Source organism: Saccharibacillus sacchari DSM 19268 (assembly GCF_000585395.1).
In the GTDB taxonomy this organism is placed as follows: Bacteria; Bacillota; Bacilli; order Paenibacillales; family Paenibacillaceae; genus Saccharibacillus; species Saccharibacillus sacchari.
In genome coordinates, this window is the sequence record NZ_KK073875.1 from 3,376,650 (window position 1) to 3,838,022 (window position 461,373).

The window sequence follows — 461,373 nt, forward strand, 5'->3', positions numbered from 1 at the left end:
GTGAGCTGCCTGAATAAAGTGCCGTATTGCCAGCGGCCGACGCCCGAACGGCGAATCAACTCGCTGACCGTTACAGGTTCCCGAAAACGGCGATGTAATTCATCCACAGTACCGCGAACGGCTGCTTCCGCGTTTGTATCGGCGGCAACAACCGGATGCGATTCTATCAGGACCAACAAGAGTTGTTGGGAAGCAATCTGCCTTCTTAGCGTTTCAGCGGCGCTTACCGAAGCAGTAGCACGAAGCTGCGCCATCAGGGGAGCGGCAATATCGGGATTCAGCTCGATTTCTGCGCCATAGATCAGGCCGGCTATAGGGACGGAAGTCGGTTCGATCTGCTCGTTCCCATAAACCAAAAATGCAAAACGTTCGCCGGATTTCTGGGTTTGTCCGGAATGCTCGCGGATAGTTGGGCGCGGTGTTTCCAGCAGAAACGTATACGGCTTTCCAACCCGCACTTCGAGCGTATGGGCATGCTCAGCTAACGAGGACGAAACCTGCAAGGATCGCCCCAGCCATCGTATATGAAAGCCGTTGTCCGGTTTAAGGCGCGGGTCGTCTGTCATCAACTTGCTCTCCTTTGCTTCGAAGATTTTGATCCGGTCTTATTTGACGGCAAAGCATAAAAGTAAAAAATCCTGCTCGGCCGATAATGGCCGAACAGGCGGATTAAAGCGGCGCATTAAAGTCATAAGCTCATGTTACGGCAACAGCGAACGCAAGTCCATGTGCCCGGTAGCCTAACCTATGTACGCTATACCGGCTTTCAAATCAGTTCGTTCCGTTGATCGTCTTGACCAGCTCGTCTAACAACCGTTCGCTCGTTACGGGATCATCGAAATTCCATTTGCTATCCATAATATGCACGCGGCCTTGTTGAACGGCAGGAATCGTTTTCCATACCGAACTGTTCAACAGGGCGTTTTGCGTAGCGACCGTTTCGGTATCGGTACTGGTCAGCAGGAAGATTTCCGTTCCGACATAATCGGGAACCAACTCGTTGGAGACGTCGATAAAGCGTTCGTCTTGATCGATCAGCTTTTGCACGTTGTCGGTCGGTGCCAGGTCGAGACGTCCGTAGAGGGTTTGGTTGAAGCCTTGATTGCCCATGATATACATCGTTTCTCCGAGCAGCAGCAACGAAGAAGCCGTCGGGTTGTCGGGCAGGTTGAGCGCGACTTTGGCTGTTTCAACTTTTTGCTCGTAGGCAGCCATCCATTTTTCGGCAGCCTCCTTTTGATTGGCGAGATCGGCTACGATTTTTAGACGCTCCGGCATGTCGATGGGGTCATCGGCACCGATCACTGCGGTCGGCGCGATTTTTTCTAACGTTTCGAATTCTTCCACATTCCAATCGTCGAACAGGATCAGATCCGGAGACAATGCCGTAATTTTTTCGAGCGAGTAGGGGTAACCCACGTCTTCGATGCCTTCCAGCAGATCGGGATAAGCGACCTGGGAGGCGATTACGCTAAGCGAAGCACCGATCGGTTTGACGCCGATTGCCAGCAGATCGCCTGGATTGCTTCCAATATATACGATTCGTTCGGGAGTCACCGGAATTTCGACTTCGCGGCCCGCTTGGTCAGTATACGTCCGCATTGACGGTTCGGAAGGGCTGTTTGAGGCAATGTCTGCTTGATTTTGCGCAGAAGTTTGAGGCGTCGCCTTTTCTGTGTTCGATGCGGCCGGAGTGCCTGCACATCCCGATAGCAGTACAGTCAGCAAGGAAAGCAGCATAAGCGGCCTGAAAAGCGTGTTTGATTTGAACATGCGAGAATCCCCTTTTTGTCTAAAGTTCGAATAATGATAATCATTATCACTAAAAAGTATCATAATCGTTCCGTGAACCGCGGGCAATGGACAAAATGCAGAATTAAATTTGGATAAATTGCAGATTGCATGCATGATGCAACCTGCCTCTTTTAACGTTTTCCGTCCAATAACCCCGGCAAGGCCGTCAATAAACGGCTGCGGCTGTAGGCGTCGATAAAGTTCCATTGGGCGGACTCGATGACATGAACACCGCGCAGAGCCGATTCTTGCAACTGCTCCCAGTAAGGACCCCGCATGAATTCACCCGTCAATTTTCGTTCTTCCGCTGTAGGAGGCAATAGCAAGAAAATGCGATCCGCAGCATAATGAACCGCTTTTTCCGGCGAAATCTCGACATATCCTTCTCCGCGACGCAGCGAATCAAGCAACGATTCGGCAGGCCGAAAGCCGTCAGGATGATACAGCAGGGCTGACAGGCCGACGCGGCCCATGACGAACAGCCGATTGCGTTCGAACGTGAACACCGAAGCCGTTTCTCTTTTAACTCCGTGACCTAGACCTTTCCACATCCCGCGTTCCTGCTCGAAATAATGCTCCAGCCAGCGCTCGCTTTCCTTTTCGCGGCCGAACCAGTTCCCGAGCAGCAGCATGCGTTCATCCAGCGCTCCCCAGGAGTTGTGAGCCAGCACAGGGGCCACCTTCGACCATCTGCGGCAATATTCTTCGTCCATTCGGGTGCAGATAATGAGGTCCGGACGTACGGCGCTCGCGCCGCGCATATCGGAATCGGAGGCCAGCTCGGTAAACCGATCCAACTGCTCACCGCAGAATCCCAGGCGAGAAGGAGCCGAACGTCCGCCGATCGGAGAGATACCTAGGGCCAACAGGTCACCGACCGATTCCCCCAAATACAAAATGCGCTTGGGTTCTGCGGGCACAAACACGCGGCGATGCAGCGAATCTCGCACCGCAATTGTTCCGCCGCTCTGGCGCGCATATCGTCCCGGCGAGCTTCCGGTAGCGGCGCGGAAGCGTCGGCTAAAGTAGTATTCATCGCGAAACCCGGTTCTCGACGCGACTTCGCGAAGCGGGCCGTCTCCGCGTCTGAGCAGCCGCCCCGCATGTTCAATGCGTAATTCATTGAGATACTCAAGCGGGGAAAGGCCCGTAATAGACCGGAAAACAGACGCATATTGACGCGATGTTAATCCGGAGGCTTCGGCCAGACGCGCTACCGTCCAATCCTCCGCCAATCGATGCTCCAGTCCGGATAGGCTATCTGCTACCGCCCGTGCGGCATTGATAGGAATCGGCGCCGATTCTTCATTGCCCGCGAGCAGCGTCATGATCCGGGTGAAAAGGGGCTGGCGACGGTTTCGGACGGAGGCCGTGCGCGCAAAGCGAAGGCTATGTAATTCCTCGGCCAGTTCAAGTACCTGCGCAGAAGCCTCGGCGAATCCGTCAGGGAAGCCGGGCAGCAGACCGAAAGACCGGAGCGGCTTGGGTTCGGATAAATCGGCAGCGGTAAAATCGAATCGGAAACAGACAGGTAAATGTTCATCTTCATGCCTATTCAGCTCCAACTCGGCAAACGCATCGGCAGGCAACAGCATGGCCATCCCGGCTTCAACTTGAAGACATTTTCCGTCAGTATGAATACGAACCGATCCGCCGGCAACCAATAGGAGTCGATAAACAGGCGAAGCGGCCAGCATGATTCGATGTTCGCTATTCAGTCGTTCTTGATTCAGCAGATGAACAAGCAAGGCGGCAGACTTCTCGAAGGGTGCAGGGAGCGGAGGCACGCCGATTTTCAAAGAAGCCAGCGAATCTGTTTTAAGGGACATGCAGAAGCTCCTCCGATCTAATTGATAATTGTTATCATTATAACGCATAAAAAGAGGCTTTCCAATGAAGATCGGAAAGCCTCTTTTTGATAACCAGTTAAACTCTTCAATTACGATTGCACGCCGATCAATTCGGGAATCGTCTTCAGCAACGCTTCGAGAGTGTACGCGTCGCTGCTTGCTTTCAGAATATCGATCCGGTAGACGTTGCCCGCTTGAACGGCAGGCACGTTTTTCCAAATTTCGGTCTTCATCAGATCTTCCGTCGATTCTTGCGCTTCTTCAGCTACGGCATTCAAAATGAAGATCCGGTCCCCCGCGTATTCTTCCAGCAGTTCCGGCGAAATCTCCAGGAAGCCCGTGCCTTCATCAATCAATTTCTGCGTTGCCGCAGGAGCTTTGAATCCGTTCTCCTGATACAGGGCTTGCGGCAAGCCTGTACCCGCCATAACGAAGAGTCGGTTGCCCGGGTAGAACGTGAATACGGAAGCCGTCTCGTCTTCGCCTACGCCGTTCTCGTGCAGCGTCTTCCACATTTCGGCCGAAGCTGCGTTGTATTGTTCCATCCATGCCGCCGCTTCGTCTTTTTTATTCAAAATAACGCCCAGATCCTTCATCCGGTCCTCAAGCGTTGCAAACGTATTGAAGGTGATGGTCGGTGCGACTTTAGACAGCGATTCAAGCAGCTTTTCATCCGTGTTGCCCGTGATGATCAGATCCGGAGAAAGAGAGAGCGATTTTTCCGGATCGGGAGGCGAACCGACGTCTTCGATACCCGGAACTTCGCTGCTGAACAAACGGTCTTCCAGTTCTGCCGTAGAAGTTGCAATCGGGGTTACGCCCAGTTCAAGCAAATCGCCGAGTGTCTCGCCGTAGTAGATCACGCGCTGCGGATTCACTGGAATCTCTACGGTGTGGCCGGTGTAATCCGTATAGCTTACCGTTCCGTTTTCTTCGACTGCAGGTTGCGTTGTTGTCTCGGTCGTCGTGGCTGGCGCTGTCGTTTCAGCCGAAGCGGCCGTATCCGTTGTTTCAGCCGGAGAAGAGCAGCCAACTGCGGCGCCGAGCAGGCCGACAGTGAAGAGACCCATGATTTTTCGGGTCGTAATGGATTGAAATTCAAACTTGCGCATCTGATGAATCCCCCTGTTTATGTAGGTAGTTATTGATAATCGTTATCAATGTTAATAAGCATAAAAGAAACCGGCAGCTTGCTCAATGCACAAATCAGCGGGATCAGAACGTCATTTTGTGCAAAAAGTCCGAAGATGAACGTCGCGTTGCCGGAATGAGATTCATATCGCGTGGACATAGCCTGACAAAATAGCCGTCGACGTTTACAATAGAGTATACATATAACCATATCTGTAGAGACGAAAGAGAGGTTTCCCATGCACAATCTTAATCCGCAAGAGCTGGACAGTAAGCTCGTGTACAAATTGATGACGGGTACAATCGTGCCGCGTCCGATCGCGTGGGTGACTTCATTTTCACGCGAACATGATGTCGTCAATGCGGCTCCGTTCAGCTATTTTAATATGGTCAGTTCGGACCCGCCTTTGGTGGCGATATCCGTGGTTCGTCGCCCGGACTGGCAGATGAAGGATACCGCGCGTAACGTGACGGAACATGGCGAACTGGTCGTGCATATCTGCGACGAGTCGTTAGTTGAAGAGATGAACCGGACAGCCGCGATGCTGCCGCCGGGCGAAAGCGAGATCAACCTGACAAAACTGACGCTGATCGACAGCGATGCGGTAAGCGTGCCAAGCATTGCCGAAGCGAAGGTGCGATTGGAATGCCGACTGGAATCGCATCTGCCAATTAAGTCGGATGATGGACGTGTGACGCACGATCTGCTGATTGCCCGTATTCTAAGATTTCAATTGGATGAATCGATCTACAATGCCGAACGCGGCTATGTGTTGACGGAAAAATTGCGCCCGGTCGCAAGGCTTGCGGGTAACGAGTACGCGGAGCTGGGACGGTTGTTCAAGATCGAGCGGCCTACTCAGCCGGGTGGCGGCGTCTAAACGCTCAGTCGAATAGTAAAGTCATTACAATCCAATCGAACGTACGCGCTTGACGGGGAGTGACGGTCGCTTGGTCGGAACGCCTCCGATTTCCGCCTCCATACGCCAAAAAATCCGCTTTGGGCGCCGTATAGGCGCGTCCGAGCGGATTTTTTACCGGATATGAAGGGGGTTACAGAATCGGCGAGAGCAGGCGGGTGAACGATTCGAGCAGTTTACGCAGCAGCGGACGCAGCTTGTACTGTTCGAGGGTCAGGATTTCGCTGTCTTCCATGTCTTTGCGGAACAGGGCTTCCAGCTCGCCGGCTTTTTGCGAATCGTAGACGATGGCGTTGACTTCGAAGTTCAGCTTGTAGCTGCGGATGTCCATATTGGCGGTTCCGACCGAGGCGAGACGCCCGTCGACGACCATCGTTTTGGCATGCAGGAAGCCTTTTTTGTACAAATAACAGTTGACGCCGAGATCGAGCAGTTCGCCGAGGTACGAATACGAAGCCCAGTACACCATTTTGTGATCGGGAACCTTCGGAATCATCAGATGGACTTCGACGCCGGACAGGATTGCCATTTTCAGCGCGGTCATCATGCTCTCGTCCGGAATGAAGTACGGCGTCTGGATCATGATGCAGTCGCGCGCTTCGTCCATCATTTTGATATAAGCCAGCTTGATCGTCTCGCGGCTCTGATCCGGACCGCTGGAGATGATCTGCGCGCCGACGCTGCCGGTGAACGGGCGGCTCACGCTCAGGAACAAGTTCTCCGGAAGCCTCTGCTTCACGGATAGGCTCCAGTCATGCAGGAAGATCGCGTGCATCTGGATCAGCGCCGTGCCTTCGATCCGCAGATGCGTGTCGCGCCAATAGCCGAACTTTTTGACCTCGCCGAGGTATTCGTCACCGACGTTGAATCCGCCGATATACCCGCACGAGCCGTCGATGATGACCAGCTTGCGGTGATTGCGGTAATTCATTTTGAAGTTGATGAACGGAATCCGGGACGGGAAAAAGGGAGCGGCTACGCCGCCGGCTTCGCGGAACTTTTGCAGGAAGCGCCGATTAACCTTTTTGCTTCCCCAAGCATCGTACAAGACGCGGACTTCGAGACCTTGTTTCGCTTTTTCGGTCAAGGCGTCGATCAGACGCCGGCCCAGGTTGTCGTTTTGCCAAATATAATACTGCACATGGATGTACTTCTGCGCGCGGCTGATATCGGCAAGCAGGGCATCGAATTTCTCCTTGCCGTCCGAATAGACGATCACGTCGTTGTCCTGCGTGTACAGCGAGAAATCGCCGACCATGTTCATATGCAGCAGCTCGCGGTAACGGGCCGTGCGGGGATCGTTGAATTCCAGTTTCTCGTCGAGCAGCTGTTGACGCTGGACGGAGATGCCGGGCAGCAGAATCTTCTCCTGTTCACGGAATTGGTACCGCTTGACGCGGCTGAGATTTTGTCCGAAAAACAGATACAGGATGAATCCGATGATCGGCAGGAAAAAAAGAACCATCAACCAAGCCCAGGTGACCCCGATATCGCGCCGCTCCAAAAAGACGACAGTCATTGCCAGAAGAAGGTTCAAGACAAGCAAAAACCACGGAGCATGGTTAAACCAATATAATTCCAAATGCCGCGACCTCAGCTTTCTATAATGAAGTTTTAAAACAATCATACGCGTAACCAAGATATTAGTCTCTTATCAGAGTTAAAGTAAGTTTAAGCCCGTCTGAAACTCACCTAAAGCGTGTGCGTTTCAGACGAGCTTAAACCTCCGATTAAGATCTGACAAGATATTAGTTTACCTGATTGTGATCAATAAGTGAACAATTCCGGACATCAATCACATGAAAAAGTCAAAAAAGCGTCAAACGTAGCCCGAAAGGGCCATTTGTCGCGTTCGTTTTTTGGTTAAAATTTAATGGAAAGCTCGCGTGGTGAGTCAGGAAGGCTGGAAAATCATGAACTATACGCAAATCAAATGGCTGATTTTGTTTCTGCCCACTGTGGTCGTCGGCGTCTGGGAATACGTGCGGCACCAATTTCTGATGCCTGTGCTGTCGATGGACGCGGGCAACGTGCTGACGCCGGTGTTAGTCTTTCTTGTGAGCGTCACGCTGCTGCGTCGTTTGTTCGCCATGCTCGAACGCATGCAGCGGGAACTGGAGCAGGCGCGGACGGTCAAGGCGAATCTCGAAGCGCGCGAGGAATTGGCACGGGAATTGCATGACGGTATTGCCCAGTCGCTATTTCTTTTATCGGTCAAGCTGGATCGGATGGAGAGAGGGGCGGTCGAAGCAGGTCTGGGCAGCGAGCTGGAGACTGTCAGACGAACGGTGCACGAAGTGGATCGTTATGTCAGGCAGGCTCTGGCGAATCTGCGCGAGCCTGCCCGAAGCGGACTTGCCGTCGAAGCAGCAGCGGCAGTGTCGAATCTTCAAGGATCGGCTGCGTCCTCGCGCGGATCGAATTTGTCGGGCAGTCCCGGAAAGTCGCCAGTTAGCGAGAAGAACATGCAGCCTGAAGAGCCACGGAGAAAAACGTTGGCGACGTCGGACGCGGGAGTTTCCGATAATTCCGCTCCTGTGCATGATGTGACGGAAGAGTCCATGGTTGCGCGCGTCAGTCGATTGGCGGAGGAAGCGATGATCGACGTCAAAGTGGATTGGCATCTTCCGGATGATCAACTATCCAGCCGTGAAAAAGCCGAACTGCTTGCCTGCATCCGCGAAGCGGTGATTAACGTACGCAAGCATGCTCACGCGGCACATGCCGAGGTGATTGGACGCAGTGAGGGAAGCGGATGGACAGTCGAAATTGTGGATGACGGTCGTGGATTCGATGGTAATCCGTTAGCTGCCTCCGGTCGGTATGGGCTTAAAATCATGGCGGACCGGGCGCAGGAGATGGGTTGGAGTTTTGAGCTGGATTCGAAGCCGGGACGAACTTCGGTCAAGCTCGGACGAGAGGAGGAAGCGCGATGAACCGCTGCCGCGTACTGGTGGTCGATGATCATAAGCATGCACAGGAAGCAATCTGCGATATTTTGTCATTGGATGCTGCCTTCGAAGTGATCGGCGTCGTGTCGGACGGGGCGGAAGCGATATCTTTTACCGAACAATGGATGCCGGATCTGATTCTGATGGATATTCGGATGAGCGGAATGGGCGGTTTGGAGGCTACGGGGCGGATCAAGGTCTCTTATCCCTACGTGAAGATCGTGATTATCACGGTATCGGACGATATTGCCTACCTGCTCGAAGCGTTGAAGCAAGGCGCGCAAGGCTATCTGCTGAAAAATCTGGCCCCGTCGACCTGGATCGAATATCTGAAGGCCATCGTCAGCGAGGAAGCGCCGCTTAGTCGGGAACTCGCTTTTCAAATCCTCAAGGAATTCTCCGCGCCTGCAACCGAGCCGGAAAGCGATACGCTAACGGCGAGAGAACGGGAAATATTGCGCCAGGTTGCTTCCGGGTTGACGAATCGCGAAGCGGCGGAAGTGCTGGGGATTTCGGAGCATACGGTCAAAAACCATTTGAAGAATATTTTGCAGAAGCTCCAATTACAGAACCGCGTGCAATTAACCCGTTATGCCATGGAAAAAGGCTGGGTCGGACGCGGCGGATTCGGCGGCGAACGATGAGGGATGAAAGGAAGAATCACATGAAGGCAAGAAACGCAAGGTGGAGACGATTGATTCTGCTTCCGCTGCTATCGGCTATTCTGATCGCGACGCTGGCTTTGCCGGGATTGGCGTGGGCGCATGCGACGCTGACCTCGTCCACCCCGGCGGATCAGACCTCGATGGCGGAAATGCCGGAATCGATAGAACTAACATTCAACGAGACGATTCAGGGTGAATTTCTGTCGATCAAGGTGACCAATACGGCGGGAGAGGAAATGCCTGTCGGCCAGGCCGAAGTGTCGGCGAGCGATTCGCACCTCGTCACCGCTCCTGTGGAGGGCGAGTTTCCGGACGGCATCTATACGATGAACTGGCGCGTCGTCTCGGCAGACGGTCATCCGATACGCGGCACGGTTCGTTTCGGCATCGGATCGGACGGCGTATTGACCGATGCGGGCGTGGCCGGCGGCGCAGCGGATTACACGCCGGGAGCGGATACGGTGGCGCACCGGGCTGCTTTGTACACGCTGCTTTCGCTGGTAGCCGGAGCGATCTTGTATCTGGGCTTCTTACTGCCTGCGGAACTGCGTACGGTGAAAAAGCTGACGCGTCCGGCCCGAATCGTATTTTGGGCGGCCATGGCGCTATTGCTGCTTGTGATTTTGATCGGACTACCGCTTCAGGCAAAACTGTTCGCGGACGTGCCGTGGAGCGAAGCGTTCGGCAAAGAAATTTTAAACCAGACACTCGAAGGCACGTCCTCGGGACGGATGTTCCTGCTGCAAGTTCTCGTATGGCTGATGATCGCGGGCGCGGTCGTCGTCAATGACGTAATGGGCTGGGGCAAGCGCGGCGGACATTGGACGATCGTGATTATCGGGTTCGTATTGCTGCTGGTGACTAAGGCACTGACGGGACACGCGGCGGGCTCGGAGCATGTTTTCGGACAGGTGATGGCGGATACGCTGCATATGCTGGGCGCGACGGTCTGGATCGGCGGGCTGCTCATGCTGCTTATCAGCCTATCGGCGACGTCGGGTGACGGTCCGGCCTTTTGGAAAACGACATTCCGTCGATTCGCGCCTTGGGCATTCGGATCGGTCGTGGCTCTGGTGTTCAGCGGCGTGGTCATGAGCGTGACGCATGTGCCTGCCTGGTCGGACCTGTTCACCAGCCGTTACGGACAGCTGATCGTAGCCAAATCGGTGCTGCTGCTGGTGATGGCGGTGCTCGGATTTCTTCACTTCCGGCGTGCGCGCCGCAAAGGGGAAGAACGCCGAACGTGGTCTTTGGTTACGGAGCTTGCGGCAGGGATCATCGTATTGGTTCTGGCAGGTCTGTTGACCAATGTGCCGACGCCTCAGCCTGCAGCCGCGGCACCGGAAGCGTTCTCGGATGTTCAACCGGCCGAAGACGCGGAAAACGTGCGAATCTCGCTGGATGTACGTCCGCTGCAAGTGACGACTTCGACCTTTACCGTTCGGTTCACGGATGCGGAAGGCGCGGCTCGAACCGATTGGCAGCAGGTAACGCTTCGGATCGCGCCTCAGGCCGCGTCGAGCGATTACACCGAGGTTCGCGCCGAAGCGCAGGAAGACGGCAGTTATGTCGCATCCGGCTTGTACTTCGGCAGTGCGGGAATTTGGAATGTCGAAGTACATGGATTGTCCGAGAAATTCGAACAAGCAGATCGAACCTTTACGATGGAAGTCAGCGAATAATTGTTTACCAATATAAATAAAGGCGGGATTAACTCTAATGAAAACAACAAACATGAATCGAACGTTCAAAAAATTGATGGCTCTTGCAGCTCCGGCATCGGCGGCTTTGCTGCTGTTCGCAACCGTAGCCAGCGCTCACGTTACCGTGCTTCCGAAAGAATCCAGCACGGGCGCTTGGGAAACGTACACGATGAAGGTCCCGGTGGAGAAGGACGTCAACACGAATAAAGTCGTTCTGAAAATGCCGGAAGGCGTTGAATTCCAGCAGTACGAGCCGATTCCGGGTTGGACCACGACTGTCGATGAATCTGCCGGCACCGTGACATGGGAAGCGGAAGGCGACGGAATCGCCGCCGGCGAATTTCAACGCTTTACCTTTGTAGCGAAGAACCCGGCAACAGAAGGCGAAGCGGCCTGGGATGCATTCCAATACTACACGGACGGCAGCATCGTGGAATGGACGGGCGACGAGAACGCGGATACGCCGCATTCGATCACGACGATCGGCGCAGCAGCGGGCGATACGGCTGCTAACGCGCACGGCCAGACGGTAAGCACGGACGACGCGGCAGCTGCGGCAGTCAGCGAACCGACCGAAGTTGCTGCGGACGCGCCTTCCGATGCGCCTGCGCAGACAAACAACGTGCTGCTGTACGTGACGCTGGCTCTGTCGATCGTGGCGATCGGCTTGTCGGGAGCGGCGTTGGCGACTCGCAAGCGCAAGTAAGACATCGATTGAAAATAAGCCCGCTAACGGACATGAATTTCCGTCGGCGGGCTTATGACTTTTTTCGGCGTGGAATAATCCTGTGGATAATTCAGTAGAATCTTTACTCTATCCTTACACATCTCTCGAATCCCCCTGATGCTGACGGCGTACGATAAACGGATAAATACGCCAAGCGTAGGGCCGATATGAGGCAGGAAGCGGATTTTAAAACCAGCGGCCTCTACGTATCGGAACGAGAGGAGCTTTATCGAATGACAGCAATCCAGCAACATACGATTCGCCAATTCGGCGTGAATAGCAGTGAAGAGATGGAACCTTTGATGATGGGCATTGGCTTATCTGCCGCTCCGGCGTTGGTTCTGCCGGATACGGCAACATGCGGAGAGACGCAGCGCTTGCTGCTTGAACAGCCGCAAGCTGCATGCATTGTGGTATGTGACCGCAAGCAGCGCCCGGTCGGGTTGGTGATGAGCGATGCGTTTTACATCCAAATGAATGCCGAGTACGAGCCGGAGCATCTGTACGAGCTTCCGATCAGCCGACTCATGAATCTGCATCCGTTAAAAGTCGATTTTGCCACACCGCCGGGCATCGTGCGCGAACGCGCCGAGTCCCGGCCATCCCGCACGCGCAAAGATGCAATCGTAGTGACGCGTGAAGGCGAATTCTTCGGCGTTGTTCTGCCCGAGAACCTGTAAGTGAGAGCAGCGTACTTATCGTGCAAGTTGTGCGAAATGGAATAAAGGACCTCAACCCCGTAACCGCGGGAATTGAGGTCCTTTTTGCGTAGTGAAGCCAAAACAATCAGGTGCGGTCCAGCCAGTCGAACATATTGCTTAATACTTTCATGCGAATAGGATGCGGCATGTGATGACCCAATCCGTCCAGCGTCATCAGTTCGGTCGTTTTGCCCAGCCTTTGCAACTCTTCATGCATCCGTTCGCCGTGTCCGTATTCCACCTGCGCGTCTTCCGTTCCGTGCATAATAAGAACCGGGCATGACAGGCGCGGGGCCATATGGATCGGGGAACGTTCCATGTAGGCTTCGGGGATTTTGTAAACGGAGCCGTTCATGACCCGTTTGAGCATTTTTCGCAGATCGATCCGTTCTTCATAGGTTCGTCCCAGATCGGACAGTCCGCCCCAGAGTACGAGCTGGGCGGCATGCTCCTCGATCGCGGCATCCGTGGCATTGATCGAACCGCGCGAGAAGCCGAGTACGGCAATTCGCGTGGGATCGGATTGAGGGAACGACCGGGCGATCCGCATCGCTACGCGCGAATCTTCCAGGTCTTCGCCTCCGAACCGGTCGTGTCCGACGCCGCTTTCGCCGCCGCGGTAACAGGGGGCGACGACGATTCGGCCGAACGACGCGAACTCGGCCAGCCAATCCAGCCGTACCTTGCCCACTCGCCCGATCCCGCCGCGGCAATACACGAGTACCGGATAAGGCTCTTTGCGCGGCGGCTTAGTCATCGCTGACGGCAAGACGCAGGCGACAAGCTTCGCGCTCAATTCCTCGTCATCGAACTCGCGCCTCAGCCATCGGGTGAATTCTTCTTCCGTGAAACTCAATTCCGGCGGAAGGGCTGCATAACCGGCGACCCGCAGTCCTCCGGACAAATAAGTGAATCGATAGATCATGACAGCCTCCTTTCGCGCATATGCGCATTGTGTATGATAGGGATAGCATAGTACCATGACCGCTTAAGAGGTTAGATTACGCCCATCGAAAATCCGCTTGAACCTTGCGTGTTTCAGACGAACATAAACCTGCAATCAATATGAGACAAGCTACTGGAATCCTTCTATTTTAACCTGTATGGCTTTTAATTTCGAACTTTAAAACTTTTTTTCGTAAATAGAGATACAAAATTCGGGAGGTCCCCGTCTTCTCAGTGTATATACGGCAAGGAAGAGCGGCCGCACTTCACAAGGAGGTTCACCGATGGACAATTTGAATACGGAATCCGACGCGTTTCGCGCGGTATTTCTCGAATATTATCCCGGCGTACGCCGGAAGCTGATCGCGATGGTCAAAGACGAGGCGACCGCGGAGGATTTGGCGCAGGAAGTATTTTTGCGGCTGTACCGCAATCCGCCCGACGATCCGAGGGTCATCGGAGCCTGGCTGCATCGGGTGCTGACCCGGATCGCTTACGACAACACGGATCGCCTGGTCAGGCAGCGAAAGCTTCAGGAGAAGCAGGAACAATATTTTGATCGGGAAAAGACGTGGGAAAGCGGCGAAGAGGTCTTGATGCGAAGTGAAAGCCGCGAACAGATCAACGAGCTGCTCGGCGAACTGCCGGAACGCGATCGGCAGGCGCTGATGCTGCGATACTCCGGTTACAGCTATGCGGAGATCGCCGAAGAAATTCGCGTCAGCCCGCCGAGGGTAGGATCGCTGCTCAATCGAGCCGCCGAGAAGCTGCGCAAACGCGCCTCGGGCAAGCGTAACGGATTGGAACTATAATCAATGAATACGAATTTTCGGGAGGAACGAGCGATGGCAACGAATAGAAACAGCGAGCATGAACAGGCGCTTGCGAACGAGGCTTGGGAAAAGATGCAGGCACGTTTGCGGGAAGAACCGGTTAATCCGGCGTGGGCAACGTGGGAAGAACCCCAAGCAACTTTACAAGGAACGAACAAGGAGGAAGAAAACAGCATGAATAACGACAAACCGCGCGTTTCCGCCGCGGAGGATCAGCCGTCCGTTTTGAACGGTCAACCTAGCGTGCCTTTTGCGCCTCAAGCTTCGAACAAGAAACGCAAACGCGCCGTCCGTTTCGCGGTCGCGGCGGCAGCTGCGGCAGTGATCGTCACGGCAGTAACTCCGGCCGGCAACAACGCCCTGGCGAGCATCTTGAACACATTCACGATGCAGGATACCGTAGTCGTGCAAGAAGGCGAAATGAGCAACATGATGAATATGGTCTACGGCGCCGACGATCGTTACGAATCGATCAACACGTACGGCAGCTTCACCAGCAAGGCGGAAGGGCATTTCGATCCCGAAATGACGGCGGAACAGATTCGGGACGAACTCGGATTCAAGCCGATCTCCGGTCCGGAAGGCGAAACGGGCAGACTGAGCGCTTCCATCGGCAGCACGACCGAAATGAAGCTTAACGTGCAGGAAATAAACGCAGCGCTCAAAAAGCTCGGAGCGGATCACCTGTTCCCGGCGGAGGCCGACGGCAAAGCCATCACGATGACGCATCCGGCCTCGACCATCTATAATTTCGGCGATGACGAAGCAGAGTGGGCGGTCCTGAACCAATCGGAGATGCCTACCGTGGAATTCGATCCGTCTTTCCCGGTCGAAGAAACGATGAATGCGGTCATCAATTTCCCTTACCTGCCGCAAGATCTGCGCACGAGCCTTCAGCAGGCCGCCGTATCGAGCGGACGCCTGCCGCTGCCGATGTACGCGAACGGCAAAGCGCAAAGTTTCGAAGTCGACGGCGTGAACGTCACCTATACGTTTAACGATAGCTATTCGCGCAACGCGTTCTGGATCAAAAACGGTCAGCTGTTCGAATTCAATGCGGGCGAAAATTTCAAAGGCGGCGAAACCGGATTCCTCGATTTCGTGAAAGGACTGGCTGCCCAGTGAATACCGTGATTCCTGCGATTCATACTCAAGCACTCAGCAAAATCTACGATAACGGACGCGGTTGCAGGAATATCACGTTGACCGTCGGACAAGGGGAAGCCTTCGGCTTCCTCGGTCCCAACGGCGCGGGTAAAAGCACCTTCGTCAAAACACTTGTCGGGCTTGTCCGCGCGAGCGGCGGAAACGGCGCGCTGTTCGGACATGCGATCGATTCGCTCGAAGCGCGCAAACAGATCGGCTATCTGCCGGAACTGTATCGTTATCCCGAATGGCTGAGCGGCGAAGAAGTGATGAAATTCCATGCCGGGCTGCTCGGGATCAAAGGCGGCGAAGCCAAGCGTCGGATTCGCGAACGTCTCGACGAAGTCGGGATCGGCAAGCGGGGCTCCGACCGGGTCAAGCAGTATTCCAAAGGGATGCAGCAGCGGCTCGGCCTGGCTTGCGCGCTGCTCGGCGACCCGAAGCTTTTGTTTCTCGACGAGCCGTCGTCGGCGATGGACCCGGTCGGCAGACGGGAAGTGCGCGAACTGCTGCTGGAGCTGAAAAAAAGAGGCACGACCCTTTTCCTCAACTCGCATCTGATGGAAGACGTGGAGACGGTCTGCGACCGCATGGCGCTGATGTTGAACGGCGACATGATCCGCAGCGGCCTCGTCGAAGACGTATTGCAAACGAAAGTCCGCTGGCGCTTCAAAGTCGGCGGCTTTTCGCCGCTTATTCTGGATTGGCTGCGCGAGGAGAGCGGGTTGAGCATCGCGTTGGCGGACCCGGTCCATGATGCGGAAGCCGACTGGGACATGCCGGTATGGCTGGAAGCGGATGTGTCGGACGAAAATCAGGCAGGTTTGTTGAACATGCTGCTGATCGAGCAGGGCATGACGCTGTACGAGTCGTCCATGCAAAAAGAAAAACTCGAGGATTGGTTCGTGGAAACCGTATCCGGACGCGACCAAAGGGGGGAACGGGGATGAATACGATTATTGCCTCGACGTGGCAGGAAATGCTGCGTCGCAAAATGCTGCTGATCACCTTCGTGCTGACCGCGCTGTTTTTGGCCGTGTTTTGGTTTATCGCCGATACGGTCGGAGCGGATTTCGCAAACGGCGGTGACCTGCTGATGCAATATGCGCGGCGCAGTGCCATTTTGTCGCTCGGCTTCTTTTTCGGCGGCTTCGTGGTGGCGTTTTTGGCGATCTTCAGCTCGTTTTCGGTTATTTCGGGCGAAGCCGAACAGGGCGTGCTTCAATCCGTGTTGACCCGTCCCATTCCGCGCTGGAAATGGTACGTCGGCCGCTGGATCGGATACGTTTCGCTGATCGGCACGTATGCGCTGGTGCTGTTTGCGGCGATTTTGCTGATTACCAACGTTCATGCCGGGATGACTCGGGATTACAGCGACATCGCCGTATCACTGCTGCTGTTTCTGGGCGCGGTTCCGGTACTCGTCGGGACTTCGATGGTCGGTTCGACGGTATTCTCGGGTATCGGAAACGGCGTGTTCATGACGATGCTGTACGGAGCGGGCTGGCTCGGCGGCATGGTGGAAAAAGTGCGCGGCGCGCTGCCGGTCGAATCGGAAGTGGAAGCGACGCTCAGCCGGATCGGGGCGCTGCTGTCTTTGATCATGCCGGCCGACGGACTCAACCGCCGCATGCAGTACGTATTGACGCAGGGAGCCGGAGAAACGATTCCTTTTCTGACCGGAGGAAATCCGCCTTCGAACGCGTTCGTCTGGTATGCGGGCGTTTTCGCGATTTTTGCTTTCGGCCTCGGATTGTGGTTATTTAGAAGAAAGGATTTCTAAAATATCGCGAGTTTTTACCGGGAAGGGGCAATGGCTCATGGGCCGACAAACGTATCGCGTTCCGTTCGGAGTCGAACCTGCGAAACGCACAACGAAAGGAACCCTGATCTTCTACGATTCGTTCGAGCATATTTCGGATGAACAGCTGGAGCGCGCAGCCGAGCTGGCCGTCGCCCGTTCGTTCTCGCAGTTGGTGCTGTATCCGCTGCATGAAGCGACGGTGAAGCGGCTGACGGGAGAGACTGCGAGTGCTTTTTACAAACGGGACGATCGGGTGCATGAATGGCGGCGCGATCAACAGATCATGCGCAATGTGACCGTGGAGAACTGGGACGGCAAGCGGAAAAAGTATACCCCGCTCGAAGCGGCATTGCGGTTTATGGACGAAAAGTATCCGTCGCCGCTGTTCCTGTACCTGACCGCCGATAACGCGAACCGTTTCTCATCTTTCGCTACGTTCGAAGAATGGATCGTGAAGATTCGGTTGGTTCTGGACGAGTTGCCGCAGCGCCTGCACCCGCGATTAACGAAGTTCCGCCATCGTTGGGATACGGTTGGGGAACTGCTGGCGAAGGAGAAGCCGGAGGATCAGCCGGACACGCGTCCGCGCAAGCATTAAGCAGGATTCACAATCGTTTCACACGTGCATCAGCCGGACCCGAGCCGTTTCCTTTACACTGGAGGAGACGGTTTTTTATATGCGAAAAGAGGAAAAGCGATGCCTATTATTTTACGAAAAAGTTTCCCTTTGCTGGCAGCCCTGGCGATCTCGGCGCTGGCTCTGTCCGGTTGTGAAAGTAGAGCGGGTTCCGTTTCGGCACAGCCTGCATCGATCGGGCGCGGCGAAGACGTTACGCTGGCTGTAGCGACGGATGTGCATTATCTGAGCGGAAGGCTGACGGATCACGGAAAAGCTTTTGATACCTATGTCTATGCGGGCGACGGCAAGCAGCTCAATTATAGCGAAGAACTGCTTGATGCGTTTACGGAGCAGATGGCGGAAGAGCATCCGAATGTGCTGATTTTAAGCGGCGATCTGACCAATAACGGGGAGCTGGAAAGCCATGAGGATCTAGCCGAGAAGCTGCAAAAGGTCGAACAGGCCGGAACCCGCGTCTATGTCATTCCGGGCAATCATGATCTGCTAAACCCTTGGGCGCGCAGCTTTAAGGGAGAGGATCAGTATAAGGCTGCCTCCGTCACGGAAGAGCAGTTTGCCGAAATTTATGGAGCGTACGGGTACGACGAAGCCGTATCCCGCGATTCGTCCTCGCTCAGCTATCTGGTTAAGCCTTCCGACGACCTGTGGCTGCTCATGCTGGATACGAGCAAATACGCAAACAACGCCAAGCTGGGCTATCCGGAGACAGGCGGCGAGTTGAAAGCTGGAACATTGAAGTGGGTCAGAGACTGCGGTGAACAAGCGGAAAAAGCCGGTGCGCGAATCATTCCGGTCATGCACCATAATCTGACGGATCACAGCGATGTGGTAAAGGAGGGCTTCACGCTCGACAACGCGGGCGAGGTGCAGGAAGTGTTTGCCCGATATAAGATGACGCCGTCGCTCAGCGGGCATATCCATATTCAGAACATTGCGTCGGTTGAAAACGGTGGAGGCAAGTTGACTGATATCGTGACCGGGGCACAGTCGGTTTCGCCGAATCGGTACGGGCTGCTCACTTACGACGCCTCCGCCCATGAACTGCATTACGAAGCACGCATGACGGATGTCGAAGGATGGGCGAAGAAGAGCGGCAGCACCGATGAGAATCTGCTGAGTTTCCGCGAGTATTCCCGAGACTTTTTTGCCGGATTCGGGTATGACATGGCCTTCAAGCGTCTGATTGTAGATGAAACGTACACCTCCGAAGAAGTCGAAGCGATGGCTCAGACGATGGCGGATGTGAACGTGAGCTACTTTGCAGGCACGCAGCAGCAGGATCGTGAGGCGATCATGGCGTCCGAAGGCTATCGGTTATGGGCAGAGTCGGGAGGGAACTTTACGAAAAACTATGTGGAGAGCATCGTGGGGACAGAAGGAGCGGCGAATAATCTGTCGTTGACGACGGAGTTTTCATTACCGGAAAAATAAGGTTTTGAACGGAATGGGTTTGTATTCATGTTCCCTGCGTATTAACATGGAAGCGAATACAAAAGGCGAACGTTGCGGATTGCGCTGCGGTCATTCGCCATACCTAGGAGGAACTCATGTTAAAAGGACTGACGCGTGCCGGATTGGGTGCGATCGAAAACGATGAGCAATTCTTGAAGTTGGCGTCCGACGCCGGATTTGACAGCGTGGATCTGAATGCAAAGGCGTTGATCGAGCAATACGGGCAAGAGGGAGCGATCGAGCTTTTTCAAAGGTATAATCTTCAACTCGGTTCGATCGATCTGCCCATCGAATGGCGTGCGGATGAAGAAGCATTTCTGGCTGGCCTCCCGGCGCTGACCGAAGCGGCTGCGGCCGCGCGCAAGCTGGGCTGCACGCGCTGCTGCACCTATGTGCTACCTTCAACCGACCAAATGCCCGCTCACTTTATGGCTTTGGCAACCCGTCGACTGCGCATCTGCGCACAGGTTCTGGGCGCTTACCGCATCCGGCTCGGCTTGGAATTCGTCGGCCCGCATCATCTCCGTACCGCCTGGAAACACCCATTCATCTGGACGATGCAAGACACGCTGGATTGGATAGACGCTATCGGCGAGCCCAACGTCGGCTTATTGCTGGACGCCTACCACTGGCATACCAACAGCCTGACCGTCACGGATCTCGAACGACTACAGCCTCACCAGATCGTCCACGTTCATCTGAACGACGCCAAAGACCTGCCTGTTGATCAGATCCTGGACAACGACCGCATCTACCCCGGCGAAGGCATCATCGACCTTCCCGGCTTCCTTCATGCTCTGAACAAAATCGGCTACACCGATTTCGTGACCCAAGAAATCTTGACGCCGTCCGCGCCGACGGAAAGTCCCGAAGAACTGGTGCAGCGCTCCAAAAAAGGTTACGCTCAAGTATTTTCCGCCGCAGGCTTGTAGCTAAAAAATAAAGCAACACCTTTCCGACAGCCCGTTCGATATGCTTTTTCCTCCTCTGAATGTCTTGTCTGTCTTTCTATTTTGTCTTTGCATCTTACTCTTTTAAAAAGAAACCCATCCCTTTCTCGGGAAAGGAATGTTCCCCGGAAGCAACAGGCGGAGGGAGAAATTCGATTGAAGAAGCCTTTGAACTCGGAAAAAACAAATAAAAACTTCAATCTATTTTCCGAGTGAGACAGCGCCCGAAACGAATTTCTCCCGCAGCCGTCTAAGCTTCCCCAAACATAACTCCCCCGATTTTCGCGGATAGGTTTCTTTTCCCTCTCGCCAAAATGACGGTTTCCGGTTATAATGACGGGTGGCCCGATTGGCAACCGTTTGACAATCCCGCCAAATCCGCAAGATCAATGGAGGCTATCACCGCTTTGACGACTACTTATCCATTTACGTTCGACCCCGCGGCCCCTTTTCTGGACCAGGCTTCCGACTGGATCGCGGACGTCTTTTACGATATTTTGCCCGAAGCCGGCTTCGAGACCCGTGACGAACAGATCTTCATGGCGTTTCAATTGGAGCGCGCTTATAAAGAAAAGAAAACCATCTTTGCCGAAGCCGGAGTGGGAACGGGCAAGACGCTCGTATACCTGCTGTACGCTTCATTATATGCACGTTATACACGCAAACCGGCCGTTATCGCCTGCGCCGACGAGTCGCTGATCGAGCAGCTGGTTAAGCCGGAAGGCGACATTGCCAAGATTGCCCGCCATTTGAATTTGAACATCGACGTACGGCTCGGCAAATCCCAGGATCAATATTTGTGTTTGAACAAACTTGAAGAAGTCCGCGGACCGGGCAGCGAAAACGAAGTGTTCCAAAACATCTACGAAGAACTGCCGCCGTTCGTGCATTTTCCGGATACCCTTCAATCGTTCTATCCGTACGGTAGCCGTAAAGATTACCCGGAATTGGACGACAAGCAGTGGGATCAAGTCGGCTGGGACGTGTTCCAAGATTGTCTGATCTGTCCGCGCCGTCATCGCTGCGGTCAGACGCTGTCGCGCGATCATTACCGCAAAGCAACGGACTTGATCGTTTGCTCGCACGACTTTTACATGGAGCACGTCTGGACTTACGAAGCGCGCAAGCGCGAAGGCCAGCTTCCGCTGCTGCCCGAGCACAGCTCGGTCGTCTTCGACGAAGGCCACCTGCTGGAGACTGCCGCGCAAAGCGCATTGACTTACAAACTCAAACATTCGGCTTTCGAATCGATCGTGACGCGCCTTCTTGAAGGCGAAGTTCGCGAATCGCTCGCGCTGGCGGTCGAACATGCCATCGAACGCAGCGACGATCTGTTCGAGCTGGTCCATCGCTACAGCACGCCGGTTCCGGCATCGCAGCGTAACGAACTTGAACTTTCTGCCGAGTTGATGAAGGGCGTGAACGCTTTCCGCGCGGCGGTCGATGCGATCGAGGAAGAAATCGTGTTCGAGAGCGGAATGTTCAGTCTTGACGAGTATCAACTGCGCATCGTGGAAGAGCACTTGGAAATGATGCAGACCGCGCTCGCTTTGTTCGCCAACCCGCGCGAGCTGATCTGTTGGACGCAGGACGATCAAGGCGACATGACGCTGGTATTGATGCCGAAGAAGGTAAAAGAGATCCTGAACGAACGCGTCTTTTCCAAAAAGATGCCGATCATCTTCTCCTCCGCGACATTGTCGGCCGACGAATCGTTCGATTACATCGCGGACAGCCTCGGAGTCAGCGAATACCAGTCGTTCTCGGTGGCTTCGCCGTATGACTACGAAGAAAGCATGCAAGCCCGCCTGAGCACGGAAACAACCGTCGCGATCAAAACGGATCATGTGCTTCGCGCTTTGGAGCGCCGAGAAGGCGGCATGCTGCTGCTGTTCCCGTCCCGCGAATCGATGGAAGCTTTCCGTTTCGAAGCCGACTCGCGTCTTGAGTTCGCAGACTTCCCGATCCTATATGAAGGCGATGCCGAAATCAGCCGCCTGATCTCGGAATTCCAGAACGGCAAGCTGGTGAATCTCTGTGCGGTTACGCTATGGGAAGGTCTGGACGTTCCGGGCGATTCGCTGAATCATGTCGTGATCTGGGAATTGCCGTTCCCGCCGAACGATCCGGTCTTCGCCGCGAAGCGTCGCGAGTCTGCCGATCCGTTCGGCGAAGTGGATATGCCGCACATGCTGCTGAGATTGCGTCAAGGCATCGGGCGCTTGATCCGCACGAGCGGGGATCGCGGACGCGTCGATATCTTCGGCGAAGCATTAAACCAACAGGGCGTGCGCGAACGAGTGAGCAGTCTACTGCCGGCCAGCGCCGCAAAGGAGAATGAATAATGGAATTTACAGAGTATACAGTAGAGAAAATTCGCGACGCATTCGGCATCGTGCAGGGAGAACGCTACGAATTCGTGCTTGAATTCGAAGTGGATGAAGAAGACGAGCTTTACACGCCGCAAGGGCTGCTGCTGCGCGTCATCTACAGCGTGAACGGGGAAGAAAAGAAGATCGTGAAGCACGAGATTATCGAACGCGGTACGCAAAAAGTACTCGAGTTTGATCTCGAAGACGACGAACTGGAAGAAACCGAAGCTTTTTGCGCGGCGCACTATAACGAAGGCGAAGAATCGTAAGCCGGAATCCCGATCCGCTTGCATTGCCCATACGTATCAAAACAGCCGATGTTCTTTATAAAGAACATCGGCTGTTTTGCATGCGGTGTTGGCGTTTTAATGAAAATAGTACCCGTTATCCGGCTTCAGAATCATTTTCCGTAAAGTCCAACGTCAGCAAGCTGAGGTCGTCTTCGAAAGCCCAATCCAAATAAGCGGCATTCAGCTTGCGATTCAGCAGCTCTTGGAGAGGGAGTTCTTCCAGAAATCGGTCCAGTTCCAACTCGCGCTTGGCTACCCGAAGCTGGCTGTTAAAGCCTTTTTTGACGAGCTTTTTTTCCAAATTGATCAATAATCCGCTTCGAATGATTAACAACAGATCATTCTGCAACCAGAATGATTCGATGCTTACCGGCGATTTTTGGACCTGTTCGGTAACGGATTCCACAACGTGATGCAATTCGGCTTTGCCTGCATACAGATCTTCGGCATAAGGTTCGTTATCAGGCTTCAGCAATACGGCGATCAGCGCGGTATCGGATTCGATCTTCCAGTCGATGTACGCGTAATCCGTTTTTCTGCCCGTTAACTTTTCAATCTTGGGACGAATGGAAGGGAAAATAAATTGTTCGAGTAAAATATAAATGTGCGTGTAACATTCGTCTGGATCTTTGGGCAGGCGTTCGTCCCGGACATCGGTCAAACCTCGGTAAAAAAACAGAATCGAGCGTTCGTTCGAACGAATGTCGACGGACTCCGGAGATTTGCCGAATTGGCTTTTGCATAAAAGTTTGGAATAGTCTTGAAGAGTTTGAAGCGTCTCGTTGTCCATCTGGATCGAACTCCTTTCCATATGCCTATCCATTACCCGCAATCAAGATCGAGAACATCTTATCCACAACAATTTTTTTGAAGGATTATAGTTATCAAATAAACGTTTGCTTCCGATAATGAAAACAAGAGAGCGATTTTGCATTGTGCAAGGAGAGGGACAACCATGATTCGCGACTTATTTATTAACTTCTGCTTGTTGTCTACTTTCCTTTTTTTCGGAGACATGGCGCATAATATGCTGCGTGTGCGGTTCAAGCTCAGTCCCTGGATCCTCAACGGGGTATCCGGAGTCGGCCTGGGTTTATTCGGCATTTTGCAGTTAGTGTTCACTTTTGAACTTTCCAACGGGCTTTTGCTTGATTTTCGCCAGCTTTCGATCATGGTAGCAGCAGGCATCGGCGGACCCTGGGCAGCCTTGATCGCGACTCTGTTGATCGGAGCGGGGCGGATTGCGATCGCCGGAGGGTTCACGCCCGCATCCGTGCTCGGATTGATCGCGACGCTGCTTACATTCGTGTTCGTGCTGCCGGCTTTTCTGGTCAAAGGCTCGCTTCGAAGACAGTGGACGTTGGCTGCTTTGTCCACCACTTTTCTCGCGCTCGGCTTATTGTTATACCGTCTCGGCGAATCGGGCATTCCGCTGATTTTGTTTCTGGCCGTCCTTCAAGCGGCGGGCTGCACGTTTACGTATCATATGATGCGTTATCTGCGCGCGACCCGCGAGATTCAGGACGCGTTGAAGCAGGACATCGAGCATGATTTCTTGACGGGGCTTTACAATTCGCGAGGCTTTGAATCCAGGTACCGTCTCGCGATCGCATCGGGCAGTCCGTTCGCTTTGTTGCTGCTGGATATCGACCATTTCAAAAAGGTTAACGATACGTACGGCCATCCGGCAGGCGACGCCGTACTGGAACAGCTCGGCAAGCTTATCCGGGAATACGTCCGCAAAATCGGCTGCGCTTCGCGTAAAGGCGGCGAGGAATTCGCGGTAATCCTGAGGCCGTGCGATTCGAAACGCGCGATCGAAAATGCGGATAAACTGCGCGCGCAAATCGAACAGACGCCGTTTCTTTTGCCGGACGGCCAAATCATTCATATCACGATCTCGGTCGGAATCGGAATGTATCCGCGTTTCTCCGAAAGCAAACTCGTCGAAGAAACCGACCGCGCCCTTTACCGCGCCAAGCAGGAGGGCCGCAACCGCGGCGTTTTGGCAGTTTGAATAACCTTTGCAAAAGCGAAAAATTCCCGCTGGGGCATATCCGGCGGGAATTTTTCGTTTATTGGGCCGCGGGAACGAAAGAACGGTCGGAATCGGCGGCGTTGCCGTTTTTTTCGATCCAATCTTCCAACAATTCGGTTATGATTTCGCGGCAAGGTTTGATCTCGTCGATAAACTGAATACCGCTGGAAACCGTGTTGATTCCTTGTTCCAATTGTCCGTCGAGCATGGCGGTTTTCAAGTTTCCGAGCTGCGCGAACGAAGCGTTGATTTCCGTGTCGCTCAGCGCTTTGGCCGTCTGCGCAAGCTCATGGGGAGTCGCCCGCCAAAATCCGCCGCGTCCGGTACGCACCAGAATCAAATCTTCGGCTCCGTGTCGCAGAATATCTTGCTTGGCTTGCGAATGGGCTGGGGATTCATCGGAGGCGATAAAACGCGTCCCCAGATAAACGCCTTCGGCTCCCAGCGCGAACGCTGCATTGACGCCGCGTTTGTCCGCGATTCCTCCGGTTGCCATCACGGGGATTTTTACCGCGTCGACGATCATCGGCACGACGGTCATCGTTCCGAGCGGAATCTCCGGCGTCGATCCGCCTTCGTCGAAGCCCGTAGCCACGATAATGTCGGCGCCTGCCTGCTCTGCCGCCTGTGCGCCGGAAACGGTGGGATGAAGTTCCCGGAAAACGACCGTGAACCCGAGGGATTTCAATCTGCGGATCTCTGCCGTATTCACGGCTCCGACGACAACTAGAATATCGACTTTTTCTTCAAGCGCGACTTGTAACGTATGTTCGCTGAACGGGCTTGTTTCGCTGCCTTCCGGGCCGGTGAAGTAATTCAGTCCGAACGGTTGATCCGTGAGCTGCCTGGTTTTGACGATCTCTTGCTTCAACCGAAGAGCATGCTCCGATAAATCTTTCGGCGCGCTCTGCTGTCCCGCATTCGGTCCGAGCGTGCCCATCCCGCCGGCATTCGAAACGGCGGCGACCAGTTCCGCGGACGTGACCCAAGACATCGGGGCTTGAATGATCGGATATCGGACACCCAAAATTTCGGTGATTCTGTTCATTTGATGATTCTCTCCTGTCTGATTGTCGATTGAACGTCACTTCTTTGTAAGCAACAAGTGTTGTATAGTTGATTGTGAAGCAGGAGCGACCGCGATACAACCGTCAAAGTCGCCGAAATATCGCTTAGACGACACTCTTTGGATTTTGTTGCTTAATTAAGGAGAGAACCACGATGCCGACTTCTTCGGACAAGATCGATCCGCGCATTTTGCGTACGCAAAAACTGATTATTCAAGCCTTTCACAAACTCACCCTGGCCAAAGATTTTAAAGATATTACCGTCAAAGACATTACCGACGAAGCCACGATTAACCGGGCGACTTTCTATGCTCATTTCGCCGATAAGTACGAACTGATGGAAGAATCCATCCTGCGCATGATTTCCGAACGGGTAGGCGGGGAATTGAAGCGTTTCGAACACTTGGGCAAAGAAACGGTGGCTGATATTTTCCTGTTGATCGTCAAATTTCAGGCTGATTACGATAGCAGACTTACTTCCCAGTGCAAAAGAAGCAGCCAATCGTTCGCTTACGTATTCGAATCCGCGATCAAATCGGAGCTGGAAAAGCTTTTTCGACGTCTTTTTCAAAGCAAAGATCCGGAATTGAGCCCGAGTTCGATCCGAATCGGAGCCGCCCTGCTAAGTTCGAGCCTGTACGGAGCGACACTGGATTGGAAAAACGAAAACTTGTCCGCAGAACAGTATATCGATTACGCGATTCCTTATTTGTCGGGCGAATATTTTTCGTGAATCAGTCATAAAAAGCCGGCGCTGCGCCGGGGAAGGATGATGACATGCTGCAACTCCAACACATCTCCAAAAAGTACACGACCGGGGACTTCATGCAGACCGCGCTGGACGGCGTCAGTTTATCGTTTCGCCAAAGCGAATTCGTTGCCATACTCGGTCCGAGCGGTTCGGGGAAAACGACCTGCCTGAATCTGATCGGGGGTTTGGACCGTTACGACGAAGGCGATCTGTTCATCAACGGACAATCGACCAAGCGCTTCAAAGACCGTGATTGGGATGCGTATCGCAACAACAGCGTCGGGTTTGTTTTCCAAAGCTATAATCTGATCTCGCATATGAGCATCGTCGGCAATGTCGAGATGGGGATGACGCTCAGCGGCGTAAGCGCATCGGTACGTCGCCGCAAGGCGGAGGAGGTCCTGGAGCGCGTCGGCTTGAAAGATCATATGCACAAAAAGCCGGGTCAGCTCTCGGGCGGGCAGATGCAGCGCGTTGCCATCGCCCGTGCCCTCGCCAATGATCCGGACATTATTCTCGCCGACGAGCCGACAGGTGCGCTGGATACGGGGACGAGTGCCCAGATCATGGACCTGATTCGCGAGATTGCAGGAGACAAGCTGGTCGTTATGGTTACGCATAATCCGGAATTGGCCGAACGTTACGCGGACCGGATCGTGCAATTCCGCGATGGTCAGGTCGTCTCGGACAGCAATCCGCCGGAGCAGGTCGAAGCCTCGCCGGAATATCGGTTGAAAAAGACCGCGATGAGCTATATGACGGCACTCAAACTCTCGGGACGGAACATCGCAACGAAAAAATGGCGCACGGCGTTGACCGCTTTTGCGTCCAGTATCGGAATTATCGGCATCGCTTTGATCTTGTCGCTCTCCAACGGCTTCGACAAGCAAATCAGCAAATACGAATCCGGTGCTTTGTCGAACTTCCCGGTTACGATCAGCCGCACGGCCGCGAATATCGACTTTACCGAGCCGCCGCCGGGCACGCCGGGCGGGGCAGAAGTCGAGCTTCCGGAGTTCCCGCAGGAATCCGAGGTCTATCCTTACGATCCGACGCTGAACACGGTGCTGCATGCCAATAACATCACCGAAGCTTACCTGGATTATTTAAATGAGATTGATCCGTCTTTGCTTGACGGTATTTCTTATGCGCGCGAAGCTAATCTAAATGTACTCAAGCAGACAGCGGGCGGAAGCGTAACCGATGTCGACTTGGCCGAAGCAGGGTTTACCGCCTATCCGTCCAAGCCTGCGAGCGTATCGGGGAGTTACTTGGAGCAGGTCTATGATTTGCTGCAAGGCGAATTCCCTTCCGGGCCTACGGACCTGGTTATGGTCGTGGACGAATACAATCGGATCGATACCTCGGCGTTGGAAGCGCTTGGCTTCGATTATGAAGCGGAGTCCGTTGACTTCAGCGATATCGTCGGCAAGACGTTCAAGCTGATTCCCAATGATCTTTTTTACCAAAGCAGGGGAGACGGTCTGTTCGACCGCGCGAGCGCATCGGATTTGAAAAGCATCTACGACGATTCGCAGGCATTGACGCTAACCGTGTCGGGCATCATCCGGGAAAAACAGGATTCGCCGATGTCCACCATGAATGCCGGGATCGCGTATTCGGATGAATTGACCGAGCAGTTCATTGCGGGAGCGCAAGCTTCCGAAGTCGTTCAAGCCCAGCAATCCAGCCCGACCTTGAACGTAGTAAGCGGACAAGCGTTCAGCCGAACCAGTTTGTTTTCCGCATTCGGCGGCATGAATTTCGGACCCCCGGGGATGGGCGGATCTTCGACGAGCAGCACGATCGATCCGGCGGATGCAACCACGCAGCAGCAAGCATTATCCGCTCTCGGAGCTTCGGCTCAACCTGCATCGATCTCCTTATATCCCAAAGACTTTAATGCCAAAGAGAAACTGAACGCTTACCTTGATGCCTGGAACGCAGGAAAAGAAACGGAGGATCAAGTCGTCTACACCGATCTTGCCGCAACGGTAACCAGCTTATCCAGCGGCATCATGAACGGTATCACGATCGTCCTGATTGCTTTCGCATCGATCTCTTTATTCGTTTCCCTCATCATGATCGGCATTATCACCTATATTTCCGTGTTGGAGCGGACCAAGGAAATCGGCGTGCTTCGAGCATTGGGCGCACGCAAAAAAGACATTACCCGCGTCTTCAACGCCGAGACTTTCATCATCGGCGCCGCATCCGGCCTGCTCGGCATCACCATTGCGTATCTATTGACGCTCCCGATCAACGCCGTCCTCAAGTCGATGACCGACCTGTCCGGCGTAGCCGTGCTCAATCCGCTGCATGCTTTGGCACTCGTGGTGCTCAGCGTGGCCCTGACGATGCTCGGCGGATTCATCCCGGCCAAATTTGCTTCCCGCAAAGATCCGGTAGCTGCGCTGCGCAGTGAATAAAAGCTTATTCGCGCTATACCGATCCAACGTTTCACCTGTTCGTCCTTTGGGGAAATGGCAGTATAGCAAGTCGGCTTAGCCGCTGCCATTTCCCGAAACAGGAGGCCAAACACCATGAGAAAAATCATGCGCACCATCGGAACTATCGCCGCCGTAGTCACTACAGCCAAACAAGTCATCAACCTCGTCCAAAGTCTGCGCAAAAGACGTTAACATTTTTCGAGAAAGTTACGTATGCGCGGGGAAGCGAGAAGACTGCGAGATAAATTCGTTCAAGACGCTGTCTCACTTGGAAAAGTCGATTGAAATTTTGAGTTGAAGTTTTCCAAGTTCAAAGGCGTCTTTCACTGAATTTCTCTCTCCGTCTTCTCGCTTCCAGCTACGTTTGATTTTCTCGAAACGTTATGTCTTTTCTTTTTAAAAGTTGTAGTTTATTAAATTTTTCTATATACATTTTCGCTTTCCGTTGCGTTAGAACTTCTTGTAAACGTAGAGTTTTCTTTGAAAGTTCATGATGTATTGGCACTTGTACTTTCGGCGAGAGACCCAAGCGGAGGGAGGAATTCAGTGTAGGTGAAGCATTTCGAAGAAATGCACTTCGGAAGCCTATGCTATAAGCGATCGCCTTTGTATTTAAGAAGCTTCCTATAAAAATTCCAATCCAGCTTCCCAAATGCAACACGCGACCTGAAGCCTTTCGGAGAAAGGCACATCGAAAGCATAAGCTAACGAATTCCTCCCGCAGCGCCTGCCCTCGGATTCTAAAAGAACATGATCTCAAGCCCTTGTCGAAAGGGCTTTTTCCATTCTAAAAAAGAAAGCGAAGAACGCTTGACATCATCATTAAAATGATTTATCTTTAATTCAAGAGATTTAAATTAAAAGATAATCACATCAAGGAGGTGAGTTCAAATGACGGAACATGAAGACCAACAACGGGCTGCTCAACATCCCGTATCAACGACCGAAGAAGCGGCTTCGCTCAAGCTTTTCGTCGTCCTTTCCAAAGCCTACAAAAACATCATGGATCGCGCAGTCAAAGACATGAAACGGCACGGCTTGTCGCCGTCCGAATTCACCATCCTTGAAGTGCTGTATAATAAAGGACGTTTCCCGCTTCAACAGATCGGCGAGAAAATCCTGATCACAAGCGGCAGCGTCACCTACAACATCGACAAGCTGGAGAAGCGCGAGCTGCTGCGGCGGGTACCGAGTCCAAGCGATCGGCGCGTGATCTACGCAGAGATCACGGATCAAGGACGCGAGTTATTTGACACAATCTTCCCCGAGCATGCGGCAGAGGTTCATCGGATTATGAGCGGCTTAAGCGCAGAGGAGACCGAGACGGCTTCCGCGCTGCTGAAAAAGCTCGGTAAAGGAGTAGCGGAACGCGGGTAGCGTTTCGCTTTACCAAAAAGAAACGCGTTTGCTCAGGTCTAATATCTTTAAGTTAAGAAATTTAAAAATAAATCATACGAATCAAAAGGAGAGATTATCATGAGTTTGCAAACCGCAGGTATTCACCACATCACCGCTTTCGCGGGAGACCCGCAAGCCAACGTCGATTTTTACGCGGGAGTTCTCGGACTTCGCATGGTAAAAAAGACGATCAACTTCGACGCTCCCGACGTCTATCATCTGTATTTCGGTAACGAAGAAGGCGCACCGGGCACCGTGATCACGTTCTTCCCGTTCCCTGGAGCGCGCAGAGGCCGGATCGGCGGCGGGCAGGTTGGATTCACGACTTACGTGATTCCGCAAGGTTCTTCGGCTTTTTGGAAAGAACGCCTGCACAGCTTCGGAATCTCCGTCGTTGAAGCGGATCGCTTCGGCGAACATTATCTGCAATTCAAAGACAACGAAGGTTTGCAGCTGGAGTTGGTTGAGCGTGCGGAAGGCGCGGCATCGACCTGGTCGTTTGCAGGCGTTCCGGCCGAAATGGCGATCAAAGGCTTCGGCGGTGCCGTATTGTACAGCGTGAATCCGCAGCGTACGGCTTTCGTATTGGAATCGGTTATGGGCATGGAAAAAATCGGCGAATTCGCAGGCTTTACTCGCTTCCGCGCAACAGGCGACTTGGGCAACCTGATCGATTTGCCAATGACAGCCGTTCCTCACGGAGCAGGCGGCGCGGGAACGGTGCATCATATCGCGTGGCGTGCCAAAGACTTTGAAGAGCACGAAATGTGGCGCAGCGCGGTAAACGGCGGCGGTTTCCAACCGACTCCGGTCATCGACCGTCAGTATTTCCATGCGGTATACTTCCGGGAGGAAGGCGGAATCCTGTTCGAGATTGCAACCGATCCTCCGGGCTTCGCCGTGGATGAGGAAATGGACGCCTTGGGCGAACAATTAATGCTGCCTGCTTGGTACGAAGAACGCCGTCCGCAGATCGAACAAGGCCTGCTGCCGATTACCGTAAGAGACCCGAAAAACGTATAAACCTACAATCGAGAGGAGACGATGGTCATGAAACATATTTTCCAAAAAGGAACGAACGAAGCCCTTCCGACGGTGGTGGTCTTTCACGGAACGGGCGGTACCGAAAACGACTTGATCCCATTGGCCGAAATGGTTGCGCCGGGAGCTTCGATCCTGTCGCTCCGCGGCAACGTATCCGAGAACGGAATGTCGCGCTTCTTCCGCCGACTGGCGGAAGGCGTATTCGACGAAGAAGATTTGGTCTTCCGCACAAACGAGATTCGCGATTTTCTGAACGAAGCGGCGGAGCAATACGGTTTTGATGCTTCGAATCTGGTGGCGCTCGGCTATTCTAACGGAGCGAATATCGCGGCGAGTCTGATGTTCCATTTCGAAGGTGCTTTCAAAGGCGCAATGCTGCATCATCCGATGGTGCCGATGCGCGGGCTGAAACTGCCGGACATGAACGGCGTGCAGGTGTTTGTGGGTGCGGGACGCAACGACGGGATGGTACCGGCGGCAAATACGGAGGAACTGATCGGGCTGTTGGAAGGCGCAGGAGCTGCGGTAAAAGCGAACTGGGAGCATTTCGGGCACCAGTTGACGCGGACGGAAGCCGAAGGGGCGCGCCGATGGTTTGGGGAACACTTCCTGGGCTGAGGTGTGTTGGACGAAGTTCCTATTCAGGAGGGCGAAGCAGGGGCGGCTGCGGGAGAAATTCGGTAAAGTCGCTGTCTCACTCGGAAAAACTGATTAGAATTTTTAGTGGAGGTTTTCCGAGTTCAAAGGCGTCTTGACCTGAATTTCTCCCTCCGTCTACGCTTCGCCGGAATAGGAACATGCAACACGAACTCATCTTCGGATGGGTTCTTTTTTGTAGGGAGAGAAAGTCATCAGAATCTTGCTGCTGGGGGGAGTGGGCGGTAAAGTAGTAGGAAAAGGTGCGAAGGATTGCGGAAGGAGGGGGACCGGGTGGATTATACGGAGGTATCGGAGTGGGAACAACTTGGGAATGTGCAGAAAGAAGAGACGATGCGGCGGCTTCTGGAGAAGCTTCCGGGCGGTTTCGTGTTCGAAGGGGTCAAAACGTTCGGACGATGGGGGCAAAGTTTGGAAACGGGGGTATTCGTGTTTGAAGGGCGTTCCTTTGTTTTCGTTCCGGGTCGGATCGTGAATTTAGGCTGGGCCGGAGGGGAGAAGAGGCTGGATGCCGTTTTGAAAAAGGAGCTGCTCGAAAGCCTGGAAATGCACGAAATCACGGATGCGGAAGCTTTTTTGCATGACATGTCGTCTCCGGCGAGAACGGTTCGGATCGGCGCGTTGTTGGTCGAATGCCAGACGCGGCAGGCGGGTTGGAGAGAACTCGGCGCGGAGGAGATCCGCAGCGATCCGAAGTTGATTGAAGATATCGGGCAGTTCGAACGGTCCGGCTATTCCGGGGTGACGTTGAATCAAAGTTTGAAAATGGAGCGCGAAGAAGGGCGGGTTCGCGTTTACCGTTTTGTTCCAGGCGGGTTAAACGAATGGGCGAAAGAGTGGATGTTCGAGGGTTTTCGACTGCCGAACGAAGACGAGTGGGAGTATCTGTACGGCGGAGGAAGCGAATCGATTTTTCCGTGGGGAGACCGATTCGATTACGGGATGAAGCTGCGTCATTTGGAAAAAACGGACGAAGCATCGGCGGTCAAACCGTATGACTTGGAGCAAGAGAACGCGTTCGGTTTGTTTTTTGCCGGCGATCCTTACGTGTACGAATTGACGTCGGAGACGTCCGTTGACGGCGCTCTGCTGCGCGGAAAAGGCGGAGACGGCGGCAGCCTGATTTGCGGAGGGGAAGAGGCGCTGCTCGGTTATCTGCCCGCAACGATGATCGCTTATCGCGACTCCTTGGTAAGCGATCCGCCGAAGTCTTGGAAAGAGCTGGCGCCGTATTCCGTTTACCGGCGAATACTGGACGTATCCGGATACCTAACAAATGAAGCGAAAAAGGAGCAGAACAATGGATAACGCCTCGCTAGAATCTATCTTTTTCGAATATGACGATCTGAAAAGATATAGCTTGCCGGACGTTGTTCTGGCGCGCCTTCGGAGAGGTTTGCCGCAGCCTTCCGAGCTTGAGCATAACGCGGGCGTGCGCTTCGCGAACGATCTGGCGTTCGAAGCCGGAGCCGATAAACGCAATGCGAAACGTCTTCCTATCGCTTACGTCTGGGACAGGGAAGCGGAGTATCTGGTCGTCGAATCGGACAGCGGCCAGATCCAAGCTTGCGGGCCGGAAGGAGGCAACAGCGCATTCGTCAATTCTGATCTGGACGCGTTGCTCGATTGTCTGGAGGCGTACCGGCAATTTCAACATCGTCGCCCGCCAGAGCCGGCGCCGCTAACATTGAATGAAGAAGAAATGCGGCTGAAGCTGGAAGCTTTTCGACGCGGGGAAATCAAACCGAAAAGAACGGCTGCCGAAGCGGCTAAAGCAGAAGCGGAAGATCGGCGGGAGCGCAAAGCATTGACCGATTTTTTGCGGCAAAGAGATCCCGAATGTCTGAAACGCCGCGGCGCTTGGTGGAAAACCGTGATGGAGCAAGTAGACGACGGCTTGATTTAGTATGTTCGGCTGAAACGCGCATCGTTAACGTGCAATTCTGCCGCGTTCGCATACGGAAACGGAGGAGAAGTTTTGACTACATACGACTTTACGGAGATTGACGACGCGATTGAGCAAGGCAAAGCCGAGTTTATCGAAATGCTGCAAAAGCTGCTCCGCCAAAAAAGCATCAGCCATACCGGGGAAGGCATGGAGGAATGCGCAGAAGCGGTGCGTCTGCTGCTCCAGCAGGAAGGGTTTCATACAACGGTGTATCGTCCAGGCGCGTATCCGATCGTGTACGGAGAGATTACGGCTCTGGAGCAAACGGCGGACACGCCAACAGTGCTGTTGTACGGACATTACGACGTGATGCCGCCCGATCCGCTGAACGAATGGGTATCCGATCCGTTCGAGCCGGAGATCCGGGACGGCAAAATTTATGCACGCGGAGCAGGGGATAACAAAGGGCAATTTTTGGCGCACATTCTGGCTGTTCGGAATTATGTGAAGCTGCACGGCGGCCTACCGATTAACCTCAAAATCCTGATCGAAGGCGAGGAAGAAACAGGAAGTCCGTCGCTTGCGGATTTTGTGGCGGACCACCGCGAGCTGCTGAAGGCCGATCTGGTATATACGTCGGACGGACCTAAGCATGCAAGCGGCGCGCCGGTGGTTTTGCTGGGCGTTCGCGGAGCTTTGTCGGTGCGTTTGACGTCGAAAGGCGCGGCTTGGGACAACCATTCCGGCAATAAAGGCAATATCGTTCCCAATCCGGTCTGGCCTCTGATCTCTTTGCTGCACGGCATTCGATCCGGCGACGGTACCGTGCAGGTTGAAGGATTTTACGACGGTATTCCCGAAGTGAGCGAAGCCGATGCAGAAGCACTGCGGCGTTTGCCGTTCGATCTGGATGATTTGAAAAGACAGGTGGGGCACGACGGCATCGATCTGGACGGGGAAACGTATTATCGGCGCTTGTCGCTGGAACCTACGTTCAACGTCTTCGGTCTGCATGCGGGAGGCCGGGACAAAGGGATCATTCCGGCGGTAGCCGAAGCTTATCTGGATGTTCGGTTGGTGTCCGGTCAAGATCCGCTCGATATGTACGCAAAGTTGGAACGCCATGTGAAAAAGCATGCGCCGGGCATCGGCATCGAGCGCATCATGTCCGTGCCGCCGTCGAAAACGCCGATTGATCTGCCGATCATTCGCACCGTGATCGAGACCGTTACGGAAGCCTGCGCGCTGGAACCGGTCGTGCAGCCCGCAATGGGCGGAACGCTGCCGGACTACGTCTGGACCTCGGTATTGGGCGCGCCGTCCGTCATCGTGCCTTACGCGCCGTATGACGAAGCCAACCATTCGCCGAACGAAAATACCGGCATTGCCGACTTTTTGGAAGGAATTCGCTGCACGTATCATTTGATTCGCCGTTTGGCAGACTCCGGGGACGGGGAATGAGAGTAAACGTAACTTTACTATTTTAGCGATACAGGAAAGGATTGTTTATGGAAATTATTATTTTGATTGCCGTAGGGATGCTGGCCTCGTTATGCGGCGCGATCGCGGGTCTCGGCGGGGGCTTCATCATGGTCCCTATTCTGGCTCTGATGTACGTTATTCCGGTATCCGATATCTCCGGCACGTCGATGGCGGTGTTGTTCGTCAGCGCAATCTCCAGCACAATCGCTTACGCGGGTCAAAAGCGCATCGATTACCGCAGCGGATTGACGTTCGCCGTCGCCATGATTCCGGGTTCGATTCTCGGAGCTTGGACGACGGGAGTCATCGAAAATCGGGTATTCTTCGTATCGCTCGGCATCTTTCTGGTGCTGATGGCGATCTCGATCAATTTCAAGCCGAAAAAGAGCCGCGACGGCTTTTTGAAACCGAACGTCAGCCGCAGCCTGCTCGATGCTTCGGGTCAGAGGCATGAATATTCGTTCAACATGACATTCGCCGCCGTAGTCGCCTTTTTCGTCGGCTTTCTGTCCAGTCTGTTCGGGATCGGCGGCGGTTCGGTCATGGTGCCGACGATGATTCTGTTCCTGGCTTTCCCGCCGCATATCGCAACCGCCACCTCTATGTTCTCCATCCTGCTGTCCGCATTCGTCGGAACCGTCTCCCATGCCGTACTGGGACACGTGATGTGGGACAAGTTCATTTGGTTGGCGATCGGCGCTCTTGCAGGCGGACAGATCGGTGCCCGCATCGCATCCAAAATCCCCGCAATCGCCGTCGTCCGCGTCCTATCGGTATGTTTGCTGATCGCCGCCGTCAGACTGATGTTCAAGGGTTAAGATTCAGTTTCCAAATAAATGAAGCGATTAGCGAATTTCTCCTGCAACGCCTAACGCTTCTCCGCCCAAAAAATCAGGAACCGGACAACCTGCTGTCCGGTTTTTCCCGATAGAATAGAAGGATCAAACTATGTAAGGAAAGGGGCAAACCGATGGCACGGCAAGCGATTGCGTTGACCGTTGAACAGACCAGACGCTTTTTATTCGATTATCACGGATTGTCGCATAGGTTCGATTCGGCAGGCAAAGCAGGCATTTTAGCGTATATCCGCCGAGTCGGCTGTATTCAATTTGATCCGTTGAACGTCGTAGGCACGAATCCCGAACTGGTGCTTCAATCGAGAATATTGGATTTTGATCGCAAAATGCTATGGGAATTGCTGTATGAAGAACGGAGCCTGGTCGATTACTGGGACAAAAACATGGCGATCTTCCCGATGGAAGACTGGCCGTATTTCGAGCGTCACCGCCGCAAACATCAAGCCTGGTTCCAGTCCAATCCGGCGGCAGCGACTGCGGCATTGGACGAGATTGCGCAGCGCGGCCCTTTATGTTCGGCGGATCTGCAATATAACGAAAAGATCGATTGGGCGTGGGGACCGACGAGACTGTCTCGCGCCGCTTTGGAAGGCTCGTACTTTGCGGGCCGGTTGGTGGTGCATCACAAAACGTCCGGTCGCAAATATTACGAGTTGGCCGAGCGGATCGTGCCGAAGGAACTGTATGATTTGGACGATCCTTTTTCCGATGATGCCGCTTATTATGAATGGTATCTTTTGCGCCGGATCGGCAGCGTAGGGCTGCTCTGGAATCGTCCGAGCGACGCGCTGTTGATGACGGGGATCAAAGCTCCGCAGCGACTGGCCGCATTTGCTGCCCTGATCGACCGAGGCGAAATTACGGAAGTATCGGTAGAGGGGCTGGTCTATCCGTTGTATATTCGCTCCAACGATATCCCGCTGTTGGAAGCATCATTGTCGGCCGGACCGCTAGAAGGGGAAACCGTAGAATCGGGGCGTCCGATGCGGGCTTGCGTGTTGGCGCCGCTGGACAATCTGTTATGGGATCGCAAGCTGATTCGGGAAATGTTTGGCTTCGATTATCTATGGGAAGTGTATAAGCCGGTAACCGAACGCAGGTATGGCTATTATGTGCTTCCGGTTGCCGTCGACGGTCGATTCGTTGCCCGGTTCGAGCCGGAGAAGCAGCGAGGAACCGAACCGCTTGCGATCAAGCAGTGGTGGTGGGAAGACGGGGAAGGGCTTGACGCGGAGATTCGCGCAAGCGTGGAGCGGGCGCTGCATCGTTTTGCGACTTCGCTGGGGACGACATTTAACGGAGAATTGCCGCAACCGGAGTAAAGCTTATTTTCGTTCCCCATATTGACATTCGTTCCTCCAGCATCTACACTTCTTTTGGATATGATAACGATTATCACTACTACCAATGAAAAAAGCGACCGTAAAACCTTGATTTATAAGGGTTTATGGTCGCTTAATTTGTTTTTGCATCACGTTTTTATCACATTTTCTGCAAAATCGCCCTTAAATGGAATGTCCAAAAGATCAGCGTACATTTCACTAATCTTCTGATCAGCGTCAATCTGCATTTTGGAAGTTACGTGCGTATAGATTTTTAAAGTGGTTTTTGCATCGTCGTGTCCGACACGCTTCATGATCATTGGCAATGGCACACTAGCTTCAGCTAAGAGCGAAATAAAGGTATGTCGGAAGATGTGAGGGGTGGCGTTTTTCTTGATTGTGGTTTGTTTTAAAATACTGCGCATTTTTTGTATGAACCTTTTTGAAGAAAGAGGATAACCATCACTTTTAGAGAAAATAAATCCTCCATCATGTAGAGGTTTATTTTTTGACGAATTGTCAATCCAAGTGCAACACTTCGTCCTGAAACGATTCGTGTGTAGACTTCCAACCTAAACATTTGCGAGGCCGGTTGTTAATGAGGTGAAGCGCCTGTTCGAGTTCGGCATCGGTCACTTGGGCAAAATCGTGGCCTTTGGGGAAAAACTCCCGAAGCAGGCCGTTCGCGTTCTCATTGGAACCCCGCTGCCAAGAGGAGTACGGATCGGCGAAATAGACATCTACGCCATGCCGTCGCTCTAGCGCTTCATGACACGCGAATTCCTTTCCTCGGTCTACAGTCGCGGTTTGAATGACCGACTTGGGGTACTGACCGGCCAGCACGCCAAACGCAATTTCCATCGATAAAGCCGTTCGATTCGGCATCTTAATCGCTTGGTAAAACCGTGTTTTTCGCTCCACAAAGGTCGCGACGCACGCTTTACTTTTCCCCCGGCTAGAGACGACGGTGTCTAGTTCCCAGTGTCCAAATGTTTCCCGGTCACGAATGGTTTTCGGACGCTGCCGAATCGATTTGCCAACGGTAAAACGTCCACGTTTCTCAGGTGGCTTTTGGCGCTTGCCTTTGTGCCTTAGAATTTGGAGATTCCCTCGGCCCAGCAGACCCGCGTAGAGCCAGTTGTACAGTGTTTTAAAAGCAACGGTAGGAAGTCCTTTGGCTTTGCGGCTGTGTTGGATTTGTTCGGGTGAATACGTCTTTTCGAAGTCGGCCTCGATCTCACCCGTCAACTCTGGATTCCACTTGCCGTGTGGCTTCGAATTTCCCCTTCTGGAAACGTAGGCGTTTTGTGCCTCTTGGGCCTTGTATTCTCGGTCGGTTCCATTACGTGTAAGCTCTCGGCTGACGGCTCCAGCCGAACGTCCGAGTGCCCGGCCAATGGCTCGTACCCCGGCTCCCTGACTGCGCAGCAACTCTAGTTTACTACGCTCGATTATGCTAAAATGCGTATAGTCCATGGTCGGATTCTCCTTGTAGAGGGTGTTGTGGTGACTTCATTCTACACGAATCCGGCCATGGGCCCTTTTTATATTCAGTTTGAGGTGTTGCACTTCATTTTACAATCCGTCATATGTTTATATATCATAATGTAATTTGAAATGGGAAGAGGGATAGAAAAACAAAAAAACATTTGCAATTTGCACATAATAAGAGTGTAATTATAACAAGAGGTGAGGTAATTGGAAAACAACGTAAGAGAGATGTTTCAGATCATGACACGGCGTTTTGGATTATTGGATAAAAACTGTTGTACCGCGGGAGGGTTGGATATTTCACTTGTTCAAAGTCATATTATTTATGAAATTGATCGTAAACATAATCCATCCATTCAGCAGGTGGCAGATGCACTCTCCATTGACATCACAACGTTTAGCCGCCAGGTTCAAAGTCTTGTAAAGTTGAGATTGGTTCAAAAAACGCCCTTACCTGAAGATCGGCGGATTAACATATTATCCTTGACTACACAAGGTAAATTTGTTGCTACGGTCATTGATGAGCAGATGAATGATTATTTAAAAGAAGTCTTTTCGCATATGTCCGAGTTTGAACGGGATATGGTCATCAACGCCGTCAAACTGCTCAACGAAAGTATGGCGAAATCCAGCGTATGCTGTACACCACTGGGATAATAAATAATTATCTCATTCATTTAACAAAATACTTGCAAAATGCAAATAATAATGAGGAGGAAACTAAAATGATTAAAAATATTTCTGTGAACAAAATGAGCTGCTGCGAAACGCCTGTACAAGAGAAGGGCAACTTACCTGTTGCGATTATTGGAGCTGGACCGGTTGGTCTTGCGGCAGCGGCACAACTCATTTCAAAAGGTGAGCCGTTTATGTTATTTGAAGCTGGAGATGAAGTGGGGGCAAACATTAGAAAATGGGAACATGTACGACTGTTCTCGCCATGGCAATATAACATCGATAAAGCTGCTAAAGAGTTACTGCTATCGGCGAATTGGGTTGCTCCACAAAACGAAAAGATCCCAACGGGTAAGGAGATTGTTGAGCATTATCTAAAACCTTTGGCTGCGCTGCCTGAATTAAGTGCCAATGTACATTTGAATACGAAAGTTACTGCGATCAGCCGCAAAGGGTTAAGTAAAGTGAAAACAAGTGGGCGTGAGAAACTGCCGTTTGTGATCCATGTTGAACAAAACGGATCTTCGTTTATTTATGAAGCGAGGGCTGTCATCGATGCCTCTGGGACATGGTCCAATCCCAATCCACTTCGTTCAGACGGAATATTTACAGAAGAGGAAAAAGCGCTTAATAGTCACATTTCATATGGTATTCCTGCTGTATTAAGTAAAGAGAGAAATCGATATAGCGGCAAGAAGGTACTTGTTGTAGGCAGCGGACATTCTGCGATTAACACGTTGCTTGAACTTGCCCAGCTTCAAAAAGAGGAGTCGGGAACTGAAATCGTTTGGGCTATTCGCAAAGCAAATATTGAGGATGTTTATGGAGGACGAGAACTAGATGGGCTTCAGGCAAGGGGGGAACTGGGTACTCGCATTCAAAAAGTGGTTGAATCCGGTACCGTAAAGGTCCTGACAGGATTCCATATTGAAGAACTTCGAAAACAAGGTGAACAGATCCAAGTTTCCGGAAGCATTCAAAATGAACGAGTGGTTATTGATCACATCGATGAAATTGTAGGTAACACAGGCTCTCGTCCTGACTTATCGATCGTGCAGGAAGTACGGATATTAACGGACCCGAGCTTAGACTGTGTTTATGAGCTTGCGCCATTGATTGATCCCAATGTCCACAGCTGCGGTACAGTTCGACCGCATGGTGAAAAAGAACTGCGTCAACCTGAAAAGGACTTTTATATCGTAGGTGCCAAAAGTTATGGAAGAGCGCCAACCTTCTTAATGGCAACGGGATATGAGCAAGTCAGATCCATTGTAGCGGCTTTGGTGGGAGATATGGAGTCAGCTCAAAAAGTAGAACTGGAACTGCCGGAGACAGGTGTTTGCAGTTTAGGTGCTAGTAGCACGGACAGCTGCTGTGAACCAGTTCAAATGAAGGAAACATCTTTGGATTGTTGCTCACCTTCAAAAACGGAAAAGGCCGGATCAGATTCTTGCTGCGAATAAATCAAGAATTCAGAGCTACTGCATCCGAATCGTGATGCAGTAGGTTTTCTAGAAGGAGGGAGAAAAATGAAAAATATGATTTATGATTGCATCGTTATTGGTGGTGGTCAATCCGGTTTGGCAGCAGCATATTACTTACAAGAAGCTAAACGGAACTTTATCATCCTTGAAAAAAGTGAAGAGCATTTAGGATCATGGGCAAATTACTATGATAGCTTAACATTGTTCTCGCCTGCACCGTATTCTTCATTGCCAGGACTCCCATTTCCAGGCGGAGCAAATGTTTATCCGCGTAGAGATGAGGTTGTTCAATACTTAAAGTCTTATGCGGCTACATACAATTTTCCAATACACACAGGGCAAGAAGTAATCAAAGTGGATAAGGAAAGTAATATCTATACAGTCCATACCTCAAGCGGAGAACAGTTTCGTACAGAGTCCATCATTTGTGCAAGCGGGGCATTCGTAAATCCTCATATTCCAAACATTCCTGGCATGCATGAATTTAAGGGAGAAATACTTCATGCCAAGGACTACCGAAATGAGAAAGAGTTTAAAAACAAACGGATCATTGTTGTGGGAGGAGGAAATTCGGCGGTACAAATAGCGGTTGAACTGGCTAGGACGGCGCATGTAACGATTGCGTCCAGAAGCTCCATCAAATTTAAGCCGCAGGTCATTGCGGGGAAAGATATTCACTTTTGGCTAACCATACTTAGGCTTGATCAATCCAATTGGGGCAAACGATTATTGCAAAAAAGCAGTGACGGTGTCCTTGATACCGGTATATATAAAAGTGCTATCGATCAAGGTAAGCCAGATGCCAAACTGATGTTCAAAGCTTTTACGGAAAATGGAATAGTGTGGGCAGATGAGACTCGTGAAAATGTGGATACCGTTATTTTTGCCACAGGTTATATTCCGAATTTCGAATATCTTAGTGGATTAAACGTTCTGGATTCATCAGGTGTACCTTTAAAACAAAGTGATGAAAGTATCCATTTCGTAGGTATACCGTGGCAGACCTCATTTGCGTCTGCGACGATTCGAGGTTCTGGGAATGACGCGAAAAAAGTTGTACAATCGCTTGAGAAAAGATTGTGAGCTATGGAATTTCAGGTGGATGTTATAATTGATGATTATAACTATTCTCGAGGTGACTTAATGAAGGGCACAATTTTGTATACCGCAACACAACTTAATGATGCAATCTTAAAACAATGGCACGTAGAGGTAATCAGCATGATGAATTATTAGATCAAGGTGGAGTCATTGAGTATCAAACGAAAGATATAGTTAAGATGAAAGACAGTCATTATTTTATTAAGTCAAAATGTGAATTTTTTAGTTCAGAGTAAAGTCGGCAATCTTTTTCGCCGACTTTTTTGGTGTATTAAAACCCCTTATATTCGTCATTGCTTATATAAGTGATTTATTATATGATTATATCATTAAATGAAGCCGACAAGACTAATCACAGGGAGGGTACATATGGAACAAAAAATTCAGGAGATGGCTGAGGCGTATAAGTTATTAGCTGATAAAACACGGTTGACCATCGTTGCATTACTTAAAGAACAGGAACTTTGTGTATGTGACATCACAGACATTATTGGCATGTCTCAACCAAACGCCAGTCAGCATCTTCGAAAACTAAAGGCAGCCGGTCTACTTAATGAAAAGAAAAGAGGACAGTGGGTGTACTATTCTCTTAATCCAGATGCAGAAGCATATGTTCAGTGTGTGTATCCGTATCTGCCATCCATGAAAGCTAAAATAGCAGGATTGAAAAACTGCTGCGGTCCTCAGGAGGAAGCATGACCATTATCGCGATTTTAATCTTTTTACTTACACTGACTTTTGTGATTTGGCAACCTAAGGGGCTTAATATTGGATGGTCAGCGTCAGCTGGAGCTGTCCTTGCTCTTCTTTTTGGAGTTGTGAGTCTATCCGATGTAGGTACGGTCACAGGAATCGTATGGAACGCTACGCTTGCTTTCGTAGCTATTATCTTAATTTCGCTAATCTTAGATGAAATCGGTTTTTTTGAATGGGCTGCACTGCACATGGCAAGGCTCGCAAGAGGTAATGGCAAGCTGATGTTCGTTTATGTTGTGCTGCTTGGAGCAGCGGTGGCAGCGTTCTTTGCAAATGACGGTGCCGCACTGATATTAACACCCATTGTGCTTGCCATGGTCCGAGCGCTCAAATTTGATCAAAAGATGATTTTACCTTTTATCATCGCAAGTGGTTTTATTGCAGATACAACTTCACTTCCGCTCGTCGTTAGTAACCTCGTCAATATCGTTTCTGCGGATTACTTCGGTATTGGTTTTGTGGAGTATGCAAGTCGTATGATTGTTCCGAATTTCTTTTCAATTTTAGCGAGTCTTCTGGTCTTATTCTTGTTCTTTAGAAAGAGTATTCCAGGCAACTATGAAGTCAGTCAGCTCAAAAAACCAGCTGAAGCGATTAAGGACAAGAAACTGTTCAGAATATCTTGGATGATATTAGCCGTGCTACTGGTTGCGTACTTGATGAGCGAGTTCATTCAAGTTCCGGTGTCAGTTATCGCTGGGGTTATTGCAATCTTGTTTATTTTAGCTGCACGACGGAGTCACGCTATTCAAACATGGAAGCTCATCAAAGGGGCTCCATGGGCAGTAGTGATTTTCTCAATTGGTATGTACGTCGTCGTCTATGGACTACGAAATGTGGGATTGACAGATGAACTTGGGAAGGTCATTCAAGCTATTGCCGACAAAGGACTCTACATCTCCACACTTGGTATGGGCTTTCTAGCTGCGGTATTGTCTTCGGTTATGAACAATATGCCGACAGTAATGATTGATGCGCTTGCAATTGAAGGAACGAATACGCAAGGTGTCATTCGGGAATCGCTGATTTATGCCAATATTATCGGCAGTGACTTGGGTCCTAAAATTACACCGATTGGCTCACTCGCAACACTTTTGTGGCTACATGTACTGTCCCGTAAGGATGTAAAAATCACGTGGGGAAGTTATTTCAAAATTGGGATTGTACTCACCATCCCAACGCTCTTTATCACGTTAACAGGACTGTATTTGTGGCTACACTTGATCCATTCAACAAACATAAACGTTTGGTTAATGATTGCCGTAATCACAGCCATATTGGTTGTTATCGCTTGGATCATCAAAGCGTTGATTAATCCAAAAATGGGCGAAGCGAAAATACAAGTAAGCCAAACCGAAGATAAAGGAGATCAATAATCATGAACAACAAACCACTTGTTTACTTTTTGTGTACAGGAAACTCTTGCAGAAGCCAAATCGCTGATGGATTTTTGAAGGCACTTGGTAGTGATAAATACGAGGTGAGAAGTGCAGGGTTAGAGGCACATGGCTTAAATCCTCGCGCTGTACAAACGATGAAAGAAGCTGGGATCGATATTTCCAATCATACATCAGATGTGATTGATCCTGAGATTTTAAAACAAGCAGACTATATTATCACGCTTTGTGGTCATGCCAACGATAATTGTCCAATTGTACGTAATGACAAAGCGGAAAGATGGCACTGGGGCTTCGATGATCCAGCCAAGGCGACAGGTACAGAGGAAGAAATCACAGCTACATTCGCGGAGGTCCGCGATTCAATTAAAGCTCGAATCGAGCAGTTCTTGAAAGAAGGTAAGTAACATGGATCATGCCGAAAAGAAATACCATGCACTTATTGCTAATAAAGTTTTTATGGGCGGAGCTGCCGACGTAGAGGCAATGGTTCTTAACGAAGGCATTGAGGTCGTGGTGGATCTTCGGGAGGAAGCAACAGAGTGCGCCTATCCAACAGATCATGTGAAGTGGGTAAAGGTTCCGCTTAATGACGATACGAAAGAACATGAAGCCGAGCTTTTCAAACAAGCAATTGATGAGGTTGTTGGAGCGTATAACGTCGGCAAGAAAGTTGCCTTTCACTGTGGAGGAGGCAAGGGTAGAACGGGGACCGTTGCAGCTGGGATATTATTAGAACTAGGGTTGGCAAATACGTTTGAGGATGCTGAAATAAAAGCAAAAAGCATTAGAAGTATCATCAATATTAAACCGATGCAAAAGGAATTATTAAAGGAAATATACTAAAAAAGGATCTTAACCGTTAAACTAACGGGAAACGTTAGCTCAATAAAACTAAGAAGGTATCAACGTGATCAGCCGCTGTTTTCAACTAGCGGACTCGTTGCAGAAATGCTGACGATCCTTTTTTGTATGCTTTTACAGACAGCATAATTTGCCTCTTAAAGCTGTTCGTAAATGTAGTATTACGACTTTAGTGATGTTAGTAAAGTAGAGCGTGGAGTTTTTAAATATAGTGAAGGAGAGACGAGACTTGAACTTAGGATATTCTCGCGTTTCGAGTAAAGACCAAAATTCAGAACGTTAGAGATTAAAGTTTTTAAATCTTAAGGTAGAAGAACGCTTTATCTTTATAGACAAAGCAAGTGGTAAAGGTTTCGAGCGCCCGGCCTATCAAGCAATGCGTTATCTCCTGTCTCTTTACTGATTCGACTTTTGCTTACTGAACTATTATTCTGGAAATAGAACAATCGAAGGGAGGATAATCGTTTGGTAAAATACTTTCGTGGCGTCGCTTTAGGACTTGCTGCTGCGTTTCTTCTATGGGCCTTCCCATACTTAATCAATCTTGGTATGGAGAGCGCGACAACCTTCAAGCCGATCTTACCGTAAGGAAAAGGCGAGAAGAGGAACGCCCCAGTCATCCGCTGCCTTTGCAGCTGTGCGTTTCATTCTCGCCCGATTTCCACGTTAACAATGTAACACGAAGAAAGCGTCATATGGCGCTCAAGTTACGGTCAACCTACAGCCATGTTACCGTCACTTTTGTTTCAAAAATCTTAACGCATCAACTCGTCGAGTTCTTGTTTCTTCTTATCGATATACTCGTCCACACTGTTAAAGTAAGTAAATCCACCTTGACCTTTCAGCCAATCGATTTCTTCGAGTTGCAGTTGAGGGCCGAACATGCAATTTCGCATCATTTTTAACTGCTGTTCATCTCGTATGCGGATTAAATCGAAGTCCTGTTCGTTAATGATATAAATTTCTGGTTCCTTTCTTTCTTGAAAAGTCGATTCGCTTACATAAATCATATTGGTACCACCTCCGAACCAATTTCCACGATGCTCTTCTCTATATCCTTCAAATGCCATACTGTATCCTCCCAACATATGTTCTTATATTGGTAGTATAACATGACTGGGGGTCTATCAGAATGTTACATTATTCATTTAAAAACTAATGAGTTTCAAAGTTAAGTTAGTGTTCATGATGCCTCTCATGTGATTATTTACGAATCATGTTTTCCCAAATTGAGCTTTCACTCCTTTTTGCTTTAATCTAATCTACTGGTTTACAAATCGAATGATATTCTCAGAATTTTTTTAAAAGGAGAAGTGGATTTTAATACTTTTTCCAGAATAAAGCTTACCAAAGCGAGTGGAATAAGCAAGCGTATATGAAACGTGAACAGCCCGCTCAGGATAGATCCTACAGCGGGCTTTTTTTAATCGACGGATTGTAAAATGAAGTGCAACACCTCGAACTGAATATAAAAAGGCCCAAGGCCGGACTCGTGTAGAATGAAGTCACCATAACACCCTCTACAAGGAGAATCCGACCATGGACTATACGCATTTTAGCATAATCGAGCGTAGTAAACTAGAGTTGTTGCGTAGTCAGGGAGTCGGGGTACGAGCCATTGGCCGGGCACTCGGACGTGCGGCTGGGGCCGTCAGCCGAGAGCTTAAACGTAATGGAACCGACCGGAAATACAAGGCCCAAGAGGCACAAAACGCCTACGTTTCCAGAAGGGGAAATTCGAAGCCACACGGCAAGTGGAATCCGGCATTGGCGAGCGAGATCGAGGCTGACTTCGAAAAGACGTATTCACCCGAACAAATCCAGCACAGCCGTAAAGCCAAAGGACTTCCTACGGTTGCTTTCAAAACGCTGTACAACTGGCTCTATGCCGGTCTGCTGAGCCGGGGGAATCTCCAAGTTCTACGGCACAAAGGCAAGCGCCAGAAACCGCCGGAGACGCGTGGACGTTTTCAGATTGGGAAATCTATTTGGCAGCGCCCCAAAGCTATCCGTGACCGGGAAACATTCGGTCACTGGGAACTAGACACGGTCGTTTCCAGCCGGGGAAAAAGCAAAGCTTGCGTCGCGACATTCGTCGAACGAAAAACACGTTTTTACCAAGCCATTAAGATGCCGAATCGGACCGCGTTGTCGATGGAAATCGCGTTTGGCGTGCTGGCCGCACCGATGCCCAAATCAGCGATTCAAACCGCAACGGTAGACCGGGGCAAAGAGTTTGCCTGTTACAAATCGTTAGAGCGTCTGCACGGCGTAGACGTGTATTTCGCCGATCCGTATTGCTCTTGGCAGCGTGGCTCCAACTAGAACGCGAACGGCTTGCTTCGGGAATTTTTCCCTAAAGGTCACGACTTTGCTCAGGTGACAGATGCCGAACTTGAACAGGCGCTTCACCTCATCAACAACCGGCCTCGCAAATGTTTAGGTTGGAAATCCACACACGAATCCTTTCAGAATGAAGTGTTGCACTTGGGTTGACAATTCGTCATATATTATTTAGTACTACACATACAAAGATCAAAGATATCTTTAAAAACAGACTGACAACATTTTGATAATATTGTCAGTCTGTTTTCGTTGTCTCTTATCAAAAGCAGTATGCGAGTTAAATATTCTTTGTTAAGAGTCTTTGCTGATTTTATAGACGAATATTTTTTTGCCTGCTATACTGTTGATAACCAATCTCATTTAGGTTTTAAAAATGTCACACCAAAAATCACAAAATATCTGAAGATGTACGATTAGTGACGTTGATCTTAAATCATAAATGTACGATTTAGGCGTATTGAAGGCATAAGTTGATGGTCGTTAATCGTATACGAAACGCAATCGCCGATAACGATTATCACTATCCATAAACACAACATAGACTCCGGGGGGACGTTAGAGTAATGAAAAAAAACACATGCTGGATAGCGGCACTTATGCTGCTGTTCGTACTTGTGCTGAGCGCTTGCGGCAATGCGCAGACAGAGCAAGTAGCCACGACGGAAACAAACACAGAGGCTGCAACGTCGGAACCTGCGGCTGCGGAAGAAACGGCATCGGGAACGGTTACTTACGAATCGGAGACGGGTCCCGTGGAAATCCCGGCCAATCCGACCCGCATCGTCGCGTTAACGAATGCGCCGAACGTGCTTTCATTGGACGTCACGCCGATCGGCGTCGATCAATGGACGGGCGAAAATCCGTTGTTCACCGATAAGCTGAAGGACGTTGCGGTCGTATCGGAAGAACAACCGGAAACGGTAGCCGCTTTGGCTCCGGATCTGATTATCGCCGGATCGCATATGAAGAACCTGGATCAATTGAGCAAAATCGCGCCGACGGTCGCATACACGTGGGGCAAGCTGAACTATCTGGACCAACAGGTCGAGATCGGCAAGCTGCTGGGCAAAGAAGCGGAAGCGCAAGCCTGGGCAGACGATTTCACGAAAAGAGCGGCTGATGCAGGCGAAAAGATTAAAGCCAAATACGGCGACGACGTTACGGTATCCGTGATCGAAATCGACGGCAAAAGCGCATTCGTCATGGGCGACAGTTGGGCGCGCGGCACGGAAATCGTGTACCAAGCGATGGGGCTGAGCATGCCGGAGAAAGTTAAAGAAGCGGTATCGACGGATGGGTATTATTCGTTGTCGCTTGAAGTACTGCCGGAATATCTGGGCGACTTCGTGCTGGTCAGCCACAGATTGGACGCCAGCAACGAGATCATCGGTTCCGAAGTTTGGAATCAGATTCCGGCTGTAAAAGAAGGACATGTGATCGAGTTCGAATCCAGAGCTTCTTCGTATAGCGATCCGACGACGCTGGAGAACCTGCTCGGTATTTTCGAAAAAGGATTCCTTGAAGATTCGAATTAATTCGAAGATGCAGCAGGTTGACCGCGTTAAATGTCAGGTCTACCCCTATCACTATTAAAAATGCCCGGAACGCAGCGATTCGATCAAGTCGAATCGCTGCGCTCTCGGGCATTTTTGATGTGCGTCGAGCTTACGGTAGCGATACCTGAATGTATGCGAAAAAGCGAAAGAATCTGCGCAGGTTTACCGCGATACGGTCGCCGTTTCCCGCATCGCTGCCGGATTGTCCGGTTGAGGAGGATTGACATCGTCCGGAATCGGACAGACATAAGGTTCTCCCGCCAGTTGAAGAACCAAATCCTGCTTCGCGGTTGCGATCAGCTGCGGATTAAGCAGGGCTTCGATCGCGGTAGCCGCCATTGCTTTTCCGGCATACAGCATCGCTTTGTGCGCATGAGGAGATTGTCCCTGAGAGACGGCTTGCCAGGAATGCCCGGGCGTCGCAAAAGCCCAAGTCGCGGTTGTGCATTGGATCGTCGGAACGAGCCAACTCACATCGCCGACATCCGTGGAAGCGGACATCGGCATGCTGCCTTCGATCAGAGGAGCCAATTCCGGCAAAAGAGGATTCTCCCGTAGAGCCGCAGCTTTTTCCCGACTCATTCGACTGGCCGCAGACTGTTTATCCGGTTCCGGGATCGAAGCGAAAATGCGCTGCGCGAACGCAATTTCTTCGGCAGAAGGCACGGGCGGAGTGATTTGCTCCATATGACGGTGCATCACGCGTTCCAGCGTCGGATTCGGAATCAGATCGGATGTCGCGCCGGTAACGAAAAACTCCATCCGCGTCCCGCTCATCAGCGCTGCGCCTCGGGCTACATCCTTCACGCGTTCAAACAATTCGCGAACCTGGGCCGACTTGGGTGCGCGGATCGAATACAGCACTTCCGCTTCGGACTGCACCACGTTCGGCGCGCTGCCGCCCGTATTCAGCACCGCATAGTGGATACGAGCCTGATCGATCATATGCTCCCGCATATAGTTCACGCCGACGCTCATCAGCTCGACCGCATCCAGCGAGCTTCGACCCAAATGCGGCTCGGCCGCGGCATGCGTGCTTTTCCCCAAGAAACGAAAGCGTACGGTCGTCGTGGCCAGCGAAGTAACCTGCATAATCGCGTTGCTCGTACCCGGATGCCAGGTGATCGCCGTATCCACATCATCAAACAATCCTTTTCGCGCCATAAACGTCTTACCCGCGCCGCTCTCCTCGGCCGGACAGCCGTAAAAACGCACCGTTCCCGCCACCTTATTCGCCACCATATAATCTTTGACCGCTACAGCCGCCGCCAAAGCTCCCGTCCCAAGCAGATTATGCCCGCATCCATGCCCGTGCCCGCCTGCCGCAACCGGATCGAAGCTATCCAATCCTGCCTGCTGGCTCAACCCGGCCAACGCGTCATATTCGCCGAGCAGCGCGATCACCGGTTTGCCGCTGCCGTAGCTGGCAACAAACGCCGTCTGAATCCCCGCCGCCTGCCGCTCTACCGAAAAGCCCTCCTGCTCCAATACCCGACTGAGCAACTCCGCGGACTGAAATTCTTCATACCGAATCTCCGCAAACTCCCACACCCGGTCACTGGCATCCGTGAACATTTTCTTTTTCCGTTCCACCAATTCCGATACTGTTTCTGCAAGACGCATATCAAGCACCTACTTTCTTGGAATAAGGGCGAAGCCCGGTTGAATGTCAAAAATCAAATGGAGCGAAGCGTTGGGCGGAGGGAGAAATTCAGTGAAAGACGCCTTTGAACCGGGAAACATTCCACTAAACATCTAATCGACTTTTCCCGGTGAGACAGTGTCTTGAACGAATTTCTCCCGCAGCCCTAAGCCTTTAGCGAACAGGATTTTCGCAGCAACCCGAAGGGCTGAGACCCTTATTCCGTCTTCTCCCACAGATACACGTTGTTCAACATATCCGGACCGACTTTGCCTTTCAGGCTGTTCGACTGCGCGGACATCAAGTTATCGACATACATCGCGAACTGAGGGATATTTTCGTGGAAATACTGTTGGACTTCGTTATAGGCTTCTTTGCGTGCCGCCGTGTCGGTTTCTTTGGCGCCCTGCTCGATTAGAGCTGTCAGCTCGGGATCATCGATTCCGGTGAAGTTCATTGCGCTGGTCGGCGTGAAGTAGTTGAAGACGGAGCTTGGATCGGCGGTGTACGGGATCGTGACGACGCCGACTTCGTAATCGTTGGACACCAGCTTTTGCAGCAAGGTCGGGAAGTCGAACTTTTGAATTTCAACTTGCAAGCCGATTGCTTTCCAGTCGGCGGCGACCAGCTCGGAGGCTTGCTCGCGGACCTTGTTGCCGACCGGGATCGAGAAGTGGATCACTTGGCTGAAGTCCCATCCGGCTTCTTGCAGCATTTTTTTCGCGGCATCCGGGTCAAAAGCGTACGGTTCGATGCTGCTGTCGTAGAACGGGTGAGTGCTCGGCAGCATGTTATCGACGATCTCGCCGTTGCCTTTTAGCAGCTTGTCGACGATTTGAGGGCGATTAACCGCCATTTCGAGGGCTTGGCGCACCTTTGGATCGGTCATTTTCTGCACGTTGAACATGACGGAGACCGGCGTGCTGATCGGCGAGAAGGAAGAGGTTACGTTGGTCATATTCGATACTTTTTCAAAGTCTTCGACCGGAATAAGGCCTGTGCGGTCCATATTCGCGTCCACTTCTCCGGTTTGCAGCTGCGCGACCAGATTCGGAGCGGTCAGGATTTTGACGTAGAGCTCAGCAAGCTTCGGCGCGCCCAAGTAATAGCTTTCGTTGGCTTTGTATTGTACGTATTGGTCTTTGGCGAATTTCACGAAGCTGAACTGCCCGATCGAGACGGTCGGGTTTTGCATGTAGGGGCTTTTGTCCAGATCCGCCGGAGCGGTATCTTTCAGCACGTGCTGAGGGAGAAAACGGACTTTACCGCTGAAGTTATCATTGAAATAGGTGATCTCGACCGGATATTTGGTTGTGATCGTAAATGTCTTATCGTCGACCGCCGCAAAGCCTGAGATCGCGGTCTGACCTTCGTCGAGTTTGCCGGAATCGTTCAAGCCTTCGATAAAGGACAAGTTGATATTGGTCGTCACGGCCGGAGCGGCGATCATGCCCAGCGTGTATTCGACGTCTTTGGACGTGAAGTCGGTACCGTCGTTCCAAACGGCTTTGTCTTGCAGATGGATCGTGAACGTCTGATTGTCTTCCGTCTCGATCGATTCCGCCAGGCGAGGTTCGAATTCCAGCTTGTCGTTCACCACCATCAGGCTGTCGTTCATGATCGAAGTGGCTTGGGTCGAAGCGGTGTCGTTGGGGTTGATCGGATTGAACGTCGTCGGCGGATTGACAATGCCGATCACTGCCGTGCCGCTGCCCGACGAGGCAGAGGAAGCTTCCGTCGCGGCGGCTTCGTTCGTGGTCGTATATCCGCTGCCTCCGCAGGCCGACAGGGTCAAAGCAAAGGCTGCGGCGAGCAGCAGTCCCGTAAATCTTTTTTTAGTGTTTGTCATGAAGTTGACCCCCTGTAAAAGTTCGGATGTAAAACGCGTTGCGAAGCTTTTCGATACGGTGAATCTTTACGGACAGTCCGGCTTATTGCTTCGGGTCGAGCGCGTCGCGCAAACCGTCGCCGACGAAGTTGATCGCCAGCACCGTCAGCAAAATCGCCATGCCGGCAGGCAGCCACAGCCACGGTTGACCGCTCAGCACGGAGATGGACTGGGCTTCGCTGAGCATGTTGCCCCAGCTTGCGGTCGGCGGCTGAACGCCCATGCCGAGAAAACTGAGTCCGGATTCGGTCAAGATCGCGGAAGCGACGCCGAATGTGGCATTGACGATGATCGGAGCCAATGCGCCGGGGAAGATATGCTGCCGGATGATGCGCGGCGTCTTCAGTCCGAGCGAGACGGCGGCCCGTACATGGTCAGCTTGCTTGAGCGAGAGTACGCTGCCGCGTACCAATCTCGCGATGCTCGGCCAAGAGAATAACGCCAACACCGCAATGATGGTGAAAAGACTCGGCCCGACGACGCTGACTACGACGAGAATGACCATCATGAACGGAAAAGCCATGAACATGTCCGTGATCCGCATGACCAGCGTATCGATCCAGCCGCCGTAATAAGCGGACAACAATCCGACCACGGTGCCGAAAGCGACGTAAATCGCGACCGTAGCGAAGCCGACGAGGAGAGAGACTTGCGCTGCCGAAATCAATCGGCTGAGCACGTCGCGTCCGATCTGATCCGTACCGAGCCAATGGGCCGAGCTCGGCGGCGCGGAGAAGTCGCCCGCAACCTGATCCGGCGGATACGGCTGCAGCAGCGGGGCAAACAATCCGACGGCGAACAGCAGGATACAGAAGAACAATCCGATCACGGCCATCTTGTTTTTCGAAAAACGGCGAGAGACTTGGCGGAATCGGCTTTCCAACTGTTCGACCTGTGCGTTGGCAGGATTCTGTACTCCCGCAGAAGCCAATGCCTGAAGCTTGGTTGAAGACATGAACGTCACCTCCTGAAAGTGGGCGATAGACTTTGCATAGACGAATGCGAACAACGACATTGAAGAAGCGATTATCCCACCTTGATCCGGGGATCGGCCGCGGAATACAGAATATCCGTCAACAAGTTGGCGCCGAGTACGGCGACGGCCGCGATCAGATTCAGCGCCATGATCGTCGGATAATCGCGCGACATCATCGACTGGAGCGTCAACTGGCCGATGCCCGGCCATTGGAAGATCTGCTCCGTGATGATGGCGCCGCCGAGCAGAATCGGAATTTCCAGGCCGACGACGGTGATGACCGGCAGCAGGGCGTTGCGCAGCGCGTGCTTGTTCGTCACCCAAAATTCATGCACGCCTTTGGAACGGGCGGTGCGCAGATAATCCTGCTTCAGCACGTCCAGCATGCTGGCGCGAACATAGCGGACTTTGCGTCCGGCGATTCCGGTTGCCAGCACGATCGCGGGCAGGATCATATGCAGCATCCGGTCTCCGAATCCGCCGTCGCCGCCGAGCTTCTGCATGCCGCCTGTCGGCAAAATGCCCAGATTGACCGCGAAAATATAAATCAGCGCCAGACCGAGGAAAAAGTTCGGAATCGAAGTGCCGATAAACGAAAGTCCGGTAACCAGATAATCGATCTTCGTATTTTGCTTCAGTGCGCTAAGAATGCCCAAGGGCACGGCGATCAATAGCGCAAGCACCAGAGCGGCGAGCCCGAGCGTTACGGTCGGCATGATCCGTTCCCCCACGAGCTGGGCCACAGGCGCATACGAACTCATCGAGTAGCCGAGATCCCCGGTGAGCAGCGTTCCGAGCCACTTGACGTACTGAACGAACAGCGGATCATTCAGACCCAGTGCTTCCTTTTTGGCTTCGGCGATCTCCGGCGACATATTCGGGTCGATGTACATGTCGACCGGGTTGCCGGGAGCCATGTTGACGATAATAAAATTAATGATCGTGATCCCGAGCAGCACCGGAATAAAGATCAGCAGCCGCCGCGCAATATAAGTCACCATGCGAAATCCCTCCTTTTATTTGGCGTCAAGCAGTACCGATGCCGGCGAAATGTTCTTGTCTAAAACGTGAAATGGCACGCTGCCGCATGCCCGTCGGACGCTGCGGCAAGCGGCGGTTCTTCTTGGCGGCAAAGCTCCTGCGCAAACGGACATCGGGTATGGAAACGACACCCGGACGGCGGATTGGCCGGGGAAGGAACATCCCCTTGCACCACGATCTTTTCCCTTCCGCGCAAGTGGGGGTTCGGAACCGGATAAGCATTCAACAACACTTTGGTGTAGGGGTGCTTCGGATTGCGGAAAATGTCTTCTTTCGTCCCGATCTCGACGACTTTGCCGAGATACATGACCGCGATTCGCGTACTGATGTATTTGACTGCACCCAGTCCGTGAGCGATGAACAAATAGGTCAGGCCCAGATCCTTTTGCAGTTGTTTGAGCAGGTTGAGAACCTGAGCCTGAATCGATACGTCCAGCGCGGAGACCGGTTCGTCGCAGACGATAAACTTGGGGTTCAACGACAACGCGCGCGCAATGCCGATCCGCTGCCGCTGTCCGCCGGAAAATTCATGCGCGTAGCGGTCTTTGTAGGAGCGGGGAATCCCTACGGCGTCCAGCAAGCGATCCACCTCGGCTTCCGCCGTGGCGGCGGTCGCTTTGCCATGCGCGAGCATCGGTTCTTTCAAAATATCCCGAACCCGCATCCACGGATTAAGCGAGGAAAAAGGGTCCTGGAAAATCATTTGCATCTCCGTTCGCAGCGGTCGCATTTTCGAGATCGAGTAGCGGGTGATGTCTTCGCCCCGGTAGGTGATCTGTCCGCCCGTCGATTGCTCCAGCCGCAAAATCGTGCGTCCGATCGTGGATTTTCCGCAACCGGATTCGCCGACAAGCCCCAATGTTTCGCCTTCGCGAATATCCAGGCTGACGCCGTCGACGGCTTTCACATGGCCTTTGACGCGACCGAGCAATCCTTTGCGAATCGGATAATAGGTAGTCAGTCCGTCCAAGCGCAACAGCGTGTCGGCCGTATCCGGTCGAACGGCGGCCATGGGCATTTCTTCAAATTCAATCATGTCGTCACTCCTTTCGCGGACGAAACCGGAATTGGGCTTGCTGCTTCCGAATCGCCTTGAGCGACCCAGCAGCGAACGCGATGCCCTTCGGCCAATTCGAGCAGCGGCGGCGCTTCGGCGGAGCATTTCTCGGTCGCGAGCGGGCAGCGGGTATGGAACCGGCAACCCGAAGGCATGTTTTGCAGCGGAGGCACGGTACCCGGAATCGAGGCCAACGTCTCTTCGTCGTCTCCGTCGAGGTGAGGGATCGAGCCCATCAGGCCCGTCGTGTACGGATGCAGCGGCTTATCGAACAAGGTGAATACGTCTGCTTCTTCCACGACCTGTCCCGCATACATGACGATCACTCGATCCGCCATCTCCGCCACGACGCCCAGGTCGTGGGTGATCAGCATGATCGCCGTACCGGTTTCTTCCCGCAACTTTTTCATCAGATCCAGAATTTGTGCCTGAATGGTCACGTCGAGCGCGGTAGTCGGTTCGTCGGCAATCAACAGCTTAGGTTCGCAGGATAGGGCAATCGCGATCATGACCCGTTGGCGCATGCCGCCCGACAGCTTATGCGGATACTCGTCCATGATCTCTTCCGGACGCGAAATGCCGACTTTGCGCAGCATGTCGACCGCATGGTTGCGTGCCGCTTTGCCTTTTACGTTCAGATGCAGCATGATCGATTCGACCAGTTGACTGCCTATGGTGAACACCGGGTTAAGCGACGTCATCGGGTCTTGAAAGATCATCGATACTTCGCTGCCTCGGATCTGACGCATGGCCGATTCGGCCAACCCCGTGATATTGCGTCCGTTCAGTCGAATCTCGCCTTTGCGGATCGAGCCGGTCTTGCCAAGCAGCCGCATAATGGAGAGCGAGGTGACGCTTTTGCCGCAGCCCGATTCGCCGACGATGCCGAGCGTCTCGCCTGCTTTCAGTCGGAAGCTGACGCCGTCGACCGAAGTCACTTCCCCGCGTTCCGTGCGAAACACCGTTTCAATTCCGTCTACTTCGAGCAAATCGTTCATCGCATCTGGCTCCTCTCTTATGTCAGGATAGCTTTCGTTGATGTCCTCATTGTAAGGAGAAGCTCTGTTTTCTGAAAGTAACTTGGATTGGTTTTTGGGTCTTGGTTTGCAGAGAAAGTAGGGTTTAAACCGGAAAAAGTGTCATTACTTGCACAAGGGGTGTTTTTTTTATGCTTTAACGTTGCAGCGCGAGCGGCTATAATCGACGTAAAGCGTCATAGAACGACAAAAGAAGGGGAGAGTAGTGTGAAGAAAGTTTACAGAGCCTTTTTTATTCGCAACCTTTCATCCTTCATGCTGCCTGTCCTCATTCCGCTGGTCATGCTGGGCGGCTTATCGATCGCGATCATTCAGCGTTATGTGGGAATCGAGGCGCAAGCGGCTAACCAAAACGTGCTGGAACGCATGCAGGGGAACGTGGAGCTGCTGTTCGAGGAACTCGATACGCTGCATATGCATGCGGTCTCCAGTGCGCTTGAATTCGATCGACTGCGAAATATGCTGAATGAGCCGCTGCCGAGCGCCGAAGATTATCGGGAATTGGCTTCATTCAAAAACTTCATCGATTCTCCGGCCATTGCCAGACCTTATATCGAATCGATCTATGTTTACGTGGAAAATGATCGCGGCCGCTTTATCTCTTCCACGACCGGAGGGACTATGGCGTTCGACGACACCTATGACGCGGATTGGTACGGCAGTTATGCGGCTCATCGCGAGGCGGGAACGGACAAGCAATGGAGCGAACCGCGTTCCTTCGACAAATATGGGTTGGCCACGTTTCGCACGGATGTCATTTCGCTGTATCAAATGCTCGATATCGAAGGGAAAAATGACGCCGTGATCGTTTTGAACGTGCGACTCGACTATTTGAAGGAACAGCTTGCGTGGATGCCGACTTCCTCCGACCAGCATCTGCTGATCACGGATTTGCAGCGTCAGGTAATCGTTCGCGGCGACGAGCCGAATCCGTCTTCCTTTACGCCTCGAACCTTGTTCGATCCGCTGCGTCCCGAACGTTTGTACGGAGAAGCCGCGCTGGGATATGAAGTGTTGGAACTGCAATCGCCCGAGTACGGTCTGCATTTCGCGTCGGTCACGCCGAAGGCGGCTTTGTACGAACTGCCGATTCGGCTTGCGTTATATACGGGGATCGCCGCTCTGCTATCCATCTTGGCTGCGGTCGCGGTGAGTTTGCTTTTTGCCCGGCGCAACGTTCGCAATATTCGGCATATCGTGGATATGCTGCACGATGCCGAACAAGGAACCGAGCCGGCCGCGCGAGCGGGGAAGAACGACGTCAACGCTTATATCGTGCAGCAGATTCTGGCGAATTTTTTGGAGAAAAAGTATTTGAAAACGCAGCTTGCCCGACGTAAAGCAGTCAATGAGCTGATGGAGCTGAGCGCTCTGCAATCGCAGTTGAATCCGCATTTTCTGCTCAATACGCTGGAGACCGTGAAATGGAAAGCGGCAGCGTTGGCAGGCGGCATGGATAATGAACTGACACAGATGATCGAGCAGCTCGGCGAGATTTTGAAAGGCGCGTTGGATCTGGAAGAAAAAGAAGTCGCGATCGAGGAGGAAATTCGTTATACCGAATCTTATCTGGCCATTCAGCGCATGCGAAGCGGCGAAGCTTTTGACGTGGTTTGGGACTGCCGCGCGCAAGGGAAAGATATTCGGATCTTGAAGCTGCTGTTACAGCCTTTGGTCGAAAACAGTCTGCTCCACGGTCTTCGCGGACAGCAAGGCGGCGTTATTAAAATCAAACTTTACGAGAGTAGGGGGATGCTGCGTTTATCCGTGTTCGATAACGGCCGCGGAATGACGCCTCGACGGCTTCGGGAACTGCAAGGCAAACTTGAAGGTCCTTTCGGGCAGTCTGCGCATATCGGCGTATCCAATACGCATAAGAGATTAAGGCTTGCTTACGGAAAAAAATACGGACTCCGGATCTATAGCCGCGAAGGAAAAGGAACGCTGGTGCAAATCGTGATCCCTCTGGCACTGGTTAAAAAAGCAGGAGGAATTACTGAAGATTCAAATCATAATGAAAGAGTTGTGTGATATTTTCTGTAATTTTCTTGGTTGTCGAATCGTTAACAGTGTTATATAATCGAACAAAAAAAGGAGGTTGGTGCATGTATAAGCTGCTGATTGCGGACGACGAAGCGGAAATCAGACATGGGTTGGGAAATTACTTCCCTTGGAGCGAACTGGGATTCGAAGTGGACGGATTTGCGCAAAACGGACTTGAAGCGCTGGAATATATCGGTTGCCATTCCGTCGATGTCCTGCTGTGCGACGTGATGATGCCGGTCATGACCGGTATTGAGGTGGCCGAATACTTGCATAGACAAAAGACCTCTCCGCGCATCGTGTTTCTTAGCGCGCATCGGGATTTCGACGCGGCCTGCCGCGCCATGGAATTCGGAGTGCGCAGTTACATTCTGAAGCCGACGCGCTATCAGGAATTGAAAGATACGTTTACGGCGCTGAAAGAAGCGATGGATCAGGAAGCGCAAACCGCCTTGGTGTCGGAACCCGGGGAAACGAGCAGACCCTTGTTCCCGTTGCAAGAAGGGGCTTCCGATCCGATCATCCTGCGCATCATGAGGTACATCGAGGACGATTGCTCGGAAGCGACGCTGGAAGGATCGGCGTTGGCCGTACGGATGAATCCCACTTATGTGAGCAAATATTTCAAACAGAAAACGGGTATTAATTTCTCGGAATACTTGAACGACGTGCGGATGTTCAAAGCGGCGGGAATGTTGGAAGCAAGCGGCTGCCGGACATATGAGGTTAGCGAAGCGGTAGGGTATCAGAACCCGAAAAACTTCACCCGTTCGTTTAAGCGCCGATTCGGCAAAACGCCAAGGGAATTCAGGCAAGGGCTGGGGCTGTAGAGGGATAAGATCGACAACAACGTTCAAAAGAAAAATTCGGAGCTGCCGAGAACTTCTCGGCAGCTTTTTTTGTATAGGGATTTTGCGCAGAAAGAGAACATTTATGAATGAATAAGGAATCTTGCAATGAAATCCTACTTTTTGGATGCGGAGAAGGTATAATCAAAACTTGGGGACTGGTAACTTGCTTGAATCCGGATCACGCATTCGCGTTCATCCAATTCAAACAATCGGCCGATTTGAAAGCATGAAATCATCAGAGGGAGTGGAACGCATGGGGAAAAAGATCGCCAAATGGGCAGGGGTTGCGCTGGCGGCTGTGTTGACGACAAACATGTTGGGAAACGGAGGGGCCAAGGCAGAAGGCGATTCTTCGAATCTGTTCGGGGATGTTCAAACGGGTCATTGGGCAGCTAGCGGAATCAGCAAAGGGGTAGCCAAAGGCTATGTCGCAGGCTATACGAACGGGACTTTTAAACCCGATATGAACGTCACGCGGGCCGAATTCGTCAAAATGGTCGTGTCGGCGCTGAATCTGCAAGTCGGATCGCAAACGGACAAATGGTATGCACCTTATGTGGCTTCCGCTGGCGAACAAGGTTTGTATAAGACGGACGACTTTGCGAATACGGAAACGAATTGGAACAAGACGCTCACCCGCGAAGAGATGGCACGGATCGCAAGCCGGGCAATCGGCCAGAAGGAGAATGAAAAAGAACACCCCTGGATGTACATCCCGGAAGGCAAGTGGATGTATACCGCGACAAAGAACGGACTCATGACCGGAGTAGGAAGAGGAGAAATTGCACCGGACGGAACCACGACGAGAGCGCAAGCGGTCGTGGTTATCGAGCGGATTCTGGCGGCGAACGCCGGAGAAAAGCTCCCGGTCGACAAATACGCGGTTAGCAGCGCCGAAGTATATTGGCACGGAACGAATATTTTCACGGTGATGCCTGAAGTGTTTTACGCGCCTGAGAAATGGATCGGAAGCAACGGGAAAAACGAGTCTGCGGACTTTTGGAACGAGAAGAAAATGACGGTCAAATCAAGAGACGGACTCTATGAAGGGAAGTTGGATACCTTAATTGCCATCGATCTTGCCGATCCGAATGATCCGAATTTGAAATTGCTTCCGCCGATCAAAGAACTGAAGTGGGACAATAACGTCGGCAATCAAAACATCAACGATCTTCCCGTTTCCAAGCAGATGAATAGCTATATTTTGTATTACAAAACAAGAACGATATCCAATAAAAGACCGGAAGTTTACTCAACGCATTTTCCTCCTCATTTTCAAATAAGCGGGTTTGATAGTCCGAACCGGGATGATTTTTATAAGAAAGGAATACTGAACACCATAACTCGCGTATATCACAAAGAACCTTTTGATACCACGGCTTGGATTCTTCCTAAAAAAGGTTATGTGAGATCGAGCTCGATTTCGATCGGGGTTCGAACACCGACCGCAGGGAATTACGGATACTTGGTTAGTGATATATTAGAGTTCAGTTATCCGCAATCGACCGGCGAATAAGCCAAAAGAAAGAATCACAATGAGCAGTTTTTCATAAAAAAAAGTCGGATCCCTCGGGAACCCGACTTTTTTTGCGCAACTTGAAATGTTATACCGAAGCTGCCTCTACCGTCGTCGCTTCCGCCACGGCATTCAATCGCCCGTCCACAATCGCCAGAAACGCTTTGGCCGACATCATCAGCGCGCGTTCGTCGAAATCGAACTTCGGATGATGATGCGGGAAATTTTCTTGATCTTCGAAAGCCGCGCCGACCATCAAGAAGCTGCCCGGTTTTTCCTGAAGATAGTACGAGAAGTCCTCGCCGCCCATCATCGCCGGAAGCTCCACCAGCTTGGCGATGCCGCTGTCGGTCAAGATGCGAATGACTTCGTCCGTTTCTTTTTCATGGTTAAACGTTGCCGGATAACCGCGCAGATAGTCGATCTCGCACGTCGCGTCAAACGAATGACATAATCCTTCGCTCAAAGCGGTGATGCCCTGTTGAATCTTGTCGCGGGCTTCTTCCTGGAAGGTGCGCACGGTTCCGGTCATTTTGGCTTGATCGGCGATGACATTATGCGTTGTGCCTGCATGGAACGAGCCGACGGTTAACACGGAAGGGTGCATCGGATCGACGCGGCGGCTGATCAGAAGCTGAAGCTCCGTAATCAGCTGCGCTCCGAGCGCTACGGCGTCGATCGAATGGTGCGGCGATGCACCGTGTCCGCCTTTGCCTTGAATCAGAATTTCGAACAGATCGGCACTGGCTGTCAAAAATCCGTGCTTGTATCCGATCGAACCGTACGGCTGAAGCGAGGCCAGATGGATACCGTATACTTCGTCCACGCCGTCCAAGCAACCGTCTTCGATCATCGCTTTCGCTCCGCCCGGCGGCGCTTCTTCCGCGTGTTGATGCAGCAAAACGATGTTACCGGCCAACTCGTCCCGATATTCGCTCAACACCTGCGCAACCGCCAACAGCGAAGCCGTATGACCGTCGTGTCCGCAAGCGTGCATCACGCCCGGCACCGTCGACTTGTAAGGCACATCCTTCTCATCTTGAATCGGCAACGCATCGAAGTCCGCACGCAAAGCAATCGTCGGCCCCGGCTTACCGCCGCGAATGGTCCCGACCACGCCATTGCCACCCACTCCGGTTCGAACCTCAATTCCGCCAAACCCACTCAGCGTTTCTGCGACAAAAGCCGCCGTAGCCGCTTCCTGAAACGACAACTCCGGATTGCGGTGCATATGACGTCTCCATTCCACCATCGTACCTTCCAACTCAGCCAGTCTCGCGTACCATGTTTCCATGAAATCATCCTTCCCGGGAACGCCTATGCGCCATAATTTGAAATACCTCTTCCGTTGCTGCTTCCAGCTTAAAACGATGGAAGAAAAAGTAACAGACCCGTTGCTTCGCTTTTGTATCTCTAGTTGTATGGTTTTATAAAAACGACACCGGAATAGGATGCTCATTTTGGAAAAGGTCTTCACAGTTGACATGAAAAAGGAGCCGTTAATGGCTCCATCAGAATGCTCTCGGAAGTCACGTATGCGGGAGAAGACAGAAGGCTCCGAGAGAAATTCGTTCAAAACGCTGTTTCACTTGGAAAACTGGATTGGAATTTGGTTTGGAAGTTTTACAAGTTCAAAGGCGTATTGAACTGAATTTCTCTCTCCGCCTTCTGTCTTCCAGCTACGTTAGACTTTCTTGATATGTTGACGAAGCCATTAATGGCTCCGTTTGATGTGTAAGCAAAGCTGCGCTCACCGATTAAGGTGAAGAGCGCAGTATAAGTTTTTACTTCTTACCCTTATAGCTTGTTAAGCTGTCAGAAAGTTCTTAAAGGTAGCCAAGCGACCAGCGGAGGGGAAAATTCAGTGAAAGACGCCTTTGAACGAGGAAAGCTGAAAGCTTTCTTCGTGAGACAGCGTCTTGAACGAATTTTCCCCGCAGCGCCCAAGCTTTTTACCGACTAGGACTTTCGCCAAGCGGGTTAACGAAGCCGCCGCTCACCGTTTTCGTCCAATCCGCGGAACATTTTCAACACGACGATCAAAATAATCACCATCACCAAAATCGGAATCCATATCGCGCTGAACGGCATGTTGATCTCTGCAATCCCCGCTACAAGCGCGCCGAAGCAATAGATCACCACCGCCGTAAAACGCAGCCAAGTCTCCCCGCCGATCTTCGAAGTCTTTTCCTTGAGGCGGAATCTTTTGCGGAAAAAGGCCACAAAGTCTTCGATCACGCTCGCGAGATTGTTGGTTAGAACCGTGGTAGAAATCCCGGCGATCCCTAGTTTGCGAGCGGCAGTCGTCTGCATGCCCATCGCGCTGCTAAGCAGCAGAATCAACACATGCAGCAGCGTCTCGCTCATCACCGGACCGGCTAATGCGGCGAAAATGAAGTAGAACGCCAATTCGATAAACAGAATCAGGGTTATTCGAGCAGGCCAGAAGCCTTTGGCTTTTCCGCCGCTGAGCAATATCGCTGCCGCCGCGTTCCCCGCGATAAAGCCGATGCAGGCCAATGCCGCCCGCAGGAAGGATAATTCCGCGACATGCGCGAACGACATCCCGAGAATCACGATATTTCCGGTCATATTCGCCGTGAAAACGCGTCCCAAATGAATATAGCCTATGACGTCGACGATCCCAGCCGACATACACAGCAGCATCAAAACGCCGCTGCGCCAAGTTTTGACGTGCAAATTATTCATTCCTTTCATGTAAACTCACCTCTACGATTCTCGCAAGAAAGTCGGTAAAGTTCAAGAAAATACAGAAAGAAAAATGAAAATGTGGCTTTATCCGTGTTAGAAAAAGGAATGATCGGATAAAGAGGAATTTATCTTCAAAAAGGTTATGATAAAAGGGAAGCTTGAAAAGTTCGTATTGAGTGCGTAGATGAGACCTTCGAACAACTTCACGATGTCGAGGGTATGACGCTCGCGCTTCGGTCAAAGTCGCCTTTACCAAAGGAGGGATTTTTTGCACGCTTTTTATCTGATTTTGAGTTGGTCGTTGGCAGCGATCGTACTCATATTGATCTTGTTGATTTTCGTCTCGAGCATTCGAAATGGCATAACGCCCATGCCGACCAGTCGCCCTGTACGGCGTATGGTCATGCGCGAGATCGACCGACTGCCGGAAGGGAGCGAGATCGTGGAGGCGGGGTCGGGTTTTGGCACGCTGGCTGTGAAACTGGCAAGACGTTTTCCGTTATGCCGGGTGACGGGGGTGGAAAATTCGCTCGTGCCATTGTGGGGATCGAGGTTGCTGGCGGCAGCTAATCGATTGCCCAAGTCGCGATTGGTCTTTCGGCGAGGTGATCTGTTCGAATATCCGTATGCGGATGTCGATCTGATCGTGTGCTATCTGCATCCCGCCGCGATGCGTCGGCTTGGCCCTATACTGCGAGAGCGGGCGAAGAGCGGGACAAGGGTGGTGAGCGTGTTTTTTGCTTTTGACGATTGGGAGCCGGCTTCGGTGGCGGTATGCAGTGATTTGTACCGTACCAAAGTGTATGTATATCATGTAGGACGTCAGCATCCGCTGGATCTAAAGGTGTAACTGCTGGAAGAGAGCGGCGAAGAAGCCGTGGCTCTAAGCGTAGTTGCACCATTAAAACCTCTGTAGTTCGCCTATTGTTATCATTTCCCATAGTAAAAGGAGCGATCGTGAAATGGAATATGCCAAATTGGGTCAAACGGGATTGGACGTCTCCAGATTGTGTCTCGGCTGCATGAGTTACGGGATTCCCGAGCGTGGCGCGCACGAGTGGACGATGGGAGAAGAAGAAAGCCGTCCTTTCATCAAGCGAGCGCTGGAGCTGGGAATTAACTTTTTCGATACGGCCAATGTGTATTCGGACGGAACGAGCGAGGAGATCGTGGGGCGTGCGCTGAAGGATTACGCAGACCGAGACGAGATTGTGGTAGCGACCAAGGTACACGGCAAGATGCGAAAAGGGCCGAACGGCGGAGGGTTGTCGCGTAAAGTGATCATGACGGAGATCGACAACAGTTTGCGGCGGCTCGGCATGGACTACGTCGACTTGTATCAGATTCACCGTTGGGACCCGCAGACGCCGATCGAGGAGACGATGGAAGCTTTGCATGACGTGGTCAAAGCGGGAAAGGTTCGTTATATCGGGGCATCGTCGATGTATGCTTGGCAGTTCCTGAAGGCACAGCATACAGCGGAGCGGCACGGCTGGACGAAATTCGTCAGCATGCAAAACTACGTCAATCTGCTGTACCGGGAAGAAGAACGCGAGATGCTGCCGCTTTGCGAAGCGGAAGGCGTCAGCGTCATTCCGTGGAGTCCGCTGGCGCGCGGGCGTCTGACCAGGGATTGGGAAGAAAGCAGCAAGCGTTCGGAGACGGACGCGTTCGGTAAAACGTTGTACGACAAGACGGAAGAGGCCGATCGGCGCGTAGTCGAAGCGGTGGCGGCAGTCGCGAACGAACGCGGCGTACCGAGAGCGCAGATCGCGCTGGCCTGGGTGCTGCAAAAGCGTCCGGTGACTTCGCCGATCGTGGGCGCCACGAAGACTCATCATCTGGAGGATGCGGTCGCCGCGTTGTCGATCAAGCTGACGGATGAGGAGATTCGGCGGTTGGAGGAGCCTTACGTGCCGCATGCGGTGATGGGACATCAGTGAGCGGTGATTAGGCGCTAGATGTATTAGACGCAAAGCGAAACGGCACGGCACGAGCAATAAAAGCATGTGAAACGTGCGAAAACGCTGGCGAAAAAGAGGATTGGCGTGAAAAGCATGAACAGAGGATTGCTGATCGCAGTACGCTTTTTACGTAAAGAGGTCAAAAGAAGGAAGGAGTGCGGAATTAACTGCGAAAATCCATTTATTTAGCCGAATTTTAGCGTTTTGAGAGAAATAACTGCATATATCCAGTTAAATGGTCTGATCTGCACAGAATAGTGGACGATCGCGCCAAATAACTGGATATACGTAGTTATTTTTTTGAGATGTTTGATGTTGAAAAAATTAACTGGATATATGCAGTTATTTCTGGATTGGATCGAAAAAAGACTACAAATGGCGGATCGCCGAGCTTTGTAACGTATAACGAACGATTCGCTTGCCGTCTGTTCCAGTTATACCTTCGAATAAATGTTGATCGCAAAGCAAGCCCAGCGCCTTAACCGCGGTTCGATGATCCAGCCCAAGATGCGAGCTAACATCGATAGGACGAATCGGTCGACCGAGCGTGCAAGCCAAACGGATGATCTCGCGATCTACTACAGTAATTTTTGTGCCGATTTCAGAGTTGCTTGTATATCGTCCCAATACCATCCGCAGAAGCGTCATACATAGTTCCGGGCGTTGAGCTACATCATCATAGGCAAAAGAAATCACTTGAAATCCCATTGCGGTCAGAAAAGTCTCGCGGTTCAGCTCCCGGCAGAATTTGCGGCGATCCATGTCTTGAACATGCGGGCCGAAGCCTTTGATCTCGATCACCAATTTGACGTAAGGCGTGATCCAGACGAAGTCGCAAAAGTAGGTGAGTCCTCGCCAATCCGTGACTTCATACTCCGGGTGCAGATGGTCGAAGTTTTGCCGGAGCGGCCACCAGACGTTGCGGCAAAATAGCTGTTCGGCTTCGCGATGTCCCCGTTCCAGACGATCCCGACGTTCGCCGGAGCGTTCCGTAAGATGGTGATCGAGAAATAAACGGTGTGCGGATTTAAAATCCATGATAAAGCCTCCCTGATAATCCGAATTTGCGTAACGAATGGCAATGAAGCAGCGATAATGAAGCATAGCGATACGAATAACGAGCGATCGATAGGATAAAACACAAAAAACGTCCCGGCTTCTTTCCTCGTTAAAGGACAGGAGCGGGACGTTCTTCGTCACCGATTCGTTATGAAAAAGATGCTTTTATTATAGAGCTAAAATAACCCGAACGCAAAACGGAAAGTTATGCGTATCGCGAATCGAAAACAACTTAAGAAGCCGAAGCTTCCAGCGCCGCTTCGATCGCGGCATTCGCTTCAGTCAGCGAAACCGTGCCTTTCGGCTGAATGTTGCCTGGCGTTACTTCAACCAGGAAACCTGCTTGTACCAGTTGGGCAACAGGAGTCTTTGCGTAAGCCGCAACGCTCGAAGCGTCGTCGAATGCGCTCAGTACCGAAGTCGCGTTAACGGTCGGCAGTTGTTGTTTCAACACGTTAGCCAAGATCGAAGCCAGCTCTTGACGAGTGATTTCTTGATCTGGGTTGAACTTGCCCGCGCCGTAGCCTTTGATGAAACCGGCGTTGACGGCTTCGGCGATCGCGTCTGCGTAAGGAGCGTCGGCAGCTACGTCAGTAAAGGCTTTGCTTGGAGCGGAAACTGCGTTCAGATCCAAAGCTTCAACCAGTTTGGACACGAAGTCCGCACGGGAGATACCGTCAGTCGACGGAGTCGAAGGCGCCGTTGCCGGGCCGTCCGCATCCGGAGCTTCCGAACCCGCAGCCGGCGTGTTCACGATACGACCGTCAATTTTTGCCGTGATCGCAGCGCCTTTGAAAGTATCCACAATGTACTTGTAGAAGACGTCCAGGTCGATCGGGCCTGCCAGCGAAGCACTTGCTTGGGTCAGCACTTTGTAGTTATCTCCGCCGCCTGCCATGAAGTTGTTCACGACTGCCGTGTACGACTTGGCCGGATCGATTGCGGTGCCGTCTGCCAATTGCAGATCGCTAACGCGCTCGGCTACCGGTTTGTTCAGGTCGGCTTTGTACTTCAGGCCGGAGATTTGCAGCGTTTTGGTGTTCGGCGTACCGTCCGCGTTCGTTCCCCATTGTTGTTCCAACAGCTCTTGCACTTGCGCGCCTGTCAGAGTCAGCTTCACGAGCGTGTTGCCGAAAGGCTGAATCTTCGCCAGATCGGCAAAGGTTACGTCGCCTTTCGGCAGATCGGCACGGATACCGCCCGGGTTCATGAACGCGAAGTCGGCGGCTTCCGCTTTATCGCCGAAATCGGCAGTACGCATGGCGTCAGCGATCAGGTTGCCCAGTGCCGCTTCGTTGTTGTAGGCATCCGTGCGCGTCACCGAACCGTCTGTCGTTCCGACCGGTTTGGTCAGTTCCGGGTGCTTCTCCAGGTATTTCTCGATCAGGGCCACGGATTCCGCGTCAGGCGTTACGCCTTCTTGGAACGTTGTGGTTACGGTAGCGGATTTCTCCGTCACGTCGCCTGTTTTCGGATCGATCATCAGCTTGATATCTTCAAACGCCGTACCGTACGAGTAAGCTTGAACGATCAGTTTGCCGTTGACTTCGCCGTTAGCCAGAGCGTGGTTGTCGCCGGCTACGATGACGTCGATCGGCGAATCGGCGGGAAGAGCTTTCGCCAGATCGGCCGCTTCGCCCGTCGTTACGCCTTCCTTCGTGGAAGCCGGGTCATGCGCGAGAACGATGATCGTCTCGACGCCTTGGTCTTGCAGTTCTTTCGCATATTTGTTGACCGCCGCCACTTCTTCTTCGACGCTCAGGAAACGAACGCCTTTTGTACCCGCAGGGGATACTTTCGCCGGAGTCGATTTGGTCACGAGACCGATAAAGCCGATCTTCACGCCGCCTACTTCTTTGATCACGTAAGGATCGATCAGCGTTTTGCCTGTTGCTTCTTCGATAACGTTCGCGTTCACGTAGTCGAAGTTGGCGCCTTTGTGCGTCACGACGCCGTCTTTCGGATCCAGGCCGCCGTTCAATTGGGCTTTGAGCGCGGCAATGCCTTGGTCGAATTCGTGGTTGCCCAGCGAGCCGACGTCGAAGCCCATCATGTTCATCCATTCGATGGTCGGTTCGTCGCGTTCCAGCGAAGAGATTGGAGCGGAAGCGCCGACGGAGTCGCCGTTGTGGAACAGAAGCGAATGCTCGTATTTGGCTTGAGCCTGCTTCAAATATGTAGCGAGAATAGGAGCAGTGCCAGCCGCTTTGTCGGCTACGATCGAAGTCGTGTCCAGCTGTCCGTGCAGATCGTTAATGCCGAGCAGGTGGACTTCGACGTCGCCTTCAGCTGCCGAAGCGGTTCCCGCGGCGCCCAATACCTGAGCCGAGATCAGCGCTGCCGCCGCGAACCCGACGCTAGGTCTTCTCCAAGATTTCCAATTCATAAACGTGTATTCCCCCTAAGTGTTTGTTGGTGCCGTCATATTGTATCACAGGGATTTTTTTAAAATCAAAGGTTATGTAAGCGCTGTGTTAAATATTTTTAAAATCGTTTTCGAAAAACGCGGATTTGACAGGTCGGTCGCGTCCGTGATATAAAGTGAATCAATAAGCGTCCGGCCTGCGGAGCTTTATAGAAAGCGTTGAAGGGAATCCAGTAGTGTTCAGATCCGTACTTTCAGAGAGCCGTCGGTTGGTGCGAGGCGGTAGGCGAATGAATGCGAATTACGTCCCGGAGCTTCCCGTTTCCGAACCCGCGAGAGCGGAAGGAGCGGGACGGAATCGTCCACGTTATCGGGCGTCAGAGTGGGAAACGCGCCTTCGCAAGTGTTGAAGCGCCTTTCCAATAAGGGTGGTACCGCGATTAAGACTCGTCCCTGCAGAAATGCAGCAGGCCGGGTCTTTTTTATTTTCCCATTTTGAAGGAGGACATTGATGATGACAAACGAACATACCCCGATCGAAGCCAACGCGCTGCTGGACGATCTCGAATACAGAGGGCTGATCTACCAGGTGACGCACCGCGAGGAGCTTCAGAAAAAGCTAAGCGAAGAAAGCGTCACGTTCTACAACGGCTTCGACCCGACGGCGGACAGCCTGCATATCGGTCACCTGCTGCCGGTTCTGACCATGCGCCGTTTCCAATTGGCCGGACACCGTCCGATCGCTCTCGTCGGCGGCGGCACGGGCATGATCGGCGACCCGAGCGGACGTTCCACCGAGCGCTCGCTGAACACCGCCGATACGGTAGCGGAATGGACGCTCAAGCTGCAAAACCAACTCTCGCGCTTCCTGGACTTCGGCAGCGGCGACGCATCGGTGTCTGCGAAAATGGTCAGCAACTACGACTGGCTCGGCCCGATCTCGATGATCGACTTCCTGCGCGACGTGGGCAAGAACTTCACCGTTAACTACATGCTCGCCAAAGATTCCGTCGATTCCCGTCTTCAACACGGTATCTCGTTCACCGAGTTCTCTTACATGATCCTTCAAGCCTACGATTTCCAACGTCTGCACGAAGATGAGAATTGCTCGCTGCAACTGGGCGGAAGCGACCAGTGGGGCAACATTACGGCAGGCCTGGATCTTATCGGCAAAACGGGCGGCGGCGACGCGTTCGGAATGACGATGCCTTTGGTTACGAAAAGCGACGGCAAAAAGTTCGGCAAATCCGAATCCGGCGCCGTCTGGCTCGACCGCAGCAAAACGAGCGCGTACGCCTTCTACCAGTTCTGGATCAACACCGACGACGCGGACGTGATCAAGTTCCTGAAATACTTCACGTTCCTGACTCGCGAGGAAATTGCGGAACTCGAAACCCAGCATCTCCAAGCGCCGGAACAACGCAACGCGCAGCGCGAACTCGCCCGCCGCGTGACGACATTGGTGCATGGCGAAGAAGCCGTAATCAGCGCCGAAAAAATCACCGCAGCCCTGTTCTCGGGAAGCTTCGCTGAACTGAGCGAGTCCGATCTGGCCGAAGCCCTGGCAGATATGCCAACCACTTCCGCCGCAGCCTCGTCCGAGCCTCTGCTGATCGACCTGCTCGTCGAAGCCGGCGCCGCTCCGTCCAAAGGCCAAGCCCGCAAAGACATCCAAAGCGGCGCGGTCTCCGTCAACGGCGAAAAACGCACGTCGATCGAAACGGTCATCACCGCAGAAGACCGCCTGCACGGCAAAACCCTTGTCCTTCGCCGCGGCAAAAAGAATTACTTCGTCGTGAAATTCGAAGGCTAAATTTTTTTTATTTCGACCTTTGATTATGCAATTTAAAATCTTTCATTAAGCCCTTTAAGTTGAAAGAAAGCGGATCAGGCATCCATTGCCCGATCCGCCTTTTTTTATTATCTTTTTTCCCTTTCTCTCTTTGATTGTCACAGTGCCGAAGGAGCGGAGGGTGGATGCGTGCAGGAGCGATAGCGTTCGCCTTTGAATCCGGGAAATCCCCCTTTAAAAATCCAATCAAAATTTCCCGGATTCAACACGCGACCGAAACCATCCACCCGTAGCTCCCCCCCGCCACTGTCCCAACTCAAAGATGCCCCATCTCGATCGCCTGCCGAAACCGCGCCTCAAAGCGTTCGACCCCCGCGCCGAGCGCACGCGTCTCCGACCGCAAAAAACCGATCTGCATCTCCGGCTGCGCCATGTCCGCGATCTCGATGATTTTCATGCGCCCCGCCTTCCATGACGGATGCTGGTATAACGAGAAATCATGCCCGATGCTGGCCGCAAGCCCATTATTCAATACGCTCGTAATCGCTTCGGAATTATTCGTCCAGAACAAAATAGACAATTCCCCGTAAACATCCGTAAACCGATCGACGAAATCATGCACGAACTGATCATTATAAAGCGCCAACTGATGCTCCATCAATTGCTTCGGCGTAATGCGGTTGTACTGCGCCAGCGGAGATTCATGATGCGCTCCAATCACAAGTTTTCCCGTATACATCTCGCTAAAATGCATCCCGTTCAGCTTTTTCAATTGGTTGCTGTAGATCGCGATGAATCCGAGCTGAATACGGCCTTGCCGAATATCCTCAGTGATCTCCATCGACCCTTTTTCCTCAATCGAGATATGAAGCTGCGGATGCTCTTGTTTCATAGAAGCGGTGGTTTCGATCAAATAAGGCATGACGCTCGGGAAAGTCGCGACCTGAATATGACCTTTGAGCCGTTTGTCAGAATCGCCGTTTATGCGCAGCAACTCCACGCGCCGCAAAATTTCGATCGCCTGTTCAATAAAAAGTTTGCCTTCCTCGGTCGGAACCGCGCCTTGTCGGGACCGTTCGAAAACCGTCAGCTCAAGCTCCTCCTCCAATTTGCGCACGGACTGGCTGATCGCGGATTGCGTCATATGCAGTTGCGAAGCGGCAGCGGAGAACGAACGTGTTTTGGCGATTTCGACAATGTATTCAAGTTGCTCCAAATTCATATAGGCATCTCCTCGTATTAATTTAATTAATGGAATCATTAGTATCTATTATTATAAATGAAGGATAGATTAGCGATATAATAAAATTTGAATAATGTATTACCTGATCAACTCGTAACCTTACTTTTAGCGTTGACAAGGTAATGGCTTTGTAACAATTAATCTTCAAAATCGAATTTATTTATTAAAAAAGGAGAGGTGTATCATGAAGGCAGCAGTATGGTATGGCGCAAAAGACGTACGGGTCGAGGAACGCGAGGAGCGTCAGGTTCAATCCGGGCAGGTCAAAATCAAAGTCGAATACGCGGGAATCTGCGGCAGCGACTTGCATGCATATCACCACGGCGTCGGCATTCAGGAAGGGCAAGAGCACCCGCTATCCCATCAAAAGGCCCCGCTTGTGCTCGGTCATGAATTCGCCGGAGTCGTTGCCGAAGTCGGAGAACATGTAAGCGGTATCGAAAAAGGGCAGCGCGTGGTCATCGAGCCGTTGTACCATTGCGGAGTGTGCGAATATTGCCTGCACGGGAACTATAACCAGTGCGTCGATTTCGGTTTTGTCGGACTGAACAGCGACGGCGGATTCGCGAATTACGTCGTAGTCGAAGCGTACATGGTACATGCTTTGCCGGACGAAGTCTCGTTCGAAGAAGGCGCATTGGTGGAGCCGACTGCGGTAGCGATGCACGCCGTGCGTCACAGCACCTTGAAAGTCGGGCAAAAAGTCGTCGTTTACGGAGCCGGCCCGATCGGGCTGTTGACCGTGCTGTGCGCCAAAGCTGCAGGCGCTTCGCAAGTGTATGCGGTGGACATCTTCGATGAGCGTCTGAAACTTGCCGAAAAGCTCGGCGCAATTCCGGTCAACAGCTCCAAAGTCGATGCGACCGAAGTCATCAACCGACAATCCGGCGGTATCGATATTGCTTTTGAAGCCGCAGGCGTGCAGCCGACGATGGATAGTGCCGTATCGATCGTGAAAAAGGGAGGGCAGGTCGTCGTGATCGCCGCGATTGCCGAACCGCTGAAGGTGGATTTCTTCCAACTGCTGGTCAAAGAAGCGACGGTAACGGCGACATTGGCTTATCGCCATATTTTTCCGGAAATCATTGCTCTGATCGCCGCAGGCTCATTGGATGTCAAACAAGTGATTACCCGCAAAATCGAGTTGGACGACATCGTCGAGCAGGGCTTGGAACTGCTGCTCAGCGATAAAAGCCACGCGAAGATTTTGGTGAAGATCGGCGACTGAGACTTTTTCCGAAAAAACGACCTGAAACGATCCGGGAGCCTTAACTTTTAGCAAGTCGAATATAAGGAAACGGTCGAAAAAGCTCCAAAAAAAACGAACCGGCGCAGGCGAAAAGCTTGCGTCGGTTTTTATTATTGCGAATATTTCGCTTTACTGCCTTGCCGGTCGAACAAAGCCGCGATCTCAAGCATTTCTTCTCTTTTTCGAAAAGTATAAAAAAATTACCGAAATCTAGATTTTATCCAATAAAACACCCCTATAAACGGCTATATTCTTATATTATACATATAATAATAAGGAAATTTAACCGAGATTTTAGGCAGCGATTACGCTTTTAAGAGAAAACGCTAACAAAATCTGCAAAGAGCAGCTTTTCTTTTTCGGCAAGATCGGTGTACACTAGGACCATGTCAACTCTTAATCAAAAGTTCAGACATTAAAAAAAGCTTCCGTATTTACTGAATTTACTGACGAGGTGAAAAGAGATGTTTAAAAAATACAAATACGTCGCTCCCGAGAACGGTTATCCGGAGTGGAACAACAACCCTGAAATCTTTCAATTGAACCGCCTGGATGCCCGCGCGGCTTTGACTCCTTATGCGAATGCGGAAGAAGCGCTGAATAACAGCGAGAACTCCAGCCGCGTGCAATCGCTGAACGGCACATGGAAATTCCATCACGTAGACAAACCCGCGGATCGTCCGGAGACCTTTTATGAAACCGGTTACGACACGTCCGACTGGGCCGATATTCCGGTTCCTGCCCATTGGCAGCTGCACGGTTACGATTACCCTCACTATACGAACGTCCGCTATCCGTGGGAAGGACGCGAGGACATCCAGCCTCCGTTCGCGCCGACCGAGTTCAACCCTGTCGGTTCCTATGTGCGCACATTCACCGTGCCGGAAGATTGGGAAGACCATCCGGTGTACATCAGCTTCCAGGGCGTGGAATCCTGCTTCTATGTATGGGTGAACGGCGATCTGGTCGGCTATAGCGAAGATACGTTCACGCCTGCCGAATTCCTGCTCACTCCTTACTTGCAAAAAGGCGAAAACAAGCTGGCCGTGCAGGTCTTCCATTGGTGCGACGCAAGCTGGCTGGAGGATCAGGACTTCTGGCGGATGAGCGGCATTTTCCGCGACGTATTCCTGTATGCCAAGCCGAAAGTCCAGATTGCCGACGTGCTGGCGACAGCCGAGTTGGATGACAATTTCGAGAACGGCTATTTGCAGGTCGGCGTGAAAGTCGGCAATCCGCTGGGCAAAAAGAACGGCGCGTATACGATTGAAGCCCGTTTGCTCGACGCGTCCGGACGCGAAGCGGTCTCGCGCATGACGTCTCAAGTAGAGATTGAAAAAGATTTCGTTTATGCTGCCGATTTGTCGGCCTCGCTGCCGAAACCCGCGAAGTGGTCGGCCGAAACTCCGAATCTGTATACGCTGGTGCTGACGCTTTCGGACGAAAACGGCGAAGTCGAAGCGGTGAAATTCCGCGTCGGATTCCGTCATTTCGCGATTCATGACGGCGTTATGAAGATCAACGGCAAACGTATCGTGTTCAAAGGCGTCAACCGTCACGAATTCAACGCCGATCGCGGCCGCGTCGTCACGGAAGAAGACATGATCGCCGACATCAAGTTGATGAAGGCTTACAATGTTAACGCGGTACGCACATCGCACTATCCGAACCAGAATCGTTGGTACGATTTGTGCGACGAGCACGGCTTGTACGTGATCGACGAGACGAACATGGAGACGCACGGCAGCTGGGAATACGGGCAAACGGAAGAAGTCGAACGCACCGTGCCGGGCAGCAAGCCGCATTGGCGCGCCAACGTGCTCGACCGGGCAAACTCGATGTATCAACGCGACAAAAACCACGCGTCGATCATCATCTGGTCGCTGGGCAACGAATCGTGGGGCGGCGACAACTTCATCCATATGGCGAACTTCTTCCGCGCCGTCGACAAAACGCGTCTGGTGCATTACGAAGGAACGTTCCATGCACGCGAGTGGGATGCGGCTTCCGATATCGAAAGCCATATGTACACGACGCCGCAAAACGTGGAAGCTTACGCGAAAAACGATCCGAAAAAACCGTTCATCCTGTGCGAATACAGCCACGCCATGGGCAACTCCTGCGGCAACCTGTTCAAGTACACAGATCTGACGTATCAATATCCGGTTCTTCAAGGCGGATTCATCTGGGACTGGATCGATCAAGCGATTCGCACGAAAACGGCGGACGGCGTGGAATACCTCGCTTACGGCGGCGACTTCGGCGAATCCCCGCACGACGGCACGTTCTGCGGCGACGGCCTGATCTTTGCGGACCGCACGATCACGCCGAAGCTGATCGAGCTGAAGACTTGTTATCAGAACGTTCGTTTTGAAGAGGTAGACTTGAAAAGCGGACGGATTCGCTTGCGCAACGACTTCCTGTTTACCGACCTGAACCGTTACAAGCTGGTTTGGGAAACGGCGCGCGAAGGCGTAGTCGTTGAACGCGGAACGCTTCCGTTGCAATTGGCTCCGGGCGAGGCCGACGAAGTTGTTGTTCCGTTCACGCTGCCGGCGGAAGAAGGCGAGTTCACGCTCACCGTATCGCTGGTCGAACAGGAAGACCGTTTCTGGGCGGCAAGCGGACACGAGATCGCGTTCGGGCAATTCGTGCTTCCTGCCTATGAGATTCAAGGCGAAGACGTTGCGGAAGCAACTGTTGCTGCCGCGAACATTCCTTTGAACACGGAAGAAAGCGACACGTCGCTGACGGTAACGGGAGAAGGCTTCACGGCCGTATTCGATAAGCAAAGCGGCGATTTGACTTCGCTGTCGCAAAACGGACGCGAGCTGCTGTTGGCGGCGGTTCGTCCGAACTTCTGGCGCGCGGTGACCGACAACGACCGCGGCAATAAGCTGGACGAGCGCAGCGCGACATGGCGCGAGGCGGGCCAAAAACGCAAGCTGAGCAGCTTGGACGCGGTTTCGACGGACAGCGGCGTGACCTTCAAGGCCGTGCTGACGATTCCTACGGAACCGGCTTCGCAAGCCGAAGTGACGTACGAAGTCAAAGGCGCGGGCGAGATCGTCGTATCGTTAACATTGACGCCGGGCGAAGGACTGCCGGAAATTCCGGAGATCGGGATGCTGCTGGAACTGTCCGGCGACCTGGATCATCTGAAATGGTACGGACGCGGACCGCACGAGAACTATTGGGATCGCCACGAGAGCGCGCGTCTCGGTCTGTACAAAGGCTTGGTATCCGAGCAGCTGACGCCGTATCTGCGGCCGCAGGAAGCGGGCAACAAGACCGGCGTTCGCTGGGCGGAGCTGACGGCTGCGGACGGAACGGGCCTTCGCGTCGAAGGATCGCCGGAAGTGGAACTCAACGCGCTGCCGTATACGCCGGAGACGCTGGAAGCTTGCGACCACGGCTACAAGCTGCCGAAGTCGGATCGCACCGTGCTGCGCGTCAACCATCGTCAGATGGGCGTAGGCGGCGACGACAGCTGGCAGGCGCTTACGCACGAAGAGTTCACGCTGCCTGCGAACCAAACGTACGCGTACAGCTTCACGCTTCGCGGAATCTGATCCGATTCGCGGACTGTTCGAAGAATGGATTTCGAACGTGACCGTTACGGGAAAATAAGGTAAACTTTAAAACAGAAAACGAATGCGAACAGGAACGGCCTTGGTAGTTTGTCCCCTTTAAACAGGACAAGATACCCGGGTCGTTCCTTCATTCGTTGCATGGCTTTGCGCAGAATTCGGAACTGATCGCAAATAAGCAGGCTAAGCAGAAAAGAGGGAGTGCGTAATGACGGATAAGCTCGAACAGAAAGCAGGGTCAGGACATGCTTCAGGGGTATACCGCAGCGTGGCCGATCTGGTCGGCAATACGCCGATGGTTCGATTGGGCCGTACCGCGCCGAAGGATGCTGCTGACGTTTACGTCAAGCTGGAATATTTCAATCCGTCCGGCAGCGTCAAAGACCGTGCAGCCCGGAGTTTGATCGAAGCAGCGGAACGAAGCGGAGATTTGGGGCCGGGCAGCACAATTATCGAACCGACTAGCGGCAACACCGGAATCGGGTTGGCGATGATCGCGGCGGCTCGGGGTTATCGTGCGATTCTGATCATGCCGGATAATATGTCGCGCGAACGGATCAATCTGCTGAAAGCTTACGGGGCGGAGGTTGTGCTGACGCCAAGCTCCGAGCGGATGCCGGGAGCGATTGCCAAAGCACTGGAGCTGCAAGCCTCGATTCCGGGAGGCTTTATTCCTCAACAGTTTGAAAATCCCGCCAACCCCGATGCTCATCGGGGGACGACAGCTTTGGAGATTTTGGAGCAGACGGAAGGCCGACTGGATGCTTTTGTGGCGACAGCGGGTACAGGAGGTACGATCACCGGAACGGGAGAGACGTTGAAGGCTGCGCTGCCGGAGCTGCATATCGCCGTTGTGGAGCCGGAAGGCTCGCCTGTATTGTCCGGCGGTGTACCGGGGCCGCATAAGCTGGTCGGTACGAGTCCCGGCTTCGTGCCGTCGATTCTGAACACGGACGTCTACGACGAGATTATTCGCATCAAGGATGACGAAGCGCTCGGCACGATGCGGGATCTGGCAAAGCTTGAAGGGATGCTGCTAGGTCCTTCTTCGGGAGCTTCGGTCTATGCGGCGATGCAGGTCGCGAAGCGTCTGGGTCCGGGAAAAGTTGTCGTATGTATTGCCCCGGATACGGGAGAGCGATACTTGAGCATGGGCGTGTTCGAATAAAAAACCGAAGGAGGCCAACCAAGTGAACGAACAGCGATTGGAAATCAAAGCCTTGCCGGGTTATCCCGAAGAGATCGGCCGTCAGTTATGGATGATGGAAGATATCCGGAGAGACCTGCTGCAAAAGCTGCAAGGCTTGACGCAGGAAGAACTGGATGCCACCGAGGACGGAGATGTGACAAGCATCGGGGCGCTGCTGTACCATATTGCGGAAGTGGAGACGGGGTGGCTGCATTTTGATATGCTGCTTCGGAAAAACCTGGACGCTGAGCTTGAACCTTGGTTTACGGCGCCGACGCGGAATGAGCAGGGAGAGATCTGGTGCCCGCCGGGGGAAAGTCTGGAGCGGCATTTGGAACGATTGGCTGTGGTGCGGCGCGACTTTTTGGAAAAGTTCCGTTCGGTCGATCTGGAGGATTGGCGGACGATTCGAGAGGTACCGGGGGAGTACGACGTGACGCCGGAGTGGATCGTGTATCATCTGATCGAGCACGAGGCGCATCATCGGGGGCAGATTTTCCGCATGATCGGGAGGATGAGACGGCAGGGTTAGCCGCGGAGGTCCTATTCGGGGGAAGCCGGGCGGCTGCGGGAAAAATTGCCAGCATATGCTTCCGAAGTGCATTTCTTCGAAATGCTTCACAGGGCGCTGTCTCGCGCAGAAAGCCTAAGGCTTTCCGTGCTCAAAGGCCAACATATCATCAGATGTTACCGCAGGCTTTCTTCGAACTCCTGTATTTCACTGAATTTCTCCCTCCGCCTATCGCTTCCCCCGATCGGACAAAGGCTAAAATTCCCGCCTTGTAAGGGGTGAGAGTTTTAAGGACTTTTGTCAAAGCTGGAGTTGTTGCCCGTTGACCTTACTTAATTTAAAGGACCGTTCAATGTAGCCTTTTGATAAGTGCCGTTTATTTCGACTGCAATGGCTTCGCTGGGATGGATTCCTTTGATTTCGAATAGCTTGCTTCCGACAGGCGTGTCGTTGGCTTCTTCATTAGCCTTTGGCATGACTTTGGCTACGCGTTTTACTTCGCCGAGCTGATTTCCGATATTGTCTGGTGTGACGGTATCGACTGTTAAGTTATAAAGGGTGTCATTTAAAGAAACGACATTTGGATAAGCCCCTTCGGATTGAGTTGAGCAACCCGTCACGATCAAAAGGGCAAAAAACACGGTAAACAGTGATTTCAATGGCATTCACCCCCTAAGTATGAAACAAAAGGTGATAGCTGTTTATCCCGAATTTTACAATATATCCGTCAAAATTGCGCCTGTCGCAGCTTCGACCATTCGGATAGAAAGTCCCGTTTTCGGATCCGTAAGCTTATAAGCGGGTTTGTACTTGATGGAGGAAGTTTCTTGGTTTTGATAATCGACTTCCCAAACAAGCTGAGGTTTGATGGCTTCAAGTAACCGCTTCTTGGCTTGTTCGGCGGTTAGCGCAGGGATGACGAACAACGCATCGAGTTGCTCTGCCGAAATGCCGCCTTTCATATAATGAGAGATCGCTCCCGTTGTTCGATCGACTTTAACGGATAGGCTTTGCAAGAAGCCGGATATGCCGTCTTTGTGAATCGGAAAATGAAAGTTTGCGTGCTGAGCCGACTCTGAATCTGTATCTGTATCCTCGCTAACTTCAAGCGACAAATAGGGAATCATGCGCGGTTCGACGGCGGCGATCAAGCGGAGCGCCGCGTCCAGGCACTGCTGACGACTCAGCGAGAGAGGGCCTTTTTCCGTATTAAAGTTCATGGCACCCGTTAATTGCCCGGTTGCTTGAACGATCCGAATTTTGACCGTACCTTCGGTGTGATGCCGAATATAGTCATCCATCGTGTAAGGCTGATGTACGTTGCCGGATTCCGGAAGGGTGACGGTTTCTTTTTTGCGATATATGAGTCCCCGTTCTTCTTCCAGATCGACCCCCCGCATCAGTTCGTATTCATCCTCCTTCAATCCCAACAGCTCCAGCGGCGAAAGGGCAGATGCCACCGAACCGTAAGATTTCAATGGCTCCGTAATCGGGATTTTGATCAGGTTTTGCGCCGTTTCGTCATCGAATCCTTGCGGATCGCCGGATGCGAATCCTGCATCGGCAGGACGCGCGGAATACCCCGTCAGATAAGGCTCCGGAATATAAACCAAATGCAGGCGGTTATCTCCTTGCGTATAGACGGATTCATGCAACAGCGCAAACTTCAATTTCATGTCCAGTTTGCTTGCGAGTTGCTCCAGCACTTTTTGCGGGGTCAGAAGATCTTGCGGAAGAGCGGGCGGCGAATGCGTGCCGAAGTATTTGAATGAGGCCACGAAGCCGCTGCGATGCATATCGATCCAGTAGCCTGATTGCGGCATGGGCATCCCGTCGGCCATTTGTCTGGACGTGCAGAATAATCGTTCGCCGCGATCTTCGATCTCCAAAGGACTGAATTGCTGCGAAGCATCGGGATAATGATCGCTCACGAAGCGCGTGGCGAGCTCCAACAATTGTTGCTCCGTCTGATGGGAATTCAGGTCTTTGTCTTCGTGCATCCCGGGATCAACGGCATAGTCGATCAGATCGCCTTCAGGCGTCAACGTCACGGAGACCCCGACTTCCGTTCCCGGTTTTGTCCAGATAAACAACAGCTCGCTAGGTGCGCCTTCTTCCTGGATCACGTCTTCGATAAAAGGTTCAAGCGTGCTGCTAAGAGCAGCAAAGTCGCGTTCGATCAACGTTTTGGCATGGTCGCGAAGTTCATGCAGCAGGGCGGTAAGATTCATATCGGGTTCCTTCCGTGATTCGGATTTGTTTGTGGACAGCGACTCGTTTCGGTTCGATGGGCGGGAAAGCTTTCGATCTGCGATCTCGGCTTGATAATAGGCGCGCAAAAGATTCAATCCTTTGTTTTGATGCGTTTTAACGGTTCCGATCGGCAATTCAAGCAAAGCGGCGATGTCCGTCAAACGCAGATCGTGCATATATTTGAGCAGAATGACGCGACGGTATTTGGCAGGCAAACCCCCGATGGCATGCAGTAAGTCCATTCGGCGTTCCGTATCCTCGTGCGCCGCCGGAATATGGGCTGCGGGATCGCTTGCAGGGATTGTTCGGCGTGAGCGTTTCAACAGGTTCAAAGAGGCGTTGATTACGATCCGGGTCAGCCACGTGCGAAAATATTCAGGCTGGCGCAGTGAAGGCAAAGCTGCATAAGCGCGGCAGACGGCATCTTGTACCGCATCTTCGGCATCGACGATATGGCGTACGTAATAATTGGCGACTCGAACAAGCTGCGGACGCTCGGCACGGATCAGTTCGGCAAAAGCTGCCGTATCGCCATTCGCCGCATCTTTTACGCGTTGGTCAAAATAGACGGAATCCAAATGTTTTCACTCCTTAGTCGAACGATATTCACTGATTGGACAGCCGAGTCCGGCAAATGGTTTTGGATCGAGATTAAAAATTTCGAATAAACGATTTTCCGCTGCGTGTCGGCTTCGCGTCCGATGCCCAAGATTCATCTGCAAATCCCGCGGGTATATGGACTCCAAGCAAGGAAAGCCGGAAAACAAACGGACGCGAATCGGCGATTCTTGAGGTAAGGAGAGGATAGAATGGCAAAGCGCGATGCTTATTTCGACAACATGAAGGTTCTGCTGATTGCGCTGGTCGTGGTTGGGCATCTGATTGAACCCTTGAGCAGCAGTGAGGCTTATCGCCCGTTGTATCTGCTTATTTATTCGTTTCATATCCCGTTGTTCGTACTGATTTCGGGCTATTTTTGCAAAGAGATTACGAGTAGCGATTACCGGATCAAAGTCGTCGGGTCGTTGATCGTGCCTTATTTGATCTTTGAGACGCTTTACTCGTTATTCGATTATTTCGTGATGGGCGCTCAAGCGCTCAGATTCTCGTACTTCACGCCGTATTGGTTGATGTGGTTTATTTTCAGCATGATCATCTGGAAAATGCTGCTGCCGTACGCGGTCAAAATCCGTTTTGCGCTGCCTATTTCGTTCGTGATCGCCATTCTGGCAGGTTATGCGGTCGATGCCGAGTATTATGCCAGCATATCGCGCACGATCGTCTTTTTCCCGTTTTTCCTGGCCGGCTATTATTTGGACAAAAAACATATCGACGCGCTGCGCACGCTGCCGATGAAGATTGCTTCCGCAGCCGTGTTGGGTGCAGCCGTTCTTGTTATGATAAACTATGGAAGCGGAATTCGCCCGGAATGGTTCTATGGCAGTCTGCCGTATGCGGCGCTGGATCAGCCTCATTGGACAGCGGGACTGTATCGGATCGCGGCTTACGGAGCGTCGGTGCTGATTGGCGGCGCGGTGATGATCCTGATGACGGGGCGACCGCTGCCGTATGTATCCGTGCTTGGACGCAATACGCTGTACGCTTATTTGCTGCATGGCTTCCTGGTCAAAGGGTTGATCGCTACCGGTTTCTACGAAACTTACGGCGAAGCGGCATGGACGTGGCTATTGATTCCGTTTGGCGTGCTGCTTGCAGCCGGTTTATCGTCAGAGTGGATGCGCGTGCGGTTCGCTTGGCTGCTGGAGCCGAATCTGGACCGTTTGTTTAAAAAGCAGAATCGGGACGGCAGGGCGGAAGCGCGGCGTTAAAGGTTGAGTATTTATCGATATCGTTAGACGGAGGGAGATCGAAATGAGTCAATCGCAAGAATCGACGAACCTGAATTCGAAGTCGGAGAAAAAGCTCGGGGAGATCCCGATATCCGTACTTGATTTGTCCCAGATTGTAGAAGGCAAGACGGCGGCGGACGCGTTCAAAGACAGTCTGGATTTGGCCCGCCATGCCGAAAAATGGGGCTATAACCGTTACTGGGTAGCGGAGCATCACAATATGCCGGGCGTCGCAAGTTCGGCCACGTCGGTCGTGATCGGGTATCTGGCGGCCGGAACGTCGAGTATTCGTCTGGGCGCGGGCGGCATCATGCTGCCGAACCATGCGCCGCTCGTGATTGCGGAGCAGTTCGGCACGCTGGAGTCCATGTATCCCGGGCGGATCGATCTGGGACTCGGCCGCGCGCCGGGCAGTGACCGTCGGACGTCTATCGCGCTGCGGCGTGATGTAACGGCGGACGATTTCCCGGAACTGGTGGAAGAGCTGCGCAGTTTCTTCGACGCGTCGAAGACTTCGTATCATGCGCCGATCCGGGCCGTGCCGGGCGAAGGGTTGGATATTCCGATCTGGTTGCTGGGGTCAAGCGACTTCAGCGCAAGGCTGGCGGCTTATCAAGGACTGCCGTTTTCGTTCGCGGGTCATTTCTCGCCGGATTATCTGGATCGGGCGCTGGAAGTGTACCGGACCACGTTCCGGCCGTCGAAGACGCTGTCCGAACCGTATGTCATGCTGGGCGTGTCGTTGATCGCCGCGGATACGAATGAACGTGCCGAGTTCTTGTCCACGACGATGCAGCAGCAAGTGGTGGCGCTGACGCGCGGCCGTCCCGGAAAAATCCAGCCGCCGGCCGATCTGTCGTCGCAGCTTGACCCGCTTGAACTGTCGGCGGTGCGCAAACGGATGGAATCGGCAATCGTCGGAGACCGTGACACCGCGGAACGCCGTTTGCAGGAACTCTTGGCTCGAACGCAAGCGGATGAATTGATCGTAACGAGCGGGATCTACGATCATGCGGAACGTTTGCATTCTTACGAAATCCTGGCTGATATCGCGATTCCGTCCGGCAAGGCAACGTTGTAAAAAAAATCGACGTTTTGGCGATCTTTTTCGCGAATTCGCATATTTCGCCCCGACTCCGTATTCTCGGCAAAGCGCTTCATGCTTGCCGAATCGGGTCGGGGCTTTTTATCATGATTAAGAACTTGCTAAACGAAAACGATTGAAATGCCGATTAAGAACATATGTACGTAAATTCTTCGACGAATTTCGTTTTTCGGGCCAATTATCGGTATAAAAATGGTATAATAAAAAAATCACATGCAAGGCAAGGAGGAAGCGGTTTGGCAAAAGGTAAAGTAGCAAAGCGGCCGACCCGCGACGAGTTTGTTCTGGAAGAAATAGGGAATCAATTGACTGAAGCCTACCAGGAGAAATCCGTTGTGGAATTGACGGTCTGGGGAGTACCTGAAGCGGTTCGGGGAACGATCGTCAAGATGGACTCGAGAACCGGTAAAGTTCATGTCGAACAAGAAGAAGAAACGAAAAAAGTCTCTTTCATGGACATTATGGCCTTGAACTATCCGCGCGATTAGTGATCCCGATCACTCTGCACAGCCATGCACCGCGGAGGAACAAGCTGATTGAAATACAAAAAAAGCTCTGCCCGAGTTGAATGTTCTCGGATAGAGCCTTTTTTTCTGAGTGGGGAAGCTGAGGGGTTGCGCGGAGAGAGAAATTCGTTCAAGACGCTGTCTCACCCGGAAAGTTGAATTGGATTTAAGTAAGGAATCTTTCCGGGTTCAAAGGCGTCTTTCACTGAATTTCTCTCTCCGCTCCGCACGTTAGCTTCTTGTTTTAGAAAAAGACCTTCCTCGGTGAGTAGAGGAAGGTCGAAAAAATTACTTTTTTAAAGTATAGGGCTGGTAATTTGTCTTTCTCTGGTCTTAGTGCTTGTCGCTTTTAAGGTTTGCCGTCTTTACAGCCTTTAACTCTTGCGTCGGGCAAAGCCCACGCCATATCTTTTCCGAGAAGTTAGGCACTTCGCGGAAAAAAGAGCAGAGCGACAACCCAATCCCGTGCAAAGGGGATTGGATGTCTCCCCTACCTAAAAGCCATTCGGCGCGGGCGCAGCGGAGGGGCGGGGGAAGCTTGAGAAGCGGAGCGTTCGCCTTTAAAATCGGATTTCCCACCATAAACTTGTTTTATCCAATAGGAGGAAATCCGATTTTGACAGCGATCGAAAGCTCCCCCGCCCCGCAGCGTCACCCAAGCGCCAGCCGTAACTTCTCAGCCGGCAGCGACGGTTTCCTTACACTCGTCCGAGCAGTAATGGCTGTGCTCATCCGAACACGACTCGCACACCAGATGCTGCAAGTTGCACACCGGGCAGTTTACATAAACGTCGGTCGGTTCGTCGCAGTGGTAGCATGTGCCGACGATGCTTGGCGCGACATGGTTGATCGGCACGGAAATGCGTTCGTCGAATACATAACATTTGCCGTCGAACAGGTCGCCTTGGACTTCTTCGTCTTTGCCGTACGTCACGATGCCGCCCTCGAGTTGGCCTACATCCGTAAAGCCCTCGTCGATCATAAAGCCGGTCAGCTTTTCGCAGCGGATGCCGCCCGTGCAGTAGGTAAGGATCGTTTTGTCTTTGTGTTCGGCCATGTTTTCGCGGATCCATTCCGGGAAATCGCGGAACGAATCGATATTCGGGCGGATCGCGTTACGGAAATGACCCAGGTCGTATTCGTAATCCGTGCGTCCGTCGAGTACAATAACATCGTCGCGCTGCAATTGTTCATGGAACTCTTTCGGAGAAAGGCGTTTGCCGAACTTCACGTTCGGGTCGAGTTCTTTTTCATAGCGGAACGTGACTAATTCTTCTTTATGACGAACGAACAGCTTTTTGAACGCATGTTCTTCGGAATCGTCGATTTTAAAAACCGTGCCTTCGAAGCGCTCGTCGGCCAGCAGATCCTTCATATATTGCTCGGTCTGCTCGTACGTGCCGGACAGCGTGCCGTTGATGCCTTCGCTGGCGATCAGGATGCGTCCTTTGACGCCGAGGTCTTTGCAATATTGCAGATGTTGAGCGGTATAGACTTCCGGCTCATCGATTTTGACGAATTTATAAAAAAGCAGAATGCGGTAAGGACTGTTTTCCATATCATATCACCCGTAATCTCATTGATTTTTGCCGCCGCTTCCTGTAGGATGCTTGCGTGCAACTTAAAATTTTAGACGTTTTATCGGCATTCGTCAATTGATTCGTTTGTTAACGGGTTCAACAAAACAAACGGAATAAATATATATGAAGAACGTGAAGAGGAGAGTACCCCATATGACTTCGAAAAACCAACGATTTGAACAGCTATTCCAAAGCAACGTCAAGCTGTCTGCCTACTCGACATACGAGATTGGCGGGGAGGCTCGGCACTTGGCGCTTCCGCGAACAATAGAAGAACTTTCGACCATGCTGCACGGCGCGCGTACCAAAGGATTGAATCCGTTCCTGTTCGGCTCCGGCTCCAACACGCTGTTCCCGGATCATCCGGACGAGGAGATGTTGTTCTTTTCGCTTAAGGAACATATTGAATTCAAGCTGCTGCCGGGACGCCTCTTTGTTTCCGCAGGCACGCCCATGACGCTGCTGGCTTTATTTGGGTTGTATACGGGCATTAGCGCTTTCGATTTCACGTTCTTGCTGCCGGGCACGCTCGGAGCGGGAGTATATATGAACGCCAAATATTTCAGCCACCAGATCAGCGACGTGTTGGAAACGGCTTACGTGATCGACAAGGAGCATCCGGAAAAAGGCATTATCTCGGTGCCGCTCGGCAGTTGCGAATACGGCTACAAAAAGTCGATATTCATGCGCATGCCGTGGATCGTGGTCGGCGCGGATCTCAAGCTTCCGGTCGATCCCAAACTGACGCCGCAGGAAACGGACGAGCTTTTTGCCAAATTAAAAGCCAAAAACCTGTCCTCTTCGGTGCTGCCTGATTATTATCGTCATTACACGAACGAACTGAATATTGCGGCGAAACAAGGGCTGGAAGTGCGTCAGGAATTGCTGGACGTGATCGCGGATCGCGGCGGCAAGCTGCATTTTGATTTTCCTTCATGCGGTTCCGTGTTCAAAAACAACTATACGATCGGCGAACCGATGGGCAAGCTGGTGGATCGGATCGGGTTGCGCGGCACGGTAATCGGCGGCGCGATGATCTCCGATCACCACGGAAACATCATTCAGAATCGCGGCGGGGCAAAAGCAAGCGATATCGTGGACCTCGTTCATCTAGTTCAAGAGAAGGTGGAAGCCGAATTCGGTTTCGTACCTGAGCCTGAACTTGTGATCGTTTAGTATTGGGTCATACGAACTAATATTTGCATTTTACAGGATTTTAACACTTTTTCTCAATTTTTTTACGAAACAATGAACTTTCCTGTTTGGACACATGCTAGAATGAGACGCAGATGGCTTGATACCAAAATCTTGCTATGCCAAAAAATGTTCTCAAAAAAAGATCCAAACAGGAGGCGGTTGAAAAGTGGGTAAGTTTTCGCTGTTCAAATCTAAAGGACTGAAAGCGGTGTTGGCGCTGTCGGTCGTAGCATCGCTCGAAGTCGGATTGTTCTCGTCGGTACCGGCATCCGCCGAAACGGCAGCTGATCCGGCTCCGTTCATCAATGCGAAGGTCGTGAACGAAAACGCGGGCAAAAAGGTGCTGTTCGACAACACGCATGCGCAAACGGCGGGTGCGGCGGATTGGGTTATTGACGGCGGCTTCTCCGACTTCGGCAACGGAATCGCAGGCGAAGGCTACTACGTCAAAGAACTGCGCAAAACGACGCCGATTACATACGCGGATCTGGCGGATTACGACGTCTTCGTCATTGCGGAGCCGAATATTCCGTACAAGGCGAGCGAACAAGCCGCGATGCTGCAATACGTAGAGCAAGGCGGAAGCATCTTCTTCGTAGGTGACCACTATAACGCGGACCGCAACAAAAACCGTTGGGACGGTTCCGAAGCGATCAACGGTTACCGTCGCGGAGCTTGGGAAGATCCGACAAAAGGCATGAGCGCAGAGGAGAAAAACTCCGCAGCGATGCAGGGCGTAGTGAGCTCCGACTGGCTGGGCGAAAACTTCGGCGTTCGTTTCCGTTATAACGCGCTGGGCGATATCACGGCAAACAACATCGTAGCGGCTGACCAAGCATTCGGCATTACGGCGGGCGTGAAAGGCGTTGCGATGCATGCAGGCTCGACGCTGGCCATCATGGACCCGACCAAAGCAAAAGGTATCGTTTACCTGCCGAAAACAAACGCGGCTTGGGGCAACGCGGTTGACCAAGGCGTTTACAACGGCGGCGGCGTCGAAGAAGGCCCTTACGTAGCGGTTTCCAAAGTAGGACTGGGCAAAGCGGCATTCATCGGCGACTCTTCGCCGGTCGAAGACGCAACGCCGAAGTATCTGCGCGAAGAAACAGGCGCAAAAAAGACGACATACGACGGCTTCAAAGAAGTCGACGACGCGGCGCTGCTGCTGAACACGATCAACTGGCTGGCGGATCAGGAAGATTACACGGATCTGACGCAAGTCGACGGTCTGACACTGGATCAACCGACAGCGCTGCTGCCGTTCGAAGATCCTGCTGCTTCGACCGAGCCGCAACCGGAGCCTTGGTCGAATCCGGCAGCCGGCTACAAATGGTGGGACCCATCCACCTTCAAGCCGGGTTCTTACGGTTCGTCCGTAACGGTGACTCAGCCGGTATTCAATCTGATCCACCAGGATCAACTGCCGAATGCGGAGGAGTTCCAAATCCGCCTAAAGATCGACAACCTGGCACCTAACTCGACGACATCGGGTTACAGCGCAGGGATCTATCTGACAGGCGGTACGCAAGTTGCACAGATTCAAAACCCGGACGGCACTTGGCCGACGTCGTACGGATACAGCCAAACGTTTAGCGTGACGACAGATGCCAACGGTACGGCTTACCGCGATATCGGCGTACGCATCAAAGCGGGCACGAACGGTGCAGCCAGCCTGCGTCTGCGTCAAAACGGCACGAACCTGCTCACGAAGAGCGTGACGGTGGCGAATGTTCCGGCGCAGCCTCTTCCAGAGATCGAGCAGCCGGGCAGCAACATTCCCGAGCTGAGCACGATCGCGTCGGCTCGCACGCAAGCGGAAGGCACGCTGGTTACGTTGGAAGGCGTAATCACGACTCAACCGGGTTCGTTCGGGGGCCAGGCTTTCTACCTTCAAGATGAGACGGCAGGCATTTACGTGTTCCAAAGCGAGAGCGGCTTTAATCAGGGCGACAAGATTCGCGTAACGGCACCATTGGCGCTGTACAACACGGAGCTTGAACTGACAACGCCGGTTGCAATCGAAAAAACGGGGACGGCAGAACTGCCGTCCCCGGTCCTTGCGGATACGGTAACGGAGGCAAACCAAGGTCAACTGATCCAACTGAAAAACGTAACGGTATCCAATATCGTGGCGGCAACTCCTGCTGGCACATTTGAATTCGACGCGACTTCGGATGCCGGCGTGGCTACGCATATCCGCGTAGACGGACGTACAGGTCTGACGCAGGATCAATTCGCTTATGCGGAAGGCGACAAGCTCGATATTACGGGCGTATCGGCAATCTTCCGCGGTGCTTTCCAACTGAAACCGCGCAGCGCATCGGATATCGTTCCGGCCGCTTCGACCGAAGAACCTCCGGTTGAAGAGCCTGAACAGCCAGGTCAACCTGTCGACGGTCCGGCTACGGCAGCTCCGGGAACTCCGGTGCTGACTGACGACAACGGACATGACACCGGTCTGCGCGACGGCAGCTACAATGTCACGATGAACCTGTGGTGGGGCAATAACGGTTCTTCGTACAAACTGTACGAAGACGGCAAAGTGATCAAAAGCGCTCTGCTGACCGACGCAACGCCGGGCGCGCAAAAAGTATCCGTACCGGTAGAAGGCAAAACAAACGGCACGTATACGTACGAGCTGGAACTGACTAACCGTTTCGGCACGACAAAAAGCAATGTGCTAACCGTTAAGGTAACGGATGCAGCGCCTGCACAAGCGGTTCTGTCCCAAGACAACTGGGATCGTGACGGCAACTACAACGTGACGATGAACCTGTGGTGGGGAACGAACGCGTCTTCGTACGAACTGTATGAAAACGGCGAACTGGTCGACACGCAAAGCTTGAACGCGGCAACGCCAGGCGGCCAAAGCGCAGTAACGAAAATCAGCGGCAAAGCACCGGGTACTTACGAGTACAAAGCCGTGCTGAAAAACGCGGCTGGCGAAACTTCGACGCAAAGTATCAAAGTTGAAGTCGGCTCGTTTGCGAGCGCAGCTTAAGCTGGCTTGTTGAGTATTGTAGACTGAAGTAGAGGCGCATGCGATTGAAAAAGGATTCCTTTCTCCGGGTGGCGGGGAAGGGAATCCTTTTGTTTTTGGGCGACTACGACTTGGCGATATAGGCAACTCCACGGATCGTATTACTTCGGTATTCGAATATAAGAAAATAACTGTTCATCTCGTACCAACGCAGCGTATACTTTCCGATTTTGTCGACTTTCGATTTGCCGTAAATCGAATCCAGATCGGCAGCGCGCTGCAAGTTGATGTTGCGGAGAATGCTCCTGTCGATTGTCGCATAAGCGTTTTTCAATCGGCCGTCTTTGAATACAAGCGTTGTATTTCCCGAGTAGTATCCTTGCATGCCCACTGTTGGCTTAGCGACCATTTTTCCGTTTTCGACCTCGTAATAAGAGTTATAAATGAGTTCAAAGTCTTCGATAAATTCGTGCTTTTCCGGATCGGCGGCGACTTGATCTTCCCTCAGGTCTTCCGTGAACAGACGCAGGACGTCATAACTGTAGCGATCCGAAGTCGAAGCGTAATCCGTAAAAGCAGCGACCACGCCCAAAGATTCATTGAGTCGCTCGAGCGGAATATAAGCTTTGCCTGCATGGAAAACGGCTTCTTTGTCCGATGCGGAAACGGTCAGTTTTTTGCTGCCTTTTGTAAAGGTAATGCTTTTTTTCGAACGCACAAGCGTGGCATCGATTGCTTTCGCGAAATCTCCTGCTTCGATATACCAGCGATTATCGTGAGTCAGGAAAGGACCTTGCCCGGCAAACGAAATCATCTTGTCGTCCACGTAAGTGACCGGAGGAGGCTGCAGACTAAGCAAGCCCTGCTTCGACCCGTACAGAACGCCGCTGTTTTCGTAAGTGTTATTCGCGTTTGGAAGGACCTGGCTAAGCGTTCCCGTAGGCAAATGCAAGTACGAATTGAAGCTCGAGACATTGCTACTGATATAAACGACATCTTCGTAGAAGGCATCGACGCCCCAACCTTTGCTTTTGGGAAGCGGCTTTTCGATTTTGCGGATCAGTTTTGCAGTTGCGGCATCAAAAACCCAAAGATTTTGCAGGTCGAATTTTTGTTTCCCATTCACTGTTTTTGCCGGAAGCTCGCTGACAACGATGTATGCATTGCCCGGACTGAAATGAGCGAAGCTTCGGGACGTGCTCGGAGTCAAAGGAATGATTTTGTCGCTTGTGCCGATTCGGTAGCCAAGTCGGGCCAGACCGGTTGCAGGATCGAGATAGGTGAAGTAGCTGTATTTTCCTGCTTTATATTCTTTTCGTTCAGAAGATGCAGGGCTTTCAACATCGGAAGAATCGACTTTCTTGCCGTTTTGAAGATAATTTCGAAAAACGGCTTCGTATTTTTGATTGCCTATTTGCGCATATGTCATATTCTCGCGCGGATTGCTTGCAGATTCTTTGTACGCGATATAGTCTTGAACTTGCAAATAAGGCTCTTGATTTTCGGAAAAGTAAACTTGCGCATGACCTTTTCCGGAAGTTCGGGTAAGCAGTTTTTTGCTGGCCAAGGAGTAGATTTCCGTAGTGCGGTTCGTATAGGTTTCTTTTTCTTCTTGTGCGCGACGGATTTGATAAGCTTCAAAATCGTGGAAAATCGTAATCATTTGACGGCTGGCGATCACGTTACTGCGATCTAGCATGGTTAGCTTCCCTGTTGTCGGGTTGAACTCATAAATAAATTCTTTTTGAAGTACTTTGTTTCGCGGCTTTTCTTTTTCATCCACATGAATTTGCGACAATACGTATATTCTTGTCTGACGATCGGAAGTAAAATACCGAGGGTTGTCGAAATCGGCCCAGAACGTTTGGGTTTTGGAGTTATCGGATTCGCTGCGAAATTGAGCTTTTTGAGGAAGCTTCTCGCTTTTTTCCGGATAGCTCCATATCTTGGTTTGCGGAAGACCCGTATTCAAATCAATCCGGATGACTTTGGCTTGCGGAGTAACCGTAGTTTTATCCTCCGATAATAGGTATTCAAATTCGATTTCCATTCTAGCCCGTTCCGCAGCTTGCATGTGCTCTGCATGCCCGAAAAACATGATCGCAGCCATCAAAACGATTATGGTGACTGTTATCTTTTTCCATGCGGTTATCTGTCTCTGTATCATTCCCTCTGCTCCTTTATCCTCTAAAATGCTAGCTAACTCAATCATAACATTGTATTGACCATAAATCCCTTTATTTCCCGAATCAAAAAAGCGATTGTTTGGCAGCTTCTCTTACGGGTAATGGGGTTACGTAGAAATAAGGAGGCGATCAGCATGAATGTAAAACCTCGAATTACTCCCTGTTTACGCAAATCGCTGAAACTTGCTCCCGCCGCGTTGATCGCGGCGCTTGCGCTCAGCGGCTGCGGGAATACGTCAGGAAACGCGCCGGAAGAAGCGAACGCGCCCGCCGATGCAGTAGCCGAAGACGGCGGAGCGAATGTCGTTCCCGGCACGGGGCCGGCGACGAGCGGAGAAAACGCAGCGACGGACGACTCAGATATGGAACAGACAGCTGACGATTCTGTAAAAGGTGCAGACGAAGCACAAGACGCAAACGCACCGGATACGGAAGGCGTAATCGATCAGATCCGTGCGCAGTTGAAGCTTCCGGATGCTGTACTGCCGACGGAATTTAAGCTGGCGGACGGACATTATTTGACGGCATCGATCGAGAAAAATGAAGATGCCGCGTTCAACGTGGTTTTTTACGAGACAGAGGAAGTTGTACCTGTAGACGATGACTCCCTGGAGCCGACCGGAGAGACGCCGATCCTTGCGATCGTGAACGCGGAGAGTTATGACGATCCGTCAAGCCGCGAAGAAATCTTTTTCCCGGCTTCCGACCTGGAGGATATTTCTCCGGAAATGGCGGTCGATCTGGGGAACGGCATCCAAGGCATGCAGGAAGGCGCGGCGGGTACGCAGTATCTAACTTGGAAAGAAGGACGCTGGGTGCTGCAAATCCAATCGCTGAGCGAAGATCAGATGGATCAACCGGGAATCGCGCGGAAAATGGTCGACTATCTGGAGACGCACTCGCTTCCGGCACCGGACGATGCGGGACGGGTCAGCGCAAAGTATCAGCAAGGCGGAGACACGGTGCAGAATATCGTAGCGTGGAACAAGGGAGACGTCGTGTATCAGATCGAGACGCAGCGCGTTCCGCTCGAAGCGTTGGCGATGACGGTATCGGTAAAATAAGACTCGGCATGATTTGGTTTTTTTGAAAAATGCAGCGATAAGAGAAGAAGAGGCGAGAGATCGCTTCTTCTTTTTGCCGATTTTGCTATGTGCGCGGGGCGGATGATAGGATAAGGGATAAAGCCTGCCGTCTTCAAAGCGGGCGGATAACGGGGGATCTCAGCGATGGAAAAGTTTAATGTGTTCGACGTTTCTTCGGCGCTCATCGAGCGAATTCAGCGGGATTATGCAGAAGATGTCGCGATTGCGGCTTATTATGGTTCGTATACCGACGGAACGGCAACCGAACGCTCCGACCTGGACTTTTTCTATATTCCGACGAATCCGAAAGGCTATAACGCCGGACTGTCTTTTATCCTGAACGGAATCAGCTTTGATTTCTGGCCGATCGATTGGGAACGGGCGGAACGCATGGCGCGGCTGGAAGACAGCAAGACCGGGATTTTGGCCGATTGCAAGCTGCTGTATGTGCGATCCGACGAGGATCTGGAGCGTTTCAACAATCTCAAGCTTCAGATCAAGGATATGCGCTCATTCGAAGGAGAAGAGAAGTTTCTGGATATGGCGGAAGAGACGCTGAAAAGCGTGTATCCGTTTTTGCTGGAGATGAGGCGTGCAGGCACCGGGCAATCCCTTTCCTTTTACCGACTTCAGGCATTCGAGGTTATCGCTCCGGTGCTGGAGGCAATTGCGCTGGCTAACCGGACTTATCTGCGCAAAGGGTGGGGCAAGAACCTCACGGAGATCTACAATCTGCCTGTTCGCCCGGCCGAACTGGAACAGGTGATGAATACGATCATGCGAAGCGCCGAACCGCCTGCGATCATTGGAGCCTGCGAGTTTCTGGCGGATGCGGTGAACGGGGTCATTGACGACCGGAGAAGCCTGCTTCAACCGCCAACGCCCGATTATGCGCAAAGAGCCGAAGGGTTTTTCGAAGAGTTCAAAGGGCTGCTGGATAAAGTGCAATCGGCTTGCGAACGCAAGGATTATGAGCTGGCCTTTTTCTCGGCGGTGCATGCGGAGAGCGAACTGAACAGCTTCCTCGTATTTTGCGAAACGGGACACTGGAACGTTGGACGAAAGGCGCAAGAGGCGGGTCGAAAGATTGCTGAACGAGCCAAATTGCCTTCACTCGTGTCGGTAATCGACCCTGCCAATCTGTTTGCGCTTCAATCCGCTGCGAACCGCTTGGAAGTGACGTTGGAGCGCTTTTTCCGTGAGCAAGGCGTGGATATTCGGAAATTCGATAGCTTGGCCGAATTCCGTGCGTTCTTGTTGGAATCGAAATCAGAGTGAGACCATAAGATAGAATGAAAAAAGCACCGACCGAGTAGCTTGACCAACCCTAATTAAAGGTTTACGTTCGGCTGAAACGCATACGTTTCAGGTGGGCGTAACTTTACATTTAACTTGGTCAAGCTCCCAGAACGTAAATTCGTTCTGGGAACGGTGCTTTTTGGCGTGTTTTAGTTATCCTGCATCGAGGAACGCTTCAGCGACACGCTTGACTCCCGGACGATCAGACGCGGTTCGAACTGGACTTTTTCATAATCGCCAATGATCTGTTCACGGATACGCTTCAGTAAAAGTTCTGCCGCTAATCGAGCAACTTCGCTGCCCATGATGGAAACGGAGCTGATTTGCGGGCTGCTGATCGTGGTCCACTGGTTGTTATCGACGCCGACGACGGCCACTTCTTCCGGTACGCGCACGCCCAGTTCTTTGAAACGGTTTACGAGGCCGATTGCCACCATGTCGTTGACCGCGTACACGGCATCCGGCATATGGGCCAATCCGTGAAAATAGTCGGCGGCGCGTGTTCCGGTTTGCAACGAAAAGTCGTCGCCGAAATACACCAGTGAAGCGTCTACCCGATCCAGTGCCCGTTCATAGGCGAGGTAGCGGTCTTCGATGACGTCTTTTTGCGTGCCGGCATAAGCAATACGGCTGCGGCCGATCTGCTTGAGATGTTCCATGACGAGCTGGCCTTCCAGCATGGACAAACACACGACGTCCGCTTGAAGCGCGGAGTCCAACTGCTTACCGTAGTTGATCACCGAAATCGGCACGCCGGCTTTGTTGATCAGCTCGGGGAGCGTCTTGGGGTAGGCCAGCGGCATGATGATGAGTCCGTCCACGTGCAGCTTTTTGATATCGCGAACCACTTCCAGCTCGGCCCGCGCGTTGCCCGCCGTGTTGATCTGGACGACCCGGTAACCGTGCGCTTTCGCGGCTTGCTCGACGGCCCAGGCAATATCCGGAATGATCGCGTTGCGGATATCCGGCACGGCGAGCGCGATTTGGTTGGTTAGACGAACCTTTAGGCTCTGCGCGGATGTATTGGGGATGAAGCTGAGTTCTTCTATCGTTTGGAGGATGCGGGTCCGGGTCTTGGCGCTAATCCCTTCGCCGTTGTTAATCGCCCGGGAAACGGTTGCGATCCCGACTCCGGCATGCCGGGCCACATCCTCGATCGTTACTTTCTTCGATGTCACGCTGATCGCCTGCCTTATTTGGATTTTCGGAATCGTTTCCGAAAAGTTCTGAGAACTCTGCTATGTCTCTTTATTATATCATTCCATTCATAGGCAAGGCTGAAATTCAGGCATATTGGCTTTAAAAAGCTTATTTTTAAGGTTTTTGATGATGAAAAGTCTATAAAACGTAAGGATGTATCTGCTTGATTGGTTTGACAATGTGTCAAAGCTGTGACATATTTGATTTCGGAAACGTTTCCGGAATTATCGGAGCGTATAGCGTCAAGACAATCGAAGGAGATGACCGGCAATGAAAGCATTGAGATGGCATGGACCGAAAGATTTGCGATTGGAGACAATCGAGGAGCCGAAAGCGCTTCCCGGAAAAGTAAAGATCAAAGTCGAATGGTGCGGCATTTGCGGCAGCGATCTGCACGAATATACGGCAGGGCCCATCTTTATCCCGGCAAGCGACCCGCATCCGATCACGGGCGAAGTCGCTCCGGTCGTGATGGGGCATGAATTCTCCGGCCGCGTCGTGGAAACGGGCGAAGGCGTGACTCGGGTGCAAGCCGGAGATCGCGTCGTCGTCGAACCGATCTATGCTTGCGGTAAATGCGAAGCTTGTCGGAAAGGCAAATATAATCTGTGCGAAAAAATGGGCTTCCTCGGTCTCGCCGGAGGCGGTGGCGGATTCTCCGAATATGTAACGGCTGAAGATTATATGGTGCACAAGATTCCGGACAGCATTTCTTACGAGCAAGGCGCATTGGTTGAACCGTCTGCTGTTGCGCTGCATGCCGTGCGTCAAAGCAAACTGAAAGTCGGCGATAAAGCCGCAGTATTCGGCGCAGGTCCGATCGGCCTGCTGGTGATCGAAGCGCTCAAAGCATCCGGTGCTGCGGAAATCTATGCGGTCGAGTTATCCCCGGAACGTAAAGCCAAAGCTGCTGAACTTGGCGCGATCGTGCTCGATCCGAAAGAATTCGACGTTGTTGCCGAGCTGCATGCCCGTACGAACGGCGGCGTGGATGTCGCTTACGAAGTGACGGGGGTACCTCCAGTGCTGACGCAAGCTCTAGAATCGACAAATATCGGCGGCGAGCTAATGATCGTCAGCATCTTCGAGACCGAAGCTCCGATCATGCCGAACCGCATCGTGATGAAAGAACGCACCGTGAACGGCATCATCGGCTACCGCGACGTATTCCCGGCAGTCATCAGCCTGATGGATCAAGGCTACTTCCCGGCAGACAAGCTGGTCACAAAACGGATCGGGTTGGATGAAGTGCTGAGCGAAGGATTTGAGACGCTGTTGAAAGAGAAGAATCAGGTGAAGATTCTGGTTAAGGCAGAGTAAATGGTAGTGGGCGTCTATTCGTTTTAATAAGCCACCAGTGAAACGATTCTTACTTCGAGCAAAGGCCCCACCTTGTCTGGAAGTATAGAAGCAATAGCTGGCAAACTAATCCCGGAAACGTTAGAGACGTTTCCGGGATTTTTATTGTGAATGCAAATAGGGAATGAATGTGAGCTTACAAAAGTGCGAACCTGAAGCTCACATAAAATCCTCGGAAGGTTCGCACCCCTTATGACATAAGGGATTTGAGAGATTTTATTGTGTTTTTGTCTGCTTTTCGCTAGTCTAAATTTGAGGTTCGCACTTTTGCCCCCTTAAAGCCTCGCTGGGAAAGGGCTGAAAGTGGGTACAGTCGCTCCCCACGCGGGAGCGTGGATTGAAACGGATCACTAACATGACGATAATACGTTGCTTTAGGTCGCTCCCCACGCGGGAGCATGGATTGAAACAAATGGAGAGCTTGTGTCGATCAAAGGTAGATACGGTCGCTCCCCACGCGGGAGCGTGGATTGAAACGCCAGCATGAATTCGTGTTCGGGATGCTGGTACATCGTCGCTCCCAATGCGGGAGTGTGGATTGAAACCATTAAAGGATAAAGCTTATTTGTCTTGCTTGGGTCACTCCCTATGCAAGAGCGTAGATCGAAACCAGTCCTTAAATTTGAATTCTTTACATCCCCAAACCACGGCATCTTCCCGTGGTTTCAACGTGTCTATTAAAGTCTAACGTAGCTAGAAGCGAGGAGACGGAGAGAGAAATTCAGTGAAGGAGCGATAGCGATCGCCTTTGAAATCGAGAAAAAACCAATATAAGTTTCAATCCATTTTCTCGATTTCAACACGCGACCGGAACGAATTTCTCTCGCAGTCTTCTCGCTTCCCACGTACACAGGACTTTCAAAGACAGCCCAGAACCACGGTATCTGACCGTGGTCAGAATGTCGAGAAACCCAGCTCTCCTCATAGAGAGTTGGGTTTCTTTTGCGTCTCGTGACTCTTTTTTCCTCGGCCGGCAGGCCAAGCAGGCCGGTTAGGCCTGTTTGGCCTGCCGGTCCAGGTGGTTCGCCACCTTCTTCATGTTCTGCACGGCGGCGGTCAGGAGTGCCTGCTCCGTCACATTCGCAAGTCCGCGCAACCTGAAATAACGAAACCCATGCAGCTCTTTCGCATCTGCAAAGCTTCGTTCAATCGTCTCTTTTCGTTTGCGGTACAGCTGCTTGCCCGAGCGGCTCAGCCGGTTTTCCCGCATCTTTTCCTTACTGTCTTCCCAGACGTGCCGGGTCACCACTTTTCGTCGGTTCGCCGAGCGTGTACAGCTCTGGAGCCATGGACAGTCTTGGCAGAGCTTGGGGTCGGAGGCATATTGGCGGTACCCTTGTCGGTCGGTGGTTCGGTACGGTAACTCTTGCCCATTTGGACAGGTGTAGTGGTCCTCCTCGGCATTGTAGCGGAATTTGGCTTTCGGAAAGAGACCTTTCACAGACTGGAATCTTCGGTGGGCAATCACGCCATAAATCTGTCGTTCTTCAAGTCCTCGGCAAATCGGATTCGTCAAATAACCGGCATCCAGCGCCACGGCTTCCACTTGAAACGAGAATCGCTCACGCTGCCGGTCCAGGCGCGTCAAATACGGTACGGAATCATGCACATTTCCAGCCGTCACATGCACATCGGTAATCACATTGTACTTCCCATCAACCGTGCGGTGGTCCAGGTAGAAAAAGCCTTCTGGCTTTCCATCACGCACCATGTAGCCACTGTCCGGATCGGTCGTGCTCACTTTCACTTCTTTGGTTTCTTCCACCTCCTCTCGTGGTTTTAGCGCTTTTTTCCATGCGCCTTTCGGTCGGCTTCGACAGCAGTGTTCAGCTCGTCCAGGTAGTCTTTTGTGTTTTGCAGCACTTCTTGCTTCGTGTACTTGTGTTTGTTGGCGCTCGCTTTGACGTGGGTCGAATCCGAGAACAAAACACGTCCACCTACCATCTTGTGCGACATGGCCTGCAGCACAATCTCATCGAAAATGTCCTGGAAAATTGTCGTCTCCTTAAAGCGTGTTCGGCGATTCCAGCTAATCGTGGAAGAGTCCGGCACTTTGTCAGTTAAGCCAAGCCCGAGAAACCAACGGTAAGCCAGATTCGTTTGGACTTCGCGTTCCAGCTGGCGTTCGGAACGAATGCCATAAAAATAACCCAGGAAAATCATCTTGAAGAGAACCGTCGGGTCAATGGCCGGACGACCGTTGTTTTCGCAATAAAGAGGACGGACCTTTGCATCGATGAAAGAGAAATCGATATACCGATCAATCTTGCGCAGCATATGGTTTTCGGGCACAAGATCTTCAATCGAAACGAGTTCGTAGGCTTGTTGTTTTTCTCGATTTGGACGCAACATGAGAACACCATCCGTTCGTTAAAAGGTACTTCTATTATACAACATTAACGCGGTGTCGTCATAAACAGAATAGACATAAAGAAAGGCTATCGAGAGTTTCTCGACAGCCTGACCACGGTATCTGACCGTGGTTTTTTCCTTTTCTAAATCAAATTAAACCCAGGAATTAATTGACATCTACAACTCAAATGTATATATTGTCTATATACAAAGAGAACATCAGACCTACACACCTCAAGACACAAAGGAGGTCCGCCATGAACATTTTGATCTCCAATTCGTCCGGTGAACCGATTTATGCACAGATTGTGGCTCAGATCCGGCAATTGATTCTGAACGGGGAGTTGGAGCCAGGGGCATCTTTACCTTCGATCCGGCAGTTGGCGAAAGATTTGCAAATCAGCGTCATCACGACGAAGCGCGCTTATGAAGAACTGGAGCGCGAAGGGTTGACCGAATCAATGGTGGGACGCGGTTCATTCGTTGCCGGCGTGAATCGGGAGTTTCTGCGGGAACGAAGGTTGAAGGCATTGGAGCAGATGTTATACGAAGCCATGATCGAGGCGCGAGCTTTAGGATTGAGCCAACAAGAATTGACCGAATATCTAACCACGTTATACGAGGAGGAGAATAGAAAATGAATGCAGCGACGCTTGAAGGCGTATCAAAGCGGTATGATTCATTTAAGATTGAAGACATAAGTTTTCCTATTCGAAAGGGATATGTGACCGGATTGATCGGACCCAACGGCGCGGGCAAAAGCACATTAATCCGCATGATCATGCAGATGGTGAAGCCCGATGCGGGCCATGTTGAGCTGTTTGGCAGCAAGTTGGAGAACGAAGCAACCGGAATGCGGGAGCGTATCGGCTATGTCTCGGACGAGAATGTCTTTTACGATCATTTGACTTTAAAAAGAATGACTAACATTCTCGCTCCGTTCTATCGGAACTGGGAAACGGACACTTTTCGCGATTATCTGGAGCGGTTCGAACTGCCGGAGAACAAGAAGATCAAAGACCTATCCAAAGGGATGAAAATGAAATTCTCGCTCGCGGTAGCTTTGTCGCATTCCGCCGAGCTGCTGATCATGGACGAACCCACGGCTGGACTGGACCCGGTCTTTCGCCGCGAGTTGCTCGACCTGCTGGCGGATCAGCTGCAAGATGACCAACGTTCCATTCTGTTCTCCAGTCACATCACCAGCGATCTGGATCGTATCGCCGACTATATTGTGTTTGTGAATAAAGGCAAGCTGATCTTCAACGAAACGAAGGATGAAGTGCTGGAACGTCATGTGTTGGTCAAGGGAGGAAATGAACTGCTTGATCCCGATATCCGACCGCTATTTGCAGGATTGCGCGAGACGGGAGTCGGTTTCGAAGGGTTGATGACCGATCGCGTCGAAGCAGAGCGAATTTTTGGCAGCGTGGCCTTGATCGAACAGCCGACGCTTGAAGAGGTTGTGTATTTCACGGTAAAAGGCAAAGGAGGGCTTGTCCATGCATAGCGTCGCGTATCTGATTCGTAAGGACATCCTGCTTGTTTATCGATATGTGCTGATTGTCATCCCGTTTCTTCTCTATATGGCCTGGGCGGAAACAGGAACGCTGCTCGTATACGTGACATTTCCTGCTGTGGTGATGCTGGTTACTTCCTGTACGTTGGATATGCAAAATAACAGCCAGCGCTTCACCGCAAGCCTGCCGGTAAGCCGAGCCCAGATTGTCTGGTCGAAATACTTCAGCATTCTGGCGTTTACGCTGGTCGGGCTCGCTTTTGCCGCTGTGCTTCAACTTCTGTCCATGATGTTGAATGTGGAAACTGTGGCATTCGGGCTTCCCGAGGTAGGCATGGTGCTGATGCTCAATCTGCTGGTGACCTCGATTTTTCTTCCTCTTTATTTCTGGCTCGGTCCGAAAGGCATGCAGATTGTGCGAACAGTTTTTATTATGTTGATCGCGATCGGAAGCGCAGTCGTCGGTACGATGTTGAAAGATTACGACATCATGCAACACGGGATATTCGGCGGAGCCGGCAGCGCGGGATTGCAACTCTCGCTCGCCGTAATTTCCATTCTGATCCTGCTATTCCTGTCCGTTTTGCTATCGCTCAAGCTATACGCCAGGCAAGATATTTGATCCAAAGCGCACCAAGCTCGAAATTTGTAAAACTGCGGGGTAACCTCTATACTTAAAGTGACCGATATTCATGATATAACGAATATTTGACGGGCGGCCGGATGCCGAATTTGGTGCCCCCTGCAGAGAGGAACGGAAACAAATTTCATGGAAAACAATGCTTTGGATTTGACGAGTAAAAGAGTTCCGATGGAGCAGTTGAAGTCGTTCCGCGACGAAGTGACCCGCTTTATGATGACGTACAAGTTCGCGCTCGACGAGATGGAGACGAAGATCGACATCCTGAAGCAGGAATTTCAGACCTTGCATGACTACAGTCCGATCGAGCATACCAAGTCGCGCCTCAAGTCGCCGGAGAGCATCGTGAACAAGCTGATTCGCAAGCAGCACGATATTTCCCTGACTTCGATCAAAGAGCACATCCGCGATATCGCGGGCTTGCGCATTACCTGCTCGTTCATTTCGGATATCTATAAGGTCAGCGAGATGCTTCAGCAGCAGAACGACCTTAAAGTATTGGACATCAAGGATTACATTGCCCATCCGAAAAGCAACGGTTACCGCAGTTTGCATCTGTTGATCGAAGTGCCGGTGTTCTTGTCCGACCGTACGGAGCATGTCTGCGTGGAGCTTCAGATTCGCACCATCGCGATGGATTTCTGGGCCAGCCTGGAACATAAAATCTTCTACAAATACAATCAGGACGTGCCTAGCGAACTGCTGTCCGAGCTGAAAACGGCTGCGGATTCCGCCAGCTCGCTCGATCTGCAAATGGAACGGTTGCAGCATGAAGTACAGGCGATCAAGGACGCGCATGACGCGGAAGAACGCGAAATGTTGAAGACGATTCATATCAACGGCCAGCAATTCCGGATTCCGGGAACGCTGCTCGATATTTTGGGACAAAACTGATTTTTTGAAAAAGACCAGGGTGGAAAAATTCCATTCGGTCTTTTTTACTATATTTATAGGTAAATATTGCTTAGAAAATGCTTATGAAACCATTGATTTTAGCGCTCAAGGCCCGTAATATATTGTATACTTAGTAATTGTGTGCGCGAGAACCGCGAACGATTTGAACGGAAAACATTGCTGGGATGGGGGAGGAGTCACCTTGCCGGGACAACATATGTATAGAAAAGGCACACAGTTCAAACAGCCGGATTGGGGGCTGCTTGACCGAGAGGGCGAATCGGGAGGTTGCACGGCTGAAGAATTCTCGCGCTTGCTTGACTTATTGGAAGTTCAGCCTTACCGCGAGATCAATTCGGCGATTGCGCCGGTTCAGCAAGCGCTTTCCGTTGCCGCCAGATTGAACCGCGAGGATCTGACCCAGCGAACCCGCCTTATCCATGCCGACGTTTTGGGACGCCAGGCTAAAATCGCCGATAGCGGACGCCTGATTCGCGAAATCAACGCCTGGGCGATCGAGAACGATCACGAACATATTTTGGCGCGGAGCCATCGTCTGTTGGCCGGTTTTTTTCGGCGGTTGGGCGATAACGACAGCTCGCTAGAGCATGCATTTCGCGGGCTGAAGCATCTTCCTAGCGGCGTCGCGCCGGCTACGCGTGCGGACCACTTGATGATGCTGGCGCTCGCGCTCGACGAATCCGGGGCTTACGACGACGCGAAGCAGCGTTTCGACGAGGTGCTCGAGATCGCGAATGCAACCCAAGACGTACAATTTGCTTTGTATGCGCTCAACAATATGGCGTTCACGTATTACGATCTGGGCGATCTGGAAAAGGCGGAAGAGCTGATCGTGAAAATTCGTGATCTATCCGCCGTCCATGGATTCCCGCTTAACGCGATGCAGCTGGATACGATCGCGAAGGGAGAGATGCTGCTCGGTCGGCCGGAAGAAGCGGAGCGTACCTTGCTGCCGGTCATTACCGATCCGTCCGAGCGTCGTTTGAGCGAGCTTGCTTCACTGCCTGAATGCATGCTGACGATTGCTCAGGCTCAATTGCTTCAGGATAAATTGGAAGAGTCCCAGGCGATGCTGGATGAAGCCAAGCATCTATGCGACGATCACGGTCTGGCGGCTTTGAGTGTTCGGGTTCGCTTGCGTCAAGCGGAGTTGTACGCGGCGGCGGGGCTTTATAAGGAAGCGTACGAGGAACATCGCTTGTTCCACGACGAATCCGAGGCGCTGCGTTCCGCGGAGCGCGAAGCTAAGGCCCATATTTTCCAAGCGGTATTCGAAGCCGAAGAAGCACGCAAGAGCAGCGAGCATTTCCGCGAAATGGCACTGCGCGATCCGCTTACGGGACTGCGTAATCGGCGCTTCATCGACGAGCATATCGACACCTTGCTGAAGGAAGCGAAGGAAACGGGCGAAGCTCTCACTATCGCGATTATCGACTTGGATCATTTTAAACGCGTTAACGATACGTTATCGCACGTCGTCGGCGATACGGTGCTGATCAACGTCGCCAAAATTTTGTCGGTGGCGGCGGCCGAACCGGCTGCGGTAGCGCGGATGGGCGGCGAAGAATTCGTGGCGTTGTTCCCGCGCGCGGACGAAAAACAAGGCCGCGAATTAGCCAATCGGTTATGCCGGGCGATTCGCGGTGCGGACTGGAGTCCGATTACGGGCAGTCTGCCTGTAACCGCAAGCATCGGCGTGCATACCGTATACGGCGGTTCGATCGGACGGACCGAGCTGCTGGCGATCGCGGATCGGCGTTTGTATATGGCGAAGCATGCAGGCAAAAACTGCGTGGTATCCGAGGGATAGTCATTCAGTGAAAATCGAATTCGATTGCGCAGCCGTTAGCGGATAGAAGATCCGCTGCGGCTGTTTGCCGTGCTTGGGCGTGTCTTCAAACCTCGACGGAAGCAGATTTTGCCGAATTTTCGTGCTGAATAAGGAACTTTTCTGAAGGCGTGCCGGGGCACGTCAAGGGAAAGTGACGCAAGGCAGCGCGAAAAGGCGGTAAAAGATGCACGTTGGCAGGTTTGAAGACACGCCCTAGGGGAGGACATTTCGCTGCTGCATGGAAGGTGGCAGGAACGGTACGTTTTTCACAGGAGTCCGTTGACCGGGTAGCGAATTAGGTTTTGGATATTTTCGGGAGATCGTGTTTAATGGAGAAGAACAGCAAGCGGACAGGAGGATGTCAGATGAGTAAAAAAGTACTGGTCGTGGATGATGAGCCGGGGATTCGCAGCGCGATCGCGTATGCGCTCAAGCGCGAAGGCTACGACATCGAAACGGCGGCGGACGGCGTGGAAGCGTTGGAGAAGGTAGAGTCGTTCGGCCCTTCGGTGTTGGTGCTCGATGTAATGATGCCACGCATGGACGGGTATGAGGTATGCCGTCGCCTGGAGAATCGCAGCGGGATCGGGATTATTTTGCTGACCGTCAAAAACGATATGGTCGATAAAATCGTCGGGCTGGAGCTTGGCGCGGACGATTATATGACGAAGCCGTTCGAAATTCGCGAGGTGCTGGCACGGGTGAAAGCGCTCATGCGCCGGGTGGAGAAACAGACGCCGGCCGTCGAAACGCATGACATTCCGGCAGAAGAGTTCGACGCGGACGATCGGGTGGAGCTGGGGCCGCTGCGTATCCGGATCTCGCACCGTTCGGCCGAGCTGGACGGGGAAGAGTTGGAGTTGACGCCGAAAGAGTTCGATCTGCTCACCTTGCTGGTGTCGCGTCCTTCGCGGGTGTTTACCCGGGATGATCTGCTCGACCGCGTGTGGAGCATGGATTATGCAGGTGGGACGCGAACAGTGGATATTCATGTGCAGCGGCTGCGGAAAAAACTGGGCGAAGCTCATCAAGGGATGCTGCAAACGGTATACGGCGTCGGGTATAAGGCGACCGCGCCGTCATGAGGGTCAGCATCAAGCTGAAATTTACGCTTTTTCTGGCGCTACTGCTTAGTTTGACCGTGGGCGTGTTGAGCGTGCTGATTTTGCAGGGAACGGAACGCAGTCAGACGCAGCAGATCGAAGACACGATGGCCCGGCAGACGCAATTGGCCAATCTTCGGGTGCGGCAGGAGTATTATACGCAGGAACCGAGACTGGATCCGCCGGAGTTTTTGCAGCAGGAAGGGGTACGGTTGTCGGACGAGTTGTCGGATCTGATCGGCATGCCGGTGACGCTGTACGATACCGAAGGGAAGCGGATCGGGACTTCGCTACCGGGCGAGATTCCGCCGCTCGAAGGCGATCCGTCCGGCGCTTCATCGTTCCGTTACGCGATGGCCGGACAGGTGGCGTATTGGAAACAAGGGAGTTCGCTTGAATATTTCGCGCCGCTGGAAGGTCCGGAAGGGCAAGTCGGGGTGATTCGGTTCCGGTATTCGATTGCGAGTTATCAGGCGGCTTATGCGGATATTCGGGGGCTTTTTGTCAGCATAGGGCTTGGCGTGGTCGGGTTGAGTTTTGTGTTGGGCTATTTGTTCTTCAATCGGTTTGCGGCGGGGATTATTCGTTTGAAAAGAACGGCGGATGCGATTCGGCGCGGCGAGTTTGTGCGCAGCGCACCGTTCAAACGCCGCCGGGATGAGCTGGGGCAGTTGGGCGAAGGATTGTACGAGATGAGCGGAGCGATCGAGCGCAATATCGACGCGATGCGTGAGGAGCAGCATAAACTCAAGCTTGCGGTCGAGAAGCTTCAGGCGCTGGAAAAGCAGCAGAAAGAGTATATTGGCAGCATCAGCCACGAGTTCAAAACGCCGCTGACTTCGATCAAAGCGTACGTCGAGCTGCTGGAAATGTACGGGGACGACCCGAATTTGCTGGAGGAAGCGCGGAGCAATATCGGCAAAGAAGCGGAGCGGCTGTACGAGATGGTCGAGAAGGTGCTGCGTCTGGCCGAGCTGGAGAAGTACGATTTCGAGATTCAGGCGGGGGAAATGGATGCGGAGGAAGCGCTGCGGGACGTGGTCGGACGGATGCGCGGGAAGGCAGAGCGGTTCGATCTGACGCTGCGAGTGGAGTCGCGGGCGGAGTCTGTGGGCAGCAGCGATGTCGTTAACGGAACCGATACAGCCCTTTTTGAAGATGAGGAAAAAGCGGATGAGGAACCTGGAACGGAAATTTCTGCGGCAGCGGCGTTCAAATTAGATCCGGCGCCTCGTTTTCCGATCTGGTTCGACCGGGAGAGTTTTATGCATATTTTCGTGAATTTGCTGGATAATGCGATTAAGTATAACGTGCCGGACGGCACCGTTCTCGTGGAATTGCAGAAGCGATCGGCGCGGGAGGTTGAAGAGAAACGTCGGCAGCGAAGTTCGGATGTGGGGATTGTCGAGGATTCGGATGCGGGAGTGGAGACTGCGGCGGGAAATCGGCTGGTCGTTCGGATCTGCAACACGGGACCCGCGATTCCGGAAGAGCTGCGGGAGCGGATCTTCGAGCCGTTTTTCACCGTTAACCGGGATCGCGCGCGGCAGTCCGGAGGAAGCGGGCTGGGACTGGCGCTCGTGAAAAGGTTGACGGAGGCACAGGGGGGCACGATTGAGCTGCTGTCTTCGGATGAGCGGGGGACGGTGTTCGAGCTGACTTTTTCGTTGATGAACGACGTTTAGGGTGAGAGTGAAGAGTCATAGAGAAGTCGCGGGGAACCGCGGCTTTTTCTTTTTTTATCAGAGTAAGAAGTTGAGCATGCTATTGCAACGCGCTATTTACGTGTTGGAAACATTTTCGAAGCATTTGTTCGGTACACTGATTGCAATCACACAGATTCGACGAGGGGAAGGAATTCATATGAAGTCAATATATAGAGGAAAGTCTGGCGTCAGACCAGGGCGGGGCGTATCTCGCGTCAAAGGGATTGCGGCCGCGGTTGCTGTATTGGCATTGCTCGCGGGGTGTGCTTCACCATCGTCCCCATCCGGGGAAACGGTCGTCGTACCTGATTCATCCAGCAGCCAAACCGATCATTCGACTCAAGCGGCTGCGCCGAGCATTACGGTTAAAGACAATACGAATGCTTCGGTTTACGCCGATCTGAAGCTTGAAGATATCCAGCAGATCGACGGCGTGCGCGGGCAGGATTGGCTCAGCGAGGATGAAGTCGTGGTGAATCGTCAAAACGATGCGGGCGAGCCGACCGAGTTCAGCGACGGAGAGATTTTGCCGCAGGGGCTTTATGTGCATGCGCTTGCCGGAGGGAAAGAGAAGACGATCATCGCGGACAATACCAACTGGGGAGGAGCCAAGCTGTCGCCGGACAAAAAGCATCTTTTTTACCAAGAGATCTTCGAAATGACCGGGGTGGGTTACATCATGGATCTGGAAACGGGAGAGTCGGTACAGATCGCGGACGGGCGCGAGATTCTGATCGACGGGGCTTGGTTGGATAATAATCATTTCGTTTACGGAAATATTGAAGGGCAGTTGTTCCAAACGGACTTGACGGGAAAAAGCGAGCAGCTGCTGGATCTGGCCGATGCCGGGCAGCGCGCGAGCGGAATTCAGACTGTGGGCGATATTGTGTATTATACCGGGTTGAACGAGCAGGAATTGTTCGCTTATCATACGTCGACGAAAGAATTGGAACGGTTCGGCAGCGGTATTCTGTGGGCGATCCCGGCACCGGACGGCAGTCAGCTCGCGCTGGTGAAGCGCACGGGCGAGACGGAAATGACGATGATGCTGACGGACTTGGCGGGAAATGAGAAGAAAACGCTGGCGACCGGAACGCAGGTGTTTGGAACAAGCTGGTCGCCGGACGGGAAACGGCTGGCGTATACCGTGACCTCAGCGGACGACGGGAGCAAGGACGGGTTTTATATTTCAGACGTGAATACGGGCGAGGCGTTTATGATTTCGTCGGACCTGGCGGATGCGGGAGATGCGATGAAATGGAGCCCGTCGGGGACGAAGATCATGGTGAATAAAGTGGATCGGAAGAACGGTGAGATGCTGGCGCAGTCGTCAATTATTACGGTGTCGTGGTGAGACGGGAGCGTTGAAAGTTTGGGAGAAGTAGAGGATGGACGATATGGGATAGAGGTGGAAAGCCTGCGCGATCGCGCGGGCTTTTTGCTTTGCGGTGCGGGAATGCAGGCGAGAGGAGAACGGTGAAAAAATGGTGTTCATGCTTGGTAGGTAGGGTTATACTGTAAGTGAAGGTGAAAGATGGGGGATGTTCGTGAATACCACGATCAAAGCGTGTATTCGGAAGTTCGTGAATATCGCAAATAGGAAGTATAAGCGAAGTTCGTGAATAAGACGTTATACGAAATTACGAAGAGCTGATTAAGAGCATTTGAATGATGATCTTTCCTAGAACGACGAGCCCTTTGATCGGCTCGAAGAAGACGAATTGGAAAAGTAAAATGGGGAATCAAAAACAGATAAGAAATAGGTAAAAGCAAAAAGCAAATTTGAATGAGAAGAACGATTGGAAGAAGAAGCGGAATCAAAGAGGTAAACGTCTCGGAGGAAAGCATTTAAAACCCAGTGAAATCCAAAACGTAAACAGTGGGAAATGACATTTCAAGAACAGAAAACATTGAATAAAGCGGAGTCAGACATTAGATATAAGAATAATTTTGGGAGACCAATTCAAAGAAGAACGTAACTCCGCATAACATAATATTCACGCTGCGGGCATACGCCCTTGGCCCGGCATTCGCCGGACACTCGACATACGTCGAGTCGTGAATACAGGAACGTTAGACGAAATATCAAAATCAAAAGGTTCAAGGGAGAACTTATATGAATTTTGAAGAAGCTGAACCTACATTATTTGAAATTATAGAATTACTTAAAGAAGGTCTTGTTTCTTATGCAACTGGAAACACAGCCGGTATTGATAATGAGGAATATAAAAGATTAAGAAAGATTCTATTAAGCACTGAACAGCTAAGTGATAAACTTCCCGATTTTCTCAAGCAATATAGATCACTAGACGAATTTTGGGCATATATCAAAGATATTTCAGCTTCGTATGCTGGACGAAGACAATATTTAGGTGAAGTATTTAACCCCTTGTTAGATGAATTAGAAACAGATAGTGCTGCGATGACAAATGATTACTCAGAACTTGAAGTAATTGGATCAGGTGGTTTTGGAGAAGTAAAGAGAATGCGGCACAATTTATTAAGAATGGATTTTGCTTTTAAATTTTTCTCACCAATTTTTTCGAACGGAGATGAACGGAATTTAGAAAGATTTTTTCGAGAAGCACAGATTCTATTTAGACTAAATCATCAGAATATTATCAAAGTATATGACGTCGGTTTGTTAGGTAGTAAACCATTTATTAGAATGGAATTATTTGAAGGAGTAAGTTTAAACCAAGTGCTTAAGGACCACGGTAAATTTCCAGTTAACAAATCTATTGATCTGATGAACGAATTAGCTGATGCATTGAGATATGCACACGAAGTTGGGATTGTTCATAGGGATATTCGACCAAGCAATATAATGGTTGCAAGACCTGGGAAAGTGAGAGTGATTGATTTTGGGCTTGGTATATATCTTGAGAATGAATTAACTTCAAGGCTTACCAAAACAGGACACAATATCGCTGGAGGTCATTTCACTGCACCTGAATTAATAAGTAATCCAAAATTGATAGATCCAAGGACTGATATATATTCTCTAGGAGCAGTCTGGTATAACATTCTTACTGGAAGCATTCCAGTTGGAAGAAGGATGAAAGAAACACTTTTATCAATTGAAGGGATGAATGAAGATATTGCTGAAGTAATACTTAAGTGCCTTGAGGATCCAGAGGAAAGATTTCAGTCAATGAATGATCTAGCATTAGCTATTGTAGAATTAAACAGTGATTTATTTTAATCGAAATTCAAGAAAGAATGATACTGCGTCTAACATAATATTCACGCTGCGGGCATACGCCCTGGGTCCGGCATTCGCCAGACACCCGACATACGTCGGGTCGTGAATACAGGAACGTTATAAGAAATCCCTCAAAAACTTATAAACGGCTATAACCACTAAATTCAACTGAAAGAGAGCGGATGAGAATGGCTTACGAAATACATATTGAAAGAAAAGATGAAGAAAATTCGATCACGATGGAAGAATGGGAAAATTATATCGAGAACGACAACGAATTAGAGGCGACCGATCATATTGAAATTGAACTTCCAAATGGAATGACGATAGGAATGTCAGGAGAAGGAATGGCTGTTTGGAAGAAAACGATCGAAGACGAAGAAATTGCAGTGACATTCACCTTTAGAGAAGGTGAAGTATCAGCCCGTTATTTAAATGACAATCAAATTGAAAAAATGAAAGATATTGCGACTAAGCTTCAGGCCATCGTAGTAGGGGATGAAGGCGAGGAATATTAAATTTAAAGGGAGTATAAAATGCGGGAAATGAGCGGATCATAACTGAATAGGAATGTTAATCAAAGAAGAGAGGGACATCTTATAACATAATATTCACGCTGCGGACATTCGTCCTGGGTCTAGCATTCGCTAGACACCCGACATGCGTCGAGTCGTGAATACAGAAACGTTATACGAACATGAACTCCGACGGAAGAACAAGGATAGAGGAAGATCGAAGAGAACGGGAAGTGGATTCACGCGAATCTTGGATTGGAAGTTTAGAAGCGTCGAAGAAGGAACGTTTCCATACGGAAACTGATCCATGAATAAGAAATGCGGATTGACTGAAAGGGAAGGTGCGCTTCCATACGGAAGCAGACTAGATGTGAGTTTGCGGGAGAAAGCTTCGAAGCCCGTCGATTTCACGACCTATAACAAAATATTCACGCGGCGAGCCATGCGGCTCTGGGTCTGGCAGTCGCCAGACACTCGACAGTCGTCGAGTCGTGAATAAGGGAACGTTATATGAAAGAGATGTACACCCTAAATAAAAAGTGGTGAATCTATGGATCTAAACATCGAACAAAATTTCATTAAATTATTTTGCATACCTAGAAAGAGAGAACGATTACATTTTGAATTAAGTTCAACCCGTAAAAGAAGAGCCGCATTAGGTCGGTTTTCACACCAATTTAAAAACATACTTATTGAGAAATACATGATTGAATTACCCAAACCAAATTCAGATGCAGAAGAAATTTTTAAATTAATGAAGAGTTATGGAGCTAACGAAGAGGGCTATTGCCTATCCTTTAATCCGGAAATTGACGGAAAGACATTACCTCTATTGGAAGGGCTTCAAAAAGCAGTCGGATGTGGACTTCCGTCCATCATTCTTTGTGGTGAAAAACTTTGTTATTTTGAATCGGAACAAGAAGTAGGGCCACCAAAGAGATTTGTATTGAAGCGAGAATAAACATTTGAATGTGAATCAAGGAAGGCATCTCCATCATATAACATAATATTCACGCTGCAGGCATACGCCCTGGGTCCGGCATTTGCCGGACACTCGACATACGTCGAGTCGTGAATACAGGAACGTTAGGCGAAATCATTGTGAGGAGGAACAATCAAGGAATGAATATTAGAGGAATCATTCTTGAAGGTTACTCGAATTCAGGAAAAACATCATTGCTTAGAGCCATAAAACAATATCAAGCCCAAGATGAAACTTCAGAATCAAGTGTGGTTATACTTGGAGAACATTACTCTCAAATATTGAATAACGTCCATGGAAAGTTAGTCCAATTATCTCAAGAACAACATATCGATTTGTTGAGAAACCGAGTGGATATGATCAAACAATTAAATGATTGGGCGAATTTTTTAGGTCCAGGTAGAAGAAAATCTAGAGGCCTCTTTTTTGTGTTAGAAAGATTTCATTTAAATCATCGAGTTGCATTCTCTGAATCGAATCCTATTGAAATTACAGAACTAGAAAAGCAATTATATGAACTTGGAGCTAAATGCATGTTGCTTACGATTTCAAATGATAAAGCAGAAGAACGAATAAAGAGTAGAAATTCAGAGGACTGGCTCAATAAATCGAAGGAGTCCATTGAACAGGCGTGTAAAGATTTAATTGAAACTCAAAACATTCTTAGAATACAAGCAGCAAAGTCAGTAGTACCCACTACGGAAATGAATACAGATCATAAGAATTGGGATGAGTATGCAAGATTAATCATGGAGGACCATGACTTCGCCTAACATAATATTCAAGCTGCGGGCATACGCCCTTGGCCCGGCATTCGCCGGACACTCGACATGCGTCGAGTCGTGAATACAGGAACGTTATAAGAAATTGCAGGTAAACTAAGTTTAAAACCTAGGGGTGATTTGAACTGATTCATTATAAGCTAAAAAACTGGAGAGATATTATACCTTGGGGAGATGATAATCATCGCGTTTTGCATTGGTTTGGTTTAACTGACTCCTATTACTGGTTTGATTTTAAAGGAATCGAGTTTCCGAAATATAGTAAAGCAATCATAAATAAATGGAATCAAACGAACGACTTGAGGTTTATTGACTATCAGTTTAAGAGAATATTTGAAGATCTTTTTGAAGTGATAAGGCATGTGGAAAATCCAGTGCCGGATAAAATTTTTCAGGAAATGAGCTCGCTAGAAAAGTTAGAAGACTACTTACAATCCTTACAAGAATGGATTGAATTATCGTGGGATGAGAGTGATAAACAATTTGATGAAGTTTATGAAGTGGCTCGAGAATGGTTGTACGGCAGGAAGTTGGATTTTGGATATTTAATAGGTGCGCCCGACTGTTTTATGATTAGAAATAAAAATCAGTTATATATTTATTGGATTACAGAGTATAAAGATGAACAAGGCACTCCATTTTGGGAACAGCCTAAAGGAGTGTTCTCTTGCGATTACCATGAATTCATGAGTGACCTAATAGAAAGTTTCAAAGCATTTGGTTTAGATATGCGAGAGCAAATTTCAGATTTATTCAAAAATAAACCCGAAAATTTAAATATAGATTGTGAACAGATTATTGCTAGTCAAATTCAATATGAAGAACTGATCATAGAACTCGAAAATAAACGACTATTCTATGCGGATGTCCCAGACTGGAATAACGTTCTAAAACAAATGAATGAAATTTCAAGAAATAGAGTTGAATGATTATTCGAGAAGACTGCAACATCTTATAACATAATATTCACGCTGCGGACATTCGTCCTTGGTCTGGCATACGCCAGACACTCAACATGCGTCGAGTCGTGAATACGGGAACGTTATGTGAAAAATGACGAAGGAAAGAGGAGGTAGCAGAATGGAATGGCTAAACGATTTCATGAGTTCTTACTTTCAAGGCAATAGAGAAGAAGCATACAAAATAAAAAAAGAAAATATCCCAAGCAGGCTTTTCAAATTTCAGCCAATTGAAGATGTGAGAATAAATAGCCTTTTACAAAATGAAATTTGGTTTTCAGTTCCAAAAGAATTGAACGATCCATATGATTGTATGGGAACTTATTGGGAAGAGGAAGAAATAGAAGAGATTTTAAGAAAAACTATTTCTTCTGAGAATCTAAAACAACGTTCTACAAATGAAATTATAAATGAAGCTCTTGATTCTTTACGGGATCACACTAAAATTAGCTGTTTTTCGGAAGAACTTTATAATATGCCAATGTGGGCACATTATGCGAATAATCATCAAGGAATTTGTGTTGAATACAACTTTACTTCCTTGAATGCTGGAGTTGATTTCTCCAAAAGTTTATTTCCTGTTGGTTATGAAAAAAATAGATATAATATCACAGACTTATTAAAAAGAAGTTTTGAAAACTCTAATGACCCTAAAATTCGCTTGTTATATTTTGTGATGCAACTTAAACACGAAAGCTGGAAATATGAGAAGGAATGGAGAATCATATTACACACAGAGAATATGAAAAGTGGACTAGTAAGTTCCCCCATTCAACCTACGGCTATATATTTTGGACTAAATTGTAGAGAGTTTGAAAAAGTTGCAAAAAAGATTAAAGATAAATTTGACTGTCCAATATATAAAATGAGTCTAAATAATTCAAAGTTCTATCATTTAGATATATTAAACCTTTAAAGTTAATGCTTCGAAGAAGTCATTCATCACATAACATAATATTCACGCTGCGAGCATTCGCTCTTGGTCCGGCATTCGCCGGCCACTCGACATGCGTCGAGTCGTGAATACGGGAACGTTATGTGAAATACCCAAAGTCAAAAACGTAATTAAAGGATGTAAAATGGATGACTGATGACGATTTTGATTACTATACCGATCAAGATTTTGAATGGACTGGAGTTTTGAACCTATACAGCGGTTCAGAATTTTCAAATCAGAAAGGCACCATTTTTAGAATAGGACTATTACTTGCAGAAGACCTTGAAAAATCAGAATTGTCTATTTTGAAATCACTTGGGCAGTCATGGACATGGGGAGAAGATCGTCGAATAAAAGCTTTTGAACTGCTGGATTTTCAATACATCAATAAAAAGCTTGTTTTTGATTTTAGAACGATTAGAAAGAGTCAAAGATATGATGAGATTAAATACTTCTTATTCGATTTAGGTGCAGGGATCGAAAGTGGAGGAAACAAGATTGAGGAAATTCAGGTAAGACAGTTGAAGTGATTGTTTTAAAGCCGGGTACATCACATAACATCATATTCAAGCTGCGGACATTCGTCCTGGGTCTGGCATTCGCCAGACACTCGACATATGTCGAGTCGTGAATACAGGAACGTTAAGTGAAATGAATGAAAAACAAATTGAATATTATAATCTTCTGGTGATAAGATCGTGAAAAGGGAGGATTTAAATGAGAAAAATAACAGTTACAACACAATTCATTCAAGAGCTATCATTTCTATTGGATAAAGGTGTTAGTTTCTCAATTGCAGAAGTTCATAAACACATTGAGAACAAGGATGTTATAGATTGGTTAGAATCTGAGTTCCCATTTGGTACAGAGAATGGACTTGATTTTAGTTTATTTGAACAAAGACATAGAGATTATTTGCACAACGAATTAGAAGCTATATATGGCGGTTACGCAGGCAACGAAAGACGAAAATGGGGGATTGTAAGTAACGGATTATGTATACTAATTAGTTGGAGCACAGAAATCATTAGAGATATTTATGGGAGAGATAATAAAACTGGGTGGATTAAATAATGTAATTACTTAAGAATGCACTGAACATTTTCTATAAGTGCATTCTTTTTAATTTAGAAGCCGTTCTCTAAAGTCATTCACTTCACTTAACATAATATTCACGCTGCGGGCATGCGCCCTTGGTCTGGCATTCGCCAGACACTCGACATTCGTCGAGTCGTAAATACAGGAACGTTATGTGTAACTCCCAAGGACGATTAAAAACTTTTTCAAACCGAGGTGAATCCTCATTCTTTCTAAATCTTTTTTCATCTTTAAGATCTATCGATTAAAGCGAGAACTACGAATTGTAAAGCCTATATTTGAGATCATGACAGACCGGAAAGAGATTTTTATCAACCATTGGGAAGCCCGATCAGAAGCTTATCCTTCACTTCGCGAACCAACTATTCGCGAAGTGTGGGAGTATACGAAAGAAAAACTAATTGAATTGAAAGCGTATTTAAATACCATGAAGTCAGATCGAAGGACAGAGGAAATCATAAAATTCTACAAAGAACATGTCGAACTACTTTTGAAAGAGCATCAAAGAGAACAAGAAGAATATCCAGGAAACTACATGTATTTTTACAACGAACTTCTTTTAGGGTCGGAGAGATATCTGACGATCAAAAATGAATTAAAGAAATTAGGTTATGAAATCGAAGAAGAGGGGAGCAACACATAACATAATATTCACGCTGCAGGCATACGCCTTTGGTCCGGCCTTCGCCGGACACTCGACATGCGTCGAGTCGTGAATACAGGAACGTTAAGTGAAATTCCAGTGAGAGTTATAGGCTTATGAAATGATATAATATAACCATCAAAAAAGAGGAGGGAAAAAGATGAAGTGGCAAGAAGTTCAACAGATCTTTCCGAATCAATTTGTGAAATTCGAGGTTCTTCATTCAGAAGAAACCGATCATCAAGAGATCATTGATGATGTAGCCGTAATTGGCCCGATCAGTGATGAAGAAGCAACTCGCGAATTATTGAATAGCCGAGATAAAACGCTGGTTTATCATACTTCCAGAAATCAAGTCGTAGTGAAGGTGCGGAAAAATATAGGGTTAAGGAGAAGTCTTTAAATGAATATTGAATATCGAGACGGACTGTTATTTACGGAAATAACAGTCCATTTTAATAAGCAAAAGAAAGTCATATCGAACATCGTGATCGATATAGGAGCCAGTCATAGCTTAATTTCACAAGATGAAGTGGACGAGATCGGGATACAAGTGGACATGGACGATGAAATCATAACTAGCTATGGGATTGGAGGTAAAGAGCATGCCTTTAGTAAGAAAATTGAGGGCATACAAGTAGGTGATTTTATTTTAGAAGATGTATACATCGACTTTACTTCATTCAAATATCACAACATTAACGGACTTTTGGGGCTTGATGTACTGACTGAAGGGGAATTTAATATTGATCTAAAGGCATTTAAATTACTTCGTTCATAAGAGATAAAGAAATTAAGAAATTGAATGAGTAATTCGATGGAGACTGGAACATCACTTAACAATATATTCACGCTGCGGGCATACGCCCTTGGCCCGGCATTCGCCGGACACTCGACATACGTCGGGTCGTGAATACAGGAACGTTATCCGAAACATCTGGAGAAAATAATTTAAGAAATACAAATAATAAAAACGGAGTGATTCAAATGAGAGATATTGATAATTTGAAGAAAATTGCTGTTCTTATTGATGCCGATAATGCTCAAAAGAAAAAAATCAAATATATTTTTGAAGAAGTGTCTACGAAAGGACATATTATCACTAAAAGAGCTTACGGAGATTGGTCTAATGAAACATTGAAGAATTGGAAAAATGACTTGAATGAATTGGCAATTCAACCAATGCAGCAGTTCGCATATACGACAGGGAAAAATGCCACTGATTCTGCAATGATAATCGACGCTATGGATCTGCTTTATACTAACAAATACGACGCTTTTGTTATTGTTTCAAGCGACAGTGACTTCACTAAACTCGCAACAAGATTAAAAGAATCAGAAGTATTTGTGATTGGTGTAGGTGAGAATAAGACTCCAATATCTTTTAGAAGCGCATGTGATGAATTCATTTTAACGGAAAATCTAGGTGAAATAAAAATCGAACCGATCGTTGAAAAAGACGCCGAGAAAAAAGTGAAAGAAACTTTAACAGAGGATATAAAGGAGCCAGTAAAAGAATCATTAAATGAAGTAATTGGACTGTTATTAAAAGCTCATGAAAAATACGAGGAAGAAGGTTGGTGCAATGTTAGCGCGGCTGGTTCTTTCATAAAAAGAATAAAACCGGATTTTGATGTCAGAACATTTGGAGTAACCAAGTTGCCTGAACTACTTGAGCAACTTAATGAAGTTTTTGAAACGGATAGGTACAAAGGAAAAGGTGTAGTTAACATAATCGCTTATAAACCTAAAGAAAAATAATTTTTGTAAGCTACTCAAGAGGACAGATGCATCGGATAACATAACATTCACGCTGCGGACATACGTCCTTGGTCCGGCATACGCCGGACACTCGACATGCGTCGAGTCGTGAATACAGGAACGTTATACGTAATTACGAAGAGCTGATTAAGAGCATTTGAATGATGATCTTTCCTTGAACGACGAGCCCTTTGATCGGCTCGAAGAAGACGAATTGGAAAAGTAAAAGTGAAATCGAAAACAGATAAGAAATAGGTGAGGGAAAAAACGAATTTAGATTGAAGAACGATTGGAAGAAGAGGCATCAAAGAGGTAAACGCCTCGGAGGGAAAACATTTAAAACCAAGTGAAATCCAAAACGAAAACAGTGGGAATGACATTTTAAGAACAGAAAACATTGAATAAAGTGGAGTAAGACATTAGATATAAGAGTGATTTTGTGAAGCCAATTCAAAGAAGAACGTAACTCCGTATAACATAATATTCACGCTGCGAGCATTCGCTCTTGGTCCGACATTCGTCGGACACTCAGCATACGCTGAGTCGTGAATACGGGAACGTTATACGAAAGAATCAAAAGATTTAATAAAAATAAAAGTGAGGTTATGATATGGAGTCGTCATTCGATACTCAAAAGTTTGTCTCTTCTTTGGGAGAGGAATTAATATACGCATTTAGTAAGTCAGGAATGACTACTCATCCTCATTCTGTCGGTTCAGGAAGAGAGAGCGCTGCTAAAGTCAAACTTGAGGCTATTTTGCCACCAGGAATAGGTATAGGTAGTGGTTTTGTAATTGATAGTTATGGAAATACATCAGCTCAGTGCGACATAATTTTATATGAACAAAATTATTCTTTAAAATTTATTATTAACGAAGACAAGGCTTATACCTATTACAGCTGTGAGAGTGTCATTGCTGTTGGCGAAATAAAATCAAGTGCTTCAATTAGTGATATAGAAGATTCATTTAAAAAGATAAAAAGAATTCGTGAATTAAAGAGAAGAATAAGCAGAGAGGATGAAGAGAGCAATTCATTTAGAAAATATTTTTCTAGTATGTCTTTAACAGGAACTGAAGAAGAACGTTATTCTCAAGATAAAAAGCAATTTGATCAAATATTTACGTTCATCCTTTGCAAAAATTTAAGTACACCTTTAAGCAGTATTAAGAATAAAGCAAGTGAAATATTTGATGATTATAGCCAGTACTTTAATTGTATTTTATCAATTGAAGATCTTTACATACAATATGCGAAAATAAAAAATGCTACGGCAGTTGAGCACGCATTTAGTGCTTTAGAAGCCGATTATATTTTTTCTACTGAAAATGCTGAATTGAATTTTAACTTGTTCATTAAATATTTAACAAGCTTCATTGATAGAGGTAGAACAGTGCCCCTCGATTATCATCATTATCATTTGAAAGAAGACGCTAATATAAATATTAAAGAACTAATAAATCTGTGATTGTTCCAAGAAGAGATTCCTTCGTATAACATAATATTCACGCTGCGGACATTCGTCCTAGGTCCGGCATTCGCCAGACACCCGACATGCGTCGGGTCGTGAATACGGGAACGTTATGTGTAACTCCCAAGGACGATTAAAAACTTTTTCAAACCGAGGTGAATCCTCATTCTTTCTAAATCTTTTTTCATCTTTAAGATCTATCGATTAAAGCGAGAACTACGAATTGTAAAGCCTATATTTGAGATCATGACAGACCGGAAAGAGATTTTTATCAACCATTGGGAAGCCCGATCAGAAGCTTATCCTTCACTTCGCGAACCAACTATTCGCGAAGTGTGGGAGTATACGAAAGAAAAACTAATTGAATTGAAAGCGTATTTAAATACCATGAAGTCAGATCGAAGGACAGAGGAAATCATAAAATTCTACAAAGAACATGTCGAACTACTTTTGAAAGAGCATCAAAGAGAACAAGAAGAATATCCAGGAAACTACATGTATTTTTACAACGAACTTCTTTTAGGGTCGGAGAGATATCTGACGATCAAAAATGAATTAAAGAAATTAGGTTATGAAATCGAAGAAGAGGGGAGCAACACATAACATAATATTCACGCTGCAGGCATACGCCTTTGGTCCGGCCTTCGCCGGACACTCGACATGCGTCGAGTCGTGAATACAGGAACGTTATAGGAAATTGACGATACAATAAGATATTTTAAAGGAGGATATTATGGGGTTTCTGAAAAAAATATTTTTTATGAGGCGTTATGAATCATTAGCACCAATTATTAAACGTGGTAAGGATATTTTCAATATTGAAGGAGATTACGTAATATTAGAAATGTTGAAAGACCAAGACAATGATTATAGAAAAGAATGGTTTATTCCTTCTGACAAAATAATATTAGGACTTAGTCGTAGTAAAGAAAAAAACGGAAAAGGATGTAAAGCGAATTGGGAATTTGATTTAAATCCTATGAAAAACGGACGTGTAGTAAGAGCAGAATTAAATATAAAAACATCAAGATCTAACGCAGGGTTACATACTTCAAAAAAGCTTGCCTTAGAAGCACTACATGAAGTGAAAGAAAAAAAGAGAAAGTTACCTAGGTATGCAAAAATTAATATTAATAAAAGTGAAGTAGATACTATAGTTCTTCTTTCAAAAATGAATTCGCAATTATTGGATAGTGATTTTCCAGAAGGATTAGAAAGTTACAAAGACTTTGGCTTTAACAAAATCAACTCTTATGACTTGGTCCCATATTTAAAAGAGGTACGAAAAGAAGATAAGTTATTATTGACTGTTGAAGTAGATGAAATTGTTTATTGGGACATAGATAGTATATTGATTGAAAATATAGTTCTAGAGAAGTATGAATTGAATCAATTTTTTTGGATGATATTAGGAGCAGTGATTAGTGCTGCGATTGGTGTTATAGCTTCTTTATTCTTATTATAAAATTAGGTTTAAATCATATAAGAAATTTGAAGAGGATTCAACGAAGATGTCAACATCCTATAACATAATATTCACGCTGCGGACATACGTCCTGGGTCCGACAGTCGTCGGACACCCGGCATGCGCCGGGTCGTGAATACAGGAACGTTAGACGAAATACCTGAAGGAGGAAGAAATATAAATATTCAGATTCTTGAAGTGGATTTTTCTAAACAGAAAATCTTACAGTCAATTGGATCTAAAGCATACTGGATCAAATATAGACATGCTCTGATTGAAGGCTTTTGCTATTTTGTTCCATCCTCGGGTAGAGAAATTGAAGTTATGAAGAAATATTCGGTGGAAACCTCTCAGGAAAAAGTGCTTAGTGTAAGGAAAATTTATAAGGATCATTTGATTACATACAAGTCTCAAATCGATACTTACGAAGTAATAGGGGAAGTGAGTTTTATAAGTAAAGATAAAGAAATCATGTTTTTATCAATACGTGATATAGAATTTTGTATTGATAAAGATGAAATTGATATTTCAGAAATAAATATAAAAGATAACGTGGAAATAGAAATTAAAGAATTGATTTTATGGGATGTGGGCATCTACTAAGAAGTCAGGTACTTCGTCTAACATCATATTCATGCTGCGGACATTCGTCCTTGATCTGGCATTCGCCAGACACTCGACATACGTCGAGTCATGAATACAGGAACGTTATATGCAACCTGCAAGGCAGATAAAGATTGGAGAAAGATGAGCTGACAAGGCGCCGAGTTCCCGATCGGCGTTTTTGGTTTAAGGCAAAAGCATTTGAAAAATCAAAGGGACTTACAGGTCACAGAACGATTAAAGTCTGAGTTCCAGTTTTGAAAGCGGAAGCAGGGTGTCGCTTCCGATCAGGGGAATAAAGAAAAGAAGTTTTGAAAGCATTTTAAACCAAAAGGAATTTGAAAAAGATGGAGGGAAAGCTAAAAAATCATTGAAGAAAGACAGAAAGAAAGCATAGAATTGAAGAAGGAAAAGATCGAATAAGATTAAGAGAAATTGGAAGAGTACAGGCAGCATATAACATAATATTCACGCTGCGGACATTCGTCCTTGATCCGGCATTCGCCGGATACTCGACATACGTCGAGTCGTGAATACAGGAACGTTATACGACAGAACGAAGAATAATATAGATTATAGGAGATTACAAATGGGAGAATATGCATCGATCGGAGTAAGAGAATTTGATTTTTGTGTAAGTAAAAATCATATAAATCCAATATGGCTGACTTTATACAGAGAATCAGACAAGAAATTAAAAACAATATTAGATGAAGATAACGAAGAGCGAAGAATATGTGAGTATGTATCAACAGTGAAAAATATAAAGCTTCGTCTAGACGTAATGGGTTTTACTTTAAAAAAAGCTAATATTGAATTCGATTTACATAATGAGAGTTCACAACATTTTTGGTTTGGAAAAAATCTAAAAGCTGTAGAAGTTGAAATAAAAGAATATAGCTTTGAAAAATGGCTAGAATCTCTAAAAGCTATTGTAAATGCTCCTTATAAACACTATTTGGATTACATGGATGACATATCAGTTGAAGATTTCCCGATACAATGTTTTATTATGCGAGAGGATTATGAGGGTGAATCAATATTTGGTTTTGCAAGTACTGATATTAGATATGTTTTTCGAGCACTATTAGAAGTTTTCGATGAAAATGAAGATTGTAAAATTGATTTTTCTTCACTGGTTGATGGTGGGTGGTGCTATGAAGACGATAATCTATGCGAAGAAACTTTAAATGCAATTGCAGAGTCTCAAATAAGCAACGATAAAATTATTATTTTAACAGAGGGATCTTCTGATATATCCATTCTTAAGCGTAGTATGCAAGTTTTATACCCAGCTGTAGTAGATTACTATTCTTTTATGGATTTTAATACATCAAATGCTTCCGGGAGCGCGTCTGCATTAGTCACTTATATCAAAGCCTTTATAGGATCAAAGTTAAAAAATAGGATCATAGCAGTGTTTGACAATGATACAGCTGCCAATGAAGCAATGAGAGGATTAAATAAAGTAGAAGTTCCTAATAACATAAGAGTTTTAACGTACCCCAATTTAGATTCTGTGAAAAATTATCCAACGCTTGGCCCTCATGGAATAGTAACTGCAAACATCAATGGATTGGCCTGTAGCATCGAATTATACTTAGGATTCGATATATTAAGGGATGAAAATGGAGAGTTATTTCCTGTTCAGTGGAAAGGCTATAGTCAATCTTTGAATAAATATCAAGGTGAAATTTTGAATAAAGAATTGATACTTCAAAAATATTATACTTTTTTAAATGATATTGAGAAAAGTGAAATATTAGATACTAATCATGATTGGTATGGGGTAGATAAAATTCTACAGATGATTTTTAAAGCTTACGAATAAATTGTGAGAGTAACTCAATGTTCCATCGTATAACATAATATTCACGCTGCGGACATTCGTCCTTGGTCTGGCATTCGCCAGACACCCGACATGCATCGGGTCGTGAATACAGGAACGTTATACGCAACCCTAAAATCCTAAAAACAAATAGAAAGAGGTAATTATAATGGCGAGAGTAGCTCAAGCAGACTTTTATTTCGGTGCTGCGTTATCAATTTTATTTAATAACAACCATAATATGAAGCTGGCTTTAGTTGAAGGCGGAGAAGACAGAAGAATTTACGACATCTTAACCAATACGGCAAATTACAAAGTGTATATGAAATACAGATCAAAAACAAATTCTGGAGATGAAAAATATTCAAGTTGGCAGTTCACATTCTCGCAAGAAGATATTAACGAAATTAAAGAGTTTAGTAATGAGAATTTCAAGATGTTATTAATATGTGGTAAACCTAAATTGAATGAAAGTGAAGTAGTGATATTGCAAGACGATGAAGTGAAGTTGTGTTTAACGGAAGCCAACAAAAAGCATTTTACAATTTCCAGAAGAAAAAATGAAAAATACTACAGAATCTCTATGGGTGGGGGAAGAGATAATAGCCTTCAGATTAAATCGAAACCATTGGATTAAATTAATTGTTTAGATTCCAAAGTATATTCAAACTTAATTGTAAAAGAAAAATGTAATTTCAACTGCAAGGGCAGCGTATAACATAATATTCACGCTGCGGGCATACGCCCTTGATCCGGCAGTCACCGGATACTCAACATACGTCGAGTCGTGAATACAGGAACGTTATAGGAAATCAACTGAAGTGCGAAAAACTATTTAAAATATAATTCAGCTTGTTGGGGGATATTGATGAGCTACATCGATATGAAATATATAAGTACTTATTATTATGCCAATGTAATACAAGGTGTTATTGAAAATCCATCTAATTACTTAGTGAATCTAGAAAGCATTTTCGGGGATTCTGGAATCTTGAATTATATAGAACCGTTCAAAAAAAGAAGTAATCTTCACGTGTTCATTGAATTTATTATTGATTCATTATTTTGGGAGCAGTATTCAAAATTAAAAATTTCAAACTGTATCGATAGATCACATTTTGATTTTAGTAACCTTAGATATATTACGCCTTTAGAAGAGATATTTGTTGAATACGGAGTAGATCATTTGTCTTTTATGGAATGGTGGGAAGAATCGGAAGAAGATGTTTTAGAGGAAAGACATTTTGAAGAATATTATCAAGAGTTAGTTCTTTTAGAAGGTTATTATGAGGTCATTGAACTGCTCTCAGAGGATGTCTTTTATATTTTATTTTTGAATCGAAAATTTTTACAAGAGTTTAATGAGATTTTTTCTTCATATTTAAGCATGTGTGAAGGAGATGACTTTGCAATAGAATATTCAAAAGAAAGTTCTTTGAAGCATCACTTAAGAAAGGATTGTAAGTTAAAGCGTGTTAGCATTCCATCATGGGTGAAAAAAGCAGTATATTTTAGAGATAGAGGTGCTTGTACAAAGTGTGGGAAAGACTTAAGTGGATATTTATCTTTAGAAAATAAAGAAAACTATGATCATATAATTCCATTGAATTTATACGGATTTAATGATGTGACTAATATTCAGTTGCTGTGTAAAGAATGCAATTCTGAAAAGAGCGGTTATAAACATGCTACTGAAACTAGATACCAAAGTTGGTATGAGAAATGAATATACAAATTTTAATAAAAGAGAAGTTTGAGAATGAAATGAAAACTTGAAGTATCTCGGAGAAGATGTTGACATCCTATAACATAATATTCACGCTGCGGGCATACGCCCTTGGTCTGGCATTCGCCAGACACCCGATATGCGTCGGGTCGTGAATACAGGAACGTTAGGCGAAATTATTTAATATCGAGGAGAAAATATGAAGACCATACAAGATTTTTTTACTTTAGTACATCAGAGTGACATAATTGCATATTTATTTGGTATAACCTTAGGCATATTAACGCTAGTTGGATTTGCTGCAGTTTTTGTATCAATTAATAGTCAGCATAAAGCTCAAAAAGCAAGGGAAACCTATTGGGAATTAGCTTCATTCCCATATTCTTTTTCAAATTATAAAGATGAGAATATAGGTAAGCTAATATTTCAGAAAGTGAATTTATACAATAATATAATTACTCCTGCTGACAAAAATACTACGAAAATAATTGATTGGATTAGACATTCATTACTTTCAGTTTCTATAGTTTGGTCAATTTTTTTGCTTATCCTAGCTGCAAACCTACATATTATAGAGTACATATTAATTTTTGTTCCAACAATTGTAATTATAAATTTGTTTTATTTCTTCACTCGTTATTTAAATAATTTGAAAAATATAAAAAAAGTTGCGGGATTATTCTCGATTGAAGAAATATTTGATGTTGGTAACATTTCATGCGATATACCAACGCCTAGTCTCGCAGCAATATCGTCAAGATTAAGAATAGCTAGAGAAGAGAAGAATTTATATTCTATTTCTGTAGGGTTTCCAGTTCCGTTTAATAACTTTTTAGTAAGGCCGATAATTACAGGAGTGAATGAAGGCACGGATCATTGGAACGAAAATTTTAAATTTATTAATGATACTGATTCAGAAAAAATTACTTTTATTGATTCGAAAGATACTACATGGTGGTTAGGAAGTCCTTTATACTGGCATGAAATTGAAAAAATTTCTTTGCCTGAAGATATAAATGAACTGAATATACAATTGGACTATAACTCTAGAAAAGGGCTAACAATGGTGTTTTTTAGATCTATACCTGTTCGCGAACTATTGAATTTAGATAGGATTACGAAATATAGCACTTTGCCTGATGATATACAAGAACAGTTTTCTTTAAATTTTGATAAAGGAAGAAGACCAACAGAAAATGTACAAGATAATTAAAGAATAAATAACTTCGCCTAACATAATATTCACGCTGCGGACATTCGTCCTGGGTCCGGCATTCGCCGGACACCCGACATATGTCGGGTCATGAATACAGGAACGTTATCCGAAATCCTTTAAAAAACATGTGAAAATATCTAAAGATAAAGGAGTAAAAAGATTGTTTGAAAATAAGAGACATATTCGTATAGGTACAGAAAGTTGGTTGGAAGATCTAGAAGATGCTCAAGTGGATGTCGTCGTAACATTTCCCGATTCAACAAAATGGATTTCCAATTTCTATACGATTACATGTATTGAATCAATGAGAAAAGATTACTCACTGACAGGACATCATTTGAATGGTGCCTATTGGTGCGCTTCTTCGCCAATAATTATTGTCGACCGTATAAGTCGTGACAGAATTGAGCAAGTCATTGACGAACTAATTGAAAATGAAGGATTTAGATATCTGTTTGATTACTTCGGAGCTGTTCAAGAAGAAGATCTTATACGGCATGGATATCCTGAAAACTTTTTTGATCAAAACTCTAAATTAGATCCTTCATATGTTACCTATCATGCAAGTCAGTTAGCCCAAATGTTAGATCAATCAAGTGAAGAAGTGAGAGAAACTGTATTGAAGGGCATATTAGGGCATTTCAAAGAAGCTAAGGACTTCGGATAACATAATATTCAAGCTGCGGACATTCGTCCTTGGCCCGACATTCGTCGGACACTCGGCATGCGCCGAGTCGTGAATACAGGAACGTTAGGCGAAATTATTAAAATTAAAGGAGAAATTCAAATGTCTTTTGACACAACAGGTTTTTTGGGAGAACAAATACAAGAGTTTTCTTTAAGTAATTATCAAAACCATAAAATACTCTTTGAGGTGGGCTATGAACTTAATAAGTTTGCATATAATCTTATGCATTCTATTAATCTTGATGCTGATGATAGTCAACACTTAATTTGTTGTTCGTTATTTTCGAAAATTCATAGTGGTTATCAAGCTATATTGATACTTTATAAAATGGGTTTAGAAACGGAAGCAAAAGTTATATTGAGAACAATTTTAGAAGCTACATTTGTATTGAAAGCCATTTCAGAAGATAAAAATGAAGTTAAGAATTTTATTGACACAGATAAGAAGCAGCAAGAAAACTTACTAAAAATTATATTAGAGAAAGACGAAGCAAACTTGTATAAAGATATAAAAGGGTCATTAAGTAAGGAAAAATTAGATGAGTTGAAAAAAGAGATTAAAGAAGAAGGAATTAAAGATATAAAAATTTATGAATGGGCTAATAAGGCGCAATTAGACATAATGTATGCATATGCATATAAGATGTTGAACTTCGAAGTTCATACAGACGTAAGAACATTATCAAAATATTTAGAAATCGACAAAGAAAATAACTTAGTTGTTGGAATCAATTCACTTCCAAGCGACAGAGAGATAAATAGTTCATTATTAACTGCATACTCTATTATGCTTATAGTTCTTGGATGCCTAAACCATATGTTTAATTTGGAATTAGATGAGGAATTAAGGGTTCAGGAAGACAAGGTAATGACTTTAAGAACATAACTTCGCCTAACATAATATTCACGCTGCGGGCATACGCCCTTGGTCTGGCAGTCGCCAGACACTCGACATGCGTCGAGTCGTGAATACGGGAACGTTATATGAAATTCTCAAAGTAATAGAAATATGAAATATTAGGAGTGAAAAAGTTGAAACCAAGATACGAAGAGGCAACATTATTATCAGAAGAAATACTGAAGAATTTTGAATTAACTGAAATTCCTACACAGAATATTGTTTTAAAATGCTTAAGATTGGCTCGTTTAATAAACGACTTTGATTCCGTAGAATGGCTCAAAAATGAAGCTAACGGATATGAAAGAAATGAGCAAGGGTTCCTTACAGTTACTGCTTGGAAAGCTGCTGGAAAATCAGGTAGAAGGTATTTCAGTGACAATCCCAATAGCCAAAAAGATAAAAAGGAAAAGGTGGAGAGGGCATTTACTGATACTATTGCTGTGATGGAGGCAAATGTAAACGCAGCTAAAGCAAGAATGGAAGTTGCATACGATCGAAACGTATCTCTTTCAAGTCATTCTACTTTTTCCCCACCTATTCCTCCAACTAATGCGTCTGAAAGAAACTCCATATTCAAGATCATTCAAGACAATACTGGAAAGATCGAAAAAGTTAAGTCATATTTATATCAATACGTATTTGATGTGAATTACGAATTGAAATTTGCAGATATCACGGAAGATATATTTACTCGGAAGCGTAATACTGTAGATAGTAAGTTGAAAGATATTTGTCCTGAAGCTATTCAAAAATTCATTTCAGTTTATGAAAATTTGAAGTCAGATAATGATGAGGATTGGGCAAATGCTGTTCATACATGTAGAAGAATTATTAAAGAAGTTGCAGATTCACTTTACCCTCCTTCAGATAATTTAATTGAATTATCAGGGGGGAAGAAGTTGAAAATTGGTGAGGATCAATATATCAACAGGTTGATCCAATATATCGAAAGTAAATCAACTAGTGATAAATTTGCTTCAATCGTCGGCTCTCATTTGAAATTCATTGGTGAAAGATTAGATGGTGTCCATGAAGCTGCTAATAAAGGGACTCATGCGGAAGTAACTCTTGAAGAAGCAGAAAGATATATTATATATACTTACTTAGTCTTGGGAGACATTTTGTCACTTTGAAATTAGAATAAATTAAAAATAATGAGAACATCATATAACAAAATATTCACGCGGCGAGCCATGCGGCTCTAGGTCTGGCAGTCGCCAGACACCCGACATACGTCGGGTCGTGAATACGGGAAGGTTATATGAAATACATTTTAAATTTGAGGTGAATCAAAAACATGCTTGAAAATTCAAAAACAAGTAAGAAACCTATTATAATTGGTACAATAATTTTATTAGTGATTGGTTTTTTAATTTGGTTCTTAATTAAGTGGCTCCTATCAATATTTAATGCTATTCCTAAAGAAGTTGCTGCGCCCTTAATTGCAGCTTCTGCAACAATAATAGTCTCAGTTTTATCAATCGTTATTGCGAAGTACTATGAAAAGAAAAGAGCAATTGAACTGGAACATAGAAACAAAAAAATACCTATATATGAAGATTTCGTAGAATTTTTATTTAAATTATTGATGAGTGAAAAAATAGAAGGAAAGCCAATGAGTGAAAAGGAAATGCTAGAGTTTATGAGTAGATTTACTCAAAAGTTAGTTGTTTGGGGTTCAGACGATGTTATAAATCAGTGGTCTAAATGTAGAAATCTATTTGCAAATGAAGAGAGCACTGAGAAAAACAAAATCATGTTTCAAATCGAAGAATTATTGATAGCAATTCGAAAAGATACTGGTCATAAGATTGGAAAGTATAAAAAAGGAGATATTTTAAGACTTTTTATTAACGATATTGATAAACACCTTTAAAATTTAAAGCAATGTACATCATATAACAGAATATTCACGCTGCAGGCCATACGGCCCTTGGTCCGGCATACGCCGGACACTCGACAGGCGTCGAGTCGTGAATACGGGAACGTTAGGTGAAATTACCTTAAAATCTAAGGAGCGAGTTAAAAGGATGTCTAAAATTGCTAAAACATTTTTTGTTTTAATGCTATTGATAACAGTTTTTACTGGCTGTGAGAGACAGAGCGATACGATTAATTCCGTAGCAACATTTCTTCGTGTGACTGAGAAGGATTATTCTGACGATTACAAAGAAAAATGGATTGTTGGTTATAACTCAAGTGCTCAGGAAATAGAGGAAGTACAAATAGAAATAGAAGATGCAAGGCTCTGGAATCTCATTGAAGTAAATAAAGAGTATTTTGTTTCGTATCAAGGGTCTAAAGAGAAAGGTTATGGCTTAGGTCAAATAGAACATGTGGGAGACGAAAACACCTTAAGATAACTAGAGGAAGAAGGCAACTTCATCTAACACCGCATTCACGCATTGGAGCTGAAGTTTCTCGGTCCGAGAGAAGTATCTTCGACGAAGCAGATTCAGTGGACAAGCCTGCACTGGCTAAGTCTATGGCCCAGCGAATCGATCGCTGCGCGAGATCGTTCGGCAACTTAAACTAGTGATAGTGCGTGAATGCCTGAACGTTAGATGAAATTGCTCAATACTTATTAAAGGATGAAATACAAATGATTATTCCTTCTATAAGGTAAGAACTAGAGGATGTTCGAAAACAATTAAACCCTTTAAAGGAGGAATTCAATGAGGTTCAAAAAAGTCAGTGGGAATCAATAATATCAAAGATCACGAACCGATTTATTAGATATACACATTCTCTTCATTGGGGTTGGGAATATTTTAATGGAAAGTCATTTGGATTAGATAATCTTGAAGTTAGACCATATTCAATTTTGAATAAGTTGCTCCCTCACAAAGAAAGAGTTTGGTTTATTGTAGAGGATCATACTGAAAATCCGAAATTTTGGATTTACGAAGGGTCAATAAAAGCAATTCAGATCATGATTGAGAATACAACTAGATATGAATACTACATTGTATCAAAAAAGTTTGATTGGTTACTTTGTGAGAATCATCATGAGGTCTTGATAGGACAGGAGAAAACATGATTAAGAAATCAAAGAACTTTTCGAAGCATTATTCAAGGGAGGGGCAACTTCATCTAACATAATATTCGCGCTGCGGGCATACGCCCTGGGCCCGGCATACGCCGAACACCCGACATACGTCGAGTCGTGAATACGGGAACGTTATACGAAAGGACCGAGGTAAGTGATATTGAATAAGCCACTTGATCCATACGATTTCGTTATTCAATCTGAAGATAAGAAATCATATATTTTCTTTTCATTTAAGGACATTGAATTAGAGCGATGTAAATCCATTAACTACTTGGTACATATTAAGGACGATCAGTTTGCTGGACAAGCCGAGATCTGGATTGAGTATGAAGAAATCCATGATTTTATGGAAGGACTTTTAAAAGCTGAATATAGCGAAGTCAAAACGATTCATTTAAAAGCCATGAGTGATAAAGACTTTGAAATGAGTTTTATCGATCAAAAAATGGGGCATTACGAAATTGCCTATTCCATTACAAAGCGAAGATATTCAAGAGACGGATTAATAGAAACGACATTGAAAGGCTCTTTTGGCTACGATAGTGAATTTTTAAACCTACTGAAAGAGAGTTTGAAGAGAATTAATAGACTGTTGTCTTAAACATTTTTGAGCAATTCAAGGTCCCTTGGTATAATATAATATTCAAGCTACGGACATCCGCATTTGGTCCGGCATTCGCCCGACACCCAGCATGCGCTGGATCATGAATACAAAAACGGTATGTGACATACCAAAAAGGCATAGAGGAGAAATTAATATAAATTTCAATATAGAGATTACTGATAAAGAAGAGATTGAAACCTTTTATTCCCTACTGGTTTTGGGCTGCATAACGGCTATACGAGAAGATCTTCTGACTTGGGATCAAGTGGAAGAGCGGTTATTCAGTCCGAACACTTTAACAAAATTAGAAGAACTAAATCTTCACTCTACCCTCATCGAAATCACAAATCAAGGAATAATGGAACTGAATTTGCTTCAAAGATTAAATGCAATAGAATATGAAAAATCGATGGATGAAATAGAAAATCTTTTGAAGACATTTATAAAAGAACAAAAAATAAGTGAAGGTGAATGGAAACATTGGATTAAATAAGATCGAGAAAGACTGAATGCAATTCGAGAAGAGTGGTACGTCACATAAAAGACGTTATGCGAAACCGTCAAAACCGATTTCTTAAATATTTTAGATCAAGGGATGATTGGATGAAGAATAAGAAAATTATTTCAATATTACCTGAGGGTCTGACTTATCAGAATAGAGAAGGGGATCAAATATTTATTGATTTTGAGGAATGTCGAATAAACTTTTTAAAATGGCTACAGAAAGAAAATGAACGAACGGATGAAGAAATGAAAAATTTAAATGAGAAAACAAAATGTGTAGCAGTACGCAACGCCTTTGAAGAGCCTAGATATATTGAATTTTTTACAGAGCCTAGAGTAAGATTTGAATTCAAAAAGTCTTGGATAAAAGATAGTTATAAAGAATATAGAAGTTTAAATACCAAGATTATTGAAGCGGGATGGAAGACATTTGATTTGGGGTGAATAATAAAGGGCTACGGCATCCTATAACATAATATTCACGCTGCTGACATAAGTCCTTAGTCCGGCATACGCCGGACACTCAGCATGCGTCGAGTCGTGAATACAGGAACGTTAGACGAAATTCTAAAACCGAGGATCACTATGAAAACAATACGAGCATTATCAAGATACTATTATATAGGATTAATTATTGGCTACTTCACTAAGAAAGATGTCCTTGATTGGACAGATCGGATAATTGAGAGAAACGAGCAATTTCCATATGAATTGATTGAGATTTCCTTGTCTAGTCACAAACCGTCGGTGGATTTAGCATCAACACTTAAACAGATCTGTGGAGAGGAGATCCTACAAGAACCCCTTTATCAGCTTTTAGGAGAACTCGTAAACGATTTTGAAATTGGAAGAATTAAAGAAGAAGAATTATTTACTTATCTATCTAATCTACATTATCAAGAAAGTGAGATCGTTTTAGATGAAGATCTATCCTATTCGTTAAATCGATTAAATGATGCTTATTATTTAGCATCGGAAGGGATATATGGAGATGCGAAGACTGTTTGTGAAGAAGGAATAGACGAACTAAATAAATATAAAGAATATATAGGGCGAATTAAAGAATAGCAGAACTTCATATAACATCATATTCACTTTGCGGATCGAGGACGTATGTCCGCAGTGTGAATACAAGAACGTTATTAAAAACTGACTAAACATAAGGAAGAGAGAAGTGAAATTATTAAAAGCAAACGAATTAAAAAATTTAAATTATATCGAGCTTTTTCCAGGAGTCTTATCTAAAGGATATCTGAATGAAGAATCCGTTTATGTAGACGATGATTCTTTTGCTTTTTTAGTTCCAGCAATTAGTAGAGGGTTTCAACCCTATACTAGTTTTGCGCGTTTTGAAATTCAAAAAATTCATTGGGATTCAATTATAAAAGAGCTAGTAAATCTTAGAGAGATCATTGTATCTAGAGACAAAGAGCGATTAACAGGCTATATTTCAACATTTTTTTGGAAAAAATCATTGTACGAATGGATGTTGGAGAATTATAAGCAAGCTAATATCGTGAAATTACCGAAATTTATTGATGAATTAATTGATTGGATTAAAGATCAATCGAAGAGAAATGAAGTCATCACTTTAATAGGATTATAGGCGATAAGACTTGTCAGATTCTTAAGAAGACGTCGGTGACTTTAATAAGGAGGAGTACCCATGGAGGATATTGAAAAGATTCATACACTGGCAAGAAAGTATTGTATGGTGAAAAGTGCATATTGGGGAAGAAAATATTCAAAGCTGATTGAGGAAGGTACGTCTAGATTAGACAGCGGGGATTACACTTTAGAAGAAAAGAAGCTATTTCCAAGATACATTGTGTTGAATGCAATTCTTCCAGAAATCGAACGATTTGTGCCCAATGACTTTTCCAACAAGGATAAAGTGAAAAATTCAATTTTGCATGTTATTCAAAATGCCCAAAATAGATTTACTGAAATTAATAATGATGATGCTACGTGCCAGGAAACAATGGATGAAGAGCGTCAGGCATTTTATGATTTTATAGAAAAAAAGTGCATGGAAATACCTCAGAGTGTTAGACCAATATCATATAGACGTACGTTATCATCGCAAGAAAGTAAAATGTTATGGATTGAGTTGAAGAAAAAGTGGAGCATAGACATAAATGATTACTGGTATCCGCTTATTAGTTATAAACCAAATGATACAGAAGCATTTATGGATGATTACTTCTACTCAGAAGTAGGCATTGACCACCTTATAAAAATACTGAAGAAGCGAAATGTCCAAAGGGTGTTTGAGTTGAGAGAAGGTAGCATGTCCCCTGAGTATGAAATTGATTTAGAAAGTTTCAATTCAGCATATAATATAAATGGAGAAGGATTTTGGTTTTCAAGCGACTTAGACTGGGTTATTTACGCATCACACGAAAATTCAATAACTATAGCAGGAGCATGGTTATTGGCTGAGATTAAAAAGGTTTGGTCCAACTGGGAAGAACGCACTTGGTTAGATTGGAAAGAGAGATTAGAAAGAGGGTTATAATCAAAAACTAGGCCCTTAAAAAGGTTAAGGTTAGAAACAATGCTCGGATTTTTAAGGAAGCGCTTTATTACTTGAAACTTAGGAGGACCTCAAATGAGTTATCAAAATTGGGCGGGCAACTTTACTTACGGCGCAACCGAAATGATCTGTCCCGAAAGCGTGGAGCATTTGCGGCAGTTGGTCAAAGAGCATCGGAAAGTCAAGGTTTCGGGCAGCGGCCATACGTTCAATGCGATCACGGATACGAACGGGATCTTCGTTTCGCTGCGGCATTGGAACCGCATGTTGGCCTTAAACGAAGAAAGCGGCACGGTAACGGTCGAAGGAGGGATCACGTACGGGGAACTATGCGCGGAGCTCGCTCTGACCGATTACGCGCTTCATAATCTGGCATCGCTTCCTCATATCACGGTTGCTGGCGCTGTTTCTACGGCCACCCATGGTTCAGGCAGCCGTAACGGAAGCTTGGCAGCAGCCGTGGAAGGAATTGAACTGGTCGACGCGAACGGAGAGCTGCATACGTTCAGCCGCGGCGATGAGGAATTCGCTGGCGTCGTCGTAAACCTCGGCGCGCTTGGCATCGTGACGAAGCTGACGCTGAACGTCGTGCCGACTTATTCCGTCAGACAGTTCGTTTATGAGAATCTGCCGCTTTCGCAGCTTGAAGAAAACGCGGAAGGTATCTTTACGGGCGCTTACAGCGTAAGTTTGTTCACGGATTGGCAGCAGCCGAGATTTCATCAGGTATGGACAAAATGCAGGGAAGAAGATGGCGCAAGCCATGCCGGGCATTCGGACTATTATGGAGCGCTCCCTGCGAAGGCTCCTCTGCATCCGCTGCCGGACATGCATGCGGAAAACTGCACGGAGCAGCTCGGTAAGCCGGGGATGTGGCATGAGCGACTCGCGCATTTCCGCATGGAATTTACGCCAAGTGCCGGCAAAGAGCTTCAGAGCGAATACTTGATGCCGCGGGAGCATGTATATGAAGCGGCACTTGCCGTTCACCGGTTGCGGGAGCATCTTGCGCCGATTTTGTTCGTTAGCGAATTGCGCACGATCGCTGCGGACGATTTATGGCTGAGCCCTTTTTGCGATCGACCTTCGGTAGCGTTTCACTTCACGTGGCGGGACGACTGGCAAGCGGTCGAGCGCGTGCTTCCGCTGCTGGAAGCAGCGTTGGCGCCGTTTCACGCACGTCCGCATTGGGGCAAGCTGTTTACGGTATCGGCCGATGTCCTGCAAGGACAATTCGACAAGCTGCCGCAGTTTCGGGAGTTGATCGACAAGTATGACCCTAACCGAAAATTCAGCAATGCGTTTCTGGATACTTATGTTCGTCCAGCCCGGCCGTCACGTTGAGGCTGAACGAGGCTTTTGGGAGATGAATAGGCTGCCTCGTCCCGCGTGAGACGAGGCAGCAGCCTTTTTTCGTCATATTGCAGGATGGATTCCGGCAGTCCGAAATGCGTCGGATCGTGAATAGAGGGACGTTATCTAAAAGATATGTAGAGCTAGGGCGTGTACGCAAACTCCGACGGAAGCGGATTTTGTTGATTTTTCGTTCTCAGCAAGGAAGTTTTCCGAAGGCGTGCTGGGGCACGTCGAGGGGAACTGACGCGGCCTTTGGTGGATGACGACACGTTTCAAGTCGACATCCACGGAGGGCGAAAAGGCAGCAAAAGATGCACGTCGCCCGAGTTTGCGTACACGCCCTAGGAAATAATGAGAACATGAATGTTGAGGGGGGTCTATGGAAAAGTGGGAAAAGCTTATAGAAATATTATTAGATGAGAAGGCTTCAGATGCTGAGCGAGATGATGCGGCTATGGATCTAAGTAAATACAATGATAAAACGGTAATAAAGACTTTAGTGATCGCTGCTAATGATGATTTAACGGATGAAATGATTAAAGCGAGTTGCGGAGAATCGTTAGCCATGATTTTCGTACAGAGTGATCAATTTGAGAAAGAGATTTACAAACAATTAAAAGGTATAGCGAAAATGGAATTTGAAAGATATATCCATTTAAAAAGAGATGATTGGAAGACTAATCTACATATACAAAACAGGAACATTATCCAAAAGAACCGGAGTCTCCATTAAAACATAATAAGAATAAATAAAGTAGGTGAGTAACGTGAAAGAATTTAACCTACAGCAAACTAATAATTTAATGATCGGTAATGCGCTGGCAGCAGAGCTTAAACCAAGTGGCGAAACTTTGCGCTGTTTTATTGTTGTAGGAGAATTCAAAAAGAAAGAAAAAACTTATTTGAATAAGCTTACTCCAGAGGAAAGTATTTTTTATTTAATGAAGTATGAAGTAGACAAAACGTATATTGATAATGACTGGGATGTAACAAGTGATGAAATAGTAAATTCAATATATATAACTGGAATAAAGGGATTAAAAGCACTTGAGAAGGAACTTCTTAAACATATCGAAAGCTTAATAGTTCTAGTTCCTGAATGGAAAACTGAAAGTCCGTTATAAGCGGTGAAGGTTGCTTCAAGAATTCAGGTTTTTTCGGATAACAATATATTCATGCTACAGCCATTCTTCCTTGACCCGGTATGCGTCGAGGTGTGAATACAGGAACATTATGCGCAATTACCCCAAATTCAAAAAAATAAAGGATGTCAAATATGAATAATTTTAGATTAGCAAAACCTCAATTAGAACTAAAAAATGAGTATTTATCTTTTTATCAAGAATGGAAAGAATCGGGTGAGGACATGGTTCCTTGGGTCATTAGTCAAGATCCAAGCGATTTCCAAGGAATGTTGAAATCGCTATCGGATAGTGAAAAGGGGATCGGACTGCCAGACGGTTGGGTTTCGGATTCAACATTTTGGTTGGTGAATAATTACAATAGAGTATTGGGTGCAGTTAATATTAGACATCGACTTACCGAAAATTTGTTTAATGCGGGTGGTCATATTGGTTACGGAATCCGTCCATCTGAACGTCGAAAAGGTCTCGCTACAATGTTATTAGAACTTTCTCTTATCGAGGCTAAAAGACTAGGTGTAAAAGATATTTTAGTGGTCTGTGATGCGGGCAACATAGGATCTGAAAAAACAATTATTAAAAATGGTGGGAACGCTGATTCTGATTTCATTGAAGAGGATGGCAGCGTAATTAAAAGATATTGGATAAAGAATATGTGAGAATAGCTCGATGAAGTGGATTCTATAGAAGAAGATATTTCTACATGGTTGGCGGTAGACTTGCCTTCAAAGTGAATATTAGAAGGAGAAGGACTTTTGTGAGTGCTCTCGAATAAACTTAGTTATCTGAAATTAGGACAAATATGTAATATCACAATCGAAGAGCGTGTTTTGACTTGGAGAACTCAATTTTAAAAGATCTTATTGAAAAATACCTGAGCGCATATAACACGTTTAACCTTGATGGAATGATAGGAGTTTTGAATGAGGATATTCATTTTCAAAATATTTCCAATGGTGAAGTGACTTCGGAAACAAAGGGGCTTCAAGAATTTGCGCATTAGCAGAGCAATCCATTCAGGTATTTTCTCAAAGACGTCAAGTAATAAAGATGATGACTTTCACAGGAGATCAAGCAGAGGTTGATATTGATCGAAGATTATAGTTGAAACATTGGGTATACGCCAAGCTTCCTGAACACAGGAACGTCATACGAAAGGGCCGAAGCAAGTGATATTTAATAAACCGCTTGATCCATATGATTTCTTTCTTCAATCTGAAGATAAGAAGTCGCATATTCTTTTTTCATTTAAAGACGTTGAATTGGAACGATATAAATCCATTAACTACTTGGTACATATTAAGGACGATCAGTTTGCCGGACAAGTCGAAATCTGGATTGAGCATGAAGAACTTTATGACTTTCTAAGAAGGCTTTTGCAAGCTGAACATAGCGAAGTTAAAACGATCCATTTAAAGGCAATAAGTAGTGAGGAATTTGAAATGACGCTCATCGATCAAAAAATGGGCCATTATGAAATTGCCTATTCCGTTACAAAGATAAGATATTCAAGGCGCGGACTAATAGAAACGACATTGAAAGGCTCTTTCGGCTACGATAGTGAATTTTTAAACCTACTGAAAGAGAGTTTGAAGAGAATTAATAGACTGTTGTCTTAAACTTTGATGAACAAGTTAAAGAGATTAATAAGCTATTGAAATACAAGTTCAAGTAAAGCATGTTAGATAAAATACATTCATGAACGGAGGGGCATCAATGAAAAGCCGTGTACGATCCGTTGCATCATTGATGGTTATTCTTTTATCTGGATGCAGTACGTCAAAGCCTTATAATTTTGAAGCAGCTGCTGAGCGTGGTGACATTGTAGATGTGCATGGACAAGTATCGAATGCTCAAAGGCTGGAAGAATTCAATCAGAACTTTTTACAGAACGTTAAAGATAAAATTAGAATTACTCGATCCACCATTGAAGGCGATCCGACATTCTATGATATTCAATTCAATGGTAAAGAAATTAAGCTCAAATACGATAACTCGAAAGATAAACACGGAAGAAGTATAAGGCAATCTACAGTATGTGAATCGTTGATAGCCAGAGAGACCCAGCGCGGTATTGAATATAGTTTTGATGAATGCTCTGGAAAAAATAAAGATCTAGGGAATACGTTTAAGCTCGAAGTGAGTAATGGACTGGAGGTGAAAAAATGAGTTTCGATCTAGCGGTGCGGTATCCATCAGCGAATTTAACGAATGAACAAGCGGGCAACCTATATCTACAATTATGTGAGGGACACCTTGAAGATGTACGCCCGCATGAAGCAATCAATCGATTTTATTTAGCAATTACTGCGTTACACCCTGAAATTGACCATGTTTCTGAAGACGACATCGATAATCTGGATTTATGTCCGTGGAGTATCGCTTTTGATCGGTCGCCGGGGCATTTAATTATGAGCTGCGTATGGTCTAAGGCGGAATACGTGGAGAATCTCATTATCAAAACGGCATCCAAGCATTCACTTGCTGTTTATAACCCTCAAACCAGTCGATATATAAGGCCAAGCGCTAAAACAGGAGAAATTAAAGTGAGTGAATAAGAAGCTATTAGAGAAGTTTGAACATTCCAAAGTCTCAACCCCTCATAGAGTGCACCCTAAGTGAGCATTAGCACCACACGTGGTTCTAACGTTCATTCTCAGGGGGCACTCTCATCATTTATTCTAATTTAGACGGAGGCATGTTTATGCGGACATTTTTTGAATATAACTGGATCGTGAGAGAGCAGTGGTACGAATGGTGCGCAGAAGTACCGTATGACGAGCTGATTCGCCCGCGAACAGGAGGGGTTGGAAGCATATTGCAGACTCTTTTTCATATTGTAGATGTGGAGTGGAGTTGGATTCGTTCTTTGCAAGGAAAATCAGACTTCCAAGAAAGCTTTGAGAACTATAAGACGTTAGAGAAGGTGATGCAATTAGATCGTACGTTTCGACCGGAAGTAGAGGGATTTGTGGACTCATGGGATGAAAGTATGGAAACCCGTTCTTTTTTCGACACTCAACCCAATGGGAAAGTAGATGTAGATGCGTGGGGTGAAGTGATGCGCCATGTTATTGCTCATGAAATTCATCATATCGGCCAATTATCAATCTGGGCAAGAGAACTTGGAAAGAAACCGGTATCCGCTAATCTCATTGGTAAAAGGCTGATCAAACCCAGAGAGTAGCATGCAGATACAAAAAGGCTGAAAGCAGCTTTTATCTAGGAGGAGTCTATATGATATTGGAAAAAGTGATACCTAAAATCGAAATCCAAAGCGAATATCAAAATTTTGTGGATACTTATATCGATGAAATCCGCGCCGAATTCAATGAAAACATCCATAGCCTTTATATGTGCGGCTCCATTCCGAAAGGAACGGCTACGCCTTTTAAATCCGACGCGGACTTTACGATCCTATGCGAAAATCCAGAAGATATCGATTACGCAAAAGTATCCGCAATCAAAGATCGAATGTTAAAGGAATATCCATTTTTAACGAAGATTGATACGATCATTTGCTCGATTGACGATGTAACCAGCAGGCCGCACGAGTGGGGTTTTTGGATTAAGGTCATTTGTATTTGCGTATACGGTAAGGATATCGGTGAAAAAGTACCTCCAATCGTGATTTCTCCGGCGTTCATTTTAGATTTGAATATAGAGACCCGGGAGGAAGTAGAGCGTATACGTCATTCGCTTTCCAATGCCGGTGATCGCTCTATGGAAATCAGATATACCAAAGGTTACTCCAAGAGATTGCTGCGTGCGCTATATTCCTTGATTTTGGAAGATACAGGCGTGTGGCAAGATGATATGGGGCAGATGAAAAATGACCTTTTGAACTATTGCGAGATCGACTCGGCCATCGTTGAGTATCTGTATGCTTGTTACTTGAACAGTGATGTGTCTGCGGAAGAGTTTCTGAAAATCGCAGATGAAGCGTATCGCTATGTTGAGAAGGCGTTGCATGCAATGGCGGTTTCTAGAGATTCCTTGCGCAATGAAGCGAACGAAAGAAAACTACTGGCATGCATATCAGGCATGGCAGGGCGAGAATAAAGACGATTATCATCGAACGTTTAGCGGGAAGTTGTACGATGAATTCATAAGTTTGGAAGAGCGCACCATCTATTTGAAATATAGTTTTAACGCAGCAGAAGCTTCGATATTTTGCTCAATAAATATCTTTTACATCGAAGCGCTCATCGGAACTTATGATATGGAATTCTTTTTGAATGGTGAGATTGCTGATGATTATTTGGATTTTGAGAGTGTAGTCGTTAAAAATCAAATCATCCAAGTGAAACGTAGCTTAAGAATCGCCAGAAATGCGCTGAAATTAGGGATAGAAGCAGCCGAAGTTGCAAAAATCACAGAAATTCCACTCCGATACGTCGAACGATTAAAAGAAAAATAAGATTGACGTAAAACGAACTCAACGACTCGAGCATTCCAAGCGTTGATTATGAAAAGGAGGAATCGTCTAATGCATAGATCCATTGGGATTCTTGCCGCATGTCTCTTATCGATTGCTTTGGCCGGGTGTACGTCTGATCCGGTGCGCGCTCCGAACTACGAAGGAGAATCGGTTACGATCGGGATCATCGGAACGCCGCCAACTATGCGAGAGCGGAACGTGAATTTCGAGCAAATAGACTTCGACCAGCTGGAGAAGGTGGATTCTTCATCCGGGTACGATGCTGTTTTTATCACCGAAGAGCATTTATCCGAAGCCGCCGACTCGAAGTATGCCCTTACGTACAAGACGGCGGGCGTCCCGTTTTTCTTCATCGAGTCCAAGAAGTCCCATTTGCCTTTTATCAGCGAGCAGCGGACGTATGAAGAGTTTCCGGATCTAAACACGGATTCTTATGTGAGCGGCTACTTTGGCGATCGTCGCAACTCTAAATACTGGTCATACGGATTGCAAAATGACGAGCCGAATCGATCCGACATCGAAGACGTATACAGCCGAGTCATCGAAACGATCACCCATATCGAATCAGAGGTCAGATCATGAATAGAGGCAGCCTTGTTGTTTTTTTACTGTTGATTCTTCTTGTCGGCTGCGGCGGGGCGAATGAAGATTCCGATGCAGCGGAGCAATTTATCACAGAGAAGGGCTATACGATTGTCAAAAAAGAAAAAGAGGCCTACGAATATACGCTGACAAAAAGTCAGCTCACGGAAATGCCGTATATCCAATATTGGAGCGTGCAGAGCGAAGCGCCGGATGCTTACATAGGCAAACAGATCCGTACAAGCAAATTCATTGTGAATCATCATCCGTTGGACGAACTTAGCGATCAGGATAAAAAACAAACGGTCATCTATGTGATGGAATCGGGCGATGACGTTATCGGAGGCTACAGTATTCCGGATTATCAAGAGCTGCATATGGGCTGGGTGTACAGCATTGACGGCGAGACGTTGGAGGAAATGACCGGGATGTCTTATCCAGGCTGGCTGGAAGAGTGGAACAAAGCGTATAAGTAGCCCTATTCGCAATTTCTAAGTTGAGGTGATGTATACGGAAGAGGCCCGTGCAATCAGGAACAGCATTGAAGAACTCCCTGAAATGCTGAGGATAATCATGTGGATCATTGATTTCGACGCGGAATTAACGATGAACGGAATTTTAGGTTTTTTGGAGAACTCTTCCGGCAGATACTTGAGCGAGACGGTGGCAGCCTTGCAATTGATCGGAGCTGCAAAAGATGCAGCCCTATTAAAGGAGATAGAAAAGCAAGTTGAAAAAATTAACGTTGAGACTAAAATCGAATTAAACCCTTACCAAGTTACCTCGTTTGAAGACCGGCACTCTATCAATGAAGAAGCATTGAAAAAGATAGAGGAGCTGGCTGACCGATTATATCTAAATTCATATGATCGAAAAGCAGCAAATCTTCCCCATCTTACTCCAAGCCTGCCCGTCCTATATCAATAGATATGAAACATACATCGAACAGAATTATGAAAACGAAGAAGAAAGATTGCTGTACGTGGATATAGGCGACTTTACTGCGTATATGATCGAATGTTACGCGAAGCAAAAGACGGATAAATTCGACGAAGCGTTTGACGCGATCGAGCAGATGCTTGTGCATGGAGATTCGTACGTCCAAGATTTTGCCGTAGTCGGTGTTTTAGAAACGCTGCAAAATCAATTGCTGGACAAAGGAATTGAACTCCGTGCATTCGAAGTATGGTTACAACCGGAATCGAAGCGGGCGTGGAATCAGTTGATCGATTTTTGGAATGGCAAGATTCAATAAATGATAAAGGAGGACAGCGACATGACAACTATAGCACTGATCAGACACGGCAGCACCCATTGGAACAAGGAAGGGCGAGCACAGGGGAGCGCTGATATTTCCTTGGATCAGGACGGGATTCGGCAGGCAGAACTTTTGGCGGCGAGACTAAGCATGGAGGATTGGGCTTACATCTATTCCAGTCCGTTAGCAAGAGCGAAGGAAACGGCTTTAATCATAGGAGAAGCGATTGGAGTCGATGTCCATTTGGATGATCGTCTTCGGGAAAGATTTGGCGGATTGATCGAAGGCACGACTGAAGCGGAACGGGTCGCGAAGTGGGGAGCTGCTTGGATCGAATCAGATCTGGGACTTGAGCCTATAGAGCAAGTTCAACAAAGGGGCAAAGCGTTTTTAGAGGAAATTATGTTGAAGCATCCCGATGAAAAAGTGTTGGTCGTGGCTCATGGTGCCTTCATCCAATTCAATATGGTTCATCTACTTGCTGATTTTCCAATCATGAATTTCGGCAATACGTCCATGACCCTGTTAACCAAGTTGGATCATCAATGGACTTGCGAACTGCATAACTGCACCCAACATCTCGGAGAGCAACAAGCGAGCAAAATCAATATTGACCTGAGTGGTCAGAAGGGCAATGGGATATTGAAGACATGATATTAATCGATATAGGAAGCAAAAAAAGGATTCGCGAAGTGATCGATTATTTGCTTGGAAACGACGAGTTTGAACAGGCATTTTCGAGGTGTTCGGATGAGTAAAAAAGGTGTAACGTACCGCTTAGTGATTCTAATCTTGCTGATCGTTGCTGTCTGCTTTTGTATCGTCATGGCTATGAAGTTAAAAAGCAGCCAGGAGAAGATGAATCTGCTGGAAACTCGAATAGAGGGATACCGGAATGCAGAGAAAGAGCCGGAAAATTTAAAGGTGCAGATCGAGGAAGGTCAGCACTACGGGGATTACCAAGGCAATGACGACTTTTCGAATATCATTCATGCTAACCCAATTGATCAAGACTACCAGCAGGAACTTAAGCAACTTCAAGAAAAGCACGTTACGACAACGCTGGAATGGGGAGCATTTGAGGGCAGATATCTAGCCGTATGGGAAAAGGAAATGAACGCGACGCTGGAGCATCTGTATCCTTTATTAGACGAAGAAGATCGAGTTAATCTGGAGCAATCGCAAAAAAGCTGGCAAACTTACATGGATGCGGATTATGCTTTTGTCCTCGACAAGTTTATTCTCACCCGAGATTTCGGTACTCAGGGATCTGTGAATTTGTTAGCAGCTCAATCCCGGCAAACAAAAGAAAGAACGATCAAACTGATGGAATATCTGTTCAGCATCGACCGAGAGGCCGTGGATTTTGCATATGATCATGAAGAACGCGACGATCAAAGTGATTTATAGCACGGAAGGTATGGATAGGAGAGCCGAAATATGAAAATGAACTCGCATCAACCTGAAGGGTATGAATGTCCGTTTTGCCAGGCCAATATGGGAGCCAAACAAAGGGATATCATTTATCAAAATGAATATGTAACCGCACTCGTCGCGAAAAAATGGTGGCCGAATAATAAAGGACATGTTCTCGTTGTGCCGAATGAGCATGTTGAGAACATTTTTGAACTCCCGGTGGATTTGGCTGCCGAGATTCATCGTGCCGCTCAGCTTACTGCGTTTGCTATGAAAAATGTATACGCGTGCGAGGGGATCTCCACGCGACAACATAACGAGCCTGCCGGCAATCAGGACGTGTGGCATTATCATCTGCATGTGTATCCCAGGTATGTGAATGATGAACTATACCTAACTAACGGATCTGAATCCGACCCGAACGAACGTGCTTTTAAAGCTGAGAAATTGCGTTCATGGATTAATAATTATAGTTGAGTGACCTTTTACAAAGAAACAATCGAAGAGATTAATCTCAACGGATAGGTAAGGTGATGCGATTGCAAGAAAAGATGAGAGAACTTATTGAGCGTTACTACCAAGATTGTACCAAACAGGATTCGATGTTATCCCGTGATCTGCAAAACTTACAGCATGATTTTGCCGAAGAGTTCAAAAGATACGCGCCTGATGAAATTATAAACGCAGACTTCAGCACCTATACGGCCTACACCCACGGACTAGCTTCAGGAGGTATCCGCCTGAAACTTGAAGACCCTTTGGAGCGTTACAAGACAAGAGAATGGTTAAGTAAGTCCTTCTTTGAATGGTTCCCCAAATACAGGTTTCTGGAAAGCTACCGCTTGGATGAATATCAGAGCTTGGACCAAGAGTTGAGCCTAATCAATGACTGGAGAGCGCGGCTGATTGAGTTGATTGATTTGAAAGATAAGCAGGAGAAAAGAAGGTGAAACCATTGGAACTTATGCAACTTAAGATTCCTGCGGGTTACGCTATCACGTATAACAAATTCCATGATGTCGATCCTGTTCTTAGCGCAGACAGTGACGACTTCATCGAAAATTGGTTTTTTTTTACTCAGGACTTAATGCAAATCGAGAAACTAAAAGTCAAAAAAGGCCGGCCTTATATTTCGGATCGAGACAATACTTTACTGTTTGATTTGGGTTGGTATCCGGATTCTGATATTAACGGGGAGTACTTTTTGCAACTTGTAGACGGATATTGGAATGAAGTTAAAAGCTTTTCCTCCAAAGATCGCTTCCTAATCAAAAAGAAGCTCGAGGAATGGTTGGAGGAGTACCAGGCCGCAAATTAAACATTCAGGAGATGGCATATGTTTGCTTTACAAGTTACAGCAGTATTTAACATAACAGACAGGGGCTATGTGTTAGCAGGAACGCTTCAAGACTCGACGGCTTCTATTGGAATCGGAAATTACGTTAAGAATGAAACCGAAGAAATACGAGTTCAGGTTAAAGGTATCGAGCATTTAAATTATGGAAGCGAATATCGAGAACATACGTCCGAATTTGGGATACTGGTCAATATAACAAAACAAGAAGCCGAAAATCTGATCGGAAAAATTTTATTTGAAGAATAGGTTGAAACTTCTAAAAGATATAACGCTGCATATGAGTAACACCATGCAAGCCCTATCAATCTATTCGCCAATATGCAATGATCGGAGCTGCCAATGAAAAAGTTGACGATCGTCTTGTTGAGTCTTGTTCTGCTTCTGGCAGGTTGCAGTACCACGCATCGTGTGCATACCGATTCGACCAAAGAGTTAATTCAAGATTTAAAAGAACTTTCCCCGTTGATCGAAAAAGTTCGGATCACATTCACTCGTCCCAATCTTTATTACGCAATCGAGATGAACCAGGAACCGAGTCAGGAAGAGCTGGAATCGATCCTCGCCGAAATCGAAAAGTTTTCGACGGTGGAGCGGATCAACGAGATTGCTCGCAGCGTCAACTGGAATTTGGAAATATCGACCGTGCATCTTCGGATCAGTACGGATGAAAATAAAGAAACGAATGGACATTCTTATTATGCCCGATATTTCAAAACATCGAACGCAAGCGATTATTCCGAACAAAACATTGAGGCGTATCGCATTTGGCATGAGAACGATCCCAATCCGTAGCAGAATTTGGCTTCCGTTCGATTCATTTGTTATTCCTCCAGTACCACTTTAAAACTTGAGGACTCGATCGGAGTGAGAACATTCCCGTCCTGCGAAATCCAAGCAACATTGATTTCTATAGAGTCCCGACCGTCCAAATCGACATTGATCGATCTTCGCTGAAACTCGTCGAATAAACCCGTAGTTTTGATCACCGTATCTTTATCGAATATCTGACCGTCTGCATCCCGAACCGTAACGTGAAAAATCCGATCGGGAATATTCATGGACGGGTCGGCCTGATATTTGTGCTTGCTGTAGCCTAATCCGAACTGAAGCTTTTTCGATTCCGGCAGATAGTAGAGCGGAGTCAGAGAAACACGGGGTTCGGATAACTGACTTGGACGAGTCGTAAGCATAATCGGCTCCTCCTGTTTTCCGTACGGATCTTCCCACTGCAGCGGTAAGGTCAGGCCTATTTGAAGCGCGAGCAACGATCGATCCGCATATACATAAACTCCGGTCAGCGTAAGGATTGCGGTCAGAATCAAAACCATAACCTTGTTTCGCATGGAATCCTCCTCGTCATGACGTGATCAGCCAACTATAAGCATACCTTACCCGTTTATGTTGAAAAGGGGGATTAAAATGAAAAAGAAAAGCATTTTGCTGCTCGGCTTGTTGATGCTTCTGCTCGCGGCGGCATGCAGCCAACCCAAGCCTTTTCCGGAAACGCCGGAGGGCCGTCGTGCCATCGATGACGTGATCGCTGAACTTCCCGACCGTTATCCCGGGTTTATCGTGTTTACGGCGAATGTGTATAACTCTTCGGATCGGCAGCTGCGTATCGCGATCCGTTTCGAAGGGGAAAAGACGCCGCCTCCGGCAGAACGGCAAAAGCTGATCGATGACTTGTTAACGGATATCGCTTCGAAAGCGCAAAAGCCGGATTGGAAACCTTTGTTTACAAATGTAGAGATCCAAGTCGTGGCTTTATCCAGGGATGAGAACAATACGGATACAGAAATACGGTTAGCTACAAAAGAGAAAAACTCGGATCAATTGGACTTTTAACTTAACAGACATTAACCGGAAGGAAAAATAACCATAAGATGATCAGCCAAACGTAATCCTCTGATTAAGAGTTGACAAGGTACTAGAGGCTTGTTTTTCGTATTGGAACGATTCCATTTGAATCATCGGGTCGCATTCCCGGATTCGAACGATATCGACATTGCGACATTGGAGAAGCAGCTGAGCGAACTCGGCGCCCGATGCATACTGCTCACCATTTCGGACGATCGAGCGGAGGAACGAATAAAAAGCAGGAATCCGCAAGAGTGGGCGAATAAATCCAATGAAGATATGCAGCAAGCTTGTCAAGATTTGATCGATACCCAAAACCGACTTCGCGCGCAATCGGCAAAGTCGGCTGTTTCTACATATGAAATCAATACCGATCTTAAGGATTGGAACGGTTACGCAAAAACGATCATGGAAGAACAGATTTTGTTTAAGCTTTAAATGCAGCATCTATCGAATACCTATAGCAGAAAGCGGTGAGCTGCCCCTTGTACGGTGTTGTCCTGTATTTTGATACACATACGAAAGAAGCCATCCGAATCCGGTCTATCATCCCGGCCAATGGGCTCCTCACTGTACGCTCGCAACCACCTGAACACCGACAAGTTATCTGAAGCGTTACGCTTCAGCACGGAAAAATTGTCAACGATGCAAACCGAAGTGCAAGAAGTATCGTTGATCAAAATCGTTCAGCGCGAAAATTGTAAAAAGATCCATACGATCATCAGCCAAAAACTTATCTAATTCCCAACACTCAATCCTCTTTTCAGAAAGGAATGCCAATCATGCCTTTGCCTATGGTTCACTTGGGAGTCGCCTCCCGTTACTTTGCAGGAAGCTCCGTCCCCGACCCGTTCGTGCTCGGAAGCGTTGCGCCGGATGCTATTCATATGAGAAAAGGAACCGGCCGCGAAGACAAGCTGCGCACCCATTTCGGCGGCAAAGAAACGACTCCCGATCAGCTGGAGCGTCATTACGCGCAGTGGATCGGCCGAAATCCGAGCGAAGAATGGAAGCTGTACGTTCAAGGGTACTTTGCGCATATCTTAACCGATTATTTATGGGGACTTCGCGTTTATGCCGATTTCAAAGACCAAGCCCAGCAGGACGGAATTCCCGAGAGCGAGATCAAAACCGGTTATTATATCGACACGGACGGCGTAGATTTTGCGCTGTACGAGACTTCCGTTTGGAAAAAAGACCTTTGGGAAAGCCTGGCGCGGGTACCGGCCTGCGCGATGGATCCGCTGCTCAGCGAGCAGGAGATCGACGAGTGGAGAACCCGCACGATCCGTTGGTTCAAAGACGCGTCGAACAAACCGGCCAATCCGCCCCGATTCATCACGCGCGAAATCGTTGAAGTGTTTATCGAACAGGCAGGCGGCGAGATTCGAACGATTTTGGACGAATGGGACGCACGCCTGTCTCGCCGCAACTATAGATACTCAATAAGGAGTGGACAACCATGAAAGCCGTTATCGTCGAACGACAATCGAACATCAATACGCTGCAAGTTACGGAACTTCCGATTCCCAAGCCCGCTTCGGGCGAACTGTTGATCAACGTGCAGGCCGCGGCCGTCAACCGGACGGATATCGTCACGCGGGAAGGTCAATCCGGCTACGCGACGAATCCGGTCCTCGGAGTAGAGATCGCGGGAATCGTGGAACAAGCGGATCAAGAAACGGGCTTTGCGCCCGGCGATCGGGTTATGGGCCTTGTTAACGGCGGAGGCTACGCGGAATACGCGGTGATGCCGGCGGACCGGGCGATGAAGATTCCGGCCGAATATTCGTTCGAACAGGCCGCGGCCGTACCGGAAGTATTCTTGACCGCTTACCAGACGTTGTATACGATCGGACGGCTTCAACAGCATGAGTCGGTGCTGATTCATGCGGGCGCAAGCGGCGTGGGAACGGCGGCGATCCAACTGGCCCGCACGCTCAGTCAGGCGAAAGTGATCGTGACGGCCGGCTCGCAAAAAAAGCTCGATTTTTGCGGAGAGCTGGGCGCGGACGTGCTGATCAACTATAAAGAACAATCCTTCGAGGAAGAAGTTCTGCGCGCCACGGACGGCAAAGGCGTCGATCTGATCCTGGATTTCGTCGGCGCGGATTACTGGGACAAAAACCTCGCCAGCATCAAAAAAGAAGGACGCTGGGTGCTGATCGGCATACTGGGCGGAGTGCAGGTGGAAAAAGTGAATCTGTTCGCCCTCATGTCCAAATGCGTGCAGTTGACCGGTACGCTGCTGACGCCGAGAAGCGACGAGTATAAAGCCAAGCTTACGGGCGATTTCGTCCGGGACGTCATGCCGCATATGGAAAAAGGCGAAATCAAGCCGATCGTCGACACGGTCTTTCCGCTTGCGGAAGCAATGGAAGCCCAGCGGCATATGGAGGAGAACCGGAATATCGGGAAGATCGTGCTCGGCGTGCAGAACATCCAGGCATAAATCGATCGCAATCCTGGATGGCGACGACCGGACTCATTATTTCTCGATCCCTGACAGCGAAGCCAGCGGTATCAAAACCGTTCTCTCGTGCGGCGTGCGGTTCGGCGTATGCAGCGCGAGCATTTTTTCGCCTTCTACCGTTTCGAAAATCATCCCGTGTCCGCCGTCGCTGCCGTACAGCGGCGTATCCTCATGCGTCCACGGGCCTTGCAGTGTGCCGGACTCCGATACCGCCAGTCCGAGCGCGTAGTGGTTGTCGATAAAGCTGGCCCAAATCAGGCAGAGCCGATCTTCGTTCCGGAACAGGAACGGCCCGTCCGTAACATAGTTTTCCCGGTCCGGATAGCGCTCGGCAGAAAAGGGAGTGGCCCACGGCGCCGCCGAAGCATGGAACAAAGTCACCGGTTCTCCGGCCGCCGCGGTCAGTTCCGCATCTAGCGGCATGGCGCATATCGTGCCGTCGCCGATCTGCTGCCACTCCCTGCAAAACACCATCCACGGCTGCTGCTGTTCGTCCACGTATAACGTGCCGTCCAGCGAACTCCAATCTTCCGGCGTGACCGGACCTTGGCTGCGCGGGCGGTAAGGACCGAGAATATGATCCGCGTCCAGAATGGCCGTGCCGAGCAGCCCGTTGTCTTTGCGCCGAAAAGTAGCGAACATATAATACCGGCCTTGATAAACATGTACTTCCGGCGCCCAAAAGTTCTTTTCGGAGAAAAATCCCGGTTCCGGGCGGAACGCTGGATGCGGGCCTTCCCAATACTCCAGATCCCGGCTGACATAAGCGTCGAAGCCCGTGCCTTCGTTCCAAATATCCCGATCGGTGCTGCCGAACAAATAATAGGCTCCCGCTTCCTTGTCCGTCACGATATACGGGTCCCGAATTTGAATTTCCGACAATAACATGAATCTGCTCCTTTTATAAGGCCGCGGACAGAGAGGGGACGAACTGCGCACCTGCTCCGGCCGCGGTCTTTTATGATTGTAATAGACCTAACCGTACGACGGATACGCGATCCCCGGATCGCCGACCGTACGGAAGTTTTGCTCCTTCTGCTCGTACTCCTGAATTTCATTGCCTTTGACGACGACTTCCAACTCCTGATTGTCGTACCGTACGACGCCTCGTACCGTCTGCACGCTCATTCCGATACATGTTCGCAAATTCCCTGCGCGATCCGTCACGATTCGCAATCCGTAAGGAAAGCTGAGATGCGGCCTGTTATTTTTGTACATGAAGCATCGATCCGGCGTGTTGACGAGTTCGTAATGAATCCCGTCCACCGTGCGGCTGTAGGCGGTATCCCCGGCGATCTCTTCGCCGTGATCGCCGGCGCTCGGCAGCAGGCCCGTGAACGCCAACGTTCGGTCGGGCTGCGGCAGGATGCCGCAAAGCCGTTCCGCGATATCCAGCAGCGCCAGGATCGAAGGGGAGTACTGCTCCGTGAATCCCATCTCTCCGGTCCACGGACTAAGACATTGGGCGAACCGATCCGAGCGTGCGAACGCGCTTAAGATCGGATGCAGCACCCAGGACAATTCCACGTGCCGCTGATGATGCTCGAACGCGTGCGGCGTGCGAAGAATGGTCAAAAAGTTCGTCGGGCCCGACCAGCTGTTGTAATGATTGAACGGGTCGAAGCGGGGATCGTCCATCGCGATCGACGTCAACGGATATTTGGCGAAAAACTTGGACGTGTTCAGCAGATAGCGCCGCAGCGTCTCGGCGAAAAATTCGCCGTCGCCCACTTCGCAGGCCAGTACCCGCAGCAGCACGTCCGACTGCACCCGCACCCACTGATCGTGACGGTCACGGTCGTAAAAGAACTGATCCTGTTCGTCGAAGCAGTATCGATACAGACTGTCCAGAGTTTGCTCCGCCATCCGCAGCCAATCCTGACCGGCATCGGGATACTCCAGCCGCTCCGCGATCTTTGACAGATACGTCCGCTGGCAAAAGATGTTCGCGGTCAGATCCGGAGCCAAAAAAGGGAGCAGCGGCGAATGCGGATCGCAAGCGGCGGCATCGCCCCGATACGGCACGTCCGGCACATGCCAGAAGCGCGGCGACAGATCGTGTCCGGTATCGAACGCGCCGAACGCTTCGACGCAGCCGGTGCCGCGCGTATCGCGATAAGTGCCGATCCAACGGTCGTACCGCCGCATTGCTTCGTACATGACCGGGAGAAAATCCGAGGTATCCGCCGAGGTTTCTTTTTCGTGCAAACGGCCGTAGTTCCAGACCGAACGCGCCAGCGGCGTAACCAATTGAATCTGCCGGTAAGAAGGCCCGTCCGGCGTGATCTTGTAAGGCAGCAATCCGTCTTCGCGCTGGAAAGCGGCGAAGCCCCGGTACGTATTTTCCGCGACTTCGGGCAGAAAGCGTGCCAGCACTTCCGTATTGATCGTGCCCGTGCTTTCCAGCCAGCAGCCGAAGTAGGTGCCGCCTTCATGCAGGATCGGTCCCAGTCCGGCCGTCGGCACGATACAATTCATGAGCTGCCGCCGAGCTTCGCGGTGCCGGCTTTCCAGCTCCCCGGTCGACGTCGCGAAATTTACGCCGCTTTGCTGCCACTGTTCCGACAAGCGGAGATGCAGCGAGCTGCTTTCTTCCTGCTGAACGGGGGAAGGATTCCGCAGTTTTTGCAGCAGGGGAAGAATCTTTTCAGAAAACGGGGCGTCGGGATCGGCGTAAAGTTCCGTTCGTTCGTCGTTCATGTCCACGCTCCTTTGCGGCATCGATATACAACCAAGGATTTACTGAGCCGAAGTTTTGTTTTTGGCGAAAATCTGCTGCGCGCCTTTGTAGAAATCCGATACGGCCTGCTCGACCGACTTGCGGCCGAAGCCGATCTCCTGAACGGTCGTTTCGCCCAGCTTGGTGAACTCGGCGCCGCCGGGGATGTTATAGCTGACGACGAAGTTCTCTTTTTCGGCGGCTTCCGATACGCGGCTCGTATACTCGTACACGATCAGATCCGCCGGACTCGCGTCTTTTTGCAGCAATTCCCGATTGGCCGCCGTGACGGGAACGCCGCGATCGCTGCCGAGAATCTTCGCCGCATCGGCGTCGTTGATCCAGAAATCGATCAGTTTGGCGACGGCTTCCGGATGTTCGGTTTTGGCATACGCGGACAAGCCTTGGCTGGATTCGAACACGACGCCGGTACCTTTCGGACCTCGCGGCACTTGGACCAAGACCAGCTCGTCCTCGGTCAGGTTTTGGAAAGCGGCCAGCTGGTTCGAAGGAATCAACGTCATGCCGACGCCGCTCGTGATCAGCAGCGTTTTGGCGGTATCGTTCGGCGGGTTGGACACCTGCATCTCCGGCGAGACGACGCCTCCGTTTTTGGTCGTTTCGTCCCAATATTGATACCACGGCAAAATGTCCGCTTCTTCGAAGCCCAACGCTTCGTTTTCCATGTCGTACAGCTGCTTGCCGTTTTGCTTCAGGAAAATATCCATCCCGTCGAACGTGAAGTTGTACGTGCCGGCCACGCCGTCCAGCTTGTCGGACAACTCCTTGCTGATCCGCGCGTAATCGTCCCAGTTCCAGCCGTCTTGGGGGATCGGCATGCCGGCTTTTTCGAACAGCGTTTTGTTGACGACGATCCCGCGGGCATTGGCTCCGGCGGAGACGTTCACCAGTTTGCCGCCGAGCGTGCCGTATTCCACCAGCGATTGGTCCATCTGATCCAGCTTCAGCTCGTTTCCGACGTAAGGCGTCAGATCGAGCAGCACGCCTTTGCTGGCGTAATCCGTGACGTTGCCGCCGAGGAAAAAGACGTCCGGCGCGGTGCCGGAAGCGAGCTGGGTGTTCAGCTTGTCGAAGTATCCGGTCGAAGGCGCGAATTCGCCCATGACTTTGATATCCGGATTCTTTTGCTCGAACAGCTTGATCGCCTGGTTGGTCGTGTCCGCCCGCTTCTGATCGCCCCACCACATCATGCGCAGTTCCGTTTGGCCGCCGGCCGCTTCGCTTGTTTCGCTGCCGCCGCCTGCCTGCTGCGCTGCGGGACCGCCGCTGCCGCCGGAACAGGCGCTGAGCAGCAGCGTAACCGTCAGCGCGCTCAACCCTGTCATCCACCGTTTACCCTTTTTGCTGAACATGCTCATCGAATCACTCCTCGTGTTTGGATAAAAGCTTTTTCATTTCAGGCCGGTCGTCGCGATTCCTTCCAGGAAGTAGCGTTGGAACGCCAAGAAGATGACGGTGATCGGCAGCAGCGACAACGCCGACATCGCCAGCAGGCCGCCCCAATCGGATTGTCCCGACGGGTCGAACAGCGAGCGGATGCCGAGCTGCACCGTGAACAGATTGATATCGCTGAGATAGATCATCTGGCTGAAGAAATCGTCCCACGACCAGATGAACGTGAAGATCGCGGTCGAGATCAAGGCGGGAACCAGCAGCGGAAGAATGATCCGGAAATAAATTTGCCGCTGGCTGCATCCATCGATGGTGGCGCTCTCGTCGAGTTCTTTCGGCAGGCCGCGGATAAACTGCACCATCAGCAGGATGAAGAAGGAGTCGTGGGCCAGCCATTTGGGCAGAATCAGCGGGAAGTACGTGTTGATCCATTCCAGCTTGCTGTAAATGACGTACTGCGGCACCAGCACCACATGATACGGCAGCATGATCGTGACCAGCATCAGGCTGAACCAGAGACCTTTAAAGCGGAAGTTCAACCGTCCGAACGCGTAAGCGGCCATCGAGCACGTCACCAAGTTGCCCAGCACGGACATGACGGAGATGAAGGCGGAGTTGGCGAAAAAGCGTCCGAACGATACCCCTTGCAGTCCTTTCCAACCGTTGACGTAATTTTCGAACGTCCACGTCTGCGGGATCAGTCCGGGACTGCTGAAGATGATCTGATTAGGCTTGAACGAGCTGCTGATCAGCCAAAGCACCGGATACAGCATCAGCAGGCCGAACCCGATAATGACGATATGCTTCAGCAGCGCCCGTAAGCGAACCGTCCGATGCGCCGTGCGGGAACGGGACATTTCGGAAGCGTTTGCAGAAGAATCGGCAGAAGTCGTTTTGATATTCATGTTCCGTTATCTCCCTTCCTGATCGCCGTAGAATACCCAGAATCGGGACGTCAAGAACACAAGCGCCGTGAATGCCCCGATGATGACCAGCATGATCCAAGCCAGTGCGGAAGCATATCCCATATCGAAAAACGAGAAGCCTTTCAAATACAGGTACAGCGTGTAAAACATCGTCGCATCAAGCGGCCCGCCGCGCCCGTCGCCGATCACGTAAGCCGGGGTGAACGCCTGGAACGAATTGATGATGCTCATGACGAGGTTGAAAAACAACACCGGCGACAGCATGGGCAGCGTAATGCGGAAAAACTGCTTGACCTTGCCCGCTCCGTCGATTTGCGACGCTTCGTACAGATCGGCGGGAACCTGTTTCAAGCCGGCCAGAAAGATCACCATCGCGGAGCCGAACTGCCAGGTCGACAAGCTGACGATGGTGTACACGATATAGTCGGGATGCGAGATCCAGGCCGGGCCTTGAATGCCGAACCAGGATAGAAATTGATTTAAGGCGCCGCTTCCGTCAAAAATTTGCCGCCAGACGATCGCGATCGCCACGCTGCCTCCGAGCAAGGACGGAATGTAGTATACGGTTCGGTAGATGCCCAGCGCGCGAATGCCTTTGTTTAGCGCCAGCGCGATCGCCAGGGCAAAAATCAGCCGCAGCGGAACCGACAAGAACACGTATTTGAACGTCAGCAGCAGCGAAGCCGTGAACGTGCCGTCCTGCGTGAAGATCTGTCGGTAATTCTCGGTTCCGATCCACTGCGGGGGAGAAAGCAGATTATACTGGGTCAGCGATAAATACAGCGAACCGAGCATGGGGCCCAGCGTCAGGCAAAAAAAGCCGATCAACCAGGGCGTCAAAAAAGCGTAAGCGGTCCAATTGGATTCTCGGCGGCGCACGGATTTCATCAGTTCTCAGCTCCTTTAAATAGTCTGTCTATCCGGATAAGCCCATCATAGACAAAGGAGCGGTGCGCTTGAATATCATTTCTTCGGCAAAGCGCTATCGTTTTTTTCGGATTGCCGCTGACGGTATTCGGACGGCGCGATGCCGTGCAGCTTTTTGAATTTGGAGCTGAAGTAGCTGGCATTGGAAAATCCGGTCAGCTCGGCGATGTCCCATAAATTCAGTTCGGTATGCCGGAGCAGATGCATGGCTTGCTTCATGCGTGCTTCCGTCACATACCCGATAAAGGTCTGTCCGGTGCGATTTTTGAACAATTCCGAGAAATAGGAGGGATGATAATTGAACCGCTCGGCGATATCCGTCAAGCTCAGGTCATACATATAGTTTTCGTCGATCCAATGCTGGGCTTGGCGGATCCGTGAACCGTCGTCGGACGTCTCGGCAGACTGTTTTTGCAGCTGCCGGTACAGCTTGGACGCGATTTCGCGGATAAACGCGAAAGCCTCTTCCGTGCCGCGCAGTCCGAGCACCAGCTCGGGACGGATCCACAGCCGGTCGTGTTCGTCCGACGCCAGCCGGTGCTCGTGAGCGAGATGTTCCAGACCGATACAGATCCGAAAGATCGTTTTCGCGAAATAAGGCCGGGATATCCGAAAAGCCTGCTCAAGTTCGGCTTGCAGCAGTCGATCGTAGGCTTCGGAATCTCCTTTTGCCAAGCAGAGATTCATTTCCTGAGTCCGATCCCGCATCGATTGCGGATGGTCGGTACTTGCCGGCATCTGATTCGCCAAAGAACCGTGGAGCTGCTGCTTCTCCTGCAAGTTCCAATCCAGCAGCGCGCCGATATATCCGTCTTTCCAGCAGGCCATTCCTTGGACCGACGGCCCTTGACCGAGCAGCGGCCGGATGCCGACGAGCTGTTCGGTCAATCCGATCAGCTCGTCTAGCCGAAGCGAAGCTTCCCGTCTGACGGATTCGTCTTGATCGTCGATCATGACATGCATCAGTTCGGGATAGGCGGCATCGCGGAAAACGGCCGCCGCCTGCTCCGTGCGCTGACCCCATTCCCGGCACAGCAGCTCGAACGGCAGACGCAGCTGATCGGCGGGACGCTGCGGCGCAGAGCGATCCCGTTCGCGGGACGGGGAAAGGGACAGCAGCGACTGACCGCGTTCGCCCAGTCCCAGCGTGACGAAGGAAATCCGTCTGTCTTCCCAAGTATCCAGATGAAACAGCCGCGAACGCTCCGCGAGTTGACGGTCGGGGGTGAAGCGGTCTTTGAGCAGGTGCACGATGAAATTTTCCTTCATTTCCTCGTAATAACGCGATAACCGCCATTCCTGCTCGCCTTGCTGCTGACGATCCGATCGCTTCCGGTCCAATTCCTGTTTCACTTTTTCCAAAGAAAGGGCCAATTCGTCGCGCGCGACCGGCTTCAGCAGATAGTCGCGGGCATGGCTGCGGATCGCCGCCCGGGCGTATTGAAAGTCCTCGTAGCCGGTAATGACGATGATCAGAATCTCCGGGAACCGCGATCGGCATTGTTCCAAAAATTCGACTCCGCTCATCAGCGGCATGTTCATGTCGGTCACCACGATGTCGACCGGACCTTGCTCCAATCGTTCGATCGCTTGCCGTCCGTTCGATGCTTCGGCAGCCACGGTCAAGCCTATCCGTTCCCAATCGACCTTCAATTTAAGACCTTGAATGATTTCCGGTTCGTCGTCGACGAGCATCACGGTATACATGGGTCAGCGCTCCTTTTTCATGGTTTCGATATCAGCAATTTCCGGTTTTTGAACATTTTCCGTAATGGGGATTATCAGCTCGATCCGGGTGCCTGACGCTGCTTGTTCGTTATCCCCGTCCAATGGGCGGGAGCGGATATGTACGTTGAAAGAATCCCCGTAATACAAGCGGCAGCGGGCCAGCACGTTGCCGAGCCCGATATGCCAACTGCTGCTGCTCAAGATCTGCTCCAGCCTGGCGGGCGAAGGCGCGTGCAGGAATTTGGCGATCGACTCGTCGGACATGCCGGGACCGTTATCCTGCACGACTAGATGAATATGCCGGTGCGCCCGATACACTTCGATGCTCACGATTGCTTCTTGGCGCTGAGGCAAGCTGTATTTGACCGCATTTTCAATCAACGGCTGCAAAATGAATTTGATCGTCTTCAGCTCGTCGAGGCCGGGCTGCTGATCGAGATTGATCCGCAACCGCTCGCCGAACCGGATACGCAAAATCGCGATATAGTCCTGCACATACTTCAATTCTTCTTTCAAAGGGGTTAGGTCGTCGTTAATATGCAGGGAGAAGCGCAGCATTTTGCCCAATGATTCGATCACGCTGACCGTATCGTCCGTGCGCTTTTGCATCGCCAGGCTGCTGAGCAGCTCCAGCGTATTGAACAGGAAATGCGGATTGATTTGCAGCAGCAGCGCTTTGTATTCGGCTTGTTGGCGCAGAAGTTTGAGTTCGAACTCTGTTTTGATATGCTGATTCAACTGCCGGGTCATTTCTCCAAACGTGAACGTCACGTACCCGATCTCGCTGTGAACAGGCAGAGCAGGAGGAATTTTACGCTGGGCCTTAGCGAAGTCGCCGCGCTTGATATCGTTCATGGCCGACACTAATTTTGAAAGCGGTTTCGTGATACTATAAGACAATAAGCTAGCTACAATGATCGACGTTACGAGCAGCACGGAAGCCGCGATGATGATACTGATCCGCAGTTTGAACAGGTTGGCGTACAGATCGGCTTCGGATACTTTGCCGATCAGCATCCAATCGGTCATGGCCAGCTTTTTGTATACGATGATGCTGGTGTGCCCTTGTTCGTCGGATACGTACAACACTCCCTGTTTGGCGTGACCATTGCGGATTTGCCGGATTCGTTCTGCGTCGGACGCGCTGATTTGAAAGCTCGACGGTTCCAGGAGCGGTTGCCCGTTTTCGTCGAGCAGATAAATATTTCCTTTTTCACCCAAATGGATTCGGTCCAGCGGACGGGTAAAGTAGTCGGCGTCGATATTGATCTTCATGACGCTGCGGGTGCGCGAAGGCTCGAAGCTGCCGATCGGCATCAGCATGCTGACGACGGGATGCCGGTTATTCTGCTCCAGCTCCGCCTGATCCTGATGAGCGGCAGCCCAATGCTTTCCTTCGGCGAAAAATCGCGTGTACCAATCTTCCTGCTTAAAAAAATCTCCCGAATACACCGGACTGCCGCTTCCGCTGCCGATCCATAGGCCTTCCTGCCGGTAAATGCTAACGGAAGAAACGCTGGAGTAGCTGTTCGCGGCACGAGTCAGAAACTGGCTCATTTGCAGATGCGCCAGCATCTTTTCCCCGCTGCCGACGTCCGGGTCCGACACGGTCGAGTCCCATTCTTCGGTTGTATTGCTATTGAAAACAAGCGAAGCCAGATCGTAAATTTGCGTCTGCACCATGTCCACGTAAGAACCGTATTCGTCCATTTTCTCCAAAGCCGACGACTCGATGTAGGAGCGGATGACGGAGCGGGCTTCGTTGAACAGCAGAATCGCCAATGTGCTGAACGACAAAACGAGCAGGGTCACGAAAAACAAAATCAACCGATTGCGCAGCGAATAAAACATCGTTTGCCTCCTTTCGATAGCTCTGATTATAGTGCAAATCCGCAAACCCGAAAGACCGGATTTGCATATTTGCCGAAAAACCATAGAATGGAAGCAGAAGATTAAGAGTTTATTTTATGTGTATATCTGGATATTAGGGAGGCCGACTATGATAAAAAAAGGGAATGTCTTCGTGCTGATCGCAATCGTTCTAGTGCTAACGGCCTGCCAATCTTCGCAACAGCCGTTGCAGCCTACCCAGCAAGAAACCGTTGATTTCGACAGAACCGCGGCGACGGAAATGGTAGAGAAAAAAGAACGAATGATCATGGACGCTGCTTCGAAAGGCACGTTCACGAAACAGGAATACGACGAGTTGGAAAAAGCGTTCACGGAGGAGTTCGGAGATCGCGCCCAAGACTTTTTATCCATGTTGTTCATCACCGATCTGGACGCGGCGCCTGACGCGGACCGAAAGATCAATGAAAACATGCTGTATCCGACCGTATTTCATGAAGGCGTTAACCTAACAAGCGCGACCGTTAATAAGGTTGAATACGAGGAGAACATGCTTAACCAAACCACCTTAACCGTGAAGGAAGAGTATGACGGGAACGACGAGAAGCTGCAAGGTTGGAATCGGGAATATATTTTTGAACCCGACGAGAATGACAAGTGGCAGCTCAAAAGTTTTTTTCGGAACGATGAATTTTAACGGAGAGGATTATACGATGGATGATTTGGAGTTGAAGTCATAAAGGAGCGTATGCATGAAATTTACATCCATACATAAGAAGACCCGAGGAATGCGCAAAAAAGCGCGGAATCTCGCCAGATGGTCGGAACATCACAAGGAACTGGATATCGACTCCTTGATTCGCCACCGTAAAGACTACGTGAAAATTTGGATCGATCCGTTTTACTGCCTCTATCAGATTACGCCCAATAAAATAGGAAAGAAAAATCCGAAGCATCGGTTCCAAAAACAGATTCTGTATCAATTGCTCGACATCTATTTGGCTTGGCAGAAGAAACTGGATGAGTTGGACCAGCCTTATTACCTGAAAATATGGATAGGCGATCCGGAATTCATAGATTCTCAGGTCGTTGCGGCGCTTGAACCGGAGATCGATTATTACAGCAAGCTTTTCCGAGTCAAAGAACAAGGCAAAGCGTTTCCGTTGGATATTCGGCATCCGTTAATGGAGCAATTCAAGTGGGAACGCTGTTGGAACGGCTATTATATTTGGGAAAGCGACTTGGAAACGGCTGAGGAGATCCAAGAAGCGCAGCATAAAGCTATTGAAATCAGCGAAACTTTCTTTAACGGATGGTTGGAAAAATCGTATTTTATTTCTATCGGGGATATGTGGGTGGGGAGTATAAAGCAAAGTAAGAACGCCATTATTTTAAAAGGGGATCCCAATCATGGATAAGGGGAAAATTATCTTTTTGAACGGTGTCACAAGCTCAGGAAAAACTTCAATCGTGGATGCGATGCAGGCGTACACGGACCCGTTTTTTTATGTAGTAGCCAATGATCTTTTCGAAAATACGATCGGCGATCAGCATCTGCAAAACGATTACTGGAAGTATCTGAGCGAAGCCATAATCATGATGTACCATACGGCCAAAGTATTTTCGGACAGAGGAAAGAACATTCTGATCGACGGGATTTTGGTAGAAAGACCCGAGCTTCAGCCGCACTACCGGCAGGTTCAGGAGATTTTTGCCGGGTATCCGCTGGAGATCGTGGAGGTTTATTGTCCGTTGGAGATTTGCCGAACCCGTAATCTGGAACGCGGAGACCGGGGTGAACACCAATCCGCCGAGCAGCACCGAATCATGGCACTGGATATCGCATATGATTTCTCGGTCGATACGAGTCTGCATACGCCTGAAGAATGCGCGGAATTGATCATTGAAGCCTTATTTCAAAACGAATCGAAGATTGGACGTTAGGAGGCATAAACATGGCAATTTATCTGGTAAGACACGGAGCGGATGACGAAAGTTACCGCGGCGGCTGGAGTCAACGAGGGCTGAATACGGAAGGGTACAGGCAGTCCGAGAAGCTAGGGAAGTATCTCGAGGCGCGCAACTCAAGCACTTTTCGAATCGGTCGGATCATAAGCAGCGACTTGCAGCGCGCATTGGATACGGCAAACGAGCTCGCTGCTTGTTTGGATATTCCGGTCGAGCGCGATGCGCAGTGGAGAGAGATGAACAACGGAATCATTGCCGGAATGCCTAACGAGATCGTGGACGAACGTTTTCCCGGCCTTTATTTTTCGAGCTTGGCAATGGACGAACGATATCCTGGCGGCGCAAGTCCGGCAGAGTTTTACTCTCGGATCGAAATTGCTTTTAACCGGTTATGCGAGCATCATTTAGCCCAAAACAGCGATTCGAACATCCTGCTCGTCACGCACGGCGGAGTCATCAATATCATTTACAGTATATTAAAAGGCATAGCGTGGACGAATCGAAGCAAGTCATTCCCCTCGGAACATACCAGCATGCATCGTATCGAGCATATGGACGGGAAGTGGACGATTACGCTGGAGAATGCGGTGGGACATTTTGACGGAACAAAGCAGGCAGGGAAAATCCCAAACGCCGATTCCTAAAACAAGCTTTTCACCGATTGATCGAGCCGACCTTACATATATGCATTAAGAAAGGTGAGAATATGAAACCTACTTTAGAACGTTATACGATTGACTTCAATCCGGTAGGCGATCTCGACCAAGACGTCGCTTCATTTTTGACTTTACATCATAATGAATCAACGCTGGAGCATACGATAAAAGTGAAAAACGAAGCGAAAAAGATTGCAGAGTTCTATGACAGGAGTCTGGTAGATAAATCGATTAAGGCAGCGTTGCTGCACGACGTTAGTAATGTAGTGCCGGTCTCGAAAATGCTGGAGTTCGCCAACCAACTTCAAATAGACATCATGGAAGAGGAATGGAAATACGCAAGAAGCGTTCATCAGAAACTGTCAGAAATCATGGCGAAAGAGATTTTCGGAATCGCCGACATTGAAGTCTTGAATGCCATCAGAAGCCATACTACGCACAAAGCAGATGCATCGATGACGGATAAAATTTTGTTCGTGGCAGACAAAATCTCTTGGGAACTTCCGGGAACGCACCCTTATTTGGCGGAGATGAGAAAACAGGTATACGATTTCAAAATCGATCAAGCTATACTCCTTTATTTGGATGTGATTTGGGAGCAGCGAGACAAACTCAAATTGGTGCATCCATGGCTTATTGAAGCGAGAGAAGAACTTCTTTTAAAGACAAACATTCGCTCGGGTGCAGAAAATGAAAAATAACCCGATGTTAAACGAGGTAGTTCTCGAACTTTGTTACTTGGTGCATTGTAGTCGTCGTATCGGTCTGCAAGCTATATCCGAGCACGAGATCGAATCGGTTTTAAGCAAAGCGGCTTCGAAAAATGTCGCAAGATTTATTAAAGACGGCATACAAATTATTAAAAGTGGTTTCATGTATTCGCATGCGAAAAAATATCTGGAGTCAAACCTTCTCGAATATGTCCGCAATCCGCAGCTCAGTCTCGAAGAGTTAAAAGCTATGCATTACAGCATGTACATTTTGGAATACTGTAGTCACGGAGACCTGAACGAGATCGTGCGGCATTGCAGATTGATCTTGCACGAAGAAAACGCGGATCGTGAGCGCTCGGCAGATATGGATTACACGTACGAAGAACCGGTGAGAGTCAGAAGGGTTTTAGAGTTTTTGCGAGCAAGGGATTATGCCAACGAAGCGATAGACCGCGAAGAATTCGAAGCTTTCAAAGCTAGCGGATGGGAGCAAGTCGTGGAGTCGCCGCGGCTTTCGAGAAAAGAAATCCAACGGCTGCTGGATGAACACGATCAGTCGATGCGGTTGATGCGCGAAGAAGTCGTTAAAGGAAACGAAATGAAAGTTCTCGCGTCCGTAAGTGTAATCGTTCTCAATGAACAAAACGAGATTTTATTGGCAAAAGGGCATAGGGGATGGGACATGCCTCAAGGCTATGTGGAAGAAGGCGAGTCCATTCGGCAAGCGGCGGTTCGAAAAGTCAAAGAAGCAACCGGAGTCGATATGGAATTGGACAAATTCTGCGGGATCTTTTACAACGTGACGCGCGGCATAAGCAGCCATATCTTTACCGGCAAGCCGATCGGAGGGACTCCGGAGGCCAGCGGCGAGAGCGAGGACGTCGGCTATTTCACGATGGAAGAAGCCAAGAAGAAGATCGTCTGGGGTGACTTCAAAGAGCGGATTCGTTGGGCATTGGACGAGAGCAGTCATCCTTTTTTGATTGAACTTTGGGATGAGTAGCCAGTGATAGGAGGAAGCCGACGAGCAGCTTGCAGGGATTACGGTTCGCTCCCGATCTCTTCTTTCCATCCGTAAGCCAGCCACGTCATCAGCGGTTCGTCATAAAGTTTCCAACGCTCGATCGAGTCTTCTGCCAAAATCAGAAGCGAAGTTTGTCCTGTCGAGACGATGATGTTTTTGCCGTCCGTCAACGTAAGGACTAAAACGTTTCCCGGCATCGAAGTCATCGTAATGCCTTCATCGCCGACTTTTCCCTGGTTCTCCGCTTCATTCAGCCACCCGACGATTTTTTCGATGATTTCTTTGCCAGAAGGACTGTCTGCATCCATGACTTTCGAGACGACTCCGGTATTCATTCCTTCTGCCACATAGAGCGACTGCACTTCGGATAATTCGGGAATCAATCCTGGCGGCGTTTTTTCCTGACAGCCCGTCAGAACCAAGATGAACAGGCAGCTGATTACAAGCATGTACGTTTTTCGCATAGTTCCTCCCAAGAATTTAAGATCTCTTTTAGGTTTTGCTTCATGCTGCATCGCAGGACGATTTCTGGGCCTTTCCTGCGGGAACCTACGGATTAGGATCTGTTGCAGTGAATAAAGAAAAATATGGATATATTACATAAGCGAGTAACCCTATTATATACAGAGAAGGATGATTTTTTTGCAAAAAGGCATAATTTTATTCATGAACGGCACGTCCAGCGCAGGCAAGACCAGTATCGCGAAGGAGCTGTTGAAGCAAATCGAGATTCCTTTTCAGCATGTATCCGTAGACGATTTTTTTCGTAATTATGACGAGTTTATCGACAAAAAGTATCCGAACCTTGAACCTGCGATCGAAGTCGAACAGCATACCGTCGCGCAAATCATTTTCGATCCGATCGGCTCTCTGTGCTATTCGACCGTCAAGCTGTTTTCGGAAATGGGCGTGAACGTCATTTTGGATACGGTAGTCGATAATGAAAAATGGTTTAACGTATGCCAAGATCTATTTTCCGGTCATCCCACATTGTTCGTAGGCGTCATCTGCTCCAGAGAAGAGTTGGCAAGAAGAGAAGAAGCAAGAGGAGATCGAGCGATCGGATTGGCCAATGCGCAGTTCGATGGCGTGTACACGTTCGAAAAATACGACGTCGAAGTGAACACCGAAGAGCTGAGTCCGGAAGAATGCGCCGAAAAAATATTGAGATTTATTCGATCGGGTCAGGCATATTCGACATTTGAGCAGTCCGGCAAAAGAGCGTTAGGCATGTAAGGTGAATGCGATCTCATTGCCCGAATCGACGATGAAGGCGGTTCGATGATTCCTACAGCATATCCCAAATGCGAAAAGCACGACGTGTATCTGAACTGCTATGGATGTTTGCTGTGCAATAACGACGCGTGATCGCGCAAGCGTGCCTACCCGAAAGGAGCAGATCATCCAATGTCTGAATCTGAATTTTTTTTGTACGATTATATCAGTATTTATTCGGACGAGCGTTATGCAGGGCGGATCAAAACTGTCGATATCGAGCGCTTTTTCATTGAAGTATTGGCGTTTGAAAAAACGGACAGCTTGAAGTTTTGCAAAGTCGTTAGCGGCGAACCTGTCAGGGCAACGGGATACTTGGCGAATGCTCAGGGAGGCTATGCTTTTGATACATTGGACGGAATTGAAGAGATCAACCTGATCGAGATCGATATCCCGCTTCAAATGAACGTGGAACTGGAAAGATTTATTCTGGCTGCCGCATATCAAATAGCCAAGCGATATTCGTGGATTGTAGATGAACGGAGAGAATAATGAAACAGATGAATAACCAATGCTGCGCGTATCGCATTTATCCGGAGCCTGCGGGAACCCATTATTTTCAACAGGATCTGATGACGGAAGAACAGGTCGAACGACTTTTTGATTACGCTCAAATACTTGAATTGATTATCTTTGAAGCAGGTTGGGCCTTTTTAATCGATCGGTACGGTTATCCTTTGCTATATGAAATCAATAATAGAAGCGGATGGTTCGACAGCGAGAGTCTGGAAGAGTTTAAGCTATACGTGCAAGCCTATCGGGACGATGCAAATCGGATCTAACTTTTATGCCGAATGATTCGTTCATGATATAACAGCAAGTTCAATGCACATCGCATATGAGGAAGGAGAATCATATGGAAGCGATACGGATCGGATTGAGTCTATTGTTTTTTATCATGATCGCGGCGCTGTTTTTCGGCTTGACCCGTGGGTTCGTTGCCAGGTATCTCGACAACTTTTATCAAAAAGCGTGGGAAAAGCTGAGGTATGGATTCAAAAGGACGCCTTCTAATGATTAAAGAGTTGTACATGTAGCTTTTCAGTTCATGTCGACAATCCGGAAAGGTTGGGAATCAGATGGGCACTAAATTTGCAAACCTTCATATTCAAACGCAGGATCGACAGCTCGTACTTGATGCCTTAAGGCAATTGACCGATCAGGCCGGGCACGTATTGGCTAAACCGATTTTAAATCTGTCCAACATCCTCGATCAATATATCCAGCGAAAAGAAGACGGAAGCTCCATCATCGAGACCGAGCCGAATGTGACTTATTATCTGCATCAAAGCGGCGAGTGGACGACCGTGCTCAATTATTATTTCGAATGGGGAACGGTCGAACAAGTCGGAGAGCTGCTGTCCACGTTTGTTTCGCAACCGATAATGACCGTCGGGTTTTTCGATGAAGATATTTTCGAATGGACGATATTCCAAGATGGCGAAGCGAGATCCAGAAAACTGTTTTGCGGAATGTGGGCTGCCGACGAGTATGAGCTAAAGCCGGAAGTCGTGGATTTTACTTATTTGCAAGAAGTGATCGGAATCAAACGCGCCGATCTCGATCGGTTATTCGACAGCGAAACTCCCGAGCAGGCCGTAGATGCGCTGTCGGAGCAGCTCAACGTGCATTTGTGGATCGATTACAAAGTCATGGGTAGCGATGCGGAGTCGGCGAAAAGATATTCCCGCGTAGACCAAGATATAAGGAAGTGATCGATTGAACCCGACAGACCCTAACCTGGACGAACAATCAAGCTGGTATGCCGTCAAGATGCTGTTCGAATGCTTCATTACGGGCAGGCCGGACGCTTCCAAGATCGACGACGATTATACGGAAGACAAGACGTACGAAGAGAGCATCTACCTGATCCATGCGAATTCGCTCGAAACGGCATACGAGAAAGCGGAACAAGAAGCTCGAAGTTACGAGATGTCTTATCAAAACGTATACAGGCAGGACGTGGAATGGAAGTTTGTGCGGTTCTTGTATGCTTTTCATTTATTCGATCAAGAGCCTGCGGATTTGACCGAAGTCTATTCCCGGCATATCAGCGCACCGAAGCGAACGAAAACGGAAGAGTTTGTGCGCAAGATGTTTCCCGAAACGGAAGAGCAAGATTGAGCACAGCCGACATTTCAGGAGGATTCCTTATTGAAAAGTTATTACGGAGAATTATGCACCAAAGTCTACGAGAGCGGTAAATCGTTAGCCGAAGGCAAAGAATTGGAGTTCTACCTGTCCTTCGTGACTCGACCGGACATGGAAGTACTTGAACCGATGTGCGGCAACGGGCGGCTGCTGATTCCTTTTATGCAACGCGGGATTGGGATCGAAGGGTTCGATATTTCGGAAGACATGCTGAAGATGTGCAGGGAAAAAGGGCGCAGCCTGGGGTTGGAACCCCGTGTCGATCAGGCCAAACTCGAAGAATTCGTCAGCGACAAAAATTTTGACCTGATCGTTATTCCGTTCGGTTCGTTCTCGCTGCTGCCCGATGAGCTTGTAGATCAAGGTCTTCGCCAGTTGAAAAAAGCTTTGAGCGATCAAGGAAAGCTGCTGTTGACGATCATGGTCGAGCCGCATCAGGGAGAGGACCTTGCGGAATGGACCGAATCGGGCATGACGCAGCTCGCAAACGAATCGATTAGGCTGTACAAGAAAACCCGGTATGATGCGGAAAAAGTAGTCCTGTTCACCGAATTGAAATACGAACTTGTCAAGGACGATCGCGTGCTGCGAACGGAGATCATGGAGTTTCCGGTTCGCTTTTACGGCATCGATGCCTTTAAGCAGATCCTTGAGCGCAATGATTTTCGGCAAGTTACGGTGCATGAGGTGGAGAACGGGTACGGCGAAGGGACTCTTTTCCACGTGTTCGAATGCGGTTAGCCGACTTGGATCATGGCCGCGTTCGATCATCCGATTCTATTGAAAGGCAGGCGATCCGTCGATGTTTTACGTCAATGCGCGAGCTTTTATCGAACGCGAAAGCGAAGGCGTAACCGAGCTGCTGATCCAGACCCGCACCAAAACCAATCAACAATCCCTAGAACTTCCGGGCGGGCAGTTGGAGCCGTTCGAAGCAATCTTGGACGGGTTGAAGCGGGAAGTATTCGAAGAAACCGGATTGACGGTAGTCGAGGTCGAAGGCAGCGAGACCCGGATCGATACGAGAGGGATCAACCCGGATTTCGAAGTCGAGTGTCTGGCTCCCTATTGCGTCTATCAAACGTTAAAAGGCCCGATCGATTCGGTCGGCATGTATTTTATCGTGGGAGCTGAAGGCGAGTTATTGAAAACAGGCGATGAAACGGCGAATATTCGTTGGGTAGCAACAGACGAGATCGATCGTCTCATGTCGGAAGATCCCCGACAGTTTTCGGACGTCGATCGTGCGGGGCTGATGTATTACCTGAATCATCGCAATCCGATAAGGAGGGATAAGCCATGAATCCGAAACAAAGAAGGTTCAAACCGATCTATCTGCTTGCCGTTCCGATTATCTCGGTACTCGCAATCTTGCAATTCAATCAGAATGCCGATCCGGTAGGCTCCATCATGAATCGTCCGGTAGACGTCGAAAAAATCTCCAGCACCGAAATGGGGAGATATGTGTATTCAAATCAGAACGGAGCCGGCTTTGTTCAATTTGAAGATATTCCGTTGGACACCCAACAGATCGATAACATCGCGACTTGGATAAACGAGGCTCCCGAATCCGCAATTACAATGCTAGACACTATGCCTTCGGATATCAGCGCCGGAATCGTCTTCAAAGTCAAATCCAACAAAGAAGTTCGCATCCAGTATAATCGGGATAAAGTCTACGTAACGCGCACGGACGTCAATCGGCAAATGCTTCGGTATTCGATCGAGCAGGCCGAATTGAAGAACTTTTTCGATGAACAGCTCAAAGGATCTTACTTCGGCGAAGATGCCGTACCGGACGTAGAGGTGTAGGAAGGCAACGGCGAAGAGATGTAAGTTCCCGAGCATGATTCCGATGACAAATGTAACTAGGGGTCTTTTTATCGATCGAGCATACTGAAGAAAACGTACCCGAAAGGATGAGCTACATGACTCTTGCTTCCATGCAAAGCGTCCTGAAAAGATACGGTTCTTGCGCAGCGCTCGATTATATCGATTTGGAGATCCATGAAGGAGAAATCGTCGGTTTGCTCGGTCCCAACGGAGCCGGTAAAACGACGTTGATTCAGGCGCTGACAGGCATTCTTCCGGTCGATCAAGGGAGAATTTCGTTGTTCGGCGATTCCCGAAACCCGTTTTCCGATGCCAATAAACAAAAGCTCGGTCTCGTAACGCAGGAAATTGCCGTTTTCGAGGAATTGACCGCCAAAGAAGGATTGGAATTTTTTGCGGGGATTTATGGTTTGCGCCGGGAAGAAAAGAAAAAAAGGGTAGCCGAAGCGCTGGAATTTGTCGGTTTGTCCGCTTACGCGAACAAAGTTCCGCATAAGTTCTCCGGAGGCATGAAGCGTCGTCTGAATATCGCTTGCGCGCTGACCCACCGTCCCCGATTATTGATCATGGACGAGCCGACCGTCGGCATCGATCCGCAATCCCGCAATCATATTTTGGAATCGGTCCAAAAATTGCGCGAGCAGGGGACGACGATTTTGTACACCACCCACTGCATGGAAGAAGTTCAAGAGATCGCTTCTCGCGTCGTCATCCTCGATCAAGGGCAGGTCGTCAAAGAAGGCACGGTGCAGCAATTGATCGAGACGGTTCGACATGAAGAAACAATTATATTCGATGTCGCCGATCCGCTCGGCATTCCGCTCCGGCAAGTGGAAAGTATCGCGGGCGTGAGTCAAGTCTCCGTTTCCGGCAGCCGCATTACGGTGATCTCGGCGGCGGGAGCAGGTAATCTCGATCGCATCTTGTCTGTCGTCCAACAACACTCCGGCGTACTGGGGATTCAAGCCGACAAGCCTAATCTGGAAGATGTTTTTCTGACTTTGACAGGCAAACAGCTGCGGGATCGGGAGGGATCGAGATGAGGGTTCTTTCGACGGTTCGGTTCACGCTGCTGCGATTGATGCGTAACTACATTGTGTTGCTTTTACTGCTTGCGGTTCCGATCGCGCTATTGACGGTCTTTTCCGTGATCCTGTCGGGCATGGTGGACGAAGCGGGACGGCCGTATTTCGATCAGACCGCATTGACGATGGTATTGGCTTTTCAATTGTTCGGCGGCTCGACGGTGATGAGTTATTTGAATGAGGATTTGTTTGCGCGGAATCGGGAAAGAATGACGGTTGCCCCGTTTAACCGAACGCTTTACGCGTTTTCGATTCTGCTCGCCGGTTCGGCGTTTTCCTTTTTGCTTGGCGCCGCGATCATGGCTTACACACGATTGGTACTCGGTTTGGTTTGGGCAAATTGGGGTTGGACGCTGTATCTGATCGCATTGATGGCGGTATTGTCGAGCATCGTGTGCGTGATTTTCGTTTGCGGCGTCAAAAGTTTCAGTACGGCGGAACGGCTAAGCGAAGTGTACGGCGTCGGATTCGTGCTTTTGGCCGGACTTTTTTTCCCGATGCCGCAGCACGCCGTGTTCGAGTTCATGGGTTCGTACGGCAATCCGTTAACGTTATCGGTAGGGGCTGTGAGAGCGGTCGAGATCGGCAACTGGAATGAAGCTTGGTTTCAGGCGAATATCGTGCTGGCCGCAATCGGCTTCCTATTCCCCGTGATGTTGGTCATGGGAAGGAGGAGGTTGCGATGACGATCTTTTATTTCACGTTAAAAAGAAGCTTCGCCAACCTCGCCAATTTGATTTTCCTGACTGCGGCCCCGATCGCGTGCATCTTTTTACCTGCCGGAGAAGGTTGGCCGCCGCTTGCTTACGGGTACGCTTACTTCGGCATCGTGATTTTGTTCGTCGCGATTCGATTGGCGCAAATCATGATGGAAGATCGGGTAAAAGGCATACTTAAGCGGTTGTCCGTGGCACCCGTCCGCTACTTTTCTTATCTGGGCCAGCACTTGCTCGCTTACGCCGTTATTCTGATTCTGCAAAGCGCCGTCGTCGTGCTGGGAGGATGGATCGCGGGGCAGGAGCTGCATCGTCCGTGGGCACTTTTCGCGTTGTATGTTTCGTTCAGCTTTGCGGCATTGGCTATGGCGTTGGCTTGGATCTCGGTCTTTCGCAGCAAAGATGCCGCTTTTCTTTTCTATATGTCTCTGATCGTCCTGGCGGCGCTGCTCGGAGGGATCATTTTGCCGCTTGAAATCTTCCCGGACCTGTTGAGGCGGATTGCGGTCATTTTGCCGACGTTCTGGTTTGCGGAAGGCTTGAAGAGTATCGCTTCCGCGCAGCCGTTCGCGGATAACGTGCGGATTAACGCCACGCTATGTCTGTATGCGCTCGTATTTCTCGTGTTGGGCAGCACGCGCAGAATGCAATGACGGCAGGAAAGGGGGGCGTAATGAGCTTGCGGACAGAAAGGACCTGGCTGGCAAACGGATGGCGACTGCTCCATTTCGGATTTTTGACGTATTTATGGATCGGTTTCGACGATGCGGAGAACACGTTTATTCTGCTCCTGCTTTTGTTTCTTTTGACAAGTCTGCGTTGGCGTTTCGAGCTGCCCGCAGTGTTCCTTTTGCCGGATATTCTGATCTGCGTGCTTTACTTCCCTTATACGTCCGTCAGCTATTACGCGTTGGCGCTGCCGATTTTCGAATGGGCGCAGCGCGGACGCTGGCCGTTCTCTTTGTCGGTTTTTGTTGCGTTAGGCTTCGTTCCGTTCTTTTCCGGTTGGCTGCTTTGGTATTTTGTATTGGCTTTGTTCGTCGGCTTTTTCCTCGACCGGTACGCGCGGAATCTGGAGCAGTGGAAAAAGGAAGCCGACGAGCAGCGCAAAGCAAGGCAGGAACTCGAACGGGTAAAAGCCGAACTGTTGGAGGCTCAACGTTCCGTGTCGAAGCAGGCGGAGTTGACGGAACGTTACCGCATCGCGCGGCAGCTGCATGACCATCTGGGCCATGACTTGACGGGAGCTTCCTTGGCGCTGCAAGCGCATGCGTATGCGGAAGACCCCGAAGAAGCGAAGTCGCTGCTGCAAGAGGTCAAAAGCCGGCTTGAACGCAGTACGCACAGCTTGAGGGAGACGGTGCATGACGCGACGCCGGTCGCCCCGATCGGCATCGAAAATCTGGAGCGCGCTCTGCTGCATTTTCAGGAGATCGACGTCTCTTTGCGAAAATCGGGAGATCTTCTAAGCGTCGCCGCTTATCAATGGAGTCTGCTGGAAGCCTGCTTGAAGGAAGCGTTGACCAACATAGTCAGACACAGCGACGCTACGGCGGCGGAAGTGACGGTTCAAGTCGCGGGAGCGATCGTTCGGCTGCTGGTACAAGACGACGGAACGCCACGGGAAAACAATGCGCAGTCCGAGAGCGGGAGCGGTCTTCGAAGCCTGAACATGCGTGCGCGCGCGCTGGGAGGAAGTTTGTCGACCAGCGCGGACAACGGATTTTTGCTCGTCTGCGTGCTGCCGCTCGAACAGGAGGGATAAAAGATGAAGCTGCTGATCGTGGACGATGACCCGCTGGTGTGCAGAAGTCTGAAGTTGCTGCTCGGAAAAGAAGCGGATTTCGAGGTGCTCGGCGTAGCTTTCAACGGTCGAGAGGCGATCGAATTGTGCGAGCTTCAGCCGGACGTCATCTTGATGGATATCCAAATGCCGGTCATGGACGGGATCGAAAGCACGAAAATCATCAAAGCGAAGTTTCCCCATATTCGAATCATGATGCTGACCACGTTCCGTGACGAGCAAAATATCCGGCTCGCGCTGCATGCGGGCGCGGTCGGTTATGTGCTCAAGTCGTCCGCGATCGAAAACATGTCGGCTCAAATTCGCGCGCTATCGTCAGGGTCGACCGTATTGAGTCCGGATGTGCTGAATACGATCATGGAACCGAACCGGGACGATCTGCTGGAATTGACCGAGCGGGAGAGCGACATCGTCCGGCTGATCGCGAGAGGCATGTCCAATCAGGAAATCAGCGAACAGCTTTATTTAAGCGTAGGCACAGTGCGCAATATGCTGACGGTCATTTTGGACAAGCTGGAACTTCGAGACCGTACGCAGTTGGCGATTTATTATTGGCAGGGTAAGCTTTGAGCACATGCGAAATCAAATGGAAGCCGAAAAGAGGAATGGGACTATGGATTGCTTGGGGTGTCGAATCGCGAACGGCTTGGAGCCGAATACAAAGAAGACCGTTTCAACTGGGAGAGCCTGCTCAGCCGCATGATGCCGCACAGCGATTGAGACAGACAAGAGAAAAAATTCTACTTGCATTATCCGTTAGAGAAGAGGAGCGAAGAACATGACATTCCCTACCCATATCGTATCGGCAGGCGGGATCGTGGAAGACGGAAAAGGAAACGTTTTATTGGTAAAGGCGCATGATGACGGATGGGTATATCCGGGCGGAATCACGGAGGTCGGGGAGAATCTGATTGACGGCGTGATTCGCGAGATCCGGGAAGAAAGCGGGATCGAGGCGGTCGTGAGCTATATGGTGAACGTGATCTCCAACACCGCCCTACATAAATGGTACGACGGCGTAACCGATGTGCCGACTAAAGTCATGTTCGATTTTGTATGCAGAGCGGTAGGCGGCGAATTGTCGACCTCGGACGAGACGAGCGATTGCCGATGGGTGCCGAAAGAAGAAGTGCTGGATTACGTCACGCTTCCGGCAATCCGTTTGCGTTACGAGGCTTACTTGAGGTTCGAAGGCGCCGTAAACTACTTGGAGTACGCGACCGCTACGAACACCGAATGCGAAGTCAAGCTGCAAAGACAGGTATAAGCATAAGCCTATAAATACACAGGAGGATTTCAAATGCAGTCATTTTCAATCATCTTCGATATGGACGGTACTTTGTTTCAAACGGATCGCATTCTGGAAATTTCGCTGGAAGAGACGTTCGAATATTTGAGGTCGCGCGATCTATGGGGCAAGGAAGTTCCGAGTCCGATCGAAACGTACCGGGCGATTATGGGCGTGCCGCTTCCGCAGGTTTGGGAGACGCTGCTGCCCGAGCATACGGACGAAGTGAGGATGGAGGCCGATCGGCACTTTTTACAAACCTTGATCGCCAATATTGAAAAAGGAAAAGGAGCCTTATATGCAGGCACCTCGGAAGTTCTTGCTTATCTAAAAGAAAACGGTGTATCGGTTTATATCGCTAGCAACGGATTGCAGCTCTACCTTGCGGCGATCGTCCGCTGTTACGGTCTGGACGCTTGGGTTACCGAGACCTTTAGCATCGAGCAGATCGATTCGTTGGACAAAGCGGATCTGGTCAGGTCCATCATCGAAAAATACGGCATCGAAAAAGGAGCGGTCGTCGGAGATCGGCTCTCCGATATCCGCGCCGCCCAAGCCAACGGATTGTTCGCGATCGGATGCCGGTTCGATTTCGCACGCGAGGAAGAGCTGGCGCAGGCGGATATCGTGATCGATCATTTGCGGGAGTTGAAAACGCTGATTCATCAAATATCGCTTTCTTCTCCTTCAGGCAGGAACATACTCGGTACGTTATGAAGCTCGTTATATCGTTCCAGCTCGTCGATTTCATGTTGAAGATCATCGAAGTTGAAGCGATGCGATCCCCATTGGCTTGCGATAATTCCGTCCGAATCTGGTTCTGCGGTGAATTTTCCATCAGAAAGCCCCATTACGCCATAATCGAAATCTTCTTTATCGAGCCTGGAACCTTTGTTGGCGCTCAGGAACAAAACGACTTCTTCGCCGATCGTAAACATCGGGGTCACTTTTTCGTCCACGATCAAGATTTTATCGTCTGTCTCGCCTCCTTGTGTTCGAACTTCTACAACGCTGCCGGGATCGCCTTTGTAAACGGTAACCACTTGAACGAAAGTGTCAGTAGCCGGAAGTCCGGTAAAGTCGTTTTCCGTTTCTTGAGAAAGAACAGTACCATGAATGATAACATCCGAGTCGCGCACCAGTTGATTCTTTTCCATTTTCGTCATCCGAGAACTGGCTTGAGCGATCTCTTTTTCCCTACTTTCCTTCGTCGTTTCCATCGTTGCGGCTGGAGATTCCGTTCGATTCGAGGTTTGATCTCCACAAGCGGCAAGAACGACTAACAGGGCAGTCCATGTCAGCAAAAGCATTCTGTTAGATCGCATCATTTTCCCTCCTGACTCCTGAATTGAATACTTATCTAATGAACGTCTTCTTTGCAAAGAACGTTATCTTTTTCATCCATACATCGAAAGGACGGTTCCTATGCTACGTTTACAAACCTTCACCCCGACCGACTTCGACCAACTCATTCAATGGAGCGGCGATGCAGCCTTTTTGCTCCAATGGGCAGGTCCCCAATTCCGATATCCGCTATCTATCGATCAATTGGAAAGCTACATGCAAGGAGCTAACAACAAAGATTCCTCCGATCGGCTCATTTACAAAGTCGTCGACGAGTCAATCAACGAAACCGTAGGCCATCTGTGCCTAAGCCTGGATCGGGACAACCGTTCGGGGCGAATTGGAAAAGTATTGCTCGGTACAAACCATCAAGGCAAAGGCTACGGCGAACAAATGATCCGGGAAGCGCTGCGTATCGGATTCGACGACTATCATCTGCATCGCATCAGCCTAGGCGTATTCGATTTCAATCATTCGGCTATCCGCTGCTATGAAAAGTCAGGATTTGTTCAAGAAGGACTCATTCGGGATGCAAGAAGGTACAAAGACATCTTTTGGAATCTGATCGAAATGAGTATATTGGAAGAGGAATGGAAAAGGATGAGCAAAGCCGAATGATCCGAGGCGTGAGCGTAGAGATCCCGAACGAATACGGCAGTTTTCTAGGCAAATTGCTAAAACCTTTTCCAGTCGCAGCATACAATTGGCGTATCGGAGCGGAAGAATCATATCGAATCGTAAACGGCGAGTTTGAACCTATGTTCCTTAAACCAGTCGAATGCATGAACGGCGAAGTACTGAAAAACATCATCGAAAACGAAAAATACTATCTCATTTTCCAAGACCTAAAAGCTTTCCCAAAAACCGATGACCCTATCGAAATCAACACCTATTCCGACTTCCTGACCAGCGAATGCGAATTGTCCCTACTGGTCATCGATAGCAGTTACGTCGCGATCTATTGCAAAGATGCAAAAATAGCACACAAAATACATACCCGCGCCCAAGCCCTAAACTACAGCAATATCCGCTACATCACCGACGAAAACGATTTCAGAACGAAGCTAACAGTCTATTAACCCAACACCCAAAATCCTTTCCTAAAAAGAAAAGCCCAGCGGAGGGAGAAATTCAGTTCAAGACGCCTTTGAACCCGCAGCGCCCACCTTTTCCACACACGAACAGGATTTCCAATCTCCCACATCAAGGAGTGATTCCGATGAAAAACATCTTCGACCCCGCGCCGACCGAGGAAATTCTCGCCCGAATCGATCAACTGCAACCGGATGCCGAGCCTTCATGGGGCAAAATGAACGTCGCGCAAATGCTGGCGCATTGCTCGGCTTTTCAAGATATCGCCACCGGCGACTCCGTTAGCGCGAGAAGCTGGTTAGGCATAGTGGTCGGTCGCTTAGCCAAACCTGTTTTTTACAACGACAAACCGCTTCCGCGAGACATGTCCACGATTCCGACGCTCATTATTACAGATCCACAAGCCTTCGACGCAGAACAAGCAATCCTGAAGCAAAAACTCAAAAAGTTGCAAAGCATCGGCCCTGACAAGCAGCCGCTTCGCCCTCATCCTTTCTTTGGCAAACTAAGCGCAGAAGAGTGGGGGAAAGGCATCTACAAACATCTGGATCATCATCTTAATCAGTTCGGAGTGTAAGTTATGAGCAACCGCCAATGGGTCATTCACTTTATGCGGATGCATAAGCGCGTTTTCGCGTGCGGGTTTATCGTCACGACGCTGATGACTCTTATTAATTTGATTTATCCGTTTTTGAACGGGCAGATCGTCAATATCGCTTTTTATGAAAAAGATCCGTCCGCTTTTTTGCGATTATGTCTGATCTACGCGGGCATGTTGTTTTTTAACCAATTTATCGTCGCCACGCTCAACAATCTGATTTCTTCGCATCTGATGACCGGGTTCGTTTTCGATATTCGACGGACATTGTTTAAAAAGATCCTGCGTAAAAAAGGCAAAGACCTATCGGGGATGTACAGCGGGGATCTGATCAGTCGAATGAATCTCGATACCTCGGATATCATGAATCTGGTATTTTGGAGCGGGCTTTGGGGGTATTCGAACCTTTTACATATCGTTTTCGCGGTTGGTTTTATGTTCTATTACAATGTGCTGCTTGGGGCGCTGACGCTCGTTTTGGTTCCGCTTGTCTTCTACACCTCCAGAGCGTTCAAGCGGAGATCCGAACGAATCAATGCCGAGGTTTCCAGGGAACAAGGTCAACTTTCGTCCTATTTGTTCGAAATCGTGAAGAATCTGCAAGAGATCAAGCTTCTGAATGCGGCTAAAAGAGCTTCCCGGTTCTACTTGAGGAAAACGACTGCCATCAATCAAATGAACGTTAACAGCGGAAAGGTGGATGTCGCGACCGAACGGGTCAACGCCTTCATTTCCCTGATTGCCCAACTGTTGATTTTCGTCATCTGCGCAATCTTTATCGTGCGTGGGCAGATGCAGCTCGGCGTATTTGTGGCGGCAATCAGTTACTTCAATATGGCCGTTACCTACTTTGCCTCGATCAATGGAAAGATTGTCGAAGCCGGACGCCAGACCGTGTCGCTCCAGCGCGTGGTAAACATTTTGAACGGGGAAGAAGAGGATTACCGGGAACAACTAGCACCCGTGACCATACAGGACGGGCATATCGAATTCAAAAATGTAACGTTCGGCTATGCCGACGCGCCTCCTGTTTTGCATCTGTTTAATCTTCGGCTTGAAGGAGGCACGACGGTTGGGCTGGTGGGTCGAAGCGGCGCGGGCAAAACGACGATCGCAAATCTGCTCTACAACCTATATTCCGTAGACAGCGGTGAATTGTTGATCGACGGAACGAACATCGAACGCTACAACTTACATAGTTTGCGCAGTCAGGTCGGCATTGTGCATCAGGAGACGATTTTGTACGACGACACGCTGCGTTATAATTTGACCTTTTCCCATGATCGCGATCGAGACGAATCCTTAATCGAGGTCTTGAAAAAGGCCGAGTTATACGAAGTGTTCAAGACGCTGCCGAACGGACTGGATACGCGGCTGGGAGTCGGCGGACAAGAATGGTCGGGCGGTCAGAAGCAGCGGTTAGCGATCGCAAGAATTCTGGTCAAAGATCCCAAAATTCTGATTTTCGACGAAGCGACTTCATTTTTGGATAGCCGCAACGAAGCCCTGATCCGGGACATGTTAAGCGACAAATCCAAGCCTCGAACGCTGATCGTCATCGCGCACCGTTTTTCCACGATTCAAAGCTGCGACAAGATCGCGGTGCTGGCAGACGGCGCCGTGGTAGGCTTCGATACGCATGAAGCGTTAATCGAAAATAACCGCGTCTATGCAGAATTGTTCCGCGAACAGTGCATGGGGGAGGAGGCCGTATGAAGCGATGGGAGACGTACCGGGCATTGACGCGGGAGATTGGAGGCGTTCGTAAACCGCTGATCGTACTCGGACTTTTAAAAGGATGGAATCTGATTTGCGGACTGGTTCCCCTGATCTTGTATGCACGGCTTGTGGATCATGTATTAGTAGGCGGGGATCTCAGTGAACTGGGGTGGATTGTTGCCGGATATGCGGGAGTGTTCCTGTTGGCGACCGTTGGAATCATAATCGGCAAAAGTTTCTCTAACCGTCTACATTTCACATTTGACGTCAAAGTGAAACGCAAGCTGTTGACGCGATACGCCGCGCTCGATCGGGATACGTATCGCAAATACGGCATCGGAGACGTCAAAAGCCGAGTCGAGAGCGATACTGAAGCGGCCGGGAACTTTTTTGCCACGCATCTGCTGGAGTTTGGCTATTCTGTGGTGTATGCAATCGCTCTGGTGGGGATTCTGCTTGTCTACGATTGGCGAATCGCGTTGATCAGCTTTGTGTTCGTCCCGATCTCGTTAATTACCGTCAATGCTCTAGGACGAAAAACGCAGAAGTACGGCGAGGAGCTATGGCGGCTTCAGACGGGGTACGAGAGTTTTCTGCATACGAATTTTCAAAACTGGAAAGATGTCAAAACCAACAACCTGGAAGCGGATCGGTTGGACGAGCTGAACGATCACTACAAAAAAATCCGCCGCTTTTGGTTCATGAATCAACTCTATTTGCATCTGGGAATTACGTACTCCTTTTTCACCAAAAACTTTATTACGCAATTGTTCGTTTATTTTATTGGTGGCTTGTTCGTCATTCAGGGCTATGCGGAAGTCGGCGTGCTGTTGATTTTTGTCAGCTATTACGGTCAGTTTTTCGGGTTCATCGAAGGGATTGGCAATTCGGTCATGAACTTCAGAAATGATTAGGTGAGTATAGGAAAAGTAATCGAAATTCTGAATACGGAAGTCCGGCAGAAAACGCGTCGAACAATCAAAGGCACGGATGTGCAAGCGGATGGCGTTCGATTCGCTTATGAGGAAAATGGACCGCTTGCGCTGGACGGGATTTCTTTTTCCGTGGGGAAAGGCGAACACTTGGCAATCGTGGGCAAAAGCGGCAGCGGCAAATCGACGATCGCCAAGCTGTTGACCGGACAGATTGTTCCGCAAGCAGGCAGCGTATGGATCGGCGATGCGGACGTGGCGACAGTGAGCAGCGAGAGTCTGGCGGATCAGGTGAGCATCGTGGTGCAGGAGCCGGTGCTTTTTAACCTAAGCATTCGGGAGAACCTGCTGTTGGCGAAGGACGGAGCAACTGATGCAGAGCTGACCGAGTGCTGCCGAAGAGCGAGCATTGATGGATTCATCGAGACATTGCCCGAGAAGTGGGACACGATTATCGGCGAAAAAGGCGTACGTCTCTCGGGCGGTCAGAAGCAGCGTTTATCGATTGCCCGGGCTTTTTTGCAAGATCGGGATATCATTATCTTCGACGAAAGCACCAGCGCGCTGGACAGCGAGAACGAGAACGGTATTATTCAGGAACTTCGCAGCCTTGCAGAAGGCAAAACACTGATCTCGATCGCCCATCGGCTATCTACCATTCTGGATTGCGACAAGGTGCTCGTGCTGCAAGACGGCGCGGTAGTCGCTTACGGCACACACGAAAATTTGCGTAGTGCCAGCGAACATTACGACCTATTATTCGGCAATCAATATCGGTTGATGCTCAGTAGTTGAAAAGAGACCTTATGAGGACTCCTGCTGCACAAACTATAAGTTGATTGGCAAAACCTATTTCCTATTCCTAGTAGTTTGACCAAACTTAATCATAGGTTTACGTTCGGCTGAAACGCACACGCTTTAGGTGCGTTTCAGTCGGGCGTAACCTTACATTTAACTTGGTCAAGCTATTAGCGATGAAGCGGATAATGAGAAACAAATTCGCAGAGAGGTCGTGGCAATATGGGAAAAGAGAGTATCGGACAAAAGTGGGATGCCAAGCATTACGACGCACAGATCGGCTATGTATCGAAGCTGGGGACAGGTCTGATCGAGCTGTTGAATCCGCAAGCCGGAGAACGGATCATCGACTTGGGCTGCGGCACGGGCGATCTGGCGGAGCAGATTCGCAAGCGGGGCGTTTTTTGCACGGGAATGGACTATTCGCCGGAAATGATCGAAGCTGCACAGGAAAAATATCCCGAAGGATCTTTTCGAGTCGCGAACGCGGAGGAATTCCGGTTGCAAGACGGCGAAGAAGAGTACGATGCCGTATTTTCCAACGCGGCGCTGCATTGGATGAAGCATCCGGAAGGCGTTATCCGTTCGGTCGGTCACGCACTGCGTCCCGGCGGACGGTTCGTGGCCGAATTCGGCGGCAGCGGGAATGTCTGCGCGATCGTCAATGCCCTGACTAGAGAACTGGCGGCACGCGGCATCGATTGGCAGTCTCGTTTCCCTTGGTACTTCCCGTCGGTCGGACAGTACACGCCGCTGTTGGAGCAAGGCGGCTTCGAAGTTCGTTACGCCGAATTGTACGATCGTCCTACCCCGCTCGGCAGCGGAGAGAACGGTCTGAACAACTGGCTGCAAGCTTTCGCGGGACCGCTGTTGAAAGGAACCGAGCCGGAGATGCAGCAAAAAATCGTGGAAAACTGCGCGTCTGCGCTGAGACCGACTTTGTATCGCAACGGCGAATGGGTAGCGGATTATCGTCGCCTGCGGATCGTAGCAGTTAAAAAGTAAGAGATGCTGATTTGGAAGTTTGGATAAAGGATTAAAAAACCTGCACAAAAGTGCGGGTTTTTTACACGTAAGCCTAATCAACAGGCTAGGAGGTTGCGATATGCCCTATGCTTATACGGTTTTACACGTTGAACCTTATCACGAGCGCCCGGTATGGATAAAAAGTATGACGGAAGTCGAGGAATACATGCCGCTTTCACCGCTTGCGGGCGAACGTGAAGTTGAGCTATTCCTATATACGCTTCTAGGTGCCAGCCAACTTGAACTGCGCGCGACACCTCAACAGATGCTGCAAGAGTTTATGGAACTTGACGAAGAAAACGGAATCGCGCTTAGCGGCGGCATTGTTTTTTGCGAAAATGAAAACCGCCGCATCCTGCCCAGCTGCTGCGCCGGGGTCGAACAAATACCGGAGATTATCGAAGATGTGATCAATCGGCAAAGCCCGTGGCTGGGGCATGATCCATGGCCGACGATTACCTACGAAGGCGAGCAGGCGTATGTCTGGCCGGATAATGTTTCCGCTCAATTTCCCGATTCGGAATCGGTGAAGATCGAAGTCTCTGAGGAACCGCCGATCGTTTATTCCTATGGGGAATTGTTGCAGAGTGTTCACCGTTGTGCGACTGAGCTTGAAGGCTTTATCGACGGGCCGCTGTACCTTTGGTTAATCGCTAACAGTCCAGAACTAGCCGGAGCGGTGAGCGAACGACTGAAGCGGCTGCTGTTGCAAGTATAATAGTGACTTGACCAAGTTAAATGTAGGGTTACGCCCGTCTGAATCGCACCTAAAGCGCGTACGTTTCAGGCGACCGTAAACCTCTGATTAAGGTTGGTCAAGCTAATAGCATAGGAATACGGGTAATTCATAGGAAGCGAAGATGAGTGTGCATTCTAAAACAGAAAGAAGGAGCCGAACATGATCCCTGCAAAAATCACGTTGGTTACGGTCGCGGCCAATAGCGTTCCGAAGCTGCGAGCCTTTTATCAAAGTTTAGGTTGGCCGGAGACGGATGTCAGCTCGGATCAGTACGCCGTATTCAAGACCGCAGGCGTGCTGCTGTCCATTTTTCCTATCGAAGAAGCGCTGCAAGAAGCAGGATTGGAGACGGTTGCAATCTCAACCGAACTGCCTGTTTTCAAAGGAATTACGCTGTCGCTCAACGTTGATACGCCCGAACAGGTCGATGCCATTATCGGCGAAGCAGAGGAAAAAGGCGGCCGAATCCTCAATGGACCGAAAGACGCTGTTTGGGGAGGGCGCATTGGACATTTCATGGACCCGGAAAACAATCTGTGGGAAGTGGCTTGGAATCCGACGGCCGTGTTTAACGAGTACGGAGCGATGACTTCTTTTTAACAAGGACCATGATCCCGATCGAGGTGAGCCCAATGAAGCTGTTATTCGTATGCAGTCGCAATAAATGGAGAAGCCTGACCGCGGAAAAAATCTTCGAGCCGCTGCCGGATTACGACGTGCGATCGGCCGGAACGGAAAACGGTGCGCGAATCAAAGTAACGGAAGGCCATGTGGGCTGGGCCGATCAGATTTTTGTCATGGAAAAAAAGCATGTTCGGCGTCTGCGCGAAAAGTTCGCAACGGAACTGCAAGGAAAATCTCTGATCTGCCTCGACATCCCGGACGACTACGGTTATATGGACGAAGACCTGATCGAAATATTGAAGTCGCGGGTATCTGAATATGTTGAACTTCCGGAAGACTTTTGAAAAGGTACATGCCCTAGTTGTACCAGACGATGACCATCATATAAGGACGAGGTAAACCATGAACGAATTCACTAATTTAAAAGCACAAGAGTATGCCGAACAAGGAAACATCGAAGCCTGGATCCATGACTATCTGCAAAACGAAGGCAATAATGTCCCGTTATCCGACAGACTGAAGCTAAGAAAAAGATACTGGTTGGGACCTCTGGAAGTGAAATTGACCAGCCTGAAGCGAATCGTAGGACCCGAACCGCACAATGAATATGTCGAATCGGAAGAAAATTGGAATCGCCGGATCGAAGCAATCGCGCTGCGGCTGCAACAGGGCTGGGACATGCCGCCGCTGATCATTGAGAATCAAGGCGGCGTGCTGAGCGTGCGCGACGGTAATCACCGGATGGGCGCTTTGGAAAAGCTGGACCGCAAAAGCTGCCCCGTATTGATCTGGGACGATGCGGGCGTCGAACATATTCGGATCGGAGACGTCGAGGAATGAGCAGGCGCGAACGAATTGCGAGCATCGCGGAAGAACTGGCAGCAAGGCCGTTAGTAGGCAATGAGCAGAAGTACGGTCCCGATCTGGTGCCGATCCTGCGTGATTTCCCGAGAGAAAATCCCGATATCGGCTTTGATTGGTGTGCGGCTTTCGTGTATCACTGCTGCTTGGAAGCGGGTTTGGCGTTACCGGTTCGACATCCGGCGCCCGTCACGCGGAATTTTGCCTGGGTCGAAGCTTGGATGGAATGGGGCAAGCTCAACGGGTTCTATTATCGAGCGGATGATCCTCTGTTTACACCTGAGCGCGGCGATTTGATCATTTTCGATAATCTGTTGGGCAAAGGTCCAAACGATCATATCGGTATCGTAGCGCGTGCGGAAAACGGACAGTTGATCACGGCAGAAGGCAATTATCATAATCGGTCGGGGATTTTTGATCGGACAGGCGTCGCATTAAACGGATTTATACATATCGCGAATACCTACTAGCTTGACCAACCTTAATCAGAGGTTTACGTTCGCCCGAGACTTCGTACACGGTTTAGGTACGAAATCTCAGACGGACGTAACTTTACATTTAACTTGGTCAAGCTATTACGAGTATAAGGAGGCGTAGAGCATGAGCCGAAAGGTTGATTATAAAAAGGACTACAAATCGTTATACCTGCCTAAAGCGTCCCCGGAAGTGTTAGAGGTCCCTATTATTCCTTTTTTCACGATTGAAGGAAGCGGAGATCCTAATGAAGCAGGTTTTGCACAGGCGACGGAAGCGTTATACAGCCTGAGCTATGCCGTAAAAATGTCCTATAAAAGCGACGATGTACCGGAAGGTTATTACGAATATACGGTTTTCCCGTTAGAAGGAATCTGGGATTTGGTCGATTATTCGAAGCCTTCCACGGATAAAAGCAACCTCAAATACAAACTTATGATTCGCCAACCGGACTTTTTGACCGAAGAAGGTTTTGAACGATTTTTAGCGCAAACGAAAAAGAAAAAATCGAATCCGCTGTTGGACGAGGTCAGATTTGAACATGTGGAGGACGGAATGAGCTGTCAGATGATGCACGTTGGCAGCTATGACGACGAACCGGCGAGCTTTGCGCGTATGGAAGAGTTTTGTGCGGAAAACGGCTGGATACGCAAAAGCAAGCTGCATCGCGAAATTTACATCTCCGACCCGCGAAAAACCGTACCGGAGAAACGCAAAACGGTGCTGCGGTTCGGGGTGGAGAAGTAGGTAGATAAAAAAAGCCGGTCTGGCAAAGCTTTTGCTCTGTCGTCCGGCCTTTTCAGCCCTTACTTATCAGTAGGACTGTGTCTGATTTACTTGTTCTCTTCACTCGGAGCTTCTTGATCTTCCATAAACCAAAGCGGGTCCATATTGTCTTCTTCGCCGTTGTAGTTGATCAGGATTTCGTCACCGGCCTTGATGTCGGTGTAGGCATAGAAATCAAACGTGTGCTTTTCAAAACTAATTTCGTAAGTCGCATTGGGCGTGTAGGAATGGTTGATCAGGCTTCCGTAACCGAGCAGGATCGCCGTGTGGTTCGCGCCGTATTCGAAAACGTAATCTTCCAAAATCGTTTTCTCGATATGTTCGTGTTCCTCGTTCTCGTAAGCGACAACAGGAGCTTCGTGGATCAGCTCGCCTTTTGCGATATCGCGAGTCGCGAATACGCCTCTTGTAAATTCGCCGCCGCTGAGCGGGGAATGTTTAACTTCGATCATGGTTTCACCTTCGCATTTCCTGGATTATAGAGAGATCGCCCATGCGGGCATAACGATAATTGTAGCCCAATCCTAACGGAACGGCAAGGAAGATTGATAGAGAAGGAGAGAAGTATTTCAGATGATAATATGGATTAACGGCGCATTCGGCGCGGGAAAGACGACAACGGCAGAGGAATTGCAACGACGCGTTTCGGACTCGTTTTTGTATGACCCGGAGAATGTAGGTTATTTTATTCGATCTGTTTTTCCCGCTAGCCTGCTTGAATCCGACTTTCAGGACCATCAGATCTGGCGAGAAATGAATGTGTCGGTACTCGGAGATCTGGCGCGCCAATATTCCGGTACGATCATCGTTCCGATGACTCTCGTCAACCCGGATTATTTTGAAGAACTAGTAGGGCAGCTTCGCTCGCAGGGAGTAGAAGTTCGGCATTTTACGCTGATGGCCGAACGGAAGACGTTGTTGCAACGTTTAACCAGCAGAGGCGAAGACGCGAATTCATGGTCTGCCGGGCAGATCGACCGCTGTCTTGCCGCGCTATCGGCAGAACGCTTCGGTCAGCATATGTATACCGACGATCTGACGACAGAACAGATCGTTGAGCGAATCGCGGCGGAGTGCAAACTACAGCTGAACCCAAAAGTAGGAAGTTAGGAAAGGGAGAATTACCATGACTGATAAGAAAAAAGATGATCTGCCCATCGAAAAAGGCGTTCGCGACTATATCTTTTGCCGAAAGCTGAATCAACGCGTTGCCGAGATTGGACATCTCAAACGCTCTCAGCAGGTCGACCACTATTTTTATGGGAAAATCGTGAAAATCAATATGCCCCCGCGTCTGATCTGGTTGATTCAAGAATACGATGAACTGGTAAAAAACGTCGTTATCTCTCTGCTGGACGAAGTGGAGGAGGAAATTTACACCTATGATCTCCAGCTTGAAAGTTCAGGAGAGCGCGTCTCGGGCATTTCATTGATCGAAGACGATATTTCGTTCTTTTCCGGCCCGGCTGTGCATGACGAATACCCTAACTATGACTCGGACAACAAGACGTCAAGGAGTTTCGAGTGAAAACCAGCCGAGACAAAATTCTCATCATCGGCATTGTCGCAAGCGGAAAAACAACACTCGCCAGGCGGTTATCCGAGCAGCTCGGAATTCCCTGGCAGGAACTAGACAATATCGTACATCGACGCAGCGAGGAAGGAAGCCATAAGCGCACGCAGGAAGAACAAATGGAATTGATCCGTCAAATCGACCGGGAAGGTCCCTGGATTATGGAAGGGGTCGACCGGTCTTCCTATGCGGCGCTGTACGAGATGGCGGATACCGTTATTTTTCTCGATCCTCCGTTATGGAAACGGAAATTGCGGATTGTCAGGCGCTTTGCGAAGCAGAAACTGGGAATGGAGCCCGCGCACTATAAGCCGGATCTGAGTATGTTGAAGGCGATGTTCCGGTGGACCGCGGATTTTGAAAAGAACCGCCCGCAATTCGAAGCCAAGCTTGCGCGGTATGCGCGTAAGGTCGTGACGTTGAGGACGAGGCGCGAGATTGAACGGTATCCAAACGGAGGCGTATAAGCTCATGCAAAAAGATGCTGACGTACTGAAAATGATTGAAGAAAGCGGCCTGGAACGAATAGCCGATCGGATTCGAAAAGCCGCATTGCTTTCGAACCGCATGATTGCGTCTCCGGTCGATGCTGCTAGTGTTCCGATAGGGTGCTCCCGCATCGGCGGCCGACCCGATCTTCCGCGCGAAGAGCAGTGGCCGACCCATCAAGGCGAGCCGTTAAGCTTTATCGCGCAAGTTCGATTGGAAGAGGTTCCTTGGAAGCCGGAAGGCTTGCCGGAAAAAGGATTGCTGAGCTTTTTCTATAACGCAGCCGACCAACCCTGGGGTTATAATCCCGAAGAAGCGGGGCAATGGCGGGTATTGTACCATGCGGAAGCGGATAGGCTAGAACGCCGACTTGTTCCCGACGGACTGAAGCCAGTCGTGGAGTTCGATGCGTCGGCGGTTGATTTTTCGGTGCAAACGACGCTTCCCGACTGGAACGCGCTGGTGTTCCGGCAACTGGGATTTGCCGAAAACGAGACCGAACGGTATATTGCGCTGACTGAGCAGGTTGCCGAACATAATGCCCCCGCATATCCGGTTCATCGATTTCTGGGCAATCCCGATCAGGTGCAAGGCGAAATGCAGTTGAAATGCCAACTGGTGGCGCACGGCATCGACTGCGGCGATCCATCCGGCTATCAAGATCCGAGGCGCGCAGAGTTGGAGCCGGGTGCGGCAGGGTGGGTGCTGCTGCTTCAGATCGATTCCGAAGATGAAACCGAGATGATCTGGGGAAATTTCGGTTTCATCTATTTCTGGATTCATGAAGAAGATTTGCGAAAAAGGGATTTTGAGAAAATGTGGGTTATTTTGCAGTGCGGATAAGGGGCTCCGCATGCCTCTGAGCCAAAATGGCCGATGTTCGATTCGCTTGAAGGGAATGGTGACTGTGCGAAAAGCGCCTGTTTACGTTCTGATCTTTGTCTTGATATTGGCAGGTTGTACTCCCAAATCAACATCGACAATCGAAGAATCGCCGAACGCAGTCGTAACGTTACATTGCGTGATGGAACTGGACGATCTGCCTTGCGAAGATTTTGAATTTACGGAGCGCGAAGCTGTCGAAGCGTTCGAACAAGCGATTACGAATGCGCAGCAGGAGCAGGGCAACATGAATTACTCGGCGGAATACGAAATGGAATGGTCGAAGGATGGAGAGACGAAGTCCTATCATCTGTCATTAGGTGCGATGCGCGAAATGCGGGGATTGTTGGTGAAAATGCCGGATACATCGACGGGTTACTCGATATCGGTTGAAAATTCGAATAAGCTTCGGGATTTGTTGGGCAAACCGGAGGCAGCGAATAAGTAGAGGGATACTTTAAGGAAATGAAGAATAAAGAGGGGCGGTAAACGTGACGGATAGGAAAGAGGTACAAATAGGATGGGAACTGCGACCGCTAACGCTGCCGGATGCGAAAAGGATCAATCATTGGTCCTATGCGCCTCCGTATTCGATGTACAGTTTCAGCGGGGACCCTGAGGATTTGCAGGATCTGATCAGCGAAAATTATTTGGGGGCTTATGACGCCGAAGGCGAATTGGTCGGATTTTTGTGTTCGGGCGAAGCCGCGCAGGTTCCGGGAGCAAGGCTTGCAGGGCTTTACGATGTGCGGGGGTATCTCGACATCGGGCTTGGACTGCGTCCGGATCTGACCGGCAAAGGAATGGGCGAAGCCTTCTTACGGCATGGGATAAACGTCTTATCCGAACAATTCGGCGTGAAAAAATTTCGATTGGCGGTCGCCGCGTTCAACGAACGGGCCATTCAAGTCTATCGTCGCGCGGGATTTCGGGAAGATGCCGCGTTCGTGAGCATGGTCGGGATCGAGAATGTTTCCTTTATCCAGATGCTTCGGGAGGACAAATGATGCGAAAAAGGATTTCGGTCCTTGTCTTAGTTGTTCTGGCCTTGTCCTTTACTGCTTGTACGAACGATTCTTCCGAGGAAACGGCTTCCGTGAATCGGATTAAATTAACGTGTAAAATGACCATAGGCGAGACGCCTTGCGCAAACATGGAGTCTCAAGATCCCGATGTGATCGCCGTTGTCGAAACCGCGATCTCCAACGCCGAACAAATGCCGGGCATGCTGAATTATGCGGTTGAATCCATTTTGAGACTGTCGACCCAAGAAAAGACGGAGAGTTATTATTTGAACTTGGGATCGGATCGGGAGAATTCTGCTTTATTGGTCAAGTGGCCGGACACGTCGACAGGATACGAGATTTCTACAGAAGATGCGAATCGTTTAAGGGACGTATTCGGCAGATAAGGAAGAGGCAGAAAGGAAAAGATTCGATGGATCTAGATATTCGACTGCGCAGGTTGCGTAGTGAGGACTGCGATATCGTCTTGAGCTGGAGCCGGGACCCGATCTTCTGCGAAGCGAACGGGTGGGAGAAAAATCGCGATCCGGAAGAACTGAAGCAATGGTGGTCCTACTGCGTAGACATGGACAAGCCTTCTTTTATCCGCTTGGGAATCGAGCACGAAGGAACTTTGGTCGGATATGCCGATTTGGCCGAGATTCATGATGACCAAGCTGAACTCGGAATTGCCATCGGCGAACGTAAAGTGTGGGGACGAGGAATCGGTCGACAAGCTGCATTGGCAATCATAGAGTATGGGAAAATGAAGCTAGGAATAAAAAGCTTCGCTGCCGAAACGCATGAATCCAATACCCGCTGTCGAAGCATGCTGGAAAAGGTCGGATTCGCAGAAATCGGCCGTGCAGGTCATGAGTGGTATTGCGGGCAGCACGATCGCTTGATCCAATATCGGCGGACCTGATTCCTAATTGCTTGCAGAAGGCTTACCGGGATTCGCAGCAAGAAATTCGAATCGAAAGCGAGGGAAGGAAAGGTGCGGAAAATTGCTGTAATCGGCTCGCCGGGTTCCGGGAAATCCGTATTCTCCCGCAAGCTCGGCGAGTCTTTGGGACTTCCGGTCATCCATCTGGATCGCCATTATTGGCACGACGGATGGACGCCTACTCCGCAGCGGGAATGGGATGAATTTCTCAGGGAAACGGTCGGCGGTCAAGCATGGATTATCGACGGGAACTATACGCGGACGCTGGATATTCGATTGGAAGCGGCGGATACCGTTATATTTTTGGATATGCCGCGCTTGCTGTGCATGTATCGCATCGTCAAGCGCCGGTTCATGTATCGAAGCAAAAGCCGACCTGATCTGAACGAAGGCTGCGAAGAAAAATTGGACGCGGATTTCGTAAAATGGGTATGGAATTACAGAGCCGAAGTTCGCCCGAAAGTCTTGGAAGCGATCAGCGTGCACGGAGAAAACAAACGGACGATCCTGCTCGGCTCCAGGAAACAAGTCCGGGCTTTTTTGCAAGCAGAGGGTTCGCGAATACATATAGAATAAGGAGAGAATGATTATGCCGTTAATCGATATTCCGCTGGAACAGTTGTATCAATATGAGGGACGCAACCCGGTACCCGTCGATTTCGACGACTATTGGAACCGCTCCCTAAACGAAATGAAGGCCGTCGATGCTCAAGTCGAGCTGGTGCCCGCTTCGTTTCAGGTTCCGCGCGCCGAATGTTTTGATGTATATTTTACCGGAGTGCGCGGAGCGCGCATTCATGCCAAGTATGTGCGTCCGAAGCATGTACAGGGGCCACTTCCCGCTGTCGTCAGTTTTCACGGGTACACGGGAAGGAGTGCCGATTGGTCCGAATTGTTGGGCTATCCCTCGCTCGGCATCGCGATCTTTGCGATGGACTGCCGGGGACAAGGCGGATCGTCCGAAGATACCGGAGGCGTAAAAGGCACGACGCATAACGGGCATATCATTCGCGGTCTCGACTCGGGGCCGGACGATTTGCTGTTCCGCCATATCTTTTTGGATACGGCGCAGCTGGCGGGAATCGCGATGGAACTTCCCGAGATCGATGAGAGCCGCGTCGGCGCGATCGGCGGTTCGCAAGGCGGAGCTTTGGCGATCGCCTGCGCGGCTTTGGAGCCGAGGATCAAGCGGGCTGCGCCGTTTTACCCGTTTCTCAGCGATTATCAAAGGGTCTGGGAAATGGATCTGGCCAAAGATGCCTACGAGGAACTCCGCACTTACTTCCGGCGGTTCGATCCCCTGCATGAGCGCGAGGCCGAGATTTTCGAACGTCTGGGTTATATCGATATTCAACATCTGGCCCCGCGTATCCAAGCCGAAGTGCTGATGGCGGTTGGATTAATGGATACGATCTGCCCGCCTTCGACGCAGTTTGCGGCTTATAACAAAATCAAGGCTCCCAAGTCGCTGGAAATCTATCCCGACTTCGGACATGAGCATTTGCCTTTTTTCCAGGATAAAACGATGCAGTTCATGCTTGGCTTATAGGAGGAATCTATCATGTCGTCTCACCAACAAATCTATCGGAATCAAACGGAAGCCTACGAGTTCATGATCGGCAGACAACCGAGCATGCTGCCGTTCATCAACGATATTCATTCGGTAAAAGGTCTGGACGTGCTTGATCTCGGTGCTGGCTCGGGTCGCATAAGCGGCGTAATTGCCAAGGATGCCAAATCGCTCATCTGTACGGATGCGTCCGCCGAAATGCTGGAGCTGCTGGATCGCAAATTGACTGAACAGGGTATTGAACGCAATTGGAAAACGATCGTGGCCGATCACCGCAGTCTTCCTATTCCCGACGACTCCGTGGATCTCGTCGTGTCCGGCTGGAGCATCTGCTATCTGGCCGATTCGGATGACGGAGAGTGGGCGAATCATTTGCGGCAGGTCATGGCGGAAATCCGCCGAGTGCTGAGACCCGGCGGGAACGTTCTCATATTCGAGACGATGGGTACAGGCAAGGAAACGCCGAACCCGCCCGATTTCCTTGCTTCCTATTATGCCGCTTTGGAAAAAGAGTATGGGTTCGAACACAAATGGACGCGTCTGGATTATGATTTTGACAATGTCGAACAAGCGAAAGACTGCACGGGATTTTTCTTCGGCGAAGAACTGACGCGAAAGATCGAAGAACGGAAGTGGGCGACCGTACCGGAATGCGCAGGCATTTGGTGGAAAACCTATAATGGATGAGACAAACTTCGCGCACGCGCTGCTGTATAAGCTGGATCAGCACTTTGAACCGGAAACGGGTTGGTCGGAAGCGTATCAAGACATGGCTTACGACATCGTTCAAGCGTTCCGAAAATTCGAACAGCCTGCGCTTGCGATCCAACCGATCCTGCAATGCGTCGAAAGACAGCTTACGCCCGATTCCGACTGGTTCGCCGAGTTCAGGGTATTTCTCGAATCGTTCGATCCGGAAATGCTGACCGCCGAGTACGTCCAATCCTTAGAGCGCCGCTCTACCCCGGTTTGCAAAGAATGGCTGATTAGACTGGGGTATTCCGAATCGCAGATCGAAGAGATCGTATGGACGCGGGAAAAGCATCTTTCGACCGTGGTTGCCCAAACACCCGAATAGGAGGAAGTCAGAGAAATGTCTTTAATTGCCGAATTCAAAAAAATGCCGATTTCCAAATTTGAAGAATGGTGCCTCGCCGTCGCGATTGAAGGGATAGACGGAGACACGAACGATTTTCTGCAAACGCATGCCAAGCCGTTAACCGAATACGACGGATCGGGTTATGTCTATTCCACGTTGTTAGAGTATCTGGCCGAGTCGGGGATCGACTTGGAGGAATCCGAATATGCTGCGCTTGCGTCGGAGTTGGCCGAAGAGCACTATCCGCTGTGTACGGTATTGACCAACGAGCATAGGCTGACTTACTTGAACAAGCTGGATCTGGAGAATTTTGACGAAAATGAATTGAAGAATTATTACAACGAGTTCAACGGCGCCGACGAAGACGAAGCCGGTTCAATGATGTTGGAAGCGATTCGGGTGCTGCAATTCAACCTGCGCGAAGCGGACGCGACTTCGGTGGTGCTGCTTACGCTGTCGTGACTTATACCGGCGATACGCGTATCATTTTTCTGGATATCGACGGCGTGCTCAATACGGATCGCTCCGTTCGCATGAATCATGACGGTGATCGGCTGGATTTCGATCGCGATGCTTTGGAGCAATTGACACGGATCGTTAACGAGACCGGAGCGAAGATCGTAATCACCTCCACTTGGCGAATCCATAGGGAGCACGGCGGTTTTTTATGGGCGGAATTGCTGCGGAACCTGAGTAAGGCAGGGCTGGAAGATTCGATCCTCGATATCACTCCCGTGCTCGACGACGCGCTGCGGACCGCAGATCGGTGGAAAGAAATCGCGGACTGGCTGAAGCACGATGAACATAATATCTACAGCTACGTCATTTTGGACGATGAATGGCAAATGGGCGAGTTGAATGATCGGTTCCTCCGCTGTCCGAGTTATTCGGGGATCACGAGCGAGATTGCGGGGCGGGCGATACGGCTGTTGCATACAAGCATTCGTTCTTGAAAAGGAGGGATGGGCATGAATATTGCACAAATGCTGAACAAGTTGGAGGTTTCGCTGCCCGGGGAGGTCGTGAATCGATTGGAGCGGCATGCCGAAGTTCAACGTCAGCAAGAGTTTTTCCTGCGCATGCTGAAGCCGGAAGAAGTTCGCGAAATGCTGGACGCGCTGAGCGATTTTGAAGTGTTCGAATCGATCCTGCCGCTGTGGACGGACGATAATTCCAATTATATCGCGCTCTATGTCGACGGATCGCTCAAGTACCGGATTTGCTACCTCAACCACGAAGAAACGGATAACTCGCCGGCTTTCCGTTCGGTCGAGAATTTTATTCGCGAATTGGAAAAGGACAGGCAGCAGGATTGGGAGGATCTGAACAAAGACTATCCAAGCCTGGCTGCTCAAGCGGATCTCGAAGATCTGTCGATCATTCAAGAACTCGTCAAGCAGTCGGAAAGACAACAGATGGATGAGGATCTGCGCCGCCAATGTCTGTTCAGTATGATGGCTTTGATCCCGCAAGATCTATTGCCGACGATCCTGCCTTTTGTAGAAGATGAAGATCCTTATGTACGCGAACGCGCACTGGCGACTTTCAAACGTCATGGCATGAGCGTAGGGAAGTTAAAAAGAGAATTGCATGTCAGAGGCGAAACGGGAATGGGGAAGTAAGATGGAATTGAGTTTGAAATGGGGAGTACAATTCATTGTCATGTTGATTGTACTTGTCGTTTCTCGAATCGTGATGAAAAAGATGGAAAGAAGCAAAGAAGAAATCAAGCTGGTGTCGATTGTAGCCGTACTCATGACCTTGATTCCGATTCTTGTAGGCGATATTGCATGGCCGTTAATTTGGGATTGATTACCCGATGTCGAATACACCGAAGGAGGACAGCTTATGACAGATCCTTTATATACGGACCTTTGCGAACTGCTCGGCATTCGGCGCCCTGTCATCTTGGCAGGCATGGCGGGAATCGCGAATATGGCTCCGCTGGTGTCTGCCGTGTCGGAAGCAGGCGGCTTGGGTACGTTGGGTGCCGCCTATCTGGAGCCTGAGCAAATGCGCCAAGTTATCCGCGAAATCAAAAAACAGACCTCTGCTCCTTTTGCGGTTAATTTGTTTGCCCGTGTCGAACCGGATGATCTTACTCGTTTTGACGAGGTCAATCCGGCATTGAACGAGGTTCGGGACTCTCTCGGCCTTGCGCATCCTTCACATATGGATATTCGCACGCCCGACTTGTTCGAAGGACAATTTGCCGTGCTTTTGGAGGAAAAGGTGCCCATCGTCAGTCTGGCCTTCGGCTTGCTGAACGAGTCTTACACAAGTCGAGCCAAGCAAGCCGGCATGAAAATAATTGCCACGGCCACGACGGTAGAGGAAGCGATTCAGGCTGAACAAGCGGGATGCGACGCGATCGTGGCTCAAGGCAGCGAAGCGGGCGGCCATCGGGGAACGTTCGATACCACAATTCGGCGCATGGGAGCGAATATCGGCGCGATGGCGCTTGTTCCGCAAATCGCCGACAGCGTAAGAATTCCGGTCATCGCGGCAGGCGGCATCATGGACGGCAGAGGTCTCGCGGCTTCGCTGATGCTGGGAGCGTCAGGCGTGCAGATGGGAACTCGTTTCCTGACCTCCCAAGAGTCCGGCGCGCATCCCGCTTATAAGCAGGCTTTGCTGAACAGCACGGAGGAAAGCACGGTCTTGACCGATGCTTTTTCGGGTCGTCCGGCCAGGGGAGTCGACAATGCTTTTATCCGCTTATGGCAAAACAGCCCCGTTGCTCCGCTTCCTTTTCCTGCGCAAAATACGCTGACCCGAGAAATTCGCAACGCTGCCGCTCGCCAGAATAACGCGGAGTACATGGCTTTATGGGCAGGTCAGGGAACCCGATTGCTTACCGAGGGCCAGAAGGCAGGCGAGATCGTGGAGCAAGTGATGCGTGAGGCATCAGAAAAATTATCTGCGCATCGAAAATGAAAAATAAACAGGAAGTGATGGTATGCAGCGTATTCAAGCCACTCGTACTTTGCAAGGCACCACAGTAGCAGGCCTCATCCATAACGGCGGACAATACTTTTACGTGCAAGTCGAAATTTACGAGGACGGGACCTTTGATTGCTGGGAACGCGTCGACTTGGCCGGGGTGCAAGAAAAAATTCATTCCGGTTGGTTAGTGTCTTCCGTTCCGGCAGGCCAGACGTTATCCATTCATGGACTGGGCGCTTATCGGCTCAAACAGGCAGAATGGCTCTATGATGCGAAGCGTTATGTTCAACATTTGCTAGAAAAAGTGAAAGAACTTAATCCGCATATGTTGAATGTATATACGATGCCCGAAGACACAGACGATAACGCTTTTATCTCTAAAAGAAGTCCTTTCTCCGCCGGGAAGCCGATTCGGGACATCGGAACAGGATTGCGCAAGCCGGTAGAAGGCAAAGGGTTCCATTTGTTGAAGCGTACAGACGCGAAGGTTAGCCTGGTCGAGTTAGTCCTCTATGCAAACGGCTCGGCAGTGCTCTACGAAGGGGCGGAAGAGCATGAGTATTCTCCATGGGAAAAAGTGTTGGAGCACATCGACCAAGGCATCCTGTGCACCCAACTGAAGCCGCAGTCTGAAGTTCATATTCCCGACCTAGGCACTATAACCGTCGAAGAAACGCTGTACGACGTAGACGTCTCCGAGAAACGCCAAGAATTAATCGACGAAATGAACGCCTTGCAAGGAAAAGAAACCTCGCTGGAAGCTTGCCGACAAGCCTATATCGATTACCTGATCGACCCCAATAAATGGGCGAGACAGCGACTAAAAGAAGCCTACGAAAAAGTGCCGGAGCATCTGCGCATGTACTTGGGCAGCATGGACGATAAGGATAGCGATTATGTACGGATCATTGATCGCCCCCATGAAAAAAGAGAAGTATAATCGCAAATGATTAAAGTCCATGCAAGAAAAGAAAGCGCCTTTGAGCGCTTTTTTTCTTGCCATCCATTTACTAATCGACTATTATGGATATATGATATCTCTAATAACCCAATCAACACTCCGGAAAGGTCATGGTGAACGCATAATGAAGCCTTTTTTCAACCCGACGATTTGGCAGCAAGAATGGAAAGAATACGGAGACGGCGCCGCGATTCGAATGAAACGTTCCGGCATCGATCCGGCAACGGCATTCAACGGCAAAGCGCATAAGTTCAACGAGCAGTCCTTTAACGAAGAAGGCCGCAGACGCAGCGCACGGATCGTGAACTGGCTGTCGAGCCGCGGCGTGAAATTCGAAGGGACGTCCATACTGGACATAGGCGCGGCTTCAGGCGTATTCACGGTTCCTTTTGCCGAGCGCGGAGCTAGGGTCACGGCTTTCGAATCGTCACCTCCGCAGGTCGAATTGCTGAAGGAGAACACGGCGCGTTTTACGGAAAACAAAGTCGAGATCGTCTCCGGCGAATTCGAGCAGATCGATATCGAGGCAAAAGGCTGGAACGAAGCGTTCGACCTGGTCTTCGTGTCGATGTGTCCGGTCGTGCATGATTGGGACAGCGTGGAACGCATTTTGAGCTGTGCGCGCCGATTCGCGTATATCAGCATGCCGGTCAGCTCCGCGGAAAGCAGCCTGGTGAACGAAGTCGTGCCGTTGATCACCGGAGAAAAATTCCAACCGAAGATTACGGAGATGGCTTTTCTGCTGCATCTGCTCTGCTTGAACGGGTACGCTTACGAGACGTTGGTCACCCGTGAGCTGAAAACGACCGAGTTCACGCCCGAAGAAGCGTTAGAGCATACGATGATATGGCTGAGCCATCATAATCTGCCTGCGGACGAGCGGAGCCGAAGCATCGTAAAGCAGCATATCCGGCAAAATTACCCGGCAGATCTGATTCAAATTCATGAAGGCGGGCGATTCGGCAAGGTGCTGATTCGTTTGCAAGAGCAGAATATGTACGTGGAAGAATAACCTCATTTTGACCGAGCCGGCACGGATGTTCAATCGAACGTCAGTGCCGGATTTTTTGTGCGTAAATTTTTGCTCGGACACAACGATCAAGCGCCTCGATGCGTTCAATAGATAAGAAGTCAGGAGGGAAGAACATGGGAGTGCTGCTCGCGATTATCCTGCTTGTCGTCAACATTCCGGTGTACCGGTTTGTGTTCAAGCTGTGGTTTGCCGACGAAGAAGATTTCAACAAGTCTGTCCGCTACTCATTTACGCCCGATCTATTTTCTTTGTTCAAAGGGAAATATATCGAAGATCGGATTGCGTCGGCCAAGCTGTCTTTTTATATTTTCGTCTGCCTGGCGATCGTCGGGATTGAATTCGGAATCGTATACGGACTGATTACATGGATAATGGGGTAAATGATGAAAAGGCCGGACCGCTGATCCCTATTCGCCGTGATCCCGACTAAACTGTGTCAAAAAGGAGTTCTTATGTGATGTATGCTTCCCGATTAATTTACAAAGAAGCTCAGAAGAAATTGGCAGAAATGACGGACGGAGTAGAAACGAAGGCTTCCGCAAAGTTGTCTTTCCTTTTTGGGGAAGTCGTTGACAACCATGAAGCTTTCCTCAAGAAAAAAAATTTGAATTCAAAAAACGCCCAAAAGCAAATTACGGAAGATTGCGATAAATTATCTAATCAGCAAAACACGGAAAAAGAAATCAAAAAACTTAAAAAATATCGTTCCAAACTCGAGCGAAAAACAGAGCGGCTGGAAAGTTTTGCAGGCACGTCCGGATTCAAAAAAAAGCTGGAGAAAAAAAGCGAGAAAATCATGCTTCACTCCAAATGCGTGTACGTAATTGCCAAAGAGATTAATATTCGTCTCGAAGAGCAAGCGGAGGAGAAGATGATTGAATACGCGACGTTCATGCCATGGTGCCTTCAAACTGATCGATTCTTCGTACAAGCATTCGATCAAATCGAGCAGTCTGCTCAAAGACTTGGCCGGAGAACATTTTTTTGAACGCACATTAACAGACAACGAATTAAGCCGAGTCGCAAGAGCTATTACGCTACATAACAAAAGAGAAAAAATGTATCAGGGAGCCCGATATACCGAAGAAGAGCGATTGGCCTGCATTCTGCACGACGCGGATAAAATATCAAAGATTTTCAAAAAAAGTTCATGGCATAAAAAAGGCGAATACCTTAAAGTGGAAAAATACGAGAAAATCCAGAAAAAGATTCGCAAAAAGCTTTTGTTTATTGAATCCGAGAAGCTGCTGGAAGAATACCGGGGACTGATTATATCCAGAAAATGAAGGTCCGAACATGCGAGTTGCGAAAAGGCCGGATCGTCAGCAATTGATCCCGGATAGATGTTGCAGCGAACGTCTGTGCCGGATTTTTTGTGCCTCAAAAGAAGAAGCGGTATACTGAGAAGCATGAGACCTTACGAAAAGAGAAGGAATGAATGAGAAATCAGGCAAAGTCGCTCATGAGTTTGGGAATGGGAGAAATAGCGGCCGGCATCATTTTGGGCTGGGCTTTTTTCATGCTAGGCACTTATTGGGACTTGGGTCCTGCCGGAGTTTCCGGTCTGTCCTTCCTGGTTTTTCTGTTGATGCAGGGCGGTACGTACTGGTTGATTCGGTACCGAAGTTTGAAGAAAAATACCGTAGTCCATCAAAAAATTATCGTACTTTTTGCATGGTTTCGCAAAATCAATCGGCTGCTCGGCGTCGTCACGTTGATCGTGATCGTCTGTTTTTTCAAAAATTCGGTGGATCTGATATTCGGAACGCTATTGTACCTGTTTGCTCTACTTGAATACGTCAATTATTACGAATTCAGGCTGAGCTACGGCGTATCGGGATTCAATGTGTTCGAGCTGCGAAGGCATGGACTGAAAAGGTCCAGTTTGAACCGTCTGCTCCGCAGTCGGAGGGGCTTATAAAGCATCTGTTCTTGTTTGTCTTATGCGGCTGGTTGCTGCTTAACGAAAAGGAGGCCAATCGTGGCGAAGGGGATCGAACGTGAATCTTTTTTATTGAGCGACGCCCTGTCCATCCTTTCAACCTGCAAAAAAGAAACGGGCGACATCTGGCAGGCTCATTTTGGTGCGGCTGCAATTGGAAGCTATTTTTTTGTGAAAAGCAATCCGTTGGATACGGACTTGCAGCAGCGGATTTTTGTCCAAGCGGAAGAAATGGTTTGTTCCGTATTGAAGAACGACCGCAGCTCCGGCCTGAATAGACACGGACCGATCATGGACTCTTTCGAAGCCGAAGCGATCATTTTAGCAGCATTGGGGCGCACGATCGACGGTCTGCACTGGGTAGGTCATAACGTGATTTACAGTGCGGCAAGCTTATCGGCGATCCGGGAGCTGCGCGGTTGGGGGACGGAAGAACAGATCGCGGGCATCGTCGATTTGATCGATTCGTTCGAAAAAACGATTCCCGGACGTTCCTGGATCGGCTTTAACGCGTCGGAAGTGAAACGTTTCTCTATTATGCCTGAAGATCATTTCCCGATGATCCGTACGCCCGCAGGGCTATCGACTTTCGTCTTGGAAGAACTGTCGTCGTTTCCGGTCATTTACCGCGCCGAAGCGCATCATGACCTGATCGGCCATCTGCTGACTTTTTCGCATGCGCTCAACGTTCTTCACGATCTGGGTTATGCGGATTTTTTCCAGCGCGGCATCGTTCCTTTATTGAAGTTGGCAAAAGCGCTGCGTGCCAGTCGTTCGGTTCCGTCCATGGAGACGATTAAGTTGGTTTCTCCGGTCGATCGCTTGCCTTTGCAACCCGCGAAACGCAGCGAATATTTGCCGGTAGAGAACGAATTTTGGAATACGGATTATGAGAAAATAAACTGGGATTTCGGACATGTTTTCAAATTCACGCATAGTTTCTACGATCATTTGGAACGCGCGAAGTCTCAGAAACCGTCTTACATAGAAGCTTTTCGTTATATCATCGCTCATTAAACCGAAAGAAGTGAAGCGTATGAATGATCAAACATTACAAGCCGTTTTTCTGGATCGCGACGGAACATTGGGCGGCGGCGACGAGATGATTTTGCCGGGAGAATTCGAATGTTACCCGTCCGCGTTGGAGTCGATCGCTTCGCTTCGAGCGGCAGGCAAGCGCATCTACTCGTTTACCAATCAACCTGTGATCGCGCGCGGACAAGCTCGAACGGAACAGTTTGAACAGGAATTGAAAACCTTCGGCTTCGACGGGGTATACGTGTGTCCGCATGAGCACGGAGAAGGATGCGAGTGTCGCAAACCGTCCACAGGCATGTTGCTTCGCGCCGCGAAAGAAAATGGGCTAGATTTGCAGCGGTGCGCCGTGGTCGGAGATCGCTGGACCGATATGATTGCCGCCAAAGAAGCAGGCTGTCTCGGCATTCTGGTTCGGACCGGAGCGGGACAAGCCGAACTTGATCGGTATGAACGGGGCGATTTTTCGGAACGTTGGCAAGAAGCGTATCCTCTGTACGTCGCGGAAGATTTGAACGAAGCTGTTCGCTGGTTATTGGAAAAAGACAGGGAAGAGCGCGGCGCGATCCTCACCGATCCCGACTGGCCGGTATGGGCAACGGAAGTTATCGAAATCAAGCCTGCCGATCCGATCTGGTTAGAAAAAGGAACGCAAGAAGCCGAACATGTGAAAAAGCTGTTGTCCGTTCACCGGATTAGCGAAGTCGAGCATATCGGAAGCACTTCAATCCCCGGTCTTCCCGCGAAACCGATCCTCGATCTGATGGCCCGAATTCCGTCGTACGACGAACTGGACGCCGTAATCGCAGCATTGGCCGCGCATGATTGGCACTATGTACCGCCGGAGTTGGACGGAATCCCTTCCCGGCGCTTTTTCGTCAAAGTAAAAAACGACAAGCGCCAATGCCACCTTCATCTGATGCTGCCAAACGAAGAAAAGTGGGATAAACAGCTTCGGTTTCGGAACATTTTACGGGAACGTCCCGAGCTGATCCAAGAGTATGCCGAGCTGAAAACCAAGTTGGCCGAGCATTACAAAGACGACCGGGAAGCCTACACGCGTGCGAAAACGGAATTCGTGCAGCGGGTGTTGAACGAATAATGAGAGAATAGGAGTCCTAATGATGAAGTTTGATCGCACGATCATTATTTTCGACCTGGAAGCGACTTGCAAGGAAAACGATCGAACCTTTGACAATGAAATCATCGAGATTGGAGCGGTAAAAGTTTCCTCGACGCTTGAGATTACGGATGAGTTTACCACGTTCGTGCAGCCAGTCGCCAATCGGAAGCTGACGTCGTTTTGCACGGAATTGACGACGATCACCCAAGCAGAAGTCGATCAGGCACCGCGTTTCCCTGAAGCTTTTCAAACGTTTCGCGATTGGATCGGGCAAGAACCGTTCCTCCTACTGTCCTGGGGAGCTTACGATCGCAAACAAATCGAGAAAGACTGCACGCGTTGGCGGCTGGATGCGGACTGGGTCTCCCGGCATCATCTCAATCTGAAGCAACTCCATGCGGAGCAGGTGCTCGGCGGCAAAAAGCAGGTCGGCATGAGCAAAGCTTTGAGTTTTGCGGGACTGGAATTGAACGGCACGCATCATCGCGGTATCGACGACGCTCGCAACATTGCGGCTGTTTTCATTCATTATCGAGAAAAATGGGACTTGGAGGGGTTGGTGTAAATGATCGCCGCGATCGAACGTTCCGAAATCGACTATATGACGGACCGCATGTTGGCGATTCAATCCCGTTCCGGTAATCCGGAAGGCATTGAGATCCGCAGCTTTGACGATGCTGTTGCTTTTACCAGCAAGACGATGCCGTGGCCTGCTTTCAATACGGTCAAAGGAGTTACCGATGCCAACCTCGAACATTTAGAAGAGATCCTGGATTTTTATCGGAGCAAAGGATCGAAAGTCCAATTGGAAATTGTCCCGTCTCGGGTAGGACCAGACTTCCTGAGAAGAATGGCGGAGTTGGGTCTGCATCAATCCGGGTTTCACTGTTCGTTGGTAATGACTCCCGAGCAAAGAATGACGGCGGTGTTGGAGCAGGGTTCGAATGTCGAGCGGATTGTGATTCGCAAGCTGGAAGCGGACGAATTCGAATTGTACGCGACCCTGCACTGCCGGGGAACCGGGCTGCCCGACAACGGGATTCCGCACGTCAGAAGCAACAACGAAGTGCTGCATGATCGCGAAGGTTGGAATTTTTTCGTGGCGGAGTTAGACGGAGTACCTGCGGCGACTGCTGTTCTTTTTGAAAAGGATACGCTTGCCTCGCTGACCTTCGCCGCTACGCTCCCGGAATTTCGCAGACAAGGCTTGCAGCGCAAACTGCTGGAGCATCGCGTTACCGAAGCTTTTTCCCGTCTGAATAAGCTGGTCGTCGGTCAATGTGCCTTTTTATCGCAAAGTCACCGCAATATGGAGCAGATCGGCATGAAATTGGGCTATATCCGTACCGCTTGGACGGCATTATAGAGGAAGCTACAGGAGGCAGCGCGCCATGACTATTGTGTACCATGATTACAAAGGTATTTCGCCCGGAGACATCTCAAGCGTTTTTCAAAAGTCCGGAATCAAGCGTCCTTATGAGGATTTGGAGCGATTGGCTCGTATGGTCGAAGGCGCAGATATCGTGATTACGGCCTGGGACGGCGGTAAAATCGTCGGGATCGCCCGAGCGTTGACGGATTATGCGTACTGCTGCTATTTGTCGGATCTGGCCGTCGATATGGATTATCAGCAGAGCGGAATCGGACGAAGGCTGATCGAGGAAGTTCAAGCCCGAATCGGCGAGGAATGCTCGTTGCTGCTGTTATCTGCTCCCGGTGCCGTGGATTATTACCCGAAAGTCGGTTTTGATCGCACAGACAAAGCTTTCGTTATCGCAAGGAAAAAGTAAGCGAATGCCTTGCCAACTCTTAATCAGATAAAAACGAACAGGAGCGTGTCCCCATGAATGAGAGTAGTCAGAACTTGATCGGCCTTCTTCCTGAACTTGAGCCATGTCGGAACCTATTCCGGGCGGCAGCCATGTTGGATGCGATCCTGTCACCCGAGTGGGAGTATCGGTACTATTCCTACAATAGTGCTTGGGATGCGGCAGAGGAAATGGCGTCGATGCGAGATGGAGAAGGCAGTCATTATTTTGCGTTATTCACGCCGAGCGGATTGTATATCAAGGGCTTCGACAGTGAACGGGTAAAGTCAGGCGAGGCCGTGTTGGGTGTAGCCGAGGTTCCGGATGATGTGACGGCGTTCCTGCAAGAGCCTGCTTTTATCAGCGATGAGACCACTTTTTGCATCTGGCGTTTGGTTGGAAAAGAATGGTCGGCGGATAAGTTCTACAGTGCGCAAGATGTGCAATTATTGCGTTTGTTGACGGGCGGCGCATCCTACTATTCGAAATGGGCATCTGATTACTACGAGACCGAGCTTGATCCGCAGGCGGTGCAACGCATCTTCGATTTGGAACCGTTAACACCGGAGTTGTTGGCTCTATTCAATCCGCAATTGAGTCAGGCGCAGGTCGAAGAAGATCGGATTGAGATTGGCTATCCGCGAGCGGGTAGTCAGGTAGGAAGTGACGAATGATCCGCGGTGTTTTGTTCGACTTGGACGGCACGCTGCTTGATCGGGAGCGTTCGCTGCGTGATTTTCTGGATCGGCAGTATGAACGTTTTCCGGTCATGCACAGCGTTTCCAAGGCTCAGTTTGTCGAGCGCTTTTTGCAATTGGACGAGAATGGTTATGTGTGGAAAGACCAAGTGTACACCCGTCTGATCGAGCAATTCGGGTGGTCTTGCGATATGCAAGAATTGCTGAACGATTATCTGCATGCATTTCGCGATCATTGCGTCGGCTTTCCGCATTTGACCGAGATGCTGGATGAGCTAAGAGGCATGGGAGTGAAGCAGGGAATCGTTTCTAACGGCGTTGACGCTTTTCAGCGCCGTAATATCTCAGGACTCGGGATTACGGATCATTTCGACGCGATTCTGGTATCCGAGTCAGAGGGGCTGCGGAAGCCTGATCCCGCCATTTTCATGAGAGCGCTACACCGTCTGAATCTGTCGCCGGAAGAAACGATGTTCGTCGGCGATCATCCGGTTAATGACGTGGAAGCTAGTGTGCGGACGGGATTATTAGGTGTTTGGAAAAAGAATACCATTTATGCGATACCTGAATGTTCTTGCTTGGTGTTAGACGACTTGATGCAGATTCCGGCTTGGGTGAGGGAACGAGATTAAAAGAAAAGAGGTTTTGAAATGAACGTTGAGTTGCGCCTGCTTACGGAAGCAGATGCGAATGTGATTCAATCGGCTTTTGCAGAGCAAGGATGGAATAAACCGGCCGAGCTATATCTACGTTATGTCCAAGAGCAGCAGCAAGGAGCTAGAGTGACAATGGTCGCCGAAGCAGACGGGCGGTTTGCCGGTTACGGAAGCGTGGTGTGGGCATCGGATTATGCTGCGTTTCGTGAAGCTGGCGTGCCGGAAATTAATGATCTGAACGTACTGGTCAAGTATCGGAGACAGGGAGTTGCTTCAAGATTGATGGACGAGGCCGAACGAATCATTGCGGAGCGTTCTTCCGTAGCGGGAATTGGCGTAGGGTTGTTTTCCGATTACGGCAATGCGCAAATTCTTTATGTAAAACGAGGTTACGTACCGGACGGCCGAGGCATTTACGTGGAACCCGGATATGCGAAGTATGGCGATACGATCACGGTGGACGATGACTTGGTGTTGTATCTGACGAAAAGCTTGTGCGAATAGGCGGTAAAGGGAGAGATCGTTATATTCATCGCAGAAGCGCAAAAAGAAAAAAATAGCTTTACCGACAAGTTAAAGTCAGAAATCTGCATAAGCTTATTCATTCCGGGTAAAAGTTAAATAAGACTAAATTTAGGAGGGATGAGAGTTATGACTGAAAAAGGTTGCATCAAATGCGGAAGCACCAGCGCGGAAACGAAAGACGTAGCGATGACGGGAACGGGCTTGTCCAAAATGTTTGACATGCAGCATAACGAGTTTACCGTCGTTTATTGTACGAGCTGCGGATATTCCGAATTTTATAACAAACAGTCTTCGGCCGGATCGAACATTCTGGACTTGTTCTTTGGTTGAGATTCTGTTGGGAATCTTCAAGCTGTCGAGAAAGTCACGTTTGCGTGAGAAGTCACCAGACTCCGAGAAAAATTCGTTAGCGGATGCTTACGAAGTGGCTTTCTCCGAAAGCCTGTAGGTCGCGTGTTGAAATCGAGAAAACTGATTGAACTTTTATTTGTATTTTCCCAATTTCAAAGGCGAACTATAGCATAGGCTTCCGAAGTGCATTTCTTCGAAATGCTTCAGCTCCTTCACTGAATTTTTCCCTCCGCCTGCTGACTTCCAGCTACGTTGGACTTTCTCGACACCTCGATTTTTGACAGGATCTTTTTAATTTATATTGTAGTGATGTAGGAGGAAATATAGATGATCAAAATGTTGAAAAAGCAAAATGACACGCTCTACTACTGGGAAGTTTGGTATGACGAAGATGAGAAGATTTTTACTGTGCATTACGGCGAAGTCGGTGAGCGTGGCGAGCATTTTACGGAAAAGAAAAAACGCGGCGCGGATGTCGAAGCGCATATGGAAAAGCTGTCCCGGCAGCAATCCGAAGCTGGCTATGAGCTGCTGGACGAGGATCTGTTCAAGCCGATCGTCATTCAATACACCGTAGACGGAAGCGATATCGATGCCGATCTCGACAAGCAGGACAAAGTCGAGTCCTTGATGAATGAATGCCTCGGCTGGACGGGCAACGGTTACTGCGACGGTTCCGATTACGGCAGCGGCACGATGAATATTTTCAACTTCACGATTGATCAAGAACTCGCCCTCCAAACCATCCGTGCCGAGTTGGAAGAACACGACCTGCTCGAAGGCAGTATCATTGCTTACATGGAAAACGACCAATACATATCCGCCTATCCAACCCGCGGCGAAGTTTTTAAGCTGATTTAGCAGATAGCCCAAGGAGGTTGTTCCTATGCTTCGGCCGATTACGTTTCAACGAATCCTGATCCTGGTTGCGGCTTGCTTGTCTTTCCTGCTCACGGCATGCACGTCAGAACCTCAAACCCGCACCGTTCCAACGTCCGCCACCGAAAACCCGACCGCAGCCGAATGGCTAAAGTCCGAACCCGACGCCAGCCTGTTCCAATACCAAGATATGATCTACGTAGCCGACTTATCTTGGGTAAACGACCTGGAACTCACCCGCGGCGACCGCCTTACAAGCGTTCTCAGACAAAACAAAGACGCCGCTTCTTTCCAAAACGGCGACGCCAATCAATTAGAAAAGGAAACCCCTATTTACCAAACAAAAGAACAAAAGGACATCCTAATCGCATTCACCCCCAAAGGCGAAATTCGCCTTTTCAAATTAGTCGAAGGCTAATACTTGCCTCAGGGCGATACATGTTTGTGCTTTACTAAATATCTACCTAAGTTCTATATTCTCCTCATCACACAAAGCCCGGATGCACTTCCTCGGGCTAATCGGTCTTGAAGATCCTATTCTAGCGCAGCGGAGGGAGAAATTCAGATTAAGACGCCTTTGAACGCGGAAAGCCATAGGCTTTCTGCGTGAAACAGCGTCTTATAAAGCATTTCGAAGAAATGCGCTTCGGAAGCATATGCTGGAATTTATCCCGTAGCCGCTCTGCAACGAATAGGACCTTCAAGACCCGCCCGGCGAAAATGCAGCCGGCTTCAAAATCCCGATCTCCCATCTCCCGCGCTGCTCGATCCACCCGTTCGCCTCAAACGCGGCCAACTTCCGGCTGATCGTCTCCGGCGTAGTCCCCAGCAACGAAGCCAGATCCCGCCGCGTCATTGGAAGCTTGACGTCCCACGTCGCTTGTTCCTCGGCTTGGCGAGCCAAATATAGTTGCAACCTAGTTTCGGTATCCTCTGCCGTAAAACGCGCCGCTCGCGCTTCCGCTTGCTCCAACCGACTCGATAACTCCTGCAAAATCTTGAGAGAGATATCCGGATAGCGCAGCATCAGCTGTTCCAGATCACGCCGACCGATCCGGCAGACCTCGGTCGTTTCCGTCGCTTCGGCGAAACAATCGTGCATCGACTGATTGAACAGAGCGAATTCACCCGTGAAGCTGCCTTCCCGCAATACTCGGACAAGCTGCTCTTTTCCGTTTTCGGCAAGACGATAGACTCGCAACGCTCCCCGATGAACCATAAAAAGCGAATCCGATACGTCCCCGGCCCGATATAATAACTCGCCTTTGCGCAGCGGAATCGATCGAATGGTCGCAGCGATATCTGTTAATTGATCCGGATGCAAGTGATTGAAGATCGGCACGCGGGCAACGCAAAGTTCATGCCCTTCGAGAGTCTCCGTTATAGGGTGATTACAACTTTGTTCGGACGACATATCTACATCTCCTTTACAACGTCAACTTCGGTTTTTTTCCATTGTACATGTGCAGGCGGCCTTTTGTCCTTGTTCTTGCGGTCATAGCGGGCAAGACGCATGGCATTCAGCACAACCAGCAATACGCTGGCTTCATGGACGAACATTCCGGCTGCGAGATGAATCGTACCCGCCAAAATCCCGATTAACAAAGCCGCCACCGTAACGATTGCGAGCGTTATGTTTTGCCGAATATTGCGTACGGTAGCGCGGGCGAGCGAATAAGCACGCGGAAGCGACTCCAGACGATCGGCCAGTAGTACCACATCGGCAGTTTCCATAGCCGTATTTGTTCCGCCGCCCATGGCCAGACCGATATTCGCAGCCGAGATAGCCGGGGCATCGTTGATGCCGTCTCCCGCCATCGCGACGATTCGGCCTTGTGCTTTTAACTTTTCGATAAAAGCAGCCTTGTCTTCCGGCAACAATTCCGCATGGAATTCGTCAAGACCGAGCCTTGCGGCTACGCGCTCGGCCGTATGCCGATGGTCTCCGGTCAACATGATGAATTTTCGAACCCCCAGGCGTTTCAGTTCGTCCAGTGCAGCAGGAGCGTCACCGCGAATCGGATCGGCAATTGAAAAGAGTCCGGCCAGCCTGCCGTCCACCGCTGCGAAAACTACGGTATGGCCTTCGCGTTCGCGTTTTTCCGCATAAGTCAGCACGGATTCGGACAACGCAACAAGTTCGGTTTGCATCAGCTTTCTGTTCCCGATGGTCAGTTGACGATCTTCGATATGAGCTTGGATGCCGAGTCCCTTATGAATATGCACATTTGCGGGAGGGCTTCCTTTTTCGATCCCGCGCTTTTCCGCCGCTCGAACGATCGCGCGTCCCAGATGATGTTCGGAGGCGATTTCTACAGTAGCGGCAAGACGGAGCAGTTCATTTTGATCGATCCGCTCCAAAGTCTCGATCATCGTCACTTCCGGTTTGCCGAGCGTCAATGTTCCTGTTTTATCGAATACAAAAGTATCGGCTTGAGCTAAGCGATTCATGGCATCTCCGCCTTTGATCAAGACGCCTTTTTGAGCTGCGTTGCCGATCCCGGCTACGCTGGATGCGGGCGCCCCGATCACCAGTGCGCCCGGACAAGCAACCACCAGAAAAGTGATGGCCATATGCAGTTCGCGCGTCCACACATAAACCAGTAGGGCGAACGCGACGGTAGCAGGTGTATAAAAGCGCGCAAAACGATCCAGCAGCTTGGCAGTTTTCGATTTGGCTTCCTGCGCTTCTTCGATCCGTTCGATCATTTTGGCGAATAACGTATCTGCCCCGACCTGTTCGGCCAGCATTTCCGCATAGCCGTTATCCACGAGCGTTCCGCTCAATACCTGATCCCCTACCGTTTTCCCGACAGGAGTCGATTCCCCGGTCAACGCCGCTTCCGCAAAGTCGGCCCGGCCGAATACGATCGTTCCGTCGGCAGGCACTTTTCCGCCGCTTCGCACGATTACGCGTTCACCCGATCGAATATCTTCCGCGGCAACCGTGAAGATACCGCCATCGCGGATCACGTCAGCTTCCAACGGGGCCGATTCGATCAGTTCTTTCAATGCCGAACGCGTCTTGCTTAAGGTACGGAATTCCAAATACTCCCCCAGCAAAAAAAGAAAAGTGACGATAGCCGATTCCCAATACTCCCCGATGATGATCGCGCCGATTATGGCGATCGTTACGAGCAGCTCGATGCTTGGGAGTCTCATTCGAGCGGCTTGAACGGCATGCAGGGCGATAGGAACGGAAGCAATCAGGGTAGCGGTCAGCAGCATGGTTGCTTGCCAGATCTTCAGATCCGCAAAGTGAAAAGCAAAAGCCGCGAGGATCAAACTGCCGGATAAACCGGTCAAACTTCTGCGCTTAGAATCGATCCAGCGAATCATGCAGATCCCGCTCCTTCGCGTACCGTTTGCACCGGATAGCCTAATTTTTCGATGCGTTTCCGCAGCTCTGCCGCGGTAATTTGCAGAAGATCGAAAGAAACTTTGACTTTGCCTGCGTGGAACAAAACGGATGCGGAGTGCACGCCATGTGTTCGAACGAGCATTTTTTCGATTTTTTGGATACAGGACGGACAACTTAAAGGTTGCAGTTGAAATGTAGCTTGATGATCCATCATTGATTCCTCCCAGTCGGTTATGGTTCTATTCTAAGCACTTTTGAAAAAAGAAAAATTGATCAATATCAAGTTTGTATTTTTTGTTGGGAATCTTTGTTTTGCTGTGAAACGAAGATGGATATTATTCCTTTGTCCGAGTATTCTGTTTATAATGAGGGGCATAAGATCATGCCGTCCATTTAAGATAGAAAGGGGAGGACAAGATGAGAGGAACTACACATCCCGGAGCAAAGGTGAATGCAGATGGAACAGACTAGACAACGGCACGGGCTGCGCGGCAGACTGCGTGCGGCAGGTATGCCGAAAACGCGAACAGGGCGCTATTATCGCCGGAGTCTGATTTTAATTCTGCTGATCGTCAGCATACCGGGCTTGGTGACGGGAATCGTAATGCATCAGTTGGTAGTCACGCGGATGGAGCAGGAATTCAATCGCATGCATCAAAGCCAGATCGAGACGAGGGCACGCAATGTGGACGATCAGTTGACCTATCTGGAAATGAGCTTATCGCATTGGGCTTTCGAGCCGAGATTCGGAGAAGCGCTGCGCACGAAAGACTTCGTGTATGATTTCAAAGGTACCGCAGAAATCGTGACTACGCTGTATGTGCTGGAAGGCTCGCATCCGTTGATTCGCTCTGCGCAGCTTTATCTGGATGAACCGAAGTCTATTCTATTCAATCGCGAATATACCGAGCTTACGGATCGGCAGCAGATTAGCCAATATGCGAAGTATCTGAACAGAAGCGGTCATGTGTATTGGACGGACACGGATACCGCGGAACCGTCTGGCGAAACGATCTCTTCGGATCATGATCCTTTGCTGAATGAAGCCGGTGCGCGTGGAAACGAGTCGGAAGATATATCGGACGGTGATGTCCAAAGCGCTCCCGTACTTGTGCATAAGATCCCTGGCGATAGCACCGACCCGTTCGGAACGCTGATTATTACGTTGGATCAAGGGAAAGTGTCTTCTCTATTGAAAACGCTTACTCCTTATGATGAAGGAACGACGTTCCTGATGAATGCCGGAGGCCGCACGCTGGCATCCGGTTCTTTGGAGCTTGCTCCCACGGAGATCACTTTTGAACGACGGCTCAAGCAAGCGATAGCTGATCGCAAAGGGGAGACGGCTTCTTTTCTGCTGCGTTACGGCAGCGAAACGTATTCCGTATCTTATGGACCGATGAGTCGGGTAGATTCGGACTGGACGTACGTTTCCGCTGCGCCGATGTCTTCGGTCACGGCTCCACTCAAGCAAGTTTCCACGTTTATTGTATTGCTTAGCGGTGCTGGACTTCTGCTCGGGTTGGTCTTGTCCTGGTATGCTTCGCGTCGGATCTATTCGCCTGTTGCGCGTATGCTAGGCTTGTTGGTTCCTTCGCGTAGCGACAATCATTCGGCTCCCCATCTTTCGCAGCGTGCGACTCGTCTGGATGAATTCGAACTTTTGGAAAGTCAGTGGCAGGAGCTGACCACGCAGCGCCTGTCCGCTCACCGCCAGTTGGAGGAACAGTTGCCGCAGCTGCGAGAAAGCTTCATGCTGCAACTGATCCGGGGCCATCTGTACGCCTACGACGAAACAGGATTAAGACGGAAAATGCAGGGATTGGGCTTTCATACGGAAGAACGCCAATTTTTGCTGCTGGAAATGGCGTTTACCGGACATGCACGCATGGAAGGTCGATTCGGTAGCCAAGACACGGGACTTATGACGTTTGCGGCTGCCAATATGATCGAAGAAATGGCGCGTGAGTATCCGGATTTCGAGCAGATCGGCGTAGCGAATTTTCACGATCTGTCTGCTGCTTTACTGATTGTCGCTCCCCAAGCTGCCGATCTGAAAAGTCATGCCCTTCTATGGGGCGAAGAGCTGCTGGAGGCGATCGGGCGCGTATTGAAAATGAACGTGACGCTGGTGATCGGTCGGTCGGTTACGGCGGTGAAGGAGCTCCCGGGGATTTTTGCGGAAATGGAACGGCTTGTTGCTTACCGCAGCATCGAACCCGGGAGTCAATTGCTTGATTTGGAGGATCAGAGCTGCTTCTATCGAACGCGGGAAGCCGCTTATCCGCTGGGACTGGAAAACGAGTTGATTCAGGCGATCCGGCGCGGACGTTCCGCGGAAGCGGAGCACGGATTGGAACGTTTTATGGCCGAAGCGACGCGTACGGGCGGAACCGAATTCCAGCTTCAGCAGATCATGCTCCAATTGCTCGGCAGTATTCAACATACGATGCTTCAGACCGGGGCGGCGCCGTATCGGCTATTCGGAGACGGGAACCGCTACGAGAAATTGTCTTCAATCCGCGAGCCGGAAGAAATGAAAAAGTGGATGATGCAGCAGGTGATTAGCCCTTATGCCGAAGAGATTCAATCAAGGGAAGAGGAACCGATGCGTCGAGTCGTGGACTCGGTCATAGAAGAGATTCGACGGAATTACAAATTGGATATCTCGCTCGAAAGTTGTGCCGAATCCCGGCAAGTGACGCCGTATGCGCTGAGCAAGGCGTTCAAGCAGGAAGCCGGAGTGAACTTCATCGATTATTTGACGCGGGTTCGCATGGATGAAGCCAAAAGACTGCTGCGCGAAACGACGATGAAAATCAACGATATCGCCATCGAGGTGGGGTATCAGCCGAGCTACTTCAATCGTATTTTCAAAAAAAGAGAAGAAACAACGCCGAGCCAGTATCGGGAACGGTGGTCGTACGAGCCTTAGAATAGGACGGGCCTGCAAAAATGTTCAAGTTTATCGTTAAAAAGATTGGACATTTTTGCGCGAAAACACGTCGAATCCTTACTGCATAAGGCTTTACTGGACGATGCAAAAAATGAAGATTGCCGGAAAATCCCCTCCCCGGTAAGTTGGAAACAAGCAAATGATAGCGCTTACAAAAATGAAGGAGGGGAGAGACCGATGAACGGAAGAAATCGTTCCGCCGCGGCACTTCAAGCAGATGGATCAGTCATGAGCGGCAAAAAGAAAGAGGCGCGATGGAAAAAAGAACTTAGGCGCAACAAATGGTTGTACGTTCTGGTTGCGCCGGGATTTCTCTATTTTGCGGTATTCAAGCTGCTGCCGATGTGGGGAATTGTGATCGCGTTTCAAGATTATCAGCCTTTTCTGGGGATACGGGGTTCGGATTGGGTCGGCTTTGATAACTTCACGACCTTTTTCTCCAATCCGGATTTTTTCCGGCTGATGCGCAATACGCTGGTGTTGGCGATTTATGATTTGGTATTCTTTTTCCCCGCACCGATCTTGATCGCTTTGCTGCTCAACGAAGTTCGGTTCCGTTGGTTCAAACGAACCGTGCAGACGCTGGTGTACGTGCCGCACTTTGTCTCGATGGTCATTATCGCCAGTATCACCTATGTCTTTCTCACTCCGCAGGGCGGCGTATTGTACGAGATGATCGCTTGGATCACCGGGCGGCCGGTCGACGTGTTAGCGAATCCCGATACGTTCCGGCCGCTGATTATCGGGCAGATGATGTGGAAAGAAATGGGCTGGGGGACGATCATTTTCCTGGCGGCGCTTGCCGGGGTCGATACGGAGCAGTATGAAGCGGCTGTCGTGGACGGAGCGGGACGGATGCGCCGGATGTGGCATGTGACGCTGCCGGCGATTCGCGCGACGATCGTCATCCTGTTGATTTTGCGATTGGGGAATTTTCTCGATACCGGGTTTGAGCAGATTTATTTGATGACGAACTCGTTGAACCGGGATGTGGCTGATGTGTTCGACACGTACGTGTATACGGTCGGGATTACGCAAGGGGCGTTTAGTTACAGTACGGCGGTAGGCTTATTCAAATCGCTGGTGGGAATTGTGTTGGTGTTGGGGAGCAATCATATCGCGAAAAGATTCGGACACTCGGGAATTTACTGACTGCCTTGAAGATCCTGTTCGTGGGGGGAAGCTCGGGCGCTGCGGGAGAAATTGCCAGCATAGGCTTCCGAAGTGCATTTCTTCGAAATGCTTCACAAGACGCTGTCTCACTCGGAAAATGGATTGAATTTAAATAAGGAATTTTCCGAGTTCAAAGGCGTCTTTCACTGAATTTCTACCTCCGCGTGGCGCTTGCCCGGAAAAGGATCTTCAACAGTACGTAAATTCGCTCGTTATGTAAGGGGAAGAAAGAAAGGGAAGAAAAGCAAACAAGAAAGCAGGCAAAAAGGAGGGGAAGCTCGTGAACAGTAAGCTGTTCAATACGCCCGGGGGGCGGGTGTTTGATGTATTTAATGTGGTGGTGTTGGGGTTGTTGGGGATTTTGACGGTGCTGCCGTTCCTGTATATCGTGGGCAATTCGTTCGCGACGGAGGCGGAGATTACGGGGAGGAGTTTTTTCCTGATTCCTCGGGAGTTTTCGCTGAGTGCGTATGAGTATATCTTTTCGTCTTCGACCATTTTTCGGAGTATCGGGGTTTCGATTTTCGTGACGGTGGCGGGGACGTTTATCAATTTGTTTTTTACGATGACGATGGCTTATCCGTTGTCGCGCAGCGATTTTTGGGGACGGAGCACGTTGATGAACATCGTCATTTTCTCGATGCTGTTCAGCGGGGGGATGATTCCGACGTATTTGGTGGTGCGGAGTCTGGGGTTGATCGACTCGTATTGGGCGCTCATGCTGCCGGGGGCGATCAGCGCGTTTAACCTCATCGTCGTCAAAAACTTTTTCCAGCAGATGCCTGCCGGATTGGAGGAAGCGGCGCGGATCGACGGGTGTACGGATCTGGGCGTGCTATGGAGGATCGTGCTGCCGTTGTCGAAGCCGGTGATCGCGACGTTTGCTCTTTTTTACGCGGTGGGGCATTGGAATAATTTCTTCTCGGCGCTGCTGTATATCAACGATAGCGACAAATGGCCGCTTCAGATCATGCTGAGGCAGATCGTATTGTTGTCGCAAGGGACGGTCGGCGATATGGCGAACATGGACCCGAATTTCGTGCAGCCGCCGGAGCAGTCGATCAAGATGGCCGTTATTGTCGTCGGTACGATTCCGATTTTGCTGGTGTATCCGTTTTTGCAAAAGCATTTTGCGAAGGGCGTCATGTTGGGCTCGATCAAAGGCTAAAGCCGAGGAGGAGAACAAATGCATATGGGACAACGTAAACATTGGAAAAAAGCAGTACAGGTGGCGGGCGCTTCGCTGCTGACGGTGGCGATGCTGGCAGGGTGTTCGAACTCGAATTCAGGTACGGAAGCGGGCGGCGACACGGCAGAAGCAGCGGGAGCGGACAAAGGAAAGCTGTCGATCATGCTGCCGAACTTCGAAGCGGAAAACCCGCCGGAGAACAGCCCCGTTATTTTGAAACTGGAAGAACTGACGAACACGGACGTGGATCTGCAATGGGTGCCGAGCAGCTCGTATGACGACAAATTCAATATCACGCTCGCTTCGGGCAAACTGCCGGACCTGATGGTCGTGTTGGGCAAATCGCCGAGTTTTATCAATGCCGCGCGGGCCGGGGCGTTCTGGGAACTGGACGCGTACCTCGCCGATTATCCGAATTTGAACGCCATGAACGAGATCGTGCGCAACAACGCCTCGATCGACGGCAAAACGTACGGCATTTACCGGGCGCGCGAATTGGGTCGTAACGGAGTCACCATACGCAAGGATTGGCTGGAAAATCTGGGGCTGGATGATCCGAAAACGCTGGATGAATTCTACGAAGTGCTGCGCGCGTTCACGTTCGACGATCCGGACGGCAACGGCAAAGACGATACGTACGGATTGGTCGCCAGCAAATTCAACGGCCCGTGGGATAATATGCAAATTTGGTTCGGCGCGCCGAACAAATGGGAAGAAAACGCGGAAGGCAAGCTCGTTCCGGCACACGAAACGGAGGCGTACATGGAGGCGCTGCGTTTCTTCCGTAAGCTGTACGAGGAAGGTCTGGTCAACAAAGACTTTGCCGTCATGGACGCGACCAAGCTGCCCGATCCGTTCGTCAACGGTCAAGCCGGCGTCATGATCGACGTCGCGGACAACGCGCAGCGCATGGATCAGAAGATTTTGGAAAAAGACCCGAATGCCACGGACCGCGTCGACGTGTTGCAAGCGATGGAAGGCCCGGACGGACTGCGCGATATGCCGACTTCCGGCTACTCCGGTCTAATTGCCGTTTCGAAAAGCAGCGTAAAAACGGAAGACGAGTTGAAAAAGGTACTGAGCTTCCTTGACCAGTTGAACGAAGCCGAACTGCAAGATTTGCTTTATAACGGCATCGAAGGACAACAGTACGAGAAAAAAGGCGAGTATATCGTACCGACGACAGACAAACTGCTGCTTCGCGACCTGACAGGTCTCAACCAGATCTTGATGTTCGTGCCGGAAAACCGTTACCTGCCGATCGAAACGACCCCGGTGCGCGAAAAAGTAGCCGAAGTGCAGATCGCCAATCGCGACATTGTCATTCCCAATCCGGGCGAGCCGCTGATCTCGGACGTGTACGCGAAAAAAGGTCCGCAGCTCGACAATATCATTAACGACGCGCGCACCAAGTTCATTGTCGGACAAATGGACGAAGCCGGATTCCAACAGGCGATCCAATTATGGAAAACGAGCGGAGGCGATGAGTATGTGCAAGAGATTAATGAGCTGTACGCCGCGTTAAAAGAATGAGAGGACAAAACGTGAGATTCAGGGAGGGAAACGGTTTTGTGGAATGAGACGTTTTTTCGGGAGCCCGGAGCGGAATATCGAATTCACCCTTTTTGGTTCTGGAACGGCGAGATGGAGCCTGACCAGATCGTCCATCAGATCGAAGAGATGCATGAAAAGGGAGTCGGAGGCTTCTTTGTTTGCCCGCGCCAAGGACTGAAGATTTCGTATTTATCAAGCGTTTGGTTCGACCGGGTTCGTCTGGCCGTGCGCGAAGCCGAAGCGCGCGGCATGCAGGTGTGGTTGTACGACGAATATCCGTATCCGAGCGGCATGGCCGGAGGCGAGGTGCTGCTGGATTATCCCGAAGCCAATCAGCGTCCGCTTGGGCATCGCAGCATCAAGGTGAAGTCCGGCGAACCGGCCAAGCTTGAGCTTCCCTGGGGACGGATTCTGTATGCGAAGGCGATGCCGATAGACGGAGAAGGCCGCGCGTTATGGGAAAAAGCTGTTGAGCTCCGAAGCTATATCGGTAATGTGCAAAACGAACAGGTGTATCAGGAAACGGGACTGACCAGCTATAATCGCAAACGCTTTTTCACTTACGGAACAGCGTTTCGGCTGGATTGGACCGCGCCTGCGGGGGAAGAGTCGGAGTGGGAGATTACCGTGTTTCAGGAGGAGGAGATCGGCGACTTCAAATACTACGGAGGATTCGTCGATCCCTGTCACCGGGAAGCGATGAGCCGGTTTATCGAGTTGACGCATGAGCGGTACAAGGCGGAGATAGGCGAAACGTTCGGACAAACGGTCAAAGGGATTTTCACGGACGAAATCGCGCCGCTCGGTCATCTGCCGTGGTCGCCGCGCCTGCCGGAATTTTTCGAACGGCGCTGCGGGTACGAATTGAAGGAAGCGCTTCCCGCTTTACTGGATTATCGCTACCCGGATGCCGCGCGAATACGCTACGACTACTTCCAAAGCCTGCATCTGCTGCTGGGCGAGTCGTATCACAAGCAGGTAGGCGATTGGTGCGAACAGGCGGGCATCCAGTACGCGTCGGAAGTGCCGGGCGTACGCATGACGGCGCAGCGGTTCAGCCATATGCCGGGCGGCGATTCCGCGCATGAGAAAACGGGCCGCTCGCTGGACTGGATACTGGATCGCTACGGCGGCCGCATGCGCGACAATCCGAAGATGGTCAGCTCGCTGGCCCGGCAGCTGGATCGCCCGCGCAATCTGTCCGAGTGCTTCCACAGCGTCGGCTGGTCGATGACGCTTCAGGACGCCAAATGGATGGTCGACCGAATGGCCGCGATGGGTACCAACTTTTACAACTTCCATGCCTTTTTCTACACGATCGGCGGCCTGACCAAGCATGATGCGCCGCCTTCGCAGTTTTTGCAAAATCCGTACTGGGCGCATTTTCGGCAGCTCGGCGATTATGTCGGACGTGTCAGCTATCTGATGAGCGAGGGAGAAGCGCATATTCCCGTGGCGCTGCTTGATCCGACGACGACGTTTTGGAGCTTGATGGGCAATCCGCTGCACGGTTTTGCTTACGGCGGGGAGAGTGAAGAGGAGCGTGAGAAGCTGGAACGATTGATTGCCGATTGGAAAGCGATCAGCTCGCAGCTGCTCAAGTCGCGCCGCGATTACGATCACCTCGATCCCGAACTGCTGGCGGAAGCCGATGTATCGGACGGAGTCATCGCGATCGGAAAAGCCCGCTACGAAGTGTTGGTGCTGCCGCCGCTGTTGAATTTGGAAGCGGCGGCATGGGAAAAAGTGCAGCAGTTTGCGGACGCGGGCGGAACGGTCATCAGCGTCGGGCTTCTGCCTGCGCAGAACATTCAACCGGGAAGCCCGACGGGAGAGCAAGCGGCAGATTTTTTCGGCGTGAGTGGGCAAACAGAGTCGGTTTATTGGGAAAACGGGGCGGCGCTGGAGCCGAAGTTGAAACTTGACGCAACCTCGGGGCACATTGAAAAAAGCTTTACCAAACAAGGCGTCGGGCGTTCGGCCTTTATTCCTGCATACGGTTCTACGGGCGGACAGAACGCTGCGAGTCATCTGATTGAACTATTGGACGTCGTGCTTCCGGAGCCTGTCCGCTGGGAATCGGAAACGCCGTGCGAGTCCGTATTGATGCAGCTTCGTCAGCTGCCTGGCGACGGCGACGGATCTGCCCGTTTTGCCGTATTTCTTTCCAATCAGGAAGATCGGCAGGAGGAAGCCCGACTTGCGGTGGTCCCGAAGCTGCTTTGGCCGGAAACGACCTTCGGTACCGATTCTTGTCTTCAGGTCGAACAGTTGGATTTGGAAACGGGAAAAGTGATTACGCTCGCGACTCTACGGGAAGAAAAGGGATTAAAGGAAGAAAAGGAATCGTTTTGTTCGCTGCCGCTTCCTCTTGCACCCTATGAAGCCAAAACTTTACGTTTATCGATCGGCAGCACGTCAACAAGCGTAGACGCAGACTCGACTCGGCAGCCGTCTATAGACCTTTTTGCGGCTAAGATCAGACCTTCAATAGAAGGCCCGTGGCAGATCCGTACCATCCGGCCCAATGTGCTTCGAATCGGGGAATTCCGTTTGCAAGCGGGGGATGTCGAAGGTGTTTTTTTGGATAAAGAAGGCGCTTCAGTCAAGCCGTTTATCGACGAGGTAGCGGATTCTAAGGGTCGCAGCCGTGTTCCGCTTGCATTCGGGCAGGAATTCGGCACGCCGAAACGCGCTTCCGTTCATTATCCGATCGAAGCCGTCTATAGCGCCGTTTTCGAAGCCGATCCGCAAATCGTGCAAACAGACATGGTCTTATTCATGGATACGGACGCTATTTCGGGAACATGGGCGATGGAGCTGAACGGTTACCGTTTGCGCAAAGAAAATTTCAGCGTGCTTGAGGTAAACGATCACCGGAATATCGCCTGCGATGTACAAGGATACATGCGAGCGGGAGAAAATAAGCTGGTCATCCATGTGCGGATCGAACGCGACGAAGACGGCCTGGTTGATCCGCTGTATATTCGGGGAGCCTTCGGCGTAGCGCTTCAAGCTTCGGCTCCGCCGAAACTTACGCCTGAACCGGATTCGGCAAAAAGGATCTCGCCCGAACCGCTGCCAGCTTATCCTTACTATGCAGGCGAGATGCGATATCGTCGAATGTTCGATCCGGAAGAATGCAGTGAAGGGATCGAACGGGGTTCGGACCGTCAAACTGAACGTCAATTCGAATTGGAACTGGACGGCTGGAAGATTCAGGATGTAGCCGAAGTGCTCGTTAACGGGCAAAGTCTCGGGGTACGCTGTTGGTCGCCGTATCGTTGGGCAGGGATGTTGAGCGATCTACGACCGGGTATGAACGAATTGGAGGTTCGGATCACCAACACGTTGATCGGTCAATTGGAAGGGACGTATTTTGATGCGGACGAACATGTGCTGCGTGACGTTCGCCCCGCGGCTCCCTAAGCGGACCTGCCTGCGTACCAAGCGGAAAACGAAAGGAGCTGACGATCATGACTTATTTTCATAAACACGACGCAATCGCCGAACGGGTAAACGGTTCTATTCCTGCGGTACTGAACGCGATCGCCCAGCGATATATCGGGGAGCATCCGCAGCACGGCGTTCAGCTTCGGATTCATCGCCAAGACGGATTCCGCCGCACCGGCGATTACCGATACGAGATGGACTTGGATCGCCGTTGGCCGAATGCTAAAGCGGGTCAGTATGTGAACGTATGGGGCAAACTATGGAGCGAACAAGATACTTTATTGAATACCAGCTTGAATTGCCAAAGTCCCGTCACGATCTACGCCAACGGAGACGAAGTGTTTAAGTCCGAGCTGCTTCAGGAATTGTTCCCCGAGCGGCGAACCGCGATTCCTTTGCCGGTTCGACGGGGCTGGAACGATATCGTGCTGCGCTTTGCGAAAACGGAAGTCGGATTCGGCGGTACGTACGGAACGGGATCGTTCAAAAACTTCCCGTTACATTTTTTGACGCCGGGACCGGATCGCGAAGGAGAAGAAGGTTGGTTGTATTCCGAACCTTTTGATGAAGAAGAAGGATTGAGGCTGCCGGATCGCGATATGCACGAAGCGGACACCGGGTTGTCCTGGTTCCCGCGCCGGCAATGGAGCGAAGCGGAATCGAAAGCCGGGAATTTCGGACGTATTTTTGGCGAAAAACAAACGTCAGGTATCGTCTACGCTTGGTCGCGCTTGGAAAGACTGCGTCCGAGTGCCGAACCGATCATATTGGAAGGCCGGCATGACGGAACATTGACGTTGTATGCGAACGGTATTCAAGTTTATGCGTCACCTGACAGCGGTACGTTCCGGATTGAATTGCAAAATATTCAAAGCGGAATTGATCTGATTGCTTGTAGCCGAACCGCCGCTGCGGAAGCAGAACCGAACCATACAGATCTCGCTGTGGCAAATGTATCCGCTATAATATGGGGCTTCCGCTTGTATGATCCGCAGGTCGGCGCTTGGCGTCTGCGTTTGCCGTACCACGTTGCCGGATATGCCGGAAAATGGCTGTATGCCGGCGTGTTCCCGAAGGGACGCGAGCCTGATCCGAGCCGAATGATCGCCACGAGCCGCGTGTTCGACGACGGGGGTTCCGGCACTTATTGGCAGGCCGACCTGCCGGGAGGAGCCATTCGTCCGTTTTTGGAAAACACGCATTACGGCAAATGGAACTATCCGCTCGGCGTTACGCTGTTGGGGCTGCTTCGCGTCGGACGGGAGCTGAATCGCCCGGCGTACATCCATTACACGCTGGATCATATCGGACTCAGCAGCTCGTTGGATCGTTATGCGCTGTGGGATCGTCAGACCTACGGAGCGGCAGGCGTCAACAATCAATTGTCGGCGATCGACAGCCTGGACGACTGCGGTTCGTTCGGTGCCACGATGCTCGAAGCGATGGAACACGGCGATGTCCCGGACGGACGCGCCGTAGCCGATCGCATCGCCCGTTATATGACCGAAGATCAGGAACGTTTGCCGGACGGCGCTTTTTACCGGGTACGGGGCAGCGGAGAAACGAGGCAGGAGACGATGTGGTGCGACGATCTGTATATGAGCACGCCGTTTCTGATGCGCTATGGCCGCTTGACGGGCGAACATGCTCACTGGGACGACGCGATCAACCAGTTTCTGCGTTTCCGCGACTATCTGTTTCTGCCGGAGCAGGGAATCATGTCCCATGTATACGACTTCGTTCGCGGCCGTGCCACCGGGATTCCGTGGGGACGGGGCAACGGTTGGGTGCTGTTTTCGCTGACCGAGCTGCTGAATATCTTGCCTGAAGAGCATGAACGTCGAGAGGAGCTGTTAGCCTTTTACCGGGATCTGTGTCGAGGTTTTCTGGCGCTGCAAGGCGAAAACGGATTATGGCATCAAGTGTTGGATCGAACCGATTCTTATGAAGAGACGTCCTGTACCTCCATGTTCGTGTATGCTTTCGCGCGCGGCATCCGGTTGGGCTGGCTCGAAGAGCCGGAAGCTTATCTGGACTCGGTTCGAAAAGCCTGGAAAGGCATGACGCGGATCTCGATCGATTGGAAAGGCAATATTTACGGCGTATGCCGCGGTTCCGGTTATTCGTTCACGGCACTCTATTACCGGGACGATCTGGGGTGGAATTTGAACGATACGCACGGGATCGGGATCGTGTTGTTGGCGGGAACGGAGCTGCTGCGGCTAAATCGCGAGTTGTCGGATTTACCGGATGCTAAAAAAGAGAGCGCTCATCGCGGAATCGGTACGGCTGCTCAAGTTTAATCGTCTGATTGAGCTTTACAAGGTTTGATTTCTAACGAATAGAAAGCGGCTGCCGGGTATTACGGTCAGCCGCTTTTCGGCGTGACTCATCGAGTAAGCTGGCGTGAGAAGCATAAGGTATACTAGGAAACAGGATGGATGCGCGTATTCGGAATAATCGGCGTGATTTCGAAAGGAGTAGGTGAAGCTATTGAACATTTCGTCCCTGATCGAACGGCTGCGAAGCTTCGATATCCGACTTGACCGCGGTTTGACGACCGAAGAGCTGCTGCGAGTGGAACAGACATATGCGATTCGTTTTCCGCCCGATCTGCGCGAGTTGTTGCAGCAGGCGCTTCCCTATGGCGAATCTTTTCCCGACTGGCGAAATTTTTCCGCGCGCAACGTCAAATCTATTCGGGAAAGCTTGAACTGGCCGCTGGAAGGGTTATTGTTCGATGTCGAGAATAATCGTTTCTGGCCGGAACGCTGGGGGCCGAGACCGCAGCAGTTGGCGGAAGCCAAAACCGCAGCCGCGAAACATTTTGAACATGTGCCGAAGCTTATTCCCGTCAGAGGTCACCGATACCTGCCGACAACGCCGTATGAAGCGGGGAATCCGGTTTTTTCGGTGTACCAGACTGATGTCATTCCTTACGGGGAGAATTTGGCGGACTACTTCGAAATCGAGTACCGCCATAAACTTTATGAAGAGATGAATTTCGAACGAATCAAGCCGATCGATTTTTGGGGAGAACTCGGATGGTCGGACGAGGTATAGGGATAAGCGATCTGGAAAAAGGAGAAGCGAACATGAAGATTACGTTGAGTTTGGCCGGCGTTGAAGACGCGAATGCTATCCATGCGATGCAGATTCGTTCTTTTGCCCCGCTGTTGGAAAAGTATCAGGATACAGGCACTAGCCCCGCATTGCAGTCCGTCGAACATATTCGCGAACGGATTGAACAGCCTGCGACGGACTACTATATCATTCGCTGCGACGCTGAGACCGTAGGCGCGATTCGGATCGTACGCAAAGAACAGTTTAACCGGGTCAGTCCCGTGTTCGTTTTGCCGGAGTACCAAGGTCGCGGTATTGCGAGAGCGACGTTCGCGGTAGTCGAAGCTCGTTACCCGGATGTTCGGCGATGGGAACTGGACACGGTTTTGCAGGAGAAAGGAAATTGTTATCTCTACGAGTCGCTCGGCTATCGGCGTTACGGAGAAGAGAAGACGATCAATGAGCGCATGACGCTGGTTTTTTACGAAAAAGAAATCGTGCGCTGAGAAACGCTGCAACAAAACAAGGAGGTGAGCGGCATGAACGGAGAACTACATCAACTGCTGCTTCTGGCGGCGAACGCCAATCGATACCTACATATGAACGAATATCGACCGTTTGACGGCTTCGGCGATCGTAACGTGTTCAATCTTGCTTTTTATGACGAAGACGGACAGCCCATACCAACTATGCCCGCGGCAGATCCCGTAAAAAGCTGGATGAAGCACTTGGAGAAAAGACGCTGCCGAGGCGTACTGGTGATTCAGACCGGCACACCCGGAAACGAACGGGAAAGCAGCGGTTTTATCGGCGGAGGACGCAGATGGATACTGGTTGCGCGGCTCGACGGATTCGACGAGCATTGGTCCGCGCACTGGCAACTGGGCCAGCGCGCTCCGGCTACACGTTGGGATATTGCTTACCGATGCCGTCGAACAACTTCTTCTATGGCAATCGACCCGAATACATATAACCTCGAAGCGTCTAAGCGTCGACTGGAGCAGGCGTTGACGAATATCGGAGGACTGGCGCATGAGATCGGGGAAGAGCATTGGAAAATAAACTTTTTCGACGCCGCATTAGGCATTCTGGAAGGGAAAGTTTCGTTCAAACGAAAGCTGCCGGAAAGATATTCGGAACAAGCCCAACGCGTATTCGCAGCCGTGTATCGGTGCTGGGTGTTCGGCGGTATGGGCTCCTGGAACGACGTTCCGCCTTACTCCGCGCATGAACACGACAAGTCCGCCGAGTTCGACGCGTATTCGGGTGCTTTGTACAATGCGATGCAGAATGCGCTCGAAGCGGCAGTGAACGAAGCAGCAGTTATCCCGTACGGGGAATCCCAATGACGCATTCGACGCGAAAAATAACTGTACAGGATCAGGAATATCGATATGCGTTACGCAACCGTTACGAGAACGGAAAGAATTTCGTATCGCTGAAAATATTCGAAGCGCAGAACCGGGACGGCGGGTGCGAGTTTCGGTTTCGTACATGGGACGATGCGGTCGCGGGAAGCCCGTTAATGGTAGGCGTCGACCTGATTCGCAAAAAGGACGGAACAACCGAACGTTGGAATCTGCATCATCCGGCTCGGGTACGCGACCTGCTGCTGTATGCGTTGGGACAAGGATGGCACGGTCGGCATGCACAGATCTTCAGCGACGGCGTTGCCGTTTTGAACAGATTAGGTTGGGAGGCGGAACTTTTGAAACCGGAATTCCGAGAAAGCGAAACACGCGAAAGGGAAGTGGGCCGGCTGATCGCCGCAACATTCGGGAGCGAACCGGACACTTTGGAGCGAATGACGTTCGGCCATCGGAACCTCGTATATCGGGCGGACGTCGGAGGTCGGTCGTTTATCGTCAGAACTAATTCAGATCGATCCGTCATGCGCCGCACGGCCGACAATATGACCGATCTGCGCGAGTTGGGCATTCCGGTTCCGCGGATTGTAGCCTATGACATTGAAGGTACGGCCTATCCGTTTTCCTATATGATCCTGGAGGAGATTCCCGGTCGTGATCTGCGTTACGAGCTGCCTGACATGACGGAAACGCAAATGACGGATGTGGCGGAGAAAGTGGTTTCGTTTCAGCGCAGCGTCCGACTGATTCCGCGCGGTGAAGGCTACGGATGGAGAGCGATCGGTGAAAAAGGTCTCTTCGACTCCTGGCAGCAGTTGATCGCTCTGGATCGGGAAGATAATTTCCGTCAAAGCGGCGAGATCGTCGGCACTGAGCTGATGGGCAAGCTGGATCGAAGGCTGGAGCTGCTGCACCCTTATTTTGCGGAGGTCGAGCCGATCTGCTTTCTTGACGATCTGACCATTAAAAACGTGATTGTGGAAAAAGGAGATTTTCGCGGCGTAGTCGATTTCGACGTCGTGTGCTACGGCGATCCGCTTTATTTTATCGCGCTGACGCAAACGGCGATTTTATGCGATGTCGGCGAGGAGCGGCTTTTTTACGCGGAAGAGTTGTGCAGGGCAATGGAGCTGGATGAGCGGCAGCGGCGGATCGTGGACGTGTATTCGGCTTTGTTCGTAGGTTCGTTTTTGGAATATGGCCGGGAAAACGGAGACGAAGCGGCGGAGCAGCGGTTATTGTCGTATATGGGGAAATGGCTTGAGTAGCCGAGATTGATGGTGAAGATTCATCATTGTTGACGTTTTGCACACATTTTCCTTCAAAATCGCCAACTTTCAAAAAAATGCTGACGTCACGTCAACAAATTTCGTCTATCGCGCCGACTTTGAGCGCATATAGGAAAAATTGTTGATCAAACGTCAGCATTTATTGAATTCGGCTTAAAAATTGCTCGATTTGTTGACATTATGCACACATTCATATGAACTTTTTTCTTCTATAGCAATAGTGTAGGAAATTCACCGAGTGTTTCGTATTTGCAAATATAGGTACCGCTTGTTATAGCGCGCAGCAAACGTTTTTCGACCAAGCTTTGCAGGATGGCGCTGCATTTGCGATGGCTGAAGCCGTATTTGATTCTGACATCTTTGGGACGAATGGTTTTCCCCAGACTCCAAGCCGCTCGCAGCACTTCTTTTTCTTCCGGGGAAAGCTCGGATCGAACTGTACGATTGGCGGCTTCCATAATCATGGGTCCCAGGCTCAATTGGAGTAGCATTCGGCACACCTCCGGGCGTTTTTGAATATCGTCGAAGGAGAAGTGCAGCATTTTCCAACCCATTCCGGTCAGGAAAGAATCTCGATTAAGCGCATAGCTGAATTTCTCGCGATCCATGTCTTTGATATGGCTTTGGAACCCGTCGCATTCGATCCCGATTCGTCCGCCGTTCTCGTGCAGAAAAGCAAAGTCCAAAAATTGCGAGCGTCGGTTCCAATCATAAATCTCATACTCCGGGTGCAGATGTTCAAAGTTTCCCACCAGCGGCCACCAAACATGTTGCAGAAAAAGTTTCTCCGCGTATTGATGCCCTCGCTCTAGGCGCCCTCGGCGTTCACCGGATCGGGCTTCTAAGTGACGCCGCACATATAAAGTATGCGCAGCTTCGAATTCGGTCGTAAGGATAGGTTGCTCGGCACGTTTTGTGGCAGATGATGAATCAAGAGTTTGGCGTGACATTTGCATATTCCTCCTTAAAATCAAACGCAAAAAAACGTCCTCCCGGCAGGTAGCCGTGGAGGACGTTCTTCGTCGCTTGTTCGTATATCGTTGCTTGAATTGTATCATGCGAAGGCTCTATCAGCTAGTTTTTCCCGCTATGGAAATTATGTCGCTGTTCAATCGCAATTTCAAATCCTTAGCGCTTTTTCATTTCAGATTCATTTAAGCCAGCTCTCTTATCATAAGCTCATCACAGAACACGAAGAGGTGAGCTTCCCATGATGAGAGCAGACAAATCGATTCCGATCCAATCCAAAAAGAAGCGTAGATGGCCGATCATTGTACTGGTAATCGTACTTGTGCTTGGAACCATCCTATACAGCTTGGCGAACCGATATTTGATCCCGCACGTTGAAGTCGCCGTGGTAGATAACACGTTGAACTCAAGCAGTGGAGATAGCGGAAGTTCCGGCACGACGGACGTCGTCACAGCCGCAGCCGAAGCGAACGCCACGTCCGACGATTGGAGCTACAGCAGCGACGATGTGGATATCAACATTGAAAAAGTCGTAACCGGTACAGGCGAAGACCAGATCACCTATTACGTCGCCGATGTGGTACTCCAAGACGCAACTGACCTGAAAACAGCGCTCGCGGGCAACAGCTTCGGAACCAACATCACCGATACCACATCGAACATTGCTTCAAGCGCAGGCGCGATTCTGGCAATCAACGGCGACTACTACGGCTTCCGCGACGACGGGGTTATCATTCGCAACGGCACGCTGTACCGCGACGTACCGACCCGCGACGGCGTGGCATTGATGGACGACGGCACGATGCAGACCTATGACGAGACGATCACTTCCTCCTCCGAATTGCTGGAATCCGGCGTGCTCAACACTCTATCGTTCGGTCCGATCCTCGTGCAAAACGGCGCAATCGCCGGAGACTTCAGCAGCGTCAGCATCGACAAAAACTTCGGCAACCGCTCGATCCAGGACGCCAACCCGCGCACCGCGATCGGCATGATCTCCGCCAACCATTACGTGTTCGTCGTCGTCGACGGCCGTTCGAGCGAAAGCCGAGGGATGACGCTAGACGAGCTGGCGAGCGTCATGCAGGGGCTCGGTGCGACCGAAGCGTACAACCTCGACGGAGGCGGTTCCTCGACCATGTATTTCATGGGCCGGGTCGTCAACAATCCGCAGGGCGAGAACAAAGAACGCGGCGTCAGCGACATCCTGTATGTCAGCGAGGGGGAATAAGCCATGACTATTCTGATTCCCTCCTACGAACCCGACGTCCGTTTGCTCAATCTGATCGTCAAGCTGCAAGAATACGGTCTCGGTAATATCGTCATCGTAGACGACGGCAGCGGTCCGGCTTACCGAGGCATTTTCGATTCGGCAAAAGCTTACGGCTGCACGGTGCTGACGCATACGCATAATCTCGGCAAAGGCTGCGCGCTCAAAACCGGTTTCCGCCATATCCGCGAATGGGATTCGCAAGAAGCCGTGATCTGCGCCGATAGCGACGGGCAGCATCTGCCGTACGATATTAAGCGTGTCGTCGATGCCATTCAGTTACATCCTTCGGCAGGCATGGTACTCGGCAGTCGCAAGTTCACGGGCACCGTGCCGCTGCGCAGCCGCTTCGGCAACAGCGTAACCCGAGGCGTGTTCGCGGTCGCGACCGGCAGCAAAGTGTACGATACCCAGACCGGACTGCGCGGATTTCAGCACCATATGCTGGATTGGTTGTGCGAGATTCCGGGCGACCGTTTCGAGTACGAGATGAATATGCTGCTGGTGGCACGGCGCGAAGGCTATGCGATCCGCGAAGTGTTTATCGAGACGGTGTACCTGGAAGAAAACAAATCGTCGCATTTCCGCCCCTTGGTCGATTCGATGCGGATTTACCTGCCGATTCTGGCGTTCAGCGCATCGTCCGCGGCTTCGGCGTTGATCGACTTCACGCTGCTGTTCCTTTTCCAATATATGACGCATAATCTGTTCTTCTCCGTCGTGGCCGCAAGGCTATGCAGCTCGATCTTTAACTACTCGATGAACCGGAAATACGTCTTCGGCGGCAAAAACGCGGCGAAGGTTCGCAAGTCGATGCCGAAGTATTTCTCGTTAGTGGTATTGGTACTGCTGCTCAATTACGGATTGTTATACTTCTACAACGAACAGTTGATTTTGCCGCTCGTGGTCGCGAAGATTTTGACGGAGGTATCGATCTTCGTGTTTAGTTTCTGGGCGCAGCGGCGGTTCGTGTATTGAGGTTGATTGAAACCAAAGCTTCTCCGGCTGCCCGTCGGAGGAGCTTTTTGCGTGATTCGTCGATTTAACAAACGATTTCGTTGTTGAAACGTTTATAATAAGGAACAAGATATTTATCGGCAAAAGAATGGAGGACAGATCAATGAGCGAAAAAAGAAAAATGTGGATATGGCTGCTCATTCCGTTTCTGTACGGAGCGTTATCTTTCGTATTAGCATGGATTATTCCTCCGCTTGTGGCACAGATCGTATTCGGCGCTTTTTGGCTATGGGTCGGCATGCGATTCGCGCGTTTGAGCGGCAGTTCGATCAAAAACTTCGTTTGGGGAAACAGCTTGTGGTTGATCTCGTTTTTGCTATTGATATGGCAATTCGTGCTGGTGGAAGACGAGAACCGGAATATGGCGATTGCCGCCGTCAGTCAAAACTATATGCTGTCTTTCGTTCTGTCGGGCGCTTGGATATATCGGTTATTCGATACAACCGTCATTCAGACTACGCCTATCATGATTCTGGCTTATATCGTCATGTTTGCGGTATTCGCGATCGGATTCGTATGGGGAAAGATCAAAAAAACAACGCAAGTCCAACATGTTTGACGGTTGATTTGAGCAGGATGAGCGGTAGCACGGCGAATAGTTTCGATAGACTGAACTGAAAGCAGTATCGGCATTGCGGAATAAGAGAGGAGAATCCGATGAACGATTTGATTACTTACTACAGCGCCTTCGACGAATGGGGCAGATTGCAGCGGGAACCGCTCGAATTCACGATTAACCTTCACCATATCCTTACGCACCTGCCGACCGTCGGCCGAGTGCTCGACAACGGAGCCGGACCCGGTCAATATTCAATGGCTTTAGCCGGAAAAGGTTATCGCATGACGTTGATCGATCTGACGCCGAGATTGGTCGAGATCGCGGAAGCCAAAGCAAACGAACTTGGCCGGTCTGACAGCTTCGACGGTTTTCATACCCGAGACGCCCGCGATCTGGAAGGTATTCCGAACGAGCATTTCGACGCAGCCTTAATGCTTGGCCCCATGTATCATTTGCAGCAGGAAAAAGATCGCGTCCGCGCTATTCAAGAACTGTATCGCGTGACGAAGCCCGGCGCGACCGTGTTTGTGGCCTTCATGCCTCGAACCGCTTTTTTGCGCACATCGCTGGCTCAGCCGAATAACTGGAAACCCAATCATACTGCCGCAGGGCTGGACCGATTGATGACTACAGGCGCTTTTGACCATGCCGATGAAGGACGATTCACGGGCGCTTATTATTTCGACGTAAATGAGATTGCTCCTTTCATGCACGAACAAGGCTTCGAAAACGTCAAAATCATCGCATCCAGCAGTATTGCAGGCACGATGACAACCGAGCAATGGAACTATTGGCGTCAGCGCGGCGAGGAAGAGTTCAACCGAGTCGTGCAGCAGCTCGTCGACGTATCGGACGATCCGCATATTTTAGGCATGTCCCCGCATGTGCTCTATATCGGAACGCGAAAATAAAACCAATGCAACGACCGTGCAGGCAAGAATCTTTGGAAAGCGAGACCAACCCGGAAATATGTTCCGGGTTTTTGTTATGGAGTCGGGTCGATTCAAGCAGGATTCCCCATGCAAAACGAGAAATACATACTATTGATAACGCTACCAAATAACGATCAAGGAGGATCATCATGATTGCCTACCATCGTTTGAGAGAAGCTATATTGCGGGTGGAACGTCGACCGAATGATTTGGCCGGAGCCGTCATTACGCCGGAAAAGCTGGAGCAGATCCGTTCTTCGGAACATCTGCGGGAACTGCTGGACGAGATTCGAGCGGAGGCGAAGCTTGGCGTAACCGAGCCGCTGCCGTCACTGGATTTCGATATATTCAAAACGTTTCATGAAGAGGGAACGCGTCTGGAATATGAACAACCGTATTTTCGTCGTCGCGCACGCTTGTTGTCTCTTTCCCTTGCTTTGCTGATCGACGGGGACTATGAGTATCGGACCGCTTTGCAGCGAACGGTTTGGGAGATTTGCGGGGAGTACAGCTGGGCGATCTCCGCACATTTGCCTTATGGCGTAAATGAAGCGGGAGAGGAACGCCTACCGCCCGATACCCTTGTCGACTTGTTCGCCGCCGAGACTGCGCATGCTTTGGCGGAAATGTTGACGCTGGTCGGCGATCAGCTGCATCCGTGGATTGTGCAGCGGGTTCGCAGCGAGATTGAGCGCCGCGTGTTCGAGCCGTCTTTCCGTAATGAGCGACCGTTCTTCTGGTTCTCTGCCGATCACAACTGGTCAGCCGTGTGTGCAGGAGCAGTCGGAATGGCGGCGATGTTGTTGATCGACGATCGGGAGCGATCGGCCTGGGCGCAAGCCAAGATCGCCGACGCGATGGACAGCTTCCTGTCCGGTTACGGCGACGACGGCTGCTGCATGGAAGGCGCCGGTTATTGGACATACGGCTTCGGCTACTACGTCTATTGGGCGGAAATGCTGCATGCCTACACAGACGGTCAACTGGATTTGCTGCAAAATGGAAAGGTACGCCGAATTGCCGAATACGCAGGCAGTGTAGCCCTCACGTTGCCCGACTGTGTGAACTACTCGGATTGTTCGTCGGAGATTCGGTTGCACCCGGGATTGATCAGCCGCCTGCAAAGCCGGATCGGAATCAGCGCGCCGATCGTCGTCAAGCCCCCTTCGTTCCATGACGATCATTGTTACCGCTGGCCGCATCAGGTGCGTAATCTGCTTTGGTCAGAAGAGCAAATGGTCGAGGAAGGGCCGCCGTCCGGAACGATTCGTTTCCCGGATGCGGGTTGGGTCATTGACAAGCGGAGTACATCGGCTGGCTTATTTGCTTTTTCGGCTAAGGGCGGAACCAATGATGAACCGCATAATCATAACGATCTGGGGCATTTTATCGTTCATGCGGCGGGCGAGACGTTGCTTGCGGATCTGGGTCCGGGCATGTACACGCAAGAATACTTCAGCACTGCCAGATATGAACATTTGCATACTTCGTCGCTCGGACATTCGGTTCCGGTCGTGAACAGCTGCGCGCAAGAGAGCGGGAAAAGGCACCGGGCCGAGATTATCCGCAGCGTAAGCAACGGCGATCGCCTGCATTTTGATCTGGACCTGACGCAAGCGTACGGAAAAGAAGCAGGTTTGTCGTCGTATATTCGGCACTTTACTTGGACATGCCAGGGCGGTGTGCCTTCTGCTGTATTGGAAGTTCGAGACGTGTTCGAATTCGTCGTGGAAAAGGCAGACCCGGAATCCCGATTGGCCGAGGTACGTTTAGCGGCAGCCGACGAAGCTCGCTTGGAAGAAGACGGCAACCCGCTGATCGAGGACGAATCGGCTCCATTGACGGAAGAAGGCTCCGGGCACCGGGTAACGGAACATTTTATCAGCTTATATCGTCCGGAAACCGAGCTGGGTTCGATCATCTGGCAAGGCGAGCGGGGCCGGGCTGAATTGCAATACAATCCATCATGCTTCGAAGTGGTCGTGGAAGAGTTGGATACGCATCGGCATTTGGGAGAAAAAGAGCGGGTTTATCGTACGGCGCTTGTCGCGACCTCGTTGAAACGCAGATTCGTTGCCGAATGGACATTGCGCTGTTCGGTCAAACAGGAGAAGCATCACCCTGAGAGCGAAGCGGCATCTTCAATGTAGCAGGGGATTTGCGCGAACGATTGGATAGGAGGAACGATATTGAGAACCCGAATCGTATGGACGGTAATCGGTTGTGCAAGTCTGGCGTTCGTTTTGGGAGCTTGCGAGAACGGGATGGTTCAATCTCGGGAGGTCGAAGTCCGGGCTTCAACGAACGCAATATCTGATGCTTCGCTCCCGGATAGCGGATTAAGCTGGTCAACCTTCGACGAATATCCATACGAGGATATCGGTTCGGGGTTATATATTCGAATCTACGAGATCGGCGGAGGCGAGCAGTTGCGGGTAAGCGGCACAAGCATGAAGCTGAATCCGATGGGCGTTGCATGGATACGCCGCGACGGAACGGAGACGACGATCAAAGGTCAGGAAGAGTGGGATCGCCTGCGGGAGCAGATCGCGATGAACTGATTCTAGTAGCTTGTCTCATAATGATTGCAGGTTTATGTTCGTCTGAAACGTGCATGGTTCTAGTGCGTTTCAGACGGGCGAAACCATTCATCAATCTGAGACAAGCTTCTAGTCGCGTTCTTTTTTATATAGGCATAGCTTCACGCTAACAAAAATTTCATTATCGAATTTTTGAGAACGGGGGGCTTTAAATGGTATAATGGCTGGGAGCCGATCCGAACAAGCACGGAGAAACTCATCCCAATACATTAGAGAGAGGGATCACAATGGCTAACGGACAAAACGCAGGTTTTCAACAAGACGATCGGCTTCAGCAGCTGAGCGAGAACGGAATCGATTGCACGGTCATTACCGTAAACGGAGCACGCATTCAAGGCAAGATCGAAGCGTTTGACCGTTTCGTGATTGTTGTTCGTACGCCGGCTAGCAAGCAAAGCCTGATTTACAAGCACGCCGTTTCGACGATTGTCGAAGGCATGGGTAAATAACGAGTGATCGCAAAAAAGGCCCGATGAAGCGGAGCGCAACCTCCGTTTCTCGGGCCTTTTACGTGCATGTCATAAAATGGGCAGGATCGACGACCGGAGATTCGGGTAATGAGTAGCAGAAGAGAGAGCAACACTAATCGCACACAGAGAGCGGGGAACTTTTCGATGACATCATCATCCCAAACCAACTTTGATCTAATCGTACTCGGAACCGGCAGCGCAGGACAGAATGTTGCAATCTCATGCCGAGAAAAAGGCTGGAGCGTCGCCATCATCGATCCGCTTCCGTTCGGAGGAACTTGTTCGCAGCGGGGCTGCGATCCCAAGCGGGTGCTGGCCGGAGCGGCCGAACTGATCGGACGTAACCGGAATTTAACTAACAAAGGCATCGCTAGCGAGAACGCCATCGAGTGGTCGGATCTGATGGACTTCAAAACGACCTTCGTCGAAGGCATTCCGGAATCGACCGAGGAGAAGTTCGAACAAGCAGGCATTCGCTATTTCCACGGCACGGCTTCGTTTACGGACACGAACAAAATCCAGATTGGCGAGCAGGAGCTGACCGGAGGCAAAATTTTGATCGCGACAGGCGCCAAACCCGCTACGCTCGGTATCGAAGGCGAAGAGTTGCTGATGAACAGCGCGGGATTCCTCGATCTTCAAAAGTTGCCGGACAAGATCGCTTTTATCGGCGGCGGCTACATCTCGTTCGAGTTCGCGCATATCGCGGCCGAAGCCGGAGCGGAAGTGCATCTGATTCACAACAACGACAAACCGCTCAAAAACTTCGATCCCGATCTGGTAGAGGCTTTGGTGGACAGCATGAGAAACCTCGGTATTATCTTCCATCTGAATACGAAAACGGAGAAAATCACGCAGTCGGGAGACGCATTTGTATTGGAAGCGAAGGAAGAAGGCAAGCCGCTTCGATTGGAAATCGGAGCCGTGATCCACGGAGCCGGACGGGTGCCGAATATCGACGAGCTGGACCTGGAAAAAGGAAACGTCGACGCGGATAAAAAAGGCGTGACCGTCAATGATCAACTGCGCAGCGTCAGCAATCCCGACGTCTACGCCGCAGGCGACGTATCCGGTTCGCCCGGACTTTCGCTGACGCCGATTGCCGGGCTCGAAGCCCGAGCGGTGACAGCGAATCTATTAAATGAAGGAAATAAGACGCCGAACTACACGGCTACGCCGTCCGTCGTGTTCACCTATCCGATGCTGGCTTCCGTCGGCATGACCGAAGCCGAAGCGAAGGACAGCGGCAAAGACATCAAAGTCAATCTCGTCGATATGTCCGGCTGGTACACCTATAAGCGAATGGGCGAGAAGCCGAGCATGGCAAAAGTTATTTTGGACAAGTCCGACGGTTCGATTCTCGGCGCGCATGTGCTGAACAGCAATGCCGAGCATTTGATCAATTACTTCACGATCGCGATGCGGCACGGCCTGACGGCGGAGCAGCTGAGCGATACGCTGTTTGCTTATCCGTCAGACGGCAGCGATGTGCAGTATTTATTAGAATTATAAAAAAACATTACATGGCATGAACCAGATCTAAGCGAAATCTATTTACTAAGATGAACCAGGAGAACAATAACGAACTTCTCCCATGCTTTTAATTTCCCTGTTTATTGTTCACTTATATGGTGTTCGCGCTATGGCGTATCTTCAAACCTCGACGGAAGCAGATCTTGCTGAATTTTCGTGCTCAATAAGAAACCTTTTTGAAGTTTTGTTGGGGCACGTCAAAAGAAAGTGACGCAGGACAGCGAGAAAAGGCAGTAAGAGATGCGCGTTGGCAGGTTTGAAGACACACCCTAGTACTTTGTATCAGATGAAGATACGGTTACGTTTGGCCGAAACGCACTAGACCCACGTGCGTTTCGGCCAAACGTAAACCTAGTACTTAAAATGATACCAGGTACTAGTAATATGAAGTGATAAAAAAGAACGTTGTATCAAACCAAACAACTATCCTGACAATCATAGGATGTACTCACAAAGTGAAAAATATTAATGCTATGTCACGGCGTTAGGGAAATGATCAAGAATTCGCTATATGCAATTACAAAGTTGAATTATTAGGCAGCAGATATAAGTTGTTATTAAATATTATACAGTTCGCGTATAACATATAGAAAACGATCATGTGCTTCCATGCAAAACAACTATCAAGAAACCAACTTCTAAAAAGTGTTAGATGTGTTTTTGGCTTTCCATTAAGGGATAGCTTTTTGGTTTATAATTTTTGGGGATGTATAAAATAGAAAGAGAAGAGCTATTTTTCATTTGTGAGCGTACATTTCATTTTTATGGAATAAATAATTTAAATGATAATTTTTTAGTATACTCACACATCATTATTTGCAAACAATCAATTAAAACGTACATCATTTACTTATTTAACTGTAAGAGTAACTTGAATTATTTATTGGGCATATGAGATAGTTAGATTAAAACTATCTTGGAGGTAATAAATGGGCTTTTCAAAAGAGTTTCATGAATTACTAGATGAAGTGCATGATTTTGCAACTTATCATGGAAACACTTCAATATTTTTCAGAGGACAATGTGATGATTGGCCATTACATTCAGGACTTTTTCGAATGAATAATGGAAAAAAATTATCTGAATTAAAAAGTGATGAAGAATCAATGTATAGAATGTTTTTAAACCAAGGGCATACTTTATTGAGGGGAGAGAAAAATTGGGAGTTATTATTTATCATGCAACATCATGGGGTACGAACTAGATTATTAGATTGGTCTCCTTCTTTGTTAACTGCATTATTCTTTGCTATTCAGAATACCGATGCATCTAATCCAGTTTTGTGGATGCTAAATGCTACTAAATTAAATGGTTTAAGCACTGGTTCTTCAGCATTGATTTCTCTTCCATTTGAAGGTAACACTTATGAAGAAGTTCTTTCATCTCCAGAACCTTGCTTATCTGTTATGGCGTTGTTGCCTACGAGGAATACTGCACGACAAATTATTCAACAAGGAATGTTTACATTGCAAGGCGACAATATGTTACCTTTGGAAGACGAATTTGGAGGAAGTTTAGTTCATGAGATGATTTTGAAAAAAATTAAAATTTCAGAGTCTATAATTAATGACATAAGTGAATTTTTAAGAATGAATGCGGTGGATCACTTTACAATGTACCCTGATTTAGACGGTTTAAGCAAAAGAGTAAATACTTATTTATAGATAACTAAACTGTACCCTACAAGATGGACACTTTGAAAAAAGTCATCTTGTAGGGTCTTTTTGTGTACAACAAAGAAAAAGATGAGCGGTGGTTGAAACGAATAGCTAAACAATTATTCACAACCCAGCAACAAAAAGAGCTTCAAAACAATCCCCATGTGAAACAGGTCAGTGACAAAGCCATTACCTACACGGATACGTTTAAAGAACATTTCATCCAAGCTTACGAGCAAGGCAAACTGTCCTTTGAGATTTTTCAAGAGGCGGGTTTTGACGTCGAGATTTTAGAAAAAAACGCATTCAAATGGCTTCTCAGCGCTGGCGTGCGGCTTGCAAGCAAAAGGGAATCCTCGGTCTTGCGGACGGAAGAAAGCAGGGCTCTGGACGTCCGCTGGCACGTGAACTCAGCTCCGAAGAGAAGATCGCCAAGTTGGAAGCCAAACTGGAATGGCTCGAAGTGGAGAATGAATTCCTAAAAAAGCTCGACGGGCTCGAAAGGCAAGCGAAGAAGCCGAAATCCAAGTAGGTACCCGGCAGAAATTCGACTGGATTCAGCAGATCACGAATCAGCTCAAATTCAAACGTAAAGTCCAGTAGTTGTGCCATCTCGCCGGGGTTTCGCGTTCTGGGTATTACGCGTACCTTAGCGAGATGGCCGTTTTCAACCGGCAGAACCAGCAGGAGAAAGACGAACACGCCTACAAAATCCTGCTGAGCGCTTACCGGTATAAGAAGAGGACGAAAGGTGCTCGCCAGATTCAAATGATGCTGCAGCTTCATTTTGGCCTCACCTACAACCTCAAACGGATTCGTCGACTCATGAACAAATTCAACCTCGTCTGCCCGGTAAGACGAGCCAATCCATGCGCCGAATCGCTAAAGTGACGCAGGAGCACCGCACGTGTCCCAATACTTTAGATCGGAAATTCAAACCTGGAGTCGCGGGCCAAGTTCTGTTGACGGATATTACCTATCTCCGTTATGGAGCGAGTCGCCGGGCGTATTTGTCCACGATTAAAGATGCCCAAACGAATGAAATTCTGGTCTACAAGGTCTCCGATTCACTGAGGCTGGATTTGGTGCTAGATACGCTCAAACAACTGAAAAAGTATCGCCATCTCACACGCAAAGCGTTCATCCATTCGGACCAAGGCTTTCACTGCACGCATCCGAAATTCCAAAAACTCGTGAAGAAAATGAAGCTTGGACAATCCATGTCGCGAAGAGGAAACTGTTGGGACAATGCCCCGCAGGAATCGTTCTTTGGTCATTTGAAAGACGAAACGGACTTCAAAGCCTGCCAAACGCTCCAACAAGTCAAGCAAGAGGTCAAGCGTTACATGACGTATTACAATCGGGAACGCGGGCAATGGAACTTAAAGAAGCTGCCGCCTGAACGATACAGGCAACAGCTTCTTCACGCGTCCTAACTTTTTTTCCAACTGTCCTTTACAAAGGGGACAGTTTAATCGGATCGCAGTTTTTGCTTCGGAACATCATGTGAAATACTTCCCAAAAGGGAAACGGAGCATGCCTGTTCGTACGGTGTCAGAAAAAATAAAAAAGCTAGGATAAAAGAAGGGAGCAAAAAACTATCGAATAAGGGATGATCGCATGAAGAAAAGGGTATCCAAGGTGCAGCAGCCGTTTATATGGTTTTCCGTGATTTTGCTTGTAAAAAGTTTGGTTGTTTGGTCGGCGATCTTTACGGAAGAACAAAGTTGGGGAGTGATGATCACCGAACTTCCTTTTTTTGTCGTCATATTCGTTGCGATTGAATGGTTTGCGTCTAAGCGTAAAGTCTTCTATTACATGCTGGCGAATTTAATGATCACGATTATTTATTTTTCCGTATTGATGTATTACAAGTATTACGGAGTCGTGGCAACCTATCGGGCATTAGGTCAGGTAGGCAAACTCTCTCATGTTGAAGAAAGCACCTTTTCACTATTAACTCCGTATTATTTGTTTCTTTTTGCCGATATTCTAATTTTCTTCTTTCTTTTTCTGCTGCCCAAGTCGCGTTCGGAAATAAAAACGAAACGTTCGGTAAGCATGAATCGAAAAACGCTATCTTTGATTTTGTCGCTTGCGCTGGTCGTCTGTCTGTTCCAGGTGTGGCCTAATCGCGCGAGCATGAATGAGGTGAAGAAAGCTGAAAGCATGGGAATCCTTAATTACGAATTGTATAAAATCATTGAAGATGCGACAGCAAAAAAAGAATTGATCGCGTCGGATCGGATTTCACAGCCAATCGTAGACGGTTTGACGGGAACGGATCGCGCAATGGCTTCTACATCGGAATTAAGCGGTGTCGATAAAAGCAAGAATCTGCTCATCATCCAGATGGAGTCGCTGCAAAATTTCGTGATCGGGCTGAAAGTGGACGGACGCGAAGTTACGCCCAATCTCAATCGGTTGATTCAAGACAGTACTTATTTTCCGAATTTTTATACGAATGCAGGCGCGGGCACGACTTCGGATGCGGAGTTTGTCGTCAACACTTCATTTTATGCACCGTCGGACGGCGCCGCGACTTCTTCGGCGTACATGAATAAAAATCTGCCGGGGCTGCCGCGTTTATTGCACGAAAAAGGCTATGATAAAGCAACATTCCATACGAATACCGTTAAATTTTGGAACCGGGATCGGTTGTATCCGGCATTGGGATTCGACCGTTATTACGATCAGGCATTTTACGGAAGCGACGATTATATCGCGTTCGGTGCTTCGGATGAACGTTTGTACGATAAAACGCTGCTTGAATTAAAGCGTATGAACGAAAACGAACAGCCTTTTTACGCAATGGTGATTTCGATGAGCGCGCATCATCCTTATCATCTTCCGAGCGATAAATATCGGATGGAGCTTCCCGAAGCTTACGCGGATACTTTGCTCGGCGATTATCTTCAAGCTCAAAGTTATGCGGATTTTGCATTGGGCAAATTCATTGACGGATTAAAAACCAGCGGGGTATGGGAAGACAGTTTGGTCGTTTTATACGGCGATCATCAAGGGTTGCCTTTGTATAGTTTGACCGGAAGGGAAAAGGAACAACTTCATGAGCTAATCGGACATGAATACGGGTATACGGACATGTTCAATATTCCGTTAGTTCTCCGATCGCCGAGCGGCAAGCTTCCTGACGAATCGGCTCAGCTCGGTGCGCAAATCGATATCCTTCCCACCGTTGCTCGTTTGCTCGACGTCTCTCTCGACGATGATTTGCATTTTGGGCAAGACTTGCTCCAGGAACATTCGTCCTTGATTCCTTTGGTTCATTATTTGCCGGTAGGTTCTTATCTCGAAGATCAATCGATCTATGTGACAGGGAATCAGTACACGGACGGCGAACGATATTTGCTGCAAGATAACGCGATGACGCAGCCGGAAGCGTCGGAGCGGAAATTCCGGCAAGCGCTGCAACTCCATCGTCTCTCCGACAGTTATCTGCTCCAGCTGCCGGATCGCATTGAGTAAATGAAGCCGTTCAATCCGGCATATGCCGGGTTTTTCGAATATAATCGCGGACAATCAGCGTCACTTCGATCATTCCGGCCAAGACAAGATAGATCCCTACGTAAAAGATATACTGGACTTCTTCATGGTACATATTCACCCAACATACCAAGCCGAACAGGCCGCACAAGACGGCATTGACTAAAGGAAAAAGACGTTTGCGGGAGGCTTGTTCCGATTTTACGTATACGGCAAAGCTCAGATAGGCATGAAACAAAAATCCGACTCCGATCAGGAAATTGGTGGATACCGTAAAAGCAAAAGTTTTGCCGCTGACCATAAGGAGCAGTGCGACAAGCGCCGTCGTCAATTGCAGCACAGTTATACTTTTTCCCAACGCGGTTTTCGTGTTGTAGCGCTTTAGATTTTTATACGTTTTGATTCCGAAAAAAATAAGAACGGCGAGCAGAAAAAGCACGCCGAATACTTTATACGTGACGCTCGGGAGCTGCATGAAAAAAAGCCCGAACAAAACAAATGCAATGCCTTTCGCTAAAGCCGTCGATTTGAGGGCATCGATCCAATCCATCTGCTTCAAGCCGGTTGTCACAGAATGAACAAGGCCCGATATGGTTTTTTTGGTTTTGCTATCGGAGTTGCGCAAAGCGATCAAAATCGATTCAAAGCCGTCTATGCCTTTCCCCGCCACATCGATAATCAACTTGGTCCCGCCGACACTGAGCGCATCGAAAAAATCCCGGGTAAACGTCATTCGATGTTCCAAATCAACGTTTTGAATCCAACTATCGATCATGCCGTTAATGAATATGCAGCGTTTGGTCAAGCCGTTTTTGGAAACGAATGTGCTGCCTTCAACCTCCCAAGTCAAAGGAAGATGCTGCATCGGACCTTCAACCCGGCTTCCGATGATTTTGAGGGTCGAATCCGGAGGAGCAAACAACATGCCGATTACGCTAAATTCAGGTACGATTCGGATAAGCTTGTTTTGAATGCGACCCAAATATTCGGCACAAGGGAGATCCCGGCAAAATCCGGGTCCGTCGTTATTATAGACGTTCAGTATGCGGGAACCGGCCGTCTCGCTGCACATCATGGACGCGTACATCGCCAGGTTGCCGCCTTTGGAATGACCTCCTACTCGATAGAGACGATCCGGGCGTACGACGGCTTCCAGATAATCGAGTGCCTGCTGCTGCGCAGCCGCCGTTTGAAAACTTAAAGAAAAATCTTCTCTCCATCCCAGAATCGAATTGTCGGTTCCCCGATAGGAGACGTAATAAGCGTCATCTCCCAATTCAATAAGCAGCGCTGCGAATTGCGCAACTTCGACTTCGTCCATATGTTCGACGAAGCAAGACAACTTGGCATGTTTGAACCGTTCGGAAGCCGCCATCGCTGCCAACAAACCCTCGTCGATAATATCCAATCGTCTGGAACGTTGAAAAGAAGGATTGGATAACCGTTCGCTCATTAAACGCCAAGCTTCGCTAACGGTAACGAAACGATTCTCTTCGGGAGACGGAACAATGCCTTCAAAATCAAAATAAGAAATGGATGACAAAATAAGATTATCCACTTCGTTAAAAGGTCTTTCTTTTAAACTTAAATCTCCGCGCCATTTCAAGTAAGTCAGAACATTTCCCATGTCATATACCCCGTAAGTTTAGATATCTTTATCGTGTTGACCAGGAACTATTATATTCGCGTTTAAGAAACTCAATCTAAACTTTTGGATATAAAAAAACACTCCGGCAATCACCGGAGTGCAAGTTCCTCTTCGGGAACGGAAGTGTAAGTCTGCCAAGGAACAGATGCTGCGCCCAGCTCATCCAGATACGCCACATATTGCGAATCTCCGCAATACTTCGGAACGCCGTCCGCATCCTGCGACATCAGAACGATCGGCATGTTCGGAAAATAAGGCTCGTACTTCGCCGCGGCTTCCTCGCACGTCCCGGAAAATCCGAGCACATGCAGCTTCACCGCAACCACCGCAAACTTCTCGCCTTGCCGCTCCATCACTGCGCCGTCAAAACTCATCTTATTCGCCTCCAATTAAAATAGGTTACCTGTCTATTAAAACAGATTTGAGATTTTATGTTGTGAACCATATCACAAACTATGATTTAAATTGCAAACGTTTTAATTCGGAATGTAATCGCTCTCGGCTTCCGCAGATGACACCTGTCACTTAACACCTGGTCCTAATACATGCTATAATAAAACCCATTCACTCCTAAGAGCGGACAGCCGCTTATCAGTGTTGGCTTCACGACTATGTTTTTCAAAAAAGGAGAAGGATCGGATGAACTACAACGAATGGGTAGCCCCTGAACGTTATAACATGACGGAAGAAATGGAGCGCCACGCCCCGGACAAGATCGCGCTCAAATGGCTCGGCGAAGCCGAAGAGAAAGCGGAAATCACGTACGGCGAACTGCTGAAGCAGGCGAACCGTCTGGCCGGAGGGCTTGCGCAGCAAGGGCTGCAAAAAGGCGATAAGGTGCTGGTTACGGTACCGCGCCGCATTATCGCTTACGTTACCTACTTGGCTTGTTTGAAGCTCGGCTTGGTCATCATTCCGTCTTCGGAAATGCTGCGCGCCAAGGATCTCTCGTACCGCCTGCGCCACTCGGAAGCGCGCGCGGTGATCTCTTGGCCGTCGGTGACGGGCGAAGTGGATCGGATCGAAGAAGAGTTGCCTGAATTGAAGTATCGCATTCTGGCAACGGAAGCCGGAGACCTGTCGACGCAGGAAGGTTGGTTGAACCTGAATGCTTTGATGGAAGGCCAAGCCGATACGTTCGAGTCCGTGGAGACGTCGCGCGACGATATGGCGATCCTGGCGTATACATCGGGAACGACCGGCAATCCGAAGGCTGTCGTGCATACGCACGGCTGGGGATTCGCGCATCTGCGCATCACTGCTTCGTGGCTGGATATCAAGGAGACGGATACGGTCTGGGCAACGGCAGCTCCGGGCTGGCAAAAATGGATCTGGAGTCCGTTCCTGTCCGTGCTCGGAAGCGGAGCGACCGGGTTCTTCTACAGCGGTTCGTTCGAGCCGAAGCGTTATTTGCACCTGCTTCAAGACTATAAAGTCGGCGTGCTGTGCTGTACCCCGACCGAATATCGTTTGATGGCGAAAACGCACGGACTGGACGAGTACGACCTGACCAACCTTCGCAGCGCCGTATCGGCGGGCGAACCGCTGAACCAGGAAGTCATCAACGTATTCCGCAAGCATCATAATTTGACCATTCGCGACGGCTACGGCCAGACCGAGAGCACGCTGCTCATCGGCAATCTGGTCGGTTCGGAGATTCGTCTCGGCGCAATGGGCAAATCGATGGCGGAAGGACTGGCGCTGGTCGTCGACGACGAAGGCGTTCCTGTCGCTCCGGGCGAAGTCGGCAATATCGCCGTGCACAGCGAACTTCCGGCCCTGTTCCGCGAATACTTCAAAGACCCGGATCGCAAAATGCAGTCCATGCGCGGCGAATACTTTATCACCGGCGACCGCGCGAGTCTGGACGAAGAAGGGTACTTCTGGTTCGAAGGCCGCGGCGACGATATTATCATCAGCTCGGGCTACACGATCGGACCGTTCGAGGTGGAAGAAGCCTTGATGAAGCATGCGGCGGTCAAAGAATGCGCGGCGGTTGCAAGCCCCGACGAGATTCGCGGCAGCATCGTCAAAGCGTTCGTCGTTCTGCGCGAAGACGCGGAAGGCACGCCGGAACTGGTCAAGGAATTGCAAACCCACGTCAAAGAATGGACCGCTCCTTACAAATACCCGCGCAAGATCGAATTCGTGACGGATTTGCCGAAGACCGCTTCGGGCAAGATCCGCCGGATCGAGCTGCGCGAGCAGGAGAAGCGGAACGCTTCGAATTGATGTTCCCGATTGTATAGCAAAACGGCTCCGGCGTCTGACGATGCCGGAGCCGTTTTTTTGCATGCTATTTAGAAGATGAAGATATTTCGATATTTTTAAGCGATATCTATGTACATTTTTCTTCGTAACGCTGATATTATTATATTCGGTCGGCATAAGCCGAAAAAGAGAGAACTTGGTTGGGAGACTAGAGAGAGCATGAAAAAATCAATCGCAATTCCGCTGACGATCTCGATTATCGCGATTTCGTTTTCGGCCATATTCGTAAAATGGTCGGACGCGCCGTCTTCGATCATCAGCATGTACCGCATGTGGTTTGCCTGCATTCTGATGCTGCCGATCGTCTGGGTCAAGCGGGGAGAGTTCAAAAAGCTCAGCCGGAAAGAAGTCTTTCTGCTGATCTTTTCCGGATTGTTTCTGGCGATGCATTTCGCGTTATGGTTTGAATCGCTCAAGCTGACCACGGTCGCGAGTTCCACGATCATTTTGGCGCTTCAGCCGCTCGTCTCGCTGCTGGTCGGATTCCTGTTGTTCAAAGAACGCACCACGCGTGCCTCGATCGCGGCGCTTGCCGTGGCGACGTTCGGAGTCGGCTTGATCGGATGGGGCGATATCGGGCTGAGCGCGCAGGCGATCCGCGGCGATATTTTGTCGTTCTTATGCGTGATCGCGGTAGTGGGTTACTTGTTTATCGGACAGAATGCGGTGAAAAAAGTATCGCATTGGATCTACAGCTTCAGCGTATTCTTTTCGGCGGCTGTTTTTCTGACGATCTTCAATGTCGCGACGACGCAGGAGTTTTTCGCTTATCCGGCCAAAGAATGGGGCGTGTTCGCGCTGCTCGCGGTCGTGCCGACGCTGTCGCATATCATTAACAACTGGCTGCTGAATTACGTGAACGCGACGACGATTTCCATGAGCATTCTGGGCGAGCCGGTCGGCGCTTCGCTGCTGGCGGTATGGCTGCTCGGCGAGCATATGACCGCGATTCAACTCGTGGGCGGCGTGCTGGTATTGGCGGGCATGTCTATGTTCCTGATCCGTCAGTCGAGCGCGGCGCGTCCGGCATTGGAACAATCTTCGGACGTGCCAGCACGGACAGCGGAAACCCCATAAATCGGCTGTAGAGCCGCAAGTATTCTGCGCGTCCGACCGGTCCTCCGATTACGAGCGCTTCGTACCAAACGCCGAATTCCTTCATTAGAAACCCGGAGCCGGCATAGCCGTTTCGTACGTAAAATTCGCGTCGGCGCAGACGTTCGGCCGCGTTCGGCGAATCTTTTTCCGCGGCTTCGATATTGAGCACGATCCGGCTGTCGGCGTACGTCAGGCGAAGCTGCTCCAAAATCCGGCTGCCGTAGCCGTTCGACCGGAGCGCCGGATCGATCGCCAGATACATGACGAATGCCAGATCCCGATCGCGGGACAAGGACAAATAGGTGAATCCGATGAACGTATCGTTTTCGTAATAAGCGGTAAAATCGACGAAGGACTTCCGTGCTTTCCTGAGAAGGATGGACATGGGGGCTCTTTCGTTTGCGGGGAAAGCTTCTTCGTATAACGTCTTGATTATAGGAAGAACGGAAGACTGCTTGGTGATCGCTTCGGTTCGTAAATGCATGGGAAGGCTCCTTTTTTTGAATAGGATCTGTTCTTCAAGTGTAAAGCTCTGGAATCCCGGCCGCAAATCCTTTATAGTAAAAATGCTTTTACATAATTGCAGATCGAGGAGGCGATGCCATGAATACCGAAAGCACGAACATCGAAATCCGGATCGACGAGCGAATGTTCGAGGTGACCGGATTGCGGGAATTCGCGGTCGAAGGACCGGATGGTCGCAAGCGGCGGGCGTTCGCCTTCGATTTTAAGGTGACGCATGAAGAATACCACGACGTGGCGACGCTGTTGTACAACGGAACGTTTCGCCTGCGCATCCCGCAGCTTGAATTCGACGGCGAGACGGACATGCATAACTATTCGACGTCGCTTGATAATTTGTATGAAAAAGATACAGTCGGCGATTATCATCTCGAATTGGCCGAGCGCCCTAACGATCAAAAAGGAGGCAATTCATGACGGAACGCGAGATTTTTCTGGAACAGCTTCAAGTGTGCCGCAGCAAAAACGGGTGGTTCACTTCGATGGCCGCCGCGATCAAAGGATTGACGCAGAAACAGGCCGATTGGAAAAGCAACGGGGAAATGAACAGCGTACACGAGACCGTGCGCCATTTGGACTTTTACAATAGACGATACTTGAATCGGTTTCTCGGTCAGGACGTTCCGGCTTTCGAAGGCGACAACGACGATACGTTCGAACCTTTGGACGGCGCGGAAGGCACATGGGCCGAAGCGCTGGAAGCCTACGACGCTACGATGGAAAGCTGGATCGACGCGGTGGAACAGGCCGAAGACGGCATTTTGGAAAAATGGGCCGGCGATCTGACTCATTTGACGATGCACAATGCTTACCATATCGGACAAATCGTCTTCATCCGCAAGCAGCAAGGTTCGTGGGACAAGAAGTACGGCGTCAGCTAAATGCGCATCAACGCCATGAATAACCGGGAGCATGGGCCTCGGAAAGCGGGGGAAAGGAATTGACTTTACAGCAGCTCAGGTATGCAATCGAGGTGGCGGGCTGCGGCTCGATCAACGAGGCGGCCAAACGCCTGTTCATCTCGCAGCCGAGTCTGTCCAATGCGATAAAAGATCTGGAGCAGGAACTCGGCATTACCATTTTTGACCGAACCAATCGGGGAATCACCTTGTCGGCGGACGGCGTCGAGTTTATGGCGCATGCCCGGCAGATCGTCGAACAGGCGGAACTGCTGGAAGGACGCTATAAAAACAAACGCCGCACGGCGGTGCATTTTTCCGTGTCGACGCAGCATTACGCTTTCGCATCCGAAGCATTCGCTGCGTTGATGGAAGGCAGCGACGAAGAGGAGTATGCGTTCTCGCTTCGGGAAACGCAGACTTCGGACATCATCGAAGACGTGCGGACGCTGCGGAGCGATCTCGGTATCCTTTACCTGTGCGACCGCAATGCTCGGGTCATGAACAAGATGTTCAGCGACGGAAGCCTTAAATTTACGCCTTTATTTAATACGCAGCCGCATATCTTTGTCGGCGTTTCGCATCCGCTCGCGCGTCGCGGGATGGTTACGGTGGAGGATCTTCAGCCGTATCCGTACGTTACGTTCGATCAGGGAGAGAGTAGCTCGCTGCATTTTGCGGAAGAGATGTTGAATTTGCCGGAGGCGGCGCGCAGTATCAAGATCAACGACCGCGCCACGTTGACCAGCCTGCTTGCGAGCACGCATAGTTACACGGTCGGAAGCGGCATTTTGCCTGCGGAGCTTGACGGGTCGGTGCTCAAATCGGTTCCCGTCGAGACGGGCGAGCTGTTCACGATCGGTTGGATTGCGCACAAAGACCGGCGTCCGAGCCGGGTAGCGGCTTCGTATGTCGAGTTGCTCAACGATCTGGTGGCACGGCGGTATTTTGCGGCCAACCAGTTCTTATTCTAGTAGGATCTGCATTATTTTATTCAAGAATTCGGGAGGAACGTATGCAAAGTCCAGTGATTGGCACAACCAGAACAAAACCGCCTTTTCGCTGCGATCTCGTCGGCAGCTTCCTGCGGCCGCCGGAGCTGATCGAAGCCCGGAAGCTGCATCGGGAAGGAGCGCTTACGGACGAGGGGTTAACGGAGCTTGAGACGGCAGAGATCATTAAGCTTATACAGCGTCAAAAAGAAGCCGGGCTTCCCGTCGTCACCGACGGCGAGTTCCGGCGCTCATGGTGGCATCTCGATTTCTTTTTCGGCGTTGAAGGCACCGAAAAGATTGATCTGAACGCGGCCGCAGGACGTACGGATGCCAAGCAGCGGGCGGAAACGTTCCGCGTCGCGAATAAAATTTCGTTCGGCGACCACCCCATGCTGCGTCATTTCGAGTCCTTGCGCGATCTTGCGGCGGGAAGCGGCATGATGCCCAAAATGACCATTCCTTCGCCGGCGTTGTTCCATTTCGTTCAACGGTACAACGGCGGGAATGCTTATGCGGGAGACGAAGAGCTGTTCGCGGATATCGTGCACGTGTACCGGGATGCGATCCAGGCCTTTTACGATGCGGGTTGTCGATACTTGCAGCTTGACGATACCTCTTGGGGAACGTTGTGCAGCTTGCTGCATCGCACGCAGCTGCGCAGCCAGGGTACGGACCCGGATCAGCTCGCGGCCGATTACGTGCGGCTCATTAACGAGTCGATCGCGGAGCGTCCGGACGATATGGTCATTGCACTGCATGTCTGCCGGGGGAATTTCCATTCGACGTGGTTCGCTTCGGGCGGTTACGAACCTGTGGCGGAAGCATTGTTCGGCGGCTGCAAAGTGGATGCCTTTTTCCTGGAGTACGATAACGAACGCGCAGGAGGCTTCGAACCGCTTCGCTTTATCCGTGACCAATTCGTCGTACTGGGATTGGTGACCACCAAGCACGGAGGACTGGAAAGCAAAGAAGCGTTGAAAGCACGGATTGCGGAAGCCGCTTCGTTCGTGTCGATCGATCAGCTTTGCTTGAGCACGCAGTGCGGCTTCGCTTCGACCGAGGAAGGCAATCTGTTGACAGAAGACGAGCAATGGGAAAAAATTCGCCTTGTTGCGGAGACGGCTGCGGAAGTGTGGCCGGGCTAAGCCTGCGTTCGTGCACCAATTTGTGTATAAATCCGACTGCTATACCCCGTTATACGAATCGCGTATAACGGGGTATAGCTTTTTGGCGTTACGCGGGCTTTTTTTGAAAATGGTATAGTAGTCTTTAATATTATTGTTGGAGTTAGCGAGCAAGTCGAGACTTTGCGGTTAAAGGTTTGCTGAATCAGACACGCCGTACACTTGCCTAAACATGAAAATATATTCCGGATTCCCGAGGAGGAACTTATCCATGAGCACGATTTTCGAGCAAGCCGTTCAACGAGACACCGTACCTTTCCGTCACGACATCGTAGGCAGCTTCTTGCGTCCGCAAGCGATCAAGGATGCGCGAATCAAGTTCGCCGCAGGCGAGATCGATGCAGCCGCTCTTCGCAAGATCGAAGACGAAGAGATTATCAAGCTGGTCGAAAAGCAAAAAGAAGTCGGTCTCAAAGGCGTAACGGACGGCGAATTCCGTCGCTCGTGGTGGCACCTCGACTTCTTCTGGGGCCTCGGCGGCGTCAGCAAGAAAGCGTCGGATACAGGGTATCTGTTCCATGGCGTGGAATCCCGTGCGGAAACCGCCCTGCTGATCGGCAAAGTCGGCGAAGGCGCGAAGCATCCGATGGTCGAAGACTTTAAGTTCCTGAACAGCGTAGCCGGCGACGACGCCGTGGCACGCCAAACGATCCCGGCTCCGGCGCAGCTGCTGTTCGAACTGTTCCGCGGCGACAACATCAAGACGGTCGACGAGTTTTACCCGAACCGTCAAGATCTGTATACGGATGTCGCAACGGCTTACCGCGATGCGATCTTGGCCTTCTACGAAGCCGGATGCCGCAACATCCAACTCGACGACTGCACATGGGGCGCGCTGAGCGACCGTCAATTCCGCGCAATGCAGGACGAAGCGGGCGTAGACATCAACGAGATGGCAAAAGGATTCCTGTTCGTCAACAACTTGGCGATCGAGAACCTGCCTGCTGATCTCGTCGTGACGACGCATGTATGCCGCGGCAACTTCAAATCGACCTATGCCGGCGAAGGCGGCGGCTATGATCCGATCGCGGAAATCCTGTTCGCGGGCTCTAACGTGTCGGCGTTCTACCTGGAATACGACAGCGAGCGCGCAGGCGGATTCGAGCCGCTGAAATACGTGAAGGACCAACAAGTCGTGCTCGGTCTGTTCAGCTCGAAATTCGGCGAGCTGGAAGACAAAGAGCAGATCCTCAAGCGGATCGAGGAAGCGGCTCAGTACGTGGACATCAACCAATTGTGCGTCAGCCCGCAGTGCGGCTTCGCTTCGACGGAAGAAGGCAACGTGTTGACGGAAGAGCAGCAGTGGGCGAAGCTGAAGTTCGTGAAGGAAGTCGCCGAGGAAGTATGGGGAGCGTAAAACCCCTGTTCGTTGGGGAAGCTTAGGGGCGCTGCGGGAGAAATTCGTTCAAGTCGCTGTCTCAGCAGGACTTTTCAATTTGAATATGTATTCAAACTGAAAAGTCCTGCTTCAAAGGCGCCTTTCACTGAATTTCTCCCTCCGCTTGAAGCTTCCGTTAATGACAGGGCTTTTTTTAGGGAGTAAAAAAGCAAAATTAAAAAGAATAGAAAACGAAAAAAGTCTCGGTTCTTGGAACCGAGGCTTTTAAGTTATCGAAAACAAGCGACGTAACTGGAAGCGAGAAGACGGAGAGGGAAGTTCAGTGAAGGAATGAAATGTTCGCCTTTGAAATCGGGAAAATACCACTAAAAATTTTAATTTTTCCCGATTTCAACACGCGACCTACAGTCTTTCGGAGAAAGGCACATCGGAAGCATTCGCTAACGAACTTCCCTCGGAGTCTTCTCGCTTCCCCCACCTACGCAGCTTTTTCGAAAAACGCAAAAGTTTCGGTTCTTACAGCCGGGACTTTTTTTATGGGGAGAAAAAGAGTAGAATAGGGAACCAAATAGACCGACAGCATGGGCGTCATGAGAATCGAGATGAGCGGATTCAAGTCCAAGGAGCTGCAAGGAAAAGGAGCGAAGAGAATTCCATGAATGTTCATGTTCCCGATAATGCCCGGCGCGATCTGGCGCTGGTTGGCTGCCCGCAGTGCATGTTTCGGTTCGAAACGCCGAACTACCGCTTGGGTATGCGTCATAGATGTCCCGAATGCGAAGCGGCGATCAAGCCCAAGTATGTACGCAGGGCACAGGATTCCGGTTATTCGCTGAGCTTTCATACGTTCTTGCAACTGCTGACGATGCGCCCGTACCGCGACGATATTGTTCCGTTGATCGGGGCTTGGTTTGGCTATGAGGCGGAATACGAGGGACGATCGTTGACGATACGCAATGCGGCCGGACGGGCGGTGGACGTGGAGCAAATGCATGAGATGATTCAGACGAGCAGTCGGTGGCAGGAGATTTTGTATCGGAAAGCCGGGAAGTTTTTTAGATGATCTGAAGAACTGAACCAATCCGCTTTAAAAATTCAATTCAGGTTGTCCGAAGCATAATGCCTTCGGACAACCTTTTTTTGTTGCTTAAACTCAGTATGAATGAGTTGAATTGAATAAAAGGATTTGTTTCCTGTCTGCAACTCTCCTCGCCCTCCAAGCGTCCAGAAAGAAAGGAGGCGTCACTATGCCCAAAACTATCTTATCGATCTGCATGCTTTGCTCATTTTTTCTTCTGACCGCCTGCACGCCGAACGAAACGTCATCCCGGGAGTCTGTCGAAGAACAATCTGTCCCAGCAGCCGCCCCAACCCTGAAGCCCACGGATAATGAAGTCTTCGTCAGCCGCAACCTTGGCTTCGGACAGATCAACCCTCGCATTCATCTCAAACTCGAAGGCGAAGAATCGGTAGAAGCCTTCCGCGAAGCGGATCTAACTAAGCATCAGCTGCCGGGAGAGATGGACGTCAGGCACCCTGACTTTGACTTGGTCTTCAATAACGGAGGAGAGGTCCGGGAGCTGCATCTTTGGCTGCCGAACAATGAAGAAGATCGGGGAATGGTGACGGAGATCGACAAGATGGGAACGGGTTATCAATTGACGCCGAAATCGACGCAAGTTCTGCGGGAGCTGATCGAAGATTACCGTTACGATTACGAGCAGGCTGTAGACAATGGCGATATCGTTCAAATTTTGGGGAAAATGTACAACTTCGATAAGTGGGAAAATTTTCTGACCGACATCGAGCAATCCCGACCTGCTTCCGTCCAACGGGTCGGTTACACCATCGAGGGCGATCCGATCTTCGATAATCTCGACTTCGACGGGCAAAGCATACATTATGTCTCCGACAACACGATGGATAAATTCGGCTTGCCGAAGAAAGAATTCGACACCTGCGAAAAAGTCGTCACCGAGCCGATTCCGGCGGAACATAACACGCCCGGAATCGTTTATCGGCTTGACGGATGTACCGGAACGAACGGCGGCCTGAACGAGAACTTTTGGTTCGCAATACCGGATGAAGCCGAAAAAGTGGAGGAAAACGATTGAATTTGCTTTCGACAGTTTGCCTAAATGAATACAAACCTGCCTTACAAGCGATATTCATAACGATTGTTCAAATTTCAACCATGCCTGCCCTGACTTTCTTTCCGAAACACGGACGGCGACACGCCTTTGCTCTTTTTAAACGTCCGGCTGAAATGAAACTCGTCGCCGTACCCGCAAGCTCCGGCGATCGCATGCAGCGTCAGGTCGGTGTACAGCAGATAGCGCTCGGCTTGTCGCAGGCGCAGATTGGACAGAACCTGCTTCGGCGTCTCTCCCGCGTACCGGAGAAACAGTTTGCGCAGGTGAGAGACGGATACGTGCAGCTCTTCGGCCAAGCTTTCCGCGGTCAGCGTCTCGGCATAGCGCAGCCCCATCACTTGCAGCCCCCGTTCGAACAGAACGCGGGCTTTTTCTTGTTCTTGCGAGAAGTCGCTGTGCAGTCTGGCGATCAAAGCGAGCAGCACGGCATTCGCTTCAAGCTCTCGCGCAGGCAATCCTATGCTCCATAGCTTCACCAACCGATTCAACGCCGCATCCAGTTCAACAGCCGCTTCACCCGAATAAGCCGTCGAATGCGCAAGTTCAAGCGAGGAAACAGAGGATGGCGTGGGCCAAATCTCGGATTTGCCGGATAAGCGAACAGCGTCGAACAGAATCATCACCATCTCGAGCCCTTGATCGCCGACCGCGGCCATTCGCATGTTCAAACCCGGCTTCAGATAAAAAAGATGCCCGCCCTCGATCTCGTACACCTCGCCGTCCGATTCAAACTTTCCTTTTCCCGAACGTATCCAATAAAAGCTGTGTACCGCCGTCGTGCGACGGATGTCCGTCCAGCCCGGCAGCGTGTTTTTGTTCGCTGCCCAGCCGATCCTCACCGCAAGCTCATGCAGATCGTTCATAATCTTCCTGCTTTCTGCCGCATTCGGCTTTTTCTTTCTCTCAGTATAGAAGCAGTATGGACGGAAGCCAAGATTGATTCGAATCATTTTTGACATGAAATAGATCGGAATAGGCATGGAGAAAACAGAATTTATTGCATAAAGTAAGCTTTGTAAGCGTTACTCCAATCAATAAGCAGAAAAGTGGAAAATCAAAATAGACATGGAGGGAATCGAAATGATCCGTTTGTTCGACACGCACCAAATTCGCCAGGTCAAAGAATTGGAAGGACTGTGGGAGTTTCAACCCGTCGATGGGGTAGGGGAGATTCCGGCTGAAATGAATGATCGGTTACCCGTACCCGGGTGTTGGGAATCGCATCCGAAGTTCGGCACGTACCAGGGCATCGGCTTGTATCGTCGAACCATTCGAACCGAACGCCGGACGCATCTGCGACTGGAGTTCAAAGGCGTAAGTCATACGGCAGACGTTTATTTTGACGGACAAAAGGTGGCGCACCACTACAATGCCTACACGGCGTTCGAAGCGATCATTCGCGATGTACAGCCGGGCGAGCATGAAATTCGTCTCTATGCGGATAACTCCTTCAGCGAGCAATCGGCTCTGCATGTCGAGAACGATTACTATACCTACGGCGGTCCGATCCGTCCGATTGCGTTAGAGGAGATCTCGGATGTACACATCGAACGAGTCGCCTTCTTTCCGGAATTGAAGGAAGGAGTCTGGCATGGACGCTGGCAGGCCAAGGTACGCAATTTGGCGGCGGAGTCGCGGGAGGTCGAGCTGCTGCTGGGACTGGACGGGTTGAATACAATCAACGAAAAAGTGCGGATCGACCGTGAATCGGAAGTGACCGTCGAGCGAACCGAAGCTTATGCGGCAGCAATGCCATGGAACCCGGAAAATCCGAATCTATACACGCTTCGGGCTCAACTGCGGCAAAACGAAGACGTTTTCGACGACTGGATCGACCGTGTCGGATTCCGCAGCATCGATACCGAAGGCGGGCAGCTGCGTGTGAACGGAAAGACAGTTCTGTTAAAAGGAGTAAACCGCCACGAGGATCATGCGATTGCCGGAGCCGCTTTTTCTTTCCCTGACCTGGTGCGCGACATCGAGTTGATTCAAGACCTCGGCTGCAACTCCGTACGAACGAGCCATTATCCGAACGACGAGCGTTTTCTGGATCTGTGCGATGAGCGGGGCATATTCGTCTGGGAGGAAAACCATGCGCGCGGCTTAACCGAAGAGCAGATGCGCAATCCGAATTTCAGAAAACAAAGCGAAGCCGTTACGAGGGAAATGGTGGAGCAGCACGGCAACCACCCGGCGATTATCATCTGGGCGATCCTGAACGAATGCGCCAGCGATACGCCGTACGGTCGCGCCGTATACGAGAGCGAACTCTCGCTGATTCGAAGTCTCGATTCGACGCGCCCGAGATCGTTCGCCACGCATCACCGGAACCGCGATATCTGTTTGGACCTGGCCGATATCGTCTCGTTCAATCTATATCCGCTCTGGTACACCGACGAAGATCCCGGCGAGCTGATGCGGCAGGCGAGAGGATGGGCGGACGAACTCGGCGGCGCGGGCAAGCCGATGATCATCAGCGAATTCGGCGCGGACGCTTACTACGGATTCCGTAGCCGCGAGCGCGTGAAAGGTTCGGAAGAGCGCCAGTGCGACATTTTGCAAGAAAACCTGAAAGCCTATCTTGCCGAGGATTCTCCGCTTTCCGGCGTATATGTCTGGCAGTTCAGCGATTGTCGCGTCACCGAAGCTACAGGCTGGCTGTTGGCAAGAGGCTGTACGCGCAACAGCAAAGGACTGGTCGACGGTTACCGCCGCCCCAAACTCGCTTACGATACCGTTCGGGCGCATTACCGTTCGGCGGCGGAGCGGGAGGCGGCGTCCGACGACTCGAGGTCTTTGACGGCGAAGGGTTGACGACCAAACGCAAAAGGTCCCGGTTGCGAAAACCGGGACCTTTTGCTGAAACTGCTTGATTACTGAACGGAGACTTTAAAATCGAACGGCTTGAAATCCAGCGAATAGTCGTTGGTCGATCCGCCGACGATCAAGCGCAAATCGCCGTCTTCGGGATCAATCGGCCCGAAAGCCAAAATGCCCTCGCTGCGGATACCCGGAAGAAGCTGGTTTTGAGGTTCGGGATAATCCGCGCGGAAATTGGTGGCTTGCTCGAATTGCGTGCTGCCTTGCGCGATCTTGGCCGTGTGCGTGTAAAAAAGCCCTTCTCTATCCGTAGAATTTTCGACCGATAGGTACAACCGCGTTTCTTTTTCGGCAAATTCGACTTTTTCGAGCGTGACTTTGAGTCCGTGTTGATCTTGGGTTTCGCCGACTTCGACGGTTCGAAGAGACGGAGAGAACCCGGTTATGTAGTCGACGACCTCGACAGACTGGGTCTTGATTTCGGGAAAGACCATCGGAGCGCCTGTCGTGCTAACCATTTCGGTGCTGCCTTTGACGATGCCTTTCACGCGAATGAAATCGCCTTTTTTGATCTCCTTCATAGGAGTGCGCATAGAAATCAATACGTGTTTGCCGTAGTTGTCGGGGTCGGCGTAGACCTGGATAAACATCCCCCGGTCATGTTCCAACGGATCGTACGCCACCTGGGAAAAGAACTCCACGCGCTGTTTTTTGAAATCGTCGGGATTGGCGATCATCCGATCGAATTCTTTGTCGCTTAATACGGACGGGCTTGCGCTTTCGGAATCGTTCGGTTCGGAAGGCGAAGTCGCAGGTTCGTTAATCTTCGGCATTTCCGCTTGTGCGGATTCCGACGGTTCGGCGGCCTCGGCCGGTTCGCCGGATTCCGGGGACGTATCGGTTTCCGCGGTGTTTTCGGGTTCGGCAGTCTTTGCGGATTCCGTAGTCGGCGCGGTTTCTTCCGACGTATCGGCAGCAGCGTTCGCAGCGCCGGATGCCGAAGGACTCGTGGCCGCTTTCGTACCGCCGCAGCCGGACAACACGCCGAGCAGAAGCGCCGAGGCCGACAGCCATAAGAAAAATCGGTTCATGAATCATACTCCTTTCTGCGTACATAGACGATAAAATTTTACCAAAATCCGCAAGAGTTGACTAGGGCATGTACGCAAACTTAACGACGTGCGGATTTTGCAGACGCGCCACAAACCAACGGTCCGGACTTCGAAAAGCGCGATACCGAATGGGATCGGCATCGCGCTTTTTCGGGGCATTTTTATTCGTTGCTGCAATCGGGATTCCCGATCACCCTGCCGTAACATCCTCTTCATGGAACGTTACTCGATTTTTACCTGTCTTTTTCGACAGATACAAGCATTCGTCCGCCGTCTGAATCACTTCGGTTACGCTGTGGTTGCGGCGCGTATAGAAGGCGACCCCGATACTGCACCCGATCGACAACTGATTCATTTCCACGATAAACGGATTGTTGATCAGCTTCAGCACTTCGTTGGCCAACTTTTCGGCTTCCGCATAAGCGTCGCGCAGCGGGCTGCGCATGATCAGCAAGAATTCGTCTCCGCCGAGACGCACGGTGATGCCGTCTTGGCGCGTAGTCGTTTGGAGGCGCTGCGCGACTTTTTTCAACAAGATATCGCCTACTTGGTGGCCCAGCGTATCGTTGATCTTTTTAAAACCGTCCAGATCCAGATACATGAAGGCCAGCGTCTCCGAAGAAGGGTCGAAGCCTTCGATCGTATCCTCCAGATAGCGCTCCAGCGCCATGCGATTCGGGAGTTCCGTAAGCTGATCGTGAAGCGCGGCATTTTCCATATGACCGAGCGCGTTTTCCGTGCGAAGCAAAGAATCAAGCAAACTGCGAAGAGAACGCGACAAACTGCGAATATCCTTGAATCCTCTCGTTTCCGGAATTTCCGGCGCGCCGCCTTGACGAATCCGGTCTGCGGCACGCGTTAGCTTACGGATCGGGCGCGAGATGAACTCGGCGGTCAACAAGCCGATTCCGGCAAAAAGAATGGAAGCGAGTATGGCGGCTATAATGATGTCTTGCTGAATTTTGCTGACCGGCGCGAACGCGACAGACTCCGGTTGGCGAACGAGCACCGTCCAGCCGAGTCCCGGATAATCCAGATACCCGTCACCCGAGGCGTAGCCGGTCAAATAGTTTTCTCCGTCCGGCCAACGTTCAAGCACCCAAGAGTTCAAGCCGCTTTGCGCGCTGCCGACGCTTCCTAGATTGATCGGGCGTCCTGCCCAGCCGTCAGGCCCGAGCAGTACCGTATTGTCTTGCTTGCTTACGATAAAGAGTTCAAAGTCTTTGTCGTGATCGATTTGCGGCTGAAGAAGCGTGCGTTCGACTTCTTTCGCCCATTCCCAACTCAGATGCGCAGCCAAGACGCCGACCGTATCTCCCGCGTCATTTTTTACGGCATAACTCACATCGACGAATTGAAGAGGTTCATCGCTCGGATTCGGGAGTAAGTTGGCGAGAAGTACCGCTTCATGAACGTCTCCAGTGAAAAAGCCTTTGATGCCTTCCATGAACACAGGGCGTTCCGCGATGTTTTTGCCTACCAGAATGCCATCCGTTGCGGCCAATACTTTGCCTTCGGCATTCATGAATCCGATCCAAGAGAATGAAGTGAAGCTGGATTGCAACTGATCGAGCAGCACTTGAACGGCTTTTGGATCTGAGCCGTCCTTGAGCGGATCGAGTTCCGTCAGTAACTTTACTTCGCTGGACCGCGACCACATGAAGTTATCCATTTTGTCCGACATCTGATAAGCCGTTCCGGCCAAAGATACGCCAATCTCTTGCTCGATGGCGGCAGTAGAACGTTGACTCATGAGAGATCCCAGGGTCGCACTGAGCAGAATGACGAATGCGACGAAGATCAGAGCCAGAAAAGTCCGTATTTTAATCATCCAACAACCTCCGCAAGCAATATACCCAATTCATTACTACCTATATCGTGCGAAGCTGACTGAATGTGAAGAGACTTTGAAGGATTTATAAGAAATTTCGACAAAAATTGCGTAAATGCTCGAAAATTATGTGTTAATCGGTACATATCAAGCGAAATAAGGCGAAAAGACGCAAAAAAGACGCTCTTCCGAGGAAGGCGTCCGCGAATATTAAAGTGAAAGGCAAAGCGAATGACGGAAAATCAGGCTTGAGCCGGAGGAACGTTAACTTGGAAAAAGACGCCGAATTGATCGACCACTTGACCGTAAGCAGGACTGAAGAACGTTTCTTGCAAAGGCATTACGATGTTGGTGCTGCCTTCGCACAGCGCATCGAAAATCTCGCGTGCGCGCGCAGCGTCCTCAATACCGATTGAGACCGTCACATTGTTGCCAATCCGGTAAGGCATGCCTGGATAGGTGTCGGACAACATCAGCTGCTGCGAACCGGCGACCACCCGAACATGCGTAATCCGGGATCTGACTTCTTCGGGCGCAGGACCGTTCGGTCCGTCGGGCATATCGCCGAACGTCATTTTGTCGACCACTTCGCCTCCGAGCGCCTTGGCATAAAAATCAGCAGCTTCTCCGGCATTTCCGTCCATCACCAGATAGGGAACCCATTGCATACTCACGATTGGTTCAGCTCCTTTTAATTGAAATACTCGCTTTCCATTTTATCCTACAAATCGAACGCGTGTTTGTGAAGCGGTATTTTTGTTAACCAATTATCAGAAAAACTGATGAATGTCATAAAAGGAATCGAATTGACCCCTTTTTGCCCGTATGATACCGTCAAGAGAGCAAAAGAAATTCTGATCGAATAACTAGGAATTTAAATGATCGGCAGACAATCGAGCCCATGAATCGATAAGAATGAAGCCGTGCGAGGTGGAAAACCATGGAATTGAACGTAACCAACAGCCCATTTAATCAACAGCAGACTGAACTGCTCAATCAACTTCTCCCTACCTTGAACGGTCATCAGCGAATCTGGTTGACCGGCTATCTGGCGGCTCAAGCTTCGGTAGCGGCAATCGGCGGCGCGGAATCGCAAAGTACAGGTCAATCGCTTGCCCCTGCGGCCGCCGCGGTCCCGGCCGCGCCTTCCGCTCCGCGGGAAGTTACCATCCTGTTCGGTTCGCAGACCGGCAACGGCAGCGGGCTCGCCAAGAAATTGGCGAAGCGTCTGGAGGAGCAGCAGGTGAAGACGGAAGTGCTATCCATGGCCGACTTCAAGCCCGCGAATCTGAAAAAGCTCGAAAATCTGCTCATCATCGTCAGTACGCACGGAGAAGGCGATCCGCCGGACAACGCGCTGGCTTTCCATGAGTTCCTTAACAGCAAACGCGCGCCGAAGCTGGAGAGCCTGAACTACTCCGTGTTGGCGCTCGGCGACACCTCTTACGAATTTTTCTGCCAGACCGGCAAAGACTTCGATGCACGGTTGGCGGAACTGGGCGCTTCGCGTCTGGTTGATCGGGCCGATTGCGACGTGGACTTCGACGAGACGGCCGGGGAGTGGATGAAGGCGGTGACGGAATCGCTGAGCGCGACTCCGGCCGCTGCGACGACCGCGGCGGAATCGGCGGCTCCGCTCAGCGCCGACCCGGAGTCCGAATACTCGCGCAGTAACCCTTTCCGGGCCGAAGTGCTGGAGAATCTGAACTTGAACGGCCGGGGTTCCGCGCGGGAGACGCGCCATCTGGAGCTGTCGCTCGAAGGATCGGGCCTGACGTACGAACCGGGCGACAGCCTGGGCGTCTACCCGGAAAATCATCCGCGCCTCGTGGACGAGATCATCGAAGCGATGGGATGGAACGCGGAAGAACAAGTGGCAACAGGCAAAAGCGGTACTGCCGCATTGCGGGAAGCCTTGCATCATTACTTCGAGATTACCGTATTGACCAAGCCGCTGATCGAACAGGCGGCGAAGCTGACGGGTAACGAGCGGCTGTTGAAACTGGCTTCGCCGGAATCGGCCGAAGAGCTGCGCGCTTACCTTGGCGAAAACGATCTGCTGGACCTGATCCGCGACTTTAATCTCAAAGGATTGAGCGCGGCGGAACTGACAGGCCTTTTGCGTAAAATTCCGGCTCGCTTGTATTCGATCGCCAGCAGTTCGAAAGCAACCCCGGACGAAGTGCATCTGACCGTGCGCACCGTGCGTTACGCTTGCGGCGGACGCGACCGTTACGGCGTCTGCTCCGTGCAGATGGCGGAACGGTTGGAGCCGGGCGACGCGCTTCCGGTATTCGTGCAGCACAACCCGAACTTTAAGCTGCCGGAGAACCCCGACACGCCGATTATCATGATCGGACCGGGTACGGGCGCAGCGCCTTTCCGTTCCTTCTTGGCCGAACGCGAAGAAACGGATGCGCGCGGCAAAACATGGATGTTCTACGGCGATCAGCATTTCGCGACGGACTTCCTTTACCAAACCGAGTGGCAGCGTTGGATCAAGGACGGCGTGCTCACGAAGATGGATGTTGCCTTTTCCCGCGATACGGCCGAGAAGGTCTATGTCCAACATCGCATGATGGAGAAAAGCCAAGAGCTGTACGAATGGATCAATAGCGGAGCTGCCGTGTACGTCTGCGGCGACGAGAAAAATATGGCCCACGACGTGCATGGAGCTTTGGAGACAATCATCGCGCAGGGCGGCGGTTTGAGTCCCGAACAGGCTTCGGAATACCTGCTTCGCATGCAACAAGAGAAGCGCTATCAGCGCGACGTATATTAATTTCACAGCATGGACAAATAGATGGAAAAGGGCCGTTTGAACGCGAAAGGGGAAGCTTGATATGACGCAGCAAACCGAATGGAAAAAGTATCCGCCGCACGATCGGCCGCATAGCGATGTCGAGGATATTAAGCGTAACAGCGATTATTTGCGGGGCAGTCTCGTCGAGACGTTGAAAGATCCGTTGACCGGTTCGATTCCGGAAGACGATAACCGCCTGATGAAACACCACGGCAGTTATATGCAGGACGACCGCGATTTGCGAAACGAGCGCAGCAAGTCGAAGCTTGAGCCGGCGTATCAGTTCATGCTCCGCGTTCGCGCCTCCGGCGGCGTCGTAACGCCCGAGCAATGGCTGATGATGGACAGCATCTCGCACAAATACGGCAACGATACGATTCGTCTCACCACGCGCCAATCGTTCCAACTTCACGGCGTGCTCAAATGGAATTTGAAAAACACGATCCGCGAAGTCAACGACGCGCTGCTCAGCACGCTTGCGGCTTGCGGCGACGTGAACCGGAACGTGATGTGCAATCCGAATCCGTATCAGTCCGAGGTTCATTCCGAAGTGTACGAATGGGCGGATAAAGTCAGCCGTCACCTCGATCCGCGCACCCGCGCTTATCACGAGATTTGGTTGGATGAGGAAAAGGTCGTGGATAGCCGCGAGCAGGACCCGGAGCCGATCTACGGCCATGTGTACCTGCCGCGTAAATTCAAGATCGGCATTGCGGTTCCCCCGTCCAACGACGTCGATGTGTTCTCGCAGGATTTGGGCTTGATCGCGATCGTGGAAAACGGCCGACTGGTCGGATTCAACGTCACCGTCGGCGGCGGCATGGGCATGTCGCACGGCGATAACAAGACGTATCCGCAGCTCGGCAAGCTGATCGGCTTTATTACGCCGGAGCAATCCGTCGATCTGGCGGAAAAGGTCGTGACGATTCAACGGGACTACGGCGATCGCGCGGTGCGCAAACACGCCCGCTTCAAATACACGATCGATGATCGCGGGCTCGATTGGTTCGTAAGCGAGCTGCATGCCCGTCTCGGCTGGGAGCTTCAAGCGGCACGCGACTTCAGCTTCGACCATAACGGTGACCGTTACGGCTGGATCAAAGGCAGCAACGGCAAATGGCATCAGACGCTGTTTATCGAAAACGGGCGGATTGCCGATTTCGAGAACTACCCGCTCATGACGGGTTTGCGCGAGATTGCCCGGATTCACGACGGCGACTTCCGCCTGACCGCGAACCAGAATCTGATCATCGGCAACGTCAGCACTCAGAAAAAACGCAAAATCGATGCTTTGATCAAAAAGTATAATCTCACGGACGGTCTTCATTATTCAGCTTTGCGTCGCAGCTCGATGGCGTGCGTGGCGCTTCCGACCTGCGGTCTGGCAATGGCCGAATCCGAGCGCTATCTGCCGGGGCTGATCGATAAGCTGGAACCGATGCTGGAAGAAGCCGGCTTGCGGGAAAAAGAAATCGTGATCCGCATGACGGGCTGCCCGAACGGTTGCGCGCGCCCGATGCTTGCGGAGCTGGCCTTCATCGGCAAAGGACCGGGCAAATACAATATGTATCTCGGCGGCGCGCATGACGGAGCCCGCTTGAATAAACTGTACAAGGAAAATATCGGCGAAGAAGAGATTCTGTCCTCGCTGAAGCCGATTATCGGACGCTATGCGAAAGAACGTTTGGACGGCGAACATTTCGGCGATTTCGCGGTGCGCTCGGGTTACGTGGAAGCCGTTCGCGACGGACGGCAGTTCCACGCGTGATCGAACCAAGCCGATTTGATCGGAAATGATCCGGTCATGCCGGGCGATTTGAACGCCGAAACACTCGAAAAGACGAAAAGCAGGGCCGCCGCGCCGACTGCTTTTCGTCTTTTTTTAGTGCGTATAAGCAAACTCGTACGTACCGAAATGCCGAACGCTCAACAAATCGCTTGTCTTTGTCGATTGTATGTCTCCGGCTTCCGATTTACGCTGAAAAGGCAAACGGCGCCGATTCGGAGGCCGTCATCATTCGATAACGGAAAGAGGTCGTGAACATGGAAAATCAACAAACGGCAAGCGGTTCGAACAAGACGATGAAAGCCGCGTTGTATCGCGAATACGGAGGTCCCGAGCAGATCGTCGTGGAGCGCATTCCGATGCCGGTTCCTGCCGCCGGGGAAGTATTGGTTCGGATCGCGGGCAGCGGATTCAATATCGTGGACAATGTGCTGAGGGCCGGTTATATGAGCGGTCAATTCCCGCAAGCCTTCCCGTTCGTGCCCAACATCGAATTGTCGGGCACGGTCGCGGCGGTCGGCGAAGGCGTCACGCGTTGGAGCGCGGGCGACCGCGTGTATCAATCCAGAACGTTGACCCAAAGCGGAGGCGCGGCGGAATATGCGATCGCCGAAGCAAACGGCTTGGCGGCGGCGCCGCAAACGCTGGATTTGGCCGACGCGGGCGGCGTGCCGCTATGCGCGCTGACCGCTTGGCAAGCCTTGTTCGAACACGGCGCTTTGAAGGCCGGGCAGCGGGTGATGATCGTAGGCGCGTCGGGCAGCGTAGGGCATTACGCCGTTCAGTTTGCCCGGAGTGCGAATGCTTACGTGATCGGGGTCTCGTCCGCTTCTTCTTCGGCGCAGGTCAAAGAACTGGGCGCGGACGCAACGCTCGATTATGCAGAAGACGATTGGACGCGGGCGATCGTCGAACCGTTGGACCTGATCGTCAACGTATCGCTGGCCGAGCCGGATCAGGTCAACGCTTGGATGCAACTGCTTCGCGAAGGCGGGGCGCTGATCAGTGCTTGGTCGCCTGTCGACGAAGAAATTGCTCGGGACCGCGGCGTCACGGGCAAAATGATCCATATGCACGGCGATGCCGGACAGTTGGCGGATATTACGCGGCTAATCGACGACGGCGTGGTGAAGATCCGCATCGACGAACGCATCGGATTGGCCGGCTTGCGCGACGTGCATGCGCGAAGTGCCGCAGGCACGCTTCGCGGCAAAGTGTTGATCGTTCCCGAAGAAGCCTGATCGCGAGCTCGAGCGCGAGGCCGAATCTCTAACGCAAAATACGCTGCATCGCCATCAATTCGTTATAAATCAACGCCAGCTCCTCGGCCGATTCGTTTTGTCCCCGTTCCAGCCAAGCTTCCATGATGCCGAGCAGCAGCGAAGCGGTATAGGCGGTAAAATAATCGGGAGGAACCGAAGGGTGCCTCTCGAAAATACGACTGTTGTCCAGCTTTCTATGAAAGCTTCCGGCAACAGTCTTTTTGAGTTTCGCGGGAAAACCCGCTTCTCCTTTTTTGCCGGACAGCAGTTCGAACAGTTCGGCATGGTGCGCGAAATAGGCGAAAATCGCCGTGAACTGCGGATAAGGCTTTTTTTCCAAGTAATGACGGTAAGTCTCGCCAAAATCGATCGCCACGATCAGCACCTGCAGGAGTCCTTCCAACAGCTCGTTTTGAATCTGCGCCATCAGATCGTATTTGTCCGAATAGTGCAAGTAAAACGTTCCGCGATTGATTGCTGCTTTTTCTACGATTTGACGAATGGTTACTTTGTCGAAACCCGATTCTCGGACTGATTCGATAAACGTTTCGCGAATGGCGGCTCGGGTTCGCTCGTTCATTTGTTGGTGGATGGACGGCATGTTTCGCTCCTTTGTCGGCCGGGTTCTTTTCTCCATTTAAACACGAAATCCGATCGGGACAAACAGCGAAAAAGCAACTTTGCGAAAAAGCCGCCGGCTCGATGTTCTTTTTTGTCGGCTTCATGCTTTGAATTTGGGGTAATGGAAAAAATAAGATCCTTCAAAAGTGTTTGCTTGCTTTTTCATTGGGTTATATATTACACAGGTTGACTTCTTGTATATACAGGAGTAGAATCGGCTTCGACACATACTTGTATATACATGAAGGGTATAGGCTGTAGATATTCGCTGTCTGCGAACGGACTTTCGAAAAGTCTGCGGCCTCTGGGTATACCCGAAGGAGGTACGCAGATGACAACTAAGAATTCGAACAACCGGGCAGAATGGTGGCGCAGATCGGTCGTTTATCAAGTCTATCCACGAAGCTTTAACGATACGACGGGAAGCGGAGTCGGCGATATTCGGGGACTTACGAAGAAGCTTGATTATCTGAAAGATCTGGGAACGGACATCGTCTGGTTGCAGCCGGTCTACAACTCGCCGCAGAACGACAACGGCTACGATGTATCGGATTACCGTTCGATCGATCCGATGTACGGAACGATGGAAGATTTCGATGAATTGATGGCCGAATTGAAAACTCGCGATATGCACCTGATGTTGGATATCGTGGTCAATCACTCGTCGACGGAGCATGTCTGGTTCCAGGAATCGCGCAAGTCGAAAGATAATCCGTACCGGGATTATTATATCTGGCGCGACCCGGCTCCCGGCGGCGGCGTGCCGAACAATTGGCAATCCAAGTTCGGAGGCTCGGCTTGGCAGTACGACGAAGCGACGGGGCAATATTTCCTGGCGCTGTTCGATAAAACGCAGGCCGATCTGAATTGGGAAAACAAGAAGGTTCGGCAGGAAGCGGCGGATCTGATGCGTTTTTGGGCGGATAAAGGCGTTGACGGTTTCCGAATGGACGTCATCAACCTGATCTCCAAAGACCAGAACTTCCCGGACGACGACGGCTCGATCATGACGGGAGACGGACGGCGGTATTACACGGACGGACCGAGAGTGCACGAATACATCAAAGAGTTATATGAGCAAGTATACGGTCCGTACGATCTGATTACAGTCGGAGAGATGTCGTCTACGACGCTTCAGCACTGCATTCGTTATTCGAACCCGGAGGAACGCGAATTCTCGATGACGTTCAACTTCCATCACCTGAAGGTCGATTATCCGCAAGGCAAGAAGTGGGAATTGATGCCCTACGACTTCGAAGCTTTAAAAGGTCTTCTGTCTTCTTGGCAGATCGGGATGCATGAAGGCGGAGGTTGGAACGCGCTGTTCTGGAATAATCACGATCAACCGCGCGCGTTGTCCCGTTTTGCCGACGACGGCCGCTGCCGCGTGGCAAGCGCCAAGATGCTCGCGACCACGCTTCACGGTCTGCAGGGCACGCCTTACGTTTTCCAAGGCGAAGAGATCGGCATGCCGAATCCGAATTGGAACGATATCTCCGAATTCCGCGACATCGAGTCGACCAACATGTACCGGATCATGGTCGAGATGGGCAAGACGCCGGAAGACGCTTTCGAGATCATTGCCAAGCGCTCGCGCGACAACGCCCGTACGCCGATGCAGTGGAACTACGGTCCGCAGGCCGGTTTCACCGACGGTACGCCGTGGATCAAGGTGGACGAACGTTATCCGGAGATCAACGTCAAAATGCAGCGCGAAGATCCGGAATCGGTGTTCAGCCATTACAAGAATCTGATCGCGCTGCGCAAAACGGAAGACGTGCTGATCGACGGGCGCTATATCCGGTTGGATGAAGCACATCCGCAGGTATTCGCTTATGCGAGAATGAACGATCGCGACACGCTGATCGTCGTCTCGAATTTTACGTCTGAAGAAGCCGTCTTCACGCTGCCGGAATCTTATGCCGCGCTCGGTCATTCCCAATTGGAACTGTTGTCCGGCAACAGACCCGAAGCGCCGGTTTGGGGCGATCAGCTCGAGCTGGAACCGTACGCATCGTTTATGTGGATCATCCGGGGGTAAATCCCCCGGCATTTCATAACAAAGAATGGGGTTGGGAAAATGTCGGTAAAAAGAGAAGATGTCGAGAAGATCGTCCAGGCCATAGGCGGCAAGGACAATATCGAAGTCGCGACGCACTGCGTCACGCGGCTGCGTTTCTCGCTCGTGGATGAAAGCAAGGTCGACAAGCAGGCGTTGGACGATAACGAGCTGGCAAAAGGCTACTTTTCCACGCAAGGTCAGTTCCAGGTCATTATCGGTCCGGGTATCGTTGATAAAGCTTATGACGAATTGATCGCGATTACCGGAGGCCAACGCGCTACCAAAGACGACGTAAAATCGGCGGCGATCAAACATAAGAGCCCGGTGCAGCAGTTTATCAAAACGCTGTCCGATATCTTTATCCCCCTGCTGCCGGCACTCGTTACCGCAGGTCTGCTGCTCGGCATCAATAACCTGCTCACCGGTAAAGACATCTTCTTCGCCGCCAAGTCGCTGGTCGAAGTTTATCCGCAGTGGGCCGACTTCGCCGCAATCGTGAATACGATTGCAAGCACCGCTTTTACCTTCCTGCCTGCGCTCGTCGGTTGGTCGGCGGCCACAAGGTTCGGAGGCAGTCCGCTGCTCGGCGTCGTGCTCGGTTTGATCCTGGTAAACCCGGGTCTGATGAGCGCTTACGATTATGCCGCGGCTCTCAATGAAGGAACGGTACCAACCTGGAACCTCTTCGGCCTACATATCAATGCGGTCGGCTACCAGGGCCAAGTGCTGCCGATGCTCGTCGCGGCTTACGTATTGGTCGTGATCGAAAAATGGTTGAACCGAAAAGTTCCCGATTCGCTCAAACTGCTGGTGGTCGCTCCGGTCGCTCTGCTCGTCACGGGCTTCCTGGCCTTTGTCGTCATCGGACCGGTCACGTTCACGCTCGGCAACTGGTTGACTGACGGCGTAGTATGGTTGTTCGATACCGTGCCTTGGCTCGGCGGTTTGCTCTATGGCGGTCTTTATGCCCCTCTCGTTATTACGGGGATGCACCACACGTTCCTTGCGGTCGATTTGCAGTTGATCAACTCCACCGGCGGGACGTTCCTGTGGCCGATGCTGGCGTTGTCCAACATTGCGCAAGGTGCCGCGGCGCTGGCGATGATGTTCGTCATCCGCTCGCAAAAAATGAAAAGTTTGTCGGCTACGACTTCCATTACAGCATTCCTGGGCGTAACGGAGCCTGCGGTATTCGGGGTTAACGTCCGCTTCAAATATCCGCTGTTCATGGGTATGATCGGTTCCGCGATCGGCGGCGTGCTGCTGACGATGAACGACGTTCGCGCATTCGCGGTCGGCGTCGGCGGTCTGCCGGGCTTCCTGGCGGTCAATGTCGGCGATTGGAGCATCTTCTTCATCGGCATGGGGATCTGTCTGGTGCTTCCGTTCGTCGGCACGATTGTTTACGGCAAGATCGTGACCCGCAAACAAGCCGCTGCCGGTGAACCTGTCGAAGAAGAAGACTTGGCGGAACGCGACGTGAAAAAAGTCGAAAACGCGCAAAGCCCGATTCCGAATACCGGAAACGAAGTGGTCTCGCATACGACTACGGCCAATGCGGGCAGCAAAGACGCGGTGAACGTGTTGGACTTGGCCGCTCCGATTCAGGGTAAAGCGGTTCTGCTCGAAAACGTGCCCGACCCTGCTTTCGCCGAAAAGCAAATGGGCGAAGGCATTGCGATCGAACCGACGGAAGGGCGCGTGGTCGCGCCGTTCGACGGAACGGTGGCACACGTCATCGACAAGAGCAAGCATGCCGTCATTTTGGAGCATGCGACCGGCGTTCAGGTGCTGATCCATGTCGGCATCGACACGGTCGGCTTGAAAGGCAGCGGGTTCAAAGCCCATGTCGCGACCGGCGACGTGGTGAAAGAAGGCCAACTGCTACTCGAATTCGACCAAGAAATCATTAAAGCCGGCGGCTACGCCACAATCTCGCCTATCATCATTCCGGCGGGGCAGGACATGGTCGAAAGCGTCGAAGAAATTCCGGGCAACGCGAAAGAAGGCGAAACGCCGGTCATTCGGGTTCATTTGACCGGAGCGGGCGTCTGATTTCGAAACGTACGTGAAACCATCCGGCACGCGAATCGCTATCCGAATAATTCGCTTGCCGGAGTAACGGGAAACATGACAAACTTCTTTGCTTTTTCACAAAATCCCCCGTAAAATGGGTCACGGTGATCAACGATGAACAAAAACATTTTCTCGCAAATTTATACGGATTATACGCAGCGGATCGAGACGGGCCTGCTGAAAACGGGAATCAAGCTCCCTTCGGAGAATGAGATTGCCGAAGAATACGGCACGTCGAGAGAGACAGTGCGCAAGGCGCTCCACCTGTTGTCGCAAAACGGTTACATTCACAAGATTCGCGGTAAAGGTTCCTACGTGCTCGACATTAACCGCATGGAGTTCCCGATCTCGGGTCTGGTCAGCTTCAAAGAATTGTCCGAACGTCTGGGACGCTCCGCGCGTACGTTGGTGCATGAGACGATTCGGATTCCGTGTCCGCAGAACGTGGCGCGACAGCTTCAGATTACCGAGCAGGAAGAGGTCTGGAAGGTCGTCCGGGCGCGGGAGATCGAAGGGGAGAACGTCATTTTGGACAAAGATTACTTTCTCGCCTCCGTGATCCCTGCTTTGACTGCGGAGATCGCTGCCGATTCGATCTACGCGTATCTGGAAGGCGAATGCTCGCTGAAGATCGCGTATGCGAAAAAAGAGATTTCGGTGGAAAAAATATCTGCCGAAGACAAACGGCTGCTCGACCTCGGCCGGGATACGCACATTGTCGTGGTACGCAACTATGTGCATCTGGAAGATACCACGCTATTCCAGTACACGGAGTCTCGGCATCGTCTGGATAAGTTTCAGTTTGTGGACTTCGCTCGTCGCGCGGTGGCGGAGGAGTAATAGGTTAGGGTACGACAAAAAAAGAAGCCCCGACATTTCGCATGATGCGAAGGTCGAGGGCTTCTTTAAGTCGTTGCATTATTCAGCTTCAAGTTCCTTGATCGCGTCTTTCAGCTTAGGGAACACGTCCAGCGCGTTTTGATAGAACACATGATGCCAGTATTTTTCCGGAATCAGATGCTTCACGAAGCGAATATACGAATCGATCGGAATCAGCGGCCAGTCGGTCCCGAACACGAGTCGGTCGTAACGCTCGGCGAACACGATCGCTCGTTTGAAGTGATCGACGTAAGTCTGTTCGGTCAGAAGACGGGTGATTTTATTGTCATCGCCCACGATCCAACCGGACAGATCCGCGTATAGATTCGGATTTTTTTCCAACATGGCCGCCGTATCCATGACCCACGGATCGCCGAGGTGGCAGATCATGAAGGTGATGTCGCGGTGCGCGAGAAGCGCTTCTTCCATCGACAGGGGATGCGAGTATTTCAGCAAGCCGCGATCCGAGTAGGTCAGGCCGCCATGAATCACGATCGGCAGCTTATACTTGGAAGCCAATGCGTAGACCGGATCGTAGATCGGGTCGTTTACCGCAAAGTGGTAGTACCCCGCATACAACTTGATCCCGACAGTCTTGGGATGTTGAAGAGCTTTTTCCAAAGCCTCCAATTGTCCCGGCTCGCGCAGCGTGTGCGGGTTGATGCCCGCGCATTCGAATACGGTCTTCGGCAGCGTGTCTAGCGTCCCGCCGCCCAGATCGAGTCCCATCGGGTTCGCTGCGGCATTGTCGGGAAATCCGCCGGGAACCGTCTCGGTTACGCCCATGCCGACTGCAGCGATCACGCCGGCCCGACGGAATTCGTCAGCGAGACCTTCCGGCGTATAGCTGAGCAAAGCCACCTCGTCGGCGGTCTGATGGAAGCTTTCAATCTCGGAGTAGTGAATATGGGCATCGATGATTTTCATGCTTGCGGTTCCCCCTTTTCAAAACGAATACGGCGCAGGTTCGATAATTCGTTGTCCTGCGGATCAAGATCGGTCAATACGTAGAAATAAGGACGAGTGAAGCTGACGCTGCCGTCGCGTCCGTCGAACTTGTCGTTGTACATGATGCCGGACAGTTCGTTGACCAACACGGCATACTGCTGCAAGGCTTCTTCCTCGCCGGGAATAACGAGCAGCTTTTCTTTGCGTTCATCGGAGGAGAGTCGCAGCACCCCTTCGAATTCCAGGTCGGTATCGTAACGTCCTGTTTTATACGCGATTCGGTCTCCGCGGGTATCGCTTACCTCGAATCTTCCGTCGCGCAGATCGGCCGAGCTGGAGTAGTACGCTCCTTTTTGCATGGCGGCATGCTCGATCGGTTTGCCGGAAAGCTGCTCGATCTTCGTCACGTGGGCCATGACCGGCGAGCCTGGGCGGAGCAGGAAGTATTGATGGTAACGCATGCCTTTAAGAGCTTCATTTTGCTTGATGTCCACAGACACGCGCATGCCCGACCACATGTTGCCGAGGCTGTCTTTTACCTCGTCGAATTCGGCCGTAATCTCTTCTTCCAGCAGCGAACGCAGCGTGATGCCGGACGGAGAACTCGCGATTCCGCCGAACCACGGATTCCAGAACGATTTTGGACCCGCCTGAGGGAATGAAGAATGCAGCCATTCGCGTCCGTGATAATTCAGCGAGTGCAGGGCAGGGCCGAATGCCGGAGAGACGCGAAGCGTCAGAACACCGTTGGTAATCTCATACGTATCGAGTCCTTCTACGGTCAATCGCTGGCTGCGAATGCCTTCGCTATCAGCTGTCGGAGCAGGGAATACAAGCTGCCTGCGGCGGAAAGAGAAGGCGTCCATATTGAAATTAAAAGTCGCGATGTCGCTTTCGTTGCGGTTATCCAATTCGAACGTCTCCGTAACTTCGCGCAATTCCAAGGCCGGATCGGCTTTCAATACCGAAGCTGCGATCGAACCGAGATCGGAAGTCAGCTCAAGCGTACCGTTCAAACCGACGTCTTTGCGTTCGATCAACTTGGCCTCGAACCGGTCCGGCAGGAACGGGTTCTGGCCGTTCAACGAAGCTGCAAGATGATCGGTAGTTTGCGAAGCTCCGTGTTCCCGACGCTTTTCAGCCGATAGCGGCCACGGATGGTGCGGTGCCAGCGCACTTTGTCCCAATGCATGGGCACGCAGTTCTCTCCAGTCGTCGAAAGTTCCGACGAACAGCTGGAGCGGGGCGGTAGATACCGATTCGCCTGCCGCGAGCGAACCGATCGCATGCTCGAACGCATAACGCCAGCCGTTGCGCACGGGCTGAAGCTCTTTCGACCATACGACGCCGCACGCCGCGCTCGGCCAGCGGAAGAACATCCAGTTTTCCGTCAGCTTCTCGGGTCTCCAATATTCCCGATGGATCGCGTCCGCGCCGGTTCCCAGATCGACGAAGGTGCCGTCGTAAGGAAGTACGGCTTGCAGGAACGAGATCGGGAGCGCCAGCTTGAGCTTCAAGTCGTTCGCCAGGGCGTCTCCTTCGGTTCGAAGCACGCGGTGGAAAAGCTTCAATGACCCGTTCGGCGAAAGTTCGGCCACTACGGTCAGGCGAACGCCTTCGGGTTCCTGCCAGTCGTAGTCCGCTTCCAACGCGATATGCAGGCCGCGTTGTTCGAATCGGACATCGGTCGGTTTGCGTTCAATAAACCGATCGCTGAAAGGAGGGCCCAGCTTCGGCAGGTCAAACCAGAACGGAGACTGCTTTTGTCCCGCGATGCGAATGCTTAATTGATTATTCGATTTGCTCAAATGAACGGTTGCCGATCCGCTGCCCGCGATCCATTCTTGGGAGGTTTCGCCCCGGAACGTACCGGAAGGCGAAGCGAAATAGGCTTGAAGCTCTCCGCGCACCGTAAACGTCTCGCTTTGGGAAGTAACCGCGATTTCGACATCCGACGCTGCAATTCCAGGCTGCTGAACCTGAGCTTGTACAGTGGCTGAAGCTCGACCGCCTGCGGGCAATTGCAGAGTGAGTGTCGAAGGCAGGAAACTTACAGCCTCCGATTCGGGCAGTGCGACTTTGATTTCGACATCTTCGGCGAAGCGGCTTTCGAAGCCGATTTGAACTTCGCTTTCGCTGCCGGGATCGAATAGAGTGTCCGTTGCGACGGTCGTCAGTTTGATCGGGAATACGGGGGCTACGCCGGTTTTGAACGAAGCTTTTTTTCCATTGATCGAAAGTTCCGCTTCAACGCCCGGGTGCGTGCGCCATGCGCTCGGTTCTTCCGGTGTTTCGAGTAGTTCGAACGCACCCGTTACTTCTTTGGTGCTGCCCGCTTCATTCAAAAGGATATGTTCATCCAGCGTAAAGTTAACGTCTTTTCCGTTTTTGCCGGCGATGCGTACGTCCAGCGGCGCGCCGCTTTTATTCGTGATTGCATAGGTGACCGGATAGCTGCGTCCGAACGGCAAACGATGGCGCTCGATCACCGCTTCGATCGAATAGTCGTCGTTTTCGATTTTCCGCAGCCCGCGTCCTGTCCGTTCAAACTGCATGGTCAGCGAGCGGCCGTCTTTTTCCCATTGATAGGTAAAGAAGTCGAAGCCGTTCTCTTTGTCGCCGTCAGGACGAAGGGACAGGTCGCGCTTGCCGTCCGCGTACCAGTCGGCCGATGCGAAAAAGTCCGCGACGGCTTCCGTAGCCAATACGCTCGGAATAAAGTTCATCAGATGCGTCGTATCTTCGCGTTTTTCCCAGAAAAATCCGCACTTTTTATAAGCCGGAACCGCTTTGATATTGCCTGCCCACGTATACAGGTCAAGACGCGGCCAACCCATCTCGATCGTGCGGCGGACGGCATTGAGGACTAGCATTTTTCCGACTTTGCGTCCGTGATAATCCGGTCTTACGTTCAGAAGCGGAATATACATGGCGCCCTCGTCTTCCTGATAGTAGGAGAAGCTGCAAAAGCCGACGACCGTATCGCCGTCCAGCGCGAGGAAAGTCTGGAGATCGCTGCTGCGTGCCCGCTTGGCGAGCATTTCTTCTTCCGTATGTACGTATGCGTCCCCGCCCCAGCTCTCGCTGCTGAGATTCCACATCTCGGCCAGAGAAGCCGCGTGCTCGGGCTTGTATTCAACGATGCGTATGTTTGCCGTATTGATGGTATTCATGTCTTGCCTCCCTTGCCTGACTGACATCGGGCATAAATTGATTAAACAACTTAATTATAAGCGGAAACTGGTTGGGATTCCAGAAAAGCCCGTTTTGTTCAGCGGGAAAACGAAATTGCTGCACGTTCAAAGCTTTTTCGGCGTTTTATTCGCAAAAGGCACGGGTATGTGAAAGTAGAGACGAATTAAAATAGGGCGTGTACGCAAACTCCGCCGGAAGCAGATTTTGCGTACGCGCCCTAAGCAATCTTAACTTCAACAGAAAGGGTGGATCGCATGGAGCATCGGAATGACCAATCGGGCGCCGGAAATCGCCGTTCAAAAGGAGGCAGCCGTTTCGGGTATTTTCTGTCCAGCCTGGTCGGACTCGTCGTCGGCGCTTTGCTCGTGGCGTTGATTCTGCCGCGAGTCGGATGGATGGACGGCGGCGGTTCGTCGGCCGCTTCCCAGCAGCCGCAAGCCGTTCAGGAACAGGCGGAGAGCGACACGGTCGGAACGGCGGGAGCGCCGAACGAAGAAACTGCCGATCCGGCTTCGTTGACGCTTGCCGAAGGCGCTGACGTGCCCGCGGTCGTGGAACGCGTCGGCGATGCCGTGGTAGGCATCACCAATATCCAAAGCCGGCAGCAAAACGGACTGTTCGGCATTCCGCAAAGCACCGAAGACGTTCCGGCAGGCACGGGATCGGGCGTGATCTATAAAAAAGAAGGAGACTTGGCTTATATCGTGACCAATAATCATGTGGTCGCCGGCGCCAATCAACTCGAAATCACGTTGGCCGACGGCACGAACGTGCAAGGCAAACTGGTCGGAACCGATATTTGGACCGATCTGGCCGTCGTAACGATGGAGGCTTCCGCAGCGGACACCGTGATCGAATTCGGGGATTCGTCTGCGCTCAAAGCCGGTCAACCGGTCATCGCGATCGGCAATCCGTTGGGACTTGAATTTGCCGGATCGGTCACGACCGGCGTCATTTCCGGGTTGGAGCGGATCGTTCCGGTCGACGTGAACGGAGACCAGCAGCCGGATTTCCAATCCGAAGCCATTCAGACGGACGCGGCGATCAATCCAGGCAACAGCGGCGGCGCGCTGCTCGATGCGACCGGCAAGTTGATCGGCATCAATTCGATGAAGATCAGCACCGAGACGGTCGAAGGCATCGGATTGGCGATTCCGATCGATTACGCGATTCCGATCATCGAGCAGTTGGAGGCCAACGGCGAAGTCCATCGCGCGACGATGGGGGCGACGCTTGCCGATCTGGCTTCGATCCGTTCCGCGTACCGCGCCGAGCTGGGATTGCCGCAAAATCTCGAATCGGGCGTTATCGTGGATCGCGTATTGGACAACTCCGCAGCGTCGCGCGGAGGCCTGCGATCGCTTGACGTCATCACCGCCGCCGACGGGCAGCCGATCGAAAGCACTCAGCAGCTCAGACAGTATCTCTTTACCGAAAAACAGGTCGGAGACGATCTGCGATTGACGATCTACCGCGACGGAAGCGAGACGGAACTGACCTTGTCGTTGACCGACAATCTGCAAATTTAAGCGAGTCCGGGAGGGGAGACCTTCCCAGTGTTTTTTGTGTGACATATTTATGAGAGCGTTTACACTTCGGGCGGTTAGCAGTAAAATAAAGGTATCCAGCATTCATCTTCACGACAGAAAGAGGGAGAAAAGATGAAGGTACGCGACTTTATGATCAAGGATGTTCTTACGGTGAATCAGAATGCTCCGCTGTCCGAAGTGCTGCAACTGTTCGTAGCCAAACGGATCAACGGCGCGCCTGTAGTGGACGCGGACGGGAAACTCGCGGGCATGGTCAGCGACGGAGATATTTTGCGTTACATCAATCCTACTAGGCAGACGGTCTATGACATGTTCAGCTATGTATTCGTCAGCCCGCCAGAAGAGTTGGCCGAAGCTCTGGCGTACAAGGTGGAGACGCCGGCGAAGAAGATCATGAAGAAGAGCGTGCAGTCCGTTTCTCCCGAACAGGATCTGGAGGAAGCGCTTCGCATTTTGGCGAAGCATCATTTCAAGAAATTGCCTGTCGTCAATGAGAAAAAAGAAGTGGTCGGCGTGATCAGTCGGGGAGACTTGCTCAAGCAAATTGCCGGGCGCTTGAACGAACTCAATGCGAATACGGTTAGCCGTTAAACTCAATTCGTTCCTTATGCCCGTTTCGGTCTGCCCAATCAGGGCGAAAGGCCGAAACGGGTTTTTAGTGTTTACACGAATTTTACACAGGTTTGACGCTTGCTTGGTATCCAAGTGGTACGATAGGCGCATAGAGATGCTCGAATTCCGACTTCAGTCTCGATTCCTAAAATATAAGGTGAACGAACATGAAACTTCCGCTATTAATGCCTGGAATGGCCGCGGCTTGGGGAGATCTTTTGGAAAGCATTCATTCCTCGGCCCGGTCGTATGGAAGATCCAGGGAGCTGCACCGGATTGTTCAGGGCCGGAAGCTGTCCACGTTTTTCCAGCCTATTCTGAACTTGCAGAGCGGAGAATGCCTCGGTTACGAAGTGTTGAACCGTCCGCCAGTCTCCGATAGTTTTCCGAATACGGAGATGTTCTACGATTACATCGGACAAACAAACCGGGTATTCGCTTTTGAACGTTACTGTCGCGAAACTTCGTTTGAACGCTTCGAAGCCGCGAGAATACGCGCTCAAGCGCCGAACGATATCTCGGGGCATGTCGTATTCATCAACGTGCATCCTCTCGTGCTGACCGATTCGGCTTATCGCAGCGGAGAAACCGCGCGATTGCTGAAAAGGTACGGCCTGCCGCCGGAACGCGTAGTTTTCGAATTAACGGAAAAGCAAGCGGTGACGGATTATGCGGAATTTGAACGCGTGCTCTCGCATTATCGTGCTCAAGGCTTCCGAATCGCTGTAGACGATGCCGGATCCGGTTATAGCAGCTTGAAAACCATCGTGAATTTGAAACCGGAGTTCATCAAGCTCGATAAATCCTTGATTCGGGATTTGCATGAACATGAAGACCGGCGACGCATGGTGAAATTGTTTCAAGAGTTCGCGCAAGGATCCGGAACCTCGATTATTGCCGAAGGGATCGAAAGCCGTGTCGAAGCCGAATTTTTACGCGCGGAAGGGATTGAGTACGGACAAGGTTATGCGCTCGGTCGCCCCGATCCTGAGCTGAAGCCGGCTCTTTTTCCGGAAGAAGACCGGGAAATCATTTGGACGGACCCGGGTAAAAAGCAAGTTGCTAAAGCGGATATCAAGCCTAGAGGCCGCTTCGCCTGAAGCTGCTTTTGGGTCGTTTTGCTGAATAAAGAAAAGAGAGGGGACGCAGCGGTTGCTTACAAAAATCGGAGAGATTGCGGAGGCGATTCCGATCGTCGACGCACGCACCAAGTGCGAAGCGGTAGATGACTTGTTCAAACAAAACCCGAAGCTCGAAGGATTGGCGATCGCCTGCGACGACGGGACGACGGCGTTGATGATGCGAGTCCAGTTCTATCAGCAAATCGGTACAAGATACGGTTTTACGCTATTCATGAACCGGCCGGTCGGCGTCATGTCGAACTCTCGGCCGCTCCTGGTGGACGAAGCCGAGTTGATTACGGACGTAAGTATCCAAGCCATGAACCGGCCGGAGCAAGAGCTGTATGATCTGGTGCTCGTCAGCGGCGGAGGCGGCTTGCGCGGAGCGGTGAGCGTACGGCATCTGCTGTTGTCCGTCGCCGATGTGCGCACTCAAATCGCCACCTTCATGAATCCTTTGACCGGACTGCCCGGCAACCGAATCATCGAAGATCGCCTGAACCAGACGCTCGGCTTGGAAAAGTTCAGCGTGCTCTACATTGATCTCGATCAATTCAAATCCTATAACGACGGGTACGGCTTCAAGCAAGGAGATCTGCTGCTTCAAGCCACGGCAAACATCCTGAGCGATATCTTCGGTCAACAGGACGGCTTCTTCGGCCATATCGGCGGCGACGACTACGTGGCAATCCTGCATAACCACGACTACGAAGAATCATGCAGCCGCGCCGTCGACGAGTTCGAGAAGTTGAAACGCGACTTCTATCGCAGCGAAGACCTGATGCGCGGTTCCGTAACCGGCGAAAACCGCTTCGGCAGCCGCGGCCTTATCCCTCTCGTCTCGCTCTCCATCGCGGTCGTCACCAACCGAAGCCGCCATTACGACACCATCGACGAAGTCGTCGAAGAATCCGCCCGCATCAAAAAACGCTGCAAATCCGTCCAAGGCAGCATCGTTTTCGCCGACGGCCAAACCGCGCAAGTAGGCTCGTGAAAGCTTCGTGGTTTCCCCTGCCGCCCGATTTAATCATCGAGCGGTTTTTTTGTCGTTCTATCGTTTTCTTTCGAATTTCTTTCGTTTTTCAACCTGCGTTCATTAAGAAGCCGCATGTACGATAAAAAGGCAAAAAGCGAATGTCTCCTTGCCGAAGTGACTTGATTCTGTGCGTGCGGATTGCGCTTCCTGGCGTCAAAAGGCATAATCGAACAGGAAGGTTTGGACGTTTGAGGGAATCATACATAGATCAAGCAAGCGGGATCGCGTGGAAGAAAGGAGCCGTCATGACGTATCGGATATTGGTCGTAGAAGATGACAAAGAGATTTTGGAGGGGATATGCATCTACCTGCGGACGCAGGGATATGAAGTGTTGCAGGCAACCGACGGAGTAGAAGGGCTGGAGCAGCTTGAACGGGAAGAGGTCCATCTGGCCGTCGTGGACGTCATGATGCCGCGGATGGACGGAATCGCGATGACGATGCGCTTGCGGGAGAAGTACGATTTTCCGGTCATTTTCCTAAGTGCCAAGTCCGAAGAAATCGATAAGATCGCAGGGCTGAACATCGGCGGGGACGATTATGTCGCCAAGCCGTTTGCCCCGATGGAATTGCTGGCCCGGGTGAATTCGCAGCTGCGGCGGTATTCGAGATACTTGTCCGTGCTGTCGGCGCAAGAAGCGAAAGCGGGTCGTTACATGGTCGGCGGGTTGGAGCTGGATGAAGAGACCGTTACGGTTTGCGTGGACGACGTGCCGATCCGCCTTACGCCGTTGGAGTTCAAAATATTAAATCTGCTCATTCGGCATCCCGGTCGCGTTTTCCCGGCGGAAGAGATTTACGAACGGGTATGGAATGACCGCGCCGTCTCGACCGAGACGATCATGGTCCATATCCGCAATATCCGCGAGAAGATCGAGATCAATCCCAAAAATCCGAAGTACCTGAAAGTCGTATGGGGGGTTGGCTATAAACTTGAAAAACAATAAAGCACCGCTGTCCGAGGAGCTGGAAGCCGAAAGAAAAGCGGCTGATCCGGCTAAAAAAACAAAATCGAAAATCAAAATGAAATTCCCGCCGATTCATCCTTGGTTCATTCGAGCGGTTTTGCTGGGCATTGTCGCTGCGTTCGTGATCATGCAATATCCGTCCATGCAGTACCGGGCAGCGGATTGGACGCGGCAAGAAACGTCCGACATTTCGCTGAACCTGAACGAACCGAGAGACTGGATCGAATATATGCAAAAAGCCAACTATGTCCTGCCGTTTACGCTCGCGCAGCAAAATTGGCGAAAAGACCAAGCAGTCGGCGTCGTGCCCGCCGATATTCTGCTGCCGGGCGGTTGGAATGCTTACAATTCCTATCCTTCGGGAGCGCCGATCCCGGAAAGTTTCAAAAACCGGTTCGATGCGTTAGTCATGAGTTGGCAGTCCAAAATGATGGGCGGAGGCACCGCTTTATCGGATATGCAGTACATGGTAAAACATGAGGGAACCGGACAGCGGCTGATCAACGGCTCCGATTGGTTAGGTTTATTGGATACCGTTTACAATGAGGAATTGAAAACGAAGCTGTCCGAAGATTACGCGTTTTATGCCCTGATCCGGTTCGACTGGAACGGGTCGATGAGCATCCCGATTTGGTATGGACTGCCGGACAGTTGGAAAGACCGCATGACGGTGAATCAACTGAACCGCCAAGATTTCGTATCGGGACTTGGAAGGGTCGAACCCTCGATGCAGGAGCTTTCCGCGATCGAACCGTACATCAAGCGGATTGAAGCGCCGTCCGAATTCACGATGGTTTATGCGCTGCCGCGCGGTTCCCATTCTTCTTTATCGAGCCTCGAACCTTATTATGGCTATGCGATGGAAGAATCAGGCTTTAAACAGATAGCGCTTTTGGCGCTCGGCTGCGCGGTTTTGATCGGTTTGCTGCCTTTGGAAAGGAAGTCGCGCGCTCCGCGCTTGCCTTTGGAATTTTGGCTGTTCGGAGCCGTGCTTCCTATCCTTTTCTATATCGAATTCGCCAGATATTCTTATGTTGTCGCAGAAGCTTTTCGGTCGGGAGAAAGCGTCGTTCCGATCACGCTGGCGATCTGCGTATGGATGTGGACTTTGATTTTCTGGTGCGGCTCGGCTTGGTTCTTGATGATGGCTTTTCGTCGGGGATTCGGATCGTCGTTAGCGGAAGGAAGCCTGGCGGTGCGCGCTTTTAACGGGCTGCATACGTTCGATCCGTCCAGCCGGAGCGATCGCTCTTTGATCAAGCTGACGGCCGCGCATTTCTTGATTTTGGCGGCGATCGTATCGTCGGCGGTATGGATATGGTTTTACGCACTGATTCCTTTGGCTGTGTATTTGCTGGTTCTGCTTTATTTATTCAAAAAGCAAAAAGATCGGCTGCGTCAGGATTATGCGCGTCTTTTCGATTCCGTCCGCCTGATGGCTCAAGGCAATCTGGGCATCGAAATCGACGGTCGCATGGGAATGTTCGATCCGCTGAAGCAAGAATTGCAAAAAGTTCGCGAAGGCTTCAAACGCGCCGTGGACGAGGAAACGAAAAGTCAGAAAATGAAAAGCGAACTGGTGACCAACGTTTCGCATGATCTGAAGACACCGGTGACGGCCATTCTCACTTATGTGAATTTGCTCCAGCAAGCGGATCTTCCGGAAGAAGATCGCAAGGCTTATATCGAGGTATTAAGCGGCAAGTCCCAAAGGTTGAGCCGGCTGATCGAAGATTTATTCGAATATACCCGCGCATCCAGCGGCAACACGGAAATCGCGCCCGTCAGCGTCGATTTGGCGGAACTGCTGAAGCAGGCGCGCATCGAATTGGAAGACCCATTAACGGAAGCAGGCGTGCAATTGCGCTTGCGCCTGCCGGAACACAAAGTAATTGTACCGTTGGACAGCGAAAAGACATTCCGTGTATTCGAGAATCTGTACCTGAACATCGCCAAATATGCAGCACCGGGATCCCGCGCCCATATCGAGTTGACGGAGCTGGAGCATGAAGTCGTCGTTTCGTTCAAAAACGTGTCCGCCGCCGAACTGGATTTCAAAGCCGACGAGATCACGGAACGCTTCGTCCGAGGCGATCGCTCCCGTCATACGGAAGGTTCGGGGCTGGGCCTCGCGATCGTAAAAAGTCTGGTCGAACTGCAAGGCGGAACATTCGATCTTCAGCTTGACGGCGACTTGTTCAAAGCGGTCATTCGCTGGCCGATGCCGAAGCGCTCTTTGGAGACAAACGATGTTTCCGATTAATTCCCAATTGAAAAAACGCCCTTAAACAGGGCGTCGACGTGTCGAGAAAGTCCAGTGTGCCTGGAAGCGAGAAGACGGAGAGAGAAATTCAGTGAAAAACGCCTTTGAACTCGGAAAATTCCTTATTTAAATCTAATTCAACTTTCCGAGTGAGACAGCGTTTTGAACGAATTTCTCTCGCAGTCTTCTCGCTTCCCGCGCTAACGTAACTTTCTCGACAACCTGACGCCCTTGACAGGGCGTTTTTTCGTTCAAACAAACAGCTCAAAGCGCTTCGCTCAAGCGTCGGTTCACCTGTTCGGCATCTTCGTCCGTCATCAGTCCGATCAATGTGAGCAGCATTTGCGACATCCATTTTTTCGGGTGCAGCAGCAGTTGCAGATGGAATTTCAAATCCGGGTGTTCGAACGGGATACTGGCAAGCGTTCCGCGCTGAATTTCTTCCTCGACCGCGATTTGCGGCAGCAAAGCGATGCCCAAGCCGTTCATGACGCAGTGCTTGATTGCTTCAAGGCTGCCCAATTCGAAACCGATCTTATAGCTGACCTCATGTTCGCGCAGTACCTTTTCGAAAGTGCTTCGGTACAGGCAGCTTCCTTCCGAGACGATCAGCTCGCAGCCGTTGAGATCGTTCAAGCGGATGGTTTCTTCGACCGTCAGCGCATGGCCCGGCGGCGCGACGAGCACCAACGGTTCTTCGCGGATGACGATGCAGCGCAGCGAAGAATCGGCAGGCTTGCGGTCGAGCAGCAGCGCCAGGTCGTATTCGCCTTCTTTGAGTTTGTTGACCAAATTGCTTTCGCTGTCGGGCAGCATCTGGATACCGATTCCGGGATGTTTGAGCCGAAGCTGCTGCAGATACGGGGGCAGGTAGTAGGCGGCGAGGGAGTCGATCGTTCCGATCGTGACGGCTCCGTCGAGCTGCTTGCCGATCGCTTCTTTGGATTCGTCGTACAGCTCCAGCATTTGCACGGCCAGCTTCAGCAGCGCCTCGCCTGGAGGAGTCAGCCGAAGCTGGCGGCCGAAGCGTTCGAACAACGCCACGCCGTACTCCCGCTCCAACTTCTGCATCTGCATCGTGACGCTGGATTGGGCGTAACCGAGCTCCTCGGCCGCTTTCGTAAAACTTTGGCGTCGCGCCACTTCCCGAAACGTCCGGAGATAGGTCAATTCCACTGTATTCGCTCCCGTATGTTTAATTCATCAAAAACTTTGATGTGATGTATCATTTATTATAGCTAACGCTGATGCAATTTTCCATGATAAAGTAAACCTAACAAAAGTCTGCTGGGAGGAACCCCAATGTTAACCGAACAACAGCTGCATGGTATTTATTTGCCCGTCGTCACTCCGTTTTTGCCGGGAGGAGAGCTTGATCTGGAATCGTTCCATAAGCTGTCTTCGTCGCTCGTCTCGCAAGGCATTCACGGCTTGGTCGTGAACGGCACGACCGGCGAGTCGCCAACCGTAAGCTGCGAGGAGTTAAGTCTGCTGTCTGCCGCCGCCAAGTCCGCGATCGGAGCCGCCAACATCCCGCTTGTCCTCGGAACGGGCACGAACGATACGCGAGCTTCCGTCAAAAAGACGGAACTTGCGGGAAAATTGGGCGCCGATGCCGTGCTGGCTGTTGTTCCTTATTATAATAAGCCTTCCCAGCAAGGGATCGTGGCGCATTTTCGCAAGATTGCCGAAGTCGGTCTTCCGGTCATCGTCTATGAAATTCCGGCTCGTACGGGCGTTCGAATGGAAGTCGATACGGTACGAACGCTTCTGGAGATCGACGGCATTGCCGGAATCAAGGATTGCTCCGGTAGCCTGGAATTGTTCCAAGCGTTGCAAGCGTCAGGTCATCATAAGCCTGTTCTGTGCGGCGACGATATGCGATTGCTGGAGTTTATGGAAGCGGGTGCGGCAGGCGGGATGCTCGTATCGGCCCATGTGTGCACAGAAGCTCTCCTTACGATTTACCGTCGTTTCCGTGAAGGCAGAGTAGAAGAAGCGCATACGGCGTTCAATGAATTGATCCCGTTGATGAACTTAATGTTCGAAGAGCCGAATCCGGCGCCTGTAAAATGGCTGCTCGCGGAACTGGGCCAGATCGCGCACGGCACGCTCAGGCTTCCGATGGTCGAGATCGGGGAAGAACTGCGCGGCAAGCTGCGCCGTACGGGCGTATTGCCGGGCGATGCTTTGGTACTGTAGTCGACGCGCGGCCGCCCGAATTCAAGAAACCCTTCCGGATTTCGCATTTTCGCGGAACCCGGAAGGGTTTTTTGCATCCCGTTATGATGAGATTGTTATTTTTTTGCTGATGTTTGCTTTCCCTTGCCGAGTCGCCAGTTGCGTCCCGCGCCGCCGGTCAACCAATGACCTCCCGGTATCCGGGACAACCCGGCGCAGAGCAGTAGAGCGGCCGCAGCAACGCACAAGGCTGTCAGCACGGACACTAACAGATGCCAACCGGGGAAGAACCAATTTCGCGTGAGCACCGCAATTCCCGTCAGCAGCATGGCATGGCTCAAATACGCGCCGAACGAGTATTTGCCGCAAGACGCGAGCAGTTTGCTCCACCATCCGCCTTGTTTTTGCAGCAGAAGCGCCCATCCGTACAGCATCAGAATTTGAACCGTAACCGCGATGAAGCTGCTCGGCTTGAGATAGGTCGAGTAGTTGAGATTGATCTGCTCGCCCGAGCTGCGGAGCAAGTCGAGATTCATCCATATGTACATCCCGATAAAAGCAAGCGTGCTCCACGGCAGCATTTTAAGCACGAATGCGCGCCATTTCTCCAAATAAGTCCCGCAAATTCCGCCAAGCACAAAGTAAAAGACATAGTACGGAAACTCGTAGGTTCGGTAATCCAGCAGCGTTTTCCACAGTCCCGACGTTTGCCATTCCGGCATGCGATAGTAGGAGAGGTACATCAGCCAGCCGTAGGCAATCGCCAGCAGCAGGATCAACAGCCCGATTTTTCCGAATTTCGCCCGCTCCGTCCGAGCTGATCCCGTCCATCGGCCGATACCCGAAGCAACGGCGCGAAACAGCGGAAAGAACAGATAGAATTGGAAGATCATCACGACAAACCATAGATGATAACCGTAAGTGGGCGCGATAAATTGTTGGAGAAAAGCAGGCCAGTCGCCCGAGGCGAACAGCGGTTGATGGGACAGGGTTTTGGTCAAGATCCAATACAGCACGGTCCAACAAGCGAACGGGACATAGATATCTCCGATTCTTTTGACCAGCACGGGGGCGTAACGCCGATCGCTCCGTCCGTACTGATAAAAAAGGATCGCTCCGGCGAGAAAAACGAACGTTAGCGTCCCGTAGCGAATCAAATGATACAGCAGCGCGATCGCCACGGCGTCGGGATACAAGATATCGGCGCGATAAATGAATTCGCCCAGACTATGCTGCATCACGATAGCAAAAAACGACAAGCCGCGCAGCAGGCCCCACTCGTCCACCCGTTGAAGGGAAGCGCGCGGAGACTTTTGGACGGCCGCCCCGGTAACTTGAGACATAACGAAATAACTCCTTCCGCAGCGTTTCTACATTATATAATAAATCGGTAGACCTGGTTCAGAACCAAGCCGGCTACAATTATAAACGAAAAAGGAGAACAAGTTAAACATGAATTCGATCGACTTTGCGAAAAAACCGGTGTTGACCGGAGAAAAGGTACTGCTGCGCCCGTTCGAAGCGGCAGACGGCGAGCGAATGTTGAGCATTTTGGCGGAGGTCGACGTGCAGCGATTGACCGGATCCGTACATAACGACGAGGAAGCCCGTCGTTCTCGTACCGCGGAGCAGGAGCAGCAGATCAGGGATTGGTATGCGGGCCGCAGCGCGCAAACCGATCGGCTGGATCTGGCTATCGTGGATCAAGGCAACGGAACGGTGGTCGGCGAAGCCGTGTTCAACGAGTATGAGGAATATTCGGGCAACGTCAGCTTTCGGATTTTGATCGGCTCGGACGGACAAGGAAAAGGATTGGGCACGGAAGCGATCCAATTATTTTTGCGATACGGGTTCGAAACATTGGGCCTGCACCGCGTATGGCTGGAAGTGTACGGCTTCAATCCGAGAGCCGAACGCGTTTATATCAAAAGCGGCTTCGTGCTTGAAGGCGTGAAACGCGAAGACTTCCGGTATGACGGCGAGTATATCGATACGAAGGTATACGGGATGTTGCGATCGGATTATGTCCGGAGCACCCGTAAATGAAGCTGCGAAAAAGCCGCCGGATTCGTCCCGAGACGACAACGGCGGCTTTTTCTTTGATAGGATATAAAAAATTCCGATTGCGTTTCTTATGCCCCGGTTCCGCTCTCGGCTTCGACTGCGCGTACGCGCTCCGCGGAACGGCGGGAACGTCCGGGAAGTCTCGGCGGACGCGGAATCGAGCGGGCGGGTGCTTGTTTCATCCCCGATACCAGTACGCCGCCCAAGATCAGCAGAGCGCCGGCGTAACCTTGAATGCCCAGCACTTCGCCCAGGAAAACGAATCCGAACAACCCGGCGAAGACCGGCTCCAGCGAAAACAATACGCCGATTCGTTCGGGTGTTGTATATTTTTGCGCAACCGTCTGCATAATGAAGCCGAATGCGCTGCAAATGACGGCAAGCCCGATGACCGAAGTCCACTGGGAAGCGCCTTGCGGAATCGTCGGCGTCTCGAACAGGAAGCCGAACATCAAGCCGAATAGTCCGATGAATCCGATCTGAAGCACGCCGAGGGTCAGTCCGTCGGAACGTTTCGTAAAGCGGTTGGTCATCAGGATATGTACGGCGTACACGAAAGCGCCCAGCAGGCACAGCAGCGATCCGCTCTCGAAAGATAACGAGTGTCGAAGCGTCAGCATGGCGATTCCGCCCATCGTCAGCACGATTCCTCCGGTCATGGCGAGGCTTGGCTTGCGCTTGGTGATCGCAAACTGAAGCATCGGCACGAACACGACCATGGCGCTGGTTAAAAATCCGGCCGTCGAAGCGGTTGTGGTCTTCAGGCCCGTAATCAGCAGGCTCAACATAACGAACATGACGAAGCCGAGCAGGGCGCTTTGCCCGACGGTCTTCCAATCAGCCAAGCGAACGCGCCGCCAGAATAGCGGGAGCGTCAGCGCGAAGGCCAGCAAAAATCGCCAAGCGAGCAGGGTAAAAGGCTCCATGCCCTCCATTCCCATTTTCATCAATAAATAGGACGAGCCCCAGCCCGCCGAGACCAGCGCGATCGCGATATCGGCCGTTCTTTTCGTCATGCGCAGTTCCATTTTTCTTGTCATCCTCTTTCGGTCGTAAGGTCGATGCAAAAGCTGCATAAAAATCCGTTGCAATTTCGCCTTTCCCAGTATAAGTTGGAGAAAAGCATGAGAAAAGCGAATGTTTTTCATGCTTAACATGAACAATTTTAATGATGGAAAGAGGCGCAAGATGTCCACCCACAGATACGAAGCTTTTCTCAAAACGCTCGAGACCGGCAGCTTGACCAAAGCCGCGGCAGCGCTGGGTTATACCCAATCGAGCATCAGCCATATGTTGAACGCGATGGAAAAGGAATGGCGTCTGACGCTGCTGATCCGCGACCGTTCCGGCATCCGCCTCACCTCCGACGGACAGCGTCTGCTTCCCTACATCCGCAACATGGTGCAGGCGCATCGGGAGCTGCTCGACGAGACGGCGAACCTGCGAGGGCTGCGTTCCGGCTTGATCCGTCTCGCCACCTTTACCAGCGCCGCCGTGAATTGGCTTCCGGGGCTGATTCAGACGTTCCAACAGGAGCATCCGGGCGTTGATTTCGAGCTGCTGCACGGGCATTACACGGATATCGAGAATTGGCTGGACACGGGGCAGGCCGACTGCGGCTTCCAGCGCCTGCCTGTTCGATCGGATTTCGAAAGCCGCTTTCTGGCACAGGATCGGCTGCTCGTCATTTTGCCGGAAAATCATCCGCTGGCGGGCGAGGAACGTTTTCCGATCGAAGCGCTCGGCGACGAATCGTTTCTTCTTTTGGAAGAAGGAACGGTCAACGAGATCACGGAAATCTTCAATCTGCACGGCATTCATCCCAAAGTGCGTTTTACCGCAAGGGACGACTACGCCATTATCTCGATGGTCGAGAGCGGGCTCGGAATCAGCATTCTGCCGGAACTTGTATTAAACCGAACTCCATACCGCGTGGTGCAAAAAGAATTGAGCATTCCCGCGTACCGCAGGCTCGGCATTTGTCTGAAAAGCAGCGAACATGCGTCTCCGGCGCTGCGGAAGTTTCTGGAGCATGTCGCGGCTTATCCGGCATTCCGGCAGATTGAAGCGATAGAGTAAGGTCTTTTTTTGTAAAAGCAGGAACAGAGGGCAGACAAGGCGAAATGTTTAAATTGAAAGCGTTCCAACAAATCTATCCGCTCAAACGGGAGGTCGCTCATGCCTGTATTCGAAACGCGAGGCAATCACTTTTATTACGAAAACGAACCGATTACGTTACGGTCCGGCGCTATCCATTATTTCCGCGTCGTGCCTGAATATTGGGAAGATCGCCTTCGCAAACTGATGGCGGTCGGTTTTAATACGGTCGAGACTTATGTCGCCTGGAACGTGCACGAGCCGAAAGAAGGCACGTTCGTGTTCGACGGCATCGCCGACCTGGAAGCGTTCGTCAAGTTGGCCGGATCGCTCGGTCTGCATGTCATCGTTCGTCCGAGTCCGTATATTTGCGCGGAATGGGAATTCGGCGGACTGCCGGCCTGGCTGCTGGAAAACGGGGATATTCGTCTGCGCGTCTCCGATCCTGCCTTTTTGGAAAAAGTGGACGCCTACTTCGACGAGCTGCTGCCGAGGCTTGTTCCGTTGCTCTCGACGAACGGAGGCCCGATTATCGCGATGCAGATCGAAAATGAATACGGCAGCTATGGCGCGGATCACGCGTACCTGGAATATTTGCGTGACGGGATGATTCGCCGCGGCATCGACGTGTTGTTATTCACATCCGACGGTCCGGAGACTGCCATGCTGCGTGCCGGATCGGTCGAAGGCATACTGGCGACGGTCAACTTCGGTTCAAGAACGCGGCAAGCCTTCGACATTTTGCGCAAGCATCAGCCGGAAGGCCCGTTGATGGTCATGGAATTCTGGGACGGCTGGTTCGATCGCTGGCTCGCGCCGCATAACACGCGTCCTTCTTCGGAAATCGTGACGGAGCTTGAGCAGATGCTGGAACTGGAAGCTTCGTTCAACTTCTATATGTTCCACGGCGGCACGAACTTCGGCTTCATGAACGGAGCCAACCACGTCAACTACTACGAGCCTACGGTCAACAGCTACGACTACAACGCGATTCTGAGCGAGGACGGGGAACCGACCGAGACTTATTTTGCCGTGCGCAAGCTGCTGAGCGAACGCCTCGGATTGACGCCGCCCGAGCTTCCAGCTCCTTTGCCGAAGAAAGCGTACGGTCGCGTAGAACTGACCCAATCGACGCCTTTGTTCGAAAGTGCCGATGCGCTGTCCGGCGGAGCGATTCGAAGCGTCTGCCCGGAACCGATGGAAAAAGTCGGACAAGCTTACGGATTCATCATGTACACGACAACGGTCGGGGACGAGCATAACGGCGGCAATCTGATCTTGCAAGAAGTGCGCGACCGAGCACTCGTATTCGCGGACGGTCAGCAGATCGGCCTGGTCAACCGCTGGGAACCGCAGCCGGGCATCAAGCTGAACGTGCCGACCGGAACCCGCGTACGCCTAGATATCCTGGTCGAAAACATGGGCCGCATCAACTACGGTCCGCTGATGCGCGACCGCAAAGGCATTACCGAAGGCATCCGCGTCGGCAACCAATTCCTGCACGACTGGGAAATCCGCCCGCTGCCTCTGAGTGATCTGTCGTCTTTGGAATTTGCTCCTTTACTGCAAGAAGGACAGCCGGCAGAGCACCGATCGAAAGCCAGAACCGGCGACGAATACTCGGCGGAAGGCTGGGGAGAAACCTCCGATGCGCAGCCTGCCTTTTACCGCGGAACATTCAACGCCGACGACACGGCCGACACCTTCATCCGCACCGACGGCTGGGCCAAAGGCGTCGTCTGGATCAACGGATTCCTGCTCAGCCGCTACTGGCAAGCCGGCCCGACCAAAACCCTTTACGTCCCGGCCCCTCTGCTCCGCGTCGGCGAGAACGAAATCATCGTCTTCGAACTGCACGGCTTCGGCGGCGCAGCCGATTCCGGCACTCCAGCTCCTTTCGTCGAATTGACGGATGTACCGGACTTGGGCTAGGCACTAAAGAGATCTTATTAAATATAAAAGTAGTAGCCTGCCTTTCGCCAGAAAGACAGGCTCGACGTTTCGAGAAAGTCCAACGTAGCTGGAAGCGAGAAGACGGAGAGAGAAATTCAGTTCAAGACGCCTTTGAACTCGGAAAAATCCTTAGTTAAATCCAATCCATTTTCCGAGTGAGACAGCGTCTTGTGAAGCATTTCGAAGAAATGCACTTCGGAAGCCTATGCTGGCAATTTCTCTCGCAGTCTTCTCGCTTCCCCCCGCCAAAGTAACTTTCTCGAAAACCTAAGCCTGTCTTTCAAAAGAAGACAGGCTTTTCCCTCATCCACAAAGAAAGGAGCCCGAAATCATGTCCTGGACATCCGAAGCCGGAGGAGGCAGAGACTTCAATATCGGCCAATACGCCCTGCCGGATCTCAGATTTTCTTTTCAAATGTGCGGCACCCACTGGCGCGAAGTATCGACCGGCTGGTCGTATCCCGCGCATAATCATGCCTTATTCGAGCTCAATTACGTCATGGAAGGCCAACAGCTCATGCGTATCGGAGAGCAGCGTTACGTGCAGGAAGCAGGCGAGTTGCTGCTGCTTGCGCCCGATTGCATGCACGAAAGCCGGATCGGGCGCTGTGCGTCCATGTCTTATTTTTGCATGCATTTCGATATCGAGGACGCCGTAATGTACGAGCGGTTCGCCGCGCTCGGCAGCACGCTTTTTGCCGAGAACGCCGAATTGACCGTCAAGCTGAAGCCTGAAATCGAACGTTTGGCACTTTTATGCAGCGAACAGGCCGAAGAAGAAGCGGACGAATCATTCGCGGTTCGCGCCTCGGTGCTTAAGTTGCTCTTGGAGTTGTCCCAATATGCATTTTCGCTGCCGGGCGAGGTCGGCAAGCCTAGTGCGCCGGACGGGCGCGGGACGGAATCCGCCCGGCGTCTGCGCGAGCGTTATGCTTTGGAAAAGAAGATCCAGGATTTTCTGAGCGGCCCGGAAACGGACGGCTTATGGAGCGAGCGTACGCTGCTGCCGCCGTTCAACTGGGTAGGTTTATTCACGATCATGGTGCCGGACCGAAGCTTTTGGACCAAGCCGGACCGTTTTCTGGCCAAAATATTGCTCGACGACGCCTTGTCCGAACACGGGATTCCGGCGGTGGCGACGGGCGAACAGCGTTTGACCGCCGTATTGTTCATGAACGGTTATAGCGTGCCGCCTTTGGAAGAATACGCTGCCGACTGCCGCAGGCTGCTGGAGCGAAGACTGGGCGAGACGGTGAAGCTGGGAATCGGCGGCGTGGCCGTATCCCCGGGCGAATTGAAGGGATTGTATCGCCAAAGCCTGCGCGGACTCGGCCTGGACGAAGCGTTCGAATCACTCCCCGACTTCGAATTTACCAACCGTACCGTTCGATTGGCGCTGCTGGCGATCGAATCGGAATATGCCGAACCGGGATTGACATTGAAGATGCTCGCTGAGCGGCTGCAAATATCGCCCAATTATTTGAGCGGATTATTCACGGCGGAGACCGGGCATTCGTTCACCTGGCATTTGACGCGGATTCGTATCGATCGAGCTTGCGCATTGCTTAAAGGAACGCCGATCAAGGTTCATCAGGTGGCCCGTCAGGTCGGGTATGCGGATCAGGCTTACTTCAGCCGCTGCTTCAAGTCGGTCATCGGAATCAGCCCGGTCGCGTACCGGAATAAAATGCTTGCCTACGCATTTTGAAGAATACGCTTACAATTCGGCGTAGAATTGTCCAAAAAAACGTAGACGCGTACATTGTTCGTTCGTCCTCGCGGTGACATACTGGAACAAATAGGCAGGCGGGAGGAATGGTCGTGTACAAAGTCATTGTGGCGGACGACGAACCGTTGATGCTGGAAGGTTGGAAAACAATCATCGACTGGAAAAAGTTCGGTTACGAATTGTGCGGAGCGGCTTCGGACGGCGACGAAGCGCTGGAGCTGGTCGAGCGAATCGAGCCGGATTTGCTGCTGACCGATATTCGAATGCCGGGACTAAGCGGGCTTGATCTGATTCGCGTGTTACAGGAGCGACGAGGCTTGCACACGAAAAGCGTGATCGTCAGCGGGTATGCGGAATTCGATTATGCCCGTCAGGCGCTGCGTTTCGGCGTAGACCGCTACGTATTGAAGCCGATCGTGTCCGAAGAAATTCATGAGCTGCTTCAAGAACTGAGAGCGCCGCTGGACTCTGTTGTGGAAACGCGACGCTCAAGTGCCGAACTGCGCAGCGCAGCCGTGCAGTCCTGCATATCGGGATTGCTTCGGGGTGAGCCGACCGCCGTCAAAGAAGCGGAAATGCTGCTCGGTCCCGACAACCGGCCGCTCTGCATGCTGTTGGCTGAACCCGGGCTGGAAAAGCGGCAAGAAAACGGACGGTCTGCACGGGCTGTTCTTGAAGGGGTCGCGGAACATTTACAGGCAAAAGGGGTCAATGCCTGGGCGTTCGAGGACGCGCAGGGCCGAGCCGGACTGCTGGCCGCTTGTTCAACGCCTTCTTTGCTCAGAGCTTCGCTCCGGTCGGAAGGTCACATGTCGGACTTGTACCGGTACAGCGGCGTCGGCGTGCAGGGGTACGAAGCCGTTCCTTTGTTGCATGCTCAGGCGACGGCCGAGAGAGAGAAGCCTTATTTCTTCCGAAACGCCGAAAAAGAAAGCACCTATACGGATATGCTGACAGCCGCTCAACAGATATTGACGCATATCGAATCCGGTCAACCGTCGGCAGCCGAGCAATCGATATCCGAATTATTCAAGCTGTTCGCCCAAAGAGAAGTACCTTCGGGCTGGATCAACTCGTTGATCCGTCACGTTTTGGATAGGCTGTCGCTTATTCGTCCGCCGATTCCCGAAATTTCGTCAGTCTTTGCCCAGTCGCGCATTTCCGCAGAAAAAGAACTGAAGCTTCGATGCAGGATCGAGGCCGAGCGGATCGCGGAGTCGCTGGCGGCAAGCGCGGAGATCTCCGAGCATCCGCTTCGGGCCGCGATCGCGCACGTAAACGAACATTACGGCGACAAACTGCAATTGCGCGAATTGGCCGAGAGACTTGGCATGAATCCGGTCTATTTGGGTCAAGCATTCAAACGGGAAACCGGTTATTGCTTCAATGATTATATTCATCGACTGCGCGCCGAGGAAGCGCAGCGGCTGCTGCGGCGAACCGACATGAAGATTTCCGAAATCGCCGAACGACTGGGTTATCACGATACCGAATATTTCAGCACCAAGTTCAAAGCGGCGACGGACGAACTGCCTTCGGCCTATCGGATCAGGGAGCAGGTGACGGTTTCGTGAAACGCCGCCGGTCTTGGATACCCAGACTCAACGATATACCGCTCAAACGAAAATTTCTGTTGATCTACCTGCTCTGCGTATTGCTGCCGATCATGACGATCAATCTGTTTTTTTACTTCCGGACATCATCCGATATTCAAACGCGCGAGCAGGAGAATCTCGGGCGCTCCCTCGAACGCGCGCGCGGCGAGCTGATCGGCATGATCGACGAAAGCGTCGCGCTCAGCCGTTCGATCGCCGCCGACGACTCGCTGTACCAAGCGTTGGATCGGACTTACGCTTCGCCCTCGGATTATTATGCCGTTTACGACGAATCGTTGAGAGACAAACTGACGCGTTATATGTCGGCGAATATTTTCGAGGTCCGCGTCTATACCGAAAATGAAAGCATTCAAAACGGTTCGAACTACGGAGTGATCGAAAACGGAAAGAAATCGCCCGAGTGGATGGAATCGTTGGGGAAAGACTCTTCGGCGATCGCGGTAGCCGCGTATATGGATAAGGAAACGCACCATCCGCGGCGGAGAATCAGCGTGATCGGAAAGATGGATGTCTATTCGTCTTTTTCGACCTATTCCAAATATTCGCGCGTCGATCTCGATCTGGGCCGGATATCGGCAATCTTGAATCGGGAGCGCAGCAGCGTGAAGCTTCGGCTGGTCGACGATCGGAACAGAGTGGCGGCGGACGGGGGAGGCGGAAGAGACGGGGAAGGCGTGCTGTACGACAACCCTGCGTTCACGCCGGAAGAAGAGGCTTCAGGCTTTGCATTGGAGCAGCCGCTCGGCAATCTCGGTTATGTGCAGGGGTGGAAAGTCGTCGGCATTGCGGATACGCATTATATCGACGGGCTGCGGTCGGAATCGATGCGTTCGATATTGTGGCTGGGCATCATCAGTACCATCGTGCCGTCGCTGCTTATTTTTTTCATCTTCCGTTCGTATCATACCCGGGTCAAGCATCTGTATCGCCATATGGAAAAAGTCGGCGATCAGCGCTTCGATCCGATTGTCATCCCTGAAGGAAAAGACGAAATCGGCGGCTTGATTCGCGCGTTCAACGTGATGGCCGAGCGGATCCGCTCGCTGATCGACGATGTCTACAAGCTGGAAATCCGGCAAAAAAACCTGGAACTTGACCGGGTGCGGACCGAGCTTGCGATGCTGCAAAGCCAGGTGAATCCCCATTTCCTGTTCAATACGCTTAATGCCGTAATGATCGTGTGCGCCAAAAACGGCTATCTCGAAGTCACCGAAATCGTCAAAAATCTGTCCCTGCTTATGCGTCAACTGCTCAGCAGGCCGGATGATCGCGTTCCGTTGGAAGAAGAATTGAAATTTACGCGGATGTATCTGGAGATCGAGAAGTTTCGCTTCGGGGATCGATTCGATTACGTATTCGAAGTCGAGCCTGCAACCTTGCAGCTGCGAATTCCGCGCATGAGCATTCAGCCGCTGGTCGAGAATGCGTGCAAACACGGTTTGCAAGCGCGCAAAGACGAACGAAAAATCGAAATCACCGTTCGCATGACCGGGGAAGGGCTTGAACTTTCCGTGCGGGACAACGGGATCGGGATGAATGAGGTCAGACTTCGCGAAGTCGAAACGTTCATGGATTCGGAGTCGTCGCTCGGAGGCGGCAGCGTAGGGCTGAGGAATGTGCATCGGCGTCTGAAGCTGTTTTACCGTCAGGATGTTCGGCTTCGACTGCGCAGCGAGGAAGGCAGAGGGACGGAGGTCGGATTCACGATTCCTTCTTTTTGGCTGCACGCCGGCGATCCGAATCTGTATGCGTGGGACAAGGAGGCGTAACCGTGTACGAAGTATTGTTGATCGATGATGAGCCGTTGGCGATTGAAGGTCTCCAATTGCTGATCGATTGGGAAAAGTACGGGTTTCGAATCGGAGGTACTTACGAGAACGGGGAAGAGGCCGTTAGGCGCATATGCAGCGACCCGCCGGATTTGGTGGTAACGGATATTCGGATGCCCGGCATGGACGGCTTGCGATTGATCGAAGAGGCGCGAAGCGGCGGCAACCGTTCTACCTTATTCGTTATTGCAAGCGGCTACGGCGATTTCGATTACGCGCTGCGCGCGATGCATCTGGGCGTCTCCCATTATCTGACCAAGCCGTTGATCGAAGAAGAAGCGGAGGAAATGTTGGACAGGCTCAGCCGGGAGTTGCAAGAACGCGCGCTGAAAGCCTGCATGGCGCGTCGGGCGGAAGCGCTTGAGGAGCAGCAAGCACTGGAGGCCGCTTTATTCGGACAAGGCGAACAAAGCCAAAATCAAAAAGCGGTACTGGAGCGGTTGTCGCAAAACTTCTTAAGCTGGTGTTGGGTACAAATTACTGCCGAATCCCGGATCCTGCCAGCGGTGCGCGAAGCCGTTCGGCTGATCGAATCCGAAGCATATGCGGCATTTTTTTCGAAATGGATCGAAAGCAGCGGCTGCGGAGTCGTGATCGGCTCCGCGGAAAGCAGCAATGCCGCCGCCGAGATCCGCCGATTGATCGAGCAGCTGCTTGGTCATCTGCCGACGGAATCCCAAGAGCATGTTCGTTTGGCGGTCGGCCGGATCGTCATGAAGCCCGAACAACTGCATGCATCGTTGGAAAGCGCCGAGAAGACCGCCCGATGTTCTTTTTACGACGGATCGCGGCTCGGCTTTTATGAACAAACCATAGGCATGCAGCTTTCATTTGAAGCGCCGCCGCCCGGTCTGGCCGAACGGATTGCCGGATCGACGGAAAATGCAAGCGAAGACGAGGTTCGCGAGAGGCTGGATTCGGTTTTTGCGAATTTCAAGCAGCAGCGGCTGGACCCGAAACTGGTGCTGGTGTTTGCGGAACAGGTTGTGCTGGCCTGCGCTTCGGTTCTGAAAGAGCTGGGCGGCGATCCCGAATCGTTGATCCGCAGCTCGCCTTTTTGCGGGAATGCGCCGCTGCTGCCTACGATAGATCAATCGCAGCGGCATTTGGAACGCTTTTGCCTGAGCTGCCGGAAAGAAGTGATGCTGATCCGCGAGTGCAAAGGAGGCGGCGTACAAGGGCAGGTGGCCCATTTTCTTCGCGGCAACTATACGGACACGTTCACCATACAGGAGTTGGCCGAGCGCTTTTACGTCCATCCGGCTTATTTGGGGCAATCTTTTACTCGCAAATACGGCGTAGGGATTTCCGAATTCGTGCACCGGTTGCGCATCGATGAAGCTTGCCGGCTCCTTAAAAGCAGCGAGCTCACCTCCTATGCGATTGCAGAGCGGCTAGGATACAAGGACTATCGACATTTTCTCAAGCAGTTTGAAAAAAGGACCGGAGTCAAGCCGACCGCTTACCGGACGCCGGATTGAGCACGTTGATTCTCTTTCATCCATGCGTCTAACCAACGCCCCCTTCCTAACGGACAAAGGGGGCGTTTTAAATGTAAAGCTCATGATGAGATCCTTAAATCATGGGGGGAAGAAGCTTGAATCCAGCCATTTTGTAAGCGTATACATTCGATCATAATAAAGGAGCAAAGATGATCACATTTCCAAGGAGGTCAACCGATGGGGGTTTATCAAACGAAAAAGCTATGGGGCGCGGCATCGCTCGTGCTGGCTGCGGCGTTGGCATTGAGCGCATGCGGAGGCGGCGATGCGACTACGGCGGAAGACGGCACGGAAACCTTGACGATTTCCGCGTTCATCAGCACGCCGAATCAGGCACCGACGGAAGACAACCGGATTTACAAAAAGATTCAAGACGAGCTCGGCGTCAAATTGAACATGGAGTTTCTGGTCGGCGACTTGCAGCAGAAGCTCGGCGTCATGATCGCGGGCGGCGAGTATCCCGATCTGATCACGGCCGACACGAAGCTGGTTGCGGCAGGAGCGGTCATTCCGCTTGAAGACCTGATCGAAGAACACGCGCCGAATTTGAAAAAGCACTACGAGAAATATTGGAACCGCATGAAGGATTCCAGCGACGGCCACATCTACTGGCTGCCGAACTACGGCGCTTATTCCGGCGAGTTCAGCAGCAACGCGTACAACGGACCGGCATTCTGGGTTCAAAAAGCGGTATTGGAAGACGCGGGATATCCGACGCCGAAAACGCTGGACGATTTCACCAAGCTGATTCGCGATTATGCTGCGAAAAATCCGACGATCGACGGACAGCCGACCATCGGCTTCAGCACGCTCGCTTCCGACTGGCGGACCTTCCCGCTGCTTAACCCGCCGGAGCATCTGACGGGACATCCGAACGACGGCGGCGTGGTGGTCGACGACGGCGTAGCGACCGTGTTCGCCGATAAAGACATGTCCAAGCAATACTACAAAGAGCTGAACGGTTTGTTCAACGAAGGCTTGTTCGACAAGGAAGCTTTCGTTCAGAATTATGACCAATACTTAGCCAAGCTGTCTTCGGGACGCGTACTCGGCATGTTCGACCAAAAGTGGAACTTCCAGCCGGCCGAAGACACGCTGATTTCGCAAGGGAAAATCGACCGCACGTACGTCGGTTTCCCGCTCGTGTTCGATACGGCGACCCAAGACCATTACCTGGATCGCCCGGTTATCAACCTAAACAACGGCTTCGGCATCAGCAAAAACGCTAAAGATCCCGTGAAGATCATCAAGTTCCTCGACTCGCTGATGGACGAAAAATACCAAAAGCTGCTGGGTTGGGGCGAAGAAGGCACCGACTATATGGTCGACGAACAAGGCCGTTTCTACCGTACGCCTGAACAGCGCAAAGAGCAGGAAGATCCGAGCTGGAAACTGGCGAACCGCGCGGACGGTTTCTACGGCGCCGCCCCGAAAATGCAAGGTACGTTTACGGACGGCAACGCCACGGGGCCCGGCGACCAACCGGAAGAATTCTATGCCAGCTTGAAAGACGAAGATAAGAAGCTGCTCGACGCTTACGGCTTCAAGACTTGGAGCGACTTTTTCTCGCCCGCGCCGGAAAACGAAGTCTATTACCCGGCTTGGCAGATCGACTTGGTCGAAGGTTCCGACGCTTCGGTCGCCAACAAGCAGATGACCGATACTTCGCTGAAGTTCCTGCCGCAAGCGGTCATGGCTGCGGACGGCAAGTTCGATTCCGTCTGGAACGATTATGTCCAAGCTTTCGGCAAGATCAACGTCAAAGCTTACGAAGACCGCATCAACGAGCAAATTCAGTGGAGAATCGAGAATTGGGCCGCGGAGTGACCGCCTTTCTCGCTTCGACGTCGGACATCGCCTGAGATCCGACGAGACCGTCTATTGATAAAAGCGGCGTCGAAAGCCGGGGGAACGGTTGCCGTTTCCCCCGTTCTTCGCGCCCATCCAGGCTGTAGAGCCGGTTAGGGGGAGAGCACTGTGGCCAAAGCCATCTCGCGTAAATCCGCATCGGCGGATCTGCCTAAATCTTCGTTAATGAAAAAACTTCGGAATCAAAAGCAATTGCTGTTCATGTCGCTGCCGATCGTGATTTACATTCTGATTTTCTCGTACTACCCGATCTGGGGGTGGACGATGGCCTTCCAGGACTACAGTCCGGCCAAAGCGCTTTCGGAGCAGAACTGGGTCGGCTTCAAGCATTTTGCGTTCCTGTTTACCGACGAAGCGTTCCTGCGCGTGCTGCGCAACACGATCGCCATGAGTTTGATCAATATGATCCTCGGCTTCGTGACCGCCATCTTGTTTGCGCTGCTGCTCAACGAGATCAAAGGCCGCTTTTTCAAACGCACCATTCAAACCGTTTCTTATCTGCCGCATTTCCTGTCCTGGATCATCGTGACGGGCATCGTGGCCAGTTCGTTGTCGGTAGACGGAGGCATTATCAATATCCTTCTGCTCAATCTCGGCATCATCAGCGAACCGATCATGTGGCTCAGCATCCCGGAATACTTCTGGGGCATCGTCGGCGCTTCCCACGTCTGGAAAGAGCTGGGCTGGAACGCGATTATCTATCTGGCCGCGATCACGTCGATCGACCCTTCGCAGTACGAAGCGGCAGAGATCGACGGGGCGAACCGGTATCAGAAAATGCTGTACATCACGCTGCCGGGCATCAAATCGATCGTCGTGATCCTGCTGATCATGAATATGGGTTGGGTACTGGAAGCCGGCTTCGAGGTCCAATACTTGCTGGGTAACGGCGTCGTCGTAGACTGGTCGCAGACGATCGACATTTTCGTCTTGAAATACGGCCTGCAAATCGGCAACTACTCGCTAGCCACTGCCGCCGGCATTTTCAAAACGATCGTCAGCATCACGTTGATTTTTGCCGCCAATTCCATTGCCAAGCGGCTCGGCGAAGATCGTTTGATTTAGGGAGGAAGGGGAGAAGTTCATGAACACGAAAAGAATACGGCTGGAGCCGGTTATTTTTCATACGCTGAACGGTCTGCTGATGATCGCGATCGCTGTTATTACGCTGTATCCATTTTTGAATACTTTCGCGGTATCGCTGAACGCGGGCAACGACACGATCCGGGGCGGCATTTATCTGTGGCCCCGGATCTGGACCGATCAGAATTACAAAGCCGTATTCGCGAACGGGCATATCCTGAACGCGTTCTGGATATCCGTGGCGCGGACGGTGATCGCGACGGTGCTGAGCCTGTTCCTGACTTCGATGCTCGCGTACACGCTCAGCCGCAAAGATTACGTGTTGCGCAAGCCGATCACCATTCTGGTCGTGCTGACGATGTACTTCAGCGCAGGCCTGATTCCGACGTATTTCCTGATGAAGGATCTGCACCTGCTGAACAATTTCCTCGTGTATATCATACCGGGGCTGGTCAGCGCGTTTAACATGATCGTCATCCGAACGTATATCCAGACGCTGCCGGAAGGCCTGATCGAATCCGCCAAGATCGACGGGGCCGGCGACTTCCGAACGTTCATCTCGATCATCCTGCCGCTTTGCCAGCCCGTGCTGGCCACGGTCGCGTTGTTCGTCGCCGTCGGGCAATGGAACTCCTGGTTCGATACGTTCCTGTACGCTTCGTCGAAGCAGGAACTGAGCACGCTGCAATTCGAATTGATGAAGCTGCTGTCGTCTTCGATGAACTTGAACAGCAGCGTGGCGGGGTCCAGCGGAGCCGATCCTGCGGCCGCCGCGCAAAACATGGTCACGCCGGTCTCGATTCGGGCCGCGATCACCATCGTCGCTTCGCTGCCGATCCTGATGGTGTATCCGTTTTTGCAAAAGTACTTCGTGCACGGCTTGCAGCTGGGCAGCGTGAAAGAATAAGTCGAAAAAAAAGGAGAATGCCGGATGGACACCAAAACGCCGTCCCTATGCGGGGCGTATCAGGGTATATTTAATATAGGCGCCGCGGTCGGCACGCGTTCGATCCGTCGGGAACGCGAATTTATCGCCGCCCATTATAATAGCGTTACCGCCGAGAACCGGATGAAGTTCGAAGAGATTCATCCCGAAGAGCAGAGGTACGACTTCGATGCGACCGACGAAATCATAAAGTTTGCGGAGCAAAACGGCATGGCGGTTCGGGGGCATACGCTCGTCTGGCATAATCAAACGCCCGATTGGGTGTTCGAAGACGCAGCCGGAGCGCCCGCTTCGAGAGCACTCGTGCTTGAACGCCTGGAAAGCCATGCCTACGCGGTGATGGGACGTTATCGCGGCAAGATTCATGCCTGGGACGTCGTGAACGAAGCGATCGAAGACAAGAAAGAATCGGTTCTGCGCGAAACGAAATGGCTGAGCACCGTCGGCGAGGACTATTTGGAGCAAGCGTTCCGGATCGCGCACAAGGCCGATCCGTCGGCCTCGCTTTTTTACAACGACTATAACGAGACCGATCCGGTCAAGCGGGACAAAATTTACCGGCTCGTGCGTTCGCTGCTGGACGCGGGGGCACCGGTTCACGGCATCGGCATGCAAGGCCATTGGAATCTGCATGGTCCGTCGCTCGGCGAGATTCGCGAAGCGATCGAGCTGTATGCCTCGCTCGGCGTGCGGCTGCATATTACGGAATTGGATATTTCGGCTTTTGCGTTCGAGGATCGGCGAAGCGATCTGCTGACGCCGACGGAGGAGATGGAGCGTTTGCTCACGCAGCGTTACGACGAGGTTTTTCGTGTATTCCGCGAGTACCGGTCGGTCATCGATTCCGTGACTTTCTGGGGAGCTGCCGATACGCATACCTGGCTGGACGGCTTCCCGGTACGCGGACGCCTCAATTGGCCGCTTCCGTTCGACCGGGAATTGAAGCCCAAGTCTGCTTTTTGGCGCATCGTCGAACATTCCGCCAGCAGCAAAAAATAAAGGGGCCGACTATCGAGTTCGATGCGTTTGTCGGTCCGACGCGATATTCGCGGCGCCGTTTTCGTAAAGAACACGTTCCAAATTCGTCCGGCAAAGGAGAGAAAGCATGCAAACCAAGTTCAACGAGCCTATCGTCACTCATATCTACACGGCGGACCCTTCCGCGCACGTATTCGACGGCAAGCTGTACATTTATCCTTCGCACGATCTGGATCATGACGGTCCGAGCAACGATAACGGCGACCAGTACCGGATGGAAGATTATCGCGTGCTGTCGATGGACGGTATCGGATCGGAAGCGATCGACCATGGCGAAGCGCTTCATGTGCGCGACGTGCCTTGGGCTTCCTCGCAGATGTGGGCGCCCGACGCCGCGTTCAAAAACGGGAAGTATTATTTGTTTTTCCCGGCCCGCGACCGTGAAAACGTGTTTCGGATCGGCGTCGCGACGTCTTCGTCGCCGTCCGGTCCGTTCCGGGCGGAGCCGAACTATATTCCGGGCAGCTTCAGCATCGATCCCGCCGTGTTGGTCGATGATGACGGGGAGGCTTATCTGTATTTTGGAGGATTATGGGGAGGCCAGTTGGAAAAATGGCAAAGCGGAACCTTCGAGGCTCATCGAACGGAAGGGCCGGAGACCGACCAACCGGCAATCGGACCGTACACGGCCAAGCTGAGCGAAGACATGCTGTCTTTTGCGGAACATCCGCATCAGATTGCCGTCATTGACGAAAACGGCAATCCGATTACCGCAGGCGACGAAGAACGACGCTATTTCGAAGGCCCTTGGGTCCATAAATATAACGGTCTCTACTATTTATCGTATTCCACCGGCAACACTCACCAAATCGTCTATGCCGTAAGCGAAGGCCCTCAAGGCCCTTTCGTATACAAAGGCGTCATCCTGACTCCCGTAATCGGATGGACCACCCATCATTCCATCGTCGAGTTCGACGGCAAATGGTACCTGTTCTACCACGACAGCTCTTTGTCCGAAGGCGTCAACCACAAGCGCTGCGTCAAATACGCCGAACTGCACCATAATGAAGACGGCACCATCCGAACGATTGACCCTTACCCTCATCAATCCGCTATCAAAGCGGAAGCCTAGCCTGCCGGAGAATCATTGTACAACAATCCTTCTTTATTCGTATTTATATCTTTTTATATAACACTCCCCACAAAAACGCCTGGTTATCCGGACGTTCCCGCAGCCTTTTGATTTGATTTTACGAATAGGACTTCCCGAAGCACCGGAACGCCCGAATCCCCCGGGCGTTTTTCCGCATGCTCCCCCGTCACAAACAATTTAGCCGCTCTTTAAACGCAATCCGGAATATTTTACATTCGTTTTACAAAACAAGTGTTTTCCGTTGATTTTCGAATCCTACAATGGGTACTGTAAAGCGGCGCGGACAACTCGGACAGAGAGAAGACGCCCGCAATCGTATGAATCCACTAGGAGGGTCAAACCAGACATGAAATCGAAAAAAACGTTATTCGGCACTTTAACACTTTCCGCAATGCTCGCGCTTACCGCTTGCGGCGGCAACTCCGGCAGCACGGCAGCAACTACGGAGCCGGCAGCAGCGGGAACAACTACGACTCCGGCAGCTACCGAGCAACCGGCTGAAGCAAGCGTATCGGGAGAAATCCTGGCAGTTGGATCGACAGCACTGCAACCGTTGGTCGATCAAGTGGGACAAGAATTCATGACGAATAACCCGGACGTTGTCGTTCAAGTCCAAGGCGGCGGCAGCGGTACTGGTCTGACTCAAGTATCCGAAGGCGCGGCGAACATCGGCAACTCCGACGTATTCGCGGAAGAGAAGCTGGACGCCGACAAAGCAGCCGAACTGGTTGACCATCAAGTAGCGGTTGTCGCAATGGCAACTGTCGTTAACAAAGACGCAGGCGTAACGAACCTGACCAAGCAGCAATTGCTGGATGTATTTAAAGGTACCGTAACGAACTGGAGCGAAGTCGGCGGCGCGGATCAAAAGATCACGATCGTTAACCGTCCGAGCAGCTCGGGCACGCGCGCTACTTTCGAAAAATATGCACTGGGCGAAAAAGTAGAAAACGTACCGGGCGCAATCGAGCAGGATTCCTCGGGTACGGTTAAACAAATCGTTGCAGATACAAAAGGCGCTGTAGGATACCTGGCGTTCTCGTACCTGGACGATACGGTTACGGCTCTGTCTTACGACGGCGTAGAGCCTAAGGAAGAAAACGTACAAAGCGGCGACTACCCGATCTGGGCTTACGAGCACATGTACACCAAGGGCGATCCTGACGGCGCGACGAAAGCATTCCTGGACTACTTCATGACGGAAGAAGTGCAAAATGCCGACGTGACTGAACTGGGTTACATTCCGGTATCGAGCATGGAAGTTAAGCGCGATGCGGAAGGTAAAGTGATTCAGTAACCGATTCGACGCACCGGCAAAAAAGAGGCGGTATCTCCGCCTCTATTTGCGCGTTCACCAAGGAATGGAGAGGGTATCCACTTATGGAAAATAATAAGGCTGCCGCCGACAACAAACCCCGCGGCTTCGCAAGGCATCGCCGCGAGGACATGATCGGCAAAATCTATACTTACCTTTGCGTATTAATGCTGATCGTCGTCATCGTGGCGATCGTGTACTTCGTAGCTTCGAAAGGATTGGCGACGTTCTTCAAAGACGGAGTCAGCCCGATCGAATTCCTGTTCGGCACAAACTGGAGTCCGGACGGCGATAACCCGTCCTTCGGCGCATTGCCGTTCATCGGCGGCTCGTTCGTCGTCTCGATGTTGGCTGCTCTGATCGCGGGACCGCTCAGCATCTGTGCGGCATTGTTCATGACCGAGATCGTTCCGGGCAAAGGCAAACGGATCCTTCAACCGGTTATCGAGCTGTTGTCGGGCATTCCTTCCGTCGTATACGGCTTTATCGGTCTGACCGTGCTGGTTCCGTTCATCTCGACCTTGACCGGCGGGGACTCGCTGGGTTACGGTGTGGCTGCGGGGGCACTCGTGTTGTCCGTCATGATCCTGCCAACCATCACGAGTATCGCAGCAGATGCATTGGCTTCGCTTCCGCGCGGCATGCGCGAAGCGTCGTATGCACTGGGCGCGACGCGCTGGCAGACCATCTACCGCGTCGTGCTGCCGACTTTGGCGCCTTCGCTGTGGACAGGCGTCATCCTCGGTATCGCGCGGGCCTTCGGCGAAGCGCTCGCCGTGCAGATGGTTATCGGCAACGCGCCGTTCCTGCCGACGTCGCTGTTGACATCGGCTTCCACGCTGACCAGCGTCATCACGTTGAACATGACGAATACTTCGACCGGATCGGTTCAGAATAACGTCCTTTGGAGCATGGCTTTGATGCTGCTCTTCATGACCTTCGTGTTCATCATCATCGTACGGTTGCTCCAAAGGAGGAATAAGCTGTGAAAGCAAAAACTGCCGATAAAATCGCCACGGGCGTCATCATATTCTTTGCTGTACTGATCGTCGCCATTCTGGGCGGCCTGCTGGGCTTTATCCTGATCCGAGGCATTTCGCATATCGACTGGCACTTCCTAACTTCGCCTTCGCAAAACTTTAAGGCGGGCGGCGGTATCGGTCCCCAGCTGTTCAACTCGCTCTTCCTGCTGGTGCTGACCATGATCATTACCGTACCGCTCGGCTTGGGCGGCGGTATCTACATGGCGGAATACGCGAAGGAAAACAAACTGACGGGCTTTATCCGCCTGGTCGTCGAAGTATTGTCGTCCTTCCCGTCGATCGTCGTCGGTTTGTTCGGTCTGTTGCTGTTCGTCAACACGTTCGGATTCGGCTACTCGCTGCTGTCCGGCGCGATCGCGCTCGCGATCTTCAACCTGCCGCTGATGGTACGGATCACGGAGCAAGCATTCCGCGCCGTTCCTCGCGAGCAGAAGGAAGCCGGACTTGCGCTCGGTTTGTCCAAATGGAAAATCATTACGTCGATCTTGCTCCCGGTTGCATTGCCGAGCTTGATCACCGGTACGATTCTGGCCGCCGGCCGCGTCTTCGGCGAAGCGGCAGCGCTGCTGTTCACGTCCGGCATGACGACGCCGCCGCTGGACTTCACCGACTGGAATCCGTTCCATGCGCGTTCCCCGATCAACCCGATGCGTTCGGCCGAAACGCTTGCCGTGCACATCTGGAAGGTCAACAGCGAAGGACGCATCCCGGATGCGAAGGATGTATCCGCAGGCGCTTCGGCCGTGCTCGTCATCATGGTGCTGATCTTCAACCTGGTGGCGCGTTGGTTCGGACGCGTCGTGTATCGCAAAATTACCGCTTCCAAACAAGTGAACTAGGAGGGCTTCCGTTATGCAGACCAGTACGCAACCTCGCTTCGGTACGGAAGAACTGAGCGTGTTCTACGGAACCAACGAAGCTGTCAAAAAAATAAACATGGAATTCCCCGAGAAGAGCGTAACCGCCCTGATCGGACCGTCGGGCTGCGGGAAATCAACATTCCTGCGTTCCCTGAACCGGATGAACGACGAGATCGCGTCCGCGAAAGTGGTCGGCAAGATCTGGATGGACGGACAGGATCTGAACGATAAAGAAACGGATGCGGTCACGCTTCGCCAAAAGATCGGCATGGTTTGGCAGCGTCCGAACCCGTTCTACAAGTCGATCTATGAAAACATCGCTTTCGGCCCGAGATACCATGGCACGAAAAGCAAAAAGCAGCTGGACGAGATCGTCGAGCAGAGCCTGCGCCGCGCAGCTCTGTGGGACGAAGTCAAAGACCGTTTGAAAGAATCGGCTTTGGCTCTCTCCGGCGGCCAACAGCAGCGTCTGTGCATCGCGCGCGCGCTGTCCGTCAGTCCTCAGATCCTGTTGCTCGACGAGCCGGCATCCGCGCTTGACCCGGTATCGACCGGCAAGGTGGAAGAGTTGATCATCGAGTTGAAAAAAGAACTTCGCATTGTGATCGTGACGCACAACATGCAGCAGGCCGCGCGCGTGTCCGATTCGACCGCATACTTCTATCTGGGCAACCTGATCGAGCACGACGAGACGACGAAGCTGTTCTCGAATCCCTCCAACCAAATGACTCAGGAATACATCATGGGTCGCTTCGGTTAAAAAGGCATGCGATCCGAAAGAGACTTCTTGAGTCCGTCTTTCGGCCGCAGGCTTGAAATCATTCATACGATTTGAATTTGGACCGTTCTCTTCGAAGCGAAGAAGAACGGTCTTTTTTATTTTATCCCAATAGTTCTTTTTTGATTTTTAACCGGTTAACGATTTTCGTTGAACTCCATCCCGCGATCAAGTACGATAAACCAATGAGAAACATTCCCGATACGGAAAGGATGAACCCCATGTCCGAAGCTTCCAAACCGCAGCAAAGCGCAAATGATCCTTATTCCGATCAAATATCCGTTCGATCGAACACGGTCGTTTTCGATCCGTCTTTGATACAGCCCCAGTTCTATATGAGCGCCGAACCGAAGCCGGGTGCCGCGGCTTCGGCGACGCTGGCCGAGTTATCCACGCCGGAAGGAGCCGAACCTTTCCTTCGCGCGTTTGCCGACGTTTTGCAAGCGCCCGATCTTCAGGCGGCCGTGACCTATTTTTGCAGTTGGTTCAGCGGAACGGTGAATGCTTCCTTGTATTTCCCGGCGGTCGCAGGCTTGCGTCCGGACTTTTCGGCCGGGAACTTGAGCGCGCAGCTGTTCGCTTTGGATAACGGAGGCCATTCGCTCTATATCGTGATCGATAGCCGATCAGCCGAGCGGGCGCCTGAAGACGCGAGTGCCCGCGATAATTGGACGGAAGAAGGCTTACGGTCTTTTTATGAAAAAACCTGCCGACCGTTATTCGAAAATTTCGCGGCCGTGTCCGGTCTTGCCGTCGGCATGGTCTGGGCGCAGCTTCCCGGACGATTGAATTACTTTGCGGAAACGTGGCGCACCCACCCGGAGATCGGCCCGATGCTCGCCCCGCCCCGCGAACGGCTGGAACGCGCTTATGAGCAAACCAAGCAGTTGAATCCCGAAATTTTCGGGCGCAAAAAGAATCCGTTCGATCTGCGCTTCCGCTATATCGAGCATCCGACCGATCCGTCCCAACAGATTCAAATGCGTCCAAGCTGCTGCTTATATCATGTGCTGCCCGAATCGGAATACTGCTATACCTGTCCGAAACTGACTGAAAAAGACCGGGCCGAACGCAGGGAGAAGTTGAAAGCGCAATGACAACCGAGATCGGTTTGAGCCGATACGCGTTTCTAACGGAGGCGCTTACGATTGTCGTCGTGTCCGATACCCATATGCCGCGCATGGCCAAAGCTTTGCCGCCCGCGCTTGTCGCCGAATTGCCCAACGCCGATCTGATTCTTCACGCCGGCGATTGGACCCGAACGGAGGTTTATGACCTTCTTGCCGCTTACGCGCCCGTCGAGGGCGTAGCCGGGAATAACGACGGTCCCGAGATCTCGGACCGTTGGGGTTACCATCGCATCGTCGAGATCGGCGACCGTCGGATCGGTTTGACCCACGGCCATTTGGGACGCGGCAGCACCGCCGACAAGGCCAGAGCCGTTTTCGAAAATGAACAAGCGGACCTGATCGTGTTCGGACATTCGCATATTCCTTTCTTTTCCCGAGAAGAGGGCACGGGCAGCGGCTCGTCCGTTGCGCTGTTCAACCCCGGTTCCCCGACCGATAAACGCCGCCAAGCGCAGTTTTCTTTCGGAATCTTGACCCTGCAGGACGGCCGGATCGACTGCGAGCATCGGTATTACGACTCGGAAATTTGAGTTGTCGCAGGCGCCGAGAGCCGGTTTCGACCTGCGCTTCGTTGTCCTTTCAGGACAAAGGCGCTTCGGTTCGAAACCGGCTCTCGGCTGGGTAGGAGGAAGAAGGGAATTAATACATCAAACATTTAAAGCTTGGACAGGCAATAAGCAATCGAAGCCACTGCATTTGGATCATCTATAGAGCCTAATCCCTAATTTTAAAAAACACTTACCAGCTTACGAATCCATGCTCGTAAGCTATTTATCTTTTACGCAAATTTCAAAACGCCATCTCAAGTTAAAGAAATTTCTGCTCTTTTTTCCTTCCCCTTTTCCGAGCGTGCCAAGCGGAGGGAGAAATTCAGTGAAAGGCGCCTTTGAACCCGGGATTTGCCGTTTGAATGTATATTCAAATGGCAAATCCCGGGTGAGACAGCGCCTTGAAGGAATTTCTCCCGCAGCGCCCACCACGCTCCCTCTCCTTTGACCATATAAACAGAGTGTCTTATAATGGGACTTTAACCCAAAACACTTTAATCAAAGAAGGTAGTCCATTCATGAAACCATTTTCGTTCCAATCCAAACCGTCGCGCAAACCGGATCGTTTGTTTCTCGCGTCGGTTAGCATTTTGTTCGCGAAGCTGTTGATGCTGCGCGGATTTTTCTACGGCGATTTCGAGTTCAGCGGCGTATTCATCGATTTGTTCACCGCTCTCGGCGTCACTTGTTTGTTCGAACTGATTCTCCCGCGTCGTCTTCGGGTCGGCGTGGCATGGGGAGTCAATGTGATATTGTCCGCCGTTTTCTTTTCCGCGGCGGTCTACCATTCGTACTTCGGCTCCGTGCCGACGTACGTCGTGCTCGGTTCTCTCGGTCAGGTGCCGGAGGTGGGGAATATGGTCGGAGGCTTGATCAAGCCTGCTTATTTTATTTTCTTTGCCGATCTGCTGGCCGTGGCGCTGCCGTTATGGGTGCAAAAGGTACACCGGGCGAAATCGCGCAAGGCATTGTCATTCGGCGGTTCGCCGAAAAGCGCGCGTGCTTCCTGGGGAGGTACAGCGGGCCGCATGAGCCGGATCGTCGTGTCCGCGGTTCTTGTCGTCTGCTTGCTGCTGTCCGGCGTATGGATCAACCGGGGTTCCGCGATCAGCAACGAAATCGTTCGCGCGGAAAATATCGGTTTTATCAACTATCAAGTCAGCACGGCGATCGAGAAGCGTAAAGAACGCGATTTTCTCGCTTCGACTTCCCCGGAAGAGGTCGCGCGGCAGGTAAAGGAGCTTCAACAATCTTTCCCGTATACGGATGAGCAGAAGAACGATTCCACAGGCGCGTCTGCTGAAAATTCTCCCGCATACTTCGGAGCGGCCGAAGGCATGAACGTGGTCGTCGTTCAGATGGAGTCGTTCCAGAACTTCCCAATCCGCTACAAGCTGGACGGAGAGGAAGTAACGCCGAATCTGAACGCGTTGATGGACGAAAGCTTTTATTTTCCGCATATTTATCAGCAGATCGGGCAAGGTAATACGTCGGACGCCGAATTCATATCGAATACCTCGATCTATCCGACGGCGCAGATTGCGATGTCTACCGGCTACGGGGATCGCGTGATTCCGAGTTCTCCGAGAATGCTCGGCGACAAAGGCTACAAGACGGCGACGTTCCAGGTCAATAACGCTTCGTTCTGGGATCGCAATCAGCTTTATCCGGCGCTCGGGTTCCAGAACTTTTACGACAAACCGAATTACGACAACGATAAATTCAACAATTTCGGGGCTTCGGACGAAGAGATGTACCGCGTAGGCTTGGAAAAAATCGACGAGATGGCCGCAGACGGTTCGCCGTTTTATGCACAGTTCGTCACGACGGCCAGCCATGCTCCGTTCGACGTGCCTGAGGAGTTTCCGCAACTTGCCATTCCCGAGCGGTTGCAAAACACGCAGCTCGGCAAGTATTTGAATGCTCAACACTATACGGATTACGCGTTGGGCAAGCTGATCGACGGTTTGAAAGAAAAAGGATTGTGGGACCATACGGTGCTGCTCGTTTACGGAGATCATGGCGGACTGTCCACGGCGGAAAACGACCCTGCGTGGGTATCGTCGATGCTCGGCATTTCCTATGACGCCAACGCGAGCCGATTCAACATTCCGTTGGCGATCCGCGTTCCGGGCGTGGAAAAAGGCGAGACGGTCGAGCTGGCAGGCGGTCAAATGGACTTCGTGCCGACCTTGATGAACCTGCTCGGCATATCGTTGGAGCAAGAATCGTATACCGCATTCGGTCGCGACCTGCTCAATACCGACCGCAACGTAATCGGCATTCGCTATTATCTGCCAACCGGATCGTTCGTCGGAGACGGCGTTTTGTTTATCCCGGGAGAAGGCTTTGACGACGGAACCGCCATTTCGCTGGATACGCATGAAAAAATAAACGACATCGAACCTTATCGCGCAGACTACGAATATATTTTGCAGCTGATGAAGCTATCCGATGATTATGTAAAAGTGCTGCCCAAACGCGGATTATAAGGAGACTTACATGACTCAATCATCGACGCAACCGATTCGCTGCCGCTGGGTCAATGAAGACCCCTTGTATATTCGTTATCATGACGAGGAATGGGGCGTACCCGTTCATGACGACCGAAAGTGGTTCGAATTATTGACGCTTGAAGGCGCCCAGGCCGGACTCAGTTGGTATACGGTATTGAAAAAGCGGGATCGGTACCGCGAAGTCATGGACGGCTTCGATCCCGCGCTTGTCGCCGAATACGATGCCGAAAAGATCGAAAATCTGATGCAGGACGCAGGGATTATTCGGAATCGGATGAAGCTGGAATCAACGGTCAAAAACGCGAAAGCTTTTCTGCGCGTGCAACAGGAATTTGGAAGCTTCGACGCGTATATCTGGACGTTTGTGTCGGGCAAGCCCGTTATCGGGCATCGCGTCCGTCACGAAGATGTCCCGGCCAAGACCGAAATTTCGGATCGTCTGAGCAAAGATTTGAAAAAGCGCGGCTTCGGCTTTATCGGCAGTACGATCTGCTACGCTTTGATGCAAGCTTCCGGAATGGTCGATGACCATCTTGAGAATTGCTTCCGTAGTCGCTGCGAGCCTTCCGCCAATCGGTTGTTTACGGAAAATTGAGACAACAGAGAGACGAGTCGCCGTGCCCCCGGACAGGGTAATCAAGAGAGAAGGCGGCATGAGCCGCGCGATAGCGAAAGGGGCATACGGCCAATGAAAATCATGATTACCCAACAAGAAGCGATGCAGCGGAAAATTTGGAGCAAGATTATCGATATGTTCGGCCTGGAGCCGGACAAGGAATACTGGGAGACCGAACAATTTATTTTGACCGAAGAACAGGCGCGGGAAGTCGGGTTGATCCGTTAAAGCATGAAATCGAAAACGAACGCGCAAAAAAAGCGGTCAGGATTCGCCGATGCGATCCTGACCGCTTTTTTTGGCTGGAAAATTCAATTCGCAAGTTCAGACTACATGGTGCTGCATATCCGGGAACCATATGTTCGGAAGATCGTCTACGCTCATAGGGCGACAGATTAAGTATCCTTGAATCCCCGGGCAGCCCATATTCATCAGTTGAATTAACTGCTCTCCATCCTCCACCCCTTCGGCAACCACGTCCAGATTCATCGCGCGAGCCATCGCAAGCAGAGCAGAGATGACGGCGGGGTTCATTTGGACAATAAACGAACGGTCCAGCTTGAATTTATCGATCGGAATTTGCGCCAAAATGCCGAGCGACGAATATCCGGTTCCGAAATCGTCGAGCGAAATCGTATAGCCCTGCGCGCGCAGTTGATCCAGAATTGCGCAGATTTCTTCGAGATTGCGCATGACCAGCGATTCCGTCACTTCCAAGTCGAAGCGTTCGGGGGAGACCCCTTCTTCGGCCACGATGGCGTTCAGGCGTTCGACAAAATGCTCTTCCTCAAACTGCACGCGCGAAATATTGACGGCGACGCGTACGTTCGGACCGAACTTTTCGCTGATCTTGGGCAGGTCTTTGCAGGCTTGACGAATCACCCATTCACCAATCGGCACGATTAAGCCGGTTTCCTCTGCTACCGGTATAAAGTCAGCCGGGGAAACAAGACGCTTATGTCCGAGGTTCCAGCGAAGCAAAGCTTCGACTTCCACAACTTGATTGCGCGCAGCATCGAATATCGGTTGATAATGCAGCATCAATTCATCGCGTTCGATACATTGGTTCAGCGCGATTTCATAGTCGAATTTGACGACCTGATCATAGCGCAAAGCTTCATTGTATTCATGATACCGATTCCGGCCCTTGCTTTTTGCATAGTATAGGGCGATATCCGCTTGACGCAGCAGCGTGGACAGTTCGGTCCGTTCCGGCGAGGTAGAGATTCCGACGCTTGCGCTGACCCGAATCAGTCGATCTCCGAGCAGGAAAGGCTTATCGAGCACTTCCAGAATTCGCTTGGCTTGTTCTTCCGGTTTTGCAATCGGCGTCTCGCAGACAATGATAAATTCATCCGCTCCTTGGCGCGCAATGACGTAAGGAGGTCCGAAAGATTGGCGGAACCGCCCAGCTACCTCGATCAACAGCGTATCGCCGGTCTCGTGACCCAGCGCATCGTTGATGTTTTTGAAATTATCGAGATCGATCAGGAACAAGCCGAATGATTTATGCAAAAATTCATATAAAAAGCGTCGATTGAACAATTGCGTCAATTCGTCATGATAAGCATAGTGATGCAAATGTTGTCCGCGCTCCGAGCTTGTAATCATATCCCGCGTCACGCATGCAACCGCAGTAACCTCCCCGCGTTCGCCGAAGATCGGGGACAGGATGCTTTCTCCGCTCAGTGCGCCTGTCGGCAGCAAAGTTCCGTCGGCGAAACGAATACTTACCCGCTCGTCGATTACTTTCATGTATTTATGATGAAGGTATTTGCCCATCTCCGGCTCATGCGCGTACACTTCGGCAAAAGTCCGTCCCATATGTTCCGATCCGATCTGACTAAGCACGGCTGCTGCACGGTTCACGTACCGATAGCGGAATTGCTCGCCGTCCCAGTCCATCACATAGATGCAGTCCTCGAGCGCATGAAGGAACTGGGCAAGATGCGCATCTTGGTGTTTCATTTCTGTCATTCCGTAAAAGCCCTCCTTATCCGCTTGTATCCGAGATACCAAATTCGTATAGTCCTATCATACTATGTGCAAGCGACTACGCAAAGGGAAGAAAGGAGGATAGGGCTTTTAAATATAGCTTTAAGAGTTCCCATTTTTGAGGAAGGTTTGACGTTAATCGGTATCGGGTAAAAATGGGCATGCCTACAAGCTAATAGGGAGGAAACGAACATGATGAAAAAGATTTCGGCGACTTTTGCACGCGAAGAACAAGCCGTACAAGCGATTCATGACCTTCAGGAAGCCGGATACGATCGGGAAGATATCTCAGTAGTGACCAAAGATAAGAAAGAAGCGGAAGAGATCCGGAACGAAACAGGAACGAAAGCGCCGGAAGGGCTGGCGACGGGGGCGGTGACGGGCGGCGCGTTGGGCGGAGCCGCCGGCGTCCTCGCGAGCCTCGGCGCATTGGCTATTCCGGGTATCGGGCCGCTGCTTGCAGCCGGACCCATCGCGGCAGGCCTCGCGGGAGCAACGGTAGGCGCGGGAGTCGGCGGTTTGGCCGGAGGTTTTATCGGCCTGGGCATCCCCGAACAAGAAGCCGAATACTACGATGAAAGAGTGCATGAAGGCGATGTTCTCGTCATGGTAGACGCGGACGAAGCCATGCGCAGCCGGATCTACGAGATTTTCGGTCGCAACGGCGCGACTAACACTTCGTACTTCGATCCGGACGGAACTTCGAGAACGCCCGGGATGGCGCCCGTGGACGAAAGGGTTGCTCCTGCCGGAGTGGACGATGCCCATTTGCGCGAAGAGCCCGGTTCTGATCGAACGCGCCGTTCCAGCCATGATCCTGCGGACGATGCGGATTTCCGGGACTCGACCGATCCCAACCGCCAAGCTTCGAACCTGATTATCGGTCCAAACGATCGCCCTTACAAACGTTGATGCTGCGAAGATCCGCAATCCTGAACGGGCAAAAGCGGACGATATTAGAATACGACAAGAGCACAGGCTCCATGCCTGCGCTCTTTCTTTTTTGCCGATATGAATCGGATGTCCTGAAGTTTGGATTCAAATCGACGAATGCCGGGTCTTCCGCTGCGCGGAAAAAGAAAGCTTGCGCCGTTCTCCCCGATGGTACAGCCCATAATAAGCAACAAGCGACAACAGCACGGTCAGACCGCCTACCAAATACATGGTCGAATAGCCTGCCGAAGAAGCGATCAATCCCAGCAAGTAAGAGCCTAAGCCGTAACCAAGATCGAAAAAGACAAAATACGTGCCCGTCGCCAGTCCGCTGCGGTGCGCAGGTGCGGATTGGATCGCCAGCGTCTGGAAGCTTGGAATGATCGCGCCGTAACCGAGTCCGATTATCGCTGCCGTTAACAGGAAAAAGACTGCGGAGTCGGCCCGGCTGAGCGCGATCATCCCGACTGCGAACAAGGCGATACCGGGATACACAAGCACATGCGCGCCTCGGCGATCGAACAAACGGCCCGTGAACGGACGGGATAACAGAACCATGGCTGCGAAAACAATAAAGAAATAACTGGCGACGCTTTTCAAACCGATCGAATCGGCATACACCGAAATGAATGTGGAAATCGCGCCATAGGCAAACGCAATCAAAAATCCGGCGGCCGCTACGGGAATAGCACGGAACTCGATGAACCGTTTAATATCCCAAGCCCCCAGTTCGCTCGGTTTGCGCTCATGCTGAGGAATAGGAGTCATGACGCCGAACAGACAGGCCAGCGAAGCAAAAATCACCATCAATACAAATAGCACGGTGTAGCCTGCGCTTGCGGAAACGGACAATCCAACAAATGGACCAAATACCATGGCAAGGCTCATAAACAAGGTGAAATAGCCGATGCCTTCGCCTTTTCGCTCGCGCGGAATGACGTCAAGCACCACGGTGGACGTCGTGGTCGCCGCGATCCCGAAAGAAATCCCGTGTACGAACCGCAGCAGGAGCAGCATCGAATAATTAGGCACCCATAGATAGAAGAAACTGCACGCGGCAAACATGAACACAGAGAAGACCAACAGCTTTTTACGATTAATCTCATCCAGCCATTTGCCTGTCAGCGGGCGGAAGATGACGGCGGCGATCACGAATACGGTTGTCACCAGTCCGATTCCGTCCGCGCTTCCTCCAAGATGCGTCAACGCATATTCCGGTAACGTCACGGCCAAAATATAAAAGTTGATAAAAATAAAAAAACTGCTGAAACTTATCGTCAAAAAATTACGGCTCCACAATCGTTCTTTTTCCAACAAAATCGTCCTCCCGAATATCACCCGAAGCAAAAAGGATCAAATTTTCAAAATTTAATTGTCTAAACAACTATATAGGAAAAAGAAACTAATTGTCAATGCAATTGAGTGTGAACAGTAGCCGTTTTTATAGGAAATCAGTCTTAAGAAGGCCGCTTTTTGCTCGTTTTTAGCTTTCTTTATGGTATGCTGGAAGCATCCGGTTCGCCAGGGCCGATACGGAAGCGGAGGGGAAGCCATGTCGGAAGAAGTCAGTCGGGTACACCGAATTCCATTCAGCCGTATTCGCGGCGTGCTGGGAATTCGGCAAAAGATCACCAATGTATATGCGGATCACGTGAATCAATGCGTCGTCGTGGAGACGGATAAGAATGTGCGCAATCCGAGTACGATTATTGAAGTGAAAAATACGTATCTCGACGTGCGTAGGGTCAGCGCCGAAGAATATAATCGCATGCCTTACACGCCGAACGTGACCGACAAACTCAAGGCGCTGCTGGATGAGGCGGAACGCGAAGCGCTGCGAGAAAGTTTGCATCGGGCAATCGGAGAGACGGAGCATCGTTTGCAAGCCGAGATTTCGGAAGAAGAGCGTCGGCGGCAGGAGAATTTTTTGAAAAACGCGCGGCGTGCTTTTAACAAATTGAACGGCGACTTGTAAAGCCAAACGCGCGACTTTACGGACAAACAGCATACGGACTTGTTCCGTCCTTCGTTTCACGCTACAATGAACAAGTGTGAAATTCGGGACATAACCAATCAATGGAAAGCGAGCGGGATAGATATGGGTCGTAAATGGAATAATATTAAGGAAAAGAAAGCTTCCAAAGACGCCAACACCAGCCGGGTTTATGCTAAATTCGGCGTTGAAATTTATGTGGCAGCCAAGAAAGGCGAGCCGGACCCGGAATCGAACCGCGCTCTGAAGGTCGTACTGGAACGCGCCAAGACATACAACGTTCCGAAGGCAATCATCGACCGTGCCATGGACAAAGCCAAAGGCAGCGGTGACGAGACGTATACGGAACTTCGTTACGAAGGCTTCGGTCCGAACGGATCGATGGTGATCGTGGACGCGCTGACGAACAATGTCAACCGTACTGCTTCCGACGTTCGTTCCGCATTTAACAAAAATGGCGGTAACCTGGGCGTAAGCGGATCGGTAGCCTACATGTTCGACGAGACGGCGGTAATCGGGATCGAAGGCAAGAACGAAGAGGAAGTGTTGGAGCTGCTGATGGAAGCAGACGTGGACGCACGCGATATTTTGACTGAAGACGAATCGGTCATCATCTACGCGGCGCCGGATCAATTCCATGCCGTGCAAGAAGCGCTTCGCGCAGCCGGAATCGAAGAGTTTACCGTAGCCGAAATCACGATGCTGCCACAGACTTTCGTAACGCTGGATGCCGATTCGGAGAAAGCTTTCGAGAAAATGATCGACGCGATCGAAGATCTCGAAGATGTGCAACAAGTGTATCATAACGTCGATTCCGACGAAGAATAAGCTAACTGTATCAACAGAAAATAAAGCGGAGACCCGAATGGGTTTCCGCTTTTTTGTTTCTCAAGACAAAAGAGTGCGTGAAATATGTCTGAAAAAAAGATTAAACAAACATAAAACCACAGATTTAAAGTCTGAATATGTTGACTCACCCACAAAAAACAGGTAGGATAAAAGCGTAAAGAAGATTGGCTTCAGCGGAGGAATGAATAATGAGAGTTGCAATCGCTGTTGATATTGGCGCTTCCAGCGGTCGCCTTGTGGCGGCTACCTTAAGGGGGAAGCAGCTTGAGTTGAATGAGATTCATCGTTTTGGTAACGCTTTTATGGATAAAGACGGGCATGACTATTGGGATATCGATACGTTGTTTCAGGAAATTCTGATTGGCTTGCAAAAGGCAAAGGCGGCAGGAATCCGCACATGTACATTGGGAATCGATACATGGGGGGTTGATTACGCCTTGTTGAACTCTTTTGGAGAACGTTTGCATGACGTATACGCGTATCGCGATAATCGGACTTCCGGAGCTGCTGACCGTTTGCATCAGAGCCTGGTAAGCCGGGATTTCGTTTATGCGAAGACCGGAATTCAGGAGCTGAGCTTCAACACGCTGTACCAATTGTATGTGCATGATCGGCAGCAGTTGGACCAGACGGATCGGATTCTGCTCGTTCCGGATTATCTGTATTATGGCTTGACCGGAAAAATGATCAACGAATCGACCAATGCTTCAACTACGCAGCTTCTAAATTTGCAAACGCGCGAATTCGATCCGGATTTGCTCAAGGCACTGGGGCTTAAGCGCGAGCAGTTTGCCGAATTGACGCAGCCGGGTACGGACCTCGGAAGCTTGAAGGCGGAATTGGCGGCAACAGGCGATTACCCCGAATGTTCGGTCATTGTTGCGCCGACGCACGATACCGCATCCGCGGTTGTCGGCGTACCGGCCAAGACGGATCGAAGCTGGGCTTATATCAGCAGCGGCACTTGGTCATTACTTGGCGCTGAGCTAAACGAGCCGCTTAATGGAGACGAAGCGCGCAAAGCCAACTATACGAATGAGTGGGGAGCGTACGGCACATTCCGTTTTCTCAAAAATATTATGGGACTATGGATGATCCAGGAGGTTCGCCGCGAACATGGGGGGTCACATCATTTTGCTGAGCTTGCCGAATGGGCCGAGCGAGAAGACGCGTTTCGGAGTTTGGTTCCGTGCAACGATGAACGCTTCCTGAATCCCCGAAGCATGACCGACGAGATTGTCGCGTTTTGCCAGGAGAGTGGACAACCCGTGCCGGACACGCCGGGACGACTGGCCAGATGTATTTTCGATAGCTTGGCTCTGACGTATTTGGATGCCATGCGCGAATTGGAACGATTGACGGGGCAAACGTACGAGGTGCTGCATATCGTCGGCGGGGGCTCCAATAACAAATTGCTGTCCCAACTCACAGCCGACCTGCTGGGTATCGAAGTGCGGACAGGCCCTTCCGAAGCCACTGCGATCGGTAACATCGCGGTTCAACTGATCGCGGATGGATCGCTGACGGATATCGGACAGGCAAGGCAAGTCATCGCGGACTCATTCCCGCCAACGGTTTATCATCCAAGCCCGGTATCCAATCGTCATGATCTGGCGGAACGCTGGCAGCGCATCACTCAACTCACCTTGAAGGAGACTTTACAATGAGCGAAGCAACGGAGAAAGCTTATCTGGAAGCCAAAAAATTATACGCCAAGCATGGCGTCGACGTGGATGCGGCACTCGCCAAACTGGCGGATATCAAGATATCGATTCATTGCTGGCAAGGAGACGACGTGCAAGGGTTTCTGTTCCGCGATAAGACGCTAAGCGGAGGAATTGCAGTAACCGGCAGTTACCCGGGGCGCGCTTCGACGCCGAATGAGCTGCGTGCCGATCTGGATGCGGCTTTGGCGCTTATTCCGGGCAAACATAAAGTCAACCTGCACGCGATCTATGCGGATACGGACGAGCAAGTAGACTTGGATGCGTTAGAGCCGCGTCACTTCCAGGGCTGGATCGATTGGGCGAAGAGCAAGGGTCTGGGTTTGGACTTCAACCCGACGCTGTTCTCCCATCCAAAGGCTGAGGACGGCTTTACTCTAAGCCATACCGATCCGGAAATCCGCAAATTCTGGATCGATCATTGCAAGGCTTCACGCCGCATCGCCGAGACTTTCGGTCGCGAGTTGGGTCAACCGTGCGTCACAAACCACTGGATGCCGGACGGATTCAAAGATACGCCGGTCGACCGCTGGTCGCCGCGCGCGCGTCTGCGAGATTCCCTCGACGAGATCTTCGCCGAGAAGATCGACGAGCAATACAACATCGACGCGGTGGAAAGCAAATTGTTCGGCATCGGTTCGGAGAGCTACGTCGTCGGTTCGCATGAGTTCTATATGGGCTATGCCATGAGCCGAGGCAAGACCGTTTGCCTGGATGCCGGACATTTCCACCCGACCGAAGTCATTTCCAATAAACTGTCTTCCATCCTGATGTTCACCGACCAACTGCTGCTGCACGTTAGCCGCCCGGTTCGCTGGGACAGCGACCACGTCGTAACGATGGACGACGAGCTTTTGGAAATCGCCCGCGAACTCGTTCGCGGCGATCTGCTGCCGCGCACCCATATCGGACTCGATTTCTTCGACGGCAGCATCAACCATATCGCCGCCTGGGTCATCGGCGTTCGCAACACCCAAAAAGCACTTCTGCGCGCTCTGCTTGAGCCGATCGAACAGCTTAAACAAATCGAAGTCGAAAAAGACTACACATCCCGTCTGGCACTCGTCGAAGAATTCAAATCTTACCCATTCGGCGCGATCTGGGACCACTTCTGCGACCAAGCCGGCGTCCCCGTCCGCGAAGACTGGCTGACCCAAGTCAAAACCTACGAAAAAGAAGTCTTGGAAAAACGAGGCCAAGAAAGTGTGATGCAGTAGCTTCTAAGCAGCTATTCCCGCTATTCTCGAAAGTTACGTTGGCGGGAGAAGCGAGAAGACTGCGAGAGAAATTCGTTCAAGCCGCTGTCTCACTTGGAAAAGTTGATTGAAATTTTGAGTTGAAGTTTTCCAAGTTCAAAGGCGTCTTTCACTGAATTTCTCTCTCCGTCTTCTCGCTTCCAGCCATGTTGGACTTTCTCCAGACGTTGAATAGCTTCTAAGAAGCTTGTATAGGGAGAAAAAAAGATACCAAGATTAAAGAAAAGATATAAGAAAATGAATACCGAGTTTCACACAGGCGAAGGGTTCGACTTCGCCTCTATGAACTAACCCACCATCCACGTGCGTGCCGAGCGGAGGGGGAGAAGGAGTCGAAGAAACGAAGTGGTCGCCTTTGAAAATTCAACACGCGATCGCAGACCCTTCTCCCACGCAGCGCCCCCAGCGCCGCTCCATTTCCACGCACCCAAAGGAGCCCAACTCATGAGCACAATCAACGCCGAACAAACAGCAAAAGCGCTTGAAATTCCGTTTATCCGCGAAATGTCGGAAATCACCCAACATATGTGGCGCAATGGCTGGGACGAGCGCAACGGCGGTAACGTCAGTTATATTCTCGACGAAGCCGAAGTTGCCAAATACCTCGATATCGATAAGGTCATTCGCGTGATCGAGCCTGCATTTCCTGTTAACGAACTTGCGGGCAAATACTTTATCGTAACCGGCTCCGGCAAGTATTTCAAAAATGTGCTGCAAGACCCGTCCGGCAATCTGGGCGTGCTGCGCGTAAGCAAAGACGGCACCAAGCTGGAGCTGCTATGGGGCCTGGATCACGATGCCAAGCCGACGAGCGAGCTGCCTTCGCATTTTATGAGTCATATTGAACGTCTGAAGGCTGATCCGAACCATCGCGTCGTTATTCATAACCACGCAACGAATGTGCTGGCGATGACCTTCATTCACGACCTCGATGAAGCCAAGTTTACGAAAACGTTATGGGAAATGTGTACCGAATGCATCGTCGTATTCCCCGACGGCATCGGCATTATTCCGTGGATGGTGCCGGGTTCGAGCGAGATCGGCCGCGCGACGGCGGACAAGATGAAGGAGTATCATTCGGTCATTTGGCCGCAGCACGGCATTTTCGGAACCGGCACATCGATTGACGAGGCTTTCGGCTTGATCGAGACGATCGAGAAGGCGGCACAGATTTATATGCTGATCGCTCACCATGAGATCAAGCAGCGGATTACTGAACAAGAACTGTCTGACCTTGCGGCAGCGTTCGGCGTCAACCCACGGCCAGGCATTTTAAGCGTCTAACACGAGCCATGATCTTTATAGTTTACGCCTGATTCCCATATGCGGAGTCAGGCGTTTCGTGTAAAATAAGGACAAACCAGAGAGGCGAAAGGGGGCAAAGCGGATGTTCCAGGATCATGCGGAGCAGTATGTCGTGTTTAAGATCGAAGGGGAAGAATACGGATTGCCGATCCAGCATGTGCTGCAAATTCTGACTGTGCCGGAAAATGTTCCGGTATCGGATTACTATTCGGCGATTCGCGGGATGATGAAGATTCGAGGCAAGATTATGCCCGTATTCGATGTGCGTTTTGCTTTTGGCTTCGACGAAGCATTCCCGGATGCTAAGCAAAGGCTGCTGCTCATCGAGATCGGGCGCCTGAACGTAGGCCTAATCGTGGACGAAATTACTGAAGTGCTGAAGGTCGGCGCAGAGGCTCCTCAGATCGGAGACGGAAAAAGCCGAGGGAAGCGAAAAGGATCGTTTTTCACGGGGATGTATAAAACATCGGATCGAATCGTGATGCTGTTCGACCTTCAGGAGATGCTGGAAGAAGAAGGACTGTTCGTCGAATAGCAAGAAAAACTTAAAAAACACACAAATACCCCCGCATCCTTGAATTAACAAGACTGCGGGGGGCTATTCGTTAAGGTCATTATTCAATTTTATTCGTTCCTCCTGATAATCCAATCCACATGCTTGACATGGCGAACGTAATTCTTGGGTTTCCAGTCTTGCCGATTGGCGTATGCTTCACAGCTTTCGTCAACCGTTTAGCGGTTTGTTTCTTATTTTGTAAACCAATTTCTTGCCCGGGTCTTGCATCCGTACTCCGTTAACTTCGGAGCTTGTCGCATCTTCGCGACTGTTTCCATGTCGTGTTGCATATGGGGGTGAGTTCCCGCATACATCGATTCCACGAAAAGTGTTTTCACGGACACTTTTCCTTTGTGTAAATCGTGCTAGTATGCTTCGCTGTCGCTATTGCATCGGAACCCTTCTCCTTTCCACGCAAGGTTTAATCCTGCTCGAAACGGCCGTTTCCACTGAACAATAGTTTCTCTTTGGTTTGACAACCTAATTGCCCGCATGAGGCGTCTTCTGGACTTACGGGTCCAGTATGCGTAAGCAAAGGTCTGCCTGCCTAACCTATTGCATTGGAATCATGCTCCTTTTTTGCAAGGCTTCTTTCCTTGCTCGAAATCGCGATTTCCTTCTACAATGGTCTTTTTCAAAGCATATTCACCTTTACCTTGTTCAATTTAGCATTTACGTCTTGATTCTTGATTACATCTCTGAGTTTCCCACATACCTGATTTTACAGAAAGGTGCTGTCACGTACGCCTCCTGAACGTAAAACCACTCAGTATGCTTCGCTTACGTGTTTCATCGGAATCTTCTCCTTTGGAGCGAAACGAATCTTCGCTGCTTTGGCATTTTTCCGGCGGTTAAAGGTCATTATTTGATTTCTTATTGGTGAGTTCCCACGTACCCTCGATCTCACGAAAAACGTTTTCACTGACGTTTTTCATGCGTGAAAATCGGTCATCGGCACGTTTCGCTAACCTGTGTCATCGGAATCCTGCTCCCTTCGAAATCCAAGATGGTAAAATCTCGTTATCGACCGGTCTTCAATCTTCCGTCCTCGGCAATGGTCTATGGTGAGTACTCTAAGTTTCCCGCATAACCGTTCTCTCGAAAGACGTTTTCACGGGCGTCTTTCTTTCAACGTAAGAGTTCGGGATATGCTTCGCTTACCCTAGTCCATTGGACTTGTCCCTCCTTCGATGAATGATGGAAAAGTCTTTGAGTGGCACCCGCAATACCGATGTTGCTGCTGCTTTGAAGTATTGTTGGTGTTGCTCATATATTACCCCCGATCAGAGAAAAGTAAAACGTCTGTAAAAACATCACGATGTTTGTAAAAGCAGATCTCGTTCATCCAGCTCTTTCGCGCTTCTGCACACGCAAGATAGCGCTTTATTTTACGATTTTTCTCGTTTTCGGTACCAAGCAAGCTCTAAATCCGCCTTAATTTTGGGTAATAGAAAAGAAGATAAGCAACATAAGGAGGCGTAAAGGATGGCTATGTTAAAAACGATCAAAACAAGCATGAATGACATCAAGCAGGCACAAGACGGAATCAAGGCATCCATGGACGGTCTCAAAACGGAACTGGATACATTGAAAGGCAATATGGAGCGCGTGCAGGAACAGGTGAAGGACAAACCGGCAAAATTTAAATCCTCTTTATCTTATTTGAAATTGGGAATCGGGGATCTGAAGGCCGAAGCGGCAAATATCAAGCAGGGCTTCGCGCAAATTAAAGATGCCGGAAAGGATCGGGAACCTGCCGCTGCCTTAATCGCAGGTGCTGAATTTGTGCATGAAGCATCCGGATTTAAGTTGAAAAGGGCAGGACAGGTCATTGGAGAAATCACGTATGCCGAAGGACCCGAACCCGATACATGGATGGCGAATCATACCTATGTAGACCCTGACCACCGAGGCGGAAACGTAGCCAAGCAGTTATTGGATCGGCTTGTTGAAGAGGCGCGCCTGCAAGAAAAAATGATTTTCCCGGTTTGCTCTTATGTTCGCGCTCAATTCAAGCGAAATGATGAGTATCGGGACGTATGGCATCAGTATTAATAAATTTCCGATGAAGATGCACTTTAGGCTTGGGTGATACAATGTTGCCCAGGTCTATGCTTTTTTTTATGAGCCAAATCGGTTATTCTTAATAGAAGAACCGACATTGTAATCATTACAATTGTATATATTATGAACTTCGTGCAGAAAGCGGTGGCTCAAGGGCCACCGCTTCACTTTTCGGCGCGTCAGCAGGAGGAGACTATCAATGACCACAAACATCTTGGAGCGCCTAAGAAATGACAGCGCGCCTTACCATGATCGGGTGGAAGCCAACCCCTATGCTTCTGCAATCATGGACGGCACCATCGAATTGAATGCCTATAAATACTATCTGGAGATGTTCTACGGATTCGTTGTTCCGTTGGAACGTCGCGCGGAGGCTTCGCAAGCTTTATCCGAATCGGGCTACGATCTGCAAGATCGCCGCAAAACGCCGATGCTGGAAAAGGATCTTATTGCACTCGGCACGTCCGAGGAGGAGTTTGGCGAGATTCCGCTGTGTATAGCATTGCCGGACATCTCGACCCCGGAGAAACTTCTCGGTTGCTTTTACGTGATCGAAGGCTCGACAATGGGCGGGCAGATGATCACGAAGAAGCTATCGCGCACATTGCCGATTTCTACAGAATCAGGCCTGGCTTACTTCAATGCTTATGGCGAAGAAAGCCGCACGCGTTGGGGAGCTTTTCGCGAACGTTTGCTGGAGGCCGGACAAAGCGAGGAAAGCTGTGAAGAGATTACCCAATCCGCGATCGAGACTTTCCGATTGTTGGAGCGCTGGTTTGAAGAACGAGTAAGACCTTAACGCCGACATCATGATTGCACCAAACATATAGGAGGTACTTACACCATCATGTTCAATGCCAACTTGAATTCCGAAAATGAACCTCTGAATCGCTCTCTGATTACGGGCGACGGCTTTGTCACCGACGAGCCGATCGACCTGACCAATTGCGACAAAGAACCGATTCATATTCCCGGCATGATTCAACCCAACGGAGTATTGTTGGCTGCCAGACGTACCCCGACAGGCAAGATCGTGCAATGCAGCCGGAACTCGAGCGAACTGCTTGGGCTTGCGCCGGATGAGCTGCTCGGAATGCCTTTGGCCGACTTGATCGGAGCCGACGCGATGATGGATCTCGTCAAGCGCGATCTGAATACCGTTGCTTCCTCCGATCTGCAATATTTGAATTTACAAATCGATGTACAAGGCTTGCCCGTGAGATTTACGGCAGTCGCGCACGAAAGCGAAGGCTTATTGATTCTCGAGCTTGAGCTGGAAAGCGATGACGAGGTCGATAATGATTTTCGATGGATTCGCACCTTCTTCGTCAAGCTGAAACAGAGCGCCAATCGGTATACCGCCAGTCAGGCAGCCGCCGAGCAGGTCAAAGAAATCCTGGGTTACGACCGAGTCATGATCTATGAATTCGATAAGGAATGGAACGGCAAAGTCATTGCGGAAGCCAAGGAACCCCAACTGGAACCGTTCCTCGGCCATCATTATCCCGCATCCGATATTCCCAAACAGGCGCGCGAGCTATATCTGCGCAACTGGTTGCGGACCATTGTCAATGTGGATTATGCGCCGGTGGAAATTACGCCAACCTTGCAGCCTCTAACCGGACGACCGCTCAATCTGAGTTTGTCCGTGCTGCGAAGCGTATCGCCGATGCATATCGAATATTTGAAAAATATGGGCGTAGGCGCAACCGTGACCATTTCCCTGATTCACGACGGACAGTTATGGGGCATGATTACCTGTCACCATTACTCGCCAAAGTATGTTACGCATCGCATCCGCAATCTCTGCAACTTCCTTGGCGCATTCTTCTCCAACGAGCTGTATCAGCGTCAGCAGCTTGATGAATATCAAAGCGAGCTGCGATTGCGCACCGAAGCGTCGCGCATTGCTAAAATTTTCCTGGGTAATTCGAGTCCTTTTCATATCGTTGAGGAATTATATGCTTCAGAGAGCCGCCTGTTAAAAATGATGGATGCTTCCGGAGTCGCCATTAGCTTCAACGATAAGTTACTGTTGTTCGGCGATACGCCGGCTCCTGCGCAAGTCAGGGAACTTTCCGGCTGGATGGCGGGAAAAGCCAAAAACTATATGCATCAAACTTCCAGGCTGAGTCTGGAGTTCGCTCCGGCTGAAGCCTATAAAGAAAAAGCGTCGGGGGCGCTGTATGTCGCTCTGTCTCCGGGCCAACAAAATTATATCGTCTGGTTCCGGCCTGAAGTGCTTCAGATCGTAGATTGGGCGGGAGACCCGGCCAAAGCCGTGATTCGAGACGACGACGGGATGCGGCTTTCGCCGCGGAAGTCGTTTGAGAAATGGCGTCAGGTTGTGAAAGGCACTGCGTTTGACTGGAAAACGGAAGAGCTGAATGCTTTATTCGAACTGCGCGCCGTCGTGGACAACCAGACGAAAAGCGACTTGCAGCGCGCTGAGGAACAAGCGTTGCAGAACTCGCGGATGCTGCGTCAGAACGAACAACGATACCTGCAATTGATGGAATTCTCGCCGGTTGCTTTCTTTACGATTACGGATCGGCATATTGTCTATTGCAATGAACAGGCCGCGCAGCTGCTTGGAGAAGCGGATAAGGAAGAATTGATAGGCCGTGATTTTCTTCCGTTCGTGTTGGCTGATTCCCGCGAGCCGATGCGGCTCTTATTGGAAGAACTTGAACGGGATGCTTCTGCGATCGTCTCGGGCAGTCAATCCTTCGTCAACGTGAAATGCGAACCGCTTCAGCTCGATATTACGCTGGCTGCCGTGTCGCACAGCGGCAGACCTTCGATCATGTTGATCGCGCGCAAAATAGCCGAAACGATCGAGCAGCAGACTGAATATACAAGCATTACCGATCAATTGAGCAGTTATATGGCAACCGATCCATTGACCGATCTTCCGAACCGCCGGGCTTTCGAAGAACGGCTGGAAGAAGATTGGAATTCGGCCTTTGCGTTCAATGACCGGCCGCCTATCGCATTGCTGGAGATCGATATTGACGATTTCCGTGCTTACAACGCCGTGCATGGATTGCAAGGCGGCGATCTCTGCATTCAGAGCGTTGCCCAGGTGCTCGATTTGTTCGGGCGTCAGCATAGGGCGAGCGTTTCGCGCATGGGCGGGGGAACATTCATGCTACGAATGGACGGCGAGCATGCAGACCGAGCGCGAGAACTGGCCGAACAGCTGCGCCAAGCCGTTGTGGGGCTGCAAATGAGCCGCGACGAAGGGCAGCGCGCAGAAGATTACGTGACGGTCAGCATCGGCGGTATCGTCATGCGTCCGAATCGGGAGTATCGGTTCACGCACTTTATGGCTCAGGCCGATCGCGCACTGATGAAAGCGAAGCGAGAAGGAAAAAACCGCGTCGTGTTTATGGAAGAGTAATTCGAAAGAAGCCGTCTCTCAATAACTGAGCAGACGGCTTTTTGTTGTTTTTTGATAAGAAAAGGCAAGATCAAAGCGACAGCGGAATCTCTTTGACGCCGCGCACGATCATGCCTGGACGCCATTCCAACTCATCCGCATCCTCGCGCAATCGGATATCCGGAAAGCGGCGCAGCAGCGTGTTGATCGCGATTTCGCCTTCCAAACGGGCCAGCGGAGCGCCCAAGCACATATGAATGCCATGTCCGAAAGCCAGATGACGGCTGCGTTCGCGCGTAATATCAAACAGATCGGGATCAGGGAATTGATTCCCGTCGCGTCCGGCTGAATCCAGGGCAACAATAACCAAATCTCCGCGTTTTATGGCATGTCCCTTGAACTCCAGATCCTCGCCGGCCCATCTCGATGTGCTGAATTCTACGGGACCGTTATATCGGAGCATTTCTTCGATGGCGCCTTTGATCAGCTCGGGATTATCCCGGAGTTTCTTCAATTGATCAGGATGCTGGAGCAGCGAGAGCACTCCATTGCCGATCAGATTTACCGTCGTCTCGTGCCCGGCAATAATCAGCAGCGAGACCACTCCGTAGATTTCCTGCTCGGACAGCCGCTCGCCGGCCTCTTCGGCCACGATTAATCGGCTGATTAGATCGTCTCCGGGCTGCTTGCGCAGCTGCTCGAACCATTGCGCCAAATATTCGGTAAACTGCTGCATATGCAGATAAACATCCGGACTTTCTTCCGCATTGGCTGCCCCGATAATCGAATTGGACCATACCCGGAATTTATCCCGATCAGAGATCGGTACGCCCAAAATCTCGCTGATCACAATGATCGGCAGAGGAAAGGCATAGTCGTCAATTAATTCCATCGTATCTTGCCCTTCTACAGCATCGAGCAGTCCGTCCGCGATCTGCTGAATATGCTCGCGCATGCTTTCCACCAGCTTTGGAGTAAATCCTTGCTGTACCAGTCCGCGCAGACGGCGATGATCCGGCGGATCGGAAAATAACATATTACTTGTGAAAATAGATTGGTATTCGCTGCCGAACATCTTGGTCATGTCTTTGACAAAACGCTGGTCTTTTAGAATTTCGACGGCATCTTCGTAACGGGTAATCATCCATCCGAACTGGCCGTCGGGGAACATCAGCTTGGCAATCGGTTCCTCTTCTCGCATGCGGGCATAGATCGGATACGGATTTTGCACGGCTTCGGGCGTAAAAAGTTCTTCCTTTGGAGACGAATTTGAAGAATTCAATGCATTGGCTCCTCTCGGATTTGATTCATGGTCTACCCCACATATAGGCCAAGGGCGACTGAATGAAACAGTGATTTTACAATCGGTGCGTTGCAGAGGCAAAAAAAGGCGGTGTATACTGATCTTATGTTGAAATGGAGGGAATATCATGACTGACGCTTTTGCGTTTAAAATGACGGATCGGGCTCAAGCACAGATTTTGAAATATGTAGAGGGCATCTCCGAAGAAGCGCGCACGGTTGTGCCTGCTGGATTTTCCAACCACCTTCATTGGCAGTTGGGCCATATTGTTGCGGTAGCCGACCGGGTCGTGAACGGTCTGTCCGGTCGCCGGTCCGTGCTGCCGGCAGCCTATGCTACGTACTTCGCGCCGGGCACCAAGCCCGCTGAGTGGGAAGGCGAGCCGCCTGCTTGGGAAGAACTGTTGATTCGCTTGGAGGAATTGCCTCAGCAATTCCGGGATGCTTATGCAGGGAAGCTGGATGAAAAGCTGACGAACCGGGAGAACTTTGCCAAAGCAGAAACGCTCGGAGATCTGGTAACGCTGAACGCAGGTCATATGCAGCATCATTCGGGATTCATTAATGCGTTGGCGCGTGCGGTTCGGGCTTAAATAAACAGAGAAGGAGAGATACCGCGTGAAAAAATCAAAAGCATTGTGGACTGCTCTTGGCGTAGCTGCCGTTCCGGCGGCGGCTGTAGTTGCAGGAAGCTTTTACTTCTATCAAATGGCGGTTGCGCGTGCTCCGAAAAAGTTTCTCGACGGCGATCCGGGCTTGCAACCCAACCCCGACGTACAGACGGAAACGACATCCAGCCGCGATTGGTGGAACAGTCAGTCCTTCGAGCACCGGGAACTGCTGTCCGGCGACGGGCTGAAGCTGCATGCGTATTATTTGCCTGCCAAACGTCCAACGTCGCGCACCGCTATTCTGGCTCACGGCTATTCCGGCGATGCTTCCGTGATGAGCGGGGTATCCAAGTTTTATCATGAAGATTTGGATATGAACATCCTCGTGCCGGATGCCCGCGGACATGGACGCAGCGAAGGGACCTACATCGGTTACGGTTGGCATGAACGGGTGGATTATCTGGGTTGGATTCGTCAGATGATCGCGCAGGACGGACCGCAGGCGCAGATCGTCTTGCACGGCATTTCGATGGGCGGCGCAACGGTCATGATGACGAGCGGCGAAGACCTGCCTCCGCATGTCAAAGCGATCGTGGAGGACTGCGGCTACACGTCGGTTCGCGACGAACTTGCGCATCAGATGAAGCGGATGTACAAGCTCCCTACGTTCCCGATGCTTCCGGCTACAGAAGCGTTGACGAAAATTCGCGCCGGATATTCATTCACCGAAGCATCCGCGCTGAATCAGGTCCGTCGCTGCCGTACGCCGATGCTGTTCATTCACGGATCGAACGACGTGTTCGTGCCGACGTCGATGGTACACGAATTATACGAAGCTTGCCCGGCAGACAAAGACTTGATGATCGTCGACGGTGCCGGACACGGCGATTCTTTCCTGATCGACAAAGCCGCATACACGAGTAAAGTCAAAGAGTTCCTGAGCACTCGGCTGACCGAGCCTGCCGCGGCAGACTGAGGCTGATTCGAAGCTTTTTTCCGTTTAGCACGCGGAGAAAAGCTTTTTTCTTATGCGAATTTCGGAATTTGGGACATATGTCCTTCCCTGATCCTACCGCTCTATTCGTATAATGGGTAAGGTTATCAAAGGAAACGGGGGCATACGGGTGTTTAGAGGAATAGTGTTCGCTTTTTTGGGCGGCGCCTGCATTACCTTGCAGGGCGTGGCCAATTCCCGGATCAGTCATGATATCGGGACCTGGCAAGCGGCAACGGTCACGCAGCTAACAGGATTTATTATGGCGTTGATGATTTATCTGTTCGTGCGCGACGGGGATCTTGGCGGGTTCCGCAAGGTTAAGCCGCTCTATCTGGCAGGCGGTGCATTTGGTTCGGTGATCATTTTCAGCGAAGTGACCGCGATTCAGACGATCGGCGTCACGTTTACCATCTCGGCATTGTTGATCGCTCAACTGCTGGTGACCTTTTTGATCGATCGATTCGGTTGGTTCGGCACGACGAAAAGCAAAATGGGCGCGCCGCAGTTTATCGGTCTGGCGATGATGATCGGCGGCGTTTTGATTATGAAGCTATAGGCGAAGGAGCCTTTGGGTATGAGAGAAATCAAAGATTCGGAGCTGTTGCATCAGTATCTGGCGCAGCATGAGTTGGAGCAGGCGTTCCATGAGCCGCTGCGTCCTTTATTGAACCTGTATGTATTCGAGCCTGGCGAAGAGTTATGCAGTCAAGGCGCGCGCGCGGATATGCTGTACGTGCTGGTCAAAGGAAAAATCAAGATTTATACGACTTCGCCGGAAGGCAAGACGCTGGTGATTTCGTTCAAAAATCCGCCCGAAGTCATCGGAGACATCGAATATATTCGCGACCTGAACATTATCAATACGGTCGAAGCGGTCTCTCCCGTTACGGTGATCGGAATCAACGGGAAAACGTTGAAGCGCTACGGAGACGATCATGCGCCGCTGCTGCGTTTCATGCTGGATATCATCACGAAAAAGTTCTACGTCAAATCGGACTTTCTCAGCTTCAACCTCATGTATCCGGTGGAAGTGCGGCTTGCGAGTTATCTGCTCTCCGTTTGCTACGACGAGAGCGATATCGGCTTCAAAGGGCGTCTGGCGACTTCCGAGTTGACCGACACGGCCAACCTGATCGGCACCAGCTATCGGCATCTCAACCGCGTGATCCGCAAGCTGTCCGAAGAAGGGCTGGTCGAGCGCAGCGGAGGATATCTGCACGTGCGCGACCGGGCGCTGCTGGAGCAGTTGGCCGGACGGAATTTGTACGAACATTAAGGAATAGGCCAAGATCGAAGGAGGAAAAAGAATGCTGATCGGATTGCTGCTTGCGGCATTTGCAGGAATGATGGTCGCCCTGCAAACGATTTTTAACAATAGAACGGATGTGCATATGGGCTCGTGGGCGACGACGACTTGGGTGCTCTTTATGGGGTTTGTCGCTTCGTTGGCATGCAGCCTGATCTTCGAAGGAAGCCGTACGTTCAACTTGCAACAGATGCAGCCCTGGTACTGGTTCAGCGGCTTGATCGGCGTAGGCGTCGTGATCTGTCTGGTACTGGGCATCAAGATTCTCGGCCCGACGTTCTCGGTCTCGGTAACGCTGACTGCCCAACTCGGCTTCGCCTTGCTGTTCGACTCGCTCGGATGGCTGGGTCTGGAGAAAGTAGCCTTCGACTGGAAGCAGCTTGCGGGAGTCGTTGTCATCGTGGCCGGAATTTATGTCTTTAAGTTCGGCGGGAAAAAGAAGTCGGCGGAGGCCGTACAATCGGCTTCCGCCGCAAATTAAACTAGGGCGTGTCTTCAAACCTCGACGGAAGCATATTTTGCCGAATTTTCGTGCTGAACAAGGAACTTTTCTGAAGGCGTGCCGGGGCACGTCAAGGGAAAGTGACGCAAGGCAGCGCGAAAAGGCGGTAAAAGATGCATGTTGGCAGGTTTGAAGACACGCCTTAGGGCGTACACGCCCTAACAAAGCCCGTGCTCGAAAAATGGAAATTCTGCTGAGCATTTAATCCAAAGATTCTATGGTAAGGAGACTTGCAAATGGTAAATCAACAAAACGGACAATCGAGCACGATGCCGGTCATGATCGACAAAGTCGCCTGGATTTTGATTCAAGACGGCAAAGTGCTAAGCGCACGTTCAAAAGGCAAAGACCTTTACTATTTCCCCGGCGGCAAACGCGAACCCGGAGAAAGCGACACCGAGACGCTCGTGCGCGAGATCGAGGAAGAATTGACCGTCCGAATCAAGCCCGACACCGTACGCCCCTTCGGAATTTTCGAAGCCGAAGCCGACGGCAAAGCCGCCGGAGTGCGCGTACGCATGGTCGGCTACACCGCCGATTACGAAGGCCAATTAACGCCTGCCGCCGAGATCGAAGAACTAGCTTGGCTAGGTGAAAACGACCGCAACCAACTCTCCGCTGTCAGCCAATTGGTCTTCGACGTTGTCTACGGAACATGCAGAAAAGCTTAAATAATCTTTTGGTCTACTCTATAAATATTCTAAAATGAAGACGGCTTGGATAGTAGGGTTGTCAACACGCGACCGAAACGAATTTCTCTCCCAGTCTTCTCGCTTCCCCCCCGCCTACGTAACTATCGAAGGCAATCGATGACAGCCCAAATAACCGGGCTGTCTTTTTTCCCGTAACGGCAAACTCATGCTATGCTAGTTAGACAGACCAACAGATAAAGAGCAGGAGGCGGAGAGCGTGGAAATCAGAACGATTCGTGCAGCGGACAATGCCGCGATCGAAGTCATCATCCGGGAATGCCTGATCGAATTCGGCGGCAACCGGGAAGGATTAGCCTGGCAGGACGATAGCCTGTCGGCACTATCCGCCTTCTATGCGGGAGACGATCGGGAATACTGGGTTGCGGTTGAAGACGGCGAAGTAATCGGCGGCTGCGGCATCGCGCCCTTTGCCGAGTCCAATAAAGTCTGCGAACTGCAAAAAATGTATCTTCTTGCCGGAGCGCGCGGGAACGGTACGGCAGGCAAGCTGCTTGCCATTGCATTGGAGTTTGCCGCATTGCATTATGAGGAGTGTTATTTGGAAACGCTGCAAACGATGGAAGCCGCCAATCGATTTTACCGGAAGAACGGTTTCCGGGAGTTGGATGCACCATTAGCGGGTTCGGAGCATTTTGCCTGCGACGCTTGGTATATTCGCTCGCTTCATACCGGTTGGAAATCCCGCCGGGTGAGCGAGATGGGATCGTCCGTATTCTCGAAAGTATTCGGATGGAAAGAAGAAGCGCAGCGTCTGGGAAAAGAAATGATCGACCTCAGCATCGGTACGCCGGATCATCCGCCCGCACCGGAAATACGCCAAGCTTTGAGCGAAGCGTCGCTGCGAGAAGATGTCTACGGTTATCCCGGTACGAGAGGCAGTGCGGAGTTCCGTAAACAAGCCGCGGCCTGGATGAAGCACCGCTTCGGCGCTAACGTTAATCCGGAAAGCGAACTGCTGCCGCTGCTAGGCTCGCAAGACGGACTTGCGCATCTGGCTCAAGCGGTCTGCAATCCGGGAGACCTGGCCATGGTGCCCGATCCCGGTTATCCGATCTATCTGGGAGCATTGAGACTGGCGGGAGTCGAGCCGTATAAGCTGCCCCTGAGGCGGGAAAACGGATTTTTGCCGGATCTGGATCATATTTCGGACGAAACGTGGTCGCGCGCTCGTTTTATACTGGTCGCCTTCCCCGGCAACCCGATCGGAGCCCTTGCCGATCAGGCTTACTTCGAGAAATTGATCGCCCTGGCTAAAAAATGGAACGTGCTGATCGTCCACGATCTCGCTTATTCGGAATTGGGCTTCGGCGATTACCGCCCGATGAGCATCTTGCAACTTCCTGGCGCCAAAGACATCGCCGTCGAGTTGCATTCTTGTTCGAAAAGCTTCAACATGCCCGGCTGCCGGATCGGCTTCATTACCGGCAACGCCGAAGCCGTCGGAGCCTTGCGGGAACTGAAAGGCCATATCGATTTCGGCGTATTTGAACCCGTGCAGCAAGCGGCAATCGAAGCATTCCGCTTGGCGATGGAAGCTCCGGAGGGAGACCGAGGCGTAGCCCCGCTCTATGAAAGCCGGTGTGAGGTATTCCATCAAGCCCTAACGGAAGAAGGCTGGACGATCGACAAACCGGACGCCACCATGTTCCTTTGGGCAGAAATTCCGGAACGTTTCCGCGAGAACGGCCGTATCGGAAGCTCAAGCGCCTTCGCGGAAGAACTTCTTCTTGCCACAGGCGTGGCCGTTGTCCCGGGCGAAGCCTTCGGCGACGAAGGCGAAGGCTTTGTACGAATCGCGCTAGTACGCGAAGAAGAAACGCTGGTGGAAGCCGCGCGTCGGATCGGCCGATTTATTCGCGGTGAAATATAGAGGTAAAAGATAAACGTATGTCCGTAGCGTTCTTTTGGCAAGAACCACATATAAAAAAAGCTGCTCTCTAATCGTAGAGAGCAGCCAACCTGTAGAGAAAGTCTAGCGTAACTGGAAGCCAGAAGGCGGAGAGAGAAATTCAGTGAAAGACGCCTTTGAACTCGGAAAACTCCTTATTTCAATCCCATCCATTTTCCGAGTGAGACAGCGTCTTGAACGAATTTCTCTCGGAGCTTTCTGGTTTCCCCCTCGCCCATGTAACTTTTTCGACATCTTGAGAGCTGCTCTCCAATCATAGAGAGCAGCTTCTTTTTATATGTGGAAAGCTTCAGGCAATTCGTTAAGCAGCCGCTTGCGCAGAAGCAACGCGACCTTGCGGCGGAAATATTTTCATGAAGATCGCGCGCGTAACCGGACCCACAATTACCAGTTGCAGCGGAAGCGCACAGATAAAGTTTGTCCATAAACTATGAGCATACGCCTCGCCCAGACCCGAAGCAAAACCCGCATGAGTCAAAGCTCCGTACATCGACATGAAAATCACCATTCCAAGTACCATGAAGCATGAAATCGTCAGCACTTTTTGGATTACCGGCGCGCCGGGTTTGACCAAACGCCCCGCGATTTTTTTGGCTAGCGGACCTACGATGAAGAGATCCAGCACCAAAGCCACTACAAAAGCTGGAAGGTAGCCAATCGCCATCATGCGCAGTGCCTCCCAAGCAAACCCTTGCATGAGCAGCACGTTATAAATGGTCATGCCCAGTACCATCAGCGCGCACATCATCGTCGTGAAGATCAAATTTTCCTTTTTGTTTTTACCCATTTCTCTGCTCCTTATGCCCAAGCTTTGTTTTTATTGTCCACTTGGTTTACAATATCACTAGGAAAGAAATAATGTCAACCTAGTTGACGAAGATCCATGATCTTCTGACAGGAGTGCGGATTCATGAATATGAACAAAGCTTCTTCGACCACTTTGATTGACCTGATGAGCGACAAGCATCTTTTTTTGCGGAAAAAGGTGGCGGAATTGGATGGAGAAGAACTCAATCGAACGGAAACGCATATTCTGGCTGTCGTCGAAACGGCCGTAAAAGTCTCGATTTCGGAGATTGGAAGAGCCGTTAATCTGACTCGTCAGGGTACGCATAAAAGTGTGTTGGGTTTGATTGAACGCGGTTATCTGGAAGAATCGCAGGATACCGCTAACCGTCGTGATCGCTATGTGCGCTTAACAAGCAAGGGACAGCAGGCTTGCGATCGTCAACTGGCAGTCAAACGCGAGTTGGAACTTGAGATCGCGCAAAAGCTAGGGCAAGAACATGTTGAATGGCTCAAACGGCTGCTTGTCGAAGAGTGGATTTGAGATGTTCTTATGATGTTCCGATGATACGAAGAAAAAGACTTGAAGACACGCTCTGAAGCGGTCTTCAAGTCTTTTTAATGAATGAGTGTCTGCGTGACGTTTACTGGATATTGCTCTCGACATCTTGGTACAGGCTGTTATGAAAAATCTCCGCGTCGCTGCCTTTGAAAGCTTCGGCGGCTTCGGCGTTTCCTTGGAGATGCCACATGAACCATGCCGTCATATAGCCGTCGATGGCTAGGTAGCTATCGCCGTGATCGATGCCTTTTTTTCGGGCGATCATTTTTTCGACGGAATCCGGAAGGGCCGCGTAATTGGCTTGAAGCGCCCATAACGGCGTGATGCCTTGTCCTTCCGTTAAGGTGATATTGTCGGCGGTTCCGGCATCGAAGCTGCCCGTGCCCGCGGTCAGGAAAGTCGGAATGTTGATCTTCGACAGATCGTAGCTCCATTCCGTGCCGAATACGCTTTCTTGTCCCCAATACGGAGAGGTAGGACTGACCGCGTATAAAGCTTTGTACTTGTTGCCGTGAGGCTGGGACGTTACCGCATTGATTGCTCCGACGCCGCCCTGCGAGTGGCCGCCGATTCCGATGTTTTGCGTATCGACTTTTCCGTAAAAGATGCTGCTGCCGTCTTCGTTCAGTTTTAATAGGAACTCTAAGGTTTCTTCTGAAGAAGCGCCGGTTCGCGAATTGTTGTCTTCGTTGCCCACCACGATAAATCCCCAAGAAGCCAGATGCTCGAAAAAGGCCGGGTATCCGCTTGCCGGGGTGCCGCTTCCGTTGGCAATGACCACGACCGGATAAAGGGCATTCTCTTTTTCTAAATCCGCCGGATACCAAATTTCGTGTTTTTGGACAGCCGCGTCGTCAACCTTGAATTCCGCAAACGACACTTTTTCTTCGCCTGGTTCCGTATATCGCTTTTCGATCGGCTGCTCTGTTTGCGTGAACTTATAATAGTGCGCATTTTTGTATTTTGAAAATGCAAACAGTCCTGCGATCAATAAAGCAATAATGATCACGATAATCAACAAGATTTTCAGAATCGTTTTTAAAACTTTCATAAGTAAACGTCCTCCGGTTTATTGTTATGCCGATTTCTATGCCCGATGATTCGCGGGAGGCTAGGGCGTGTACGCAAAATCTGCTCCCATCGGAGTTTGCGTACACGCCCTAGACGACAGCCTTTTTTACTTGACCGGCAGATACATGTCCAAATATTGTTCCACGCTCTCCATATACTTCGCGTATAAAGCCGTATCGTTCTGAAGCGCATGCCCCGAGTGCGGGAATTCGATATACTCGTGCGGCACGTTATTTTTTTCCAACGCCCGCACGAGATGCTTGGACGCGTCAAACGGGCTGACTTTGTCATAGACGCCGTAAGCGATCACGCTGGGCACCGAATTTTCGTCCACCCACATATAAGCCGAGATCGGCTTGATCGCTTCTTCGTAGGCTTCCGTTCCGAACATGTCCGCGGTGATCTCGGAGCCGGACATGACTGAAAACAACCCGGCTGCCGCCTCCGGATTCTGATCCAGTCCGTAGACCGACCAGTCCTCCGGATAAAAGCTCGACGGACCTACCGCTTCGAACATCATCTTTACCGGAATCGGCGATTCGGCCGCGTCGCGGTAAGCATATAACATCGCCAGCGTCCCGCCCGCCGAACCTCCGGAGATCGCCATCGAATCCAGATCGTAGCCTAACTTTCCGGCTTCTTCGACAACGGCGGGAATGCTGCTTTTGATCTCTGTCGATTGCGAGTACACGCTGGCTTGGGGATGCCGTTCATTGCGCAAGGTGTAATTGATGCCTGCCGCGACGTAGCCTTTGGAAGCCAGCCACTTGAGCATGTCCGCATCATCCGATTTGTCGCCTGTCGTGAATCCGCCGGCATGCAGATATACGACAAGACCGTAAGCGTCCTTGCTCTGATCGGCAGGCAGGTAAAGATCGAATTTGTTCGCGTCGCCGTCCCCGTAGGATAGATCCGTATGGATCGTGCCCGTTTCGTCGTTCCAGTCTACCGTATACTTTTTTAATGCCGGAGCCGCGTAAGTGAGCTTGAACACCGCCGATCCCGCAAAAGAAAGGATAAATGCGCCTACGCACAGCAGGATGAACAGGCCGGTTTTATGTTTCTTCTTTTTGATTTTTTGTTCGCTTCTCATAAGAAATTGCCTCCGAACAAAGATCCTCCGACCATTAAGTTGAGGAATGCGCGCACGGCAAGCCTTCCCGAAATCCATCCGACCACCAGGATCGCTGCTAAAATAACTATTCGTTTCGTCGTAAAAAGTTTCGTCATCGTTCTCTCCTTCATTCTTGTTCAAGAGGCGTACGGAACTCTTGACAATTTGTTGTCGCAGATATACGCTACCGACGTGCCAAATGTACCAACCCTTATAGGCAAGATCAAGACTTAAGGCGAAAATGGCACAGATCGGGAGTGGATGTACCATCATGAACAACGAAGAAAAAAATACGTTTGCGAAAGAACAAATAACGGAAGCGTTTTTGCGTTTATTGAAAGATAGCGAGCTGTCCCAAATCACGATTGTTCAGATCACGACGGAAGCTCAGGTGAGCCGAAATTCGTTTTACCGAAACTATCAAGATAAAGAGGAAATTCTGCTCCAACATATCAAGCATTTAATTACGCGGTGGAATGCGGAATACGACTTGAACAATAACCAGTCAGACAAAGAAATGTTCGGAAGCTTATTTCATCATTTGAAAGAAAAACGGGATTTTTATCTATTGCTCAAAAAGAGAAATCTGTTTCATTTGTTTTTGAACGTTTTTGTCGAGATTTACGGAGCAAAGCGTGAATATGACAATATGGGAGCCTACGCGGCGTCTTTTATCGCTTACGGCGTGTACGGCTGGATTGAGGAATGGATCGGCCGCGGCATGCAGGAATCGGCGGAAACGATGTCGGCGCTTTTGGCGACGAGCGGGATGAAATGATTTCGGAATTCTGTTGTAAAATCACGGCTTGAAGGTTTATATTTTTCTTATCCGAATTGCCTTCAAGGCGTCGAAAGGGGTAGAGAGTATGGGAGATCGCTTGGGCTTACTGGTTGTGGACGTGCAAAATGCCATGTTTGAAGCGGAGGAACCGATCTATCAGGGCGAGGAAGTCACGCAGCGGATTGCAGGCTTGCTGGAACAAGCGCGAACGGCGGATGTTCCGGTCATTTTCATTCGCCATACCGAAGCGGAAGGGCCTTTAGCGGAAGGCAGTCCGAGCTGGCAGATTCATGATACCGTTGCGCCGCAGCCGGGTGAATCCATTTTTCAAAAAGAGACGCCCGATTCGTTCGAACAGACGCCGTTGAATACGCATCTTCAGGAGATCGGCGTCAATCGGCTGGTGATCGTGGGCATGCAGACGGATTATTGCATCAATGCAACTTCTCGGCGGGCCGCGGAACTCGGTTATCGTCCGATCCTCGTCAGCGATGCGCATACCACCGTCGATGAGGGAGGAGAGACGGCAAAGGAAATCATAGCTCGCTATAATGGAGAGCTGGCCGACTTTTCCGTTGAACTTCAACCCGCTTCGCGAATCTCGTTTGGCTGAAACGTGCGATTCGACTTGAAACAGAGCCCCGGTTCATTGCGAGCCAGGGCTTTTTGCTTTGAACGTTGAATACATAAAAATGTGATTTCAACAATTCCATTGACAAAAATTCATCCGCTAGGCAATATAAATAAAGGATCTTTATAAAGTAGTTGAAGAACGGAGGCATAATGAAAAGAGCAGATACGACGCTGATGAAGGAGATCAATCTGAACACGGTGCGGCGAACGCTAAAACGGATGGAAATCGCAACCAAGCCGCAATTGGCGGCGGAGACCGGATTAAGCGTAGTCACCGTGGCCGCGCTTGTACGAGAGCTGGCAGAGCGCGGGGAGCTGAACGAAGAGGAAACAGGAACCTCTACGGGCGGGCGTCCGGCTACGGTTTACCGCTTCGATTACGCTTATCGTCTAGCCCTGTCGCTGCATCTTCATGAGCGCGAAGGCATCGATACGGTATTCGCTTCCGTCGTGGATCTTCGCGGCGATATAAGGAAACATGAAGAACGGCTTTTTGATAAGCTGGATCGGGACTCCTTTTTGCGCTGGATCAAGAATTTGATGCAAGCTTATCCGCAGATTCAAACAATTGGGCTAGGGATTCCGGGTCAAGCGGTGGAAGGGCGGATCGAAGTGAGCAGCCATGATAGGTTGCGCGGAACCTATCCGGCTAAGTGGATCGAGGAACATTTTGGCGTGGCGGTGTTGCTGGAGAATGACGTCAATGCGGCACTGCATGGTTATTTGTTAGAGGGATCCAGCGAGCAAGAGGGCGAGGAGGGCATGGTTATTGGACTTTATTTTCCGACTAAATACCCTCCCGGCATGGCAATCTCTTGGAACGGAACGTTAATCGGCGGCAAGCGCGGAATGGCAGGCGAGGTTAAATATTTGCCGTTGGATATCGATTGGAGCCGACCGCCGACGGGAGAAGCCTGGAACGAGACCGTTTGCCGGATCGTGCATACCGCTTGCGTCGTATTGGCGCCGGAACGTGTCGTGCTCTACGGCGCGCAGACGGATGCCGTGTCGTGGACAGCTTGCTGGAACGCTTATGTTCGCCGCTATCCGCTGCCTGCCGAGCCTGACCTTCAATGGTCGGAACGCTTTGCGGAGCATTTTGCTTCAGGATTGCGCAATTTGGCACTGAAGACGTTGGAGCCGAAGATTTTATAAAACTTATGGATGCGTAAAAAGGAAGGAAGATGCTTGTGGCAACCTGGTTTCTGATTGTCATTTATTTAGCTTTTATCAGTCTCGGCCTGCCGGACTCTCTGCTTGGGGCGGCTTGGCCGGTAATGCGACCGGATCTCGGCGCGCCGCTGGAGTCGGCGGGGATGTTGGCGATGATCGTGGCTGCGGGGACGATCGTATCCAGTCTGGCTAGCGGCAAGTTAATTGCGAAGTTGGGCACCGGTCCGCTGACTTTGCTCAGCTGTCTGATGACGGCTGCGGCATTGTTGGGATTCTCGTTCGCGCCGTCTCTGATCTGGTTCGCTCTGTTGGCGATTCCGCTCGGACTGGGTGCCGGAGCTGTTGACGCTGCTTTGAATCATTATGTCGCGACCCATTACGAAGCGCACCATATGAGCTGGCTGCACTGTTTCTGGGGACTCGGCGCCACAGGCGGTCCGCTCTTGATGTCGTATTTTATCAAAGAACATGATTCGTGGAGATCGGGGTATACGGCGGTCGCGATGATCCAGTTCGGTCTGGTGATCGTCTTGCTGGTCACGCTGCCGCTTTGGAAAAAGATTGCGGCGCGCCGCGCAGAGAATCCGGTTACCGAAGTTGCGATCGACGCGGCTAATCATGATTCCGCGACGGTGCCTGAACCTTTGGCGGACGAGCAGCCCGCCAAACAACCTCTTCGCTTGCCGGGCGTGAAAATGTCGCTGTTGGCGTTCTTGTTCTACTGCGGCGTGGAGACGACCGTCGGACTATGGGGCGCGAGTTTCCTCGTCGGCGCGCGCGACGTATCCGCGGTAACGGCTGCCGGATGGATCTCGCTGTACTACGGCGGCATCACCATCGGACGTCTGATTACCGGCTTTATCACGCTGAAAGTCGGCAACCGCGCGCTGATCCTGGCGGGGCAGATCATATCGGTCATCGGTGCGGTGCTTCTTATGCTGCCGCTGCCGGATGTCGTGGTGCTCATCGGATTTGTCCTGATCGGTCTGGGCTTCGCACCGGTCTATCCGGGACTGATTCACGAGACGCCTGCCCGGTTCGGCCGAGCCAACTCCGCGAAGCTGATCGGTTATCAGATGGCTGTTGCGTATACAGGGACTACGTTCCTGCCGCCGTTGTTTGGCGTACTGGCTTCGCAGACGGGGATCGGCTTGTTCCCGATCGTGACGCTGCTGCTCGTTGTGTTCATGCTGCTCAGTTCCGAGCAGGTTAATCGCGCGATCAAGCGGACGAGAATGACGGGCTGAGCAGGAAACGACTGTCGATAAAGTTGTGTAGGCGGGGGAAGCGAGAAGACTGCGAGAAAAATTGCCAGCATAGGCTTCCGAAGTGCATTTCTTCGAAATGCTTCACAATTCGCTGTCTCACTTGGAAAAGTCGATTGAAAGTTTGAGTTGAAGTTTTCCAAGTTCAAAGGCGTCTTGAACTGAATTTTTCTCTCCGTCTTCTCGCTTCTAGTTACGTTTGATTTTTTCGATACAATTAAACTGTCCTACCAGTCTGATCGCCATCACTGCGATACATGTATAACTTCATAGATCGTTACTTCAAAAGAAGGATAGGCATTGAGCTGAGTTAGGCGCTGGGCTTCGTCGCTCCATTTCTCGGGGAGTTGCTCATAAAAAGCAAATCGGCTGAAGCCCCATTTATCTGGGTTGTAGATCAGTGCTTCGCCTATTGCATCTTGAGTCTTGGGCAGTTGTTCGATAAGCTTTGCACCGAAACCGTTCAGCGAAGTTGTTTGGGGAATACGCCCGGTGATTTCTACGGCCCAGCGTGCTTGCGAGAAATTATGTTTGATTTGTATGTTAAGTGGAATACCGATATTGACGTGTTGCCAACCGAATGAATGCAAGATCGCGTCGTAAGGGCCATTTAGCAAAAATTCGTTCATGCCGTCGTGATCGTTCCAAAGGTAAAAAGGAGCGTAAAGGTTCGAGAAGTTTCCGTACTTGCCTTTTTCCGAGATTAAATAAGCTTTAAGTGCCAAATACCGAAATCCGTCGGTTCGATGTCCATTCGTCTGTACTCTTTGGCGAATGATCGACATCTCGTAATCGACAGGAAGCGGGATTTTGTATTGCATTGCGATCATTGTGCATCAACCTTTCGTTGCGGGCTTGAGAAATCGTGATTTTATGTTCATAGCGTACAATAGAAGAAGCAGAAGCCTGTAACGATTAGAATGGATCAGGGGTATCATTGAAAATGAGAGGTGTACGATGGAACTGAATGATCTTGAACTTTTTCGTTGTGTCGCAAGGTTCGGTTCGATGTCCAAGGCTGCGGCGGAGTTGGGTTATGTTCAATCGAATGTCACTGCGCGTATCCAGACGCTGGAACGGGAATTCGGCGTCGCGCTGCTAAACCGTTCACCGAAAGGAATCAGTTTGAGGCCGGAGGGGAAGCGGTTGTTGGCGTATGCCGAGCAGATTCACCAGTTGGTCGAACAAGCCAAAGCAGAGGTTCCCTCCATGCGCGCTCGGCCGATGCGATTGGGGGCTTCCCAGACGTTGACCGCCGCTTATTTGAACCCGCTGATTCGCGATCCGGATTCCGGGATTCAAGTGTTCACTCGTTCCTTGGAGCAACTTGCGCATTTATTGGAATCCGGAGAGTTGGACGCGATGTTGGTGAATCGGGAGCCGGAGCAAGTGGATCGCTTGGAAAAAGTATTCGAAGCGGATGAGCCGATTGCTTGGATGGGTGGCGGCAGCGAGCAAGACTCTGTGGCTGCGGACTTGCCGCTTCTTGCTGCGCGCGATCCCGAGTGTCCTTATCGGCGTCAGACGCTGGAACAGTTGAAAAGATGCGATCCGCCGCGCCGTTTGATCGAAGCCGATACGCTGGAGAGCCTTGTGACCATCGTCGAAAGCGGACATGGGTTGGCGCTCTTGCCGATCGCGCTGCTTACTCCGCCTATGCGCATCGTTCAACTACCCGGATTCGATGCGGAAAAGGTACGCATTCGCTGCTATCGCAAAACTTTTCCTTCAGGCACATTCGATCATCCAACGCCCGGCATATCCAATGAATGGGAACGCCTTAGAGCATTAATCACCAGGTGAAATCGATGTTTATGACCCGCAGACAAAAAGGCCTTGCTTCCTTCTGGCGAAGCGGATAACATATAAACGGCTATACGGAAGATTCGCGAGGGGTAGGAGAACGGAATATCGGATTCCGGATCGGACTTGCCCAATTACTGGAGGTTAACGTGTGTACGCTGCGTTGTGGGCAACTCTCATCTTTGTTTTGACTTTATTTTTGGTCATCCGACGTCCTTACGGACTGCCGATCGGGTGGTCGGCCTGCGGCGGCGCCGTGCTTGCGCTGCTTACCGGGGTCGTGGATATGCAGGATGTGCGCGATGTGACGGATGTCGTCTGGAACGCTACGTTGGCTTTCGTGGCGATCATTCTGATCTCGCTCGTGCTGGATCGGGTCGGCTTGTTCGAATGGGCGGCGCTGCATATGGCCCGTGCTTCGAAAGGCAGCGGCGTCCGCATGTTCGTGTACTTGGTTTTGCTGGGAGCGGTCGTGGCTGCGCTGTTCGCGAACGACGGAGCGGCATTGATTTTGACTCCGATCGTGCTGGCGATGGTGCGGGCGCTCAAGTTGAACGAACGTCAGGTGTTTCCGTTTATTATCGCGGGAGGCTTTATTGCCGATACGACTTCGCTGCCGCTATTAATCAGCAATCTGGTGAACATCGTCTCGGCGGATTATTTCCATATCGGCTTTATGCAGTATGCAGGCCGAATGTTCGTGCCGAATCTGTTTGCGCTGGCGGGAAGCTTAGGCGTGCTTTATTTCTTTTTCCGTAAAAGCATTCCCAAAACGTTCGATGATTCGCAGCTTAAAGCGCCTTCGACCGCGATTCGGGATCTGAAACTGTTCCGAATTTCGTGGGTCGTCGTCGGCTTGCTGTTGGTCGGTTATTTCGCGGGTGAGCTGCTCGGTATTCCGTTGTCGCTCACCGCAGGCGTGATCGCGATCTTGTTCCTGATTCTGGCTCGTCGCAGTCCGTCGATCTCCGTCGCGGCGATCGTCAAAGAGTCGCCGTGGTCGATCGTATTTTTCTCGGTCGGGATGTACGTGGTCGTGTACGGACTTCGCAACGTGGGATTGACGGATTGGCTTGCCGGAGGCATTCGCGGATTTGCCGATCACGGGCTGTTCGCGGCCACGATGGGCATGGGCTTCCTCACGGCGGTCATGTCGTCGATCATGAACAATCTGCCGAGCGTGCTGATCGGGGCTCTGGCAATCGATACGGCAGACGCGGGCGGCCGCATTCAGGAGGCTTTGATCTACGCGAACGTGATCGGAGCGGATCTGGGGCCGAAGCTGACGCCGATCGGTTCGCTGGCAACGCTGCTCTGGCTGCACGTGTTGAACAACAAAGGCATCCGCATCACGTGGGGCCAGTATTTCCGTATCGGCGTCGTGTTGACGATTCCGACCTTGTTTATTACGCTGCTTGGGTTGTACTTATGGTTGTCTTGGTTATAAAAGGTTGTCAAAAGCCGCTTGCGCGGCGCAAGTCCCGGATCATGGAGATTCGGGGCTTTTTGCCGTCTGGACGAAACTGTGCGAAAAAAGGGATCGAGCCTGCAAATGTTCGATCATCGCGCAGTCTTTTTTCAACCCGACAGCTTTCGACAAATGGATTGCTCTGAGTTTCCGAAAACGTTATAGTAAGAGATGGAGAATGAGAAAACGTATACAAATAGGAGTGAGAATCCATGCAAAGCAAGTTGAATCTGTCCGGGGTATGGCAGTTGAGTCTGGACGAAGAAAGAAAAGGCCTGCCGCAGGCGTTCGAGGATACGATGGAGCTGCCCGGCACGACGTCGCACGCCCGCAAAGGACGCCGCAACGAAGAGCAGTTGATCGGGTCGCTGACGGACGAATATAAATTCGAAGGCTCGGCCTGGTTCCGAAAAGAGATCGAAGTGCCGGCAGAGTCTGCGGAACGCGTCTCGCTGCTGCATTTGGAGCGTACGCGCATCACGACGGTGTGGCTGAACGGCGAGGAGACCGGCACGCGGAACAGCCTGAACGCGCCGCATGTGTACGACCTGACGGGCAAGCTTAAAGCGGGCAAAAATACGCTGACGATCCGAGTGGACAATGTGGGCTATCCGACCAAAGGCGGTCATATGACGTCGCCGGATACGCAAACCAACTGGAACGGCATTACGGGCGCGATCGAACTGCAATTCTACGGGGAGTCTCGTTTGGAAGAGCTGCGCACCTATCCGAACGTAGGCGAGAAGCACGTTCGGATTACAGCCAATATCGAAGGGGAAAAGGCTGCTAAACTACGCGTCTCGGCAGAAAGTTTCAACGGGGAAGGTTCGCATACGCCGGAATTGGCCGAGTTCGAGCTGAACGGATCAAGCGTCGACGTTACCTATTCGTTGGGCGAAGCCGCGCGTTTATGGAGCGAATGGACGCCGGAATTATATCGCTTGAAGCTGGAGCTCCTGGATGCGAACGGAGCCGTGGTCGATACGACGGAGAGCGTGCTGGGACTGCGCGAGTTCAAGTCGGCGGGCGACAAGTTCGAGATCAACGGCAAACGCACTTTCCTGCGCGGCAAGCATGACGGACTGATTTTCCCGTTGACCGGATATGCGCCGACGGACGTGGACGAGTGGGTTCGCATTCTGGGCATCTCGAAAGCGTACGGCATGAACCATTATCGTTTCCATACCGCATGTCCGCCAGAAGCTGCGTTTGCGGCCGCGGATCTGCTGGGGATCTATATGGAGCCGGAACTTCCGTTCTGGGGCACGATCACGGAGCCGGGCGAAGAAAATCACAACCAGGCGGAGCAGGATTATCTGATCGAAGAAGGGTATGCCATCCTTAAAGCGTTCGCGAATCATGCGTCGTGCGTCATGTTCTCCCTCGGCAACGAGCTGTGGGGCAGCCGGACGAAGATCGATTCGATCCTGAAAGGATATAAGGAGTTCGATTCCCGTCCGCTGTATACGCAAGGCTCAAACAACCACCAATGGGTACCGGAGCTGCTTGCGCATGACGACTTCTTCTGCGGAGTGCGGTTCACGCGCGAGCGTCTGTTCCGCGGATCGTATGCGATGTGCGACGCGCCGCAAGGACATGTTCAGGTTGCGCCTCCGGGCACGCTGACGGACTATGACCAAGCGATCTCGCCTGCGCGCGTTCAAGCGGCAGACGGCGAAGAAGGCGGCAAAAAGCAAATCCAGATTCAATACGGAACGGGAATGAAAACGGTCGAAGCCGAAGGCGACGGCGGGGATTGGGTGTCGCCTCTTCCGGTCGTGTCGCACGAAATCGGGCAGTACGCGACGTTCCCGAATTTCGACGAAATCGAGAAGTATACGGGACCGCTCAAAGCCGAAAATTTCAAAATCTTCCGCGAGCGTCTGGAGGAAAAAGGATTGGGCCGTCTGGCGCCCGCTTATTTCAAAAACTCGGGCAAGCTGGCGATGGAATGTTATAAAGAAGAGTTGGAAGCGGCGCTGCGTTCGCGCAAGCTGGCCGGATTCCAAGTGCTCGATTTGCAGGATTTCAGCGGTCAGGGAACGGCTTTGGTCGGCGCTCTAGATGCGTTCATGGATTCCAAAGGCTTGATCACGGAAGAAGACTGGCGTTCGTTCTGCGATAATGCCGTGCTGCTGGCGCGCTTCGAATCGTATAATCTGGTCGGCGGCGACACGTTCTCTGCGGCGGTGGAGCTGAGTTGGTTCCGCGAGGAAGCGCCGGGCGACGTGGAAGTGAGCTGGTCGCTGCGTTCGGGTGAGCAACAGTTGGGTGCTGGCGTGGTTACGGCAAACGTGACGGAGAGCGGCGATCTGTTCGAGCTTGGCGGTATAGAGCTGGCTTTGCCAAATGTAGAGTCGATGCAAAAGGCGGAATTGGCGCTTTCTCTGAATGGCACGGACGTCTACAAAAACTACGAGCTATGGATCTACCCGGCGGAAACGAAAGCGGATTTCGGCGACGTTCACGTGTTCGAGACGCTGACCGACGAAGCGAAAACGCTGCTGGCCGAAGGCGGAAACGTGCTGCTCATGCCGAATATCTCCGCGCTCCAAAACTCGATCGAAGGCACGTATGCCGCCGATTTCTGGTGCTTCCCGATGTTCCGTTCGATCTCGGAAAGCATGGATCGCAAGATTCCGGTCGGCACGCACGGCTTGCTCGTTCGCAACGAGCATCCGGCTTTGAAAGATTTCCCGAGCGAAACGCATACGACCTACGCTTGGTGGAACGTGGTCATGAACTCGCGCTCGGTCATTTTGGACGGCACGCCGTCCGAGTGGGAGCCGATCGTGCAAACAATCGACAACTTCGAGCGCAACCACAAGCTGGGGCTGTTGTTCGAATGCAAAACGGGCGGCGGCAATCTGCTCGTGTGCGCGGTCGATGCGGCTGCGGCCGGACAAACGCCTGATGGGCGTCAGTTCTTGAGCAGCGTGCTCAATTATGTGCGGTCGGATGCGTTCGCGCCGACGGTGGAGATTGAAATTGGTGAAGTGGAGAAGATGGTGCGATAAGGAGGGCGAAGCGATAGGGAGGCGCTGCGGGAAAAATTCGCTCAGTACGCTGTCTCGCGCAGAAAGCTTGCAGCTTTCCGTGCTCAAAGGCGTCCTTCGCTGAATTTCTCCCTCCGCTTGGGCTATCGCATCGAGTTGGAGGAGTAGGGGAAGAGCGGAAGCTTTGGAATGTCGGTTGGCATTTTTGGGCTTTTGGTTTTTTAAGTATTGAAATTATTGAAAAGACCTCGGCGTTCGCTTAGAGCGAACGCCGAGGTCTTTTTTGCACATATGTTGCGGCGAAGAAGTCGGGATACCAAGATTTCAACCTTGCTCTTTGATGGGCGTCTTTTTGAAATCCGTCCGCTGAGGGGAATAGGGTTGGATCGGGACGTTGATCATCGAGATCGGGATTTCGAGATGTTGGCCCGTTTGGATGCCGTAAGGCGTATCGAGCTTGTTGACGCGCAGCAGGTCGTCGACGCTCATGTCGTACTTGTCGGCGATATAACCGACGGTTTCGCCGCCGGCGACGAGATGCTGTTTGCGGAGCTTTTCGATCCGGCAGGCGGATTGCTTGAACGTCGGCTGCTTGGACAGCGGGTCGACGAAGTCGGCGGTCAGGTCGTTGGCGGCCTGTTTGCTTTCCCAACTGCCGAAATGGAACGGCACGAATACGAGGCCCGGCTGAACGGCGTCGCCGATTTTGGCCGGGACTTCGATCTGTCCGCGCGGCGACACGATGCGGACGACTTCGCCTTCGACGATGCCGAGCTTCGCCGCATCGGCTTCGTTCACTTCGACGTAACCGTGCGGAGCGGCGGCTTGCAGATACGGCGAGCGTCCGGTCTTGGTACGCGTATGCCAGTGCCAAACGAGCCGTCCGGTCGTCAGCCACATCGGGAAGTCGCCGCCGGGCTGCTCGGATGGCGGATTATAGCGGGTCGCGTGGAAAATGGCGCGTCCGTCCGCTTGTTTCTCTTCATATTCGGCTCGGGTCAAAGCACGGCCCGTAAATTGGTTTTTCGTGTAGCTCTGCGCGTAATCGGTCGACGTCGGGAATTTGAAATCTTCGTACAGCCGTACGGTGCCTTCGGGACGCTCCGCGGTAGCCGGCCAGCGCATGCCGTTATGTTTTTGAAGCAGGTCGTATGTCATGCCGGTCATGTCGCTCGGACGTCCGCGCGAGACTTTTTTCCATTCTTCGAAGGCTTCTTCCGGGGTCGAATAACCGATCAGCGGCTGTCCGTCTTTGTCGCGGAAATCCATCCGTTTCGAGAAATCGATCAGGATCTCCAGGTCGGTGCGCACGCCTTCGGGCGGATTTACCGCTTTGCGAAGCAAATTGATGCGGCGGTCGGCATTTTCCATCGTGCCTTCTTTTTCGCCCCACATGGCGGCAGGGAGGACGACGTCGGCGACTTTGGACGTCTCGGTCAGGAAATGGTCCTGCATGATCACGAACACTTTTTCCAGAGCCGCTTTCGCCCGTTTGCGGTTCGGCAGGGAAACGAGCGGGTTGGTGCCGATATTCCAAAACACGTCGATCTGATCCTGTTCGATCATTTCCAACTGCTCTTCGATCCCTTTTTCCGGGCCGGCCGGAAGCAGCGATTCTTCAACGTTCCACAGATCTGCCATCTCCTGCAAATGCTGCGGGTTCATCGGGTTGCGGTTGGCGGGATAAGTGCCGACGCCGCCGACCGTGCGATTGGCCGAAGAACTGGGCTGTCCGGCCATATGAAGCGGTCCGCTGCCCGGTTTGCCGATCAGGCCGCGCGCCAAATGCATATTGTTGATCGCCACGCAGGCCGTCGTCGCGTCCGCGCTTTGGAAGGCGCCTTGCAGCGTGGTCGTCACGAGCGTCGGGGTCTCGGACAGCAGACGTCCGGCTTCAAGCAGCGTTGCGACCGGAATTCCGGTCACTTCCGAAGTGCGCTCCGGCGTCCATTCCTCCAGCGCGCCGCGCATATCGTCGAAGCCGATCGTGTAGTTTGCGATAAACTCTTCGTCGGCAGCGCCGTTTTCCAGCATCATTCGCAGCAGTCCGTTGAGCAGGGGCACGTTGGTTCCGGGACGAAGCTGCAAATGCAAGTCGGCGCCGCGCACCGTCAATGTCCGGCGCGGATCGACGGCGATGATGTACGGTTTGCCGGTGCGGGCTTTGCGGTCCATGATGCGTTCATGCAGCACCGTGCCGGTCTCGGCGACGTTATGCCCGAACAGCATCAGCGTGTCCGTCTCGTCGATATCGTCGTAGGAAGCGGGGGCTCCGTCGGCTCCGAACGATTGCAGCAGGCAAAATTCCGTAGTCGCGGTACAAAGCCGGGTGTTGGCATCCAGCAGATGCGTGCCGATGCCGGCGCGTCCGACTTTTGCGATCGTGTAATAGTCTTCGAGGAATGCTTGACCCGTCGAATAAATCGCGATGCCGTTGGGGCCTTTTCGTTCCAGCGTTTCTTTCATTTTATTCACGATCAGATCCATCGCTTCGTTCCACGTTGCCGGAACAAGCTCGCCTAGCTCGTTGCGGATCAGGGGGGACAGCAGGCGGTCGGGACTTGAATTGGCCTGCCACTGATTTTCGCCTTTCGGTCCGAGCCGTCCTCGGTTGATCGAGTGCTTGCTGTTGCCGCGGATGCCGACGATCTGCTCGTCTTTGACCGCGATCTCGCAGCCGCATCCGACCGAGCAAAGATTGCAGGTGCTGTACACCCAGCGGTCGACCTGGCCTTGGCTGTATACGTTCATATCGATCCGTTCGTTTTGCCAACTCATCGCACGCCTCCTGTCTGCGGTCGGTAAAGCACCGGCACGATGTATTTGCTGGTGTCGTCGCCGTAGGCGTTTTCGATCTCCGCCGCCGCTTCGGTCAATGTCTTTTTGATGCCGGGAAAACGGTTCTCTAGTTTGGCCGCTTCTTCCGAGTCCTCGTGATCCATCCAATCGACGGCGCGGAGCCAAGCGCGGAAGGTCGATTCGACGATCTCGTCGTTCAGGTAGACGACCGAGCAGTCCTTTTTGAAATCTTCCAAAGCCGGCGAGTCCTGCTTCAGGATAGGGAGCAGATTCCGCAAAGCCTGCCGTTCGTCCTCCAGGGCCGTGCGAAACAAAACCACCAGCGGATGGCTCATTTCGGCCGTTTCTTTCAATATTTGCTCGACTTCCTTAAGTACCGAAGAAAAAAGGGGGTAAAGTGTACTCATGAAATCCCTCCTGTCCGCGTATATGTTATGAACCGGTATATGGTTATGCTCAAGATTACATACCCGTTCCGCTTTTTTGTTAACAAAAAAATAAAAATTGAAAGGTTTGAATTTTAGATTGATTTTCGTATACGTATGCGATATATTGCATACTATAGTTTGTTGAAACGTCAAGCAAAGGAGGCTTCCTGTTGCCCGTTCCTCAAAATTTTAAAGCGCCGGCCCGAATGTCCGCCAAAGAAAAAGCGTTTGACCAAATCCAACGCTGGATTATCGACGGAACCCTTCAGCCGGGCGAAAAACTGCTCGAATCGGAATTAAGCGAATCGCTCGGCGTGAGCCGAACGCCGATTCGCGAAGCTTTTCAGCTGCTTGAAGTGAAGGGACTGGTTGCGACCTATCCCGGCAAAGAAACGAAAGTGACGGGAGTCGAAAAGGGCGATATTTTCAAATTGTATTCCACTTTGGCGGCTTTGCACGCGTCCGCGGCGGAAGTCGCGGCGAAGCTGATTCGTCCCGAACAAATTCGGCATTTGATCGATTTGAACACGGAATTCGAACGCGCGGTCGGCAGCGACCAACCTTACTTGGCGATGGAGACGGACGAGGAATTTCATAACGCGATCGTCGAGCTTTCGAGCAATCCGTACACGGCAAGCTTCAGCGATTCGCTTCAAGTTCATATCCGGCGATTCAAATACGTGTTTTTGCAGCAGCCGATCGACTCTACGCAGGCTTCGGTCGACGAACACTTCGCGATCATCCGCGCTTTTCAAAGCCAGGACGGCGCAGCCGCCCACGAAGCGATGAAGCAAAATTTGATCCGTCCGATGCGCGAACTGGAACATCTGATTTAATACTTCAACAGACGGGAGCAAATAAAAATGGAAAACAACAACGGCAGCCAAAAAGACTTGAGAATCCGCAGCAAAGTCATCAGCGAGGGCGCGAACCGGGTACCGAACCGGGCGATGCTGCGCGCGGTAGGATTCACCGACGAAGATTTCAAAAAACCGATGATCGGCGTAGCCAGCACTTGGAGCGAAGTGACGCCGTGCAATATGCATATCAACGATCTTGCTTTCAAAGCGAAACAAGGCGTTAAAGAAAACGGCGGAGCGCCGCTCGTATTCAACACCATCACCGTGTCCGACGGCATCTCGATGGGACACGAAGGCATGTTGTTCTCGCTACCGAGCCGCGAAGCGATCGCCGATTCGATCGAGATCGTGGCGGGAGCGGAACGCTTCGACGGCCTGGTGGCGGTCGGAGGCTGCGACAAAAACACGCCGGCCTGCCTGATGGCGATCGGGCGCTTGAACGTACCTTCCGTTTATGTCTACGGCGGCACGATTCAACCCGGAATTCTCGACGGCAAAAAGATCGATATCGTATCCGCGTTCGAAGCGGTCGGGCAGTATCAAGAAGGAAAAATGACCGACGAAGAGTTGAAAAAGGTAGAATGCAGCGCTTGTCCGGGTCCAGGCGCGTGCGGCGGCATGTATACGGCGAACACCATGGCAGCTTCCGCCGAAGCGATGGGCATGAGTTTGCCGGGTTCGTCGTCGACGCCCGCAATCTCTTCAGGCAAAGCAGACGAATGCGAAAGAGCGGGCGCAGCCGTGATCAACTTGCTCGAAAAAGAAATTTATCCGCGCGATATCATGACCAAAGAAGCATTCGAGAATGCGATCACGGTCGTGATGGCGCTCGGCGGATCGACGAACGCGTTCCTGCATTTGCTCGCGATGGCGCATTCGGTCGACGTGGATCTGACGCTGGACGATTTCGAACGCATCCGGTTGAACGTGCCGCATTTGGCCGATTTGAAACCGAGCGGAACGCATGTCATGCAGGATCTGAACGATATCGGCGGCGTGCCGGGCGTCATGAAAATGCTGCTTGAGCGCGGACTTCTGCACGGGGACTGCATGACGGTAACGGGCCGTACGTTGGCGGAGAACTTGGCCGACATGCCTTCCTTGGAAGAAGGACAGGACATCATCCGCTCGTTCGATAATCCGCTGAAGCCGAACGGACCGCTCGTCGTGCTGAAGGGCAACCTGGCGCCGGACGGCGCGGTAGCCAAAATGTCGGGCATGAAAAAGTCCCGCTTTACCGGCCCGGCCAAAGTCTACGACAGCGAGGACGAGGCTACGGCAGCGATTACGCGAGGCGATATTGTCAAAGGCGACGTGCTGGTTATCCGTTATTGCGGACCGAAAGGCGGACCGGGCATGCCGGAAATGCTGTCGGTTACGGCGATGATCGTCGGCAAGGGGTTGGGCGGCGAAGTCGCGCTGATGACGGACGGACGCTTCTCGGGCGGTTCGCACGGCTTCGTGGTGGGACACGTCTCGCCGGAGGCTCAAGTCGGAGGCCCGATCGGGTTGCTTCGGACCGGCGACATGGTTACGTTCGACAGCGAGATCCGGGAGGTCAGCATGGACGTAAGCGAAGAAGAGTTGGCAGCGCGCAAGCAAGCTTGGGTGCAGCCGCCGCTCAAAGTGTCTTCGGGCGTGTTGGCGAAGTATGCCCGGCTGGTTTCCTCGGCGTCAAAAGGCGCGGTAACCGATTTGTTCGAGTAAACGTCTTCGTTTATACTTGAACAAACCGCTACTTTCGGAGGGATCGGCATTGACACCAAACATGACGGAGAAAGAAAAAGCCGCTTCGGGTTTGTTATACGACAACAACAATGATCCGCAGCTCGTCCGCGAGCGCAATTACTGCAAATCGCTATGTTTCGAGCATAATCAGTTGAATCCGTTGAAGTTGGTCGAGCGCGAAGAGATGATTCGAAAAATCGTGGCCGAGGCAAAAGGACCGTTCGTGATCGAACAGCCCTTTTACTGCGACTTGGGTTATCGTATCGAGCTGGGAAGCAACTTTTACGCGAACCACAATCTGATCATTCTCGACGCGGCCAAAGTGAGTTTCGGCGACAATGTGTTCATCGGACCGAATTGCGGTTTCTACGCGGCAGGCCATCCGCTTGACGTCGAGCAGCGGAACGCGGGATTGGAGTACGCCTATCCGATCACGGTCGGAGACAACGTCTGGTTCGGCGGCAATGCGGTCGTGCTGCCGGGCGTAACGATCGGTTCCGGAAGCGTGATCGGAGCGGGCAGCGTCGTGAACCGGGATATTCCGCCGGGCGTGATCGCGGCAGGCAATCCGTGCCGCGTGATTCGCGAGATTACGGAAGAAGATCGGAATAAGTATAAACGGGCTTAGTGACGACACGCCCTAGAGCATTAACAAGGCGCTTGTGCCTTGCGCAAAAGACGCATTTCCTTTTCAGGGAATGCGTCTTTTTTGCGTATTCGTAGATCTTGCGGTCTAGTCGAAAAAAGGGGCTTGACGTGAAACGCGTTTCACGCGATAAAGTAAACATACACCTTAATAAATGATGTTTATAAAGTGTGCGAAGGCATGCAACCAAGAGGAGGAAGATCATGTTCAAGCTGGTGGTTAGCGATCTGGACGGAACATTTTTGAATAACGAAGGCGATTTCGATCGGGAGCGGTTTGCGGAAGTATATGCGCAGATGCAGCAGCAGGGCGTTCAATTTGCGGCTTGTACGGGCAAGCAATGCGAGCGGGTAGAAGAACTGTTCGAAGGCTTCGAGGGAATTTGGATTCTCGGCGACAGCGCGACTCGGATCAAACGGGACGGCAAAGTGGTACAAGAATTCACGCTCGCTCGAGAGCTGGCGTTGGGATCGATCGCCGAGATCGAAGCTTTCGACCCGAATATGATCATTATCGCTTGCACCGGAGATGCGGCTTATGTGCGCGACACGCTCCCGGACGACGAATACGGCTTGGTTAAACGTTCGTACCGCGAAGTCCTTCGGGTCTCCTCGTTTAACGAAGTTCCGGGTTCTTTCGTCAAAGTCACCGTGTTCGATGCCGAAGGACGCAGTGCAAATCTTCGACGCAAAGTGGAAGAAAAACTCGGCGGTCAAATGTATATCGTGGACTCCGAGCCGCGTTGGCTGGACATTACGGCGCTCGGCACCCATAAAGGCGAGACGGTTATGAAGCTTCAGCAGATGCTGGGAGCCACGCGTGAAGAAACGTTATCTTTCGGCGACGGGGAGAACGACGTGGAGTTGATGCAGATCGCTGAATTCAGCTTTGCCGTAAGCAACGCTTGCGAGAACACGAAGGCCGCAGCGGCTTTTGTTACCAAGTCCAACGTGGAAGACGGCGTGCTGCTTACGGTAGAAAAGCTGTTGCGTTTGCAGTCGCGGGCACGCGCTTAAGTCCATAGTCCGGGTAAGGAAAAAGCTTCGCTTGCGAGCATACGGTAAACAGGCCGTGCCCGTAAGGCGAAGCTTTTTTAAAAATGAGGCTTGAAAATACATAGATGTCTATGTTATTATTCGTTCATGAACAAATACAACGCAGCCGCATTGATCAGTCGGATCAACGATCAGGCACAGAAGCTGATTACAACCGAGTTGGAAGCGCAAGGTATTGAAGGCATTGTACCGTCCCACGGCGGCGTGCTGATGTTCCTTTATCAAAAAGACGGTTTGTCCGTAACGGAACTGGCGGAAGCAATTGGTCGCACACAGCCTACAGTGACGGTGTTGGTCAATAAGCTGGAAAAGTTGGGCTATGTCAAACGGGTGAAAAGTCAGACCGATCAACGGGTGACCCTTATCGCATTGACGTCGAAAGGCCGGGAGCTTGAACCGATATTCCGCAGTGTGTCCGCCCGCCTGAACGAAAAGTTGTACGGCAACTTGTCAAAAGACGAAGGTCTTGAGTTGGAGCGACTGTTAGACAAAATCGCGCATAGGTTCTGAAATGTCCGACGACATGGAGACCTATGCAATATTTTCGAATATTGCATAGATGTCTATGTAGTTATAGGCGAAAATAAACTATTTTATTATTTTTTGGAGGTTATTTATAATGAAACATCTGATCGTTTACGCTCACCCGCACCAAGACAGCTTGAACCGTTCGATTCTGAACACGACCGTAACGGCTCTGCAAAGCAAAGGCGGGGAAGTCATCGTGCGCGATCTGTACGAGCTTGATTTCCAACCTGTGCTGAAAGCTCAAGATACAACAGCCATGAGAGCCGGAAACACGCCGCAGGACATCAAGACCGAGCAGGAGTTCATTACGCAAGCGGATACGATTACGTTTATCTATCCGATCTGGTGGACAGGTCTTCCGGCTATTCTTAAAGGTTATGTGGACCGCGTATTCGCTTACGGATTTGCTTATGCCAGCGACGAGAACGGCATCGTGAAGATGTTGACCGGCAAAAAAGGCCTGATCATCAACACGCACGGCACGCCAGCCGAAGTCTACGACCAAATCGGCATGAGCGACGCTCTGCGTGCTACCGCAACTGGCGGTATTTTCGAATTCACGGGCATCCAGTCCGCTGGCCACCTGCTGTTCGGCAGCATTGGCTATCTCCCGGAAGAAAGCTATCAAGAAATTCTGCGCCAAGTCGAAGATACAGTCAAAAAAGCCTTTTAATTCGTTCAAACCAAATTTCTCCCGCAGCAATTAGCACTCGCTTTGGTGGGTGCTTTTTTACGTTGGATCAAGAACATATGTTTGATATACTGAATGAAATAAGGATGATGAATAAAACAAGAAGGTGAATTGAAATATGGACAAACAAGACCTGATCGACCACTGCCTGACTTATCCGGGCGTGTACGAAGATTATCCGTTCGACGAGAGCTGGACCGTGATGCGGCACGGCAGCAACAAAAAGTCGTTCGCCTTCATTTACATACGGGAAGGCCGTCATTGCGCGAATTTGAAATGCGATCCGATGCGAGCCGCCATGCTTCGCGATCTGCACGGCGATATCAAGCCCGGCTACCATATGAATAAGGAGCATTGGAACACCGTTATTTTGGACGGGGATCTGGATCAGGAAGATATTTTCGATCTCGTGCGGCACAGCTTCGAGCTGACCCGGCCGAAAATTTCGAAGAAACGGCAGCAGGCGGATTTTTGAAAATGCAGAGAAACGAACCGGGAGAAATCGCGATCGAAAAGACCGGCTTTTAATGTCGCGAAATCAATTCAAAGCAGCCGTGTCCGGGTTATCCTATAGTAAAGAAGCCGCAAAAGCGGAAGGAGGAGACCCGATGAAAAGGACGCTGCGTACGCTGGCTGCCGTCGGACTGTTGGCGACGATGCTCGGATGCGGTTCGGACGATGACAACGATATGAATGATATGGACATGGACGACGCTGAGCATCAGCAGATGGATAACGATCAAGACGACGACTAAGGAGTAAGGGAAGAACGAAAAAGCTGCCGGAACGCATCCCGACAGCTTCAAAGCAGCGATCGAATTCGCTGCTTTTTTCTATGCTTTTTCTTAATTATCGGTCAAAGGACTCGCTTTACGCTTTTACCGCTTCGCTTTTCTTGCCGTTTACGACTACCGTCTCCTCGCTGCCGCGCTTCACCTTTTTAATAAAGAACGACAGCAGCAGTCCGACGATCCCGATTCCTACGATCACGACATACGCATCGTTGATCCCGGCGATCTGGGCTTGCGTCGCGATCTGCGCCGGATCCGTGCCGTTTTGCATCATGTCTGCGGCGTGCGACTTGGCGCGGTCGGACATGACGGTAACGAGCAGCGAAGTGCCGATTGCGCCCGCGACTTGACGCGTCGTATTGCTAATGGCCGTACCGTGCGCGTTCAGGCGAGGCGGCAGTTGGTTCAGACCTGCGGTCTGAAGCGGCATCATCATGAACGCCATGCCGATTCGGCGCGCCGTGGACATGAGAACCAGGTACGTATAACTGGTCGTATCCGTCAGATTAATGAAGCCGAGCGTGGTCGCGATCACGATCGCCATGCCGATAATGGTCAGCCATTTGGCGCCGTACTTATCGAACAGTCGTCCGGTAACTGGCATCAAGAGACCCATCAGCAGCGCGCCGGGCAGAAGCAGCAGGCCGGATTCGATCGCGGTGTAACCTCGGGCATTTTGCAGGTAAAGCGGCAGCAGCATCATGTCCGCATACATAATCATCGTTACCGCGATGCTGATGACGATCGTCAGTGAGAACATATTGAATTTGAAGGCGCGAAGGTCGAGCAGCGGCGTTGTCATTTTGAGCTGTCTCCAACAGAAGACGACCAACCCGATCACGCCGACGGCGATCATGATCAAGACTTCGGCACTGGACCAGCCCAAACTGCCTGCACGGCTGAAGCCGTACAGCAACGCGCCGAAGCCGATCGTCGACAAGATGACGCTGATCGCATCGAACTTGACGTTCACGCGTTCGCCGACGTTGCGCAGGAAAACGAAGCCCAACACGATGACCAATACGGCCAGAGGAATCATCGCGTAAAACATGGTTTCCCACGAATAGTGTTCCAGCGTATAACCCGCAAGCGTCGGTCCGATTGCCGGGGCAACGATAATGGCGAGACCGACCAGTCCCATCGCCGAACCGCGTTTTTCGGGTGGGAACAAGGCCAGAATGACATTCATCAAGAGCGGCATGATAATGCCTGCGCCGGCCGCTTGAATCAGGCGTCCGGTCAGCAGCATCGGGAAGTCGCCCGCAAGCGCGGAGACGACCGTGCCGACCAGGAAGATCATCATCGAAGCCTGGAACAACTGCCGCGTCGAAAATTTTTGCATCAGGTAAGCGGTGATCGGAATCAGCACGCCGTTGACCAGCAGATAGCCGGTGGTCAGCCATTGCGCGGTAGCGGCGGTGATGTCAAAGTCTTTCATCAGTTCCGGCGTTGCGACGCTCATCAGAGTCTGGTTTAAGGTCGCCAGGAAGGCGCCCAGAATCATGATGAACATAATCGGTCCTTTTTTGGCCGATTTTGTGTCTAAAGCATGGGTACTGCTCAATTTCTCTCCGTCCTTTCGTTTCTGGGCTAGACTTTTTTTACAACGTGTCGGATAATCAACATTGCATAAAACAGATTATAGCGAGGCGTTAGCCTTGGTTACAAGCGACACTTTTCCTTAAATCGTCAATTACTTTTCAAAAAAGCGCAAAATGTTGTTTAAAATTTGAATAATATACACAAATCGTGAAAGTGTAAATCAAGACATATAAGGGGGAGTTGCAGTGAACGAAATACAGAAAACCAAAGTCGATCCCAGAGTCTTGCGGACGCGGCAATTATTGAAGAATGCACTCATTGAATTGTTGGAAGAGATGGAGCCGGACAAGATCACGGTGAACCGGATTGCCGAGCGGGCGACAATCAATCGGGTGACTTTTTATTTGCATTACCGCGATATTCAAGACATGATGGAGAAAATGGCTGAAGAAATGGTCCTGGAGATCGAAAAAGCGATGACCAAAACCGTCGAGGAGAAGAAGACCGGCGGCGATGACGTGATATTGCTCGGACTGCTGGAGCATATCGCGGCCAACGCCAAATTTTATAAAGTGATTATCGGGTCGCGAGGCGTTCCTATTTTCCATGAACGGCTGCGGGATATTTTCGTGAAAAAAATCAACGACGGCGTAACGAAGCATATATTGGCGGAAAAAGGAATCCAGCAGGATGTCGCGGTCTGGTTCGGCTCTGCGGCCATGCTGGGCACGATTGCTTCCTGGGTGCGCAACGACATGCCGTATTCGCCGCAATTTTTGGCCCGGCAGTTCGCATTGTTGTTCCGCCGCGAAGATCTGTACGAGACGGATTAATGATCCGAAAGGAGAGGCCGAGATGACACTGATCAAGCTATTGTTGGCTGACGATGAACCGATCATTTTACGCGGGCTGAAAAAGCTGCTGCCGTGGGAAGAGCTGGGATTTGAGATTGTGGGCGAGGCTAGCGACGGACGCGAACTGCGAGAGCTGATCCGCGACTTGTCGCCCCAACTGGTTATTAGCGATATCAGCATGCCGGAAGGCAACGGGATCGAAGTCATTCAGGAGATGAACGGTCGCGGCGGACAGGCTAAGATCGTCTTTATCAGCGCTTTTCAGGAATTCGGTTATGCGCGCGAAGCCGTTCAGCTTGGCGCGCTCGATTACCTGGTCAAGCCGATCAGCAAAAGCCAATTGGAATCGGTCGTACGGAAAGCCGAGGCGCTGATTCGGGAAGAGAGCGAAGGTTGGCAGAAGCGGGAACGGCTGCATTATTATGAAGCCAAAGACCGGGCGCATACGATCGAAGAGCTGACGGCCCGTTTGCTTGACGGAGATTTGAAAGCGTTAACAACTTTGGCGGAATTAAAGTCTTTGTTTATCGATGGCCGTTGCACGCTGTTTGTTATTGAAGCGGAAGATTCTTTCGGGAAATATGCGTGGCAGGAAAAAGAACGCAGTTTAGCGCATTTTGCTTTAGGTAACGTGATTCGGGAGACCGTCGAGAGTCAGCAAACGATGCGCGGATTAACCCTGCAAAAAGAAGATCGCTTTGTGGTGCTGATGCAGCATGCCGACGTGGATACGCTCGCGAATCTTATTGAGGAACTCGTCGGCAAGATCGAGCGTTACCTCAAACTGCATGTCGCATGCGGCGTGGGACGCACGGTAGATTCGCCTGAATTTGCAGCCGTCGCGTACCGATCCGCTCTGAAAGCGCTGGATCAAACCTATTTTACCGGATTCGGTCGCGTGTTGCTGGACGAAGAGACGTGCGAAAGCAAGCCGTCAACGCCTCCGTTCGATTCCGCGGAACGACAAGCCCGGCTTATCGGTTCGATGATTGCGCAGCGCAAAGAGGATATTCACCCGTTGACCGAGGAGTTATTCGCGCAGATCGGGATCAGCGCCGGAATCGGCAAGCATGCCGCGATATCGGCATTGTACCATCTGGTGCTCTCGGTGATCCGGGAATGGGAGCAGCTGCGAGGGAAGACTAACTCTTCAGATCGCTCGTATGCGCTTTTGTTGGAACGGTTAACGGCCTGTCCTTCTTACGCGGAAGCCTGCACGGTAGCCGAAGAAGCGTTGCGCAGTCGGATGGAAGCGGCGGACGACCTGGCATTAAGCCGGGATCACGACACGCCTGCCCGAATTCGCGCCTATATCGACGAGCATTACGCGGAGGCTATCACGTTAGAGAAAATGGCTGCGGAATTCTATATGAACCCCTATTACTTCAGCAGCTTTTTCAAAAAACAGATCGGGCAAAATTTCAAAACGTATGTGACCGACATTCGGATGACCAAAGCGCTGGCGCTGCTGCATAATCCCGATCGGATGATCTACGAGATTGCCGAACAGGTGGGCTACAACAACGTTCGGCATTTTAGCGATACGTTCAAAAAGAAATACGGTCAAGTTCCGCAAGATTACCGTCAATCAGGTCGTACCTTGTCTTGAAAAAGGAGGACATACGCTTGCCGCGTGACCGCATATTTCGAAAACGGCTGTCTAAAAGTATTTTCTTCAAACTTTCGGCAGCCTTTATTCTGGTTGGCTTAGTGCCTTTATTTGCGCTCAGTTTATTCTCTGTCCAGACCTTTTCCAGTTACGTGGTTCGTTATACGACCAGCAACCTGCAACAAATGGTGCTGTATATGAGCTATAACCTCGATACGGCTTTTCGGCAGTACGACGATATTTCGAAGCTGATGTATACCGGGCGCTACGAAGGGTTTTCGGAGCAAATGAGCCGCAATCAGACCTATAACGTGAACGAGCTGGAACAGATCAACGCGACGCCTATCGATTCTTTTTTGAAAACGGTCCTGTACAGCGACACCTACATCACGGCAGCCTATTTCACGCGCGAATCGGACGGGAAATTGTATTACCAGGATCGCGAGAACCATGCTTTGCAAAGCGATCTTCTTCCGATCAAGCAGTGGCAAGCCGATATGGCAGCACAGCCCAACCGTCTCGCGATTTTTCCGGCGCATGCAGACCCGTACTTTGCGGGATCGAAGCGGGACGTGTTCACGGTGGCCCGGAATTTGATCGATACTTCGGGTACGCTTACGCGGGAGCCGAAGGTGGTCGGGACGTTGTTTTTCGATGTGGATACGTCGTTGTTCCGCCAGTTCTCCGGTGAATCGGCATTGGGGGAGCAAGACGAGCTGGTGCTGGTCAACGGCGATAATCAGCAGTTCTTTAGCAAACAAGGGGGGACGGGGACGGAAAAAATTTTGTCGGAGAATCCTGATCGAGACTTGTTGATTTTGGAGGAAAAAGTGCCGTATTTGCAGGGAAGGTTGGTTGCGGGCGTGCATCGAGTGGCTTTGTTCGAACAGCTTTTCTCGGCCCGAACGACGGTATACCTGGCGATTTTGATCGGCGCAATCACTCTGGTCGTGGTCGGAGCTTGGTTCTCCCGGCGTCTATCGGCTCCGATTCGTCGCCTGATGCAGCAGATGACGGTAGTGGAATCCGGACGATTGGAACCGATGCCCGAACTTGCCGGCGAAGACGAGATTGGGCGATTAACGCAGAGCTTCAACCGAATGGTCGAGCGGCTGCACATTCATATCGATGAAGCTTACGTGGCTCAGATCAAGCAGAAACAGACGGAGCTAAGCGCGCTCAAAAGCCAGATCCGCCCGCATTACCTGTATAATACGCTGGAAGTGATACGCATGAACGCGGTAGATAAAGACGCGGATGAAGTAGCCGACATGATCCATGCGTTAGCCAATCAATTGAAATACGTGATCGATTACGGTGAAGAGCAGGTGAGCCTGGAACGGGAAATCGCTCATCTTCAAGACTACTTTTACATCATCTCCGTTCGTTACGATAACCGCTATACGCTTCGTTTCGATCGATCCCCGGAAGTAGACATGCAGCGGCCGGTGGTCAAACTCTGCCTTCAGCCGATCGTGGAGAACGCCGTTCAACACGGTCTTCGTACCCGGAAAAAAGGCACGGTTCTTGTCGCCGCCGCCGTGCAAAACAATCAACTTCACCTTACGGTTCACGACGACGGATCCGGCATGGATGCCGAAACGTTGTCCCGGGTTGAAGCTGCGCTTCATGCCGAATCCCTACCCGGTCATTCGATCGGTCTCAAAAACGTGCATGAACGCATTCGCTCCCAATACGGCGAAGCCTACGGATTGACCGTTACCAGCCGCGAAGGTGTCGGGACTTCTATTCTTCTACGCTTCCCTCTGGTTGAATAAACAGAACAAGAACGACTCGCTGTTCTCGGAGTGTCGAGGAAGTTACGTTGGCGGGGGAAGCGAGAAGACTGCGAGAAAAATTCGTTCAATCCGCTGTCTCACTCGGAAAATGGATTAGATTGTAATAAGGAGTTTTCCGAGTTCAAAGGCGTCTTTCACTGAATTTCTCTCTCCGTCTTCTCGCTTCCCTCTCCTACGTAACTTTCTCGACAACCTGAAGAGCAGCTTACGCAGCTGTTCTTTTTTCTGCTTAAGTTTCCCTCATATCATGCTTAAAAAACATCATTCATCCCCGGAAATATCAATGCTATTCTAAACTCAGAAAGCGCTTACCTAATTTACAAGAGATCGAAAGGGGATTGGAAAAGATGATTGGACGGACAGCAAAAGGATGGTTCGCCGTTACGCTCGCTGCGTCGCTAGTACTCAGCGCCTGCGGCTCGGGATCGGGTGATGTGCAGACAACGAGCGGGGCCGCAGCAGACGGTGGAGGAGATAAGGTCAGCTTCACGATCGGTTACGCTTCCGGCGACCCGGCGGCGCGCAAAGCGATCAGCGACACGGTAGAGCGTTTCATGGACGCCAATCCGAATATCGAAATCAAGGACATCAGCGACAACTCGGCAAGCTCTTATCTGGATTGGCTGAAAACCAAGGATGCGGTAGGAGAGTTCCCGGATCTGGTTGAAATGCGGGATACCGAAGTGTTTGCGGACGCGGGCAAAATCGTTGAGCTTCCGTCGGATCTGGTTGAACTGTTCGATTCACCGCCCGAGGTTGACGGAAAAGTGTGGAACGCGCCGCTTGCTCTCAATGTGCCGCAAGGCATTATTTACAGCAAAAAAGCCTATGCGGACGCCGGAATCACGGACCTGCCCCAAACCTATGACGAGTTTCTCGAGATTCAAGAAAAGCTGAAAGCCAGCGGAATCAGTCCATTGGTCGTAGGGGGTAAAGACATCTTCCATATGGGCTTCTGGGTGAACAAATTCCTGATCGACGACGTGTACGCGAAAGATCCGGACTGGAATTCGAAGAAAACGGCGCAGGAAGCGGCTTTTGTCGATGAAAATGTCGTGCAGGCCATGACCGACTTCAAATTCCTGTTCCAGAATTACGTGGACAAAGGCTGGCTCAGCACCCCGGACAATCAGACGGCTTCGGTACTGGTGTCCGGCAAAGCGGCTCAACTGTTCTCGGGAACCTGGATGTTCTCGCAGATCGAAGAGGCCGATCCAAGCTTCGAATACGGATTCTACGCGGTGCCGGATCGGGAAGGTCATGTGAACGTCATCGGATTGCCTTCGCCAGCCGGATGGACTTTGTCTGCGGAAGCGGCGAAAGACCCTGACAAGACGGAAGCGATTGAGTCGTTTATTCGTTACTTTTTTGAACCGGAGCAATACTCCTTATACCTCGCGAGTCTGAACGGTATTCCTTCGACGAAAGAAAAGGTGGAATACGAGGCAAGTCCAGCCATGCAGTCGGCGCTTGATCTGATGAATGACCCCGAAGTCACCAAGTCGCTGGCGATCAACAATTGGTGGGGCGAAAATCTGATTCCTCCGCAGTTCCGCAACTGGTTCTATAAGAAGCTGCAAGAGATGGTCGTGAGTGACGGAGACGTGAGCGACTATATGAAACAGATCGATACCGAATACGACAATCAGGTCAAAACTAACGCGATGTAGATGCAATAGAAAGAGAGAAAGGAGAGAAACGCTATGGGAACTCCGGCTTCGACAGCGGGACTTCGGATCAAAGAGAAGTCCCGCCGGAAAAAATCGAGCGCGAATTCATTTGCCTTGATCTTTATCCTGCCATCCCTTGTACTGTACACGCTGTTTGTGATTGTACCGACCTTGGGCAGCGTCTACTTAAGCTTTACCTCGTGGGACGGAATCAGCGAAGACATTCGATTCATTGGATTGGCGAACTTCGCGGAAATCTGGCAAAGTCCCCGCGTGCATAATGCCCTGAAAAACACGCTTATTCTTACGGTCAGCCTAGTCCTATTGGAAAATGTTGCAGCGATCGCGATGGCCTTGATGGTGGATCGGGTACGTTGGTTCAAAAATCTGTTCCGCAGCTTGTTTTATTTTCCGACCTTGCTTAGCGGCGTAGTGATGGGCTTCGTCTGGACGATGATTTTAAACTACAACTTCGGCGTGTTCAATCAAATACTCAATGCCGTAGGACTGGGCAGCTGGGCGCTTGATTGGTTGGGGAATCCGGATTATGCCATGGTCTCGATCATTTTGTCGACGGTCTGGAAAGGCGCGGGTTATTACATGATTATCTATCTGGCGGGCTTGCAGGGCATTCCTACCGAATTGTCCGAAGCGGCCAGCATCGACGGCGCGAATAGTCGTCAACAGTTTCGTTTTATTACCTTCCCGCTGCTGGCCGGTTCGCTTACGGTCTGCATGGTGTTGTCGACGATCAGCGCGCTCAAGATTTTTGACCAGATTGCAGTGATGACGGACGGGGGACCCGGATTCGCGACCGAGACGCTGACCTATATCATTTATAAAGTCGGCTTTGGCGAATTGCGACAGGGCTTTGGAACCGCGTTGGCGTTGGTATTGTTTGTGCTCATTCTGATCGTGACCGTAATTCAGGTTCAAGTTTTGCGAAAAAGGGAGGTGCAGCATTGATGAAAGAATCGACGCGCAAGCGAATCGGCGAAGCCGGACTGTTTCTGATCACGCTGCTGGTCGACTTGCTCTTTTTCTTCCCGATCCTGTTCAATCTGATGTCCGCATTCAAAAGCAACGGCGAAATCATGCGGGACGCGATCGCTTTTCCGACGTCGCTGTATTTGGAAAACTTTCGTTATCTGTTGACCGAAACGGAGTTTCCGCGAGCGATCTTGAACAGTTTGATTTTGACCGCCGTTTCTATAGTGCTGCAAATTCTGATTATCCCGATGGCAGGTTACGCGATTGAACGCAGGCAAGCCAAGTGGACGAATTTTGTTTTCCTCTATTTTCTCGCCGGCATGATGATTCCGTTCCAAGCGTATATGATCCCGCTGTTCAAAGAACTGAAAATGCTTGGCTTGTACGGGAGTCTGGCCGGACCGATCCTGATCTACGTCGCCGGGGCGGTAGGTTTTGGCTGTCTGCTCTATACGAGCTTTGTCAAAGGAATCCCGAAGGAGATCGAGGAAGCGGCAGAGATCGACGGTTGCGGACGCTACGGGATCTTCTGGAAAATCGTCTTCCCGCTGCTCGGCCCGGTGACCGCAAGTATGGTTGTATTGAACGGGCTTGGAATCTGGAACGACTTTCTGCTGCCGATGCTGGCCCTGCCTTCAGGAGAACCCAAAACGATGGTTGTCGAGATCTATCGGTACATCGGCGAATTCTCGTCCAGATGGGACATGATTTTCGCGGGTACGGCATTGTCGGTTATTCCGGTTCTGATCGTGTTCGTCTTTATGCAAAAGTATTTCGTTAAAGGGATCTCCTCGGGTGCAACAAAGGGATGAATCATGAATAAAAAGCAGGATGAACGATGAAGGAGCGTGCAATATGCAGGAGCGCTTAAATAAAGCAGACCGTCAATGGCTGAACGAAATAGGTAGCAAAATCGAACTTAAAATGCAAGCGCAAGTGCAACGGATCGGCTCCAAAATTCCGTATATTCCGCAAAACGGACAATACGTCGAAGACAAAGCCGAGACGGATATTTACTGGTGGACGAACGGGTTCTGGCCGGGCATGCTGTGGCAGATGTATCAGGCAACGGGCGATCAGGTCTATCAAAAAGCGGCGGAAGAAGTCGAAGAAAAACTGGACCGCGCACTCGAAGGGTATGAAGGCTTGCATCACGACGTCGGCTTTATGTGGCTGCATTCCGCGGTAGCGAATTATCGATTGACCGGAAATCCGCGTTCGCGTACAAGGGGACTGCATGCCGCGAATTTGCTGGCCGGTCGATACAATCCGCGCGGACGCTTTATCCGGGCGTGGAACGAGGATTGCACCGGCTGGATCATCGTGGACTGCCTGATGAATCTGCCGCTGCTGTATTGGGCAGGGCGCGAAACGAACGATCCGAGGTTTGTGGAGATAGGGAAGGATCACACGGATACTTCATTGACTCATTTGCTTCGCCCGGACGGTTCCTCGAACCATATCGCGGTACTGGACCCGAATAACGGCGATTTGATCGGGACGCCAGGCGGGCAAGGATACGAATCCGGTTCGGCCTGGTCCAGAGGGCAAGCGTGGTCACTGTACGGGACGGCGCTTGGCTATGCGCATACGGGCGAAGACCGCTATTTGCAGGCGTCCAAACGAACCGCGCATTATTTTTTTGCCCATACGGCATCGACCGATTTCGTTCCGCTGATCGATTTCCGAGCGCCTGCGGAGCCGATCGGGTTCGATACGACGGCAGGGGTTTGCGCCGCTTGCGGATTGCTGGAATTGGCCGAGATCGTAGGCGAGCATGAAAAAGAGCTATATCTGCGCGGCGCGATTCGTATCCTTCAAGCGATCGATCGGCGCTATTGCGACTGGGACCCGGAACGCGATTCGATCGTTTCGCGCGGAAGCGGCTCTTACCACGGGCGCAACGATTACGAGGTACCGATTATTTACGGGGATTATTTTTTGATCGAAGCGGTGCTGCGGTTGCAGGGTCGGGGTCTGAGAATATGGTGATTATGAACGATGCCGTGAATTTAAATATACGAATTGCAGTCAATGTGAAAAAAAGTGCTTGAAATCACAAGTCATCTATTTAACCCTCCCTATACTGAAAAAGAACGAGGCGTCGTGCTTAATCGCCTTACCGATCGTATCCTTTCAAGCCTATAGGGAGGCCAATCATATGACAACTGCAACCGTAAACGAAAACACTTGGGTATCCGATATCGTTAGCGAAATGCCGCGCACCGGCGATCTGTTCCGCGAGCTGCGCATCGACTTCTGCTGCGGAGGGAAGATGCCGCTTCAGCAAGCTGCGCAAGAGCGCGGACTCGATACAGCCGAAGTGCTGAGCCGCATCGAACAGATCGCCCAGGAAGAAGCACTGCGTCAGGAAATGAAGCCGTCTTCGCTGGAACCCGATGCACTGATCGCTCATATTCAACAGAGATATCACGCGACGTTGCGCGAAGAACTGCCCGCGTTGACGCCTTATGTGACCAAGCTTGCCCGCGTTCACGGCGGACACCGTCCGTACCTGCTCCGCGTTCAAGAAATCTTTTCGTTGTTGAAAAAAGAACTGCTGGAGCACACCGAAGACGAAGATCAAAAGGTGTTTCCGCTGCTGAAAAGCTACTTTGCTTCGCCTTCCTCCGAAAGCGCAGAAGCACTTAAGCCCCATCTGTCGGAGCTGGAAAGCGAGCATGAAGCCGCAGGCGATCTGCTCAAAGAACTGCGCGAAATCACAAGCGACTTCGTCCCTCCGATGGACGCATGCGGCACGCACCGTCTGGTTCTGAATCGTCTGGAAACGTTGGAAAAGGATACGTTCGAACATATTCATCTGGAAAACAACGTGCTGTTCGATCAGGCTCGAAAAGCAATTTAATGAAGAGCAGCAGGTTGGAGGAGCAGCGTATTTCTGCTCTAGCGTTCTTTCGCCTGCCTTATGAACATAGGAACAAAAAGACTCCGCGAGTGTTCGCGGAGTCTTTTTTCGTATAGGACTTGCAAAAATAAGCGGATTATTCGTTTTTACCCAGGTCAATCTTGACTTCCAGACCCTCCAGATAAATCTTCGCATCGCTATTCGAATCGCTATCCCGCAAATAAGGCTTTACGATGATATACTCGGCTTCGCTCAAATCTGCTCCGTAATTGGAAAGGCTCGTCATTGTGCCGCCGTCCTGCATGCCTTGACCGCCTACGATATCCAGGGCTTTACCCTGATCATCGACGATCTCGTACGCGCTCGGCAGCAGGGCCTCGTCTTGTTTAGTCGCAGAAGCCGTTTGATCTTTCAGTTCAAGCGTCGTTCCTAATTGTACGGTAGAAGCCGTAACATCCAGGGAGTCGATGCTTAACGCGTATTGCTCATTTTGAACGGTCGGTCCCGGATTCAAATGCAGTTCCCGTCCGGCCGCAATCCGTTCAAAGGGTACGGTCACACTCAGCGGCTGCGCATGATTCCGCATCGTGACCGTAATTTCCCCTTCAAACTGATTACCCAGTCCTTGTGCTTCGGCAGGATCAAGCGGGCTATTCATCAGCAGCGTATAGGTACCGTTCCCCTGATCGATCGGCTCCTCGTAAAAGAAACCGTTGAATTCCGGCTTGCCTTCAATGCTCAGACTGACATTTTGCATCTCTTCTTCCAGCTTACTCGCATTTGGAATGTCCGGAACGGTCAGATCCATGGCAAAAGCGACGCGCGTTCCGTCGAAGATCGTTTCTTTGACCTTCATGCTCATATTTCCCGATACGGCGGTCGCTTCAACGATCGTTCCCTGGCTGCGTTCGCCTGCAGTACGCAGACCAGCATCGCCTTCGATTTTGCTAAACAGGCTGCCGATCAACGGAATTTCCCGAATCGTATCGGCCATCACCGGAGAGACAAAGCCTGAAGCGAACAATCCGGCGGAGATCGCGACGACTGATGCGGCAACGATAGCTGTCCGGCGCAGGGGAGAGGTTCTTCGTTTGTTTTTGGAGGTGGTTAGGTCAGTTGCGGCAGATTCAGGGCGATCCGGCAGCGAGGCATAAGCCGCGTCCAGCCGAGTGCGTACGACGGGAGACATAGGCTTATGCTCTCCGGCTGCTTTTTTCAAATGAAGATCGAGCTGTTGTCCGGCATTAGATCGATTCATAGTTCATACTCCCTTTCGCATGGATTTGAAATTTCTTCATTAAAACGGCTCGCGCCCTCATTAATCGGGTCTTGACTGCACTCTCGGTCAATTCCAGCGTCTGCGCGACCTGCGAAATGCTCATATCTTCAAAGTAATGCAAAATGACTACAATCCGCTGCTTCTGCTCCAATCGATCCACCGCATCCCGCATATCGACTCCTTCGTAGTCATTCCCCCGAGAAGCCGTCACCGGGAAGTCCGCAACCGTAACCGTTCGGCTTCGACCACGCAGCAGCGTATTGCATTCATTGATCAGGATGCGGAACATCCACGTTCGGAAAAACTGAGGTTCCCTCAGCGAGGCTATAGAGCGATAAGCCTTGAAGATCGCCTCCTGCATCGCATCCGCGACATCCTCTTCTTTTCTCAGCATCGACCAGGCCATATGGTATAACGCCTCTTCGTTTTGCCTCATCAATTCCACAAAAGCATCCCGATCCCCGTCCCTGGCTCGCAGCACTAACTCTTCATTTGCCAAAGCGCATCTTCCTTTCTTTGTTTTGGATGAACATTAGATGGGGGAGCGCGCCGTTCGGTTACATCGAATATCTCCATAGACGCAAAAAAGTTCGGCATCCCGGCAAACCACGCAAAAAAGCGGAATTTCGCTAAAGAGCGAAATTCCGCTTTTTAAAAGACAAGATCAGCAAATCAATAAGAAAGTACTACGTTCTTTCTCCTTCTAACTAGAAGATCGAGAAACTCCAACGTAGCTGGAAGCGAGAAGACGGAGAGAGAAATTCAGTGAGGGACGCCTTTGAACTCGGAAAATTCCTTAGTTAAATCCAGTCCATTTTCCGAGTGAGACAGCGTCTTGTGAAGCATTTCGAAGAAATGCACTTCGGAAGCATACGCTGGCAATTTCTCTCGGAGTCTTCTCGCTTCCCCCGCGAAAGTAACTTTCCCGATCAGACGCCCCGCACCAATATCGACTTATGATGCGAGAACGTCTCGAAGCTTTGTTTCCCGTGATACGAACCCATGCCGCTTTCGCCGACGCCGCCGAAAGGCAGTTCGTGCGAACTCATATGCAGCAACGTTTCGTTCACGCAGCCGCCGCCGAAGGAAACATTGCCGAGTACCTGTTCTTGCACAGCTTTGTCGTTGGTGAACAGATAGAGCGCTAATGGTTTCGGGCGATCCACGATTTTTTCCAGCACTTCATCCAGATCGGTGTACGTCATCACGGGCAAAATCGGACCAAAGATTTCTTCCTGCATGACAGGCGAATCCCAAGTTATGCCTTGCAGCAGCGTAGGCTCGATCATCAGCTGCTCGCGATCGGAACGGCCGCCGAGCAGCACTTCGCCATCGTCCAGGAAACGACTGAGTCGATCGAAGTTTTTGCTGTTTACGATATGAGGGAAGTCGGTATTTTGCATCACGTCTTCGCCGTGTTTGCTCGCAATCTCCAATCCGATCTCTTCCAACAGCGCTTCGCGCACATCTTCATGTACCAGCAGATAGTCCGGTGCGACGCAGGTTTGGCCCGCATTGAGGAACTTGCCTCGGACGAGACTTTGCGCAGCTTTCTTCAAATTGGCGTCTTTATGCACGATCGCCGGACTTTTGCCGCCAAGCTCCAGCGTTGTAGGTGTCAGATGCTCGGCAGCTGCGCGCATGACGACTTTGCCGACCGGCGTACTGCCCGTGAAGAAGATATAGTCGAATTTCTCGCGCAGCAGCTCGGTACTAGTCTCGACTTCGCCTTCCATCACCGCAACAAATTCATCCGGGAAGCAGTCGCGAACCAGATCCGAACTCACTTTCGATACGTGCGGAGTCAGCTCGGACGGCTTCAGCACGACGGTGTTGCCCGCAGAGATCGCTCCGACCACCGGAGAAAAGGCGAGCTGGAACGGATAGTTCCACGGCGCGATGACCAGCGTTACGCCATACGGCTCCGGATGAATCGAGCTTGTTCCGTCCGGAATCTGGCTGGAAGTCGGTACGACGCGCGGCGCCATCCATTGCTCCAGATGCTCCAATGTATAATCCAGTTCGCCGAGCACCAGACGGATTTCAGTGTGGTAGGCTTCGGCTTCCGATTTATTCAGATCGGCGCGAAGGGCGTCGAGGATACGTTGTTGATAATCTTCAATTCCGCGGCGTAGGCGTTTGAGAGCATCGACCCGGTAGGCGAGGCTTTTCGTTTGGCCGGTACGGAAAAAGCGACGTTGTCGCAGCACCAGTTCATTAGCGCTTAAAGATGTCGTTGTCATGATGATCGTCTCCCGTTCATTTGTATTTTCAAACATTTAATTGCTATCAACTCATAGTTCACAGTATAGACGGTCTGCAATTGTGCTACAATAGCCATCAGTTACACGATTGCGGCTTATGCCACATATGTGGATAGATTGGGGTTTAAATATTCAAAATAGAAGGAGGAGCCTATGCCTTTATTTTCAGATCCGCCTAATAAGCTCGATCCCAGAGTGACACGAACCCGAAAAATGCTGCGGGAAGCGCTCATGGCTCTGCTTGAAGAAAAAGCGTATGAACGGATTACGGTTGCGGATATTGCGGATCGAGCAACCGTCAACCGTAAAACCTTTTATCTGCATTACGAGACAAAAGATCATCTGCTTCAGAGTGTTACCGACGGGATTTTGGATGAACTGTTCGGCGAAGCGAAAGCGGCGCAGCCGACCGATCTGTCGATCGACGAGATGCAGAGCTATATTGCCGAGCGGACTTTTGCTTACGTAAAAAAACATCGAACATTCTTCGAAGTGATGTTCGAACGCAAAGCCATGACGGATTTCGTACAGTACATGAAGCGGTATTTCGCGCGTTTTTACGAAGAAAAATTCGCAAACATCGACGAAAGTCGGCTCTCGGTGCAAAAAGACGTAATCGCCAGCTACATCGGTTCTGCCTATGTCGGCGTGATTCACGGTTGGTTGAACGACGGAATGAGACAATCGCCGGAAGAAATGACTCGCCAGATGATTTTGCTTAATCTTCAAGGACCGATTCAAACGGTGAAAAATTCACAATAGAAAATAAAAAAATCTAAACCGGATAAACTGGGAGTAACTGGTTGACGCATGTTAGAGCCTATTTAATAATGGGATTATACGATTTAATATATAGCCTACTATTTAGAGGGGGATGTTCATGCAGAATCGAAAGGCTCAAGGGTTGATCTTCTCGATGTTCGCTTTTGCCGCGTTGATATCCGGTTGCGGATCTGTAAGTCATGCTCAAACTGCAAACCAGCCTACCCAAATCGAAGTGTCGGCTACAACGCATCAAATCTTGCCGAATGGCGAACAAGTGCTTGTTGAGATGGAGACTACGGATACCACGTATGAAGAAACAGCGATTTGGCGCCGCCAAAAGCAAGATGAGCTAAAAGTAAAGATCGGAGAAATCGCCGAAGTGAATCCGGAGGATATTGCACTACTGTTGGGCCAAATCTCGGATTCGGAGTTGAGTTGTTCAATGGTTCTACGAGCAGATGTTGAACTGGATAGTCAACTCGCACATAAGATCAAAGAGTCGGTAATAAACGCGATAGCCGAAGATCCGTCAGGTAACAAAATTAAAAAAGAAAGCATTGCGATTTCAAACAGCAAAGGCGAAGTATTTTGAAGCAGAGGAGACCCGTATGCGGCTAAAAGATCTACAAGAGAAAATGCTGATTCCGGATCGAGAAGTTTTGATTAATGGTTTGGTCAAAATGAAAGATTACGATGTGCTGCTGATTTCAATTACAGCGGAAAATCGGAAACATAGACTATGGACGTTGCACAAATTGCCGGAGCAGCCGTATGAAGACGAAATCACCTACCAACACGAAGAAACGCTTACGAATCGCGAGATAATGCAGCAGCAGTTGCAATGGGAAGCTACAATTGCTATCGACAGTCAAGAAAAACATATCTCGCAAATGATCATTCAAGGACAGATCATGACTTTCAATTCGTCGGAGTCGATGTATGCGATGGAACATCACCATGGAATCGATATGAAGCTCCAGCATTTTGTTGAAAAGGGGCTGGATCTTGAATGTTTTGCAGAGACTCGATTGGACCGTTTGTCGTTGACTGTTTACGAGCAGGACGATTCTGAACGTTTTCCGGAAATTGACTTGGATCAAGAATTTGATATCACCTTGAAATTCAATAGTACGACTCACAGGGTCCCTATACATACCGAGCCAATTGTGCTGGAATTCGGAAATGCGAAAAAAGAAATCAAGCATTCTTTTTATGATTCTTTTTACGAAAAAAAACGCTTTTTCTACATTGATGCCTTGACCCGATATGACCTTTGGAAAGAACGTGAAAAAGAATTAGAGCAGCCTATATCCGCGGACTTGACGGAAGAGGAATGGCAGCAGTTTAAAGAGGATCATTTCAGAGCACTGGAAACACTTTGTTCTAGAAAACAGGATCTTGCTCTTGTTGAGTACGAGTCTGAAAACAATATCCAGTTGAACTTTTATATGAAACACCATTTGGATGCAGCGCCACTACCCTCATCCAACGGTGTAGCGATGTCTATCATGTTCTCACCCGATCACGAGTTTGGACACAACGGCTTCAAAAGTCGAATAGATTCGATCGGTCCAGTAGACAAAGCTTTCGAGGGAAGTATTGTCATCGAACTTCTATCTTATTACGTGGAACTGCCGGAGAAAATTATCAAACTATAACTATAATAATTTTAATGTAATGAAAAATTCATAATAGAAAACAAATAGGAGAAACTAAAGACAGTGGAAAAAACAAAAACAATCGGCCTACTGGGCGTCGTGCATCATAACGAATTGCGCATACAATCCGGTTTGACGCTGGAGCTGACCCGGGAGTTGATTCTGGAGTTCGATCCGAAAGTTATTTGCGGAGAAGTGCTGCCGTCGAGCTGGGAACATTACAAGCAAAAGTCGGATGATCGAGGATATTGGGGGGAGCCGCCGAGCGAATATTACGACCTGATTTTCGATCTTTGCGCGGAGCGTAAGATCGCATTCGAACCTATTGACTGGGTGGAGTTGGACGTATGGAACGATTTTGATCCTTTTCGCAATTATGTGGGGCAGAAGCGCGAAGAACTGGAACAGCAATCGGAAGCATTCTGGCAAAAGCAGCTTCAAGGCGCGCAGGAGGGAAGTATCCCGTTCAACACGACAGCCTTCGACGAAGCGACGCGCAGCAAATACGAGTGGTTGCAGAGTATCGACCCGGAAGCGCATGAGTTTCGCTGGACAACCCGGCATCTGATCATGACGCAACGGATCAAAAATGCGATGAAAAGACATCCGAACAAAAAAGTACTGTGCATTGCGGGAGCCGATCACAATCATGTCCTGCATGAACAGTTGGGCAGGGACGCCGGTGTTCAACTGATCTATCCATTACGGTAATATTAAATTTTATTTAATGTAATGAAAAATTCATAATAGTAAACCTAAAATCAAAAGCAGAAAAATTAAAAGCGCAATCTCCAAACCCAAACAACCCTACATACTTATAGAAAAAGCGTAGCTTCATCCCCACAGGCGGGTCGGAAAGCTACGCTTTTTCTATCTACTATTTATTAAGCTTCAAGGAACATTTTCATGTCGTCTTCCACATTTGTAATACCGGCAATCCCGAAGTTATCAACCAACACCTGAGCCACATTCGGTGATAGGAAGGCAGGCAGAGTCGGGCCGAGATGGATATTTTTCACACCGAGATGCAGCAACGCGAGCAGGACGATAACTGCCTTTTGCTCATACCATGCGATATTATAGGAAATCGGCAGATCGTTGATATCATCCAGACCGAACGCTTCCTGAAGCTTCATCGCGATGACGACGAGCGAGTAGGAGTCGTTGCATTGTCCGGCATCAAGTACGCGCGGCAGGCCGCCGATCTCGCCAAGATCCAACTTGTTATATTTATACTTGGCACAACCGGCTGTCATGATCACGGTGTCCTGCGGAAGTTCTTTTGCGAAATCCGTGTAGTAGTTACGCGATTTCATCCGCCCGTCGCAGCCGGCCATCACGAAGAATTGGCGGATCGCGCCGGTCTTTACAGCTTCGACAACCTGATCGGCAACACTTAGTACCGCATGGTGCGCGAATCCACCGACAATCTCGCCGCTTTCGATTTCTGTTGGAGCCGGGCAGGAACGGGCTTGTTCAATCAGCGCGGAAAAGTCTTTGTGGGCGCCGTTCTCGCCGTCCGGAATATGCGTCACTCCCGGGAAGCCCGTGTTACCTGTCGTATACAGTCGCCCGATATAGCTGTCTTTCGGAGGCACGATACAGTTGGTGGTCATCAGAATCGGTCCGTTGAAGGATTCGAATTCTTTGTTTTGTTTCCACCAGGCGTTGCCGTAGTTCCCATAGAAGTGATCGTACTTTTTAAAAGCAGGATAGTAATGGGCAGGCAGCATCTCGCTGTGCGTGTAGATGTCAATGCCTTGACCCTCGGTCTGAATGAGCAGTTCTTCCAGATCCTTCAGGTCGTGTCCGCTGATCAGGATACCCGGGCGAGTGCCGGCTCCGATGTTGACCTTCGTCACTTCCGGATTGCCATAGGCGCCAGTGTTGGCTTTATCGAGCAAGGCCATCGCATCCACGCCGTATTTACCTGCTTCGAGGTTGAGCGCAACCAGATCTCCGGCTTCCAATGTATCATCGAGCGTTGCAGCAAGCGCACGACGGGTGAACGCGTCCAATTCCGGATCGATTTCGCTTAGCTGTCCGGCGTGATAAATGTACGCAGCCATGCCTTTGAGTCCGTAAGTCAGCAGTTCTCGCAGCGAACGAATGTCTTCGTTTTCCGTGCGAAGCACGCCGACCGTCCAGGCTTTGCCATCGAATTCGCTTTCTTCCGTTTCCCAAGTTGCGGCATCCGGCAAGTTATTTGAAGTCTCAGGGAACTGAGCCTCGCGCAGTGCACGAAGTTCTCTGCGCAGCGCCAAAGCGGCATGGTTTTTCGCAATAAAGTAATCCCGGTCAAAGTTGGCATTCGTGATCGTGGCAAAAAGCGAGTCCATAATGAACAAGGAGACTCGGCGTTCCAAAGTCGCAGGCATATCCAGATCCAGGCTGAGGAAAGAAATGCCCTTCAGCGTATAGATCAGCAAGTCCATCAGATTGGCGACGTCATGGGGTTTACCGCAAACGCCTTGAATCGTGCAGCCGGTTCCTTTCGAAGCTTCTTGGCATTGGAAACAGAACATGGAAGGCTGAGTCGCTTCATTTGTTCGTTCGGATCGGGAATTCATGGTCATGGTCAATTTCCTCCGTTATCAAGTGTTAGGGGTTATCGCTTCGCGTAATCGTAAGCCTATGTGTTCATTGTAAAAGGTTCAAATTGTAGGCTTGTGATTACGCGCACAACAAACCGGGCGACTTTGCGAACGGGGAAACAAAAGTCTCGGAGGGGAGAGAAGTTCCTATTCGTATGGGGAAGCTGGGGGCTGCGGGAGAAATTCGTTCAAGGCGCTGTCTCACTAGAAAAACTGGAATGAAATTTAAATGGAAGTTTTTTTAGTTCAAAGGCGCCTTTCACTGAATTTCTCCCTTCGCCCTCGCTTCGCATAAGGAGAGGGGAAAGAATAAAAAATAACTGCAAATATCCATTTAATTTTTGGATTTTCTTTTGTTTTGAACGAATAGATGCAGATATCCATTTAAATCGGTTCTTTTATGGCGGATTGCGTTTCCTTGCTCTAAATAACTGGATATATGCAGGTATTTGGCGGTTAGGAACGTACGGCTTCGGATTAACTGGAGATATGCAGTTAATTGGAAGGCAACGAGATGACGGCCGGGAAAGTGGCTTCGAACGTCGTTTGTTGGGCGTACATGGAGTACCACGCTTCTGCGATGATGTCGGGGTCGCCTTCCGTGCCCGGGGCGATCAGGGTTCCGATGGACAGGTGGCCGATGTAGATGCTTTTGGTTTTTAATTCGTTGTGCAAGTTAGTGATGTAGTTGCGAAGTCCGGACATGGCGATGCCGGCGTTGCCGACCATAGGCATCGGGGTCATGGCGGAGTAACCTGTCGTGAACAGGAAAGCACCTTTGCCTCGGGTCAGCATATCGGGCAGGATTTCGTTTACAGCAAGAATCGCAGGGAGGACATACGAATGAAGTTGGGCTTCGGCGTCTTCCGGACGCATTTGCAAGGCGTGAACGAAAGTCTCAAAGCCTGCATAAGGACTGAATTCGAGGACGTCGATGCTGCCGAAATCCTGTTTCATTTTTTGGAGGGAAGAACGAAGGGCGTCGAGGTCGGATGCGTCGGCGGGATAGGCGCGAGCTTCGATATTCAACGCGCTCAGCTCTTGCACCAGTGTATCAAGCTTAGCGGCATTACGGGATAACAAAGCAACGCGGAATCCTTCTGCTCCGAAGCGTTTTGCGATCGAAAGACCCAGTCCCGGACCGGCTCCGATAATAGCGATTGTTTTCATGTGACAAGCTCCTTTTCGGGTGATATATTAAATTAACATGTGTTGCTTTAGTAACCATACCGAGATTCGGCGCGTTCAACAATCGACGATCTTGCCGAGTTGTTGCTATAGCAACACGATGAGCAGATTGTTGCGCGACAAACAGGAGGAATAGCCAAAATGGCCACGAAAGTGCAGAATCAACGGATGACCAACACGAAGCAATCGCTGGTCGATGCGTTTTATAGTTTGATTAATGAAAAGGATCTGGACAAGATGACCATCACGGATCTGACCAGTCGGGCGAAAGTGAATCGGGCGACGTTTTATGCGCATTTTTATGATAAATACCAACTTTTCGAATACATCCATGGCATGTCGGCGGAGAACGTCATCACTGAGCGTACTTCAGGCAGAGTGACTTTTGGCGAAGAAAGCGCGAAGCAATTGTTCCTCGCCGTATGCGATTATCATCGGAAGCCGGATTTTGAGTGCCGGAGCAGCTATCTGAGCTTTATTCCCCAGATTCAGGAGAAGATGCGCGCAGCACTGAGGGAGTATCTGTCTAAAAGTTTGGAAGGACAAATGAGCGAAGCGGAGAAAAGTCTGTATGTTCCGGTCTATGCGGCGATGATTCATGAAGCTGGATGCTTGTGGGCGGACGGAAAGGTTGCTCTTGATCAGGATGTAGCGGCGGCGAATGTAGTGAAGTTGGCAATGGGGATAGGGGGAAGTAGACGACAATGAGCTTATATGATCGCTTTTTGACTATGGAAGATGAGGTTGAGAAGCTATTGGGGATGTGGCGAAACTTGCATCAGGATTACTCGCCGGAAGCCAGACAGATTTTTAACGGTCAATCGGATCAATTTTCGCGTGAGATGCTGATTCTGACCAAAGCTTGTGAACGGATGGGTTTGACTGGGACAGGAGAAGAGTATTTCGGAACGGAAAATGACGATCAGCAAATCAAACATTATCCATTGGTTATCAAGGAATCTGCCGAAGAAATCATGAAGCAGTACATAATTTTTTATGTTTTTTGGAGTCGGGAAGAACTCGTTGAGCGAATCGCTCGTTATACTAATTTTTCGCAGAACCTGGAGCGCGGCTTGATTCTTTTAAAAACGCTACCTCGAACGTCCGATTTAAATTGGGGCGGAAGCGAACAGTTAAACCTTTTATTGAAAGAAGTATCACTTGAACAAGAACGTCCTTTTACAAAAGAACAGACCTTGGTGGTGGCAGACGGTTGGTATTATATTCAAGGACACCAAGACTTCATCGATTGGCTCAACACGTAAGTCTATCACGAGTCCGTCGGACGAAAATGCCAGAGCACTCCGCTCCAACAACCCGTTTCCAAATTATCTTTTTAGCCGCAAAAATTTATTTTCACGTCTTGCAGCAATCCCGCTCTCCAAAACGGAGGAATCTACAATGAAAAAATAACTCAAATGATCGCTGCGGCTTGCCTGACGGGATGCCTGTCTGCCGGAAGTCTGCTCGGAACTTACGTATTCGATCCGTGCGCAGAATCACAAGCTAATCCTTCGCCTCCTTTTATACTGGAAAAGAACTCAGACGAGGAGGAGACGGAAGTGGCTCATCATTATACAAAAGTAGATAAAGACACCTGCATTGCGTGCGGCGCCTGCGGGGCGACAGCACCTGACATTTTCGATTACGATGACGAGGGGCTGGCGGAAAACATCATGGCGGGTGATGGCAACCGAGGGATTGTGCTTGTTTCCGAACAACTTGAAGGCGATCTGGAAGATGCCGTGGACGGTTGCCCGACGGACTCGATCCTGGTATCGGAGGTTCCGTTCGGAGACGACAATGACTGATCTTGTAGATCGGTTCGACTTGGCGGACACAGGCTTGCAAATCAAACGGGTATACGATGTTCCGGCTGAAGAAGACGGTTTTCGCGTGCTTGTGGATCGGTTATGGCCGCGCGGATTGTCCCGCGAGCGAGTGAAGTTCGACGAGTGGATTCGCGAACTTTCTCCAACTCCGTCGCTGCGCCGTTGGTTCAGCCATGCACCGGAACGCTTCGACTATTTCCGTGAACGCTATTTGGCTCAATTGGACGACGGCGAAGGAAACGCGGAACGCGCCGCAACTCTATTACGCCAAGCTGAGAAGGGGCGAGTTACCTTATTATACGGAGCCAAAGATCCTGTTCATAATCATGCGATTGTGCTGGAGGAATGGTTGAATCAGCAAGCGAAAAGACGATCGGGCGAATAAACAACGATACTTAAGCAAGTGAGTAACCATTCGATAAGATCAATAATAAAAGAACCCTATGATGCGCGATGTGCATGGCAGGGTTCTTTGTTTTAGCTTTTTATATCGATGTGGTGTCTGACAAGCGGTTTTTGGTCAGTCCCCGCGCGTATCCATAGAGAACAAAAACGGCGGCGCCGATCAGGATCACTCCCATGAACGCAGGCGCGGCATGGCCGAGCAGGACATAGAGCTGACCGCCGAGCAACGGACCCGCGATGCGCGCCAACGATTGAATCGATTGGCTGCCGCCTTGAACGCGACCCTGCTCGCTGTCATCGGCCGACTTGGAGAGCATACCGTTGAAGGAAGGTCCGAAGACGGAGTCGCCGAAGCCGAACACGAACAGTCCTGCGATCAGCAGCGGATAGAAAGAGAACAACGCAGAAGCGGCAATCAAGACATAGCCGAACATTTCTGCGACCATGCCGAGCATCGCGATTCTTGAATCCGTCAGCTTTTTGAGCAGAATCGGCATGAGAAAAGCTTGGGACAGGATATCCTGGACACCGATGATCGAAAACAGGAGTCCGATCGCCGCAGGCTGCCAGCCGAATACGTCGATCGTGAACTGAGGGAAGATCGCTTGGAACGAGCCGTTCGGAAGCCAAAGCAGAAATGCGGAGATCAACAGCCGTTGCAACGACTTGATAGCAAGGATGCTTCGCAGCTGGATAAAAGGATTCAAACGCGCGGCGGAGATCTTGTTGAGACGTTGGGCAGGCTTCAGACTTTCCGGCATCACCAGAAGTCCGAACAAGAAGGTCAGCAGCGTTACCGCGGCACCGGCGAACATCGGAACGGCGTATCCATAATGAGCAAGCAATCCGCCGATAACCGGACCGAGGATCGTTCCGGCTCCCGCGACCGCGCCGACCCAACCGAAGTAACGGGTGCGCTGCTCGCGAGGGGTAATATCGGCGAAGTAGGCGAAGATCATGCCGATACTGCCGCCGGTAATGCCTTCGATGATCCGACCGACGAACAGGATCCAGAGCGCGCCGCCCAGACCGAATACGGTATACCCGATCGCGGAACCGAGCAGGCAGAGCAGAAGCAGCGGTCGGCGTCCGAAGCGATCGCTGAGCGCGCCGATAGCCGGAGCCGCGAGGAAGACGCATAGCGCATAGATCGAGGTCAGCAGCGTCACCATTGTTGCCTGATCGGCGGCGCTATGAACATACGGCGCAACAAGAAAAGGCACGACGGGAGCAATAATGCTAAAGCCGATTCCGCAAAGGAACACAGCCATAAGGCCGAAGATCAGCGCCTTTTTATTGACGTTGGTAGATGGTGAAGAAGCGTTAGTTGTTGGCATGGTGAACGACGACCCCTTTATGATTCGAGATTTAGTTTCCTAGGAAACAAGATGAATATACCCTCATTTTGTTTCCTTGTCAACAAAAATTACACAAATAAAAAGCAGCTTCTCTGGAAATAACGAGAAACTGCCGGATACGGATATGATTTTACTCGGGATTGGGACGGTCTTGAAGCATAATGCCTTGTTTATCGATCTCCGCATCGAGATGCCGGTTGTAAGCATCCAGAAAGCGGGACATCGACGCGTATTGTTCGGCCGAGACTTTTTCGAATACGACATCGTCGCGCTCACGGAAAGACCGATGCAAATTCTCGTGAATCTCGAATACGTTCCGACCTTCGGGCGTAAGCCTGAAGTAAATTTCTTTTTTATTCTCGGAACTTTGGTAACTTTCGATCAGTCCTTTGTCCAGCAGCTTTTTCGTAATTTTGCTGATCGCTCCCCGGGTCATGTAAAAAGCTTCCGCCAATCGGGTCACGTTAGGATCGACATGCTTGCCGATATATTCGATGCAGTGCACTTCGGACGATTTGTGGCCTTTGAGCGCTTCTTCCATCTCGCCCCGGTTCAACCAGACCAGTTTGTTGAAAACGGATCTGAATTCTTCCATGATCTTCTCCTGTTGACTCATGTCGGACCTCCTTCTCTTTATATGCATAAATCTTAGACGTCTCGATCGCTTATGCTTTCTATTATAGTTAATTTTTGTTTCCTTTACAACAATGTCAAGAGATCGACAATAAAAAAGACGACTATTGAATAGTCGTCTTCAAAGCATGCCGGCGATACCAGATCGCGCAAGCAATCGCAAGCCCCGCCGAAATCGATAAGCCCCAATAGATGTTGGAGTAAGCAGTCGACAACGGCAGCGTATGCTGCCATTCCAGCGCAGTCGTCGCCATCGCCACGCTGAATGCGCCGCTAAAGAATTGCAGCAGTTGGAATAGTCCCATGCCCGAACCGATCGAAGATTCCGGGAGTACGCGAGACATCTCGTTGGACAAACTGCTGGAGAGTGCGGTGAACGAGATACTGAGGATCATGTACGTCAGCATCGCGCCGACCCATGAATGGCCGATCAACAAAGCAAACAATAAAGTAGATAGCAGCAGCAGCGGCGGGCCGTAGCGCAAGATGCCGTGGTTGCCGTGGCGGTCGATCACTTTCCCGATCTTGCGAGACGCGATAATCGCAAGCAACGAACCCGGGAAGATGACCAATCCCGCATGTCCGACCGTAAAGTCGAAGTTCTTCGTCAGCACCTGCGGCAGCAGGAACAACGTCGAGAAGTTACAAATATACGCGGTCATGCCTGCGAGTGCCAGAAGCAGATAACGACGGTTTGCAAACAATGAAGGCAGCACGAACGGATCGGGCGTCAGGCGAATCCGCAAGACGAACAATACAAGCGCCACTACCCCGAGAGCGAGCAATGCCCAAATCTGATTCGTGAGGAACAATAACAAACTCGTGATGCCGACCGCAAGCAGCACGCCTCCGATCGCGTCGAACGAACCGCGTTTAGGCAATTCCTTCGGCAGCAGCCAAGCGAACAACGGAAGCAAGAGCAGCACGATCGCCGTAATGGCGAACAGCCAATGCCAGCTCAGGTTTTCTACGACGAGACCGCCGACGACAGGACCCAGTCCCAAGCCCAGCGCAACGGCGGACATAATCGTTGCCATCGCGGAACCGCGGCGTTCGAGCGGTATGTATCGGGTGAACAAGACCATAGCCAGCGAGACGGTACCGCCGGCTCCGGCTGCCTGAACGATCCGGCAGAGCAACAGCACGACGAAACTTTGACTGAAAAAGCCGATGACGCCCGCGCCGCCCAGCGCAATCAAGCCGATCATCAACAGTCGGCGCAGCGGCACGAAGTCGGACAGACGGCTGAACGTAATCGAGGAAATCGCGAACATGATCGAGTATCCGGTCACGATCCAGGACGCGGAAGTGGCGGAGATCCGGAAATCGGAAGTGATGCCAGGCAGCGCCATGTTGAACATGGCCGTGTTCATCACGACAAGGATGACGGCCACGCTGAAGACGAGAATCGTCAAGCCTTCGCGGGCCAGAACGCCCGGTGTAGAAGGCTGCGGCGCTTCGGCCGCATAAGGGGTGGCAGTAGGTTTCATGATGAATTCTCCTTTTTCTATAGTTCGGTAATTAACGAACAATTGAATTATAGCAGGAGGATAAGGTAAAATACAATTGAAACTTTGAATGTCAGATTGGAGTTAAGGAGAGGAATACGAATGAAAATTCTTCATCATCCGGCTCGCAACGATATCATGCTGTCTACCGTGCTGCATGCGCTGAGCGATCCGATTCGTCTACAGATTGTTTCACAGATCCATAAGCATGGTGAACAGGCCTGCAAAAATTTCGAAGTCTCCATTGCCAAATCCACGTTGTCCCAACACGCGCGAACGTTGCGGGAAGCCGGTGTCACCCGTACACGGGCAGTCGGCACCCAGCGGCTCTTATCTTTGCGAAGCGAAGATTTGAACGAACGCTTTCCGGGACTGCTGGATGCTGTATTAAGAAGCTGCGAGCAGGAAAATCTCGACCCTGCCTCCTTGTAAGATTCCCGCAACAAAAACGCCGGAAAGTTGCGCCGGCGTTTGGCGAAAGATCGATATTTTGGATAAGCAAGTAAACGTTATACGTCCTTCGCGTACTCTTCGCTCGGCGTATTGATCAGCACGACGGACAAGCTCGAACGCGAATCGTCCGCACTGCGATAAGCAAAAGCTTCATGGCCTTCGACCTGCACCAGATCGCCTGCAGCGACTGCCGTTTCCGTGCCGTCCGCGATCATGAATCCGTTACCTTCGAGCACGGTCAGATATACGGTCGCTCCCGGATGGTTATGCGTCGGCAGCTGATGGCCCGGGCCGAAATTCAACACGAATGCGACATGGCCTTCTTTTTTGAATACGATCTTTTTCGTGAACTTATCCTCGCGATATTCCTGAAAGTCGCTTAACGTTTGTTTTTCCATCTATGACTCACTCCTTAACCGAATAGGTTTGATCATAAGGGAATTCCCTCGGGTCTTCTTCATTATAAAAGGCTGAATAAATGCGTTCGTGATTTCAATCACAAAGCACTGCAACTTTCCGAACGCTTTTTGCGTCTGAATGGAAAAAGAAGGGGGCTGCGTCATGTTCAAGTCAAAAGTCTTTTTATCTATATTAGCCTTAGGTCTGACCGCGATTGCCGCAAACGGATCCGCAACCGAAAGTGTCGCGCTAGCTGCTTCCAACGAAAATGTCCCAGCGGCCGCTTCGGTCGATTATGACGAAGTCTTGGCCTTCCAAGTCCGCGTCATCCCCATGCTCGAAGAATTTTTCCAAAATAAACAATATGCTGCTTTAATACCGGCAACCACCGACTACTATTTCAATAATGATCATCCTGAAGGCCCGAAGATCGCATTCGTCACCAAAAAAAGCAACGAACCCAAAATCCGAAATCTTCGCAAAGCGCTGGAGCGCAAATTCGGAACCGACGTCGTGTTCGAATCGTCCAAGTACACCGTTCCCGAACTGGCGGCTTACGCCAAGAAGGTCGAAAAATATCTCCCTACCATTTACGACGGACCTTGGAGCGTCAGCTATTCGATCAACAGCCCCAGAATTTTCGTCGACGCCAACCTGACCAGTCGCCAAATCTATCTTCTTCTCCAAAAATTCGATGCCGACCGCTTAAATATCCAACTCAATTTCCACCCCGCCCTTACCTAAACCCAAAAAGGCTGCCAATCGGCAGCCTTTAGTCTTGAACCTCTTACCTACTAAAACCCAGCACTTGAAGTGCGACGACGGACTAGCGGAGGGAGAAATTCAGGTCAAGACGCCTTTGAACTCGGAAAACCACTCCCTGAATTCGCCCACAACTTTCCGAGTGAGACAGCGTCTTTACCGAATTTCTCCCGCAGCGCCACCCAAGCACCAACCCTTCAAGACTGCTGCAAATCCACAAACCCTTTTCCAAACACGTCTTGCAAATTATGAATCGTCAAAAACGCATCCCGGTCCGTCGCTCTCACGATATTTTTCAACATCGCCAGCTCTTTTTTGCTCACGACCACATACAAAATATCCACCGAACTCTGCGTATAATACCCCTGGCCGTTCACGACCGTAACCCCGCGATCCATCAGCGCATTCACTTGTCTGGCGATCTCGTCCTTGTGCTTGGAGATAATCGTCACCGACTTTTGCGGATTCAGTCCGGTCGTCACCAGATCGATGATCTTCGTCGCGACCACCAGCATAATGATCGTGAACATCAGCTTTTCCGCCCCGATAATGAAGTACGAGCAAGCCGCCACCAGCACATCGCAAACGAGCAGCGCATAGCTGATATTCCAGCCCCAGAACTTGTTCATCAGTCGGGCGATAATAACCGTTCCTGCTGTGGTCCCGTCTCTGCGGATGATCAGTCCGATACCGAATCCGATCATGGCGCCGCCGAAGATCGCGTTGACCATCAGATCGTTCGACGCAACTTGCCAACCTTCCGTCATATGCAGGAAAAGAGAATGCAGCGCGACAGCGAGCAGGGTGTAGACGACCGTCTTTTTCGGTAAGAGCCGATAGCCGATCGCGAGCAGCGCCATATTGATGATCAGGCTGCTCCAACCGGGCGACCATTGGAATAAATAATATAAAATGATCGTAACGCCGACCACGCCGCCTTCACCCAGTTCATGCGGGATGACGAATACGTTAATGCCCAATGCGAAAGCGAAGGCGCCAATCGCAACGATCAGTAGATCCAAGCTTGTCTTTTTCACCCCGAACTCCTTCTTTCCGCCGTCTTTTCACGTCCCGTTCGATATGCCTTCATTTAAGCACGGGACTTCGAAACTTCTCAAGAACTTGGACTACCAAGACACCATGCTAACCGTTTAGCTGACTAAAGGCCAAGAGACCGGAAAGGGTGAAAAAAACCTACTTGACAGATATGTGTTATACTAAATAAAAAAGGTACGACAAAGGAGACGCTCTTCTATGCAATTTATCGGTCAAAAGGTAGAACATGCGAGTTACGGACAAGGCCAGATCGTTCATCAAGAGGACCAACGCATTGAAGTTAAATTTGCCAGCGAGGCAGAAACGCGCAAATTTATGTACCCTGACGCTTTCGAGAAATTTTTGAACATGAACGATCCGAAATTGCAAACGCAGGTCGAACAAGACGTGCAGCGCATGCATGAAGGACGCCGCGAAGAACGAGAAGAAACCGAGCGCAAATGGGTAGAAGCCAAAGAAGCCGAAGCCGCCGCCAAAAAAGCGAAAAAAGCTCCCGTTCGTAAAAAATCGGTCGCGAAACAAGCTTAAGAACTTTCCGCTTCATGAATATGTTTGTAAAAAAAAGAAACTCCCTCGCTTTCAAGCGAAGGGAGTTTTTAGATTGCGACAAAAAACTGTGCGTAACGTCTCGTTCGTCATGGATGTTCAATCGACTTGTGCTTTGGTAAGCCCAAAATAGTCAGCAGCAGCGCGATCGAGAAAAGCAGGATGCCCAATACCCGAAATCCTCCACTATTGAACGATCCGCTCATGACAAGCCCGGTCAACAACGAAGAGAAGACCGTGCCCAAATAACGAAACGCGTTGAACAATCCGGATGCGACGCCGATGACTTCTTTCGGAGCGACGGCGAATAATGCGGCTTGCATGGCAACACCGTTTAACCCGTTCGCTAGGCCGAAGGCGGCCAGAATGAGCAGAATCGTCGCCAAACCGGAATCCGGTTGCAAAACGGCCATGCCTGCTGAGCCAAAGACCATCATAAGCGCCGAAGTACGAAGAATCGGAGCTGCGCCGTGACGACCCACCCAAATTCCGGCCAAAGGCGATACGGCAAGGGAACAAAGACCGAGATTCAGCATCAATATCCCCGTATGCAACTCATTTATGCCGCGTATTTGTTGCAAATAAGACGGAAGTCCGAAAAATACCGCGTAAAAAAGCAGATTAGCCAGCATAAACTCCATATTGACGCGGGTGATCGCCGGATAACGGAGGAATAACCGCAAAGGAATAAACGGCGTGCTGATCCGCAGCTCATATACGGCGAAGATCAGCAGCAACAACAGTCCGATTCCGACGAGAACGATCTTTGCCATCTCGATCCGCCCGTCTTTTTCAATCGAGAGCAGTCCGACGAATAACGTAACTAATCCTGCCGTAAAAAGAAGAATGCCCGGCAGGTCAATCCGGCTCAGCCACTCCCGCAAAGAGGACGCCGAATCGGTGGAACGTTCTTCCGGAATGTTTTTCCACGCCAAGATAAATCCAAGCAGAGCAACAGGAACGTTAACGAAGAAAATAGCCTCCCAGCCCCAGCTTGACGTCAGCAATCCCCCGAAAAAGGGGCCGATCGCCCCAGCTCCCGAGAGAAAGATCGACAGAATCGCGAGCGCGGCAGATTGCTTTTCCACGATATGAACCCGCGCAATCGCCATGCCGACCGCAACCATCATGCTGGTTCCGATCGATTGAACAATGCGCAACGCAATCAACCAGCCGAAGCTTGGATAAAGCGGCGCGAGCAGGGAAGCAATAAAAGCGACCACAAGCCCCGCCAGAAAAATACGTCGTCGCCCGAACAAGTCACTGGCTTTGCCCATCACAGGCTGCGCGACGGCACTCGAAATATAGAACGAGAAAATGATCCAAGATACCGTCGTATAATCCAACCCGAAAGCCTGCTGAATACCGGGAATGGCAACGGCGACCATCGAAGAGTTAAGCGGATTAAGCATGATACCCAATCCGATCGAAATCATCAGCCAACGGCTGCGTATCTGCATATTCATTCCTCCTTACCTGAAGCTTAGTAGATTCCGATCATTTACTCCAACACCTTTTATGCTATGATTTCATAGACTAAAAGGAATGAATCGGAAAATGAATCTGTAGGAGGCGTTCGAGTGGAGCTGTTGCAATTGCAGTATTTTATCGAAGTGGCTCGAACCGAGCATATGACGGAGGCTGCGCATACGCTGCATGTTACGCAATCCTCGCTCAGCAAAACGATCCGGCGGCTGGAAGAGGACGTGGGCGCGCCGCTATTTGATCGGAATAATCGCAGGCTGCGGTTGAACGAATTCGGCATCTTGTTTTTGAAGCGAGCGGAAAAAGCGTTATTTGAGCTGGAGCAGGGGAAGAGAGAGATTCGAGATTTAGCCAACTACGAGCCGGATACGTTGAAGTTGGTCGTCACCGCTGCAAGTACGCTGCCACCGATTTTGGTCGAATTTCGCAAGCAGATGCCGCAGATCCAATTTCATGTCGAACGGCTGACTGCCGGTGAAATGGAAGAACGGTTGCGACGCGGCGAGGCGGATTTCGGATTATCTTCACCACTCGCTGCCAAGGACGGAATCGGCTGTGAAGTCGTGCATATCGATCCGATTGTCGCGGCGCTTCCTTTCGACCATCCGCTAGCAAAGAAGTCGATGCTGTCATTGACCGAACTTCGGGACGAATGGCTGATTGGCGTGAAAAAAGGCTATGGCACGCGTAATCTGATCGACGCCGCGGCGCTTCAATATGGATTTGCGCCGCATTATGTCTACGAGGGCGATGAACCGTCCAGACTGATTGCGCTGGTTGAAGCCGGTATCGGGATCGCGTTCATTCCGGCTACGGCGAAAGAAGAACGAAGCGGAGTCCGATACATCGCCTTGAAAGAAAAAGAATTAAGCCGAGAAATCGCTTTGCTATGGAACACGGAGCGTTATCTTTCGCGCGCGGCGAAGGTATTTCGCGAAGTCGTTCGGGCTCGCTTTTCCGAAAATACTCGTCTTTAAAAACAACCGTGCTGGATGGCTTCCTTGTGTCCGGGTGAACAAACCTGTATAGTAGGTCTTGAAAGAGCCTCTGGAAAAATGAGGTATAAAACTTCCTTTTTTACGGCTACCATTTCCTTTGCGGAAAAGTGGGACGGGGAGAGGAAGGGGCATATTTGCCATGGGAAAAACAACAGATCGGAAAACCGCGTTTCACGAACTTTCCGTCGCGATTAAGGCCTTCATCTTGGAAGAATGCAGCCTGGTCCACATTGAAGGTTCGAACGAAGTGGTAGACGGCGGCGCTTATAAATGGAAGACGTTATCGGAAGAAAGCAAACGAACGCAGCAGCACTTATCCTCCCGATACGTCCAGTTGATCGATTCGATTGTTCAAGAGAATCTGGACGAAGAGTCTTTAGACCGCTTCACATGCAGTCGCGATCGCGTACTGAGCTTGCTGAAGCAGGACTCCGTCGTTTTGCAAGACACGAATGAGAAGGTATACGAAGACATCACGGAAGAACTTAAGCTTCAGGCATGGTTAAGCAAATCGCTTGGATAGAAAAAGACATCCTGCTCCGGATCAAGCCGGGACAGGTTTTTTTGCGTTCGGAAAAGTTGATTGTTCCTTATACTTGACCACACAGTCAATAACTGATACACTCTGTGCATGAGCAGACCAAGAGAATTCGACGCCGACCTTGCGCTTCGCCAGTGCATGGAGGTATTCTGGACGAAAGGATTTCATGCGACGTCCTATGAAGACCTGACTCGCACCACGCAGGTGAAGAAGCAGAGTTTGTACGGCGTGTTTAAGAACAAGCGAGAGTTATTTTTAAAGTCATTGGTGTTATATCGGGAAGAAAACTTGTCTATTTTGGAAAAACGGATCGCGAATGAAACATCGCCGGTCCGCCAACTGGAAGCGATCTGCGAAACAGCCTTATATGCGGATGACGAGGCCCGAATTCGCGGTTGTCTGATCATCAATACGTCATTGGAGTTTGGAAGTGCGGACGAGGACATCAATCGGGAAATCATGCAGATGATGCAGCGCACCGAGGCGATGATCGAACATGCGATTCGGGGCGGGCAAGCGGAAGGCACGATTACTTCGCGCTTGGGCAGCCGTGAACTGGCCCTCCATCTGAGCAATGCAATCAACGGAGCGAAGATGATGGAGAAATCGGGCGCGCCCCGCGAAGAGATTCTCGGCGTTCTGCGGACCTCGATTGCCTTAATCCAAGCTTAGATGCTGAAGAGCAAAGGCTTATCACTCTCAAGCTTGAAATACCGGCTTATCGAAGCAGATACGCCGGTTGCTTTTTAGTGTTTAGTTGACCGCGTAGTCAAGAATAAATGGGTATTTGAATAAGGGGGTGAGGCTCGGGGCGCAATATGCTTTTGCACAGTGCGATTTTTCGACGATAATCAGACGGTATTCATATATTTAATATTTAAATTTTCATACACATATTATTTAGGAGGCTATTTTCCATGACTGATTCGCAATCCGTAAAATCTGTTCAATCCCTGTTCCAACCGTTCCAAGTAGGCAATCTCACGCTATCTAACCGAGTGGTAATGGCACCGATGACGCGCCAATTCTCGCCTGAAGGCGTGCCGGGAGACAATGTCGCTGCCTATTACCGCCGCAGAGCGGAGAACGGCGTCGGCCTGATCGTGACGGAAGGAACGGTGATCAACCACCCGGACGCGTCCAATCAGCAAAACGTACCACATATTCACGGCGAAGCTGCGCTTGCAGGCTGGAAAAACGTCGTATCCGAAGTTCATGCCGCAGGCGGCAAGATCATTCCGCAAATTTGGCATATGGGCGCTCGCGGTCAGGTTGGCGATTATACGGAAGCGGAAGTGGCCGACATCGTACAGCAGTTTGCACATTCGGCCGCGGCGGCCAAAGAAATCGGCTTCGACGGCGTTGAACTGCACGGGGCGCACGAGTATCTGATCGATCAATTTTTCTGGGGCAAAACCAACCCGCGTACCGATCGTTACGGCGGCGATATGGTGGAACGTACACGATTCGCTGTTGAAGTAATCGAAGCGGTTCGCGCCGCGGTCGGACCGGAATTCCCAATCGTGTTCCGTTTCTCCCAATGGAAAGGCAGCGATTACAGCGCGAAGCTTGCTGAGACGCCGGAAGAATTGGAACAATTCCTGAAGCCGCTGAGCGAAGCGGGCGTTGACGTCTTCCATTGCTCCACGCGCCGCTTCTGGCAACCGGAGTTCGAAGGTTCGGCCCTGAACCTCGCGGGCTGGACGAAAAAGCTGACCGGCAAACCGACGATTACTGTCGGCTCGGTAGGGCTGGACGGCGAATTCATGACCTTGTTCAAAGAAGGCAAAGGCGCAGAAGTGAGCGGAATCGAGGATCTGTTGGAGCGTCTTGAGCAAAACGAGTTCGATCTGGTCGCGATCGGCCGCGCATTGATCGCCGATCCGGCTTGGGCGGATAAAGTACAGCAAGGGCGTCAGGATGAACTAGTGGCGTTCTCGCCGGCGGCATTGCAAGAGCTTTATTGAGGACAGGCGAGCAAAGGCTGGAATTATTCGTAAAGGGCATCTAAACTAAAGGCTGATCCGAAGTCATGATCTAAAATGGCTTCGGATCAGCCTTTTTCTGAGAAAAAAGATTTCTCCACGTGCGATTATTGCAAATGAGCAAGAATTTAAGGCGTTAGGTAGCAGAATGAGCGATATTGATGCGTATAAGCAACAATTTGAGCCCGATTTAGAGAAAAAGGCCCTGATTCGCCAAAATTATTGCTTTTTAGCAAGAATGCAAACGCATCAGCCTTCATTTTATGAAATTGTTGCTTAGTTGCAACAATAGCTATATAGGGATGTAAGACGGACCGAACATAGATCGGGTGGTGCGTAGGATCAGTTAGCCTTCATACACTTCTTTGGCCAGATTGAACGCCGACCACGCACGGGGCCAAAGGACATAAAAGAACAAGGCGTAATGATCTCTGCAATCCCGCGCTGGTCTTTGCCTATCCGCATCCATAAAAGGGGGAAAGCCCGGAACACGAATGTTCCGGGCTTTTTTGCGTATTGAACAGGCGAGATAGCAGAATCAGTCGGTTTCTCAGCCGGATATTTATTTCTTTTTCGAACGGCGAACTCTACAATCAAGGTACATCCAACAAAGCCTGTCACTTGAAATGAGAACGCTTACCAAAGGCTTGACTAAGTTAAAGGTAAGGTTACTAGGGCGTGTACGCAAACTTAACGACGTGCATCTTTAGCCGCCTTTTCGCCCTCTGCTTTGTCAGTGCCCCTTGACGTGCCCCGGCACGCCTTCGGAACCCTTCCTTGCCGAGAACGAAAATTCGCCTAAATCTGCCTTCTTCGAAGTTTGCGTACACGCCCTAAAACCTTTGATAACAGACAAGGAGTGAGAAAATGATCGATTTACAATCAGCAACCCGGATTCGCCTGAACGGAAGTTGGAACTATGCATTGGACCCGGAAGACATTGGAGAAACGAAAGAATGGTACGAGCACGGGCTGCCCCAGTCCAAGGAATCGCCGCAAACATTGAGCCTTCCAGGAACGCTGACTTCTAACGGAATCGGTACGCCTTATACATGGAACGGAGAAATGGACAAGGAAGCGATTCGTTCGCTTCGGCAACGGCATTCGTATGTCGGAGCGGCCTGGTATGAAATCGAAGTCGACGTTCCCTCGGACTGGCAGGGCAAAGGCTTCGGCGTTTTTCTGGAGCGTGTAATGTTCCGATCTTCGCTCTGGGTAAACGGAAATTTCGCAGGAAGCTACGACAGTTTATCGGTTCCGCATGAATACCAAGCCGACGCGCTGATTCGGGCGGGGCAAAAAAATCGACTCACGTTGCGGATCGACAATCGGGACGTGCAGCGTATCGGCAACTATCCAAGCGCCTACACCGACGAGACGCAGACGATCTGGAACGGTGCCGCGGGACGGATGGAGCTGCAGGCTTATGAGCAAGTGAGGATTACGGATGTGCACATTTTCCCGCATGACGATCTTCGTACGGTGACGGTGACCGGAGTGTGTCGCAACGATACGGATGCGGAACTGCAAGCGTTCATCGACCTGTCCGCGCATATTCTGGGTATGGATACCGATACAGTTTCGCTAAATGATTCTCTGTCTGCACCGTCGAACCAACAAAATCAGCAGCAAGAACGTCTTGTTCTTTCTCCGCAATCGCAGAAGACGTTTAGCTGGAACTACGATGTGGGACCGAATCCGCTGCTGTGGGACGAATTTCAGCCTAATCGATATGCGCTTAAGCTGGAACTGCGAGCGGATACGGAAGTCGGCGAAACACACTCCTCCAACCAAGCTTTTTACGCAGAGGCGGTTCAACCTTTCGCCCTTCGACGTTTTTTGACGGACGGAAGAAAACTCACGATCAACGGCCGACCTGTTTTCTTGCGCGGTACGCTGGAATGTTGCATTTTCCCATTAACGGGTTATCCGCCGACGGAACTTGAAGATTGGCTGAAATTGATGAATACGGTCAAAAACTACGGTCTGAACCATATACGTTTCCATTCCTGGTGTCCGCCTGAAGCGGCCTTCGAGGCAGCGGATCGGTTGGGGATTTATCTGCAAGTAGAAGGCCCGGCGTGGATGGATACCTGGAACACGCCTGTCGGTGCGCATCCCGAGCATTATACGTATCTGCCGGAGGAAGCGCATCGGATTGCGAAGGCCTATGGTAACCATCCGTCGTTCTGCATTTTTAGCAACGGCAATGAATTGAACGGTGATTTCGAGCTGTTGCACCGGATTGCGGAAGAGTTGCGAACATCGGACAACCGTCATTTGTATACGTTGACGACGAACTGGGACAGACAGCCTGATCCGGCGGAAGATTTGTTCTGTACGCAATCCGTCGACGGGGTGGGGATTCGCGGACAATTTTACCCCGATGAGCTGGCGGACGGAACGACGCTGGATTTCAAGGAATCGGTCGCGAAGCGGGATATGCCTGTGGTGGCGCACGAAGTGGGGCAATATACGGTGTACCCTGACGTTGACACGATTGCGGATTATTCCGGCGCGCTGCGCGCAGTCAACCTGGAAGCGATCCGGGGAGATCTGGAGAAACACGGATTGTCGGGCGACGTGCGGAAATTCGTGCAAAGCTCGGGGATGCTGTCGCTGCGATTGTACCGCGACGAGATCGAAGCCGCGCTGCGGACACCGGAGTTCGGCGGATTCCAACTGCTTGACCTGCACGATTTTCCGGGGCAAAGTACGGCGACGATCGGTATTCTGGATGCTTTTTGGCAGTCGAAAGGTCTGATCGAACCCGAACAATTCCGAGCGTTCTGCGGACCGACTGTTCTGCTGCTACGGATGCCGAAGCGCGTGTATACGGCGAGGGAACCCTTTGAAGCAGAGATCGAAATCGCTCATTTTGGAGAAAAGGAACTGTCGCCTTCGCGCCTTCAATGGTCGATTACGGACTTGGCCGGACATGTGTTGGATCACGGAGAGTTGCATACGGAGCAGATCGGCTTCGGTTCGGGAATCCCGCTGGGAACGCTGCAATCCGATGCGTTGAACCAGATTGCGCAAAGCGCCGAGCTGCGTGTGACGATTGAGCTGCCGGACATCCAGATTCGTAATGAATGGTCGATCTGGGCCTATGCGCAGCCTCAGCTTGGAGTAACTGATAAGACTATTGAAGCTTCCGAATCCAACATTACGATTACGAATGATTGGAACGAAGAGACTCGACAAACGCTGGAAAGCGGCGGCTCCGTCCTCTTCCTCGCTCACGCTGCCGAGTTGACGCATGCGGTTCCCGGCAAGTTCACGCCCGTATTTTGGAGTCCGGTTCATTTTGAGACGGATAATCCGTGCGGGATTTGGGTGAATCATGAGCACGAAGCTCTGGCTGGCTTTCCGACGGCAAGCTATGCGGAGCATCAGTGGAAAGACCTGCTGGATCGTTCGGTGTCGCTGATCGCGCCCAAGGAACTGCCTTTTGAGCCGATCGTTCAAGTTATTCCGAACTTTTTCCATAACCGAAAAATGACCAATCTCATCGAATATCGCATAGGCCAAGGTAAACTGTTGATCTGCGGAATGGATATCGACAGCGATTTGGAGCAACGTCCGGCGGCTGCGCAGCTTCGGCGTAGTCTGCTCACGTATATGGATAGCGAGCGCTTTACGCCGAAGGCGGAGCTTGAGGTTACGCAACTTCAAGAGCTATTGCGGAAAAAGTAAATCTATGTGAAAAATTGCGAAAAAGAGCCCAGGACTAGATTCTTTGGGCTCTTTGCGATGGTTGAGTGTGCCGCAAATTCGTGCTTAAAGCTCATACAAATAACGAAACACATCGGCCATCTGCTCATCCGTCTCCCGAAAATCGTTTTGCACCCACATGAAGATGATATTAGCCAGACCGCCTACCCGGTACGTCAATTCATAGCTGCGATAATCCGAATTCCGATCCAGCTTATATACGTCCACGAATAAAGTCGCGAAATACCGGCTGAAAATATCGGAGAAGATCCCGAACAGATTGGCTTTGACCAAATTCTTCATCAACAACTCGTAATGGCGCAGATAGGAGAAAAAGACTTTGGAGTCCTCCAGTACTTTCAACTCGGTAAAGTCCGGAATCCGGTGCAGGAAGTCCCGAAAGACCCGTTCCGTATACGCAGCCAGCACGTCCTCCTTGGATTCGAAGTTTCGGTAAAAGGACATCCGCGATACCCCCGCCTTACGGGTTAATTCAACCACCGTAATTTTGTCCAAACTTTCCGTCTCCATGAGTAAAAGCAAAGACTGCGCGATCGATTCCCGAACCACTTCATTTTCTGTCATGAACAAATTCCCCCTGTTTGTATCACTTTGCTTGCTGCGCATTGAAGCCTCAACCGGCTCATGTTACGATCAATGCGCGATAGTGTTACAAATGTAACAGGCATCGACTCCTACTTCAAATCGCAAAAGGAGAGAACGGGTTTTGAATATGAAAAAAGAACGATTAAACCAAATGTTAAGCCGCCAATCTTCGCAGGAAGAAGCTTTTGCATTTTTCGATGAATTAGACACGGTAGAACCGTATGACATGTGGGGGATATGGAAAGGCGAGGAGTTGGCGACAGGGCATTCCTTCGAAGGACTGCTCACCGCTTCGGGATGGTACGGCAAAGAGTTTCGTAACGCCGAGCATGTCGACCCTCTGGTATTCGAGAAAAAGAATGGAGAGTTATATAAAGTCAATCCGCTGCTGATCCCGCTTAATCTGCCTTTTGACAAAATTCCAAAGCGGCTCATCCGGCCTGCCATGACATTAATTCGACCGATCATCAAAACGAAGAAAAGTGCAGCGCGGCTGCGAAAAGTGGAATATCGGGGCAAGCTCACTGCGTCGATGGTTTATGATAAAAAAGACATCATTGACGTGTTCCGCAAAGTCGATCCGGATACGCTGCTCGGCATCATGGACATCAAAAGCATGGATACGGACGACACTTACTTTTTCGTCTTGAATCGGGTAAACGGAAGGGGAACATTCGTATGAGTGAGCGAATCGCGATCGTAACGGGCTCGGCCTCCGGTATCGGACGAGAACTGGCGAAGCAGTTGGAATCGGGACGATTGAAGGGACAACTGGACGAAGTCTGGATCGTGGATAAAAATCGAGCGGGTCTGGAATCGCTGCAAGCCGAGCTGCCGATTCAAGCACGGTTGCTGGAGATGGACTTAAGCGAACGCAGCTCCATTCAGCAACTGACTGAGTTATTGCGCGAACGTCAGCCTGACGTTCGTCTGCTGGCCAACTGCGCGGGTTACGGAAAATTCGCACGGATCGGCGAAGTGCCCGCGGAGCAGGAGTTGGGCATGATCCGACTCAACTGCGAAGCGCTGACAGCCGTGACGACGGCTACGCTCCCTTATATGCAAGCAGGCGGTAGGATCATCAATATCGCGTCGTCGGCGGCCCATTTTCCTATTCCGGGCTTCGGGATCTATTCGGCCACCAAGTCGTATGTGTTATACTTCAGCCGAATTCTGGGCAAAGAGCTGAAGTCGCGCGGAATTGGAGTGACCGTGCTATGTCCAGGCCCCGTGGATACCGGATTTTTTGAAGTGGCGGAGTCGCATGGCGGATTTAATATCATGCAGAAGCTGCCTCGGACGACGCCGCAGGATGAGGCCAAGCACGCGCTGCGCTCCAGTGAACAGGGGAAAGCAGTTGCGACGCTTGGCGCTGTGGCGACCGTAGCGAGACTATGCGGCAGGCTGTTTCCGCAAGCTTTGATGATGAACGCATTCTGGAAATTGAAGTGAGCGCATCCCCCTACAAAGAGCCTATAATGGGAATAACGGATCAGAGCGTAGATATCCGTTAACCGGGGCTCTTTTTTGCGTTCGGATCCATCATGAAAAAATTTTAATGCTCCCTTCAGAGCGGTTTTATTCGATTATTATAAAGTTGGAAGAGGAGCTGACGCCTATGCGCATTTTGGTCATTGAAGATGAAGAGGCATTGTCCGACTTCATCGTGCTGGAGCTTCGGCATGAAGGGTATGAAGCCGTGCCTGCCTATGAGGGCAGAGAAGGTCTGGAGCAGGCGCTCGGGGAAGAGTGGGATTTGGTTCTGCTGGACCTGATGCTGCCCGGCTTGAACGGAATCGAGGTGTGCAGACGGCTGAAAGCGGCCAAGGATACGCCGGTGATCATGATTACCGCGAGAGACAGCGTGATGGATCGCGTAGCGGGACTCGATAGCGGCGCCGACGACTATATGCCGAAGCCGTTCGCGATCGAGGAGTTGCTGGCGCGTATCCGAGTGATTCGCAGACGGCAGGAGAAGTCGCAGAGTCCCGCGCCGATGTCGCTGACGTTCAAAGACCTTGAATTGAATATCGAATCGCGCATGCTGCGCAAGGACGATCAATGGATTGAACTGACGAAGAAGGAATACGAGCTATTGTTCATTTTTATGAAGAATATCAATCGGGTTCTGCCCCGCGATCTGCTTCTGGAGCGAATCTGGGGACATGATGTGGGGATCGAGACGAATGTGGTGGACGTGTATGTCCGGCATGTGCGCAACAAGCTGGACACTCGCGGCGGGGACATCGAAGCGTATATCCAAACAGTCCGGGGGATTGGATACGTGATGCGGCATGAGAAAGATTAAGCTGCCGGTGTGGAAAACGCTCAATATCAAGTGGAAGCTGACGTTATGGTCGGCTTTTCATCTGATTTTGCTTTTTTTCTTCTACAATCTGCTTCAGTTCTCGATCTTGCAAGGATGGGTGCATAACCATGAGAAAGATATCATTCGTAAAAACATGGAAGAAGCCGTCGTCTACTTGCACAGCATTGAAGCTTCCGGGAAAGTGACGGACAGCCGATATTACCTGAACGTGCTGAACGAGCGGCATCAGTTGATCCGAATCGTGAACGAACGGAATGTGCCGATTGTCACGGTGACGAATAAGGTAGACAAGGACTGGGTCGCTCCGCGGTATGCCGACATGGAGCCCGAGGAACAGACTTCGCCTCTCGGGGATACGCTGCTCGTTTACCGCCAGCCGATCGATTTCGGTTCCGAACGCTTCACCGTCGAAATCGTGCGCAACATGGAAAATTTCGAAAGCTTGATCACGCTGATTACCAGTCTGCTTGTCGCGACCGGATTGATCTCGATTGTGCTCAGTCTGATCGGCGGGCGGATGATTGCGTATCAATTGCTGAATCCGATCAACGCGATGATTCGAACCATGAAGGGAATACGGGAAAAAGGACTTAAGGAACGCGTCCAGATTCGTAATCCGCAGGATGAACTGACTGAGTTGTCCACCATGTTTAACGAGCTGATGGACAGTTTATCGAAGTCGTTCGATCAACAGCAGCAGTTTATCGAGGACGCTTCGCACGAGCTGAAGACGCCGCTGGCGATCATCCACGGTCATCTGTCGCTGATCAAGCGCTGGGGCAAAGATGATCCGGAAGTTTTGGAGCGCTCGATTCAGCTCAGTTTGAACGAGACGAACCGGCTGATTCATATGGTATCGGAGCTGCTAATCCTGACCCGAGCCGACGGTGCGGACGCTTCCGTATACGGACCGCCGGGGCCGATCAAGATCAGGCCGGCCGTCGAGGAGATCGTCGAAAATTTCCAGACGCTGAACCCGGAGTTTCGTATCTCGGCCCGGCTTGAGCTTACAGGAGATTTTATGTTGCCGGTTCGTAAAAGCCATCTTCAACAGCTGTTGATTATCTTATTCGACAATGCGATCAAGCATGCCAGGGAAAGCAAAGAAATTCGCGTCGCCGCAGAAGCGGAAAACGAAGTCGTCAAGCTCTCGGTCAAAGACTACGGCGCGGGAATTCCGCAAGAGGACCTGCCGCTCGTGACCAACCGATTCTATCGGGTCGATAAGGCCCGCAGCCGCAAAGAAGGCGGAAACGGTCTGGGGTTATCGATTGCCAAACGGTTGCTGGATGATTACGGCGGACGTCTGGAGATCGATAGCGTCTATGGAGAGTGGACGGAGGTCACGATCCATTTTCCGCTAACGCAAGCCGCATCGGAATCCCCTATAAAGGAGTGAGCCCATGATTCAATCGACCAACGTTAAGCTGCATCAGTCGATATTACAGGCGTTAAATGCCCGTAACGAAGTGACGGCGAACAATATTGCCAACGCGGATACGCCGCATTATAAAAGAAAAACGGTCGTCTTCGAGGATGAGCTCCGCAAAGCGATCGAAGGCGGACGCAGCGAGCTGGAACTCAAAACGAATAACGCCCGCCATATGACGATCCGTTCGACGACCGGCGATGCAGCCGTTCCTTTCCGGATCGTCGAAGACAAAGGCGCCAAAATGAACAACAATAACAACAGCGTCGATATCGACGTGGAAATGGCGACGCTGTCGGAAACTCAACTGATGTACAACTACACGGCCGACCGGGTCAGCGGACATTACAAGAAATATAAAGAAATGCTTCAGGGTTTAAAATAAAAAAAGCCGAATCTGCAAACTGAAAATGCTGTCGAAAAGCCTTTGTTTTGGCGCTGCGGCAGCTTTTTCAAACGATTCAGGGCTTAGTAAAATCATATATTTATTTTTTATATTTTTTAGGAGGCTTGTATTCCTCGTTTCGATAGGGTATAGTGACGTTAAGAAAGCCCTGACCCAAACTTACATGTTGCAGAGGGTTGTTATAGAATTAGCGAATAACCTTGTGCAATATGTGATTTTTAATTTTATCGGATGCTTTTTCTGAATAAATGAGGTCATGTAAATTTAATTTTTGGAGGTACCTCACATGCAAACAGGTACAGTTAAATGGTTTAACGCAGACAAAGGTTTTGGTTTCATCGAAGTTGAAGGCGGCAACGACGTGTTCGTTCACTTCTCCGCTATTCAAGGCGACGGTTTCAAAACTCTTGACGAAGGCCAACGCGTAGAATTCAACGTAGTTGAAGGCGCTCGTGGACCACAAGCTGAGAACGTTGTAAAGCTGTAATACTTTTTTAAGCAAAAGAAGCCGTACGCTGAATAAGCGTACGACTTCTTTTTTTATTTCGAGCATGCCGGTACGTGTATTACCGAGGTCGACTGATTGCAGCCGTGCAGGCGGAACGTTAACGGATCACCTGATTTCGCTGAAGGAGCCCCCACAATTGCTTCGAAATCTCTTCCGGCGGCTGAGACATATCAAAGCTGAATTGAGAGAATTGGTCGATGCCTACGCGACATTGACCGACGAGAAGAAGATCACGGAGCAAATGATGCTCTTCACGCCCGACGTCGATTTTAAAGTGTATATGGGCGGGCAGCTCGTATCCGATGTGAAAGGCATTGTGCAGCTGGAAAAAGAGTTCAACGGCCGCGTCTCGCTGGTCAAGCGATATTTGACCTTGAACGGACAGCATTCGGTGAGCATGGAAGGGGATGTCCCGTCCGGCGTCGTCTTTTCCCAGATCAAGATGCTGCGCGAGCAGGATGGGCAAGAAGTGCTTACCGATTACAGCGTGAAATATACGGACACTTATGTGCGCGGAAACGGAACATGGCGCATTCAATCCCGCGCATCCGATTATCTGTTTATCGAATCCCGAGTGCTGCAAGCCTGATTCGTTTATCGAAAACTTCGATCCGAAGAAGATGGAAGTTCTTATCCTCAAGTTGAACAGGCAAGGGACTCCGAAGCTGTTGACGACACGGTCTTCATGTTGAAAAGAAGGGTACAGGATGGCTGCGCGGGCAGATCCTGTACCTTTTTTTTACGCGCATGAAGAGAGAATTAGGCAACAAACGAGTAGGAACAGGATAACCGCGCTGTTCGTTTTGCATCCATAATAAAGTATCGATGTTAAATCAGTACGTGTAGATGTACTTCGAAAAGTAGAGGTTACGCCGTGCTCGTACACAGTCCGGAAGGAGGAATGCATCATTAAGGATTTACGGACAGATCCAGAACTTCGCTCAAATCGAATGTTTCTAGCGATCCTGGCTTTGCTGCTTGCTTTCGCCTCGATCTCGACGGATCTTTATCTCGCGGTTATGCCTCTAATGGGTCAAGAATTATCTGCCGATTCAGGCATGATGGAATGGACGGTCTCGGCTTATCTGCTTGGATTCAGCCTGGGGCAACTGTTCTGGGGAGCCCTTAGCGACCGGCTTGGCAGAAGGCTTCCGTTGGCCGCCGGATTATTGCTGTTCATTATCGGCTCCGCCGGATGCGGATTCTCGGAAAGCGTGGGACAATTGATCGCTTGGCGGGTACTTCAGGCCGTAGGAGCAAGTTCGGGCGTCGTTTTGGCTCGGGCGATGATTCGGGATCGCTATGACCGAACGCAAGCAGCCCGAGTCTTATCGACGTTGACAGCGATCATGGCTATTGCGCCGCTTCTGGGACCGATATTGGGCACGCAAATTGCCAATCTGGCTTCATGGCGCGGAATCTTCGGTGTTCTCGTCTTGATCGGAATCTTGACTCTAACGGCGCTCCCTTTCTACGTACCGGAGACGTTGGCTCCGAAGCTGCGAACGCGTTCGTCCGGGCGGGAAATCGCGATGCAATATGTACGTCTGCTGCGAAACCGAAAGCTGCTGGCGTACGCGCTAGCTCTGGCTTTAATCAGCGGCGGGATGTTCGCTTATGTAGCCGGTTCGCCGTTCGTTTATATCACGTATTACGGCCTGCCGTCGGCAGCGTACGGTCTATTGTTCGCAGCCGGAGCGGCCGGAATCATGGGCATGAACATGCTGAATGCCAGATTGGTCGGACGTTACGGAGCAGATCGATTGCTGCGGATTGGATCGGTTGCCGCTGCTTTGTTCGGGGTCTTGGCTGCTTGTGTTGGACTGACGGAGATCGGAGGGCTGCCGTTGACTGCCTTCGTACTCTTTCTATTCGCCTCGACCAATGGATTAATCGCCGCCAATGCCATATCCAGTGCATTGTCCGGCGTAAAAGAGTATGTAGGCTCGGCTTCGGCGTTATTGGGCTGCGCGCAGTACGGCGGAGGAATGATCGGTTCGGCTTTGCTGGGAGCTTTTTCGAACGGAACGCCTGCTCCTCTGGGCATCCTGGTATTCGCCTCCGGGTTGGGTTGTTCGGCGGCTGTATTGTGGGGGCGTCAGACTGCGGATCTTACTTGAAGAAAATGAAAGCAAGGCTATTACGAATAAAGAGTTGAATGCGCCCGAATTCCTATCCCCGAGGAATTTGGGTTCTTTTTTAGTTGACGCAGTCAAATTTAATCGATATACTTCTTTTATATTTGACTGAGTCAAGTTCATGTATCGTAAAACAGGAGGAATCGAGTATGAGCTTAGAAACATCCATGATTGCAGATATTCGTCGATTCAGCCGTTTTTACACGAGAGTATTGGGGCTGTTGGATTCGCGCCTGTTAAGCAGTGAATTTTCGCTATCCGAGGTGCGGGTGCTGTACGAGATCGGAACAACGCCGGATTGCACGGCCAAGATGCTGATCGACTGGCTGAATATTGATGCGGGATACTTGAGTCGGATCATGAAGAAGTTCGAGAAATCAGGTCTGGCGTACCGCGTGCAGTCGGAGGAGGACGGTCGTTCTTACCTGCTGCATTTATCGGAAAAAGGGAAAGAAACGCTGGAGAGAATGAACGGGTTGTCCAGTGAATATGTTCGCCAGTTAATCAGCGGATTATCAGAAAAAAGTCAAACCGAGTTATCCGCCAGCATGAAAATCATCGAGCGAACGTTGTCCGAAGATCGCGAGCCGCCGGACATCGAGATCCGGACCGATATTCGTCCCGGCGATATCGGCATGCTGATTCATCTGCACGGCTGGATTTACGCGCAGGAATGCGGCTACAACCATATTTTCGAATCGTATGTCTGCCGTACTTTTTACGAATGGATGGAGCATTACGACCCGGAACAGGACCGAATTTGGCTAGCCGAAGCAGACGGACGGGTTGTGGGAAGCATTGCGGTTATTGGAAAAGGCGAAGGGAAAGCGCAGCTCAGATGGTTCATTCTGCATCCGGATTACCGGGGAGCGGGTCTGGGCAAGCAACTGTTCGAACAAGCGATGGCGTATGGACGGGAAAAAGGGCTGCGGCAGATCTTTTTGGAAACGACGGATGATCAGAAGACGGCGATCCGCATGTATGAAAAGAACGGATTCCGGAAAACGGCGGAGCATGTGAATGAAGCGTGGGGGGTTCATCATGTGGAGCAGACGTATACGTTGGAGTGTGGGCAGGAGCGTTAACACTCCTAAGTGCGTCGAGAAAGTTACGTTGGCGGGGGAAATGAGAAGACTCCGAGAAAAATCCGTTCAAGCCGCTGTCTCACCCGGAAAGTGGAATTGGATTTGAATAAGGAATCTTTCCGGGTTCAAAGGCGTCTTTCACTGAATTTTCCTCTCCGTCTTCTCATTTCCAGCTACGTTGAGCTTTCATAATGCGTTGAGGAGCGTTAACGCTCCTCTTTTTGATGTATAGTAAAAGAATGGATGTATGCTCATTTATTTCTTTATACTTGTGTATCAAAGGAGGAGCTTATGTTATTGAAAGAGCTGAAAGAAACGATGTTGATTCCTGATCGTGAAATGATGTTGAATCGTCTGGTGAGTATCAATGATGCTGATGTGTTGCTGGTTTCGATTACGTCGGAGAACGGGCTTAATAAATTGTGGACGCTGCGTCAAATTCCGGACTGGATGTATGAAGAAAACTCGGATTACCAGCCTGAAGAGAAACGCACTCATCGCCAGCGCATGCAGGGAACTTTACAAGACAGGGTGGCTTTCGGCGATCAGGAAGATACAATCTCCAAGATGATCATTCAAGGACAGCTCATGACGTTCGGTGCATCGCAGTCGACGTTCTGTACGGAACAGGATCATGAAGCGTATATGAAATTGCAGCATTTTGTTGAAAAAGGAATGAAGCTGGCAAGTTTTGCGGACGTCAGCGTGGATCGTTTGTTTTTGACTTTTTACGAGCAAACCGATTCCGAGCCTTTTCCCGATCTGGATTTGGAAAAGGAATTGGATATTACGTTGAAGTTCAATAGCACGTCTCGTACAGTCGCCGTACGTACGGAGCCGATCGTGCTGGAATTCGGAGATGCGGCAAATGACGTCCAGCAGTCCTTTTACGATCCCGTTACCCGAAAAAACCGGATTTTCTCGATCAAAGCTTTGAGACGCGAAGACGTTTGGGCGCAAGCCGAAGCCAATTTTGCAAAGCCGACTCCGCAGAGTTCGACGGAAGAGGAATGGCAGCAGTTCAAGGAACAATATCTGGGCGGGCTTGAGTTGGCTTGTCCCAAACATCAGGATCTGGCTGTTGTCGACTATGAATCGGAAGACAATCTACGATTGCAGTTCTATTCCAAAGATTATTTGGATGCCAAGCCTAAAGGTATGACTAATGCTGATACAGCCGGGAAGTTGCTCTTCTCCGTATTTTATTCATCGGAAAGCCAGCCGGACGATAACGGCGTCAAGCTTCGAACAACCTCGATCGGCCTCGTGGACAAAACGTTTGACGGAAGTCTGGTTGTGGAACTGGTGCATTATGACCTGGAGTTGCCTGAGAAAGTGATAAAAATTTGATTAAACTCAATTATTTATACATCAGGACAATAGACGTTTCTTGAGAAAAAGGTCATGAAGTTTGTTCGACGGAAGACTTGCGCAGCAGCGCGAGGCTGGGCGAAGCACTGACACAACCCCAGCCTCGCTATACACCATAACGATCCTTGATCCGCCGAATATCCGCACGCGGCGGGCTGCCGAACAATCGCGAATATTCCCGGCTGAATTGCGATTGGCTTTCGTAGCCGACGCGAAACGCGATACCTGCAATATCCGTCGACTCCGTCAGCAGCAGACGTCTGGCTTCCTGAAGTCGCAGTTGTTTTTGAAACTGAATCGGGCTCATCGCGGTCACTTCCTTGAACTGCCGATGCAGCGACGACACGCCGAGGTTTGCAAGTCGGGCCAGCTCTTCGACGGGAAGCGCCTGATCGTAGTTCGCCAAAATATGCTCGATAACCGTACGGACCCGCCGCGTACTGCCTTCTTCTACAGCTAACTGCTTCAGGGAATCGCCGTGCGGACCTTGAAGTACCCAGTACAACAGTTCTTTTTTGAAAAGAGGAGCCAGAACGGGAATATGCTGCGGTTGATCCAATAAGGAACCGAGCCGAACCGCCGCATCCAGTAAAGTCTCTTCTGCATCGCCTACGAACATGGCCCGCTTGGCTTTTTTATCGCGTGTCGGCTTAAGGTTCGCGTCATTCATGACATCCAACACTTCGGCGGGGGTAAATTCCACCTTGAACGCCAGATACGGACAGTCGGCCGAAGCTTCAATGATCTGTCCGGTAACCGGAAGCTCGACAGAAGAAACGACACAATGGCCCGCTCCATAGAGAAAACGCTGCTCTCCCAGCCACACTTCCTTTTCACCCTGGATAATTAGGCAAAAAGCAATTTCGCTGACCCGGACCACGGGCTCGCTGACCTCCGACTCCCGAACCAAAAACAACGACGGGATTCTTGTAGGATGAACCCCGTCCGTTTGCGTGTGTTTCCGGATCAATTTGTCTAATTTTCGTAAACCTATGGACATTTCTGCAGAGACTTCATCTATCGTTTGGCTCATCGTAATTGCTCCTTTGTCGAAACACTTTTAAACTGTAATCGTAAATCCATTTTATCCGATGTTGGACGTTAGAAAAAGAGAGTTGAGAGTTTTGGGCAAAAATCGGGCAGGAATACGAATAGGGATTGCCGAATGCTTGTGACATAATCGGAATCGTGACGAACCAATTCGCGTCAAAACCAAAGGTCTTCATAAGGAGGATAACGAAATGGAATACGTAAAACTGGGTCATACCGGGCTTGACGTTTCGAAATTTTGTCTGGGCTGCATGGGGTTCGGCGATCCGAAAAAATGGCTTCATTCCTGGGTGCTGAACGAGGAGGAGAGCCGTCCGGTTATTCGGAAAGCGCTGGAGCTGGGCATTAACTTTTTCGATACGGCCAATGTGTATTCGATAGGGGCCAGCGAGGAGATTCTGGGACGGGCGATCAAGGATTATGCCAATCGCGATGAGGTGGTACTGGCGACAAAGCTTCATGGCCGCATGCACGAAGGGCCGAACGGCGCAGGACTGTCGCGCAAAGCGATCTTGAGCGAAATCGATAACAGCCTGAAGCGGCTCGGCACGGATTACGTGGATCTGTATATCATTCACCGCTGGGATTACAATACGCCGATCGAAGAGACGATGGAGGCGCTGCACGATGTCGTGAAGTCCGGAAAAGCCAGATATATCGGGGCTTCCGCGATGTACGCCTGGCAGTTTCAGAAGGCGCTCTATACCGCGGATAAGCACGGCTGGACGAAATTCGTATCCATGCAGAACCATTTGAACCTGATTTATCGCGAAGAGGAACGGGAGATGCTGCCGCTGTGCCGGGCGGAAGGGATCGGCGTGACTCCGTACAGCCCGCTCGCTTCCGGCAGATTGACGCGGGACGTGTCGGAGAAAACGGAACGCTCGGAGAGCGATCAGGTGCAGAAGTCCAAATACGACGGAACGGCGGATGCCGATCGGGTCATTATCGAACGCGTGGCGGAACTGGCGAATCGATACGCGGTGCCACGTACGCATGTCGCGCTCGCCTGGCTGCTGCACAAAGAACCCGTTACGGCTCCGATCATCGGCGCGACGAAGATTGCTCATCTGGATAACGCGCTCGGAGCGCTCGACTTAAAGCTCAGTACAGAAGATATAGCTTGGTTGGAGGAACCTTACGCGCCGCATCCGATCGTGGGGCATAGCTAAACACTTGTACAAATCGGGATCGGCGTCGGAGGAACTTTGCTGGCGGATCGCTAAAATATACGTAAAAGGCTTCAGCGTACCTCTGCGTACGCTGAAGCCTTTTTGCATGCCCATCATTCGTAATAAATCGCCTCATACGGAAAATCCAGCTTGTTCAGTCTATAATCCGTGGGAGACATGGACATATATTGCCGGAATACTTTGCCGAAGTAGCTGGGGCTCTCGAAGCCGCATTTTTGTCCGATGACGGAAATAGGCAGCTCGGTCGTTCGCAGCAGGGTCAACGCCGCTTCGATCCGTCGATCCTTGAGATAAGCGAGCGGAGACGTCTGTTCGGAACGCTGGAAAAGGCGGCATAAATAATGCTTGTTGATCTCGCAATGCTGCGCCAACATATCCAACGTGATCGGCGCGGCATAATTTTCCCGAACGTATTGTTTACATTTCTCGATTGCATTCACGGACAGTTCGCCAATATCCTTCTCCGCGTCGCGGCTGCTCTGCACCAGCGTAAGCAGCCATTGATACACCTGTACGGACAGCCGATACCGATCCGTCACCTTTTCCTGATTAATTAGCCGGATGATATTCCACAATTCTTGGATTAAAGGCGAATCGGCGCTGCGGGAAATGACATGCCCTTCCTTTTCGATAACCAGGTTCCAGATCCGGCTCGCTTCCTCTCCCCGAATGTTGATCCATACGAACTCCCACGGTTGCTCGTTCTCTTCTTGATAGTAATAACAATGCTCGTCGTCGACCTTTACCAGGAGCGCATGTCCTTTGGGCAATGAAAGGGTCTGACCGCCGATATCCAAATATCCCTGACCGCTCAACGTATATTGAAAAACAACATGTCCCGAATCCGGTCTCGCGTCGCTCGAACAACGGTATTTGGGATGAGAGACGTTCTGCCAGCCTACGGAGTCGACCGTCATAATCGAAGCGTCGTCGTTACGAAAAGCATAAGAAACCGTATGATACATCGCTTCGTCTCCTTTTCGAAAAGTCAATTTTGTTATAGCGGAAGTCACGTTTTTTAGATTGTGCCTCTATTTTAGCACTTGTAGAATAATTGTAAACGCTACCAAGAAAGGGGGATTTGTGATTGAACCGCAGAACATGATGTCAGAAAACCAAAATTGATATTCATAAAACAGGAGGGATTCACTCGATGAACCGAAAAAAGGGTTCCGTTCAGAAATCCGTAGCTGCCTTGTTTTTAGCCTTCCTCATGGTCGTTTCGTTGGTTATTCCTCCATCACCGGCAAATGCGGAAAACACAGATTCGCTTCCGGCTCGTCAAGCGGAGTACCTGGACCGTGGATTGGTTGCGGTTCTGACCGACAACGGTGTATTTCTGAGCTGGAGATATTTAAACACGGACTCAAATGATATCGCTTTCAATATATATAAAAACGGAACCAAAGTAAACGCGTCGCCCATTGACGATGTTACGAATTACACGGATACGACGGGCTTTGACAGCTCGCAGTATCAGATTTCGACAGTCATCGCGGGCAAGGAACAGATGCAGCCGGAAGTCGTATCGGTTTGGCATAACGATTACCTACCGATTCCGCTGGATAAGCCTGCCGACGGGCGTACCAAAGACGGCGGAACCTATACGTATTATGCGGGCGATGCCTCTGTAGCCGATCTCGACGGCGACGGCGAGTACGAGATTGTCTTTCTGTGGAGTCCGAGCAATTCCAAAGACAACTCTCAAGCCGGCTATACCGGCAACGTCTATATCGACGCGATCAAACTGGACGGCACGAAGCTATGGCGGATCGATCTGGGCGTCAATATCCGGGCAGGCGCTCACTACACGCAATTGATGGTGTATGACTTGGATGGCAACGGGAAAGCCGAAGTCGTGGTGAAAACGGCAGACGGCACGGTTGACGGCCAAGGGACTGTGATTGGCGACGGAACAAAAGATTATCGCAACGACGGCGGCTATATTCTGTCCGGTGCGGAATATCTGACTTTGTTCGACGGAGAGACCGGAGCTGCCGTATCGACGGTGAATTACGATCCGCCGAGAGGCAACGTCAGCGATTGGGGCGACGGTTACGGCAACCGGGTCGATCGCTTCCTTGGGGGTATTGCTTATCTGGACGGCTCCACGCCTAGCGTCATCATGAGCCGCGGCTATTATACGCGCACCGTCGTTGCCGCTTACGATTACGAAGGCGGTCAGCTGATCAAGCGGTGGGTATTCGATACCAACGAAGTCGGCAAACAATATGAAGCGCAAGGGAATCACAACTTGAGCGTGCTCGATGCGGACGGAGACGGCAAGGACGAGATTATGTTCGGGGCGCTGGCAATCGACGATGACGGCACGCTGCTCTACAGTACCGGACTTGGCCACGGCGATGCGATGCACGCGGGTAAGCTTGATCCGAACCGCGAAGGCTATCAGGTCATGAGCGTGCACGAACATTCCAATGCTACATACGGAGTCGAGATGCGCGACGCCGGGACAGGAGAGATCATCTGGGGCGAATTCACGGGACGTGATACGGGACGCGGCATGTCGGCGGACATCGATCCGAATCATCCGGGCTACGAATCTTGGGCTACGACGATTACGGATGGATCGAGCATTCCGGTCACCAGCACGTATTCGGCAACCGGAGAGATCGTATATACGCCGGAGCAATCGCCGAAAACGGCAAACTTCGCGATCTGGTGGGATGGCGACTTGCAGCGCGAATTATTCGATCATGAATGGGACGCGGGTACGGCAAAAGGCATTCCGCTCGTTTACAAATGGGATTACGAAAATAAGAAGCTGAACGAGATTTTCCGGGCGACCGGCGCGTTGACCAACAACCACACTAAGGGAAATCCGGCGCTGCAAGCGGATATTCTGGGCGATTGGCGCGAAGAAATTCTGGTGCGCAGCGAAGACAGTTCAGAATACCGTCTGTACACGACGACCATTCCGACCGAATATCGGATTCCGACGCTGATGCAGGACCCGGTCTATCGACTCGGGATTGCTTGGCAGAACGTCGCGTACAACCAACCGCCGCATACGAGTTTCTATATCGGCGCGGAAGCGACCGAATTCCCGAAGGCTGATCTGAACTTGGTCGGCGGAAGCCAACAGACGGAGTCGGTGTATCGATTCGACTTCGGCACGGAACCGGCAGCGGGCAATACGGGCGTGCAAGATACGCTGTACAACGGGCAGACCGGATACGGCTTCACGGACATCGGCAGCGTGATTGCGGAAGCCGATCAGGTATCCGTTCAGTCGGGCACGACCTTCGCCGTCGACCTGCCGGATGCGAACTACAAAGTCACGTTGCGGCTCGGCAGCGACTCGCGCGACTCCAACGTCGGCGTCAAATCCGAATACGTGCAGAAGCTGGCCGTGACTTCGGTGGCGGCAGGCGAACCGTTGGAATACGCATACGATGTAGCTTTGGTGGACGGACAGCTTGAATTCCTGTTCACGGGCACGGCGATCGATATTCAAGATATCATCATTGAGAAATACCCGGACAAAGAAGCCGGAGCAGCCGCGACGATCTACATGGCCGGCGATTCCACGATGCAGTCGTACAGCGAATCGCAAGCCCCGCAAGAAGGCTGGGGCCAACAGTTCGGCCGTTACTTCTCGAACGGCGCAGTGGTCGTGAACAATGCGATCGGCGGTCGGAGCAGCAAGTCGTTCCTGGTGGACGGTCGCTTGGATACGATCTTGCAGCGAATCAAACCGGGCGATTATTTCTTCGTTTCGTTCGGTCATAATGATGCCAGCGCAGGAATTCCGGATCGCTATGCTTCCCCGGAAGATTACAAAATGTATCTGGCCCGTTATGTAAATGGTGCCAAGCAGCGCGGCGCGACTCCGGTGCTGCTCACGCCCGTCGGTCGTCGAGACTTCAATACGGTAACCCAAGAATTTAACGTAAGCTTCCCGGAATACGTACAGGCGGCCAAAGAAGTGGCAGCAGAGCTGGACGTGGAGTTGATCGATCTCAGCCAATTGAGCGTGGCCTACTACGATCAGCTCGGTAACACGGCTACGGAAAAGTTGTTCCTGTATGCCAATCCGGGCGAGTATCCGAAGTACCCGAACGGCGTTAACGACAATACGCATTTCAGCGGCTACGGCGCGCAGAAAATCGCCGGACTGGTCGCGAATGCAGTTAAGGAAATGGGGCTGAGCATCTCTCCTCTGGTGATTGACCCGGATCTCGAAGAACCGGAGCCGGAACCGGAAGCACAGCTCTATGAAGAAGACTTTGAAGGTGATCCGGCCGATGTTCAGTATTCCCTGGTTAACGCGACGGGAATCGGCGGCACGATGGCCGGAACGGTCGTGGAGCAGGACGGCAGCAAAGTGATGTCGCTCAGCGGCAGCGGTTCCGGGCATCGGGCGAAGACTTTCCGCATCTTCGATGCCGTCAACGGAGACAAGGTGGATGTGAATTTCGATTGGCAATCCGGCAATGTCGGCGCTTTCCCTTCGGAGGGCCATCTGACGGTGCAAGATTCCAATGAAAATGCGCTGTTTACGTTGGTTGCCAAAAACGGCGATCCTAATCTCCATTACTTCGTGGGTCCGTACGCGGCGGATTACGCAGGCGGCAACACGGCGATTCCGGAAGGCGGCACGGCGACAACGATTCCGAAAAACCAATGGGTCAACGTGGATGCCACGATCAACTTCGCCAGCAAGACGCTGGATCTGACGTTGACAAGCCGCAGCAACCCTTCGGTTACGCAAACGATCGAAGGCTTGACGCTCAGTCCGGGCGCTTATGCTGATAACGTGAGATCGCTTCGCTTCCTAGGCACGAGAAAAGGCGGCGCGGGTACGTTGAACTGGACGACGGCGATTGACAATGTGCGGATCGAAGGCACGGAGCTGCCGCCGGAATCCGGCGATCAGGCGGCTTTGAAAGCCTTGTATGCCGAGATTCAACAGCTGGATCTGTCGTCTTATACGGAAGCTTCGCGCGCTGTGTTGAGCAAGGCTCTAACCGCTGCCGAAGCCATTATCGACAAGACGGCGACACCGGCTCAAGTCGAACATGCCGTGAATATGCTGACTATTGCGAGAGCTTCGTTGACTAGCGAAACGGCTGAACCGATCAGTGTATACAAATTCGACTTCGGTTCCGGCGAAGCGGCCGAGGGCTACACCCAAGTAACGGCCGACCATGCCTATATAGAAGGCAACGGTTACGGCTTCGCCGATACGGCGTTGACTGAAGACGAGAATCGGGAGACCGGCGATGCCCTGAAGGAAGACTTCACCCGAGTGAATGCGACCTCCTTCTTGGCAGAGTTGGAACCGGCTAACTATCGGGTGACGATGATTGTAGGTGATGCCGAGGAATCGACAAGCACCAGCGTCATTACGGAACAGATGACCAAGCTTCCTTTGGCGACAATAGCTAAGGGCGAATTTAAGGAAGTTACGTACGATGTGGCATTGATCGACGGCGTATTCAACTTCGATTTTGCAGGCAATTCGCCGAAGATCAACGCTTTGACGATCGAGCGTCTGCCGGATAACGGCGCAGGCGAACAGCCTGTCATTTACCTGGCGAGCGATTCGACCGTAGCCAACTATGCGGAAACCTATCGCCCGCAAGCAGGCTGGGGCGAGACATTAGGCCAATACTTCGATCCGGATCAAGTGTCTGTCGACAACCGTGCGATCGGAGGATTAAGCAGCAAGACTTTCCTGGTCGGCGGCCATCTGAACGATCTGCTGCTGGACGTGCACGAAGGCGACTACCTGTTTATGCAGTGGTCGCATAACGACTCCACGCCGTCCCGCCCGGAACGTTATCTGACGCCGGAACAATTCAAAGACTACCTGAACACGTATATCGACGGCGCGAACCAACGCGGCGCGACTCCGGTTCTGGTGACGCCGGTGAACCGCCGCGATTATACGGGAGACGTACTCAACAAGAGTTTCCCGGAATACGTGCAGGCGATGAAAGAAGTGGCTCAAGAAACCGATACGCTGCTGGTCGATCTGAACCAGGCGAGTTGGGAATATTTCAGCGAACTCGGCACGGAAGGCACGAAGTCGATCTTCATGTGGGTCGGCAGCACGGAAGACAATACGCATTTGCAAATGAACGGCGCAGTCGAAGTGTCCAAGCTCGTTGCGGGTCTGGTCAAGGAACTGAACATCCCGCTGTCCGCCTTCGTAACGTTGGATGACGGCTCGGACCAGACGCCTCCGCAGACAACCGCGACGCCGACAGGAGATTTGCAAAATGGCTCCTACACGTCAGCCGTCGAAGTTCGCTTACAAGCGACAGACGAAGAATCGGGCGTGGCCGCAACGTATTACCGAATCAATGAAGAAGAGGTTGTCGAAGGGGATCTATTCACGTTGAATGAAGAAGGACGCTATGTCATTACCTATTGGAGTGTCGATGCCGCGGGTAACAAAGAAGCCGAGCAAGTGCTGGAAATCTTGATCGCCTTTGCTCCTCCGCTCGCGACCGACGCTCCGGGAGTTCCTGTACTTTCGGATAACAATGGTCACGACAGCGGCTTGCGAGACGGCGATTATACGATCACGATGAATCTGTGGTGGGGGAATAACGGAAGTACCTTTAAGTTGTATGAAAATGGAGAGTTGATCAAGGAAGTGCCTTTGACCGATCTATCGCCTGCCGCCCAATCGGTCAAGGTCGATATTACGGGCAAGCCTAACGGCACCTATGTCTACACGGGCGAGCTGATCAATGCACTCGGTACGACGGCAAGAGCACCGCTGACCGTAACGGTCACGGATGCCGCTCCGGGACAAGCCGTTTTATCGCACGATAACTGGGACCAAGACGGAAACTATCTGCTCACGATGAATCTGTGGTGGGGTACGAATGCGACCGAGTATCGTTTGTACGAGAATGGTGTTCTGGTCGATACTCAGGAATTGCAAGCTCGTACACCCGGAGCGCAATCGGCAACAACTACGATTTCCGATCGGGCAGCGGGAAGCTATGAGTATGAAGCCGTACTGCAAAATGCAGCCGGAGAGACCCGGACGTCCAAAGTAACGGTCACGGTCAAGTAAGCCCAGGCAGGACGTCACTACGAACAAGTTACGTTTTAGCTAAAAAAGAACCCGCTTCAGCGCTGTTGCAAACGGCGCGTCGAAGCGGGTTCTTTTTTTCATTCATAAACACTTTTCAATAACGCCATGACTTCTTCCAGCGTAAGTCCGAACGATTGATAGTACTCGATATCGACCGTCATCTGCTTCAGGATCATCTCGTCGCGCTTCTCTTTCATCCGTTCCGGCGACAACTCCGTGATAAAGCAGCCTTTGCCCGTTACCGTGTAGATCAGGCCGGAACGCTCAAGCTCTTCCCAGGCTTTTTTTACCGTGATGATACTGACCTGAAGTTCCACGGCGGCTTGACGAATCGGAGGGAGGGAGTAACCGCCTTCCAACTCGCCCTTCAGAATTTGAGCGCTGATTTGTTCGAAAATTTGCTGGTAGATCGGTTTCTCGGAGGTGTTGGAGATCATGATATTCATACGTTATACTTCGACTTTCTTGAATCGTTGATAAGCGATGCGATACGCAACGAACGTCAACGCGGCAAAGATCAATACCCCCGTAAGCAGAATCGAATAATGGGTCAAGACGTCGCCGGAACCGCTGCCTTTGAATAGATTGTACACGAACTCGTTTTGAATGCCCAACCACTCGGCTCCGCCGGCGAACAGTACCGCAACCGTACTCGCGACAAGAGTCGCCGCGCCGTATTTGTAAGCCGTTTTATAATACATCGAGATGAAAAAGAGATTGAACAGCGCCAACATGGTCAGCGTCAGCCCCCAGAATCCGGGTGTCGGCTTGAAGAAAATGTAGTCGAGATACGGATACAGGCTCAAGCTGATTTTACCGTAGATCATCGCCGTCAGCACGTGCAGCACTTCCAGCAACACAATCAGCAGTACCTTCGACTTGACTACGTTTTTCTTGTCGACGGGCAGCATGCTGGTGAACATCAAGTCGTTTTGGCTTTTGTAGCCGCCGAAGATGTTCGGAATCGTGATCATGCAGAAGTACAGCGGAACGATAAAGTACAACCAGCCGGGAATCAGCATCAAGGCGCCGGTGATAAAAGGAAGCACGAAGAAGAACGGATTCACGCCGAGCCTGATTTCTTTCAACAGCAAATTATACATGGGCAGCCTCCCTTTTGGAATAATAGATCATGATCTCTTCCAGGTTCGGAATCCCGGTTTTGAATGCAGCGGAAGGCGTGAAGTTCTCGGTCAGGATCAAGCCGGTAAAACCGAACGAAGTGACTTTATACGAGATCATGCGATCTTTGATCAATTCGAGGTCTTCGACTTTCCCGTTGACCAGGCGATATTGATCGACAAAGTCTTCTTTTTCCGCGCTGTTAATGATCTGCCCGTCATGGATGTAGGTGATGTAGTCGGCGCACTTTTCCAGGTCGGAGGTGATATGGGTCGAGAAAAGGATGCTGATCTCCCCGTCTTGCACCAGCTCGCGGAACACGTCCAGCAGATCGTCGCGCGCCGCCGGATCGAGTCCGCTCGTCGGTTCGTCCAGGATCAGCAGCTTGGCGCCGTGCGAGAGGGCAAGAGCCAGACTGTACTTCACCTTCATCCCCGTAGACAGCTCGGCAATCTTTTTGTCCTCGATCAATTTGAACTTTTGGATGTAATGGCGGTAAGATTCTTCGTTCCAGTTGTCGTAAAAGGTCTTGTAGACTTTAGTCAACGTCTTGATTTTGCTGCGTGTATAGAAATCGACATTGCCGAACGCGTACCCGACGGCTTGCTTCAGCTCGACTTCGTGCTTGTCCATGCTTTTGCCCATGATGTGGATCTCACCGCTGTCGACTGAAATAAGATTCAGAATCGATTTGATGGTCGTGGTCTTGCCCGCTCCGTTGAGCCCGATAAAGCCCATAATGTAGCCTTGCGGCAGTTGAAAAGAGACGTCTCTGAGCTGAAAATGGGGGAATTTCTTGTTCAGGTTTTTTACGTCGAGCATGATCATATTCTCATCTCCTTTATCGCGTGTATATCGTGTATGCGCAATATATCATTGGGATATCAGAGTGTCAACAGCGTCGAATTTTGCTTTCCGGCAGGATGACAGGTAAAAGTCGTGTCACAGGACGCACAAAAACGCCGTTCGCCAGGCGCTTCGACGTGAAAAAGTACCAAAGTCGACGTCCATCCATGCTTGAGTAAACGGGTAAATCGGCGTTTTCGCCAGCTCTTTTTTCCACAGGTTGGACAGGCGGCTTCAGGCGTGAACGTTAACAGAAATACCCCACCTTCTTCTCACTGCTCCGGTTTCTCCACTTCGACCTCTGACAGATTCACAAATTCTTTGATAAACTGATAGGCAAGCCGCTCTCCTTATCGTGTGGGTCTCTACAATTCCACGATATCGGAGATGCGGCTTGTTTTCTATTTTTCCGGACTAGAGTTTGACAAGGACATGTAACGGAATAAATCCTTTTAATTTAAAAAAATGGAAATATAAAGTTGATAAAAAAAGCAAAAAGAATTATGCTAAAACAGTAAGTAGACATCAACTATTAGGAGGAATTAGATGAAATCTTATGTAAATACTCTCTTGTCTTTATCATTGATGTTAGTTACAGCAAGTACAGCTGTAGCTTTGCCTGCTCAGGCTCAAGTTGAGGCTAACGTAGAATCTAAAGTACATCAAGAGGTCACATCCATTTCTCCCGAATTAGCAAGAATTGCCGTTTTGAATGAGATCGCTTCAATGAGTCCACAGCACGAATTTTATGGAAAATGGAAAAATGTTCAAGTAACATATGAGTATGAATTATACGATTTAAATGACGAGATAGTGGGTTACTATTTTCAACTATGGGCTGGAACAGAGAAAGTAGGGTATTACATTACGTCAGCCAATGTTAATCTCAATCCCATTATTGAATATAGTGCTACTCCTGAAAAAGAAGAATTTAAAAATATCCCAGTAGAAGATAAAATCTTTTATTTTGGTGGACAAGGTTCTGTGTCTGCTTCTAATAGAGAGGAAGTAAAAGAAGTAATTACTGAGCGCATAGAAGCTCTGAATAAAATGAGCCTTGATCAACTCATGAATCAATCCGATTTAAGTTCTATAACGGCAGATACTGGAATAGAAAGTTCTCAGACTTTAGAAGTTGAAGAGATCTTTGCAAACTTGAAATTAGACGAAGATCCTGCAGCACCTATTCAATGGACGAATCTATTATATTCGTCTGCTAATTCATTTTCTGCTCAAGCATTACCAAGTAACTACGCTATAAACGTACCTTACATAAGCCAAAGATCTCCTGGTATTGTAGGACCTCGTAGCGCATGTGGCCCTACAACGTTGGCTATGATTCTTGAGTACTTAGGAGGACACGGTTTAAATGTAGATGATGCATCAAAATATAACAATTCTCGTATTGAGCTTGTAAATGCAAATAGAAATCTGACTGCTACAACCATAGCTGGAACAATGAGTGGAAATATGGTGTTTGGTCTGCAGTATGCTTTAAAACCAGCTATGAGTGGCTGGGAGGTAACAGCCATTAATGCCGACACTTCTAATGCTCAAGAACAGTATAAAGACCGTATTGTAAGTAATCGTCCGCCAGCTGTGATGTGGTTTGTAATTCCTTACATCCCTCATGAAGTAGATACAAGATGGCACTGGCAAGCAGGTTCTGCTTATAGCACTAGTAACAATACTTTTTATTTCGGGGTTAAAGATCCTGATTCAAAAGCCTCAACACCTTCAGAAACGGTATACTATAGTTGGAACAGTAATAAAAGTGGATTTTTGTTTGTAAGCTATAAACAAAAGTGAGGCGGTATTTCTGAATAAAAAAATAGAAATTGTCGTTTTTTGTATCATATTTTTATTATTAGTCACAGCCTGCGTACCATATGGCACAGAACCTTATTATTTTTCTGAATATGAAGCTGACTCACAAGAATTCAATATTAATCTGAACGTAATACAATCGGATCCGCCTGCTCCAAAAGAGTCGACTTTGCTTATTGAAAGTAAAGAAAATGAGAAAGCCGGAGAAAACGAAAAAAATGTGAAAATTTATTTCCACAGTTACGATGGTTTCATTGAAGGTGAACTTGGAAAATCTACAATTATTGACGTTACAAAGATCCCAAGTTCTTTATTAAATGGATTAGATTTTGAAGCGGTTCTCGTCTATGGAGATCATAAGGAAGATATCACTTTTCATCCCAATAAGGTTGGAAGAGATTACTTTAGACCGTAATTCGATCATCAGAACAATTAACGTCTTCTCATAAATGTATAAAACCGTCTATTCTTTAATAAGAATAAACGGTTTTACTTTGATTATATTTTTCCAATGCTCGATCCTGTATGCAAAATTCAAGAACGCTCTAAAATCTGTTAAATTAAAGATATGAGACGACGATACGATTTAACCGATGAAGAGTGGAACACGATCGAGTCTTTTCTGCCACCCGCCCGAAAAACACAAGGAGGACGGCCTTCGAAAGACGGAAGGCACCTACTGAATGCGGTTCTTTGGGTCGCACGTACCGGAGCAGCTTGGCGTGATTTACCTGACTATTACGGCCCTTGGTCTTACGCGTACAGCTTTTTCTGGCGCCTGCAAAAGTCATCAGGAACCTGGGAGAAAATCTTGGAGCACGTGGCGATCGAGCCTGATTTCGAACAGATGATGGTAGATACGACGATTGTTCGCGTTCATCAACATGGAAAAGGCGCAAAAGGGGCAAGACAAGCAAGCTATCGGACGTTCCAGAGGCGGATTAACAACTAAAATTCATGCGATTGTCGATGCACTGGGCAGGCTGTTGAGCGGCAAGCCGGAGAAGTGGACGCCGGAAGAAGGCCAGGAACTGTGGGAACGGCTGTTGACGGACGAAGGATCGAAAGCCCGTTACGATGCGCTGCAGCACTTTCGTTATGTTTTGAAAAGCTTGAGTTTTCCCGTGATAAAAAAACGATTAGATGGCTTTTTGAAACACTTCTCTTTTCACAGGATTGCCGCCGTGGGCCAGATTGCCAAGGCGGTTTCTTCTCGAAAAGAAGGCGTACTGGCCGCCGCGGTCAATGTCGAATCGAATGGGCCGGAGGAAGGAATTAACACGAAAATTAAGCTGCTGAAAAGACGGGCCTACGGCTACCGAAACATGACGCATTTTCTGCAGCGAATCCAGCTTAAGACCGGTTTATAAGGGTTGAGGTACAGGTGGTGGTAAATAGATATTAATTTGTTCAAAGTGTTCAGCCTTATGCTCAAATTACTGCTGACTCTATACTTTTAATTCAACCAAGCAAATTCATGAATGTTATGTCTTATTAAAGAAATGAGATATGTAGCATGCGAAAAAATATGGTTTTTCAGAATCCATTTTCTGTAATAGATGAGAATAATGAAAATACGTATTCAAGTTCTTTTATCATCAGGGTGTTCCGATTGTCGATTACAATAAAAAGAATGCCTTTTTTGTACAGATTTTAAAGGACAAAGTTGGAGGTCTGAAGATATGCCTATCATGCAATATAGGCCGCGTCAACGAAGGTATAGTTAGTCAAGCTGAACTTGAAGCTGATCAATATGCTGTACACAAAATGGGAAAAGACGCTGTTTTAAGATGGTTAAATAGTATGGTAGAAAGAATCGATAAAGATATTAATAACAGAGAAACTTACCAGCAAGAAGGCTTTTTGAAAGCAAGAGATTCAAATGCGTATGCAAAATCTATAACGAAAGCTTGGTTGTAATCGCTTACTAAATAACAGAGAAGCGAAGCCTATCTTAAAGGAGTGTCGGAAGTGGATATCAGAGAGAAATTGCACAACGGAGATTTATATTTGCCGATGGACGAGCAGCTGATGCATGAACAAATGAAGTGCATGGAGCGTCTGTACGACTTCAATCTAACACGCCCTCTTGAGCAAGAACGCCGTCAAGAACTGCTGAAAGAGATGTTCGCCGAGATCGGAGAAGGCTGTTACATCGAACCTCCGCTTCGCGCGAATTGGGGAGGACACCATGTTCATTTCGGAAAAGGCATCTACGCGAACTTCAACCTGACGCTGGTGGACGATACGCATATCCATGTGGGCGACTATACGATGATCGGGCCGAATGTGACGATCGCGACCGCCGGACATCCGATTCTGCCTGAATTGCGGGAGCAAGCCTATCAGTATAACGCCCCGGTACATATCGGCAAAAATTGCTGGATCGGCGCGGGCGTCATCATTATCCCGGGCATCACGATCGGCGACAACTCGGTGATCGGCGCCGGCAGCATCGTGACCAAAGACATCCCGGCAGGCGTGGTCGCGGTAGGGAATCCGTGCAAAGTCATGCGGGAGATCAACGAGCGGGACCGGGAGTATTATTTCAGGGACCGGAAGATCGAGTTGGAATAGAGGGCTAGAGATCGGAAAATAGATATAACAAAAAAGAGTCTTCAGTTGCCGTTTGCGCGCTGAATCGACTCTTTTTTTCTTTTTGTGCATTCACTTCCAGAAGAAAAGAGAGTACTATTTAGAGAGCAAGTGGAACTTTAGAACTATACTTATATTTAGAGAGAAATTTCCTCAAGGAGGGGCATCTTATGGGTTCCAGCAGTTACCGCAGTTCGTATCAATCGTACTTAAACCGCCAAAGCGTCGAGGGAGACCAAATGAACGTCATCCTGATCGTCAACGTCGCGGAAGGCTTGCAAAAATACATGAAGCGCAGCAATATGCAAACCGTGTTCAATAAGTTGTCTCCGTTAACATTGAGCGGTCCGGTCAAAGTCGTGGCGCAGCAAGACGGTTCCTTTTACCTGCTGCCGCCGTTCACGCACGAAAACACGCACACCTATATGAAAGAACACATCTACGGTTTGGACCCGGCGCGCGGCGAAAAAACGGATCTGTTCTCCAAACTGTTTACGACCAGCGAACTGACGCACCTGATCTGGTTCACGGATGAAGAGGTTACGCCATATCTGCCGAAGATCACGTGCATGCACGCGCCGCATCTGTTCTGGAACTTCATTTCGATCAAAGGCTCTCCGCTTCGCTGCACGGAAAAAGCACCGAAAAACGTCACCCTTACGCACGCTCCGAAAGTCTCCAGTCTCGCAACCTCCGTGCTCTACCGCAAAATCTTCAACAAATTTACCCAGTATATCAACAAAACCGATCTTCCCATGAACGGACGGGTTCGCGTGATGCAGACCGAAGACCGTTCCGCGTCGCAGCTTGTGGTCAAAGGCTCCAAAACGACCATCGAACCCAGCAATCTGAAGGTCGGCATCGGTTGGAAAACGTCGGAAGGCGAGTGCCTCACCGCGGGCATGCTGCTTGCGAACAACCGGCTGCCGGACGCGGAAAGCATCGCCTTTTTCGGAAACAAATCGACGATCGGCATGACGCACGTGGACGGAAGAGAGCTGCCGACGGAGGACATGGAGTTATTTACGGTGAATCTGGCGGCGATCGGGCAAGCAGGTCCGGACAAAGTGTTGTTTACGCTCGTCATGCCGCACGGCGTGCCGGAAGAACTGTATCTCCGCCTCATGACTTACGACAACCGGGAGCTGCTGCGGTATGACGTGGATATGAGCGCTTGTTCCGGCAATACGGCTTTGGAATTGGGCTCGCTGTACGCGTACAAAGACCAATGGCGCTTCAACGCGATCGGCAACGGCTATGACGCGGGGATGGAGCTGGTCGCGGAGCATTACGGCATTCCCGATCTCACTACGACCTATTCGTTCACGCCGGAAGTGCTGGAAGAAATCGCGCTGGACGGCCGGACGTTCGAGTATCAGATGCAGGATTTGTTCACCAAGCTCGGTTACGACGTGGAAGTGCCGACCAGCGACCCTTACGCGCCGGATTACGGAGTCGATCTGATCATCATCAAGGGCGGCGTGCGCAGAGCGGTGCAGCTCAAGTGCTTCAGCAACGTCGTGCCGGTTCGCGCCGTGCAGGAAGTGTACGCGGGAGCGAAAATGTATGATTGCGACAGTTACCTGGTGGTGACGACGAGTTACTTCAGCCGCGCTGCGCTTCAGATGGCGGAACAACTCGGCGTCGAAGTGTGGGACAAAACGCAGCTCACGAAAACGGAAGAACGCCTGCGCTCGCGGATCGGCGTCTCGCCGGAGCATGAATTGAAACTCAAGCTGTCGAAGCTGGATTCGGAAGACGAAGTGGATATCGATATTTCGGCGTTTCTCGTGAACGAACATGACCGCTGCGCGGGTGAAGACGACTTCGTGTTCTATAATCAACCGGACCATCCGAGCGGCTGCGTGCGACTGATTAATGATAACGTGTGGGAAAAGCTGCTGATTCTCGACTTGGCGAAACTGCCTGCGCACTGCACGCGGATCGTAGTTGTTGGCTCGCTGGATACGTATAAGCGGAAAGTGGAACTGACGATCGATAACGAGCTGGATCTGTACCATACGTTCGAGTACATGCCGAGCGCGGTGTGCGATACGTTGGTGTTGGGGCAATTCCGGAAGATCGACGGGGAGTGGGCGTTCACGACGTCGGAGACGTATTTCGCGGGCGGGTTGGAAGAGGCTTGTCGGGCTTATGGGTTGGAGGTTGATTAGAGTTAGAATACTGGAGGTACGGAATGAAACTTTGCATAGATACTAATTACTTTTTAGATTTTTATCGAAACGGTAAAGAACGATTAAATGTGCTAGAAGAAATCAAAAAGTATGCTGAACATATTGTTTTTCCAGTACAGGTTTACAATGAATTTAAGAGGAATATGTCCTCTGTAAAAGAAGTTGAGATAAAAAAATTCAAAGAAAGCAATTCAAGCTTAAACCATAGTTCTTCTAAATTAGTAAGAGAACTACCAGAGTTTGAAGAGTATAACAATGCTAAAACCAAACTTCTCGAACTAAGCAAAGCATTAGGAACAAAATTAGATTCTATCTTAACTGATTGGGATCAAGACGCAGTATTTTTAGCTTTTGATTCTTTATATAAAATGGAAAAAGTAAAGCGCTTAGAAACAACTGAAGATAATATTAAGCGTGCTAAAATTCGTAATTTGCTTGGTGAACCTCCAGGAACAAATACACGTACAATTGGAGACGAAGTTATCTGGGAAGTACTACTTCAAAATGTTTGTGACGATCTCATCTTAGTTACTAATGATGAGTCATTTAAAAAAAATGAGAAATTACTGGCAATTGAATATGAAGAGAAAAGCAATAAGAATCTCTTTATAGTAGATAAGTTATCGAATGCTATTAAGTTGTTAGGGAGTCAGCCTGCTGAATCCATTATAAATTATGAATTAGAAGTAACACTTTCTATGGACCCTTATTTTGATCTACTGATGGAATTGTATGAAGTAAGAGACTTTGCAAGCCTATTAAATAGTTCCAACTCGTCTTTAATAATGTATATAGAAAGAACTGAAGTTCATGATGGGTTAGAATATAAAGTTTTATACGTAGGAGAGTCTAAAGAAACTCATAAAGTACGCTGGAATACCTTTTATGTGAATTTAGAAAGAAAAAGAATTCTTGTCTACGACCTTCTGAAAGATTCAGTTATTCCATTACAAAAATGGAGAAATAAAAGTAGCGAAACTACTGGACATTTTGCTTTTGATTTCAACGACAACAATGGAGTCTATGTAATCGGATTTGATGAATACCTATTCGAAACACAATGGAGTGAAGCTGATAATAACAGCATTCATGCTTATAGTTATTGTCAGAGTATAAAAGCAATTGGCTATACAGATTCTCTAATTGAATTCCCTAAAATTGAGGATATAAATGATTTGACTTTCAATTTTAGTTCAATTTCTAGAAGAGTTAAAGTTGGACAACTTGTAGTATGGGAAAATAACTGGGGGAACTTTGCTGTTACTAAAAATCAAAAATATAGAAGTACGTTCGAGAGGTTCAGTCGAGAACAAATTAGAACTAGAATACAAAATATATTTGTAGATTGCAGAAGTTTATAATTTTTAGATAGTTGTCTAAAAAACAACCTATTAGTAATATTTCTTTGTTGACAAGTGGTTTTAGATTTTTATATTAGATTTTTGACTTCCGATACTCCCCCGGGGTCACCCCAACCCGCTCCCTGAACGCCTTAACAAAATAACTCAACGACCGAAACCCGCATTCCAGGCTCACCTCCTGCACGCTCTGCGTCGTCAGATGTAGGAGGCGTTGAGCCATCTTCACCCGATATTGCAGCAAATATTCGATCGGCGATACGCTCGTGTACGCCTGAAAACACCGTGCCGCTTCGCTCTTGCTGATATTGGCCGATAGGATAATATCCTGAAGCGTCACCGGATTCCGATAATTCTCCCGAATATAAGCGATCATCTGCTGAAGGCGCACTTGCGCCTGGATCGCTTTTTTGTCCTGCGGAAATCGCGGTAGCTCGTCCAGATGCGCGAACAGAATCTGCCACACCTCGCTAAGCTCCCGCTGCACCTGCATTTCATATCCCTGACCGTTCAATTTACGAGACCCAAAGTCCAGATAAGGAAAAGCTTCATACACGCTCTTCGGCCCAAATTCTTGCAATAGCGCAAACACCAAATCCAACCGCTTCAATACATCGTTTTGCCAAGCGATCTCCGGTTTGAATACGACATAGGGCAGATCCGGCGCATCCAGCAGCGGCGTGATGTATTTCTCGTAAATGATGCTGGAGTGCGGGGCGATCATCTCGGCGGAAAACACGATATTCGGACACGGACACTCCTGCTCATCGCCGATCTGCTGGAACCGATGAAGCGTATTATTGCTAATAAAAATCCCTTCCCCGGGTTTCAACGGAACCAGATGATGACCGACTTGCACCTGAATCGCGGAACCCCGAATCACGAAAAACTCCGGTTCGAAATGCCAATGCAGCGGAACCTGTCGTTGTTGGAATAGATGTAGCTCGTCGACATAGAACTGGATCGGAAAATTCGCCGTGCCGTGTGGGGTACCTTCGTACAGCGTAGCATCTAAAGGCATCGTATCTGGACGCATAAGCAGCTCCTTTTGGGAAAATAGTGATAACGAATGGCAAGAAAGTGGATTGAGTCCAAGCAGGCTTATGCCTATAATCTGTTCTGGGAAGAAGTTGTTTCGCTGCACCTCGTATGTTCTTCATCCTACCAAAAAAATAGGTACAGTTGGAGGTTTTTATGGATATCGAGCAGATTAAACGCATGACCAATACCGGAGAAATGTATGATGATGCCGCTCCCGACGTGGCCCGCGTCAGAGATCATGCGTTGGCGGAGTGCCGGAGATATAATGCTAAAGTCAACGCCAACGAGGGCTACGACATGTCGATTTTGACAGCGTTATTCCACGAGGTCGGGGAAAATGTGTACATCGAATCGAATTTTCGCTGCGAGTTTGGATTTAATATCTCGATTGGAAGCGAAGTGTATATCAACCATGATATGATTATTCTGGATTGCAACGAAGTCAAGATCGGGAACGACGTTTACATAGGACCGCGTGCGGGATTGTATGCAGCCAACCATGCGGAAGATCCATTCGAGCGGGCGGAAAAAGGCGTATACGCCAAGCCGATTGTTTTGGAGGATCGAGTGTGGTTGGGCGGCGACGTGAAAATTACGCAGGGCGTGACGATCGGGGAGAACAGCATCATCGGCGCGGGTAGCGTCGTGACCAAGGACATCCCGCCCAACGTCGTCGCAGCCGGCAATCCGTGCAAAGTGATTCGACCGATCCGTTTTTCCGATACACAATGGAAGCGTCCAAATGAAGGAGGAAAATGACCATGAACCCAGCTGATTTTAAGGATTTCCGTTGGTTGAACGAAAGCCGTGCCGAATTCGAAGGGGACAAGCTGACCATTTACGCCCCGGAGAAAAGCGACTTTTTCTGCAACAACGGAGCAGTTTCGGACGAAGGCATTACCCCGGAATCGCTGACGAACGCGCCTTTTTTCTACAAAGAAGTGACCGGAAATTTCGTGATGCGCGCCCGTGTACAGGTAGATTTCAAAGACGTCTATGACGCGGCTTGCTTGATGGTAATGGACAATTTGGACGTATGGGGCAAGTTTTGTTTTGAATTTACCGACTTTGACACGCATGCAGTGGTGAGCGTCGTGACCAACCATACGTCGGACGACGCTAACGGCAGCAACATTGAAGGCGATTCGGTCTGGATGCAAGTCGCTCGGGTCGGACAATCGTTCGCTTTCCATTATTCGCTGGATGGCAAGCAGTTCTTCATGGTTCGATTCTTCAATCTGCCTGTCGGGGAGACAATCAAAGCAGGATTTGAAGCTCAAGCTCCTACGGGAACAGGCGGAGATCGGGTGTACTCGGATTTCTCCTTGGAACAACGTACCGTGAAAAATATCAGAGTCGGGGAGTAACGCAAGCGTTTATGAAATTTATCGATGCAGGATTGGCGTTTTAGCCGGATCAAGCTCGGAATCGAAAGAAGGCTTCCCGACATCAAGTCGGGAGGCCTTTTTCACGTTCACGAGTGCAAGTGCTTTTGACAAAACGTTTACTCTTTCAATGCCCCGATCATCACCCCATGCACGAAATACTTCTGCAAGAACGGATACAGCACCAAGATCGGCAAGGTCGATACGATGATCGTCGCGTATTTGATCGTGATCCCGATATCCATCCGGTCGCCCGTCGCGGCGCCAGTCATCATGTTATCGGTGCTGTTGGAGATCAGAATCTCGCGCAGCACGAGCTGAAGCGGGAACAGCTCGCGGTCCCGCAGATAAATCAGCGCATTGAAATAGGAGTTCCAATGCCCGACGGCGTACCACAAGATCATGACCGCGATGACCGGCATAGAGAGGGGAATGATGATCCGCGTCATGATCGTCCAGTCGTTCGCTCCGTCGATCCGCGCCGATTCCTCCAGACTCACCGGAATGCTTTGGAAAGCGGTGCGCATAATGATGAGGTTGAACGAATTGATCGCGCCCGGCAGCAGCAGCGCCCACGGCGTATTCAGCATGCCCAGATTGTTGATGAGCAGGAACGAAGGAATCAGTCCGCCGCTGAAGACCATCGTAATGACGATCACGAGCATAATATGATTTTTAAAATAGACATGGGGGCGCGAAAGGGCATAGGCGCCCAACGTGGTCATGAACAAGTTGATCAGCGTTCCGCCCACCACGTAAAGGAGCGTATTCCGATAACCGGTCATCACCATCGGATTCTCGATCACGGCTTTGTAAGCGTCGAGACTGAATCCTTGCGGCAAGAACAGCAGCCCGCGGTAACTCGCGATCTCCGCAGGGTTACTTAATGAAGCAAACAGGATATAAATAAACGGATAAAGCGTCGCGAAGCACAGCAGAATCATGAAGCAGACGTTGAAGCACGCAAATACCTTTTCGCCCGTCGAGCGTTTATAAGTCATGTCGTCGATCCTCCTTTACCATAGCTTATGTTCGCTGACCCGCTTGCTGATCGTGTTGGCAAGAATAAGCAGGATGAAGCTGATCACGGAGTTGAATAAGCCGACCGCCGCCGAATATCCGAAGTCCGCGCCCAAGATCCCTTTTCGATACACATAAGTGGAGATGACGTCGGCGGTCTCGTAAGTCAGCGGGTTATAGAGCAGGATGATCTTCTCGCTTCCGACCGCAAGCATCGAACCCACGTTGAGGATGAACAAAATGACGATCGTCGGCATGATGCCGGGAATCGTAATGTTCAGCGTTTGCTTCCAGCGTCCCGCGCCGTCGATCCGGGCCGCGTCATACAGCGTAGGATCGATAGACGACATCGCGGCGAGATAAATGATCGAGCCCCAGCCTATACCCTGCCAGATCCCGGAAGAGACATAGAGCGAACGGAACCAACCGGATTCTTGCCAAAACGCGATCGGCTCGTAGCCGAAAAAACTGACGATGCTGTTGATCAGGCCGTCGCGGGCGAAGAAATCCACCATCATCCCCGCCACGACCACGATCGAGATAAAGTGGGGGAGATAGCTGATCGTCTGCACCACGCGCTTGAACATCACTACGCGAAGCTCGTTGAGCAGCAGCGCGAGAATGATCGGAGCCGGGAAAGCGAATAGCAGCTCATACAGGCTGATCGTCAACGTGTTTCGAAGCAAGCGCCAAAAGTAAGGGTTTTCAAAAAAGTTCTGGAAATGCGTCAATCCGACCCAAGGGCTTCCCCATACCCCGTCGGCCATGCCGTAGTCTTTGAACGCGATCAGCAGGCCGTACATCGGACCGTAATGGAAAATGCCGTAGTAGACCAATACCGGAACCAGCATCAGATAGATATGCCGATTGCGAACCAGATCGCGCTTGATAAGGCTTCGTTTATGCATCCATGCTCCCTCCCGAATGTCCGACATCGCAGCGTGTAGCGTTACCGGTTTTCATAACGCTCCAGCGCCGCTTGTTGAAGTTCGATCGCCTCGTCGATGCCCAGACCTTTTAACATTTCGACGTAGCTGTCAAATTGGTCGAGCGATTCGGTACCCATAATGAACTTCAGCACCATTTCGTCCTTGAACGTGTTCACGTCGGTCATGATCGAAGAATAACGACTGCTGTTCTCGGCGGCGATCGTAACGGGCGGCATTTTGTTTGTTTGCGTCGTGTCCGACCATTGCTTCATGCTTTCCTGCTGCTGCGGCTTGGTCGTATACTGCTGCGTATGGCGGACGTCTTGGACGAAAGGACCTGATGTTGCGCCCATAATATGTTTGCGGAACGCTTGAGAGATCGGAAGCCCTTCGGTGTTTTTTAAAATGACGTCGGTATACGTAGGTTGGCCGTCGACCATCGTGTACGTGTCGCCTTCTTTGCCGAAGTTCATCGTAAGTTTGCCTTCTTCGCTATAGAGGGAATCGAGGAATTTGACCGTCTCGACGATATTGGAATTACTGCCCGTGATGCCTGCGAAAATACCCGTGACCGGGTTGTCCATATGGCCGAACACAGGGTTGTCTCCCGCGTTCAGCGTCGGATAAGGCGTGCCTACGATCTCGAAATCCGGTTGGCTTTCTTTCATCAAGTCCATGTATTTGCCGATCCCGCCGTTGAGGAACATGACCGTCGAGCCCACTTGGTTGCCGGTAATTTTGGCTTCGGTGATCTTGGCATCGTTGACCGCGAAGTCTTTGTCGAGCAAGCCTTCCTGATACCATTGATTCATCGTGGTCAGATAGTCTTTGTAACCGGGTTCGATCGGACCGTACTTGACCGTGCCGTCTTCCTGGTAAAAGTCGTTCGGCGTTCCGAAAGCTCCGGCAAACGCCAGCTCTCCGGCCGGAATCAGGATCGGAATCTCGTCCGCTTCGCCGTTTCCGTTCGGATCTTGTTCTTTAAACGCTTTCAAAACGGTATACCATTCATCGATCGTCGTCGGCGTGGACAGATTCAGCTTATCCAGCCAATCTTGCCGGATCGCGGGACCGAGAAACACCTGTTGGGTCGGATCTTCGCGGATAAAAGGGAACCCGATCAGGTCGCCGTCGTCGGTCGAAGCCATTTTCCGCCACTCCGGATGCTCGTCCAACAGCTTGCTCAAGTTCGGTGCGTGTTCGAGATAATCGGTTAACGGAATCAGCTTTTTATCCCGGATCGCTTTTTGCGCGCCGCCCGGATAAGCGTTCCAGCCGTAATCGACGACATCCGGCAGTTCGCTCGAAGCGACCATCAGATTGAACTGTTCGCCGAGCTGGCCCTGCGCCGGATGTTGAAATTCGACGTCGACGCCCGTTTTCTCCTGAATTTCTTTCCAAGCGGTCACTTCGTCGTAGCTTTTCATGATCGCGGCGGCGTCCGGGAACAGCTCGACCCAATAGGTCAGCTTCGTGAGCGGCTCGCCCGTCGCTTCCTGCTTGGCATCCGCCGATTCCGATCCGTCTCCGCCGCAAGCAGCGAGCGTGGAGACCAATAATCCTAAAGTTACCAAGGAAGCAGTGCGTGTACGAATCTTGCGTGTGCGCATGAACATGAACAAATCATCCTTTCGTTGGTTCGAATGATAGGTATGCAAGGCCGAGGCGGAAAATGGGGGATTTGGAGTAGAGGCTACCCCGGTCGGGATAGCCTGATGGTTATCTAATGAGCTAAGTCAGTCTAAAGTCGAACCCCAATCGTAGGGACCTTGCTGGTTTTTATAAATGGCCTTGACGATGCGGTAGGCGAGCTTGGGTTTGCGGTATTCGTTCACGAGCCCTTTGTTATTAAAAGAACGCGCCCGATCCCGGAAATGGGGCAGATGGCTTTGCAGTTGACCTCGCGTATCGGCGAACTGCCAGACATAAGTGCCGCTAATCTTGACGTCCGAGCGGAACAGCTTGAGCGACTTGCTGAGCAGCTCCGCCTGGTAATCTTCGCTGAACAGACGCGGTTCCCAGCCGGAATCGCCCTGGATGCCCGCTCCGCCGAACTCGGTCATCAGCACCGGCGTATCCGCCGCTCCGTATTCGTCGCAGCGCTTATGGAACGCCTCCAGCATCTCGTCAAATTCCACATGCCCGAAATACCAGCCGCCGTAATAGTTAATGCCGATCACGTCGAACAATCCGAGACAAATATCGTTCATCGGGTGCATGGTCGCGAAAGCCACGAGTCTGGACGGGTCTTTGCTGCGCACGAGATGGGTCATTTTAATCGATAGGTCATAGGCTTGCTGGGAGCGTGTGTCGATCTCGTTATGTACGGACCAGAACAAGATAGAAGGATGGTGGAAATCCCGCTCGATCATCTCGTCCATCATGATCTGCGCGCGTTCGACGAACAGCGGATCATCCGTGGCGGATGCGGGGAATGCAGCGCCCCAGATCGGAATCTCGCTCCAGAACAAGACGCCTTTTTCATCCAGCAGATCCAGCCAATATTCGCTCTGGGGATAATGCGAGCCGCGAACGGTATTGCACCCCATCTGCGTGATGATATCCAGTTCCTTCGTCATCAACTTGTTCGGAAAGGCGAAGCCCCACTCGGGATGCTCTTCGTGCCGGTTCACGCCTTGCAGATAGATTTCTTTTCCGTTCAACAAAATCTTCTTGTCTCGGGTCTCGACGGTTCGGAAGCCGATCCGGTCCGTCCGGTCATCGTCGCCCGCGACAGCCCTGATCATGTAAAGCGTCGGATTGTCCGTCTCCCAGCGGCTCAGGTCCGACCACGTTTGTTCCGCGACAATCTCGGTACTGCCTTTGGCTTCGAGGTAAGCGTTCTCATTTTGAAAAATCTCATCATCACGGTACAGGCTGATGGGAACCTCAAGCGGCGTATCGCACAGAGAGCGAAGCTTCAGCCGAACCTGTACGTCCGCGCTGGATTCCCCGGTGAGGGTATAGTTCAGGCGCAGGCTTTCGATCCATACATCCGGCAAATGTTGAATCTCGACAGGCCGGATGATGCCGCCGTAATGGAACCAGTCCACGATATGGTACGGCAGCGTATTGGTGGTCAACGTATTGTCCGTGCGGATCACAAGCTCATGCACGCCGGCGGGAACATTAGGGAGCGTGAAGTCGAAAGGCGTAAACCCCCCATAGTGATAACCCAGATGCTCCCCGTTCCAATAGACGTCGGCATGTCCCATCACGGCGTGGAACAGAAGGCGCAGGTGCGTGCTGTCGTCGAGCGTCACCCGGGTGCGATACCAAGCGACTCCTTCGTAATCAAACTTGCCCAGCTCGTTATTCCAACAAGCGGGAACCGGCATTTGATCGTGTTCGGAAGGGAAGTTATTCTGCCATCCTTCGGCTTGCCCGATATTCTCCTTGTCAAAAACGAAATCCCACAAGCCGTCAAGTAACTGGGATTTCCTAAGTCGATGCTGCTGGAACGTACGAATCATATTCATCATCTCCACTGTTTTTTCCATAGAACGTCAGGTGGACGGTCTATATGTTCGGAGTTTAGCATTCGGGATCAAGCAGCGACAATGGCAAAAACAATCTTGAACGTTTATCATAAACGATACAAGGGTCATCAAAGTCGAAAAGAAGGAGGCGGAACGAACATGGATTATGCGTTGGGCAATATGGTCGTGCATATCCACTGGGTCATCGCCAAGCCGCCGCTGCCGGGGTGGGAAGACATTCGGCAGACCGTGACCGGACATACCTTTTACTACATTTATAGCGGAAAAGGGGTCTTTCACTGCGAGGGCGAAGAAGTGGAGGTCGCAGCGAATACGCTGGTGTATCTCTGGCCGGGCTTGCCGCTCTATATGAAATCGTCCGAAGCGCATCCGGTGCGCATGACGATGATCTTGTTCGACTGCGCTTTGCTGGAGAAACCGGAGGAAGGTTGGGGGATTCCGCAGCCGATCAATCGGTTGAACCTGCCTTTTCTGCTGCCGCTGCCAAGCGATCGCATTGCCCGGATCGGGGAGCAGTTTCGCGAAGCGGAGCAAGAATGGGTACCCGGAGATACGGTTCGGGAAACGCGGGTCAAAGCAGTCTGGTACCGATTGCTGCAAGAGGCGCACGAAGCGGCGGAAGCCGGGGGACGGGATCGGGCGGAGGAGGAAATCACGGTAGCGGTGCGCAAGCTGAAGGCGACGTTGGATACGGAATTTGCGAAGGAGCTGCGGATTACCGAATTGGCGGAAGAGACCGGATTTTCGGCCGTCTATATACGTAGAGCCTTCGCGGCGCGCTACGGCTCCAGTCCGAAGGAATATCTGGATCAGCTTCGCAACGAACATGCGATCCGGCGGTTGCGCTTTGCCGGGGATTCGATTACGGATGTCGCCAGAGCGTGCGGGTATCCGGATGTATATCAGTTCAGCAAGACATTCAAGAAGCGCAACGGCTGCTCGCCGAGCGAGTATCGGAATGCGTAGCAAGGAGGAGGAAGCGAGAAATGCCGATCAATTCGTTTGAACATTATCCGATGAACTGGAAGCCGTCCATCGATCGAACCCGCAAACCGATCTATAAGACGCTCGCGCAGCAGCTTCAGCAGGATATCGTAAGCGGGATTCTGTTACCCGGAACGAAGCTTCCGCCGCAGCGGGAGTTGGCCGACTTCCTGGATCTGAACGTCAGCACCGTGTCCAAAGCTTTTAAGATGTGCGAGGTCAAAGGATTACTCAGTGCAACCGTCGGCAGCGGAACCTTCGTGTCGTATGATGCGGTGTCGAACGCGTATCTGCTGGAAGACATGAAGCCGCAGCATCTGATCGAGATGGGGGCCACGATGCCGGACAACCATTCGTACGAACCGCTGGCGAACCAGTTAAGAAGCATGCTTCAGGAGCCGGATTATGAAAAATGGTTCGGATACGGACGCATCGGCGAACACCGTTGGAAACAAGATGCCGCGATGAAACTTCTTCACCGCAGCGGGCTCGATACCGAGTTGGATCGAATCTTGTTAGCCTCCGGGGGCCAGAACGCGATCGCGGCGGTGCTGGCGAGTCTGTGCAAACCCGGCGATCGGATCGGCGCGGACCTTCATACGTATCCGGGGTTGAAAACGGCCGCTGCCATGCTCAGCATTCAGGTCGTGCCGATTCGCTCCGAAGCAGGCGTGATGAGTCCGGAAGCTTTTGAATATGCGTGCAAGAACGACAATATCAAAGGGATCTATCTGATCCCGGACTATCACAATCCCACCGCCGTTACGATGTCTTTAGAAATCCGTAAGCGGATTGCAAAGGTGGCGCAAACGTACGATCAGTTCATTATCGAAGACGGAGCCTACAGCCTGATGTACGAAACTCCGCTTCCGGCCGTGACTTCTTTTGCGCCGGAGCACGGCATTTATATCGCGAGCTTGTCCAAATCGATCGCGCCCGGACTGCGGTTGGCGTATATGGCGGTTCCCGAGCGTTACAAAGAACATATTACCAAAGCCTTGTATAATCTGAGCGTTTCCGTAGCCCCGTTGTTTGCGGAGCTTGCGGCGCGCATCATCGTGTCGAATCAGTTCGAAAGCTTGATCGAATCGCATCGGGAACAGGCGATTCGGCGGAATGAAATTGTGGATCGTTATTTGGCGGACTATGCTTGTCGGGGCGCCGATACGGGAATTTTTCGTTGGCTGCTGCTGCCGGATGCGCTGAACATGACGGGCACGCAGTTCGAGCAGTTGGCTGCCCGGCACGGTGTGCAGGTGTACGCGGCGGATCGTTTCGTCGTAGGAAATACGGCGCCGGAGCGAGCGGTAAGGCTTGCGGTGTGCGCGCCGGGAACGGCTGAAGAGTTGGAAGAAGGCGTGGCGATCCTTCGGAGATTGCTGCGCGAACAGCCCTCGGATTCCGTATTATAGGATGGTTTTCGTAATCGACTTTTTTAAAATTTAAGATTTTGAGGATGCGTCTTCGGATCGAAGCTGTTAAACTGACAAAAGCTATCGATAAGATAGTGAATCTATGAAGCTTTATGAGCGATAAGAAATGAGGACTTAGGGAGTGCCGAAATCTTGGGGAATGTACGCCGATTTTAAAGAAGATTCCGTAACAGATGCTTTGAACTTTAACGCCAGTCTGATCAACACGAAAGTGATGAAAACGTCGATTCTGGGGGAACGGTACGAATATATCGTATTTTCGCTGCAAGGCGGAGTCGTGCTATGCAGAAGCGAAGACGTCGAAGAAATCGAAGACTGGATCGACGAAAAGTTCGAAGAAGTGTTCAGACCGAAGAAAGCGACCGCTTCGACAGAAGAGAAGATCACCGAATTCGTACATAGCTGAAATTGAACAGGATCATTGTGTGCCATACAATTTCGTTATTGTGTGGCTTTTTCGCGCATGGTATCATTTCGGATATTGTCAGAGTGGAAGTAGGGGGAAGAGATGTCAAAAGATCGAACCGAAAAGAATGTTCCGACCCGGGAATCGGCAGGGAGTCGGAACGCCGAATTCCGGTCTTACGTCGAGTCGCCGGAAAAGCAGCGTCGATTATACCGGAAAACGATGAATATCGTGATCGCGTCGCAAATGTTCGGTGGAGCCGGACTTGCGTCCGGGATCACGGTAGGCGCATTGCTCGCGCAAGACATGTTCGGCACGGACGGCTATGCCGGCGTACCGACGGCGCTGTTCACGTTAGGTTCGGCCGGTGCTGCCCTGATCGTCGGCCGCTTGTCGCAGCGTTCGGGACGCCGCGTCGGACTGGCCAGCGGATTTTTGGCGGGAGGGATCGGCGCGATTGGCGTCGTATTGGCCGCCGTGCTGAACAGCATTCCGCTGCTTTTGTTATCGCTGCTCGTATACGGCGCCGGATCGGCGACCAACTTGCAAGCGAGGTATGCCGGAACGGATCTCGCCTTGCCGACGCAGCGCGCGAAAGCCATCAGCATGGCGATGGTGTTCACTACGTTCGGCGCGGTAGCGGGACCGAATCTGGTGAACGTGACGGGCGGCGTTGCTACCTCTTTGGGCGCTCCGGCGTTGTCCGGACCGTTCATGCTGGCCGCGGCCGCCTACCTGCTCGCCGGATTCGTGCTGCTGTTCTTCCTGAAGCCCGATCCGCTGCTCGTTGCTAAAGCGGTCGCTTCAGCGGAACGGGAAAAAGTTAGCACAAGCAGCGGCGTTAAGTCTTCCGATGCTTCAGCAGTGGCATCGGACGGCGATAAACGTGGGATCATCGTCGGCGCTTCCGTCATGGTGTTGACCCAGATCGTAATGATTGCCATCATGACCATGACCCCGGTACATATGAAGCATCACGGTCATGGACTGGGAGCGGTCGGCATGGTCATCGGTATCCATGTGGCTGCGATGTATCTGCCTTCCTTGTTGACCGGGGTTCTTGTCGATAAATACGGTCGCAAGCTGATGTCCTACGCATCCGGCGTGACGCTGCTGCTGGCCGGACTAGTAGCAGCTTTCGCGCCGGGCGATTCCATGCCGCTGCTTATTCTTGCGCTCGCGCTGCTCGGATTGGGCTGGAACTTCGGTCTGATCAGCGGAACGGCGGCGATCGTGGACGCCACGACGCCGGAGAATCGGGCGAAGACGCAGGGGACTGTGGATGTGCTGATTGCTCTTGCGGGAGCGTCCGGCGGTGCGCTGTCGGGAATGGTGGTGGCGCATTCGAGTTATTCGATGCTTTCGTTGGGTGGGGCGGTATTGGCGTTGTTGTTGATTCCGGTGGTGTTGTGGTCGAGGAAGACGGTGTAAGAGGATAGGTTGATGTAAGGACTGAATGGAGAAGCCAAGATGGATGTGTCTCTCGGCTTTTTGGTGTGGAAGCAAACTATGCCTATAAGAGTTACTATATTATTCATAATGGAAGGTGAGTTTTGTTTTTTGATTTTAAGACGGTTTGCTATGCTTATGAAAACCTATTCTATTATCTTTAAAAAACACTTCCGGAGTGCAGAAACCTTGGGGAATTCCAGTATCGCGAGCAATCCCTTAAAAATGTCGTCTGATTTAGTGTTGACAATCCAGAAAATGATATCGATGTTGCTAAAAAGAGGGGTCAGACCTTCGATTTAGTGCATGACAATGGTTTGTGGAAGGGATACCAGAACAACTTAAAAGAGAGGATGAAGCGGGATTTGGGGATTGATTACGTAGGCAAGATTTATATTTAGGATTAATATTGTATCAAAAAAACAGCCCTTCTCCGATTAAACGCAAATACGCGCTATCAAGAATAAGAGCTGTTTTGTGAAATTTAAATACTAATTTTACTAGTTTTTTGAGGTCTAATTTAAAATATCAATTTCTTTAGCAAGTGCTTGCGCAGGGAAAGAAGTATCTATTCCTCCATCTATCATCACTTTGATTCGGTCACCAACCTTATAATCTTTAACATTTAATGGGCTATCGATACTAACCCAAGTTGCATTCGGATCTGCTTTTTCTAGGATTTGATTTTCAGTATATCTACTCGTATCTGCCTCTTCTTTTGAGAGATTTTCTACTACTAAGATTTCATTATTTTTTATAGAAATAATGTAGCCTTCGATTAGCGTTGCGTCTAATGGAGCGTCGTCTGCGTTATTATTGTTGGTTTGAAATTCAGTTGTACAGCCCAACAAAAGCATAATCATAGATGCTATTAAAAATAAGACGCTTAGTTTGCAATAGCGAATAAGAATTCTCCTTTCTACTTAATTAAGAACACCTTCAACAAGTAGCACTTTTATCAATCTTCTATAACTACCAGGTTATTGGTGTTATATTCAACCTAGCCATTACATGTGTTACATGTGAATACGTCCCTAAGTTTCTACCATTAGCTGTAGTGTTCCCTTTATTGACGCCTTTTAAAACACCATCGGCATAGACAGTTCCTCCACTATCTCCTTCAGTAGATGTATAGCTTGCCGCTCGAAGGTTATTGAAATAAATTCCAGCGTAATAACCCGAATGTTGTTTAGCCATTAGTATCCCTGAACTATTTGATTGTCCTCTATTTCTACCAGACATCCATACCATTTCGCCTAAAATGTCATTTCCGGCTGTTTGTATATTATTCAAGCCATAAACTTCACTATACACATCACTGCTAACCCAAGAAGTAGAGTTTAACGCAATGGCAACTGCATCCGCTTCGTTTCCTCGATGATGTAGCGTAGATGTAGATCCAATATTTTGATTTCCTTGGTAAATAGTTACTCCTGGATTCCAGCAATGTGCCGCTGTAACAAAGTAATGCTTACCATTTGATCCTAGTGCCGCAAATCCTAAAGAACAATGTCCGTCTGTATTAGGATTAGAATCGATTGTTAATCCGCCTTGTAAGGGCTTATGATTTGTTGTTCTCGAGGTATCTGAATTTACAGGTTGATCTAAAGTTTCTATCAAAAATAATGAAGAACTATACCCAGTTAACTCTGTTAAATATTCCTTTAATTTTGCTTCATCATCTATTCCGCCAACAATACCAATTTGGATTTTTTGATTAATAAAGTCATCTTGCACATATTCCAAATTTACAATTGATGAAATATCCTCATGATTGTTTGCGATCAATTCAGCTAAGCTTTCAATCTCTTTTTGCGAATATTTTACATTAACGAATTCAATAGGAATTTCTGAATATAAGTTTTCAATAGAAACCATTGACTCCGAAATTGTATTGTCAGAAACATTTCCTAAAGCATTGATCTTTGGAGTTTCTTCTTTCAATGCGATTACCGCAACTCCACCCTTTGATTGATCAAGATATATTCCTTGAAATTCTTCTTGTAAAACTAAATCTTGTTCTATATAAGATACAATTTCAGGCATTATTTCTGTTTGCAAATCTAATCTTTCATCTAATTCTTTTTCCTCTTCTTGAGTCATATAAAAGCCATATTTTTGAGAAAGACGATAACTATCGGTTGGTGAAGATGTTCTGGCTTGCGGTGTCTCAAGACCAAACTCTTCTCTTTTTAACACACTTTCACTTAGTTTATCAGAAATCTCAATAGACTCTGAAGTCGATGCGCTTAATTCAGTTACATTAGCTCCCATTAAAATAAACGATAAAAATAATGAAAAAATCCAAGTTGTTTTCTTTTTCATGGGCAACCTCCTATTGTTTTTTTTATACTATTAAAAATATGGTATATTGTCAATTTTAGGATAAGTTCTTCTCCTGGTGTATGCGTATATAGGTCTTAAACAGGATTTAGTCAACAAGTCATTAATCATTTCCAAGCGAAGTCCTTTCCGAGCTAGATCGATGTCTTTGTCACCATAGAAATACTCCCGAAGCGGATTGTCCAGCTCTCGTTGAACGAACCTCTTAAGAGCGATATTTTCGTCAACTTTGCAAAGAATCAGATAAACCTGCGCCTTAGACATAAAAGGTTCCAGCATCGTGGACCATATCTGGTGCTGGAACGCGGCTTCAGCGATTACCGATACGTTTTTGCTAATCAGTCCCATGAGCGTATCGAAGAAGATGTCCGTCGCTATGCGATTGGCGTCTTCAGGAAGTTCATTATGACTTTGGCCTAACGTATGCACATATCCTTCCTTAATCTGATCCCGACCGATTACAGGCATGCAAATCCGAGAACCCAGCTCCTTAGAAAAAGTGGTTTTCCCCGATGCTAGTAGCTTGACCAGTCTTAATCAGAGGTTTACGTTTGGCTGAAACGCACACGCTTTAGGTGCGATTCAGACGGGCGTAACCTTACTTTTAACTTGGTCAAGTCTACCCGTCACAAAGATTAAATAAGGTTTAGACATGTCTTTCCCTCCTAATCAGGCGTAGTTGTCCAACTTTTCAAAAAATTCAGCATATCGTCCAGCAAATCCGAATATGCTGAATGGTCTTCAATCTCCGACTTCCCTATAATTAAGCGCAAATGTGAAGAAAAGAGGGCTTACCATGAGCGCTAGGCCACAACTTTCGTTGCAAGAACCCTGGGCTTTTCAAGCGGATCTCCATCATGAAGGGCTGGATCAAGAATGGTACAAGCACGGGCTTCCGTCAGGAGAATCGATTACCGTCCCGCACACCTGGAATATTCAACAAGGTTTGGAGGAATTCCGTGGCACGGGCTGGTATAGCTTTGACTTCCATGCCTCTGAGGATTGGGAAAATAAACTGCTACGTTTGCAATTCGATGCCGTGTACCGCGATGCTACGGTATGGGTGAACGGGCAGCGAGTAGGTGAACATTTCAACTCGGGATACACGACGTTTGTACTCGATATCTCGCATGCCGTTCACTTCGGAGCAAACAATCGCATCGTGGTATCCGCCAACAACGAGCAGAGTCAGACGGCTCTTCCGCTGGAAAATAGCTTCGATTGGGCCGATGACGGCGGCATCATTCGAGGCGTCTCCTTACTGGTTAGCGGGCAAAACGCAATCGACTACGCCAAGCTGCACGCCGAGCCTATTTTTCAAACAGAAGGCGATAGCCTCACAGCTCCCTATGGCAGGCTATCCGGCGAGATTCATTTATGGAAGCGGCCGGCAGGGGTAAACGAGGCTCCTATGCGAATCAAGGTGAGCATCGCGGATGAAGATGGGACGCCTATTTCCGAAGAATGGGCGACTGCCAGCAGCGACGTTTTTCTTTTGCAACATATACGGGTCGATCACTTGAAGCTCTGGCATTTCGATCATCCGCACCTCTATACCGTTGACCTGGCTTTGTTCTCGGGAGATACGGTGCTGGATGAGCTTTCGATTCATGTAGGATTCCGAGAGATCGTGGCTGAAGGAAGTACGCTGCTGCTGAATCGCGAACCGGTTCGCTTGATGGGCGTCGAATGGATGCCAGGCTCGCACCCGGAGCGCGGCATGGCGGAGACGGCAGAGCAGTTGGCGGAAATGCTGACGATCATCAAAGAAGCCAACTGCGTCATTACCCGTTTCCATTGGCAGCAAGATGGGCAATTGTTGGACTGGTGCGATCGCAACGGGTTGCTGGTTCAAGAAGAGATTCCCCACTGGCAGACCCCGCATGATCCGGACGATGAATGGCTTCAGACTTCCATGCAGCATGCGAGGGAAATGATTCATCGACATTACAATCATCCGTGCATCTATGCCTGGGGGCTGGGGAATGAGGTGAATGGGCAATCTCCGGTGACGGTGCGTTATTTTGAAAAATTGAAATCTCAGGTGCATAATCTGGATCGTACACGGTTTATCAATTACATTTCGAACACGGTGCATGAAAATCCTTCAACCGACGCAACCGGCGTAGGCGATCTGCTGATGTGGAACGATTATATCGGAACCTGGCACGGCGATTTGGATCGGCCCGAGGTCATTCAAAAGATCACCGAAGCTCATGACAAACCTCTGATCGTGGCCGAATACGGCTTGTGCGAACCTGCTTACGAAGGCGGAGACGCGCGGCGCACACAAATTCTGCAAGACAACACGATCGAATACCGAAAACACCCTTCGATCGCCGCATTAATCTATTTCAGCCTCAACGATTACCGAACCCAGATGGGCGAAGAAGGCGAAGGCGCGCTTCGGCAACGCGTGCATGGATCGACGGATCTATACGGCATACCCAAGCCTTCGTATGAAACATTGCGCGAGCTGGCTGCTCCGGTTAAGTTGACTGTAGAAGTAGAAAAAGGTACGACGAACATCAAAGTCACCCTAGAGGCTGCCTATGATATTCCATCTTACCGCATTACCGGATATACGCTAACACTCACCGATTCGCTTGAATACCATCAAGAGCAAGAAATTCCAGAGTTGCGTCCGGGAGAACGCTACGAATTGATTATTGAAAAAATTCAAGCAAAAGACCTACTGCTGGAGATTAAAAGACCCACCGGCTTTCCAGTCATACATAAGCCGCTGCAAGCCTATCTAAATATGTAATTCCTCTGTCGAGAAAGTTCAACGTAACTGGAAGCGAGAAGACGGAGAGAAAAATTCAGGTCAAGACGCCTTTGAACTCGGAAAACTCCTTAATTTAAATCCAATCCATTTTCCGAGTGAGACAGCGAATTGAACGAATTTTTCTCGGAGTCTTCTCGCTTCCCCATCGAAGCCGCTTTCTCCAAGGCAAAAGCCCTTCTTAAAGGGCTTTTTTCGCTTTAAACAAACAACCAAACAGGTATGACAAGAAGATGAATTCTGTATATGATCCTTTTCTTTTTGTCTATTATGATTTACATTTTGTACATGATCATATACAATTCAAATCAGGAGGTGAACAGGTTTGAGCAAATTGGTTAACCGTGTTCGCGAATTCAGAGCCAGAGATCGATTGTCGCAGGAAGAGTTGGCCAAGCGTATCGGCGCATCCCGGCAGACGATTGCATTGATTGAACGCGGAGACTATTCGCCGTCCGTGTTGTTGGGTCTGAAGATCGCCGAAGTATTCGCCGTGCGAGTAGAAGATGTTTTTTCAATCGAGTCTGAGTGATAAAAGGAGCGTGCGAGTCATGATGAACAAGTCCAATTCCAACTCGAAGTTGCCGAAAACGTGGAAACTGATTATTTTCGGTTTGATCGGAGGGGTTTTCGGCTATGCCTTGTCTTCCGGAAGCTTTGTGGTACCTCAGAATATAGACTTTAGCCTATCTCTGATTTATGAATACGATATTTTATTTGCTTTTCTGATGCTTATGGTTCTTGTACTGCTGGTCGCGAATGTGACAGGGCTAGTTCGTTTGAAAGCCATGAAAGAACCTTCGCAAAGCTCGGATCTACCGATTACGCCGAAAGAAAAGCTGTTTAACGCAACGATGAAGTTCAGCAACTATAATATCATTATTAGTTTTATTACGATGGTGCTTGCGATGGCTTATGCGATGCGAAGCGTATCCGTGGATCGCGAAAACACGTATATGTTGGTCAATCTGATTGCGAGTCTCGTTTTGTTCATCATCGTTGCCGTTCTGCAAAACCGTACGCTCGCTATGTTCAACCAAATGTATCCGCATCGGAAGATCAACTTCAATGCAAGCACAAGCAAGGAAACCGAGCGCGAACTATTTGCCGAGATGGATGAAGGCGAGCAATGGATCGTTTATCGTTCCGCTTACTCGGCCTATAGGACCGCGAATGCGATGCTAATCGGGGGGATTGTATTCTTTTTGATCTATTCCGTAGCTTTCGGTTTTACGCCGCTGCCGATTATCGTCCTGGGTCTTGTATGGTTGGGACAAAATATGGCGTATCATCGCGAAGTAAATAGACAATACAGATAGAATTATGGCGATCAATCGTACAGAGTGGAAAAAAGGCAAAAGAAGAAAGGAGCGGCGATCATGGACGAAGAAACGCTGCAAGGCGGAAATACGAATTCGGTAAAACGGATCGGCGACCGCGTACATCGGAATTCAGGCCCGTGGACGCCAGCCGTTCATACCCTGTTGAATACGCTGCATGCGCAAGGCATTCGAGAAGTGCCGATGCCGGTCGGTTTCGATGCGGAGGGACGGGAGATCGTCACTTTTCTTCCGGGCGAGGTCGGTAACTATCCTCTTCCTGCCTGGTTATGGGCGCCAGAGATCGTGGACGATGCGGGCAAGCTGCTGCGCCGTATCCATGATGCCAGCGTTTCCCTAATCGGAGAGCCTCTCGTATGGGGCATGGAGCCGCGCGATCCGATCGAAGTGATCTGCCATAACGACGTCGCGCCTTACAATATGACGTTCGTCGACGGGCGATTGAGCGGTTTGTTCGATTTCGATACCGCTTCGCCGGGGCCGAGAATTTGGGACTTGGCGTATCTGGCCTATCGCCTCGCACCGCTCGCCGAAGATACGGAGGATTGCGGTCTTGCTTTGAATGAAAGGCTGGAGCGCATCGATCGACTGACGGCCGCTTACGGTAAGCCTTTTGGCCGAATTGAGGTGCTGGAAACGATGGCCGAGCGACTGAACCTGCTGGCCATCTATACGAAAAAGCGCGCGGAGGAGACCGGAAACCCGGATTTTTCGCAGCATGCCGCCATGTACGAGCGAGATCGCGAACGTATATTGACATATCGGTAAAAATCGATATAATAAAGATATGGAACCCATTGACATATTCAAAGCTTTATCGAACGAGACGCGCTTGAACATTTTGAAGTGGCTGAAGGAACCCGAACGGCATTTCCCCGATCAAAGCGCAAATATCCCGAAAGGGGAGAGCTTCGAAGGCGGAGTTTGCGTAGGCGATATTCAGGAAAAAGCGAAGATTTCGCAATCTACCGTATCCCACTATCTGAACATGATGCAAAAAGCCGGATTGCTGGAATCGGCCCGTTACGGTCAATGGACATATTATAGACGCAACGAATCGTTTATCCGAGGATTTATCCAATCGCTCGATACCGAGATTTGACGCAGACGTCATTCGGTTCGAAGCCGCTGCCGATAGGGTGCGCCGGACGATCGCCGCGAAACGAAGGAGGACAAACATATGGTTATTCCGATCTTGGAAAGAATTAATGAACTGTCGAAAATGGAGAAAGAAAACGGTTTGACCGAGGAACAGCGGCAGGAGCAAACTCGCCTTCGCAAAGAATACTTGGGAATCTTCCGCGGTTCGGTTAACGACCTGCTGCTCAATTCCACGATCGTCGATCCGCTGGGCGACGACGTGACTCCGGAAAAATTGAGAGCGAAACAAAACGAGATCGCTCAAAACAAAGATAACGAATCGCTGTAACTCTTCACATCGAACTCGCCGCATCGCGCCACTGCGATCACGGCGAGTTTTTTGATGTGAAAAATTTGTTCGGAAAAGGACTTGCCAGAATAGCGAATAGCGACTACAATGTTGATGCATCAACTGTTGATATATCAACATTATAAAAAGGAGAATGAATCATGACGAAAATAGCTTTGGTAACAGGCGCGAATAAAGGGATCGGTTTTGAAACGGCGAAGCATCTGCTGCAAGCGGGATACCGCGTATTGGTAGGCGCGCGCGATCAAGCACGCGGCGAAGCGGCCGTAGCCGAGCTGCAAGCTTTCGGAGACGCGAAGCTGCTCGTATTAGACGTTGCCGACCTCGGCAGCATCGACAATGCCGTCGCGACGATCAACGAACAGTACACGGATTTGTCGCTGCTGATCAATAACGCGGGCATCCCCGGCGATATGCACCGCGTCGGCTGGGAGTCGAACGTCGAAGAACTGCGCGAGACGCACCAGGTCAACTTTATCGGACCGTTCGCGTTGTCGAAAGGACTGCTTCCGCTGTTGATTGCCAATCAGGGCATCATCCAAAACATCACGATTCCGATCGAGCCGCTGTCGTTCTTCAATCCGTTCGCGTACTCCACGTCCAAAGCGCCTTTGAACGTGATGACGAAGTCGTGGGGCATGGCGTTCGAACAAGAAAACATTCCGGTGCAGATCTTTGCCGTGATGCCGGGAGGCGTGACCACGGATTTGAACGACAATATGACCGGCGATTTCATGAAGACGCCGGCTCAAGCCGCCGAGCTGATTACCGGTTTCGTGCTGGACGGCGATAATCGCAACGGGCAAGTGATCAACTACGACGGTACGCTGTCGGTCTACTGATCCTCATCCGATCCCATGCAGCCCTTTCTCCGACGGAGAGAGGGCTTTTGCTGCATTTTGCGTTATAATGAAGAATATCGTAAATCCATTCGAAATCAATCCGAGAAAGATGTGATAGCTTTGAGCAAAGATTGGTCGCAGGAATCCGCCCTTTTATATGAAATCTACCGCGTCAATAACGCGATCAATACGACGTTCGATGCCTATATCAGTATCAGCCAGTCGCGTTTCGAGATTCTGGCCCTGATCTATAACGAAAGCGAAATCAGCCAAAGCGACCTTCAGCGAAAAGTCACGCTCGACAAAGCAGCCGTCGCCCGGCATCTCAAGCAGCTGGAGGAAAACAAGATCGTGACCCGGCGCAAAAAAGACGGAGACAACCGCTCGGTATTCGTACAGCTGACCGACTCGGGTCGGGAAATGATCGAGACGTCGCAAAAAGAAAAAGAACAGTTTGCGAACGAGTTGCTGGCAGAGATCGGCGAAGCGGATCTGGACAGTCTGCGAAAGACGCTCGCGCAGCTGAACAAAAACGTGGAGCGTATGAAGCAGCGAGGTTGAGCGTAAATGAGCATAAGCAAACGCAAAGAGCCTGAAGGCAGAAGGAAATCTGCTGATCAGGCTCTTTTTGTCGTGCATGCGTATGGTTAACGAGCTTTACCGCACTTTCATCAAGGCTTGCTGTGCAGCGTAATGAGGTAACCGTCCGGATCGGCAAACGTGAACGTGCGGCCGAACGGTCCGTCGATCGGCGCGGACGCGATCGTCACGCCTGCCGAAGCCAACTTGTCGTGAATGTCTTGCGCGTCGGGAGCGTACAGCCATAAAGCAACGCCGAGACCGGGCTGAGCGCTTGCGTTCAGTTCGACGCCCGGGATCAGGTCGCGAAGCGCGAACGCGATCGGCTTGGTGTCGAATACGACGGCATGAGGCGGTCCGGCTTGCGAGCGAACGAGACCGAGATGGTCTTGATAGAATTGCGCGGAGCTTTCGAGATCGCTTACCTGAAGAGAAATAAAGTCGGGTCCAATTACGGGCATGATAGGTGAATCCTCGCTTTCGTTAAGGTATGTCTTCACTATACAAGCCCGCTGCTGACAACAGTATGTCAGTAGTGAAAAAGGCGGTTTACGAATGAACTACATGTACGTCGTATCAGAGCCGTACCCACTATATGTTCATTTTGTGCTACTTCTAATCTGGATAATCCTAACGCGCCGAACCCCCTCTCCGTTACAATAAATTCACGAGCACTACATACACAAACAATCCTAAAATCATTAAAATCGAGAGAGGGCGACTCAGCGATGACGTATACGTTCAAGGAGTATCAGCAACCGGAAATCCTGCGCAACCATTTGAATCTGGGAGGCATCAATCCGGAAGGCGAGCAAATCGACGTCACCAGTTTGTACATCGAACGGGGCGGCAAGCCGTACATCCCGGTTATGGGCGAGTTTCATTATTCCAGATGTAATCGCAACGACTGGCACGACGAGCTGTGTAAAATGAAAGCCGGCGGAATCAATCTGATATCAACCTATGTATTCTGGATCTATCACGAAGAAATCGAAGACGTCTTCGACTTTTCGGGCGATAACGATCTGCGTGCTTTTATTCAAGAATGCGAAAAAGTCGATCTGGACGTCGTGATCCGAATCGGTCCGTGGGCGCACGGCGAATGCCGAAACGGCGGGTTCCCTGATTGGCTGCTGGAGAAACCGTTCGAGCTTCGCGACAACAATCCGGCCTACCTGGCGCAAGTGCGTACGCTGTACACGAACATTTTCGAACAGGTGCAAGGGCTTTTCTACAAAGATGGAGGAAAGATCATCGCCGTTCAGTTGGAAAATGAGCTGACAGATCGGGCCGACCACCTGGCGAAGTTAAAAGAAATCGCGATCGAATGCGGAATCATCGCTCCGATCTATACCGTGACCGGATGGAATGCGGTAGAAGGTGCTCAGATCCCGGTGGATGAAGTGCTTCCGGTGTTCGGCGGGTATTGCGAAGCACCTTGGGAAGATCATACGAACCTGCTGCCGCCGTCTCCTCATTATTTTTTTACCGGCCTACGCAACGACACCGGCATCGGGGCGGACCTGCTTCCTCAAGCGATCGAAACGGATTCGCAGTGGCGTCTGCCGTACGAACGGTATCCTTTTGCAACGTGTGAGCTGGGCAGCGGGATACAAGTCACGCATCATCGCAGACCGTGGATCAAGCCGATGGACATTTACAGCCTCTCGCTCGTGAAGATCGGTGACGGCAATAACCTGATCGGTTATTATATGTATCACGGCGGCACGAATCAGATCGGCAAGTTGTCGACGTTCCAGGAATCGAAAGCTACCGGCTATCCGAACGATTATCCAATTCTGTCGTATGATTTTCAATGCGCGTTGTCCGAATACGGAGAAGTGCGGGAACAATATCGACTGCTGAATCTTCTGCATTTATTCGTTCAGGATTTTCAGGAAACGCTTGCACCGATGACGCGGGTAGAAGCTGCGCAATCGGTGGCTAGGGAGGATACGACTTCTTTGCGGTATGCGATGCGTACGGACGGAGATCGCGGGTTCGTATTCGTGAATCATTATCAACGGCTGACCGAGCTTGCGGATGTGCAAGAGGTGGTGATCGATACGGGGAGCATCGTATTTCCGAACATCGATGTGCGCGGCGAAGTCAGTTTCTTGATGCCGTTTCGTATGGAGCTGCCGGGCGCGGTTCTCGATTATGCGACGGCTCAACCTTTGTGTATCGCAGGCAATACGTATTTCTTCGCGCAAATTCCCGGAATCAAGCCTGAATATCAATTCGGCGACGGGCAAAAGGTTACGGTTCAAGCTGGAATCGATTCGGCTTTTGAGATTAACGAGGCGACGATTGTTACGTTGACTTGGGAGCAGGCCAAATATTTGCGCAGATTGGACGGGGAACTGTACGTAGGCGAACAATGCGATTTGTACCGATCGGGCGGCGAAATTCGTTCTGTTGCGGGCGGTGACGTTCGTTATCTGCATTGGACGGGGAAAAGCTTTGAGCCGCACTCCATTCAACAGTCGTATACGGCACCTGTGGTCACGTATGAGGAGGTCGCGGAACTTCCTTTTGAACCGAAGCATACCGAAGAATTGCAGATCGGCGGCGAGCGGAACGTTCAATGGCAAAAAATTTCCGTGACCGGAGCCGAAGGATTCGTCGATATCGAGTATTATGGAGATACGGCTCAGATTTATGCAGACGGGCAACTGGTTGCGGATAGTTATTATTACGGAGAGACATGGAGAGTACCGGCAAAGCTGTTGCAAGGAAAAGAGTGTTACCTTGCCGTGTCTGAAATGCGGGATGACTTTTACAAAGAGTTCGAGAGCAAGACCGGCTAACCGGCTTATCAAATCGAAGGAGATCGAACCGAACATGTTACCCTTCAGACTTTTTCATCATAAAGGCCATATCGAATACCCGTTGTCCTTATACAGCTGCGGCTTGCATGAACAGCACCGGGTGCATCGGGCAATCGGTTATCCGACTTTTCAATGCATGATTTGTTTCGGCGGCGCGGGGACCTTTGATTTTGAAAACGGTTCTTCCTTAACGATGCAGAGGGGAGACGTGCTGCTTGTGCCGGGCAAACAGGCTCATGCGTACGGTCCGAAAGCAGAAGGCGGTTGGGTGTTGGGGTATATGGGCATCGAGGGGCGTTTGATCGAGCCTTTGATTCATTCCCTGGAGCTTCCGCTTATGCAACCGATCGCGGTGGTAGGCGAGCATCATATGAAGCAGCTCGAAAATGATCTGAGGCAGTTATGGAACGGAAGCGAACCGGACGGGCGGGACAGTTACGATCAGCAGCATGCTTCTACGCAAATTTATCATGTGCTGATTTCGATTGCCGCGATGACGCGCAGGGAGAATCCCGTATCCAAAGACCGAAGCAATGCCGGAGTCAAAACGTTGCTTCGCGAATCGGTGCAATATATGGAGCAGCATTATATGGAAGAATTAAGCATTGCGAATATCGCCGATACGGTGGGATACTCCAAGCAACATTTTCAACGCAAATTCAAAGAAATCTACGGCGTAAACCCTAATCACTATCTGCAACGTCTGCGACTGCTCAAAGGCGAGCAGCTATTGGCCGAACAATCCGAACTTTCCGTAGGCGAGATCGCGATCAGGGTCGGCATGGAATTCAATTATTTCGTGCGTTTATTCAAAAGGGAGCACGGAATCACGCCGGCGCAGTATCGGTTGACCCGAGCGTATGAATAATGAAGCATAGATCTATTTATCCATGCGAAATATAAAAATATTCGAGGTCTATAATCGATAAAAGTCACATTAGTCTATATGAAAGAGTAATACGCATAAAAATAAACCGACCTGATCCTGATTTGAATAGGATTTAAGGTCGGTTTATTTGTTTTTTAATTTTCAATGAGGCTCTTCATGTTTTTGATCGTTGCAAAGTGCATGGCTTCATGATAAATCAGAAAACCCAGCAGTTGCTCTACAGTGGTAAAGGTCAGTCCTGTAGAAGATTGGTAAGGCGAATCGATCTCTTCTGTCAATCGGTTTGAGAGAACCTGTTCAACCCGCTGCATTTGTTTCGTCAACAAGTCGATGAGTTGGGACAACGTTGGAGGTTCTATATCCCAGTCGGACGGTTTGGTTCCCGGATCAAATAACCTATTGAAGTTAGCCGGATATTGGGTTTCTTGTCCGGCAAGTTGGAAAGCGAACTTCTCGTGGATCACGTACATGTGGCCCAGATTCCATTTGATATGGTTTTTCAAACCGATCGGAATGATTTCCGTGGTAGAGTCATCCATGCCTTTTACATACTCAATCGCCTGACGACGAACGAACTTCAATTGATCCATAACAAAATTGCTCATCTTATTAACCTCCTATACAGTCGCTGGCGAAAAGAAATTGGTGTCGTTGCATCAGTGAGCCGAATGGCTGTCCGAAATGCTAGCCGAGACCCGCTGCGTCAGATTGGCCAACGTGCGTCCGAATAAGGCTTCATCATGCAGCGCTCTGCTCAGAACCAATCCTCCCTGAATGCCCACGATCGTTTCTTCGGACAAGCGGTCGGCCGTCTCTTGGGAAAGACCGATTCGAACTAACGCCGCGCTAAACGCTTCGATCCATCTTACGAAATATTGCCGAATCGCGGCAGCGAACCGATCCCGGGTTTCGTCCAAAGCGAATGCGCCGATCAAGCAAATCCGCTGACCCGACTGAAAGTAGGTATTGACTTCTTGCCACATCTGATCGATCGCTGACCGAGCTTCGTTCTGTTCCAGCGGTTCAAAAATTTGACGGGTAAACCATTGATCGATATGCGTCAGAACTTCGGAAGCCATCTCGTCTTTTCCTCCAGGGAAGAAATGATACAAGCTTCCTTTGGAGAGACCTGTCCGGGCTGTAATCTTGCTCATGGACGCACCTTCATAACCTAATTCGCGAAACACTTCGGTAACGAGAGGGATGACGTCTGGCTTTTCGAAAACGGTACGTGTCATAGGCCTAAGTCGCTTAAGCTTGGATGATCGGCAGGGCGGGTACCGAGCGGCCAATGGAATTTGCGTTCTTCTTCCTTGATCGGCATGTCGTTGATCGAAGCGAATCGGCGCTGCATCAAGCCGTTTTCGGCGAATTCCCAATTCTCGTTGCCGTAAGATCTGAACCAATTGTTGCTATCGTCACGCCATTCGTATGCGAAGCGTACTGCGATACGGTTATCCGTAAACGACCACAATTCTTTGATCAGTCTGTAATCGAGTTCTTTTGCCCATTTGCGGGTGAGTAAAGAGACGATGGCTTCGCGGCCCGTGATAAATTCGCTCCGATTTCTCCAATAACAATCTTCGGTGTAGACCAACGACACGCGCTGCGGATCACGGCTGTTCCAACTGTCCTCGGCCTTGCGCGTTTTTTGGATTGCCGTTTCGAGAGTGAATGGAGGGTTCAAGTTTTGCATGATTATTTCCTCGCTTTCTGTACTGTTTGTCTCAGTATAAACCGATCGGTTTAGAAACACAAGTTTATATTTTTGTTTTGAAAAAATACACATTGTATGATCGTTATAGGACGCACGCAATCGGTTGTGAGCGGTTGATATTGCAATCGTAAAAGGTCGGCTACATGTGCATACGGGATTTACGCAAGCAGGCGGGATATGAAGAAAAAAGCATTCTGTATGCGCGGTTTGGGACTAAAAGCATCGTAAGACAATTTTCGATGAATTCGACTTAGATCTGACCGAGCGGGTATTAAGTTTATATGATACGGAAAAGTATTGAGCTATTCGTTCATCTTGGATGCACAATTTAGCGAAGGTACAGCGATTCGGTAAATGAAGAATACGTTAGAAAAAATAATTTTTATAAACGGATGATTAGAAGTAAATCTTTGAAAATCAGAGAATCCAATCGGAATTTTCGGTGGCAGAAGGTTATTAATTCGCCTACATACATATGTACAAAATACGGATTTTGTGAAGAAATATATACATAAATGAGCAATAGGCTCAATTTTAATCCTTGAATCAATCGGTTTGGCTTAATTCGCTCTATATGAAATTACGCATGGTTTGCTTATCATATACGAATTTATTTGTGCGCCTATGTCCGTCTTAGTTAAATAATTTTCTGCGTCGTTCCGGGCCGATCTATTCAAGTTTGAATCGATGTCGCTCAATGAACAGCGCGCTATTCGTTGAATCGATCAAACTTCATCAACTTAGCTCAAACCACGGACTTATTCTTAAATTGCAAATTCAGGCCGCCCCTAAATAAACTTTTAATTTTGAACACCGCCTTGCTTGAACTTCTGTGAGATTATCATTTTCAAGAAAAATATTCGTAATTATTACTTTTAAAAAGTCAGCGGCTATCGACTTAATTGCCGATGCCGCCGCTTTATCGAATTTGTTCTTGTTCTTAACCTTTTCGCCAAACGCCTCCCATGCCCAGCTGAAAACCGCATGCTTCATAAAACTTCGCATTCTTCTCCTCGAACGTCAGCGTCACGATCTCCAAACCGTACGCTTCCGCTTCTTCTAACAGCCTAACCACCAACTTCTTCCCAATTCCTTGCCCCTGATAATCCGGATGCACGATGATGTCTTCCATATACCCATGCTGCAAACCCATTCCGGCCACATAACCGAACGCGATAAGTTCTCCCTTTTCGTTCTTCATGCCTGCCCAGAAATTGCAGCGCTCGAACAGTATAGGAAAGTCGCGATCGCGTCTTCCCCAACCTACGGCTTCTCGGAGGTCAGGCACTTCCTCGCGGCGCAGCTTCGGATTAATCAAGACTTGAATCATGAACCCCTCCTTCCAGTCACTGTTTACAGTATTCTCCGTTCAATCCCCCAACTCCACCATCGCCTTAATTACCCCAGACTCCGGTTTCAACCAACTTTCAAACTCCCCGATCATTTCCGCAAATCTCGCCCGATGCGTAATATACCGATCGGTATCGATCACCCCGGCAGCAAGCGCCTCCCGGACCCATGCGAAGTCTTCCGGCGTTGCATTCCGACTTCCCAGAAGCGTCAACTCGCGGCTATGAAAATGCGGATCGTTAAATGTAATATCATCCTTAACCAGTCCCACGTACACTATAGAACCGCCATGCGCAACATACCCGAAAGCCTGCTGCATCGACTGCACGCTACCCGTCGCATCGATCACGATCGGAGCCCCTGCGCCGTCGGTGAGTTCATCCAACTGCTGCTGTACCTCGCCGCCCGCGATAATCGTATGCTCTACGCCCGCCCAATCCTTGCAAAAAGCCAACCGCTCTTCATTGATGTCCATCGCAATAACGCGTGCTCCCGCATAACGCGCCAACGCCATAATCCCAAGCCCGATCGGCCCCGCTCCCACGACTAACACCGTCTCGCCGCTTCCCTTGATCAATCCCGAACGTCGAAGCCCGTGCGACCCGATTGCAAGCGGTTCCAATATTGCGGCTTGATCGAGCGTCAGTCCTTTCGCTCCGATCAGATGGCTCACCGGAATCGAAACGCGCTCCCGCATTCCGCCGTCGATATGAACTCCGAACACTTGCATGTGTTGGCAGCAGTTCGTTTTTCCCGACCGACAGGCGTAGCAGTTTCCGCAGTGCATGTATGGGATCACGCTCACTGCATCGCCGACACCCAGCCCTTGCTCATTTTCGCCGATTTGCTCAATGACCCCTGCCAGCTCATGCCCCAGAATTCTCGGATAGCTGAAAAAAGGCTGCTTCCCGCGAAACGCATGCAGATCCGTTCCGCAGATTCCGATTCGTTTAATGCTGATGATCGCATGCCCGTGTTCCATGACCGGTTCCGGCAAATCCTCTCGCCAGTCCAGCCGTCCGATTTCTTCGCAAACGATGCCTTTCATGCCTGATCCCCGCTTCCGCTTGCTAGGTTTGCCGAGTGATTATATACCGGAAGTCCGCTGGACCAACTTTGATTATAGATCGGCTTGAGAATCTCCAATACTTCCTCCAATAACGTCTCGTCGATCGGCTCCTCGATCCACTTTGCATTCCGCACGATATTGGCAGACGAAGCCGTACTCACGAGCGTCGTCGGAATCTGCGCATGACTCGTCGAATATTGCATAGCCAACTTCGCGATGTCCGTACCGGAATTTTCGCAATGAAGCGCCGCTTGGCGGCATACAGTTTTCACTTCGTCGCCCGCAGGATGCCAAGACGAAGGTTCGCGCGTACTGAGCAGTCCCATCGCCAGAGGCGAGGCATTCACCAGACCGACCCCTTTTTCCTCCAATAGCGGCACCAGATCCAACAGAGAGTTATCGTTCAGCGCATAATGGCAGTACGACAGGATCGCATCGACCTCGATCTGCGGCAGCATCTGCTCGAACAACGATAAAGGAAGTCCGCTGATCCCGCAGAAACGTATTTTTCCTTGCTCCTTCAGCTGATGCAGAGCCGGAACCGCTTCTTCCAAAATAATCCCCGGATCAACAAATTCAATATCATGCAAAAACAATATATCCAGATAATCCGTCCGAAGACGCTGCAAGCTTTCCTCTACGCTGCTGAAGATCCGTTTTGCCGTAAAATCGAACTCCGATTCTCCGTAACGCCCCGCTTTCGACGATAACAGGAACTTGTCTCGCGGAATCTGTCCGATCGCTTGGCCGAGCACCGTTTCCGCGCGCGTCAATCCGTAATAAGGCGACACGTCGATATAGTTGATGCCGCAGTCGATCGCCGCATGTACCGTTCGAATACTCTCTGAGTCATCCGTCTCCCGAAACACGCCGCCGAGCGAAGAAGCACCGAAGCTTAAAATCGAGACGTCCAGATCGGTTTTGCCCAGTTTGCGCGTTTGCATCATGAAATACCTCCGTTATTCAAGTAAAATGTTTTGGCGTTTTCTCCGAATAGCAAGACTTTCTCCCGATCGCCCCATTCCGCGGGAAGCGCATGTAAGATGATATCCATGACCTGATCGTATTCCGCAGCCAACAGACACACTGGCCAATCGCTTCCGAACATGACTCTCTGCGGCCCGAACGCTTGCAGCACATGGCGCACATAAGGAACGAAGTCGTCGACGTTCCAGCCTGACGGATTCGCTTCAGTCACCATCCCGGAGACTTTGCAATATAGACCCGGGTAATCGGCAAAAGCATTCAAATGATCCGCCCAAGCTTCAAAATGCTCTTGCTCGCTAGATTCTCCGCTTTGCGCAATGCGAGGCTTGCCGAGATGATCCAATACTCCGCGGAGGTTCGGAACCTTTTCCAACAAACGTAACGTCACTTCCATCTGAGGCGCCGTCAGCAGCAGATCGATTGGCACCTGTTCGTCGGCATATCCCCGCAGTGCTTCGACGAATGCCGGCTCCAAAATTCGCGAAGCATCGGGCATATCCTGAATCATCAGGCGAAAGCCGCGGAATTTGGGATTGCGGCGGAATCGTTCGTAATGAAGACGATGATCACCGTCGAACAAGTCGATCCAGCCCACGACCCCGAGGATCGAAGGCGTATGGTCGGCTAGCGACAAGATATATTCGGTCTCTTCCAGAGTCGGCGCTGATTGAACCAGAATACTTCCGTCCAACTTGTGCGCATGCAGCAGCGGTTCCAGATCTTGCGGCAAAAAGTCCCGATACAAAACCGGAAGCTCCGGCGTGATCCACCCATAATCTCCCCGTCCTATGTTCCAATAATGCTGATGAGCATCGATACGCATACGGCAGCCCACTCCTTTCATGCCCTATTGTATCTAATGAAAAAAAGATTGAATATCATCGCTCCTTGCATATTTGTCGCTTTTTTTGATATTTTGTAAGCGTAATCTATTTTATCGAAAAAGGAAAGGAACGGTGCTGCATGAAGCCTTTGCGCAAACCTTTTGCCGGCGATCCTCTTTTCCCGCTTGAACTGTCTTACCGCACGATGAAAAAGCCGATCGACGAGCTGCCGGACCATCTGCATGAACGGTATGAGATCGTATTCGTGCATAGCGGTCAAGGGGTGTTCTTTATCGACGATGCCTGGTACGAGAAAAAAGCAGGCGATTTGTTTCTGATTCCCGGTAACACCATCCATCGATCACTGCCTCATGACGAAGATCCGGTTGTGTCGTCTGTGCTATTTTTCGCGCCGCGTCTGCTGCATACGGAGTCCGTAGACGGTGCTTACCATGCGCTGCTCTGCTTCGATCGGGCGCGTAAACACAAAACATACCGCCTGGAGCTGCCCGATTTGTTAGTTACTGAAGTGGAAGCCGCGTTCAAAGCGATTCATTGGGAGCTTGATCAGCAGCAGCTCGGCAATCGCGAAGCAGTCAAGCTGATCGCGAGTACGCTGCTGCTGCGGATCAACCGTCTGATCTACGCGCAGCAGCCGGATCACACCGAAGAAACTGCAAGCATTCCGTTTTGGATGAAAGAAGCGTTGCGCGAGATCGACGAACATCCCGAGCGTTCCAACGGATTATCTGCGCTAGCCGCCAAAGCCTGCATCTCTCCGCCGCATTTTTCCCGCGTGTTCAAGCAATTGACCGCCATGAACGTGACCCAATACGTCAATGCCAAGCGGATCGTGCGGGCAAAAGAACTGCTGGCGTCTACCGACCGCAGCGTCGCGGAGATCGCCCAAGGCTGCGGATACGAGACGACGGCGCATTTTCATCGGATATTCAAGCGTATAGCCGGTACGACGCCGAGCGGCTATCGGAAAACTGTACCTGAACAATAAAAAAAGACGACAGAAAGCGATTCGCTTCTTTGCCGTCTTTGGTTCGTTTAATTACACGCTACAAGAAAAGACATAAGCAGGCGGAACATTTCGAAGCTCTTTTTCAATCTCTATCTTCGAAAAGTAGTTCCCGATCAGATCCTTTTTCAACAGCGTGTACTGAAAGGTTATGAACGTTCCGCCTTGCTGCAAATGCTTCTGCGTAAGCCTGAGAATCTCGAAGGATACCTGCTGCGGCAGACTGGCAAAAGGAAGACCGGACACAATGTAATCGATCCGCGGAATATTCAAGCTTGTCAGATGCTGCTCCAGATTTTCTGCCGAATCGTGAATAAGATGAAAATCGGCTTCATGCGGATACTTCTGCTTCAATAGATGATAAAACTCCGCGTTGCTCTCGAATACAATCAGAGTCGTTCCTTTTTGGCGATTGGCTAACAACTGCTCCGTAAATACGCCTGTACCGGGTCCGTACTCCACGATATAACGGGCGTGCGCAAAATCTACGGGAGCCATCATTTTTCGCGCTAGGTATTTGGAGCTTGGAAGAATCGCTCCGACTGTTCGGGGTTTCGTTGCGTATTGTTTGAAAAAAGACAGAAAGTCCAGCGTCATTGCCTCCCTATTGAACGTTTTAACTTTAGTATAGGGGGCGGGCCTCAAACTACAACTTCTTATATTCTTAATAATTCTTAAGGTGCTTTGTTAGGATACTTCTTCAGCTTCCAGTATAGCCAACATCAACGGAGCAACACCCATCGGCGTATCGCTGACAACCTCTTCCGAGATGTAATAATCATACGAACCGTTGCGGTCGATGCTCAGCCCGGCGCCGTGGCAGATTCCGTTCAGATGAAGCCCCTCTTCGTCTTCCGTGACCAGATGTTGCAAAATCCCTTCGTACCCGCGCCGCATCGGCTCTGTAAAGTTGTTTTCCAGATAACCTAACCGCAGCCCTTTCGCCATCGCGTACACGAACATGCACGAACCCGAAGCCTCCAGATAGTTGCCTTTGCGTTCTCCTTGATCCAATACCTGATACCATAATCCGCTGTCCGCATCCTGAACTTTGACCAGTGCGCCGATCATTCGTTGGAAAATACCGATGAGCGTACCCCGTTGACGATGCGTGATCGGAACATGATCCAGCACGTCCACGACCGCCATCGCGTACCATCCCATCGCCCGGCTCCAAAAATGCGAAGACAACCCGGTCGATGAATCGGCCCATTCCTGTTCCTTCGACTCGTCCCAACCGTGATAAAGCAGCCCCGTGCGCGGATCGCGGGTACGGCGTTCGATTAACAGCAGCTGATGTACCGCCTCGTCAATGAGATCGGGACGGTCGAACGTTTTGCCGTACTCGGCCAGAAACGGCGAAGCCATGTACAGACCGTCGAGCCACATCTGAAACGGATATACTTTTTTATGCCAAAATCCGCCTTCGGAAGTTCGAGGTTGGGAAATAAGCTGGGCGGCGAGCATATGCGCGGCTTCGGCGTACAGATTCTCTCCCGTCGCCCGATGCAGAGCAAATAAGTTTTTTCCTTGATTGATCTGATCCAGATTATATTCTTCCAACCGATACGTGCGAATACGTCCGTCTTCCTGAACAAACGCATCCATATGTCGCTTCATGAACGCGACATATTCCGGTACATCCAGCTGCTCGCCTGCCCGCGCAAGCGCCATAAGCTGCATACCCGGAACATAGGCCCAGCGCTCCATGACCCAGGGGTGCTCGCCTTTATCGTTGCACTGCGACAGCAGTTGATCGGCGAATCGGCGTACCCGTTGCGCGCCTGCTGCATGGATTGTTTTTAACATGCTCATTTTTGCCGTACCTCCTTGGTGGTTGTCATCAATTGTCGCTTTAACCAGGCAAAAGCCGGATCGCCATGAATCTCATGCCCACCTGTAAAAATGTCCGCTTCCACGCCGTCGAGGCGACCTGCTGCCTGGAAAATGGTGTGCAGCCGATCCAGCGCTTCGTGAACGCCGGCAGGCCCGAATAGATGATCGTTCACACCCGACTCCACAAACAGACCACGTGGCGCAATCAGGCCGAGAAGATCCGGCATTTCCGCTTCAAGCAAAATACCGGGAATATAATTATCCAAGCAGTGATTACGCGATAGAA

The 461,373-nt window shown here is 50.6% G+C and carries 443 protein-coding genes, 4 pseudogenes and 1 other annotated feature (2 of these 448 running past the window's edge); of the genes and pseudogenes, 344 read left to right on the forward strand and 103 right to left on the reverse strand.

Annotated elements, in window-relative coordinates; all coding sequences use genetic code 11:
• The 4 genes from SACSAC_RS14325 to SACSAC_RS14340 form a co-directional block, all read right to left on the reverse strand.
• A protein-coding gene (locus SACSAC_RS14325) for an AraC family transcriptional regulator (RefSeq protein ID WP_037287563.1) crosses the window boundary here: on the reverse strand, positions 1–566 show its 5' end (the start). The gene continues 1,012 nt to the left of window position 1, outside the view; 566 of the gene's 1,578 nt are visible here — the first part of the coding sequence; the start codon lies at positions 564–566; its stop codon lies beyond the left edge, outside the window.
• A 205-nt stretch (positions 567–771) separates the two neighbouring features.
• Positions 772–1,773 carry an ABC transporter substrate-binding protein gene (locus SACSAC_RS14330; protein ID WP_051507125.1) on the reverse strand — a complete coding sequence of 334 codons (1,002 nt, stop codon included), beginning with the start codon at positions 1,771–1,773 and terminating at the stop codon, positions 772–774.
• A 152-nt stretch (positions 1,774–1,925) separates the two neighbouring features.
• A complete protein-coding gene (locus tag SACSAC_RS14335; protein ID WP_051507126.1) occupies positions 1,926–3,623 on the reverse strand; it encodes a helix-turn-helix domain-containing protein in 1,698 nt (565 codons plus the stop codon).
• A 110-nt stretch (positions 3,624–3,733) separates the two neighbouring features.
• Complete coding sequence (locus tag SACSAC_RS14340; RefSeq protein ID WP_084778075.1) at positions 3,734–4,756, reverse strand: ABC transporter substrate-binding protein; 1,023 nt, start codon at positions 4,754–4,756, stop codon at positions 3,734–3,736.
• Positions 4,757–5,014: 258 nt separating this feature from the next.
• On the opposite strand from SACSAC_RS14340, the gene SACSAC_RS14345 reads away from it, so the two are divergent.
• Positions 5,015–5,656 (forward strand): flavin reductase family protein, encoded by a 642-nt coding sequence (locus SACSAC_RS14345; protein ID WP_037287566.1) that lies wholly within the window; start codon positions 5,015–5,017, stop codon positions 5,654–5,656.
• Positions 5,657–5,828: 172 nt separating this feature from the next.
• Here SACSAC_RS14345 and cls read toward each other — a convergent pair whose 3' ends face one another.
• Positions 5,829–7,214, reverse strand: coding sequence for a cardiolipin synthase (gene cls, locus SACSAC_RS14350; protein WP_245608741.1), 1,386 nt, complete (start codon positions 7,212–7,214; stop codon positions 5,829–5,831).
• Positions 7,215–7,608: 394 nt separating this feature from the next.
• Between cls and SACSAC_RS14355 the strand changes: the two genes are divergently transcribed.
• The 5 genes from SACSAC_RS14355 to SACSAC_RS14375 all read left to right on the forward strand — a co-directional run bounded on the left by SACSAC_RS14355 (position 7,609) and on the right by SACSAC_RS14375 (position 12,421).
• On the forward strand, positions 7,609–8,631 hold the full coding sequence (locus tag SACSAC_RS14355) for a sensor histidine kinase (RefSeq protein ID WP_037292855.1): 1,023 nt from the start codon (positions 7,609–7,611) through the stop codon (positions 8,629–8,631).
• A complete protein-coding gene (locus tag SACSAC_RS14360) occupies positions 8,628–9,290 on the forward strand; it encodes a response regulator (protein ID WP_037287569.1) in 663 nt (220 codons plus the stop codon). Before SACSAC_RS14355 ends, SACSAC_RS14360 begins: the two co-directional genes overlap by 4 nt.
• A gap of 20 nt (positions 9,291–9,310) precedes the next feature.
• Positions 9,311–10,993 (forward strand): copper resistance CopC/CopD family protein, encoded by a 1,683-nt coding sequence (locus tag SACSAC_RS14365; RefSeq protein WP_169833776.1) that lies wholly within the window; start codon positions 9,311–9,313, stop codon positions 10,991–10,993.
• 76 nt (positions 10,994–11,069) lie between these two features.
• The gene (locus SACSAC_RS14370) at positions 11,070–11,720 is read left to right on the forward strand and encodes a YcnI family protein (RefSeq protein ID WP_037292857.1); all 651 of its coding nucleotides are present in this window, start codon (positions 11,070–11,072) and stop codon (positions 11,718–11,720) included.
• Between the two features lie 254 nt (positions 11,721–11,974).
• The gene (locus SACSAC_RS14375; RefSeq protein ID WP_037287576.1) at positions 11,975–12,421 is read left to right on the forward strand and encodes a CBS domain-containing protein; all 447 of its coding nucleotides are present in this window, start codon (positions 11,975–11,977) and stop codon (positions 12,419–12,421) included.
• Between the two features lie 106 nt (positions 12,422–12,527).
• Here SACSAC_RS14375 and SACSAC_RS14380 read toward each other — a convergent pair whose 3' ends face one another.
• Complete coding sequence (locus SACSAC_RS14380) at positions 12,528–13,367, reverse strand: alpha/beta hydrolase family protein (protein WP_037287579.1); 840 nt, start codon at positions 13,365–13,367, stop codon at positions 12,528–12,530.
• Positions 13,368–13,671: 304 nt separating this feature from the next.
• On the opposite strand from SACSAC_RS14380, the gene SACSAC_RS14385 reads away from it, so the two are divergent.
• From SACSAC_RS14385 to SACSAC_RS14425, 9 genes are all read left to right on the forward strand, one after another.
• Complete coding sequence (locus tag SACSAC_RS14385; protein ID WP_211251341.1) at positions 13,672–14,199, forward strand: sigma-70 family RNA polymerase sigma factor; 528 nt, start codon at positions 13,672–13,674, stop codon at positions 14,197–14,199.
• A 33-nt stretch (positions 14,200–14,232) separates the two neighbouring features.
• Positions 14,233–15,345 (forward strand): hypothetical protein, encoded by a 1,113-nt coding sequence (locus tag SACSAC_RS14390; protein ID WP_037287582.1) that lies wholly within the window; start codon positions 14,233–14,235, stop codon positions 15,343–15,345.
• Positions 15,342–16,316, forward strand: a complete 975-nt coding sequence (locus tag SACSAC_RS14395) for an ABC transporter ATP-binding protein (protein WP_342666469.1) — start codon at positions 15,342–15,344, stop codon at positions 16,314–16,316. Before SACSAC_RS14390 ends, SACSAC_RS14395 begins: the two co-directional genes overlap by 4 nt.
• The gene (locus SACSAC_RS14400; protein WP_037287585.1) at positions 16,313–17,149 is read left to right on the forward strand and encodes an ABC transporter permease; all 837 of its coding nucleotides are present in this window, start codon (positions 16,313–16,315) and stop codon (positions 17,147–17,149) included. Before SACSAC_RS14395 ends, SACSAC_RS14400 begins: the two co-directional genes overlap by 4 nt.
• A 37-nt stretch (positions 17,150–17,186) precedes the next feature.
• Positions 17,187–17,768 (forward strand): hypothetical protein, encoded by a 582-nt coding sequence (locus tag SACSAC_RS14405; protein ID WP_037287587.1) that lies wholly within the window; start codon positions 17,187–17,189, stop codon positions 17,766–17,768.
• Between the two features lie 99 nt (positions 17,769–17,867).
• Positions 17,868–19,241 carry a metallophosphoesterase gene (locus SACSAC_RS14410; RefSeq protein WP_051507127.1) on the forward strand — a complete coding sequence of 458 codons (1,374 nt, stop codon included), beginning with the start codon at positions 17,868–17,870 and terminating at the stop codon, positions 19,239–19,241.
• Positions 19,242–19,357: 116 nt separating this feature from the next.
• Positions 19,358–20,194, forward strand: a complete 837-nt coding sequence (locus SACSAC_RS14415) for a sugar phosphate isomerase/epimerase family protein (protein ID WP_037287590.1) — start codon at positions 19,358–19,360, stop codon at positions 20,192–20,194.
• Positions 20,195–20,601: 407 nt separating this feature from the next.
• Entirely contained in the window at positions 20,602–22,557 is a 1,956-nt protein-coding gene (locus SACSAC_RS14420; protein ID WP_037287592.1) for an ATP-dependent DNA helicase, read from the forward strand.
• Positions 22,557–22,853, forward strand: a complete 297-nt coding sequence (locus SACSAC_RS14425) for a DUF6509 family protein (RefSeq protein ID WP_037287593.1) — start codon at positions 22,557–22,559, stop codon at positions 22,851–22,853. Before SACSAC_RS14420 ends, SACSAC_RS14425 begins: the two co-directional genes overlap by 1 nt.
• Positions 22,854–22,968: 115 nt before the next feature.
• On the opposite strand, the gene SACSAC_RS14430 is transcribed toward SACSAC_RS14425, so the two are convergent.
• Positions 22,969–23,664, reverse strand: a complete 696-nt coding sequence (locus tag SACSAC_RS14430; protein ID WP_037287596.1) for a hypothetical protein — start codon at positions 23,662–23,664, stop codon at positions 22,969–22,971.
• A gap of 165 nt (positions 23,665–23,829) precedes the next feature.
• Between SACSAC_RS14430 and SACSAC_RS14435 the strand changes: the two genes are divergently transcribed.
• Entirely contained in the window at positions 23,830–24,891 is a 1,062-nt protein-coding gene (locus tag SACSAC_RS14435) for a GGDEF domain-containing protein (protein WP_037287599.1), read from the forward strand.
• Positions 24,892–24,949: 58 nt separating this feature from the next.
• Here SACSAC_RS14435 and SACSAC_RS14440 read toward each other — a convergent pair whose 3' ends face one another.
• Entirely contained in the window at positions 24,950–25,960 is a 1,011-nt protein-coding gene (locus tag SACSAC_RS14440; protein ID WP_051507128.1) for an NAD(P)H-dependent flavin oxidoreductase, read from the reverse strand.
• 173 nt (positions 25,961–26,133) lie between these two features.
• Between SACSAC_RS14440 and SACSAC_RS14445 the strand changes: the two genes are divergently transcribed.
• From SACSAC_RS14445 to SACSAC_RS14490, 10 genes are all read left to right on the forward strand, one after another.
• Positions 26,134–26,712 (forward strand): TetR family transcriptional regulator, encoded by a 579-nt coding sequence (locus SACSAC_RS14445; RefSeq protein WP_037287601.1) that lies wholly within the window; start codon positions 26,134–26,136, stop codon positions 26,710–26,712.
• A 44-nt stretch (positions 26,713–26,756) separates the two neighbouring features.
• Positions 26,757–29,159 (forward strand): ABC transporter ATP-binding protein/permease, encoded by a 2,403-nt coding sequence (locus SACSAC_RS14450; protein ID WP_037287603.1) that lies wholly within the window; start codon positions 26,757–26,759, stop codon positions 29,157–29,159.
• Between the two features lie 912 nt (positions 29,160–30,071).
• Positions 30,072–30,557: a MarR family winged helix-turn-helix transcriptional regulator gene (locus SACSAC_RS14455; protein ID WP_037287606.1), complete on the forward strand. Its 486-nt coding sequence runs from the start codon at positions 30,072–30,074 to the stop codon at positions 30,555–30,557.
• Between the two features lie 99 nt (positions 30,558–30,656).
• Positions 30,657–31,601 (forward strand): ring-cleaving dioxygenase, encoded by a 945-nt coding sequence (locus SACSAC_RS14460; RefSeq protein WP_037287608.1) that lies wholly within the window; start codon positions 30,657–30,659, stop codon positions 31,599–31,601.
• A 27-nt stretch (positions 31,602–31,628) separates the two neighbouring features.
• Complete coding sequence (locus SACSAC_RS14465; RefSeq protein WP_037287611.1) at positions 31,629–32,240, forward strand: alpha/beta hydrolase; 612 nt, start codon at positions 31,629–31,631, stop codon at positions 32,238–32,240.
• Between the two features lie 312 nt (positions 32,241–32,552).
• Entirely contained in the window at positions 32,553–33,587 is a 1,035-nt protein-coding gene (locus SACSAC_RS14470) for a formylglycine-generating enzyme family protein (protein ID WP_037287614.1), read from the forward strand.
• Positions 33,580–34,185, forward strand: coding sequence for an SUKH-4 family immunity protein (locus SACSAC_RS14475; protein WP_037287618.1), 606 nt, complete (start codon positions 33,580–33,582; stop codon positions 34,183–34,185). Before SACSAC_RS14470 ends, SACSAC_RS14475 begins: the two co-directional genes overlap by 8 nt.
• Before the next feature lie 72 nt (positions 34,186–34,257).
• Positions 34,258–35,628, forward strand: a complete 1,371-nt coding sequence (locus SACSAC_RS14480) for a M20/M25/M40 family metallo-hydrolase (protein ID WP_245608643.1) — start codon at positions 34,258–34,260, stop codon at positions 35,626–35,628.
• 47 nt (positions 35,629–35,675) lie between these two features.
• Positions 35,676–36,467, forward strand: a complete 792-nt coding sequence (locus SACSAC_RS14485; protein ID WP_037287621.1) for a sulfite exporter TauE/SafE family protein — start codon at positions 35,676–35,678, stop codon at positions 36,465–36,467.
• 152 nt (positions 36,468–36,619) lie between these two features.
• Positions 36,620–37,828, forward strand: a complete 1,209-nt coding sequence (locus SACSAC_RS14490) for a winged helix-turn-helix domain-containing protein (protein ID WP_037287624.1) — start codon at positions 36,620–36,622, stop codon at positions 37,826–37,828.
• 149 nt (positions 37,829–37,977) lie between these two features.
• Here SACSAC_RS14490 and SACSAC_RS14495 read toward each other — a convergent pair whose 3' ends face one another.
• Positions 37,978–38,352 carry a tyrosine-type recombinase/integrase gene (locus tag SACSAC_RS14495; RefSeq protein WP_084778079.1) on the reverse strand — a complete coding sequence of 125 codons (375 nt, stop codon included), beginning with the start codon at positions 38,350–38,352 and terminating at the stop codon, positions 37,978–37,980.
• Positions 38,348–39,304, reverse strand: a complete 957-nt coding sequence (locus SACSAC_RS14500; RefSeq protein WP_037287630.1) for an IS30 family transposase — start codon at positions 39,302–39,304, stop codon at positions 38,348–38,350. Before SACSAC_RS14500 ends, SACSAC_RS14495 begins: the two co-directional genes overlap by 5 nt.
• Positions 39,305–39,547: 243 nt before the next feature.
• Here SACSAC_RS14500 and SACSAC_RS14505 point away from each other — a divergent pair, with 243 nt between their 5' ends.
• The 7 genes from SACSAC_RS14505 to SACSAC_RS14535 all read left to right on the forward strand — a co-directional run bounded on the left by SACSAC_RS14505 (position 39,548) and on the right by SACSAC_RS14535 (position 45,578).
• Entirely contained in the window at positions 39,548–39,976 is a 429-nt protein-coding gene (locus SACSAC_RS14505) for a MarR family winged helix-turn-helix transcriptional regulator (RefSeq protein WP_037292866.1), read from the forward strand.
• 68 nt (positions 39,977–40,044) lie between these two features.
• On the forward strand, positions 40,045–41,457 hold the full coding sequence (locus SACSAC_RS14510) for an NAD(P)-binding domain-containing protein (RefSeq protein WP_084778080.1): 1,413 nt from the start codon (positions 40,045–40,047) through the stop codon (positions 41,455–41,457).
• 66 nt (positions 41,458–41,523) lie between these two features.
• The gene (locus tag SACSAC_RS14515) at positions 41,524–42,561 is read left to right on the forward strand and encodes a flavin-containing monooxygenase (protein ID WP_037287632.1); all 1,038 of its coding nucleotides are present in this window, start codon (positions 41,524–41,526) and stop codon (positions 42,559–42,561) included.
• A 387-nt stretch (positions 42,562–42,948) separates the two neighbouring features.
• Positions 42,949–43,278: an ArsR/SmtB family transcription factor gene (locus SACSAC_RS14520; protein ID WP_037287635.1), complete on the forward strand. Its 330-nt coding sequence runs from the start codon at positions 42,949–42,951 to the stop codon at positions 43,276–43,278.
• Positions 43,275–44,711: an arsenic transporter gene (locus tag SACSAC_RS14525; protein WP_037287638.1), complete on the forward strand. Its 1,437-nt coding sequence runs from the start codon at positions 43,275–43,277 to the stop codon at positions 44,709–44,711. Before SACSAC_RS14520 ends, SACSAC_RS14525 begins: the two co-directional genes overlap by 4 nt.
• A 2-nt stretch (positions 44,712–44,713) precedes the next feature.
• The gene (arsC, locus tag SACSAC_RS14530) at positions 44,714–45,139 is read left to right on the forward strand and encodes an arsenate reductase (thioredoxin) (RefSeq protein ID WP_211251342.1); all 426 of its coding nucleotides are present in this window, start codon (positions 44,714–44,716) and stop codon (positions 45,137–45,139) included.
• A 1-nt stretch (position 45,140) separates the two neighbouring features.
• A complete protein-coding gene (locus SACSAC_RS14535; RefSeq protein WP_037287643.1) occupies positions 45,141–45,578 on the forward strand; it encodes a protein-tyrosine phosphatase family protein in 438 nt (145 codons plus the stop codon).
• 773 nt (positions 45,579–46,351) lie between these two features.
• On the opposite strand, the gene SACSAC_RS14540 is transcribed toward SACSAC_RS14535, so the two are convergent.
• A complete protein-coding gene (locus tag SACSAC_RS14540) occupies positions 46,352–46,666 on the reverse strand; it encodes a hypothetical protein (RefSeq protein WP_037287646.1) in 315 nt (104 codons plus the stop codon).
• Between the two features lie 469 nt (positions 46,667–47,135).
• On the opposite strand from SACSAC_RS14540, the pseudogene SACSAC_RS14545 reads away from it, so the two are divergent.
• Positions 47,136–48,092: pseudogene (locus SACSAC_RS14545) on the forward strand (IS30 family transposase).
• 413 nt (positions 48,093–48,505) lie between these two features.
• Positions 48,506–49,477: an iron-hydroxamate ABC transporter substrate-binding protein gene (locus SACSAC_RS14550; RefSeq protein ID WP_037287649.1), complete on the forward strand. Its 972-nt coding sequence runs from the start codon at positions 48,506–48,508 to the stop codon at positions 49,475–49,477.
• Between the two features lie 183 nt (positions 49,478–49,660).
• Here SACSAC_RS14550 and SACSAC_RS14555 read toward each other — a convergent pair whose 3' ends face one another.
• The 6 genes from SACSAC_RS14555 to SACSAC_RS14580 form a co-directional block, all read right to left on the reverse strand.
• A complete protein-coding gene (locus SACSAC_RS14555) occupies positions 49,661–51,121 on the reverse strand; it encodes a M20 family metallopeptidase (protein WP_037287652.1) in 1,461 nt (486 codons plus the stop codon).
• 236 nt (positions 51,122–51,357) lie between these two features.
• Positions 51,358–52,989: an ABC transporter substrate-binding protein gene (locus SACSAC_RS14560; RefSeq protein WP_037287655.1), complete on the reverse strand. Its 1,632-nt coding sequence runs from the start codon at positions 52,987–52,989 to the stop codon at positions 51,358–51,360.
• Between the two features lie 82 nt (positions 52,990–53,071).
• Positions 53,072–53,983, reverse strand: coding sequence for an oligopeptide ABC transporter permease (opp4C, locus tag SACSAC_RS14565; protein WP_037287657.1), 912 nt, complete (start codon positions 53,981–53,983; stop codon positions 53,072–53,074).
• Positions 53,984–54,054: 71 nt separating this feature from the next.
• The gene (locus SACSAC_RS14570) at positions 54,055–55,005 is read right to left on the reverse strand and encodes an ABC transporter permease (protein ID WP_169833777.1); all 951 of its coding nucleotides are present in this window, start codon (positions 55,003–55,005) and stop codon (positions 54,055–54,057) included.
• A gap of 59 nt (positions 55,006–55,064) precedes the next feature.
• The gene (locus SACSAC_RS14575; protein WP_156951007.1) at positions 55,065–56,081 is read right to left on the reverse strand and encodes an ABC transporter ATP-binding protein; all 1,017 of its coding nucleotides are present in this window, start codon (positions 56,079–56,081) and stop codon (positions 55,065–55,067) included.
• On the reverse strand, positions 56,078–57,100 hold the full coding sequence (locus SACSAC_RS14580) for an ABC transporter ATP-binding protein (protein ID WP_037287660.1): 1,023 nt from the start codon (positions 57,098–57,100) through the stop codon (positions 56,078–56,080). The genes SACSAC_RS14575 and SACSAC_RS14580 overlap by 4 nt, the downstream gene beginning before the upstream one ends.
• 246 nt (positions 57,101–57,346) lie before the next feature.
• Here SACSAC_RS14580 and SACSAC_RS14585 point away from each other — a divergent pair, with 246 nt between their 5' ends.
• The 3 genes from SACSAC_RS14585 to SACSAC_RS27170 all read left to right on the forward strand — a co-directional run bounded on the left by SACSAC_RS14585 (position 57,347) and on the right by SACSAC_RS27170 (position 61,549).
• On the forward strand, positions 57,347–59,170 hold the full coding sequence (locus SACSAC_RS14585; RefSeq protein WP_037287662.1) for a cache domain-containing sensor histidine kinase: 1,824 nt from the start codon (positions 57,347–57,349) through the stop codon (positions 59,168–59,170).
• 74 nt (positions 59,171–59,244) lie between these two features.
• The gene (locus SACSAC_RS14590; RefSeq protein ID WP_037287664.1) at positions 59,245–60,012 is read left to right on the forward strand and encodes a response regulator transcription factor; all 768 of its coding nucleotides are present in this window, start codon (positions 59,245–59,247) and stop codon (positions 60,010–60,012) included.
• Between the two features lie 274 nt (positions 60,013–60,286).
• The gene (locus tag SACSAC_RS27170; RefSeq protein ID WP_051507131.1) at positions 60,287–61,549 is read left to right on the forward strand and encodes an S-layer homology domain-containing protein; all 1,263 of its coding nucleotides are present in this window, start codon (positions 60,287–60,289) and stop codon (positions 61,547–61,549) included.
• An 88-nt stretch (positions 61,550–61,637) separates the two neighbouring features.
• On the opposite strand, the gene SACSAC_RS14600 is transcribed toward SACSAC_RS27170, so the two are convergent.
• Both SACSAC_RS14600 and SACSAC_RS14605 read right to left on the reverse strand, forming a co-directional pair.
• Positions 61,638–62,843, reverse strand: a complete 1,206-nt coding sequence (locus tag SACSAC_RS14600; RefSeq protein WP_037287666.1) for an amidohydrolase — start codon at positions 62,841–62,843, stop codon at positions 61,638–61,640.
• A 686-nt stretch (positions 62,844–63,529) separates the two neighbouring features.
• Positions 63,530–64,267: a YoaK family protein gene (locus SACSAC_RS14605; RefSeq protein ID WP_245608644.1), complete on the reverse strand. Its 738-nt coding sequence runs from the start codon at positions 64,265–64,267 to the stop codon at positions 63,530–63,532.
• Positions 64,268–64,529: 262 nt separating this feature from the next.
• On the opposite strand from SACSAC_RS14605, the gene SACSAC_RS14610 reads away from it, so the two are divergent.
• A complete protein-coding gene (locus tag SACSAC_RS14610; RefSeq protein WP_051507132.1) occupies positions 64,530–65,111 on the forward strand; it encodes a class I SAM-dependent methyltransferase in 582 nt (193 codons plus the stop codon).
• 112 nt (positions 65,112–65,223) lie between these two features.
• Positions 65,224–66,204 carry an aldo/keto reductase gene (locus SACSAC_RS14615; protein ID WP_037287667.1) on the forward strand — a complete coding sequence of 327 codons (981 nt, stop codon included), beginning with the start codon at positions 65,224–65,226 and terminating at the stop codon, positions 66,202–66,204.
• Positions 66,205–66,594: 390 nt separating this feature from the next.
• On the opposite strand, the gene SACSAC_RS14620 is transcribed toward SACSAC_RS14615, so the two are convergent.
• Both SACSAC_RS14620 and SACSAC_RS14625 read right to left on the reverse strand, forming a co-directional pair.
• Entirely contained in the window at positions 66,595–67,263 is a 669-nt protein-coding gene (locus SACSAC_RS14620) for a DUF559 domain-containing protein (RefSeq protein WP_037287669.1), read from the reverse strand.
• Between the two features lie 253 nt (positions 67,264–67,516).
• On the reverse strand, positions 67,517–69,670 hold the full coding sequence (locus SACSAC_RS14625; RefSeq protein WP_037287672.1) for a 5'-nucleotidase C-terminal domain-containing protein: 2,154 nt from the start codon (positions 69,668–69,670) through the stop codon (positions 67,517–67,519).
• 189 nt (positions 69,671–69,859) lie between these two features.
• Positions 69,860–70,107, forward strand: a binding site (T-box leader).
• A 56-nt stretch (positions 70,108–70,163) separates the two neighbouring features.
• On the opposite strand from SACSAC_RS14625, the gene tyrS reads away from it, so the two are divergent.
• Positions 70,164–71,462: a tyrosine--tRNA ligase gene (tyrS, locus tag SACSAC_RS14630; RefSeq protein ID WP_051507516.1), complete on the forward strand. Its 1,299-nt coding sequence runs from the start codon at positions 70,164–70,166 to the stop codon at positions 71,460–71,462.
• A 295-nt stretch (positions 71,463–71,757) separates the two neighbouring features.
• On the opposite strand, the gene SACSAC_RS14635 is transcribed toward tyrS, so the two are convergent.
• Positions 71,758–72,663: a LysR family transcriptional regulator gene (locus SACSAC_RS14635; protein ID WP_037287674.1), complete on the reverse strand. Its 906-nt coding sequence runs from the start codon at positions 72,661–72,663 to the stop codon at positions 71,758–71,760.
• 205 nt (positions 72,664–72,868) lie between these two features.
• Here SACSAC_RS14635 and SACSAC_RS14640 point away from each other — a divergent pair, with 205 nt between their 5' ends.
• From SACSAC_RS14640 to SACSAC_RS14655, 4 genes are all read left to right on the forward strand, one after another.
• Positions 72,869–73,912: a 2,3-butanediol dehydrogenase gene (locus SACSAC_RS14640; RefSeq protein WP_037287676.1), complete on the forward strand. Its 1,044-nt coding sequence runs from the start codon at positions 72,869–72,871 to the stop codon at positions 73,910–73,912.
• Positions 73,913–74,397: 485 nt separating this feature from the next.
• On the forward strand, positions 74,398–77,505 hold the full coding sequence (gene lacZ / locus SACSAC_RS14645; RefSeq protein ID WP_037287679.1) for a beta-galactosidase, LacZ type: 3,108 nt from the start codon (positions 74,398–74,400) through the stop codon (positions 77,503–77,505).
• A gap of 226 nt (positions 77,506–77,731) precedes the next feature.
• Complete coding sequence (cysK, locus tag SACSAC_RS14650) at positions 77,732–78,691, forward strand: cysteine synthase A (protein ID WP_051507133.1); 960 nt, start codon at positions 77,732–77,734, stop codon at positions 78,689–78,691.
• 22 nt (positions 78,692–78,713) lie between these two features.
• Positions 78,714–79,244 (forward strand): DinB family protein, encoded by a 531-nt coding sequence (locus tag SACSAC_RS14655; protein ID WP_037287681.1) that lies wholly within the window; start codon positions 78,714–78,716, stop codon positions 79,242–79,244.
• Between the two features lie 311 nt (positions 79,245–79,555).
• Here SACSAC_RS14655 and SACSAC_RS14660 read toward each other — a convergent pair whose 3' ends face one another.
• Positions 79,556–79,882 carry a hypothetical protein gene (locus tag SACSAC_RS14660; protein WP_037287682.1) on the reverse strand — a complete coding sequence of 109 codons (327 nt, stop codon included), beginning with the start codon at positions 79,880–79,882 and terminating at the stop codon, positions 79,556–79,558.
• Positions 79,883–79,936: 54 nt separating this feature from the next.
• On the reverse strand, positions 79,937–82,054 hold the full coding sequence (locus SACSAC_RS14665) for a sigma-70 family RNA polymerase sigma factor (protein ID WP_037287684.1): 2,118 nt from the start codon (positions 82,052–82,054) through the stop codon (positions 79,937–79,939).
• 231 nt (positions 82,055–82,285) lie between these two features.
• On the opposite strand from SACSAC_RS14665, the gene SACSAC_RS14670 reads away from it, so the two are divergent.
• The 3 genes from SACSAC_RS14670 (at position 82,286) to SACSAC_RS14680 (ending at position 84,919) form a co-directional block, all read left to right on the forward strand.
• Positions 82,286–83,305 (forward strand): acyltransferase family protein, encoded by a 1,020-nt coding sequence (locus SACSAC_RS14670; RefSeq protein WP_037287686.1) that lies wholly within the window; start codon positions 82,286–82,288, stop codon positions 83,303–83,305.
• A 43-nt stretch (positions 83,306–83,348) separates the two neighbouring features.
• Entirely contained in the window at positions 83,349–84,407 is a 1,059-nt protein-coding gene (locus SACSAC_RS14675; RefSeq protein ID WP_037287688.1) for an LLM class flavin-dependent oxidoreductase, read from the forward strand.
• 260 nt (positions 84,408–84,667) lie between these two features.
• Positions 84,668–84,919 carry a YolD-like family protein gene (locus SACSAC_RS14680; RefSeq protein WP_037287691.1) on the forward strand — a complete coding sequence of 84 codons (252 nt, stop codon included), beginning with the start codon at positions 84,668–84,670 and terminating at the stop codon, positions 84,917–84,919.
• Positions 84,920–85,613: 694 nt separating this feature from the next.
• On the opposite strand, the gene trhO is transcribed toward SACSAC_RS14680, so the two are convergent.
• On the reverse strand, positions 85,614–86,495 hold the full coding sequence (gene trhO / locus SACSAC_RS14685) for an oxygen-dependent tRNA uridine(34) hydroxylase TrhO (RefSeq protein WP_037287693.1): 882 nt from the start codon (positions 86,493–86,495) through the stop codon (positions 85,614–85,616).
• 175 nt (positions 86,496–86,670) lie between these two features.
• Between trhO and SACSAC_RS14690 the strand changes: the two genes are divergently transcribed.
• Complete coding sequence (locus tag SACSAC_RS14690; protein WP_037287695.1) at positions 86,671–87,693, forward strand: UDP-N-acetylmuramate dehydrogenase; 1,023 nt, start codon at positions 86,671–86,673, stop codon at positions 87,691–87,693.
• 187 nt (positions 87,694–87,880) lie between these two features.
• Positions 87,881–90,715 (forward strand): chitinase N-terminal domain-containing protein, encoded by a 2,835-nt coding sequence (locus SACSAC_RS14695; protein WP_037287697.1) that lies wholly within the window; start codon positions 87,881–87,883, stop codon positions 90,713–90,715.
• Positions 90,716–90,818: 103 nt separating this feature from the next.
• On the opposite strand, the gene SACSAC_RS14700 is transcribed toward SACSAC_RS14695, so the two are convergent.
• Positions 90,819–92,744, reverse strand: coding sequence for a hypothetical protein (locus SACSAC_RS14700; protein WP_156951008.1), 1,926 nt, complete (start codon positions 92,742–92,744; stop codon positions 90,819–90,821).
• 270 nt (positions 92,745–93,014) lie between these two features.
• On the opposite strand from SACSAC_RS14700, the gene SACSAC_RS14705 reads away from it, so the two are divergent.
• Positions 93,015–93,944, forward strand: coding sequence for a hypothetical protein (locus SACSAC_RS14705; protein WP_051507134.1), 930 nt, complete (start codon positions 93,015–93,017; stop codon positions 93,942–93,944).
• A 165-nt stretch (positions 93,945–94,109) separates the two neighbouring features.
• Complete coding sequence (locus tag SACSAC_RS14710; RefSeq protein WP_037287702.1) at positions 94,110–95,243, forward strand: nucleotidyltransferase domain-containing protein; 1,134 nt, start codon at positions 94,110–94,112, stop codon at positions 95,241–95,243.
• Positions 95,244–95,413: 170 nt separating this feature from the next.
• Here the strand turns inward: SACSAC_RS14710 and SACSAC_RS14715 are convergent, their stop codons facing one another.
• Positions 95,414–96,442: a LacI family DNA-binding transcriptional regulator gene (locus SACSAC_RS14715; protein WP_037287704.1), complete on the reverse strand. Its 1,029-nt coding sequence runs from the start codon at positions 96,440–96,442 to the stop codon at positions 95,414–95,416.
• A gap of 292 nt (positions 96,443–96,734) precedes the next feature.
• Between SACSAC_RS14715 and SACSAC_RS14720 the strand changes: the two genes are divergently transcribed.
• Positions 96,735–97,784 carry a 2,3-butanediol dehydrogenase gene (locus SACSAC_RS14720; RefSeq protein WP_037287706.1) on the forward strand — a complete coding sequence of 350 codons (1,050 nt, stop codon included), beginning with the start codon at positions 96,735–96,737 and terminating at the stop codon, positions 97,782–97,784.
• Positions 97,785–98,814: 1,030 nt separating this feature from the next.
• On the opposite strand, the pseudogene SACSAC_RS28460 reads toward SACSAC_RS14720, so the two are convergent.
• Positions 98,815–99,651, reverse strand: a pseudogene (locus tag SACSAC_RS28460) (IS1182 family transposase); the annotation flags it as partial.
• Complete coding sequence (locus SACSAC_RS28465; RefSeq protein WP_037287710.1) at positions 99,603–100,175, reverse strand: IS1182 family transposase; 573 nt, start codon at positions 100,173–100,175, stop codon at positions 99,603–99,605. The pseudogene SACSAC_RS28460 and the gene SACSAC_RS28465, both read right to left, overlap by 49 nt.
• Positions 100,176–100,432: 257 nt before the next feature.
• Between SACSAC_RS28465 and SACSAC_RS14735 the strand changes: the two genes are divergently transcribed.
• From SACSAC_RS14735 to SACSAC_RS15035, 61 genes and pseudogenes are all read left to right on the forward strand, one after another.
• Complete coding sequence (locus tag SACSAC_RS14735) at positions 100,433–100,816, forward strand: GntR family transcriptional regulator (RefSeq protein ID WP_037287712.1); 384 nt, start codon at positions 100,433–100,435, stop codon at positions 100,814–100,816.
• The gene (locus tag SACSAC_RS14740; protein ID WP_037287714.1) at positions 100,813–101,685 is read left to right on the forward strand and encodes an ABC transporter ATP-binding protein; all 873 of its coding nucleotides are present in this window, start codon (positions 100,813–100,815) and stop codon (positions 101,683–101,685) included. Before SACSAC_RS14735 ends, SACSAC_RS14740 begins: the two co-directional genes overlap by 4 nt.
• A complete protein-coding gene (locus SACSAC_RS14745) occupies positions 101,678–102,316 on the forward strand; it encodes an ABC-2 transporter permease (protein ID WP_037287716.1) in 639 nt (212 codons plus the stop codon). The genes SACSAC_RS14740 and SACSAC_RS14745 overlap by 8 nt, the downstream gene beginning before the upstream one ends.
• A 147-nt stretch (positions 102,317–102,463) precedes the next feature.
• The gene (locus SACSAC_RS14750; protein WP_051507135.1) at positions 102,464–103,228 is read left to right on the forward strand and encodes a GTP pyrophosphokinase; all 765 of its coding nucleotides are present in this window, start codon (positions 102,464–102,466) and stop codon (positions 103,226–103,228) included.
• Between the two features lie 202 nt (positions 103,229–103,430).
• Positions 103,431–105,059, forward strand: coding sequence for a tetratricopeptide repeat-containing diguanylate cyclase (locus SACSAC_RS14755; RefSeq protein ID WP_037287717.1), 1,629 nt, complete (start codon positions 103,431–103,433; stop codon positions 105,057–105,059).
• A 386-nt stretch (positions 105,060–105,445) separates the two neighbouring features.
• A complete protein-coding gene (locus SACSAC_RS14760; RefSeq protein ID WP_037287719.1) occupies positions 105,446–106,165 on the forward strand; it encodes a response regulator transcription factor in 720 nt (239 codons plus the stop codon).
• On the forward strand, positions 106,162–107,868 hold the full coding sequence (locus SACSAC_RS14765) for a HAMP domain-containing sensor histidine kinase (protein WP_037287720.1): 1,707 nt from the start codon (positions 106,162–106,164) through the stop codon (positions 107,866–107,868). Before SACSAC_RS14760 ends, SACSAC_RS14765 begins: the two co-directional genes overlap by 4 nt.
• Positions 107,869–108,046: 178 nt before the next feature.
• Positions 108,047–109,243 (forward strand): TolB-like translocation protein, encoded by a 1,197-nt coding sequence (locus SACSAC_RS14770; RefSeq protein WP_169833778.1) that lies wholly within the window; start codon positions 108,047–108,049, stop codon positions 109,241–109,243.
• Between the two features lie 762 nt (positions 109,244–110,005).
• On the forward strand, positions 110,006–111,094 hold the full coding sequence (locus SACSAC_RS14775; protein ID WP_051507137.1) for a serine/threonine protein kinase: 1,089 nt from the start codon (positions 110,006–110,008) through the stop codon (positions 111,092–111,094).
• Between the two features lie 188 nt (positions 111,095–111,282).
• Entirely contained in the window at positions 111,283–111,612 is a 330-nt protein-coding gene (locus SACSAC_RS14780; RefSeq protein ID WP_037287722.1) for a hypothetical protein, read from the forward strand.
• Between the two features lie 547 nt (positions 111,613–112,159).
• Positions 112,160–112,570 (forward strand): hypothetical protein, encoded by a 411-nt coding sequence (locus SACSAC_RS28015; RefSeq protein WP_156951010.1) that lies wholly within the window; start codon positions 112,160–112,162, stop codon positions 112,568–112,570.
• Between the two features lie 161 nt (positions 112,571–112,731).
• Complete coding sequence (locus SACSAC_RS14785) at positions 112,732–113,364, forward strand: ATP-binding protein (protein ID WP_037287724.1); 633 nt, start codon at positions 112,732–112,734, stop codon at positions 113,362–113,364.
• Positions 113,365–113,501: 137 nt separating this feature from the next.
• Positions 113,502–114,302, forward strand: a complete 801-nt coding sequence (locus tag SACSAC_RS14790) for a DUF5984 family protein (RefSeq protein ID WP_281175801.1) — start codon at positions 113,502–113,504, stop codon at positions 114,300–114,302.
• Between the two features lie 151 nt (positions 114,303–114,453).
• Positions 114,454–115,248 carry a DUF2971 domain-containing protein gene (locus SACSAC_RS14795; protein ID WP_051507138.1) on the forward strand — a complete coding sequence of 265 codons (795 nt, stop codon included), beginning with the start codon at positions 114,454–114,456 and terminating at the stop codon, positions 115,246–115,248.
• Positions 115,249–115,415: 167 nt separating this feature from the next.
• Entirely contained in the window at positions 115,416–115,799 is a 384-nt protein-coding gene (locus tag SACSAC_RS14800; RefSeq protein ID WP_037287728.1) for a hypothetical protein, read from the forward strand.
• A 187-nt stretch (positions 115,800–115,986) separates the two neighbouring features.
• On the forward strand, positions 115,987–116,343 hold the full coding sequence (locus SACSAC_RS14805) for a hypothetical protein (RefSeq protein WP_037287730.1): 357 nt from the start codon (positions 115,987–115,989) through the stop codon (positions 116,341–116,343).
• Between the two features lie 310 nt (positions 116,344–116,653).
• Positions 116,654–117,010: a hypothetical protein gene (locus tag SACSAC_RS14810; protein WP_037287732.1), complete on the forward strand. Its 357-nt coding sequence runs from the start codon at positions 116,654–116,656 to the stop codon at positions 117,008–117,010.
• A gap of 160 nt (positions 117,011–117,170) precedes the next feature.
• Complete coding sequence (locus SACSAC_RS14815; protein ID WP_037287734.1) at positions 117,171–117,413, forward strand: hypothetical protein; 243 nt, start codon at positions 117,171–117,173, stop codon at positions 117,411–117,413.
• Positions 117,414–117,791, forward strand: coding sequence for a retropepsin-like aspartic protease (locus SACSAC_RS14820; RefSeq protein WP_037287736.1), 378 nt, complete (start codon positions 117,414–117,416; stop codon positions 117,789–117,791).
• Positions 117,792–117,997: 206 nt separating this feature from the next.
• Positions 117,998–118,771, forward strand: a complete 774-nt coding sequence (locus SACSAC_RS14825; protein ID WP_037287738.1) for an NYN domain-containing protein — start codon at positions 117,998–118,000, stop codon at positions 118,769–118,771.
• Positions 118,772–119,381: 610 nt separating this feature from the next.
• A complete protein-coding gene (locus SACSAC_RS14830) occupies positions 119,382–120,239 on the forward strand; it encodes a DUF6602 domain-containing protein (protein WP_037287740.1) in 858 nt (285 codons plus the stop codon).
• A 249-nt stretch (positions 120,240–120,488) separates the two neighbouring features.
• On the forward strand, positions 120,489–120,845 hold the full coding sequence (locus tag SACSAC_RS14835; protein WP_037287732.1) for a hypothetical protein: 357 nt from the start codon (positions 120,489–120,491) through the stop codon (positions 120,843–120,845).
• A 130-nt stretch (positions 120,846–120,975) separates the two neighbouring features.
• A complete protein-coding gene (locus SACSAC_RS14840) occupies positions 120,976–121,707 on the forward strand; it encodes a hypothetical protein (RefSeq protein WP_037287742.1) in 732 nt (243 codons plus the stop codon).
• Positions 121,708–121,839: 132 nt separating this feature from the next.
• Positions 121,840–122,310, forward strand: coding sequence for a hypothetical protein (locus SACSAC_RS14845; RefSeq protein ID WP_156951012.1), 471 nt, complete (start codon positions 121,840–121,842; stop codon positions 122,308–122,310).
• A gap of 589 nt (positions 122,311–122,899) precedes the next feature.
• Entirely contained in the window at positions 122,900–124,141 is a 1,242-nt protein-coding gene (locus SACSAC_RS14855) for a HEPN/Toprim-associated domain-containing protein (RefSeq protein WP_037287748.1), read from the forward strand.
• Between the two features lie 166 nt (positions 124,142–124,307).
• Positions 124,308–124,775 carry a hypothetical protein gene (locus SACSAC_RS14860; protein WP_037287750.1) on the forward strand — a complete coding sequence of 156 codons (468 nt, stop codon included), beginning with the start codon at positions 124,308–124,310 and terminating at the stop codon, positions 124,773–124,775.
• A gap of 231 nt (positions 124,776–125,006) precedes the next feature.
• Positions 125,007–125,864, forward strand: coding sequence for an HNH endonuclease (locus tag SACSAC_RS14865; RefSeq protein ID WP_037287752.1), 858 nt, complete (start codon positions 125,007–125,009; stop codon positions 125,862–125,864).
• A 199-nt stretch (positions 125,865–126,063) separates the two neighbouring features.
• Entirely contained in the window at positions 126,064–127,077 is a 1,014-nt protein-coding gene (locus SACSAC_RS14870) for a hypothetical protein (RefSeq protein ID WP_037287754.1), read from the forward strand.
• Positions 127,078–127,240: 163 nt separating this feature from the next.
• A complete protein-coding gene (locus SACSAC_RS27175; RefSeq protein WP_051507139.1) occupies positions 127,241–127,747 on the forward strand; it encodes a hypothetical protein in 507 nt (168 codons plus the stop codon).
• Between the two features lie 69 nt (positions 127,748–127,816).
• Complete coding sequence (locus SACSAC_RS14880) at positions 127,817–128,653, forward strand: DUF5677 domain-containing protein (protein WP_156951013.1); 837 nt, start codon at positions 127,817–127,819, stop codon at positions 128,651–128,653.
• Between the two features lie 146 nt (positions 128,654–128,799).
• A complete protein-coding gene (locus tag SACSAC_RS28250) occupies positions 128,800–129,801 on the forward strand; it encodes an AbiTii domain-containing protein (protein ID WP_169833779.1) in 1,002 nt (333 codons plus the stop codon).
• A gap of 164 nt (positions 129,802–129,965) precedes the next feature.
• Positions 129,966–130,544, forward strand: a complete 579-nt coding sequence (locus tag SACSAC_RS14890) for a hypothetical protein (RefSeq protein WP_037287758.1) — start codon at positions 129,966–129,968, stop codon at positions 130,542–130,544.
• A gap of 154 nt (positions 130,545–130,698) precedes the next feature.
• Positions 130,699–131,031 carry a hypothetical protein gene (locus SACSAC_RS14895; protein WP_037287760.1) on the forward strand — a complete coding sequence of 111 codons (333 nt, stop codon included), beginning with the start codon at positions 130,699–130,701 and terminating at the stop codon, positions 131,029–131,031.
• A 278-nt stretch (positions 131,032–131,309) separates the two neighbouring features.
• A pseudogene (locus tag SACSAC_RS28785) lies at positions 131,310–131,708 on the forward strand (DUF6756 family protein); the annotation flags it as partial.
• 169 nt (positions 131,709–131,877) lie between these two features.
• Positions 131,878–132,321, forward strand: a complete 444-nt coding sequence (locus SACSAC_RS14900; RefSeq protein ID WP_156951014.1) for a hypothetical protein — start codon at positions 131,878–131,880, stop codon at positions 132,319–132,321.
• A gap of 103 nt (positions 132,322–132,424) precedes the next feature.
• Positions 132,425–132,817: a DUF3969 family protein gene (locus tag SACSAC_RS14905; protein ID WP_037287764.1), complete on the forward strand. Its 393-nt coding sequence runs from the start codon at positions 132,425–132,427 to the stop codon at positions 132,815–132,817.
• 110 nt (positions 132,818–132,927) lie between these two features.
• A complete protein-coding gene (locus SACSAC_RS14910; protein WP_037287766.1) occupies positions 132,928–133,272 on the forward strand; it encodes a hypothetical protein in 345 nt (114 codons plus the stop codon).
• A gap of 141 nt (positions 133,273–133,413) precedes the next feature.
• Complete coding sequence (locus SACSAC_RS27180) at positions 133,414–133,896, forward strand: hypothetical protein (protein WP_051507140.1); 483 nt, start codon at positions 133,414–133,416, stop codon at positions 133,894–133,896.
• A 106-nt stretch (positions 133,897–134,002) separates the two neighbouring features.
• Entirely contained in the window at positions 134,003–134,434 is a 432-nt protein-coding gene (locus SACSAC_RS14920) for a hypothetical protein (protein WP_037287768.1), read from the forward strand.
• A gap of 60 nt (positions 134,435–134,494) precedes the next feature.
• Complete coding sequence (locus SACSAC_RS14925; protein WP_037287770.1) at positions 134,495–135,346, forward strand: hypothetical protein; 852 nt, start codon at positions 134,495–134,497, stop codon at positions 135,344–135,346.
• Positions 135,347–135,439: 93 nt separating this feature from the next.
• Positions 135,440–136,708, forward strand: coding sequence for an FAD-binding protein (locus tag SACSAC_RS14930; RefSeq protein ID WP_037287773.1), 1,269 nt, complete (start codon positions 135,440–135,442; stop codon positions 136,706–136,708).
• Between the two features lie 391 nt (positions 136,709–137,099).
• Complete coding sequence (locus SACSAC_RS14935; RefSeq protein ID WP_051507141.1) at positions 137,100–137,453, forward strand: hypothetical protein; 354 nt, start codon at positions 137,100–137,102, stop codon at positions 137,451–137,453.
• Positions 137,454–137,487: 34 nt separating this feature from the next.
• Positions 137,488–137,844, forward strand: a complete 357-nt coding sequence (locus SACSAC_RS14940; protein WP_037287775.1) for a hypothetical protein — start codon at positions 137,488–137,490, stop codon at positions 137,842–137,844.
• Positions 137,845–137,996: 152 nt separating this feature from the next.
• On the forward strand, positions 137,997–138,521 hold the full coding sequence (locus SACSAC_RS14945; protein WP_037287777.1) for a GNAT family N-acetyltransferase: 525 nt from the start codon (positions 137,997–137,999) through the stop codon (positions 138,519–138,521).
• 510 nt (positions 138,522–139,031) lie between these two features.
• A complete protein-coding gene (locus SACSAC_RS14955) occupies positions 139,032–139,481 on the forward strand; it encodes a hypothetical protein (protein ID WP_037287779.1) in 450 nt (149 codons plus the stop codon).
• A gap of 97 nt (positions 139,482–139,578) precedes the next feature.
• A complete protein-coding gene (locus tag SACSAC_RS14960) occupies positions 139,579–140,031 on the forward strand; it encodes a DUF4362 domain-containing protein (RefSeq protein ID WP_037287782.1) in 453 nt (150 codons plus the stop codon).
• A complete protein-coding gene (locus SACSAC_RS14965) occupies positions 140,028–140,420 on the forward strand; it encodes a hypothetical protein (RefSeq protein WP_051507142.1) in 393 nt (130 codons plus the stop codon). The genes SACSAC_RS14960 and SACSAC_RS14965 overlap by 4 nt, the downstream gene beginning before the upstream one ends.
• A 146-nt stretch (positions 140,421–140,566) precedes the next feature.
• Positions 140,567–141,049, forward strand: a complete 483-nt coding sequence (locus tag SACSAC_RS14970) for a DinB family protein (protein ID WP_037287784.1) — start codon at positions 140,567–140,569, stop codon at positions 141,047–141,049.
• A gap of 50 nt (positions 141,050–141,099) precedes the next feature.
• Positions 141,100–141,924, forward strand: a complete 825-nt coding sequence (locus SACSAC_RS14975) for a nucleotidyltransferase domain-containing protein (protein ID WP_156951015.1) — start codon at positions 141,100–141,102, stop codon at positions 141,922–141,924.
• Positions 141,866–142,282, forward strand: a complete 417-nt coding sequence (locus tag SACSAC_RS14980; protein WP_156951016.1) for a hypothetical protein — start codon at positions 141,866–141,868, stop codon at positions 142,280–142,282. Before SACSAC_RS14975 ends, SACSAC_RS14980 begins: the two co-directional genes overlap by 59 nt.
• Positions 142,283–142,351: 69 nt before the next feature.
• Entirely contained in the window at positions 142,352–142,885 is a 534-nt protein-coding gene (locus tag SACSAC_RS14985) for a hypothetical protein (RefSeq protein WP_037287788.1), read from the forward strand.
• Positions 142,882–143,361: a hypothetical protein gene (locus SACSAC_RS14990; RefSeq protein ID WP_037287790.1), complete on the forward strand. Its 480-nt coding sequence runs from the start codon at positions 142,882–142,884 to the stop codon at positions 143,359–143,361. The genes SACSAC_RS14985 and SACSAC_RS14990 overlap by 4 nt, the downstream gene beginning before the upstream one ends.
• Positions 143,362–143,389: 28 nt before the next feature.
• Positions 143,390–143,812: a DMP19 family protein gene (locus SACSAC_RS14995; RefSeq protein ID WP_037287792.1), complete on the forward strand. Its 423-nt coding sequence runs from the start codon at positions 143,390–143,392 to the stop codon at positions 143,810–143,812.
• The gene (locus SACSAC_RS15000) at positions 143,751–144,140 is read left to right on the forward strand and encodes a DUF7674 family protein (protein WP_037287793.1); all 390 of its coding nucleotides are present in this window, start codon (positions 143,751–143,753) and stop codon (positions 144,138–144,140) included. Before SACSAC_RS14995 ends, SACSAC_RS15000 begins: the two co-directional genes overlap by 62 nt.
• Positions 144,141–144,161: 21 nt before the next feature.
• Positions 144,162–144,797, forward strand: a complete 636-nt coding sequence (locus SACSAC_RS15005) for a histidine phosphatase family protein (RefSeq protein ID WP_051507143.1) — start codon at positions 144,162–144,164, stop codon at positions 144,795–144,797.
• Between the two features lie 96 nt (positions 144,798–144,893).
• Complete coding sequence (locus SACSAC_RS15010; protein ID WP_037287795.1) at positions 144,894–145,553, forward strand: lysozyme inhibitor LprI family protein; 660 nt, start codon at positions 144,894–144,896, stop codon at positions 145,551–145,553.
• A gap of 30 nt (positions 145,554–145,583) precedes the next feature.
• On the forward strand, positions 145,584–146,036 hold the full coding sequence (locus SACSAC_RS15015) for an HIT family protein (protein ID WP_037287797.1): 453 nt from the start codon (positions 145,584–145,586) through the stop codon (positions 146,034–146,036).
• A gap of 62 nt (positions 146,037–146,098) precedes the next feature.
• Entirely contained in the window at positions 146,099–146,509 is a 411-nt protein-coding gene (locus tag SACSAC_RS15020; protein WP_169833781.1) for a YxiJ family protein, read from the forward strand.
• Positions 146,506–146,877: a hypothetical protein gene (locus tag SACSAC_RS15025; RefSeq protein ID WP_245608645.1), complete on the forward strand. Its 372-nt coding sequence runs from the start codon at positions 146,506–146,508 to the stop codon at positions 146,875–146,877. The genes SACSAC_RS15020 and SACSAC_RS15025 overlap by 4 nt, the downstream gene beginning before the upstream one ends.
• A gap of 18 nt (positions 146,878–146,895) precedes the next feature.
• Positions 146,896–147,162 (forward strand): hypothetical protein, encoded by a 267-nt coding sequence (locus tag SACSAC_RS15030; RefSeq protein ID WP_037287802.1) that lies wholly within the window; start codon positions 146,896–146,898, stop codon positions 147,160–147,162.
• A 93-nt stretch (positions 147,163–147,255) separates the two neighbouring features.
• On the forward strand, positions 147,256–147,708 hold the full coding sequence (locus SACSAC_RS15035; protein ID WP_051507144.1) for a hypothetical protein: 453 nt from the start codon (positions 147,256–147,258) through the stop codon (positions 147,706–147,708).
• A gap of 29 nt (positions 147,709–147,737) precedes the next feature.
• Here the strand turns inward: SACSAC_RS15035 and SACSAC_RS15040 are convergent, their stop codons facing one another.
• On the reverse strand, positions 147,738–148,259 hold the full coding sequence (locus SACSAC_RS15040) for a hypothetical protein (RefSeq protein ID WP_037287804.1): 522 nt from the start codon (positions 148,257–148,259) through the stop codon (positions 147,738–147,740).
• A gap of 76 nt (positions 148,260–148,335) precedes the next feature.
• On the opposite strand from SACSAC_RS15040, the gene SACSAC_RS15045 reads away from it, so the two are divergent.
• The 4 genes from SACSAC_RS15045 to SACSAC_RS15065 all read left to right on the forward strand — a co-directional run bounded on the left by SACSAC_RS15045 (position 148,336) and on the right by SACSAC_RS15065 (position 151,225).
• Entirely contained in the window at positions 148,336–148,761 is a 426-nt protein-coding gene (locus SACSAC_RS15045; RefSeq protein ID WP_037287806.1) for a hypothetical protein, read from the forward strand.
• Between the two features lie 90 nt (positions 148,762–148,851).
• Positions 148,852–149,211, forward strand: coding sequence for a hypothetical protein (locus SACSAC_RS15050; protein ID WP_051507145.1), 360 nt, complete (start codon positions 148,852–148,854; stop codon positions 149,209–149,211).
• Between the two features lie 344 nt (positions 149,212–149,555).
• Positions 149,556–150,239, forward strand: a complete 684-nt coding sequence (locus SACSAC_RS15060; RefSeq protein ID WP_037287811.1) for a zinc dependent phospholipase C family protein — start codon at positions 149,556–149,558, stop codon at positions 150,237–150,239.
• Positions 150,236–151,225 carry an NAD(P)H-quinone oxidoreductase gene (locus SACSAC_RS15065; RefSeq protein ID WP_037287813.1) on the forward strand — a complete coding sequence of 330 codons (990 nt, stop codon included), beginning with the start codon at positions 150,236–150,238 and terminating at the stop codon, positions 151,223–151,225. The genes SACSAC_RS15060 and SACSAC_RS15065 overlap by 4 nt, the downstream gene beginning before the upstream one ends.
• A 36-nt stretch (positions 151,226–151,261) precedes the next feature.
• On the opposite strand, the gene SACSAC_RS15070 is transcribed toward SACSAC_RS15065, so the two are convergent.
• From SACSAC_RS15070 to SACSAC_RS15100, 7 genes are all read right to left on the reverse strand, one after another.
• A complete protein-coding gene (locus tag SACSAC_RS15070) occupies positions 151,262–152,134 on the reverse strand; it encodes a glycoside hydrolase family 43 protein (protein ID WP_037287815.1) in 873 nt (290 codons plus the stop codon).
• A gap of 87 nt (positions 152,135–152,221) precedes the next feature.
• Complete coding sequence (locus SACSAC_RS15075; protein WP_084778085.1) at positions 152,222–153,946, reverse strand: MGH1-like glycoside hydrolase domain-containing protein; 1,725 nt, start codon at positions 153,944–153,946, stop codon at positions 152,222–152,224.
• Between the two features lie 39 nt (positions 153,947–153,985).
• Entirely contained in the window at positions 153,986–155,344 is a 1,359-nt protein-coding gene (locus SACSAC_RS15080; protein ID WP_425414814.1) for an ABC transporter substrate-binding protein, read from the reverse strand.
• Between the two features lie 33 nt (positions 155,345–155,377).
• Positions 155,378–156,235 (reverse strand): carbohydrate ABC transporter permease, encoded by an 858-nt coding sequence (locus SACSAC_RS15085; protein ID WP_051507519.1) that lies wholly within the window; start codon positions 156,233–156,235, stop codon positions 155,378–155,380.
• A gap of 54 nt (positions 156,236–156,289) precedes the next feature.
• The gene (locus SACSAC_RS15090; protein ID WP_037287818.1) at positions 156,290–157,192 is read right to left on the reverse strand and encodes a carbohydrate ABC transporter permease; all 903 of its coding nucleotides are present in this window, start codon (positions 157,190–157,192) and stop codon (positions 156,290–156,292) included.
• A gap of 75 nt (positions 157,193–157,267) precedes the next feature.
• Positions 157,268–158,938: a response regulator gene (locus SACSAC_RS15095; RefSeq protein ID WP_037287820.1), complete on the reverse strand. Its 1,671-nt coding sequence runs from the start codon at positions 158,936–158,938 to the stop codon at positions 157,268–157,270.
• A 3-nt stretch (positions 158,939–158,941) separates the two neighbouring features.
• A complete protein-coding gene (locus tag SACSAC_RS15100; protein ID WP_051507146.1) occupies positions 158,942–160,810 on the reverse strand; it encodes a cache domain-containing sensor histidine kinase in 1,869 nt (622 codons plus the stop codon).
• Between the two features lie 148 nt (positions 160,811–160,958).
• Here SACSAC_RS15100 and SACSAC_RS15105 point away from each other — a divergent pair, with 148 nt between their 5' ends.
• From SACSAC_RS15105 to SACSAC_RS28720, 6 genes are all read left to right on the forward strand, one after another.
• Positions 160,959–161,504 (forward strand): hypothetical protein, encoded by a 546-nt coding sequence (locus tag SACSAC_RS15105; RefSeq protein ID WP_245608646.1) that lies wholly within the window; start codon positions 160,959–160,961, stop codon positions 161,502–161,504.
• 55 nt (positions 161,505–161,559) lie between these two features.
• On the forward strand, positions 161,560–162,225 hold the full coding sequence (locus tag SACSAC_RS15110) for a hypothetical protein (RefSeq protein WP_037287821.1): 666 nt from the start codon (positions 161,560–161,562) through the stop codon (positions 162,223–162,225).
• Positions 162,218–162,751: a phosphotransferase-like protein gene (locus tag SACSAC_RS15115; RefSeq protein ID WP_037287823.1), complete on the forward strand. Its 534-nt coding sequence runs from the start codon at positions 162,218–162,220 to the stop codon at positions 162,749–162,751. The genes SACSAC_RS15110 and SACSAC_RS15115 overlap by 8 nt, the downstream gene beginning before the upstream one ends.
• An 11-nt stretch (positions 162,752–162,762) precedes the next feature.
• Positions 162,763–163,419 (forward strand): histidine phosphatase family protein, encoded by a 657-nt coding sequence (locus tag SACSAC_RS15120; RefSeq protein ID WP_051507147.1) that lies wholly within the window; start codon positions 162,763–162,765, stop codon positions 163,417–163,419.
• A 62-nt stretch (positions 163,420–163,481) separates the two neighbouring features.
• Positions 163,482–164,132 (forward strand): HD domain-containing protein, encoded by a 651-nt coding sequence (locus SACSAC_RS15125; protein ID WP_037287825.1) that lies wholly within the window; start codon positions 163,482–163,484, stop codon positions 164,130–164,132.
• A gap of 259 nt (positions 164,133–164,391) precedes the next feature.
• Complete coding sequence (locus tag SACSAC_RS28720) at positions 164,392–165,147, forward strand: NUDIX hydrolase (protein WP_342666471.1); 756 nt, start codon at positions 164,392–164,394, stop codon at positions 165,145–165,147.
• Between the two features lie 38 nt (positions 165,148–165,185).
• Here the strand turns inward: SACSAC_RS28720 and SACSAC_RS15135 are convergent, their stop codons facing one another.
• Positions 165,186–165,632: a hypothetical protein gene (locus SACSAC_RS15135; RefSeq protein WP_037287827.1), complete on the reverse strand. Its 447-nt coding sequence runs from the start codon at positions 165,630–165,632 to the stop codon at positions 165,186–165,188.
• Positions 165,633–165,810: 178 nt separating this feature from the next.
• Here SACSAC_RS15135 and SACSAC_RS15140 point away from each other — a divergent pair, with 178 nt between their 5' ends.
• The 15 genes from SACSAC_RS15140 to SACSAC_RS15210 all read left to right on the forward strand — a co-directional run bounded on the left by SACSAC_RS15140 (position 165,811) and on the right by SACSAC_RS15210 (position 176,037).
• The gene (locus SACSAC_RS15140; protein WP_037287829.1) at positions 165,811–166,404 is read left to right on the forward strand and encodes a chloramphenicol phosphotransferase CPT family protein; all 594 of its coding nucleotides are present in this window, start codon (positions 165,811–165,813) and stop codon (positions 166,402–166,404) included.
• 171 nt (positions 166,405–166,575) lie between these two features.
• A complete protein-coding gene (locus tag SACSAC_RS15145; protein WP_037287831.1) occupies positions 166,576–166,935 on the forward strand; it encodes a hypothetical protein in 360 nt (119 codons plus the stop codon).
• Complete coding sequence (locus SACSAC_RS15150) at positions 166,935–167,225, forward strand: hypothetical protein (protein ID WP_245608647.1); 291 nt, start codon at positions 166,935–166,937, stop codon at positions 167,223–167,225. The genes SACSAC_RS15145 and SACSAC_RS15150 overlap by 1 nt, the downstream gene beginning before the upstream one ends.
• A 297-nt stretch (positions 167,226–167,522) precedes the next feature.
• Entirely contained in the window at positions 167,523–168,158 is a 636-nt protein-coding gene (locus SACSAC_RS15155) for a hypothetical protein (protein WP_037287833.1), read from the forward strand.
• 4 nt (positions 168,159–168,162) lie between these two features.
• On the forward strand, positions 168,163–168,567 hold the full coding sequence (locus tag SACSAC_RS15160) for a DUF4288 domain-containing protein (RefSeq protein ID WP_051507148.1): 405 nt from the start codon (positions 168,163–168,165) through the stop codon (positions 168,565–168,567).
• Between the two features lie 30 nt (positions 168,568–168,597).
• Entirely contained in the window at positions 168,598–169,335 is a 738-nt protein-coding gene (locus tag SACSAC_RS15165; RefSeq protein WP_037287835.1) for a class I SAM-dependent methyltransferase, read from the forward strand.
• Positions 169,336–169,396: 61 nt separating this feature from the next.
• On the forward strand, positions 169,397–169,897 hold the full coding sequence (locus tag SACSAC_RS15170) for an NUDIX hydrolase (protein WP_037287837.1): 501 nt from the start codon (positions 169,397–169,399) through the stop codon (positions 169,895–169,897).
• A complete protein-coding gene (locus SACSAC_RS15175; protein ID WP_051507149.1) occupies positions 169,894–170,406 on the forward strand; it encodes a hypothetical protein in 513 nt (170 codons plus the stop codon). The genes SACSAC_RS15170 and SACSAC_RS15175 overlap by 4 nt, the downstream gene beginning before the upstream one ends.
• Positions 170,407–170,522: 116 nt before the next feature.
• The gene (locus SACSAC_RS15180) at positions 170,523–171,470 is read left to right on the forward strand and encodes an ABC transporter ATP-binding protein (protein WP_037287839.1); all 948 of its coding nucleotides are present in this window, start codon (positions 170,523–170,525) and stop codon (positions 171,468–171,470) included.
• Entirely contained in the window at positions 171,467–172,198 is a 732-nt protein-coding gene (locus SACSAC_RS15185; RefSeq protein WP_037287841.1) for an ABC transporter permease, read from the forward strand. Before SACSAC_RS15180 ends, SACSAC_RS15185 begins: the two co-directional genes overlap by 4 nt.
• Positions 172,195–172,881: an ABC transporter permease gene (locus SACSAC_RS15190; protein ID WP_037287843.1), complete on the forward strand. Its 687-nt coding sequence runs from the start codon at positions 172,195–172,197 to the stop codon at positions 172,879–172,881. Before SACSAC_RS15185 ends, SACSAC_RS15190 begins: the two co-directional genes overlap by 4 nt.
• A gap of 20 nt (positions 172,882–172,901) precedes the next feature.
• Complete coding sequence (locus SACSAC_RS15195) at positions 172,902–173,993, forward strand: sensor histidine kinase (RefSeq protein ID WP_037287845.1); 1,092 nt, start codon at positions 172,902–172,904, stop codon at positions 173,991–173,993.
• 3 nt (positions 173,994–173,996) lie between these two features.
• Positions 173,997–174,602, forward strand: a complete 606-nt coding sequence (locus SACSAC_RS15200) for a response regulator transcription factor (RefSeq protein WP_037287847.1) — start codon at positions 173,997–173,999, stop codon at positions 174,600–174,602.
• 208 nt (positions 174,603–174,810) lie between these two features.
• Complete coding sequence (locus SACSAC_RS15205) at positions 174,811–175,299, forward strand: NUDIX hydrolase (RefSeq protein ID WP_037287849.1); 489 nt, start codon at positions 174,811–174,813, stop codon at positions 175,297–175,299.
• Positions 175,300–175,332: 33 nt separating this feature from the next.
• Positions 175,333–176,037, forward strand: a complete 705-nt coding sequence (locus SACSAC_RS15210; protein ID WP_051507150.1) for an HAD family hydrolase — start codon at positions 175,333–175,335, stop codon at positions 176,035–176,037.
• Here the strand turns inward: SACSAC_RS15210 and SACSAC_RS15215 are convergent.
• Positions 175,986–176,702: an inorganic diphosphatase gene (locus SACSAC_RS15215; RefSeq protein WP_156951017.1), complete on the reverse strand. Its 717-nt coding sequence runs from the start codon at positions 176,700–176,702 to the stop codon at positions 175,986–175,988. The genes SACSAC_RS15210 and SACSAC_RS15215 overlap by 52 nt on opposite strands.
• 43 nt (positions 176,703–176,745) lie before the next feature.
• On the opposite strand from SACSAC_RS15215, the gene SACSAC_RS15220 reads away from it, so the two are divergent.
• The 13 genes from SACSAC_RS15220 (at position 176,746) to SACSAC_RS15280 (ending at position 186,274) form a co-directional block, all read left to right on the forward strand.
• Entirely contained in the window at positions 176,746–177,282 is a 537-nt protein-coding gene (locus SACSAC_RS15220) for a GNAT family N-acetyltransferase (RefSeq protein ID WP_037287853.1), read from the forward strand.
• Positions 177,255–177,743, forward strand: coding sequence for a DUF2691 family protein (locus SACSAC_RS15225; RefSeq protein ID WP_245608648.1), 489 nt, complete (start codon positions 177,255–177,257; stop codon positions 177,741–177,743). Before SACSAC_RS15220 ends, SACSAC_RS15225 begins: the two co-directional genes overlap by 28 nt.
• Before the next feature lie 140 nt (positions 177,744–177,883).
• On the forward strand, positions 177,884–178,333 hold the full coding sequence (locus tag SACSAC_RS15230) for a DUF1569 domain-containing protein (RefSeq protein WP_037287858.1): 450 nt from the start codon (positions 177,884–177,886) through the stop codon (positions 178,331–178,333).
• A 3-nt stretch (positions 178,334–178,336) separates the two neighbouring features.
• Positions 178,337–180,070 (forward strand): ABC transporter ATP-binding protein, encoded by a 1,734-nt coding sequence (locus tag SACSAC_RS27185; protein WP_051507151.1) that lies wholly within the window; start codon positions 178,337–178,339, stop codon positions 180,068–180,070.
• Complete coding sequence (locus tag SACSAC_RS15240) at positions 180,067–180,987, forward strand: ABC transporter transmembrane domain-containing protein (protein ID WP_037287860.1); 921 nt, start codon at positions 180,067–180,069, stop codon at positions 180,985–180,987. Before SACSAC_RS27185 ends, SACSAC_RS15240 begins: the two co-directional genes overlap by 4 nt.
• Entirely contained in the window at positions 180,988–181,800 is an 813-nt protein-coding gene (locus tag SACSAC_RS15245) for an ABC transporter ATP-binding protein (protein WP_051507152.1), read from the forward strand. It begins immediately after the preceding gene.
• A 225-nt stretch (positions 181,801–182,025) separates the two neighbouring features.
• Positions 182,026–182,808 (forward strand): class I SAM-dependent methyltransferase, encoded by a 783-nt coding sequence (locus SACSAC_RS15250; RefSeq protein ID WP_037287862.1) that lies wholly within the window; start codon positions 182,026–182,028, stop codon positions 182,806–182,808.
• Between the two features lie 100 nt (positions 182,809–182,908).
• On the forward strand, positions 182,909–183,547 hold the full coding sequence (locus tag SACSAC_RS15255) for a hypothetical protein (protein ID WP_037287865.1): 639 nt from the start codon (positions 182,909–182,911) through the stop codon (positions 183,545–183,547).
• A 180-nt stretch (positions 183,548–183,727) separates the two neighbouring features.
• Positions 183,728–184,168: a VOC family protein gene (locus SACSAC_RS15260; protein WP_037287867.1), complete on the forward strand. Its 441-nt coding sequence runs from the start codon at positions 183,728–183,730 to the stop codon at positions 184,166–184,168.
• A gap of 32 nt (positions 184,169–184,200) precedes the next feature.
• Complete coding sequence (locus SACSAC_RS15265; protein WP_037287870.1) at positions 184,201–184,536, forward strand: low molecular weight protein tyrosine phosphatase family protein; 336 nt, start codon at positions 184,201–184,203, stop codon at positions 184,534–184,536.
• A gap of 58 nt (positions 184,537–184,594) precedes the next feature.
• A complete protein-coding gene (locus SACSAC_RS15270; RefSeq protein ID WP_051507153.1) occupies positions 184,595–185,032 on the forward strand; it encodes a ParB N-terminal domain-containing protein in 438 nt (145 codons plus the stop codon).
• On the forward strand, positions 185,029–185,523 hold the full coding sequence (locus tag SACSAC_RS15275; protein WP_037287873.1) for a CHAP domain-containing protein: 495 nt from the start codon (positions 185,029–185,031) through the stop codon (positions 185,521–185,523). The genes SACSAC_RS15270 and SACSAC_RS15275 overlap by 4 nt, the downstream gene beginning before the upstream one ends.
• Positions 185,524–185,653: 130 nt before the next feature.
• A complete protein-coding gene (locus tag SACSAC_RS15280) occupies positions 185,654–186,274 on the forward strand; it encodes a GyrI-like domain-containing protein (RefSeq protein WP_037287874.1) in 621 nt (206 codons plus the stop codon).
• A gap of 86 nt (positions 186,275–186,360) precedes the next feature.
• Here SACSAC_RS15280 and SACSAC_RS15285 read toward each other — a convergent pair whose 3' ends face one another.
• Positions 186,361–186,765 (reverse strand): SET domain-containing protein, encoded by a 405-nt coding sequence (locus SACSAC_RS15285; protein WP_037287876.1) that lies wholly within the window; start codon positions 186,763–186,765, stop codon positions 186,361–186,363.
• A gap of 121 nt (positions 186,766–186,886) precedes the next feature.
• Between SACSAC_RS15285 and SACSAC_RS15290 the strand changes: the two genes are divergently transcribed.
• The 33 genes from SACSAC_RS15290 to SACSAC_RS15460 all read left to right on the forward strand — a co-directional run bounded on the left by SACSAC_RS15290 (position 186,887) and on the right by SACSAC_RS15460 (position 208,251).
• Complete coding sequence (locus tag SACSAC_RS15290) at positions 186,887–187,423, forward strand: AAA family ATPase (RefSeq protein WP_037287879.1); 537 nt, start codon at positions 186,887–186,889, stop codon at positions 187,421–187,423.
• Positions 187,424–187,439: 16 nt separating this feature from the next.
• On the forward strand, positions 187,440–187,841 hold the full coding sequence (locus tag SACSAC_RS15295; RefSeq protein WP_037287881.1) for a hypothetical protein: 402 nt from the start codon (positions 187,440–187,442) through the stop codon (positions 187,839–187,841).
• Positions 187,838–188,353 (forward strand): AAA family ATPase, encoded by a 516-nt coding sequence (locus SACSAC_RS15300; RefSeq protein ID WP_037287883.1) that lies wholly within the window; start codon positions 187,838–187,840, stop codon positions 188,351–188,353. The genes SACSAC_RS15295 and SACSAC_RS15300 overlap by 4 nt, the downstream gene beginning before the upstream one ends.
• A gap of 4 nt (positions 188,354–188,357) precedes the next feature.
• Positions 188,358–189,218: a YwqG family protein gene (locus SACSAC_RS27190; RefSeq protein ID WP_051507154.1), complete on the forward strand. Its 861-nt coding sequence runs from the start codon at positions 188,358–188,360 to the stop codon at positions 189,216–189,218.
• 10 nt (positions 189,219–189,228) lie between these two features.
• Positions 189,229–189,705 carry a YhfM domain-containing protein gene (locus SACSAC_RS15310; protein ID WP_037287885.1) on the forward strand — a complete coding sequence of 159 codons (477 nt, stop codon included), beginning with the start codon at positions 189,229–189,231 and terminating at the stop codon, positions 189,703–189,705.
• Between the two features lie 43 nt (positions 189,706–189,748).
• Positions 189,749–190,264, forward strand: coding sequence for a GNAT family N-acetyltransferase (locus tag SACSAC_RS15315; protein ID WP_051507155.1), 516 nt, complete (start codon positions 189,749–189,751; stop codon positions 190,262–190,264).
• Between the two features lie 89 nt (positions 190,265–190,353).
• Positions 190,354–190,668 carry a hypothetical protein gene (locus SACSAC_RS15320; RefSeq protein ID WP_156951018.1) on the forward strand — a complete coding sequence of 105 codons (315 nt, stop codon included), beginning with the start codon at positions 190,354–190,356 and terminating at the stop codon, positions 190,666–190,668.
• A gap of 26 nt (positions 190,669–190,694) precedes the next feature.
• Positions 190,695–191,186 carry a GNAT family N-acetyltransferase gene (locus SACSAC_RS15325; protein ID WP_037287889.1) on the forward strand — a complete coding sequence of 164 codons (492 nt, stop codon included), beginning with the start codon at positions 190,695–190,697 and terminating at the stop codon, positions 191,184–191,186.
• A gap of 72 nt (positions 191,187–191,258) precedes the next feature.
• Positions 191,259–191,783: a DNA topology modulation protein gene (locus SACSAC_RS15330; protein WP_037287890.1), complete on the forward strand. Its 525-nt coding sequence runs from the start codon at positions 191,259–191,261 to the stop codon at positions 191,781–191,783.
• A 13-nt stretch (positions 191,784–191,796) separates the two neighbouring features.
• Positions 191,797–192,756 carry an alpha/beta fold hydrolase gene (locus SACSAC_RS15335; protein ID WP_037287891.1) on the forward strand — a complete coding sequence of 320 codons (960 nt, stop codon included), beginning with the start codon at positions 191,797–191,799 and terminating at the stop codon, positions 192,754–192,756.
• Positions 192,757–192,768: 12 nt separating this feature from the next.
• Entirely contained in the window at positions 192,769–193,464 is a 696-nt protein-coding gene (locus SACSAC_RS15340) for a class I SAM-dependent methyltransferase (protein WP_037287892.1), read from the forward strand.
• The gene (locus tag SACSAC_RS15345; protein WP_037287893.1) at positions 193,457–193,855 is read left to right on the forward strand and encodes a hypothetical protein; all 399 of its coding nucleotides are present in this window, start codon (positions 193,457–193,459) and stop codon (positions 193,853–193,855) included. The genes SACSAC_RS15340 and SACSAC_RS15345 overlap by 8 nt, the downstream gene beginning before the upstream one ends.
• A 15-nt stretch (positions 193,856–193,870) precedes the next feature.
• A complete protein-coding gene (locus SACSAC_RS15350) occupies positions 193,871–194,338 on the forward strand; it encodes a hypothetical protein (RefSeq protein ID WP_037287894.1) in 468 nt (155 codons plus the stop codon).
• A complete protein-coding gene (locus SACSAC_RS27195; RefSeq protein ID WP_051507156.1) occupies positions 194,335–194,829 on the forward strand; it encodes an HAD domain-containing protein in 495 nt (164 codons plus the stop codon). Before SACSAC_RS15350 ends, SACSAC_RS27195 begins: the two co-directional genes overlap by 4 nt.
• A 15-nt stretch (positions 194,830–194,844) precedes the next feature.
• On the forward strand, positions 194,845–195,498 hold the full coding sequence (locus SACSAC_RS15360; protein WP_051507157.1) for a hypothetical protein: 654 nt from the start codon (positions 194,845–194,847) through the stop codon (positions 195,496–195,498).
• A gap of 1 nt (position 195,499) precedes the next feature.
• Complete coding sequence (locus SACSAC_RS15365; protein ID WP_037287895.1) at positions 195,500–195,688, forward strand: hypothetical protein; 189 nt, start codon at positions 195,500–195,502, stop codon at positions 195,686–195,688.
• A gap of 36 nt (positions 195,689–195,724) precedes the next feature.
• On the forward strand, positions 195,725–196,813 hold the full coding sequence (locus tag SACSAC_RS15370) for an NAD(P)H-dependent flavin oxidoreductase (RefSeq protein WP_037287896.1): 1,089 nt from the start codon (positions 195,725–195,727) through the stop codon (positions 196,811–196,813).
• Positions 196,814–196,835: 22 nt separating this feature from the next.
• Positions 196,836–197,762: a DUF7638 domain-containing protein gene (locus SACSAC_RS15375; RefSeq protein WP_037287897.1), complete on the forward strand. Its 927-nt coding sequence runs from the start codon at positions 196,836–196,838 to the stop codon at positions 197,760–197,762.
• A 145-nt stretch (positions 197,763–197,907) separates the two neighbouring features.
• On the forward strand, positions 197,908–198,795 hold the full coding sequence (locus SACSAC_RS15380) for a class I SAM-dependent methyltransferase (protein WP_037287898.1): 888 nt from the start codon (positions 197,908–197,910) through the stop codon (positions 198,793–198,795).
• Positions 198,796–198,929: 134 nt separating this feature from the next.
• Positions 198,930–199,196, forward strand: a complete 267-nt coding sequence (locus tag SACSAC_RS15385) for a hypothetical protein (RefSeq protein ID WP_037287899.1) — start codon at positions 198,930–198,932, stop codon at positions 199,194–199,196.
• Positions 199,197–199,270: 74 nt separating this feature from the next.
• The gene (locus SACSAC_RS15390; protein ID WP_156951019.1) at positions 199,271–199,804 is read left to right on the forward strand and encodes a hypothetical protein; all 534 of its coding nucleotides are present in this window, start codon (positions 199,271–199,273) and stop codon (positions 199,802–199,804) included.
• Positions 199,805–200,254: 450 nt separating this feature from the next.
• Positions 200,255–200,737: a hypothetical protein gene (locus SACSAC_RS15400; protein ID WP_037287902.1), complete on the forward strand. Its 483-nt coding sequence runs from the start codon at positions 200,255–200,257 to the stop codon at positions 200,735–200,737.
• A 60-nt stretch (positions 200,738–200,797) separates the two neighbouring features.
• Positions 200,798–201,775, forward strand: coding sequence for a hypothetical protein (locus SACSAC_RS15405; RefSeq protein ID WP_425414815.1), 978 nt, complete (start codon positions 200,798–200,800; stop codon positions 201,773–201,775).
• A 19-nt stretch (positions 201,776–201,794) separates the two neighbouring features.
• Entirely contained in the window at positions 201,795–202,895 is a 1,101-nt protein-coding gene (locus tag SACSAC_RS28790) for an HAD-IIIA family hydrolase (RefSeq protein WP_425414816.1), read from the forward strand.
• Between the two features lie 19 nt (positions 202,896–202,914).
• The gene (locus tag SACSAC_RS28020; protein ID WP_037287903.1) at positions 202,915–203,481 is read left to right on the forward strand and encodes a 3'-5' exonuclease; all 567 of its coding nucleotides are present in this window, start codon (positions 202,915–202,917) and stop codon (positions 203,479–203,481) included.
• Positions 203,482–204,282 carry a GNAT family N-acetyltransferase gene (locus tag SACSAC_RS28025; protein ID WP_037287904.1) on the forward strand — a complete coding sequence of 267 codons (801 nt, stop codon included), beginning with the start codon at positions 203,482–203,484 and terminating at the stop codon, positions 204,280–204,282.
• Positions 204,283–204,307: 25 nt separating this feature from the next.
• Entirely contained in the window at positions 204,308–204,706 is a 399-nt protein-coding gene (locus SACSAC_RS15430) for a GNAT family N-acetyltransferase (protein ID WP_037287905.1), read from the forward strand.
• 53 nt (positions 204,707–204,759) lie between these two features.
• Positions 204,760–205,398: a hypothetical protein gene (locus SACSAC_RS15435; RefSeq protein ID WP_037287906.1), complete on the forward strand. Its 639-nt coding sequence runs from the start codon at positions 204,760–204,762 to the stop codon at positions 205,396–205,398.
• Positions 205,395–206,054: an HAD family hydrolase gene (locus tag SACSAC_RS15440; RefSeq protein ID WP_037287907.1), complete on the forward strand. Its 660-nt coding sequence runs from the start codon at positions 205,395–205,397 to the stop codon at positions 206,052–206,054. Before SACSAC_RS15435 ends, SACSAC_RS15440 begins: the two co-directional genes overlap by 4 nt.
• A gap of 18 nt (positions 206,055–206,072) precedes the next feature.
• Positions 206,073–206,582, forward strand: a complete 510-nt coding sequence (locus tag SACSAC_RS15445; protein WP_037287908.1) for a GNAT family N-acetyltransferase — start codon at positions 206,073–206,075, stop codon at positions 206,580–206,582.
• A 147-nt stretch (positions 206,583–206,729) separates the two neighbouring features.
• Positions 206,730–206,933: a zinc ribbon domain-containing protein gene (locus SACSAC_RS15450; RefSeq protein ID WP_037287909.1), complete on the forward strand. Its 204-nt coding sequence runs from the start codon at positions 206,730–206,732 to the stop codon at positions 206,931–206,933.
• 348 nt (positions 206,934–207,281) lie between these two features.
• Complete coding sequence (locus tag SACSAC_RS15455; protein WP_037287910.1) at positions 207,282–207,815, forward strand: hypothetical protein; 534 nt, start codon at positions 207,282–207,284, stop codon at positions 207,813–207,815.
• Positions 207,816–207,840: 25 nt separating this feature from the next.
• Complete coding sequence (locus SACSAC_RS15460) at positions 207,841–208,251, forward strand: hypothetical protein (protein WP_037287911.1); 411 nt, start codon at positions 207,841–207,843, stop codon at positions 208,249–208,251.
• A gap of 282 nt (positions 208,252–208,533) precedes the next feature.
• Here SACSAC_RS15460 and SACSAC_RS15465 read toward each other — a convergent pair whose 3' ends face one another.
• From SACSAC_RS15465 to SACSAC_RS15475, 3 genes are read right to left on the reverse strand one after another with little or no spacing between them, the layout of a single operon-like run.
• Complete coding sequence (locus tag SACSAC_RS15465; protein ID WP_051507158.1) at positions 208,534–209,247, reverse strand: Crp/Fnr family transcriptional regulator; 714 nt, start codon at positions 209,245–209,247, stop codon at positions 208,534–208,536.
• A 2-nt stretch (positions 209,248–209,249) separates the two neighbouring features.
• On the reverse strand, positions 209,250–211,172 hold the full coding sequence (locus tag SACSAC_RS15470) for a heavy metal translocating P-type ATPase (RefSeq protein WP_037287912.1): 1,923 nt from the start codon (positions 211,170–211,172) through the stop codon (positions 209,250–209,252).
• Positions 211,169–211,408: a heavy-metal-associated domain-containing protein gene (locus tag SACSAC_RS15475; protein ID WP_245608649.1), complete on the reverse strand. Its 240-nt coding sequence runs from the start codon at positions 211,406–211,408 to the stop codon at positions 211,169–211,171. Before SACSAC_RS15475 ends, SACSAC_RS15470 begins: the two co-directional genes overlap by 4 nt.
• A 243-nt stretch (positions 211,409–211,651) precedes the next feature.
• Here SACSAC_RS15475 and SACSAC_RS15480 point away from each other — a divergent pair, with 243 nt between their 5' ends.
• The 10 genes from SACSAC_RS15480 to SACSAC_RS15525 all read left to right on the forward strand — a co-directional run bounded on the left by SACSAC_RS15480 (position 211,652) and on the right by SACSAC_RS15525 (position 227,217).
• Positions 211,652–214,129, forward strand: a complete 2,478-nt coding sequence (locus SACSAC_RS15480) for an AraC family transcriptional regulator (protein ID WP_037287916.1) — start codon at positions 211,652–211,654, stop codon at positions 214,127–214,129.
• A 249-nt stretch (positions 214,130–214,378) separates the two neighbouring features.
• Positions 214,379–215,302: an ABC transporter permease gene (locus SACSAC_RS15485; RefSeq protein WP_051507520.1), complete on the forward strand. Its 924-nt coding sequence runs from the start codon at positions 214,379–214,381 to the stop codon at positions 215,300–215,302.
• A 301-nt stretch (positions 215,303–215,603) separates the two neighbouring features.
• On the forward strand, positions 215,604–216,491 hold the full coding sequence (locus tag SACSAC_RS15490; protein ID WP_037287919.1) for a carbohydrate ABC transporter permease: 888 nt from the start codon (positions 215,604–215,606) through the stop codon (positions 216,489–216,491).
• Positions 216,492–216,515: 24 nt separating this feature from the next.
• Positions 216,516–218,045: an extracellular solute-binding protein gene (locus SACSAC_RS15495; RefSeq protein WP_156951135.1), complete on the forward strand. Its 1,530-nt coding sequence runs from the start codon at positions 216,516–216,518 to the stop codon at positions 218,043–218,045.
• Positions 218,046–218,081: 36 nt separating this feature from the next.
• Positions 218,082–221,495, forward strand: a complete 3,414-nt coding sequence (locus tag SACSAC_RS27200; protein ID WP_051507159.1) for a glycosyl hydrolase — start codon at positions 218,082–218,084, stop codon at positions 221,493–221,495.
• A 47-nt stretch (positions 221,496–221,542) separates the two neighbouring features.
• Positions 221,543–223,822, forward strand: coding sequence for a glycoside hydrolase family 88/105 protein (locus tag SACSAC_RS15505; RefSeq protein ID WP_051507160.1), 2,280 nt, complete (start codon positions 221,543–221,545; stop codon positions 223,820–223,822).
• Between the two features lie 190 nt (positions 223,823–224,012).
• On the forward strand, positions 224,013–224,582 hold the full coding sequence (locus SACSAC_RS15510) for an SMI1/KNR4 family protein (RefSeq protein WP_037287929.1): 570 nt from the start codon (positions 224,013–224,015) through the stop codon (positions 224,580–224,582).
• 32 nt (positions 224,583–224,614) lie between these two features.
• Entirely contained in the window at positions 224,615–225,088 is a 474-nt protein-coding gene (locus SACSAC_RS15515; protein WP_037287932.1) for a GNAT family N-acetyltransferase, read from the forward strand.
• A gap of 33 nt (positions 225,089–225,121) precedes the next feature.
• A complete protein-coding gene (locus tag SACSAC_RS28305) occupies positions 225,122–225,931 on the forward strand; it encodes a hypothetical protein (protein ID WP_211251343.1) in 810 nt (269 codons plus the stop codon).
• On the forward strand, positions 225,928–227,217 hold the full coding sequence (locus tag SACSAC_RS15525; protein ID WP_084778088.1) for a phosphotransferase family protein: 1,290 nt from the start codon (positions 225,928–225,930) through the stop codon (positions 227,215–227,217). Before SACSAC_RS28305 ends, SACSAC_RS15525 begins: the two co-directional genes overlap by 4 nt.
• A gap of 230 nt (positions 227,218–227,447) precedes the next feature.
• Here SACSAC_RS15525 and SACSAC_RS15530 read toward each other — a convergent pair whose 3' ends face one another.
• Positions 227,448–227,990, reverse strand: coding sequence for a hypothetical protein (locus tag SACSAC_RS15530; protein ID WP_425414817.1), 543 nt, complete (start codon positions 227,988–227,990; stop codon positions 227,448–227,450).
• Positions 227,991–228,448: 458 nt separating this feature from the next.
• On the opposite strand from SACSAC_RS15530, the gene SACSAC_RS15535 reads away from it, so the two are divergent.
• The 11 genes and pseudogenes from SACSAC_RS15535 (at position 228,449) to SACSAC_RS15590 (ending at position 241,732) form a co-directional block, all read left to right on the forward strand.
• Complete coding sequence (locus SACSAC_RS15535) at positions 228,449–229,438, forward strand: phosphodiester glycosidase family protein (protein WP_245608650.1); 990 nt, start codon at positions 228,449–228,451, stop codon at positions 229,436–229,438.
• A 3-nt stretch (positions 229,439–229,441) separates the two neighbouring features.
• Complete coding sequence (locus SACSAC_RS15540; RefSeq protein ID WP_037287935.1) at positions 229,442–230,455, forward strand: bifunctional glycosyltransferase family 2/GtrA family protein; 1,014 nt, start codon at positions 229,442–229,444, stop codon at positions 230,453–230,455.
• Positions 230,456–230,597: 142 nt separating this feature from the next.
• On the forward strand, positions 230,598–231,053 hold the full coding sequence (locus SACSAC_RS15545; RefSeq protein ID WP_037287939.1) for a hypothetical protein: 456 nt from the start codon (positions 230,598–230,600) through the stop codon (positions 231,051–231,053).
• A 98-nt stretch (positions 231,054–231,151) separates the two neighbouring features.
• Positions 231,152–231,964 carry a class I SAM-dependent methyltransferase gene (locus tag SACSAC_RS15550; RefSeq protein ID WP_037287941.1) on the forward strand — a complete coding sequence of 271 codons (813 nt, stop codon included), beginning with the start codon at positions 231,152–231,154 and terminating at the stop codon, positions 231,962–231,964.
• Positions 231,965–232,134: 170 nt separating this feature from the next.
• Complete coding sequence (locus tag SACSAC_RS15555) at positions 232,135–234,135, forward strand: heparinase II/III family protein (RefSeq protein ID WP_051507161.1); 2,001 nt, start codon at positions 232,135–232,137, stop codon at positions 234,133–234,135.
• A 39-nt stretch (positions 234,136–234,174) separates the two neighbouring features.
• Complete coding sequence (locus SACSAC_RS15560) at positions 234,175–234,546, forward strand: hypothetical protein (RefSeq protein WP_037287944.1); 372 nt, start codon at positions 234,175–234,177, stop codon at positions 234,544–234,546.
• A 266-nt stretch (positions 234,547–234,812) separates the two neighbouring features.
• Complete coding sequence (gene hfq / locus SACSAC_RS15565) at positions 234,813–235,034, forward strand: RNA chaperone Hfq (RefSeq protein WP_037287946.1); 222 nt, start codon at positions 234,813–234,815, stop codon at positions 235,032–235,034.
• 165 nt (positions 235,035–235,199) lie between these two features.
• Positions 235,200–236,567: a dihydrolipoyl dehydrogenase family protein gene (locus tag SACSAC_RS15570; protein ID WP_037287950.1), complete on the forward strand. Its 1,368-nt coding sequence runs from the start codon at positions 235,200–235,202 to the stop codon at positions 236,565–236,567.
• Between the two features lie 950 nt (positions 236,568–237,517).
• Positions 237,518–238,252: an FRG domain-containing protein gene (locus SACSAC_RS27720; protein WP_084778089.1), complete on the forward strand. Its 735-nt coding sequence runs from the start codon at positions 237,518–237,520 to the stop codon at positions 238,250–238,252.
• 101 nt (positions 238,253–238,353) lie between these two features.
• A pseudogene (locus SACSAC_RS27725) lies at positions 238,354–239,682 on the forward strand (IS3 family transposase).
• A gap of 184 nt (positions 239,683–239,866) precedes the next feature.
• Positions 239,867–241,732 carry an LTA synthase family protein gene (locus tag SACSAC_RS15590; protein WP_037287956.1) on the forward strand — a complete coding sequence of 622 codons (1,866 nt, stop codon included), beginning with the start codon at positions 239,867–239,869 and terminating at the stop codon, positions 241,730–241,732.
• A gap of 10 nt (positions 241,733–241,742) precedes the next feature.
• Here SACSAC_RS15590 and SACSAC_RS15595 read toward each other — a convergent pair whose 3' ends face one another.
• Both SACSAC_RS15595 and SACSAC_RS28470 read right to left on the reverse strand, forming a co-directional pair.
• The gene (locus tag SACSAC_RS15595) at positions 241,743–243,377 is read right to left on the reverse strand and encodes an Mbeg1-like protein (protein WP_037287963.1); all 1,635 of its coding nucleotides are present in this window, start codon (positions 243,375–243,377) and stop codon (positions 241,743–241,745) included.
• Positions 243,378–243,487: 110 nt separating this feature from the next.
• Positions 243,488–243,772, reverse strand: a complete 285-nt coding sequence (locus tag SACSAC_RS28470) for a hypothetical protein (RefSeq protein ID WP_037287968.1) — start codon at positions 243,770–243,772, stop codon at positions 243,488–243,490.
• 265 nt (positions 243,773–244,037) lie between these two features.
• On the opposite strand from SACSAC_RS28470, the gene SACSAC_RS15605 reads away from it, so the two are divergent.
• Positions 244,038–245,630, forward strand: a complete 1,593-nt coding sequence (locus SACSAC_RS15605) for an acetate--CoA ligase (protein ID WP_037287970.1) — start codon at positions 244,038–244,040, stop codon at positions 245,628–245,630.
• 198 nt (positions 245,631–245,828) lie between these two features.
• Positions 245,829–246,746, forward strand: coding sequence for a DMT family transporter (locus SACSAC_RS15610; RefSeq protein WP_037287977.1), 918 nt, complete (start codon positions 245,829–245,831; stop codon positions 246,744–246,746).
• On the opposite strand, the gene SACSAC_RS27730 is transcribed toward SACSAC_RS15610, so the two are convergent.
• Positions 246,658–247,251, reverse strand: a complete 594-nt coding sequence (locus tag SACSAC_RS27730) for a GNAT family N-acetyltransferase (RefSeq protein ID WP_084778090.1) — start codon at positions 247,249–247,251, stop codon at positions 246,658–246,660. The two genes, SACSAC_RS15610 and SACSAC_RS27730, sit on opposite strands and share 89 nt — an antisense overlap.
• A gap of 119 nt (positions 247,252–247,370) precedes the next feature.
• On the opposite strand from SACSAC_RS27730, the gene SACSAC_RS15615 reads away from it, so the two are divergent.
• The 7 genes from SACSAC_RS15615 to SACSAC_RS27210 all read left to right on the forward strand — a co-directional run bounded on the left by SACSAC_RS15615 (position 247,371) and on the right by SACSAC_RS27210 (position 253,820).
• The gene (locus SACSAC_RS15615; protein ID WP_051507162.1) at positions 247,371–247,706 is read left to right on the forward strand and encodes a DUF3219 family protein; all 336 of its coding nucleotides are present in this window, start codon (positions 247,371–247,373) and stop codon (positions 247,704–247,706) included.
• Positions 247,703–248,170, forward strand: coding sequence for a DinB family protein (locus SACSAC_RS15620; RefSeq protein WP_037287979.1), 468 nt, complete (start codon positions 247,703–247,705; stop codon positions 248,168–248,170). The genes SACSAC_RS15615 and SACSAC_RS15620 overlap by 4 nt, the downstream gene beginning before the upstream one ends.
• 59 nt (positions 248,171–248,229) lie before the next feature.
• Positions 248,230–249,162, forward strand: a complete 933-nt coding sequence (locus SACSAC_RS15625; protein ID WP_037287984.1) for a LysR family transcriptional regulator — start codon at positions 248,230–248,232, stop codon at positions 249,160–249,162.
• A gap of 41 nt (positions 249,163–249,203) precedes the next feature.
• On the forward strand, positions 249,204–250,328 hold the full coding sequence (locus tag SACSAC_RS15630; RefSeq protein WP_037287986.1) for a 5-methyltetrahydropteroyltriglutamate--homocysteine S-methyltransferase: 1,125 nt from the start codon (positions 249,204–249,206) through the stop codon (positions 250,326–250,328).
• A 250-nt stretch (positions 250,329–250,578) separates the two neighbouring features.
• The gene (locus tag SACSAC_RS15635; protein ID WP_037287988.1) at positions 250,579–251,724 is read left to right on the forward strand and encodes a 5-methyltetrahydropteroyltriglutamate--homocysteine S-methyltransferase; all 1,146 of its coding nucleotides are present in this window, start codon (positions 250,579–250,581) and stop codon (positions 251,722–251,724) included.
• A 637-nt stretch (positions 251,725–252,361) separates the two neighbouring features.
• A complete protein-coding gene (locus SACSAC_RS15640; protein WP_037287994.1) occupies positions 252,362–252,769 on the forward strand; it encodes a hypothetical protein in 408 nt (135 codons plus the stop codon).
• A 184-nt stretch (positions 252,770–252,953) separates the two neighbouring features.
• Positions 252,954–253,820: a DUF4362 domain-containing protein gene (locus SACSAC_RS27210; RefSeq protein WP_051507163.1), complete on the forward strand. Its 867-nt coding sequence runs from the start codon at positions 252,954–252,956 to the stop codon at positions 253,818–253,820.
• Positions 253,821–253,894: 74 nt separating this feature from the next.
• Here SACSAC_RS27210 and SACSAC_RS27215 read toward each other — a convergent pair whose 3' ends face one another.
• Entirely contained in the window at positions 253,895–254,722 is an 828-nt protein-coding gene (locus SACSAC_RS27215) for an AraC family transcriptional regulator (RefSeq protein WP_051507164.1), read from the reverse strand.
• Between the two features lie 217 nt (positions 254,723–254,939).
• Between SACSAC_RS27215 and SACSAC_RS15655 the strand changes: the two genes are divergently transcribed.
• Positions 254,940–256,673 carry a glycoside hydrolase family 2 protein gene (locus SACSAC_RS15655; protein ID WP_051507165.1) on the forward strand — a complete coding sequence of 578 codons (1,734 nt, stop codon included), beginning with the start codon at positions 254,940–254,942 and terminating at the stop codon, positions 256,671–256,673.
• Between the two features lie 59 nt (positions 256,674–256,732).
• Here the strand turns inward: SACSAC_RS15655 and SACSAC_RS15660 are convergent, their stop codons facing one another.
• The 3 genes from SACSAC_RS15660 to SACSAC_RS15670 all read right to left on the reverse strand — a co-directional run bounded on the left by SACSAC_RS15660 (position 256,733) and on the right by SACSAC_RS15670 (position 260,290).
• Entirely contained in the window at positions 256,733–257,770 is a 1,038-nt protein-coding gene (locus SACSAC_RS15660) for a single stranded DNA-binding domain-containing protein (protein WP_051507166.1), read from the reverse strand.
• 211 nt (positions 257,771–257,981) lie between these two features.
• Positions 257,982–259,622 carry a diguanylate cyclase domain-containing protein gene (locus SACSAC_RS15665; protein ID WP_037288000.1) on the reverse strand — a complete coding sequence of 547 codons (1,641 nt, stop codon included), beginning with the start codon at positions 259,620–259,622 and terminating at the stop codon, positions 257,982–257,984.
• Between the two features lie 242 nt (positions 259,623–259,864).
• A complete protein-coding gene (locus tag SACSAC_RS15670; protein WP_051507167.1) occupies positions 259,865–260,290 on the reverse strand; it encodes a VOC family protein in 426 nt (141 codons plus the stop codon).
• 272 nt (positions 260,291–260,562) lie between these two features.
• Here SACSAC_RS15670 and SACSAC_RS15675 point away from each other — a divergent pair, with 272 nt between their 5' ends.
• From SACSAC_RS15675 to SACSAC_RS15685, 3 genes are all read left to right on the forward strand, one after another.
• Positions 260,563–262,404, forward strand: coding sequence for an assimilatory sulfite reductase (NADPH) flavoprotein subunit (locus SACSAC_RS15675; protein WP_037288005.1), 1,842 nt, complete (start codon positions 260,563–260,565; stop codon positions 262,402–262,404).
• A 61-nt stretch (positions 262,405–262,465) separates the two neighbouring features.
• Positions 262,466–264,193 carry an assimilatory sulfite reductase (NADPH) hemoprotein subunit gene (gene cysI, locus SACSAC_RS15680; RefSeq protein WP_037288009.1) on the forward strand — a complete coding sequence of 576 codons (1,728 nt, stop codon included), beginning with the start codon at positions 262,466–262,468 and terminating at the stop codon, positions 264,191–264,193.
• A 275-nt stretch (positions 264,194–264,468) separates the two neighbouring features.
• Positions 264,469–265,452 carry an NADP-dependent oxidoreductase gene (locus SACSAC_RS15685; protein WP_051507168.1) on the forward strand — a complete coding sequence of 328 codons (984 nt, stop codon included), beginning with the start codon at positions 264,469–264,471 and terminating at the stop codon, positions 265,450–265,452.
• Positions 265,453–265,480: 28 nt separating this feature from the next.
• Here SACSAC_RS15685 and SACSAC_RS15690 read toward each other — a convergent pair whose 3' ends face one another.
• Positions 265,481–266,074 carry a TetR/AcrR family transcriptional regulator gene (locus tag SACSAC_RS15690; protein WP_037288012.1) on the reverse strand — a complete coding sequence of 198 codons (594 nt, stop codon included), beginning with the start codon at positions 266,072–266,074 and terminating at the stop codon, positions 265,481–265,483.
• 351 nt (positions 266,075–266,425) lie between these two features.
• Here SACSAC_RS15690 and treC point away from each other — a divergent pair, with 351 nt between their 5' ends.
• The 3 genes from treC to treR all read left to right on the forward strand — a co-directional run bounded on the left by treC (position 266,426) and on the right by treR (position 271,072).
• Positions 266,426–268,135: an alpha,alpha-phosphotrehalase gene (gene treC, locus SACSAC_RS15695; protein WP_037288015.1), complete on the forward strand. Its 1,710-nt coding sequence runs from the start codon at positions 266,426–266,428 to the stop codon at positions 268,133–268,135.
• A 39-nt stretch (positions 268,136–268,174) separates the two neighbouring features.
• The gene (gene treP, locus SACSAC_RS15700) at positions 268,175–270,211 is read left to right on the forward strand and encodes a PTS system trehalose-specific EIIBC component (RefSeq protein ID WP_037288018.1); all 2,037 of its coding nucleotides are present in this window, start codon (positions 268,175–268,177) and stop codon (positions 270,209–270,211) included.
• A gap of 135 nt (positions 270,212–270,346) precedes the next feature.
• Positions 270,347–271,072: a trehalose operon repressor gene (treR, locus tag SACSAC_RS15705; RefSeq protein WP_037288021.1), complete on the forward strand. Its 726-nt coding sequence runs from the start codon at positions 270,347–270,349 to the stop codon at positions 271,070–271,072.
• 78 nt (positions 271,073–271,150) lie between these two features.
• Here treR and SACSAC_RS15710 read toward each other — a convergent pair whose 3' ends face one another.
• Positions 271,151–272,038 (reverse strand): amidohydrolase family protein, encoded by an 888-nt coding sequence (locus SACSAC_RS15710; RefSeq protein ID WP_037288023.1) that lies wholly within the window; start codon positions 272,036–272,038, stop codon positions 271,151–271,153.
• Positions 272,035–275,232 carry a GNAT family N-acetyltransferase gene (locus SACSAC_RS15715; RefSeq protein WP_037288025.1) on the reverse strand — a complete coding sequence of 1,066 codons (3,198 nt, stop codon included), beginning with the start codon at positions 275,230–275,232 and terminating at the stop codon, positions 272,035–272,037. Before SACSAC_RS15715 ends, SACSAC_RS15710 begins: the two co-directional genes overlap by 4 nt.
• A 276-nt stretch (positions 275,233–275,508) precedes the next feature.
• On the opposite strand from SACSAC_RS15715, the gene SACSAC_RS15720 reads away from it, so the two are divergent.
• The 6 genes from SACSAC_RS15720 to SACSAC_RS27220 all read left to right on the forward strand — a co-directional run bounded on the left by SACSAC_RS15720 (position 275,509) and on the right by SACSAC_RS27220 (position 282,804).
• Complete coding sequence (locus SACSAC_RS15720) at positions 275,509–276,783, forward strand: S1C family serine protease (RefSeq protein ID WP_037288026.1); 1,275 nt, start codon at positions 275,509–275,511, stop codon at positions 276,781–276,783.
• 132 nt (positions 276,784–276,915) lie between these two features.
• Positions 276,916–277,395 carry a CBS domain-containing protein gene (locus SACSAC_RS15725; RefSeq protein WP_037288028.1) on the forward strand — a complete coding sequence of 160 codons (480 nt, stop codon included), beginning with the start codon at positions 276,916–276,918 and terminating at the stop codon, positions 277,393–277,395.
• A 188-nt stretch (positions 277,396–277,583) separates the two neighbouring features.
• Positions 277,584–278,516 (forward strand): EAL domain-containing protein, encoded by a 933-nt coding sequence (locus SACSAC_RS15730; RefSeq protein WP_037288030.1) that lies wholly within the window; start codon positions 277,584–277,586, stop codon positions 278,514–278,516.
• A gap of 52 nt (positions 278,517–278,568) precedes the next feature.
• Complete coding sequence (locus SACSAC_RS15735; RefSeq protein ID WP_037288032.1) at positions 278,569–279,531, forward strand: GGDEF domain-containing protein; 963 nt, start codon at positions 278,569–278,571, stop codon at positions 279,529–279,531.
• 287 nt (positions 279,532–279,818) lie between these two features.
• Positions 279,819–280,520, forward strand: coding sequence for a response regulator transcription factor (locus SACSAC_RS15740; RefSeq protein WP_037288035.1), 702 nt, complete (start codon positions 279,819–279,821; stop codon positions 280,518–280,520).
• Entirely contained in the window at positions 280,507–282,804 is a 2,298-nt protein-coding gene (locus SACSAC_RS27220; protein ID WP_051507169.1) for a sensor histidine kinase, read from the forward strand. The genes SACSAC_RS15740 and SACSAC_RS27220 overlap by 14 nt, the downstream gene beginning before the upstream one ends.
• 264 nt (positions 282,805–283,068) lie before the next feature.
• Here the strand turns inward: SACSAC_RS27220 and SACSAC_RS15750 are convergent, their stop codons facing one another.
• Complete coding sequence (locus SACSAC_RS15750) at positions 283,069–283,980, reverse strand: LysR family transcriptional regulator (protein WP_037288037.1); 912 nt, start codon at positions 283,978–283,980, stop codon at positions 283,069–283,071.
• Positions 283,981–284,106: 126 nt separating this feature from the next.
• Between SACSAC_RS15750 and dapA the strand changes: the two genes are divergently transcribed.
• Entirely contained in the window at positions 284,107–285,006 is a 900-nt protein-coding gene (gene dapA, locus SACSAC_RS15755; protein WP_037288039.1) for a 4-hydroxy-tetrahydrodipicolinate synthase, read from the forward strand.
• Between the two features lie 95 nt (positions 285,007–285,101).
• On the opposite strand, the gene SACSAC_RS15760 is transcribed toward dapA, so the two are convergent.
• The gene (locus SACSAC_RS15760; protein WP_084778099.1) at positions 285,102–286,328 is read right to left on the reverse strand and encodes an acyltransferase; all 1,227 of its coding nucleotides are present in this window, start codon (positions 286,326–286,328) and stop codon (positions 285,102–285,104) included.
• 109 nt (positions 286,329–286,437) lie between these two features.
• Here SACSAC_RS15760 and SACSAC_RS15765 point away from each other — a divergent pair, with 109 nt between their 5' ends.
• Entirely contained in the window at positions 286,438–287,031 is a 594-nt protein-coding gene (locus SACSAC_RS15765) for a GNAT family N-acetyltransferase (protein ID WP_037288042.1), read from the forward strand.
• Positions 287,032–287,117: 86 nt separating this feature from the next.
• On the opposite strand, the gene SACSAC_RS15770 is transcribed toward SACSAC_RS15765, so the two are convergent.
• The gene (locus SACSAC_RS15770; RefSeq protein WP_037288044.1) at positions 287,118–288,077 is read right to left on the reverse strand and encodes a DMT family transporter; all 960 of its coding nucleotides are present in this window, start codon (positions 288,075–288,077) and stop codon (positions 287,118–287,120) included.
• 160 nt (positions 288,078–288,237) lie between these two features.
• Here SACSAC_RS15770 and SACSAC_RS15775 point away from each other — a divergent pair, with 160 nt between their 5' ends.
• From SACSAC_RS15775 to SACSAC_RS28255, 20 genes are all read left to right on the forward strand, one after another.
• Positions 288,238–289,128, forward strand: a complete 891-nt coding sequence (locus SACSAC_RS15775; RefSeq protein ID WP_037288047.1) for a LysR family transcriptional regulator — start codon at positions 288,238–288,240, stop codon at positions 289,126–289,128.
• Between the two features lie 99 nt (positions 289,129–289,227).
• A complete protein-coding gene (locus SACSAC_RS15780; RefSeq protein ID WP_037288050.1) occupies positions 289,228–291,078 on the forward strand; it encodes a glycoside hydrolase family 35 protein in 1,851 nt (616 codons plus the stop codon).
• A gap of 352 nt (positions 291,079–291,430) precedes the next feature.
• The gene (locus SACSAC_RS15785) at positions 291,431–292,807 is read left to right on the forward strand and encodes an AraC family transcriptional regulator (protein WP_037288053.1); all 1,377 of its coding nucleotides are present in this window, start codon (positions 291,431–291,433) and stop codon (positions 292,805–292,807) included.
• 113 nt (positions 292,808–292,920) lie between these two features.
• Positions 292,921–294,402 (forward strand): response regulator, encoded by a 1,482-nt coding sequence (locus SACSAC_RS27225; RefSeq protein ID WP_169833782.1) that lies wholly within the window; start codon positions 292,921–292,923, stop codon positions 294,400–294,402.
• Positions 294,399–296,213 (forward strand): sensor histidine kinase, encoded by a 1,815-nt coding sequence (locus SACSAC_RS15795; protein ID WP_051507171.1) that lies wholly within the window; start codon positions 294,399–294,401, stop codon positions 296,211–296,213. The genes SACSAC_RS27225 and SACSAC_RS15795 overlap by 4 nt, the downstream gene beginning before the upstream one ends.
• A gap of 2 nt (positions 296,214–296,215) precedes the next feature.
• On the forward strand, positions 296,216–297,754 hold the full coding sequence (locus SACSAC_RS15800; RefSeq protein WP_051507172.1) for a response regulator transcription factor: 1,539 nt from the start codon (positions 296,216–296,218) through the stop codon (positions 297,752–297,754).
• Positions 297,755–297,952: 198 nt separating this feature from the next.
• Positions 297,953–299,602 carry a type 2 periplasmic-binding domain-containing protein gene (locus SACSAC_RS15805; RefSeq protein ID WP_037288056.1) on the forward strand — a complete coding sequence of 550 codons (1,650 nt, stop codon included), beginning with the start codon at positions 297,953–297,955 and terminating at the stop codon, positions 299,600–299,602.
• 207 nt (positions 299,603–299,809) lie between these two features.
• Positions 299,810–300,709, forward strand: coding sequence for an ABC transporter permease (locus SACSAC_RS15810; RefSeq protein WP_084778492.1), 900 nt, complete (start codon positions 299,810–299,812; stop codon positions 300,707–300,709).
• A gap of 19 nt (positions 300,710–300,728) precedes the next feature.
• Positions 300,729–301,634: a carbohydrate ABC transporter permease gene (locus tag SACSAC_RS15815; RefSeq protein ID WP_037288062.1), complete on the forward strand. Its 906-nt coding sequence runs from the start codon at positions 300,729–300,731 to the stop codon at positions 301,632–301,634.
• 24 nt (positions 301,635–301,658) lie between these two features.
• Positions 301,659–302,672: an endo-1,4-beta-xylanase gene (locus tag SACSAC_RS15820; RefSeq protein WP_037288065.1), complete on the forward strand. Its 1,014-nt coding sequence runs from the start codon at positions 301,659–301,661 to the stop codon at positions 302,670–302,672.
• A gap of 106 nt (positions 302,673–302,778) precedes the next feature.
• On the forward strand, positions 302,779–303,783 hold the full coding sequence (locus SACSAC_RS15825; RefSeq protein WP_037288067.1) for a glycoside hydrolase family 43 protein: 1,005 nt from the start codon (positions 302,779–302,781) through the stop codon (positions 303,781–303,783).
• A 367-nt stretch (positions 303,784–304,150) separates the two neighbouring features.
• Positions 304,151–305,101 (forward strand): phosphate ABC transporter substrate-binding protein, encoded by a 951-nt coding sequence (locus SACSAC_RS15830; RefSeq protein WP_037288071.1) that lies wholly within the window; start codon positions 304,151–304,153, stop codon positions 305,099–305,101.
• 83 nt (positions 305,102–305,184) lie between these two features.
• Positions 305,185–306,108 (forward strand): phosphate ABC transporter permease subunit PstC, encoded by a 924-nt coding sequence (gene pstC, locus SACSAC_RS15835; protein ID WP_037288075.1) that lies wholly within the window; start codon positions 305,185–305,187, stop codon positions 306,106–306,108.
• Positions 306,105–307,001: a phosphate ABC transporter permease PstA gene (gene pstA / locus SACSAC_RS15840; RefSeq protein WP_037288078.1), complete on the forward strand. Its 897-nt coding sequence runs from the start codon at positions 306,105–306,107 to the stop codon at positions 306,999–307,001. Before pstC ends, pstA begins: the two co-directional genes overlap by 4 nt.
• A 13-nt stretch (positions 307,002–307,014) precedes the next feature.
• Positions 307,015–307,782 carry a phosphate ABC transporter ATP-binding protein PstB gene (pstB, locus tag SACSAC_RS15845; protein WP_037288081.1) on the forward strand — a complete coding sequence of 256 codons (768 nt, stop codon included), beginning with the start codon at positions 307,015–307,017 and terminating at the stop codon, positions 307,780–307,782.
• Positions 307,783–308,021: 239 nt separating this feature from the next.
• Complete coding sequence (locus SACSAC_RS15850; protein ID WP_037288084.1) at positions 308,022–308,897, forward strand: (2Fe-2S)-binding protein; 876 nt, start codon at positions 308,022–308,024, stop codon at positions 308,895–308,897.
• Positions 308,894–309,460, forward strand: a complete 567-nt coding sequence (locus SACSAC_RS15855; protein WP_051507173.1) for a metallophosphoesterase family protein — start codon at positions 308,894–308,896, stop codon at positions 309,458–309,460. Before SACSAC_RS15850 ends, SACSAC_RS15855 begins: the two co-directional genes overlap by 4 nt.
• Positions 309,461–309,996: 536 nt before the next feature.
• Complete coding sequence (locus SACSAC_RS15865) at positions 309,997–311,970, forward strand: LTA synthase family protein (RefSeq protein ID WP_051507174.1); 1,974 nt, start codon at positions 309,997–309,999, stop codon at positions 311,968–311,970.
• 10 nt (positions 311,971–311,980) lie between these two features.
• Positions 311,981–312,589, forward strand: a complete 609-nt coding sequence (locus tag SACSAC_RS15870; protein WP_037288090.1) for a DNA-3-methyladenine glycosylase I — start codon at positions 311,981–311,983, stop codon at positions 312,587–312,589.
• Positions 312,590–312,682: 93 nt separating this feature from the next.
• Complete coding sequence (locus SACSAC_RS28255) at positions 312,683–312,838, forward strand: hypothetical protein (RefSeq protein ID WP_169833783.1); 156 nt, start codon at positions 312,683–312,685, stop codon at positions 312,836–312,838.
• A gap of 96 nt (positions 312,839–312,934) precedes the next feature.
• On the opposite strand, the gene SACSAC_RS15875 is transcribed toward SACSAC_RS28255, so the two are convergent.
• Positions 312,935–314,587, reverse strand: coding sequence for a putative bifunctional diguanylate cyclase/phosphodiesterase (locus tag SACSAC_RS15875; RefSeq protein WP_037288094.1), 1,653 nt, complete (start codon positions 314,585–314,587; stop codon positions 312,935–312,937).
• Positions 314,588–314,797: 210 nt separating this feature from the next.
• Here SACSAC_RS15875 and SACSAC_RS15880 point away from each other — a divergent pair, with 210 nt between their 5' ends.
• Entirely contained in the window at positions 314,798–315,517 is a 720-nt protein-coding gene (locus tag SACSAC_RS15880) for a general stress protein (protein ID WP_084778104.1), read from the forward strand.
• A 126-nt stretch (positions 315,518–315,643) separates the two neighbouring features.
• On the opposite strand, the gene SACSAC_RS15885 is transcribed toward SACSAC_RS15880, so the two are convergent.
• Complete coding sequence (locus tag SACSAC_RS15885) at positions 315,644–316,852, reverse strand: MFS transporter (RefSeq protein WP_037292979.1); 1,209 nt, start codon at positions 316,850–316,852, stop codon at positions 315,644–315,646.
• Positions 316,853–317,090: 238 nt separating this feature from the next.
• Here SACSAC_RS15885 and SACSAC_RS15890 point away from each other — a divergent pair, with 238 nt between their 5' ends.
• The 9 genes from SACSAC_RS15890 (at position 317,091) to SACSAC_RS15930 (ending at position 328,688) form a co-directional block, all read left to right on the forward strand.
• A complete protein-coding gene (locus SACSAC_RS15890) occupies positions 317,091–317,513 on the forward strand; it encodes a hypothetical protein (protein WP_037288097.1) in 423 nt (140 codons plus the stop codon).
• A gap of 123 nt (positions 317,514–317,636) precedes the next feature.
• On the forward strand, positions 317,637–318,359 hold the full coding sequence (locus tag SACSAC_RS15895) for a YebC/PmpR family DNA-binding transcriptional regulator (RefSeq protein ID WP_037288099.1): 723 nt from the start codon (positions 317,637–317,639) through the stop codon (positions 318,357–318,359).
• Between the two features lie 209 nt (positions 318,360–318,568).
• Positions 318,569–320,047 (forward strand): rhamnulokinase, encoded by a 1,479-nt coding sequence (gene rhaB, locus SACSAC_RS15900; protein ID WP_037288102.1) that lies wholly within the window; start codon positions 318,569–318,571, stop codon positions 320,045–320,047.
• Positions 320,044–321,321, forward strand: a complete 1,278-nt coding sequence (rhaA, locus tag SACSAC_RS15905) for an L-rhamnose isomerase (RefSeq protein WP_037288105.1) — start codon at positions 320,044–320,046, stop codon at positions 321,319–321,321. Before rhaB ends, rhaA begins: the two co-directional genes overlap by 4 nt.
• Before the next feature lie 483 nt (positions 321,322–321,804).
• A complete protein-coding gene (gene rhaD, locus SACSAC_RS15910) occupies positions 321,805–322,644 on the forward strand; it encodes a rhamnulose-1-phosphate aldolase (RefSeq protein WP_037288108.1) in 840 nt (279 codons plus the stop codon).
• A gap of 103 nt (positions 322,645–322,747) precedes the next feature.
• Positions 322,748–323,200, forward strand: a complete 453-nt coding sequence (locus SACSAC_RS15915; protein WP_037288110.1) for a chemotaxis protein CheW — start codon at positions 322,748–322,750, stop codon at positions 323,198–323,200.
• Positions 323,201–324,706: 1,506 nt separating this feature from the next.
• Complete coding sequence (locus SACSAC_RS27230) at positions 324,707–325,276, forward strand: GNAT family N-acetyltransferase (RefSeq protein WP_051507175.1); 570 nt, start codon at positions 324,707–324,709, stop codon at positions 325,274–325,276.
• A 208-nt stretch (positions 325,277–325,484) separates the two neighbouring features.
• On the forward strand, positions 325,485–326,084 hold the full coding sequence (locus tag SACSAC_RS15925; protein ID WP_037288112.1) for a biliverdin-producing heme oxygenase: 600 nt from the start codon (positions 325,485–325,487) through the stop codon (positions 326,082–326,084).
• A 48-nt stretch (positions 326,085–326,132) separates the two neighbouring features.
• Complete coding sequence (locus SACSAC_RS15930; protein WP_037288115.1) at positions 326,133–328,688, forward strand: sensor domain-containing diguanylate cyclase; 2,556 nt, start codon at positions 326,133–326,135, stop codon at positions 328,686–328,688.
• A gap of 70 nt (positions 328,689–328,758) precedes the next feature.
• Here SACSAC_RS15930 and SACSAC_RS15935 read toward each other — a convergent pair whose 3' ends face one another.
• Complete coding sequence (locus tag SACSAC_RS15935) at positions 328,759–329,949, reverse strand: cytochrome P450 family protein (RefSeq protein WP_037288116.1); 1,191 nt, start codon at positions 329,947–329,949, stop codon at positions 328,759–328,761.
• 148 nt (positions 329,950–330,097) lie between these two features.
• On the opposite strand from SACSAC_RS15935, the gene SACSAC_RS15940 reads away from it, so the two are divergent.
• The 7 genes from SACSAC_RS15940 to SACSAC_RS15970 all read left to right on the forward strand — a co-directional run bounded on the left by SACSAC_RS15940 (position 330,098) and on the right by SACSAC_RS15970 (position 335,968).
• Positions 330,098–330,562 carry a DinB family protein gene (locus tag SACSAC_RS15940; RefSeq protein ID WP_037288118.1) on the forward strand — a complete coding sequence of 155 codons (465 nt, stop codon included), beginning with the start codon at positions 330,098–330,100 and terminating at the stop codon, positions 330,560–330,562.
• Positions 330,563–330,587: 25 nt separating this feature from the next.
• A complete protein-coding gene (locus SACSAC_RS15945) occupies positions 330,588–331,556 on the forward strand; it encodes an alpha/beta hydrolase (RefSeq protein ID WP_156951020.1) in 969 nt (322 codons plus the stop codon).
• Between the two features lie 112 nt (positions 331,557–331,668).
• On the forward strand, positions 331,669–332,133 hold the full coding sequence (locus SACSAC_RS15950; RefSeq protein WP_051507176.1) for a DMT family transporter: 465 nt from the start codon (positions 331,669–331,671) through the stop codon (positions 332,131–332,133).
• Between the two features lie 18 nt (positions 332,134–332,151).
• Positions 332,152–332,853 carry a Crp/Fnr family transcriptional regulator gene (locus SACSAC_RS15955; RefSeq protein WP_037288122.1) on the forward strand — a complete coding sequence of 234 codons (702 nt, stop codon included), beginning with the start codon at positions 332,152–332,154 and terminating at the stop codon, positions 332,851–332,853.
• 31 nt (positions 332,854–332,884) lie between these two features.
• Positions 332,885–333,364, forward strand: a complete 480-nt coding sequence (locus SACSAC_RS15960; RefSeq protein ID WP_037288124.1) for a DMT family transporter — start codon at positions 332,885–332,887, stop codon at positions 333,362–333,364.
• A gap of 257 nt (positions 333,365–333,621) precedes the next feature.
• Complete coding sequence (locus SACSAC_RS15965; RefSeq protein WP_425414818.1) at positions 333,622–334,056, forward strand: NUDIX hydrolase; 435 nt, start codon at positions 333,622–333,624, stop codon at positions 334,054–334,056.
• 238 nt (positions 334,057–334,294) lie between these two features.
• The gene (locus tag SACSAC_RS15970; protein ID WP_084778108.1) at positions 334,295–335,968 is read left to right on the forward strand and encodes an aminotransferase class I/II-fold pyridoxal phosphate-dependent enzyme; all 1,674 of its coding nucleotides are present in this window, start codon (positions 334,295–334,297) and stop codon (positions 335,966–335,968) included.
• A 340-nt stretch (positions 335,969–336,308) separates the two neighbouring features.
• On the opposite strand, the gene SACSAC_RS15975 is transcribed toward SACSAC_RS15970, so the two are convergent.
• Complete coding sequence (locus tag SACSAC_RS15975; protein WP_037288126.1) at positions 336,309–336,794, reverse strand: DUF2798 domain-containing protein; 486 nt, start codon at positions 336,792–336,794, stop codon at positions 336,309–336,311.
• Positions 336,795–336,917: 123 nt separating this feature from the next.
• On the opposite strand from SACSAC_RS15975, the gene SACSAC_RS15980 reads away from it, so the two are divergent.
• Positions 336,918–337,337, forward strand: a complete 420-nt coding sequence (locus SACSAC_RS15980; RefSeq protein ID WP_051507177.1) for a MarR family winged helix-turn-helix transcriptional regulator — start codon at positions 336,918–336,920, stop codon at positions 337,335–337,337.
• A 100-nt stretch (positions 337,338–337,437) separates the two neighbouring features.
• Here the strand turns inward: SACSAC_RS15980 and SACSAC_RS15985 are convergent, their stop codons facing one another.
• Complete coding sequence (locus tag SACSAC_RS15985) at positions 337,438–338,406, reverse strand: alpha/beta hydrolase family protein (RefSeq protein WP_037288128.1); 969 nt, start codon at positions 338,404–338,406, stop codon at positions 337,438–337,440.
• Positions 338,407–338,532: 126 nt separating this feature from the next.
• Positions 338,533–339,519, reverse strand: a complete 987-nt coding sequence (locus SACSAC_RS15990; protein ID WP_037288131.1) for an alpha/beta hydrolase — start codon at positions 339,517–339,519, stop codon at positions 338,533–338,535.
• Between the two features lie 292 nt (positions 339,520–339,811).
• Here SACSAC_RS15990 and SACSAC_RS15995 point away from each other — a divergent pair, with 292 nt between their 5' ends.
• The 4 genes from SACSAC_RS15995 (at position 339,812) to SACSAC_RS16010 (ending at position 343,374) form a co-directional block, all read left to right on the forward strand.
• Positions 339,812–340,318, forward strand: coding sequence for a TetR/AcrR family transcriptional regulator (locus SACSAC_RS15995; RefSeq protein ID WP_037288134.1), 507 nt, complete (start codon positions 339,812–339,814; stop codon positions 340,316–340,318).
• A gap of 88 nt (positions 340,319–340,406) precedes the next feature.
• Positions 340,407–340,934 (forward strand): cysteine hydrolase family protein, encoded by a 528-nt coding sequence (locus SACSAC_RS16000; protein WP_037288137.1) that lies wholly within the window; start codon positions 340,407–340,409, stop codon positions 340,932–340,934.
• A 170-nt stretch (positions 340,935–341,104) separates the two neighbouring features.
• Positions 341,105–342,109 (forward strand): ROK family protein, encoded by a 1,005-nt coding sequence (locus SACSAC_RS16005; protein ID WP_037288140.1) that lies wholly within the window; start codon positions 341,105–341,107, stop codon positions 342,107–342,109.
• A gap of 29 nt (positions 342,110–342,138) precedes the next feature.
• Positions 342,139–343,374, forward strand: a complete 1,236-nt coding sequence (locus SACSAC_RS16010) for an MFS transporter (protein ID WP_037288143.1) — start codon at positions 342,139–342,141, stop codon at positions 343,372–343,374.
• Positions 343,375–343,637: 263 nt separating this feature from the next.
• Here SACSAC_RS16010 and SACSAC_RS16015 read toward each other — a convergent pair whose 3' ends face one another.
• Positions 343,638–344,222 carry a DUF4865 family protein gene (locus SACSAC_RS16015; RefSeq protein ID WP_037288146.1) on the reverse strand — a complete coding sequence of 195 codons (585 nt, stop codon included), beginning with the start codon at positions 344,220–344,222 and terminating at the stop codon, positions 343,638–343,640.
• 127 nt (positions 344,223–344,349) lie between these two features.
• Between SACSAC_RS16015 and SACSAC_RS16020 the strand changes: the two genes are divergently transcribed.
• The 3 genes from SACSAC_RS16020 to SACSAC_RS16030 all read left to right on the forward strand — a co-directional run bounded on the left by SACSAC_RS16020 (position 344,350) and on the right by SACSAC_RS16030 (position 349,680).
• Positions 344,350–345,195 (forward strand): LysR family transcriptional regulator, encoded by an 846-nt coding sequence (locus tag SACSAC_RS16020; RefSeq protein ID WP_037288149.1) that lies wholly within the window; start codon positions 344,350–344,352, stop codon positions 345,193–345,195.
• A gap of 151 nt (positions 345,196–345,346) precedes the next feature.
• Entirely contained in the window at positions 345,347–346,642 is a 1,296-nt protein-coding gene (locus tag SACSAC_RS16025; RefSeq protein WP_037288152.1) for an arsenic transporter, read from the forward strand.
• A 233-nt stretch (positions 346,643–346,875) separates the two neighbouring features.
• Positions 346,876–349,680 (forward strand): glycoside hydrolase family 2 TIM barrel-domain containing protein, encoded by a 2,805-nt coding sequence (locus tag SACSAC_RS16030; protein ID WP_037288155.1) that lies wholly within the window; start codon positions 346,876–346,878, stop codon positions 349,678–349,680.
• 303 nt (positions 349,681–349,983) lie between these two features.
• On the opposite strand, the gene SACSAC_RS16035 is transcribed toward SACSAC_RS16030, so the two are convergent.
• Together SACSAC_RS16035 and SACSAC_RS16040 are read right to left on the reverse strand one after the other, a co-directional pair.
• Positions 349,984–352,437, reverse strand: a complete 2,454-nt coding sequence (locus SACSAC_RS16035; RefSeq protein ID WP_037288158.1) for a molybdopterin-dependent oxidoreductase — start codon at positions 352,435–352,437, stop codon at positions 349,984–349,986.
• Positions 352,434–352,865, reverse strand: a complete 432-nt coding sequence (locus tag SACSAC_RS16040) for a hypothetical protein (protein ID WP_037288160.1) — start codon at positions 352,863–352,865, stop codon at positions 352,434–352,436. Before SACSAC_RS16040 ends, SACSAC_RS16035 begins: the two co-directional genes overlap by 4 nt.
• Before the next feature lie 191 nt (positions 352,866–353,056).
• Between SACSAC_RS16040 and SACSAC_RS16045 the strand changes: the two genes are divergently transcribed.
• The 8 genes from SACSAC_RS16045 to SACSAC_RS28035 all read left to right on the forward strand — a co-directional run bounded on the left by SACSAC_RS16045 (position 353,057) and on the right by SACSAC_RS28035 (position 359,149).
• The gene (locus SACSAC_RS16045; RefSeq protein ID WP_037288163.1) at positions 353,057–353,722 is read left to right on the forward strand and encodes a GntR family transcriptional regulator; all 666 of its coding nucleotides are present in this window, start codon (positions 353,057–353,059) and stop codon (positions 353,720–353,722) included.
• 27 nt (positions 353,723–353,749) lie between these two features.
• Positions 353,750–355,453: a dihydroxy-acid dehydratase gene (gene ilvD, locus SACSAC_RS16050; RefSeq protein ID WP_037288166.1), complete on the forward strand. Its 1,704-nt coding sequence runs from the start codon at positions 353,750–353,752 to the stop codon at positions 355,451–355,453.
• Positions 355,454–355,514: 61 nt separating this feature from the next.
• Complete coding sequence (locus SACSAC_RS16055) at positions 355,515–356,102, forward strand: sugar O-acetyltransferase (protein ID WP_037288169.1); 588 nt, start codon at positions 355,515–355,517, stop codon at positions 356,100–356,102.
• A gap of 221 nt (positions 356,103–356,323) precedes the next feature.
• The gene (locus SACSAC_RS16060) at positions 356,324–357,136 is read left to right on the forward strand and encodes an HAD hydrolase family protein (RefSeq protein ID WP_037288171.1); all 813 of its coding nucleotides are present in this window, start codon (positions 356,324–356,326) and stop codon (positions 357,134–357,136) included.
• A gap of 126 nt (positions 357,137–357,262) precedes the next feature.
• Positions 357,263–357,685, forward strand: a complete 423-nt coding sequence (locus tag SACSAC_RS16065) for a MarR family winged helix-turn-helix transcriptional regulator (protein WP_037288173.1) — start codon at positions 357,263–357,265, stop codon at positions 357,683–357,685.
• A gap of 109 nt (positions 357,686–357,794) precedes the next feature.
• On the forward strand, positions 357,795–358,376 hold the full coding sequence (locus SACSAC_RS16070) for an NAD(P)H-dependent oxidoreductase (RefSeq protein WP_037288175.1): 582 nt from the start codon (positions 357,795–357,797) through the stop codon (positions 358,374–358,376).
• A gap of 136 nt (positions 358,377–358,512) precedes the next feature.
• Complete coding sequence (locus SACSAC_RS16075; protein ID WP_037288176.1) at positions 358,513–358,869, forward strand: MmcQ/YjbR family DNA-binding protein; 357 nt, start codon at positions 358,513–358,515, stop codon at positions 358,867–358,869.
• Positions 358,870–359,002: 133 nt separating this feature from the next.
• Positions 359,003–359,149 (forward strand): hypothetical protein, encoded by a 147-nt coding sequence (locus tag SACSAC_RS28035; RefSeq protein ID WP_156951021.1) that lies wholly within the window; start codon positions 359,003–359,005, stop codon positions 359,147–359,149.
• Positions 359,150–359,264: 115 nt separating this feature from the next.
• Here SACSAC_RS28035 and SACSAC_RS16085 read toward each other — a convergent pair whose 3' ends face one another.
• The gene (locus tag SACSAC_RS16085; protein WP_051507531.1) at positions 359,265–360,698 is read right to left on the reverse strand and encodes a DHA2 family efflux MFS transporter permease subunit; all 1,434 of its coding nucleotides are present in this window, start codon (positions 360,696–360,698) and stop codon (positions 359,265–359,267) included.
• 274 nt (positions 360,699–360,972) lie between these two features.
• Here SACSAC_RS16085 and SACSAC_RS16090 point away from each other — a divergent pair, with 274 nt between their 5' ends.
• The 8 genes from SACSAC_RS16090 to ric all read left to right on the forward strand — a co-directional run bounded on the left by SACSAC_RS16090 (position 360,973) and on the right by ric (position 370,515).
• Complete coding sequence (locus SACSAC_RS16090) at positions 360,973–361,560, forward strand: TetR/AcrR family transcriptional regulator (protein WP_037288184.1); 588 nt, start codon at positions 360,973–360,975, stop codon at positions 361,558–361,560.
• A gap of 22 nt (positions 361,561–361,582) precedes the next feature.
• Positions 361,583–363,190, forward strand: coding sequence for a response regulator transcription factor (locus tag SACSAC_RS16095; RefSeq protein WP_037288186.1), 1,608 nt, complete (start codon positions 361,583–361,585; stop codon positions 363,188–363,190).
• A gap of 17 nt (positions 363,191–363,207) precedes the next feature.
• Positions 363,208–364,968 (forward strand): cache domain-containing sensor histidine kinase, encoded by a 1,761-nt coding sequence (locus SACSAC_RS16100; protein WP_051507178.1) that lies wholly within the window; start codon positions 363,208–363,210, stop codon positions 364,966–364,968.
• A gap of 368 nt (positions 364,969–365,336) precedes the next feature.
• Positions 365,337–366,659, forward strand: coding sequence for an ABC transporter substrate-binding protein (locus SACSAC_RS16105; protein ID WP_037288188.1), 1,323 nt, complete (start codon positions 365,337–365,339; stop codon positions 366,657–366,659).
• Between the two features lie 33 nt (positions 366,660–366,692).
• Positions 366,693–367,625 (forward strand): carbohydrate ABC transporter permease, encoded by a 933-nt coding sequence (locus SACSAC_RS16110; protein WP_051507179.1) that lies wholly within the window; start codon positions 366,693–366,695, stop codon positions 367,623–367,625.
• Complete coding sequence (locus SACSAC_RS16115) at positions 367,625–368,461, forward strand: carbohydrate ABC transporter permease (protein ID WP_037288190.1); 837 nt, start codon at positions 367,625–367,627, stop codon at positions 368,459–368,461. Before SACSAC_RS16110 ends, SACSAC_RS16115 begins: the two co-directional genes overlap by 1 nt.
• A 43-nt stretch (positions 368,462–368,504) precedes the next feature.
• Positions 368,505–369,641, forward strand: coding sequence for a glycoside hydrolase family 88 protein (locus SACSAC_RS16120; protein ID WP_037288192.1), 1,137 nt, complete (start codon positions 368,505–368,507; stop codon positions 369,639–369,641).
• A 169-nt stretch (positions 369,642–369,810) separates the two neighbouring features.
• The gene (gene ric / locus SACSAC_RS16125; protein WP_037288194.1) at positions 369,811–370,515 is read left to right on the forward strand and encodes an iron-sulfur cluster repair di-iron protein; all 705 of its coding nucleotides are present in this window, start codon (positions 369,811–369,813) and stop codon (positions 370,513–370,515) included.
• Positions 370,516–370,651: 136 nt separating this feature from the next.
• Here ric and SACSAC_RS16130 read toward each other — a convergent pair whose 3' ends face one another.
• From SACSAC_RS16130 to SACSAC_RS16140, 3 genes are all read right to left on the reverse strand, one after another.
• The gene (locus tag SACSAC_RS16130) at positions 370,652–371,773 is read right to left on the reverse strand and encodes a DUF4179 domain-containing protein (RefSeq protein WP_037288196.1); all 1,122 of its coding nucleotides are present in this window, start codon (positions 371,771–371,773) and stop codon (positions 370,652–370,654) included.
• A complete protein-coding gene (locus tag SACSAC_RS16135; RefSeq protein ID WP_037288198.1) occupies positions 371,760–372,293 on the reverse strand; it encodes a sigma-70 family RNA polymerase sigma factor in 534 nt (177 codons plus the stop codon). The genes SACSAC_RS16130 and SACSAC_RS16135 overlap by 14 nt, the downstream gene beginning before the upstream one ends.
• Positions 372,294–372,723: 430 nt before the next feature.
• On the reverse strand, positions 372,724–374,037 hold the full coding sequence (locus SACSAC_RS16140; RefSeq protein ID WP_037288200.1) for an aldehyde dehydrogenase: 1,314 nt from the start codon (positions 374,035–374,037) through the stop codon (positions 372,724–372,726).
• Positions 374,038–374,211: 174 nt separating this feature from the next.
• On the opposite strand from SACSAC_RS16140, the gene SACSAC_RS16145 reads away from it, so the two are divergent.
• The 4 genes from SACSAC_RS16145 (at position 374,212) to SACSAC_RS16160 (ending at position 377,192) form a co-directional block, all read left to right on the forward strand.
• Complete coding sequence (locus SACSAC_RS16145; RefSeq protein ID WP_037288202.1) at positions 374,212–374,820, forward strand: TetR/AcrR family transcriptional regulator; 609 nt, start codon at positions 374,212–374,214, stop codon at positions 374,818–374,820.
• Between the two features lie 118 nt (positions 374,821–374,938).
• Positions 374,939–375,415 (forward strand): hypothetical protein, encoded by a 477-nt coding sequence (locus SACSAC_RS16150; protein WP_037288204.1) that lies wholly within the window; start codon positions 374,939–374,941, stop codon positions 375,413–375,415.
• A 16-nt stretch (positions 375,416–375,431) separates the two neighbouring features.
• Positions 375,432–376,481: a hypothetical protein gene (locus SACSAC_RS16155; RefSeq protein ID WP_037288206.1), complete on the forward strand. Its 1,050-nt coding sequence runs from the start codon at positions 375,432–375,434 to the stop codon at positions 376,479–376,481.
• 63 nt (positions 376,482–376,544) lie between these two features.
• Positions 376,545–377,192, forward strand: coding sequence for a hypothetical protein (locus SACSAC_RS16160; protein WP_037288207.1), 648 nt, complete (start codon positions 376,545–376,547; stop codon positions 377,190–377,192).
• A gap of 173 nt (positions 377,193–377,365) precedes the next feature.
• Here SACSAC_RS16160 and hcp read toward each other — a convergent pair whose 3' ends face one another.
• Positions 377,366–379,057: a hydroxylamine reductase gene (gene hcp, locus SACSAC_RS16165; protein ID WP_245608651.1), complete on the reverse strand. Its 1,692-nt coding sequence runs from the start codon at positions 379,055–379,057 to the stop codon at positions 377,366–377,368.
• 513 nt (positions 379,058–379,570) lie between these two features.
• Positions 379,571–380,245 carry an SDR family NAD(P)-dependent oxidoreductase gene (locus tag SACSAC_RS16170; RefSeq protein WP_037288209.1) on the reverse strand — a complete coding sequence of 225 codons (675 nt, stop codon included), beginning with the start codon at positions 380,243–380,245 and terminating at the stop codon, positions 379,571–379,573.
• 159 nt (positions 380,246–380,404) lie between these two features.
• Between SACSAC_RS16170 and SACSAC_RS16175 the strand changes: the two genes are divergently transcribed.
• The 4 genes from SACSAC_RS16175 (at position 380,405) to SACSAC_RS16190 (ending at position 382,480) form a co-directional block, all read left to right on the forward strand.
• Entirely contained in the window at positions 380,405–380,971 is a 567-nt protein-coding gene (locus SACSAC_RS16175; RefSeq protein ID WP_037288213.1) for a TetR/AcrR family transcriptional regulator, read from the forward strand.
• Entirely contained in the window at positions 380,968–381,528 is a 561-nt protein-coding gene (locus SACSAC_RS16180) for a hypothetical protein (RefSeq protein WP_037288216.1), read from the forward strand. The genes SACSAC_RS16175 and SACSAC_RS16180 overlap by 4 nt, the downstream gene beginning before the upstream one ends.
• A 297-nt stretch (positions 381,529–381,825) precedes the next feature.
• Positions 381,826–382,074 (forward strand): ferredoxin, encoded by a 249-nt coding sequence (locus tag SACSAC_RS28480; protein WP_037292995.1) that lies wholly within the window; start codon positions 381,826–381,828, stop codon positions 382,072–382,074.
• Positions 382,067–382,480, forward strand: a complete 414-nt coding sequence (locus SACSAC_RS16190) for a DUF488 domain-containing protein (RefSeq protein ID WP_051507180.1) — start codon at positions 382,067–382,069, stop codon at positions 382,478–382,480. The genes SACSAC_RS28480 and SACSAC_RS16190 overlap by 8 nt, the downstream gene beginning before the upstream one ends.
• 100 nt (positions 382,481–382,580) lie before the next feature.
• On the opposite strand, the gene SACSAC_RS16195 is transcribed toward SACSAC_RS16190, so the two are convergent.
• The 3 genes from SACSAC_RS16195 to SACSAC_RS16205 all read right to left on the reverse strand — a co-directional run bounded on the left by SACSAC_RS16195 (position 382,581) and on the right by SACSAC_RS16205 (position 385,981).
• On the reverse strand, positions 382,581–383,837 hold the full coding sequence (locus tag SACSAC_RS16195) for a tetracycline resistance MFS efflux pump (protein ID WP_037288219.1): 1,257 nt from the start codon (positions 383,835–383,837) through the stop codon (positions 382,581–382,583).
• Positions 383,838–383,988: 151 nt separating this feature from the next.
• Positions 383,989–384,474: a MarR family winged helix-turn-helix transcriptional regulator gene (locus tag SACSAC_RS16200; protein ID WP_037288221.1), complete on the reverse strand. Its 486-nt coding sequence runs from the start codon at positions 384,472–384,474 to the stop codon at positions 383,989–383,991.
• 121 nt (positions 384,475–384,595) lie between these two features.
• Positions 384,596–385,981, reverse strand: a complete 1,386-nt coding sequence (locus tag SACSAC_RS16205; protein WP_051507181.1) for an MFS transporter — start codon at positions 385,979–385,981, stop codon at positions 384,596–384,598.
• 120 nt (positions 385,982–386,101) lie between these two features.
• On the opposite strand from SACSAC_RS16205, the gene SACSAC_RS16210 reads away from it, so the two are divergent.
• Positions 386,102–386,431, forward strand: a complete 330-nt coding sequence (locus SACSAC_RS16210; protein WP_037288224.1) for an ArsR/SmtB family transcription factor — start codon at positions 386,102–386,104, stop codon at positions 386,429–386,431.
• A 77-nt stretch (positions 386,432–386,508) separates the two neighbouring features.
• On the opposite strand, the gene SACSAC_RS16215 is transcribed toward SACSAC_RS16210, so the two are convergent.
• The gene (locus SACSAC_RS16215; RefSeq protein WP_037288227.1) at positions 386,509–386,850 is read right to left on the reverse strand and encodes a cupin domain-containing protein; all 342 of its coding nucleotides are present in this window, start codon (positions 386,848–386,850) and stop codon (positions 386,509–386,511) included.
• 163 nt (positions 386,851–387,013) lie between these two features.
• Between SACSAC_RS16215 and SACSAC_RS16220 the strand changes: the two genes are divergently transcribed.
• The gene (locus SACSAC_RS16220) at positions 387,014–387,595 is read left to right on the forward strand and encodes a hypothetical protein (protein WP_037288229.1); all 582 of its coding nucleotides are present in this window, start codon (positions 387,014–387,016) and stop codon (positions 387,593–387,595) included.
• Positions 387,596–387,810: 215 nt separating this feature from the next.
• On the opposite strand, the gene SACSAC_RS16225 is transcribed toward SACSAC_RS16220, so the two are convergent.
• The gene (locus SACSAC_RS16225; RefSeq protein WP_037288232.1) at positions 387,811–388,650 is read right to left on the reverse strand and encodes a YitT family protein; all 840 of its coding nucleotides are present in this window, start codon (positions 388,648–388,650) and stop codon (positions 387,811–387,813) included.
• Positions 388,651–388,867: 217 nt separating this feature from the next.
• Between SACSAC_RS16225 and SACSAC_RS16230 the strand changes: the two genes are divergently transcribed.
• The gene (locus tag SACSAC_RS16230) at positions 388,868–389,197 is read left to right on the forward strand and encodes a hypothetical protein (RefSeq protein ID WP_037288235.1); all 330 of its coding nucleotides are present in this window, start codon (positions 388,868–388,870) and stop codon (positions 389,195–389,197) included.
• Between the two features lie 107 nt (positions 389,198–389,304).
• On the opposite strand, the gene SACSAC_RS16235 is transcribed toward SACSAC_RS16230, so the two are convergent.
• Entirely contained in the window at positions 389,305–390,675 is a 1,371-nt protein-coding gene (locus tag SACSAC_RS16235; RefSeq protein WP_037288238.1) for an MFS transporter, read from the reverse strand.
• 120 nt (positions 390,676–390,795) lie between these two features.
• Here SACSAC_RS16235 and SACSAC_RS16240 point away from each other — a divergent pair, with 120 nt between their 5' ends.
• The 6 genes from SACSAC_RS16240 to SACSAC_RS16260 all read left to right on the forward strand — a co-directional run bounded on the left by SACSAC_RS16240 (position 390,796) and on the right by SACSAC_RS16260 (position 397,920).
• The gene (locus SACSAC_RS16240) at positions 390,796–391,677 is read left to right on the forward strand and encodes a LysR family transcriptional regulator (RefSeq protein ID WP_037288240.1); all 882 of its coding nucleotides are present in this window, start codon (positions 390,796–390,798) and stop codon (positions 391,675–391,677) included.
• A gap of 160 nt (positions 391,678–391,837) precedes the next feature.
• Positions 391,838–392,221 carry a hypothetical protein gene (locus SACSAC_RS16245; RefSeq protein ID WP_037288244.1) on the forward strand — a complete coding sequence of 128 codons (384 nt, stop codon included), beginning with the start codon at positions 391,838–391,840 and terminating at the stop codon, positions 392,219–392,221.
• A gap of 108 nt (positions 392,222–392,329) precedes the next feature.
• Positions 392,330–392,911, forward strand: coding sequence for a TetR/AcrR family transcriptional regulator (locus SACSAC_RS16250; protein ID WP_037288248.1), 582 nt, complete (start codon positions 392,330–392,332; stop codon positions 392,909–392,911).
• Between the two features lie 245 nt (positions 392,912–393,156).
• Entirely contained in the window at positions 393,157–394,206 is a 1,050-nt protein-coding gene (locus SACSAC_RS16255) for an NADH:flavin oxidoreductase (protein WP_037288252.1), read from the forward strand.
• A gap of 166 nt (positions 394,207–394,372) precedes the next feature.
• Positions 394,373–394,504 (forward strand): hypothetical protein, encoded by a 132-nt coding sequence (locus SACSAC_RS28680; RefSeq protein ID WP_281175781.1) that lies wholly within the window; start codon positions 394,373–394,375, stop codon positions 394,502–394,504.
• 587 nt (positions 394,505–395,091) lie between these two features.
• Positions 395,092–397,920: a glycoside hydrolase family 2 gene (locus SACSAC_RS16260; RefSeq protein WP_051507182.1), complete on the forward strand. Its 2,829-nt coding sequence runs from the start codon at positions 395,092–395,094 to the stop codon at positions 397,918–397,920.
• An 84-nt stretch (positions 397,921–398,004) separates the two neighbouring features.
• On the opposite strand, the gene SACSAC_RS16265 is transcribed toward SACSAC_RS16260, so the two are convergent.
• Positions 398,005–398,523, reverse strand: coding sequence for a TetR/AcrR family transcriptional regulator (locus SACSAC_RS16265; protein ID WP_037288255.1), 519 nt, complete (start codon positions 398,521–398,523; stop codon positions 398,005–398,007).
• Positions 398,524–398,671: 148 nt separating this feature from the next.
• On the opposite strand from SACSAC_RS16265, the gene SACSAC_RS16270 reads away from it, so the two are divergent.
• The 10 genes from SACSAC_RS16270 to SACSAC_RS16315 all read left to right on the forward strand — a co-directional run bounded on the left by SACSAC_RS16270 (position 398,672) and on the right by SACSAC_RS16315 (position 407,789).
• A complete protein-coding gene (locus SACSAC_RS16270) occupies positions 398,672–399,226 on the forward strand; it encodes a DUF4334 domain-containing protein (protein ID WP_051507532.1) in 555 nt (184 codons plus the stop codon).
• Complete coding sequence (locus SACSAC_RS16275; RefSeq protein WP_037288258.1) at positions 399,223–399,996, forward strand: SDR family NAD(P)-dependent oxidoreductase; 774 nt, start codon at positions 399,223–399,225, stop codon at positions 399,994–399,996. Before SACSAC_RS16270 ends, SACSAC_RS16275 begins: the two co-directional genes overlap by 4 nt.
• A gap of 166 nt (positions 399,997–400,162) precedes the next feature.
• On the forward strand, positions 400,163–400,852 hold the full coding sequence (locus SACSAC_RS16280; protein WP_037288262.1) for a response regulator transcription factor: 690 nt from the start codon (positions 400,163–400,165) through the stop codon (positions 400,850–400,852).
• A complete protein-coding gene (locus SACSAC_RS16285; protein ID WP_037288265.1) occupies positions 400,839–402,272 on the forward strand; it encodes a HAMP domain-containing sensor histidine kinase in 1,434 nt (477 codons plus the stop codon). Before SACSAC_RS16280 ends, SACSAC_RS16285 begins: the two co-directional genes overlap by 14 nt.
• 4 nt (positions 402,273–402,276) lie before the next feature.
• Positions 402,277–402,687, forward strand: a complete 411-nt coding sequence (flgB, locus tag SACSAC_RS16290) for a flagellar basal body rod protein FlgB (RefSeq protein WP_037288268.1) — start codon at positions 402,277–402,279, stop codon at positions 402,685–402,687.
• A gap of 307 nt (positions 402,688–402,994) precedes the next feature.
• Positions 402,995–403,195, forward strand: a complete 201-nt coding sequence (locus SACSAC_RS16295; protein ID WP_037288271.1) for a cold-shock protein — start codon at positions 402,995–402,997, stop codon at positions 403,193–403,195.
• Between the two features lie 157 nt (positions 403,196–403,352).
• Positions 403,353–403,805, forward strand: coding sequence for a nuclear transport factor 2 family protein (locus tag SACSAC_RS16300; protein WP_245608652.1), 453 nt, complete (start codon positions 403,353–403,355; stop codon positions 403,803–403,805).
• A gap of 361 nt (positions 403,806–404,166) precedes the next feature.
• On the forward strand, positions 404,167–405,336 hold the full coding sequence (locus SACSAC_RS16305) for a multidrug effflux MFS transporter (protein ID WP_037288274.1): 1,170 nt from the start codon (positions 404,167–404,169) through the stop codon (positions 405,334–405,336).
• Between the two features lie 167 nt (positions 405,337–405,503).
• The gene (locus SACSAC_RS16310) at positions 405,504–406,439 is read left to right on the forward strand and encodes a bifunctional helix-turn-helix transcriptional regulator/GNAT family N-acetyltransferase (protein ID WP_037288277.1); all 936 of its coding nucleotides are present in this window, start codon (positions 405,504–405,506) and stop codon (positions 406,437–406,439) included.
• Positions 406,440–406,730: 291 nt separating this feature from the next.
• Positions 406,731–407,789, forward strand: coding sequence for a hypothetical protein (locus tag SACSAC_RS16315; RefSeq protein WP_037288280.1), 1,059 nt, complete (start codon positions 406,731–406,733; stop codon positions 407,787–407,789).
• 127 nt (positions 407,790–407,916) lie between these two features.
• On the opposite strand, the gene SACSAC_RS16320 is transcribed toward SACSAC_RS16315, so the two are convergent.
• Positions 407,917–408,843: an AraC family transcriptional regulator gene (locus tag SACSAC_RS16320; protein WP_037288283.1), complete on the reverse strand. Its 927-nt coding sequence runs from the start codon at positions 408,841–408,843 to the stop codon at positions 407,917–407,919.
• Between the two features lie 208 nt (positions 408,844–409,051).
• Between SACSAC_RS16320 and SACSAC_RS16325 the strand changes: the two genes are divergently transcribed.
• Complete coding sequence (locus SACSAC_RS16325) at positions 409,052–410,032, forward strand: aldo/keto reductase (protein ID WP_037288286.1); 981 nt, start codon at positions 409,052–409,054, stop codon at positions 410,030–410,032.
• A 113-nt stretch (positions 410,033–410,145) separates the two neighbouring features.
• Here SACSAC_RS16325 and SACSAC_RS16330 read toward each other — a convergent pair whose 3' ends face one another.
• Positions 410,146–411,018, reverse strand: a complete 873-nt coding sequence (locus tag SACSAC_RS16330) for an AraC family transcriptional regulator (protein WP_037288289.1) — start codon at positions 411,016–411,018, stop codon at positions 410,146–410,148.
• 188 nt (positions 411,019–411,206) lie between these two features.
• Between SACSAC_RS16330 and SACSAC_RS16335 the strand changes: the two genes are divergently transcribed.
• Positions 411,207–417,107: a rhamnogalacturonan lyase family protein gene (locus SACSAC_RS16335; RefSeq protein ID WP_037288292.1), complete on the forward strand. Its 5,901-nt coding sequence runs from the start codon at positions 411,207–411,209 to the stop codon at positions 417,105–417,107.
• 98 nt (positions 417,108–417,205) lie between these two features.
• Here the strand turns inward: SACSAC_RS16335 and SACSAC_RS16340 are convergent, their stop codons facing one another.
• Genes SACSAC_RS16340 through SACSAC_RS16350 form a run of 3 tightly spaced genes read right to left on the reverse strand, consistent with a single transcriptional unit; the run spans position 417,206 to position 419,078 of the window.
• Positions 417,206–417,574: a GntR family transcriptional regulator gene (locus SACSAC_RS16340; protein ID WP_037288296.1), complete on the reverse strand. Its 369-nt coding sequence runs from the start codon at positions 417,572–417,574 to the stop codon at positions 417,206–417,208.
• A 3-nt stretch (positions 417,575–417,577) separates the two neighbouring features.
• Positions 417,578–418,231 (reverse strand): ABC-2 transporter permease, encoded by a 654-nt coding sequence (locus SACSAC_RS16345; RefSeq protein ID WP_037288299.1) that lies wholly within the window; start codon positions 418,229–418,231, stop codon positions 417,578–417,580.
• A complete protein-coding gene (locus SACSAC_RS16350) occupies positions 418,224–419,078 on the reverse strand; it encodes an ABC transporter ATP-binding protein (RefSeq protein WP_037288301.1) in 855 nt (284 codons plus the stop codon). The genes SACSAC_RS16345 and SACSAC_RS16350 overlap by 8 nt, the downstream gene beginning before the upstream one ends.
• A gap of 564 nt (positions 419,079–419,642) precedes the next feature.
• Here SACSAC_RS16350 and SACSAC_RS16355 point away from each other — a divergent pair.
• The 7 genes from SACSAC_RS16355 (at position 419,643) to SACSAC_RS16380 (ending at position 427,074) form a co-directional block, all read left to right on the forward strand.
• Entirely contained in the window at positions 419,643–420,905 is a 1,263-nt protein-coding gene (locus SACSAC_RS16355; RefSeq protein ID WP_037288303.1) for a C39 family peptidase, read from the forward strand.
• A 187-nt stretch (positions 420,906–421,092) separates the two neighbouring features.
• Entirely contained in the window at positions 421,093–421,338 is a 246-nt protein-coding gene (locus SACSAC_RS16360; RefSeq protein WP_037288305.1) for a hypothetical protein, read from the forward strand.
• 153 nt (positions 421,339–421,491) lie between these two features.
• Complete coding sequence (locus tag SACSAC_RS28795) at positions 421,492–421,875, forward strand: IS5 family transposase (RefSeq protein WP_084778118.1); 384 nt, start codon at positions 421,492–421,494, stop codon at positions 421,873–421,875.
• The gene (locus SACSAC_RS16365) at positions 421,808–422,293 is read left to right on the forward strand and encodes a transposase (protein ID WP_084778121.1); all 486 of its coding nucleotides are present in this window, start codon (positions 421,808–421,810) and stop codon (positions 422,291–422,293) included. Before SACSAC_RS28795 ends, SACSAC_RS16365 begins: the two co-directional genes overlap by 68 nt.
• Before the next feature lie 601 nt (positions 422,294–422,894).
• The gene (locus SACSAC_RS16370) at positions 422,895–423,500 is read left to right on the forward strand and encodes a sugar O-acetyltransferase (RefSeq protein WP_037288308.1); all 606 of its coding nucleotides are present in this window, start codon (positions 422,895–422,897) and stop codon (positions 423,498–423,500) included.
• Positions 423,501–423,688: 188 nt separating this feature from the next.
• Positions 423,689–425,692, forward strand: coding sequence for a TerD family protein (locus SACSAC_RS27235; RefSeq protein ID WP_051507184.1), 2,004 nt, complete (start codon positions 423,689–423,691; stop codon positions 425,690–425,692).
• Between the two features lie 23 nt (positions 425,693–425,715).
• Entirely contained in the window at positions 425,716–427,074 is a 1,359-nt protein-coding gene (locus SACSAC_RS16380; RefSeq protein WP_037288310.1) for a PIN domain-containing protein, read from the forward strand.
• A gap of 73 nt (positions 427,075–427,147) precedes the next feature.
• Here the strand turns inward: SACSAC_RS16380 and SACSAC_RS16385 are convergent, their stop codons facing one another.
• Positions 427,148–428,107 carry an AraC family transcriptional regulator gene (locus tag SACSAC_RS16385; RefSeq protein WP_051507185.1) on the reverse strand — a complete coding sequence of 320 codons (960 nt, stop codon included), beginning with the start codon at positions 428,105–428,107 and terminating at the stop codon, positions 427,148–427,150.
• Positions 428,108–428,265: 158 nt separating this feature from the next.
• On the opposite strand from SACSAC_RS16385, the gene SACSAC_RS28685 reads away from it, so the two are divergent.
• Both SACSAC_RS28685 and SACSAC_RS16395 read left to right on the forward strand, forming a co-directional pair.
• Entirely contained in the window at positions 428,266–428,871 is a 606-nt protein-coding gene (locus SACSAC_RS28685; RefSeq protein ID WP_037288313.1) for a sugar O-acetyltransferase, read from the forward strand.
• Positions 428,872–428,873: 2 nt separating this feature from the next.
• On the forward strand, positions 428,874–429,479 hold the full coding sequence (locus SACSAC_RS16395; RefSeq protein WP_037288315.1) for a DUF1349 domain-containing protein: 606 nt from the start codon (positions 428,874–428,876) through the stop codon (positions 429,477–429,479).
• A gap of 137 nt (positions 429,480–429,616) precedes the next feature.
• Here the strand turns inward: SACSAC_RS16395 and SACSAC_RS16400 are convergent, their stop codons facing one another.
• The 4 genes from SACSAC_RS16400 to SACSAC_RS16415 all read right to left on the reverse strand — a co-directional run bounded on the left by SACSAC_RS16400 (position 429,617) and on the right by SACSAC_RS16415 (position 434,919).
• Positions 429,617–430,498 carry a carbohydrate ABC transporter permease gene (locus SACSAC_RS16400; RefSeq protein WP_037288317.1) on the reverse strand — a complete coding sequence of 294 codons (882 nt, stop codon included), beginning with the start codon at positions 430,496–430,498 and terminating at the stop codon, positions 429,617–429,619.
• A 15-nt stretch (positions 430,499–430,513) separates the two neighbouring features.
• On the reverse strand, positions 430,514–431,425 hold the full coding sequence (locus SACSAC_RS16405) for an ABC transporter permease (RefSeq protein ID WP_245608653.1): 912 nt from the start codon (positions 431,423–431,425) through the stop codon (positions 430,514–430,516).
• 41 nt (positions 431,426–431,466) lie between these two features.
• The gene (locus SACSAC_RS16410) at positions 431,467–433,062 is read right to left on the reverse strand and encodes an extracellular solute-binding protein (RefSeq protein WP_342666472.1); all 1,596 of its coding nucleotides are present in this window, start codon (positions 433,060–433,062) and stop codon (positions 431,467–431,469) included.
• A gap of 120 nt (positions 433,063–433,182) precedes the next feature.
• Positions 433,183–434,919 (reverse strand): glycoside hydrolase family 2 protein, encoded by a 1,737-nt coding sequence (locus SACSAC_RS16415; protein WP_037288321.1) that lies wholly within the window; start codon positions 434,917–434,919, stop codon positions 433,183–433,185.
• A 165-nt stretch (positions 434,920–435,084) separates the two neighbouring features.
• Between SACSAC_RS16415 and SACSAC_RS27745 the strand changes: the two genes are divergently transcribed.
• The 4 genes from SACSAC_RS27745 to SACSAC_RS16435 all read left to right on the forward strand — a co-directional run bounded on the left by SACSAC_RS27745 (position 435,085) and on the right by SACSAC_RS16435 (position 439,200).
• Complete coding sequence (locus SACSAC_RS27745) at positions 435,085–435,912, forward strand: AraC family transcriptional regulator (RefSeq protein WP_084778123.1); 828 nt, start codon at positions 435,085–435,087, stop codon at positions 435,910–435,912.
• A 20-nt stretch (positions 435,913–435,932) separates the two neighbouring features.
• On the forward strand, positions 435,933–437,342 hold the full coding sequence (locus SACSAC_RS16425; RefSeq protein ID WP_037288324.1) for an aminotransferase-like domain-containing protein: 1,410 nt from the start codon (positions 435,933–435,935) through the stop codon (positions 437,340–437,342).
• Positions 437,343–437,484: 142 nt separating this feature from the next.
• Entirely contained in the window at positions 437,485–437,769 is a 285-nt protein-coding gene (locus tag SACSAC_RS16430) for a hypothetical protein (protein ID WP_156951022.1), read from the forward strand.
• Positions 437,770–437,991: 222 nt separating this feature from the next.
• Entirely contained in the window at positions 437,992–439,200 is a 1,209-nt protein-coding gene (locus SACSAC_RS16435; protein ID WP_425414836.1) for an MFS transporter, read from the forward strand.
• A 533-nt stretch (positions 439,201–439,733) separates the two neighbouring features.
• On the opposite strand, the gene SACSAC_RS16445 is transcribed toward SACSAC_RS16435, so the two are convergent.
• From SACSAC_RS16445 to SACSAC_RS28800, 3 genes are all read right to left on the reverse strand, one after another.
• Positions 439,734–440,075 (reverse strand): YobA family protein, encoded by a 342-nt coding sequence (locus SACSAC_RS16445; protein ID WP_037288335.1) that lies wholly within the window; start codon positions 440,073–440,075, stop codon positions 439,734–439,736.
• Positions 440,076–440,190: 115 nt separating this feature from the next.
• A complete protein-coding gene (locus tag SACSAC_RS16450; protein ID WP_037288337.1) occupies positions 440,191–441,543 on the reverse strand; it encodes a S1 family peptidase in 1,353 nt (450 codons plus the stop codon).
• Positions 441,544–441,573: 30 nt separating this feature from the next.
• On the reverse strand, positions 441,574–442,092 hold the full coding sequence (locus SACSAC_RS28800; protein WP_084778127.1) for an AAA family ATPase: 519 nt from the start codon (positions 442,090–442,092) through the stop codon (positions 441,574–441,576).
• A 265-nt stretch (positions 442,093–442,357) separates the two neighbouring features.
• On the opposite strand from SACSAC_RS28800, the gene SACSAC_RS16460 reads away from it, so the two are divergent.
• The 8 genes from SACSAC_RS16460 (at position 442,358) to SACSAC_RS16495 (ending at position 448,539) form a co-directional block, all read left to right on the forward strand.
• Entirely contained in the window at positions 442,358–444,328 is a 1,971-nt protein-coding gene (locus SACSAC_RS16460; RefSeq protein WP_084778130.1) for a glycoside hydrolase family 2 protein, read from the forward strand.
• A gap of 343 nt (positions 444,329–444,671) precedes the next feature.
• On the forward strand, positions 444,672–444,878 hold the full coding sequence (locus SACSAC_RS16465) for a helix-turn-helix transcriptional regulator (protein ID WP_037288343.1): 207 nt from the start codon (positions 444,672–444,674) through the stop codon (positions 444,876–444,878).
• Between the two features lie 19 nt (positions 444,879–444,897).
• Complete coding sequence (locus SACSAC_RS16470; protein ID WP_037288346.1) at positions 444,898–445,665, forward strand: DUF3169 family protein; 768 nt, start codon at positions 444,898–444,900, stop codon at positions 445,663–445,665.
• 60 nt (positions 445,666–445,725) lie between these two features.
• Positions 445,726–446,454, forward strand: coding sequence for a phosphotransferase (locus SACSAC_RS16475; protein ID WP_037288349.1), 729 nt, complete (start codon positions 445,726–445,728; stop codon positions 446,452–446,454).
• Between the two features lie 19 nt (positions 446,455–446,473).
• Entirely contained in the window at positions 446,474–446,788 is a 315-nt protein-coding gene (locus tag SACSAC_RS16480; RefSeq protein WP_037288350.1) for an ArsR/SmtB family transcription factor, read from the forward strand.
• Between the two features lie 78 nt (positions 446,789–446,866).
• Positions 446,867–447,115: a DUF896 domain-containing protein gene (locus SACSAC_RS16485; RefSeq protein ID WP_037288352.1), complete on the forward strand. Its 249-nt coding sequence runs from the start codon at positions 446,867–446,869 to the stop codon at positions 447,113–447,115.
• 161 nt (positions 447,116–447,276) lie between these two features.
• Positions 447,277–447,978 carry an SDR family NAD(P)-dependent oxidoreductase gene (locus tag SACSAC_RS16490; RefSeq protein ID WP_037288356.1) on the forward strand — a complete coding sequence of 234 codons (702 nt, stop codon included), beginning with the start codon at positions 447,277–447,279 and terminating at the stop codon, positions 447,976–447,978.
• Positions 447,979–448,098: 120 nt separating this feature from the next.
• Positions 448,099–448,539: a MarR family winged helix-turn-helix transcriptional regulator gene (locus tag SACSAC_RS16495; protein ID WP_037293014.1), complete on the forward strand. Its 441-nt coding sequence runs from the start codon at positions 448,099–448,101 to the stop codon at positions 448,537–448,539.
• Positions 448,540–448,649: 110 nt separating this feature from the next.
• Here the strand turns inward: SACSAC_RS16495 and SACSAC_RS16500 are convergent, their stop codons facing one another.
• Positions 448,650–449,018 carry a VOC family protein gene (locus SACSAC_RS16500; protein WP_037288359.1) on the reverse strand — a complete coding sequence of 123 codons (369 nt, stop codon included), beginning with the start codon at positions 449,016–449,018 and terminating at the stop codon, positions 448,650–448,652.
• 267 nt (positions 449,019–449,285) lie between these two features.
• Here SACSAC_RS16500 and SACSAC_RS16505 point away from each other — a divergent pair, with 267 nt between their 5' ends.
• Together SACSAC_RS16505 and SACSAC_RS28045 are read left to right on the forward strand one after the other, a co-directional pair.
• Positions 449,286–451,367 (forward strand): beta-galactosidase, encoded by a 2,082-nt coding sequence (locus SACSAC_RS16505; RefSeq protein ID WP_051507187.1) that lies wholly within the window; start codon positions 449,286–449,288, stop codon positions 451,365–451,367.
• Between the two features lie 34 nt (positions 451,368–451,401).
• A complete protein-coding gene (locus SACSAC_RS28045; RefSeq protein ID WP_051507188.1) occupies positions 451,402–452,256 on the forward strand; it encodes an AraC family transcriptional regulator in 855 nt (284 codons plus the stop codon).
• 155 nt (positions 452,257–452,411) lie between these two features.
• On the opposite strand, the gene SACSAC_RS16515 is transcribed toward SACSAC_RS28045, so the two are convergent.
• The 7 genes from SACSAC_RS16515 to SACSAC_RS16545 all read right to left on the reverse strand — a co-directional run bounded on the left by SACSAC_RS16515 (position 452,412) and on the right by SACSAC_RS16545 (position 458,223).
• Entirely contained in the window at positions 452,412–452,882 is a 471-nt protein-coding gene (locus SACSAC_RS16515; protein ID WP_037288362.1) for a DinB family protein, read from the reverse strand.
• 51 nt (positions 452,883–452,933) lie between these two features.
• Complete coding sequence (locus SACSAC_RS16520) at positions 452,934–453,515, reverse strand: TetR/AcrR family transcriptional regulator (RefSeq protein ID WP_037288365.1); 582 nt, start codon at positions 453,513–453,515, stop codon at positions 452,934–452,936.
• Complete coding sequence (locus SACSAC_RS16525) at positions 453,512–453,973, reverse strand: nuclear transport factor 2 family protein (protein ID WP_037288367.1); 462 nt, start codon at positions 453,971–453,973, stop codon at positions 453,512–453,514. Before SACSAC_RS16525 ends, SACSAC_RS16520 begins: the two co-directional genes overlap by 4 nt.
• 961 nt (positions 453,974–454,934) lie before the next feature.
• On the reverse strand, positions 454,935–455,324 hold the full coding sequence (locus tag SACSAC_RS16530) for a GNAT family N-acetyltransferase (protein WP_037288370.1): 390 nt from the start codon (positions 455,322–455,324) through the stop codon (positions 454,935–454,937).
• A gap of 39 nt (positions 455,325–455,363) precedes the next feature.
• On the reverse strand, positions 455,364–456,392 hold the full coding sequence (locus SACSAC_RS16535) for a zinc-binding alcohol dehydrogenase family protein (RefSeq protein WP_037288372.1): 1,029 nt from the start codon (positions 456,390–456,392) through the stop codon (positions 455,364–455,366).
• Positions 456,389–457,357 (reverse strand): aldo/keto reductase, encoded by a 969-nt coding sequence (locus SACSAC_RS16540; protein ID WP_037293019.1) that lies wholly within the window; start codon positions 457,355–457,357, stop codon positions 456,389–456,391. The genes SACSAC_RS16535 and SACSAC_RS16540 overlap by 4 nt, the downstream gene beginning before the upstream one ends.
• A complete protein-coding gene (locus SACSAC_RS16545; RefSeq protein WP_037288375.1) occupies positions 457,357–458,223 on the reverse strand; it encodes an amidohydrolase family protein in 867 nt (288 codons plus the stop codon). Before SACSAC_RS16545 ends, SACSAC_RS16540 begins: the two co-directional genes overlap by 1 nt.
• A 140-nt stretch (positions 458,224–458,363) precedes the next feature.
• On the opposite strand from SACSAC_RS16545, the gene SACSAC_RS16550 reads away from it, so the two are divergent.
• A complete protein-coding gene (locus SACSAC_RS16550) occupies positions 458,364–459,233 on the forward strand; it encodes an AraC family transcriptional regulator (RefSeq protein WP_037288377.1) in 870 nt (289 codons plus the stop codon).
• A 51-nt stretch (positions 459,234–459,284) separates the two neighbouring features.
• Here the strand turns inward: SACSAC_RS16550 and SACSAC_RS16555 are convergent, their stop codons facing one another.
• The 3 genes from SACSAC_RS16555 to SACSAC_RS16565 form a co-directional block, all read right to left on the reverse strand.
• A complete protein-coding gene (locus SACSAC_RS16555) occupies positions 459,285–459,842 on the reverse strand; it encodes a class I SAM-dependent methyltransferase (RefSeq protein ID WP_156951139.1) in 558 nt (185 codons plus the stop codon).
• Positions 459,843–459,938: 96 nt separating this feature from the next.
• Positions 459,939–461,060, reverse strand: coding sequence for a glycoside hydrolase family 88/105 protein (locus SACSAC_RS16560; protein ID WP_037293020.1), 1,122 nt, complete (start codon positions 461,058–461,060; stop codon positions 459,939–459,941).
• A gap of 2 nt (positions 461,061–461,062) precedes the next feature.
• Positions 461,063–461,373 carry the final stretch of a dienelactone hydrolase family protein gene (locus tag SACSAC_RS16565; protein WP_037288381.1) on the reverse strand. 802 nt of this gene lie beyond the right edge of the window, so 311 of the gene's 1,113 nt are visible here — the last part of the coding sequence; its start codon lies beyond the right edge, outside the window; the stop codon is at positions 461,063–461,065.

Coding starts and splice junctions, on each gene's coding strand:
- SACSAC_RS16540 (WP_037293019.1), bottom strand. CDS start 457,357: ATGCAAACGCGCAAACTGGGCAAAACCGATCTGGACGTCTCGATTTTA.
- SACSAC_RS16395 (WP_037288315.1), top strand. CDS start 428,874: ATGAACCCAGCTGATTTTAAGGATTTCCGTTGGTTGAACGAAAGCCGT.
- treP (WP_037288018.1), top strand. CDS start 268,175: ATGTCGGTAAAAAGAGAAGATGTCGAGAAGATCGTCCAGGCCATAGGC.
- SACSAC_RS15190 (WP_037287843.1), top strand. CDS start 172,195: ATGACGATCTTTTATTTCACGTTAAAAAGAAGCTTCGCCAACCTCGCC.
- SACSAC_RS27180 (WP_051507140.1), top strand. CDS start 133,414: ATGAAAACAATACGAGCATTATCAAGATACTATTATATAGGATTAATT.
- SACSAC_RS28790 (WP_425414816.1), top strand. CDS start 201,795: ATGAATGATCAAACATTACAAGCCGTTTTTCTGGATCGCGACGGAACA.
- pstC (WP_037288075.1), top strand. CDS start 305,185: ATGGAAAATAATAAGGCTGCCGCCGACAACAAACCCCGCGGCTTCGCA.
- treC (WP_037288015.1), top strand. CDS start 266,426: ATGACAACTAAGAATTCGAACAACCGGGCAGAATGGTGGCGCAGATCG.
- SACSAC_RS14600 (WP_037287666.1), bottom strand. CDS start 62,843: ATGGAAACATGGTACGCGAGACTGGCTGAGTTGGAAGGTACGATGGTG.
- SACSAC_RS15655 (WP_051507165.1), top strand. CDS start 254,940: ATGATCCGTTTGTTCGACACGCACCAAATTCGCCAGGTCAAAGAATTG.
- SACSAC_RS15185 (WP_037287841.1), top strand. CDS start 171,467: ATGAGGGTTCTTTCGACGGTTCGGTTCACGCTGCTGCGATTGATGCGT.
- SACSAC_RS16205 (WP_051507181.1), bottom strand. CDS start 385,981: ATGAAACCTACTGCCACCCCTTATGCGGCCGAAGCGCCGCAGCCTTCT.
- SACSAC_RS15065 (WP_037287813.1), top strand. CDS start 150,236: ATGAAAGCCGTTATCGTCGAACGACAATCGAACATCAATACGCTGCAA.
- SACSAC_RS16150 (WP_037288204.1), top strand. CDS start 374,939: ATGCAGAATCGAAAGGCTCAAGGGTTGATCTTCTCGATGTTCGCTTTT.
- SACSAC_RS16305 (WP_037288274.1), top strand. CDS start 404,167: ATGTTTCTAGCGATCCTGGCTTTGCTGCTTGCTTTCGCCTCGATCTCG.
- SACSAC_RS15275 (WP_037287873.1), top strand. CDS start 185,029: ATGAGCAGGCGCGAACGAATTGCGAGCATCGCGGAAGAACTGGCAGCA.
- SACSAC_RS15980 (WP_051507177.1), top strand. CDS start 336,918: ATGAATATGAACAAAGCTTCTTCGACCACTTTGATTGACCTGATGAGC.
- SACSAC_RS14865 (WP_037287752.1), top strand. CDS start 125,007: ATGAGCTACATCGATATGAAATATATAAGTACTTATTATTATGCCAAT.
- SACSAC_RS15830 (WP_037288071.1), top strand. CDS start 304,151: ATGAAATCGAAAAAAACGTTATTCGGCACTTTAACACTTTCCGCAATG.
- SACSAC_RS15545 (WP_037287939.1), top strand. CDS start 230,598: ATGAGCGAAAAAAGAAAAATGTGGATATGGCTGCTCATTCCGTTTCTG.
- SACSAC_RS16255 (WP_037288252.1), top strand. CDS start 393,157: ATGACTGATTCGCAATCCGTAAAATCTGTTCAATCCCTGTTCCAACCG.
- SACSAC_RS27745 (WP_084778123.1), top strand. CDS start 435,085: ATGGATTATGCGTTGGGCAATATGGTCGTGCATATCCACTGGGTCATC.
- SACSAC_RS15770 (WP_037288044.1), bottom strand. CDS start 288,077: ATGGAACTGCGCATGACGAAAAGAACGGCCGATATCGCGATCGCGCTG.
- SACSAC_RS16535 (WP_037288372.1), bottom strand. CDS start 456,392: ATGAAAGGCATCGTTTGCGAAGAAATCGGACGGCTGGACTGGCGAGAG.
- SACSAC_RS14540 (WP_037287646.1), bottom strand. CDS start 46,666: ATGGCATTTGAAGGATATAGAGAAGAGCATCGTGGAAATTGGTTCGGA.
- SACSAC_RS15340 (WP_037287892.1), top strand. CDS start 192,769: ATGTCGTCTCACCAACAAATCTATCGGAATCAAACGGAAGCCTACGAG.
- SACSAC_RS15780 (WP_037288050.1), top strand. CDS start 289,228: ATGCCTGTATTCGAAACGCGAGGCAATCACTTTTATTACGAAAACGAA.
- SACSAC_RS15450 (WP_037287909.1), top strand. CDS start 206,730: ATGACTGAAAAAGGTTGCATCAAATGCGGAAGCACCAGCGCGGAAACG.
- SACSAC_RS15710 (WP_037288023.1), bottom strand. CDS start 272,038: ATGAAAATCATCGATGCCCATATTCACTACTCCGAGATTGAAAGCTTC.
- SACSAC_RS15725 (WP_037288028.1), top strand. CDS start 276,916: ATGAAGGTACGCGACTTTATGATCAAGGATGTTCTTACGGTGAATCAG.
- SACSAC_RS28465 (WP_037287710.1), bottom strand. CDS start 100,175: ATGTTGCGTCCAAATCGAGAAAAACAACAAGCCTACGAACTCGTTTCG.
- SACSAC_RS15765 (WP_037288042.1), top strand. CDS start 286,438: ATGAATTCGATCGACTTTGCGAAAAAACCGGTGTTGACCGGAGAAAAG.
- SACSAC_RS16345 (WP_037288299.1), bottom strand. CDS start 418,231: ATGTATAATTTGCTGTTGAAAGAAATCAGGCTCGGCGTGAATCCGTTC.
- SACSAC_RS14425 (WP_037287593.1), top strand. CDS start 22,557: ATGGAATTTACAGAGTATACAGTAGAGAAAATTCGCGACGCATTCGGC.
- SACSAC_RS15515 (WP_037287932.1), top strand. CDS start 224,615: ATGAAGATTACGTTGAGTTTGGCCGGCGTTGAAGACGCGAATGCTATC.
- SACSAC_RS15820 (WP_037288065.1), top strand. CDS start 301,659: ATGGACACCAAAACGCCGTCCCTATGCGGGGCGTATCAGGGTATATTT.
- pstB (WP_037288081.1), top strand. CDS start 307,015: ATGCAGACCAGTACGCAACCTCGCTTCGGTACGGAAGAACTGAGCGTG.
- SACSAC_RS14765 (WP_037287720.1), top strand. CDS start 106,162: ATGAGGGTCAGCATCAAGCTGAAATTTACGCTTTTTCTGGCGCTACTG.
- SACSAC_RS14460 (WP_037287608.1), top strand. CDS start 30,657: ATGAGTTTGCAAACCGCAGGTATTCACCACATCACCGCTTTCGCGGGA.
- SACSAC_RS14990 (WP_037287790.1), top strand. CDS start 142,882: ATGAATAGAGGCAGCCTTGTTGTTTTTTTACTGTTGATTCTTCTTGTC.
- SACSAC_RS14450 (WP_037287603.1), top strand. CDS start 26,757: ATGCTGCAACTCCAACACATCTCCAAAAAGTACACGACCGGGGACTTC.
- SACSAC_RS14485 (WP_037287621.1), top strand. CDS start 35,676: ATGGAAATTATTATTTTGATTGCCGTAGGGATGCTGGCCTCGTTATGC.
- SACSAC_RS15850 (WP_037288084.1), top strand. CDS start 308,022: ATGTCCGAAGCTTCCAAACCGCAGCAAAGCGCAAATGATCCTTATTCC.
- SACSAC_RS16070 (WP_037288175.1), top strand. CDS start 357,795: ATGAAACATCTGATCGTTTACGCTCACCCGCACCAAGACAGCTTGAAC.
- SACSAC_RS14855 (WP_037287748.1), top strand. CDS start 122,900: ATGGGAGAATATGCATCGATCGGAGTAAGAGAATTTGATTTTTGTGTA.
- SACSAC_RS14355 (WP_037292855.1), top strand. CDS start 7,609: ATGAACTATACGCAAATCAAATGGCTGATTTTGTTTCTGCCCACTGTG.
- SACSAC_RS16055 (WP_037288169.1), top strand. CDS start 355,515: ATGACGGAGAAAGAAAAAGCCGCTTCGGGTTTGTTATACGACAACAAC.
- SACSAC_RS16280 (WP_037288262.1), top strand. CDS start 400,163: ATGCGCATTTTGGTCATTGAAGATGAAGAGGCATTGTCCGACTTCATC.
- SACSAC_RS14700 (WP_156951008.1), bottom strand. CDS start 92,744: ATGGAAATCGAATTTGAATACCTATTATCGGAGGATAAAACTACGGTT.
- SACSAC_RS16525 (WP_037288367.1), bottom strand. CDS start 453,973: ATGCAAAACTTGAACCCTCCATTCACTCTCGAAACGGCAATCCAAAAA.
- SACSAC_RS16220 (WP_037288229.1), top strand. CDS start 387,014: ATGTTCAAGTCAAAAGTCTTTTTATCTATATTAGCCTTAGGTCTGACC.
- SACSAC_RS28025 (WP_037287904.1), top strand. CDS start 203,482: ATGATCGCCGCGATCGAACGTTCCGAAATCGACTATATGACGGACCGC.
- hfq (WP_037287946.1), top strand. CDS start 234,813: ATGGCTAACGGACAAAACGCAGGTTTTCAACAAGACGATCGGCTTCAG.
- SACSAC_RS14440 (WP_051507128.1), bottom strand. CDS start 25,960: ATGAACAGAATCACCGAAATTTTGGGTGTCCGATATCCGATCATTCAA.
- SACSAC_RS15610 (WP_037287977.1), top strand. CDS start 245,829: ATGAAAAAATCAATCGCAATTCCGCTGACGATCTCGATTATCGCGATT.
- SACSAC_RS15205 (WP_037287849.1), top strand. CDS start 174,811: ATGACATTCCCTACCCATATCGTATCGGCAGGCGGGATCGTGGAAGAC.
- SACSAC_RS15975 (WP_037288126.1), bottom strand. CDS start 336,794: ATGGGTAAAAACAAAAAGGAAAATTTGATCTTCACGACGATGATGTGC.
- SACSAC_RS16075 (WP_037288176.1), top strand. CDS start 358,513: ATGGACAAACAAGACCTGATCGACCACTGCCTGACTTATCCGGGCGTG.
- SACSAC_RS27185 (WP_051507151.1), top strand. CDS start 178,337: ATGAGCAACCGCCAATGGGTCATTCACTTTATGCGGATGCATAAGCGC.
- SACSAC_RS14690 (WP_037287695.1), top strand. CDS start 86,671: ATGACTTCGAAAAACCAACGATTTGAACAGCTATTCCAAAGCAACGTC.
- SACSAC_RS14985 (WP_037287788.1), top strand. CDS start 142,352: ATGCATAGATCCATTGGGATTCTTGCCGCATGTCTCTTATCGATTGCT.
- tyrS (WP_051507516.1), top strand. CDS start 70,164: ATGACAAACGAACATACCCCGATCGAAGCCAACGCGCTGCTGGACGAT.
- SACSAC_RS15435 (WP_037287906.1), top strand. CDS start 204,760: ATGAATGAGAGTAGTCAGAACTTGATCGGCCTTCTTCCTGAACTTGAG.
- SACSAC_RS14415 (WP_037287590.1), top strand. CDS start 19,358: ATGTTAAAAGGACTGACGCGTGCCGGATTGGGTGCGATCGAAAACGAT.
- SACSAC_RS28680 (WP_281175781.1), top strand. CDS start 394,373: ATGAGCGATATTGATGCGTATAAGCAACAATTTGAGCCCGATTTAGAG.
- SACSAC_RS15440 (WP_037287907.1), top strand. CDS start 205,395: ATGATCCGCGGTGTTTTGTTCGACTTGGACGGCACGCTGCTTGATCGG.
- SACSAC_RS14710 (WP_037287702.1), top strand. CDS start 94,110: ATGGAAAAGTTTAATGTGTTCGACGTTTCTTCGGCGCTCATCGAGCGA.
- SACSAC_RS15280 (WP_037287874.1), top strand. CDS start 185,654: ATGAGCCGAAAGGTTGATTATAAAAAGGACTACAAATCGTTATACCTG.
- SACSAC_RS28045 (WP_051507188.1), top strand. CDS start 451,402: ATGTTACCCTTCAGACTTTTTCATCATAAAGGCCATATCGAATACCCG.
- SACSAC_RS16120 (WP_037288192.1), top strand. CDS start 368,505: ATGCAGGAGCGCTTAAATAAAGCAGACCGTCAATGGCTGAACGAAATA.
- SACSAC_RS16015 (WP_037288146.1), bottom strand. CDS start 344,222: ATGATCGCAATGCAATACAAAATCCCGCTTCCTGTCGATTACGAGATG.
- SACSAC_RS14905 (WP_037287764.1), top strand. CDS start 132,425: ATGAATACAAAAACGGTATGTGACATACCAAAAAGGCATAGAGGAGAA.
- SACSAC_RS14550 (WP_037287649.1), top strand. CDS start 48,506: ATGAAAAAAAACACATGCTGGATAGCGGCACTTATGCTGCTGTTCGTA.
- SACSAC_RS14675 (WP_037287688.1), top strand. CDS start 83,349: ATGAGTCAATCGCAAGAATCGACGAACCTGAATTCGAAGTCGGAGAAA.
- SACSAC_RS15270 (WP_051507153.1), top strand. CDS start 184,595: ATGAACGAATTCACTAATTTAAAAGCACAAGAGTATGCCGAACAAGGA.
- SACSAC_RS16040 (WP_037288160.1), bottom strand. CDS start 352,865: ATGAGTACACTTTACCCCCTTTTTTCTTCGGTACTTAAGGAAGTCGAG.
- SACSAC_RS14835 (WP_037287732.1), top strand. CDS start 120,489: ATGACAGACCGGAAAGAGATTTTTATCAACCATTGGGAAGCCCGATCA.
- SACSAC_RS14820 (WP_037287736.1), top strand. CDS start 117,414: ATGAATATTGAATATCGAGACGGACTGTTATTTACGGAAATAACAGTC.
- SACSAC_RS27210 (WP_051507163.1), top strand. CDS start 252,954: ATGCCCAAAACTATCTTATCGATCTGCATGCTTTGCTCATTTTTTCTT.
- SACSAC_RS16095 (WP_037288186.1), top strand. CDS start 361,583: ATGACACTGATCAAGCTATTGTTGGCTGACGATGAACCGATCATTTTA.
- SACSAC_RS15875 (WP_037288094.1), bottom strand. CDS start 314,587: ATGACAGAAATGAAACACCAAGATGCGCATCTTGCCCAGTTCCTTCAT.
- SACSAC_RS16180 (WP_037288216.1), top strand. CDS start 380,968: ATGAGCTTATATGATCGCTTTTTGACTATGGAAGATGAGGTTGAGAAG.
- SACSAC_RS16355 (WP_037288303.1), top strand. CDS start 419,643: ATGAAATCTTATGTAAATACTCTCTTGTCTTTATCATTGATGTTAGTT.
- SACSAC_RS16170 (WP_037288209.1), bottom strand. CDS start 380,245: ATGAAAACAATCGCTATTATCGGAGCCGGTCCGGGACTGGGTCTTTCG.
- SACSAC_RS15815 (WP_037288062.1), top strand. CDS start 300,729: ATGAACACGAAAAGAATACGGCTGGAGCCGGTTATTTTTCATACGCTG.
- SACSAC_RS15455 (WP_037287910.1), top strand. CDS start 207,282: ATGATCAAAATGTTGAAAAAGCAAAATGACACGCTCTACTACTGGGAA.
- SACSAC_RS15460 (WP_037287911.1), top strand. CDS start 207,841: ATGCTTCGGCCGATTACGTTTCAACGAATCCTGATCCTGGTTGCGGCT.
- SACSAC_RS14670 (WP_037287686.1), top strand. CDS start 82,286: ATGGCAAAGCGCGATGCTTATTTCGACAACATGAAGGTTCTGCTGATT.
- SACSAC_RS15995 (WP_037288134.1), top strand. CDS start 339,812: ATGAACAACGAAGAAAAAAATACGTTTGCGAAAGAACAAATAACGGAA.
- SACSAC_RS16400 (WP_037288317.1), bottom strand. CDS start 430,498: ATGACTTATAAACGCTCGACGGGCGAAAAGGTATTTGCGTGCTTCAAC.
- SACSAC_RS14635 (WP_037287674.1), bottom strand. CDS start 72,663: ATGAATTTGGAGCAACTTGAATACATTGTCGAAATCGCCAAAACACGT.
- SACSAC_RS14500 (WP_037287630.1), bottom strand. CDS start 39,304: ATGGACTATACGCATTTTAGCATAATCGAGCGTAGTAAACTAGAGTTG.
- SACSAC_RS27235 (WP_051507184.1), top strand. CDS start 423,689: ATGGGTTCCAGCAGTTACCGCAGTTCGTATCAATCGTACTTAAACCGC.
- SACSAC_RS15660 (WP_051507166.1), bottom strand. CDS start 257,770: ATGAACCGATTTTTCTTATGGCTGTCGGCCTCGGCGCTTCTGCTCGGC.
- SACSAC_RS15590 (WP_037287956.1), top strand. CDS start 239,867: ATGAAGAAAAGGGTATCCAAGGTGCAGCAGCCGTTTATATGGTTTTCC.
- SACSAC_RS14750 (WP_051507135.1), top strand. CDS start 102,464: ATGGAAAACAATGCTTTGGATTTGACGAGTAAAAGAGTTCCGATGGAG.
- SACSAC_RS15035 (WP_051507144.1), top strand. CDS start 147,256: ATGAAAAAGTTGACGATCGTCTTGTTGAGTCTTGTTCTGCTTCTGGCA.
- SACSAC_RS16275 (WP_037288258.1), top strand. CDS start 399,223: ATGAGTGAGCGAATCGCGATCGTAACGGGCTCGGCCTCCGGTATCGGA.
- SACSAC_RS27730 (WP_084778090.1), bottom strand. CDS start 247,251: ATGCATTTACGAACCGAAGCGATCACCAAGCAGTCTTCCGTTCTTCCT.
- SACSAC_RS15430 (WP_037287905.1), top strand. CDS start 204,308: ATGACTATTGTGTACCATGATTACAAAGGTATTTCGCCCGGAGACATC.
- SACSAC_RS14505 (WP_037292866.1), top strand. CDS start 39,548: ATGTTTCAGATCATGACACGGCGTTTTGGATTATTGGATAAAAACTGT.
- SACSAC_RS16335 (WP_037288292.1), top strand. CDS start 411,207: ATGAACCGAAAAAAGGGTTCCGTTCAGAAATCCGTAGCTGCCTTGTTT.
- SACSAC_RS14400 (WP_037287585.1), top strand. CDS start 16,313: ATGAATACGATTATTGCCTCGACGTGGCAGGAAATGCTGCGTCGCAAA.
- SACSAC_RS14840 (WP_037287742.1), top strand. CDS start 120,976: ATGGGGTTTCTGAAAAAAATATTTTTTATGAGGCGTTATGAATCATTA.
- SACSAC_RS14535 (WP_037287643.1), top strand. CDS start 45,141: ATGGATCATGCCGAAAAGAAATACCATGCACTTATTGCTAATAAAGTT.
- SACSAC_RS14510 (WP_084778080.1), top strand. CDS start 40,045: ATGATTAAAAATATTTCTGTGAACAAAATGAGCTGCTGCGAAACGCCT.
- SACSAC_RS16000 (WP_037288137.1), top strand. CDS start 340,407: ATGGGAGATCGCTTGGGCTTACTGGTTGTGGACGTGCAAAATGCCATG.
- SACSAC_RS28035 (WP_156951021.1), top strand. CDS start 359,003: ATGAAAAGGACGCTGCGTACGCTGGCTGCCGTCGGACTGTTGGCGACG.
- SACSAC_RS14810 (WP_037287732.1), top strand. CDS start 116,654: ATGACAGACCGGAAAGAGATTTTTATCAACCATTGGGAAGCCCGATCA.
- SACSAC_RS14640 (WP_037287676.1), top strand. CDS start 72,869: ATGAAGGCAGCAGTATGGTATGGCGCAAAAGACGTACGGGTCGAGGAA.
- SACSAC_RS16520 (WP_037288365.1), bottom strand. CDS start 453,515: ATGACACGTACCGTTTTCGAAAAGCCAGACGTCATCCCTCTCGTTACC.
- SACSAC_RS16235 (WP_037288238.1), bottom strand. CDS start 390,675: ATGCAGATACGCAGCCGTTGGCTGATGATTTCGATCGGATTGGGTATC.
- SACSAC_RS15890 (WP_037288097.1), top strand. CDS start 317,091: ATGTCGGAAGAAGTCAGTCGGGTACACCGAATTCCATTCAGCCGTATT.
- SACSAC_RS16500 (WP_037288359.1), bottom strand. CDS start 449,018: ATGCCCGTAATTGGACCCGACTTTATTTCTCTTCAGGTAAGCGATCTC.
- SACSAC_RS14625 (WP_037287672.1), bottom strand. CDS start 69,670: ATGAATTGGAAATCTTGGAGAAGACCTAGCGTCGGGTTCGCGGCGGCA.
- SACSAC_RS14910 (WP_037287766.1), top strand. CDS start 132,928: ATGAAGAATAAGAAAATTATTTCAATATTACCTGAGGGTCTGACTTAT.
- SACSAC_RS14770 (WP_169833778.1), top strand. CDS start 108,047: ATGAAGTCAATATATAGAGGAAAGTCTGGCGTCAGACCAGGGCGGGGC.
- SACSAC_RS15665 (WP_037288000.1), bottom strand. CDS start 259,622: ATGATTAAAATACGGACTTTTCTGGCTCTGATCTTCGTCGCATTCGTC.
- SACSAC_RS15375 (WP_037287897.1), top strand. CDS start 196,836: ATGCAGCGTATTCAAGCCACTCGTACTTTGCAAGGCACCACAGTAGCA.
- SACSAC_RS16450 (WP_037288337.1), bottom strand. CDS start 441,543: ATGAAAAAGAAAACAACTTGGATTTTTTCATTATTTTTATCGTTTATT.
- SACSAC_RS16175 (WP_037288213.1), top strand. CDS start 380,405: ATGGCCACGAAAGTGCAGAATCAACGGATGACCAACACGAAGCAATCG.
- SACSAC_RS16350 (WP_037288301.1), bottom strand. CDS start 419,078: ATGATCATGCTCGACGTAAAAAACCTGAACAAGAAATTCCCCCATTTT.
- SACSAC_RS16310 (WP_037288277.1), top strand. CDS start 405,504: ATGAGCTTAGAAACATCCATGATTGCAGATATTCGTCGATTCAGCCGT.
- SACSAC_RS15370 (WP_037287896.1), top strand. CDS start 195,725: ATGACAGATCCTTTATATACGGACCTTTGCGAACTGCTCGGCATTCGG.
- SACSAC_RS15670 (WP_051507167.1), bottom strand. CDS start 260,290: ATGCAATGGGTTCCCTATCTGGTGATGGACGGAAATGCCGGAGAAGCT.
- SACSAC_RS15155 (WP_037287833.1), top strand. CDS start 167,523: ATGGGCACTAAATTTGCAAACCTTCATATTCAAACGCAGGATCGACAG.
- SACSAC_RS15775 (WP_037288047.1), top strand. CDS start 288,238: ATGTCCACCCACAGATACGAAGCTTTTCTCAAAACGCTCGAGACCGGC.
- SACSAC_RS15955 (WP_037288122.1), top strand. CDS start 332,152: ATGAGAGAAATCAAAGATTCGGAGCTGTTGCATCAGTATCTGGCGCAG.
- SACSAC_RS14515 (WP_037287632.1), top strand. CDS start 41,524: ATGAAAAATATGATTTATGATTGCATCGTTATTGGTGGTGGTCAATCC.
- SACSAC_RS16385 (WP_051507185.1), bottom strand. CDS start 428,107: ATGCGTCCAGATACGATGCCTTTAGATGCTACGCTGTACGAAGGTACC.
- SACSAC_RS16550 (WP_037288377.1), top strand. CDS start 458,364: ATGAAGCCTTTGCGCAAACCTTTTGCCGGCGATCCTCTTTTCCCGCTT.
- SACSAC_RS15290 (WP_037287879.1), top strand. CDS start 186,887: ATGATAATATGGATTAACGGCGCATTCGGCGCGGGAAAGACGACAACG.
- SACSAC_RS14525 (WP_037287638.1), top strand. CDS start 43,275: ATGACCATTATCGCGATTTTAATCTTTTTACTTACACTGACTTTTGTG.
- SACSAC_RS16005 (WP_037288140.1), top strand. CDS start 341,105: ATGAAAAGAGCAGATACGACGCTGATGAAGGAGATCAATCTGAACACG.
- SACSAC_RS16410 (WP_342666472.1), bottom strand. CDS start 433,062: ATGTTCATGCGCACACGCAAGATTCGTACACGCACTGCTTCCTTGGTA.
- SACSAC_RS15170 (WP_037287837.1), top strand. CDS start 169,397: ATGTTTTACGTCAATGCGCGAGCTTTTATCGAACGCGAAAGCGAAGGC.
- SACSAC_RS15540 (WP_037287935.1), top strand. CDS start 229,442: ATGACTATTCTGATTCCCTCCTACGAACCCGACGTCCGTTTGCTCAAT.
- SACSAC_RS14925 (WP_037287770.1), top strand. CDS start 134,495: ATGGAGGATATTGAAAAGATTCATACACTGGCAAGAAAGTATTGTATG.
- SACSAC_RS27170 (WP_051507131.1), top strand. CDS start 60,287: ATGGGGAAAAAGATCGCCAAATGGGCAGGGGTTGCGCTGGCGGCTGTG.
- SACSAC_RS15285 (WP_037287876.1), bottom strand. CDS start 186,765: ATGATCGAAGTTAAACATTCCCCGCTCAGCGGCGGCGAATTTACAAGA.
- SACSAC_RS16325 (WP_037288286.1), top strand. CDS start 409,052: ATGGAATACGTAAAACTGGGTCATACCGGGCTTGACGTTTCGAAATTT.
- SACSAC_RS15930 (WP_037288115.1), top strand. CDS start 326,133: ATGTTCAATGCCAACTTGAATTCCGAAAATGAACCTCTGAATCGCTCT.
- flgB (WP_037288268.1), top strand. CDS start 402,277: ATGATTCAATCGACCAACGTTAAGCTGCATCAGTCGATATTACAGGCG.
- SACSAC_RS14340 (WP_084778075.1), bottom strand. CDS start 4,756: ATGCGCAAGTTTGAATTTCAATCCATTACGACCCGAAAAATCATGGGT.
- SACSAC_RS15480 (WP_037287916.1), top strand. CDS start 211,652: ATGGAACAGACTAGACAACGGCACGGGCTGCGCGGCAGACTGCGTGCG.
- SACSAC_RS14475 (WP_037287618.1), top strand. CDS start 33,580: ATGGATAACGCCTCGCTAGAATCTATCTTTTTCGAATATGACGATCTG.
- SACSAC_RS14815 (WP_037287734.1), top strand. CDS start 117,171: ATGAAGTGGCAAGAAGTTCAACAGATCTTTCCGAATCAATTTGTGAAA.
- SACSAC_RS14735 (WP_037287712.1), top strand. CDS start 100,433: ATGAACATTTTGATCTCCAATTCGTCCGGTGAACCGATTTATGCACAG.
- SACSAC_RS14580 (WP_037287660.1), bottom strand. CDS start 57,100: ATGAACGATTTGCTCGAAGTAGACGGAATTGAAACGGTGTTTCGCACG.
- SACSAC_RS27190 (WP_051507154.1), top strand. CDS start 188,358: ATGCAAAAAGATGCTGACGTACTGAAAATGATTGAAGAAAGCGGCCTG.
- SACSAC_RS14365 (WP_169833776.1), top strand. CDS start 9,311: ATGAAGGCAAGAAACGCAAGGTGGAGACGATTGATTCTGCTTCCGCTG.
- SACSAC_RS15555 (WP_051507161.1), top strand. CDS start 232,135: ATGATTGCCTACCATCGTTTGAGAGAAGCTATATTGCGGGTGGAACGT.
- SACSAC_RS15925 (WP_037288112.1), top strand. CDS start 325,485: ATGACCACAAACATCTTGGAGCGCCTAAGAAATGACAGCGCGCCTTAC.
- SACSAC_RS14780 (WP_037287722.1), top strand. CDS start 111,283: ATGGCTTACGAAATACATATTGAAAGAAAAGATGAAGAAAATTCGATC.
- SACSAC_RS14830 (WP_037287740.1), top strand. CDS start 119,382: ATGGAGTCGTCATTCGATACTCAAAAGTTTGTCTCTTCTTTGGGAGAG.
- SACSAC_RS15570 (WP_037287950.1), top strand. CDS start 235,200: ATGACATCATCATCCCAAACCAACTTTGATCTAATCGTACTCGGAACC.
- SACSAC_RS16010 (WP_037288143.1), top strand. CDS start 342,139: ATGCTTGTGGCAACCTGGTTTCTGATTGTCATTTATTTAGCTTTTATC.
- SACSAC_RS16230 (WP_037288235.1), top strand. CDS start 388,868: ATGCAATTTATCGGTCAAAAGGTAGAACATGCGAGTTACGGACAAGGC.
- cls (WP_245608741.1), bottom strand. CDS start 7,214: ATGACTGTCGTCTTTTTGGAGCGGCGCGATATCGGGGTCACCTGGGCT.
- SACSAC_RS15805 (WP_037288056.1), top strand. CDS start 297,953: ATGGGGGTTTATCAAACGAAAAAGCTATGGGGCGCGGCATCGCTCGTG.
- SACSAC_RS15090 (WP_037287818.1), bottom strand. CDS start 157,192: ATGAAATCCGTGCGCCGCCGAGAATCCAATTGGACCGCTTACGCTTTT.
- SACSAC_RS14420 (WP_037287592.1), top strand. CDS start 20,602: ATGGAGGCTATCACCGCTTTGACGACTACTTATCCATTTACGTTCGAC.
- SACSAC_RS15220 (WP_037287853.1), top strand. CDS start 176,746: ATGCTACGTTTACAAACCTTCACCCCGACCGACTTCGACCAACTCATT.
- SACSAC_RS28255 (WP_169833783.1), top strand. CDS start 312,683: ATGAAAATCATGATTACCCAACAAGAAGCGATGCAGCGGAAAATTTGG.
- SACSAC_RS16245 (WP_037288244.1), top strand. CDS start 391,838: ATGGGAAAAACAACAGATCGGAAAACCGCGTTTCACGAACTTTCCGTC.
- SACSAC_RS16190 (WP_051507180.1), top strand. CDS start 382,067: ATGACTGATCTTGTAGATCGGTTCGACTTGGCGGACACAGGCTTGCAA.
- SACSAC_RS14720 (WP_037287706.1), top strand. CDS start 96,735: ATGAAAGCATTGAGATGGCATGGACCGAAAGATTTGCGATTGGAGACA.
- SACSAC_RS14895 (WP_037287760.1), top strand. CDS start 130,699: ATGTCTAAAATTGCTAAAACATTTTTTGTTTTAATGCTATTGATAACA.
- SACSAC_RS15685 (WP_051507168.1), top strand. CDS start 264,469: ATGGAAAATCAACAAACGGCAAGCGGTTCGAACAAGACGATGAAAGCC.
- SACSAC_RS16020 (WP_037288149.1), top strand. CDS start 344,350: ATGGAACTGAATGATCTTGAACTTTTTCGTTGTGTCGCAAGGTTCGGT.
- SACSAC_RS16505 (WP_051507187.1), top strand. CDS start 449,286: ATGACGTATACGTTCAAGGAGTATCAGCAACCGGAAATCCTGCGCAAC.
- SACSAC_RS15495 (WP_156951135.1), top strand. CDS start 216,516: ATGGGACAACGTAAACATTGGAAAAAAGCAGTACAGGTGGCGGGCGCT.
- SACSAC_RS15045 (WP_037287806.1), top strand. CDS start 148,336: ATGAAAAAGAAAAGCATTTTGCTGCTCGGCTTGTTGATGCTTCTGCTC.
- SACSAC_RS15985 (WP_037288128.1), bottom strand. CDS start 338,406: ATGAAAGTTTTAAAAACGATTCTGAAAATCTTGTTGATTATCGTGATC.
- SACSAC_RS15715 (WP_037288025.1), bottom strand. CDS start 275,232: ATGAATACCATCAATACGGCAAACATACGCATCGTTGAATACAAGCCC.
- SACSAC_RS16270 (WP_051507532.1), top strand. CDS start 398,672: ATGAAAAAAGAACGATTAAACCAAATGTTAAGCCGCCAATCTTCGCAG.
- SACSAC_RS15675 (WP_037288005.1), top strand. CDS start 260,563: ATGGAATTGAACGTAACCAACAGCCCATTTAATCAACAGCAGACTGAA.
- ilvD (WP_037288166.1), top strand. CDS start 353,750: ATGGAAAACAACAACGGCAGCCAAAAAGACTTGAGAATCCGCAGCAAA.
- SACSAC_RS15325 (WP_037287889.1), top strand. CDS start 190,695: ATGGATCTAGATATTCGACTGCGCAGGTTGCGTAGTGAGGACTGCGAT.
- SACSAC_RS14490 (WP_037287624.1), top strand. CDS start 36,620: ATGGCACGGCAAGCGATTGCGTTGACCGTTGAACAGACCAGACGCTTT.
- SACSAC_RS15865 (WP_051507174.1), top strand. CDS start 309,997: ATGAAACCATTTTCGTTCCAATCCAAACCGTCGCGCAAACCGGATCGT.
- SACSAC_RS27230 (WP_051507175.1), top strand. CDS start 324,707: ATGGCTATGTTAAAAACGATCAAAACAAGCATGAATGACATCAAGCAG.
- SACSAC_RS15085 (WP_051507519.1), bottom strand. CDS start 156,235: ATGTCCCGTTCCCGCACGGCGCATCGGACGGTTCGCTTACGGGCGCTG.
- SACSAC_RS15605 (WP_037287970.1), top strand. CDS start 244,038: ATGAACTACAACGAATGGGTAGCCCCTGAACGTTATAACATGACGGAA.
- SACSAC_RS16330 (WP_037288289.1), bottom strand. CDS start 411,018: ATGTATCATACGGTTTCTTATGCTTTTCGTAACGACGACGCTTCGATT.
- SACSAC_RS14555 (WP_037287652.1), bottom strand. CDS start 51,121: ATGCGTCTTGCAGAAACAGTATCGGAATTGGTGGAACGGAAAAAGAAA.
- SACSAC_RS15015 (WP_037287797.1), top strand. CDS start 145,584: ATGAAAATGAACTCGCATCAACCTGAAGGGTATGAATGTCCGTTTTGC.
- SACSAC_RS15175 (WP_051507149.1), top strand. CDS start 169,894: ATGAATCCGAAACAAAGAAGGTTCAAACCGATCTATCTGCTTGCCGTT.
- SACSAC_RS16115 (WP_037288190.1), top strand. CDS start 367,625: ATGAAAGAATCGACGCGCAAGCGAATCGGCGAAGCCGGACTGTTTCTG.
- SACSAC_RS16195 (WP_037288219.1), bottom strand. CDS start 383,837: ATGCCAACAACTAACGCTTCTTCACCATCTACCAACGTCAATAAAAAG.
- rhaD (WP_037288108.1), top strand. CDS start 321,805: ATGAGCACAATCAACGCCGAACAAACAGCAAAAGCGCTTGAAATTCCG.
- SACSAC_RS14890 (WP_037287758.1), top strand. CDS start 129,966: ATGCTTGAAAATTCAAAAACAAGTAAGAAACCTATTATAATTGGTACA.
- SACSAC_RS14345 (WP_037287566.1), top strand. CDS start 5,015: ATGCACAATCTTAATCCGCAAGAGCTGGACAGTAAGCTCGTGTACAAA.
- cysK (WP_051507133.1), top strand. CDS start 77,732: ATGACGGATAAGCTCGAACAGAAAGCAGGGTCAGGACATGCTTCAGGG.
- SACSAC_RS14465 (WP_037287611.1), top strand. CDS start 31,629: ATGAAACATATTTTCCAAAAAGGAACGAACGAAGCCCTTCCGACGGTG.
- SACSAC_RS15960 (WP_037288124.1), top strand. CDS start 332,885: ATGCTGATCGGATTGCTGCTTGCGGCATTTGCAGGAATGATGGTCGCC.
- SACSAC_RS14745 (WP_037287716.1), top strand. CDS start 101,678: ATGCATAGCGTCGCGTATCTGATTCGTAAGGACATCCTGCTTGTTTAT.
- SACSAC_RS14335 (WP_051507126.1), bottom strand. CDS start 3,623: ATGTCCCTTAAAACAGATTCGCTGGCTTCTTTGAAAATCGGCGTGCCT.
- SACSAC_RS16460 (WP_084778130.1), top strand. CDS start 442,358: ATGAGCGCTAGGCCACAACTTTCGTTGCAAGAACCCTGGGCTTTTCAA.
- SACSAC_RS15915 (WP_037288110.1), top strand. CDS start 322,748: ATGTTCCAGGATCATGCGGAGCAGTATGTCGTGTTTAAGATCGAAGGG.
- SACSAC_RS15385 (WP_037287899.1), top strand. CDS start 198,930: ATGGGAGTGCTGCTCGCGATTATCCTGCTTGTCGTCAACATTCCGGTG.
- SACSAC_RS14960 (WP_037287782.1), top strand. CDS start 139,579: ATGAAAAGCCGTGTACGATCCGTTGCATCATTGATGGTTATTCTTTTA.
- SACSAC_RS16320 (WP_037288283.1), bottom strand. CDS start 408,843: ATGAGCCAAACGATAGATGAAGTCTCTGCAGAAATGTCCATAGGTTTA.
- SACSAC_RS15195 (WP_037287845.1), top strand. CDS start 172,902: ATGAGCTTGCGGACAGAAAGGACCTGGCTGGCAAACGGATGGCGACTG.
- SACSAC_RS15260 (WP_037287867.1), top strand. CDS start 183,728: ATGATCCCTGCAAAAATCACGTTGGTTACGGTCGCGGCCAATAGCGTT.
- SACSAC_RS16380 (WP_037288310.1), top strand. CDS start 425,716: ATGAAACTTTGCATAGATACTAATTACTTTTTAGATTTTTATCGAAAC.
- SACSAC_RS15635 (WP_037287988.1), top strand. CDS start 250,579: ATGAGCACGATTTTCGAGCAAGCCGTTCAACGAGACACCGTACCTTTC.
- SACSAC_RS15230 (WP_037287858.1), top strand. CDS start 177,884: ATGAAAAACATCTTCGACCCCGCGCCGACCGAGGAAATTCTCGCCCGA.
- hcp (WP_245608651.1), bottom strand. CDS start 379,057: ATGACCATGAATTCCCGATCCGAACGAACAAATGAAGCGACTCAGCCT.
- SACSAC_RS15075 (WP_084778085.1), bottom strand. CDS start 153,946: ATGAACGACGAACGAACGGAACTTTACGCCGATCCCGACGCCCCGTTT.
- SACSAC_RS15180 (WP_037287839.1), top strand. CDS start 170,523: ATGACTCTTGCTTCCATGCAAAGCGTCCTGAAAAGATACGGTTCTTGC.
- SACSAC_RS14620 (WP_037287669.1), bottom strand. CDS start 67,263: ATGGATTTTAAATCCGCACACCGTTTATTTCTCGATCACCATCTTACG.
- SACSAC_RS15095 (WP_037287820.1), bottom strand. CDS start 158,938: ATGTATACCGTGATGCTCGTCGACGACGAACCGGAAATCATTCAAGGT.
- SACSAC_RS15990 (WP_037288131.1), bottom strand. CDS start 339,519: ATGAGAAGCGAACAAAAAATCAAAAAGAAGAAACATAAAACCGGCCTG.
- SACSAC_RS16470 (WP_037288346.1), top strand. CDS start 444,898: ATGATGAACAAGTCCAATTCCAACTCGAAGTTGCCGAAAACGTGGAAA.
- SACSAC_RS14965 (WP_051507142.1), top strand. CDS start 140,028: ATGAGTTTCGATCTAGCGGTGCGGTATCCATCAGCGAATTTAACGAAT.
- SACSAC_RS16405 (WP_245608653.1), bottom strand. CDS start 431,425: ATGCATAAACGAAGCCTTATCAAGCGCGATCTGGTTCGCAATCGGCAT.
- SACSAC_RS15595 (WP_037287963.1), bottom strand. CDS start 243,377: ATGGGAAATGTTCTGACTTACTTGAAATGGCGCGGAGATTTAAGTTTA.
- SACSAC_RS28795 (WP_084778118.1), top strand. CDS start 421,492: ATGAGACGACGATACGATTTAACCGATGAAGAGTGGAACACGATCGAG.
- SACSAC_RS16155 (WP_037288206.1), top strand. CDS start 375,432: ATGCGGCTAAAAGATCTACAAGAGAAAATGCTGATTCCGGATCGAGAA.
- SACSAC_RS15255 (WP_037287865.1), top strand. CDS start 182,909: ATGCCCTATGCTTATACGGTTTTACACGTTGAACCTTATCACGAGCGC.
- SACSAC_RS14435 (WP_037287599.1), top strand. CDS start 23,830: ATGATTCGCGACTTATTTATTAACTTCTGCTTGTTGTCTACTTTCCTT.
- SACSAC_RS15690 (WP_037288012.1), bottom strand. CDS start 266,074: ATGCCGTCCATCCACCAACAAATGAACGAGCGAACCCGAGCCGCCATT.
- SACSAC_RS14375 (WP_037287576.1), top strand. CDS start 11,975: ATGACAGCAATCCAGCAACATACGATTCGCCAATTCGGCGTGAATAGC.
- SACSAC_RS16560 (WP_037293020.1), bottom strand. CDS start 461,060: ATGTTAAAAACAATCCATGCAGCAGGCGCGCAACGGGTACGCCGATTC.
- SACSAC_RS14795 (WP_051507138.1), top strand. CDS start 114,454: ATGGAATGGCTAAACGATTTCATGAGTTCTTACTTTCAAGGCAATAGA.
- SACSAC_RS16480 (WP_037288350.1), top strand. CDS start 446,474: ATGGAACCCATTGACATATTCAAAGCTTTATCGAACGAGACGCGCTTG.
- SACSAC_RS16035 (WP_037288158.1), bottom strand. CDS start 352,437: ATGAGTTGGCAAAACGAACGGATCGATATGAACGTATACAGCCAAGGC.
- SACSAC_RS15060 (WP_037287811.1), top strand. CDS start 149,556: ATGCCTTTGCCTATGGTTCACTTGGGAGTCGCCTCCCGTTACTTTGCA.
- SACSAC_RS14560 (WP_037287655.1), bottom strand. CDS start 52,989: ATGACAAACACTAAAAAAAGATTTACGGGACTGCTGCTCGCCGCAGCC.
- SACSAC_RS15730 (WP_037288030.1), top strand. CDS start 277,584: ATGAAACTTCCGCTATTAATGCCTGGAATGGCCGCGGCTTGGGGAGAT.
- SACSAC_RS15345 (WP_037287893.1), top strand. CDS start 193,457: ATGGATGAGACAAACTTCGCGCACGCGCTGCTGTATAAGCTGGATCAG.
- SACSAC_RS15740 (WP_037288035.1), top strand. CDS start 279,819: ATGACGTATCGGATATTGGTCGTAGAAGATGACAAAGAGATTTTGGAG.
- SACSAC_RS16545 (WP_037288375.1), bottom strand. CDS start 458,223: ATGCGTATCGATGCTCATCAGCATTATTGGAACATAGGACGGGGAGAT.
- trhO (WP_037287693.1), bottom strand. CDS start 86,495: ATGGAAAACAGTCCTTACCGCATTCTGCTTTTTTATAAATTCGTCAAA.
- SACSAC_RS15225 (WP_245608648.1), top strand. CDS start 177,255: ATGGAAAAGGATGAGCAAAGCCGAATGATCCGAGGCGTGAGCGTAGAG.
- SACSAC_RS15470 (WP_037287912.1), bottom strand. CDS start 211,172: ATGATTCGCTGGATCGATTCTAAGCGCAGAAGTTTGACCGGTTTATCC.
- SACSAC_RS15295 (WP_037287881.1), top strand. CDS start 187,440: ATGACTGATAAGAAAAAAGATGATCTGCCCATCGAAAAAGGCGTTCGC.
- lacZ (WP_037287679.1), top strand. CDS start 74,398: ATGTTTAAAAAATACAAATACGTCGCTCCCGAGAACGGTTATCCGGAG.
- SACSAC_RS16425 (WP_037288324.1), top strand. CDS start 435,933: ATGCCGATCAATTCGTTTGAACATTATCCGATGAACTGGAAGCCGTCC.
- SACSAC_RS16475 (WP_037288349.1), top strand. CDS start 445,726: ATGGACGAAGAAACGCTGCAAGGCGGAAATACGAATTCGGTAAAACGG.
- SACSAC_RS16260 (WP_051507182.1), top strand. CDS start 395,092: ATGATCGATTTACAATCAGCAACCCGGATTCGCCTGAACGGAAGTTGG.
- SACSAC_RS14380 (WP_037287579.1), bottom strand. CDS start 13,367: ATGATCTATCGATTCACTTATTTGTCCGGAGGACTGCGGGTCGCCGGT.
- arsC (WP_211251342.1), top strand. CDS start 44,714: ATGAACAACAAACCACTTGTTTACTTTTTGTGTACAGGAAACTCTTGC.
- SACSAC_RS15145 (WP_037287831.1), top strand. CDS start 166,576: ATGTCTGAATCTGAATTTTTTTTGTACGATTATATCAGTATTTATTCG.
- SACSAC_RS15615 (WP_051507162.1), top strand. CDS start 247,371: ATGAATACCGAAAGCACGAACATCGAAATCCGGATCGACGAGCGAATG.
- SACSAC_RS14870 (WP_037287754.1), top strand. CDS start 126,064: ATGAAGACCATACAAGATTTTTTTACTTTAGTACATCAGAGTGACATA.
- SACSAC_RS15000 (WP_037287793.1), top strand. CDS start 143,751: ATGATCGAAAAGCAGCAAATCTTCCCCATCTTACTCCAAGCCTGCCCG.
- SACSAC_RS28720 (WP_342666471.1), top strand. CDS start 164,392: ATGCATTACAGCATGTACATTTTGGAATACTGTAGTCACGGAGACCTG.
- SACSAC_RS15630 (WP_037287986.1), top strand. CDS start 249,204: ATGCAAAGTCCAGTGATTGGCACAACCAGAACAAAACCGCCTTTTCGC.
- SACSAC_RS16030 (WP_037288155.1), top strand. CDS start 346,876: ATGCAAAGCAAGTTGAATCTGTCCGGGGTATGGCAGTTGAGTCTGGAC.
- SACSAC_RS16085 (WP_051507531.1), bottom strand. CDS start 360,698: ATGTTCATCATGATTCTGGGCGCCTTCCTGGCGACCTTAAACCAGACT.
- SACSAC_RS15400 (WP_037287902.1), top strand. CDS start 200,255: ATGAGAAATCAGGCAAAGTCGCTCATGAGTTTGGGAATGGGAGAAATA.
- SACSAC_RS15950 (WP_051507176.1), top strand. CDS start 331,669: ATGGGTAAGGTTATCAAAGGAAACGGGGGCATACGGGTGTTTAGAGGA.
- SACSAC_RS16415 (WP_037288321.1), bottom strand. CDS start 434,919: ATGATTCGTACGTTCCAGCAGCATCGACTTAGGAAATCCCAGTTACTT.
- SACSAC_RS28020 (WP_037287903.1), top strand. CDS start 202,915: ATGATGAAGTTTGATCGCACGATCATTATTTTCGACCTGGAAGCGACT.
- SACSAC_RS28685 (WP_037288313.1), top strand. CDS start 428,266: ATGGATATCGAGCAGATTAAACGCATGACCAATACCGGAGAAATGTAT.
- SACSAC_RS15550 (WP_037287941.1), top strand. CDS start 231,152: ATGAACGATTTGATTACTTACTACAGCGCCTTCGACGAATGGGGCAGA.
- SACSAC_RS14825 (WP_037287738.1), top strand. CDS start 117,998: ATGAGAGATATTGATAATTTGAAGAAAATTGCTGTTCTTATTGATGCC.
- SACSAC_RS14520 (WP_037287635.1), top strand. CDS start 42,949: ATGGAACAAAAAATTCAGGAGATGGCTGAGGCGTATAAGTTATTAGCT.
- SACSAC_RS14575 (WP_156951007.1), bottom strand. CDS start 56,081: ATGATTGAATTTGAAGAAATGCCCATGGCCGCCGTTCGACCGGATACG.
- SACSAC_RS15310 (WP_037287885.1), top strand. CDS start 189,229: ATGCCTCTGAGCCAAAATGGCCGATGTTCGATTCGCTTGAAGGGAATG.
- SACSAC_RS15030 (WP_037287802.1), top strand. CDS start 146,896: ATGTTTGCTTTACAAGTTACAGCAGTATTTAACATAACAGACAGGGGC.
- SACSAC_RS14785 (WP_037287724.1), top strand. CDS start 112,732: ATGAATATTAGAGGAATCATTCTTGAAGGTTACTCGAATTCAGGAAAA.
- SACSAC_RS15620 (WP_037287979.1), top strand. CDS start 247,703: ATGACGGAACGCGAGATTTTTCTGGAACAGCTTCAAGTGTGCCGCAGC.
- SACSAC_RS15335 (WP_037287891.1), top strand. CDS start 191,797: ATGCCGTTAATCGATATTCCGCTGGAACAGTTGTATCAATATGAGGGA.
- SACSAC_RS14975 (WP_156951015.1), top strand. CDS start 141,100: ATGATATTGGAAAAAGTGATACCTAAAATCGAAATCCAAAGCGAATAT.
- SACSAC_RS14945 (WP_037287777.1), top strand. CDS start 137,997: ATGAATAATTTTAGATTAGCAAAACCTCAATTAGAACTAAAAAATGAG.
- SACSAC_RS14860 (WP_037287750.1), top strand. CDS start 124,308: ATGGCGAGAGTAGCTCAAGCAGACTTTTATTTCGGTGCTGCGTTATCA.
- SACSAC_RS14800 (WP_037287728.1), top strand. CDS start 115,416: ATGACTGATGACGATTTTGATTACTATACCGATCAAGATTTTGAATGG.
- SACSAC_RS15720 (WP_037288026.1), top strand. CDS start 275,509: ATGGAGCATCGGAATGACCAATCGGGCGCCGGAAATCGCCGTTCAAAA.
- SACSAC_RS16435 (WP_425414836.1), top strand. CDS start 437,992: ATGAATATCGTGATCGCGTCGCAAATGTTCGGTGGAGCCGGACTTGCG.
- SACSAC_RS14705 (WP_051507134.1), top strand. CDS start 93,015: ATGAATGTAAAACCTCGAATTACTCCCTGTTTACGCAAATCGCTGAAA.
- SACSAC_RS14455 (WP_037287606.1), top strand. CDS start 30,072: ATGACGGAACATGAAGACCAACAACGGGCTGCTCAACATCCCGTATCA.
- SACSAC_RS15475 (WP_245608649.1), bottom strand. CDS start 211,408: ATGATGGATCATCAAGCTACATTTCAACTGCAACCTTTAAGTTGTCCG.
- SACSAC_RS14775 (WP_051507137.1), top strand. CDS start 110,006: ATGAATTTTGAAGAAGCTGAACCTACATTATTTGAAATTATAGAATTA.
- SACSAC_RS14615 (WP_037287667.1), top strand. CDS start 65,224: ATGGAATATGCCAAATTGGGTCAAACGGGATTGGACGTCTCCAGATTG.
- SACSAC_RS14430 (WP_037287596.1), bottom strand. CDS start 23,664: ATGGACAACGAGACGCTTCAAACTCTTCAAGACTATTCCAAACTTTTA.
- SACSAC_RS15070 (WP_037287815.1), bottom strand. CDS start 152,134: ATGTTATTGTCGGAAATTCAAATTCGGGACCCGTATATCGTGACGGAC.
- SACSAC_RS15760 (WP_084778099.1), bottom strand. CDS start 286,328: ATGTCTCAAGTTACCGGGGCGGCCGTCCAAAAGTCTCCGCGCGCTTCC.
- SACSAC_RS16145 (WP_037288202.1), top strand. CDS start 374,212: ATGCCTTTATTTTCAGATCCGCCTAATAAGCTCGATCCCAGAGTGACA.
- dapA (WP_037288039.1), top strand. CDS start 284,107: ATGTTAACCGAACAACAGCTGCATGGTATTTATTTGCCCGTCGTCACT.
- SACSAC_RS15855 (WP_051507173.1), top strand. CDS start 308,894: ATGACAACCGAGATCGGTTTGAGCCGATACGCGTTTCTAACGGAGGCG.
- SACSAC_RS15040 (WP_037287804.1), bottom strand. CDS start 148,259: ATGCGAAACAAGGTTATGGTTTTGATTCTGACCGCAATCCTTACGCTG.
- SACSAC_RS16215 (WP_037288227.1), bottom strand. CDS start 386,850: ATGGAAAAACAAACGTTAAGCGACTTTCAGGAATATCGCGAGGATAAG.
- SACSAC_RS15525 (WP_084778088.1), top strand. CDS start 225,928: ATGACGCATTCGACGCGAAAAATAACTGTACAGGATCAGGAATATCGA.
- opp4C (WP_037287657.1), bottom strand. CDS start 53,983: ATGTCTTCAACCAAGCTTCAGGCATTGGCTTCTGCGGGAGTACAGAAT.
- SACSAC_RS14445 (WP_037287601.1), top strand. CDS start 26,134: ATGCCGACTTCTTCGGACAAGATCGATCCGCGCATTTTGCGTACGCAA.
- SACSAC_RS15825 (WP_037288067.1), top strand. CDS start 302,779: ATGCAAACCAAGTTCAACGAGCCTATCGTCACTCATATCTACACGGCG.
- SACSAC_RS14330 (WP_051507125.1), bottom strand. CDS start 1,773: ATGTTCAAATCAAACACGCTTTTCAGGCCGCTTATGCTGCTTTCCTTG.
- SACSAC_RS15100 (WP_051507146.1), bottom strand. CDS start 160,810: ATGTTTTATTCGCTGCGCAATCGGTTGATTTTGTTTTTCGTGACCCTG.
- SACSAC_RS14390 (WP_037287582.1), top strand. CDS start 14,233: ATGGCAACGAATAGAAACAGCGAGCATGAACAGGCGCTTGCGAACGAG.
- SACSAC_RS16365 (WP_084778121.1), top strand. CDS start 421,808: ATGGAAAAGGCGCAAAAGGGGCAAGACAAGCAAGCTATCGGACGTTCC.
- SACSAC_RS15210 (WP_051507150.1), top strand. CDS start 175,333: ATGCAGTCATTTTCAATCATCTTCGATATGGACGGTACTTTGTTTCAA.
- SACSAC_RS15005 (WP_051507143.1), top strand. CDS start 144,162: ATGACAACTATAGCACTGATCAGACACGGCAGCACCCATTGGAACAAG.
- SACSAC_RS16265 (WP_037288255.1), bottom strand. CDS start 398,523: ATGACAGAAAATGAAGTGGTTCGGGAATCGATCGCGCAGTCTTTGCTT.
- SACSAC_RS16445 (WP_037288335.1), bottom strand. CDS start 440,075: ATGCTTTTGTTGGGCTGTACAACTGAATTTCAAACCAACAATAATAAC.
- SACSAC_RS15080 (WP_425414814.1), bottom strand. CDS start 155,344: ATGAGCATGTTCAGCAAAAAGGGTAAACGGTGGATGACAGGGTTGAGC.
- SACSAC_RS28015 (WP_156951010.1), top strand. CDS start 112,160: ATGGATCTAAACATCGAACAAAATTTCATTAAATTATTTTGCATACCT.
- SACSAC_RS15640 (WP_037287994.1), top strand. CDS start 252,362: ATGAATGTTCATGTTCCCGATAATGCCCGGCGCGATCTGGCGCTGGTT.
- SACSAC_RS15895 (WP_037288099.1), top strand. CDS start 317,637: ATGGGTCGTAAATGGAATAATATTAAGGAAAAGAAAGCTTCCAAAGAC.
- SACSAC_RS14605 (WP_245608644.1), bottom strand. CDS start 64,267: ATGAAAGGAATGAATAATTTGCACGTCAAAACTTGGCGCAGCGGCGTT.
- SACSAC_RS15365 (WP_037287895.1), top strand. CDS start 195,500: ATGGAATTGAGTTTGAAATGGGGAGTACAATTCATTGTCATGTTGATT.
- SACSAC_RS15360 (WP_051507157.1), top strand. CDS start 194,845: ATGAATATTGCACAAATGCTGAACAAGTTGGAGGTTTCGCTGCCCGGG.
- SACSAC_RS14410 (WP_051507127.1), top strand. CDS start 17,868: ATGCCTATTATTTTACGAAAAAGTTTCCCTTTGCTGGCAGCCCTGGCG.
- SACSAC_RS15940 (WP_037288118.1), top strand. CDS start 330,098: ATGACTGACGCTTTTGCGTTTAAAATGACGGATCGGGCTCAAGCACAG.
- SACSAC_RS16485 (WP_037288352.1), top strand. CDS start 446,867: ATGGTTATTCCGATCTTGGAAAGAATTAATGAACTGTCGAAAATGGAG.
- SACSAC_RS28305 (WP_211251343.1), top strand. CDS start 225,122: ATGAACGGAGAACTACATCAACTGCTGCTTCTGGCGGCGAACGCCAAT.
- SACSAC_RS14805 (WP_037287730.1), top strand. CDS start 115,987: ATGAGAAAAATAACAGTTACAACACAATTCATTCAAGAGCTATCATTT.
- SACSAC_RS14760 (WP_037287719.1), top strand. CDS start 105,446: ATGAGTAAAAAAGTACTGGTCGTGGATGATGAGCCGGGGATTCGCAGC.
- SACSAC_RS15465 (WP_051507158.1), bottom strand. CDS start 209,247: ATGTCGTCCGAACAAAGTTGTAATCACCCTATAACGGAGACTCTCGAA.
- SACSAC_RS15115 (WP_037287823.1), top strand. CDS start 162,218: ATGGATAAGGGGAAAATTATCTTTTTGAACGGTGTCACAAGCTCAGGA.
- SACSAC_RS15485 (WP_051507520.1), top strand. CDS start 214,379: ATGAGCGGCAAAAAGAAAGAGGCGCGATGGAAAAAAGAACTTAGGCGC.
- SACSAC_RS15120 (WP_051507147.1), top strand. CDS start 162,763: ATGGCAATTTATCTGGTAAGACACGGAGCGGATGACGAAAGTTACCGC.
- SACSAC_RS14740 (WP_037287714.1), top strand. CDS start 100,813: ATGAATGCAGCGACGCTTGAAGGCGTATCAAAGCGGTATGATTCATTT.
- treR (WP_037288021.1), top strand. CDS start 270,347: ATGAACAAAAACATTTTCTCGCAAATTTATACGGATTATACGCAGCGG.
- SACSAC_RS15010 (WP_037287795.1), top strand. CDS start 144,894: ATGAGTAAAAAAGGTGTAACGTACCGCTTAGTGATTCTAATCTTGCTG.
- SACSAC_RS16490 (WP_037288356.1), top strand. CDS start 447,277: ATGACGAAAATAGCTTTGGTAACAGGCGCGAATAAAGGGATCGGTTTT.
- SACSAC_RS15110 (WP_037287821.1), top strand. CDS start 161,560: ATGAAATTTACATCCATACATAAGAAGACCCGAGGAATGCGCAAAAAA.
- SACSAC_RS15250 (WP_037287862.1), top strand. CDS start 182,026: ATGGGAAAAGAGAGTATCGGACAAAAGTGGGATGCCAAGCATTACGAC.
- SACSAC_RS15965 (WP_425414818.1), top strand. CDS start 333,622: ATGGTAAATCAACAAAACGGACAATCGAGCACGATGCCGGTCATGATC.
- SACSAC_RS15445 (WP_037287908.1), top strand. CDS start 206,073: ATGAACGTTGAGTTGCGCCTGCTTACGGAAGCAGATGCGAATGTGATT.
- ric (WP_037288194.1), top strand. CDS start 369,811: ATGACAACTGCAACCGTAAACGAAAACACTTGGGTATCCGATATCGTT.
- SACSAC_RS15535 (WP_245608650.1), top strand. CDS start 228,449: ATGATGAGAGCAGACAAATCGATTCCGATCCAATCCAAAAAGAAGCGT.
- SACSAC_RS14360 (WP_037287569.1), top strand. CDS start 8,628: ATGAACCGCTGCCGCGTACTGGTGGTCGATGATCATAAGCATGCACAG.
- rhaB (WP_037288102.1), top strand. CDS start 318,569: ATGAGAGTTGCAATCGCTGTTGATATTGGCGCTTCCAGCGGTCGCCTT.
- SACSAC_RS15240 (WP_037287860.1), top strand. CDS start 180,067: ATGAAGCGATGGGAGACGTACCGGGCATTGACGCGGGAGATTGGAGGC.
- SACSAC_RS16250 (WP_037288248.1), top strand. CDS start 392,330: ATGAGCAGACCAAGAGAATTCGACGCCGACCTTGCGCTTCGCCAGTGC.
- SACSAC_RS27720 (WP_084778089.1), top strand. CDS start 237,518: ATGGGCTTTTCAAAAGAGTTTCATGAATTACTAGATGAAGTGCATGAT.
- SACSAC_RS15105 (WP_245608646.1), top strand. CDS start 160,959: ATGATAAAAAAAGGGAATGTCTTCGTGCTGATCGCAATCGTTCTAGTG.
- SACSAC_RS14370 (WP_037292857.1), top strand. CDS start 11,070: ATGGCTCTTGCAGCTCCGGCATCGGCGGCTTTGCTGCTGTTCGCAACC.
- SACSAC_RS15200 (WP_037287847.1), top strand. CDS start 173,997: ATGAAGCTGCTGATCGTGGACGATGACCCGCTGGTGTGCAGAAGTCTG.
- SACSAC_RS16105 (WP_037288188.1), top strand. CDS start 365,337: ATGATTGGACGGACAGCAAAAGGATGGTTCGCCGTTACGCTCGCTGCG.
- SACSAC_RS15870 (WP_037288090.1), top strand. CDS start 311,981: ATGACTCAATCATCGACGCAACCGATTCGCTGCCGCTGGGTCAATGAA.
- SACSAC_RS16295 (WP_037288271.1), top strand. CDS start 402,995: ATGCAAACAGGTACAGTTAAATGGTTTAACGCAGACAAAGGTTTTGGT.
- SACSAC_RS16210 (WP_037288224.1), top strand. CDS start 386,102: ATGAAAATTCTTCATCATCCGGCTCGCAACGATATCATGCTGTCTACC.
- SACSAC_RS14385 (WP_211251341.1), top strand. CDS start 13,672: ATGGACAATTTGAATACGGAATCCGACGCGTTTCGCGCGGTATTTCTC.
- SACSAC_RS16515 (WP_037288362.1), bottom strand. CDS start 452,882: ATGAGCAATTTTGTTATGGATCAATTGAAGTTCGTTCGTCGTCAGGCG.
- SACSAC_RS15785 (WP_037288053.1), top strand. CDS start 291,431: ATGTCCTGGACATCCGAAGCCGGAGGAGGCAGAGACTTCAATATCGGC.
- SACSAC_RS16065 (WP_037288173.1), top strand. CDS start 357,263: ATGAACAAATACAACGCAGCCGCATTGATCAGTCGGATCAACGATCAG.
- SACSAC_RS14570 (WP_169833777.1), bottom strand. CDS start 55,005: ATGGTGACTTATATTGCGCGGCGGCTGCTGATCTTTATTCCGGTGCTG.
- SACSAC_RS15880 (WP_084778104.1), top strand. CDS start 314,798: ATGATGAAAAAGATTTCGGCGACTTTTGCACGCGAAGAACAAGCCGTA.
- SACSAC_RS16140 (WP_037288200.1), bottom strand. CDS start 374,037: ATGACAACGACATCTTTAAGCGCTAATGAACTGGTGCTGCGACAACGT.
- SACSAC_RS14970 (WP_037287784.1), top strand. CDS start 140,567: ATGCGGACATTTTTTGAATATAACTGGATCGTGAGAGAGCAGTGGTAC.
- SACSAC_RS15350 (WP_037287894.1), top strand. CDS start 193,871: ATGTCTTTAATTGCCGAATTCAAAAAAATGCCGATTTCCAAATTTGAA.
- SACSAC_RS28470 (WP_037287968.1), bottom strand. CDS start 243,772: ATGAGTTTTGACGGCGCAGTGATGGAGCGGCAAGGCGAGAAGTTTGCG.
- SACSAC_RS16130 (WP_037288196.1), bottom strand. CDS start 371,773: ATGAATCGATCTAATGCCGGACAACAGCTCGATCTTCATTTGAAAAAA.
- SACSAC_RS15505 (WP_051507160.1), top strand. CDS start 221,543: ATGACTTATTTTCATAAACACGACGCAATCGCCGAACGGGTAAACGGT.
- SACSAC_RS16110 (WP_051507179.1), top strand. CDS start 366,693: ATGGGAACTCCGGCTTCGACAGCGGGACTTCGGATCAAAGAGAAGTCC.
- SACSAC_RS16200 (WP_037288221.1), bottom strand. CDS start 384,474: ATGAGTCAACAGGAGAAGATCATGGAAGAATTCAGATCCGTTTTCAAC.
- SACSAC_RS14995 (WP_037287792.1), top strand. CDS start 143,390: ATGTATACGGAAGAGGCCCGTGCAATCAGGAACAGCATTGAAGAACTC.
- SACSAC_RS16340 (WP_037288296.1), bottom strand. CDS start 417,574: ATGAATATCATGATCTCCAACACCTCCGAGAAACCGATCTACCAGCAA.
- SACSAC_RS14405 (WP_037287587.1), top strand. CDS start 17,187: ATGGGCCGACAAACGTATCGCGTTCCGTTCGGAGTCGAACCTGCGAAA.
- SACSAC_RS15135 (WP_037287827.1), bottom strand. CDS start 165,632: ATGCGAAAAACGTACATGCTTGTAATCAGCTGCCTGTTCATCTTGGTT.
- SACSAC_RS14935 (WP_051507141.1), top strand. CDS start 137,100: ATGGAAAAGTGGGAAAAGCTTATAGAAATATTATTAGATGAGAAGGCT.
- SACSAC_RS15265 (WP_037287870.1), top strand. CDS start 184,201: ATGAAGCTGTTATTCGTATGCAGTCGCAATAAATGGAGAAGCCTGACC.
- SACSAC_RS15810 (WP_084778492.1), top strand. CDS start 299,810: ATGAAAAAACTTCGGAATCAAAAGCAATTGCTGTTCATGTCGCTGCCG.
- cysI (WP_037288009.1), top strand. CDS start 262,466: ATGACGCAGCAAACCGAATGGAAAAAGTATCCGCCGCACGATCGGCCG.
- SACSAC_RS14980 (WP_156951016.1), top strand. CDS start 141,866: ATGAAGCGAACGAAAGAAAACTACTGGCATGCATATCAGGCATGGCAG.
- SACSAC_RS15150 (WP_245608647.1), top strand. CDS start 166,935: ATGAAACAGATGAATAACCAATGCTGCGCGTATCGCATTTATCCGGAG.
- SACSAC_RS14930 (WP_037287773.1), top strand. CDS start 135,440: ATGAGTTATCAAAATTGGGCGGGCAACTTTACTTACGGCGCAACCGAA.
- SACSAC_RS16530 (WP_037288370.1), bottom strand. CDS start 455,324: ATGATTCAAGTCTTGATTAATCCGAAGCTGCGCCGCGAGGAAGTGCCT.
- SACSAC_RS16315 (WP_037288280.1), top strand. CDS start 406,731: ATGTTATTGAAAGAGCTGAAAGAAACGATGTTGATTCCTGATCGTGAA.
- SACSAC_RS15125 (WP_037287825.1), top strand. CDS start 163,482: ATGAAACCTACTTTAGAACGTTATACGATTGACTTCAATCCGGTAGGC.
- rhaA (WP_037288105.1), top strand. CDS start 320,044: ATGAGCGAAGCAACGGAGAAAGCTTATCTGGAAGCCAAAAAATTATAC.
- SACSAC_RS16060 (WP_037288171.1), top strand. CDS start 356,324: ATGTTCAAGCTGGTGGTTAGCGATCTGGACGGAACATTTTTGAATAAC.
- SACSAC_RS14590 (WP_037287664.1), top strand. CDS start 59,245: ATGTATAAGCTGCTGATTGCGGACGACGAAGCGGAAATCAGACATGGG.
- SACSAC_RS27215 (WP_051507164.1), bottom strand. CDS start 254,722: ATGAACGATCTGCATGAGCTTGCGGTGAGGATCGGCTGGGCAGCGAAC.
- SACSAC_RS15380 (WP_037287898.1), top strand. CDS start 197,908: ATGAAGCCTTTTTTCAACCCGACGATTTGGCAGCAAGAATGGAAAGAA.
- SACSAC_RS16285 (WP_037288265.1), top strand. CDS start 400,839: ATGAGAAAGATTAAGCTGCCGGTGTGGAAAACGCTCAATATCAAGTGG.